The organism is Vibrio tasmaniensis (assembly GCF_024347635.1).
In the GTDB taxonomy this organism is placed as follows: Bacteria; Pseudomonadota; Gammaproteobacteria; order Enterobacterales; family Vibrionaceae; genus Vibrio; species Vibrio tasmaniensis.
The window spans coordinates 518231-979603 of record NZ_AP025510.1 but is presented as its reverse complement, the minus strand read 5'-3'; the positions used below and the strand labels follow the sequence as shown (position 1 = coordinate 979603).

Here is a 461373-nt window from a genome sequence, read left to right as displayed (position 1 = left end):
AAATGGAAACTCACGAGTTACCAGAGAACCTACAACAAGCACTTGAGCAGGCCGAGAGTAATCTTAGTGCCGCACAAGCGAAAAAAATCGAGTTATCTGAGCAAGCTCAGAATGCTCGTATCATGTTCAACCAGGTGGTCGCAGACTTACCGCTTGCTTGACATTAGCCATGACACAGTCCATTGATTTGGACCCTCCTAAATACGACAAAGGCTCACAGAAATGTGAGCCTTTTTTTATGCTTTTCTAAAAACTTGAGTTATTGCTCAATTTCATATTGATGAAACAAATATGAAACGACTTTGACACAAATCGGTGTTCTAATCACCCTGCTTATATAAAAAGGGATAACTAATGAAGCACTTTATGAAACCAATTGTTACCGCGGTGGTAACCTCTACACTCTCATTCAACGTACTTTCAGCAGAAATCAAAAATGTCATTCTGATGATCGGCGACGGCATGGGACCTCAGCAAGTTGGCTTATTGGAAACCTACGCAAACCAAGCGCCAAATTCCATCTATAAAGGGAACAAAACGGCCATTTATCAACTTGCTCAAGAAGGGGTTATTGGTTCATCCCTGACTCACCCAGAAGATGCAATTGTAGTGGATTCTGCTTGTTCAGCCACCATGCTTGCAACGGGTATCTACAGTGGTTCAGAAGTGATTGGCATTGATTCCCAGGGCAATCATGTTGAGACGGTTCTAGAGAAAGCTAAAAAGGCAGGTAAAGCAACAGGACTCGTGTCCGATACGCGCTTAACTCACGCCACGCCTGCTGCATTTGCTGCGCACCAACCTCACCGTTCGCTAGAAAACCAAATTGCTAACGACATGCTAGAAACTGGTGTTGATGTAATGCTTTCGGGAGGGCTACGTCATTGGATCCCTAAATCGACCAACGACAAAGGTGAAACCTATAAGCAACTTGAAAAACTGACTCAAGGTGATGTTTACCTAAAATCAAAACGTAAAGACGACCGTAACCTGCTGACTGAAGCAGAGAAAGACGGCTACCAGCTGGCGTTTAATCGCAACATGCTAGACGATGCTAAGGGCGATAAACTACTTGGCCTATTCGCCTACTCAGGCATGGATGATGGTATCGCTTACAGCAATAAGAAAAAAAGTGGCGAACGAACTCAGCCAAGCCTGAAAGAGATGACACAAAAAGCGCTCAACATCCTATCCAAAGATGAAGACGGCTTTTTCCTAATGGTCGAGGGTGGCCAAATCGACTGGGCGGGACACAGTAACGATGCAGGCACGATGCTGCATGAACTGCTCAAGTTTGATGAAGCGATCCAAACGGTATATGAATGGGCAAAAGATCGTGAAGATACGATCGTAATTGTAACTGCAGACCACGAAACAGGATCTTTCGGTTTCAGCTACTCTTCTAACGACCTACCAAAACCACAGAAACGTTCTGGCGAAGCCTTCGCCGATCGCGAATATGCACCCAATTTTAACTTTGGCGCATTCGATATTCTTGATGGCCTATACAATCAGAAGCAAAGCTACTACGGCATGATCAGCGAATTTCAGAAGTTGGATAAGGCGCTGCAGACACCTGAAAAACTGGCTGAGATCGTCAACAAGAATAGTGAGTTCCCTATTACAGCTGAACAAGCGAAAAACGTATTAGCCAGTAAACCGAACCCATACCGATTGGCTCAACACAAATACTTGTCGGCAGAAGAAGTGCCTGCTATCAACGATTTCGATGCATTCTTCCCATATAACGACCGCGGTAATTTACTTGCCCGTGAACAAGCAACAAGTCAAAACATCGTTTGGGGTACAGGTACACATACTCACACACCAGTGAACGTGTTTGCTTGGGGCCCTGCTGAAAAGATATTGCCAGTTTCGAAAATCATGCACCACTCAGAACTGGGTGAGTACATTAAACAACAAGTAAACTAGCCTGAATCTTTTTTACTCGTTTGACTTAGCGCCCTACGGGGCGTTTTTTGTTTTAAGCCTTTAAGTTAAAGAATTAAGTAAGTTTTAAATTTAGGCGACGCCAAATAGCAAAACAGCCGCTCAAGAGCGACTGTTTTATAATACTTAGCGATTTGGATGGTTCAAGATGTGGTCTTCCCAATCGACAACATCGATTTCGTAGACCACTTTGTTACGAACGCTTTCACCAGCAGCGTGCATTTCTGATTTAGACCCTGTAATCAATGGGTGCCACTCAGGAATCTGCTTGGATTCTGATAACAGTCGGTAAGCACAAGTGTCTGGTAGCCAATGGAATTCATGAATCTTGTCACGAGTCAGCTTCAAACACTCTTCACCTGAAGTGAATCGGTTCGGGTAATCTTTACACGAACATGTTTTGTCGTTTAACCAGCTACACGCCACATTGGTGTAGTAAACTTCATCGCTATCTTCATCCATAAGTTTATGTAGGCAACACTTACCACAACCGTCACACAGTGATTCCCACTCGTTCTCGGTCATTTGCTCTAGTGTCTTTTCTTGCCAAAATGGAATCGTCATAGGATTACTTCTTACTCTTTTTACTGGGGTGCGTGTTATACCGCTAGCCGAATATAAGTTCAAGGATAAAATCAAGCTGACTCTCTTTCACTATGCGGTCGAACTTTCTAAGTCAGTGAGTATTTGAATTGCTTCACTTGTCGTCGTCCCACACACCCAGCTTTCTGCTTTAAAGTCGAAGCAGACCTGAGGCCTCTCTTTTTTACCAAATAATTTACATAAGTTATCAACCGTAAGCTGCTTGCAACGCTCACCAGACTTCTTTCCATGAGGATGAAGGGGGAATGAAGATGTAATACTAGGTGCGGTACAACAAGCACCACAATGAAGACGGCATTCCATAATTGGACCTTAAATAGAATCAAAGGGAAAGAAAAGGGAGCGATTCTATCCTAAAAATGAAATTTACCTAAGTGAAGTTATTTAATATGTACAAAAAAAGCACCTTATAAAAGGTGCTTCCAATTAATCAAAGGCAAATTCTACTTTAAAATATCATGCGGTTTTGAAGATGAAAATTGTGGTGTCATCTCCGCTAAGGCCGCTTTATAGCGAGTCGATGACAATAAATCTCTAGCATCTTTCACTGTGAATTTAGCCTTCTGTCCTTGATCAACAATAGGCCCAAGCGCCATAATATGTTGAGCGCTTGCTTTTAGCTTAGGAGAAGTAACAGAAACTGTTTTGTTATTCCCGTCTTTAAATGATGCAATCACTTTCTTTGTATGGCCAGGATCAACTTGGTCACAGTTTGTAATTGGTGGGTGCGTCATAACGCCTGTTGATGATAAAAGTTGAACTACTGGCTTACCTTCTGCTATCGCTTTGATTTGACAATAAGTTGGGCTTTCACCTATCAAATTGTTTGTATTGTTAAACATATACATAGTCCAGTCACCTGCACCACTACCTTGATCAGCTTTGTCGACATCAACGCGAGTCCAGCTATCTACCGCACCACTAAAGTCTTTTTTGACGACTAAATTTTGTGTGTCCGAAACGGCGTAAACTTTTTTACCTCCAATTTCGTATTGACCTACGTAATCTTGGTTAAACCAATTAAACCAACCTTTCGAATCAATATGCCTTCCACGGTAAGGGCCATCAAACTGGTGAAGACTTGAAAATTTAGTCTTCGTTATATGGACAGATTTACCGGTAGAGTCGAGATCTGTGACTTCATCTGTGATAAAAAACGGTTGTTCAGTAAAGCTAATTGATGTGTTCGGAGAAACACCTTTCGATGATGAGATATTGTAATCTCGGTAAGCGATGACATCGTAAGTGTCAACATCCGTACTATTGATTTGCGCCTTACCTTTTACTACCTTAACCGCTTCACCAATCCATTTTCCACCATGTTTATTAAAGTAGCCTAAACGAACTGTTTCATCACTAGAGGTTGCATCAACCTTATAGGTTAAGGTTTGGAAATAACCTTGACTGTATGAACGGAAGAATCGCAGTTCATCGCCTTTCTTCGCTAGTGCTAATGAAGCCTTTTCATACTTGTCCGCTGCACACTGTTCTCCGTTCTCCGCACTATATGCCAGAACAGTACCATTGCTATTGATGCGGCAAACATATTGACCAGATAAGGCTTTAGAGTTAACTCGGCTGAGCAAAGCAGTCGCGTCACTACTGCTTACGGAACTGTTTGTCGAGAATTCCCCCAATACAGTATTAAAAGGAACCAGTTGAGCTTGTGCAGCTGCAGGCAATTTAGCTACAGCATAGTCTAGAGCTATAAAGTCTACTTTTGCTTTTTGTAGACTTCCTGCCGCATAATTTACCAATTCACGAGCTTGAAAATAACCTTCTAGATTTGGCGACGCATAGACAGAAGTACCAAGAGTGGCAAGGATAATACCTATAGATAATTTCTTCAAAACTTGACTCCTACTACTTCGTTTTAAAATTGCTTGGAGACTCAAATCCTTTACCATCAACGGATAGGAATTTGTAGCCTTTCAATGTTTGAATATCGGCATCACTTACGCCTATGTCCGTATTCAGTTTCTGAGCGCTAGAACCACCGCTAGTGGCAGCGCTACCGCCACCGCCGTCACCACCTCCGCATGCAGTGAGTAATAATGTCGTTACTACTAAAATCGCTAACTTTTTCATGAATCGCAGGCTCCAATAAGAATTAATAATATCTTCAACCAGTTTTATTTATTGAACAACACAATAGATCGCACTTTAGTCAGTTTCTGGAGTTTGTCGTTAAACAGTTATGGCATTTCGTTTAAAAATCACAGCAATCTCCGTAGGGCGACTTGCTACACAAACACTCCCTTTCTTTTCCCCATATGCCTAATATTTCACAACTTTGATAAATCTAAACTATCTTATTGATACTGGTAAAGATTAATAAGGATCGTTATGAATAGGTATATTGCAGAAATGTTTGGTACGTTTTGGTTGGTGTTAGGTGGTTGTGGTAGTGCTGTCTTAGCCGCGGCTTTCCCTGATGTGGGAATTGGTCTACTCGGGGTTTCTCTCGCTTTCGGTTTAACCGTACTCACCATGGCTTTCGCTATTGGTCATATATCCGGTTGCCACCTTAATCCAGCGGTCACTATCGGACTTTGGAGCGGAGGCCGCTTTGATGCCAAAGATGTCGCACCTTATATTATTGCCCAAGTGATTGGCGGTATTATCGCAGGTGGCGTGTTATTTGTGATTGCTTCAGGCCAAGCTGGCTTTGACGCCGCGGCATCTGGCTTTGCTTCCAATGGTTACGGTGAACACTCGCCGGGCGGTTACTCGCTCACTGCGGCTCTGGTCTGTGAAGTGGTCATGACCATGGTGTTCCTGTTCGTGATCATGGGTGCGACTGATTCGAAAGCACCGGCTGGGTTTGCACCTATCGCAATTGGGCTTTGCTTGACCTTGATTCACCTTATCAGTATTCCGGTGACTAACACTTCTGTGAACCCGGCTCGAAGTACCGGTGTAGCTGTGTTTGTCGGTGATTGGGCTGTTTCGCAATTATGGCTGTTCTGGATTGCACCGATTATTGGTGCCGTGATTGGGGCTGCGATTTACAAAGCCGTGCGCGGCTCTGATTAATCGTTTGAAAGGTTTTAGAATAGACACGTTCAAGAACAAAGCTTTATCACAAAAGAAGAAAAAGCCGCTTGGTGATGGTTCACCAAGCGGCTTTTTTAGATCTTATGACGACCGAGTAACGAGTGCGAAAGCGTGGTGCCATCCACCAGCTCTAGCTCACCACCTACAGGAACACCATGGGCGATACGACTAGCGTTCACTTCATGGGCATTACATAGCTCAGCAATGTAATGTGCTGTCGCTTCCCCTTCTACTGTCGGGTTAGTCGCTAAAATAACTTCAGTGATATCACCACGACGTAAGCGGTAATCCAAGACATCAAGACCGATGTCACTTGGACCAATACCATCAAGTGGTGAAAGGTGGCCCATCAACACAAAGTAACGACCGGAATATTGACCCGTTGCTTCAATAGCTGCAATGTCGGCTGGGCTTTCTACTACACAAATTTGACCGTTATCCTGACGTTTAGGATTGGTACAAATGTGGCAGGTCTCTTCTTCAGTAAAAGTACGGCACTCATTACAATGACCAATTTCTGTCATTGCTTGGCTAAGAGCTTCAGCCAACTGCAGGCCGCCTTTTCTATCGCGCTGTAACAAATGAAAGGCCATACGCTGTGCCGACTTGGGGCCAACCCCAGGTAGACAACGTAAGGCCTCCATCAAATGCTCCAGCATATGACTGGTACGCATAGTTAACCGTTCTAATTTTCAAGCATTGGCCAGTTCAACACAAACCACTACTAGAATTAACCTTTAAGAATAAGTTACTTAGAAAGGCATCTTCATACCTGGTGGAAGTTGCATCCCACCAGTTACGCCAGCCATTTTCTCTTTTTGAGTTTCTTCAACACGACGAGCTGCATCGTTGAAAGCGGCTGCGATAAGATCTTCAAGCATCTCTTTATCGTCTTCCATTAGGCTTTCATCGATATCAACACGGCGAACGCTGTGGCTACCAGTGATCGTTACTTTTACAAGGCCAGCACCTGACTCACCTGTAACTTCCATATTAGCGATTTCTTCTTGAAGCTTTTGCATGCGTTCTTGCATTTGCTGGGCTTGCTTCATCATGTTGCCCATACCGCCTTTACCAAACATGTTATTACTCTCTGGTCTAATTGGTTTATTAAAATTAATTAAGCTATACGTGCTTAAATGGGGGCTAAAACAGTGTGATTCAACCCCTCGATGTTCAGTTCTCAGATTTGCTTATCTGGGATGATACGCAGGTCACTAAACGTGAAAAAGTTCTAGATAGGACGAACGCTGTCTCTGTCGAGTTCTGCAGCAAAACGTCTTTCAATAAACTGTACGTTGGCATCGTTTTCCAAAGCGGTAAACGCGTCTTTCAACTTACCTTGATACAATCTTTCTCGTAGTTCTAGTGGCGTTTCTCCACCATCGCCGATTTCAACACTCAAATAACACTCTTCTCCAAGCACAGTATTGAGAGACTGCAATAGCTCACTCTGCGCGCGATCCGTATTCAAGTGAGCTTGGCTCGCTCTTAACGTTAAAGTGATTGATGTGTCGTTTTTAGCAAACACTGAGTTCAATGCTAACTGTTCTACAAGCTTGGCTGTCTCTAGCTTTTGAATCGTGGCGGACCATTCATCTTGAGCAATCGACTCTTGAAGCAATTTATCGACCATTTCTGGTGTCTTAATATGCTCTAACGCACGCTTGATCTGAGTAGGTGTAAGCTCTTTGCTCACCTCTTTCACTACAGGTTTAGACGGTTTCCAGCGATAAGGTTCATTATCATTGGTTACCTTTTCTGCAGAAGAGGCGGATAAAGAAGCTGGCGACACCCGCTCAGAACCACCGTGTTGCTGAGCAACTCGATCAAGAACTGAAGTTTTAGCTGGTGTCGCTTTAGCCTTTTTTGGCGCCGAACCTTTGTTATCTGTTGCCGCCCCGCCCCTGCGTTGAGAACGCAATTGGTGGCGTAAACCACTCACTGGCGAAGTTGCGCGCGCTGGTTGCTCTTGCGAAACAGTAGGAGCAGAAGGTGCAGTACTTGGCTGTTGAACCGGACTCTGGCTCTGATAATTCGTTTGTTGCTGCTGAGGCTGCTCTGCACCGTAGCTTGGACGCTCATCATAAGCCGGTGGTGCATCATACTGGCTGTGCGGGTAATCCTGTTCTGGATAACCTTGGTTACCTGAGTGATCAGCGTAACCTTGCGAATCTGAATATTGGCTCTGATTCTGCGGCGGTTGCTGCTGTACCGGCTGTTGCGGTATAGCTTGCTGCTGAGGCGCCTGTTGTTGCATCGGAACGGGCTGTTGAACCTGTGCAGGCTGTCTCGGCTCTGGCGCAGGTTGATTCACAGGCTGAGCAACACTCTGAACCTGATTCTGATTCTGAGCAGAAGGAGCAAGAGCAGGTGCTGGGCTTGTCGACTGAGTCGAGATTACCGTAGCAACAGTTTGCTCAGCAGGTCTAAATGCCAGCATACGCAGAACCACCATCTCAATACCAACACGAGCGGTTGGCGATAATGGCAAGTCTTGACGACCTTTCAGCACTATCTGGTAGTAGAGCTGGATGTCTTGAGGGCTTAACGCTTTGCTCAGCAGTTCCAGCCTTTCAGCATCAGGCTGGGCCTTGTCTAAAGTAGACGGCAGAGCTTGATACATCGCCAAACGGTGTAATTGAGTCGCAAGTTGACTCAGCAATCCATCCCACTCAACACCATTTTCAGCAAGAGCTTGAATACAAGACATCGCTTGCTGAGGCTGTTTGCTGCTAATCGCTTCAAGTAGATGAATCGCTTGGTCTGTATCCAACGTTCCAAGCATATGAGCAACAGTGTCTGTCACTACATTGCCATTACCTAATGCGATAGCTTGGTCTGTTAGGCTCAGCGCGTCACGCATACTGCCATCAGCGGCATGAGCAATCATTCCAAGCGCACGAGATTCAGACGTCACATTTTCTTGTTCAAGAATATGATCGAGTTGCTCGTGGATATTATCAACGCTAATCGGCTTAAGATGGAATTGCAGACAACGCGACAATATAGTCACAGGAAGCTTTTGTGGATCCGTCGTTGCGAGCAAGAACTTCACATACTCAGGCGGCTCTTCTAAGGTCTTTAGAAGCGCGTTAAAGCTGTGCCTAGACAGCATGTGTACTTCATCGATTAGGTAAACCTTGAAGCGACCACGTGCAGGCTTGTACTGAACATTGTCCAGAAGCTCGCGGGTATCTTCTACCTTAGTACGTGAGGCAGCATCGATCTCGAGCAGGTCAACAAAACGACCTTCATCGATCTCTTTACAGGTTGCACACTCACCACAAGGGGTTGCAGTAATGCCTGTTTCACAGTTGAGTCCCTTAGCAAACAAACGGCCGATGGTCGTTTTACCGACACCTCTAGTACCGCTGAATAGGTAAGCGTGATGCAACCTATTTTGGCTAAGGGCATTCTCTAATGCTGTTAAAACATGGGCTTGACCAACCACTTCTTTAAATTTGGTTGGTCGCCATTTTCGCGCTAACGCAAGATAGCTCATGAATAATTCCGAAAAGGATTAGTGACCGTCGAATTCGCAGATGCTAAACACTTCTAGACCTAAGCCTTGTAAGCGCTTGTCACCACCGATTTCTGGAAGGTTAATAACAAATGCAGCGTGTTCTACCACACCACCAAGCTGACGAATCAGCTTTGTTGTCGCTTCAATCGTACCGCCTGTTGCTAGCAAATCATCAACCATCAGCACTTTATCGCCTTCAACGATAGCATCGGTATGGATTTCTAGCGTATCAGTGCCGTACTCAAGCTCATAAGATTGTGCCACAGTTTGACGAGGCAACTTGCCCGGTTTACGAACAGGGATGAAGCCGACACCTAGCTCAAGAGCAAGAGGTGCACCAAATAGGAAACCACGAGCTTCAGTACCAACGATCTTAGTAAAGCCCATGTCCTTATATGTGTCCACTAACAGGTCGATTGTCGCTTTGTAAGCGGCAGGATCTTCCATCAAGCTTGTTACGTCACGGAACAAAATACCCGCTTTAGGGTAATCAGGAATGCTTTTGATGCTTGCTTTGATCAGAGAGATTTTTTCTGTGTTCATAATCTTATGCACTTCATTAGGCCGCTTTCCAAACTCTCGTCAACGAATCAAACATCAACGCTCGGAATTAAGGAAAGGTACGATTGGTATTCATTGCAACGAGAGTCATAACTCTGATTGCTGAAATAATAAACGCCCGCTATACAAGCAGGCACACTGGCTTAATGGTAGTGATTTTCTTTGCTGTCAGCAACCAACTCATGGGTTGGAAGTCGCATAAACCATGTGAGAAGAATAACAAGTACACAAATTAGGAAAGCCTTGACCCAAATGATCGGGGCAATGTAGATCGATAACGCAAAACTTAACAAGATAAAAAACACGCCACGCGTTTTAACTTGTTTGGTGACAGCGCCGTGTTGATACCAATTGTTCAATAAGGGACCGAGCTTTTTATGCTCATGCATCCATTTATGTACCTTGGGGTTGCTTCGCATGAAACATGCACTGGCAAGAAGGAGAAAAGGCGTAGTTGGCAGTACGGGTAAAGCTATCCCTAAAACTGCAAGAAATATACAAAGGCCACCAGCAATATTGAGGCTTAAAACTCGAACGCTAATTGTGGCCTCCTTGAGTTAGCTATCACCAATCGGCGACGATAACTTAACTAGAATGTTGCGTAACCATTGAATACACGGATCAACGTAAGTGTTGCTGGTAATAATGGAATCGCTAAAAATGCGGCTAAAAATCCTAAAAAGTAGAATACATTAAACGGGTCTTGAAAGTCTTTGTTATCTGCCATGATTGCTTCTTGTTTTTGTTAGTAAAGGTAAGTATCTGGCGAACCAAACCCGCTTTGCTAAATCGACATTTAACAAAAAAGGCATAGCCACACCATTTGCGCAACTATACCTTAATCAATTATTCACAAAAACCGAGGAAATATAGGGTTAATCGGTGGACCCTTGGTGTATGTCTAAACTAAAACTGGCCGATCCAAGCAGGCTCAATGATAGCTGGCAGCCTTGTTCAATCGGAAGATCCCGTGTAATGAAGTTCTTCTTACAGTTCTCACCCAAGCGCTCGCCCGCCGCAATATGTTGATTCAATTCGCCATTCGACCATTGTCCATCTAAACCCGCAGGTAAAATAGAGATGGTTCCCACAGCAAGGTCAGCAACACCAAACAAAGCATTAACCGGGGTTGAACATTTAGAGCAACGAATCCCCTTCTCCAAAATCTCCGCGATATCTTTGAGATCAACGTTAAAATCTTTTCTATTTCTGATGTAATCGTGGAATAACGCTCTCACCAACAATGTGGCCGCTGAGCCGCCGTTATCAGAAGACGACGAGTCGACAAGGTAGAAAGCAAACTGCCCATTCATCATCCATGCATAGTCGAACACAAGTGGCATCATCTCTGTTGATTGTAGTAGGCGGTAACTGCAACGCCATGAGCCTTGTCGTGTGTCTTTGTCAGGAAGCAGCGCGTGCAATAAGTCTCTTGCCGCACTAGGGTTATCTTGCAAGTGATTTAGGTGCCAATGCAGCTCTTGGTCTTCAGGGATCTCTCCCCCGTCATCAACGCAAAACCATTGGCTCGAAAAATCTCGTAGGTCTGAGATGTTATCGAACGAATCGGTCAAAGTATTCGCAATCGCACTTCCTAAGTGACCATGGTCCTCCAGAGGTTTAACTAAAAAGTCTTTGATACCAAATCGCAATGCTTTCGCTACATCAGACATATCATCCGTGCCAGACACAACGATCATAGGCAGAGACGGATACTCTAAACTGAGCTCTTCTACAAGTTCTATGCCATCCAGAATAGGCATTGATAAGTCACACACAATTAAATCTGGCGCTGAATCTCTAAGCTTTTGCAGAGCGTCCAGTCCATTTTCAGCCTCAACCACTTTATAACCAATCTTGTCTAAATACGCGCTGGTTATCCGGCGAAAAATAGGATCATCATCAACCAACATAACGCACTTTTGATTGAGAACTTCCTGAGCCGAGGTCATAACTGGCTGACTGTGAGTTTTGTACATAATCTCTAACCTCACAAAACTAAGTCGAATTATTATTGTTATCTGTTCTAAGAACTAATATAAAACTTAGTAACAAATTGCTAAATACACAAATGCGCACTCTTTACTGGTAATTCGTGACAAGGGTTGGAATACTGGTAAATAGTGCAACGAGTTGACTTAACGCAAACATTGATCTCAGTATTACGTATAAATTAGCTGAGATTGTAAACAAATGTGTCTGGATTTATGAAATTAGATGATTTAAACCTCTTTCGACTCGTCGTTGAAAATGGGAGCTACACCGCAACATCGCGCAAGACAATGATTCCGGTTGCGACCATTACACGACGCATCCAAGCCTTAGAAGATTCACTAAACCTAAGGCTTCTCAATAGACACGCGCGTAAACTATCTTTAACAGAGGCAGGCGAACGTTTCTTCAACGAATGCTCTCCGTTACTGCAACGTCTCTCTTCAACTGCAGAAGAGCTGACTGACGAGTGCAAAGGGGCTTCAGGCAAGATTCGCATTACGGCACCTTCAAACCTGACCCAACGCATGATGATGCCGATGTTCAGCGACTTTATGACTCAATACCCAGATATCAATATTGAGTTGATGATGAACAACCAAACCGATCAGCTTGATCCGACCGAGTGGGACGTCATTTTCAGAGTTGGTCCTCAGCGTGATTCAAGCTTAATCGCAAGAAAGATCAGTGAAGTAAAAGATATTCTTATCGCAAGCCCTGACTACTTGGCGAAGCACCCTGCTCCAAGCCATGCTGAAGAGTTAGCAAACCACTCGCTACTCAAAGGCTACCCATTGATTAAGTGGCAGCTGAGTAATTCGAATGACGAGACGGTAGTAAATAGCGAACAGGGTCGATTCAACGCCAACGCACTCAATGTAGTAAAACAAGCCTGTGCTGAAGGCCTAGGTATTACTCTAATGCCTGACGTGATGATCCGTGAATACATAGAAGATGGCAGCTTTGTACAAGTCTTAGAAGATTGGAGCGCTAACCCTCGTGATATTTACATGCTTTATAATCACAAGGACCACCTGCCAGAGAAAGTTAGGCTGTTTATTGATTTTGTGATCGCGTATCACATTCATTAAGGTCAATCCTCTTCTCCGAAAACAAAAAAACCAGAGCCGATGCTCTGGTTTTTTATTACTTAGGTCTTTATTACTAACAAAACATGTATAACGAGTAAAAAGTTAAGCACCTTCGTTATGTAACTCTAAGTTAGCTAGGTCTTGTTGGATCTCGCGCTCAACTTTTGAATCGTCATTACGTAAAGAATCTAAGAAATCTAGGTACGCTTGGTCGATATCGCCCGTTACATACTCGCCGTTAAATACGGATGTATCAAAACGAGAGATGTCTTGGTTACCCATACCTACTGCAGAAATCAGGTCTGGTAACGTTTGGAAAATCAACGCGTCTGCACCAATCTGCTTACAAATCGTTTCGTTATCACGACCATGAGCAATAAGCTCAGTTGCGCTTGGCATATCGATGCCGTAAACGTTCGGGAAACGAACCTCAGGAGCAGCAGAAACCATGAAGACCTTGCTTGCGCCAGAATCACGAGCCATCTCAATGATCTGCTCTGATGTTGTGCCGCGAACGATAGAGTCATCAACCAATAGAACGTTCTTACCTTTAAACTCAGAACGGATTGCGTTGAGCTTACGGCGAACCGACTTCTTACGTTGTTGCTGACCAGGCATGATGAACGTGCGGCCAACATAACGGTTTTTCACAAAACCTTGACGATATGGTTTATCAATCGCTTGAGCTATTCGTAGCGCAATATCGTTCGACGTTTCAGGAATTGGAATAACCACGTCAATGTCTAAGTCTGCGTACTCTTCTTTAATACGCTTACCTAGCATCTCACCCATCTCAACGCGTGCGCTGTAAACCGAAATTTTATCGATGAATGAATCCGGGCGTGCAAAGTATACAAACTCAAAAATACATGGGTTTAATTGTGGGTTGTCTGCACATTGTTTAGTGAAAAGCTCACCTTCGAATGTTGCGTAGATAGCTTCACCCGGGGCAACATCGCGCATAAAATCAAAACCAACAGCGTCTAACGCTACTGACTCAGACGCAACCATGTACTCTGTTTTACCGTTAATTTCACGCTTACCAAGACACAATGGGCGAATACCATGTGGGTCACGGAATGCAATCATACCGTGGCCGATGATCATCGCTGTCACTGCGTAAGCACCACGAATAGTACGATGCACGTTTGCAACCGCGCGGAATACATCTTCTGAAGTCACATTGCCTTTAACAGTATCGATCTCATGAGCCAATACGTTCAGTAGAACTTCAGAATCAGAAGTTGTGTTGACATGACGACGGTCTTTTTCGAACAACTTCTCACGAACTTCACTCGCATTCGTTAGGTTACCGTTGTGCGCCAACGTGATGCCAAATGGAGAGTTTACGTAGAAAGGTTGAGCTTCAGAAGCACTCGAACTTCCCGCTGTCGGATAACGAACATGACCAATACCCACGTTACCTTGGAGGCGTTGCATGTGTTTTGCTTCAAAAACATCTTTAACTAAACCGTTCGCCTTACGCAGACGGAAACGATTGCTTTCTATGGTACAAATACCAGCGGCATCTTGGCCACGATGCTGCAATACCGTTAAAGCGTCATAAATAGACTGGTTTACAGGTGTTGAACCCACGATTCCAACAATACCACACATGTCCTAATCCTCGATTTTCGACATTAACTGGCGCTAAAGCGCGCCAGATAAGAAACTAGATGTTGCTTGTAAATGCTCGAAGAACGGCGCAATGATTCGACTAAATTCCGGAACCAATTGCGAATTCTTCCACCACTCAGAACTTGGGAATGCAGTAAACGCATCCATGAAAAACAACACTGCAGAAACAATCAAAACACCACGTAGACCGCCAAAGACGACACCGAGGATTCTGTCTGTACCCGACAGGCCTGTTTTCTGAACTAGCTGACCGATGACATAGTTAACTAAGGCACCAACAACTAACGTTGCAACAAACAATGCTGCTATCGCCGTTCCGTTTCGAAACATCTCATCTTCGATATTGGTGAAGTACATGGCTAATTTAGCGTAGTACTGGCTAGCAATAAAAAATGCTCCAAACCAAATAACAAGTGACAAGGCTTCTTTAGCGAAACCGCGAACTAAACTGATCACGGCAGAGAAGCCGATCACGCCTAAAATGACAAAATCTAACCAATTCATGAATTCTTCATCTTAAGTTGGCGCGCATTTTAACAGAAAAAATGCTGACGCAAACGTTTTCTTATGGATTTAACGGTTTAAATTTGAGCAATTGGCCTTTTGAACCCGTAATTTTTTCTAATTCCTTAATTTGTCGCTCAAGTTTGGATTTAGAAACATCCGGGCCAATAATTACTCGCGTAAACGTTTTTTCTTGCTTGGTATGAGCCTGATAACCACGCTTCTGTAAATCCTTAACAACGTTTTTTGCGTTGTCAGCATTCTTTAAAGCCATCAATTGAATAATCCAAGCACTGTCTTGGTATTCATTTTTTTCGGGTACCGGCTTAACCACCACTGCCACTTTATCCGCTTCTTTGTTACTGGAAGCCGACGCAGTTTGCGTGTTTGAATTATCAGTGCGACCACTTTCAACCACCTGCTCAACCGGAGAATCCGGCAACGCAATCTGATCTTCAACAGGGTCTAGTACTTCAAACACTTCAACATTACTATCAAGCTCAGGCTTAATCGGAATGCTTGCAAACTCTTCTTTATAGTGGAGCTTCTTACCATCCAGCACATCAGGCAATACAATCACGCCAATGGCCACTAAAATGATGGTGCCGACTAATCGGCTTTGGAATTTACTTGCCATTTAGTTTCCTTTTTTCTGCCAATGCTCCAACACTTCACCCACGGTATGGAAAGAACCGACAACCAACACAACATCGTCACCTTTAACAGAAGTTAAAGCCGCTTCAAACGCTATTACAGGGTTTGAATACTGCTCTACGCCTTGAGGTAAGCTTTGACACAATTCAGCGGCTGTTGCGGCTCGTGGGCCGTTCAGCGAAGCTGGGTACCAATGTGTTGTTATTGGTGCTAATACTTCCAATGTCGCGGGGATATCTTTGTCATGAAGCATGGCGACTACAACGTGTAAATTTTTGCCTGCATACTTCTTCGCGACTTGCTGCGCAAAGTACTCAGCAGAATGCGGGTTGTGTGCTACATCAAGCACAATCACCGGTTGTTCGCTAATTTGCTGCATACGCCCAGGAAGCTGCGCATTTTTCATCCCGTTAACAACGTTCACATCACTAATGCTTAGATCTGAAGTGCCTAATGCCATCAATGCAGTTGCTGCGTTCGGCAGTGGTAAGCTTGGAATAGGTAGCGATTCTAATTGGAATGCACCGCTGCGCCAGTTCCAAGTATCGCTGTCTACATCATAAGTGTATTGAATACCTACTTGATAGAACTCAGCCTTAATATCGTCAGCGTGTGCTGCAACTGTAGCCGGTGGTTTAGGTTGACCACAGATAGCCGGTTTACCGCTACGATAAATGCCCGCTTTTTCAAAACCGATCACATTAATGTCATCACCTAGCCAGTCAACATGGTCGACAGCCAAGCTAGTAATCACAGAAACGTCATGTTCAACGATATTGGTCGCGTCTAAACGTCCGCCTAGACCCACTTCTAACAGAACAACGTCTACCGCTTCAGTTTGAAACGCGCGTAACGCCGCTAAAGTGCCATATTCAAAAAAGCTAAGGCTGATTTCACCACGCTCTTTTTCAATGAAATCGAAAGACTGAACCATTTTTTCATCAGACAGATCTTTGCCATTGATACGAACACGTTCGTTATAGCGAATTAAGTGTGGGGAGCTGTAAACACCAACTGAGTAACCAGCGTCCAATAGAATGGCTTCCATGAGTGCACATGTTGAGCCCTTGCCGTTGGTTCCAGCAACAGTGATAACATGTTGAGCAGGTTTGGTGAGGTTTGCCTTAGAGGCGACGGCCTGAACTCGGTCTAATCCAAGATCAATAGCGCTTGTGTGGATGTTTGATAAATAATCAAGCCACATCTCCAAAGAGGATGTGGCTTGAGGAATAGGTTGTTGACTCATCTAACTCATAACCATAATTAAGTTGGTTTGTTAGAAGGTACTTTACCCTTTTTCTGGCGCTTCTGGTACTTCATAAGTAGCTTCATTCGGTGAATCGTTCACAGAAACTACTAATGGTGAAGGCTGATTGGTCATTTTAGCAACAAGGCTTGCAACGCGCTGACGCATCTCACGGCGGTCAACGATCATGTCGATAGCACCGTGGTCTAGTAGGAACTCACTGCGTTGGAAACCTTCAGGAAGGTCTTCACGTACCGTTTGTTCGATTACACGACGTCCAGCAAAACCGATAAGCGCTTTTGGTTCGCCGATGTTGATATCACCAAGCATTGCCAAACTTGCAGAAACACCACCCATTGTTGGGTCAGTCATTACTGAAACAAACGGTAGGCCTTTCGCAGATAAACGCTCTAGAGCAGCACTGGTTTTTGCCATTTGCATGAGAGACATCAATGCCTCTTGCATACGAGCACCACCACTTGCCGAGAAACAAACTAAACCGCAGTTGTTCTCAATAGCCGCATCTACCGCTTTCACAAAACGAGCACCTACAACAGAACCCATTGAGCCGCCCATGAATGAAAATTCAAACGCACACGCTACGATAGGTAAACCAAGCAGTTCACCTTTCATTGCAACTAATGCATCTGTTTCACCACTGTTCTTCTGAGCAGTAGAGATACGTTCTTTGTAACGCTTAGAATCTTTAAACTTCAGTTTGTCTTGTGGCTCAAGATCCGTACCTAGTTCAACACGCTCGCCTTTGTCTAGGAATGTATCCAGACGACGGCGTGCTTTCATACGCATGTGATGGTCACATTTCGGACACACTTCTAGGTTACGCTCTAGTTCAGCATGGTAAAGAACCTGCTCACAAGAAGTACACTTAGTCCAAACACCCTCAGGGATAGACGCTTTACGAGATGTTACGATGTTGCTTTTTTCTAAAATCTTTTCAAGCCAACTCATGGAAGACCTTTTTGTTTCGATTCCTCCGCTTGATTGCGAAAGAAATAAATTTGGGAATTATGCAGGGAATTAAACCACATAAAACAACGACTGTAGATAAAAAACTGGTTGTACCTATTTTCTGTGACTATTTTACGCACGAAACCGTAATAGTTTTTGAACCTAAGTCTCACATTTAGTTCAAATTATCGGGCAGAAATAGAGGACCAATAGGCTCTCTTGGTAATTCAAAATGTTCAGGATAATCAACATCCACCAGGTATAAGCCTTCCGCTTTCGCTGTCGCGCCGGCCACTTTTCGATCTTTAGCCTCTAAAAGCCACTGAATCCACTCTGGTTTTTGCTCACCTTTGCCTACCGCAATTAGGCTACCCGTAATATTCCTCACCATATGGTGAACAAACGCATTCGCTTTAATATCGATCACAATGTAGTGTCCATGACGAGTCACGTTTAAGTGAATCATATTTCTCCATGGGCTACGAGATTGACAATGTGTTGCCCTGAACGAAGTAAAGTCATTCTCACCAAGTAAGTACTGACCCGCCTCATGCATCTTCTTCTCATCAAGGTGACCATGGTAATGGCTCACACCCGAATTCAAGATGCCAGGACGTAGTGCATGGTTAAAGATAATGTAGCGATAACGGCGTGCTGTTGCAGAAAAGCGAGCATGGAAATCCTCATTCACTTCTGTTGCCCAACGAACGGCAATATCTTTTGGCATGTTGGCATTTGCGCCCATTGTCCATGCCACCATTTTACGATCAACATTAGTTTCAAAGTGAACGACTTGTCCCGTACCGTGAACACCGGCATCTGTACGACCAGCGCACATAACTTCTACAGGGTGATTCGCGACAACTGAAAGAGCCTTTTCCAATTCTTCTTGGACACTTTTCACGTCTCGTTGGCGCTGCCAACCAAAGTAGTGGGTACCGTTATATTCAATACCTAAAGCAATTTTCATGTTTTTGTTCTCTTTGAAAATGGGCGAGAAGTATATACGGAAATGAGTTTTAGCCCAAATAGGAAGGGGCTAAAACTGTAATAAACAATCACTACCACCCTAGACTATGATTTAAAAAACGAAATAAAACAGTGGCTCTTGGGTGCGCCCAAAAAATAAAGGGTAGCCAACGCTACCCTTTATGATTTTTTAAATTTATCGACCGTTTAACGTATCGATGAGGTTCTTAGCCTCTCGGCGAATATCATCGCTTCCGTCAACGATCGCCTCTTCTAGAAGCTTAATCGCACCTTGCGAGTCACTCATCTCAATGTATATTTTCGCCAAATCAAGCTTACCAGCGGCTTCTGCATTGCTGTCGACATCATAATTACCTATGTCACCAATAACATCAGGGAACTCGTTTAGGCCAACATCCAGCTTCAACTCTTCGTCATCTGGATTAATAGCGTCTTCACCTTCTTGCTCAACTTGAGCCATCAATTCATCAATCGTCATGTATTGCTTATCACGACCGTTGTCTGACTCGGTTAGATTCTCTTGTTGACCCCAATTCTCTTGTTTGATTTTCGGTTCGGCTTGCTGCTCTGCTGAAGCCCAAATCGCCTGTTGATCATCAGGCACATCATTATGCATGCTTGATTGCTGTTCGGGATCTAGGTTAAAGCCTTTCCAGTCTTCGCCACCCACTTCAAGCATGGCATCAATATCTAGCCCTGCACTATCAATTGATGTTGCATCCAGTGGCTTATCGAACATGTTGTCGACAGAGTCTTGAACATCTTCAGAAAGCAACTCAGCCAATGCTGTCTCATCAAAATCTTCAAAACCTTCTAATAGCTCGTCTTGAACCGCCATAGGCGTTGAGTTTGGCTCTGAAGCCGCGCTCAGTGATTCTTTTGACTGTGTAAAATCAGCCGGTTCAGCGTCTTCTGTATCCGAGAAATCGTCTGCGTGACTAAAGCTTTGCGGGTTTGAGAACAAATCATGCAGCGCATCTTGCTCTTCACCTTGTGGGCTGAAAGAAGTCAGTGGCGTTGGCTTCTCAGCAAACGCGTCAGAGATCGCTTCGTCTTCACCGTATTCTGGTAAATCAAACTCATCGAGCTCTACACCTTGCTCTTCCGCTACAGGCTCGGCACTGCTTTGTTCGATGTCATCTAAGACTGAATCCGCTTTTGCGCTCTCTTCATCGTATTCAGGTAGGTCAAGGTCATCAAACTCAAACTTTTCGGTCTCTGGTGCAAGATCTTGTTCTAACTGAGCTTCATCCGGTTCGCTAACCGCTTCCGCTAACGCATCTTCTTCATCAAACTCTGGAAGCTCTAAATCATCAAACGAGAACTCTTCTTCGCTGTCTCGCGTCGCAGCTTCAACTTGCGGTGCCGTTTCTGCTTGAGGTTCAGAATCTAACAGAGGTTCAACAACCGGTGCTACTGGCTCTGGGGCTACTCCTGCGTCGGCTTCTGCCAACGCATCTTCTTCGCCAAACTCTGGAAGCTCAAAATCATCAATCGAGAACTCGTCTTCGCCGTCTTGCGTCGTAGCTTCAACTTGTGGTGCCGTTTCTGCATGAGGCTCAGCGTCTAGTTGAGAACCAACAGCAGAAGCAACTGGTTCTGATATTCCTTCGACATCGGCTTCAGCATCCGCTTCCACTAACGCATCTTCTTCACCAAACTCTGGAAGTTCGAAGTCATCAAACGAGAACTCTTCTTCGCTATCTTGCTCTACCGCTTCAGCTTGTTCCGTTGCTTCTACTTGAGGTTCGGTTTCAACTTGTGGTGTAGCTTCAACTTGCGGTTCATTGTCTAACTGAGGTTCAGTATCTAACTGAGACTCAACAGCAGGAACCACAGGCTCTTCCGCTACTTCATCAACTTGTGCCAATGTTTCTTGTTGAGCAGTCTCGTCTTCAATCAGCCAATCATCGTCTTCTGGCACGCCAAATTCATTCGCAATGATCTCTGGCATATTTGCAGCACGAACTGGCTCTGGCTCTGGCTCTGGCTCTGGCTCTGGCTCTGGCTCTGGCTCTGGCTCTGGCTCTGGCAAGGATTCAACGACATCTTCAAACTGATCGCTACCTTGGATTTTCGGTTCAAAGTCAAAATCAGAGGCAACATTCGCAGGCGACTCTACATCATCGATAGCTTCGGCTAACCAGTCTTCAACCGTCTCTTCATCATCTTCAGAGATATCATTTAAAGGCGATGGCGATACTTGCTCTTCAGCTTCTTCTTGAACCTGCTCATCATAAGTTGGCGCTTCAAAGTCAGAGTTCTCAGAAAGCAATGAGTCGATATCCAGAGCATCATCTTCAACCGATGGTACTATTTCTTCCTCTGATACTAGTTCTTCCGCTGATACTTCGTTGCTGTCTGAAAGAGACGCTTGCTCTGGTTCAACCGTATTTTCAATTGATGGTTCAACAGGCTCTTCTGTCGTTGGCAACAAATCATTGCCATCAGACGTCATTAACTCATCAATCAACGCTTCGTCTGTTGTTTCTAACGAGTCATCAAGCAAAGCATCCGTTGCTGGTGCGACACCGAACAAATCATCGATAAAGTCATCACGATTAAAGGCTTCATCATTTTCTGGCTTAACGTCAGCATTGTCTTGAATCAGTTCCGAATCTAACGATTCATCAGTGACGACTTCTGGTTGTGGAGCTTCACTAATGTCCGACGCTTGCTCAGGCTCAACTTCAGGTGTTTCTGAGGTTAACGGAGTCAGCTCAACGTCTGAGTTCTTTTCAGGCTCATCGCTGGCGTTGTCAAAACCAAAGGCTTCGTCTAACTCTTTATCAAACGCCTTCTCTTCAGGTTCGAGCTCGTCTTCAATGCCACTTGTCAGTAGATCATCAAATGGGTCTAAAGATTCTGAATCTTGTTCATCGGTTTCATTTACTGATAGATCATTACCTAGCAGTTCATCTAACGTCTCATCACCTTCGACGGTAAGTTGAGCATCATTGGCGTCATCGTCTAGAAAATCATCTAGTAGATCTGTGCTCTCGGCATCGAGTTCAAAATCATCATCAGAATCATCAATCAACTCATCCAAGGTTTCAGTACTGTCTTCCGAAATATCTAGCTCATCATCGGTCGACAAACCTGAGAGTTCTTCGAGCTCAGATAATGAGTCAAAACCTAGAGGATCACTCTCAGAGTCATCATCCGATTCATCTTTCAACATATCGTCTAGAAGATCGGTTGAATTACTGAGATCAACATCATCCCCTGCCAATTGCTCATCGAGCAGATCGACACTGCCTTGAGTTTCGGCTGGCAGATCAAACTGGGAAAGGATGTTATCGATATCATCATCAGACGCCAAAGCGCTGTTTAGATTCTCAGCAACCTCATCATTATCGAGACTTAGAGGCTCGTTGACTTGATCGTTCTGAGCCGCAACCTGAGCAAAGATGTCATCAATATCATCTTCTACACTAGGAGCCGAAGGTTGTGACGTCTGCTGCTCTGAGATCAACGAATCGATATCAAACTCATCGTTGCTCACATCCGCAGGCGTAGTATCGCTCTGTTGCTCAGAGATAAGCGCATCAATGTCAAAATCATCGGTTGCTGATGTGTCGGTATTTGAAATCGAATCACTTTGCTCTTCTGAGATTAAAGCATCAATATCGAAGCTGTCATCATCTTCATCATCAAGCGCAAATAGATCGTCTAATAGAGATTGGTCTAGTTCGTTAGAGCCTAGATCTTCAGTCTCAGACTCCTGTGATAGTAGCGATTCAATATCTTCATTCGACATTGAGTTATCATCTGAAAGATCAAAGTCGGCCTCATCAGAATCGAGTTCGCTTCCTGATGTTTTATCAAGTGCGCGCTCCATCTCTTCAAGACCAAGCGCCTTATCATCGCCATTAACACTAATGCCGTTGCTGCTGTCTAACTCCAGATCATCGAAGTTAGTGTCTAAATCACCATTTTCGCCAATACTCGCAAATGGGTCATCATCGTCATCATCGAGATTAAAATCGAGATCAGAATCATCTAAACCTGCAAATACATCTTCTTCAGGCGATGCTTGGTCATCAAACAACTTGTCGGTATCATCTTCACTGCCAAATTGTTCATCGTCTAAAGACAACTCATTATCAAAGTCGTCCATCTCGTCGCCTAAAGCGATAGGCGCGACGCTACTTGCATCTGATTGAGTTGATTGGTCTTGTGTTTGCTGCTCATTATTTTTAGAGCGACGCCCCAACAAGATCACTATGATAAGGCCAAGTAGAAGACCAGGAATAACCGCCAGAGCAGTAACTAACCAACCATTTGATAACAATTGGTCCATGGCACTTGGGGCCATTTTTGCAATCTCGGCATTCTTTCTACGTTCTTCATCAAGCAGCTTTTCCACTTCGCTACGAATGCGATCTTCATCACTAAGCTCTGTTTTTAGCTCGTCCACTTCCAATTGAACATTCGACAGCATCAAACGAAGTTGATGGTTTTTCTCTTCAAGTGACAATAGCTCAGTTTCTGAAAGCTCAAGCTGTTTCTCTAACTTGTTCATCTCTTGAGTAGGAGCTGATTTAGCTAGAGAAGGCGACAATGACTTTTTAGCTGGAGTAACTTGCTTTGCAGGAGCAACATTGTTTGAGCTTGCGTCAGGACGGCTTGACGCTTGCGCTGTTTTTGGCTTTGACGCTGCAGGTTTAGTCACAGGAGCATCTAGCTTAGCAAGGTGCGCATTCATGATATTAACGGCTTGCTGCGTCGAGCTTGCTCGTGCTTGCTCTAAAGAAGGCACACGTAAATTACTGGCAGGCAGCAAGCTGTGGATATTCTGGTTTTCAAACGCTTGTGGATTTAGACGATAAATAGCCAACAAGGTTTGCTGAACTGAAACGGAATTATCAGGGCGTAACTTTGAGGCAATTGACCACAATGTTTCCGAGCCCAGAGTTGGGCCGTAAAAACGAGAGGGCCCAGCACGATTCAATTGCGCTCTTTGAAGAGGTTCGGAAAACGTAGGCGCTGATTGTATCTGGCCATTAGGCCCGACAACTCGAATGGAATCTGCACGAACAACGGAAATCTGAGTCGCAATGATAACGGCAAAAGGCATTAACCACGGCTTGAAAATTTGAAACATAAAAGGCTCAGCTAGGTGCTTAAATTCGAATAAATTGATGAACTGTTAAATATATCGGATAAACGACGTAAAGCTATAGAGATGAAAACAAAAAATGTGTTGCAGCGACAATATTCGCAGCAATTTCACACAATTTGACTAACAATATTTTCAATCGATTAAAAAAGCCCCACTAATAGAGTGAGGCTTGTTTATCAAAGCGGTGAAGCTTAGAAGTAATCGCGAATCAGAACTTCAGCAATTTGCACTGCGTTTGTCGCTGCGCCTTTACGAACGTTATCCGCAACCACCCACATATTCACACCGCTGTGATGGCTGATGTCGTTACGAATACGACCAACCATTACGTGGTCTTTACCACCCGCATCACGAACCTGAGTTGGGAAATCTAAAGCTTGGAATACTTCAACACCTTCCGTATTTTCTAGAAGCTGAACCACTTGATCTGCACCAATTGGCGCGCGAGTTTCAATGTGTAGAGACTCAGCGTGACCGTAGAATACTGGTACACGAACACAAGTTGGGTTCACAGTGATTGAAGAGTCTGCAAAGATTTTCTGAGTTTCCCAAACCATCTTCATTTCTTCACGAGTGTAACCGTTCTCTGTAAATTCATCGATTTGCGGAATACAGTTGAACGCGATCTGCTGTGAAAACGCTGACTTGTCTGCTGGCATGCCGTTAAGAAGCTTCGCCGTTTGACCTGCTAGCTCATCGATACCCGGCTTACCTGCACCAGATACAGATTGGTAAGTTGAAACGTTAATACGCTCTAGACCCACTTCATCGTGAATTGGTTTTAGCGCTACTACCATCTGAATAGTAGAACAGTTCGGATTCGAGATGATGTTACGGTTACGGAACTCAGCAATTGCTTCAGGGTTCACTTCAGGCACAACCAGAGGAACATCGTATTCGTAACGGAAGCGTGATGTGTTATCGATAACAACAACACCTTCGTCAGCCGCAATTGGAGCCCAACGCTCTGAAAGCTCGCTACCTGCAGAGAAAAACGCAATATGTACTTGAGACCAATCGAAGTCTTCTACGTTTTGTACTTGTATTGTTTTGCCGTTAAAACGGGAAGTTTTGCCTTCACTACGTTCACTTGCTAGTAAGTGCATTTCACCGACAGGGAATTTACGCTCTTTAAGTACTTCAAGAATGGTTTCACCAACCGCACCAGTCGCACCTAAAATAGCAATATTAAATTCTTGGCTCATTGTTTCTCTCTTTTATAAAGTTGGCTTTACCATAAAACCGAGTTTAGATAACGGCGTTAAATTGCAAGATTCGTCGCCCGTTAACTCGACTGCACTGTACTCTCTACGGTCCCAATATTCTTTACGCATCTTGTCAAAAGAACCCGGCGTAGCGATATTGCGACGGAATAAGGCGTCGTCTTTGCGCACATCATAGATCAACTGAGTCAAATTGTGCAGTGTTGCTTCATCCCAAGCTCTATCTAATTTCATTTGAGGCACAGGGGCTGTCGGCAATAAGTCGCTTGCATAAGCACGCTGTTCAGTACCTAAAAACTCACAATAACTGTTGAAGATCATCGTGGTACCACGTGCTTTACCTTCTAAACCGTAGCCCGCTACGTGAGGCGTTGCAAAAGCGAGCAGCGGAAGAAGTTCAAAGTCGACTTCAGGTTCAAACTCAAATACATCAAGAACAGCAGTAAAGCCGTCAGCTTTTTGTAAGCGAGCTTTTAGCGCTTGGTTATCAACCACAGGACCACGAGCCGCATTAATCAGAATGTGATCAGCACGTAAGTTGTTCAGCACTTGCTCATTGATCAAATGATGGGTTGGGAACTCACCTGTCTTAGTGATAGGTGTATGCAATGTAATAACGTCTGATTGCTCAAGCAGGGTCTCTAGCTCAGTAAATTCGCGAGTATCACCCTCTTGTTGTTTTAGAGGATCGTTCAGCAATACTTTAATACCAATACCTTCAAGGCATTCCGCTAAATAACTGCCTACTTGGCCACAGCCGATAATACCGACCGTTTTTTCGAATACAGAGAAACCTTGCTGCTGAGCCAGCACCATCATCGCGCTGAATGCATACTCAGCCACACCCACCTTGTTACAGCCCGGTGCAGCAGTGAAGAAAATGCCACGCTCTTTCATCAATTCTTGGTCGACATGATCCATACCTGCCGTCGCTGTGCCGACAAACTTCAGCTTGTTGGCTTTGCTGATCAATGACTCGTTCACCTTGGTGACAGAGCGAATCATCAAAGCGTCTACGTCAACTAGGTCGTCAGCAGTTAATGTGCGACCAGACTTCATTGTCACTTCCCCTAGCTGGCTAAAAAGCGCTTCAGCATAAGGCATATTTTCGTCGATTAAGATTTTCATTTGGCGAGTACTTTTGTTGGGGTCTATCGACCTAAATGTGAATTGAAATGATTGTGCAAAATTCCACACACGGTGTCGAGTAGCAAATGGAATACATTATAAATAAAGGGTTGAATCGCCTAGCCTGCACAAGTAAGAACAGCAATAAGAACGACTACCTGAAATTAAAAAACTAAAGTCAGAAGACTAAAACGAAAAATGCCCGATTGAATAAACAATCGGGCAAACATCCAGAACAAAAGGATCCTATCTCGCTCTCCAGGAGACAGAGTCTTGCGTCTGTTCAACCAGTGCTAACCAAAGCCAGTACTGATCAAGCTCTGGAAACCTTTCAATTTCTAAACTCAAATTTAAAAACTATTTTCTAAAGCGAAGCTTACAAAGCTAAGGTTTAAAAACACGTTTGAAAATCTATGTTTAAAAAGCTTTGTTCTGTTGGTCAAGATTAATGAGCGACCTGTGCGTGTTGAATCAGCACTCACATCACCCACTAACGATTAACCTTTTATTAATTTAACCTTAGCTTCAATTAGCCTTGGTATTTTTTGATTACTAGCGTTGCGTTCGTACCGCCGAAACCAAAGCTGTTAGACATAACCGTTGTTAGCTCTTGTTCACGAGCTTCAGTTACGATGTCTAAGCCTGCGCCCGCTTCGTCTAGGTTTGCAACGTTTATGCTTGGTGCGATGAAGCCGTTATCAAGCATTAGCGTTGAGTAAATTGCTTCGTGTACACCAGCTGCACCTAGAGCGTGACCTGTCATCGCTTTAGTTGCTGAGATTGCTGGGCTGTTGCCGCCAAAGACTTCTTGGATTGCACCAAGTTCTTTAACGTCACCAACAGGAGTTGAAGTACCGTGAGTGTTCACGTAGTCAACGCCATCAACGTTTTGCATTGCCATCTTCATACAACGAACCGCGCCTTCACCAGAAGGAGCAACCATGTCGTAGCCATCTGAAGTCGCGCCGTAACCTACAATCTCGCCGTAGATTTTTGCACCACGAGCAACAGCGTGCTCAAGCTCTTCGACAACTAGCATGCCGCCGCCACCAGAGATAACGAAACCGTCACGGTCTGCATCATAGGTACGAGATGCCAATTCAGGCGTATCGTTGTACTTAGTAGAAAGTGCGCCCATTGCGTCGAACATCATAGTCAGAGACCAATCCAGTTCTTCACCGCCACCAGCGAATACAACGTCTTGCTTACCCAGTTGGATAAGCTCCATTGCGTGACCAATACAGTGTGCAGATGTTGCACATGCAGAACTCATAGAGTAGTTGACACCACGGATTTTGAAAGGTGTTGCTAGACAAGCAGAAACCGTAGAAGCCATTGTACGTGGAACCATGTATGGACCAACGCGCTTCACGCCTTTTTCACGGATGATGTCTACTGCGTTTACTTGGTTTAGAGATGAAGCACCACCTGAACCCGCTACGATACCCGTGCGGTCATTAGATACTTGATCTTCAGTTAAACCAGAATCAGCAATTGCTTGCTCCATTGAAAGATAAGCGAATGCCGCTGCATCACCCATAAAGCGCATTTTTTTGCGATCGATATGGTCAGCAGGGTTCATTTTTAGGTTACCCCATACTTGAGAGCGCAAGCCATTTTCCTTGAACTGCTCTGAAGCGGTAATACCTGATTTACCCTCTTTCAGTGATGCTAAAACTTCTTCGACGTTGTTACCGATACTTGAAACAATACCCATACCGGTGATTACGACTCGTTTCATGTGACATTCCTATAATTCTAAATTCAGCTAGATGATAACTAAGAAGCCTAACAAAAGTGGTCAGCTTTCCTAGAAATTCGTACAATCCCTACCAACATATCGCTTCAAATCACAAAATGATAGATTTTATGACTTCAATTACTAATGCAGAACTGGAATGGAATGAGTCTGGCACGCCAGTTTCAGACCAATTTGACGACGTTTACTTCTCTAATGTTAACGGTTTAGAAGAAACTCGCTACGTCTTTTTAAAACAAAACCACCTTCCAGAGCGTTGGGTTGAACATCAACAACGCCGTTTTGTGATTGCTGAAACCGGTTTTGGTACAGGTTTAAACTTTCTCGCAGTCTGGCAATGGTTCGATGCTTTTCTTAAAGATAACCCACAAGCTATGACCAAAGAGTTACATTTCATCAGTTTTGAAAAATATCCTTTAAATAAAGATGATCTGATCAAAGCGCATCAGTCTTGGCCAGAATTAGCGGAGTATGCGACACAACTCCAAGAACACTACCCTATCGCCCTGCCTGAATGTCACCGTATTGTGTTGGGCGACGGCGCGATCACACTCGATTTATGGTTTGGTGATATCAAAGATTGTATGCCAAACGTGCCGACCTCGCAGGAAGGTTTGGTTGACGCTTGGTTCTTAGATGGCTTTGCGCCAAGCAAAAACCCAGAAATGTGGAATCAAAACCTATTCAACGGCATGGCCAAACTGGCAAAACAAGATTGCAGCTGTGCAACGTTTACCGCTGCCGGTTTTGTTCGCCGCGGTTTAATCGAAGCTGGCTTTGCGATGAAAAAAGTTAAAGGCTTTGGTACTAAGCGGGAAATGATTGCTGGCCACCTTGACGAGAAGCACGTTCATACCAACATCAAACCTTGGTATGGCCTTTCAGAGCACAGTGAATCACAAGACATTGCGATCATTGGTGGTGGTGTCGCCAGTGCTGCATTAGCCAAAACGTTAAGCCGCCGTGGTAAAAACATCACCCTTTACTGTGAACACCCACAAGCAGCGGGCAATGCCTCAGGTAACAACCAAGGTGCCATTTATCCGCTACTCAGCGAAGCGACATCTAATGTTTCAAGAATATTTGGTCCGGGCTTATTGTTTGCCCGCCAATTTATTAATCAAGCAGCACAATCAGTAAACTTCGATCACAATTGGTGTGGCGTGAACATTTTGATGTGGGATGAAGGCTCCACTAAAAAGCTTAATCGCATGTTAGAAGGCAATTTCCACACAGATCTGATTCAGCGTTTAATGCCAGAGCAAGCCAACGAAAAGATCGGCTTACCGGTCGATAAAGAGAGTGTCTACTTTCCACTGGGAGGTTGGCTAAGCCCTCTTCAGCTTACTCAAGGTTTGATTAGCAAGTTAGAAGAGACCAACCAAGTGAGCGCGCACTATCAACATCAAGTCACTCAACTTGAGTGGCTCGAAGCTGAACAACAATGGTTGCTGACACTCGAGACACCTCAAGGTGAGATTCAAACCAAGCACGACCAAGTAGTTGTCGCGAACGGACACAAGTTCACTCAGTTTGAACAAACTCGCCCCGTACCTCTGACGCCAGTTAAAGGCCAAGTAAGTCATATCCCGACTACAGAGAATCTCAGCCAGCTAAAAACCGTGTTGTGCTTTGATGGCTATCTTACGCCGCAGAATCCAAACAATGGTCATCACTGTATTGGTGCGAACTACGACAAAACCAATATCGACCAAGAATTTGATATTGAGGTTCAGCAGCACAATGGCGAGCGCCTGCATGGGTCGCTACCAGACCAAGCATGGACAAAAGATGTCGACACCAGTGACAACTTAGCGCGACAAGGTATCCGAAGTGTAAGCCGTGACCACCTTCCGTTTGTCGGAAACGTTGGCGATTTTGAATCAATCAAAGAACAGTACCAAGACCTGCACAACTTCAACCCACAACGTCACTCTGTTGATGATGTTCAAACAGTAGCAAGCTTCCCTAACCTCTATTGTTTTATCGGATTAGGCTCACGCGGCTTGAGCTCTGCACCTCTTTTAGCAGAAGTGTTAGCATCGCAAATTTGTGGCGACCCTCTTCCTCTTCCGGTTGATGTGCTCGAAGCCATTCACCCAAGCCGAATGTGGGTGCGCAGACTGCGTAAAGGCAAAGCGTTAACGGCGGGATGGGCTGCAGACAAGCACTCTAAATCAAAGCCGTAGTTTCTAGTTCAGCTATTCTGAATATCTGAAACTAAAGCTAAAAAGCCCGAGTGACATTTTATGTCTCTCGGGCTTTTTGTTGTTCTTGTTGATCTAAACTGATGTTCTAAACGGAGCAGTATTTACAGCTTAGCAACCGCGCCTTTAATCTGTTGGGCAATCTCTTCGTTGCTAATAGCACCCGACTCAAAATCAAAGTTATCGTAGAAGCTAGGCACTGAAAGCGATGCTTTAACGTTACCACCAAAGTACGGAGCCGAACCAGTTGCTGCGCCAAGTACTGTTTGTGCACCACCAGGGCCTGGTGATGTCGCTAAGTAAACCGCAGGTTTCTCGCCAAATACTGAACGCTCAATGCGTGTCGCCCAGTCAAATAGGTTTTTGTACGCCGCTGGGTAGTGGCCGTTGTGCTCAGCGAAAGAGATAACAAATGCGTCAGCTTCTGCTAGGTCACGTAAGAATGCTTGAGCACCTTCCGCTTGACCAATCTCTTTTTCAGTGTCTTCACTGAACATAGGAACGTTGTAATCGTTGATGTTTAGAACTTTGATTTCAGCACCTTCAATCAAGTTAGCTGCGTAAGTTGCTAGAGTTTTGTTGATAGAGGTAGAGCTGGTGCTTGCGCCGAATGCGATAACTTTCATGATGTGACCTTTTCTGTAATTCCGTTAAGTGGGATTAGAATAACGTAGTCAGAAAATGGAACCATCACAAGAAATGAACGGACTCATTCAAAAATTTCGAATGAGTCTCAAATAATACCAATTACAGTAAGTAAGTGTTCAAAGTAGCTCAGCAAAATGAAAAGGAAGGGACTGAGCGGCTAACGATAAATGACGAGCAGTTACGCTTGGTTTTGCAGTTCAACCCAAAGGTCATTAACGATAGTGCGGTCTGCTGGCGTTAGTTCAGAGCGAGCGTCATCTAAGCTCTTCTCAATACGTGCTTTTACTTCTACTACGTCTTCAATGCTGTCCTCTTCACATGAAGCCACTGAAAGAGAAATATGACCACGTAAGTAACCACCAGCAAACAGTTCATCGTCTGATGCGTTTTCAATGCGAGCATCAATTAATTCAAGTAGTTTTTCTTCAAATTCGATAATCATAATATTCTCTTATTTCACAATAAATTGGCTAGTACATAAAGGTTCAACGTCGTAGAAGCTACGTAATGCTTCAGAGAGCATTTTCACGCGAGGCGGAAGACCAGCTTCAAAGATACCCATGACTTCGCTGTGTACTTTAATCATAAAGGCCAAACGGTCTGGCTCAAAATCGCCGTGTAGATTGTCACAGCTGACATTAAAAGGAAAGCCTGCACTGGTCGCAATGATCCATTCATACGCTTGTGGGCGAATTTCCACTTTTTCAAACTCAGCTTGAACCGCCTCAGTTCGGCCATCAGGCTCATACCAGTAACCAAAATCTTCCAATAAACGACGCTCAGGGCCAGCCACAAACCAATGCGCTATCTCGTGAAGCGCTGAAGCATAAAAGCCACGTGCGAAAACAATTCTGTGATGTGGGGTGTCATCATCAGCTGGCAGGTAAATAGGCTCGTCCGCTCCCAGTTCTAGCTTAGTATTGAAGCTCTCGAAAAAGGTTTGATTGAAAATATTGATGATGTCTGGATATTGGTGAGTCATAAGATCAAATTTAAGTAAAAATAACTGGGGCATTTTGCGTTTTTTTAGGCGCTCGGTAAAGCCCTATCACTGGCAATGACATTAGGTTGATCATAATACTTTACGATGACAATCGATTGCTGCTTCCAGATTACACCATTTTGAGGTGAATGATTAGTTTAGCTAATCTGAAATGCCTATTCACGGTACAAATATTCATTCGTCAATCAGCGTTTTTACTACTACACTCGCGCTTCATTTTTATATCCCTATGGCCTATAAGACTCCAATTTATAGACCTAAATTATAGAGCTACAGCAATGCTACTAAGTGTTTTGTATATCATTGGCATCACGGCAGAAGCCATGACCGGCGCTCTCAGTGCTGGCAAACAAAAAATGGATTGGTTTGGTGTAATGCTGGTTGCAAGTGCAACGGCAATTGGCGGCGGTACAGTAAGAGACATTTTACTTGGCCATTACCCTTTAGGCTGGGTTGAAACCCCCCAGTATCTGGCGATCACTTGTATTGCTGGTGTTATCACAACGGGACTAGCCAAATGGGTAATCAAGCTAAAAGGCTTGTTCATTCGTTTGGATGCGTTAGGGCTTATCGTATTCAGTATCATTGGTACTAAAGTGGCGATGACCATGGGCTTGCACCCAATGATTTGCATGGTGTCTGCATTGGTGACTGGCGTGTTTGGTGGCCTGCTGCGAGACCTTATCTGCCGTCAAACACCATTAGTGCTGCATGAAGAGCTGTACGCGTCTGTTGCCCTTGTCGCTTCAGGGCTGTACTTAGGCTTACTTGAGTTTGGCATCAACGACGTAACCGCAACCACCGTTACGCTTGTGGTTGGTTACTTGCTACGTATGGCGGCTGTAAGATTCAAGTGGCGCTTACCGTCATTCCAGTTAGACCCTGAAAGCTCGGTTCACTAATTCCAGATTTGCGCTTCTAAAAAATTAGAAGCGCAAATTCATGAGAGAAGGTTATTCAAAACAGTCCACGTTAAAGTTCGCGATATACGTTTCTTCACGCAAATAATTAAGCGTTTCGACAAAAGAAATACTTGCGCGTTTACCAACACTAGAGTGAAGAGAATTAAATACGTTCGGTTGCGAACTAAATTCAGCTTTAAAATCATATTCTTGGCTCGAACTATTCGCACAAAACTCTAACTCATGCTTATCCGAACCACCTTCAATGATCGAAAGTTCACCAAAAAAACATTCACTTTCAGCCGTCGGTTTTAACCCTTTTATATTAAACTCTAGCGTTGCTGGTGTTTGGCACTGAAACTTTACTTCCTGCTCACTTTCTACTGTTGTGCATGCGGTAAGAAGTAGAATCATAAACACTGAAATTAATCGTTTCATTGTTTAATAACCCCATACTGAACAAGCTCTGCTCGGCTCATGTAGTGCATACCTTCGGGTTTCGCAGCTTCCAAAGTGTACCAATAGAAACTTGAATCGATATTTAACGTTTCGTAATAATCCAAGTAACGTTCATGTTCAAAATGATTTTTTGGCAACAAAGAGCCATTCAACCCATCATTTGAGCTCCATGAATGAACACCGATTTTCGCACCCGCTTCAACGGTTCTTTTTACACCAGCTAAAAACAGATCAGTACCGCCCGAAGCAATAAGTCCAGATGAGCCGATATGGCTATTCATACCAGCTTCTCGAACCATCAAACCCAGCTCCGTATTTGCTTCATCATCCGCAGAACCATTGATATTCTTAAACTCTAGCATGGTCACTTGCGGATTCTGATTTAACATATCTTCAAAAGCATCGGGAGATCCGCTACATACAACCCCAGAGAGAATGGCGGTATCACCCTTGACATAAAATGTGAGTGACCTTTCACCTTCTAATGATGCATCACACTTCGAATAGTAAACACTATCGTAATCAACAGAAGCGCAACCGTTAAGAAACAGCGTTGCTAAGAGAAGCTTTTTGAACATAAATAATTACTCCAACCAGTAAGGGGATTCAAAGTAGATTCTGTACCTTTAAAATCTACCATAAGAAAAGCAGCTCTTACGTAATTGATTGTAATTGATTGTCATTAACCGTTTAGATCTGTGGTGTTTCTGTTGTCACACCAAAGTTTTGACCACGGTGACGTAGCAAGTGATCAAGCAATACAATAGCTAACATCGCTTCTGCGATAGGCACAGCTCGGATACCAACACATGGATCGTGACGACCTTTAGTGATTAGCTGCGTTGCTTCACCGTCTTTGGTGATAGTGTCACCAGGAACGGTAATACTTGATGTTGGCTTAAGTGCAATACTTGCCACAATATCTTGGCCAGTAGAAATACCACCTAAGATACCGCCAGCATGGTTGCTGCTGAAGCCTTCTGGAGTTAATGGATCACGGTGTTCACTGCCGCGTTGATTAACCACATCGAAGCCATCACCAATCTCAACACCTTTCACCGCATTGATGCTCATTAGAGCGTGCGCGATGTCTGCATCTAGACGATCAAAGATTGGCTCACCAAGGCCTACAGGCACTTTAGTCGCAACTACTTGAATCTTCGCACCGATCGAGTTGCCTTCTTTTAGCAAGTCACGAATCAGTTGGTCAAATTCAGGTACTTTGTCGGCATCAGGACAGAAGAAAGCGTTGTTTTCGATCTCGTTCCAATCCACTTTATCAATTGAGATATCACCCATTTGAGAAAGATAAGCTTGGATTTCAACACCAAATTCTTGCTTAAGGTATTTCTTCGCAATCGCACCTGCCGCAACACGCATTGCAGTTTCACGAGCAGAAGAGCGACCGCCACCTCGATAATCACGCACACCGTACTTTTGATGGTAGGTATAATCAGCGTGGCCAGGGCGGAACTTGTCTTTAATTTCGGAATAGTCTTTAGAGCGTTGGTCTGTATTTTCAATCAATAGACCAATAGAAGTACCCGTAGTCTGGCCTTCAAATACACCGGATAAAATCTTTACTTCATCCGCTTCACGGCGAGCCGTTGTATAACGAGAAGTACCTGGGCGACGACGATCCAAATCTCTTTGAAGGTCTGCTTCGGTAATTTCTAATCCTGGTGGGCACCCATCTACGATACATCCTAGTGCGATACCGTGACTTTCTCCGAACGTAGTCACGCGGAAATGTTGTCCGATACTGTTTCCTGCCATTACTTCCTCTAAATCAGCCATTGAGCAGAAGGTTTGATTCCTAAACCTACGGGCTAACAGCTTTACTTGTCTATTCTTCGTGAATTCATATTGGCTTTATTACCAAATGATGTAAACCCCAAAAAACCAACAATTTTAACTTTCTATTACATGAGCCGAATGAAATGAATAACGAGGGGAAATGAGTGGTGCTTTAAAGTGGTGATTTTGAATAGTTTCATGGCCAGTTAACAAAGGTTAATGAACTCGGTTTGAATACTCTCTATGTTGTAGCCCAAAATAATAAGGAGAAAAGTGATGATCGAGTGGAGAGTTAAAAAATTTTCGGAGCTGTCTGTTCAAGAGCTCTATGATTTCTTACAGCAAAGAGTCGATATTTTTATCGTCGATATGAACACACCCTATAGTGATCTAGACGGCAAAGATAGCCATCCAGAAACCTATCACGTCATGGGTTATGAGAACGGGCAACTAGTAGCTTACAGTCGAATTATGGCTCAGAAGCTTGGATACCCCGTAGATGTTCTCCCTCTGATCGATTCTGATGCAGATGATGTTTGTATCGGGCGAGTGATCGTAGCAAAGGATTATCGAGGTAAACAGATTGGTAATCAGCTGATGCAAGTAAGCTTTGATGCAACCCGCGAGGCGTACCCTGACTGTTCAATTTTTATTTCGGCACAAGCACATCTCAAAGACTACTATGGTAAATTCGGATTCAACGTTGTCACCGACAGTTATTTGGAAGATGGGTGCAGTATGTTAGGTCTTAGATATACCCCACAGCTAGTGGCCGTTTAGCAAAAGACAAAAGACAGAGGCATCGAAATACAAAACATGGTTTTGATAGATTAAGTCGTTCTGAAATGCAAAAAACCCGACAACTCAGAGAGTTATCGGGTTTCTTTAAATAGTGGTACGCCCTGAAGGATTCGAACCTTCGACCACCTCCTTAGAAGGGAGGTGCTCTATCCAGCTGAGCTAAGGGCGCGCTACAGGGAAGGATTATACGAATTCGAATCAGTAAAGCAACGGCTTTATGTAACATTCTGATCCAAGTGAGTAAAAAAAGTGCAATAGGATTATAAGTGTTGGAAAATAGAACAAAGCAAACGTTTGCTTGATGGTAATCAAAAAGATTTTCTGGAATAATGCGCCAAAAACATCAGCCACTAACTTGAATATCAATACTAAGGAAATTCATGACTGCTCAAAATATTGATGGAAAGCTAATTTCTCAAACGGTTCGCTCTGAAGTTGCGGCTCGTGTAAAAGCTCGCACTCAAGCTGGATTACGCGCTCCGGGCCTAGCGGTTGTTTTAGTGGGTGAAGACCCTGCTTCTCAGGTTTACGTAGGAAGTAAACGTAAAGCATGTGAAGAAGTTGGCTTCGTATCTAAATCTTACGACTTGCCAGCCACTGCTACAGAAGACGAATTATTAACACTGGTAGACCAACTGAACGAAGACCCGGAGATTGACGGTATTCTTGTTCAACTTCCCCTACCAGCTGGTATTGATAGCACTCAAGTTCTTGAGCGCATCACGCCGGAAAAAGACGTTGATGGCTTCCACCCATACAACGTAGGTCGTTTGGCTCAGCGTATGCCTAAGCTTCGCTCTTGTACGCCTAAAGGCATCATTACGCTGCTTGACCGTTATAACATCGACTTACGTGGCAAACACGCGGTTGTGGTTGGCGCATCAAACATCGTAGGTCGCCCAATGACGTTAGAGCTTCTTCTAGCCGGTTGTACAACGACAACATGTCACCGCTTCACCAAAGACCTTGAGGGTCATGTACGTCAAGCAGATGTTGTTGTTGTAGCAGTTGGTAAGCCTAACTTCATTCCTGGTGCTTGGATTAAGAAAGGGGCTGTTGTGGTCGATGTAGGCATCAATCGTTTGGAATCTGGCAAACTCGTTGGCGACGTTGAATACGATGTCGCGAAAGAGAGCGCAAGCTTCATCACACCAGTTCCGGGTGGTGTTGGTCCAATGACTGTAGCAAGCCTAATTGAGAACACTATGATTGCTTGTGAGCAGTTTCACTCGAAATAATCCGCAGCGACAACCTCGGGGAATAATACCGTTGACACCAGTTGTCACGCCCTAAAATAAGAAAGCCGCAACGTGATGAACGTTGCGGCTTTTTTGGTGATTACCCATAACAAAACGAGAAGTATAAGTAATTTAAGATGTCGCTGTTAAAGTGAAAGTACCACGCCAGCAATCGCTGCGCTCATTAGGTTGGCAAGCACACCTGCACAAATCGCTTTAAAACCGTATTGTGAGATGAAAGAACGACGCTCTGGAACTAAGCTGCCCAAACCACCAATCAGGATTGCCATCGTAGAGATGTTGGCAAAACCACATAGCGCGAAAGTAACGATCGCTTTTGAGTGTTCACTCAGTGCGTCTTTCACGTCCATTAACTGGATGAAAGCCACAAACTCGTTCACAACGATCTTGTTACCGATCAGCGAGCCTGCAACCACAGCCTCAGACCACGGCACACCGATCAGCCATGCAACGGGCGCGAACACATAACCTAGGATAAGTTCGAAGCTTAGGTTTACGCCAAACCAACCACCAACAATACCTAATAAGCCATTCAGCATTGCAATCACACTGATAAAGGCCAGAAGTGTCGCACCCACTGCAACGGCAATACGAAGTCCAGACATAGCCCCATCTGCCATTGCCTCAACTACGTTTGTTGCTCGTGGAATTTCAACGTCAGACTCAATATTTTCTTGAGCCTCATCTGCGCTACCTGGTACCAAAATCTTGGCCATTAATAGACCAGCAGGAGCAGACATGAATGCCGCAGCGATCAGGTAGTTCAAATCAACACCAAGCGATGCATAACCGACTAGCGTGCCACCAGCTACAGAAGCCAAACCACACACCATGACGGCAAACAATTGTGAATCCGTCATGTGCTTCAAGTAAGGCTTAACTACCAATGGCGCTTCGATCATGCCAACAAAGATGTTCGCCGTTGCGGACAGTGATTCCGCACGACCTGTACCTAAGAACTTTTGCAAAGCACCGCCGATAAGGTTAATCACCTTCGGCATAAAGCCGATGTGGTACAAACCTGAAATCAATGCAGAGAAAAAGATAATGATGCCGAGAACGTTAATAGCGAAAACAAATCCGTTATTCGTTAGGCCACCAAACAGGAAGTTAATCCCCTCTTGACCGTAGTTGATCAAGCTAGACACCCCACCAGTAGCTGCATTCAATACTTCTTTACCCATTGGCACATAAAGAACCAATAGCGCGAATGAGATTTGCAGTAAGAAAGCCAAAGAGACGGTTCTTAGCGGAATATTTTTTCTGTCCGTAGATAGTAACCAAGCGGCTACTAAAATAGTGATAATTCCAAGTAGGGAAGCCATATGCGTCAACCTAAAAGTTGTAGGTAGGAAAGGCGACGCATTGTATAGAGGAAATCGTTTGCGGCAAGGTGCGGTTGTTAATGTGATGTTGGGATTATCACTGCCTCATCTATGATTATATTAAAGCATTGAATTTTAATGATTTAACTTGCTTAAAAAGCATACTTTTTCCATATGGAAATTATATTTATAGATTAGGAAACAGTTAACGGTGCAGCTCAACGCAGGTTTTGAGGTTTTCATCCCAATAAGTCGGCGATCCGATATGATCTTTAATGAACTCAATCACTGCAGAAAGCTTCTTCGGCATGTTCTTTCTACTCGGATATACAGCATAAAATGGCATCAACTGACTTGCTCGCCATTCTGGTAATACTTGGATGAGCTTGCCCGTTCTAAACTCTTCTTTGACTAAGTAAGTCGCCAGATAAGCAACACCCCAACCTGACACAGCGGCGTCTCGTACCGCTTCCGCTAAATCCACCGAGTAATCGCCCGCCACTTTAACACTGAGATTTTCTTGGCCATTATCAAATGCCCACGATGTATAGTCACGCTCACGGCTGCGATAAATTAGGCAATTATGCTCAATAAGATCGGAAGGCACGTGTGGAGTCCCTGCCTTAATCAGATAATCCGGTGATGCCGCCACCACAAACTGGCTATCCGCTAAGCGCTGCGCAATATAACCTTCAGGTAAATCTTCATTGTTGGTGATCCAGAGATCCAGTCGCTCTTCAATCATATCCACTTTGTAGTCGAACAAGTGAACCTCAATTCTCAGCTGAGGATAGAGCTGTCTGAGCTGATCAATTGCAGGAATGATATGCAGTGTGCCAAATGACTGTGACAAGCCCACTCGCAATATCCCAGAAATGTCATCACGCTGGCTGTCCATGTCCATTTGAGCCGCTTTTACGGTGTTAAACAGCAGCTCACAGTGCTGATAGAATACTTCTCCTGCCTCCGTTAACGTTAGGCTACGTGTGGTTCTTTGCACCAGCTTGATACCTATCGAATCCTCGAGCAAAGCAACTTGCTTACTAATATGAGACACCGAAACGTTCAAGCTTTTTGCAGCACTAGTAAAACCTTCATGCTTGATCAGCGCATGGAATATCACCATCTGTGCAGCTCTGTCTGTTAGCACAAGACCACCTTATTAAATCTCTAAAATATAAAATCAAAAAGGACTCCGAAGAGTCCTTTAGTTCGTTCTGCCTATGGTAGGCCAAATGCTATCAAAGCAAGCTAAATCTACTAATCAAACTTAATTCTATCGGCTAGGTGACTGACAGCCAAAGCAAAGTAGTAAGAACGATTCCACTTCATTAACACATTGTAGTTGTTGTAAATGAGGTACGAACGACCGGTTTCATCGTCTGGCATAATTAGCCAAGCTTTAATGTCTTCATCAAGCGTTGGCAATGGGCGATCGTCAAAGCGCTTAATACCGAGTTCAGACCACTCTTTTAGATATTTCGCTTTGTCCTTATCTCGGCCTTGCATCTCGATAGACACGGTTGCCGGAACGTGAACCTGACGGCCCCAAGTATATTTGTCATCCCAACCTGATTGGCTGAGATAATTAGCCGCCGAAGCAAAGACATCTTCTTCGGTACCCCAAATATCTTTCTTGCCATCGCCATTACCATCAGCAGCATAAGCTAAGAATGAGCTTGGCATAAACTGAGGTTGACCCATTGCGCCAGCCCAAGAGCCTTTCATCTCTTTGGGTGTAATGTGGCCTTGGTCAAGAATCGCCAGTGCCGCCATCGCTTCGCTACGGAAAAACGCTTCTCTGCGCCCTTCGTAGGCCATGGTCGTTAATGCATCGATAACACTGTAATTGCCCGTGAACTTACCAAAGTTACTCTCAACACCCCATAGCGCGACAATGAATCTTGGTTGAACACCATATTCATCACCAATGCGCTTCAACGCTGAATAATGCTTCTTATAGAGCGATCTCGCCTGCTTCACTTTCCAATCTGGAACCGCGCGTGGAATGTATTCATCCAGAGTCAGTTTTTTCTCAGGTTGGTTCTTATCGGCTTTCACCGCTCTTGGCTTAAACGTCACACCATCAAAGGCTTGATCAATGATCGTTTCAGAGATGCCTTCTGCACGGCCTTGTTGCTTTAGTTTCTCTACATATTGCTCAAAGCTCAGCTCTTCAGCCTGAACTGAACCAATCGTCAGGCTATTACCCAATAGTAATGCCGACACAGCCAATATGGTTTTCGAAAATTTACTCAACGATCACTCCTCCCTGAATTAAGGTAGCTATCACTCTTCGTCTTGAACGTTTTGCTGAGCTTTACGCTCTTTATGAAGTTCAAGTTCATTAACCGGTGGTGGCGGAACCTGCAGAAAGAAACCATCGGTGTTCAGTGATTCTCTCACTTTATCGATGTTCACTTGCGCCAGTTTACGTCCATCCATTTTAATTACCATTACAAAACTAGGTTTACCAAACATTTGCATCAATGCGTCAGGTACTTGTGAAAAATCGTCCTTCTTAGGGATATATAGGTATGTTCCTTCTTTCTTTGAACTTTTATATATAGAACACAGCATGACAAACCTTTTCTTGTTTATGACTACAAAATTCTCACTTACGAGATCAATAGTTTATGTTAAGGGAAATATTGGGAACAAAACGTTCATTTGACAACAAGATTACTTGCTGTGCTTGGTTTGGGAATATAACATGATAACCCTAGTTTCAGGCAACGCCCTTTATTTTATTGATAAAGAAATTGTACCAATCCGCTATTGAGGTCCTGTAGTTTTCGATGTCTAGTAATCCAGATCTAAAAGGTAGCAGTTTTACGCTATCTGTTTTGCACTTATCCGATGATCAAGTCGAAAATGCGGTGTCTTTTCTTCAAGAAAAAGTAAACCAAGCTCCCACTTTTTTCGCTGCTGCGCCTGTTGTTATCAATATTAGTAAAGTCGCGGGTGATATCGATTTTGTGCAACTGAAAGAGGGCATTTCTCAAGCGGGCATGATCCCTGTCGGTGTGGCTGGTTGTTCGGATAAACGTATGCAGAACCTAGCGAAAGAAGCCGGTTTTGCCGTGATGACAGCCAGTAAGTCTCCTTCTCAAGCTCCAGCGAAGATGGCTCCGATAAAAGTGGTGAGAACGCCGATTCGTTCTGGTCAGCAAGTGTATGCAAAAGATGGCGATCTATTGATCCTCAGCCATGTGAGTGCCGGTGCAGAAGTCATAGCCGATGGCAGCATCCATATCCATGGTACTTTACGCGGTCGTGCGATTGCAGGCGCGAGTGGTCAAACTGAAGCAAAAATAATTTGTAATGATTTACAAGCCGAGCTGGTTTCCATTGCTGGAAATTACTGGCTCAGCGATCAAATTGAAAGCGAGTACTGGCAGAAGAAAACCATGTTCAGTATGGCAAACGATGTATTAAACGTTGATGTCCTCGCAATATAAGAGAAATAAAAAGGAAAACAAAATGGCACGCATTATCGTTGTAACGTCAGGTAAAGGCGGGGTAGGCAAAACGACCTCCAGTGCAGCTATTGCCTCAGGCTTAGCTTTAAAAGGGAAGAAAACCGCAGTTATCGACTTTGATATCGGTCTGCGTAACCTAGATTTAATCATGGGTTGTGAGCGTCGTGTTGTGTACGACTTCGTTAACGTTATCAATGGCGAAGCGACACTTAACCAAGCGATGATCAAAGACAAGCGCACAGAGAATCTATTCATTCTTCCGGCTTCTCAAACTCGTGATAAAGATGCACTAACAAAAGACGGTGTTCGTCGTGTATTTGATGAACTGGATGAAATGGGCTTTGATTTCATCATCTGTGATTCTCCTGCGGGTATCGAGCAAGGCGCTTTGATGGCGTTGTATTTCGCTGATGAAGCGATTGTAACCACTAACCCTGAAGTTTCTTCTGTACGCGACTCAGACCGTATTCTTGGTATTCTTGATTCTAAGTCTCGTCGTTCAGAAGACGGCTTAGAACCAGTGAAGACACACCTTTTACTGACTCGCTACAACCCAGCACGTGTAACTCAAGGTGAGATGCTCAGTGTTGAGGACGTTGAAGAGATTCTTCACATCTCTCTACTGGGTGTGATTCCAGAGAGCCAAGCAGTACTGAACGCGTCGAACAAAGGTGTTCCAGTTATTTTTGACGAAGCAACCGATGCAGGTATGGCTTACAATGATACTGTAGAACGACTACTGGGTAACCCAGTGGACTTCCGTTTCTTAACGGAACAGAAGAAAGGCATCTTCAAAAGACTGTTCGGGGGCTAATACGCAATGTCATTACTAGAGTTTTTTAGACCACAAAAAAAGACAACCGCAAACCTAGCTAAAGAGCGTTTGCAGATCATTGTTGCCGAGCGACGCAGCCATGACGACCCAGCGCCGTCTTATCTGCCGCAACTAAAAGAAGACATCTTGAAGTGTATTGCGAAGTACGTTGACGTCGATCCATCAATGGTTGATCTGACTTTCGAACACAAAGATGACGACATCTCTGTATTAGAGCTGAACGTTAAGCTTCCAGAAGAAGACCGATAATCAGAGTTCGATCGGAGCTTATCAATATTCAATAAAAAAGAGAGCCTAGGCTCTCTTTTTTATCTTTTCAATTATGTCTAAACACGATAAAAGATTAAGAATTCTGCATACGCTTTTTCAAACGCGCCAAATCAATGGCGCTTGAACGAACCGTTAGCTTAATACATTCGTAATCGTACTCTTCTTTTACCACACTCATGTTTGAGCGAATCTCACCAATGATGCCTTGGCCAGAATAAGGAATCGTGATCTCTTCTTCGATCATGCCTTCTTCAGCAACACCAACGATGTATTTGTGCAGTTTAGTGATATCTAACGGATCACGAGTTGACGTTAGCATCGCATCTGGGAATTCTTCGATCAGCTCTAATTGCTGTTCTTCAGTCAATCTATCGCACTTATTCAGTACTAATAGCTTTTCACTGCCTTCAACGCCCACTTGTGCTAATACGTCGTGTACCACATCAAGTTGTGCGCGGAATGAAACGTCAGAAGCATCAACAACATAAAGTAGCAATGAAGCATCATGCGCTTCTGCTAGCGTTGAGTGGAACGAAGCAACCAGATCGTGTGGCAATTTCTTGATGAAACCAACCGTGTCTGAAACCAAGATACGCGGTTGAGTAATTGGTTGAAGTGCACGAACCGTCGTATCTAGCGTTGCGAACAGTTTATCTTCACCCACCACTTCGGTTGCGGTCATTGCACGCATCATCGAAGATTTACCGGCATTGGTGTAGCCAACTAACGCAACAGTGAAAAGCTCCGCGCGCCTTGTGCGTCGGGTCTTCATTTCATCTTGTACGCTTACTAGCTCGCGCTTAAGCGCAGCAATTTGGTCACGTACGTTACGACGGTCTAGCTCAAGTGAAGTTTCACCGGCGCCCTGACCCATTTGACGCTCTTTATCACCCTCAGCCGTTTCACGAAGTCGTGGCACTTGATAATTGAGACGAGCGATATCAACTTGCAGACGAGCAGTACGAGTACGAGCGTGACGGCTAAAGATTTCGATGATGATGCCAGTACGGTCAAATACTTCCACACCCAAACTCGCCTCAACAGTACGCATTTGAGATGGGCTTAAATCACAGTCAAATACCACAACATCAGCGGCACCGTATTGGAAGTTACCCGTAGGAAGATCATCAAAATCTAGCTCATCGATTTCAGCATTAAAATCAAACGACTCATCAATAAAGTCTTCATCTTCTGCTTCTTCAATAGAGCCTTGATAACCAGTTAGATGTGCAATTTCGGCAAGCTTACCTGCACCCAACACATTCTGTCTTTGAGATGAACTGTGGTGTTGCGATTGCGTACCGACGACTTTAAACCCTAGGGTTGTCACTAAGCGAGCAAGTTCGGCAAGAGACTCTTTTGCTTCGTCACCTTTAAAATCCGGTGTCGTAATAGAAATAAGTAAAGCGTTATTCGCCGCTGGTTTTGCTGTTAGTTTCATGTATTCTTCTGTTTATGCACCAAGGTGCAACCTAGTTTTTGGTCTAAAGTAGTGTGATCCTACGCGTTTCTACGTCAGCTTTATAGAGCTAAGGGATACTAAATCACGATATTATTGCAGTAGAAGCATATATATCGTTTATCCCCTGTTTTTATAAGGGATAGAAAGCAAGTATAGCCAACGAAAAAGGCAGCATCACCTTACTTATTACTCGTTGGTGATACTGCCTTTGATTTAGACATGAACTTTGATTGTTAAACTAACTCAGCAACTAGAAGTTGAAGTTAGAAGTCGATTCTCGCTTCGGTTTGAGCATCGAAGAATACCGCCTTTGATAAGTCAAAATGCAGTGGTGCCATTTGTCCAACGGACACTTCAAATTCTGGCGATAAACGACACGCGACTTCTTGATCGTTCACTTTAACCATTGCGATGGTATCTGGCCCTGTTGGCTCCAACACTTCCAATTGCAGATCTAGCTTTGTAGTTGCCGACACATCATCACCTTCTTGCTCAGTAATGTGCTCAGGACGAAGCCCTATCACCAACTCTTTGCCATCTTGGTCACGCATACTCTGTGGCAATCGAATGTGGTGTTCTTGCTCTGCCGTGCCAGTTACTTTGATGATCGGATTCTGTTCCTCATCCAAATCCACCATGGTCTTAATGAAGTTCATGGATGGTGACCCCATAAAGCCCGCCACGAACATATTGTTGGGTTTAGTGTAGATCTCTTGTGGTGTGCCAAGTTGCTGCAGTTCGCCGTCTTTCATTACTGCGATGCGATCCGCCAGAGTCATAGCTTCAATCTGATCATGGGTTACATAAACAATCGTGGTATTCAGCTTCTGGTGCAGACGTTTAATCTGATGGCGCATTTCAACACGCAGCTTGGCATCCAAGTTAGAAAGCGGCTCATCAAATAGATACAGCTTAGGACGACGAGCCAAAGCACGGCCCATCGCGACACGTTGACGCTGGCCACCAGAAAGTTGCGACGGTTTACGATCTAGCAATTGTTCAATTTGTAGCATTTCCGCCACTCGATTAACTTCAGCATCAATCTCTTGTTGCGGCATCTTACGAATCTTCAAACCGAAAGCGATATTGCCGCGTACCGTCATGTTTGGGTAAAGCGCGTACGACTGGAATACCATCGCAATGTCGCGATCTTTAGGTTCAACCTGCGCTACATCGACACCATCAATCACGATTTCACCCGAGCTAATATTTTCGAGCCCAGCGATGGTGTTCATTAGGGTGGATTTTCCACACCCCGAAGGGCCGACAAGTATCAAAAATTCCCCCGAATCGATACTAATGTCGATGCCCTTTAACGTTTCGTTGTCCGCGTTGCGATAGGTTTTACGGATCTGTTTTAAATCTAATGTTGCCATGGGTAATTATCCTTTTACTGATCCTGCCGTTAGGCCACGAACAAAATATTTTCCTGCGAAGACGTACACCAACAGCGTTGGCAGTGCGGCGATGATCGCGGCAGCCATATCGACGTTATATTCTTTAACGCCTGTGCTGGTGTTGACTAGGTTGTTTAATGCCACGGTGATCGGCTGAGTTTCTGAACCTGAGTACACCACCCCGAACAAGAAATCATTCCAGATTGCGGTGAACTGCCAGATCACAGTCACCATGATGATCGGTGTCGAGATCGGTAATAAGATCTTGAAGAAAATCGTAAAGAAGCCAGCACCGTCGAGCTTTGCCGCCTTGATCAATTCATCAGGAATCGAGATATAGAAGTTACGGAAAAACAGAGTGGTAAACGCCATGCCGTAGATAACGTGCACAATCACTAAGCCGATAGTTGTGTTCGCTAGCCCCATCTTGCCGAGCATGGTTGCCATTGGTAGTAGCACCACTTGGAATGGAATAAAGCAGCCAAATAACAACAAACTAAAGAACAGGTTTGAACCTCTGAATTGCCATTTCGTCACAACATAACCATTGAATGCACCGAGCAATGTTGAAATCGCGACCGCAGGAATCACCATTTGGAACGAGTTCCAGAAGTAGCCTTTGATGCCTTCACATTTCACGCCCGTACAGGCGGTATCCCACGCTTTATACCAAGCATCGAACACCCACTCTTTCGGCAAGCTCATTAAGTTACCCGCCTTGATGTCAGGCAGAGTTTTGAATGAAGTGAGCGCCATGACGAACAGTGGCATTAAATACACCAAGCAGAAGAAAAGCAGTGCTGAATAAATAAAGATTCGAGCAAAGTTGACGTTATTCATCATGACTTTTTCTCCCTAAGTTCAGAGTAAAGATAAGGCACGAGAATAGCTAAGATACCGGCAAGCATCATCATGGCACTGGCAGCACCAAGGCCGATTTGACCGCGAGTAAAGGAGTGTGCATACATAAATAGCGCTGGAAGATCCGATGAATAACCCGGACCACCCGCCGTCATTGCGGTCACAAGGTCGAAGCTCTTAATCGCAATGTGTGAGGTGATGATCACCGCACTGAAAACCACAGGACGCAAGCAAGGTAGAATGATTTTGAGATAGATAGTGGGTAAGCTTGCCCCGTCAATCTGAGCGGCTTTGATGATTGATGAATCAATACCGCGTAGCCCTGCTAAGAACATCGCCATTACGAATCCAGAAGACTGCCAAAGTGCCGCGATAACCAAGGTATAGACCGACATTTCAGAGTCGACTAACCAATCAAATTTGAAGTCAGTAAATCCCCAGTCTTGCATCAGTTTTTCAATGCCAAGACCCGGGTTAAGAATCCATTTCCACGCCGTACCTGTCACGATGAATGACAACGCCATTGGGTAGAGATAGATAGTACGAATCGCTCCTTCTTGGCGGATATTTTGGTCAAGCAATACCGCTAAACCAACACCAAGCAAGATGGCAATAGCCATAAATAGAAAACCAAACACACCGAGGTTGGTGATTGAAGTGATCCAGCGATCGTTGTCCATCAGCTTTTCATATTGGGTTAAACCAACGAAGTTAAAGCTCGGCAGAAATCGAGAGTTGGTGAACGACAATGCGGCCGTCCAAAATATATAACCGTAGATACACACCACGGTCACTAACGCAGTTGGCGCCAGTACAATTTTAGGTAACCAATGTTGCAACCTGTCAGCAAAACTCGGTTTCGGTGCAGGCTGGCTCCTTGTGGGTTTTGGAGTCGACTCAGTCAAAACATGCTCCATAACTTATCCTTGTTGCACAATCGAGCCAATGGCTTACCTTTCGGCACCACATCAGCATCACGCATATTAGAATTGGGAGTGAAGAGCAGATAGGCTCCCTACGAGCCTACCCACCCTGGGGGTTTGGTGTTAGACCAAGTTAGATTAGATAGCCGCTTTCACTGCTTTTGCTAACTTAGCTGCCGCTTGTTTCGGATCGGCATCTTTCTCGTTGAAGAAGTTGGTCACTACGTCATAGATAGCGCCTTGAGCGTAGCTTGTTGTCGCTAGGCCGTGAGCCATACTCGGAACAAGATCGCCCGATTCAGCACTCGCTTTGAAGGTTGCCATTGAATCCAACGCACATTGGTCAAACTTAGACATGTCCATATCTAGACGTACAGGGATAGAACCTTTGTTAAGGTTGAAGACTTCTTGGAAATCTTTAGTAAGAATGGTTTTAGCTAGATCTTGCTGCGCTTTTTGGTTCTCTTTGTCGCTTAACTCGAAGAACGCAAAGCTATCGATATTGAAGGTAAATTGGCCGTCAGTACCAGGAGCTGGTGCACAGATGTAGTCTTTACCCGGCACTTTACCTGCTGCAGTAAATTCACCTTTCGCCCAGTCACCCATGATTTGCATCGCGGCTTCGCCATTAATAACCATTGAGGTTGCGACGTTCCAATCACGACCTGGCGAGTTGCTGTCGATGTAATCACGCATCTTTTTGAACTTGGTGAATACTTCCACCATTTTGTCGCCAGATAACACGTCCATATCAAGCTCAACGAACGCTTTGTTGTAATCTTCACTGCCTAGTACGTCGAGAGCTACTGCTTCGAATACCGTCGCGTCTTGCCAAGGTTGACCACCATGAGCCAATGGAATGAAGCCAGCCGCTTTAATCTTGTCTGCAGCAACAAAGAACTCATCTAATGTCGTTGGAACCGTCACACCCGATTTTTCTAAAACAACAGGGTTTGCCCAAAGCCAGTTAACACGGTGAACGTTGACAGGAACTGCTACATATTCGCCATCCCACTTCATCACTTTAGTCACTACTTCTGGTAGTAGTTCATCCCATTGTTCTTGTTTTGCAGTCGCATCGAGAGACGTTAGAAAACCTAAACCACCCCACTCCTGAATATCATGACCTTTAATCTGCGCGGCAGATGGAGGGTTGCCCGATACTGCTCGCGTTTTCAAAACAGTCATCGCACTTTCACCGCCGCCACCAGCCACTGCAAAGTCTTTCCAAGTATGGCCTTGTTGTTCAATCATCTCTTTCAGTACCGCAGCGGATTTCGCTTCGCCACCGGCAGTCCACCAGTGAAGTACTTCCACTTCACCAGCGTGAGAAAATGTTGAGGCAGCAAGAAGAGATAGAGTAAGTAGGGTTTTATTGATTTTCATTATAATCTTCCATGTTTAGCGGACTCGACGTCCGGTTCAATAAAGAGTCTACTTATTCTGATTGATAAGATTGAAACAAAAGGTAACTCCAATGTAACGTGATTGTTACACTACACTTCTAGGCCTGTGGGGATATAGACTTTGACTTCCAAGCCACCTTGGGGGGAGTTGCGAATAATGAGATCTCCGCCATGTCCGTGCAGGATATTTCGGCAGATGCCGAGGCCTAAACCGTGTCCTTGGTCGTCGGTTGCTAACCTAAAGTAGGGTTCGAAAACCAACTCTAACTTGTCTTCTGGAATACCATTACCACGGTCTTGAATAGTCACGACAACCCAAAGCTCATCACCACTAACTTCCACGACAGCTGACGAACCATACTTAACCGCGTTGTCAATTAAGTTGGTCAGTACACGCTTAATCGCCAGTGGTTTCGCGACTAGTGGCTCAATGACGACAGGCTCGAACTCAACTTTTGTCTGATACTGGTTATGAGATTCAATCACAGAAAGTACCATTTCGTTGAGGTCAATAATGGCATTATTCTCGTGTAGATCGGTGTCTCTTACCGCTTGCAAAGCACCTTTAACCATCATCTCAAGTTCATCGAGATCTTTATTGAATTTGTCTTTCTTTACTTCACTCTCCAACAACTCTGCACGCAACCTAAGACGTGTTATTGGTGTCTTTAAGTCATGGGAGATAGCCGAGAACAAGTGCTCTCGGTCGGCAACATAGCGACGAATCCGTTGCTGCATGCGATTAAAGGCTCGAGTGGCAGTGACCAGTTCCGTTGCCCCTTCTTCATTAAGCGGAGGCTGCTGAATATCCATGCTCATCTCATTAGCCGCTCTTGCTAACTTTTTAAGAGGGCGAACCTGGCGACGAATCATAAAATAGGTAAGTACGAGCAGAATGAGTGTCGAGGAAACTAAGAAAATGACTTGCTCACGACCAAGAATCGTATCGTCGAGCTTTACGTATGGCGCAGGCAACAGTGCCGCAATATACACCCATTCATGACTGGTCAATTCTATCTGAACAACCAAAATAGGTGGATTAAGAGGCTCTAAGGTTAAAGTATGATGTGCCCACGATCGCGGGAGATCGCTTAAATAGATATCATTTTTGAGCAAACGAAGGTGCTCAGGACGAGAGAAATCAACCCGCACTGACGCCACTTTATTGAGTTTGCTACTCAAAACACTTTCTATGGCCTCAATTGAGGCAGTTTTTAAGCGGGTATCGGGAATCGGCTCGACAATCAAAGCCTCTTTATTGAAAGAAACGAAGAAACGCGTACCGCCCATATTCCGTATTTGATCCAACACGATATGACGATATTTAACGGGTAGAGATTGGAAAAAAGTCACCGTTGAAGCAAACATGTTCGCCATGCTCGACGAGGCAGAACGAATCCCTTCCAGCTCTTTGTGTTTTGATTCGCTATACCAGATAGACGTTGCGATGCCCTGAGCTATTACCACGGCTAACAGCGTCAACAATAAGGTTCTTGCGACTAACGAATTTGGTTTCAACCAACTCATCCAGTTCATACGAGATATTTCATCCGGAATACTTCATTGGAAATATTTTATTAGCGTTACTTAATTAACAGTAGGTCATGCTTAGTGTTCATACTGAACCGGCACAGCAAGAATGTAGCCGTTACCGCGCATGGTTTTGATGTAATGAGGGTATTTGCCACTGTCACCCAATCGACTTCTCAGGCGACTAAGCTGCACATCAATACCACGTTCAAACGGCAGCGCTTCACGGCCTCTGGTCGCAAAAGAGATAGTATCCCGGTCGAGAACTTCGTTAGGTCGAGTTAAGAACAACATCAACAAAGAAAAATCACTGCCCGACAAGTCCATCTCTTCTGAGCTTTCATTGTGGGAAATTCGATGTGCGAGCGTATCAAGCGTCCAATCACCAAAAATAATCTGCTTTGGCAGTGCATCATTGGGTTTGTCATCGACTACTTGAACACGGCGTAACAGCGCTTTGATTCGAGCCATTAACTGACGAGGGCTAAACGGCTTGGCAATATAGTCATCGGCACCAATTTCCAACCCGATAATCTGATCGGTTTCATCCGATACCGCAGTCAGCATTATGATAGGCACATTCGATTGCTTTCGTACTCGCTGACACAAGGTAAAACCGTCGTCACCGGGGAGCATCACATCAAGCAGAATCAGGTCTGGATAACCATTGCTTTGCAGATAAGTTTCGAGTTCAACACCATCTCCCACCGAAGAAACATCGAAGCCCGATTTTGTGAGGTACTCTTCCAGCAGCTCGCAGATTTCTTGATCATCATCCACCACGAGAATTCGAGTATTTGTTGGCATCGCCCAAACCTATTAAATTTACAACTTATTCACACAGTGTATAGGCTAGCCGAATGTTTGATTATTGACATGTTTGTAAAGTTAGAAGAACGAACAGATAAAGATCACAACTTAGTGACCTCTATCTGTACTTAGCGACTCAAAGAATCATTAAAGGCTAAGAAGAACAACTGATCTCCATGGCTTTGCCCCACTCAGGAGGCAGAGCTGCAAGGTGTTCATAGTCAGGATGTTCTGCATAAGGATCTGCAAGTACCACCATCAAAGCATCAATGTCGCTGCTATCACCGCGTTCCGCTTTGTCTATGGCGAGTTGGGCAAGGTAGTTTCTGAGGATGTATTTCGGGTTTACTTGTCGCATCTTTTCGCAGCGCTCTACCACTGAACTTTCTTCCAATTCGCAGCGTTGTAAATAGTTATCTACCCATAGCTTCGCCGCCTCGCGATCGATAACCAAATCAATCACGTCCTGTGGCGGCAAGGTATCCAAGTTCGACAACGTTCTAAAGAACCTTGGGTAATCGACTTTGTTTTGCGACATCAGCTCGAACAACGCTTCAAACAAGCGACTGTCACCTTCGTGTTTCGAAAGCAATCCCAACTTACGACGCATCAACTGGCTAAAATAACCATTCATTTGTGGTTCGTACTGCTCTAACGCGGCCTCTAAATCGGCCTTATCCACCAATGGAGAAAGTGAGTGCGCCAGTGCCGATAGGTTCCACAATCCAATTCGAGGTTGTTGGTTGAAAGCGTAACGACCTTGGTAATCCGAATGATTACAGATCAATCTTGGATCGTATTCGTCAAGGAATGCGAATGGGCCATAATCGAAGGTTTGCCCGATGATCGACATGTTATCCGTATTCATGACTCCGTGAGCAAAACCATTCGCTTGCCACAACGCGACCATTTCCGCAGTACGATCAACAATCTCATTAAACATAGCAGCGTAGGGTTTCTCAGCATCCAAACACTCAGGGAAGTGCCATTCAATCACTTTATCAGCCAGTAACTTATGCTCAGCTAATTGATTGGTATAAAACAAGTGCTCAAAGTGACCAAATCGAATGTGAGATTCTGCAGCACGTACCAGTAATGCACCCCACTCTTGCTTCTCACGATAAACAGGCGTGTCACTGGTCATCATTGCCAATGCGCGAGTGGTTGGGATATTGAGACCCGCCATTGCTTCACTACATAAATACTCACGCACCGTTGAGCGAATAACCGCACGGCCATCGCCCATGCGTGAATAGGGGGTTTTTCCTGCACCTTTCAGGTGTAAATCGAACGTTTCACCACTTTTAGCGACAACTTGTGCTAAAAGCAACCCTCTTCCATCACCTAAATCAGGGTTATAAGAGCCAAACTGATGGCCTGCGTATTTCATTGCTACCGGCGAGAATGGCTCAGGTTCAACATTGCCAGATAACGTCTCAAGCAACTCCTCGGAAGCCCCCTCAAATGACGGAAAGCCGAGTTCATTCGCAAGGTTATGGTTCCATGCGAGCCATTGGACATTGCTGAGCGGTGTAGGTTGAATTGGGGTATAGAACAGTCGAGGTAATGCAGTAAATCGATTGTTAAATGAAATAGAATCCCAGACAGACATGAGAGGCACACTGTAGATAAAAGATGATTTAAGATTATCACAGTTTGATAACAACTTCAGATGCGGTTACGCGATGAACTTATGAGAGAAGATGACTTAGCTGTTTTACGAAGAGGAAAAGTTAAGTGGCTAGCCTGATGAGAAAAGCCACATTTATAAGAAAAAGAGTTCTGACTTTGAAGACGTTTTGACAAGTGTGTTCATAATAAAAACTGAAAATATAGAGCCAAAAAATAGCTACATTAGAGCAAGAATACCCAGAAGAGAAAGGGTAGAGAAAATCCAAGTACGACTGATTACGCCAAAATTACTGTGTTGAATCATTTCTTGATGCTGCATATGTCTCTCCTGAGAACGTGATGATGTAACACCAATATATCGACTTTTCGCTAAAAGCAGCAAGCACATTAATATTAACCTTTTATGACAGCCTGAATAATTTTCCGTAACTATTCAGGCCTTTGATAAATTAAAAATTACGCTCTGCTTGTCGTAGAAAGTAGCGCCCCAGCACTGATAAAGACACCACCAGTCACACGATTAAAAACCTTAGCTCTACCTTTAGCAAACAACCAATTTGATGATTTAGCACCTAGGTAGGCGTAGAGCAATAACCAAGACAATTCCATCACAACGAAGGTTAAAGCGAACACCACAAATTGAGGAAATAGCGCTATCGATGGGTCAATAAACTGAGGAAAAAGTGCGGTAAAGAACAGGATAGCTTTTGGGTTACTCGCACCAACAATAAAGCCACTGACATAATGCTGTGCAGCGCTTTCTTTAACAGGTTGAGAGCCGGCTTGTTGATTCGATAACTTGTCGTAATCTTGCTGACTCGATCGTAACGACTTCCAACCGAGATAAATAAGGTAAGCAGCCCCCGTCCACTTAATGATATTAAACACCACTTCTGACGAAGCAATGATCACCCCTAAACCGGTAAAAGATAAGGTTAGGATTCCGGTAATGGCAGTCACGCTACCCAAGGCGGTAAATATCGATAACTTAAAGCCAGATTGCACACCCTTAGTCATGCACAACAAAGAGCTTGGCCCGGGCGAAGCTGTCAAAACCAGCACCGCTAATAAATAATAAATCCATGTATCAAAGGTCATCGCGAATTCTCCCTAATTCACTAAAGCGACTAAATGTTGAGCACCAATATGTGATAGTTATTCATATTAAGCAACTAAATACTGAGCCTAACATCTTCGATATCGGTGAAAATCCCCTTAATATCGGCAATAAAAAACGCCATGCATTGCTGCATGGCGTTTAAGTTCAAACGTTTCAAATAGAACGTCTTACAAAGTTCTAACCTTAAGTTTCCAGCTTAATCTCTTAGCTAAATCCTTAAGCTAACAACTAACAGTAACCTAGTCTTTATAGATAGAAAACTCATCAGCGCAAGCAACAAGCTGCTCACGAGTGATCATGAATACGCCATGACCACCGTTAGAGAATTCAATCCAAGTGAATGGAATCTCTGGGTACTGATCCATCATGTGAACCATTGAGTTGCCCACTTCACAGATAAGAATACCGTCGTCAGTTAGGTAATCAGGTGCGTTAGCTAAGATGCGACGAACCAATTTCAGACCATCAGTACCCGCTGCTAGGCCAAGTTCTGGCTCGTGAGTAAACTCATCTGGCAGGCTGTTCATATCTTCTTCGTCCACGTAAGGTGGGTTAGATACGATCAGGTTGTATTTCTCTTTTGGCAAATCACGGAAAAGATCTGAACGGATTGGGAACACTTGCTGCTCCATGCCGTGATCTTGAACGTTCTGCTCTGCAACTTGCAATGCGTCTGTAGAGATATCAATCGCATCTACTTCAGCGTCAGGGAATGCATGAGCACAAGCAATAGCAATACAACCACTACCCGTACACATATCCATGATGCGAGTTGGCTCTTCAATTAACCAAGGTTGGAATTGAGCTTCGATCAGCTCACCAATTGGAGAACGAGGCACAAGAACGCGCTCATCAACGAAGAACTCAAGGCCACAGAACCAAGCTTTATTGGTTAAGTAAGCCGTTGGTGTACGCTCATTGATACGCTTGATTACGCGCTCAACAATACGCAGACGTTCGCTGCTCGTTAGACGAGAGTTCATCACATGCGAAGGAACATCAATCGGCAGATAAAGAGTAGGTAAAATTAGTTGTACCGCCTCATCCCACGCGTTATCAGTGCCGTGACCATAAAATAGGCCCGCTGCGTTAAAGCGACTAACAGTCCAACGAATCACATCTTGAAGCGTGTGTAGTTCTGATACCGCTTCTTCTACAAAAATCTTATCCAAAATTGTCTCCGAAAAGCGCTACAATACTGCTAATTACGTTTCTAATTAGAATTCATAACCTGATGAGCAAAAAAGACACCGACTTCGATGACGATTTCGCCCTGTTCAACGATGCAGTAAAGGGCGTTAAAAAGTTGCAACAGGATACCATAGTCCAGCAGCCAAAAAGAAATGCCAAGCAAAAAGAAATTACTCGAACGGCAAGACAAGCCAGTGATAGCGAGTTTTATTTCTCGGATGAGTTCATTCCGCATCTTAGCGAAGATGGGCCGACACGTTATGCGCGCGATGATGTCTCTAAATATGAGGTGAAGCGCTTACGTCGTGGTGTCTACGTACCTGATGTGTATCTTGATATGCACGGTATGACGCAGCAGGAAGCCAAACGAGAACTTGGCGCGATGATTGCTCACTGTATTAAAGAAAGTGTGGCATGTGCCTGTGTACAGCACGGTATTGGTAAACACATCCTTAAACAGAAAGTGCCTTTATGGTTGGCGCAACACCCAGATGTGATGGCTTTTCACCAAGCACCTTTAGAGTTCGGCGGCCATGGGGCGCTACTGGTTTTACTTGCTATCCCAGATAAATAGCCATCGACTTGCTCTTTATTCTAAAAAGTACGTCCAGCACCTTGTCGCTTGGTGGGAATGGTCCGTTAGAAACAACAAAGGGCATCTCAATAATCATGAAGTGCCCTTTTATTTATCTTGAGAAAACGGTCTCAGCTATGGATTAATGTTCCAAAGCAACTCGCCTTTTTGTTTTTCAAGGTCGAATTCAATACACGCAAGCCCTGAGGTTGGGAACATAGGAGGCGCCATACCCGTCGCAAATTCAGCCGTTAAATAGCCCACTAGAGGTAAATGAGAAACAAATAAAATGGTCTCTAGCTTTTCTACTTCAGCCATTGCTATGGTCAAATCAAACACATCGTCAGACATACCATAAGGCGTAATATCATCACAGGTTTCTACTTTCTTTCCAGAAAATGCCTGAGAGATTTCTAACCACGTTTCTTGTGCCCTTAGATATGGGCTCACAAGCACTTTATCGAACTGGCTAAATCCTTGCTCATTTGCAGCTTGAGCTACCGCAAGAGACGCCATTTTACCGCGCTTCGTTAACGCTCGTTCTGCATCCGAGTTAGCAAAATGTTCTGCTTCACCGTGGCGCATTATGAATATTTTCATGTTCAGTCCTGTCTACGTAACATTTCGAAAGTCGATATATCCTATATATCAGCGATACGCTACTTAGCGTTTGGCTCTCAAACTAGAGAAAACGCAGTCTATATAAATAATTATATCAAGTCACTTGCTAAAGAGTTCGACTTTCTTAACAATCTTATTAAAAGAAAATAAATCACTGATAAAAATCGATAAAAGTGATTTAGAAGTCGCCAAAAAGCACTTCATATCCCAAAATATGATCGCGAGGTTTGCACCTTAAATCATCGCGTACATAATTTAAAAACCACCTTCTCTGGAGATGCATCTGTGCATTTAAGCCCTAATGATGAACATCAATACCGTTACGTAACATTGGATAACGGGTTGAGAGTACTGTTAGTTCACGATCAGAACGCTCAAAAAGCTGCAGCCGCACTCGCCGTTAATGTCGGGCATTTTGATGACCCTGCAGATCGAGAGGGATTAGCTCACTACTTAGAGCATATGCTATTTTTGGGAACTGAAAAGTATCCAAAGGTCGGAGAGTTCCAAAGTTTTATCAGCCAGCATGGCGGTAGCAACAACGCTTGGACAGGAACCGAACACACCTGCTTCTTTTTTGATGTTGAATTGAATGCCTTTGAAAATGCACTCGATCGCTTCAGCCAGTTTTTTACCGCCCCCCTGTTCAACGAAGAAGCATTAGACAAAGAACGCCAAGCCGTTGATTCTGAGTATAAAATGAAACTCAACGACGACTCGCGACGCTTATACCAAGTGACCAAAGAGTTGGTAAATCACAATCACCCATTCTCGAAATTTTCTGTCGGCAATATCGATACGTTGGGTGACCGAAACGGCGAGACGATTCGACAAGAGATTTTAGCTTTCCACCAGCAACAGTACTCAGCAGATTTAATGACACTGACATTGTCTGGCAACCAATCATTAGATGAGATGCAAAGTTGGGTGGAGAATCGTTTTAACTCAATCACCAATCACAACCTACAAGGTAAAAAGGTTGAAGTGCCTATTATTGGCGAGTTAAGCACGGGCGTTCAAGTTCGCGTTGAGCCGATAAAAGAAGTGCGCAAACTTATCTTAACCTTCCCGATGCCAAGCATGGACGAACACTATGGTATTAAGCCATTGTCATTCTTTGCACACCTTTTAGGTTATGAAGGGGAAGGTAGCTTGATGATGCAGTTAAAAGAGAAAGGTTGGATAACCTCACTCTCGGCTGGTGGCGGAGCAAGCGGCAGTAACTACCGTGATTTCACAGTCAGTTGCTCATTAACCATCGAAGGTTTAACCAAAACCGATAACATCATTCAAGCAGTGTTCCAGTACATTAAGTTGATTGAACAACAAGGTATTGAAGAGTGGCGTTACCTCGAAAAGCGAGCTGTTTTGGAATCAGCCTTCCGCTTTCAAGAGCCTTCAAGACCACTTGATGTCGTCAGCCATCTAGTGATCAACATGCAGCATTACCAAGAGCAAGATATGGTGTATGGCGATTACAAAATGTCGCATTTCGACGAAGAGTTACAACGCTCTTTGCTTCGCTACTTATCCGTCGACAACATGCGGAGCACCATCGTAGCTCAAGGCTTCGAGTATGACAGAGAAGCGAAGTGGTACTTTACACCCTACTCTGTTACGCCTTTTGGCGCTGAGCAAATTCAATGCTTTACGTGCATCAACCCCAGTTGGCAGTTCGAGCTTCCAAATAAAAACCCGTTTATTTGCTACGATTTAGACCCGGCTGAACTCGAAGGTGACGCTAAGTACCCGCAACTGTTAGAAGAGTTAGACGGTTTTAAACTGTGGCATCTACAAGATCATCAATTTCGAGTACCTAAAGGTGTGGTGTATATCGCTATAGATAGCCCACACTCAGTGGCCACCCCGAGAAACATCGTTAAAACACGCTTGTGTGTAGAGATGTTCTTAGACTCACTTGAAAAAGATACGTATCAAGCTGAGATAGCTGGTATGGGGTACAACATGTATACCCATCAAGGTGGTGTCACACTGACTCTTTCTGGGTTCAGTGAAAAGCAACCACAGTTGCTCAATATGATCCTTGAGCATTTTCAAGCTCGTAACTTTAGTCCAGCACGCTTCGAAACGATTAAGCATCAATTGCTCAGAAACTGGAATAACGCGTCGCAAGACCGTCCTATTTCTCAGTTGTTCAATGCGATGACGGGAATCTTACAGCCAAATAACCCACCCTATTCCGTTTTAATTGAAGCGCTGGAAACAATCGAAGTCGATGAGCTTTCTTGTTTTGTTCAAGCTATTTTGGCTGAACTGCATGTCGAAATGTTTGTGTATGGTGACTGGAAAAAAGCTGACGCGTATAAGATGGCTGAAACGCTAAAAGATGCATTGCGTGTTCAAGATCAAGCGTACGAAGAGTCACTGCGCCCTTTAATTATGTTGGGTGATAATGGTAGTTTCCAACGCGAAGTAGTGTGTAATCAAGATGATTCAGCCATTGTGGTTTACTACCAATGCTCAGATATATCACCTACAAATATTGCACTGTATTCATTGGCAAACCACTTGATGTCAGCCACTTTCTTCCATGAGATACGTACTAAACAGCAGCTAGGTTATATGGTCGGCACTGGTAATATGCCGTTGAACCGACACCCAGGAATTGTGTTGTATGTGCAATCGCCTAATGCTGCCCCGGCAGACTTGTTAGCCTCAATAGATGAGTTCCTCAATGCCTTTTACATGGTGCTGTTAGAGCTTAACGACTATCAATGGCACAGCAGTAAACGCGGCCTCTGGAATCAAATTTCAACGCCAGACACCACCTTGCGAGGACGTGCTCAACGCTTATGGGTTGCCATAGGCAATAAGGATTGGGAATTCAATCAGAGGGATCGCGTGTTAGAAGAGCTCAAAGGTCTGACTCGCTCTGATATGATGCGTTTTGTGGTTAGCCAACTTAAACCTCGTACAGCGAATCGTCTGATTATGCATGCGCACGGCAATGCTCATAATGAGGAAGATAAGTTGTCGGTAGGTGTTGAGATTGGCTCAATTGATGAGTTTCAGTTACGCCCGAAAGACTGTGAGCTTGGCTAGTCATTCCGGACGAAAAATCAGAAGGTTGATGTAAAAACATCAACCTTTTTTATTGGGTCAAGCACAAAAGCAGATCTCCTATTGCGCTCCTCCGTCGCTTTAGGAGATGACGGTAGTTTTGATTGCGATGTGTTTGACCACCTTTATTATCAACGCAATAACTTACTTTTTATCTCCCTCCATCATTCCCGAGAAGGAGCAACGACTTAATCTGGAATCTCCGCCACCAAGCCAATATTATCAGACAGAACACATCCCTCTCCTCGTCATTCCCGAGAGGGAGGAACGACTGAGTCGGGACTATCCCACACCAGGCTAACACTACCCGACAGAACACATCACTACCCCGTCATTCCCGAGAAGGAGGAACGACTGAGTCGGGAATCTCCTTCCTTTCGCATGTTCCCATAAAAATAAAGCCCGCATCAATTGCTTGATACGGGCTTGATAATTAATGTCCTAGAACGTTACCTGTAGAGAGAGTTACTTATAAAAAGACTCATCCAAGCCAGCTCGTGTCAGTAGGCCATCACATGGCGCGAAACGATCACCGTACTTCTTAGCGAAGTCGTTCATCATCTCTACCAGTGACTTAATACCGATTTGATCCATATAACGGAACGGACCACCTAGGAATGGAGGGAAACCGATACCGAAAATCGCACCAATATCGCCATCTCGTGGGCTACGGATAATACCGTCATCAAGACAACGAACGGCTTCGTTGAGCATAGGTAGCACACAGCGCATTGCGATGTCTTTATCACTCAACTTAGGGTCAGGTTGCAGTTTAAGCAGCTTGTAAACTGACTTATCGACTTCCTTTTTCTTCCCTTTGTAAGTGTAGAAACCTTTACCACTCTTACGACCTTTACGGTTGTCATTCAAAAGAATGTCGAATACATCAGGGCCTTGGAAACGTTCGCCTAATTCATTAACCAGGATCGGGATGATCTTCGCACCGATATCAACACCCACCTCGTCTAACAAAGTAATTGGGCCAACCGGGAAACCGAAATCCAACAATGTGCTGTCGAGCTTTTCAATCGGCTCATTTGCCAATAACAGATGCGCAGCTTCATTCATGTACGGAGCAAGGATACGATTCACGTAGAAACCTGCCGTGTCTTTAACAACAATCGGCGTTTTACCTTGCTTCTTCGCTAATGCAACCACCGTCGAAATCGTCTCTTCTGACGTTGTTTCATGAGGGATCACCTCAACTAACGGCATTTTTTCTGCAGGACTGAAGTAGTGAAGACCGACTACGTTTTCTGGACGCTGCGCCTTCTCTGCAATCTTATGGATCGGCAGTGAAGAAGTATTCGTCGCGAAGATAGTCTCTGGCTTAGCATTGGCTTCAATGTCTGCAACCATTGATTGCTTAAGGTCGAGATCTTCAAATACCGCTTCAATCACCACATCGGTGTGGTTAAAACTCGTAAAGTCGATACCACCAGACAGTTGTAACATCTTACTTTCAAGACCCGCTCGACTCAGAATACGACGTTTACGCTGCTTATCGAACAACTTGAAGTTGTAGTTAAGTGCGTTGAGCACACCTTCATTTGATACGTCTTTAATACGAACCGGTACTTTCGCTTTTGCAACGCTGACATGACTGATACCAGCGCCCATTAGACCGCCGCCTAGAACACCTACACGCTTAACCGCTTTTGGTTCCGCGTCTGCACCGTGCTCTTTTTTCATTTCAGTGGTGGCAAAGAAAATCGAACGAAGGGCTTTAGATTCTGCCGTCATTACCAGTTCAGAGAAACGCTTCGCTTCATACTGAAGGCCTTTATCAAAGCCGTTCTCAAGGCCATACCGGATCACATCAAGAATCGCATCAGCTGCAGGGTAATTACCGCGCGTTTTCTGATTCGTTTTCTTTGAAGCCTGTTCGAAAATCATTTTTCGACCAAGGTTATTTCGTGAGATTAGCTTTTCCTTAGTCGAAGCCTGAACTTTAGACGCAAGACGCTTACCTTTTTTACTGCCTGAGTTCTTTTCGACAAAGCTCTTAGCAACTTCAAGCAAGATAGTTTCTGGCACGCAAGCATCCACAACGCCGAGCGATTTCGCTTTTTTAGCGCGCAGTTGCTTGCCCGTAAGAATAAGGTCAAGAGAAGGCAGTAAACCGATAAGGCGAGGCAGGCGTTGTGTACCACCAGAGCCAGGTAATAAGCCTAACTGCACTTCTGGTAAGCCAAGACGGGTCTTGTCGGAATCAGTACATACACGATAATCACATGCAAGTGCGAGCTCTAAACCACCACCTAAACATGGACCATGTATCGCAGCAACCACTGGGTAAGGCAAATCAGATAATGTTTGGAACATCTCTTGCCCTTGGCGAGCGAGAGACTGTGCTTCATCAGCGGTTTTGCACGCATCAAGCATTCGAACATCAGCACCAGCGATAAAGTTATCTGGCTTCAATGAATGTACGATCAAGCCTTTAACTCGGCTTTGCTTTTCTTTTAGTTGCACGAAGATGGCTTTCATTTCTTCAGCAAACGCCGCTTGGAGCGTGTTCATTTTCTCGTTTGGCACATCGATCGCAAGCCATGCAATATCTTGCTCATCGATAGTTAAAGAAAACGCGGTCGCCGGTTTTACGGCTTCATCGTTTGAAACCGTCTTGTCACTTTTAGATACAGTCACTGGCTTTGAATCCGTTTTTTTGACTGCTTTCTTTTCTTTTTTCACATCAAGAGTCGTAGACATTATTCCACCTCCAAGATCATTGCTGCACCTAAGCCACCAGCCGCACAAGCCGTATTCAATGCTAGGCCACCACCACGACGTTTAAGTTCACGCAGTGTCTGAGTCATCATGCGCGCGCCAGTTGCTGCAAACGGGTGTCCGTAGGCAATTGAGCTACCCAGCACGTTAAACTTATCCATATCAATCTCACCGATCGCTTTGTCACGGCCAAGATTCTTCTGAGCAAACTCATCGCTTGCGAACATTTTGACGTTAGCTAGAACTTGAGCTGCAAACGCTTCGTGCATCTCAATCAATGTTAGGTCTGATAATTCTAGGCCTGTGTTCTTCAATACTTGAGAGGTCGCGTACGTCGGACCCATCAACATATCCGTTTCAACACCAATCGCTGAGAATGCGTAGCCACGGATATAACCAAGCACTTCTAAGCCTAGCTCTTTCGCTTTGCCTTCGCGCATCAACATCACTGCAGCACCACCATCGGTAAGAGGCGTGGCATTAGCTGCCGTTACACTGCCGTATTGTCTGTCGAATGCAGGGCGCAATTTAGCGTAACCTTCAACCGTCGAGTCGTGGCGAATGTTGTTGTCTTCTGCTAGGTACTTTTTATAAGGCGCGGGGAATGCCGTCATCACTTCGTCTTTAATCTTGCCTTCTTTCCATGCTTGAGAAGCCAAAGAGTGAGAACGGTGAGCAAGTGCATCTTGAGCTTCGCGAGTAATACCATGTGTCTTAGCCATCTGCTCAGCAGTTTGTCCCATAGACAAACCTGTCGAGTATTCTGCGACTGCGGGTGGTACTGGCATCAAATCTTTGACTGAAAATGTTTTAAGAATCTTCAGTTTTTGACCTATGGTTTTCGTTTTACTCAGTGCTAATAAGTTCGCCGCTAACTTTTTCGAAACACCGATTGGCAATACAGAAGAAGAGTCCGCACCGCCCGCAATTCCAACATCAATCGTGCCTGCCATAATGCTCTCGGTCACGTTAACTGCAGCTTGGAAGCTAGTCGCACATGCTCGCGTCACACTGTAGGCATCAGTATTAATGTCCATACCTGTACCCAATACGATTTCACGTGCAATGTTCGGTGCTTCTGGCATTTGCACTACTTGGCCGAACACCACTTGTTCGATAAGCGCAGGATCGACATCAGTTCTTGCAAGCATTTCGCTCACCACCATTTTGCCTAGGTCAACCGCAGGCACTTGGCTAAATTCTGTACTCTGACGAGCGAATGGGGTTCGTAGTCCAGCGACAACGGCAACACGTTCTCCAGAACGCGTTTTGACTTCCTGTTTGCCCATGGTTTCTCCTTAAGGTTAAGAGGTCTGACCTGAAGCATTGTAAACAAGTTGTTAATTAAATCAAACAGGCGTTTAAATAAACGTGATACGAGTATCCCACTGCTTGAAAATCTAACTGAACATTCAGGCGAACCTTTTTGAGGGAAAGGTTGTCGTAAGATACTAAACTATTGCAAGCAAAGCTGTTATCGCTATGTAAGGAATGGTTTTCTTGAGGCAAAAAAAAACCACACAAAACTGTGTGGTCGGAATGTATATAAAGCAATTAACTTAACGCCAATTGAAATAATCAGTTTCCTGATTAGGAGAAAGTAAAGTCAGCCTTCAAAAGGAAGTGTCGTCTTGCTCAACATGCTAGCCACGAATGACTAACTAGACGACAAGGTGTACTATAGCGTTTTCGAGGGCTTAAATTTTGAAGTAGATCAATTTTAATGTGATTTTACGACTTCCTGCCGACGTTAGCCCTAAAAACGAAACAGCATATATAACGAAGCACAACGTATAGAAGACAGCTATACGCAGAGCAATTATGGAGGCTCGTGTGTCAATAATAAAAATGTTTGGAAAGAAAACAGCCAAGCGTCCGGTCAACTCTGATATGGACAAACAAAGAAAATACGAAGCACTCGTGCGCGCCTATCATCGTGACCTCTTTCGCTATGCCTATTGGCTATGCAAAGACAAAAGCATTGCCGAAGATTTAGTTCAAGAAACTTGCCTTCGTGCATGGAAGTCACTCGATAGCCTACAAGATGAAAAAGCCGCAAAGTCATGGCTGATTACTATCTTGCGCCGCGAGAATGCTCGACGTTTTGAACGCAAACAATTTGATCTGGTTGATATCGACGATCATGGTAACGATGCTAGCATCAGTGATGACCCACATCATCAACACCAATGGTTGCAAGCGCAGATCATGAAACTTGAAATCGAATACCGTGACCCCCTCTTCTTACAAGTGATTGGTGGTTTTAGTGGTGATGAGATCGCCGATATTCTCGATCTTAACAAAAATACGGTGATGACACGTTTATTCAGAGCTCGAAATCAGTTGAAAGAGATGCTGGATACAGAAGAGGCAGAGAGGGGGCAACATAATGGATGATTTGGAATTTCGTCGTCGTGTATTGTCGGAACCTAAGCAACGTACACAAGACATTATTGATGCAGCAGCGAATAGTGAAGCCAATAGTAATTTCTTAGACGATGTACTATCGCTTGATAAACAGATCCATTCAGCATTGAATGTGGATGTGCCAGACGATCTGGCAGATCGTATCCTGTTCAATCAGACCTCAAGCGAAGAGAGCAAAGTAGTAAGGCCTACGTTTGCTCGACGAGCGATGGCAATGGCTGCTTCTGTGGCATTTGTTGCAGGTTTATTGGTTGGTCAAGTTAACTGGGGCAACGCGTTGGTATCTCCAGCTCAAGCAAGCTTGGCGGATACTGCAATGAAACATGTTGTTGATGAAAAGAGCTTCGTTAGTGCACTTGATGAAGATGTATCATCTCAACAAATCAACGCAAAAATGAACCCGTTTGCTTTTCAGTTTGATGAAGCCTTCCCGTACCATGTCTATTACTTGAACCATTGTGGCTTTGGCAAATCCAACGCAATGCACATGGTTTTCCAAGGTGAAAAAGGCAAAGTCACGCTGTTTCTAACTGGGATTCCAACAGACAAATCTATCGACTTTGACGAAAAAGGCATGTCTGGTTCGGTAACTCCGATTGATGACAGCAGTTTGATCCTCGTAGGGGAAGATGGCGAGGATGTCTCTAAAATCGCCGAAAAGCTAACAAAAATGATCAAACCAATGAGCTAATTCGCTCTCAAAAAAACCGTAACCAAAGGCCCAGCAAGTATATCGCTGATATTGCTGGGCTTTATTTATAGATAAACAGCGCAAACATTCACCAAAGCAATACATCTAGAGTTAAAACTCTAAAAAGCAGCATTTCTCTCCATTTTCGTGCCAGATAGGCGTCATTTCCATAATTTTCCACTCAAAATCCCCAATGGTCGGATTTGTATATCGTATACTTGCGAATAGGATCAGCCACCATTGAGCAATTGCTCAAATTAATCGCCCTGTAGAGGCGGATATATAAAGGAATAAATGAATGACTACCAACAACACGCGTCTGTTTAAAAAGTCTCTTTTAGCAGTAACAATTACACTGGCGTCTTCGCAAGCGATGGCAGCAGGTTTCCAACTTAACGCACAATCAGCAACCGGTATTGGCCGTGCTTTTGCTGGTGATGCTGTAATCGCAGATAACGCGTCAGTAATGGCACGTAACCCTGCAGCAATGGCACTATTTGATAAAACTGAGCTATCTCTTGGTTTTGAAAGTATTACTTCAATGATTGAAGTCAACGACGTTAACTACGTTGGTGGCAAGGTTCCGGTAAATAATACTGATGATGTAGGTGACACATCAATCGCGCCTAACATCCACTTAATCGTTCCGGTAAATGAAAAATTTGCTTGGGGTATCAATGCCTACTCAAACTTCGGTACTAAAACAGAGTTTGACGACAACTACCCGGCGGCTGAATACGGTGGCTTAACGGATGTTAAGAGCGTCAACTTTGGTCTTGCAGGTTCTTACCGACTAGACGACCAATGGAGCTTCGGTGCAGGTTTAGACCTTATTTATGGTCAAGGCACGATGAAACGTACCGCTGGTGCGGGTTTTGGCCCTGGAGATGCATCTAAGGGAATTCCACCGGCAGGCACTCCTTTATTAAACGTCGACAAAGCTGATGGTTGGGCTGTTGGCTTTAACGTTGGTACCGTTTATGAGTTAGATGAAAACAACCGTTTTGGTCTATCTTACCGTTACAGCCCTGAAATCACCGCTAAAGATGACAAGGGCCAAGAAATCACGCTACCACTACCAGACATCGCTGAATTCTCTGGTTTCCACAAAATTGAAGATACTAAGTTCGCAGTTCACTACTCTGTACAGTGGATCGGCTGGGGTGACTTCGACCAGATCGAATTCCAAAACCTATCTCAAGGTGCGATCAAAGGCGCTTACAATAAAGAATACAAATGGCAAGATGGCTGGCACTACGCAATTGGTGGTACATACTACCTAAACGATACGTGGACACTACGTACCGGTTACATGTATGACACCAGTGCACAAGACGAACTGACATCTATTTCTGTTCCAGATTCTGACCGTCAGTGGTTCTCTGCTGGTTTCACTTACCACATTGACACCGCTTCAAACGTAGACTTCGGCTTTACATACTTGTTAGGTGACGATGTGAAGGTTTCAGAAACCTCTTCAGGCACACCACTAACAGCGACGACACATGCTGATGCAATCCTATTAGGTCTTCAGTACAGCCGCAGCTTCTAATATAAAATTAGCTATAACCCCAAAGGGTCGCATTGTGCGACCCTTTTTGTTTTTCTAAACCACTGACCAACCTAAATTTAAGCTTACAACTGTAGCCTGCAGAGCAAATATACAGCTACAAGTGTACGCTCAAACTTCGCAACACAGCCGAAACATTTAGATGATTTCTCTAATAACTAAACACATTTACTCATTTAATCCCTAAAACACTGTTTTATTCGAATTTCATTTTTAAAGTAATAACTCTAAAAGTAGAATCACGCCACTAAATACTTATGATTCAGTGAACATAATAATGAAAATGAATAAAACTCTTCTATCTGCTGCAGTGGCAGTTGGATTACTTTCGACTTCTACCGTAACTAACGCGGCAGGTTTTCAACTAGCAGAATACTCAGCAACAGGCTTAGGCCGTGCTTACGCTGGTGAAGCAGCAATGGCCGACGGTGCAGACGCGCAATGGCGTAACCCTGCTATGCTGACTTACCTAGAAGGCACACAGGTTTCTGTGGGTGGAATCTACGTTGACCCAAATATTGATATTGAAGGGACTTCTACAACTCCTCGCGGAAAAACAACATCTAACTCTAGTGACTTCGCGCACAGTGCTTTTATTCCAAACTTTTATGTTTCTCATAAGTACAACGAAAAATTTGCGTTGGGCTTTGCTGCTGGTACTAACTACGGCATGGCTACGGACCTAGGTAAAGACTTCGGCGGTGCAAACCATGGTAACGAAGCAAGTGTGACGACTATGGAGCTGAACTTGAACGCTGCATATCAAGTGCTAGAGAGTGTTTCTATTGGTGGTGGCGTACGTTACATCATAGCTGAAGGTAGCTTTGGTGCAGTATCAACTAAAAACTCTCTTATTCCAGTGAAGTCTGGTACCTCTTTGAAATACATGGAAGGTGATGACACGGCATGGGGTTGGCAAGTTGGTACCGCTTGGGACATTAATGAAGACAACCGCCTTGGCTTTACCTACAAATCAGAAGTTGACCTGACTTTAGAAGGCTATGCAAAAGGCTTTGGTTTCAACCCAACAAAACCAGAAGCACACAAAAGTGGTTCAATGGACCTCGCTCTTCCGGCAACAGCTGAACTTGCTAGCTTCCACCAGCTGACAGACACTGTAGCGGTTCACGCAAGTATTAACTGGACGAACTGGAGCAGCTTTAAAGAACTTGTTGCTGATTTCCCTGGCGAGAAAAGCGTAGAGATCAAGCAAGAGAACTGGGAAGACAACTACCGTTTTGCAATCGGTACTACTTACCAAATGACCCCTAAACTAGCACTGCGTTCTGGTATTGCCTACGATACTTCAGCGGTAAGCGAAGAACACCGTACTGCGACGATCCCAGAAACAGACCGCACTTGGTTAAGTATTGGTGCGGGCTACCAATGGTCTGAGCAGCTAACTCTGGATGCTGGCTTCACTTACATTCTAGCGAAAGACGCGAAAATGCATGAAAAAGATCCAAAAGCAGATTACTTTGGTGGTAGCTTCGAAGGCGAAGTGACAGGCAGCATCTGGTTAGTCGGTATCCAAGCTAACTACCGCTTCTAGACTGGTTACCTAATTATCTACTTACCTTCTTACCGAAAGGTAGAAAAGTAGACAGCATTAAAAAGGCTCGATGTTGAATTAACATCGAGCCTTTCTCTTATCTGCTTATCTAAGCTTTGTATTTAGTAATCTTCGAGATACTCATCAATGAAATCTTCTTCCTCAAGATCAACCTCTTCTGGCTCGATCTCAGCTTTAAAATCTTGACGTTGGATGTAAATATCACGAGTCAAAGCATATGGGTCTGGAGAGTCATCTAATAAGGCTTCTTGCGAGGCCAACTGAGCACGTGTTTCCATACCTTCAAAGGCCCACTTCCCTAACTTTGCCCAGAAGGTAAACAGAGACAAAGGCACGTATAAGCTATCCACTTGCTCTGTTACTTGTCGAGTCGTCACAGGGCCATATCCCGGCAGCATAAAATACGGTCCATTCCCTACCCCATAATGACCAATCGCATCAGAAAACGACTTTTCGTCATATTTGGTGATCCCCGCTTCGCTAGCAATATCAATCAGACCAAGAAGACCAAAGGTAGAGTTAATCCAAAAACGATTGAAATGATCCAGCGCTTTCCCACCATTACCCATAATGAGATTGTTGAGCATACTTGATGGCTCATCTAAGTTGGCTAAAAAATTGGAAATACCAGAGCGAATTGGTACAGGGGTATAGTCAACATAGGCAAGAGAAACAGGTCGAACCAAATAAGGGTCGAGATACTCGTAGTTGATATCCCACATCGCTCGGTTGAAACCTTCAAAAGGGTCGTTCGGATGGGACTCTTCTACATATTCAGAGGTTTCGAGGTTATCACCGCCATTGCTGTCATCTGGTACGCTCGAACAACCTACCGTTAAGCTTGCGATGAAGAGTAAACTCGAAAGTCTTAAAACACTGATAGACATATCACCTTTTCCATAAGGAATAATAAAAAAGGCCAGCAATCGCTGGCCTCAATTGGTTGCGTAAGTCTATACCGTTTTTTAATAAATCGGAATAGCTAACACCTATGCAAAGTAATGATTAATATTGCTTATTGATATCAATGGTAACTGGGGCACCCAGTTCAACCACTTCACTTTCACCGTACCAATCACCGTCTCGAGTTGAAACGTTACCATCTGTATCAAGCCTAGCTCTAACCATTAGAGTTTCAAGGCTGGACAGTTTCTGTCCTTCCAACATGCTGTTGCCATCATCAAGAACGACAGTACGAGGGAAAGTTCCTAGCGGATAACGAGCCGCAGCAATCGGCATTGGTGAGCCGTCTGCTCTGTGCACTGATACAACTAACACTGAACTAGGGGCAGCATTCACATCACCAGATAACTCAAGCGTTACAGCAACAGTTTTACCTTGGTCAACGCCCATAGCATTACCCATTTTCTTCTGTGCACTTTCGATACTGCGCGACAACATTTCATAGCGACTGTCTTGTGGACCAATCATCTGTTGCATGATGGTCCAGTACTTAACAGCACCTGGGTAGTCTTGACGCTCAAACGCATCAAACGCTAGCAACGAGAACACACGAAGATCAACATAGTCGTTTTGAATCAAACGGCTCAAAATTAAACGTGCTTGGTTTTGATCCGCATCATCAGGTGAAAGCATCAATGCTTGTGCATAACCTAGCTGAACATCTTCATTTTTTGGCTCAAGCTTGTAAGCTCTTTGCATCGAATCTTTCGCAGTTTCAGCATCGCGGTTAGCCAATGCAATACGACCTAATAGTAACCAACCTGTCGAGTCTTTTGGTTGATAGTGCAGACGAGTACGAAGTGCCAGAGTCAAATCTTCTAGTTCATCATCCGTTAATGCACCACCTTCCGATGACATTAGCTTTTTAGACAACTCAGGAAGGTTTGAACTCACTTCTTGCCAGTGTTGGACTTTATCCAGAGCACCAAACTGAAAGTACATACCGTAAGTAACAACCACGACTAGGACAATAGATGGTACTACGACGCCCAATGTTGAGATTTGGGTCTTCTTCATCTCTTGCTGCGCAGGTACATCATCAAGTAGAGACTGTTTCAAATCAGCGATCAGTTCTTGTTGGTTATCAACAAGGCCTTCTTCTGCTTCCACTTCTAGCTCAATTAAACGATCTTTATAGAATGCTTTGTTCAACTCGTCACGAAGCATTTCATCATTGTTCGCCTTCTTATTAATGAAGGGAAGAACAATTAAGAAAATTGCTGCTAGCGAAAGGATAATGGTAGAAATCCAAAATAGAGTCATTACTTCTTATCTCCGTCGTTCTCTTCATCGAGTAACGCTTTTAAACGAGCTTCTTTGTCTGCATCCCAGTCTTTATCTGACTCTACTGCTTTCGACTTTGACTTTCGGCTTCGTAAAATGATCAAACCGAAACCAAACACGACTACTGCAAACGGACCAACCCAAAGGATTGATGTTGCTAATGTGAGTGGTGGGTTGTAAGTAACAAAGTTACCGTAGCGAGCAATCATGTAATCAATGATGTCTTGCTTCGACTTGCCATCTTTTGTCATTTCATACACTTTTTGGCGTAAATCAACCGCAAGCTCTGCGTTCGAATCACCAATGGTGTTGTTCTGACATTTAGGGCAACGCAGCGTGTTGCTTAGCTCTTTGAACTGCTGCTCTTGATCAACGGTATCAAATTCATGAAATTCGATAGGCGCAGCAGAAACAGTCGCCGAAATAGCAAATGTAGCGAATAGCGTAATCAGTGACTTCTTAATCATTTCGCTTCCTCCAACAGCTCTTGGTACATCGGCTCAAGCGTCGATGCCCAGTTAGTTGGGTTCACGTCACCAACATGGCGGTAACGAACTACGCCGTTAGCATCAATAAGGAAAGTCTCTGGAGCACCATACACACCAAGGTCAAGACCTAGCATACCGTTGCCGTCGAATAAACTGATCAGGTAAGGGTTACCCAGCTCATTTAACCAACCGACCGCTTTATTGCGATCATCTTTGTAGTTAAGACCTATAATCTTAACGCCTTGACCCGCTAACTTATTCAAGTAAGAGTGCTCTGCATAACAAGTAGGACACCAAGTCGCCCACACATTAAGAAGCAGTGGCTCACCTTTAAAGATGGCTTGGTCATGAAACTTACCCGGTTGCTCTAAGTCTTCTAGACCGAACTCAGGTACTGGCTTACCAATCAACACAGATTCAAGTTTAGTCGGGTCATCGCCCGACTGATTACGCATCAATTGAGTCGCAAAAATTCCAGCTAGAACCATGAACGCAATCAATGGAATGAATAATATCTTCTTGTCCATTAGAACTAAGCCTCCTGCTCTTTAGCCGACTTTTTCGTTGGCTTACGGAAACGGTAACGACGGTCACTGATAGCAATCACACCACCAATCGACATGATCAGAGAACCCGCCCAGATCCAACGTACAAATGGTTTGTAGTAGATACGTACAGCCCAAGATTTATTGTCGTCTAAACGTTCACCCATTGCGATGTAAAGGTCGCGCGTTACGCCACGATCAATCGCCGCTTCTGTCATCATCGACCTAGCTGTAGTGTAGAAACGTTTTTCTGCGTGAAGCGTGTTGATGTATTTGCCTTCTTTAGTAATTTCAAAGTCAGCAATGTAACCATCGTAGTTAGGACCATCTTTGTCACGAACCCCTGTAAACAGGAAGCTGTACTCTTCAAGTTGGTAGCTTTCACCTGGTGCTAAGCGTACATCACGCTCGATGCTGTAGTTTTGCACCATCGCAATACCAATCACTGTCACAGCCAAACCAATGTGACCACACATCATCGCCCAGTGGCTGCGAGGTAGTTTAGTCAGGCCTTTCAGGAATGTATGACGGTGTGTCGCGCGCTCATGAAGCTCAAAGCCATGCATGAAGATGATCCAAAATGCCATTACCCAACCAGCAAAAGCTGTGCCGCTGAAACGGTCAGCCAGCATCGTCACCATTAGCACACTTAAGCCCAATGAGAATGCACCCGAGATCAACATAGGTTTAACGAGCTTAGATAGGTTGTCACGTTTCCAACGGATCAGAGGACCGATACCAAGTAAGAACGAGAACGGGATCATTAACCAGAAGAACAACATGTCAAAGAATGGCGCACCGATAGATACTGAGCCCAAGCCTAACTGTTTATGAACTAATGGTAGCAAGGTACCGACTAACACAACCACAAGTGCAGCAATCAATAAGATGTTGTTGCCTAGCAGCGCGTTTTCACGAGAAACTAAATCGAAGTTACCACGAACACGAACCGATGCGCCTTTAACAGCGAACAACAGCAGTGAACCACCGATAACAAACACTAGGAAACCTAGAATAAACATACCACGAGCAGGATCCGACGCGAATGCGTGAACCGATACCAAGATGCCCGAACGAACTAAGAATGTACCTAGTAAGCTTAGTGAGAATGCAGAGATAGCCAGTAAAACTGTCCAAGCTTTAAACGTGCCACGCTTTTCTGTAACCGCTAGTGAATGCATCAGTGCAGTACCAGCTAACCAAGGCATGAATGAAGCGTTTTCTACTGGATCCCAGAACCACCAGCCACCCCAGCCAAGTTCGTAGTAAGCCCACCATGAACCTAGAGCGATACCTACTGTTAGGAATAACCAAGCAGCGATTGTCCAAGGACGAGACCAACGAGCCCATGCCGTATCTAAACGACCACTCATTAGGGAAGCGATTGCAAAAGAGAACGCTACCGAGAAACCTACATAACCCATGTAAAGCATTGGCGGGTGAATAATCAAACCCGGATCTTGCAGTAGTGGGTTCAAGTCACGGCCATCAACAGGGAAGAAAGGCAATGTACGTAGGAACGGGTTAGACGTTACGATAATGAACAGCAAGAACCCGACAGTAATCAAACCCATAATCGCCAGTACGCGAGCCACAGACTCTTGAGGCATACCACGACTAAACGTTGCAACTGCTACCGTCCAACCCGCTTGGATTAGAACCCAAAGCAGTAGTGAGCCTTCATGAGCCCCCCAAACCGCAGTGATTCGGTAGTACCAAGGCAGTTGGCTATTCGAGTTACTTGCTACGTATTGAATCGTAAAATCGTTAGTGTAGAACGCGTAACACAAGATAAAAAACGAAATCGCTAGGAATCCGAACATACCCCACGACAGCGGTCGTGCACTGTTCATCAATAATGTGTTATTTCGAGCGGCTCCATACAGTGGGAGCACGCTTAGCAGCAGTGCAAGTCCCAAAGACAGGATCATCGCAAAATGGCCGATCTCGGCTATCATTGAGCATTTCCTTCTTTTTGTTCAGTCGTGTATTGCAAAGGCTCATGAGTTTTCTTCATTGCTTCAGCAACTTCAGAAGGCATATATTCTTCATCGTGCTTTGCCAACACCTCAAACGCTTCAATTGTCGTTGCATCCTTAAGGACACCTTGAGCAACAATACCTTGGCCTTCACGGAAAAGATCAGGAAGGATGCCATCATATAGAATCGTCACTTTAGGACCTACATCAGCCAAATCGAAGCTTACACGCAATGATTCATTGTCACGGCTTACAGAGCCGACTACAACCATGCCACCAATACGTAAACGTTGGCCAACTTCAGGTTTTTTACCATCTTTGCCGTTGACGAGCTCGGTTGGTGTATAGAACAGATCCATGTTCTGGTTAAGTGCATAAACCATCAATCCAACAGTTGCACTGATACCAAAAAAGATCGCTAAGATAATGCCTAGCCTCTTTTTGCGTCTTGGGTTCATAGAGTGTTCTCCATATTTTTTGCTGCATCAATACGAGCTTGACGGTCAATCTTAGCTTGTACTTCATTTAATAATTGCTTACCACGACGAACACTTACGACCAGTAAAATGATCATCGCGAGGAATGTGATTCCAAATGCACTCCATACATATGAGGCGTAGCCACCCATGGCAAAGAAATCACTCAGAGATTCAAAATACATAATTACCTACCCTACTACGCTTTATTAGCCGCTAGCTTGCGAACCCATGGACGGTGACTCTCTTTACTGATGATTTCGTTTCTAAAACGCACCATAGTCACAGCACCAAAGAAAAAGGCAAAACCGAAGATGTTAAGAAGAAGCGGCCATAGCATGTCACTTGAAATAGAAGGCTTATCAAACTTAGTAATTGTTGCGCCTTGGTGGAGTGTGTTCCACCACTCTACTGAAAAGTGAATGATAGGTAGGTTGATGACACCAACGATCGCCAAAATACCCGCTGCTTTTGCTGCGGTTTTTTGATCGTCAAACGCGTGGTGAAGTGCAATCACACCCAAATATAAGAATAAAAGAATCAGCTCTGAAGTTAAACGTGCATCCCAAACCCACCAAGCACCCCACATTGGTTTACCCCAAACTGCGCCAGTTAATAACGCAATAAAGGTAAATACAGCACCAATAGGCGCCATAGCCAACGCAGCCATGTCTGATAACCTTACCTGCCATACCAAACCGATAAAGGCAGCAATTGCCATGGACATGTATACACCCATAGACCAGATTGCAGATGGAACATGGATATAGATAATTCGGAAGCTATCGCCTTGCTGGTAATCAGAAGGCGCAAATGCAAGCCCCCAGACAGTACCGGCGGATAGACATAATAGCGCTAGGATCGAAAACCATGGCAGAAGTTTACCAGCAAGCTGATAAGAGGTTTCTGCTTTGGCGTAGGGATGGAGCCATTTCCACATGTTGTAATCTCACTCTTACTTCATATTGCTTACAGCTATCACAGCTATAATTATTATAATTTATTTGGTTTACTTTGCCTTTCAGTGACTCTAGGCATTTGACAGCTTTAAATCGTTCACTTTAAACAAGCAAAGTGTTGGTGAGTGCTTAGTTACCTTAACCAAGTAATTAATTAGTTAACACTCACTCTCAGTGCTGCACTGATGGCAAATGGGGTGAGCGTCATCGCGCCCATTAGCATTGCCCCTAACACAGCTAATTGTCCGTTATACGCAACGCCTAGTGCTGCGGCATCAATCGCTGATGTAGCAAATATAAGAATTGGGATATACAACGGCAAAATAAGCAGACTTAACAGCACACCACCTTTTTGCAATCCAACCGTTAGAGCCACACCAATCGCACCAATAAAGCTTAATGCGGGCGTACCAACCGATAACGTTAAGACCACCGATAGCCAAGTATCGAAATCCAAAGACAGCAGTACCGCTAACAACGGACTGATCAGTATTAATGGTAACCCTGTCAATAACCAGTGTGCTATGACCTTGGACAAGACTACCAACTGCAACGGGATGGGCATCAACATCATCTGCTCAAGTGCGCCATCTTGAAAATCATCACGAAACAAACGCTCTAAAGAGAGCAATGCAGAAAGCAAAGCCGCTACCCAAACAATACCCGCAGCAATACGCGCAAGTAGGTTTGGCTCAGGGCCGATACTCAATGGGAAAAGGGTGATGACAATAATAAAAAACCACAGAGGGTTAAAGATATCGGCTTGGCGACGAAATGCGATCAATAGCTCACGTCGGATGATCGTTGTCATTGAAGAGATCATATTACTCACCCAACTTTATTTTTCTTAGTTTCGGGCTATCAGCAAACATATCCTGGTGTGTGGTTAATAACACAATGCCACCGTTATCTGCATGCTGAGAAAAAAGAGACTCCAGAACCTTAACACCCTGCTTATCTATTGCAGTCAGTGGTTCGTCTAAAATCCATAACATTTGCTTACTCAACCACAGGCGAGCCAACGCTACACGGCGCTGTTGCCCCGCTGAAAGTTGTCCTGCTGGGACGTCTTCTCTACCAGCAAGCCCTACTTGAGCCAATGCATTGTAAAGTTCTTCCTTACTCGTTCCACTACTGTGAATCGATTGATAGAAGCTCAGATTCTCATAGGCACTAAGCTCACGCTTCACGCCAGTTTGATGACCCAAGAAAAGCAAATTTTGGTGATACACATCTCGACTCGACTCAATAGATTCGCCATCCCAAGAGATAGTGCCGTCATCGCGATCGCCTAGCCCAGTGATAATCCTAAGGAGTGTCGTTTTCCCAGTACCGTTACGACCTTCAACTTGAACCAGTTCCCCGGGTTTCAATTGAAAAGACAGCGATTCAAACAGAACCCTGTCGTCACGAATAGCAGTTAAATTTGAGACTTCTAGCATAGGTAAATTTAGTCGAGTAATGAGAGGGCTATAGTAGCACACCAATAAGGTCACAAAACAGGACTAGGCCTTTTCGAAAGAACAAACTCCGTAAGAAACTGTTACCACCGCATCACAATTTACACATTTTCACCAACAAACAAGATATTGCATTAGATACAAATACTTATAAACATCGTTCTATATAGATATAACAGGCATAAAAAAAGAAGCCGAAGCTTCTTTTAAGAGAGTAGCGTGATAAACATCAATTGCTCATTACGCAGTAAGCGCTCAATTTAACGACGTCGAGTCGGGTCTCTGCGATCACGAGGGGGTGCAGGTTGTTCGTCATACGGTGAAGGGTTACTTCTTAACGAAGGAATTTTTTCTTTACCTGCGAGCTTATTCTGCAGAGACATCATCAGCTCAGCTTCCGCTTTAGGTAGTTCACACTCTTCGATCAGTTCGTTTATCCCAGCACCAAGCTGAACCATTTTTGTTGCACGCGTATACAGACGCCCGTCGGTGTCCGCATGTTCCAACTCAACAATACGTTCATTCAAATGCTTTATCAGATCTTGCTGTTCAGTCACTTTCTGGCCAAGACCAACCACAACAGAGCGAACCTCGAGTAATTGCTTACTCGACTTTTGAAGCTCTTTGTCTAAGTTACGAACTTGCAGGCGTGACTTATCGATCTGCTTTTGAATCGCACTTTTTACTTTGCTAATCAAAATCACAATGAATAACGTAAAAACCCCAACGCCAGATATCAGAGCGACAGGGCTTAAAGGAAGCGCTTCAAACATTACAGGTGAGCCATCTCATCCCACTCATCTTCGCTTAGTAGTTTGTTTAGATCTACTAAGATAAGCAGCTTACCATCACGGTTGCTAACACCTTGGATGAACTTAGCACTTTCATCAGTACCAACACTTGGTGTTGTGTCGATTTCAGAAGAACGCAGGTAAACCACTTCAGCAACGCTATCTACTAGGATGCCAATTACTTGGCGCTCAGATTCAATAACGATAATGCGAGTGTTATCGGTGATTTCACCTTGCATCAAACCAAAGCGAGAACGAGTGTCAATAACAGTAACAACGTTACCACGCAGGTTGATAATACCTAAAACGTAGTCTGGAGCGCCCGGTACTGGAGCAATCTCGCTATAACGCAATACTTCACGTACTTGCATTACATTGATGCCGTAAGTTTCTTCTTCTAGTTGAAATGTTACCCATTGAAGCACTTCATCATTAGTTTGATCTTTTCTTACTTCAACTTCACTCATATGAGACATAGATAATCCTCTTGCCGTCGTTGCCGACCACTATTATTAACTTGATGCTTATTGTTATATCAATCGTAGTAAATAACTGTTCATCCTAGCTTGTTAAAGTGCTCGATAACAGCGTTAGAATTTTTGATAGTAGAATAACTACTTATCAAAAATTTCCGCCTTATTCCCAAGCCTTTTTCCTACACTATTTTTGTGCACTTACTTACTGTGATTGGTATTAGCCCAATGATTTTACGTCTAGCCCTGCATTTAGCATGGCGGTTAATGCTTCAACATGGATCAAAGCACACATTTTTTCTTTTACCATACCAGCGAGCCATGGCCGTTTCCCTGCCGTTTCTCGCCAGCGTACTTTATCTGTATTAAGCAGTTCGGTACCTTTGAGCTCTGTGCTCGCAAGCCCCCACAAGCTTTCGCCAAGCATGACTATATATTGATAGTTATCTTTATAATCATCACATAATAGCTTTTCAGGCATTACCCATTTTGCGGTATCAACCACATCCAGCTTACTGTCACGATTAGTTTGCAACCCCAAATACCAAGCAGGTTTACCAATAATATGACTTACCTCTTCAAGGCGATGGATCCCCCCGAGTTCATCAAGTGGCACCGCAAACGTCACACCGTTCACATCAAAATACAGTACTTGAAAATCTTCAGTTCTAGCCGTCGTTTCCCAAGATGTAAACTGACCAGCTCCTCCGGCTTGGGTTTCAAGTTCGGTAACTGGATCGATTTGAGGAGATTCAAGATCGGATTCAGCCGCCTTAACTTCAAAATGTTCAGTTACGGGCACTTCAGTTTCAAGCGCTTCAGCTTCGACGACCCGTTCGCTTTCAACGGCTAATTCTGGTTCAGGAAGATCCCAATCTTGAATTTCAGGGTCTACAGACACTTGAACAGACTCAACTGCAGCATCAAACATTTGCATGTCTGCCTGCTGAGCAATTTGCTGCGTGTTCTGATCCATCAACTCATCTAGATTCAGCTCATCAACAACATTCGTTGCTTCTAACCGACTCAGAAGTTTCTGAACATCCTCAAGATTAGGCACTTCAAATTCTGCGGCGCGTATTTCAGCGTAGCTTGAATAATGACTTGTCGACAATTGTGGCTCTGGCTCTGGCTCTGGCTCTGGCTCTGGCTCTGGCTCTGGCTCTGGCTCTGGCTCTGGCTCTGGCTCTGGCTCTGGCTCTGGCTCTGGCTCTGGCTCTGGCTCTGGCTCTGGCTCTGGCTCTGGCTCTGGCTCTGGCTCTGGCTCTGGCTCTTTAGTTTGTGATTCGTCGCTAGACTCGTCAACAAAAAAAGCATCAGATTCAAAGTTTTCATCACCTAACAGCGCAGTGAAGTAATCATCGATTGCTTGTTCACTCGATAAACTTGGTTGCGTCATTGTCGATTCGTTATTCGCGCTCATTTATCGCTAACCTCTCGAGATAAATAAGCAGCTGTTTATAAGCAAACACACCACGGCTACCCGATGCAAAATGAGATGCAGGCAAACGCTTTAGACTGGCATCTCTAAACTTGGTATCAATCGGCACAGCAGATGTCCAAACTTGGTTTGGGTAGTCATCTTTAAGCTGAGTCAATGTTTGCAATGACGCTTTGGTTCGCTTGTCGTACATCGTCGGGACAATCGTCACCTTAAACGGTGTTTTGCGAGACTTCTGCATAATGGTTAGAGTGCGAATCATGCGCTCTAAGCCCTTCATTGCCAAAAATTCAGTCTGTACCGGAATCAAGATACGATCACTAGCAGCCAGCGCATTCACCATCATCACACCAAGAATAGGTGGGCAATCGATAAGCACGTAGTCATAGTCATTTTTCAAAACGGCCAAAGCTCGCTTTAGGATCAAACCCATACCACTTCGATTTCCCATTACACGGTCTAATGTCGCCAATGACATGTGTGCGGGAATAATATCGATACCTTCAATTTCAGTCTGTATTGTCAACTCTCTCACAGCTTGCGTAGAAAACTCACGCAGCTGGAACAGGTCAAACAGGCTCGATTCCACCGTATCTGAGTCGTAACCCAGATAGGTGGTTAGTGATGCATGAGGGTCAGTATCAACCAACAACACACGATGGCCCTTTAAGGCAAGTAAGCCAGCTAGGGTCACTGTCGTTGTCGTTTTCCCAACGCCACCTTTTTGGTTTGCAACACTCCAAACAATCATGTCGATTTACCTAAGCTAACCCAACTTCAACCAAAATCCGTTCCGCAACGCGGTCTAGAGGTAGGTCTTCCGTAGAAATGCCAGCTTTCGCTACAGCTTGAGGCATACCATATACAACACAGCTATCTTCGTCTTGCGCCCAAATGGTCGAACCCGCTGTTTTTAACATGCGAGAACCTTCTCGACCATCAGCACCCATACCGGTCAATATCATAGACAATACTTTATCGCCGTAGATCTTAGCTGCAGAACCAAAAGTAACATCCACACAAGGCTTGTAGTTCATTCGGTCACCACCATCGATAATCTTCAGACGCGCCGAACCCGGGCGACCATCAATCATCATTTGCTTTCCGCCTGGAGCAAGATAAGCCACCCCAGGTTTCAACAGGTCTCCGTCTTGAGCTTCACGAACTTCAATCTTACACAAGGTATTCAATCGGCTAGCAAACGCAGCGGTGAACGTTGCTGGCATATGCTGCACTAACACAATCGGATGTGGGTAGCTGGCAGGGATGCGTGTCAAAATTTTCTGTAGTGCAACTGGCCCACCAGTCGAAGTACCAATTGCAGTTAACTGATACTTTTTACCCGAAGCTCTGAATTTCGCGGTTGATGCAACCGCTGGTTTAGCAGCAGGGGTTGTTGCTGAAATAGGCTGGCGCAATGGCGCTGATGTTGAAGCTGTAGCTGTTGCCGTAGTTCTTGGCGCAACAGGTGCACGTCGCATAAACGCGCGCTTTGCAGCAATCTGAATCACGCGCTGTTGAAGCAATGCGACAGCATCGTCGCGGTTACGAGCGATGTCTTCAAACTTCTTAGGTAAGAAATCTAGAGCACCAGCATCTAAAGCATCTAACGTTGCTCTCGCACCATCATGCGTTAACGATGAAAACATCAAAATAGGCGTTGGAGACGCAGCCATAATTTCGCGAACAGCTGTGATACCGTCCATGACAGGCATTTCGATGTCCATGGTAATCACGTCAGGTCTTAGCTGTTTCGCTTTCTCAACCGCTTCTTTACCGTTTACTGCTACATCGATGACTTCTAGGCGAGCCTCCGAGTTGATGATCTCGCTTACTCTACGACGAAAGAAGCTCGAATCATCAACGACTAATACTTTAATCGCCATATTTATCCTTAAGTTAAATTCTTGATGCAGCTGCGTACTGCTTCAACAAGTCCGGCACATCTAAAATCAATGCTATGTGACCGTCACTTGTAATTGTCGCACCTGCCATTCCTGGCGTGCCTTGAAGAAGCTTATCAAGTGGCTTAATAACCACTTCTTCTTGGCCGATAAGCGCATCGACAACAAAACCAACACGTTGACTACCAAGTTGCACAATAACAACATGACCATGACCTTGACGTCCCTCAACAAGACCTTCTTTAGGTGTCAGCCAATTTTGTAGGTAGAACAGTGGAATAGATTTGTCGCGAACGATGATAGTCAGCTGACCATCAACCACGTTTGTGCGGCTTAAATCGAGGTGGAAGATCTCGTTAACCGATGCCAATGGTAATGCGAACGGGTGACCCGCAACACCGACCATTAAGGTTGGTAGAATCGCAAGTGTCAACGGAACCTTAATGGTAATCTTGGTGCCTTGGCCCATCTCTGAATCGATGTCAATTGAACCATTCAGTGTGTTGATCGCTGTTTTCACAACGTCCATACCTACACCACGGCCAGAGATATCTGAGATCTTTTCTTTACTTGAAAAGCCAGGAGCAAAGATTAGATTGAAACACTCTTTATTTGTGAGGCGAGACGCTGCATCGTCATCCATCAGACCACGCTTAACCGCGATAGCACGAAGCTTATCAGGGTCCATACCACCACCGTCATCAACGATAGCAAGCTCAATGTGGTCGCCCTCTTGAGAGGCAGACAGAATCACTTTACCGGTTTTAGATTTACCCGCAGCAACACGGTCGTCCGGCATTTCGATACCATGATCGACAGAGTTTCTCACCAAGTGAATCAGGGGATCAGCAAGTGCTTCTACTAAGTTTTTATCAAGATCCGTTTCTTCGCCACGCATTTCAAGAACGATGTCTTTCTGCAAGGTACGAGCAAGGTCACGGACAACGCGTGGGAAGCGACCAAATACTTTCTTGATCGGCTGCATACGCGTCTTCATTACTGCACCTTGTAGGTCAGCAGTAACAACGTCTAAGTTCGAGACAGCTTTCGACATTTCTTCGTCGTTGCTGTTTAAACCTAAGCTAACAAGGCGGTTACGAACCAATACTAGCTCACCCACCATGTTCATGATGGTATCCAGTGTTGATGTATCAACACGAACTGTGGCTTCAGCTTGCTGCTTCTTCGCAGGCGCTTTAACTTCAGCTTTTGCTGGTACGCTAGGCTTAGGCTCTGCTTTTACAGCAACAGGAGCAGGCTGTGGTTTAGGAGCAACTTTCGGCGCAACAGGCTCAGGCTTCGCTTGTACAGGCTTAGTCGCAGCATCCAACTCTTCAATTGAAGGGCCATTACCTGAACCGTGTAACTGATCAAGTAAACTCTCAAACTCAGCATCAGTCATTAGGTCATCGCCTTCAGACTTTACTGGTGCTTTGGCTACAGGAGCAACTGGCGGAGGAGGAGGTGGCGTTGAGCTTGCAGCTGTCGGGCTTTGACCTGCACCATGCAACTCATCTAACAACTTTTCAAATTCGTCGTCAGTAATGTCACCACTCGCAGCAACTGGCTGAGGTGCCGCAGGTGCTGGCGCTGGTATGTCGACAGATGATGTCGTTGGTGAACCACCCTTACCGTGAAGTTCATCCAGTAAACGCTCAAATTCATCTTCAGAAATATCATCCACGGAAGATGCACTGATGTTTGTACTTTCAGCAGTAGGTTCCGGAGCGATAACAGGTTCAGGAGCTGCAACGATAGGCTCAGGGATAACCGGTGCTGGTGCTTCTACTGGTGCCACTTCATCTTCAGACTCTGGCTTGCAGAGGCGATGAAGTTCATCCAGTAAAGATTGGTCTGCTGGTACTAAAGCTTCCTCATCTTGCACGGCTTTAAACTGTACATTGACGGTATCTAAAGCCTGTAGCATCGTATCCATCAGTCCTGATGTTACGCTGCGTTGGCCATTTCTTAGAATGTCGAACACATTCTCAGCACCATGACAAGTATCCACCAGCTCGGTCAATGCTAGGAAACCAGCACCACCTTTTACTGTATGGAAACCACGGAAAATAGCGTTTAGTAGTTCTTTGTCGTCAGGGTTATTCTCTAGCTCTACCAGTTGTTCTGATAGGAGTTCAAGGATCTCTCCTGCTTCGACTAAAAAGTCCTGAAGAATATCTTCGTCTAAATCGTAGCTCATACGTTACCTTTAAAATCCAAGACTGGATAACAAATCGTCGACTTCATCTTGAGATGCAACAGCATCTTCACGAGCTTCTGGGTTCATGATCGGACCCTCAGGAGCAATAGATGCTTTCTTCTCTGTCTCTGGTGTTGGTTCTATTTGATTCGCTCCGAATACGGTGAGAATCTCTACCAGACGTCCTTCAACCTCATTCACCAAGGTAATAACTTTGCTAATAATCTGCCCAGTTAAATCTTGGAAATCCTGAGCCATCAAGATTTCAGTCAGTTGTCCACGTAGTTCAGTACTATCGCCTTCTACTTGGACAAGTAATCCATCAATGCGGTGGCATAAAGCTTTAAATGTTACCAGCTCAATGCGGCCATGCATCAGTTCATTCCATTGAGGCCTTACTTGAAGTAAACACTCGTGTAAATTAGTTGCAATTGGCATACAACGATCGACAGCGTCCATCGTCTTGTTCGCCGCAACTTCCGTTTTATCAATGACATACTGAAGGCGATCCCTGGCATCAGGGATTTCATCATTTGCGATAACGTTAATACGCTCGTCAAAGTTGAATTGTGTCAAAGAATCATGGAGGTCACGAGTCAGACTGCCTATTTCTTGAAGCATTGGGTTATCTTGAAGATTAAAATTATCTTCATAAATGCTTCTAACAAGAGAATCAGCACCTTGCTGCTCATCGTTTTCAAGCAGTTCTACTAATTTTTTTGCTTGTTCTAATGAAATCATCCTGAGTCCGGCCTTACTCCGCATAGTTTGTGACGCTTCAGCCTTAGAGATAAACGGGAAACAAAAAAGTTAATGTCTCTCTATGAAGCGCCTAAAACAGGTTATTATGAGTGCTTATAAACGCTCAAAAATCTTGTCGAGTTTCTCTTTTAGAGTTGCGGCAGTGAACGGCTTCACAATGTAACCATTAACACCCGCTTGCGCTGCTTCAATGATCTGCTCACGCTTAGCTTCTGCTGTGATCATAAGCACTGGAAGGTGCTTAAGTTCAGCGTCTGCACGGACGTGTTTTAGAAGATCAATACCTTGCATACCCGGCATGTTCCAGTCAGTTACCACGAAATCAAATTCGCCTTTTTTCAGCATAGGTAACGCGGTCAAGCCATCGTCTGCTTCTTGAGTGTTGTTGAAACCTAAATCACGAAGTAGGTTTTTAACAATTCGGCGCATCGTTGAAAAGTCATCAACAATGAGAATTTTCATGTTTTTGTTCAAATTAGCCTCCACTGAATAAAATCAGTGTTGTTAGTCGTTCTGTGTCCAAGCACTTAATTTAGTGCGTAAACGCTGCATAGATTGGCTTAGTATTTGGCTGACACGAGATTCGCTGACACCTAATACTTCCCCAATCTCTTTTAAATTGAGTTCTTCGTCGTAATAAAGCGAAAGCACGAGGCCTTCCCTTTCCGGAAGCTGTTTTATCGAGTCGATCAAAGCTTGGCGGAATGATTCATCAGCAACCCCTTGAAAAGGCGTATTATCTTGAGAATCTTCATTCGGAGATATTACATCATCAGAGACACCTAAGTCTTCTATCCCAACCAATTTTGAGCAATTAATATCAGTTAACGCACTGTGATACTGGTCTAAACTCAGCCCCATGTGCTTTGCCACTTCAGCATCACTAGGATCGCGATTGAGAGTGCCCTCTAATTCTGCGATTGCACTACTGATTTCTCGATTATTTTTATGAACCGATCTCGGCACCCAATCCCCGCGGCGAATGTCATCCAACATTGCCCCACGAATTCGAATACCTGCGTACGTCTCAAAGCTTGCGCCTTTGGTACCATCATAGTTCTGTTGTGCTTCAATCAAGCCAATCATGCCGGCTTGAATCAAGTCATCAACTAATACATTAGGCGGTAATCGCCCCAACAAATGATGAGCGATACGCTTAACCAACACAGAGTACTTCTCAAAAAAAGCCTGTTGGCTATTGTGATTAGCATGTTGATCGTAAGTAAGCGCTTTATTCACCAAATGGTTCCTCTATAAATTCAGTACGGTTCACCAACCTTTCAACAAAAAACTCCAAGTGTCCGCTTGGTGTTTTTGGTATTGGCCAGGTCAATGCCTTATTAGCCAAAGAGCTGATTGCCAATGCAGCTGGAGAGCGAGGAAACGCATCTACTACGATTTTCTGTCTCTTAACTGATTGACGTACTTTATCATCTAAAGGAATACATGCTACGAGTTCGAGGCTCACATTCAAGAAGCGCTCTGTGACCAAAGTCAACTTTGCAAATAATTCTCGGCCTTCGCGGTAGCTTCTGACCATATTTGCAACGATTTTGAATCGCTGAACTTGGTGCTCTCGACTCAGCAGTTTAATCAATGCATATGCATCAGTAATCGACGTTGGTTCATCACAAACCACCACAACCACATCCTGCGCTGCTCTTGAGAAGCTGATGACCATATCGGATATGCCCGCAGCTGTATCAACCAACAAGATATCCATCTCGTCTTCAAGCGAACCAAAAGCACGAATCAACCCGGCGTGTTGAGCGTGTGAAAGTTCAGTCATGCTTTGTGTGCCCGATGTCGCTGGAATTATTCTAATTCCATGCGGTCCTTCGACAATCGCATCCTTAAGCTCACACTCGCCAGCCAACACATGCCCAAGATTTCGTTTAGAACGAATGCCGAGCATGATGTCTACGTTAGCTAATCCTAAGTCAGCATCCAGCACCATGACTTTCTTGCCTTGGCGAGCCATACAAATAGCCATACCTAACGTTACATTCGATTTACCGACGCCTCCCTTACCACCCGTTACAGCAATAACTTTCGTGAGTGAAGGCTGGGTTAAGCGACGGAGGCCGCTAGCTTGATCGTGTATCATATTCTCATTCATATTTATCCGCCGCCTAGAGCCCTTCAGAATCGCTATTCCAGTAATGAGGTTCATTCTCTGTAGATTTTTCTAATAACTCATTGGCCTTAGCAATCATGTACTTTGGCTGAGCGATAACGATATCTTCAGGAACTCGTTGACCATTTGCTATATAAGCAACTGGTAATGCATTTTGTATTACCACACTGATGAACTCACCCAAACTAAGCGATTCATCCAGCTTCGTCAGGATACATCCCGACAGCGGGATTCTTCTAAAGTGTTCAATGGTTTCTTGTAGTACTTTGCGTTGCGCGGTTGCGGGTAACACAAGGTAACTATTGATAACGGAACCACTCTCTTGCATCAATGTGTCTAACTGCTCAGATAGGCGAACATCTCGTTGTCCCATACCTGCAGTATCAACCAGAATCAGGCGACGATTACGTAACTGATATATTACATCGGCCAATTCACTAGAATCTTTAGCAACTCTTACAGGACAACCCATAATTCGACCATAAATCGATAACTGCTCATGTGCACCAATGCGATATGTGTCCGTAGTCACTAGCGCAACATTATCCGCACCATATTCCATGGCAGCACGTGCAGCTAGCTTAGCAACCGTCGTTGTTTTACCTACGCCAGTCGGGCCAAGTAAGGCCACAATACCGCCGCGTTTTAAAATATCTTTTTGTGTTACTGAGATTTGATCAGCGACCAGAGCAAGCAAGGCTTTCCATGCTCGTGCTGGTTTGGTGTCTTCAGGAATATAGCAAGCCATTTGATCGGCTAATTCTGCAGATACTCCCATACGCTCTAGGCGCTTGATAAGCATGGCTCTGAGCGGTTCACGACGCTCAACCTCTTGCCACATTAAACCTGATACTTGATGCTCTAACAGACGACGAATTGAAGTCATCTCGTCTCGCATCGTTTCCATTTCAGTATCTGAACCTTTGGACTGAGTATTCTCTCGACCACGATCATAACGGGTAGGATCTAAGCGAGGTGCTGGACGCTCTACTCTGCGATCTTCGGCAATCAATTTAGATAAACCCGTTTCACGAGCAAAAGCCGAGTCGAGACTGCCGCTAGAATGCTGGCTACTCTGAGGTTGATGGCCCTTACTTGACTGGCGATTGAGCAATGCTGATAGCGAGTCTTCGTTTTCAGCGCGATGTTGTTGCTCATCTTCTGCGCCATGACTGTATTGCTTTAGCATGTTCGCAAAGCGCTTGGTCATTGAGCGTCCGCCTTCAGCATTAGGTTGGATGCTAACCTTGTCATCATCTAATTGACGACGCCCAGCTGGTACTTTTGACTCAGTCATTTGGGTGTACTGGCTTTGCGTAGGCTGCTTGGGTTTATTGAGTCTAGGGCTCGCTGTCGATGGGCTGGATTCGCCATCAATAGCGGCCACAATTTCCACGCCACCTGCGACCTTTTTGTTAGACATGATCACCGCTTCTGAGCCAAGTTCTTCTTTAACTTGGAGCAGAGCTGTTCGCATATCTTTTGCAAAAAATCGTTTAATTTTCAATTCGATCGTCCGTTCTAATTAGGCGGCTTAATTACCAACAGCTTGTACTATGCGTATCTGCTTTTCGTCTGGTATCTCTTGGTAAGATAATACTCTCAAGCTTGGAATCGTGTTTTTCACGAACTTAGCCAAAGTCGAGCGTAAAACACCAGAGGTCAATAATACCGCTGGCTCACCTTTCAGTTCTTGCTCTTGTGTCGCGTTACTGAGTGAGGTCTGTAAACGTTCGGCTAAACCAGGTTCAATACCAGCAGATTCTCCGCCGGATGCCTGCATGGTTTGATGCAAGATTTGTTCCAACTCAGGAATCAAGGTTATAACTGGCAATTCCGGCTCTATACCATTGATTTCTTGAACAATTAGTCGTTTAAGTGAGATACGAACAGCTGCAGTTAATATGTCAGGTTCTTGACTCTTAGAAGAGTACTCCGACAAAGTTTGAACAATGGTTCGAATATCACGAATTGGAATTGCTTCATTTAGTAAGTTTTGCAGAACTTTTACAACCACACCAAGCTGTAATTGATCCGGTACAAAACCTTCCACCAACTTAGGTGTTGATCGGCTAAGCATCTCAAGTAAGTTTTGAACTTCTTCGTGGCCAATCAACTGTGAAGCGTTATTCGTTAACTGCTGGCTAAGGTGTGTGGCAAGTACGGTTGAAGAATCTACAACGGTATAACCTAAGGCTTGTGCGTGTTCACGCTGCTCTTCACGAATCCAGACAGCTTCAAGGCCAAAGGCAGGGTCAATCGTCGGCTCTCCATCTATCATCCCATAGACTTGACCAGGGTTAATCGCGAGCTCCATGTCCGGCTTGATTTCAGCCTCACCAACCGCTACCCCCATCAAGGTAATTCGATAGCTGTTTGGCGTCAGTTCTAAGTTATCGCGAATATGAACCGCTGGAATCAAGAAACCAAAATCTTGAGACAGTTTTTTCCGTACACCTTTAACGCGCTCAAGCAACTCACCACCTTGGTCTCTATCGACCAAAGGAATCAAGCGGTACCCCACTTCGAGACCAATAATATCTACCGGTTGAACATCATCCCAAGACAGTTCTTTTTGCGATGCAGGCTTATCACCATTGGCATTAGCGGTTGCAGGTAGATTTTTCTCTTCTACCTTTGCCTTGTTCTTTTTATCGATAAAGTAAGCACCGGCTCCCGCTACAGCAGCAAGGCTCAAAAATGAGAAATGTGGCATACCAGGAACAATACCCATAATGCCGAGGATAGCGGCAGTGATCATTAGGGCTTTGGGATTATCGAACATTTGGAAGACAAGTTGTTCGCCCATGTCTTCATCGGTATTTTGACGCGTCACCATCATCGCCGCAGCAATAGAAAGTAGCAGCGATGGAATTTGTGCAACCAGACCATCACCGATAGTAAGTAGCGTATAGATTTCAATGGCTTCACCAAAACCAAGGTCAAACTGAGCCATACCGATACTCAAGCCGCCAATGATGTTGATGAATAAGATCAAGATACCAGCGATAGCATCGCCTTTTACAAACTTAGATGCACCGTCCATCGAGCCGTAGAAGTCGGCCTCTTTGGTCACTTCAAAACGTCGTGTACGAGCTTGATCTTGGTCGATCAAACCCGCATTCAAATCGGCATCGATTGCCATCTGTTTACCCGGTAGGGCGTCTAGTGTGAAACGTGCACTTACTTCCGAGATACGACCCGCACCTTTGGTTACAACCATGAAGTTGATGATCATCAGAATCAAGAACACCACTAGACCTACGGCGTAGTTACCACCGATAACCACGTTACCGAAAGCTTCAATAACGTTACCGGCCGCGTCACCACCTTCGTGACCATGGAGTAATACCACACGTGTCGAAGCAACGTTCAAGGCTAATCGAAGTAGAGTTGCAATCAGAAGTACTGTTGGGAAGGCAGCAAAGTCCAAAGGCCTGCGGGTATAAACCGAAACCAGTAAAACAACCATAGACAGCGCAATGTTGAAAGTGAAGAACATATCCAACAAGAAGGCTGGTATTGGCAACACCACCATAGCGAGCGTCGCAAGTACCATAACGGGCGCGCCAATTGCAGGCATCGCACGATTAGGAATTTTAGGCAGCTTGTCCGCAAAAGGCAGGGAGAATTTCATAAGTCTAGACAGTTTCGCTATGTTGTAGCCATCTCACTAAGCTATTTGAGGCTCAGGTCTAAGCTATATGGCTATGGTTTAAAGTGCATAGGTTAAAAATGCACAGGCTTATAACACAAAGGTTTATACTGATCGGGTTTATAATGCTCAGATTTACAATGCTAAGTTTATTAATGACCGGCTTATATATAGTCGGGGTTGATATAGCAAACACTGTACCAACACTTTACGTCAAATTATTGCCATCACCTCTTTAAAAAGAGGATTAGCTAGCCCGCTATTATCAGGGTTCATCAAGCAGAGCTCAAGCAATTGATCTAATGTCGTAAATCAGGTGGGATCGGCATATTAGAATCTTGGAGTTTTGGCCTCTCTCCGCCTCGTTTTCGGTACTGTTTCAGTTGAAACACATATGCAAGCACTTGAGCAACTGCTGTAAACAGACCGTCAGGAATTTGTTGTTCTAGTTCGGTAGTGTGATAAAGCGCCCTAGCCAACGGCGGCGCTGGAATAATATAGATGTCATTTTCACGTGCAATTTCACGGATCTTCATTGCCATATGATCAACACCTTTAGCAACTACAACGGGGGCTTTGTCTTGATTCTGCTTATAGCGTAGAGCCACAGAGAAATGCTCCGGGTTGGTCACAATTACATCCGCTTGAGGTACGTCAGCCATCATACGGCGCTGGGCAGCTTCTCTTTGCAACATACGAATGCGCCCCTTAACTTCAGGTTTACCTTCCGTATCTTTGTGTTCGTCTTTAATTTCTTGTTTGGTCATCTTCAACTGATCGGCGTGCTGCCAGATCTGGAACGGGATATCAATCGCCACCACGATAAGCAAAGAGCAGCTGATCAGCAGAATAAAATTGAGCAAGATATCTAAAGCGTGGAAGATATTCTGTGGGTATACCTCCATGCTCAGTTGCATTAAATCGTGTTGAGAAGCTTGAATAAGATAGATGGCCATTCCCGAAACAAGTGCCACTTTCAAGATAGATTTCAACAGTTCAACCCAACTCTGCAGGCCAAACATACGCTTAATACCACTGAGTGGGTTTAGCTTAGACGCCTTAGGCATCGCCGCCTGCATAGAGAAATTAATTCCGCCGACACCCGCCGCACCAATGACGGCTGCAACAAATAAGGTTATCAGGATTAAGAACAACGGGAACAACAGGTTCACTAATGCGCCACCCGCAATTTCGAGGAGTTTTGTGGTATCAAAAACTTCTTCCCGACTCAGAGAAAACAGACGTTGCATTGTTTCGAACAAAGCTTTCGCCATCGATTCACCAAACCACATTAAAGCAATCGCACCAACAATAAGTACCGACGCCGACGCTAACTCTTTTGACCTTGCAACCTGCCCTTTCTCTTTGGCCTGTTGCAAGCGTTTGGGCGTGGCGTCTTCCGTGCGTTCTTGACCGTCTGACTCTGCCATTTTAGTCTCCTAGCACTCTAACCTGATTAGACGACATATCTGTTGTTCGGTTTGTATCCAGAATAACTCATAGTGACTAAACAAGCCGCCAAGGATATACCAACAAAGCAATAGGCCCACGAGTAGCGCAAATGAGAAACCCAAAGAAAAGATATTTAGTTGAGGCGCCGCACGCGTCATTACACCAAACGAAAGGTTAATCGTCAGCAGCGCAATAATACCAGACAATGACATTGCTAATGCTGTTTTGAACATGATACCCAACCACAGAGCAAGCTCTCTATAATCAACAGAGGTCAAACTTCCACTGCCAACGGGTAAAGTCTCAAAACTGAACACCACAAGCTGTAGCATTTTTAGATGACCGTCTGTCTCCAAAAAAAACATGGTCGCTAGCAACATAAACAATTGGCCCAGTACTGGCGTGTTTTGCCCGTTAGCCGGATCCACCATAGAGGCGAACCCCAAGCTTGATTGCATACCCAAGATCTGGCCGAGCATTACGAAAGTTTGAATCATGAATTGGGTGACAAACCCCATGGCAACGCCAATCACGATTTGTTCAAATACAGTCAAGAAACCTTGGAAAGAGAGCAGTTCAATATCTTTAGGAACAGCGGGGATCGCAGGCATCACCGCGAAGGTGATCGCTAAACCTAAATACAGACGAATACGCGGCGACACAAAGCGCGCACCGGTTACTGTCATCACCATCAGCATGGCTGAGATGCGAGTGTAGGGCCAAAAATAATTGGCTAACCACTCTAGTACAAGGCTCGTTGGGTATTCCATATCGGTTTAGTAAAGAACTTGTGGCAAGCGTTCGATGAGTTCGAAAAAGAACTCCATCATCATTTGGGTCATCCAATGTGCAAACATCATCAACGCTAATAACGTCACGATCAAACGTGGTAGGAAACTTAAAGTTTGTTCATTGATCGAAGTAGCCGCTTGGAAAACAGCCACAACCAAACCAATCAGCAGGCTAGGAATAATTATGGCGCAAACCATAATTAGTACCATCCAAAGGGCATCTTGGAACAAATCTACGAATATTTCAGGATTCATGCTTCCCCCAGCTACAAGGCAAAACTGCCGGCGAGTGTGGAGAGTATCAAATTCCAACCATCAACAAGAACGAACAACATCAACTTAAACGGCAACGATACAATCATTGGTGACAACATCATCATACCCATGGCCATCAAAACTGATGCCACCACTAAGTCGATAATTAGGAACGGCAAGAACAACATAAAGCCTATCTGGAAAGCTGTTTTCAATTCAGACGTGATAAACGCAGGAATCAGAACCGCCATTGAAACATCTTCTGGGTTGGTTACTTGCGCACCGGATATCTCAACGAAAGTTTCAAGATCTTTGATTCGAGTCTGTTTAAGCATAAAAGACTTAATCGGCCCTTGGGCAACATCAAACGCCTGTCGCGCTGATATCTGTTCATTCAAATAAGGCTGAACTGCTTGTTCATTTACCTGACTGATTACTGGCGACATGATGAAGAAGGTCAGAAATATCGCAATGCCAATAATCACTTGGTTTGAAGGTGTTTGTTGAAGACCCATTGCCTGACGCAAAATAGACATCACAACCACAATACGAGTGAACGATGTCATCAAAATAACCATCGCCGGCAAGAAGCCAAGCATGGTCATCAACGCAAGAATTTGCAGGTTAATCGAGTAGTCTTCACCCCCATTGGCATTGGTGGTCATGGTAAAGGCAGGGATACCGCCACCATTACCGGTTAAGCTACCAGTGGTCATAGTCTTCGATTGGGCTTGATCTTGCTGCATCGTACTGATGGTGACCGACTCAGATCCAGCGGTATTCGCAGGAATGACAGTCCCATCTTCAACCTGTGCAAATACTGACACGCTAAATACGAGAGAGCAGAATATAATGAGCTGAACCAACCACACTTTCACCGTACGGAAAAATCCGGCATGGCAAAAGTAAAATGGATTCAAAAATCCGTTACTTGTTTGCATCTTTTTTTATTAGCTGGGAAAGCTGACTTGAAAATGTACTTTTTTCCAGCATCTCCTGAGTAAGAGGTTTATCGAGCTTAGAGATCAGCTGAATCGATTGTGTAGTAATGCCAACCAAGAACTGTTCATCACCCGCTTGTACAATGGCAATACGTTCTTTTGTGCCTACCGGAATTTGCCTAACAATAGCCAAACCTTGTTGATTCGACATCGCAGGCACTTGCATTCGCTTCAGTAGCCAAGCAATAAATAAAATGAAGGCTATAACGAAAATTAGCGACCCAAAGGTGGTCGCTAAATCGAGAGAAGGGGGCGCTGCCGCAAAGGCAATAGAAGGAGTAGCTAGTAGCCCTACTCCCAAGACTCTGCGAGACAAACCTGTCATTCCGAGAGAAGAGCCCGCCAGTCTTTGAGACAAGAAGCCCATTAACGCAACTTCTTAATTCGTTCTGTTTGACTAATAACGTCTGTCAAACGAATACCAAATTTGTCATTCACCACAACCACTTCTCCATGAGCAATCAGAGTGCCGTTAACCATCACGTCAAGTGACTCACCAGCAATTCTATCTAGCTCAACAACCGAACCTTGGTTCAATTGAAGTAAGTTACGGATACTAATTTGAGAGCGGCCGACTTCCATTGAGATAGTCACTGGGATATCCATAATGGTATCCAGCTTACGACGCTCATCTTCTGAAATTGGAGACGATGAGTCGGTTAACTCATCAAGTGGTGCCGCGAGAACATCATCAACATCAATTGACGGCGCTGAAGGGTCTTCACCAAGTGCTGCAGCCCATTCGTCTGCTAGCTTTTGATCTTCACTAGGTTCCATTACCAATTCCTATACTTTTATCTACTTTGCTATTCTTCATCTTCACTATTTTCCAGCTCAGACATTAAGTCTTTGCCAAGAAAGGCGAGATCGGTTTTGACCACATGAGGTCTTTCAATTTTTTCAGAAATCTGTACCGCGAGCTTCTCACCAGAACGGCCCATTTTCACACGATAGGTCGGCAGCTCTTCAACAAACATGGTTGCATGCTCAGGCATATTCATCGGGATAACATCCCCAGGACGAAGTTCCATCAAATCACGCAAAGAGATATCTTGCTCGAGCAAATTGACACGGAAGTTAACTGGCACATCCATGATTTCATCACGCAATGCTGAACTCCAGCGAACGTCGGTTTCCATTTTATCTGATTGGACACCAGCATCCAGCAGTTCACGAATCGGCTCAACCATTGAGTAAGGCATAACCACATGGAAATCACCGCCGCCGCCATCGACTTCAATGTGAAATGAACTCACAACAATCACTTCGGTAGGGCTCACAATGTTAGCCATACTTGGGTTTACTTCAGAGTCCAAGTATTCAAACTCAACGCCCATCACGGGAGACCAAGCTTCTTTGTAATCTTCAAAAACAATTTTCAGTAGTAACTGAATAATTCGTCTTTCTGTTGGTGTAAATTCGCGACCTTCAATCTTGGCGTGAAAACGACCATCACCACCAAAAAAGTTCTCTACGAGAATGAAAACAAGCCGAGCTTCCATCGTGATTAGCGCAGTACCTTTTAACGGGCGGAAGCGAACCATGTTTAAACTTGTGGGTACATAGAGTGTGTTCTGGTACTCACCAAATTTCATCATCTGTACGCCGTTGATCGACACTTCAGCCGTCTTACGCAACATATTAAACAAGCTAATACGCATATGACGTGCGAAACGCTCGTTAATAAGTTCAAGGGTCGGCATTCGACCACGAACGATTCGATCTTGTGATGAGAAATCAAAATTGACCGTATTGTCACTTTCGGTTTCTAAGACATCTTCAACGTCTTCAACATCATCAACGCCATGTAATAGCGCATCAATTTCGTCTTGGCTTAATAAATCGGTCACATATTACCTATTGAATTACAAAGTCAGTGAATAACACTTTTTCAATGACCGGCTGGCCAACAGCTTGAGTTAAGCTTGCTTTAATATCTTCAGTCGCCTTGTTCCGCAGTTCAACTCTGCCGGCAGGAGATCGTAATTGATCGACCGTCGCCGAAGCGAATGTAGCAAGTAGTGCGCTTTCAACAAGTGGAGAGTGGTATCGAGCGAGAACTTCATTCTTCATACCACGTACCATCAGCTGTACTTTTATCTGAACTAAGCGATCTTTCTTATCGCCCGTAACGTTAAATAAGAAAGCTTGAGGCACATTAACATAGACCACTGGATCAGCGTCCATGAATTGAACCTCAGCTGACGATCCAGCACTCTCAGCTTTATCATCGGAACCCATTAAGAAAAATGCGGCACCACCACCTCCAAGTAACAGCACAACAACCGCGATAACGATAATAAGAAGCTTACTCTTTCCTTTCGGTGTTTCTTGTTCTTCTGCCATATTCAGCTCTAACTTCCTGTTCTTTCTATTAACTAACGGTTTTGTCTATTAACTAACGGTTTTTTCTATTAACTAAGCGTTCTTTCTATTAGCTAAGTGTTTTAGCCTGATACTAGGCATAATAACTAATTCCATCACGCTTTGACGTGACATTCAATTCAAGATTGCTGTTGCTATCAAGGTTTTCATCACCTTGACCATCATTTATACGGTTAGAGCCTGATTGTTGCTCACCATTGTTGTACCTGTCTTGCCCCTGACCAGAATTCTGCTGCTGAACTGAAGACTCAGCAAGCTGCATCCCTTGCTGAGCAAGCATCTCCCTCAAACGAGGTAAGGTTTGTTCAATAACCTCTCTCGCTTGTTGGCTACCGACAGTAAAGTGCACGTTCGCCACGTCATTATTCATGGTCATGCGAATTTTCATCTGCCCCAACTCTGGTGGGTCAAGACGGATATCCAAGTTCTTAAGGTTCTTAGACATCATCATTTGTACTTTTTCTGCCACCTGCTCGTTGGCTAGCTCTTTAGTGAGCTGCAAAGGAGCCTGTTGAGCCGCTTGAATTTCTGCTCGTGTCGGAGCTGAACCTACTGTGGCTGTACCTTGTGCACCCGCCGCAGAAGCGATCTGCTGAGCAAAGGTCGAGTCTTTAGAATCGTCTTTCGCGCCAGCTTTACCCAAGCCTGACAATGCAGCGGCACCTGCGCCCGCTTTAAGAAGCGCATCAGTAGAGCCTGCTTTTGTAGTGACTGGTGCTGCATTCATCGCGATCCCTTGCGCGGTTAAAGCTGGATCCAACGTTGCTTGCTGCTGAGGTGAAGCAACATTAGCTTGTTGAGCGGCTACATGTGCATTGTTGGCGTGCAGCATTGCTGCCTTATCCGTAAGAGCATTGTTTGTTGATTGAGAAGCGGCCTGCGCTGACACTTGTTGTGCAGCCATCGCTACAGCTGCTGTTGATGCTGCCGCAGCTAAAGCTTTAGTTTCGCTTGAATCCGTATTATCCCAATCAATAGCAGCAGGTTCGCCGGATGCGCTGTTCATATTCGGCTCTTGGCTTAGTAACGCCGTAGCTTGCTGTTGAACATTGGTTAGCTGTTGATTCAATGTCTGTAATTTCAATGTCGCTTGAGTCAGAGCGGCTTGTTCGTCGGCCGTCAATTTAGCGCCGCCCTGTTGCTTCTGAAGCAAGCTATCGACAACAGACTGTTCTGATTCGATTTGTCCATTCAATTGTTTTAGTGCTTTGGTATGGGCGTCAACCTGCTTAGCAAGCTCAATATCCGCAGCTGAGAGCGCTTGGCTCTGTTCGGCCGCTGTAGCGCTAGCCGCATTCATTTGACTCAGCTCTCGGTTCATACTGGCTTCAATTTGCTCGGGAGTGACGCCTTTATCCATCAACTGTCGGATTTCATCATCGGTCAGTTGGGAAACACCCTTTCCACCAGTAAGCACAGCAATTTCAGAATCAACTTCTAGTGTACCATCTTGATTCGTTGCATCGGTTTGGTTTATCTGTTTACTCACTTCGCCCGCAGGTGTAAGACCTGCAACAGTAGCTCCCGGGATATTACCTTGAGCTTGGTCTACCTGAGCCTGTTGTGGCAAAGCTTTGCCGTTAGGTGTCTGATTTAGCGTTTTGTTTGCCTCATCCAACTGGCCTAATAACTTGTTCCCTTCATTCATCGCTGCCGTCGCTTGCGATGCCTGGGTCGATTCATTTGCCGTAGATGAAGCCTGAACTTTGGGTTGATCAGTCTGTTCTTTAGAATCGTTGGTCGTAGACTGCTCTTGTTTACCATCCACCTTGTTAGGCATAGTACTATTATCTGCTGAATTGGCTTTCAGTTGTGACTCAGTACCAGACTCTGCCTCTGAAGAGGTTTTATCCGTGGTGTTCTCACCCTCGACTTCTGAAGCCATTTGCTCGCTTTTCGCTTCGCTTACTTCGCCAGTCGCATCAGATTCAACTGAATCACCTTTCTTAACTTCAGCTGACGCTTCATCTTCGGTAGAATCCTGCTTAGCATCAGATTTCTCAGTGTTTTCTGCATCTTTCACTGTTGTTTTGCTGTCACTCTCTTCAAAGCCTAGCGCTTCTTTAAAAGACTCAAAGAAACCTTTAGAGTCTCCAGTTTCCTCTACCTTTGAAGAGGCAGTACCGGAGTCCAACAACGATGACGTTTTGTTGGCCGCTGAATTTGAGGAAAGACTAACATTCATATATACAAGCTCTATCTACTAGCTTTGCCGCCATTCATCAGGCAACAAAAAGAAAGTCGGATACGATTTATGCCTTAGCTAGACACAACGCGCAATTTTATATAAGACAGAGCAAGAAACATGCCTATAAATTTTAATTAGGTCGTCTGGATAACAGCACCCGCGTCATTCGAGGTTTAAGGTCACATTTTCTTTCGGCTATATAACAGAGTCGAGAACTCATCCATTTGCTTTTGCTCTCTTTGGTCTTGCAGCTTTGCTTTCTCTTTCTGCTTTTTCTCCATCAACCACTCGTAGGATTTACGCTTTTTTCGTAACTCCATCCAATAGTTTTGGCAGTTATCGACCTGATTCTTAAAGTGGTGTTCCGCTTCTCTCTGCTTAGAGAGCGTTTCATCTAATTGAGTTAAGAAACGGTTTAAGTGACCATATTGGCTAGCGGTTAATCCGGCCTTACCTCGGTCAACAAGTTGCTGACAGTAATCAAGTCGATATTTTTCGATCTGTTCAACCTGTTCGTAGTAACCCTGAAGCTCGACATTCGCTTGATTCAGCGCCAATACGGCTTGGTTCTCTTGGTCTTTCGCTTGATCGAGAAGAAATTCTAACGCGTTATCCATGATTGACCTTATTCAACACGGCCTAACCGCCTAATACATGCTTTAACATGTTAACGCACATGTCATAGGGAACCGTTTCTTTCATTTTCTGTTGTAAGTACTCGTCCAATCTTGGTTTCAAAGTGAAGGCACTATCAATAGCTGGGTCTGTCCCCGGTTTATAGGCGCCAATAGATACCAAATCTTGGTTCTTACGACAAATAGACAACACTTGGCGAACCGCTTTCGACATCAAGACATGTTCTTCAGTGGTGATTTGAGGCATAACACGACTGACTGATTTCTCAACATCAATCGCAGGATAATGCCCAGCATCCGCCATCTCACGAGATAAAACAATGTGACCATCTAGAATCGCTCGCGATGCATCGGCAATAGGGTCTTGTAAGTCATCACCTTCGGTTAACACGGTAAAGAAAGCGGTGATAGAACCTTGTTCGTCGCTGCCGTTACCCGCTCGTTCCACCAGCGCAGGAAGCTTGGCGAATACTGATGGCGGATAACCTTTAGTCGCTGGCGGTTCACCGACAGACAGAGCAATTTCACGCTGCGCCTGAGCGAAACGGGTCAATGAGTCCATCAGTAGTAGTACATCTAAACCTTGGTCGCGGAAGTACTCGGCTACAGCCAGTGCGGTCTGACAGCCTTTCAATCGCATTAATGGCGATGAATCCGCAGGAGCAGCGACCACAACGGATCGCTTACGACCATCTTCGCCAAGGATCTCTTCAATAAATTCTTTCACTTCGCGTCCACGCTCACCAATCAACCCCACCACAACCACTTGCGCGGTTGTACCACGAGTCATCATCCCAAGCGTAACCGACTTACCCACACCGGAACCCGCAAACAAGCCGATACGCTGCCCTTTGCCCACCGTTAACAAGCCATTAATCGCTTTCAAGCCAACGTCAAGTGGCTCTGAGATAGGTTTACGAGCTAAAGGGTTGATTGGCTCGGCGTTAAATGAAGCGCGTTGCTCGGTATAGATTGGACCTAGCCCATCAAGTGGATTACCGACACCGTCGATAACACGACCAAGTAACTCCATTCCAACAGGGATACCGCTTTCTGATGTCATCGGTGTCACGCGAGCACCTGGTAAGATCCCAGTAATTTGTTCACTCGGCATCAAAAACAGGTTATCGCCAGAGAAGCCAACAACTTCGGCCTCCATCTGACCAGACATAGTTTCGACCAAGCATAAGCTGCCGATAGGTGCTTTACAGCCGGTCGCCTCAAGCGTTAGACCAACAACACGAACGAGTTTGCCCGATGCAATTGGTCGCGACTTTAGCCCTTCGACTTTGTATTGACTGAGACGGTTCGCTAACTCAAGCATTACTCATGACCTTGATGACGGTTTACACCACAGAAGCTTTGAATAACGTTCTTCACGCGCTCTTCCATGCGGTAGTTAACACTCGACTCACCCGCTTCAATTTGGACATCACCACGGTTAAGCGCAGGCTCTGATACCAACGTCCAATTACGACAGTCCAATTCCGTTTCACCATACGCTGAGCGTATTATTGCAACGTCTTCAGGGTTTAGCTTCAATGTGATCGCGTGACCAGAGATTGGCAGTGACTCTACCGATTCTTTCACGGTATCTAATATAATTTGTGGGTTGGTTTGTACTTCAACATGAACCACTTCTTTAACCATGGTCAGTACCATGTCGACCAATTGCTTCTCAACCTGAGCATTCATCAACTCTAATGGTTGAGCGAATTGGTTGGCGAGTCCCATAAAGATGGCAACTTGCTGTTGAATGTACTCTTGACCCGCAGTCACACCTTCAAGTTTTCCGGCTTGGTTGCCTTCTTCGTGGCCTGCAGCAAACCCTTCTTCTTTGCCTTTGTCGTACCCTTGTTTAAAACCAGCTTCTTGCCCTTGATGAAGCCCTTCTTGATAAGCCCCTTGCTTGATCAGTTCGATTTGGTCTTCAGTTAGAACCAGTTCTTCATCTTCGATGGCTTCTTCAACCGTCGGCATCCAACCAGGATCGTAGTTAAAAGCCGTTTCTTTGGCTTGCTTATTCACATCAGAGGTATAGTCAGGCAGCCCCCATTTCTGAGGCTGGGCAACCGTATTATCTTCTTCAGGGCGAAGGAAGCCGCGTTTTCTATCACCTGACATATCAGTACCTATCTATGAGTGCGTCCAACTGCGTTGTAGATTCAAGCAATTACACGGTAGTTAATCTGTAGTTTGAGGTTGGATAAAGAAAAGCCCCAACAATGTGGGGCTCTTGAGGTTTCTGTATTAAAGGAACTCGTCGGCGCCACCAGACAGCATAATCTCGCCACTGTCTGCCATCTTCCTCGCAATACCCAAGATCTCTTTCTGAGCCGCTTCTACATCAGAGACTTTAACTGGCGGCATCGCCTCTATATCATCTCTCATCATATCAGCTGCACGCGTAGACATGTTCTTGAAGATCTTCTCACGTAGGCCTTCATCTGCACCTTTAAGTGCTTTCTGTAGAACGTCTTGTGGAACATCACGCAGCAGTCGTTGAACACCTTGGTCATCAACTTCGATAAGGTTTTCAAAGACAAACATAAGATCCTGGATCTGGGTTGCCATGTCTTCGTCTTGATCTCGAATTTGCCCCATCAAGATGCCTTCTACATTATTGTCCATGTAGTTCATGATCTCAGCAGCGGCTTTCAGGCCACCAATTTTGGCAGCTTGAGCTCCCGCTTGACCCGCAAACTGTTTCTCCATGATTTCATTCAATTCAGCGAGAGCTGAAGGTTGAACTTCTTCAAGGTTAGCAATACGCATCATCAAATCAAGACGAACACGCTCAGGGAATTGAGATAAGATCTCTGCAGACTGATCCGATTCCAAGTAAGACAATACGATCGTTTGAATCTGTGGGTGCTCGTTGATAATGATGCTTGCCACCTGACGAGGATCCATCCACTTAAGCGAATCCAAACCTTTAGAGCCTGTACCCAGAAGGATTTGATCAACAAGGTTATTCGCCTTATCTTCGCCCAGCGCAGCTACCAACGCATTACGCATAAAGTCTTCGCTGCCCATGCCGATGTTGGTGTACTTCTGAATATCATCTAGGAAAGCACGGTGCACAGCACCTACTTTTTCTTGAGACCAATCCGTTGAACGTGCCATTGCACTACCAACACGTTGAACCTGTTTAGGTTCTAGGTGGCGAATGATACCCGCAGCATCTTCTTCACTTAAACTTAGCAACAAGATCGCAGCGCGCTCTTCGCCTGAGATAGACTCGATATCAACACTTGCGACATCAAGCCCTTCACCACCTTCTGCTTGTTGTGGAACAATTTCGTTAGCCATCTGCCACCCAATTCTTAACTACTTGAGCTGCTAGCTCTGGTTCATTCGCTACAAGTGCACGTACTGCTTTCAGTACGTCCTCATCTTTATGAAGGTTTGGTAGATCGATGCTTGAACCAAATTCAAACAACTCACCACCTTCAATATCACCACCAATTAAGCTGGTTTCGCCATCGGCACCAATTGGCATACCATCAGGGCCGTACATTTGATCATCATCGTCAGCTGCTGGGTTAAGCAATTTCTTCATTGCAGGGCGAACAAGTACCACTACCACCACAATGATGACCAAAGCACTTGCAAACCAACGCACCCAATCATTAAAGTGTTGGTGCTCCCAAATTGGTACGTCAGCAACAATATCCGTTACTTGAGGTGCAAATTGCATACTTAAAACATTGAGTAAATCACCGCGGTTTTCATCAAAACCCACAGTTCCAATCAATACCTGACGTATCGCGTTAATTTCGCTTGCTGGAATTGGGGTGTGAACCACTTCTCCCGTATCAGGGTTCAATGATTGACGATCTTTGATTGCAACAGATACGGTCTGACGATTAACCGTGCCGCTCTGTTTTCGCTCATGACTAATGGTCGTGTCCAGCTCAAAGTTGCGGGTCGCTTCTTTGTGAACCGAACCTTGCCCCATCATCGTACCATCTTTCATCTGAGCCACATCCTGAGGAATCGAAGCATCAGCAGGAGGCTGGTTACTCAAAGCCCCTGGAATACCAGCCACAACGTTGCCGTTATTATAATCTTCTAATGTGTATTCACTTCGGGTTGCTGGAGTATTCGGATCAAAACGCTTTCTTGTTTGTTCCACAGCACTAAAGTCGAGTTGAATATCAACCTGAGCCGTGTAGTTACCAAACCCAAGAATCGGAATCAAAATAGAGTCAATTTTTTCACGTAGCGCTTGTTCTTGATTACGCTCTAACTCGTGCTCTTTACGGCGTGCCGCTGACATCGGGTCTTGAGAGCCAGAGCTCAAAAGTCGGCCATGCTGATCGGTCACTGTAATTCGTGAAGTTTTCATCCCCGGGACGGCACTGGCCACCATGTCCACAACAGAATCAACTTCTTGCTGCTTGAGGTTCGTCCCCGTTTTAAGTGTCAGGAATACTGAGGCAGAGGCTTCTTGATTGTGACGAACAAAGACACTTTGCTTAGGTAAGGCAAGTAAAACTTGAGCTTTACGTACCTGCTTCATCTGTTCAATAGCTTTAGCAAGCTGTCTTTCACGGCTTAGTTTAAGACGCTCTTTCTCTAAACGTTGTGATACTCCGAAACCCATGTCTTGCATGAGAATATCATCACCGGTGTTTCGCTCTTGGTTCAAACCCGCTCGAACCATATTTAGCTTTAATGAGTTATATTCACTCGCTGGTACCGAGATAGTATTCCCTTCAAGAGAGTACTCAATTTTCTGCGTATCCAAGTAATCAAGAACTGGGATCAACTCTTCTGTTTCGTAAGCGCCTAATGGACGCATTTCTGGCTCTTTCACCCAGAAAAATAGCATTACAATAAGCGCTACACAGATCGAGATAGAAAGAACTAAGACGACTTGACGAAGCAAATCGAGATCACCGACGGCCATATCGAACTTAGATGAACTGCGCTCACCTAAATCGGTATTTTGCCCTTCTCCGTCTAGCTCAGAACCTGCAAGAAGTGCGTGGTCATTGCTATCGCTTACGGTTAAATCTGTTGTTTGACTGTTATCTGCCACTATTTACTACCCAACTTATACCGGCATATTCATCAGCTCTTTGTACGATTCGACCAATTTATTTCTAATTTGGATCGTCGCTTCAAAAGCTACGCTAGATTTATTACGAGCAATCATCACGTCAGATAAAGACACGCTTTGATCGCCACTGTCAAAACGAGTTTGAAGATTACCAGAGGTCTTTTGTAATGAGTTCACATTATTGATGGCATTAGTCAGCATGTTGCCAAAATCTGCACCAACCGCTTGCCCTGTTGCGGCAGGACGCGTGCTGGCAGCTTCAACCATCATTGCCTGCATTTCGCCTTGTAAACCATCTATTCTCATTTACTACCTCAGGAGTCAAAATTATGACTATCTATTTAGCTTTATTATTGACAGAGCAATTAGCGTGCCATGGATCAATTTGACTAGCTATCGTAATACACCAGTCAGAAAGCTGACACTACTAATTTATGTTCAATTTGGAATGTCTATTCCAGCATCACGCATTTTCGCCAATTTATAGCGCAATGTACGAGGGCTAATACCTAGCTTTTCAGCCATATCTTTACGTCGGCCATGACAAGCAATCAATGTTTCAAGAATAATTGCATACTCTTGATCTCGAAGCTCATTTCCAAGCCCTTCACTGCTTGCTGCAACTTTACCGATAGGATTCGCTTCAGCAATCGGCTTAATTTCTGGGGCTGCAACACTGCTGCCTTCAACAATTTGCTGCAAGCCAGTTGCGTCTTGCCAATCAACACCTTCAAGTAAAATATGTTCGCCTGAAATATTTTCTTGCTCACTCAAAATTAGAGCGCGCTGCACGACATTATCCAATTCACGTACATTTCCCGGCCACGGATAATTGACGAGTTTACTAATGGCTTGCTCAGACAGAACAGGAACTGGCATTCCTAGCTTGGTGCAATGACGTTCCACCAAATGTTTCGCAAGCGGCTCAATATCGCCTTTACGTTCACACAGCGCTGGCCAAGTAATTGGAAATACATTCAGTCGGTAGTATAAATCTTCACGGAAATTCCCTTCAGAAACATACTGTTTTAGGTCGCGGTTACTGGTTGCTAGAACACGGACATCCAGTTTGATGCTCTTACGACTGCCAAGACGTTCAACTTCGCGCTCTTGCAACACACGCAGTAGTTTCGCTTGTAGGCTAAGATCCATTTCACTGATCTCATCCAACAAAATAGTACCGCCTTGAGCTTGCTCAAATTTGCCAGGGCAAGCTTGAATCGCACCGGTGAACGCACCTTTATCGTAGCCAAACAGTGTCGCTTCCAACATATTGTCTGGAATCGCGGCACAGTTAATCGCAACAAACGGACCGTCTTTACGGCTCGAAGCGTTATGAATATAGCGAGACATGACTTCTTTACCAGAACCACTTGGCCCTAGCACCATCACGTTGGCATCGGTTTTAGCCACTTTGTCAGCCAGCATCATTAGTTTGATACTTTTCTCATCGGCAACGATAGCATCGCCATTGTCATCCGACTTTACGGGAGCGTAACGGCTTACCATGTTTAACAGCACTTCTGGCGCAAATGGCTTTGCCATGTAATCGATAGCGCCTTCTTTCATTGCCGCGACCGCATCTTCAATGTTGGCATAGGCCGTCATCAATAGCACCGGAAGATTTGGCCAATGCTGCTTGATGTTTCTTAGCAATGCTAAACCGCCCATACCTGCCATCTGTACATCAGAGACAACGATATCTACGGAGTTTGATTTCAATTTTACCAGAGCATCTTCCGCACAATCCGCTTCCAGCCATTCATACCCGGCAAGCGCGAGTGTATCGACAAGGGCTTCACGTAGACCTTCATCATCTTCGACGATTAACACTTTGCTTTGAGCCATAGGATTCTCCAGTGTAAATTCAGTTAAAACTTATTAGTCTTCAGAAGAAGCACTTCTTTCCAACGGTAGACACATGGTAAAGCATGCACCATCGCCTTCTTCTGATATCAATTCCAGCCGACCGTCATGTGCTCGACATACCATTTGTACAACAGCTAAACCTAGACCTGTACCTTGAGAACGAGTGGTAAAGAAAGGTTCCATAATTTTACCTTGAAGTTCTTTGGGTACACCGGGGCCACTGTCTTGTACTGATATCTTAAGTTCACCGTTTACCGGTCTAAAAAACACATCTATCTGCGATTTCTTACCCGCAATTTGAACCGCGTTCAAAACCAGATTACTTAAAGCAGAAGCGATAGCATTGGCATTGCCAAACATTTGAGTCTCTTCATCTTCAACTTCCTGACAATAATCAATCTGGTTGCTTTTTAACGCTGCCTCAACCATAGGATGAAACTCGATGATTAATTCCGCGATGGTAAATGGCTTAACCACCTTATTGTCACCACCTTTGGCAAACAACAACATGTCATTCACCTGTTTCTCTAAATCATGCAGTCTATCCATCAGCTTAGATTGGAAACGCGTTTTTGTTGCCGGCGGCAAGTTTGGCGCGGCAAGGTTTGATGCATACAGCATCGCACTAGAAAGCGGCGTACGAACCTGATGAGCAAGCGAAGCGACCATTCTTCCGAGTGAAGATAAACGCTGAAGATCGCTCACTCGAGACTGTAATAAACGAGTTTCCGTTAGGTCGGTAATTAAAATAAGCTGCCCGGTAGTCGAGGCTGAAATGGCCAAACGTACTTTTCGCCCATTTTTCAATGAGATCTCGTGACCATCATCGTCTCTTGGTTCAAAGGCATTTTGTATTACCGAAAACCACTTCTCACCAACCAATTCTACTCCGAGAATACGATGCGCTTCAGGATTGGCCTCTCTCACCTCACCATCTGTATCTAACAAGATGACCCCTGCTGGCATCACATCAAGCACTTGCTTATAGCGCTCAACCTGTTGCTCAACAGAATCTAAATGTGATTGATTTTCTGGTTCGTTAGATAGGTGCATGTCAAAAATTTGCCTCAAATACTAAAACAGCCTGACATGTACAACACAAGTCAGGCTATTTGCTATATTTATCACATAGTTAAGCAAGCAACAACTCGACTATGGTTTATCTGTTCGTTTAGCTAAAGTTGCCAAAAAGCTAAAATGCTAAAATGCTAAAATGCTAAAATGTGTGCTAGTTTTTGTTTTCGTCAAAAATAGCCACTAACGCTGCAAGTTATATTTACGCATTTTTTCAACCAGAGTGGTTCTGCGCATTCCAAGCATGTCAGCAGCGCGAGCAACAATACCACCCTGAGCCTCCAACGCTTGATTGATCATATTCACTTCCATATCAGCGAGCAGCTCTTTCAAATTAACCCCTTCAGCGGGTAAATCTTGAGGTGCGTTCGCATTGTCAGCAAGCTCATCGTGCTGCTCAAAACTGAAGTCTTCCGAGAACAAGTCAGAGAGAGCATCTCGCTCTTGCTCTTCCTCGGATGAAAAATTATTAAACTCAGGTTGGAACTCAGGGATGTCACTGTATCTATATTTAGTTGGCAGATGATTCACATCAACCAAGCTATTTGGATACAGAATAACCATTCGCTCAACCAAATTAGCTAATTCGCGAACGTTGCCCGGCCAGCAATGCTCCATTAAAGAATTGATTGCACGAGGAGTAAAACAGATTGGCATGCCACCTTCAGCTTCCATTCTGGTCATCAGCTCCTGCAGCAATAGAGGAACATCTTCTTTTCTGTCTTGAAGCGATGGCATTTCAATTGGGAAGACATTCAAGCGGTAGTAAAGATCTTCGCGGAATAAATCGTCTTCAATCATGCTTTCAAGATTGCGGTGTGTTGCAGCAATCACTCGAACATCAGCTTGAATAGTGCTATTGCCACCTACACGCTCAAAACAGCGCTCTTGTAAAACACGGAGCAATTTAACTTGCATCGCCATTGGCATATCACCAATTTCATCAAGAAACAGTGTGCCACCTTCAGCTAATTCAAAACGGCCCTTACGTGCGGTAATTGCACCAGTAAACGCGCCCTTCTCATGACCAAACAATTCACTTTCGAGCAAGTCTGGTGGGATCGCGCCACAATTTACGGGTACGAAAGGCCCAGAACGACGTTTAGAATGATAGTGAACATTGCGTGCTACAACTTCTTTGCCCGTTCCTGACTCGCCAAGAATCAGTACGTTAGCTTCAGTAGACGAGACCTGTTCAATCAAGTGACGCACTTCTTGGATGCTAACACTTTGCCCAACGAGGCTACGAAACAATGTGTTCTTGCGTGCCGAAGGTAGAATTTGAACCCCTTTGCGGCCCAAGAATTCTTTACAGTGCCTTAATGCATCACTTAATTGCGGGTAGTTAAGAGGAAGTTCAAGTTCACCAACAAAGTTAGTGAGCTCCTCTACCGGGTAATCGTTTTTGCCAATCACCAGTAACGGGATGTGATTAACGTGAACAAGCTTTTCATTCAGTAATGCGAAGCCTTTGGCTTTAATTGAACCAATGATGCAACCAGCCCACTGTAGAGACCAGTCGACTGTGTGTGCTTGTTCAGAGCTGATTACTTCGCAGCTCTCTCCTACAAACTCTAATATTGTGCTTAAATTGTGACGATTTTGAGCGTTATCATCGACGACAAGCAGTTTTGCCAAACCTTGCATAAGTAGGAATTATTGCCTTTATTTTGGTGCGATGCGGAAAATGGTAAGCGACGTAAGAGATAAAACAGAGAAAGTATCAATGATTATGGTCTACGTGGACAAACTTAGGAAACCAGCAACGAAAAAAGCCATTAGGCTATCTAATGGCTTCTATTTTATTTGATTATAAAAATAAGGCAACCAAGCAATTCAGAGATATGCGATTGGTTTAAACTGGGATGTTTCTTTAAATACCTACATCCGCAGACGTTAAATTGTGATATTCATTCGGAATTTGGTCCCAAGCGCTCTTAATTTCGCGGATAATATCGATAACATCATCAATTGGCTGCGGATCATTTTTGTGATTTGCAGCAGAAATTTGCGTGATCATAAACTCATAAAGTTGATCTAGATTTTTCGCAATGTCGCCACCATCGGCCATTGATAGGCAACTACGCAGGCTAATAATGATATCTAGAGCTTTACTCAGTCGCTCACCTTTCACCGGGATGTTGCCCGCTTGCATTGCCGCTTTACCTTGAATCAAGCGCTCGATAGCACCAGCCATTAGCATCTGAACAATTTTATGCGGTGAGGCAGCTGTTAGCTGGCTATCCACTGATACCTTTTTATATGCCTGTAAAGAACCGCGCATAGTAAACCTCTTCTATAAAAACTTTTTGTATTGTTGAACTGATTTGGCGCCATGTCGGTATTTATGTAAGTTTTCACCTACTAGACCAGTCTCAGACTGCATCAGTTCGACCAATTGTCTTGTTCTCGAAATGGCTTCAAACCACTCGGAGCTTTGCTTAACGTCGGGACATGAATCGATTAATTGAAGCACGTTTTGCAATAACTGTTCTCTGTTATCGACAAGATGCGCTATTTCTTCAGCATTAATTTCACTAAATTCGAGCTTAGACATAATTAGTTGATCGAGCTCACAAAGCTCTTGAAGCAGTTTGCTCATCTATTAGCCCATTGCACTCATCATGCTGCCCAATTGAGATTGCATCTTGCTGGTCGCATCTTGCATAGCAGTGAACTTAGAGTGCGTACGATTCTGTAGGCTATCCATACGGCGATCGAGTGCGACTTGGTCATCAACCAATCGATAGTTTTGTTCAACTAGGCTCTTTTCTCTGGTACGGATAGAGCCAGTAACACCTGTGATCCCTTGAATCGCATCTTCGACTTTTTTAGCAAAGCCATTGTTACCACCAAAGAACTCACCCAACTTATCAAAGTGATTGTTGAGTTGACGGTCAAGCATATCGTAGTTAATTTCTAGCGAGCCTTGTCTTGTTGTGGTGATGCCAAACTCAGTCAAAGACTTAATATCGTCAGGCGCGTCTTCAATACTTGATGAGAACACACCTTTCAATCGAGAATCTGCACTGCGTACCGTACTGTCACCAGAAAGAGGGCCTTTTTGACCAGTCAGTGGATCGACACCCGCTAAGTCTTTAGATACTTGGTAAAACTGATTATAAGAGTTAACAAACGCTTCAATATCTTCACGAACACGATTGCGGTCGTACTCAACACCAATCTCTGCTGGCGGCTTATCTTTAGGGGTTTTGCCTTTAACCGTAATATCAATACCTTCAACGGCATCTTCAATCACATTATTATTGCTAGAGAGCTGAGCAATGCCATCCAGAACAACCATAGAATTTTGTCCGGCTTGTACTTCCGTCATGCCGCTGTATTGGTCAAAAGACTGTTGAGCTAGCGCAAGGTCAGCTTGAGCTTTATCAACCTTGTCTAAATGTGTTCGCTCTCCCGGAGATAGCCTCGCTCTCTCTAATTGCTTAGCTTGCTCGGGGGTTAGTTCACCTTTTTCAACTCTCTTCGCTAACTCAGAACGTTCATCAACCAATTTACTTTCTATTCTGGCTTTCTCGGCATCGAGTTTCTGCTGCGCTTCTTTGGGAGTCACATAAGAATCCGTCAGCGTACCAGCGGCAGTATTTGACCACCCTGGAATATCAGCTGCTTTCTCTATGGCTTTTTCGTCAAGCTCAAGTTCAGGCCTAAAAAAAGAATCGAGCAATGTGCCTGAAGCGGTATTGTTCCACCCAGGGATTGTATCTTCTGGCATCCCTGAAGCTGCTAAAGCGGAAGCATCTAGCGCCTTCTGACCAGCTATTGCAGCTGCTTGGCCATAAGTTAAATTGTCACGATCAAATTCAGCGAAAGGATCTTCGGGTTCAACTACCGATTCCGCTTTTCTTTCATAAATAGGATTACCGTTTACATCAAATACAGTATTCCCGTTAACGTCTCGCAACGGAACAGCGAAACCGTCAGGAATAGGGTTACCGTCGGCATCCAATTTGGGAGGGGCATCAGCTAAGACGCCTTGCGCTACTGAGCGAGCCTCTTCTAAGGCTTTCAGCCTTTCTGATAGGGTTTTATATTCTAATTTTTTTAGAGGGTTGTTATCTTCAGAGTCAACGTGGAGTTTTATTTGATTGTCTTCACCAGACATATTTGAAGCGAGGACTAATCGAGGTCCTTCTTTATCATTAATGATAGAAGCTCGGACACCCGGATTATCTCCGGCACTGTTAATACTTCTAACAACATCACGCAGTTTTGAGTTAGCACTAACTTGTGTCTCGAAGCTCTCTTTACCAAGCGAAACCTGCAGCTTACCAGGGCCAAATCTCATGTCCTCTGATAGTACATCAGAAGCCACTTTATGGCTCTGGGCAAGCTGCAACACATCGATGGCATATTTGCCAGCGATAGCTTCGGTAGTCGCGGTTGCAGAAACAAGCCCCTCATCAGAGCTTTCTACTGTTCGCACAGCAAAAGCTTTGTCCTGGCGAAAGCTTGTCATCAGGTTCTTCATCGAATCAAGGGACTCTCTGAGTCTTCCATAGGCACTAATGCTGGTATCGATTCGCGTTCGTTCATTGTTGATTTGTTGCTGTTTAGGCACACGCTCCGAATCAACAATTTTGCTGACCATGGAATTGATATCCATGCCAGACGAAATCCCCATTGGGCCAAAACTCATTAAACCACCTCAATAATACGACTTAAACCTTAGCCTCCAATATTCCACTATTCGAGGTTTGGGCTGCTAGGCGCCTTAGAATTTCGAGCATTTCTTCATCGGGAATTTGGCGAATAATATCGCCCGTTGTGGTCTCATAAATGGTAACCACATCTCTCCCAGTCTCTTCATCAACTTTAAAAGCAACACCTTTGTTGAGAGAAGATATAAATTCATTGACCTTCTCCACCATTTTGACTCGCTCCGCATCATTCAGCTCTTGTCTATGTTGAGCTAATTGAATCGCCGCTTCAGTAGCCATCTCTTTCGATTTTTCTACCTTGTCATAAGATGTTGCTTCTTTCAGTTGTAAAGTGCTCGACGCACTACTACCTTTATCGCTTGCAAATTTAATGCCATTAGGTGAGCCATAAGGCTGGATGTTCGATGCGTTAGATAATATTTCCATAACACTCTCCCTCCCACCTTTATGAGCCTAACAGTAAAACCCTACTCAAAGTAGAGTTTACCGTTACTTACTGAAGTAAGTTTAGCCCAATAAGCTTAGAGCTGCTGATGGTGATTGTTTTGCTTGAGCTAAAATAGAAGTACTCGCTTGTTGTAAGATTTGAGACTTCGTCATTGCCGTTGTTTCTTTTGCGTAATCAGTATCTTTGATTCGGCTCTTAGACGCATTAACATTTTCGTTAATATTTTCTAAGTTGCTGATTGCGTGGTCAAAACGGTTTTGGAATGCACCAAGAGAAGCACGATTACTGTCGACTGACTTTAAGGCCCCGTCAATAATAGAGACAGCATTGTTTGAACCTGCAACAGAAGTTACATCAATATCGTTAACAGTAACATCCGTTACGATAGCCTTGCTGCTGCCAGGAACCTCTTTACCTTCTGCATCTTTACCAGAGCCAAGACCTAACTCTTCAGCAAGAGAACCACCAAACTCTACATTGCCATCAACTTTTTGGCTTGAAGCGAACAGTTGTAATTTACCGCCTTCACCTACTGATGCTTGTATGTCTGGGCTTTGACCGTTTAGGTAAGTGGCAAGTTCTTCCATGTCATTACCTTGTTTCGCAGTAATCGACAGATCTTGAACGTCACCAAACTGATCTTGGTATTTCATCGTTAGAACAGAATCTTCACCTACGCGCCAAGACGTATCTTTACCCTCTGCAACGCTGTAGCTTTTACCGCCCATCGCTTCAGTATCAGTACGCATATTATTCATCGTCAGCATTACTGCTTCACCAGAATCTGCACCAATTTGGAAAGATTGACTACCGAAAGTTCCGTTCAAAAGCTTGTTACCACCAAAAGAGGTCGTTTCAGCAATACGGTTAAGTTCTTTGTTTAGAGCAGAGACTTCTTCTTGGATTGCAACACGTTCAGATTTCGTGTTTGAGCCATTTGAAGATTGAAGGGAAAGGTCACGCATTCGTTGCAGGATATTGGTTGACTCATTCATTGCGCCTTCAGCTGTCTGGGCAATAGAGATACCATCATTCGCATTTTTTACAGCCATATCTAGGCCACGGCTTTGCGACGTTAAGCGGTTAGAGATTTGTAGGCCTGCAGCATCATCTTTTGCGCTATTAATTTTATAGCCAGAAGACAAACGCTCCATTGATTTTTGAGTACCTTCAGCCGCGCTATTTAGGTAGCGCTGAGCCGTCATTGCAGACACATTTGTGCTTACATTAATCGCCATAATTGATCTCCTTTAGGCATTTTTTTCATGTACTTATGTGACTCTCACCTCACAAAAACACATGTAATTTTGTTTTATATACCAGTGTCTCTCTCACCTTACATTGGTACATATCATTTCTCTCAATCCCTTTAACGGCCCCTTAACTAGAAGCTTTAATAAAAAATGCATTTTTTTTCGTTTTATTTTCAATATTAAAAAAAACGTGAAGTAGCTCGATTAATCTCACGGCATCTTTTAAAGCCGGATTTAGCACAATGCGTATCAATACCTATCAGATAATTGACATAAAAAAGTCCCTGCTCTCTCTTTTACTCCTTTTCGCCGACACGCTACTTCACTCCAATGTACCTTTACCAAATAACAGGCAATAAAAAACCCAGCCGAAGCTGGGTTTATTTAGCGCTCATCTCTCACCACGAGCTAATTTGTGGAAGCCAAACGTTAACATCTTTCATTAACGTGGCCTTTCAACCGATTAACCTAGTAGGCTAAGTGCCGAGTTCGGAGCTTGCTTCGCTTGAGCAAGAATCGAGCTTGAAGCTTGAGAAAGGATCTGAGATTTAGTCATCTGAGTCGTCTCTTTAGCGAAATCGGTATCTTTGATACGGCTCTTAGATGCATTAACGTTTTCGTTGATGTTGTCTAAGTTGTTAATTGCGTGGTCGAAACGGTTTTGGAAAGCACCAAGCTCAGAACGGTGGCTATCTACATATTTAAGTGCCGCATCGATAACAGCTACAGATTCTTGTGCACCACCAACAGACGTTACGTCGATACTATCAACCGTAACTTGCTTAGCCTCTAGCGTTTTTGGGTCCTCAGGCTTCGCACCTGCTGTCATGCCTAGTTCATCTGATAAAGCACCAGAAAATGCAATTTCCCCATCAACTTTGTTGTTACCAGCGAAGATTTGCAGTTTACCTTCTTCATCAATTGACGCTTTTACTAGGTCTTGTTGACCGTTAATGTAAGTCGCTAGCTCTTCAATATCATCGCCTGCTTTAGCAGAGATGTTGATTTCTCGTTGGTCACCGAAGCTATCTTTTAATGACATGGTTAAGTCATTCGCACCAGCTGCTACACCCCAATCTTTACCTTTAGCTTCTGTAAATTGGTAGCTGTTGCCGCCCATTTGGTCGTTATCAGAACGCATGTCTTTCAGTTGAAGCATTACTGCCTCACCATTATCCGCACCAATTTGGAATGATTTAGTACCGTGAGTACCGTTAAGCAGCTTGTTACCACCAAAAGATGTCGTTTCAGCGATACGATTTAGTTCATCGTTAAGCGCCGTTACTTCTTCTTGGATTGCAACACGGTCAGCTTTTGTATTTGAACCGTTTGTTGATTGTAGAGACAAGTCACGCATACGTTGCAGAATGTTCGATGTTTCATTCATCGCACCTTCTGCCGTTTGAGCGATAGAGATACCATCGTTAGCATTACGTACAGCAACATCAAGACCGCGACTCTGAACATTCAAACGGTTCGAGATTTGTAGGCCAGCAGCGTCATCTTTTGCGCTGTTGATTTTAGAGCCTGAAGATAGGCGCTCCATTGATGTTTGTTGAGAGCTATTTGCACTGTTTAGGTAACGTTGTGCTGTCATTGCTGAAACGTTGGTATTTACATTCACTGCCATGGTGATTTCTCCAATTGATTTTCCGGTATAGCGGTTTCCGACGTCTCGGAAAACCAAGTAGTTATCTCTAAGTTACTTTTAATAACGGCTCGAAATTCAGAAGCTTTAGAAAAACTTTCAAAAAACCACAAATTAAATATTAAAATCAATTTTATCAGATACTTAAAATCTTACATTTTCTATAACTGTGGCAGTCTTCAATTGAGAATGCATTTAAATGTGTTCAAAAAACACACTAAGCATGATTATCGTGACCCAAGGTCGAGAAAAGAACAGTCACCAAAGAGCGCAGATTGGTATGCTTCTTATACAAAGAGTGATGTTATTTATCGTGAAACAGATGAGTAAATTCGAGGTTTTGAGGATTCAAAAGATAGAAGATAGAAGATTAGCAAGAAAACAAAAATGTAGAAGTAGAAAGGAAAAAGCCCCTTTTCCTGTGAAGGAACCGGGGCTAGTTGGCGTGTCAGAGCCTGTGCGGAGATCATCGAGAAATGAACACATTTCCGACGCGCCGTTGCATTCTTACCGTAAAAATGGATAGCAGGTGAGAGATGAGAGAGCTAAACACCCAATAGTAAGTATGCTTGCCAGTTTCCCTCGCCAAGCGGTTCACGTCTGAACACGAATAGCGAGTTCCACCAATAACTATTGCAATAGTGATATTGCAGAGTTAGGCAACTGTTTTGCTTGAGCAAGTATTGATGTACCTGCCTGTTGCAGAATTTGAGCTTTGGTCATTTGCGTTGTCTCTTTCGCAAAGTCCGTATCTTTTATTCGGCTGTTTGAAGCGTCTACGTTCTCTTGAACGTTTGCCAAGTTATTAATACTGTGGCTTAGACGGTTTTGCTTCGCACCCAAATCAGCACGCTGTGAATCAACGTACTGCATTGCAGAGTCGATGACACTGATTGCGTTTTGTGAACCCGCTACAGTATTCAAATCGACATCTTGAACTAATGTCGTTCGACCTACAGCAGGTGCAGGTACAACTTTGCCATCCGCCGTAGTTGTGGTTTCCTGGCCTTCAGGAGCATCATTTTTGAAGCCTAGTTCAGAGGCTAAACCACCCGAGATTCTCATCTCACCATCTAAATCTGGCTCGGCAACAAATACCTGTATGCGACCTTCATCAGTAACCGATGCGTTAATTAAATCAGATTGACCATTAATGTAAGTGGCTAGTTCTTCGATATCGTCGCCGGCTTTGGCGCTTATATCGAGAGTAATCTCTTCACCCGCTTTAGTTTTGAATTCAAACTTAAGATCTTTTGCTGCTACTGGTACTTCCCAGCTTTTATCTTTAGCGTTTTCAGTGTCGAATGTTGTTCCACCCATACGGAAATCATCCGCACGAATACTCGTTAGCGCCATGATCATCGCTTCACCAGAATTTGAACCAATCTGGAATGAAGCTTCACCAAATGAGCCGTTCAATAAGCGACGGCCACCGAAAGCCGTGGTCTCAGCGATACGGTTAAGCTCATCTTGAAGAGCCATAGTCTCTTCGTTTAATGCTTGACGCTCTGCCGGAGAGTTGGTGCCGTTTGATGACTGAATCGCTAGATCACGCATACGTTGTAGTATGTTCGTTGATTCGTTCATCGCGCCTTCTGCAGTTTGAGCAATCGAAATACCATCATTTGCATTACGCATCGCTACATCAAGACCACGAGACTGGGCTGTTAAACGGTTTGATATTTGTAGACCAGCTGCATCATCTTTTGCACTGTTGATCTTGTGGCCTGATGACAAACGCTCCATAGAGGTCGCTAGTTCATTAGACGATTTATTCAAGTATCGTTGTGCTGTCATAGCAGATACGTTAGTGCTTACATTAATAGCCATATTGCTCTCCTTATGAGTTCGCAAAATTTCTGCGAAGCGGCCAGCTTTACTCTCATATGGATAAGCACTGACCGTGTATTACGCGATAAACCCTAGATAAGGTTTAAGATCTGTATTAATCATTTATGACAAATACAAAAGCATGTTATGTGCCAACTTTTTAAATTAATTGCAATAATTTAAAAATCACAATAAAAACAGATGTTTAATTAAAGATAATCATCTATGCCAATTGTATGAAGTCGAGAATATAAGAGATTCACATCTCTCGTTGCCGTTTTTTGCCGCTATTTTTTAAACATGCCACTTTGAATAAAAAAGCGGCAATCGATAGAATCATTCGCACGTATGGCATAGCACATACGGCAGAGAACTAACCCCAGATTAACGACTGTTCACAGCTAAATATAATTAAACAAGGTCAGGTCTTTGGTCTTGCCAAACGCTTGTTGTGAAGCTTGTAACGCTCGAGAGTTTTCATTGAATTCAATGATGGCTTTCGAATAATCCAAGTCTTCAAAGTTGCTTTTGGCTTTCGCTAAAGACAACTTAAAATCTTCATGTTGCTGCTCTTGAATATCCAACGTACTCAAACGTGCACCAACATCCGTTCTTGCCTTAGTCAAATGAATAAACGCGGCATGAAATTCTTCTGTCATTTGGTGCAGCTTTGCCGTTGCCGATGCATCCGATACTGGATTCTCAGCCTGTTCGGCGGTCTCTTTGAATGTATCAAAAATGGAGAATGTCTTTCTCGGCTCTAAAGTGATCGAGTCACCCTTAGTGATCTGCCCCTTGAATTGGATATTCAGACCTTCATAGACAACACCTTTCGAAGGATCAAAATCTTCCGAAGCAACCACTTTGCCATCTTTTTCAAGCTGGTAAGCGAACTTGCCTGTTTGCATATCAACAAAGGTCACTTTATAAGTTGCACTATCGTCAGCTTTATTGGTTGCGCGCCCTAGTAATAACTCAGAGGCTGGTTCAAGATCATACTGAGGCTCGTAATCACCAAACGGGTTATCTATTTCCATAAACAACTTACTGCCCGGATCGTTCATTGCCATTTCAAAGCTAGTTGCTACTCGCATCTTTCTTTGATAGTCATCACCTTGATAAGAGACATTCCCTTCGTTATCTTGAAAAAACGGTTGGCTCTTGGGCTTGGTGCCTGAAAATGTGTAGTTACCCGACTCATCTTGAGTATTAGCTAAGTGCAGAAGATTATTCGATAACTCTTGAATTTCACGTTTCTTCGCTAAACGGTCTTCCGGAGAAAGTGCACCGTTAATCATTTCCATCACGGTTCGTTTTGCTTCATCCGCGAACCCTTCCGAGTTGGCGACCATGACTTCATGATGTTCAAGGCGGTTTCTAATTAGAGTGATCGCATCGACATACTGTTTAAGTTGCTCAGATTGCTGGCCGATGTTTTGTAAATAATGCGTCGCCAAAGGATCATCACTCGCCGACTGTAGTTTCTTACCAGAAGCCAGTTGAGCTTGATTATGATGCACCTTATTTTCTTGGCGGCGAAAGTCATTTTGTACTGACTGATAATTATGAAAGCTAGAAATACGAGTCAACATTTATACTTCCTATCTCAAAGCCAAAATAGTATTAAACGTATCATTGGCGGCTTGCATGATGCGTGACGAAGCCATGTACGCTTGCTGAAATTTCATCATATTTGCCGCTTCTTCATCTAGGTTCACCCCAGAGACTGAAGCAATACGTTCTTGAGCTGACTCTTTTTCTAATCTAGCAATATCACTCAAGCGATTTGCCGTTGAAGATTTCAAGCCCGTATTAGTATTCAAGTTGTGGTAAAGATCTAGAATCGTAGACTCACCATCATCCAAGACTTTGCCTGTTTGGAGATTTTGCAATTTACGCAAGTTGCCATTGTCACCTTCTGATGGGACAAGGTTTGCCGTAAATTTATCGTTTGCCACCGCACCCGGTGTAAGTTCAAACGTTGTGCCATTAATAGTCACAGGGCCTTGTGGTGGATACGGTTGAGGCTGCATAAGTATGTTGCCTTTAGGATCAGTAACCGCAAACTGTTCGCCCTTTGGTGACACAATCACTTCAAACTCTCGCAGTTGACCTGCCGCCAATATTTTGAACTCCGCAGTGCCTTTAGCAAAGGTAGTTGATGCCTCATAGCTTTGTGCCGCAATATCTTTAGGGTCTTTGGTTTCCATCTGAATCTGAGCGGCAAAGTTGCGGGTTGGGCGTAGCAAAAGCTTCTCACCCAGTTCAGGCGGGTTTCGAACTTCCACTCGCATGCCATCTAAATAAAAAGCATTGCCGGTTGAATTAGTGCTAACTTTTACCGTTTCACCATCTGGCTTAATCACCATATAATCGCTGCCATCGTATTTCAGGCCATACTCGCCGCCTTTTAGAGCAGAAGTATCATCAATATAAACCGCGACATCTGCTTTTGACTGTCCGTGAGCAGTAACACGAGACTTAGCCACTAACTCAGAGTTCACATCGGTAAACAGGTTTTTACCTACATTGCCATTGAGATCCAAACCTTGCGATTGCAATGCATTGACCTCGTATGAAAACGCGGTCGCCAAACGACCAAGCTCATCCATAACTGCAGGAATATGTTCATCACGCATGTCTAACATCGCGCCGATTTGTCCATCAATATCGCGGTTAGTAATCGCCTTTAATGACTTTCCTTCTACGATAGCAAGACGACGCTGATGTGCATCTGGTACGCCATCGATCATTTTCAGCTGGCTCGCTTCTGTCCCAGAAACTAAGGTATGACCATTACCGATATGGACATTAAAGCCTTCATTATTAGCGCGTGGTGTCACCGTCACTTTAGTGTAACCAGAAAGCTCATTAACTAGCTGTTCGTGCTGATCTTGTAGATCATTATGAGGTCCGGGAGTTCGTACCATTAGTCGCTGAAGATCACGGATCTCGTATGCAATTTGGTTAACTCGCTCGATACCCATGTCTAATTTTTTATTCGCAGAATCAGACTGTTGACGAACGGTTTCATGAAATTCATTTAGCGTTTTACTTAATAACCCGGCTTTTTCTATGACGACTTTTCGTGTACCAACATCATTAGGAGTGTCAGCAAGCGTCTTAACCGAATCAAACCATTCATTGAGGTTCTCTGGGATCTTCTTCGAAACAACCGATGACAACATGCTTGACAGCATATCCAGGTTAGCTTCTGTATCCGCTTTGTTAGCGGCATTGGTTGTTGATAAGTTAAGTTCTTTGACGGCAAACTGATCCCAAGAGCGGCGAACATTTTCCACATGCACACCCATACCGTAGGTTTGACCACCGTACTGGCGCGGGTCATTCACACCTTGAACCACAGACTGACGGCTATAGCCCTCTGTGTTGGCGTTAGAAATGTTATGACCTGTGGTGTTTAACTGTCTCTGAGCAGTAAGAACACTTTGTGCTCCTACATTCAGAAGATCCGACGCCATAATGCCCCCAAAAAACTTAACAAAATCAGCATGAACTGATTAACTACTACAACTTGTTATTAAGATATTTAGCAATATATGTGCCAATAGAAATAGCGGAGAGTTAAAAGACAGTAATTTATTGAAGTGTAAGGAGAAAACTATGGATGATGCGTAAGAACTGAAGGGGCGGATAAGAAAAGAGCCTGCCGGTGGCAAGCTCTCGAGTGCATTCAATAACGCTATTTCATCTCATCAATCTTAGCTTTAACTCGTAAAACTTTATCGGCATAGTTAGGGTCGGTTGCGTAACCCGCCTGGTGAATGCCTTTGATGAAATTCTCAGAGTTACCTTGATGCTGCAATGCCGTTTCGTATCTTGGGTTTTCGTTCAAGAACTTCACGTAATCATTAAAGCTATCTTCGAAATTAGAGTAAGAACGGAAAGAAGCCGACTCTTTAACGGCTGTTTTACCATGGAACTCTAGAGTTTGAGTAGCAACCTTATCGCCCTTCCAACTTCTATCAGCTTTGATGTTGAATAGGTTATTGCTGTTGCCCAAAGAGTTCTTAATCATCTTAGAACCCCAACCTGTTTCAAGTGCCGCTTGTGCCAATAGCAGTGATGAATCGACACCGAGCGCGCTCGCCGCTTTTTCAGCGTAAGGCTTCATTGAGGCAACAAACGATTCTGGAGAGTCAAATGAAGCGGATTGTTTTGCTGCTGACACATCTGTTGCTGACATAGCTTGCGAAGATTGAACATCCGATACTCTACCTTCTGCACGGCCTGAATATCGAGGCCTTTGCAATGAAGTATCAAAGCCTTCACTACGAACCTTATCTTCTGTTGCGTCGCTTGCTTGACCAGCACTTAACTGAGCCACGATCATGTCCGCAAGACCTAACGAACCTGAAGCACTCAACTCACTTGCCATTTGATCATCTTGCATCTGACGATAAAATTGCTCGTTCTGGCTGTTTAACATATCTGACTTAAAGCTCGAGTTCGCATCACGCATCGACTTAAACAGCATCGAAGTAAAAATAGATTCAAACTGTTTCGCCGCAGCGGTTAGCGCTTCTTTTTCACTGCCTTCTTCACCGCTTACCGCTTGTTGACGAAGGCGGTCTAGGCTACCGATATCATGAATAAAGCCGATGTCATTGTTATTTTTAATCATGCTTGATTCCTTAAATAATGATCAACTGACCTTCAATTGCACCCGCTTGTTTCAGTGCTTGAAGGATTGCCATTAAATCAGAAGGTGCGGCGCCAACTTCGTTGACAGCTCGTACCAAATCGTCGAGCGTTAAGCCGGGTTCGAACTTGAACATCTTGCCATCGGCTTCGGTTACTTCGATATCTGAATCGGGAACCACGACCGTTTGACCACCAGCGAATGCATTAGGCTGGCTTACATTTAGGTTTTCTTTGATCGCAACGGTCATGCCACCGTGTGTTACCGCCGCTGCTTTTAAACGCACGTGCTTACCAACAACAATAGTACCGGTACGAGAGTTAACAATGATTTTTGCAGAGCCCTCGGCTGGGTCAAATTCGATGTTTTCAATGGCTGACAAGAAAGCTACGCGTTGACTGATTTCACGTGGCGCACGAACTTTTACAGAAGTCGCATCTACCGCAGACGCCATTTGAGGGCCGAGGAAATTATTCACCGCATCAGCTAGGCGCTGAGCTGTTGTGAAATCAGATTGGATTAGGTTGAAAGTGATGTAGTCACCACGGCCAAATGGGGTTGGAATTTCTTGCTCTACCGTCGCACCGCTAGAGATGATACCAACGTTTGGGTTGTTACCAACGAGCTTAGAGCCGTCGTTGCCTTGAGCACTAAAACCACTCACCACCAAATTACCTTGTGCCACAGCGTACACTTGGCCGTCTAGACCTTTAAGGAAAGTCTGCAGCAAAGTACCACCACGAAGGCTTTTTGCAGAACCAATAGACGATACCGTTACGTCAACTTCCTGACCTTGCTTAGAGAAAGCCGGCAATTCAGCGGTAACAATAACAGCCGCTACGTTTTTGGTTTTTGGCTTAGTACCAGGCGGCAATTGAATGCCAAAATTTTGCAGCATTGCGTTAAACGTTTGATCGGTAAAGGGAGTTGTCTCACCGGTGCCCGGCAAACCTGTGACCAAACCGTAGCCGACAAGTTGGTTACTACGAACACCCGCCACTTTTGCCACGTCTTTAATACGCGCAGCATGAGCACTGGTGGCAAGAAATAGCATGCCGAAGAGTACGAGTGTTAGTTTTTTCATTGAGCAACCTGTCTGTATTACTTTAATTTATAATGAGTTAGCTTGAAGTTAGACAATCCTGAGAGTGTCAACATGCGGACAAGGCCTCAAGCTCTACAGTGATACATTAAAGAATCGTGCCAAGAATCCAGGTTCTTGCATATCTTTCTGCACACCCGTACCCGAGTACTGAATTCGGGCGTTCGAAACACGGTTCGAAGCAATGGTATTCTCAAAGTCGATATCATCAGGGCGGATGGTGCCACTTAGGCGAATATACTCATCACCCGTATTCAAGGTCATCCACTTTTCACCACGAACCACTAGGTTGCCATTGGCTAATACTTCGATAACTTCAACAGTAATGTAGCCGCTGATGCTGTTACTTTGGTTAGCTGAGGCATCACCTGCAAAGGTGTTGGTATTGCTCAAATCATAAGAGAAATTGTATTTACCGAGTTCTAGATTTTCACCGCCTACAGCTAACGGTTCCATCGATGCGTCGTTCGATTTAGACATATCTGCGTTGGCTTTTTTGGTCGCTCGCGTATTCTCATCTAACGCGACTGTAATAATGTCACCAATACCGCGAGGTTTTGAATCGTCATACATGCTGCCAATGTGGTTAGCGTTAAACAGTGAACCGGTTGCTGCGGCATAATGCTCTTGTTTTTTCTTCGGGTTAATTGGCGCCCATGCAGGATCACCAGCAATAGGGTCCGTTCTATCTCGAAGTGTGTCGATAATACCAGAGCTTTCCTGGGCAGCCTTGTCGCCTTCTACAGCATCAACCACAGTGGTTGCGTTTTCTTGCGCCGGAGTTTCAATTGGCTCCAGTGTGGTACAGCCCGTCATAGTTAAAAACAGAGCTAAACAAACAATACGTTTCATGGCGATGCACTCTCAGCAAACAATGGAAAACAGAACGATTAAATAGAAATAAGTAAACAGCGAATCAACCAGCTATAGCTGTTGGTTAACGAAGCTCATCATCTTATCGACCGCCGAGATAACTTTTGAGTTCATTTCGTATACACGTTGAGCTTCAATCATATTAACCAACTCTTCAGTTACGTTTACATTGGATGCTTCAAGCATAGACTGACGAACATTACCTAAGCCGTTCAACCCCGGAACCCCCTCTTGCGGGTCACCACTTGCGCCTGTAGGCAAGTAAAGGTTTTGGCCAATGGGCTCTAAACCACCTGGGTTTACGAAGTCAGTAATGGTAATTTGGCCAACCACGACGTTGTTTTGCTGACCACGCAGACGAACCGACACTTCACCATCGTTACCAACCGTTACCGAAATCGAGTCTTCAGGAATAACGATTTCGGGTTGTAGGGCATAACCTTGGCCCGATGTTACGATCGCACCGTCACCGTTCAGTGTGAACTGACCGTTACGGCTATAACCTGTTTCACCATCTGGCATTTGAACTTGGAAGAAACCATCACCCTCGATCATCATATCTAGGCTGTTAGACGTCGTTTGTGCATTACCGTGAGTGTGCACCTTTTGAGTTGCAACGACTTTTGAGCCGGCACCCAACATCAAGCCACTCGGTAGCTCAGTATTCTGAGACGATTGACCGCCTGGTTGGTTAATATTCTGATAGAACAGATCTTCAAACACCGCACGGCTCTTTTTAAAACCAATGGTTGATGCGTTGGCAAGGTTGTTTGAAATTGTTGAAATATTGGTTTGTTGGGCGTCTAAACCGGTTTTACTTACCCATAATGCTGGATGCATAGCAATTTCCTTAAAATTCTATTAGCTCATACGAAGCAGTGAATCAGACGACTTGTCCATTTCCTCTGCGGTGCTCATCATCTTGACCTGCATTTCAAATTGACGTTGTAAGTCAATTAAGCTGGTCATTTCGCCTACGGCATTTACGTTACTGCCTTCGATAGCACCTTTCAGCAACGTTACCGCTGCATCCGCTTCGTATGCCTGATCTGGGTTTTTAGAACGGAATAGACCATTCGTATCTTTAAACAAACTTTGGTTGTCTGGACGTACAAGTTTAATACGGTCAACCACCGCCAATTCTTCAGCAGGAGCGCCTTGAGGAATAACGGAGATCGTACCATCGGTACCAATTTCTACTTTACTGATTGGGATTGGGAGCGTGATTGGTGCGTCGTTTTCACCGAGCACTAAATGGCCACTTGCGTTGGTAAGTAAACCGTTTTGGTCAACCCTTAGGTTACCGTTACGGGTTAAACCTTCACGACCCGTGTTGTCCATAACTGAAATCCAGCCATCACCTTGAATCGTAACGTCGAGATCTCGGCCAGTGGTTACCACGCTACCTTGTGCGAAATTATGGCCTGGGCGCTCTGTCATACTGAAGACACGAGTAGGCATGCCTTCACCATACGCTTGCATTGAACGTGCTTGTGCTAAATCAGCACGGAAACCCGTAGTACTTACGTTGGCAAGGTTGTTTGAACGTAGCTGCAACGCCTGCATGTTTTGTTTAGCGCCACTCATGGCAAGAAACAGTGCGCGATCCATAATTTTGCTCCAAAAATCATCTTCTGGGGCTAATTAAGCAAGCATTATGCCAATATTTTTAAGTGTTATTTATCAACAATTTAAATGTAAAACAAACAAGAAGGGTGATCATCAAAGGATCATTCTGGAAGAATTATTGCCTGTGGCATTACCGTGCGGCAATAGAGGCGGCAAATAGAAAAGCAAATAGCCATACGTCATTCATCAACAATACCCAACTCAATAACATTGAATTGAGTATTCGCAGATGATTCAGACGCTCGAAACGATTAACGAATCTGAAGAATATTCTGTTGCAGTTGGTTGTGTACTTCTAGAGAACGAGAGTTCGCTTGGAAGTTACGTTGAGCAGAAATCAAATCAACCAATTCTTGAGTCATATCGATATTCGACTGCTCTAGTGAGCCATTGTTAATACTACCAAATGAACCTTTATTGGATTCACCCCAGATTTTATCACCTGAAGCGTTAGTAGAATCCCATTGAGTGCCGCCTTTCTTATCTAGACCATGCTCATTCGGTACACGAACTAAACCTACGCGGCCTAGTATCACATTTTCACCGTTTGAGTAACTGCCTAGAACACTGCCGTACTCATCGAAATCGATTTTCGTTAAGAAACCAGTTGTCGCGCCATCTTCATCAAACCTAGACAGTTCGAACGGAGCGGCAAACTGAGTTGAAGAATCCAGACCAAAGTTAAGTACCTGTGTTGGATCAGCACCGTTCAAATCAATTGCGTTCTCACCAGCGCCGATAGGATCAGACAAAATTGGCTGACCGCTGTTAAGGCTTGCTAAGGTACCGTCATTGTTGAATTTCATGGTGTGACCAACATGACCAGCTGAATTCGTCGCGTCGCCACCAGTAATGTTTACCGGCTTTTCACCCGTTTCATCTGACATGGTGTAGTACGTTTGCCAAGTATTCGGTTGAGTCTGATCTTTTAGGTAGTAAGTCGTTAACTTGTAAGACTGTCCCATAGAATCGTAGACCGTCGAAGACGTTGCACGGTTATAGGTATCTGGGTCTTTGAAATCAAATGTAGCCGGATCTTTAAGATCACCGTTCGCAGGAAGGTTAACCCCTACTTCAATGTTTTCTGTCTGTTTAGGCTTACCAAACTCAGCAGGAATGTCGAGAGGTTTTGGTGCGTAAGAAAGAACTTCACCCGAGTTTGGATCGACATCATAGCCTAAAAGAAACTCATCATTAGCCGTGACCATGTAGTTGTCTTTGTTTAGGTGAAATGCACCATTACGTGTTAGTTCATTGATCTCTGGCACCATACGGTCTTTCGATACTGCAAAGAAACCTGTACCACTTACACGCAAGTCCATTGGGTTATTCGTATAGATACTTGAACCTTCGTGGAACTGTTGCGCCACTTGGCTAGCTTGCGCACCGCCTCCTGGCGTTGTTTTTGCGTTAGTGAACAACGAGCTTGAGTAAACATCCCCGAACTCGGCACGAGACTCTTTAAAGCCAAATGTGTTTGCGTTCGCAATGTTGTTACTGGTTGTATTCAGGTCTAACTGTGCAGCGGATAGGCCGCTTAAAGATACATATGACATTCCAATATTCTCCTAATCTAGCTAGCATAATCACTCTAAAAAGAGCTACGCTTTACCAACTTCTAGTACTTCAGCAAGTCGTACTGGCGATGTAAAACCAGCCAGATTGAGTAGTACGTTGCCATCGCCTTTACCAAGAAGCACACTGTTCACGTTCGCATAACTCGACACTTGGAACTCTGTGTTCTCACCTTCCAATAAACCCGACGCTTTCACGTTGTATTTACCGGCCGGCAATGGATTACCGTCTTCGTCTTTTCCGTCCCACTCAACACGTGTGTCACCAGATGGTTTTGAGCCGATATCAAAAGTGCGAACCAATTGACCAACTTCGTTCTCAACACGGACCATTACATTGTCCATTGCCTGAGGAAGCTTAACCATTGACGCCATACCGCCATCACCCTGTTTCACACCTGCCGCACCAGGAACCAATACATCACGGCCAACCAAAGAAGAGGCCTGCAGTGCTTGGTTAGAAGTCATTGATGAATTCAAGCTTTCAAACTGTGTATTCATTTTTCCAATGCCATCTACGGTCGCAAATGAAGCCATTTGCGCAATCATCTGGTCATTGCTAACCGGCTTAAAAGGGTCTTGTTGTGCAAGTTGCTTAGTCAACAAAGATAAGAAGTCATCTTGTTTAAGATCTTGCTTACCTGTTGTTTCATCGGGCTTCTTAGCACCATCTTGAAGACTCTTCAGCTGGTCAACATAGGACAAGCCGCTTTGACCAACATTGTTGATTCCAGCCATTTGTTACCTCCTTATCCTTATTGACCCATCTGCAGCGTACGCAGCAGCATTTGTTTACTCGAGTCAGCAACCTGCACGTTTGTTTGATACGCACGTGATGCTGAAATCATGTTTGCCATTTCTTCCATAACGTTCACGTTAGGCTTATAGATATAGCCTTCGTTGTTCGCTAACGGGTGATCGGGGTTGTACTCCGCATTCAACGGCTTATCGCTTTCTACGATACCTAATACTTTTACTGGCACAGTGTGACCACTATTACGTGCCTGATTTAACTCAGCGCCAAACACTGCGTGACGAGCCTTGTAAGTGTCTTTAGCAGAGCTACTTACACTGTCTGCGTTAGCAAGGTTACTTGAGGTAGTATTTAGACGAACAGATTCAGCACTCATCGCAGAACCAGTCACATTGAATACATTAAATAAGCTCATCTAGTTATTCCCCTTTTATCGCTTTAGTTAAATTCTTGAATTTACTTCCTAAGAAGTCGAGAGAGGCTTGATGCCTAATTTGGTTTTGCATGAAAAGGTTTCTTTCCAAATCCAAATCAACCGTATTGCCATCTCCGGTATCGGGTTGCGTAGGAATTCGATACTTCGTTTCCCCGTTCAACGTTGTTGAGGCAGAAATATGCCGACCGTCTGTTCGGCTAAGACCAATGCTTGCCCCAGAACTTGCCGCTTGCAGTGATTTATTGAAGTCTAATCCCTTTGCTTTATACCCAGGCGTGTTAGCTTGCGCGATATTGGTGGAAAGCACCTCAGCGTTACGCTCACGTACACCAACTGTGTGCTGGTGAATGCCTAAAGCATTATCAAAAGAAATAGCCATGTAAACCTCAACTCAAGAACTGACTGTTATGAGATAACCTAAGCAATATATATACCAACTTTAAAAACAAAGTGGCCGACCATTACTTTTACAGGTCACTCGTGGGTAAACTTGCAATATACAAGCCAACAAATAGAGTAAATTGGAATGTCACTCTGACATAAAGATATCGTTTAAACAGGAAAAAGAAAACCCAGCACTTGGCTGGGTTTTGAATAAAGACAGTAATGTTACATCTTAAAGTAGCGGCACTAATTACTTTAATTTGTAGATGATACCTGGATTACAGCGAACCATTTCAAAACGATCCGTTAAGCCGGTTAACGATTCAGACGCACCCAACAATAGGTAACCACCAGGATTCAGGCTATTTGCCATCTGGTTAAGTACTTTTGACTTCATATCCGGTGAGAAATAGATCAACACGTTACGGCAAAAGATAATGTCGAATTTGCCTAACAGTGCATAGCTCTCCATCAAGTTCTGAGGACGGAAGTTTACCATTCGCTTAACGTTGTCTTTCACTTTCATACGACCATCGCCAGCATCTTCAAAGAAAGTGCGACGGCGCTCAGGAGAAAGTCCTCGTCCCAAAGCAAGGTTGTCATAAGCGCCGGTGCGGCACATATCCAACATACTTGCTGAAATGTCAGTAGCGGTAATCGATACATTTGGCAACATACCCGGCTTACGTGCTTGGGTCTCAAGTATCGTCATAGCCATTGAGTATGGTTCTTGGCCTGAAGAACTTGCCGCAGACCAAATCTTGATAGGACGTTTATTTGCCGCTATTTCCGGTAGAAGTTTATCCGCTAGTACAGCAAACGGATAAGTGTCTCGGAACCAAAGTGTCTCGTTAGTCGTCATAGCATCCACTGCCGCCACTCTCAACTCACGGTTTCGACCTGTCACTACATCTCTTAGCAAATCAGATAATGAAGCTACATTAAACTTCGTTACTAATGGGCTTAAACGACTGCGCACTAAATACTGCTTGCTGTCACCTAATACAATGCCACATTGAGATTCTAAGAAACGGCTGAAATCGCGATACTCTTGATCACTTATTGTTATAGCAGTCATTAATGTCTCTTTTAGTTAGTTAACGCAGCTTTAACCGCGCCACCAAGCTCGTCAGGATTGAATTTCGCGATGAAGGAGTTAGCTCCTACACGTTCAACCATGGCTTGGTTAAATACACCACTCAATGATGAGTGCAAAATTACATATAAATCTTTTAGTTCTGCGTGACGACGAATCTCAGCAGTCAGCGTGTATCCATCCATTTCTGGCATTTCGATATCTGAAATCACCAATGAAATTTGATCGTAAATACTGCCTTCCGATGCCATTTTCATTAGAGTTTCATAGGCTTCTTTACCATCTTTAACAGCAATGACCTCAAAACCAATTGATTCGATAGCACGTTGAACCTGCTTACGAGCAACAGTGGAGTCATCAGCAATCAAGATTCGGCGAACCAATTCTTTCTCTTGTTCAACTTCTGCAATTTCTTCTGCGATTCTGCTATCCATTGTTTCATCAACTGGAGAAATCTCAGCCAAGATTTTTTCAACGTCTAATATTTCCACAAGCTCATTGTCAATATTAGTAACCGCTGTTAGGTAGTTATCTTTACCTGAACCATCTGGTGGTGGAAGAATAGCTTCCCAGTGCATATTAACAATTCTATCTACAGAGCTTACAAGGAATGCTTGGATAGTACGGTTAAATTCAGCAATCACGACAAAGCACTTATCGATATCTGATGTTGGACGCCCGCCTACCGCTAAGCTCAAATCAATGACAGAAACTGTCTGACCACGAATATGAGCCACACCTTTTACGAGATGATGTAAATTTGGCATTAAAGTCAGACGAGGGCATTGTAAAACCTCTTTCACTTTAAATACATTAATACCGTAACGCTGACGCCCCATTAGGCGAAAGGTTAGTAATTCTAATCGGTTTTGACCGACGAGTTGCGTACGCTGATTCACTGAATCAAGAATACCCGTCATGAGCTCATCTCCATATCAAACTTTTTGGATAGAAAGTGTTAGTCTACTGCAGGCTACGAACCACTAGAGAAATAAAATGACATATCATAAAGCAAACATATATCTTTTTTCCATAGCTATGTGTAGAACTATTTTTAAAACTGTCGCTAAGTTTATCGGCATTCTAACAATATTGTTTAGTTTTTTTATACACGCGGCAACACCGGAACAAATTGACATGATCCAATCAGCCGCTGAGCAACACATTCTTGATTCGGTCGAGCAACCGCGAGGCGGTGAACTTTTTGTTAATTCAGCTAATATTGACTCTAGAATCAAAGCCACAAATTGCCCTATCCCCCTCGAGACAAGCGCCTCAACAACAACCAACACCCGTAGCAGCATTACCGTTTTGGTTCGTTGTGTGCCTGATGAATGGCGTGTGTACGTGCCAGTGCGCCTTTCAATGTCAGTACCACTTGTCACAACGACTCGTTCACTGGCAAGAGGCGAAATCATCGGTCAATACGATGTCACGACCGCGATGATTTCTCTCAACAAATTTCGTCGCCAAGGTTTTACCGCTCCACAACAAGTCGTCGGTGCTAAGGTAAAAAAGAACCTGAGGCCAGGTGATGTTGTCGAAAGAGGCGATATTTGTGTCGTATGCCGAAATGAGAAGGTTATCATACAAGCAGTAAAAGGTGGCATGACCATTACCACCAAAGGTACTGCACTTACCGATGGCTCAATGGGTGATCAAGTTAGGGTGAAAAATGATAAATCACAGCGTATAATCGAAGGAATTGTTACCAGCATGTCTGAAGTCACGGTTTACTTTTAACACTTCACTTCTAAAGTGTCGGTATCGTTAGCGCTTTTATTCTCAACTCTAACACCGAATATAACGGTCGAGGCGTTTGCTTCCTTTTCGACTAATGAGCTAAAAATTGCTAAAGTATTCGAACCCATGGTCGATATTGACTGTACAGGTTCCCATTTTGAAGAAAAAGGCTTAACTATGGCAGGTATTGATAATATTCGTTCAGGGCAAACCCTAGCGAGCACTAACCGATCAGCAGTGCGCTCTGATTCTAGGTCTGATACATCAAGTTCGGATGTATCATCTAAATCACCAGCAAGCAAAGATGCGGTTTCACTAAGCCAACAAGGCAAGGCGATTGGTCAACTCCATCAAGAGATGGCAGCGCAACCAAGTTTCGATTCCGTGAAAGTCGCAGCAATAAAAGAAGCGATCGCAAATGGTTCATACACTGTTGACCCAGAAAAGTTGGCCGACAACATGATGAAATTTGAAAACGAATTAAAAGGTCTTTAAGCAAACATTAACTTTTAAATAAAGTTATTGTCTTAAAGTACACGAGGTTATTAGTAGGTTTACATTATGGCGGCACTAGCAGATTTAGTTCATTTCCAACTTCAAAATGCCAAAGCCTTATCTGAATTATTAAGTTCAGAGAAAATCGCTATTACAAGCCGACAATCAAGCGATATTGAGCGAATTGCCAAAGAGAAAGTGGTTCTTGTTGAACAACTAAGATCAACCGATCAACGAATCGCTGCCCATACTAATATATCTGAACTGACCGAGAATCCTGAACTTGCTCAGTTAGTCACAACCATCAAGTCCATAGTGCACGATTGCCATCAAGCGAACCTGGTAAATGGCGAAGCCTTGAATCGAGCACATCTTAGCTTCAAAAAACTCAGCAATATGATGCAGCAAAGCCACGGAAAAATTGGCATGACCTACAATGCCGGTGGTCAAACGCATACCATTTCGACGCTAGGAACCAACGTTAAAGCCTAGCTAGGCAAACCTTACCCCTCCATATCTGTATCTGTATCTGTATCTGTATCTGTATCTGTATCTGTATCTGTATCTGTATCTGTATCTCAGCCTACCCTTCTCGTAACACCAGTCAAAGCTCCCACTAAACCTGTGAATGCACTCCCAAAGCCGATAAACAAAAAGCGGCAAATATTTTCATACTTGCCGCTTTCTTATTCATAGCTGTTATTGATTGCCGATACACCATCTGGAAAGCGATTGGCTGCCAATTTAACTGAATAAGCCTATAACTAGATAAGATTTAAATTAGAACAACGTTTGCTGTCTCTTCTCAGGAACAGGCTGAACTTCGCCATAATTACGCAGTTGTTCCATTTTTCGGATATCTAACCGCAGTTCAGTCACATAGCTATCGCCAACAGGATAACTGCGCACCACTTCTGCACCACGGATAACACCATCAACCGCGCCTGAAGTTCTCTCAGTACCAAGACGCTGATCTTCAAGCTCAGCTCGACCACTCACGCGCATACCATATACTTGTTCGGCAAGTTCACGATACGCATCAATTTTAGAGGCTCTCATTGCTCGAATACGTTTCTCTTCGTCATTACGACCTTTCTGCTCGCTGACACTCGCGTAGCCAACCGCAACCAAAAAGTCATTAGGTCTCATGCTTTGTAATGGTTGACAGCCGACAAGCAATAAAGCGGCAACAACAAATATTAACTTCTTCATCACGAACTCCTAAGGGCGAAGAATAACAGTATGAGGCTGACTGATCGTTGGATCAGAACGAATAATAACCCCATCTTGAGTTCGAATACTGTTCAGAGTATCTAAGTCACGACCAATACGGTCTGCAGGTAAAAAGCCTTGTGCGGAAGCAACAACGATGCGAGTTTGCATTCCGACCACACGAGCATTTACTAGAACACCGCCTTCTTGACGAAGCATAGTTCCAGTCAAAACATACTGGACGTCTTGCTCTTGGGCTAAGTCTTTCCAATCGCGGCTAATAGCAAAATCCCCCTGGTGGGTCACTTGGATAGAGCCTGTGGTTTTAAAATCAACCACTTTAAAACCTCGACGCTGAAACTGATGAATGAAACCTTCTGATACCGAGTTTCCTAACCAACTGGTTGTGTCCATGTGTTGCAGATCGACAAACGAGGTAATGGCAATGGGTGTTCTGGCTGAAATACTCGTATTCGACAAGATCAAATCTTCGGTCATGCTTTCCACGAAAAAATCCATGGTATGACGCGGGCTGTCCATCAACATAAACGGACTGCCTGAATACTCAGATTTACCGTTATAGATTGGCGAATAAGCGCATGATGTCATTAACATGACACTCATTACTACGAGCCATTTTTTCATTCTCTTATCTCCAGATAGTTTTAGTGCTTGCTGTTCCAATATGTTCTCGCCATTAATCTTTTCAATGGATTACAATGTTGGAACAATCTTTGCTATTCATTAATGGTTCAGATTATGAAAAACGCACTTGAGTCAGCTTTAAGCTTATAGATATTTGTTAAGCAATATTTATACCCAACTGGTAACGAATAGATGAAAAAAATAATTTATTACTTATTTTCAATAAGTTTACTGACAACCATCAGCTTCAGTACTCATGCCTCTTGGTATGAAGTTACCGGTACTGCAACCATCGTATCGTCAGAGGATGCGGCAAGGGTTCATGCCCTAGAAGATGCAGTCTACAAAGCTATACAGTTCTCTGGCGCTGACATCGGCAGCATTGCAAACCTCACCCCTTACCTAGATGCAAAAAAGAAAGAATTTCAATTTACCAATCATGAAGTGCGCTACATCCTGGTAGAAAATGAGAAGAAACGCAGTGGCAATATAATGGTCACTGCAAGGATAGACATCTACCCTTCGGCAAGTGCTTGCCATGAGAGCCAATATAAAAAGACGTTTTTGGTCGGTAATATTGATGTGAGCTCTCCACAACAAGCTGTGATGGGCCGAATCTATAACATTGGTGATGATTTTGGCCATGTCGTTAACCGACAACTGGCGCAAGAATCTCGCAGTTTTGTCTCTGTTGGTACAACAAATTACGACATCGACAAGCGCCGACCTGAAGTGATCAAGATGATCGCGCAAGATACGGGCGCACAATACATCATCGGCGGTGATATCACCGACTTAACCGCGACCATCGAATCTAAGCTTTTGAAAGATGATATTATAAACCGCCAATTTGCGTTAGAAATGCAAGTCTTCGATGGTAAAACAGGACATCAGGTCTACAACCGTAGCTATCGTGAAGTGGCAAAATGGCCATTTGCCAAGACCAGTGAAATCGATACCCGCAGTGCTCGTTTCTGGGCATCAACCTATGGCAGTATGATGCTTCGCGTCAGCCGCAATATTATGTTGGATTTAGAATCGGAAGTATCTTGTAAAATCACCCTTCCAGAGGTCGCCGCGGTGTTTGGCAATACAGTTACCATTGATTTAGGCCGAATACACGGCGTTCAGCAAGGTGACAAACTTCAACTCTGGCACACGGGTTCATTTATCGACCAAAGAGGCTTACCACGCAATAAGGTCTCTCAAAGCGATATCACACTGACCGTTTCTCGCGTTTATGAAAACGAAGCAGAACTTACGATCGATCAGCCAAGTCTGGCTGGAAGTATTCAAATTGGTGATGTGATGCAGAAAATCATGTAGTTAGCAGCGCTATCAGATCATATTTTCTAATAAAGCCTTAGCAAAAATGCTAAGGCTTTATTTTTTTCACGAGGATTAGTTTCGGTTTCGCGGTATTTGTCGTAACCTTATTAATAACATAATCATCATTTAGCAAACTATGAGCCAGAATAATCTAATTGGTGCTACCGGTTACCGCTTTATCTCGAAAGGTAAGACCGCTTTTAAGATCCACATTCATACTCCTGACGATACGGTACTGCATCGTTCAGTCGGTTTCGTTCGTATGGGGGAAGAGAAAGCACTCAAGAAAACCATCAAATTAAGAGATGAGCTGGGTAGGCAGCTTTGGGGCAAGTTTTGGCCAAAGGTCCTCAAAGAGCCCTATCTCATGACACGTCTGCCTCATAGTTTAGAGCCTAAAATTGTATTTAAGCCTAATCCAACGCAGAGTGACCCTGAACATCGCGACGAGTGCTACATAGCGAAATGGCGTGTTTTCTCTGAAAATGGTGATTACAAATACAGAACAAAAGTATGTTCTATACGGAAACACGGTCGACTCTCGGCCTACAGCCAAACCAAACGAGCACTCCTTGAAGCCCACAAAGATGTCATTGAGCTGCTTATCTTTATGGGACGATTGAACAGCATCGACCTGAAGTAGTATCAACCTCGATAACTTCGTTAGAATTTTTGCTCTCTTACTTACCGGAGTTGGTATTCGCTCTGAAAATCAGCTTCTCAGATTTATCTGATACAAAAACAGCCGCGCATTGCGGCTGTTTTTATTTATGGCTAACTATAGTGACCATTTAGCATGCTACTACATACTAAATAGACCACCTAGCTTCGGCATATCTCTGCCAGCGTCTTCAATCGACGTTTTGACTCGTTTACATAGGGGTTGCTTTGATCCCATGCGTAGCCCGCCAAAATCGAACACACCATTTGCTTTATCTTCGGGTTTGGCTCTTGATAGAAAATCACATCCTGAAGAGCCCCCGAGTACCACCCTTCAACATACGTTCTAAAGGTATTTACCCCAATCATCAATGGTTCCGCGTATTCACGATCCCAGTCGACTTTCTCGCCATTGAGCTGCTTTTCCACACACTCAACCACAAACTGAGCCGACTTCATCGCAATAGTCACTCCCGATGAGAATACAGGATCAAGAAATTCCCCCGCATTACCCAGTAATGCATACTTATCGGTTGCAAGGTGTTTAACGTTGACAGAATAGCCGCCAATTTCGCCTGCAGGATTTGGATACTCCGCATTTGCCAATATTTCAGCTAAACCCGACTCTTCTGTTGCCAGCTGCTTAATCGCCGCAATCTTGTCTTCTGGGTATGATTCAAAGAATTTAGGCTCCCCTACCACACCAAATGAAGAGACTCCGTTACTGAAGGGAATCAACCAATACCATACATCAGGGTTGGTTGGATGCACCGAGACCAAAATTTTACTGCGATCGTATTCAAGGTCAGTATCCGTTACTGATATATGATCGTTAATATGCGTAAAAATGGCTTTGCGCGGAGGAAGTTGTGATGGTTCTTCTAAATCGAGCATCTTTGGTAACACTCGACCAAAACCACTACCATCCAGGACGTACTGAGCCTCTAACTGATAACGCTCTCCACCCTGCACTTGAACATCTAATATCGTACGGTCTTCAGCGAAGTTAATACCTACCAGTTCATGTTGGTAATCAATGGTAACACCCTGCGCTTCAGCACAGTCTGCCATCACCTTATCGAAAGTACCTCGTTGAACCTGAAACGTCGTTCCCGGCCCAGAAGAGAACTTATCTTCAAAATTAAACGCCGTATAAACACCATTTTTACGAAAAGCCGCGCCATCTTTAAATTGGAAGTTAGCATGAGCCACAGCTTCGCTCATGCCCGCTTGTTCGATCACTTCCATGCACGCTGGTAACAGGCTTTCACCAATAGAAAAACGGGGGAAAAGGCTTTTTTCAATCACTCGAACATCGATGCCTTTTTTATGAAGCAAAGACGCAGCAATAGACCCTGATGGGCCAGCTCCGATGATCACTACTTGAGTTGACAGTTTTTTCATTAATTTAAGCCATGTTTACCATGATTATTTCGCGCTAGCTTTAAGCTCCAGAAGCGTATGCCCAAGACCGATATCGTCGGTACGAGTCACCACATCAAAGCCAGCCTCTTCCACTATCTCTAGGAAATCTTCACTGCGGTAAAAGCGGCTGTTGCCGTTGGCCAAGCAAGTAAAGTAGAGAGACGTCGCATTTAAGCTATAAGAAGCCGCATCGTATTTCTGTGCATCCCAAAACAGTTCAAGGATATAAACAGTCGCGTCTTCTGACATATGAGAGCGAACACGCTTTAATATGCTAAGAATTTCCATTGGCGAGAAACAATCAAGGAACTGACTCATCCACCACACGTCTGTACCTGTCGGCAGTGCTTGTTGTTTATCAAGCATGTTAGCGGGGAATGGCGTCACTCGGTCTTGATGACCGTGCTGTGTTGCGTTTGCCATTGCCATTTCTAATTGCTGCGGCAAATCGACAATCGTCACCTCGACATCAGAGTCGTAGTTACAACATTGCATTGCCCACTTCCCCGTGTTACCGCCAATATCCACCAGCGATTTAGGCTTCTTACTGAAAACTTTCTCAAGCAAAACAGGGAACGAACGATCGGAATAGAAATGATCAAACTTAAACCAGCTCTCTTTTGCTTTTTCTGGTAATTGAGACAAACCTTGGTAAATCGTTTCCCAATCACCCAGCTCTTTCAGGCCGGCAGGTGTGCCTTCTTCTATTGCTTCGGTTAAATGCATCATCGCTGCGTAACAGACATCAGCAGTGAAATCCATATTTGCGTTGGTCATGCCATCGTGCAATAGATAGAAGCCTAGGTTAGCCATTTTATAATGGGGCTTATCCCAAGTAACGATATGAGCACTCAACGCCATATCAAGCAGAACTTTTACACCGTATTCGGATACGCCCGTTGCTTGAGAAATAGTTTCAGCGGGTAAACCATCATTGCCCGCGTCATCTAACGCTTTCAATATACCTAAATCACGAAGAGTACGAGCTGTATGAAAAACAATAGGAGCGAAAGACAACTTTTGCGCTTCTGTTTTTGCTTCTAATGCGTTAAATGGATCTAATTTATATTCCGACACGAAAAACCTAACTTTAAAATAATAGAGAGCTACTCAGCAGCCATTTGTGCAAGCTTGCGTTTAATATCAACGTTCAAGTTATTAACCCAACGGTTGTAATTACGGTGTATTTCACCATCGTCGTACTTCAAATTCTCTGATTCGACGTAAAGAATAGAGTAAAACTTATCATTATATGGAATATCAACCACAGCATGATGTGAACGGACATACAGTTCAGCACGGATTAGGCCTGGCTTAATTTCTGAAACCAACCAACCTCGGTTCTCAGCAGACTCATAAATCGCTGATTTCACCTGTTTACTTTGAAGATTCAAAGCAACTGGAGTATCCTCAACATTCATTACAGGTTGGACACGTCCACAGCCTGCAAGAACGAGTATAAATAACATTGAAACGGCTATTTTTAGTAATTTCATTTAAACTCCTTACCCGTGTTTATTTATAAACATGCATAGTATTAGTTAGACCCAAAGTAAATCAATACTCTATGTCAAATCAATCCCAATTAATGTCGTTTAATATTGAAAAATGGTCAGCAAATTCGCCAGGCCTCTATTCCGTTGCCGAATGGCAAACGTGGAGCACTCATTTAGATTGGCCACAAAATGGCTCAACCGAATTTAAAGCCATCCCTCCTATGATGCGCCGCCGAATGAGCCTGCAAAGCAAACTGGCCGTCCAAACCGCATTAACCCTATTAAAAGATACCTCGATTGATTATCTGGTTTTTGCCAGTCGACATGGTGAGCTCCACCGAACAGCCACTTTAATTCAATCAATATTAGAAGGTGACGACGCCTCTCCAATGGCGTTTTCCCAATCAGTACACAACACCGCTGCTGGTCTAACAACGATTGCTGCAAAAGCACCGATTCCACTGACCTCTATCGCTGCTGGGAAAGATACCTTTCACAACGCCCTGATTGAAGCTTATCTTTACCTACATCAGTATCCGTCACATCGTGTACTCGTCATTGACTTCGACCAACCTTTGCCTGATGTATATCGAGAATACGAAAATCAGCACTATGCTGACTACGCTCTAGGTTTAGTACTCACAGCAGGCAGTGACTACTCGGTTTCGAGAGCAGTAACTAACAGGCCGACAGTTAGCAGATCGATAATTAGTAGGCCAATAACTTGCAGCCCCGTAGCTAGCGACAGTCCAACAACTGATTTACCACAAGGCCTACAAACGCTACGACATATCCTATTGAGAACACAGCATTGGACTATTGCTGGTAAACACCAAAACTGGTCCTGGGTCAATAACGCCCTAGCAGGTGCACAGAAATGAGCAAAGTAGGCCAATGTTGGCGAGTATTCGCGACGGGGCTCTGCTTTACCATCTTTGGTTTGGGAGGCTTAGTCTTAAGCTTCTTAATCTTACCTTCGATCGCACTAACGACTCGCAACATCATAGAAAGAGAGCTCAAAGCACAACGATTAATCCGTTTCTCATTCAATGCATTCTGTCAAATAATGAAGTTCACAGGCGCGATTGATTACCGAATTGATGGCGCCGAACTGCTCCGCGAAGATCGCAACTGCATCATCGTTGCTAATCACCCTAGCTTGATTGACTATGTACTGATCGCCTCTCAACTTCCTCAATGTGATTGTCTTGTTAAAGCGGCAATATGGGAAAACCCGTTTATGAAGAGGATTGTCAAAGCAGCGGGATACATCCCCAACCAAACCCCTGACGATCTTTTAGAACGCTGCGAAGAACGCTTTTCGCGTGGCAATGTATTGTTAGTTTTCCCTGAAGGAACTCGCACAACGCCAGGAATTGAACCATCCTTACAACGTGGTGCGGCACAAATTGCCACACGAACACAAACCGACTTACGCGTGATTCATATTACAGTTTCTCCGACATTCTTAACAAAAGAGAAAAAATGGTATCAAGTTCCTGCCACTAAACCCTTTTTTCATATCGCAGTGAAAGGTAAAATAGACGTCGCACCATTTATTGAGAATTCGAACAACTTAACTTCGGCAGCAAGACGCCTCAATCAACACCTTGCACAGACTATTTTTCCTTCCGAAGAAAATATTTAGCTCATCAATAAAACAACTGGTGATATCAGCGTTTCGAAAATACATCACATAATGTAGAATCGCCCCCCTTGAAGTAGCATTTAGATAAAGTACTAAGTAGGCCTAAGTGGAAACATTACACAACGAACTAAAACAACTGATCATCGACGCACTGAACCTTGAAGACATGAGCATTGATGAAATTGAAACGGAAGCACCACTTTTTGGTGATGGACTTGGGTTAGATTCTATTGATGCCCTTGAGCTTGGCCTTGCTATCAAGAAAAAGTACAACATTGTTATCGATGCCGACGATTCAAACACTCGCCAGCATTTTGCATCGGTTGAAAACCTAGCTAACTACATCTCATCTAAAACGAACAACTAGACAGATCTTTATGACACAAGCGAACCAACAAGAAGTATTCAACCAGGTTAAAGATGCGCTTATCGAGCTGTTTGAGCTTGATGCTGAAGATATCACTCCAGAAGCACACCTTTATCTCGATCTCGACCTAGACAGCATTGATGCCGTTGATTTGGTCGTTCACTTACAGAACGTAACGGGTAAGAAGATCAAACCTGAAGAGTTCAAAGCAGTACGCACCGTTAATGACGTTGTGGAGTCTGTGGTTGAACTATTGAAGGACGCATAATGCGTCCTCTGCTGACTTTATTGTCGGCAATCATACTCTTCACTTATCCAATAGCGGTTTACTTTGGACTCAACAAGTTTGGCCTACAAACCGTTGGTATCGTCTTAGCCGCTATTTTTGCTGTCCGCATTTTCACCGGTGGTCAGGCTAAAATCAAAGAGCTAAAACACCTAGCTTGGATCAGCGGAAGTGCCGGGATTGTTCTGTTGGCATTAGGGTTAACCTTCAAACAGCACGGCTGGCTAACTTATTATCCCGTCATCGTTAACGTTTGTATGCTGGTTGTGTTCGCTTCAAGCCTATGGCAACCGCAAACGATTATCGAGCGGCTTGCTCGACTCCAAGAGCCAGAACTTCCGCAAAGTGGCGTTGATTACACACGAAAAGTCACCAAGGTTTGGTGTTTTTTCTTTGTTATCAATGGCTCTATCGCACTTTATACCTGCTTCCAACCTCTTGAAATATGGACCCTATACAATGGCTTACTCAGCTACTTGTTTGCAGGGTTACTTTTTGCAGGAGAGTGGGTAGTAAGACAGCGCATTCGTCAGAGTTAAATTGTTATGACCCAAACCGTATCTTATATCTCGTTGTCTGAACTCCTCAGTCAAAACCGAGCTCCTGAATCTATTGTCTGCTTCGGCGACAATAGCGAGATGACATGGCAAACATTCAACCTCAATTTATCTAAACTCGTACATCTTTTATCTTCATCCCCTTTTCAACGAGTTGCGATTTGCACCCAAGACAGCTACCTATTTTCGGTGGCCTTTTTAGCGTGCGCAGTCAGCAACAAGCACATCATTTTACCGGGCAACTATCAACCGTGTGCGCTTGCCGAGCTGAGTGAGCATTTTGATTGCCTGTTAGTCGATGATGCGATTGGCAAAGTAGAAGTAAACGAGGTTTGCAACGTCCAGGCATTGTTGGACTCAAACATAGAAGCATCTACTCTTCTAGCAAACGACCAAACGACCATTGATTTAGCCGCTACCCCATTGACCTTGTTTACTTCAGGCTCAAGCGGTACACCCAAAGCAATCCATAAGACCTTAGAACATCTAGATATTGAAATCGCTCAGCTAGATAAAAACTGGGGTACCTTGCTTAAGGGCAACCAAGTCCACAGCACGGTCTCACACCAACATATCTATGGTCTGTTGTTTCGAATCTTATGGCCGCTTTGTTCTGGCGTTCCATTTTCTCGACACAATCTCGAATACCCGGAACAGATCCTGTCTCACGCTAACAAACAGAGCGTGCTGATCAGCAGCCCTGCGCTACTCAAACGATTAAAACACGAGACAAAGTCTACGCATCTAGCGGGAGTGTTCTCTTCTGGTGGCCCTTTACCAACAGAATCTGCTCACCAAGCCCTCAACTTGTTAGGGCATTTGCCAATCGAGGTTTTTGGTAGTACTGAAACCGGCGGTATCGCATTTCGTCAGCAAGAAAGCGTTCAAACGCCTTGGCAGCTTTTCGACTGTATTGAGGCTAGTCTCAATAGTGAGAATTGCATTAAGTTATTGTCGCCGTACATCGACAGAAACAACTGGTATCAAACCGCCGATGAGTGCGAAATGGTCTCGGGTAGTCAATTCATATTAAAAGGCCGAACCGACCGAGTGATCAAGATTGAAGAAAAACGAGTATCACTGGTTGAAGTTGAAAAGCGACTGGAGCAACTGCCTTGGATAAGCGAGTGTGTAGTCATTCCCTTTGAAGAACCTGAGCGCTTAATTTTAGCGTCGGTTTTGGTATTATCTGATGACGGCCAAGCTAGCCTCGCCACCATGAGTAAAGGCAAATTCTGGTTGATGCTACGTTCAGAGTTGAGAAAGTGGTTAGAGCCAATCGCTATCCCAAGAAAGTATCGAGTTGTTGATGAGATTCCTCTCAACAGCCAAGGTAAGAGGTTAACCTCTCACATAGAGCAGCTCGTAAAATCATAAAAATCACTGGTCGCGTTTTATACTGAGATTATCTTTTATATTTTTGTCAGAACACCCATTTCAGCCCAAGGATTCTAAGCACACGCTATGGATAAGAGAAAACCAAACGTCATTGCTGTTAACACGGTAGAGAAAGAATCGACTTTGACACTCCATGTTACTGGCGATATCATCGACTTTCAGGGGCACTTCAAGAGCTTCCCTATTCTTCCGGGCGTGACACAAATTGATTGGGCACTTCACTATGCTGTCGAAGAGCTGAACGTTCCTGGTTACTTTAAAGGCATGGAGGTCATCAAATTCCAAGAGCCTATCCTGCCAGGTTCTACCATTCAGTTATCACTTAAGTGGGAAGCCGACAAAGATAAATTGAGCTTCAGTTACACCTCGAATAACGGTGAGCAGACCCACTCTTCAGGAAAAATGAAGCTGGGAGAGAAAAGTGAATAGCGCTCCGAACGAGGCTGCTTCTCAACACGTAACAAAAGAAAGCGACTACAAAGCTTGCTTCCTGATTCCGTGCTTTAACCACGGCGCAACCATGCCCGAGGTCGTCTCATCACTCCTCAAATTCGAACTACCGATTATTATCGTTGACGATGGCAGTGAACTCACCACGAAACAGTTTCTGGCTCCCTTAGTAGAGAATTCAAACGTAACCTTGGTGACGCTTGAGCAGAACCAAGGCAAAGGCGGTGCCGTAAAGGCTGGCATCAAGCGAGCGCAAGAGCTCGGCTTTAGTCATGCCATTCAGATTGATGCTGATGGTCAACATGACCTAGACGCCCTACCCGCATTAATCCAAGCGTCACAAACTAAGCCCCAGCGCCTGATCTCAGGTCAGCCGGTCTATGACGACAGCGTGCCTAAGGCAAGGCTCTACGGGCGCTACGCGACACATATCTGGGTATGGATAGAAACCCTGTCTCTATCGATTAAAGACAGTATGTGTGGCTTTAGAGCGTATCCGATCGATAAGACACAAACAGTACTGAATAAATACGATGTCGGTTCACGAATGGACTTCGATATCGAGATTCTGGTTCGTCTGTATTGGGAAGGATGCGACATTGACTTCATTGAAACGCGAGTCATCTACCCTGAAAATGGTGTCTCTCATTTCGATGCGCTATGGGATAACGTAAAAATCAGTTGGATGCATACCCGACTGTTTTTCGGCATGCTGCCAAGAGCCCCAAAGCTGATTGCCCGTCACTTCAAAACAGATCCTGACGATCACCTAGTGGGTTCGACACCGTTTTCAGAAAGCAAACAGACACAACAAGCATCAACTAAAACTGAACAGAAGCACTGGTCACGCACTCCAGAACGCGGCACAGTACTTGGCATAAAACTGTTGTTAGCGGTGTACTCACTATTAGGCCGAGGTGTATTCAACCTCATTTTGCGTGGAGTGATGCGTTACTACCATTTGACAGGCAAGCGCGCGCGAAACGCCTCTGAACAATACCTATTCCAGCTTAAGGCTTACGCAGAGCAACAGGATATTGAGCTACCGACTGAACTCACCAGTTACAATCACCTGCTTTCGTTTGGTCACACCATGCTAGACAAATTAGCCGCATGGAAAGGTGATTTTTCAGTCGATAATCTGACCGTTCATGGTCAAGAGCAATTTGAAAGCATGGTGGAAAACCAGCAAGGCGTGCTAATCCTAGGTTCTCACCTTGGTAATATCGAGTTATGCCGAGCTTTAGGGCGTCGACACTCGCACATCAAAATCAATGCTCTGGTCTTCACGGAACACGCCGAACGCTTTAATTCGGTAATGAAAGCGGTAAACCCACAGTCTGATTTAAACCTGATTCAGGTGACATCAATGGGGCCTGATACCGCCATCTTGTTGCAACAGAAACTTGAACAGGGTGAATGGATTGTGATCGTTGGCGATAGAACCTCCACCAGCAAAGAGAGTCGCTCAGTATGGGCAGAGTTCTTAGGTAAAAAAGCCCCCTTCCCTCAAGGGCCATTTATGTTAGCCTCTGTTCTCAAAGCGCCAGTATTCTTACTGTTTGGCCTACGAGATGACTCACAAACTAAGCCGCATTTTAATGTCTATTTTGAGCATTTTAGCGACAAAATAGAGCTACCAAGAAAAACTCGCGAACAATCATTACAGCAAGTCGTGCAGAAATACGCAGACCGACTTCAGCACTACACACTGAAAGTACCGCTTCAGTGGTACAACTTTTTTAACTTTTGGACATTGAGCAACCAGCACCATGACGAAAAAGAATCCAAATAGCATCACTTTTGGTGCCGAACGCCTCACGATTGAGGATGTAGTCGCTATTTCACAAGGCGCAAAAGCCTCGATGAATTCAAGTAATGAGTTCACATCTAAGATCGACCGCGGTGTCGCTTTTTTAGAACGTCTATTAAAAGAAGAAGGCGTGATCTATGGCGTAACCACTGGCTACGGTGATTCATGTACCGTTGCAATTCCGCCGAACCTAGTTGACGAACTCCCTCTGCATCTAACGCGCTTTCACGGCTGTGGTTTAGGTGAAATCCTATCTCATGAGCAAGCTCGTGCTGTATTAGCGACGCGTCTTTGTTCATTGTCACAAGGTGTGTCTGGTGTGACTCACGATCTTCTCAATCAGATCGTCACTCTCATCAACCAAGATATCTCACCGCGTATTCCTCAAGAGGGCTCTGTCGGTGCTAGTGGCGATCTAACGCCTCTCTCTTACTTGGCTGCAGCACTGATCGGTGAGCGTGATGTTATCTACAAAGGTGAAGTTCGCCCAACCAGTGATGTTTATAAAGAACTAGGCATTAACCCTATCAAGCTTAAACCAAAAGAAGGCTTGGCCTTGATGAATGGCACTTCGGTAATGACAGCATTAGCTTGTATCGCCTACAAACGTGCGGAATACCTAGCTCAGCTATCAACAAAAATTACAGCAATGGTGTCTGTAGGGATGCAGGGCAACGACTTCCACTTCGACGAAGCACTGTTCGCAGTGAAGCCTCACCCAGGCCAACAACAAATTGCAGCATGGTTACGTGATGACTTACAAGCGGATCGTCCACCTCGCAACAGTGACCGTCTGCAAGATCGTTACTCATTGCGTTGTGCTCCGCACGTTATCGGTGTGGTTCAAGACTCTCTACCTTGGCTACGCCAAATGATCGAAAACGAGCTCAACAGCGCTAACGACAACCCAATTATCGATGGCGACAATGAGCGCGTACTGCACGGTGGACACTTTTACGGTGGCCATATTGCAATGGCGATGGATACGCTAAAAACAGCGGTAGCTAACCTTGCGGATCTGCTTGATCGTCAAATGGCGCAGCTGATGGATTACAAATTCAATAACGGCTTGCCATTTAACCTAACCGGTGCAGAAGGCGAACGTAAACCGATTAACCACGGCTTCAAAGCGGTACAGATCGGCGTTTCAGCATGGACAGCAGAAGCATTGAAACACACCATGCCAGCAAGCGTGTTCTCTCGTTCAACCGAGTGTCACAACCAAGATAAAGTCAGCATGGGAACCATTGCGGCTCGTGACTGCTTACGTGTGCTTGAACTGACTGAACAAGTCGCGGCTGCATCACTTCTGGCGGGCACACAAGCGCTTGAGCTTCGTAAACGCCACAATGAGCTTGATGAGCACCACATGAGTGAAAACCTAAAGCATATTCGAGACGAAGTACTCAAAGAGTTTGAATTTATCGTAGAAGATCGACCACTTGAAGGCGATCTACGCCACTTCATTGATCGTATTCAAAGTCAGCACTGGTCACTTTACTCATAGAGTAGCTAACCTCATAGAGTAGCCAACGTCATAAAGTTGGCTAACCCTTAACGCAATATTGTTGGGAGCGATTTATGTCTGAAATCCTTCATCCATTACAATCTGAGGTGACACTTATCACCTCATTCCAAGATGCCGATCCGATGGGCGTGATCTATCACGGTAATTACTTCCGATTTTTTGAAGAAGTAAGGCGCATCATGATGGATAAGATTGAGTACAACTATCATGAGATGAAGGATTCAGGCTACATGTGGCCAATCATAGACACACGTGTAAAGTACATCAAAGCAATACCGTTTAATCATCAGATCAAAGTATCGGCTAAGTTAACCGAGTGGGAAAATCGCCTGCGTGTTGACTACGAAATTCACGATGCCAACACAGGCGCTCGCATGACACGCGCTCACACCATGCAGGTTGCGGTGACCATTGAAGAACAAGAGATGTGCTTCGCTTCGCCAAAAGTGTTTACCGATAAAGTCGAGCTCTGGCACCAATTTGGCTGCTTACCTCGATCAACTGAGCAACAATCAACTGAGCAGCAATCAAGCGACCAACAATCCGAACAATCTCAAGTGTCTAACACACAGCAGCAGGTGAAACATGAGTCTGTTTAAGCACGGACGTAAGCAAATCAGCATCGCACTACTAGGGCTTGCCTCTGTGATGGCGAGTGGCTTTGTTATTGCTAATGAAAGTACAGCTAGGATTGGCTCTATTTCAGAACTGCAAACAGTATTAAGTGCAAACAACATAGTGCGTGGGGAGTTTACTCAAACACGTAACATGGAAATGTTCGCCCAACCTCTAACATCACAAGGTACTTTCCTGTTAGACAAGTCGAATGGTTTGCTTTGGACACAAGCGACCCCCTTTCCTGTGAGCTTGGTGCTCACGGATAACAAACTGAGCCAAAGGTTTGCCGATCAACCCGCTAAGATCATCACCGACAAAGAAAACCCGATGGCGTTTTATTTCAGCCATATCTTCTTGTCAGTGTTTCACGGCGACACGCAAAAACTTCAAGAGCAATTCTCACTGTCATTTGAACCAGCGACTGCGAAAAATTCTGATGAAAGTGCAAACTCAAGTTCACAAGACACACGATGGACACTAATCCTAAAGCCCAAAAGTGCACCGATGAACGCGGTGTTTGAAGCCATCACGCTTCAAGGACAAGGTGACATTGAACGTATCGAACTTAGAGAAGTTCGTGGGGACAGCACAGTGATCGAATTTAGCCAATTAAGCCACCAATCAGAAGTTTTATCAGATGCCGAAGCACAACAATTTCAACTCTAAGCTTGCCCTTGTCTGGCTAGTTGTCGTAGTGTTATTTAGCGGATTGTTAATCAAACAATTCGCTTTTTCTTCATCAGTACCTATTGAAAGCAACATCATGAAATTGCTGCCTGAAAACCAGCAAGACCCAATGGTAGAGCAAGCCTTTCAGCAGATATCTAGCTCGATGAGCGAGCAAGTGGTGTTTATCATAAGCGCTACCGACATTGAACAAGCCGTTGCCGCGACTGACTCTTTTGAAAAAAAACTCAACCAAAGAGCTTTCTCAAGTCAAGCCCCTCTTTTTAAGCAAGTGCAAGGCAAAATCAACGCCAGCACGCAAAGCCAGTGGAGCGATTTCTATTTTCGTCACCGAGCTCAACTGCTGACCCAACAGCAAAAAGAGACGCTGACTCACTCGCCAGATTCGCGAGCTCAATATGTCATCCAGTCTCTGTACAATCCTTTCTCAGGCGTGACTGCAGCAGAGCTATCTCTCGACCCATTCCTACTGTTTCGCGACTACATCAGTGCTGTTGGCGTTCAATCAAGTAACTTTGTTCTGAAAGAGGGCTACCTCACCGCTCAATCGAATGACCAAACTCATGTTTTGGTGACGGCGACTCTGGCGGGTTCGCCTTATAGTTTAGCGATTCAAGAGCAACTTCCCGCTCTTGATTCAATTGAGCGCGAGATCGAAAAGCAGTTTGGTGTCAAAGTGCAGCATACCGGTGTGGTGTTCTACGCCAATTACGGTACCGAAAGCGCGAAATCAGAAATCAGTACCATTGGTTTGGGCTCATTAGCCGGTGTGATTTTATTGGTGTGGCTGACGTTTCGTAGTGCCCTACCACTTGCCTTATCCTTGCTTTCAATCACTACAGGATTATTGGTTGCACTGGCAAGCACCGTCGCTATCTTCGGCAAGGTTCATCTGTTTAGTTTAGTGTTCGGTGCCAGCTTGATTGGCGTATCTATCGACTACTCTTTCCATTACCTGACCGATCGTTTGGCTGCTGGTAATCAATGGCAAAGCGACAAAGGGTTAAAACATATTCTCGTTGCGATCACCTTAGGTCTTATCACCAGCTTGATTGGCTACCTAGGTCTGTTAGTGGCACCTTTCCCCGGTTTACAGCAACTTGCTTTGTTTTCGTCGATTGGGCTTATTGCGGCTTACGCCAGCGTGGTGTGTTGGTATCCCGTTCTCGCGGCGAAACCAAGCCAAGAACGCCCGCTTCCTTTGTCGAAGCTTTGGCATACTTGGTTAAGTCTCTGGAGCAACCAAAAATTTAGAATTGGCTTACCATTAATAGTGACTGTGGTTAGTTTGATGTCACTCAGTCAAATTCGCTACGATGACGATATTCGCCAACTTCAAGCGATGCCAGAGCAACTCAAACAGCAAGAGCAAGCCATTACTGAGATATCTGGGTTAGGCAGTGGTCAAAACATGCTACTAGTCACGGCTCAGAACGACCAAAAGTTACTAAAAAAGCTAACAGCAATCACCACAAGCTTAGATTCTTTAATCGGCAGCCAAGGTATCTCCGGATATCGCAGCATTAATCAGCACTTATTAAGTAAACAAGACCAACATGATAACTATCAATTGGTTGAACAGCTCTATAGCCAACAAAGCCATATCTTACAGAGCACGCTTGGTTGGCCTAGCTTTCCTGAGTTACCTAAGTTCGAGGCCATCACTGTATCTGGTTTTTTGGAATCACCAGTGTCAGAACCAGTTCGACCACTTTGGTTGAAGCCGATCGATGGGCAAGCAGCGTCGGTCATTTTGATCAAAGACGTCACAAACTCAGCGCTGTTCTCTCAATGGCTCGATTCAAGCTTTGCTCAGCAACAAGGTGTTAAATACCTCAACAAAGCCGATGAAATTTCCGCTCTATTTGCGGAGTACAGAGTCAAGATCACCGAGCTATTGTTGATAGCATTGGCCGCTATCGGGATGGTTTTAGGTTGGCGCTATGGCGTTAAACAAAGCCTGTTAATGCTACTACCATCATTGATCGCAGGAGTCGCAGGTTTAGCGGTCACCGGCGTTTTAGGCTCGACACTGAATCTATTTAACCTGCTTGGACTGATTCTAATTTTAGGGATTGGTATCGACTATACCCTGTTCTTTGCTGAACAGAAAAAATCACTAAGCACCTTGTTAGCCATTACCCTATCAGGCCTCACAACGCTGCTTTCATTTGGCTTATTGTCACTGAGTCAGACTCATGCCATTCATAGCTTCGGTGTTACCGTCCTAACTGGTATTTTCGTCGCGTGGTTGCTTTCGCCACTTGCAATCAACCACCAACAAGCAGCGGAAAAATCAAACTCTCGAGAGGCTTTTAGATGAACAAAACAATCAAGATAGCGCTCGCCGTTGGATTGGGCTTACTACTCAGCGCTTGTTCGATGGTGCCTCAACAGCCTACAGGCGCAAGTGTCGCAATCGATAAAGACACCGAGCTAGCCTTGCCGCTGCCTGCTGAACTGGGATACTCATTTACGGCGAGCCAGCTGATCAGCGCAACATGGCAAGATGATACGCAGCAACTTCCGGTTCAAGTCGAAGTGACAGCGGATAAAGTGGCTTTAGCTGGCTTTTCTTCTTGGGGTACTCGAATCCTATCGCTTCAGTACCAAAACCAAGTGATTGATACTCAAGTTCTATCTGGTCTTGGCGCTACCCTGCCGCTACCCGAGCAAGTACTATTTAATTTGATGCTGACTCTATGGCCAGTTGAAGCATGGGCTCAACCTTTACAAGACATCGGTTGGTATTTGGTCGATACCGAAAACAGCCGCACCGTATTTGATGAAAACCAACAGCCAATCATTAAAATTGATTACCAAGCAGAGCCCGGAACACACAAAACCGCAGGCAACATTGTTTTCAAGCATTTGATTCAAGGCTACACCATCAGTATACAAACGTTGAACTCAACGATTGTCGATAACCCAAGTAAGAGCTAAACATCATGCCTATTTATATCCAAGACTGTGGTTTTCACTCCGCATTAGGCTCAAGCATTGCTGACATTCATGGCTGCCTCAGCAATCAATGCGACTCCAATATGATTGAAGTGAGCGACATGCTAAACGACGGTAAGCCGACGGTCGTTGGTAAGGTCGCAGGCGATTTACCAGAAATTTCATCAGTTCAAGCGGAATACGCCACTCGCAATAATCAACTGGCGTTATCGGCTGTTAATCAAATAAAAGATTCTATTGAACAAGCAAAATCACAATATGGCGCAGATAGGATTGCTGTAGTCATCGGCACAAGCACTTCTGGTATTTCTGATGGCGAAACGGCGTTTAAACACAAACTCGACCATGGCTCTTTCCCCGAAGGTTTCCACTATTCAAAACAAGAGCTTGGTAATGTATCGGAGTTCATCAGCCAACACTGCTCTTTAACAGGGCCAAGCTACGCGATCTCGACCGCTTGCTCATCAAGTGGCCGTGTATTTATTACTGCCCAACGTTTGTTAGATTCTGGAATGGCGGATGCTGTATTGGTTGGCGGTGTCGATACACTGTGTAAACTGACGCTCAATGGCTTTCATGGTCTTGAAGCACTATCAACGACACATTGTAAGCCCTTTAGCGCCGAGCGTGATGGCATCAACATCGGAGAAGCTGCGGCATTCATGTTGCTTAGCAAGACAAAACCAACCGCTACTGATGCAACTCAAAGTACTTCGAACATCGCCCTACTGGGTTGCGGTGATAGCTCCGACGCACACCATATTTCTGCACCCCATCCAGAAGGTAACGGCGCAGAACAAGCAATGAGAAAGGCGTTAGATTCTGCACAGTTACAAGCAGAAGACATCGGTTATATTAATGCCCATGGCACCGCAACCCCACTCAATGACTCAATGGAAAGCAAAGCAATCCATCGTATTTTCTCAAACAAGGTTCCCGTCAGTTCAACCAAGCCTCTAACAGGACATACTCTTGGAGCGGCAAGTGCGATAGAGGCTGCAATTGCGTGGCATATTCTAAAATATGACTTACCACTCCCCTTACAAAAATGTCAGTATAAAGCTGAAGATATTGAGATTGATTTGGTAAACTGTGCCCAGAAACTTAAAGTAAAGAACATCTTAAGCAACTCGTTCGCTTTTGGTGGCAACAACATTAGCCTGATTTTTGGTGTAATAAATGACTGATATCCCTTCTGTAGACCAACTTCTCCCACACGATGATCCGATGATATTAATCGATCGAGCTATCAACGTTGAGGCATTATCGATTCACTGCCAGGTCGACATTGGCGCGCACAACCTGTTCTTTAACACCGAATCTCAAACCGTACCTGCTTATGTGGGTATCGAGTTTATGGCGCAATCTGTTGCTGCATGGTCTGGGTATCATGCGCTGAAAAATGGCACCATTCCCCCAATCGGTTTTTTATTAGGTTCTCGTCGCTATAAGTCACTTTGTGATGAGTTTACTCAAGGTCAAACCCTTGATATCTATGCTGAACAACTCATGGAAGACAGTGGTATGGCTGTATTTACCGCCAGAGTCGAAGACCAAGGCGAGCTAGTGGCTCAATGCCAGCTCAATGTCTATGTACCAACCGAACAAAAATTACAAGAAATGAAAACTAGGAGCCCATCATGACCCGTCAGGTTTTAGTTACAGGTGCCAGCAAAGGCATTGGTAAAGCGATCGCTATTCAACTCGCGAAAGACGGATTTGAAATCGCCGTTCACTACATGGGTGACAAGCAAGGTGCAGAAAATACTTTGAAGTCGATTACTGAGCTGGGTGGCGCTGGGCGTCTTATCCAGTTTGACATCAGCAACCGCAGCGAGTGTCGCGAAATACTTGAGGCTGATATTGCTGAGTATGGCGCTTACTATGGCGTGGTGAACAATGCGGGGATTACTCGCGATACGGCCTTCCCAGCCATGACTGAAGAAGAGTGGGATGGCGTTATCCACACCAACCTCGACAGTTTCTACAATGTACTGCACCCGTGCGTAATGCCAATGGTTCAAAAGCGCAAAGGCGGTCGAATCGTTACTCTGGCTTCTGTGTCTGGCATCATGGGCAACCGTGGCCAAACTAACTATGCCGCAGCAAAAGCAGGTGTGATTGGCGCAACTAAGTCTCTGGCTCTAGAGCTCGCAAAACGCAAGATAACGGTAAACTGTGTCGCTCCTGGTTTAATCGATACCGGGATGGTTGACGAGCATGTAAAAGAGCATGCTCTGCCTCAAGTTCCATTACGCCGCATGGGTGAACCTGAAGAAGTAGCAGGCTTAGTCAGCTACCTAATGTCGGATATTGCCGGCTACCTCACTCGTCAAGTGATTTCAGTTAATGGAGGCTTAGTATGACCCGCCGCGTTGTTGTAACTGGTATGTCAGGCGTTACCGCTTTTGGCAACGATTGGCAGCACATCGAGCCAAAACTGAAAGCTTGTAAAAATGCGACCCAGTACATGCCAAGCTTTGAGCAATATGATGGCCTCAACACCAAGCTTGCTGCACCTATTGACGACTTTCAACTGCCTAAACACTATAAGCGCAAGCAAGTGCGTGGTATGGGCCGTGTCTCTCGCCTAGCAACCGTTGCCACCGAAAATGCGTTAGAACAATCAGGCTTGATTGGCCACGACGTTTTGACTAATGGCGAAACAGGTATTGCCTACGGTTCTTCAACCGGCAGCACTGACGCTGTTGGTGCATTTGGCGTGATGCTTAACGAGAAATCGACGCGAGCGATCACAGCAACCACTTACGTGCAAATGATGCCACACACCGCAGCGGTAAACGTCGGGCTATTCTTTGGTCTGCGCGGCCGCGTGATTCCCACCAGCAGTGCCTGTACGTCAGGAAGCCAAGCGATTGGCTACGCCTATGAAGCAATCAAACACGGCTACCAAACCGTGATGGTTGCCGGTGGTGGTGAAGAGCTATGCCCAACCGAGTCTGCCGTTTTCGATACCCTTTTTGCGACCAGTTTAAAAAACGACACGCCAGAAAAATCCCCTAGCCCTTACGACAGTGAGCGCGATGGCCTGGTTATCGGTGAAGGCGCTGGCACGCTTGTTCTTGAGGAGTATGAACATGCGGTTGCTCGCGGTGCAAAGATCTACGCGGAAATCATCGGTTTTGCCAGCAACTGCGATGCAGCCCATGTGACCCAACCTCAGATGGAAACCATGCAAATTTGTATGGAGAAAGCGCTGAAAGATGCACAACTCCCTGCGGAAAAAATTGGTTATGTTTCGGCGCACGGAACGGCAACAGATAAAGGTGATATTGCTGAAAGTAATGCGACAGCAAACATTTTCGGAGAAGTGCCAATCAGCTCATTGAAAAGCTACTTTGGTCATACGCTTGGAGCGTGTGGTGCCATTGAGGCTTGGTTGAGCCTAGAAATGATGCATTCAGGTTGGTTCAGCCCAACATTGAACCTTGAAAACATCGACGAACGCTGCGGCAAACTCGATTACATTACAGGTTCTGGTCGCGAATTGAATGTTGAGTATGTAATGAGTAATAACTTTGCCTTTGGCGGAATCAACACCTCCATCATATTCAAAAAAATCTGAGCTTAGCTAGATAAAACTCAAGACAAATAAAAAGGGTCAGTAACCAAGTTACTGACCCTTTTTTGAATCTAGCAATCGCTCAATTAAGCGTTAGCTTCACGCTCAGCGATGAACTCAAGAGCCATCTTGATACGAGCGATTACGCGCTCTTTACCAACAAGCTCCATCACTGCATCAACAGAAGGAGACTGACCGCCACCTGTTACTGCTACGCGAAGTGGCATACCGATTTTCCCCATGCCGATCTCTAGCTCTTCACATACTGCTGCAATCACACCATCTTTGATGTTTGCAGTAGTGAAATCTTCAAGTGCTTCAGCCTTAGCAAGAGCAAGCTCGAGTGGACCTTTAGCAACACCACGTAGGTGCTTCTTAGCCGCGCCAGCTTCAAACTCAGAGAAATCTTCGTAGAAGTAACGAGATTGCTCAGCAAGTTCGATAAGCGTGTTACAACGCTCGCCAACTAGCGTGATCACTTCAGTGATCGCTGGGCCATTTGTTGTATCGATCTTCTGTGCATCTAAGTGCCATTGCAGGTATTTTGCAACGTACTCAGGCTCAGAAGTCTTGATGTAGTGGTTGTTCAACCAAAGTAGCTTTTCAGTGTTGAATGCAGATGCAGACTTGCTGATTGCGTTCAGGCTGAAGAATTCAATCATCTCTTCTTGAGAGAAGATCTCTTGGTCACCGTGAGACCAACCTAAACGCACTAGGTAGTTGTTTAGTGCATTTGGTAGGTAACCTTCGTCGCGGTATTGCATTACAGAAACAGCACCGTGGCGCTTAGAAAGTTTCGCACCGTCATCACCAAGAATCATTGCACAGTGAGCGAAAGTTGGAACTGGCGCGCCTAGTGCTTCATAGATGTTGATTTGACGAGGTGTGTTGTTGATGTGGTCTTCACCACGAACAACGTGTGTAATACCCATGTCCCAGTCATCCACTACAACAACGAAGTTGTAAGTTGGAGCACCGTCTGTACGACGAATGATTAGGTCATCAAGTTGGCTGTTAGAGATTTCAATGCGACCACGGATTTGGTCATCAAATACTACACTGCCTTCTTTAGGGTTACGGAAACGGATAACGCACGCATCACCTTCATTTGCTGCTTCGTTTGCTGCAACAATTTTAGGGTGGTTCGCATCGTAACGAGCCATTTCTTTGTTTTCTTCTTGCTCTGCACGAATCTCATCAAGCAGTTCTTTAGACGCGTAGCATTTGAATGCTTTGTCTTCAGCAAGTAGCTTATCAACCATTTCGTTGTAACGGTCAAAACGCTTAGATTGGTAGTAAGGACCTTCATCCCATTCCATACCCATCCATTGCATGCCTTCTAGAATTGCATCAACCGCTTCTTGAGAGTTACGCTCAAGGTCTGTGTCTTCGATACGTAGAACGAATTCACCACCTTGGTTCTTAGCGAATAGCCAAGAGTAAAGTGCAGTACGTGCACCACCAACGTGAAGATAGCCAGTTGGGCTAGGAGCAAAACGAGTTTTAACCGTCATTTAAATACCTTGATTATGTAGGTGATTCTTTTAGTGATTGCTATTACAAAGCCTGCAACAGGAAAATATCACTAAATTTTGGGCGCTATTTTATCACCACCGCTTAAATCTACAATCAGTAGTGAATGATAAATGCGCTGTTCTTTTACGAAAGCTATCGAAGAAGGGGAAAACCAATAGCTTAAGCACATACCAAACACTGTAAAAAGGCAAATTATCGCCACGCGCACGATAAACCTCATCCATTCCACCACTCAATATTCCAACAAATATCAAATTCTTGAATTTATGTTTGACCTTACCCTTACGGGAAGGTTTATGTTAGGCGTAGATGATAATTGGAGTCTCGATATGAACCATTACACAACTGCGCTCAACGGCTTAAATTGCATGGGTTGTGCAAAGAAAGCCCGCACATTGTTTGACGATCTCGATAATACGACGATCAACAACATATCGCCGACGTACATCGACATTTCGACTCCATTTAGTTACGTTCAACTCAGTGAACAGTTAATGACCCTTGGTTATTCCATGGGTAATAAGCTGCACCTTTCGCTATCCGGCCTTAGCTGCGGTAAGTGCGTGAACAAACTGACCCAAGCACTTGAACACACCGAGCAAATCTCAAACCTAGAAGTCAGTAAACATGAATTGTCGGTGGTGACTCTGCTTTCAGAACCCAAGCTTATTGAGTTAATCGAAAGTGTGGGTTATCTCGCGACTCCTTACTCTGAAATTAATGAGCCTTTATCTAATAAAGAATCAGAAGACGATAAAAAAACAGCGCCAGTGGAACCGACACAAGCTAAACCTGCTGCTAGCCAATATACCTATCACCTTGTTCTTGGGGGAATGACGTGTGCGAGTTGTGTTTCTTCGGTAGAGAAAGCGCTGAAAAAGAATGAGTTCGTCGACCAAGCTCAGATCAACCTCGCAGAACAGACAGCCTTGGTTTTCACCTCTCAAACCAGAGACATCATTGAAAACGCTCTAATAGAATCCGTGAAAGCTGCAGGATATGGCGCCGAGTTTGTCGACGATGCGGCGACTCAACAGCAAAAACAACAAGAACAGCAACTTCGTACTCAACAAGCCTTTCTTAGAAACTCAGTAAGTGCGCTGCTTATCGGCGCTCCGCTGATGGCGTGGGGGCTGTTTGGTGGCAGCATGACCATTGCTACATTTAACGACCAAGTGGCCTGGGGATTGATCGGAGTCGTCTGTCTGATACTGCTTGCGACCTCTGGACGCAGCTTCTTTACTAACGCTTGGCAATCACTGATGCACAAACGTGCGACCATGGATACGTTAGTTGCTTTAGGCACTGGCGCAGCATGGTTCTACTCAATGTTGGTAGTACTTATTCCATCATGGTTCCCTGAACCATCGCGTCATGTCTATTTTGAGGCAAGTGCGATGATCATCGGCCTTATTTCTTTGGGTCACTACATTGAAGCCAAAGCCAAAGCACGCACCACTAAGTCTTTGCAGGCGCTAATTAATTTACAGCCTCAAAAAGCCACGGTTATCGTCGATGGTAAAGAGAAAACCATCGCTGTAGAAGCAATTCAAGTCGGCATGCAAGTTCGAGTGAAGCCGGGAGAAAAAGTCCCTGTCGATGGTGTTGTGGTATCGGGTGAGTCTTATATCGATGAATCAATGCTGACTGGCGAACCGCTCCCCAACGTTAAATCGATTAATGATGGTGTTTCAGCAGGTACCATTAATGGTGATGGCAGCTTAATCATTGAAGCTACGGGGATTGGCTCAAGCACCATGTTGGCTCGAATCATTCAGATGGTTCGCCAAGCACAAAGCAGCAAGCCTGAGATTGCGAAGCTTGCCGACTCTATCTCTGCCGTTTTCGTACCAGTTGTGGTCGCGATCGCAGCCATTGCCGCCCTAGTTTGGTTTTTTGTTGGACCACAACCGAGTGCAAGTTACATGCTAGTGGTATCAACAACAGTGCTAATCATCGCCTGCCCATGCGCATTGGGCTTAGCGACACCGCTCTCTATTACTGTTGGCGTTGGCAAAGCCGCTGAGTTTGGTGTTCTGATCAAGGATGCAGATGTGTTGCAATCTGCAAGCAAAATTGATGCTGTCGTATTTGATAAAACAGGCACCCTAACCCAAGGTAAACCAACCGTTCAGCAGGCCTTTTATGGCGACTTATCAGAACAAGAACTGCTGGCTTACGCCTATTCGGTAGAGGTAGGGTCAGAACACCCATTAGCGAAAGCCGTTTGCCAATATGCTGAGAGCTTACAAGTTTCAGCACTACCCCACAGCGAATTTGAAAACCAACGAGGGCTTGGCATACAAGCAATAATTAACGGCAAAAACGTTCAAGTCGGCTCACTTAAATATCTCACTCAACTCGGTATTGAAACTGAAATTGGCGCAGACTTTATCGAGCTTTGCCGCTCACAAGCTTGGACGCCAATTTTCGTCGCGATTGATCAAAAACTGGAAGGCATACTTGGCGTTTCAGACGCGTTAAAAATAGATAGCAAACAAGCGATAGCTCAACTAAAATCCGCGGGAATTCACACCGTACTATTAACAGGCGACAACGATTCTGTTGCTCAAGCGATTGGCAAAACCGTCGATATCAACGAAGTGATCTCAGAAGTGCTTCCTGAGCAGAAAGCGCAACATATTGTTCAGCTACAACAACAATATAAAAGTGTCGCTATGGTTGGAGACGGTATTAATGATGCACCCGCTCTTGCGCAAGCAGATATAGGAATCGCGATGGGCAGCGGCAGTGATGTGGCAATCGAGAGTGCGCAAATGACGCTACTCAATTCATCGCCATTATCGGTTAGCAATGCGATCGAGCTGTCCCAAGCGACCGTGAGAAACATGAAACAAAACTTATTTGGCGCCTTCGTCTATAACTCGCTTGGCATTCCGATTGCAGCTGGTGTGCTCTACCCATTTTTCGGATTTTTGCTAAGCCCTGTCGTTGCTGGCGCAGCAATGGCGATGTCGTCAATTACGGTTGTAAGCAATGCCAACAGGCTAAGACTGTTCAAACCCACTCATTCTAATATCAACAAAAACCATATTCATGAGGTTCACCATGATTCGTAAAGTTATGACTCTTACTGCACTCGCTGCAATTTCAGGACAAGCTCTCGCTACTGATGTTCTAAATCATAAATCCCCATACTGCGGCTGCTGCACAGAATGGACGAAGCATATGCAAGACGCTGGGTTCGATGTGACAGAGAAACTCCATGATGACATGAATCCAATCAAGCAGAAGTTAGGGGTAACGCAGAAGCTGGCCTCTTGCCATACGGCAGAAATCGACGGTTACGTATTTGAAGGACACATTCCAGCTGAGGATGTGAAAGCCTTTCTAGCAAATCCACCACGCAATGCGATTGGCTTAGCGGCTCCAGGCATGCCAATGGGCTCACCGGGCATGGAGCATGGCGATAAGAAAGACGAGTATTCTGTGTATGCGTTTAATAACAAAGGTCAGGTGTTTGAATACCGTCATTACAACGGAAAATAGAACGTAAAAAGACTGATTTGAAGAAACAAAAATCGATCATAAAAATAGAGCCTAGCATTAAGCAAACCCAAGACTGTGGTTTACTTACTAGGCTCTTTGCTTTTGGACAGTAAAGCAAATCTTGTCGCGGCACCAACCGGGCTGTTAGTACCGCTATGTTCCCCTCGCTAATTAGCTAAGAAGTTTTTTAACGAAAAAGCTATTTAACAAAGAAGCTCACTCGGCTAACTAAACAGCCAAGTGAATCAGCTTAGAAGCCGTAAGAAGCACCGAATACGAATGCATGGTTGTCAATGTTTGAACCAGTTGAATCTTTTACGCCGTTTGCTTGGCTACGGTACTCAAAGTAAGGTTGAACTCCGTTGCGAGTCCACGTAGCACGAAGCTCGTGATCCATAGAATCTTGCTTCTTCATTACGCCGTTGCCTTTATCTGACTCGTTGCCAGCAAAAACATACACGTTGTTGTAGCTTAGTGTTAGCTCGTTATTTACGGAGTAAGCGATACGGTTGTCCATGCGAACATCTGTGCTGCGGTTGCTATCTTCGCTGATGTGAGCACGTGTACGGTTACTGATTGCGATTCCGTTGTCAAAATTGTAGCCAACTTTAATCAGTGGTCGGTACTGAACAGTATCACCTTCAACAACTAAGTGTTGGTAACCCGCTGCAACCCAAAGGTTGTCATTGATGTTGAACGCTTGCTCACCACCAATAGTCCAACCCGGATTTGCCGAAGAACCCGCAGGATTCGCAGTGGTACGTTCAGTAGTTAACTCACCTAACTGGATGCCATCAATCTCGGTATAAACCGTAAAACCACCAAAATCGAAATCAAATGTATGGCCGGCCTCTAAAGTAGACGTCATTTTCGAACCGTGAAGATCGTCAGTATGCGCTTGAAGATTACCTGTAACGTAAGAAGAGTCCGCTAGAACGTTTGAAGAAAATGCTACTGCTAGAGCGCTTAATGCAAATACTTTTTTCATAATTAACTGCCTTAGTTTGAATTTTTCAGCGACATATCTTCGGTATATCATTCACCTTCGCCGCTTGAGTAATTGGTAGCCTCCCTGGCATGAAATCTATATTGCTCGAATTAATTTACGTTTAAAAATAAAAGAACAAACAGAGTGATCTCTCTCACCATCAAAAAAGTTGAAGTTATTTAAACCATTAAAATCAACAACTTAAAAACATAAAAATAGATAAAAAAAGAAAGGCAATAGACAGAACGGATCAAGATCACGTTATTTCACGACGTAAAATTAGATTCAGTTAATTCAATCACACCTGATTTATAGTTTTTGATGGCTAACTTATTTTTTGAAGAGAAGAATGAGAAGTGCGTCACTTTTGCGATGAAACTCATCTTATGTGCATTGTTGACGTTATAAATAAAGGCTATTTCTATATGTTTCAGTTTAAGAAAAGGGCCGAACTTAGTTTGGACGAAAAAAAAGCTCCCGCTTTTATCTGAGTAAGATAATAGCTAGGGAGCTCTTCTATTAATGTTGTTTATCGATTATTTTACCGAAGTCACTCGACTGACTTTCTCACCACTTTCAGAGATAGAACGGATGTACGTTTCACCAGAAACTGATGGACGTTGTTGCTCATCGTACGTTAACCAGTTTTCGCCATCAGCAGAGTATTGCAACTCTACGCCAGGAAACTGAACGTTCATCGCTAGCTTACCATCAACAACCTGAGCGCCCGGTACTGGCAGTCGGTAATCAATTCCCGCTTTCTCAAGCTTAGCCAGCTCACGTTGACCAAGGATATTCGCGAAGCGATTGAAGTCGCTGTGTAGAGCCTGCTTATTCACTAGGTTAGTTTCTTGAGAGTATTCAACACCCACTTTGTAGTCGTTTTCCCAATCCGCTCTGTGCCATGCACGTTCTGCTGCTGCAAGAACTCGTGGGAATACCATGTATTCATACTGCTCGTCGGTACGTACCGTTTCAGACCAAAGTTGCGCCGACAAACCGTAGAAAGGTTTTGCTTCAATCTCACCTTTACCAGAGAAGCCGTTACCATCACGGTCTAACGATGTTTCTGCATTTTGTGGCATGTTTTCTGGTGCGAAACCAAACATCTTACGAGTATCCGTTGCACGCGTTGCCCAGTAGTAACCACGCTCTGCTGCATCTACTTCGTATGGCATATCCATGTATACGTAATCTGGGTTAGAGACAATCACGTCATAACCTTTCGCTGACCAGTCGTATACTGATGACGTGCCGCCCCAGTAAAGAACATCCCAGAAGTTAACGCGAGTTGTCTCTGTTGCAAATCCAGCTTCGCCCTCTTCAACATACTTCAAGCCATCTTGCCAAGCTTGGAAGTGAGGAATGCCTTTTTCTGCAACAATCTTCGATACTTCTTTTGCAAAGTAACCTGGAAGGTGACCAAAATCGCTTACTGAACCATCAGCAATCAAAGACTGACATTGTGGAGACTGTTGGAATGGTTTGTCTTGCTTGTCTAGCTCAATGTTACCTTTCCATGCCACTTTGTCTTGAGCATCAACATCTTGGAAGCCTGCGCCTAACTTAATGTTTTTCGCTTCATCGCCACCAAAGTGCCAAGTCGTTAGCGGCATGCCCGCTTCATTGTGCATTGCCGCTATTTCTGTGATCACTTTATCAACAAAGCGAGTCGATGATTCCATACATGGGTTGATGAAGCTGTGCTTATCGTAGAACTGAATCGTCGTCACGTTTGAAGTATCTTGTGGATCCATCAAGCGATATTCACTTGCTTCAGCTTCTTTGCCTTCCGCCATTAGGCGAGTGTAACGCGCTTCCATTGATACCACAGCAGAACGAGCGTGTGCTGGCATATCAATTTCTGGAATGACTTCGATGCTGCGCGCTTTTGCGTAGCTTAAGATCTCGACGTAATCCGCTTTACTAAAGAAACCAGAGCCAAAGTTGTCTGTCGTTGGACCTGAACCTAGCTGAGGCAGTAAACAGCTTTGTTCTTCCAAATCAAAACAACGATTAGCCCCTACATCCGTTAGCTCTGGTAAACCTGGGATTTCTAAACGCCAACCTTCATCATCTGTTAAGTGAAGGTGAAGTTTATTCATCTTGTAGGCTGCCATTTGGTCTAGCGTTGCTAGGATGGCATCTTTTGAGTGGAAGTTTCGAGCAACATCCACCATCACACCACGGTAATCAAAGCGTGGTGCATCTTTGATCGACAGTTGTGGTAGTGATTCAGCGTTCTGACTGTCTATTAGGCCAAAAATAGACTGAACTGCGTAGAAAGCACCTGTTTTATCAAACGCTTTAATCGCAATCCCCTCTTCCGAGATGCTTAGTTCATAAGCGCCAGATTTCGCTAAATCACCCGTAAACTGAGTAGGAACAACAGCGACACTAACAGGTAGGTCGCCACTCACATCTACGTTTACCACATCTGCACGTTCTTCAATGGCAGCGAATTGCTCAGCATCAAATGCGTCTTTAGGTAGGGCAATACCACCAGCAATGCTCACTGAACCTTCGCCCGCTTCTACCGACATTGGCGTTGGTAGTAAAGTGGTTGATACATCTTGCGTTGCTAGATCCGCATTCTTTTCGAAGCGTGTAACAGCCGTTGCCATAACGTTGTTGTCGTCAGGTGTACGCTTTAGGTTGTTTCCTTCCAAACCGGTTACGAACGACGCGACATCTTCAGTATTCAATGAAGCAATCATCTTAGGTTCGGCGTTTGGTGCCGTTACGAATGCACCTGGCATAAAGTCAGTTTCAAACAGTTGCCAGTATTCACTAGTTAATGGAAGAGTCACTTCTTCACCCGCGGCAAAGCCATCGAACTTTTCTGTTGGTTCTAGCTTGTGTAAGTCGCCAGTTACGCGAGTGATTTTAAACTGCTCATTATCAACATCTAAGATAAGGCGGATACTGTGGAAGTAGATGGTCCAATCTTTTGAATCAATCGCTTCACCATCGTTAGTTAGCGTCATATTTACTTTATTACATGATGCCCACTCCGCGCCTAAGTCCTGACAAGCCATACCTTCATTCGCACCATGATTCGTCAAAATTTCATATTGCACATCGAGGTTATCAGCCAGTGCATTAACCACCTTTTGTTCTGGTGCTTGTGTTACCGCACAACCCGTCAAGCCAGCCAGTACCGCTACAGATAGTAAGTTTCTCTTCAACATCGTATTCACCCATAAATTTAAAAATTGAGTCAGAAGCAAAGTGGAGCGCTTCGAAAGTTAGATAAACTATATGGGCTTATTTTTTACCGTGAATTAAATCAAGCTAATAAAGTGATCAGCTTCAAATCTAAAAAATCCTGATGAAATTAAAGTCAATAAAATCATCAAGTTAAAACTAACGACACTTCCGTCACTTTTGTTTTGACGTAAAATTTGAGAAACGAATCACAATCTTTTTAATGAATTTCATAAAATCATGTCGCTGATAGAGATAAAGGTTTGAGAGTTTGTTGGTGTTGTTATACTTTTCGTACAAACAACGTGACATCGTTCTCAAAAAAAACCGTTAAAAAACACCGTCAAAATCGATTTTAACGAGTTTAAGACTTCCTAAAGGAGCTCCCTTTGCGCCCATTCTTCTACATGACTTTATTCGTTCTCGCATTTTCAGCCAAACAAGCTGCGGCCGAACCTCTTTATTGGAAAGTCAAAAAGGATGATCTGACCCTCACCATCTTAGGTTCTGTACACGTTGGAGACGAGAGCATGTACCCGCTTCCGTCGGCAATCATCGACACGCTAAAAAACGGTGACGGATTAGTTATTGAGACGGATATAAGGAAGACAGAGGGTATTGTTTATCCTGCTAGCAAAGTGACTACAGCTGATGTATTAAACGAAGAACAAAAACAATTATTAAGTAGCATCTCAAAATCATTGGATATGCCTACTCAGCAGCTACTTAGCTCACCGCCTTGGGCGACTTCTCTCGCTATACAGATGCAGCAGCTAAAAAACCTTGGTTATGGCTCCGCCGGCGGCGTTGATGCGACGCTAGCTTACAAAGCGACTATCCAAGATGTTCCGGTTATCAGTTTAGAACCACTACAATTCCAAATAGACCTGATGACCAAACAAAAGGACGACGGTAAGGAGTGGTTAATCAGTAGCCTTGAGGAATTTGACCAAACTGATCGTGTGGTTCATTGCTTAATCGAAAGCTGGAAAGCGGGTGATTTAGCGAAACTGGAAGACTTCGCAGAGCTGTCTGAGATGTCGCCTGAACTAGAGAAAGCATTTTTAACAGATCGCAATATCGACTGGGCAAACAAGCTATCTGCCAATGATTGGAAACTTGACTCGAAAGGGAGCTACTTGATTGTAGTTGGCGCCTTGCACCTAATTGGAGAAGGTAACCTTTTGCAGTTGTTAAAAGAGAAAGGTTTCAATGTCACTCAACAATCACAAAGCCAACAGGCTCAGTGTCAATTTGAGGTTAATGCGAAAAGCTAGCCAGGTTCAGCGTCGTTGTCTTCTCGCTATGAGGATGGTACTGGCGTCCCCTCATGGCCTAAACCATATAAACGCTTTAATTATTCCAAAATACAAAAAAGCCGTAGCATCTCTGCTACGGCTTTCTAAATGTGGTCGGTGAAGAGGGATTCGAACCCCCGACCCTCTGGTCCCAAACCAGATGCGCTACCAAGCTGCGCTATTCACCGAGATATCTAACTGGCTGATTGCCTGTCGATGAAGCGTATAATACGGATTCTGAGTTTATCCGCAAGGGCTTTTTTCACTCTTTTTTACAATATCGAATCGTTCGAACAAAAGACGTACAAGTGAAATGCCAATGTGACGAAAAACACACAGTTACCAACAAGTATTTAACTTATGAAACAGGATTGATCCAGATCAGTGAATTGATAACACTAGTTAATACACTAACTCGTGTCATATAACTTTGAGGTATACACATGGACTTTTGGCTAGAACTCCTATTTGGTAATGCGGTGGGACTATCTTCAATGATAGTAATATTCGGGGCTCTGGGTCTCATGATGTTCTATGGAGGCTTCTTCATCTACAAAGTTATGACTGAAAAATCTCCTCACTAGAATCGCTCAGCCTAAATCATCTACTTTTAAGTATCATTTTCTTTAGGTCGATGTAAAAACGCTTTGCACCGGAGCCGACTTATTGTCTTCTCCGGTTTTTTCATTTTTAAACCCGGCCTCAACTTAGGTATACTTACCCTTTCCTTATCCAACTTGAGATACACACTATGTCTCATGATGACGACTTAGATCTATTCCAAGAAATGATGGGCGATGTTAAACGTATCGACCATGACACCGCCGAACACCAGAAAGTACACCGAGTCACAGAATCTCACCTTGCTAAGCGTGAAGCCGCTATGTGGCTGTCTGACGACGAGAAAGACTACTTATCATTAGACTACTCTCCAATGATCAAACCTGACGATGTCATTGCTTATAAGAAAGATGGTGTACAAGAAGGCGTATACAAAAAGCTGCGCTTGGGCAAGTATCCAATTCAAGCCAAACTCGACCTTCACAGGAAAACATTGAAAGACGCTCGTAACGAAGTACTCTCATTTTTGCGTCAGTGTTTAAGAATGGATGTTCGTACCGTTATCATTGTCCACGGTAAAGGTGAGCGTTCGAATCCACCAGCAATGATGAAAAGCTACGTGGCAAATTGGCTAACACAAATTAACGATGTTCAACGTGTTCATTCAGCTCAGCAATTTCACGGTGGTACAGGCGCGGTCTATGTCATGCTCAGAAAGAGTAATGACAAAAAGCTAGAGAACAGAGAGCGCCATCAAAAGCGCAGCAGTTGATAAGTTGAGATAGATAATTAAGCTAATAGCGGTCTTGCATCAAGAGCGATATTTCGTGCCTAGACTCACACCAAGTGCTAAAATTGTTCTCAGTTAACGAATCCCAACTCAAAGCAACTATTCAGAGGTTGCTTTTTGTTTATCTATATTTCCGTTGTGAAACGCTAAGAGAATATCATGTCACAAGAATCCCAAGCTAAACGCCTTAATAAATACATCAGTGAAACTGGTTTTTGCTCACGCCGCGAAGCCGATAAACTCATTGATGCTGGCCGAGTTACTATTAACGGTAAGATCCCTGAAATGGGCACTAAAGTCTTGCCTGGTGATGATGTTGAGATCGACAATAAACCTGTTCGTTCAAGAGAAAAACCGATCTACATTGCTCTTAATAAACCAACAGGTATCACCTGTACTACTGAGCGTGATATTCCAGGCAACATCGTCGACTTTATCGGCCACCACAAACGTATTTTCCCTATTGGTCGTCTAGATAAACCTTCTGATGGTCTTATCTTCTTGACTAACGACGGCGATATCGTAAACAAAATCCTACGTGCAGGTAACAACCACGAAAAAGAATACGTGGTTCGTGTAGATAAACCTATTACGACTGAGTTCTTGAAGCAAATGGGCGCTGGCGTTCATATTCTCGATACTGTTACCTTGCCATGTAAGGTAGAGAAAGAGACCAAGTTCTCGTTTCGCATCACATTAACGCAAGGCCTTAACCGCCAAATTCGCCGTATGTGTGAAGCATTGGGTTACGAAGTATTTAAACTGCGCCGCGTTCGTATTATGAACATCTCACTAGACGGTATTCCTAACGGAAAATGGCGCTACCTGAGCGACGAAGAGATCACTGAAATTTTAGCGATGTGTGAAGGCTCTGTAAGTACTGAAGATGCGTCAAAAATGAACGCGAAAGGCCAGCGTATTCGTAAAGCGACAGACGCAAAACTTTTCGATAGCCGTGAAGAAAACCAAACTTCCACAGCGCGCCGCAATCAAAACGAAAATCGTACTCGCACTTACCGCGGTAACAATGCGGACGAATTCCGTCATGCACCTAACTCGAAACGAGGCCGTAATTCATCAAATGGTGAAAGCAGTGGCGGTGGCAATACCGAGAACTGGAAATCAAACTCTCGTTCAGAGCGTTCTAATTCAGATAAAAGCCGTTCGGATCGCAATCGCACAGATCGCGACAATAACGAACGTAGAAGCGGTAAGCCGACAAACCGCAGTCAAGATTCAAACAGACCGAACAAACCAGCAGCGAAACGTGTTGGTGGTACTTTAGGTTTGAAAAAGTAGTCATAATTCGCCCTCAATGTGTAAACACATTTCAGGACGGGACAGTCGATAAAGAAACGCCCGCTAGATTAATCTAGCGGGCGTTTTTATTTGTGATCATGTACATTTATCGTTATGGAAAGCACAAGCTACAGGCATAGTTCAGCAAACTGGCCACGCGTAAGTAGTACTAAGTCTTTCGGATCTAGCTCTATTTCTAATCCTCTCTTCCCTGCACTCACACATATCGTTTCAAAATCGGTAGCGCTGGAATGAACAAAGGTAGGCAATGCTTTTTTCTGACCAAGAGGACTGATTCCTCCCACCACATAACCCGTGGTTTTCTGAGCAATATCAGGGTCAGCCATCTCTGCTTTCTTACCTTTCGCCGCTTTTGCTGCAAACTTTAGATTTAGCTTCTGGTCGACGGGAATAACGGCAACCGCCAAATCTTTCGCCACACCATTCAAGCAGAACAAAAGCGTTTTGAATACACGTTTGGGATCTTGACCAAGCGCTTCAACGGCTTCTAATCCATAGTTAGTGTTATTCGCATCATGATGATACTGATGCACGGTATGAACAATTTTCTTTTTCTTGGCCAGGTTAATTGCAGGGGTCATGACAAAATCCAAACGATAGATAAACAAAAAGCGACGCCGAAGCGTCGCTTTAGTTAAATTTATCATGGTACTAGAGTCAATCTAATTTAGCACCTAGTGATTCAATTAACTGGGTTCAATTACTTATAAACCATTTGACCAGAAGGTGCGTACTTGTTCACATCAACAGGGCTGTTTGCTTCTAGGTACTCTTTTAGTACTTCAGCGTCAACAAAACCTGTGTTCACAAAGCCAGGGTGATCAGACAGTTTAGGGTAACCGTCACCGCCAGCAGCGTTAAAGCTTGGTACCGTGAAGCGGTAAGTTTCGTCTAAACGAAGCTGCTTACCACCGATGAAGACATTCGATACTTCACCGTCAGCAACCGTCATAGAAATACCTGCAAACTGTGCATAAGCACCTGAATCAACAGGTTTAGTCGCCACTACGTTTAGGTAATCTAGAACTTCTTTACCCGTCATATCAGTGTAAGTCAGGATGTTTGCAAAAGGCTGTACTGTTAGTACATCTTTGTACGTCACATCGCCTGCTTCAATTGAGTCACGAACGCCACCAGAGTTCATCACAGCGAAGTCTGCTTTTGCACGCTCCATGTGAGAAGTTGCAATCAAACGACCCAGGTTAGTTTGTTGGAAGCGAACGACGTTACGGTCACCTTCAAGCTTGCCATTTGTCTCAGCGATTTGAACTTCTAACTGAGCTTGGCCCTGTTCTTGGAAAGGACGTAAGAATTCAAGTAGCTCTGGATCTTGTGCGATTTCATCTTGAATCAGAACACGTTGCTTCTTGCCGTCAATCTTAACTTTCTTCTTAAGGTTAACGGGAACCAAGTCGTAGCTCACCATCTCTAGTTCGCCGTTACGGAATTCGTAATCAGCACGGCCTACGTACTTGCCCCACTCGTGAGCTTGAACGATGTAAGTACCGTTTTGAACGTCTGGTTTACATTCATCACCCGGCTTGAAGTTTTGCTTCGCAACGTTAGGGCCTTCCATACATACAGGCTCTTGAGAGTGACCACCAACGATCATGTCTAGATCGCCTTCATTTAGGTAACGCGCTAGTGCTACATCACCCGGAGCGTTAACACCACGCTGACCATTTTCGTAGTGACCCATGTGAGTCACAGCAAAGATTAGGTCTGGTTTTTCTGTTTCTTTAAGTTCAGCGATCAGTTTCTTCGCTTCTTCTTTAGGGTCACGGAAATCGATGCCAGCAATAAATTCTGGGTTACCAATTTTCGCTGTATCTTCAGTCGTTAGACCGATAACAGCAATCTTGATACCTTGCTTTTCAAACATCTCGTAAGCTTGGAATTTACGTTCGCCTGTCGCTTTGTCGTAGATGTTTGCAGACAGCATTGGGAAGTTAGCCCAGTCGATCTGTTTTTGCAGTACGTCTAGTGAGTTATCGAACTCGTGGTTACCCAATGCCATTGCATCGTAACCAATTTTATTCATACCTTTAAAATCAGGTTCTGCGTCCTGAAGGTCTGACTCTGGTACACCTGTGTTGATGTCACCGCCAGATAGAAGCAACACGCTACCGCCTTCTGCTTCAACTTCTGCACGAAGTTGGTCAACAAGCGTTTTACGCGCAGACATGCCGTATTCGCCGTATTTGTTCTGCCAAAAACGACCATGGTTGTCGTTCGTATGCAGGATAGTTAGCTTATAAGTTTCGTCTTGGTTCCAATCATGAGCTGATTGAGAGGCACATCCAGCTAAAGTAGCTAGGATTGCAGCACTTAGTGCTGTCTTTAGAATAAGGCGTTGCTTCATTGTCATACCTTTGAACTTTTTAGGGGAATCCACTGCTTTCTATAATCCATTGCGACTCCTTGTGGAGTTCGAACAATAAGACTTCAACATGACTAATCTTAAATTAACATTCTAGATGTAACACGATGATTTCATATTTATGTCGAATAGGTCACGCATAGATCAACAGTTAAGTGTAACAAAATTATGAGATTACACTCAAACTTCCCCTGCATCACAAGCAATCGTTTACTTATAAAGTGTGATGAAAGTCGGTAATTTACTGCAAACAGGACAGACCTCACACTCATATACGAGTTTCTTAGGTAACAACCCGCCTCGTTAACAACTCTTTTAATGAGCGATTTATACCAATCACAGTAAGTAAGTGATCAAAGCTAGGGTGACCAGTTATTTACTCCGATTGGTATTATGTTCAGCTGCTTTTACGAGATAAAAAAAAGCCCAATTCAAAGATGAACTGACCCCCAATAGTTGGACTCCAATTATTGGGGGTCTTTTTATGTCCAAATATAGCCGAGAGCTAAAATGTATCATTGCTAAACAATGTTTAGGTGGCGCGTCATCTCGCGATTTAGCAAAACAATATTCAATTTCTTCGAGACAGATACGGTATTGGGCTCAAGTCTTTGCCATCCATGGTACTGATTCATTTTTACCCACTAAGCATGCTGCTACTGCTCAGACAAAACGAAAAGCATTGAATTTAATGTGGACGAATGAATGGTCTCTCACGCACACTAGCGCAGTATTAAATCTCTCATCCCCTGGAATACTCTCTGTCTGGCTCAAACGATTTAATGAGCTCGGTATCAAGGGGCTCAAAATACGCCATAAAGGAAGCCCCTCAATGAAACAGCAACCTCAACGTACCACTAAGCCTGATAATGAAATGACACTTGAGGAGCTAAGAGAGGAGTTGGTCTACTTACGAACTGAGAATGCCGTTCTAAAAAAGTTGGAAGAGTTGGAGCAGGAAAAAAACCGTCGAACAAAGAAAAAGCGGTCATAGCTCTAACTCTTAAAGGCAAGTATCCATTGAAGCACTTACTGCAGACTCTACAGCTGGCAAAAAGTGTCTTTTATTATCAGGCTCAAACGAGCAAGCGCCCAAATAACTACGAACGTGAGCTGCGGTTGATAAAGTCAATTTATCATGAGCATAAGGGTCGATACGGCTACCGCCGTATTCACTTGGAACTAAAAAATCAGGGGTTCGCACTTAACCACAAAACGGTTCAAAGGCTTATGGCTCAGCTCAATCTTAAATCGACGGTCAGGATTAAAAAGTATCGTTCATACCGAGGAGAATCTGGAACAGCTGCTCCTAACGTGCTTGAAAGAGATTTTAGTGCGACTCAACCCGATGAAAAGTGGGTAACGGATGTCACGGAGTTCAAAGTCAAAGAGCAGAAAGTATACTTGTCTCCCGTGGTCGACTTGTTTACTCAGGAAGTGGTTGCTTATAGAGTGGCCAAAAATGCCTGCTTGCCGCTTGTCACGGATATGCTGACGGAAGCCATATCAACGCTTAAACCCAACTCAAAGCCAATTATACATAGCGATCAAGGTTGGCAATATCGCCATCGACAGTATCAGGAAAAGGTAGCGGAGAGTGGGTTAACGCAAAGTATGTCTAGAAAAGGTAACTGCTTGGATAATGCCGTTGCTGAAAACTTTTTTGCTTTACTCAAAACAGAGATGTATCACAATCAAAGCTTTGAAGATGCAGATGCTCTGATAGAGCAAATTAAAGAATACATCGAGTACTACAATACGAAACGTATAAAAGTGAAACTAAAAGGCCTGACTCCGATAGAATATCGAGCTCAGGCCTTGAAAGCCGCTTAACAGAAATGTCCAACTTTATGGGGTCACTTCAACGACTGGGCTTTTTTAGCTCAACTTTTGTGAAATAACGTTTCCGTTACTTCACATCCATCTCAATTATTTAATATCAATATGCTCAAAGCCTTTGATAAGGTCATCAAGTGCTTTCATCTGCTTCAAGAACGGTTCTAGTTTATCTAGAGGTAGCGCCGATGGGCCATCACAGCGTGCTTGATCCGGGTTAGGGTGAGCCTCAAGAAACAGACCAGCAATACCCGTCGCAATGCCCGCTTTAGCTAGTTCAACCGTTTGCTCACGACGACCGCCAGATGCAGCACCTGATGGATCACGCATTTGAAGCGCGTGAGTCACGTCAAAGATAATTGGGCTGCCGTTTGATGATTTTTTCATTACACCGAAACCAAGCATATCAACAACTAAGTTGTCGTAACCCATGCAAGAACCACGTTCACAAAGAATGATATTGTCGTTGCCGCACTCAGCAAACTTATCAACGATGTTACCCACTTGATCTGGGCTCATGAACTGAGGCTTCTTCACGTTGATTACCGCGCCAGTCTTAGCCATCGCTTCAACAAGGTCAGTTTGACGAGCTAGGAACGCTGGAAGTTGGATTACATCAACCACATCAGCAACAGGCTGAGCTTGTGCTTCTGTGTGGATATCAGTAATGATCTTCACGCCAAAAGTATCTTTCAGCTCTTGGAAAATTTTAAGACCTTCTTCCATGCCAGGACCACGGTATGAGTGAACTGAGCTGCGGTTTGCTTTATCGAAAGACGCCTTAAATACATAAGGGATACCTAGCTTCTCTGTTACTTTCACGTAGTGCTCACAGATCTGCATTGCTAGATCGCGAGATTCAAGAACGTTCATGCCTGCAAATAGCGTAAATGGCTTGTCATTAGCAATTGGCATATCGCCAATGTGAACTGTTTTCTGTTCCATCATATTCTCTCTAAATAATTATTAATTAGTGAACAACCACTGTCTTTTCATTCATGACGTTCACTTGAGATTTAAGTAACTCAGACGCAGGGTCATCTGGGCATTGGTCGATAAAATATTGATAATCCGTTGCTGCCACTTGATGACAGTCTAGCTGCTGATAAATAAAGCCACGGTCGCGGATTTCATATGGATCATCCGGCACAAACGTTAAGGCAAGATCAGTACACTTCAATGCAAGCGTATAACGCTCTTCTCGCAGCAATGCACTCTTAAGTAACGCTAGCCACTTACCAATAATCGTTGGATGATCGGCAGCTTCTAAGTGTTCAGCTTTCACCTTAGCTAATGGGCCATCATGCCCAATGAGCCATGCTCGTAAAGTTTGAACGCCAACGTACTCGCCGTTGTACGGGTTAACGTACACAGCAGCTTGCCCGAACCAACTTACTTTAAGTAAGAATTGAGTTGGGAAAGATACGCCTTCAACAGGGAAGCCTAGCTTACGACCTAGATAAAGAAAGATCGCACCAAGACTCACTGGAATGCCTTTTTTTCTCTCAAGCACTTTATCGATAAATGCGTTTTCCGAAGAAAAATACGCCTCTTTATCGCCGGCAAAGCCCCACTCATAAAAGAATAGTCTAATAAAGGATTCAAACTTCTGCTGTTCATCCGTTTCGTTAACCAAAGCAAACTCGGCGTCTTTTAACAATCTGGCCAGTTCTTGCTCAGCCCAGCTGTCTTGAGTTTCTGGGTTAATCGCTTTATTTAAGATCAATGCACCTTCAGCTAGCTCTAGCTGGTCAAAGTCTTCATCAAAAAATTCGTACATAGGTTGTTAACCGAAATAAGGAGATAATTAACCGAAAAATGTGGGTGTTTTCGTCATTGCAATTTTACCAGCCATTGCTAACCAGCCAAGCGCACCAAAGAAAGAGAACACTCTCAGTAGCTTATTTTTACCCAGTTTAAGCGCAAAGAAGCCCAATGCGATGTAAGCCATAACACAAGTTAATTTTTCGGTTAACCATGGTGCTGCAGGTGTAAATGGAATAAAGCCAGTGATAAAAATCAAACCAATACCCGAAAGCAACAGCAATGAGTCATTGATATGAGGGAAACGCTGTAAGAAAGGATGCTTAAGCTTCGGTGAGTTAGCCATCATAAGAGCGAAACGAATCGAAAGAAGCAGTGCGCTTATAGCAATCGTTAATAGGTGAAAATGTTTTAAACCTTCGTACATGGTATTCCTTTATATTTTTATATGTCTTTCGTTAACACGAGCCACACAATACCCGTTAATGCTCGGTATTTCTGCGTTAAATGCATTATCGAGTGAAATGTCTTTTCGAGTTAAAGGTATCAATTTAGCAAGTTCATCATCTATTGCTCACAAGATGATTAACCGCAGCTAATGAACAATCACTAGCTATGAACAGTAACGACCTAGTGTCACTCGGTCATTACCACCGTAATCTTTTTCTGTAACGACGTCTAAATAACCCAGTTGTTGCATTATCTCACGTACCGCCAAGCCTTGGTCATAGCCGTGTTCAAATGCCAACCAGCCTTCGTTTTCTAAAAAGTGTCGTGCATTTTCAGAAATGTATCGAATATCCGCGAGCCCTTTCTCTTCAGCAACGAGCGCTGTGATCGGTTCAAAACGTACATCACCTTGAGACAAGTGAGGATCATTCTTCTCGATATATGGCGGGTTAGAGACAATCAACGAGAACTTTACCGCTTCTTCTTCAGAGTTAGCTAGGTTCAAAGGCTCAAACCAACTGCCGTGTAAAAAGGTGGCGTTGGTGATATTCAATCGCTGAGCGTTTTCTGTCGCAAGTTGTTGCGCTTCCGGACGAAGATCAATACCCGTCACTTGTCGATTCGGCATTTCAGACGCCAATGCTAATGCAATAGCCCCTGTGCCCGTGCCTAAATCGAGAATCGCACCTTGCTTGCCATACGTTTTATCTAACGCCACTTCAACCAAACGTTCCGTATCCGGACGCGGGATTAATGTAGAAGGAGAGACTTTTAACGGCAGTGACCAAAACTCACGTTCACCAACAATGTAAGCCACAGGCTCACCGGTTAAGCGACGTTTTAGAAGAGCATTGAATTCGGACTCTTGCTCTGAAGTGAGATGCTTCTCTGGCCAAGTCAGTAGGTAAGATCTAGGTTTGTCTAAGGCATGACAAAGCAGTACCGCAGCATCAATCGAGGGTGACGTATTATCACCCTCTTGAAGCTGTACGATTGCTGCTTTTAAAGCACTTTCAACCGTATATTCTGACGGCATACGGGTTAGTTATGCTCTGCAAGTGCAGCAAGCTGATCGGCTTGGTGCTCTTGAAGTACAGGATCAAGCAAGCTTTGCATGTCACCTTCAAGCACTTCGTTAAGACGGTAGATCGTCAGGTTGATGCGGTGATCCGAAACACGACCTTGTGGGTAGTTATAAGTACGAATACGGTCACTACGGTCACCAGAACCTAGTAGGTTACGACGTGTGTCAGAAACAGCTGCCGCGCGGCGCTCTTCTTCTGCTTGAACAATACGAGCAGCAAGAACAGCCATAGCTTTCGCTTTGTTTTTATGCTGAGAACGCTCGTCTTGACACTCTACTACTGTACCCGTTGGTAAGTGAGTAATACGGATTGCAGAATCCGTAGTGTTAACGTGCTGACCACCCGCGCCTGATGCACGGAAAGTATCGATCTTAAGATCGCCAGCTTTGATCTCTGGCAGATCCGCTTCTGGAATCTCAGGCATAACCGCAACAGTACATGCTGATGTATGAACACGGCCTTGAGATTCAGTTTCAGGTACACGTTGTACACGGTGACCGCCAGACTCAAACTTCATTGTGCCGTAAACAGCGTCGCCACTAACTTTAGCGATCATCTCTTTGTAGCCACCTTGTTCAGAAGCATTACTGCTCATGATTTCAACGCGCCAGCCTTTCTTCTCTGCAAACTTAGAGTACATACGGAATAAGTTGCCTGCGAAGATACCCGCTTCATCACCACCCGCGCCTGCACGGATTTCAAGGAAACAGTTACGCTCATCGTTTGGATCTTTTGGAATCAGAAGAATCTGTAGCTCATCAGTCAGACGTTCAATGTTCGCTTTCGCATCTTTGATTTCTTCTTGAGCCATTTCACGCATTTCTGCGTCGTCTTCATTTGCCATCTCTTCAGCAGCTTCTAAATCTTCTTGAGCTTGCTGGTATGATTTAAAGCACCCCGTCACCTCTTCTAATTGAGAATACTCTTTTGACAAGGCACGGAATTTGTCTTGATTCCCAAGTACATCGGGATCACCAAGTAGATGTTGAACTTCTTCATAGCGTTCAACAAGTGTTTCAAGCTTTATTAGAATCGAGGCTTTCATAATGTCTTATCTTAATAGGGGTCGAATATTATTGAGGGTTTTCTAAGCCCAAACTCTGTCTAATGACCGTTAATTTTGCAGGTTCTCCTTGCTCTGCTGCACTTTGGAGTGCACGCGTTGGAGCATGGATCAATTTGTTTGTGAGCTTGTTACTTAGCTCAAGTAAAACTTTTTCAGGGTCACCGCCAGCGGCCAGTGATTGCAAACTCTTACTTAATAATTCTTCTCGGATTTCATTGGCCGATTTGCGATAGTCACGAATACTGTCTACCGCTTGCAGTGAACGCATCCAACTCATGAACGCGGCACTTTCTTCACTAACGATGGCTTCCGCTTGGATCGCTTCCACTTTACGCTGTTCAATGTTGCCATCAACTATCGACTGCAGATCATCAACGGAATATAGGTAAGCATCATTCAGATCGCCGACCTGAGATTCCACATCACGAGGAACCGCAATATCAACCAGCAGCATAGGTTGATGTTTTCTTGTCTTAAGTGCGGTTTCGACCATGCCCTTACCAATAATAGGCAGCGGGCTTGCGGTTGAGCTGATCACGATATCCGCTCTGTGCAAGTGGTCAGGGATTTCATTGAGGCTGATCACTTCAGCACCAAACTCTTCAGCTAGCCCTAAAGCACGCTCACGAGTTCGGTTGGCCACTATCATCTTGGTGCAACCATTCGCTGAAAGGTGTTTTGCCACCAATTCAATCGTTTCACCCGCACCAACCAATAACACCGTTGAATCGGCAATCGACTCAAAAATGTGTTTGGCTAACGTACAAGCTGCGTAAGCAACTGAAACCGCACTGCCACCAATTTCAGTTTCAGTTCGAACACGCTTAGCGACAGAAAATGATTTCTGGAACAGTTTTTCCATTGAAGCATCAACAGATTTGTTCTCTCGCGAATCGGTGTAAGCTTGTTTTACCTGACCAAGAATTTGCGGTTCGCCCAAAACCAAAGAGTCCAAACCACAAGCTACACGCATTAAATGTTTAATCGCGGCCTGCTCTTCATGGATATAGATACTCGGTTTTAATTCTTCAGGGCTAACTTGATGAAATACAGACAGCCAATCGATCAACTTGTTTTTTGCCACGCCTTTGACGTCACAATACACTTCAGTTCGATTACAGGTAGAAAGTATGACACTTCCATTTACGTGTGCATTTGCGTTAAGTTGCTTAAGTGCCTCAGATAATTTATCTGGACCAAAAGCGACTTTTTCTCGCAATTCAACCGACGCTGTATTGTGATTGATACCTACGGCAAGCAAAGACATGTATCAGAAGTTCTCGATCAGGGAATGGAAACAAGGGGCGAATTTTACTTGATGCATGGCTCTATTTAAAGAGCAAGCGGGATTTGTTTTCCTGAGTTCGTGAATTCAATGCTATAGTTGAAGCGTTTTTTAGATAAATTTGAACAAGTTGTGAGCAAATATGAGCAAGCTTCGTAAAATCACGTCTCTTATTTTTTTGACCATAATTATGGTGGGTTGCTCGTCTATCCCAGAACAACCGACCAGCGTTGAGTGGCAAAGTCACCAAAACCGGCTTTTACAGATAGAAAACTATCAAGCCTCAGGCAAGCTCGCTTATATTTCTCCAGAGCAACGCCAAAGCCTAAACTTCATTTGGAAGCACTCCCTAAATCAGAGTCAACTAAGGCTTACGACTTTTCTCGGTCAAACCGCACTGAACCTAACCATCGAACCATCGGGTGCAAAAGTCGTGACCTATGATGACCAAGTATTTACTCATGCGAGTGCTTCAGTCTTGGTAGAACAACTTACTGGATTGCAGATCCCCATCGATCACTTACCACAATGGTTCCTTGGCATTCCTGACCAAGCAGACAGCTACCAATTGAACACCACCAACACGCTTGAATCTCTGTCCAAACAAGTCAGCGGTCAATTATGGACACTCAATTTTGATAATTACCGAAATGTAGAGATGCCAAGTACACTATTATCTGGTGAAGACAACAAGAACTCTGGTGAAGACAGCACGAACGTAGAGACAATTCCCCTCCCTACCCGATTGTCATTCAAGCAAGACGAGAACAAAATCAACATTGTAGTTTCGAAGTGGACACTGAAAAAATGATAACAACGCCAACGCACTGGCCTTCGCCAGCTAAGCTGAATTTATTTCTCTATATCACTGGCCGACGCGACAATGGCTATCACGAACTTCAGACCCTATTTCAGTTTGTCGACTTTGGTGATGAACTTACGGTTACCGCAAACCGAAAAACAAGCTCGATAACAATCACACCTGAGATTCCAGGCGTTGCGACAGAAGATAACTTGATCTGGAAAGCTGCAACTGCCCTTCAACAATATACATCGACGACTTTCGGTGCGGATATTGAGTTAAAGAAAGTGCTTCCAATGGGAGGCGGTATTGGTGGAGGCTCTTCAAATGCCGCAACCGTGTTAGTCGCTCTCAACCATTTATGGCAACTCAACCTGTCAGATGATCAACTCGCCGAGATCGGTTTGAAGCTTGGCGCTGACGTTCCTGTCTTCGTTCGAGGGTACGCCGCCTTTGCTGAAGGGATTGGAGAAAAGCTACAGCCAGCTAATCCGGATGAAAAATGGTATCTCGTTGTTAAACCTCAAGTGAGCATAGCAACTGTAGACATATTCACGCATTCAGAATTAACTCGAAATACGCCAAAGCGAGCGCTAGCAACGCTTCTAGAGCAAGAATACGTAAACGATTGCGAAAAAATTGTGCGAATGCTGTACCCAGAGGTTGATAAGCAACTTTCATGGCTGCTACAATACGCGCCGTCGAGATTGACTGGCACAGGTTCGTGCGTTTTTGCTGAATTTAGCAGCAAAAAAGAAGCCGAATTGGTGCTAGAGCAACTGCCTGACACAGTTTCCGCGTTTGTCGCGAAAGGACGAAACATTTCTCCTTTGAAAGAAACTTTGGCTGAATACCAATCAGCCCACCCACAATCTATTTAAAACTGGACGCAACCCGAGGTTTCCACCGTGCCTGATATGAAGCTATTTGCTGGTAACGCAACACCTGAACTAGCCCAACGTATTGCTGATCGTCTATATATCTCTCTTGGCGATGCTACTGTAGACCGTTTTTCTGATGGCGAAGTCGCTGTTCAAATCAATGAAAACGTTCGTGGTAGCGATGTATTCCTGATTCAATCAACTTGTGCACCAACCAATGACAACCTTATGGAATTGGTGGTAATGATTGACGCAATGCGCCGTGCTTCTGCTGGCCGTATTACTGCTGTAATCCCTTACTTCGGTTATGCCCGTCAAGATCGTCGTGTACGTTCTGCTCGTGTGCCTATTACTGCAAAAGTTGTTGCAGATTTCCTTTCTAACGTTGGCGTTGACCGCGTTCTTACTATCGACCTACACGCAGAGCAAATCCAAGGCTTCTTCGATGTACCTGTTGATAACATCTTCGGCACTCCAGTTCTTCTAGAAGACATGGCTAACCGTGGTCTAGAAAACCCAGTAGTGGTTTCTCCAGACCTTGGTGGTGTTGTACGTGCTCGTGCTACAGCTAAAGCGCTAGGTGATGTTGACATCGCTATCGTTGATAAGCGTCGTCCACGTGCTAACGTTTCTGAAGTAATGAACCTAATCGGTGATGTTGAAGGTCGTGACTGTGTTATCGTTGATGACATGATCGACACTGGTGGCACACTGTGTAAAGCAGCTGAAGCGCTTAAAGAGCGCGGTGCTAAGCGTGTATTCGCTTACGCAACTCACGCTGTATTCTCTGGTACTGCTGCAGAAAACATCCGCAATTCAGTTCTAGACCAAGTTATTGTTACTGATTCAATCAAGCTTTCTCCAGAGATGGCTGCGACAGGTAAAGTAACTGAACTAAGCCTTTCTCGCATGCTTGCTGAAGCGATTCGTCGTATCAGCAACGAAGAGTCTATCTCTGCGATGTTCAACTAATCAAAGCTCTATAGCTTTGCTTTAGCAGAACAATCTGAAAAAGATATTAAGCACTTCATTCGATGAAGTGCTTTTTTTATATCTAATACCAATCACAGTAAGTAAGTGTTCAGAAATAGCGCAGGAAAAAAGCTTGAGAACAAGGCGTGATTTTTTGATAAGTAGTTATTCTACAACCAAAAATTATAACGCAGTTATCGAGCATTTTAACCAGCTAGGGTGACCAGTTATTTACTACGATTGGTATAACGACCACAAAGTGAATTTGAGCACAGTTCGAATCATTGAGTTGCTATCAGCTAGCTCGCACCTTTTTCATAAACTGTGATATCATACGGCGCTTTTTGAAATCCCAAGAGAGATCCATACCTTGAGCCAACAAATAAAACTTCTCGTTGGACTGGCTAATCCAGGTCCAGAATACGCCAAAACTCGCCACAATGCGGGTGCTTGGGTAGTTGAAGAATTAGCACGTGTACATAACGTGACACTGAAGAACGAACCAAAGTTCTTTGGCCTAACGGGTCGTATCATGGTTCATGGTGAAGATCTTCGTTTGCTGATCCCAACGACTTTTATGAACTTGTCAGGCAAAGCAGTTGCTGCCTTAGCAAAGTTCTACCAAATTAAACCAGAAGAGATCATGGTCGCTCACGATGAGTTAGATCTTCCACCTGGTATTGGAAAGTTTAAAAAAGGTGGTGGTCATGGAGGACATAATGGTCTGAAAGACATCATCAGCAAACAGGGTAACAATAAAGAATTCTATCGTCTTAGATTAGGCATTGGCCATCCAGGACACAAAGATAAAGTTGCAGGTTATGTATTAGGCAAAGCTCCTGCGAAAGAGCAAGAGTGTATCGAGGCTGTCGTTGACGAATCGGTTCGTAGCCTAGACATCTTATTGAAAGATGGCCTACCAAAAGCACAAAATCGCTTACATACGTTCAAAGCAGAATAAGGTTTATATCATGGGTTTTAAATGTGGCATCGTTGGTCTACCAAACGTTGGTAAGTCAACTCTGTTTAACGCACTGACTAAAGCAGGCATCGAAGCAGCAAACTTTCCATTTTGTACGATCGAACCAAACACAGGTATCGTTCCGGTTCCAGATCTACGCTTAGATGCATTAGCAAAAATTGTTAATCCACAGAAGATCCTTCCGACGACAATGGAATTCGTAGATATCGCAGGCCTAGTTGCTGGCGCATCTAAAGGTGAAGGTCTAGGTAACAAATTCCTAGCTAACATCCGCGAAACTGATGCTATCGGTCACGTTGTACGCTGCTTTGAAAACGAAAACATCGTTCACGTTTCAGGCAAAGTATCACCTATCGAAGATATTGAAGTGATCAACCTTGAGCTTGCTCTTGCTGATCTAGATAGCTGTGAACGTGCAATCTTCCGCAATGCTAAAAAAGCAAAAGGCGGAGATAAAGACGCTAAATTCGAAACTACGGTTCTTGAAAAGCTACTACCAATCCTAACTGAAGGTGGTATGGCTCGTACTGTTGAACTTGCTAAAGAAGAAGTAGCGGCGATCGACTACCTTAACTTCCTAACGCTTAAGCCAACAATGTACATCGCAAACGTTGCTGAAGATGGTTTTGAAAACAACCCTTACCTAGACGCAGTTCGTGAGTACGCAGAAAAAGAGAACAACGTTGTTGTTGCTGTTTGTGCTGCAATCGAATCTGAGCTTTCTGAACTTGACGATGAAGATCGTGAAGAGTTCCTTGCAGACATGGGTATCGAAGAACCAGGCCTTAACCGAGTGATCCGCTCTGGTTACGAACTACTGACTCTTCAGACTTACTTCACTGCTGGTGTTAAAGAAGTTCGCGCTTGGACGATCCCTGTAGGTGCGACTGCGCCACAAGCTGCAGGCAAGATCCACACCGACTTCGAAAAAGGATTCATCCGTGCAGAAGTGGTTGGTTACGAACATTTCATCGAATTTGGCGGTGAAAGCGGAGCAAAAGATGCAGGTAAATGGCGTCTTGAAGGCAAAGAATACATCGTTAAAGACGGTGATGTAGTTCACTTCCGTTTCAACGTTTAATTACCGATAAACATCTAATAAAAGGCCAGTGAATTCACTGGCCTTTTTGTTTTCTCGATTCAAAAACAGCCCCGCATCCGAAACTTAACTTCCTATATATATCGCCTTTTAGCGCTATTTTTTGTCGACAAATACACCTCTTTGCCTAAAAAGAAACCGAACAGATGTTTATTCGTGATTTATTCAAAAAAAAAGTTGACGGGTTTCGCTCAACTCCGCATAATGCGCCCCGTTCACGACGAAGCAGCAACGTTTCGAAATGAGCAACAATTTGGAAATGGCTACTTAGCTCAGTTGGTTAGAGCACATCACTCATAATGATGGGGTCGCAGGTTCGAATCCCGCAGTAGCCACCATTTCCTAAGCACTCTGTTTGTTGTTAAACATATGTTTCTTTACAGCAAAGAGTTTTTAGGAAAGTAAAGCGGTCGTGGCGGAATTGGTAGACGCACCAGATTTAGGTTCTGGCGCCGAGAGGTGTGAGAGTTCAAGTCTCTCCGACCGCACCATATTGAGATATCTTAATTGATATCATTGTTGGGCTATCGCCAAGCGGTAAGGCACTGGCTTTTGATGCCAGCATTCCCTGGTTCGAATCCAGGTAGCCCAGCCACAATTTAAAGTGTAATTATCTTTAAAAAGATAATGGCATTGAAAGCGAGATTATATTATATTACTCCGCTCTCAGATGGCTACTTAGCTCAGTTGGTTAGAGCACATCACTCATAATGATGGGGTCGCAGGTTCGAATCCCGCAGTAGCCACCATTCTTTCTTTACGAAAGAAAAAGTACAAACAACGTTATATTGAATCACCAATGTCGATATAACTATACTCTTCGCTAGGCTCTTTACTTAGTTGAGAGGAAAGCTTTGCTGCGGTCGTGGCGGAATTGGTAGACGCACCAGATTTAGGTTCTGGCGCCGAGAGGTGTGAGAGTTCAAGTCTCTCCGACCGCACCATTATTTAGATGTCTTAATTGATATCCTGTTGGGCTATCGCCAAGCGGTAAGGCACTGGCTTTTGATGCCAGCATTCCCTGGTTCGAATCCAGGTAGCCCAGCCACTATTAAAACTCTTTGTTTTTAGTTGGCTTGTTTTTAAGCTAAATAGCAAACGAAGTGCACAACGTTATATTGAATCACCAATGTCGATATAACTATAAAGATTTGCTGCGGTCGTGGCGGAATTGGTAGACGCACCAGATTTAGGTTCTGGCGCCGAGAGGTGTGAGAGTTCAAGTCTCTCCGACCGCACCATTATTTAGATGTCTTAATTGATATCCTGTTGGGCTATCGCCAAGCGGTAAGGCACTGGCTTTTGATGCCAGCATTCCCTGGTTCGAATCCAGGTAGCCCAGCCATTACAACGTTACTTAGACAAACCATAAGTCTTCTTAACTATATACTCTTCGCTAGGCTCTTTGCTTAGTTGAGAGGAAAGCTTTGCTGCGGTCGTGGCGGAATTGGTAGACGCACCAGATTTAGGTTCTGGCGCCGAGAGGTGTGAGAGTTCAAGTCTCTCCGACCGCACCATTATTTAGATATCTTAATTGATATCCTGTTGGGCTATCGCCAAGCGGTAAGGCACTGGCTTTTGATGCCAGCATTCCCTGGTTCGAATCCAGGTAGCCCAGCCACTATTAAAACTCTTTGTTTTTAGTTGGCTTGTTTTTAAGCTAAATAGCAAACCAAGAGCACAACGTTATATTGAATCACCAATGTCGATATAACTATAAAGATTTGCTGCGGTCGTGGCGGAATTGGTAGACGCACCAGATTTAGGTTCTGGCGCCGAGAGGTGTGAGAGTTCAAGTCTCTCCGACCGCACCATTATTTCTCTTTAATTAGAGATAAAATAGTGAATACATAAAATTCATTATTGGCTACTTAGCTCAGTTGGTTAGAGCACATCACTCATAATGATGGGGTCGCAGGTTCGAATCCCGCAGTAGCCACCATTCTTTCTTTATGAAAGAAGAACAAACAACGTTACTTAGACAAACCATAAGTCTTCTTAACTATACTCTTCGCTAGAGTAAAAGCTTTGCTGCGGTCGTGGCGGAATTGGTAGACGCACCAGATTTAGGTTCTGGCGCCGAGAGGTGTGAGAGTTCAAGTCTCTCCGACCGCACCATTATTTAGATATCTTAATTGATATCCTGTTGGGCTATCGCCAAGCGGTAAGGCACTGGCTTTTGATGCCAGCATTCCCTGGTTCGAATCCAGGTAGCCCAGCCACTATTAAAACTCTTTGTTTTTAGTTGGCTTGTTTTTAAGCTAAATAGCAAACCAAGAGCACAACGTTATATTGAATCACCAATGTCGATATAACTATAAAGATTTGCTGCGGTCGTGGCGGAATTGGTAGACGCACCAGATTTAGGTTCTGGCGCCGAGAGGTGTGAGAGTTCAAGTCTCTCCGACCGCACCATTATTTCTCTTTAATTAGAGATAAAATAGTGAATACATAAAATTCATTATTGGCTACTTAGCTCAGTTGGTTAGAGCACATCACTCATAATGATGGGGTCGCAGGTTCGAATCCCGCAGTAGCCACCATTCTTTCTTTATGAAAGAAGAACAAACAACGTTACTTAGACAAACCATAAGTCTTCTTAACTATACTCTTCGCTAGAGTAAAAGCTTTGCTGCGGTCGTGGCGGAATTGGTAGACGCACCAGATTTAGGTTCTGGCGCCGAGAGGTGTGAGAGTTCAAGTCTCTCCGACCGCACCATTATTTAGATATCTTAATTGATATCCTGTTGGGCTATCGCCAAGCGGTAAGGCACTGGCTTTTGATGCCAGCATTCCCTGGTTCGAATCCAGGTAGCCCAGCCACTATTAAAACTCTTTGTTTTTAGTTGGCTTGTTTTTAAGCTAAATAGCAAACCAAGAGCACAACGTTATATTGAATCACCAATGTCGATATAACTATAAAGATTTGCTGCGGTCGTGGCGGAATTGGTAGACGCACCAGATTTAGGTTCTGGCGCCGAGAGGTGTGAGAGTTCAAGTCTCTCCGACCGCACCATCATTGAATAGAACCCAGCTTTTTAGCTGGGTTTTGTTTTATCTGGAATATGTAAATCTGCAAGCCAAGTCACCAAGAATTCTCTTCTATAGCCTCGCTTTTAATACGATTTATAAGACAATGTCAGCTCCATTTTCTGATTGAGTATGACTAGCCTATGAAAACCCTCCCCTTAACGATCGGTTGCTACACGGATACGTCAAGTAAAAACCAAGGTGTTTATCAAACTCAGTTAGACCTAGAAACTGGAAAACTATTATCTCTAGAGCTGATTGCAAAATGTACTAATCCCTCTTTTGTCACTGTGACAAAAACTGGGATCTATACTGCATCTGAAGTTGACCAGAAAAAACAACCCCGGCTTACTCATATACCCAATGTTGATTCACAGCTAGCATCTAATGCAAGCCTCGTCTCGGGAGATCACCCCTGTCACGTCGCGATAGATCCCAACAATAAATTTGCTATCACATCGCAATACTCATCAGGCACATTCGATATATTTAGTTTAAATATCAATGGCACCATCGATAAACGACTCAAAACAATCAAGATGGTTGGCTCAGGGCCAAACAAAGAGAGACAAACTAGCCCACACGCTCATCAAAGCCTGTTCTTACAACACGCGCCACAATTTGTAACCGTAGATCTTGGAGCCGATCGCATCAACTTCTATTGCTTTGACGAAGAGCAAGAAGAGTTCCTTGATGAACCAATGCAGTCTATTAAAGTGCCAGCCGGCAATGGACCTCGCCATTTAATCTTTAACGAAATTGAAGACAGAGCCTATGTAGTCTGTGAGCTCTCTGAAACAATATTGATTTTGAAAAAGTCTTTAGGTATTTGGAATATAGTGGGTGAGGTTGATGCCTTACCTAATATGGAGAAGGGAGAAGCCGCCGCTGCAATTAAGCTATCGCCTGATGAGCAATTCCTTTATGTGTCTTGCCGACATCAATCAAGAATCAGTTGTTTTCGAATCGATTCAGTCACTCAAAAGCTCATTTTTATGGATAGTTACGATGTTGAAGGTAAGTTCCCTCGCGACTTTCATATCACTAATGACGGCCAATGGCTTATCGCCGCCAACCAGCACTCCAACAACCTCGTGTCATTCAAACGCAGTATTGAGGATGGCTCCCTCACCTATACGGGATACTCTTTAGCCATTGATGCGCCTGTTTGTGTCACTCAGCAACAATAAGCATTACAACAAAAACAAAAAGCAAAAAAGGAGAGCACCTGCTCTCCTTCTCTATATAAATAACCTGATCTAGCCGTTTTAAAGGCCCAAGGCGTATTTCAATACTTGAGCTTTAATCGGCCCTGAGTTTTCTGCTAACTTTAGTGCAGCATTGCGGACAAACTTTAACGGGCCAATGTCATTACTGAAGGTTTTATAGAAGAAGTCCATGCCACTCTGCATCATTAAGTTGTCGCCTCTTCTCATCACTTCATAGCGTCTTGCTACAGCTTGATTCAATTCGCCTTTTTCTTTGGTGACATCCAATAGTACTGAAACATCTTTAAAGCCCAAGTTAACGCCTTGCCCTGCTAAAGGATTGATCGTGTGCGCTGAATCCCCGACTAAGATGCAATTATTCTTTGAGTATGATTGAGCATGACGTCGAGTCAAAGGGAATGAGCCTGAGTTCAAGACTTTGATATCACCTAGCTCTTTAGGAAAGTTTGCGAGTACTTCATTACGCAGCTTTTCAGAGCTCATCGCAGAAAGTTGCTTTATACGTGATGGTGAGTCATACCAAACCAACGATCCCTGCCCGACTTCTTGACCGTCGGAGGGTAGAGAACACAATGGCAAAAATGAACGAGGACCACTTGGTAGGAATTGCTGCCAAGTAATATCTTGTTGAGGCTGTTCTGTTTCTACGTTGATAAGCATACAGTGCTGTCGATAATCCCAAGCTGTAATGCCAATTCCAGCTTGCTGACGAACGGCTGAGTTCGCGCCATCAGCACCAATCACCCACTTCGCTGATAACTCAGCTCCTGATTGAAGCTTAACGATATTAGTTTCACCAAACTCAATCTCATCCAGCTTTTCTGGACATAACAAGTCGAGATTGTCGTAGGCATCAAATTGAGACCATAAACCTAACTGGATCAGTCTGTTCTCGACAATATAACCTAAACGAGGTAAATCAAGAGAAGCTGCATCAAACCGAGTACGACACTCAGGGTGCTCCCAAGTTTCCAAACGCTTGTATGAACAGACGCGCATTGCAGCGATGCAGTGCCATGCACCCAGCTCTTCAAGCAAATCAACTGAAGCCTGAGAAATTGCAGATACACGGATATCCATCGCTTGTGCGTCATCGTAAGCTATTGGTGCAAAGCCTTCGATCACCGCAACACTCAGACCTTGCTTTGCAAAGCCGATTGCTGTCGCAGCACCAACCATGCCACCACCCACTACTACAATGTCGTAACTGTTCATATTTTGTACTTATCATTTTGATTCTTTGACTGTTTTTGATTGTACGTTTTCACAACTAACTTGTAACCAAAAACCTTATTCGAAAAAAGGGTTACCCCTTGCTGTGCCTAGTGTTAACGATAATTAAAGCCACCACCGAAGAGATTTTATCAGACTACTAGTCAGTCGGTTTTGAAACCAGTACAATACGCCGCTTGCCGCCAGAGCCAGTCATAAAATTGAATACCTAATTATGACAAACAATACTGGCGGATGAATAATGGGCGATTTGCTCCCTTAAATTAAACTAACGATCGAGCGAACATATAATGAGTAAGAAACTGCTAATTAAAACTTGGGGCTGTCAGATGAATGAATACGATTCATCAAAAATGGCCGACCTGCTTAACGCTGCAAATGGCTATGAGCTAACTGAAGTACCTGAGGAAGCAGACGTACTACTATTGAATACTTGTTCTATCCGCGAAAAAGCGCAAGAAAAAGTATTCCACCAGCTTGGTCGTTGGAAAACGCTTAAAGATAAAAAAGAAGGTGTGGTGATCGGTGTGGGTGGCTGTGTAGCAACTCAAGAAGGTGATCACATTCGTCAACGTGCACCGTACGTAGACGTTATCTTTGGCCCACAAACATTACACCGTCTGCCTGAGATGATTAAGTCATCACTGTCTAACGAAAAGCCTGTAATGGATATCTCATTCCCTGAGATCGAAAAGTTCGATAACCTGCCTGAGCCAAAAGCAGACGGCGCAACAGCCTACGTTTCTATCATGGAAGGTTGTTCTAAGTACTGTACTTACTGTGTTGTGCCATATACTCGTGGTGAAGAAGTTAGCCGTCCAATGGATGATGTACTCTACGAAGTTGCACAACTAGCAGAACAAGGTGTACGTGAAGTAAACCTACTTGGCCAAAACGTAAACGCATTCCGTGGTCCAACTCACGAAGGTGACATCTGCACATTTGCAGAACTACTTCGCCTAGTTGCGTCTATTGATGGTATCGACCGTATTCGTTTCACAACAAGCCACCCGCTTGAGTTCGGCGACGACATTATTGAAGTTTACAAAGACACACCTGAACTAGTGAGCTTCCTTCACTTACCAGTACAAAGTGGTAGTGACCGCATTCTAACAATGATGAAGCGTCCACATACGGCAATTGAATACAAATCTATCATTCGTAAACTGCGTAAAGCTCGTCCTGATATTCAAATCAGCTCTGACTTTATTGTTGGTTTCCCTGGTGAGTCTAAGCAAGACTTCCAAGATACGATGAAGCTGATCAAAGAAGTTGATTTCGATATGAGCTTCAGCTTTGTTTTCTCTCCACGTCCAGGTACGCCAGCGGCAGATTACCCATGTGATGTACCAGCACAAGAGAAAAAAGATCGTCTGTACGAACTGCAACAAACAGTAAACACACAAGCTATGCGTTTCTCTCGTCTAATGCTAGGCACAGAGCAGCGTATTCTTGTTGAAGGTCCATCAAGAAAGAATCTCATGGAACTGCGTGGCCGTACTGAAAACAGCCGTGTTGTGAACTTCGAAGGTTCTGCAGACCTAATCGGTCAGTTTGTAGATGTGAAGATCACTGAGGTTTACACTAACTCACTACGTGGTGAACTGGTTCGTACAGAAAAAGACATGGGTCTACGCGTTGTAATGACTCCAGCAGAAATGATGGAAAAAACAAAACGTGAAGACGAGCTAGGTGTAGCGACATTTACGCCATAGGCAATACAACTGTTTGAGCACAAAGCGCAAACACAAAGCTTGAAATTACCTAACTAAGTGACCATCTTAGAAATAGGGATATCACCATCAAAAGCCCGGTCTAAATCGGGCTTTTTGCTCTTTTTTATATTTAAGAGTGAGTGGCACAAAATGAGAGGCTAATTTGAGCAATAAAATTGTTACCTTAGAGATAAATCTAGAGCCAGCAGACAACAAGCGCTTGGCAAGTTTATGCGGACCATTTGACGACAACATTAAGCATCTTGAGCGTCGTCTGGGCGTTGAGATTAATTACCGTAGCAACTTTTTTACGATTGTCGGTAAGCCTCATACTACAGCCGCCGCTTTAGGCATCATCAAACACCTCTATGTTGATACGGCTCCAGTTAAAGACAACATAATCGATATCGAACCAGAGCAAGTGCATCTGGCGATCACTGAGTCTGGTATTTTGGAGCAACACGTCGAGGCTGAAATCGACTACGGCAAAGAAGTGACCATTAAGACTAAAAAAGGCGTTATCAAACCTCGCACGCCAAACCAAGCACAATATCTAATGAACATGGTCACTCATGACATCACTTTTGGTATTGGACCTGCTGGTACTGGTAAAACGTACTTAGCTGTTGCGGCTGCGGTTGACGCACTTGAACGTCAAGAAGTTCGTCGAATCCTACTGACTCGTCCTGCTGTTGAAGCTGGTGAGAAGCTTGGTTTCCTACCGGGTGATTTAAGCCAAAAAGTAGACCCATATTTGCGTCCGCTTTACGATGCACTGTTTGAAATGCTTGGCTTTGAGCGAGTTGAGAAGCTGATTGAACGTAACGTGATTGAAGTTGCACCTCTGGCTTACATGCGTGGTCGTACACTGAATGATGCGTTTATCATTCTTGATGAGAGCCAAAACACCACGGTAGAACAGATGAAGATGTTCTTAACCCGTATCGGCTTTAACTCACGCGCTGTGATCACAGGTGATATTACGCAAATCGATTTACCTCGTGGAGCTAAGTCAGGTCTACGTCATGCAACTGAAGTACTCAGTGACGTTGATGACATTAGCTTTAACTTCTTCATGTCTGAAGACGTCGTTCGTCACCCTGTGGTTGCCCGTATCGTCAATGCATACGAGAAGTGGGAAGCGAAAGACCAGAAAGAACGCAAAGAGTTTGAAAAGCGCAAACGAGAAGAAAGAGAAGCCAAGCTTCTTGAGGCTCAGCAAGCTGTTACGACACAATTAGCAACACAAGATAGTTCTGTCATTGCAGATCAAGGTGATAAATAGATGTCTATTGAACTAGACCTGCAATTAGCAGTCGAAAGTGAGCAAGGTCTTCCAACTGAGCAAGATATTCAGCTTTGGTTGGATAAGACAATTCCTCAGTTTCAAGAGAATGCCGAGCTCACCGTTCGTATTGTTGATACAGAAGAGAGCCACCAGCTCAATCATGACTATCGTGGAAAAGATAAGCCAACTAACGTGCTGTCTTTTCCATTTGAAGCGCCACCAGGAATGGAATTAGATCTACTGGGTGACCTTATTATCTGCCGCCAAGTTGTCGAAAAAGAAGCAGAAGAGCAAAGTAAGCCTCTGCTAGCACACTGGGCTCATATGGTTGTACATGGCAGTCTGCATCTGCTAGGTTATGATCATATCGAAGATGATGAAGCTGAAGAGATGGAGTCACTCGAAACAGAAATCATGCAAACTATGGGGTTTGAAGACCCGTATATTCTAGAAAAGTAAATCGATTCTAGTAAAGTAGGTTGCAGAGAAACAATGACTCATCGAACCTGTAATTTTCGCAGGAATCTGAGTTGTAACGTGTGCTATCACACTTCTGATAGCGTTATTTTTTGAGAAATCATGAACGAAGGTAACCCCCCCACTTCTGAGGGAAGTAAAAAATCTGAAGGTCCGAGTAGAAAGTCCTTCTTTGAACGCCTAGGCCAACTATTTCAAGGTGAAGTAAAAGATCGCCAAGAGCTCGTAGATGTAATCCGCGACTCAGAAATTAATGACCTAATTGACCACGACACGCGCGACATGCTCGAGGGTGTTATGGAAATTTCAGAGATGCGAGTACGCGATATCATGCTGCCTCGCTCTCAAATGGTTACAGTTGAACGCACCGATGATTTAGATACATTGATTGCGCTTATTACTGATGCTCAACACTCTCGCTACCCAGTGATCAGTGAAGATAAAGACCATGTTGAAGGCATTCTATTAGCGAAGGACCTACTTAAGTATTTGGGTTCAGAAAGTGCCCCATTTGATATCGAACAAGTGATTCGCCCTGTCGTGGTTGTTCCTGAAAGTAAGCGAGTTGATCGCCTGCTTAAGGAGTTCCAAGAAGAGCGTTACCACATGTCTATCGTTGTCGATGAGTTTGGCGGAGTTTCTGGCCTGGTAACCATTGAAGATATCCTCGAAGAAATCGTTGGTGAAATTGAAGACGAGTTCGACGATGAAGAAGAGCTAGATATTCGTAAGCTGAGTAAGCATACCTTCTCTGTAAAAGCTTTAACCACTATTGAAGAGTTCAACGATACGTTTAACACTGCCTTTAGTGACGATGAAGTGGATACGGTAGGCGGCATGGTTATGACAGCGCTCGGTCACCTGCCAGTTCGTGGCGAAATTGTAGAGATTGAAAACTACCATTTCAAAATAACATCCGCAGATAACCGCCGAGTGATTCAGCTACAGGTAACCATTCCTGACGAACAGCCTCTTCCGACTATCGAAGAATAACAACTTCTCTCTAAAGAGATGACAGAAATTAGATGACTAAGACCTTTATTCATCGCCTATTACGGCCGCTTGCGGCCGTTTTTGTTGGCGCTATAACCACCCTTTCATTCGCTCCATACTCTATATGGCCTCTTGCTATTCTCAGCCCAGCGTTGTTGCTGTTACTGATCCACAACCGCCCTCCTAAAAGTGCGCTTTGGATTGGCTACGCATGGGGTTTAGGTCAATTCACGACAGGTATCAGCTGGGTATACGTCAGCATTGATGGTTTTGGCGGTATGCCACTGGCAGCCAACCTATTTTTGATGGCATTGCTCGTTGGCTACCTAGCGGTTTATTCAGGCCTATTTACCTGGAGTTTGAACAAGTTCTTCCCTGCCAATAACCTAAGCCGATTTTTCCTCGCAGCTCCTGCATTATGGTTAATCAGTGATTGGCTACGTGGCTGGGTAATGACGGGCTTCCCGTGGCTTTGGTTAGGCTATAGCCAAATCGATTCGCCATTAGGTTCATTCGCACCGATTGGCGGCGTGGAGCTAGTAACTTTAGCGATCATTGTTTCAGCCTCTGCATTCGCTTACGCGATTGTTAACAGGGCATGGAGTGTCGCTATTATTCCTGCTGTCGTATTTTGCGCTGGCTTTGGTATTCGCAACATCGATTGGGTCACGCCGAACCCTGAAAAAACTACGTCAGTCGTCTTAATACAAGGCAACGTCGATCAAGACAGCAAATGGCTGCCGAGTCATCGCTGGCCAACCATGATGAAGTACACCGACCTAAGCAGAGAAAACTGGGACGCCGATATCATCATCTGGCCTGAAGCGGCTATTCCAGCATTCGAAGTTGAGATTCCATCTTTCCTACGCAACATAGATAGCGCAGCGAAGATGAACAACAGCTCGATCATTACAGGTGTGCTGAATCAGTCTGAAGATAAGAAATACTACAACAGTGTTCTTTCTCTCGGTGTTAATCCATATGGTGAGTACAGCTACGATCCAGACGAACGCTACCATAAACACCACCTGTTACCGTTTGGTGAGTTTGTTCCGTTTGAAGATATCTTGCGCCCATTAGCACCTTTCTTTAACTTGCCAATGTCATCATTTAGCCGTGGCGACTTTGTTCAACCAAACATCGTGGCAAATGGTCGCCATCTAGCGCCTGCGTTGTGTTACGAGATCATCTTTAATGATCAAGTTAGGCAGAACGTAACAGATGAAACTGACTTTATCCTCACGCTCTCTAACGATGCGTGGTTTGGTCGTTCTATTGGCCCGTTGCAACACATGGAAATCGCACAGATGCGTGCTCTGGAGCTTGGTAAGCCAGTTATTCGCTCTACCAACAATGGTGTGACTGCAGTTACCGATTACAAAGGCAACATCATCAAACAAGTGCCTCAGTTTGAAACAGCAGTATTAAAAGCTGAACTCATTTCAACGGATGGTCAAACGCCTTATCACACAGTAGGTACTTGGCCACTGTATATTTGGGCGATGCTCAGCTTAGTGATGGGTTGGGTAATAAGAAAGCCCAAAAGCTAGATTCGAAATTCGAAATTCGAAGAAAAGTGATTAGAGGGTTGACTGATTGGGTCAACCCTTTTTTATTGCTGTGGTTTACGTTGACAGCGCTATGGTTACGGCTTAAGGGCTTTTCGGCTAAACCCTGTAGAGCCACATTTAATGCATGGAATGATATTGGTTGGGTGATTATATTCGGTTTGATGACCACACTCGTCACATACCAAGGTGCCTAAACCAATGACTTCACCCACTTGATACAAGCCTTGGTGTTCTAGATCTTGGAACAGTTCAACCCACTCCACCTTAGTACGATCAGTGATGTCCAAGAGTCCTTGCCAAATAGAGTCTGTAATCATCAAATAAAATGGACCACCTTTACTCTCTTCATAGCTTTCGGAGAACTCTTTTAAGTCCGACTTCACGTAGGCCGAAATCAATGACAATTCGTCTTTGGTCATATCATTGGCTGCTTTCGCATACTTACCTGACGTTTCGATTTTGTTGTTGAGCTCTTCAGGACTATGCTTCAGCGTTTCAATCACCTCTTCGACGACTTCTTCATAGAGCGCTTTTTTCTTCGGCATAACAACCTCCTTAAGATAACCACCTTTTAGTAAGCAAACGGATGCGCTGCAATGCACTCCGGCTTACAAACAAATGTAATTCATACTCTTAAATATAGTTGCCCTACGAAATTCAGTGGAAATTAAGCTATCTACTAGGCTGCAACTGCAAGTATGAAGGGTATAACTATTGTTGTACTCAGCTCCTTTAGGTATTCTATGACGATCTGTAAGATTCTGTTCTAACCGAACTCACAAATTCCAAGATAACCGGATACCATCGATGCAAGAACAATATAACCCGCAAGAGATTGAACAAAAGGTTCAACAACACTGGGATGACAGCGAGACTTTCGTTGTAAGTGAAGACCCAAATAAAGAAAAATTCTACTGTCTTTCTATGTTCCCTTACCCAAGTGGCCGACTGCACATGGGTCACGTGCGTAACTACACCATCGGTGATGTGGTATCTCGTTTCCAACGTCTACAAGGCAAAAACGTAATGCAGCCCATTGGTTGGGATGCATTCGGCCTACCTGCAGAAAACGCAGCTGTTAAAAACAACACAGCGCCTGCTCCGTGGACTTACGAAAACATCGAATACATGAAAAACCAGCTTAAACTTTTAGGCTTTGGTTACGACTGGAAACGTGAATTCGCAACGTGTACACCTGAGTACTACCGTTGGGAACAAGAGTTCTTCACTAAGCTTTACGAACAAGGCCTAGTTTACAAGAAGACTTCTTCTGTTAACTGGTGTCCAAACGACCAAACGGTTCTTGCTAACGAGCAAGTAGAAGACGGTTGCTGCTGGCGTTGTGATACTCCAGTAGAACAAAAGAAAATTCCACAGTGGTTCATAAAAATCACTGAGTACGCTCAAGAGCTACTAGACGATCTAGACAACCTTGAAGGTTGGCCTGAAATGGTTAAGACCATGCAGCGCAACTGGATCGGCCGCTCTGAAGGTGTTGAGCTATCTTTCGCTGTTAACGGTGAAGAAGCACCGCTAGAAGTGTACACAACACGTCCAGACACACTAATGGGTGTTTCTTACGTTGGTATCGCTGCAGGTCACCCTCTTGCAGAGAAAGCATCACAGAACAACCCTGAGCTTGCTGCATTCGTTGAAGAGTGTCGTAACACTAAAGTTGCTGAAGCTGAACTTGCAACGATGGAAAAGAAAGGTATGGATACAGGCCTAACGGCTATCCACCCTCTTAACGGTCGTGTTGTTCCTGTATACGTAGCAAACTTCGTACTTATGGATTACGGCACAGGTGCGGTAATGGCGGTTCCTGCTCACGACCAACGTGACTACGAATTCGCAACTAAGTACGGAATCGATATCATCCCAGTGATCAAGCCAGAAGATGGTTCTGAGCTAGACGTGTCTGAAGCGGCTTACACAGAGAAAGGTGTACTGTTCGATTCTGGTGAATTCGATGGTCTTGCATTCCAAGAAGCATTCGATGCAATCGCTGCGAAGCTTGAAGCTGAAGGCAAAGGTAAGAAAACAGTAAACTTCCGTCTACGTGACTGGGGTGTTTCTCGTCAGCGTTACTGGGGTGCTCCAATCCCAATGGTAACGACAGAAGACGGTGAAGTTCATCCAGTACCAGCAGACCAACTGCCCGTTATTCTTCCTGAAGATGTAGTAATGGATGGCGTAACTAGCCCAATCAAGGCGGATAAGTCTTGGGCTGAAACCACATTCAATGGCGAACCAGCGCTACGTGAAACTGATACGTTCGATACGTTCATGGAATCTTCATGGTACTACGCACGTTACTGTTCACCACAAGCTGACGACATTCTAGATCCAGAGAAAGCAAACTACTGGTTGCCAGTTGACCAATACGTTGGTGGTATCGAGCACGCATGTATGCACCTGCTTTACTCTCGCTTCTTCCACAAGCTTCTTCGTGATGCGGGTTACGTGACATCTGATGAACCGTTCAAGCAACTTCTATGTCAAGGCATGGTTCTAGCTGACGCGTTCTACCACACGAACGAGAAAGGCACGAAAGAATGGATTGCTCCAACTGACGTGACTATCGACCGTGACGCGAAAGGTCGCATTGAAAAAGCAATCGACAACCAAGGCCGCGACGTTGAGCACTCAGGCATGATCAAAATGTCTAAGTCTAAGAACAACGGTATCGACCCACAAGAGATGGTAGACAAGTACGGTGCTGATACAGTACGTCTATTCATGATGTTTGCATCACCTGCAGACATGACGCTTGAGTGGCAAGAGTCTGGTGTTGAAGGTGCAAACCGTTTCCTTAAGCGTGTTTGGAAACTGGTTCATGCTCACTCTGCTAAAGGTGCTGCTGAATCTGTTGACGCTTCTGCGCTATCTGGCGACCAAAAAGCACTTCGTCGTGATATCCACAAGACTATCGCGAAAGTAACGGACGATATCGGCCGTCGCCAAACATTCAACACTGCCATCGCTGCAATCATGGAACTGATGAACAAGCTAGCTAAAGCACCTCAAGAATCGGTACAAGATCGTGCAATTCTTGATGAAGCGCTAAAAGCGGTTGTTCGCATGCTTTACCCAATGACGCCACACATCTCTTACGAAATGTGGATTGCACTTGGTGAATCAAACGTAGACTCAGCAACATGGCCAACGTTTGACGAGAAAGCGCTAGTTGAAGACGAGAAGACTATCGTTGTCATGATCAACGGTAAGCTACGAGCAAAACTAACGGTTGCTGCTGACGCGACAGAAGAGCAAGTTCGTGAACTTGGTCTAAACGATGAGAACGCTAAGAAGTTCCTAGATGGCTTAACTATCCGTAAAGTTATCTTCGTACCAGGCAAGCTTCTGAACATCGTAGCTAACTAATATTTGCTAGCTAACATTGGCAAACTAACAGTTGCAGACTAAAAAGAGCTAATTCATTTTAGTCTGCACATATTACTGCTGAAGCGAACTTATTTCGTTTTCAGCAGTCTTTAGACCTAGTGAAACATCGCCCTGTCTACTTATTTAAAGGCTTTAGATTCTTAGCTCAACAATGCGAACGAACTAAAGCCTTTAAATAAGTATTCTACCTTCATGAGAGCCATAAAATAATGCGCCTGACACTATCTTCATTGAAAGTTACTATTGTTGTTCTAACCGTTAGCCTATTAAGTGCCTGTGGTTTCCACCTACGTGGTGATTACTCCATTCCCGAAGAGCTCAACAAGATCTCAGTAACCAGTTACGACCAATACAGTACGTTTACACGTATGATGAAAAGCCAGCTGCGTATGATTGATGTCGAAATTGTACCGCCCGCAGAAAATACGCCTAACCTGCACATCATTAGTGAAGGCGTCGGTGAGCGAACCTTGTCTCTTTATCAAGGCTCACAAACAACAGGTCTTCGCGCCGCTGAAAAAGAGCTAACTTTCAATGCATCATATCGTGTGACGATACCAGAGCTAGGCGACAAAACCTTCTCAACCAGCGTAACCCGAAGCTATTTAGACAACCCACTAACAGCGCTCGCGAAATCGGTTGAACGTGACATGATTGAAGATGAGATGCGCAAGTTGGCAACAAGCCAAATCCTTCGCCAGATGGCCCGTCTGAAAGCGACTATTGCCGCGGATAACATGGCTCTAGAAGAACTTGAACAAGTTCAAGTGAAAGAGCTTGAGAAACAATACAACATCAAGAACATCGAAATTGACGACGTTGAGATCGACGCAAGTGCAGCACCTGATGCTGAGCCTGCCGTAACTGTCGAGCAATAGGTTTATTTAATGCGTATTTTTGCTGATCGTTTATCTGAGCAACTTGCTAAGCAGTTAAGTAACGTTTACCTAATTTTTGGTAACGAACCTTTACTGCTGCAGGAAAGCCGAGAAGCGATTCAAAAGACAGCCAAAGAGCAAGGCTTCGAAGAACGCCACCGCTTTGCTATTGATAGCAGTTTGGACTGGAATCAAGTCTACGACTGCACTCAAGCATTGAGCCTATTCTCTAGTCGTCAGGTCATCGAACTTGAATTACCAGAGTCCGGGGTCAATGCGGCGATTGCAAAAGAGCTACTCGCAATCTCTGAGCATATACACAACGATATTCTATTGATCTTAATTGGCACTAAGCTCACTAAGGCTCAAGAAAGTGCGAAGTGGTTTAAAGCGCTGTCTAATCAGGGTCACTGGATCAGCTGCCTAACCCCAGACGTTAGCCGATTGCCTCAATTTGTCCAAACGCGCTGTCGTCAAATCGGCTTGTCACCGGATCCTGAAGCGATACAAATGCTGGCACAATGGCATGAGGGTAATCTATTTGCACTCACCCAAAGCCTAGAAAAACTGGCTCTCCAATACCCAGATGGAAAGCTCACATTAGTACGCTTAGAAGAATCGCTGAGTCGGCACAACCATTTTACTCCCTTCCATTGGAGTGATGCGTTATTAGCAGGCAAAGGCAACCGCGCACAACGAATCCTGCGTCAGTTAGAAGCAGAAGGTATCGAACCCGTTATCTTATTGCGCAGCATACAACGTGAGCTTGCTCTGCTATTACAAATGCAGCAACAAATGAAACAGATGCCAATCACGCAGGTATTTGAAAAGCACCGTATCTGGCAATCTAAAAAACCTCTTTATAACGCCGCGCTAACAAGAGTTTCGATATCTCAATTACACTCCCTGTTTGCGCTGCTCACTCAAGCAGAATTGATGACAAAAACGCAATATGAACAGTCGCCTTGGCCACTAATTCATCAGTTAAGCGTAGAGTTTTGTATCCCGTCAGCTTCAATCCCATTTCACGCATAAAAGCGTGGTATATTCTAGGGTCACAGACCCTAAAAAGCTAAACTCAGATTAAAGGAACACCCCGTGTTACGTGAAGAACTAAAAGATTTTCTTGCAGACAAAGCCGACGACATGAAAGCAGAATCGATTGTGACTATCGATGTAGAAGGCAAATCAAGTGTTACTGACTACATGATTGTTTGTACTGGTACATCGAAGCGCCATGTTGCCTCTATTGCACAGCATGTTGCTGATGAAGTGCGTAAGGCAGGCATGAATCCCCTTGGCATGGACGGCCAACAAGAAGGTGAATGGGTTGTTCTAGATATGGGCACGAGCATGCTTCACGTTATGCAAGAAGAGCATCGTGAACTGTACCAACTAGAAAAACTTTGGGGCTAAGCTTTGAAGATCCAGTTAATCGCAGTTGGTACAAAAATGCCAAAGTGGGTTGAAGAAGGGTTTAAAGAATATAAACGCCGCTTCCCTCATGATATGCCATTGGAACTCATTGAAATCACTGCTGGAAAACGTGGTAAAAATGCCGATATTGCACGTATTCTCCAAAAAGAAGGCGAAGCAATGTTAGCTGCAGTTCCAAAAGGTAATCGCATTGTTACGCTCGATATCCCAGGGAAAAAATGGGATACGCCCCAACTCGCAGAGCAATTGGAAAGTTGGAAGCTGGATGGGCGTGACGTTTCTATCCTTATTGGCGGGCCTGAAGGATTAGCACCAGCATGTAAAGCGGCAGCAGACCAAAGTTGGTCTCTGTCAGCACTTACTCTCCCTCACCCACTAGTACGCGTTATCATGGCTGAAAGCTTGTATCGAGCTTGGAGCGTCACTGCTAACCACCCTTATCATCGAGAATAAGCGTTAATGTTACGTAAACGTAGCCAAATTCGTGATTACAAAGCAGAAGCACGACTATTTACTAGTCGTGCTTTTGTTGCGTTTGCAGGGATTATAGTGATGATGGGCTTACTGGTTGTAAACCTTTACAACATTCAGGTAAATCAATATCAGGACTATAAAACCCGCTCCAACGACAACCGTATAAAGGTCGTTCCAATCGCACCGAACCGTGGTTTGATTTATGACCGCAACGGAGTACTTCTTGCTGAAAACCGCCCCGTTTTCAACCTAGAGATCATCCCAGAAAAAGTCAACGATATGGAAGATACGCTTGTTCGTTTACAAGCGTTAATTGAAATACCACCGGAACGTATAGAACGTTTTAATCATGATCGCCGGAATTCACGTCGCTTCAAATCAGTGCCGATTCTGAATCAGCTCACCGAAGAACAAGTTGCGGTTTTTTCTGTTAATCAGCACAAATTTCCGGGTGTTGAAGTGACAGGGACGCTAAAGCGATTTTACCCTTATGGTGATGTGCTGACTCACGTTATTGGCTACGTATCTCGTATCAACGACCGTGATATGCAGCGCTTGGTACGCGAAGAGAAAGACGCCAATTACCAAGCCACCCGCGATATAGGAAAACTCGGTATTGAGCGCTATTACGAAGACATGTTACACGGCACCGCTGGTTATCAAGAAGTCGAAGTTAACAGCCGTGGACGAGTGATCCGCACTCTTAAATTTGTGCCTTCGGCTCCAGGCAAAGATATCGTGCTTAATCTAGATATCAAACTTCAGCTATACGTTCACAAACTGCTTGATGGACGTCGAGGCTCAGCCGTAGTTCTGGATCCGAAAGACAATGGCGTGTTAGCCATGGTATCGAGCCCAAGTTACGACCCAAATGCATTCGTACATGGTATTTCCTCGAAAGGTTATAATGCCCTGCTACAAGACAAAGACCGACCTTTGGTTAACCGTGCAACGCTTGGGATTTATCCACCAGCTTCTACGATCAAACCGTTTATTGCCGTTGCAGCGCTGCAAGAAGGCGTGATTACACCGAACACCACGCGTAACGACCCAGGTTATTGGAAGATACCCAACTCGAAAACAAAACCGTTTCGTGACTGGTTACGCTGGGGACACGGCGTCGTTGACATAGAGAAAGCCATTGAAGAATCGGTTGATACCTTCTTCTACCAAATTTCATTTGATTTAGGCATCGACCGCTTATCTCAATGGATGATGCTATTCGGTTTCGGTGATTACACTGGTATCGATATTTACGAAGAAAGCAAAGCAAATATGCCCACGCGTGAATGGAAAATGGCAAGGCACCGTGTACCTTGGTATCAAGGTGACACCATTCCTGTCGGCATTGGCCAAGGCTACTGGACAGCAACACCAATGCAGATTGCAAAAGCGACCTCTGTATTGGTCAATGAAGGGGAAGTAACAGCCCCCCATTTACTTCGAGCTACAATTGAGAATAGCCAACCGTTCGACGCACAAACGCTCTCTGAAATCGAAACGTATCCTCCGGTTACTGGCGTTAAGCAGAAATACTGGGATATCGCACAAGAAGGTATGAGACGGGTCAACCACGGAAAGAAAGGCACAGCAAGACGCTCATTCCAAAAAATGTCTTATCAAACGGCTGGCAAATCAGGTACTGCACAAGTATTCGGTCTAAAAGAAGATGAAGAGTACAACGCAGATGAGATCGCAGAGCATTTACGCGATCACGCCCTCTTTACGGGTTATGCGCCTTTTGAAGATCCTGAAGCGGTCGTAACTATCGTTTTGGAGAATGCCGGCGGTGGTTCATCAAATGGTGGCCCAGTTGTAAGAAGAATTTTAGACCATATTATTCTTGCAGAAGATTATGAAAGTGAGCCAATAAAATAATGAAACTTGATCCTTCAACTGGACGAAATAGAGCCCTATTTGAGCGACTGCATATCGACTTGCCGCTATTGCTTGGCATTCTGGTTTTGATGGGCTTTGCCCTATTGATCATGTACAGCGCCAGCGGACAAAGTCTTGCGATGATGGATCGCCAAGCAATGCGTATGGTGTTGTCTTTAGGTGTGATGATCTTCTTAGCGCAAATCTCACCCCGAACTTACGAGACATTAGCCCCGCTACTGTTTGCGGGCGGTGTTATCTTACTGTTAGGCGTATTGTTCTTTGGTGAAGCATCTAAAGGTGCACAGCGTTGGCTCAACTTCGGATTTATTCGATTTCAACCCTCTGAACTATTGAAGCTTGCAGTTCCTTTGATGTTAGCAAGGTTTATTGGTAAACGCTCACTACCACCGACGTTCCAAACCTTGGCTATTTCATTAGTGATGGTGTTTGTACCTACAATCCTTATCGCTAAACAGCCAGATTTAGGAACATCTATTCTGATTGCAGCCTCTGGTATCTTCGTGATATTTCTGGCAGGTATAAGTTGGAAGATCATTGCCAGTGCCGTGATTGCACTCGGTGGGTTTATTCCAATCTTATGGTTCTTCTTGATGCGTGAATATCAAAAAGTACGAGTAAGAACCCTTTTTGATCCTGAGTCAGATCCATTAGGTGCAGGCTATCACATCATCCAAAGTAAGATTGCAATCGGCTCTGGTGGTATATCAGGAAAAGGTTGGCTGCAAGGTACCCAATCTCAACTAGAGTTCATTCCAGAGCGCCATACTGACTTTATTTTTGCGGTCATCGCCGAAGAGTGGGGCATGATTGGGATTTTGTTTTTGCTTGCTATCTACCTGTTCATTATTGGCCGTGGCTTAGTGCTTGCAAGCCAAGCTCAAACAGCATTTGGTCGAATGATGGGCGGCAGTATTGTACTGAGTTTCTTCGTCTATATTTTCGTAAACATAGGTATGGTTAGCGGCATTCTACCTGTGGTTGGTGTCCCTCTACCTCTAGTCAGTTATGGCGGTACCTCTATGGTTACCCTTATGGCCGGTTTCGGTATTTTAATGTCAATCCATACACACAGAAAAGCATTCTCAAAGGCGACCTAATTGATGTCTGTTAACGTAATTCCTATAAAAACATCTTTGGTTAATGAGCTGCCAATAAAAAAACTATTGTCTATAGTGAGCCTAGCCGTAGTTATTAACGGTTGTTCTTCGACGGAACCAACAGGCCGCTACGATATAGATTCAGATATTGCGCCAGACACGCCGATCTCAGTGGAACATTTAGAGGATGCCCATCCTCAGTATGAACCTTATAGTTTAGGTGGTAACACGGATTACACTTTGCGTGGCGAAGACTACAAGATCGTAAAGAAGACAGAAGGGTTTACTGAGAAAGGCAAAGCCTCTTGGTACGGGAAAAAATTTCATGGTCATTTAACGTCGAATGGCGAGATCTACGACATGTATTCGATGTCTGCGGCACACAAAACATTGCCGATTCCGAGCTATGTAAAAGTGACGAATACCGATAATGACAAAACGACGATTGTGCGCATCAATGATCGAGGTCCATTTCATGAAGGGCGAATCATTGACCTTAGTTATGCGGCGGCTTACAAACTCGATGTATTGAGAACAGGTACAGCAAATGTTGAGATAGAAGTCATCACTGTGGCTATGCCAACCGACGCGAATAAAAAGGCGGCTTTACCTCAATTTATTATTCAAGTAGCCACTTCTCCACATGAAGATAGAACCGAGAAGTTAGCCAAAGATCTAGGCGAAAAGTTAGCTGTAGCAACGTTCTTGCAGCCAAATGATGAGAACTACCGCCTGATGCTTGGGCCATTTCATGACTATGCTCTGACTCAAGAAAAATTAGAACAAGTTAAGCTAATGGGCTACCCGTCAGCTTATATAAAAAAACACACGCTAACTCGCTAATTTATCTAACAGTTACTTCTGGTAATCAGCGCTCTGGTGTGACAGAGTGATTCTGTTAATATATGAATAGTTCACCTAATAATTGCATTCAAAATGATTAAATCTAATAAACTTGTTAAATCGATTTTTGCTACTTCAGTTGCACTTTCTGCAACGATAGCCACATCGTCATTCGCCGCTCCTATTATTGTTCCTGATGCTCCTCAAATCGCCGCTAAGGGTTTTGTTCTGATGGATTACCATTCAGGCAAAGTACTCGCAGAGAAAGAGATGAACACTCAACTTTCTCCAGCAAGTTTAACTAAGATGATGACAAGCTACGTGATCGGCCAAGAGCTAGATCGTGGCAACATCAACCTAAACGACGATGTTGTTATCAGTGAAAATGCTTGGGCTAAAAACTTCCCTGATTCATCAAAGATGTTCATTGAAGTTGGCACAACCGTAAAGGTTGAAGAGCTGAACCGCGGTATCATTATTCAATCAGGTAACGATGCTTGTGTTGCTATGGCAGAACATATTGCCGGGTCTGAAGATGCATTCGTTGACCTAATGAACGCATGGGCAAGCTCTATCGGAATGAAAGACACGCACTTTGCTAACGTGCACGGTCTAGACAATCCTAACCTGTACTCAACGCCTTACGATATGGCGCTACTAGGTCAGGCGCTGATTCGCGACGTTCCTGATGAGTACCGTATCTACTCCCAAAAGAAATTCACTTACAACGGCATCACCCAGTACAACCGCAACGGTCTGTTATGGGATAAGAGCATGAACGTTGATGGCATTAAAACGGGCCACACAAGCAATGCAGGTTACAGCCTAGTAAGCTCAGCAACCGAAGGTAAAATGCGCCTAGTTGCGGTTGTTATGGGCACCAAGAATGCGAACGCTCGTAAAACAGAAAGCAAAAAACTGCTTAGCTACGGTTTCCGCTTCTTCGAAACAGTGGCACCACACACCGCTGGTGAAACCTTTGTAGAAGAGAAGATCTGGATGGGTAGCAAGGACACGGTTGCACTAGGTGTCGACGAAGATACGTTCGTTACTCTGCCTCGTGGCCAAGCTAAGAACCTGAAGGCAAGCTTCGTTCTTGAGAAAGAGCTAGAAGCACCAATCAGCAAAGGCGACGTTGTGGGTAAACTATTCTACCAAGTTGATGGTGAAGACGTTGCTGAATACCCACTACTTGCACTTGAAGATGTAGACCAAGGCAGCCTATTTAGCCGCCTGTGGGACTACCTAGTACTGCTGTTCAAAGGTTTGTTCTAAACCAGTCAACAGTTTGTTCTACGCAAAATCTAAGCTTGCTGTATAGCTAACCTAATGAGTAGGTTCATGATTTGCTCATTAGCGAAACAAAAGCCGCCATGTGCGGCTTTTGTTGATCTTGAGTTCGGTGATATTTACACGTAATATTCCGCCTTATTACTCGTGTCTGTTGACCGAACACGCTTTTTATCGACATTTCGCCAATTTGCGAGAGTCTAGCCTTTTGGAGCTAATCATGAACATCAATTCTGATGCAAAACTAAAAGACCTCTTAGAGTTCCCTTGTTCATTCACTTACAAAGTTATGGGCTACGCTAAGCCAGAACTTACTGAACTAGTGCTAGAAGTGATCCAGCGTCATGCTCCTGGTGACTACAGCCCAACTCTAAAACCGAGTGCGAAAGGTAACTACCACTCTGTTTCTATCAATATTACTGCGACTTCAATTGAGCAAGTAGAAACGCTATATAAAGAGCTGGGCGAAATCGAAATCGTTCGTATGGTTCTGTAACTTTCGATTACGCATGAAAAACAGCGGCTTATTGCCGCTGTTTTTGTTTGAAACCCTCGCTCCCCTTCCAAAGCATTCAACTTAATTTTCAATAAATACAAAGAAAGTTGAAAAACCTTGCTGTCCGTCTGTAGTTAGAAACCTGTTTCGCGTTTATAATGCGTTCACTTTATTAATCCTTGAGGGAGTGCCGCTTTGCAAAATAAGCTAATCGTAAAAAAATTAGGCCGTCAGGATTACGAACCTGTATGGAAAGCCATGCATAAGTTCACAGACGAACGCACAGAAGAAGACATAGACCAAGTTTGGTTGGTTGAACACAACCCTGTCTTCACTCAAGGACAAGCAGGTAAAGCTGAGCATGTATTAAATGCTGGTGATATCCCTGTGATACAAAGCGATCGCGGTGGCCAAGTGACGTACCACGGGCCAGGTCAGTTAGTCGCTTACTTCCTGATTAACATCCGCCGCAAGAAATTCGGAGTGCGTGATTTAGTTACTCATATTGAGAACCTCGTAATCAATACTCTGAAAGCTTACAATATAGATTCAACTGCCCGACCTGACGCTCCTGGTGTTTATGTCGATGGCAAGAAAATCTGTTCACTCGGATTACGAATTCGACGCGGCTGCTCGTTCCACGGGCTAGCACTCAACGTCGATATGGACTTGTCTCCATTCCAACGTATTAACCCATGTGGTTACCAAGGGATGGAAATGGCGCAAGTAAGCCAACTCGGCGGTCCAAGTGAACTAGAAAACGTTGAGCAACAGTTAATACAAGAGCTCGTAGAACTACTCGGCTATGACCAAGTAGACATTCAAGCCACCAGTAACATTACAGCAGAAGCATAAAATCATGAGCAAACCAATCCAAATGGAAAAAGGCGTTAAATATCGTGACGCTGACAAAATGGCATTAATTCCCGTAAAGAATATGCCTGCTGAACAGAAAGAAGTTTTACGTAAGCCTGCATGGATGAAGATTAAACTTCCTTCAGACAGCCATCGTATTCAAGAAATCAAATCTGCAATGCGCAAAAACAACCTGCACTCAGTTTGTGAAGAAGCGTCTTGCCCTAACCTAGCTGAGTGTTTTAACCACGGCACGGCAACGTTTATGATTCTTGGCGCTATCTGTACTCGTCGCTGCCCGTTCTGTGATGTTGCCCATGGTAGACCGAATGCTCCAGAAGCCGAAGAGCCGAAGAAACTGGCTAAGACGATTAAAGACATGAAACTGAAGTACGTTGTAATCACTTCAGTAGACCGTGATGACTTACGTGATGGCGGTGCTCAACACTTTGCTGATTGTAACCGTGAAATTCGCGAGCAAAACCCAAACATTCGTATCGAAACACTGGTTCCGGACTTCCGTGGTCGTATGGACGTTGCGCTTGAACTAATGAAAGACAACCCGCCAGATGTTTTCAACCACAACCTAGAGACAGCTCCGCGTCTATACCGTAAAGCGCGTCCAGGTGCGAACTACAAGTGGTCTCTTGATCTGTTAAGAAAATTCAAAGAGCAGCACCCAAGCATCCCAACCAAATCCGGTGTGATGATGGGCCTTGGTGAAACAAAAGAAGAGATCGTTCAAGTATTGAAAGATCTGCGTGAACATGGTGTAACGATGCTGACACTAGGCCAATACCTAGCACCAAGCCGTCACCACTTGCCAGTTGAACGTTACGTGCCACCTTCTGAGTTTGATGAGCTGAAAGAGATTGCTCTAGAGCTAGGCTTCACTCACGCAGCTTGTGGTCCATTTGTACGTTCTTCTTACCATGCAGACCTACAAGCTCAAGGTATGGAAATTAAGTAATCACGTTGCTTATCAAAATTAAAAAGGCGCTGAACTGTATGTTCAGCGCCTTTTTTCTAACTCAAGACTAATAAGTCTCTATTTCTAGAGTAACTTTCAGCTAAGAGAAGATTAGAAGCTATAAGCGATAGAAGCTTTAAAGTTACGACCCGCTTCATAGCTGGTGTACTTTTCTGAACCCCAAGAGATACCAAAACCAGTATGCTCTGCGTACTTCTTATCAAGCAGGTTATCGATACCCAGGTTCATCTCTAGGTCTTTAGCAAAAGTAGGAGTGTAAGCCGCCCAAATGTTGTGCGTTGCGAAACCAGAGCGTTTGATCTCTTTGCCTTTTTCGTTCTCGTAATCGTTCCCCGGAACAAAGCGTGAATCCCAACCAAACACAAACTCGCTGTTTAGGCTGTAGTTAAAACCGGCCTTAAAGTTATGAATACCGGTTTTATTCATGTGGCTTGTCTTGCCGTTTTTCAGGCTCTTTCGCTCGCCATCTGAGTAAGAGTGGTTAGCGTAAACACTTAACGCGTCTAACTGATAGCTCAATACAGTCTCTACACCCCAAACTTCAACATCATACTTATTAGATAATGTTGTATTGTTCTTAGTTGGGTGCATTTGGTTATCAAGATCATAGGTGTAAGCCGTGAAACCTAGGATAGCGTAATCCGCTGCAAGTAAACGTGTTAGCTCGTAATCAAAGCCCGCTTCGTAGTTGTTACCCGTCATCGCCTTAGTATCAGACTGCTTAACTTTACTTGGTGCCTTCATCGTTAGCGTTTCTGGCAATGACGCGCCTTTAAATAGACGACCGTAACCCACACGAAGTTTTAGGTTTTCCGTTGTTTGGTATTCACCTTTGAACTTTGGAGATAGTTGATCAAATTTACCTTTGTACACACCACCCAGTTTGTGAACGTCGTAACGCAGACCCGTGGTTAAACGGAAGTCGCTGAACTCGTACATATCTTGCAGATACAGACCATAAGCCGTCACCGTACCACCATCCATGCTGTAGTTCTCGGTTTGACCTTTCTTAGTACCGCTTAGATATACACCTTGACCAGCATCAATCCATTGCTTTGCCTTGTAGCCCTCAAGACCATAAGTAAGCTCATGCTCACCAACCCAAGAAACGTTACGAATGTCGCCACCAATGGTGGTTACATTGTATTCACGCTTAGGGTAAGACATTTTTCCATCTTTGAACCAATCACCTGCCAGTGTTTTGCCCCAAGCGGTACCTTCAAGAGCATCACGATCCATGTATTGACGGTTGTAGTAAACATTACTTTTCAGATGAACCAGATCACTACCCGTATCGTATTCGTGCTGTAGCGTCACTGTATCGCGATTAAGCGAATGATAGTCGTGTTTATCGTCAGCATACAGAGCACCCGCCTTTTCACCAGAAAGCTGACGCGTACCACCATCACTGTATCGGTTGAAAGTCAGTTTAAATTCATTGGCATCATTAGGAATGAAAACAACTTTAGCCAAACCCGACTTAAGCTCACCCTGCTTAGAGGTTACCGCTTCTTGATCAGGAATGTGCAGATCGCCATCTTCTGAATAGTTCGCAATACCCATGAACTGTAGCTTGTCGTTCACTTTTGCATACACAGCAACGTTGGTTGCAAAACGCTCATAAGCTGTTTGATAGCTTGTTTTTACTCGAGCACCAACGCTTTCACCCGGCTTAAGAAGATCGCTTGGGTCTTTCGTTTCGTAGCTAAATGAACCATTGATAGCACCAGAACCTGACAGTGCAGAGTTACCACCTAATTCAATTTCAGCTCTTTTTAGCATTGCAGGATCAATCGCTTGGTCACCAGAGTGGTGGAAAAGCTGACCTTCTTGTCGCGCACCATCAATAGTCACTACGGCAAATTTGTCTTCCATACCACGTACAAATACTTTGCGAGAGTAACGTGCGTTCCCGTCAACCGTAACGCTAGGCATAGTATTCAAAACATCTTTGATGTCTGATGCTTGCTTCTTTTCCAGTGTGTCAGAGTTGATTTCAGTCTGAATCAATTGGTCAAGCGCAGAACCGATAACGACTACGGTTTCTGGTTCGTCGGCAGCAAATGCTGTAAATGAGGTTAAGGCAACCGTAACGGCTACTGATAATGCTTTAAGTTTCATAATGCGACTTATATTTTATAGATTTAAGTAAAAGTGCACGAATGGTACACGACACTAATAACTATGTTAATAGTAATAATTATCATTTACATTCTTTACTTACATTTACTTACTTATAATAAAATACAATTTGATTAGGATGTTCTTGCTGTAATTTACTGCTGAATTTTAAATAAACCCTTCTTCGTGTCACTGCGGAACTAGGTAGCCGTAAGTATCATTCGCTTACGGCTTTTTTATCTAGAATCAGTACTAATGAGCGCCTATTACATGATTTTAAACTAAGTTACATTGACAATAATCACACCTAAATGTGACTAAAAAGCATAAATAGACCACCCTAAATAAACTATCCTCACACTGTGAAAATTAAGCTAATAACAAACTTCAGATACAAAAAATGCCCCTTAAAGGAGCATTTTCTTTATCACTGACATACTAATGAAAATATTAGTACGGTGAGATATTCGAAAGCGACTGAATATGAACCGTGATCTCTTCGCGATCGTGGTAAAGGTGCTTCGCCTGCATCTTGAATTTAACTTTGTTATCAATCAGGAACTGTTTCAGGTTCTCGATATCCTGCAGTACTTCATCGTAACGGCCTTTCATTGGCAATTTAAGGTTGAACAGTGCTTCTTTCGCCCAGCCTTTGATGATCCACTCACCCATTAAATGAGCAACACGAGCCGGTTTTTCAACCATGTCACAAATAATCCAAGTCACGTTCTTACGGTCAGGTTCGAATTTAAAGCCATCTACCATGTGATGCTTAATTTGCCCCGTTTCCATTAGGCTATCTGCCATCATGCCGTTATCGACACAGTGAACAAACATAGAACGCTTAACCAATTGGTAAGTCCAACCACCTGGACACGCACCTAAATCTACGCCCCACATCCCCGGAGCCAGACGCTCGTCCCACTCATCACGAGGGATGAATACGTGAAATGCTTCTTCTAGCTTCAATGTAGAACGGCTTGGCGCATCTGATGGGAACTTCAAACGAGGGATGCCCATGAAGAACTGTGAGTTGTTGGTTGGGTAAGAGTAACCAACAAAACAGTGACCCGGAGCGATAAAACATAAGTGAAGCACAGGCTTCTTAACATTGTCTTTCGCTGTCATCAGGCCTTTACCACGCATAGCTTGACGCATTGGCACAGTAAACTTACGACAGAATTTCAAAAGCTCTTTCGCTTCATTGGTGTCTGGCGTTTCAATTCGGATATCGCCACAACGTGGGAAACCTTCTTTCTCAGAAAGCGCCTCAAGAATTGGAGAGATACGGTCATCGGTTGGCAGGTCTTTGATTTCGACCGCTACCGCGATCATTTGACGAGCAAAGATCAGCGATTGGAAGTCGATCTCTTTAACCAGTTTATCGGCTTCGCCTGCTTGATAACATTCAAACAATACAAAGCCTGTATTGTTCTTTAAGCGAGGAAAACCAAACACTTCCAGTTGTGTTGCCTTGTCTTGAATTTCGCCAGCACATTCTTTTTCAAAACCAGAGCGACAATAAAGTAGTACGTGTTTCACTGAGTTACCTCTTTTATATTCAAAGCAGCGAAGGAGAAGACTCCCCAACCAATGATAAATAGTAGACCACCAAACGGAGTGATAGGGCCAAACCATTTTATTCCTGTCAGTGCTAAGCCATAAAGGCTGCCACTAAAACAAAGGATGCCGATGATAAAGCAAATTGCCGCAATGAAAAAATATTTTTGTGATTTAGCACCAAGTTTCATCTGTAGCAGAGCACCACACGCCAATATTGCTAGTGTATGGATAAACTGGTACTGAACACCTGTCTCAAACACGCCTAGCAGATACTCTGGTAAGAAAGCTTTTAACCCGTGAGCAGCGAAGGCACCTAGCATTACGGCTATTGCGCCAGAGATACCTGCAAAGGTGAGTAAATACTTACTTCTCATTAAGCACCTCTTTGATAAACGCTGATAGCTTCTCAACGGTTAAAGCTATGTTCTGCTGTTCGGTGTAACCAGAGCTCTTACGAGGCTTAAAGCTGTGGTCGCCATCGGGAATAAATTCAACACGAATAGAACCAGACAGATCAAAATCAGCAAACTCTTCACGCTTACCAAAGGTGTCACGTTCACCTTGTAAAATTAAACAAGGTTTCTCTAATTCAGCAAGATGCTCACCTTTATACTTCTCAGGCTTACCTGGAGGGTGGAAAGGAAAACCCAAACACGCCATAGCTGCCACCTTATCGACTTCAGACAAATGGCTCGCCATGCGTCCTCCCATCGATTTACCGCCAATCACAAGCTTATCAGCATCAACCTGCTCAATAATCTCTTGGTAGGCTTCAAGCAGCTTAGGGGCTCGGTCAGGTGGACGACGCTTGCCATCTTCAGCACGTTTAATCATGTAAGGGAAATTAAAACGGATCACGCGTATCCCTTTAAAGGCCAACCCTTTTGCCACCGACTGCATGAATTCATGATCCATACCTGCACCAGCACCATGTGCAAAGATAAAGGTGATTGGATTGTCTTCACCATCAATGATGACGTTATTCATCGAGTAAATCCTCTTGTTCACTTTGCGCTTTCGCCAGCATCCAGTCGCGGAAGGTAGCGATACGGCCCATGTCAGCTTGTTTCTCATGACAAACCACATAGAAGGCGTTCTTACTTACCAACACTTCATCAAAAGGTGCAATCAAACGACCCGCTTCGATTTCAGGTTGCGCCAACACATTATTACCCAAAGCAATACCTTGCCCGTGAGCGGCCGCCTGCAACACCATGGTTGAGTGACTGAAGATAGGACCATGGTTAACGTTTACCCCATCGATACCATTTTGCTTAGCAAACTGTTTCCAATCCTTTCGAGAAGTATCATGCAGTAGCGTATGACATGCCAAATCACTGAGCGTTTCTAACGGCTTGATTCCAAGCAATACCGAAGGTGAGCATAAAGGAATTAAATATTCTTGATAAAGCTTATCGGCTCTTAAACCAGACCAATTGCCTCTCCCATAATAGATAGCAACGTCTACGTCATCGGTCAGCGAGCCTTCATCCATATCAACGGCTTTGATTCGCACATCAATATCAGGCTCTTGTTGATTAAAGTCAGCGAGTCTTGGCACTAACCATTGAATCGCAAAGCTTGGAGGTAAGCTGATGGTCAATGCACCCTTCTCACTTCGCTCAAGCACTTTATCCGTCGCTTCAGCAAGTGATGTGAAAATATCTTTGATATCCAAGAAGTAGCTTTGTCCCTCTTCAGTCAGCAACAAAGAACGATTCCTTCGACGAAAAAGCTTCAGAGACAAAAATTCTTCCAGCGCTTTAATCTGATGACTGACTGCAGCTTGAGTAACAAACAGCTCTTCTGCAGCACGCGTAAAACTCAAGTGTCGAGCTGCGGCTTCAAACACTCTTAGCGAGTTTAATGGGGGTAATCGACGAGACATAGTTACTCTCTAAATAAGCATTAGTTTTTTTTATCTGAAACATTATAATTTGTCCATTGCCTAGCGGCCAGAGAAATTCTATATTTCATCCCGCAGTAGCTAGCCTGAACGGCTTGATTCTCTCTAGAATCAATTGGTTTAGCTCCTGCGATGTTGTGTTTGCAAACTCGTTCTTTTCGAGTTGGGTAGAGTTCTACCGAATGTTTTGTTGCAGTTCTATACTGAAACGAGACATATACTTCCTGTATTTATTTTGACCTGTCTGTCAAATTTGTTTACACCGCCTTATGGGCGGTGTTTTTTTATGTGCAAAGAAAAGTAACAATAAGTTTATCAATAGCTGTGCTAATTAATCTTTATTATTTTTCATCGTTAATCACAGAATTAGACACCCACTCAAATAATCAACTGAACACATACAAATAGAACCATTGAGTAGCACTAAAAAATAACAGATTCCTCAAGATGCTCACACTTCTTCAGTCACATATAAGCCCGTTTATCACTTACGATTTCTATCAATCAAAAATTTTAAAGCTGGGCATGACGATAGCACGCCCAAACTCACGCATCTGTCTGACCACTGTGAATCATTCACAATCGAAAATAAAAAAGCCGCTTACTTTTCAGTAAACGGCTTTGCAAAATTATTAACGGTTGCTCAGCACACCACTATGGGCGGTAAACCTTAACGTTATGGAAGCCTTGCTCTTGCAAGTAAAGCGCTTGCAGACGGCTCATGACACCACGGTCACAGTACAACAAGTACTCTTTCGTTTGATCTAGGTCGCCAAACTTAGTTGAAAGCTTGAAGAACGGGATGTGTTTGATTTCAACACCATCGATCTCTAGCGGGCTTTCGTCTTCTTCGTCTGGGCTACGGATATCTAGAACGACAGCGTGCTCAGCAACGGCTTGAACTTGCTCCACTTCTGGTGCCTGTTCTTGGCTCTCTTTCTCGATATCACGGATATCCATAATACGAGCGTTCTCGATCACTTGCTCTAGCACTTCGAAGTTAAACTTAGCTTCTTCCGCTTCTAGTTTGCCTTTCTTCGCTTTCACGGTTGGCTTCTTAGAGATAACACCACAATACTCAGGCATTACTTTAGCGAAGTCTTCAGTACCAATCTTACGAGACAGGTCGATGATGTCTTCTTTGTCCCAGTTGATAAGAGGACGAAGGATCAAAGTATCGGTCACGTTATCGATATGACGCAAGTTAGTTAGTGTTTGGCTAGAAACCTGACCAAGAGCTTCACCCGTTACTAACGCTTCAATGCCGAAACGCTCTGCAACCATGCCACCAGCACGCATGAACATACGCTTAAGAACAACGCCCATTTGGCCGTCTTCAACGTTCTCCAGGATCTCTGCAACTACAGGTTCAAAATCGATAGAGATAAACTTCACCTTTGCAGATGAACCATATTTATCCCATAGATAGTGAGAAACTTGCTTAACACCAATCTCGTGAGCAGGGCCACCAAGATTGAAGAAGCAGTAATGCACTTTAGAACCACGTTTGATGTGTAAGTAGCTTGAAACACCAGAATCAAAGCCACCAGAGATCAAGCTAAGCAGATCTTCTTGAGTACCAAGAGGGAAACCACCTAGGCCTTTATGACGTTCAATAACTTGGTTTAGCTTCTCGTTCTCGACTTCAACTTTAACGGTAACATCTGGATTTTTCAGTTTTACTTTTGCTGATTCAACCGCTTGGTTTAAACCACCACCTACGTAGCGTTCTAGCTCGATAGAGGTAAAGTCATGTTTACCACGACGCTTAGCACGCACAGAGAAAGTCTTACCTTCAATAAGAGCACCGCTTCGCTCAAGAACTTGCTCGTAAATGTGGTGCAGGTCTTTAAACTCTGATTGCTGAACTTCAAGGGAGTGATGAATACCTGGAGTTTGCGTCAATACTTCGAGTGTTTCTTTAAAGTATTTGTCGCTCTCAGACGTCACTTCGATGTAGTCACGACGGTTGAAGACAGCCACAGACTCAGTACGACGCTGAAGAATAGTACGAATATTACGTTCTAGAATCTTTGTGAAGCGCTTACGCACCGATTCACTTTTAATAAAAATTTCCGGATGAGGCTTAACAATAAATTTCATAGTACTTTCACGCCAATAAGGTTCACAAATTTTAGTAGGTTCATCACCACGTAAAAGGTCATTTCACATAGTTATTGAAGCAATAATAGATCAATATTAAATCTAAGGGCGCGAATTATACATGAGAAAATCAAACAAGGAAAAGAGTGCGTGCTTCAACCTCATCATTAAACTGCATGTTATTAAAAGTAGCAGATTTCGAAGCGACACAAGTGCAGCTTCAAGAAGCCGTACAAACAAGCAAAGAAAAAGCCCAACCTTTAGCACTCTTTCTAATTAAAAGTGTATAAAGTTGAGCTTTGGTTGTCATTCACATATTAACAGACGCAAATCGACATGCTACTGACCAATAACTGGGACTTCTTCACTGTAAAGCGGTTCGCCCTGCATAATGCTGATTTCAACACGTCGGTTTAAGCTACGTTGCCATTCAGTATCGTTAGGCTCTACTGGCTCAGTGTCTGCCATACCACGGACTCTTAAGCGTTGATGAGAGAAGCCACGTACCTTTTCCATCTCTTGAGCCACAGACACCGCACGCTGCGATGACAAATCCCAATTAGAACGATAAAGCTCTGAGTCAAGACGTTGATTATCAGTATGTCCAGAGATTCGGACAATACCCGGAACATCTTTCACTAACTCGGCAACCTGTCTAACCAAAGGTCGGAACTTAGGCTGAAGGAAAGCAGAACCCGATGGGAATGCACCCTTCTCGCGAATTCGAATCACAATCTGTTGACCAAGGTTTTCCACCTCAATCGCGCCTTGGTCGATCTCTCGCTCCAACGCCTTCTTGATGCTTTCCATCAAGGTTTCCATCTCTTGAGACTGTTCTTGAGCTTGCTGTTGCTGCTGATCTGATTCTGAGTTTTGGTTGTTGTGCGCAGAAACCTCTGCTGATTTACCACCCGTCATCTTGCCCTGATCACGCATCGTACCACCAGCACGCTCAGACTCTCCTTCATGAAACTCAAGCGTTTGCTGCGTAATATCAATGGTCTGTTGCATGATCACATCGATCGGAGTTGGCTCTGGGCGACCAGGACGAAACTCCTGCGCAATAATGCTGGTACCTTTAGGAATGTCTTTCACTTCCAAGCGGTTTTGTACACCAAACGCGAATTTCATTGAGCCTGCGATTTGTTTAAATTTCAGTACGTCCATCTCAGAGAATGAAAGGAGCAGTACAAAGAAACACATCAACAATGACATCAAGTCAGCAAATGTTCCCATCCATTGTGGCAAACCCGGAGGGGGACATTTACATGGATTTTCTTCATCCATTTTTATTCCCCTTAAGCCATTTCACCATCAATCGTACGTTTACCTTCGTTAAGGTAACTCTTCAGGTAACCGTCAATAACTCGTGGGTTTTGACCATCTTGAATCGCGAGTACGCCATCCATCACCAAACGACGATTCAGTGTCTCTTGATCACGACGTAGAGCAAGTTTGTCCGCGATAGGGAAGAACACCATGTTCGAAAGAATTGCACCATATAGAGTGGTTAAAAGTGCAACCGCCATCGCCGGCCCGATCGCTTTTGGATCATCCATGTTCGAAAGCATGGCAACCAAACCAACCAAGGTACCAATCATACCCATTGCGGGTGCAACATCACCAAAAGCTGTAAATACTTTAGCGCCCTGTTCGTGACGCTCTGTGGTTAACGCGATATCTTTTTGCAGTGCTGCACGCACCACATCGCCATCATGGCCATCTACCAATAGGTCAATGCCCTTTTGCATGAAACTGTTGCTGATTTCCATCTCTTCAAGTGCTAAGAAACCGCCTTTACGCGCGGCATCCGCCATCTCTACGACTTTAGCAATAAGATCTTCTGGCTCATCGGCTTTAAACATAAATGCTTTACCGGCAATTTTTGCCGCACCAAAGAACTGTCCCATGGTGAATTTCATTAGAACAACAAACGTTGAACCACCAATCACGATCAAAACGGATGTCGTGTCATAGAACATCCCGAGGCTTCCACCTAGGATCATTGCCATAATTACGAAGGCAAATCCACCAATCAAACCTATTAGGGTTGCTAAATCCACTGAGCACTCCTCATGCTTTTTTACAGTTCTACGTCGACGATAATATTCTTATCGGCAAGACTATAAGATCTTTTAGTTAATTCTTCGTCTAAGTATCACACTTTTCGTTTTTGAATCACAACTATTGCCTTACTTTGGCCTTATCCAAAGCGTATAAACTCGATAAAGCCACGGTTATTCAATCAAAGTAAATTCAAGCGCCTTAAAAACGAACTTTCTAGCAAAAATTCTTGGTTACATTTGACCATCTCAGCGGCCTAGGGTAACGTTCGTTCATCTTTCCAAACGCAGATTTATTATGGCTACTAAGAAACCTGAAAATATGAGCTTTGAAGCAGCAATCGAAGAGCTTGATGGCTTGGTTGATCAACTAGAAAATGGTGATCTAGCTTTAGATGATGCGCTGAAAAAGTTCGAACGAGGCATCTCCCTCGCTCGTGCTGGTCAAAGTAAACTAAACGATGCTGAACAACGCGTGAGCATCCTACTGCACAACGATGAAAATGCAGAGCTTAGTGACTTTAACCCACAACCAGAATAACGAATTGTATGAGATCCCCTATGATCGAGACGTTATTGTCTTATCAAGCACGTAATAACGAGCAACTTAACCTTTGGCTTGATCGCCTGCCACACCAAAATCAGAATCTCATTAACGCGATGCGTTATGGGTTACTTTTAGGCGGCAAACGCGCACGTCCGTTTCTTGTCTACATTACAGGGGAAATGCTCGGTTGCACCGCGGAAGAACTCGACACTCCAGCTTCAGCAATCGAATGTATTCATGCCTATTCTCTGATTCACGACGACCTTCCAGCAATGGACGACGACGAATTGCGTCGTGGCCATCAGACTTGTCATATCAAATACGATGAAGCAACGGCAATTTTAACTGGCGATGCACTACAAACTCTCGCGTTTACTATACTTGCGGAAGGCACATTAAGTGCTGACGGGGAAAGCAATCGCGTTCGAATGATTCAACGCCTAGCAGAAGCGTCTGGTGCACAAGGTATGTGTATTGGACAAGCTCTTGATATTGAAGCTGAAAACCGCTCTGTCACGCTAGAAGAGTTAGAAGAAGTTCACCGAAATAAAACGGGCGCGTTAATGAAATGTGCGATTCGTTTAGGTGCACTTGCTGCTGGCGAAAAAGCGCTTGAAGTGATGCCTCAATTAGACAAGTACGCCGATGCCATTGGATTAGCATTCCAGGTTCAAGATGATATTTTAGATATCACCAGCGATACTGAAACTTTGGGTAAGCCACAGGGTTCTGACCAAGAATTGAACAAAAGCACCTACCCTTCTTTGTTAGGTTTAGAGGGCGCTCAAGAAAAAGCGCAAACTCTGCTACAGGAAGCGCTTCAAGCTTTGGCTGCAATCCCATACAATACCCAGTTACTCGAAGAGTTCGCCCGATACGTCATCGAGCGCAAGAACTAAGACAATAAGCGCGCATTACCTATGACTCTTGATATATCAAAGTACCCAACTCTTGCTTTGGCTGATAAGCCAGAGGATTTGCGTCTACTTCCAAAAGAGACGCTTACACAGCTTTGTGATGAATTACGTACCTATCTTCTTAACTCAGTGAGCCAGTCAAGTGGTCACTTAGCATCAGGCTTAGGTACAGTAGAGCTAACCGTGGCTCTGCACTATGTGTACAACACGCCTTTTGACCAATTGGTTTGGGATGTTGGCCACCAAGCCTACCCGCACAAAATTCTAACGGGTCGCCGTGATCGCTTGTCGACTATCCGTCAAAAAGATGGACTGCATCCATTCCCATGGCGTCAAGAGAGCGAATACGACACGCTTTCTGTTGGTCACTCTTCAACATCGATCAGTGCCGGACTTGGTATGGCGATCAGTGCGAAGAAAGAAGGCAAGAACCGTAAAGTCGTCAGTGTGATTGGTGATGGCGCGATTACCGCAGGTATGGCCTTCGAAGCGATGAACCACGCGGGCGATATTCATAATGACATGCTGGTTATCTTGAACGATAACGAGATGTCGATCTCTGAAAACGTCGGTGCTCTAAACAATCACCTAGCTCAAGTTCTTTCTGGCAGTCTTTACACGTCTATTCGTGAGGGCGGCAAGAAAGTGCTATCGGGCGTTCCGCCGATTAAAGAGTTAGTTCGTCGTACAGAAGAACATCTAAAAGGCATGGTTGTCCCTGGCACCATGTTTGAAGAGTTAGGCTTTAACTACATTGGTCCGGTTGACGGTCACGATGTGAATGAGCTGATTAAAACACTGAAGAACATGAGAGACCTAAAAGGCCCTCAGTTCCTGCATATCATGACCAAGAAAGGCAAAGGCTACGAGCCCGCTGAGAAAGATCCAATTGGTTATCACGGCGTACCTAAATTCGATCCTGCACACTCAAGCCTGCCTAAGAGCACCAGCTCTAAACCAACTTTCTCTAAGATTTTTGGCGACTTCCTGTGTGATATGGCTGCGCAAGATCCTAAGCTGATGGCAATTACGCCAGCAATGCGTGAAGGTTCTGGCATGGTGCGTTTCTCGAAAGAATACCCAGAACAGTACTTCGATGTAGCGATTGCTGAGCAGCACGCAGTGACACTAGCAACTGGTATGGCGATTGCGGGTGATAAGCCGATTGTGGCTATCTACTCGACCTTCCTACAACGTGGCTACGATCAACTGATCCACGATGTTGCTATCATGGATCTACCGGTTATGTTCGCTATTGACCGTGCGGGTCTTGTCGGCGCTGATGGTCAAACACACCAAGGTGCGTTCGACTTAAGCTTTATGCGCTGCATTCCAAACATGGTGATCATGGCGCCAAGCGACGAAAACGAATGTCGCCAAATGCTATACACTGGCCACCAGCACACAGGTCCAAGTGCCGTTCGTTACCCTCGTGGTAATGGCATGGGTACTGAGATTCAAAGTGAATTTACTGCGCTAGAAATTGGTAAAGGTCGTATCGTTCGTGAAAGCGAAAAAGCAAAAGATGGCTCGAAAGTCGCTATCCTAAGCTTCGGTACTTTCCTTGAGAGTGCACTTCAAACGGCTGACGCTATCGATGCAACAGTGGCTGATATGCGCTTTGTGAAGCCACTCGATGAATCTCTGATCAAACAACTTGCTGCTGACCACGATGTACTTGTAACAATCGAAGAGAACGCGATTGCAGGTGGTGCCGGCGCGGGTGTGATTGAATTCTTGATGCAAGAAAAGCTACTGATGCCAGTATTGAACCTTGGTCTACCAGACAAGTTTATTGCTCAAGGCACTCAAGGCGAACTGCATGAAGAGCTTGGCTTAGATGCTAAAGGCATAGAGAAGTCGATCTCTGATTATCTTGCTAAATAGCCTTAACACGTAAGCTCGTAAGCTCGTAAGCTCGTAAGCTCGTAAGCAATAAAAGCAAAAAAGGTTGGCCCTAGGGTCAACCTTTTTAGTATCCGAGACTTAGCTTAATGTGCTTGCAACTAAGTATTAATCCTTCAGCTAACTTAAACTAACCAGCCCGCGAAATGTGCCACTGCGTACAAGGCAACAGCCGCCATAATGCCCGCAACAATATCATCAATCATGATACCTAATCCGCCGTGTACTCGTTTGTCTAACCAACCAATTGGCCAAGGCTTCACCATATCGAAAAAGCGAAATAAGACAAAACCAGTGAACAGCCATTTCCAGTCGTCCGTAGGGATATTCAATAAAGGCACTAGGCCCATGGTGATCCAAAAGCCCGCAAACTCATCCCATACGATAGAGCCATGGTCGTGTACGCCCATATCATCAGAGGTCACCTGGCAGATCTTGATACCAATAATACAACTAACAACCACCACTGCGACATAAGCAGGAAACGGTAACTGAACCAACAATAGGTACAACGGAATCGACGCTAGCGTGCCCATGGTGCCTGGAATAATAGGCGATAAGCCACTACCAAAACCCGTTGCTAGTAAGTGCCAAGGGTTTTTAAGAGAAATAAGAGAAAGTGGGTTTGTCATCAATTAACCTTAAAGTGATCGTAACCAGTTAAGTTCCAACTCAGTGGTTCACCATTATTGTGTAATTCAAAATATTCTACAGGTCTTATCTGGCCAATGCAGGTGACTTTTGTGCCTGTGTGCGACAAAGCACTTTCCAATGAACCTTTATTCTCTTCAGGCACAGTAAAGCAGAGTTCGTACTCTTCACCGCTGGTCAGCGCATACTGTTGAGCCGAAGCAATATCAGAGGCGAACTGGCGTAGTTCTGGAGAAATTGGCAACGTACTCACATCAATACTCGCCCCAACCTGAGAACGCTTAAGGATATGTTTTAAATCAGCAATAACACCGTCAGAGATATCAATCGCCGATGAAGCAAGGTTCACCAACGCTTGACCTGCTAACACTCGTGGAGCGCTCACATAATGTCTCTCTTCAAGCTCAGCAGCATAGGGCTTTGCTCTGTTCTGTTCTGGTTCCAGTAACACTTCTAGGCCCGCTTTGCTGTCACCTAAGTTACCCGTTACGTAAATCCAGTCTCCCACTTTGGCGCCATCTCTACGCAGTGCTCGCCCTTCGGGTACAAACCCTTGCACAGTCAATGTAAGGCTTAGTGGCCCTTTGGTTGTGTCACCACCAATTAACTGAATACCAAAGTAGTCAGCGAGCTTGAAGAAGGAATCACAGAAGGGAGCAAGCCATTCTTCATTGACTTCTGGCATAGTTAACGCAAATGAAACCCAAGCAGGCGTCGCGCCCATAGCGGCAAGGTCGCTAATGTTCGAAGCTAACGCTTTATGCGCCACCCATGCAGGATTCGCCTCTGCTAAGAAATGTGTGCCTGCAACTAAAGTATCTGTGCTGATCGCTATCTCAACATTACTTGGCGCTTTGACCAAAGCACAGTCATCGCCCGCAGCCAGATGTACGTCTTTCCGTTGTGGTTGTCGATTTACAAAATATTTTTCAATCAGGTTAAATTCGCCAGACATCACATGCCCTATCTTTGGTCTTCATACAAATCACCGTAATTATTGGTATTACAGAAATTTAGTTACAAAAAAGGCCAGCATGAGAGCTGACCTTTATATTCAATATACGAACGTCTTATTTCTTACGAACGTGCGGTGCAGCTTTATCAAGCACACCGTTAACAAACTTATGGCTGTCTTCTGCTGCGAATACTTTCGCAAGCTCGATAGCTTCGTTGATAACCACTTTGTATGGTACATCTTCGCGACGAGTCATCTCGTACATAGCTAAACGTAGAAGCGCTAGTTCCATCAAATCCAGATCTTGCATAGGGCGAGATACGAATGGACGAAGCTTGCTATCAAGTTCCATGTGGCTAAGAGCAACACCAGTTAGTAGGTCGCGGAAGTATGCAACGTCTGTTTCTGGCATAGCTAGTGCAGGTTCTGCGGCATGATGCTCTTCTTCATCATACTTACCACCAGATAAGAACTGTTCTTCAACGGTAGCAATATTTTCTTTAGTAATTTGCCAAGAATAAATTGCTTGTAGAGCAAATTGACGTGCGTTACGACGTGCGGCTGGTTTCACACTGGCCCCCATTAGGAATCGATTTCAGAAAGAACGTTGATCATCTCAAGTGCGCTAAGTGCGGCTTCTGCACCTTTATTACCAGCCTTGGTTCCTGCGCGTTCAATAGCTTGATCGATCGTATCAACAGTAAGGACACCAAACGCTACTGGAAGAGAAAATTCCAGAGACACTTGAGCCAAACCTTTATTACATTCACTACAAACATAGTCAAAGTGAGGTGTACCGCCACGGATTACTGTACCAAGAGATACAATCGCATCGAACTTACCTGTTTTTGCAACGCGTTGCGCTACAAGTGGAAGTTCTACTGCACCAGGGCAACGAACAACAGTGATGTTGTCTTCGCTTACTTGTCCATGACGCTTTAAAGTATCGATTGCACCAGAAAGTAAACTTTCGTTAATAAAACTGTTGAAACGAGCAATAACGATAGCAATTTTTGCATTTGGCGCTGGGAAGCCACCCTCGATCACTTTCATAAGCCTTCCTTTAACTATTTTCATCAAGTGAGAATCGCCGGATTCTAGCACAAAACTGTGAGCAATATCTAATGCTAATTTAGAAGAACAGACACCGACGATGTAAAGATGATAATGCAGCGCTGCTCTCAACCATATCGGAACAACAAGTAGCCAAGCTCGTGTATTTAACACGTTTTGAATCGGGCTTAGCTACTTGGCTCTTTTGGCAAAACTAATTACCAAAAGAGCCACTGGAATCATCGGTAAATTATGTTGCTATAAACAGAGATATATCGACTTACTCGCAAACATACTCAACAACGTTAAGACCAAAACCACCCAATGCGTGGTAACGCTTAGTGCTTGAAGAAAGCAAACGCATATCGTGAACACCTAGGTCTTGAAGAATCTGCGAACCCACACCAACGCGACGAGAGGTACCTTGCTTCTTCGCCATGGTTGGCTGCTCGTTCTTATCTTGCGCTTCGAATGTCTTCACTTTGTGAATCAAAGAATCAGACGACTCTTCGTTGCCAAGAATAACCAACACACCGCCTTCATCGCCAATGCGCTTCATTGCTTTATCTAACGACCAGCTACGCTCTGTACCACGATCTGAGTGAAGTAGGTCGGTGAACGTGTCATGCAGGTGAACACGTACTAGAGGAGCGCCCACAGACAGGTCACCTTTTTGCATCGCGTAGTGGATCTGGTTATCAATCGTGTCACGGTAAGTCACAAGCTCAAAGTCACCAAACTCTGTTGGTAAATGACATTGTGCAACGCGCTCAATTGTCGTTTCTGTGTTGTTACGGTATTCGATCAAGTCAGCAATCGTACCCAGCTTGATATCATGCTTTTCTGCAAACACTTCGAGATCAGGACGACGAGCCATGGTGCCATCGTCGTTTAATATCTCAACGATAACTGAAGCTGGTTCACAACCCGCTAAACGTGCTAAATCACAGCCCGCTTCAGTGTGACCCGCGCGTGTTAGAACGCCGCCTTCTTGAGCTGTCAGTGGGAAGATATGACCCGGTTGAACTAAATCAGCCGCTTTCGCATCTTTTGCCACTGCTGCTTGAACCGTCACAGCGCGGTCTGATGCAGAAATACCGGTTGTTACGCCCTCAGCCGCTTCAATTGAAACCGTAAAGTTCGTCGTGTATTGAGCGTTATTGTCTTGAACCATAGGCGCTAGACCCATGCGGTTTGAACGCTCTTTGGTCAGCGTTAGACAGATTAAGCCACGGCCATACATCGCCATGAAGTTAATCGCTTCTGGCGTAACATGCTCTGCTGCCATGATCAGATCGCCTTCATTTTCACGATCTTCATCATCCATCAGGATAACCATTTTCCCTAGGCGAATGTCTTCAATAATTTCTTGAGGAGTACTAATTGGCATTGTTCTATATCCTTTGAAATGGTTCTGCTTCCTAGAACCGACACTATTTAAACCTGATGATATTGCTCGCTTTCACAAAGTGATGTTTAGTGCACTTTGTACCAACGGTTAGGCAAAACCATTCTGCTGTAAGAATTCCATCGTCAGTCGAGATTCAGGCTCAGACTCTAGCTGCTGGCCTTGCAGTAAACGCTCCATGTAACGCGCTAATACATCAACTTCTAGATTCACTTTGCGACCAACATTGAATTGATCAATGGTCGTTTCTGAAGAGGTATGAGGAACGATCGTCAGCTTAAAAGCATTCTTGCGTAAATCATTCACAGTCAGGCTAATACCATCTACAGTGACTGAACCTTTTTGAGCCACGTACTTTGAGATCTCTGCTGGCATTTCTACCCAAAACTCAATCGCACGACCAACTTGGTTACGCTCAACAATCTCACCCACGCCATCAACGTGACCCGATACGATATGACCACCGAAACGCGTGGTTGGTAGCATTGCTTTCTCAAGATTAACTTTGTCGCCCGCTTGGTAATCGACAAAACCCGTTTTTTTCAGGGTCTCAAGCGACAAGTCTGCACTGTAGCTGTGGTCGTTATACTCAACAACCGTCAAACACACACCATTGGTCGCGATACTGTCGCCTAACTTAACGTCAGCCATATCAAGCTTGCCCACGTTAACCGTTACGGTGATGTCTTCTCCGCGGGGAGTGATTGCACTCAATGTACCTACGGCTTCTACAATTCCTGTAAACATTTTAAAACTCTTTTTGTTGTCAACGACATGTATTTGGTTAGTAGAACTATTCCCACTATGGTTTCGTTACTATCGATTTCGAAATACGGGTTTCGCTACGATGCGAATATCCACACCAACCTGTCGAACATCTTTAATTTCTAGGTCAATCACATCAGACATTGAAGTGAGCCCTAATGCGCCCATCAAACCTCGTCCGTCACTGCCCATAAGTTTAGGTGCTAAATAGAGGATTAGCTCATCCACTAGCTGCGCTTCAATCAAGCTTTTTGCCAATGTCGCACCCGCTTCGACCCAAACATGATCAATATGGTTCGCAGGTAATTGACGCATCAGATCGTGTAAATCAAGCTGTTCAGCACCTGTGGTTCCGACTTCAATATCAGCAGATGCTTCGGCTACTCTCAACACTGATGTTGGAGTCTGGAATAACTTGAGTTCAGGACGCAGTTGGTTTTGACGATCAAGAATCACACGAACTGGCTGACGCAGTTCGTCTTCAGCGTAATGATCTTTGATACTACTTGGTAACTCAGTCCAGCGAACATTCAACGAAGCGTTGTCTTCAATTACCGTCTGGCTAGTGGACAACACAGCGCCTGATTTTGCTCGGTAGTTCTGAACATCACGACGCGCTTCTGGCGACGTGATCCACTGGCTTTGACCATTTTCCAATGCCGTTTGGCCATCAAGGCTAGCGGCCATTTTTAACTGAACAAATGGCATGCCCGTTTGCATACGCTTGATAAATGCAGGGTTCAAGTCGAGAGCGTCTTGCTCTAATAAACCGATTTCAACCTCAATACCCGCGTCGCGTAGCATCTTGATCCCACGGCCTGCAACTTTAGGGTTTGGGTCCTGCATGGCACAAATCACTTTTGAAACTTGAGCCTTAATCAAACCTTCCGCACAAGGCGGCGTTCGACCGTAATGAGAACAAGGTTCAAGTGTGACATAAGCGATCGCACCTTTTGCCTTATCACCCGCCATTCTCATCGCGTGTACTTCAGCATGAGGCTCACCGGCTTTGGCATGGAAACCTTCGCCAACGATCTGACCGTCGGTTTGTACAATGACACAGCCCACATTCGGGTTTGGCGCAGTGGTGTAAATGCCGCGTTTCGCTAATTGAATAGCACGCGACATCATTTTAAAATCTAGGGGAGTAAAATTAGACATGATTGAGGGGTTAGTCCTCTAACTTAGCGATTTCTTCGCCAAACTCTCGGATGTCTTCAAAGCTGCGATAAACAGAGGCAAAACGGATGTACGCCACTTTATCCAATTCTTTCAATTGGCCCATCACAAGGTTACCAATCATCTCGCTTGGTACTTCACGCTCACCAGTTGCACGGAGTTGTGACTTAATCGTACTGATCGCAAGTTCAATTGCATCAGCACTCACTGGGCGTTTTTCTAGGGCGCGCTGTACACCACCTACCATTTTATCTTCATTAAATGGTTCGCGGTTTCCATTCGACTTTATGACTTTAGGCATCACAAGTTCTGCCGATTCGAACGTCGTAAAACGTTCACTACATGCAAGGCATTGACGGCGACGACGAACCTGATGGCCATCGGCTACCAGTCTTGAATCGATTACTTTAGTGTCGTTCTCTGAACAAAAAGGACAATGCATATCACCTCCAAATAATTGAATATCAGTGTAACGGAATTGCCAAACGTTAGGAAAGAAAAAGGGCCAATTAAGGCCCTTTTGTGTGGTAATTCATTGATTATTGCTACTCGATCGCCATTTCAAAAATGAGCTGAGGAGTAAAATTAACGACCAGCGTTAACCGCGAACTAAATAGTTCGCTTTACCTACCCACTTGTAGCTTGTCAGCTCTTCTAAGCCCATTGGGCCGCGAGCATGCAGCTTTTGAGTAGACACAGCAACTTCAGCGCCTAAACCAAACTGTGCGCCATCTGTAAAACGTGTTGATGCATTCACATAGACTGCAGCTGAACCGACTGAATTAATAAAGCGCTCAGAGCTTTCTAGGCTATTAGTCATAATCGCATCTGAGTGACTCGCGTTGTGTACGCGCATGTGGTCAATCGCTTCTGCCACATCCGCAACTACTTTTACGCCTAGCGTGTAGCTTAGCCATTCAGTGTCAAAGTCGCCTTCAACCGCATCACGTTGATCTTCAAAACCAACCAGCAACGATTTTGCACTAGCGTCAGCAACCAAGGTAACCTTGCCCGCTAAACGCTGTTTCAGTTTAGCTAGGAAAGCTTCAGCGACTACTTCATGCACCAACAAGGTATCCAATGAGTTACATGCAGATGGGCGTTGAACTTTAGAGTTTTCAACCACATCAACAGACTTCTCAAGGTCCGCACTTTCATCAACAAAGATGTGACTGATACCGAAACCACCGATGATAACTGGGATGGTGCTGTTCTCTTTACACATCTTGTGCAAGCTAGCGCCACCACGCGGAATGATCATATCCACGTAGTCATCCAACTTAAGCAGTTGAGAAACAAGTTCACGGTCCGGTTTCTCAATATACTGAACGGAAGCAGCAGGAAGTTCCGCTTTCTCTGATGCAGACTGGATGACTTTAACCAGCTCCATGTTTGAGAAGAATGTCTCTTTGCCGCCACGTAGGATGCTTGCGTTACCAGTTTTCAGACACAGTGCCGCAATATCAATAGTTACGTTCGGACGCGCTTCGTAAATAACACCAACCACGCCAAGTGGCACACGACGACGAGACAGTGACATACCGTTTTCCAGTACCTTGCTGTCAATCTCGCTGCCAACTGGGTCATTCAGGCTAATCACGTTACGTACATCGTTAGCGATACCCGTTAGACGCTCTTCGTTCAGCAATAGACGATCAAGCAGTGCGTCAGTTAAACCCGCTTCACGGCCAAGTTCGATGTCTTTTGCGTTCGCTTCTAAAATCGTTGCTGCGTTTGCTTCTAGCTCATCAGCGATGATCGCCAATGCCTTGTTCTTTTGCGCCGTTGATGCGGTCGCTAGGTGGAACGCAGCGTCTTTTGCTGCGATACCCATGTTAGTTAAATCCACGTTTAACTCTCCCTAAGTTCTGTCTGTCTTTGGATGTAAAAAGGCGATTTAAGATTATGTATATTCGTAGTGCATCGCCTTACCATCACGAACTACTCTTGAATCACAACTAGGTCGTCACGATGAATGACTTCTGACCCATAATCGTATCCAAGAATGTCGCCAATATCTTTACTGTGCTTGCCTGCAATTTTTGCTAGGTCTTGGCTTGAGTAACTGGCGATACCACGCGCAATCACTTTGCCTTTGCTGTCTGTGACTTGGGTGACTTCACCACGAGAGAATTCGCCTTTCACTCGAACAACCCCTTTCGCCAACAAGCTGCTGCCTTTGGTGTTAACGGCATTGACTGCGCCATCATCGACCACGATGTCACCAGCTGAAGCTGGGCCCGCTAAAATCCAGCGTTTACGGTTTTCAAGCGCTTCCGCTAAAGGCAAGAAACGCGTGCCTTGTGGGTTATCACTCAATGAGTCAAACACCACATTTTCAGCACTGCCCGCAGCAATGATCACTTCAATACCCGCACGACGAGCAATATCAGCTGCCTGCAGTTTTGTCGCCATGCCGCCGGTACCTAACGTAGTACCACTTCCGCCTGCGATCTTACGCAGTGTGTCATCAATGGTTTTCACTTCTTTGATGAGTTCAGCGTTTGGATCTTTGCGAGGGTCAGCGGTAAACAGGCCTTTTTGGTCGGTTAATAACAAAAGCTTATCAGCACCGCACAAAATACCTACCAAAGCCGACAAGTTATCGTTGTCGCCCACTTTAATTTCGTTGGTGGCTACTGCGTCGTTTTCGTTTACTACCGGAATAATATCGTGTTCAACGAGTGCGTTGATCGTGTCACGTGCATTAAGAAAACGCTCGCGATCATCGAGATCAGCACGAGTCAGTAGCATCTGGCCAATCTTAAGGCCGTAGATAGCAAACAAAGACTCCCAAACTTGAATCAACTGACTTTGCCCAACTGCCGCAAGCAACTGTTTGCTTGCCATCGAGTTGGGAAGTGCGGGGTAACCAAGGTGCTCACGTCCGGCTGCAATTGCACCAGACGAGACCATAACCACAGAGTGGCCTTGTTTTTTTAATTCAGCACATTGACGAACCAGCTCAACCATATGAGCGCGGTCTAATGCCAATGTTCCACCAGTTAAGACACTGGTACCCAGTTTAACAACGACAGTTTTACGCTGTGTTGTTGTCCCGCTTTGATGATTTGTTGTCATGAAGTCTTTTATGGATAAAACAAATAAGAGGTGATGTTTTAGCAATCAAAAGGGGAATTCACAAGTAGAAAAGGTGCGAAATCGCACCTTTTTTCTTTATATAGAAGAGTAACCTTTAAAATCAGACGAATTCGACAGACTCTTCGTCTAACTGAACGCCGATTTCAAATTTCTTTTGAAGTTCATCAACCAGCTTTTGGTGAAAGGCTTCTTGAGTTCGAGAGACCTCAGCGACCGCCTTCTTAGGTAATGGCAAAGGGTCCCAGTTACCATCGATGTTGTATTTACCCGTGTTGTACTTCGCCGAAAATCCTTCTTCCGACTTATCCAACGCCAACCACCAGCCCCAAAACTCACGTTCTTCTGGTGATTTTTTATCGTTCACACACACAGACAAGCAATCAAAAATATAGTGGCCTTCTTCTGATTGCGGCTCTCTTAAGTAAGGGCCAATAGCTTTTAAAACATTTAACAAGCGATAATGCGTAGGTTGTTGTGTCACTTCTGACATATTGAATCTCCATTTCAATGTTAAGAATGACGTTACTCAGACTGTTATACGTAGAAACTACGCAATTGGATTTTATAAATTATCTCTGAGTATCAGGTACTTACTTTGTACACTTTTCATGCTTAACTAATTTAGGAGAAATGTCATCTAAATAATTCATCCTCAAGCCACTTTATCGCCAATTCGAGGGATTGCTCATAACCTTGTGTAATTGACTTAGCTTTGATTTTCTTCGCTTTACCGTAATCACTGTAAATAGCAACCAGTTGATTATCCATTGGAGGTGATACAGGGTCGCCCTCTAAGGCCAATGCCAAGATCGGAACACTGGTTTTACTGTTTGACAGCAAACCTTGTACCTTGAGTGACCACGCCATCAATTGCCCAGAAAGGCTATTGATATCGACCGCTCCCTTACCAAGACGCGAGGCCAACACATCTAAATGCATTTTCGGCATCTGTTTCAGTTTGTCGGCATGAACAAAGATATCGTGAATAGGCGCGCCTAAAGAGATACACGCTTTAAGCTTATGTTGCTCTAGGAAAGATAATCTCACCATCGCATTGCCACCAAAGCGGAAGCCAAACAAGCCAACCTTGTGGTGATCGACCCACGGGATGTTAGGCAGCTCATTCAAAACAGCTTGGTGAAGACAAGATGAGTCTTCTGTTAACGGCCAATGTGCACTGTGCCCTATTGATGGCATGTCTACCGTTAGCATGGCAATGTTCTTCGGTGCTAAGTAATCCCTAAACAAACGCCACATATCCGTTTGCAAACTATCTAGACCCGCACTGACAATCACAACCGGTTGTGGTTTGTCTGTTTTGGTTAGATGCAAGTTCGCTTTGATCTTCTTGTTTTGGTATGGAATATCAATCTGTTTGACGATCAACTTAGTATGCTTAATCGCTTCAGAGTATGCCGCGTTCGCCAATACTTGAGCCTGAGCCGCCAAATTGTCGTTCTTGAGGTGTGGGTAGCCCGCAATGCTAAAGCACAAAGACGCAGAAAACAGTTCTTCCGCCACCTCTTCGCCACTCTTGTCGTTCGAGCGATTTTGATGCTGCATACCCAGCTTGGTCCACTCGTATGCCCAGTTACCGCTGCGGTAGCCCATGACCGTATCAAGCCACTCATCGGTTGTACGAGAGTTATCTGATGACGCGATGCGGGCCAATACCGCTTCTTGCTCTATTGGATTAACGCCTTGCCATACCCACTGAAGACGTCTTAAGTTTCGGTACCATGATGAGTTTTGCTGTTCACGCTTCTCATCCAATAACTCTTCTGAGCTTGGCATGTAGCGCGTCAGCATTGAGGTTTCTTTAGCCTGCTTATGCTTTACAAACAAGGTTTCCGAAAGGTTCGAGCTCGTTTCTTCTGATTCAGACATTGGGACACTTAATAAGAAATGGTTGTCACTAATAATATAAAAAAAAATGACCCTATAAAGGGTCATTTCTCAAAAAACTAAGTTTACGCTTATTTTGACTTGCGATTTACTGGCTCAACGAAGCTTAAGCTAGTATCCCAAGGCTGCTCAATCCAAGTGTCTTGAGCGATATCAACGATGTACTCATCTAGTAAATGTGCGCCAGATGGTTTTGCACAAACTGCGATTAGTTTCGCTTTAGGATACATTTCACGAAGTTTACGTGCAGTGTCACCACTATCAACAAGGTCTTCAACGATAAGGAAGCCTTCGCCGTCACCCTCAGGTGCTTTAACGACTGTCATATCACGTTGGTGATCGTGGTCGTAGCTAGAAATACAAATCGTATCTACGTGACGAATACCTAGCTCACGAGCCAAGATTGCACCAGGAACCAAACCACCACGGCTTACCGCCCAGATGCCTTTCCACTGCTCTGCTGGCATTTGCTTTTCTGCTAGTTGACGGCAGTAAGTCTGCATATTGTCCCAAGTGATAACGAATTTGTTGCTCATAGTATAAAACCTAATAATTTTGTCATGTTATTAGAGGCTACTTCAAACATAGCCTCTTCAGCGATTAAGCAGAAATCTAGACGATTAAGCGAAAGTATATTTAAGAATAAAGATAGCCGACATTACCCATACAGCAGGTGAAACGTCGCGACCTTTACCACTTAGCAGCTTAATTGCAGCGTAAGCGATGAAGCCTAGTGAGATACCCTCAGCGATAGAGTACGTCAGCGGCATAAGCAGGCATGTTACCACGACTGGTGCAGCTTCCGTAAGATCACGCCAATCAATACCAACTAGGCCAGACATCATCAAAATTGCTACATAGAAAAGTGCACCTGATGTTGCGTAGGCTGGAATCATACCTGCAAGCGGTGAGAAGAAAAGAGCCAGTAGGAACAAGATACCAACAACAACCGCTGTTAGACCAGTACGACCACCCTCAGCGACACCCGCAACACTTTCAACGTAAGAGGTTGTATTTGATGTACCTAGCAATGCACCGATAGACGTTGCTGTAGAGTCAGCAAGTAGTGCTTTGTTCAAGCGCGGTAGTTTGCCGTCTTCTTTTATTAGGTTTGCTTTCGTTGCAACACCAACTAGCGTACCCGCTGTATCGAATAAATCGACGAACAAGAATGCGAATACGACTGAAATCATACCAATTTCAAATACAGCAGAGAAATCAAGCTGCATGAACGTTGGCGCTAGGCTTGGTGGAGTAGACATGATGCCGCCGTATTGAACGTCACCAATTGCAATGCCGATAGCCGTGATTGCTAGAATCGCAATCATTACCGCACCTTTCACACCACGGTGAACAAGAGCAATAGTAAGGAAGAAACCAAGCGCACCTAAGATAGGAGCAATCGCGGTAATGTCGCCCAGTGAAACTTTAGTTGCTGGGTTAGAAACAACGATGCCTGCATTACTAAGCGCGATAAACGCGAGGAAAAGGCCGATACCCGCAGATATACCAACACGCAGAGACATAGGGATCGAGTTGATAATCCATTCACGAATCTTAAAGATACTTAAGAAGATGAAGATCACGCCTGATACGAAAACCGCTGCCAGAGCAACTTGCCACGTATAACCCATCCCCATAACCACTGCGTAGGTAAAGAATGCATTCAAACCCATACCTGGTGCTTGAGCGATTGGGTAGTTAGCAACAAAGCCCATGATGAAACAGCCAATAGCAGCCGCTAAACAGGTTGCTACAAATACAGCGCCATGGTCCATACCAGCATCAGCTAGAATCATTGGGTTTACAAAAATGATGTAAGCCATTGTTAGGAAGGTTGTTAGACCTGCGATGATTTCAGTGCGCACATTGGTGCCATTTTCACTGAGTTTGAATAGCTTTTCGAACATTATCGAATCCTATAAGGGTAAAGAGTAAACGGTTGCGTAATCGATTGGCTGTGGATTATAAAGTTATCAAATAACAAATTCCAGATAGAATTAAGGCTCTAATCGATATTTATCAGAATGCCGTATTAAACGAAGCAATTAAAAATCAAAGAATTAGTGTAAAATAGCGTTTAAAAACAAATAATTAAAAACAAAACATCCAATATAATTAGTTGGTTGTTTTTTCTACCCTTGGCTATTTTCATTGAGAATCTAGCTTATAAATTCTGAATTCAAACTCACAATAGTTACGTATTTTTCAACAGAATCAGTAATAAGGCGCAAATTGATATTTCGGCGTTTAAAAAACAACCATGCAGAACAGCAGGAAAATGATGAGTGATAAGTGATAAGTAATAAGCGGTTTAGAAAAGTAGCAGGCAAAAAAAACGCCACTCAAAACTGAGTGGCGGTAGAATCTGTCAACCAAAAGGGCTGTAAAAGAATTCCAATATATAGGGGTGAACAAAACTGTTCGAGTTACATGCTTACGGTATTAGTAACCAAAGCTAGTAGGGTATGCAAAGTTGCTAGTGTAAACAGAGCTGTTAAGCCAGAACATTGCAGATGGTAAACCTTTCATAACTATCACCTTAATAAATCAATAAAAAACGAATTTGATTTCTCGGTTCCTTGGAGGCGATAAAACGGACTCATCCTTTGAGCATTTACTCTTCACCTTAGAAGTTGGTTATTAATATACCCGAAAGAAAAAAGATTACAAGCATTATTTGCTACACGTCACACTTTTGGCCATTTATGGTTATTTTGCAAACTCATTTTTGTAATTTAATTACAAAACAGAATTAAACAAACGTTTGCTTACACCTTTTATAAGCGTCGATATGCTTAATTATGATCAGATGGACAAGATCGCTTTCAAAATTTGAGGTATTTGAAGTTTAGAACCGCTACTCGTCAAAACGCGCAAGTGGTATGCTGTTGCCATCAAAACAGACCCATATTTTAGATTTTTGTTCTAGGTTTTTACCCATACAAAACCTAAATATATGGTTATCAAATAAAAAAGGAGTCATCCGTGTCTGAATTCCATTCTGAGATCAGTAAATTGTCCCCTGCCCCTATTTGGCAGTTTTTCGATAAAATTTGTTCAATCCCACACCCTTCGAAACATGAAGAAGAGCTTGCTCAATACATTATTGCTTGGGCAACAGAGCAAGGCCTAGATGTACGTCGCGACCCAACGGGTAACGTATTCATCAAAAAGCCTGCAACGGCGGGTATGGAAAACAAAAAAGGTGTCGTGCTACAAGCTCACATCGATATGGTTCCACAAAAGAACGAAGACACAGTTCATGACTTCGCTAAAGATCCAATCCAACCATACATTGATGGTGAGTGGGTTACAGCGAAAGGCACAACGCTTGGCGCTGATAACGGCATGGGCATGGCTTCTTGCCTAGCGGTTCTTGCTTCAAACGAAATCCAACACGGCCCTATCGAAGTTCTACTAACAGTAGATGAAGAAGCAGGCATGACTGGTGCCTTCGGTCTTGAAGCTGGTTGGTTAGAAGGTGATATCCTTCTTAACACCGATTCAGAGCAAGAAGGCGAAGTGTACATGGGTTGTGCTGGCGGTATTGACGGCGCAATGACATTTGAAATTGCACGTAACGCGATTCCAGCTGACTTCGTAACACGCAAGCTAACGCTAAAAGGCCTAAAAGGCGGTCACTCTGGTTGTGACATCCACACAGGTCGTGCAAACGCAAACAAACTGCTTGCTCGCTTCCTAGCGGGTCACGCAAAAGAGCTAGACCTTCGCATCGTCGAATTCAAAGGTGGTAGCCTTCGTAACGCGATCCCTCGTGAAGGTTTCGTAACGGTTGCGGTTCCAGCAGCAAACCAAGAGAAACTGGCTTCGCTATACAACTACTACACTGAGCTACTTTCAACAGAGCTAGGCAAAGTAGAAGACAGCATCGTGACTTTCAATGAAGAAGCTTCTGTAGAAATGGGCGCACTAGCGTCAGCAGACCAAGCTCGCTTTATCGCGGCACTTAACGCATGTCCAAACGGCGTGATTCGTATGAGTGACGAGATTGAAGGTGTTGTTGAAACGTCTCTAAACGTAGGTGTTATCACAACAGAAGAGAACTCAATCACAGTGCTTTGCCTGATCCGTTCTTTGATCGATTCAGGTCGTAGCCAAGTAGAAAGCATGCTGCACTCTGTTGCTGAACTAGCAGGCGCTAACATCGCGTTCTCTGGTGCTTACCCAGGTTGGAAACCAGACGCAGATTCAGAAATCATGCACATCTTCCGCGACATGTACGAAGGTATCTACGGTCACAAACCAAACATCATGGTTATCCACGCTGGTCTTGAGTGTGGTCTATTCAAAGAACCTTACCCGAACATGGATATGGTTTCTTTCGGCCCAACCATCAAGTTCCCTCACTCTCCTGATGAGAAAGTGAAGATCGATACGGTTGAGCTATTCTGGAATCAAATGGTTGCACTGCTTGCAGCTATCCCAGAAAAAGCATAATTCGGTAAGCTATGTATGTTCAATAAATGGTGTTTCCAATAAATAGGGCTCTTCACTAAATAGCACTTTTCAGTAAACACCGTTTATAGACACAAAATAAAACAGGTACTCAATGAGTACCTGTTTTTGTATCCAACCTTTGTAGCTATGTACTTGTGACTAAATAAACAATTAAGCGCGTGAAGCCGCGTAGCTTTCTAACTCATCAATTGAAGTTTGTGCCACGACTTCGCCGTCGATGAAGTATGTCACCATCTCACCATCACGAACTCCGATCAATGTCGCACGCTCACCAGACTGGTAAGTGATGTCCATTTGGATCGTGTTTTCGTCGATCTGCTGCATTTGACCTTTCTCAATCATATCAGCACTCGTAATAGGACCCACTGGCGCTTCAGTAAGTGACTTATCAAGCTGATGGTTGATATCAAGGTAAGTATCAATCTTAGTATCAAATATATGCGGTGCACCTGTTAGTGGGTTGCTGCCCGTCCAGAACTCTAGTGAGTTGAATACCAAGTAATCAGCTGCAACTGTTAGACCGTAAGCCGGTGCAAGCAATATGTTCAAACCACCACGAGCGTAACGGTTATCAACGGCTTTAAGGTTGAACTTCATTAGGTAACCCGTTACTGCGTTGCTACCAACACAGCCAGATAAAGCAACAGATACCACAGCTAGTGCTACAACTTTTGAAATTGTTTTTTTCATTTTCATCTCGATATTTGAATTTGGCCGCCAAAAAATGGCGATGGATAATAGCAACCAACCAAATGACAAATATCAGTGTACTGTCAGAAAAACCACAATTTGAAACACCCTATAATGAGTCAAATTAAAACTGGAAACTTGTTTATAGACAACTCCATAGAAAACTTTTGTCGTCACCGTAAACCGATTGATTCGTACTAAAAATCAACGATTGGTACATTCCGTGTTAACGAATTATCACCATGTTGAGAACAACCTAAATGGCAAGACTAAAACCTAATCAACCATTCGAATTACTTGGTTATACTGTTCAGCCAGGACAGCGAATGGAGATTGAACTGCAAGCGGCTCAGCTTTACACGCACTCTCCACTTTCGATCCCGATTGAAATTATTCACGGTCGCCAAGCAGGCCCAACACTGATGGTAAATGCGGCTATCCACGGCGATGAGCTAAACGGTGTTGAGATTGCACGACAACTGACCAATGCGATTGATCCAAAGAAACTGAAAGGTACCTTGATTGTTGTGCCAATCGTCAACGTGTTTGGTTTTATCCATAAATCTCGTTACCTACCAGACCGTCGTGACCTAAACCGTTGCTTCCCTGGCAGTGAGAAAGGATCGCTAACATCACGCATCGCTTACACCTTTTTTGAGAATGTGGCGAAGCACTGTGATTTTATTTTAGATCTACACACAGGTGCGATTCACCGTACTAACTTGCCACAGATCCGTGCAAACCTGTCGAACCCAGAAACATTGCGCATCGCAAAAGCGTTCGCAACACCAGTGATCATTGATTCTCCACTGCGTGACGGGTCACTTCGTAGCGAAGCGGAAAAATTGGGTATCCCTGTATTAACTTACGAAGGTGGTGAAGCGCTGCGTTTTGATCACCTAGCGATTCGCGCGGGTTACCTTGGCGTGCATCAAGTGATGAAAGAAATCGGCATGCTACGCCCTAACCGCAAGAAGTTACCAGAGCCAGTATTGAGTAAATCCACCAGCTGGATCCGCGCTGAATCAGACGGTATTTTGCGTAACATGGTAAGACTTGGCGAACAAGTTGAAGCAGGGCAAACCCTGGCTTACATCAGCTCTCCGTTGGGTCACCAAGAAGGCCAAGTGATCACAACCAAAGGAGGTATCGTGATTGGCCAACAAACTCTACCGTTGGTAAACGAAGGTGACGCAGTATTCCACATTGCTTACTTCAAACAAGATGACGATGAAGTGGGACAATCAGTTGAGAGCTATATTGAAGAAGTAGCGGAAGATGATTGGCTAACGGCGCTTAACAACTAATCAATGAATGACATGTAGTCACTAGCAAGAAGTGGCTACATTTTCGAAAATAAACGCCACAAACTAAAAAGCCCCAATATACTTTTGACTAGAAAGAAAAAAGTTATATTGGGGCTTTTTTTACTTGTCCCTTATCTTAAAATTAAGGAACCTGTAAATTAATTAAGCGCTGGATTACTCAGCGTCTTCTTGCTCTTCTTCACGAGCTTTTGCGCGTGCTTCACGTGCTTGCTCAGCTTTAAGCTCTTTAGTATGACGTAGTTCGTCACGCTCTTTACGCTGCTCTGATTTACGCTCGTTACGTTCAGCTTGGTTTGCGATGAAAGATGCTAGCTCTTTCTCTGCCCACTCTTGTGCTAGAGCTTCAGTTTCGAAACCAGACTCACGCTTAGATACTGTTGTGCTGCGAGACGTAACTTGACGAGTAATTTCTGCACACCAGCCGTTGCGTTTTTCTGTAAGGCGAATATCAAATTTTTTGTTCTTAGACATGTTCTATTTTTTCCTAAGGGAGATCATTAAGGGATCGGTCAACTTTGATAACTCCATCTAAGTGAGCATCTTTTAACACCATCCCTTGGTAAGCGCGGTATTAGAGCACAAATCAATGAATATTGCTGCAAATATTTGCAGCGGATCACACTCCAATGCTGCAAATCGTTTGTACCTGATTTCAATTGGTTCGTAACTCTCCGATTCACCATCAAATTCTTTGTTATTTTATCGACAACAATGAAATGGACTGTGCTCAAACAGAGATAAATTAAAGCAATAACTTGCTGCGATAAAAAAAGGGAAGCTCAGTGCTTCCCTTTCAAAATGGATTCGAAAATCAATACGCTTAGCCTGGGTGGCCATCCACTCTTGGCGTTAAAAGCATCATGCCGAACTTCCAGATAAACAACCCGAATGCTAACGTCCATAAACCCGCACTGATGTTGACCATCTCAAATAAATACGCTGGGAAGAATGTCACACCTACACTGCGAACCAAAGCCGCAATAAAAATAGCCGAGAACGCTAAAGCCATACTTGGCCCTTTATAGATAGCACGACCTGTGTGTCCCATGGTCACACGTGTGATCATCGCAAGAATCAGTCCACTCAAACCGCCAATCGCAAACAGGTGCAGCATGTTATGGCTCGCGAACGGGTTGTCTAACAAGCCTCTCAGCAACAAACTCAAGGGAATACACAAATAAGCCGCATGCAGTGACCACACCAAAGGCTCAGACAACGTTGTCCAAGGCTTCCAGCGAATAAAGCGCACCAACTGAGTCACACCTGTAAACACCATCAACTCGTTGCCAACTTGAGCAAAGGTCAACGGGAAGAAGCTCAAGACAAACAATCCAACCAAAGGCAGGTTCGCTAGCCATTCCAACCAAACCAGTGGTTGTGCTTTTTCAAAGTCAAAACGACGGGCCGTGAAGAACGGGATAACTCGCCCACCCATTACAGATAGAAGCAAGGTAAACCACCATAACATTGCGTGCCATACTGCAGACGATGGGAATGGAGGCATGCCTTTAATAGTCGCATAACTAGCAAAGTTGGCGACGATAGCCAATATAAATAGCGGTACGAAGAACAGGTTCTTCCAACCTTTCGACTTCACGACACGGAAACCAATCTCGTAAGCCGCGAAGATTAAGAACAGCGCTTCAATCGAAGAGATCAGCCACAACGGAGCCGGTGTCCAAAATAGAATACGAGGCGCTAGCCACAAACCAACGAGCGCAGCTAATTGATAATGTTTGGTTCCGTTGACTCCCGTCCACGTTTGCACGGCGGTTAAAACAAAACCAACCACAATCGCCATAGAAAAACCAAACAGCATTTCATGTACGTGCCACCAAAGCGCGGGCACTTTTAACACTTCAGGCTGACCATTTTGGAACATGACAACCCAAGCGACGATAGCAATCACGGCATAGAGGCTGCCTAGAAAGAAGAAAGGTCGAAAACCTAAACGAAGATAAGCTGGAATCGCATCTTCTACGCTTTTATCTGTGATATTTAACAAACTCATTCCTCATTTCAGATAACAAGCCAAGTGTGGCTTATATTGAATTGCTACCAATAGCCAAATTCAAGGTGCAGTAATCATCACCGCAATATTGCCTAACACAATGCATGAAACACGCCAAAGATATAAAACCAATAAAAACAAGCAACAAGGTGTATTTAGACATCAAAAAAGTGTCAATTAAACACATTACAGAAAGTCATTTAGACTCGAAGGTGTGTAAAATAAAAAACTACTGACATTTGATGAAGCCAAACATATAGTAAGACTAGTCTCAAATACAAAAGAACAGACAGGGAACGCGATGTATATTTTTGGTTATGGTAGCTTGATCAACTCCTCTTCTCGTCAACTCACAGGTCAAACAGGACAAGCGATTCCTGCGATAGTGCACGGCCTAGTTCGTCACTGGAGTAAGATCGATGACAGCTATGTTTTGTCACCCTTGATCGTCAATCTTGGTGACGGACAAGTGAATGGTGTCTTGCTTGAAGTCGATGATGTTGCGTTGGCTGAATTCGATCGTCGTGAGCGTGGTTATCACCGAATTGAGTTAAGAAACGATCAGATAGAGAGCCAAACCGAGTTTAAAGCGGATCAATCGATCTGGGTATACATCAAAGACGAAATCGAAGCGCCTTGTGAAAACAGCCCTATCGTTCAAACCTATGTTGATACTGTCATGGCAGGATGCTTAGAGGTGTCTGAAAGCTTTGCAGCGCACTTTGTGGAACATACACAAGGTTGGCACCATCCATTAGAAAATGATCGCCACCAGCCGAAATACGGCAACCTTGCTGGGGTTTCTGAGCACCACCACAGTGTAATTGATGGCTTGATACTGACCGTTCGTAGCTAGTTGATACTCATAATTTGTCGGTCTACATGGCTTGTTGCACTTAGTCAGTGAGCTCGACCGTTAACTGTTCTAAATCGAGATTAAACAACTCAAACCTGTAAACACCTAAGAGATTAGAGCTAACTTAGAACAAAAGAAAAAGCGCTAGGGGGAGCTAGCGCTTTAAGACCAACTAAGTCCGTTTAGCCTGGTAGTTTTTTCAGCTATATCATTAGGATATAATCAATTTTTTTACTTAGGTAAATCAAAAAGCCTATTCTTTACGACTGCTTTTAGTCGTAAATTAAGTATAGTCGGGTTGTGAAAAATGGAAGGATTTATTTCGTTTATTTTTACCCCGGACACAAGGTCGAAAAGTAGAAAAACAACTCAAATGAACTAACCTTTAATCATGATAGGAAATCTTGATGAAGGGCTATATGGATTCAGAGACGACCACCGCCAAACCCGCTCCTCAAAAAGAACAATCAAACTTGTTATCGTCTTTACTTCATGAATTCAGAAGAAACAAACTGATTTTGTATTATGTTGCATTCATTGCCCCGTTTACCTTAATCATCAACATATTTGTTCCCGAGAATATGAAATATGATATCTATAGCTATATCGATGTTTTGATTACTATTTGCTATGTCACTTTTACTGTTTGGGCTACGTATTACTATTGCTATTTATTGTTTAAACGAGAAAAAAAACCAACGATACGGTTAATAAAAAAAGTGACATCGCTGCTATTTCCTATATCCAAGCCTATTTATTTTGTTTTGTTAATGTTCGTTTTAAACATCTCATTCTCAAGCTATACGTTTATAAAATCACTGATACCTCACTTCAATCCATACTATCTGGATCTTACCTTTTATCACTTAGATAAGTGGCTGCACTTCGGTGTATCCCCATGGGAAATAACACATTTCTTCCTGCCTAATGCGGCTTCAACTCTAGTGATTAATTTTCTGTACAATTTGTGGTTTTTTCTTATGTGGGGGATGTTACTTTTTTTCATTGTCTATCGGAAAAATGACCAACTTCGTAACCAATTTATCCTCACCTTTTTAGTCTCGTGGTTCCTTCTGGGAAACGTCATGGCAACATTATTATCATCTGCTGGCCCCGTGTTCTTTCATCATTTCCATCATCAAGACCTCTACCTCGAATTAATGCAACGTCTGGATATGCAGAACCATAAAATAACTGAGCTAAGTGTATTTTCTTTATGGACATTATCAGCACAGGATATGCTTTGGGATAGCTATGTGACCGGAATAAGAGGCAGAGGAACGGGCATAACCGCCATGCCAAGTTTACATGTAACAATCGCAGTGTTAATGGCTATGACCACATTCCGGTTAAACAAAAACTGGGGATATATTGCGTGGGTTTACGCTTTCTTTGTCCAAGTTGGGTCCGTTCACTTAGCGTGGCACTACGCAATAGATGGGTATATAGGCGCTCTAATGGTAGTTGCTCTTTGGCACTTAATTGGTTATTTGCTAAGAAGAAACTCGTCATCAATCACTCAACAGCAATGACAATCTCAACCGCTTGAGATATCACTGTCCTCAAGTGAGTGTTTTTGTCGTCTAATTGTTTTCCCTTACGATAAACAAGCTGTATATCAAAATCGGGGACGTCTATCGGCGGAGTGACGGCTATCAGTGAACTGTCGACATTAGGGGCATTTCTAGCGACTAACTTAGGCACAATGCACAATAGCTTTCTGCCACTGATCAATCGTTTTACCGTTAAGAAGTTGCTTGATGCAATTGCCACTTTTCTAGTGTAGCCCAACTCAGACAATTTAGTATCAACTGCCGTTTTTAAGGCACCACTAGGAGACACTAAGGCGTGCTCCACAGAGACAAATGATTGCAGTGACATAGGCAACTCAACATCCAACACTGATTCATCTAGCAAGCAAACATGTTGCTCGGTGTAGAGAAGTTCTGTGCCATACAATTTAGGCACTTCACCAAAACTGCCGATCGCAATATCTAGCTTAGCCTCTTCAAATACCTGCTGGTAATTGGTTCGATTAACGTTAAGAAATGCGACTTGAGAGTTTGGCGAAGCTTGTTTAATAAAATCAAAGATCATTGGGCCAAACATCCGTTCTGCGTAATCGGTAAGTCCGATCTTCCAACTTCCTTTATAACTATCAACTTCAAACCTTTTGGACAACAGAACTTCGGATTGAATAGTATTAAGCAACGCATCAACGGTGCTTGATAATTCAATGGCTCGATCGGTCGCTTCCATCTTGCTACCAACTCGTTCAAATAAAGGATCATCAAACAGCTTTCGCAATCTTTGTAAGCTATGACTCATCGCTGATTGGCTGACATAACAACGTTCTGCCGCCTTACTAACACTGTTTGTTTTATATAGAGCTTGCAGTGCAATCAATAAGTTAAGGTCAATTCCTTTCCAGTTAAAATCAGCCACAAACCAATCCCATATTATTCATAGTTATAATTAAAATAATTAATTTGAATCATAGTCCAACTCCACCTAAATTACGCTAAACATTTATCTGGAATCGATCATGCTTTCAATTTTTAAAACCTTTTTCTGGCTTGGCTGGATTAGCTTTGGTGGACCAGCGGCACATATTGGCTACTTCCGTAAAACCTTTGTTGAGAAACTGAATTGGTTATCCGACGAAGAGTACGGGCAAATTGTCGCCCTCAGTCAATTTTTACCGGGTCCAGGCTCAAGCCAAGTTGGCTTCGCAGTTGGCTATAAAAAAGGTGGCTTAACCGGTGCGATTGCCGCATTTGTTGGCTTCACCTCCCCTTCTGTCATCCTAATGTTGATATTGGCCTTAGTGAGCAACCAGTTGTTGGAAGCGCCGCTTTTCATTTCAATCATCCACGGACTTAAGCTGCTCGCGGTCGTGGTTGTAGCTGACGCCACTTTCGGCATGTACAAAAACTTTTGCCAATCAAAGGTAGCAACAGCACTGTGTGTGATCACCGCTATTGTTCTACTTTTGATTCCTGGGATCTGGCCTCAAGTCTTAGTGCTCCTATTTGCAGCAATCATTGGCAGCAAATTTTTAACCTCACAAGACTTAAAAACAACGCCTTCGACACATAAGATATCCATAACGCCGCTTGTTATTTTTGTAGCACTATTAGTTGGTTTACCTCTGTTCAGTGCATATTCTCAAGGCATCGAAGTGTTTGGGTTATTTTACCAAGCAGGCAGTTTGGTATTCGGTGGCGGTCACGTGGTTCTTCCGCTGCTACAGAATGGTATTGGCGACCAACTGTCTCAAGATACCTTCCTAACAGGCTATGCTGCTGCGCAAGCGGTTCCTGGCCCGATGTTTACATTAGCGACTTACCTCGGTTATGTCTTAATGCCATCGGCACCAATTACAGGCGCACTGCTCGCAACAATTGCCGTGTTCTTACCGGGTTTCTTATTGCTACTGGCTGTACTGAAGAATTGGCAGGCGATTGCAAGCAAGCCTTTGGTGGCAGGTGCTCTTACCGGTGTGAATGCAGCAGTTGTTGGTCTATTGCTTGCGGCCCTGTATCAACCCATCTTCACAAGCGCAGTGAGCAGCGGCATAGACTTCGCTCTGATCATTGTTGGTGTGTGGTTATTAAAAACCGTAAAGGTCCCGATTGTAGGGTTAGTGGGTGTGTTTATGTTGTTTGGCGCAATTACAGGTTTGGCGATCTAAGCTATCAATTAATAGACAGACAAATAAGAAGTGAGAGGTTTGATCGCTTACTTCTTGTTTTCCCGCTCTTCTTTCAAAAACTAAAAGCATCTTTTACTTCCTATAGTGGTTTAACCCCGTGGAAGTTAAAGAACAAATTGCAATCAATAAGCGGTACAAAGCTCAGCGGCCAAAATGATTTTTGGTGTTCAGGAAGGTAATACCTTAAGAAAGCGATTAAGTTATTACATGGATTGACATGCTCTCTCGCCATAATGTAATCGTAATGCCACCCCTTCTGTAAGGCGTGTTTTCTTGTCGTCATATAACGGCCGATTTTCCAAGCGATCCCAGGATCGGTAGGAATCAAAATAGACAGAGTGCCTCCAGGTTTTAACACTCGCAACCACTCTTTGATCACCAAGTGAGGCTGGTATAAGTGCTCCAATATATGAGTTGCGATCACGCGATCAAAACTATTGCTTTCAAAATCTAACTCACAAGCATTAGTTACGTTAAAAGTGAGTTTGTCATAAGAATTGATACGACTGAGTTGCTCTTTTGCCACCTCAAGCGCCGCAGCATCACCATCACTCACGATATACTCGTCAAAGGTGTGTTTGACGTGCAGTAAGTGTTCACCCGTTCCGGAACCCACTTCTAGCACTCTCGAAAAATGATCACTTTCACGAAATGGCTTTTCGCACGCTACATGACCAGCTCTCATCACATAACCCGTTGTATTGCTGTTATAAACACGCTCATCATATTCATCACTGAAACGAGATAAATAGTCGATCCACTCTTTGTCTTCATCCTTGCTTGTTCTCATGCTTGATTCCTATTCAGGTAGTGTTTTATCACTCGTTCTTAATATAGAAAGGATCCTCATCTCTCGCCTACCTCGTGATACGTTATCGAGTATCAACCCACAGAAAAAAGACATCACCGCTATCAACGCAATTGAACTAGACAAAATCGCAGTGGGTACCCTTTCGACGAGCCCAGTATCGATGAAGTCGATGATAACGGGGATTCCTAAAACCAATGAAATGAAGCCAAGCAACATAGACAATACGCCAAAGAAGAACATTGGCTTTACATCTCTCAATAAGAACAAAATGAAATTGAGGATCTTGATCCCATCACTAAAGGTATTCAATTTGCTGGCTGTGCCTTCAGGCCTTGATTGATATTGCGTCGAAACTTCTTTGATTGGCATATTGTGATGCAGAGCATGAACAGTAAGCTCTGTTTCTATTTGGAAGCCATCACTGAAAATGGGTACGGTTTTGACAAATCGATGGCTCATAATTCGATAACCAGAAAACACATCACTCAATTGAGCCTTGAATGCTAAATTAATCAGCGACGAAAACAGCTTATTTCCTAGGATATGCCCTTTGGGATAAGCCATTAAAACTCGCTCTCGACTTCCAATAATCATATCGAGTTTTTCGTTATTCAATTGTTCGATCAGCGCTGGACATACTGAAGCATCATAAGTGTCATCACCATCAGCCATCACATAGATATCAGCATCGATATCAGAGAACATCCGCCTAACAACCTCCCCTTTACCTTGCCGAGGCTCATGTCGCACAATAGCCCCAGCTTGCAAGGCCTCGTTTACCGTATTGTCGGTTGAGTTGTTGTCATACACATAAACAGATGCATCAGGTAAAGCCTGCTGAAAAGACATAACTGTCTTTCCGATAGCACCCGCCTCATTAAAACATGGGAGTAACACTGCAATTTTTATACTATTCATAAACTCTCCCTGACCCTAAAAATTCGGTAGCCATCAGGAACATCGTCATATATGGTCTCCAACCAGCTGGGAACATTTGAGCTGTATAATTTTTTTATAAGAGCCTCTTCACTTGCTGATTTTTTCAAAACCATTAAGTGGGAGTCATTTCCTATAACAATATAATCAACGTTCTTAGCTTGGACTTTGTCCTTGGCTAAACTCATATCCTCCTCCAACATAACATCGATAAGAAATTGATTACCAACGATATTCCTATGATAAGGGGCTGCAATTATACTGTTGTGGGTGTTGGCCAACACAGGAGATCCCGTCTCAATCCCAGTAAGAATAACCTTTGATTCGATGCCCTTTTCTTCCAATACTCTAAATAGAGTTTTCGTGTCATTTTCAACGGTATTTCGTTCAAAATCATCATTGCCAATAGCTATTACTAGTAATGCCATCACTAATGGAGCGCCTAGTAATATAATCAAAACTTTAAATATTGAATATTTTACATATTCAGACAATCTTATAACTACGTAAGCCTGAAAAGGGCTTGATAAAATAAAACATAACCTTATCACCCTAACCTGCCAGAATATGGCAAGAGCTAAATTCAACAAGAAAAAAATATACAGTATTGTACAGTGATGATTATTAACTCTAAATAGAGGGTAAACTAAAGCGGGAATAACCAGTAACACATAATTATCAATGGATAGGAAACCATTCTCACTTATATACTGGATAATTGATTTAGCCTCAGAAACATGGTCAAGCCAATAAATCTGAAGTATAGGAGGGTAGTCGACAAATAATGCACTGGTAATATTTGGATAAAACAAAATCACTGGAGTCACATATCCAACTCCCAACATAATAAACACAAACAAACGTAAACCAAAAGGCCAACCATCAAATTTAAACCAATGGTAATTATTAACAAAAGCCCACCCGACAAAAAACAATACCACAATAACAAATGACACTTCATCGTACTTAAAATCAAAGAACTCATTATAAGGTCTGTTTAATAAAACGGAGATAACAACTGAAACACAGCAGAAGAGATATAATCTTGATATATAAGAAAACCAACTATCACTAATAAAGAAACAATACACAGTGTAAACGATAAAAAAACTCGCAAACAAAAGTATATTGTCCAGCCCTGTCCATAACGACAATGCTAGGAGAATAGATTGAGCATACACTCGCCATGATTGATTAATTTGACTTACAGTTATAGGGGTTAGAGACAGGAAAAAAATAGCAAAAATAAGCTGAACATTATGGTGATCTATGGAGCCCGGAATAAAATGCATAACCGATGGAGAGAACAGGGAGAACATCATGCTCAAAAACCGATAGCGTTCTCCAAAGTAATGGTTACATAGATAGAAACATGACAATGAGTAGAAGAGTAGATAAAGCAAAGGTACGATAGAAATAGACAGTGAATAAGCGGTACTTTCATCCACAACAAACAATAAAGGATACGCAATAGCAGAAAGTATCAGGTCGGGAAATCGAGACCAATGAATAACAATACCATCAGAGGCATTGAAATTATCCATTGGTTCCAGATACCAGCGTCCATTACTCATCCATTCTTGGAATTGAACAAAGCGCATGTAATCATCATTATCATTTAAAGTCAGTGTTGAGATACTCTCCCACTTATAGAAAAATATCGCAGTTGCACACAGCAACCAAATGACAGAAATAATAATGATATCTTTGTTAAAGCTTTCACTCTTAGGCAAGATGAATATCCTTTTCATTAACCCAAAGATCACAATCTAAGTTGTTACTGCTCCATCTCTCTTACCTCAGACAACGCTCTATTTAAGTTATCATTTGCCACTTTATAATAAGATGCCTTTTTATCGATAGCTTGTTGTAGATAGGGAATGGCTTCGTCAGGCTTGCCCTGCAAAATTAAAAAATAACCGACATTATTCAAAGCTTCAGGAGCTTCCATGTGTCTCATAAAAACGTTGGTTGCCTTTTTGATATCCCCGGCAGCCAAATAAATAAGCGCAAGGTTGTTTTGAGCCTTTTCATTGTTCGGTTCTATCTCTAAAGCCGAACGAGTGTATTGATACGCTTCCTTGTAATTACCATACATGTAATGGGAGTAGCCCATATTCAACAAAGCTTTAACTGAACTCTTGTCTATTGTCAGTGATTTTTTAAAGTACTCTTGCGCGATCTGGTGTTTTCCATCGACATCTTCCAGCACACCTATCCCCATAAAAGCTAATGCGGGAGACATGCTATCAACCTTCAAACCAGCCACTTCACTTTGACTTAACGCTTGGTAATTTTTAATCGTGCCACTACTTTTTAAGCGAACTTGATCTGCATTGATCGCTTTAAAGAAATAACTCCGCCCTTCCTCTTTGCGACGCTGCTTTGTATACAAAACACCTAATTGCTCCAGGACTTCAGTATGTGCAGGGTTAAAATCTAGCGCTGCTAAATAAGCTTTCTCGGATAGTACATAGTTACCACGAGATGAATGAATTTGGCCTATCGTAAACAACGTTTTATCGTGAAACTCTTTCTCAGGAAAGGATAGAGAGCGAATATATTCATAAAGGGCCAAATCGATATTGTTATCCCTCAATGCCACATCACCACGCATAATGGCTTCTTTCTCACTCAGTGGAGGGTCATCACTGCTTAAGGTATCGATTGGTTTACCGGAATACAACTCTGCATCAAATTGGTTTGTCGGCTCATCTGGGGATGCACAACCAAGAATAACAAACACTAATAAAGCTAGAAAATATCTACTCACTCGCATCATAAACTTACTCCTGGTGCACCTAGTGCATCAATAACAATAATGATCCCAGGCCCTAACGCGACAATAAAAAAGCAAGGCCAAATAAACAACAGCATAGGGAACAACATTTTAGTCGGTATCTTGGCCGCGATCTCTTCCGCAGCTTGCTGACGCTTATCTCGAAAATCTACCGTATAATCACGAAGAGTCTGCGCTAAGCTTCCCCCCATTCTAGACGCATGAGAAAGCAAAGAAACCAACCCCTCTAATTCGACTAGCCCCGTCCGGTCAATGAACTGCCTCAGCGCATCTGGCATGGTGACACCTGCTTGTATCTTGGCAAAAACAGTCTCCAATTCATCGGCTAACTCTGGCTGAGAAACATAAAGCTCAGAAGCAACTCGTCCAAGTGCTGCATTAAAGCCTAGACCAGATTCCGTACAAACTACAAGAAGATCAAGAGCATCTGGTACACCATTTCTAATTTTCTTCTGACGCTCTTTTTGCAACTTGCTCAAGATAATATTGGGAGTGAAAGTCCCAAGAAAGACGCAGGTCATGATCAACAAGTTATTGTAGCTACCACCGAATGAGATGTAATAAACCATGAAAGCAGCGATGATACCGACCAAACTCGATAACACTTTCAATGCATAAAAAACCGATAACGCATTTTTTTCATGAAAGCCTGCATGCATCAACTTTTGTGAGTAGGTTTCATTATCCTTTTTATTACCTTTACTAATAAAAGGACTTAGTGACTCCAACGTATTAGAGAAGTCATAAGGCTTTCTATTATTGGGTGAACCCGTTTCTGATATCTGTTTGAGCTTTTTATCTAAAGGGGAGCGAGCACCTAAAATAAGAAACCCTAGGGTCAATGTTAACAAGATGGTGGTAAGCAAAATCATTGCATAGATAACCATCTGAGAGCTGACTCCAAAGTCCGCTAACATTTGCTTCCAAACTTCAATGTTTAATAATTCCATAGGTTAAATCTCTATGCTGATGATTCGCTTAATCCATAGGGCTCCGATCGCTAAAAGTACAATACCAACACTGACCATTGAAACGCCGCGAGGGTCATTATAAAGCGGCTCAATATAATCTGGATTCGCCACTTTTAAAGCAAAAAACAAACCAAATGGGGATAAGGTTAATATCCATGCTGATAGCCGACTTTCAGCAGAAAGCGTTTTTATTTTCCTTTCTAGCTTAAAGCGAGATCTGAGAACTTCGGATACTTTTTGAAGATTTTCGGAGAGGTTACCCCCCGTTTCTTTCTGCAACATTACCGCACTAGAAAAAGCTAACATTGATACGGTGGGGACACGCTCTGCCATTTGTAAGATAGCTAAACGTAAATCGTAACCATAGTTAAGTAGGTTATAGGTATTTTTAAACTCGGCACCGATAGGATCTGGGAGTTCTTCACCAACCTCATTGAATGATTGAATTAGCGGCTGCCCAGCTTGTAATGCTCGTCGAATAATATCCAACGCTTCAGGGAGCTGCTCTTCAAATCGAGCCATTCGATAACTCACTCGATTTTGCACATACAGGTAAGCAACAACCCAGACAGCAATGAATGCCGTTAGACTAATGAACCACTCTTGTTGAGTCATTATTGATATCAATGTGAGCGACACACCGCATAGAGCAACAATGAGTAAAAAGCGACTTAGCGAAACTCTAATACCGGCTAGCTCCAACATCCGTTTTAAGCCAGCAAAATAAGGGATAACGGTGAGCTTGCGATCGAATGGGGATAAGTCTTTATTATAATGCTCTTTGAGTAGCGATAAGCTCTCTTCATCGATATTACGTTGGGTCTCTTTCAAACGTCGAGAAAGCTCTTTATGCTTGGCCTTTTTCCCCGCAGCAGGCAATAACAAAGCTTGGGAGATAAAAAGCACCGCGATGAATAATAGGCCGAGTGAAACACTTACATTATCCATAATCTCTCCTTAACCATGAGTCTCAGTGAAGAGCTCGAAAGGCAGATCGAGTCCACGTTTAACTAACTGGTCATGATATTGAGGTACGACCCCTGTCGCAGTGAAATAGCCGATAATATTGCCATCTTCATCAATACCTTTACGTTGAAAACGGAAAATTTCCGACATAGTAATCACCTCCCCCTCCATGCCGTTGATCTCTTGAATGCTCACCATGCGGCGCTTACCATCTTCTTGTCGTTCCATTTGGACAACAAGGTGGATAGCCGAAGCAATTTGAGCTCTTAAGTTTTTAGTTGAAATGTTCCAACCAGCCATAGAGAACATGTTTTCAACACGGCTTAAGGCATCTCGGGGGGTATTGGCGTGAATAGTCGCAAGAGACCCATCGTGACCAGTATTCATTGCCGCCAACATATCAACGGCTTCGCTACCACGCACCTCACCAACCACAATTCGGTCTGGGCGCATACGTAAGGTGTTTTTTACCAACTCCCTCTGACTGATCTCCCCTTTCCCTTCTAAGTTAGCAGGGCGGGTTTCTAGGCGAATAACATGGGGTTGTTGAAGTTGTAACTCTGCCGAGTCTTCTATAGTAATGATTCGTTGGTCTCGAGGGATGAAACCAGAAAAGATATTCAGTGTGGTTGTTTTCCCTGACCCCGTCCCTCCTGAAATCAAGATATTAAGTTCACCTTTCACGGCTGCCTCTACAAACTTAGCCATTTGAGGTGAGACTGAGTCGTAGCCAATCAGATTATCCATCGTCAAACGATCAACGGCAAAACGACGGATCGAAACGGACGGGCCATCAAGAGCCAAAGGAGGGATAATGGCGTTAACACGCGAGCCATCAACTAAGCGCGCATCTACCATAGGTGATGCTTCATCTATTCGACGCCCTACCTGACTAACAATGCGATCAATAATGTTTCTCAGGTGACGGTCATCAAGAAAAGTGTATGGCGTTTTTTCGAGTTTACCTCTTCGCTCTACATAAACACTTTTAGGGCCGTTGACTAATATATCGGAGACCGTTTGATCGGCTAATAGAGGCTCAAGCGGTCCAAGGCCAAAAACCTCGTCTTCTATCTGCTTGATGACCCGTTTACGCCCTTCGGCACTGAGTGCATGGCTCCCATCTTCAGCCATTAATTGTACGATGGCTTCATGTAGATCTAGCTTAGCTCGCTCTTTTTCCAAGCTTGAAAGCAACCCTAAGTCTAGTGTTTCAAGCAGCTGCTTATGGAAAAAGTGTTTTATTGATAGCTCTTGTTCGAGAACTTTTCGGGCCTCATCAATCGCCTTTTCCTTCTCTACATTAGCTTCTGCACTTCGAGTGTGACTAGACATCTCAACGCTTGATAAACGTTCAACAGGATTGGCATCTTCTGAATCATGCGAAATCTGTTCTACTCTTTTTTCAAACTCTGGATTTACATTTTTTCGTTTAAAGAACATCACAATCCCTCGCGTTTACTTTTTATCAACCCATTATGAAAACAGCTTTTTCAGCCACCCTTTCTCTTCCTGCTCTGGTGGTGAAAGAATGTGTGACAAATCGATAATAGAGCGAGTAATAGAACTTTTCTTTCTCGACTGAACTAGCGGTTGCCCCAAGTTGGCACTCTCTAATGCAACTTTGAAATCATTAGGCATAAGGTGTATGTCATGCTTACCTACCGCCTGTTCAATATCTTTTAACTTAATTGAGTGTCGCTTTTCATAACGGTTCAGAATGACCTCAATAGAATCACTTTGTAAGCCGTACTCAAATTTCAGAGACTTAATGAGTCGACTTGTGTTTTTGACTGACACTAGGCTCTGTTGCAAAACAAGAAGCACCTTTGTTGCTGGTGATATTGCGGATGCAAACACATGGTCTAATCCTCTTGAGAGGTCAATGATCACATATGGGTAAAAACGGCGTAATATAGGAAGCAATCGGCCTATTTTCTGTGCCTGTTCAAAGTCATCAGCATTGTTCTCATGCTTAAAGCTTAGAACATGTAAGCCAGATTCGTGCTTATTTACCAAAGTTCCTAACGATATTTCATCAAGGTCATTCGAACTGTTGATAGCATCCGAAACACTATAGGTAGGAACAATATTTAAATAATCAGGAATCACACCAAATTGAAGGTCGATATCAAGTAACAAAACCTCACCGGGATGCTGACTGGCCATCTCAATAGCGGTATTCAACGCCAAGGTGGTCGCCCCCATCCCCCCCTTGGTGTTTAGAAACAGAATAAACTCACCATAGCTTGAGTTCTCAAGCTTTTCGGCCGCCGTTTTCTTGAGCAGTGGGAGCAAATCAGAAAGCGTCACGTTGTGAGATAAGAAATCAGAAGCCCCTAGACGCAGCGCTATTTTTAATGAGCCATTGTCACTTTCATCACCGAGTACAACTAAAGATAAATCTTGTTCTTCTAGCGATAGATCATACCCTTGTAGCTCAACCATTTTCTGAGCCCAGTTGCCATGAGCTTCAACAAAAATAAGTTCTGGTACATCGGCACTTTTTAAGTACTCCTCACTCATTGCTCCGAGAGAAAATGATGTCACATGCACATTTCGACATTTCTTCAGCTCTTGGCTCATATGTGAGAGAAAACCCTCAGTACTGTAGATCAACCAGACTTTTAGGTTTGTTCTCAAACGCGTAATATCGTTCTCATTAGGCGTGATTTTGATCGCTTCCCCCATACCGCTACTCCTGTATAAAATAACTTATGGACACCGATTCCGAGTTTCGGAGTCCGCCCTTACCACACCTAAACTTTCTGCAGGTAAGATGGTTTCAAATGAGGGAGCAGCCAAGTAACCACTCGTACCTAAAAAACTCAAATTATCAATTAATTGAATTCCGTACCCTGTCGCTCGTGCCCTTACAAATTTAATGCTACTAAAGACAGGATCCGTATCATAACCAGATGTAATTTCATTCCCACTCACATCTAAATATGCAACTTCCAAATTCGCCGCGGTAAAACCAACAAGAGGGAGATCAGCAACAACCATTCCCGCGATATTGTCCCTATCAGCAACGTAGCAAACCGTGGCTAACCTTGCTGCCTTTCTGGTCGCTTCACTCACCATTTGAAGCGAAAATATGTAAGCACCCAGCGCTAAAATAAGGAAAACCAAGAGAAAGACTAGCCAAGACACTATGGTAAATTCGATAATAGCGATGCCTTTAATACGCCCTTTGTATCGTTTCATCACAGCACCCTCATTATCGAAGAGACACTAATCGGAATAGAAAAGCTCGCCGAAGAAAACGGGATCGACACAAAATGAGGAATATAATTGTAGGTCACACTCACACGTACATAGCTATCTGTATTCGGTGGGCTAATTGTCACGTCAGAAACAACTAAATTCGACAATATCGCCGTTCCAGCTGTGTTTTGACCATAAACCACCACATTCTGTATTTCTGACGACGGAGCCAGCGTTCCACCTTGGGTTCCATAGACTTCACTTACCGCATAGCGGGCGCCATTTTGAACGGATTTAGATATCACATTGTAGTGAATCATCATATTGCCCAGTTCAAGCACTAATATAAGGAAAAACAGCAATACAGGAGTCGCGATTACCATCTCGATAGCAGCAAAGCCACGATTAGATTTAATTAAAGGCTTCATAATCAAGACTCCCCACTATCAGGATCCTTATACAAAACAATCTTATAAGTTCCTTCCGTTGTTGATTCTGTACTGCCTGAACCACCAACAACACTACAGGAGTGAATGAACTCACCAAAGACGGCAGGCGTACCTGAGTTATTAGTTGGTGCTTTTTGCAACAAGAAAAAACAACCAATTTTATTCACAGTAAAGTCAGTGGCACCGCCACTTTTACCTGAGCAATCCACCATAGGTATCGGTAAAATACGACGCCAAGCAACACCATTAGCGGCACACCCTGAACCGTTATCTGCTATACATGCGTTGGTATCAGCTTCATATTGCGCATAGGTATAAGTGCCATCAAAATCGATATCCCCTGTACTTGCATCAATCGTAATCTCATCGCTAGGCTCTGTAGTTACGTAGTCAGAAGGGTAATCTGATGCCGTTAAGCCACCACCATAATCGCCAAAACGAGTATTCAAGCCATCGCCTGTTGGGCCAACCGTGCCGCCAGGTTTGGTCGTGATATCTTCACCTATTTTAACGGGTTGGTCATAACTACCACCTAACCCCTCTTTTATAGCCTTACCACCAGACCCAAAGTCTAATAAATGATAATTACCGTTACCCATTTCAGATAAGCTACTGTCACCCACCTTCAATGCATGGACAGTCCCCACTTCATAACCAAACACGCTCGTTATTGCATCGCCAGTAACGTCATGATATCCATCTTCAGGATCAACGTCGTTGTCCGAAGTTCCGTCACCAATGCAAACCCCAATAGGCACAACGTTATTGACAACCTCTTGCCCGGAGCTTGGCCCAGCGACTGCACTTGCTGAAACCTCTTTTACTAGTCCAAACATTTGAATAAAGAACTCATCCATATCCAACGAATCTACTCGAACGCGTACATATACATCATCGTCATCACCGAAGGTGGCTGTTCCAGTAAAATCCTGAGGATCGTTAGAGTAATCAATGTTTATGGAAGCGGTGGTAAAATCAATCTCATGATTCCCTGTTGACGCTGCCATTGCATTTAACGCAGTGCCTATCTCAGCATCCACCGCATCTTTGTCTTTACTATTGTCCAGTATGGTTGCCGCAGCTAACGCCGCTGAATCTACAGCATTTTGTAAGCGTGTTTTATTAACCAGCATATGGTTAACATCTACAGCCAACGCTGACACAGCTAAGAAAACAAGCAAAGCAGCGGTAACTAATACGACAACTAAGCCTTGCTGTTTTCTGGGACTTTTTGATACTCGATACAACATATGAGTACCTCCAGATTTAGTTAAATTCTTCTAAGATCTGGCTACTACTTCCAGACAGTTCGTTTTCACCTCTGCCTACATATCTATCGTAACCAGTCTGCATCCGCTCCCCTGTACCATCCGGTACCACGAGTAAATTCTCTTGGGTCGCATTAGGGTTATACGTTTGTTCTGTTTTTACGAGTGCTACCGAATGCCCTAAACGAGCATCATTAGCACAGCCAACTAACACCATTACGAGAAAGACCATCATTATTCTAATCATATCTATCTCCTTATAAATCATGTCCAAATGAGCCTTCGCTACCACCATCTGTTGGTGATATTCCCTGTGAAGCTTGAGATTGCTCTGAATCCGATTCAGACGGTTCAGCGATATAAGCGCTTCGACCTAATAAGTAATACTCCAAATCATTCGGGTCAACAAAAGCATCTGTTGGTAACGTTACTTTATTTCGGTCAATAGGTTTCGCGAGTCGAGGGGTAACAAGAATGACAAGTTCTGTTTCACCAGATACATACTCTTGGCTATTAAAGAGTTGCCCTAAGATGGGGACATCACCAATACCCGGCATTTTGTTACTCACATCCCTAACATTCTCGCTGAGCAACCCAGCAATACCAATAGTTTGTCCGTCGGCTAACTCAAGTGTCGATGACGCGCTTCGACGAGTGATTGGAGGGATAAAGTAGGTCGCATTGGTTGTTCCTGGGTCAATCGTTAACGAGCTACTATTGGCAATTTCACTCACATCAACAGCCAAGTTTAGGTTGATCTTTTTATCACTCAGAACTGTGGGAATGAACTTTAACCCAACCCCATATTCTTTATATTCAATCGTAATACCGTCTTCATCTGGCACAGGGATAGGGAATTCACCACCCGCTAAAAATTCAGCCTTAGAGCCACTTAATGCCGTTAAGTTAGGTTCTGCTAAAACTTTCGCCACACCATTCTGTTTTGCGACATCTAGGGCGAATGTAAACAGGGTATTACTATCAATAAACGAGCCTAAAATGCCGTAATCAGTAGAGGTTGGAATATCAAAGATTGGCGTAGCCCCTAGAACACCAGCAGGAACTGACGACGCCCCCCAAGAAATATTCGATCCGCTCGTTTGGAAGAAATGAAAGTTTGCATCAAATTTTCTCACCAAGCTTCTTTGAACCTCGGCGACCGTCACTTCTAACATGACTTGTTGAGCGCCACCAATAGACATCAAGTTGATAACACCTGTCGCTGCAGCTTGCTCGCTACCACTCTCCTTCGATTCATCAGCCGTTTCACCCGAAGAGTAGGTTTCTGCTATTCGCATCGCTACATTCATTTGTTGCTGATTACTCACCTGTCCACTCAGCAGCAAGCGATTTTGAGCACTGTGCACCTCAATCGTTTCATCAGGAAGAAACTCATATAACTTCGCTTTTAAGCTATTAAGATCATGAGTGACTTCGATATTGATCGATTCAATCAACTGGCCACGGGCATCCCACGCCATTAGGTTAGTTGCACCTAATTTTTTTCCGATTAAAAACAGCTCGCTCGATTTCAACATCACAATATCAAGTACATCAGGATCACCAAGCGACACTTTGCTCGCTTTCCCTGACAACACCACATGTGTTGATTTGTGATGAGGAACCGTTACCGTTTTACCCGTTTGTAGAGCAGCAAAGCTCAGTGTAGAGAAACAAACGAAGCTCAAAATACACGTTATTATTATTTTCATAACTCACCTCAATCCTTGACGCGAACACTAGATGCTTGAGTACCTTTAATGATCGTCACACTCGGCTTAGGTACGTATCGACGAACAACCTTTTTCTCAACTTCATGAGGGTTTCTCAGTGTCAGTTGAATACTGCCTTTACTCTTCGCTGTTAAAAGTTTTTCAGCATCTTTAGGTGAAACCTCTAATGTCACAGCTCGTACGATAATAGGACTGTTTTCATTCGTTTTTGCTGTTTGGTCTACTGCCAGTACCTTGATATCTTTCAACACGGTACGAGTTGCTGCTGAGTTTTTGCTGTAAGAAACAGTGCTAAGTATGTCAACTTTATTACCTGGTAATAGAAAGCCAGCCACACCAATAACGTCATCCACTCGTATTGTTACCGCACGTTTATTCTCAGGTATTAACGCAGCAAGCGTTGAGCCTTCTCCTGGAATAGTAAAACGCATTTTATGAAGCACTTCACCAGCATAAATAGTATTGGCTACCACTTTGCCAACCAATTCAGAAGCATCGGAAAAATTATTTTCATTAATCCAATCAACTTCCATCAACTTTGTCGCTAAGAACTGCTCCTCAATAATGGTTCCAGCTTCAATTTCTTGTGATGCCACCACGACTGGATGACGCTCCACAGTTTCAACCTCAACGGTTGGTTGAACTTGATCTTCCATCCACTGCTTAGCAAAAAATACAGCCGCTAAGCCAAATACTACGGACAGTAAAAACAGTAGGAAAACTTGACTCTTATTCATTATTTTCTTCCTCGTGTCCATCAGAGGTAAAATAGACTTCCCATGCCATGGAAAGAATATCGAAGGTAATAACAGGCGGGAGTTGTTCAAACGAAAGAATATCTTTGCTTATACCAACGAGATCTTTCGGTAAACATGGGAAAAGTGGCACCTTAAGAAGCGTGTGCATTTGAGATAAACGCTCAAAGAACCCATCTTGAAGCTCGACTTCTTTATCAGCAACGACGCTCATCCATAGAGCTTCATAGTCTCGTTGGTTAAGTGGCTTGAATTCAATCTTGTAACCTAAACGACGCAAAAAGGCAGGATCGCTTATTTTCTTGGGATTTAAATTGGTAGAGAAGGCAAGAGTTAATACAAATGGCATCGTTATCTGCTGACCATTAGGCAGCGACAAGTAATCGAATGAGTACTCCATCGGTACTATCCAACGGTTAAGAAGCGCATCCACAGGCATAGGCTGACGACCAAGATCATCAATGATAAAAATCCCATTGTTTGCCATCATTTGAACTGGTGCTAACCAGACTCGACTATTTTCTGAGTGATTGACTTCAAGCATATCCATAGTCAGTTCTCCCCCAACCTGGATATTGGGTCTTTCACAATTAAGCCAACGCTTGTCGTACTGATCTTTGAGGGAAATACTTTGATCGCTGCCGTTACTATCCAACGGTTTATGATGTTGCGCCGAGAACACCTTGATAATGTTACCCAGAGCATAGACGGCATAAGGAATAAATACAGAGGTGTGCAAAGCGTTCACAATACGGCTCGCGACAAATGTTTTACCCGTTCCTGCATGGCCATAAAGTAACAAAGCACGCCCCGAATTGATTGCAGGCCCAAGTACTGAAATCATTTTTTCGACACCATATACATCACTCAGTGCCGTTTCGACATGTGGCCGAGTCACTAACTCAGCTCTCAAGTCTTGTTGTTTTACCACCTCACTATATTGGGTAAGCGAAACCGGTGCGGGGCCTAAATAAGCATCACGCTTGAAAGCAAGATCCGCTTCTTCAAGCCCTTTTTCTGATAGTGAATAACGAACATGACTATGTGACACAGATGAGAGGGAAATATCAGAAGTAGGCTGAAATACCTCGATTAATGACTTCTTTCTTAAAACGGCCAAAGCGCTTTCTACGATATGAGTCACAACACATAAATAATTAGAAAGCTCTAAAACATCCGATTTTGGGTAAGCCGACAAATGCTTAAGTACGAGGTTTTCAATAACGACTTCAGGAACACCCAACATATCAAGAGATGTAGGGACGATTGGGGCTGAAATTTGTGGCTTCAAGGTTGTTGGAGCAGTACGCCCTATAATATCCATATATTATGTCTCCCCACAAAGCTAACCAACAACAGATTTAAGTAAAGTAGCTATACATCGCTAACCCTATAACAACAGAAGGAGCAAAAGGCATCGTTACTTTATTTGAATACCGAGTATGTAAATTAGCTGTTTTATCAATGACTGGTGCAGCTCCACCAAGCACAATTATCTTATTTTCAAAATAGCTTTTAATACTAAAACAGCTCGAGTTGGAGAGGTTGTATAGCAGGTAGAAAACCCCAACAACTCCAGAAGAAACCAAGATAAAGTACGATGCATCGAGTAATTGCCCCCACCCCAAATACATTCCTACAACACCTAATAACTTCACATCCCCTGCAGACATTGCTCTTAAAAAATAGAATAGCAATCCAAAACAAAAGAATACGACCGACCCAAATAAAGACATTAAGAAACTATCAAAGGTGTAATTGCTGTTGAACATTGATAAAAAATAAAAAAATAAAAAAAGAATCAATATTTTGTTTGGTATACGATGTTTCTCAACATCGTATACCGATACAGCAATTAGCAATGCCCAAAAAACAGAAGGCTCATTAATCATAATTTCAATTCATACGCTCGATATAATACTTTGAAATTTACTCACTAATGTCGTAGCCATTCCAGAGAAAATTAGCCCGACAAAAATTATGAGCGAGGCAGCACCAATGACATACTCAATAGTCGTTAACCCCTTTTGCTGTCTCACTCTCCGAGCAACCATGGCAGTAATCATTAAATACTGTTAATGATGTTATTAAGCTTAGCGGATAGGGCGGCCCCAAAACCAGTAAATATAGTGGTCAAGCCTAATACCAGTAACGCTGCACCAATTACATACTCGATAACAGTCAACCCTTCTTCATCTTTCATGAATTCTTTACAATTATTCAAAAACTTATCCATGAGAACTTCTCCTTGATTTACGTATCAGGCTTTGTTTGCCTGTAAAGTAAATCTAGAGGTGAGAGATATATTTGGTTAGGATTTTTTTGCCATTTACTTGCACTTTTTTGTGGTACTTCTAATCTAAATATAAAGCTTCATTAATTAGCCACTTTTAGACTAAAAGAGAATATGAAATGCATTGGGTATCTGTATGAAAATAGTAACCCCGTTGTTATCGGATAAAGAGAGTGATTTCAACTCCGTTATTATCAATAAAATAGGCAACTATTTTTCTATTGAAAACTTTAAACAAGACATATCTATAATCAGTAACTTAGATGTCAGATTGGTATTTTTCATATTGAATAGTGCAGATAAAACTCAACTGCTTACTATGGCTTTATCTATTTGCGAAAACTTGAACAAAAGAATTGTCATTATTTGTTCCGACCCGTTACCTAATATCGTTCTAAATCATAAGAATATATTTTTCATTATAGAAACAAACAGTAATCATCTGACCAGTCAGTTCGAAGAACTTAAGGCCAAGACACAACATATGTTCGAGCCTCATTTCGATATCGACAGAGACACAAACAGCAACAATCAGCTGCCAGTCAAGGTCTTCACATCAGAAGTCGTTAACTTTGTAATGGACAACATCAACAAAGAAATCAGAGAAACAGAAATCGCCGAGAAATGTCACTGTTCAACCACCTATTTTTCTAAGAAGTTTCATCTACACTTTGGAGTAAGCTTTAGAGACTTCGTGTGCGATAAACGCATTCTACTTGCCAAAAAGTTAATCGAAGCAGATACCGAATCAAAAATTGCTGTCATTGCCTATCAATGTGGATACAAGGATGTGTCATATTTCTCGAGAATTTTTAAGAAACGGACTGGAGTAACGCCTGCAAGTTACAGGCGAGCCTGCACAGATAACGGAAAACAAAGAACATAAACGCTAATTTTACTCCCTAAAAGAAAAAATCATGGTACATTTAACATGATTTTAACAAAAATAACTTAGCGAAAAACATGGAGTTAGACAATGATTCAGCCTAACGAGTTTAGCCAAGAACAAGCAACAGCTCTCCCTACACCCAATGACATGATTTTAAAATGGGCAGAAGAACGCCCAGATGAAGTCTATTTAAAGCAAATTATTAACCGCCAATTTGTTGAGTTTACTTATAAAGAAGTGGCCGACAAAGCACTGAAACTGGCGTCAGCATTAGAAGGACTCGGAGCCCAGCCCGGTGATCGAGTCGCTCTTATATCGAAAAACTGTGCAGAATGGTTTATCTGCGATCTTGCCATGATGTTAGGAGATTTTGTCAGCGTCCCAATCTTTCCTACCGCGGGTGCAGATACCATTCAGTACTGTATCGAACACAGTGAAAGTAAAATTGTGATAGCGGGTAAGCTTGACGATCCTAAGGCCACTCAAAAAGTACTGGATGAAAACCCAAACTTGGTGAGTATCTCACTGCCCTACGATAGCGCAGCAAAGTGCCAACATACTTTCGAACAACTCATTGATACCCATGAACCATCAACTAAACGACCTCAGCATCACGATGATAAAGTAATGTCACTTGTTTATACTTCGGGTACATCAGGGCTACCAAAAGGCGCAATGCTCACATACGGTGCCTTTACGTGGTCAGTTCAACGTTTGATCGATCATATTGGTATCCAACCCGGCGATCGCCTGTTCTCTTATCTACCGCTTGCCCATATTACAGAACGAGTGTACATCTTTGGCTCATCGGTAATGGGCGGTATAGTCACGGCATTCCCTGAGTCTTTAGATACCTTTATTGATGATGTAAAAATGCATCGCCCTACTCTATTTATTTCAGTTCCTCGTTTATGGACTCTCTTCCAGCAACGAATCCAAGATAAGCTGCCGCAGAAGAAACTTAACTTCTTACTTAAGATTCCGTTTATCAACAACATCATTAAGAAGAAACTGGCTGATGGCCTAGGGTTAGATCAAGCCCGCGTTTTAGGGTGTGGTTCGGCTCCGGTATCACCGGCTCTACTTGCATGGTATGAGAGTGTTGGCCTACACATTACCGAGGCTTGGGGAATGACGGAGTCTTTCGCCTACAGCACGATTAACCACCCGTTTAGAGCCGACAAAATTGGTACTGTGGGTAATGCTGGCCCAGGCATCGAACTCAAAATTGCAGAAGATGAAGAAATTTTGGTTCGAAGCAAAGGTATGTTCTCTGGTTATTACAAAAATGACATAGCAACCCAAGAGTCTTTTAACTCTGAGGGATGGCTTCATACTGGCGATATCGGTGATATCGACAGCGAGGGCTACCTAACGATTCGCGGACGTAAGAAAGACACCTTTAAAACTGCGAAAGGTAAGTTTGTGGCTCCCGTGCCAATCGAAAACAAACTCTTTGAGTACAGTCGTGTAGAGATGATGTGTTTGATCGGCTTAGGCTTACCGGGCCCGATCCTACTCGTAGTACCGCATGACTTCCCTAATTTTGATCGTGCTCGTTATGAAAGAACAAGTAAACGTGTCATTGAAAAAATGAACGAACAGTTAGCCTCGCATGAGAAGATCAAAGGCGTACTGATGATTAAGGAACCATGGAGCATCGACAACGGTGTGCTCACCCCAACCCTCAAGATCAAGCGACATATTCTTGAGCAGAAATACCATGAAGTCGGTCATAACTGGCCGAAAGATAAATTAGTGGTTTGGGAAGAGTAATCAAAATCGAGAGGGAGCCATTACGGCTCCTTTTTTAGCACCAAAGCGCTCAACCTTAGGTCAGTTACTGCCTCACCTAACACACTCCACTCACTCCCAAAACGATTTCTTCAGTTCCTTATTAACTTGTTCCTGTGTAATCCCGACATCTCTCAACAAATATTCTGGTAACTCAGACAGCTGCTTTCTGGTTCTACGATTCTGAAGATAGCGCTCAAAGTTAGAATAGAATTTCTTAATTGATAACGATGATAAGAATGATTGGTTAGCCCTTGATGTCGCTGTTATCGTGTTCATAGCCTATCTCCTGTTGATTTTTCGCTTTATCATGGTCAATAATCAACCAACAGATAAATATCGACAAACGATAGATACTGACATTCGGTTAAGGAAAACTAATGTGAGAGAACGAACCCCACCTTTCCAAGGGATCTACTATTTTTATACTGCGGCTGAAACAGGCAGTTTTAAACTCGCGGCTGAAAAGCTGTTCGTCACGGCAGCTGCCGTCAGCCAACAAATTCGTCAACTTGAAGAGTGGCTAGGTGCAGACTTGTTTATTCGTCAGCACCGAAAAATAGTACTCACTCACGAAGGTGATGTGCTTTACCTGCAAGCTAAGAAAGGCTTTGCTCATATTCAAGATGGGGTAAGACGAATAAACCAAGACCCCAATCCTACTCAACTGTCTATTTCAACCGTACCATCATTTGCTCAACACTGGTTGGTGCCTAGAATTGGAGACTTTCGCGATCGTCACCCTGATCTATCCATGTTGATTGAACCGACCAACAAGCTGGTGACGTTTGAAGATTCTAATGTCGATGTCTGCGTTCGATATGGTCATGGTAATTATCCAAACATTGAATCACGTTGGTTAATGGACGAAGTGGTTTACCCTGTCTGCCACCCTATCTACCAAGAGAAGCATGGTATTTATGACATCGACGATCTACACAAAGCAGAGCTAATTGAAGACCGATGGCCAGATATGGATTGGAATCTATGGCTAGACATTGTAGGAGCGAAGGCAGGACGCTCATCACTGCAATTTGATGGCTCGCATTTTGTTTTAGAAGGTGCATTATCCGTACAAGGCGTTGCTCTTGTGAAGCACAGTTTGGTCTATCGGTATTTGCAGGAAAAGAAACTCGTTCGAATCGGTAACTTAGCACTCAAGCCTAAATACAATTACTTCTTATGTGCCCCTGCTGGCTACTTTCATCGAGAAAAGATAAAGCGTTTTGAGGCTTGGATGCAAAATCAGGTTCGGTTGTTTGGGAATAGAGGTCGAGAAGAACTAACTATTATCGAGACAGATTACCAGCTTAAATGGTCTGATAATTCATAAAGCGAAACTGGTATACTTAGCTCAAATAAATGGCGAGAACATCTCATGACACAAGACAATAATCCACTTCACGGTATCACTCTACAGAAGCTACTGACTGAACTGGTTGAACATTACGGTTGGGAAGAGTTGAGTTACATGGTGAACATCAACTGCTTTAAAAAAGACCCGAGCATTAAATCGAGCTTAAAATTTTTGCGTAAAACAGATTGGGCACGCACCAAGGTAGAGCAGATTTACATCGACTTAAAACGTTAGTCTCTCCCTGCTTTATCAGTCCCGTGTTGATTAAATACGGGACAACCCCTGAGTCTACTTTTTAGGGGCTACATCAGCACCTCGCACCTCGCACCTCGCACCTCGCACCTCGCACCTCGCACCTCGCAGTATATTACAAACAATAAAAAGCCCCGCAAGCTTTCACTTGCGGGGCTTTTTTAGCTAATTTAGAAAAGGGCTAATTACTTACCAGCTTCTTTTTCTGCTTTAACTTTTGCAATCACTTCGTCAGCAACGTTAGTTGGACATGGTGAGTATTGTGCGAATTCCATAGAGAATTGGCCACGACCAGAAGTGATAGTACGTAGGTGACCGATGTAGCCGAACATCTCAGAAAGAGGTACGTCAGCTTTAATACGAACACCAGTAACACCAGCTTGTTGATCTTTGATCATGCCACGACGACGGTTAAGGTCACCGATAACATCACCAACGTGATCTTCTGGAGTGAACACGTCAACGTTCATGATAGGCTCAAGAAGTTGCGCGCCAGCTTTAGGCATTGATTGACGGAATGCACCTTTCGCTGCGATTTCAAATGCGATTGCAGATGAATCGACTGCGTGGAAACCACCATCGTAAAGTTCAACTTCAACGTCTAGCGTAGGGAAGCCAGCTAGTACGCCGTTTTCCATCATGCCAGCAAAGCCTTTCTCAACAGCAGGCCAGAATTCTTTAGGTACGTTACCGCCAACAACTTTTGAAGAGAACGTAAAGCCAGAACCAGGTTCGCCAGGCTTGATACGGTAATCGATCTTACCGAATTGACCAGAACCACCAGACTGTTTCTTATGCGTGTAGCTATCTTCAATTGCTTGAGTAATAGTTTCACGGTAAGCAACTTGAGGAGCACCAACAGTAAGGTCAACGCCGTAAGTACGCTTAAGGATATCTACCTTGATGTCTAGGTGAAGCTCACCCATACCTTTCAGGATAGTTTCGCCAGTTTCTTCATCAGTCTCAACTTGGAAAGATGGATCTTCTGCAACCATTTTACCGATCGCGATACCCATTTTCTCAGAACCGCCTTTATCTTTTGGAGATACAGCGATAGAGATTACTGGAGTTGGGAAAACCATTGGCTCAAGCGTTACTTGATCTTTAGGATCACATAGAGTGTGACCAGTTTGCACGTTCTTCATACCAACGATCGCAATGATGTCACCAGCTTGTGCGCTAGTTAGTTCGTTACGGTCATCAGCTTGCATCTCAACCATACGGCCAACACGCTCAGTTTTACCTGTGAATGAGTTAAGAATCGTGTCACCTTTGTTCAATTTACCAGAGTAAATACGAACGAAAGTTAGAGCACCGAAACGGTCATCCATGATTTTGAATGCAAGCGCTTTGAAAGATTCTTCAGTAGAAACGATAGCGTGGTTGCCTGTTTCTTCGCCGTTCTCATCCATTAGAGGTTGAGGATCAACTTCAGTTGGAGAAGGTAGGTAATCTACTACAGCATCAAGGATAACTTGCATGCCTTTGTTCTTGAACGCAGAACCACAGAACGTAGGGAAGAATGCGATATCACGAGTACCTTTACGGATACAACGTTTGATGTCTTCGATAGAAGGCTCTTCACCTTCCATGTAAGCTTCCATTAGGTCATCGTCTTGCTCTACAGCAGTTTCGATTAGCTCTTCACGGTATTGCTCAACGTCATCAACCATGTCCGCAGGAACATCAGTGATTTCGTAGTTTTCAGGAAGACCAGTGTCATCCCAAACGTATGCTTTACGGCTTAGTAGGTCTACAACACCCACGAATTCATCTTCGCGGCCGATTGGTAGAACCATAACTAGAGGAGTTGCACCTAGAACGTTTTTAACTTGGTCAACAACGTTGTAGAAATCTGCACCCATACGGTCTAGTTTGTTAACGAAGATCAGACGAGATACTTCTGATTCGTTAGCGTAGCGCCAGTTAGTTTCTGATTGTGGTTCAACACCACCAGAACCACAGAATACACCGATACCGCCATCAAGTACTTTAAGAGAACGGTATACTTCAACTGTGAAGTCAACGTGTCCAGGAGTATCGATAACGTTTAGACGGTGACCGTTCCAGAAACAGCTTACAGCTGCTGATTGGATAGTAATTCCGCGCTCAGCTTCCTGTTCCATGAAGTCAGTAGTTGATTCGCCATCATGTACTTCACCAGTCTTGTGGATTTGACCAGTTAGCTTAAGGATACGCTCAGTGGTAGTTGTTTTACCCGCATCAACGTGCGCGAAAATACCAATGTTTCTGTATTTCGATAAATCTGCCATTGTCTTACTCTGTTAATAGGATATAAAATGCGCGCAGAGTATATCACAATCTGTGAGGACTGATAGCTTTGCATGCATTTGGGACTAAAAAACTTTGCCTTTTTCTAACATATAGAAAAAGGCAATCTGAAGAAACAATCTAAATGATTGTTAAGTTTAGTGCTAACTTAAAGCGAAAATAGCGTTTAAGTTAGACTGAATTTCTGCTGTATAGAGTAGCTGAAGTGAGCTCAATTACAACTCATCAAAAGCATTAATTGCTTCCGATAATTTTTTCACACCGTGGATCTGCATTCCTGGAATGCCACCTTTAGGCATGTTAGCCGCTGGTACAATGGCTCTCTTGAAGCCGTGTTTAAACGCCTCATTTAAGCGCTCTTGACCGCTCGGTACAGGTCGAATCTCACCAGCAAGGCCTACTTCGCCAAAAACCACCACATCTTTTGGCAATGCGCGGTCTCTGAAACTCGAAAGTAATGCCATTACCAATGCAAGATCAGCACTGGTTTCGGTTACTTTAACACCACCAACGACATTCACAAACACATCTTGGTCAGCCATTTGTAAGCCGCCGTGTTTATGCAGCACGGCTAATAACAATGACAGTCGATTTTGCTCGAGACCAACAGCGACACGACGCGGGTTAGCCAGCTGCGAATAATCCACCAGCGCTTGGATTTCAACAAGAAGTGGACGCGTTCCTTCCCAAACTACCATCACTGAACTGCCTGAGGTTTCTTCTTCACCACGAGACAGAAAAATAGCCGATGGATTGCTCACTTCTTTTAGCCCTTGCCCTGTCATGGCAAACACACCTAGCTCATTCACTGCACCAAAACGGTTCTTGTGGCTGCGCAAGGTTCTAAAACGACTGTCCGTTCCGCCATCTAACAGTACCGAGCAGTCAATAATGTGTTCAAGTACTTTGGGGCCCGCTAAGGTACCGTCTTTAGTTACGTGCCCTACAAGGAAAACGGCAACGTTGTTCTGTTTCGCATAGCGCGTTAATGCGGTTGCCGATTCGCGCACCTGAGCAACGCTGCCTGGAGACGATTGAACATCAGCGACATGCATAACTTGGATTGAATCGATAACCATGATCTTAGGCTGTTCTTTCTCCGCAACTTGACAGATTTTATCAACGTTGGTTTCAGAGAGCATTTTGAGATGCTCTTTTGGTAGCCCTAATCGAGATGCTCGCATCGCAACTTGTTGAAGAGATTCTTCGCCAGTGACATAAAGTGTCGGTAACTGGGAAGAAAGCTGACACATAGTCTGCAATAACAGCGTTGATTTACCGGCACCAGGGTTACCACCAATCAAGATCGCAGCGCCAGGAACAACACCGCCACCGAGCACACGATCAAGCTCTTTGAAGCCGCTGCTAAAGCGCGGGACTTCTTGCAAATCGATTTCCGATAGCGTTTGAACGGAAGATTCAGTTGCACCACCGGCATAACCACCACTGAGTCGTTCGTTACGCGCAACCTGAGGTGAAGCGGCTAACCTAACTTCTGTAATCGTGTTCCAAGCACCACATGCATTGCACTGCCCTTGCCAACGTGGAAAGTCAGCACCACAGTCATTACACACATAAGCTCGCTTTGCCTTAGCCATAAAACCTCAATAATTTGCTTGGTCACGGGTAAATGTTGCTATTTTGTGACCCCGTTGACCGTACAGGTGAAAATAAAAGTTGCAGTAGGGGCATGAATACCTAAAGATCAAATGCAACTCGTCGATAACAATAACGCACCATCCATTCTAACAAGAAAAGTATGCAGCAATCTGAAATTCTATCTGTAGCAGAACGACTTATTCCGGCCTACCATGCCGAAGATTTCGAATTCCTTCTTTCTCAAATGACAGAAGGCGAATCGCCGTCTCTAAAACTGCTCGTTAAAATGGAACTGAATCGTATCATGGCTCCGTGCACAAAGAGCATTGATTTGCGCGGACGTATTGATAATGAATGTCATCAATTCACGCTAGACGAGCGTAAACATTGGCTTGATGACATCGCTTTGAACGCGTATCAGCGTGGTACTAAAAAGTTTAAAGGTTATACCGAGGGCGTGTGGGAGTTAGTGATGACACCTCGCATTCAACCTCTTCGGAATATTGTTAAAACATCCTCTCAAGATGATCAAGATATCACTAACGCTGATAGTCCCTATGAAGCAGAAGCTATTAACCTCGGTTACGATTTAAAACGCAAAGAAAACAGGCTCAAGATCAGCTCACAGGTTGAAATCACCACACCGAAAGGACAAAACCTACATGGTGTGACGGTTGATATCTCTCCGTCAGGTGCAAAGTTCAAAGTTCCAAGAGCGTTTAAATATAACCTAGGGGAAATCATCAGTGTTAAATTCACAGAGCTTGTTGAAAAGTCGCTAGAGACCGATGTTAATGAGGTGGTTGAGTTTCGTATTCTGGGTATTGATGAATCCTACGAAAACAACGCCGTCAAATTTTTAAGATGCATCAGAATCAGCGATACAACGAGTGTGGCTCGTTTACTCGATGAATCTTTAAATAGTGTCAGTAAGAAAACCAGCCATGAGAATCAAGATAGGCTCATTCGAACGCGAACTCGCGGTATTGAACACACCTACCTAAAGTATACCTGTAACCTCCCTCTATTCTTCAGTGGTAGTGAGCTGAAGCTCGCCCTACTCACGGATAATAATCATCCCCAATGGCAATACTGGCATGATGAGCGTAACCAACAGGCTCTGGGCACTTTGTTCAACGAACAACGTATGAATTTACTCGCTAAGCCTGGCGTGAAGGGAACCAGTAATGTTATCTACTCTTTTACCCATGAACATAAAAATAAAACCTTGTTCTACTCGATGATGCTGCCTGAAGCTTCGCGTGAAGAGAGGCAACTGTTCTGGCACATTGGCGGTAAACGTAAAAGTTGGAAGGCGTTCAAATTCTCGGTTTTCGAATTATCCGACTCAGAACGACAAACCTTAGCTGAGCATTCAGATACGCTTGCTCAAAGCTCAGCGCAACTGACTCATTGCGGTATCTTGCAAGAGATCGGTGATCACGAAAGTGCTGCCGATTATCTATTAAGTGAAAAACCACGCATTCCAAGCAGTGACCTTAATCGATTTCGTCATCCACGAACGGTAGTGGGGAATATTCAAAGTATCTACTTTGATTCACAGAGTCGTCGTAAAGAGCCTAGATATAGCTTTAAATCGCCAATTCAACTCACATCACAAGATAGCCCAACAATAAATGGACACACTGTAGACATATCAAAACGTGGCCTAAGCATTACCCTTGAACACCCAATGGTACTCAAGATTGACGATCCGGTTGTGGTGAATTTCAATGAACTGCAACTCTATGATAAAAACTTGCCATTAAGCACAGTGCCTTACCATGTAATTCGTGTAAGCCCGAACGGTTGCAACGTTCAATTGGTTATCACCGAGAATGCAAAAACAATGCGTACCATCGCCTTCCTCAATGGGCTTATCGATCAGAACCAAAGTAAGCTAAATAAGAAGCAAGAAATACTGCCTACCGATTCACTGCTCAAATCACTGCACAGTGTTTTACTTAACAAAATGGTCAGTAATCCAATCTTCATTGATAAGCCGGGCTCAACGTTGCGTTGTAAGCTCATTGGTGTGAACTTCCCACTGAATAAGCATCTAGCCTTACTGGCTAAACTTGGGCACAACCAAAAGTTTTCACTCGAACCTATTTTTAAAGGTCACTCTAATTCGCTATTGGCTGAACCACTTAAAAGAATAGAGGGTGCAGAGCCCAAACATCATGATGTCTATATTGCTGCGGTAAAGTTTGGTAACAAAATTCAATCTGTACATACGAAGTTGGTTAAAGACTTTGCATCTACGAAAGAACGTATCTCGTTCATTAAGAATGCACAAGATCTGGGTGATGTGTATGTACTGCGAGTCACTACCGCACCGATCTTTAATCCATTAACCAGTTTATTCCAATCAGACTTAGCCGAGCTTTCGCGCATCAGTATGCACCAAGCGAAGAAGTTAGAGAGTGAGGTCACCGCTTTTATTGGTTATGGTGAGATAGAAGACATTACCGATGAAGTATTGATTCGATTGGAACTCTCGCATTAAATAGCTGTATCAATTTACCGACTTATCGGATTTGAAAATAGAAAAAGCAGGCTCATCGCCTGCTTTTTTGTATCCGTTATACCGCCCTAAATATGACTAAGGCTTCGCTTGCCAGCTGATCTTTTGCTGCTTAGCTAATACGCCTGACAAGATACAAAGCACCCCACCTAAGCCAGCATAACGCACAGCAGTTTGAGCTTGTTGTTCAACTTTCGGTTTTGCATGGTAAGCAATCCCTAAACCGGCAGAACCCATCATAACCAAGTCATTGGCACCATCACCCACGGCAACGGTGTTATGCAGTTCCAGTTCATACTCTTCAGCAAGCTCTACCAAGATATCCGCTTTGGTCTGCGCGGAAACAACATCGCCTAAAACTTCACCCGTCAATTTACCATTGACGATCTCTAGGGTGTTTGACTGAGCGTGGTCAAGATCAAGAGTATCTTTCAGGTAGTCTGAGAAATAAGTAAAACCACCCGATGCGATCGCCGTCTTCCAGCCAAGTTTATTCAGAGTATTCACCAGCTCAACTAAGTCTGGCATGAATGGCAATGATTGACGCACTTGCTCCAGTATCGACTCATCCGCACCTTTCAGAGCACCCACTCGTTGGCGTAGGCTCTGTTCAAAGTCGAGCTCGCCTTGCATCGCACGCTCTGTGATTTCAGAAACTAACTCTCCTACTCCTGCGAGCTTTGCTATCTCATCGATGCATTCGATTTGAATTGCTGTGGAGTCCATATCCATCACGATCAAACCTGGCTTAGATAAGTCTGGGACCTCGCTAAGGCAAGCATAATCAAGCTTCAATGCTTGTAAAATTTCTTCGTGTGCAGGGGTTAGGTTTCCTGACATCAGTGCCACTTCATAATGTCCCACCTTCCACGTATCGAGGATGGTGTTGTAGGTACCTGTGAAAAAGTCGATGTCATCGAATGATTGTGGAGATAGGTACTCACCGAACACAATCCAATTGGCTTTGGATTTAGCGAGTTGAGAAGCGAAACGAGTCTCGGGGAGTCGGGTTAATAATGTCGTATGCCTTTTAATCGGCAGATATTTCTGAGCGTCCATGTGTATGATTCCTAATTAACTATGCTAAACGTTAACCTATTGCAATTTGAAAACGCAAGTCTCAATATGTCTTAATCATAACATTTGTTTATTTCAGGCTTCGTGAAACATGAATGAATCATTGTTCTCCATACGTAACGCTTTACGAGTACTAGCCCTAATTCTGTTGGCTGCTATGTTCGTGGTAACTATTAAAAACACAGTAGTGATCAGTAAAGGCAATGAGAAAATCCAAGCAAAACAGTTGGAAACGCTGACCAAACTACTGATCTCACAGGCATCACTTTCAGCCAGTAAGATGATCACTCAGCAAGATCAAGAGCGCCTGCTAGAGCTCACTAACCAACTGTCTCAGGATCGATTGGTATTTGATACCACCATCTACGATGCAGAAGGGATCCGACTGGCCTCGAGTGAAAAAGCGCTCTCGGTACGCGAGGTTCTTGGCTTAGACACACCTCTTTCAACGGCAAGTATTGGCAGGCAGCAACTCGTTGAACCTATTTACTCTCCAGAGAGTACGATCATTGGCTTTATCCGCGTGACTTTTGAGACGGGAAAAATGACCGCTATTTCTGATCATCACTACCGTAAGAGCGATCGCTACATGATCGGTATGGTCTTGATGGGTTTTGTCAGTGGCGTGTTGTTCATCATGCTTATTCGTAAAAGAAAGGCTAAGTCTGGGGAGAACTGGCTGCTTAAAAATGTCAGCTCTTAACGGCTTAGTTTAAGACATCCAAGAAAAAGCCCCGAAGCTCAGGCAGCAACGGGGCTTTTTGTTATCTGTTAGCTTATCAAGCTATAGAAAAATGATTACTCTTGGTCACCAAGAAGCACAGAATCGAGTGCAATCACCATCATGTCGTTGAAGGTCGTTTGACGTTCATCTGATGTGGTTTGCTCACCGGTTTTGATGTGATCCGAAACAGTACAAATCGTCAGAGCTTTTGCGCCGTATTCAGCACAAACGCCGTAGATACCGGCCGCTTCCATCTCAACGCCGACGATGCCGTATTTGTCCATCACTTCGAACATGTCAGGATCTGGCGTGTAAAACAGTTCAGCAGAGAAAAGGTTGCCGACTTTGACATCCACACCGCGAGCTTTAGCTGCATCTTCTGCCGCGCGCACCATTTTGTAATCTGCGATAGCCGCGAAGTCATGACCTTTAAAGCGAATGCGGTTCACTTTTGAGTCGGTACACGCCCCCATGCCGATAACCACATCACGCACTTTAATATCTTCGCTCACTGCACCACAACTACCGACACGAATGATCTTTTTCACACCAAAGTCTTTGATCAATTCAGTTGCGTAAATAGAACAAGATGGGATGCCCATACCGTGCCCCATTACTGACACCTTACGACCTTTGTAAGTACCCGTGTAACCAAACATATTACGAACATCACACACCTGAACCACTTCTTCTAAGAAGGTTTCAGCAATGTATTTAGCACGTAGCGGATCGCCTGGCATTAGAACTACGTCAGCGAAATCACCTATTTCAGCGTTAATATGTGGAGTAGCCATTGAAAATATCCTTAGTCTCAAAACAAAAGAAAAGAGAGAGGTTTCCCTCTCTCTTAGTTAACTATTATAAAAAGCTTGTACCGTATCCCATTGGCGATGTGCCGAAGTATGACGCTAAGCTTTGACCGATATCAGCGAAGGTATCACGACGGCCTAGAGAGCCTGCTGGAACCTTGTTACCGTAAACAATCACAGGGATATGTTCACGAGTATGGTCTGAACCCGGCCATGTTGGGTCACAACCGTGGTCTGCTGTCAGGATAAGCACGTCATCTTCTTTCATCATATCGATGATTTCATTGATGCGACCATCGAAGTACTCAAGTGCCGCTGCGTAACCTGCAACATCACGGCGGTGGCCGTAAGCTGAGTCGAAATCAACGAAGTTAGTGAACACGATGGTGTTGTCGCCCGCTTCATTGATCGCTTCTTTGGTTGCTTCAAATAGTGCAGGGATACCTGTTGCTTTGGTTTTCTGAGTGATGCCACAACCTGCGTAGATATCAGAGATCTTACCGATCGAGTGAACGTTGCCGCCCTTCTCATCAACCAGCTTCTGAAGAACAGTCGCCGCTGGCGGTTCAACAGAAAGATCGCGACGGTTACCAGTACGTTCGAATTGACCTTTACCAGCACCAATAAACGGACGAGCGATAACACGACCAATGTTGTAATCAGCTAGCTCTTCACGAGCAATCTGACAAAGGTCTAATAGGTTTTGTAAGCCGAATGTCTCTTCATGACATGCGATCTGGAAAACAGAGTCTGCAGAAGTGTAGAAGATTGGCAGGCCAGTCTTCATATGTTCTTCACCTAGGTTATCTAGGATTTCTGTACCCGATGAGTGGCAGTTACCTAAGAAATCAGATAGACCAGCACGCTCAAGGATGCGGTCAGTCAGCTCTTTTGGAAAGCTGTTCTCTTTGTCGGTGAAGTAGCCCCAGTCAAACAATACCGGTACACCTGCGATTTCCCAGTGACCTGATGGCGTGTCTTTACCAGAAGACAGCTCAGCAGCGTGACCGTAAGCGCCAATGATCTCAGCGTCTGCATCCATACCAGGAGCAAAGCGACCTGTAGACTCTTTGTGAGCCATAGCTAAACCTAGCTTAGACAGGTTTGGCAGCGTTAGTGGACCTTTACGATCCGCATTGTCTGCAAGGCCTTGATCACAATGGTCAGCAATGTGACCCATTGTATCCGAACCTACATCACCGAATGTGTCCGCATCTGCTGTTTCGCCGATACCGAATGAATCTAAAACTAAAATAAATGCTCTTTTCATTTTCTTCACCAACTTATTGCTCTTTGCACCAGAACTCGGTTTATCGGTATACACACGTATACCGATACCTGTTATTTACACGTCTTCAGAACGAATCTGACGGTAAACGTCTGGCGTTGCTGTGTATTCTCCACCGACAATGATTGCATTTTGTAATGCCATCGCAGCTTCTTGCCACTGTTGTTCATTGCGAGCATGAATCATTGCTAATGGTTTATCGTCACTTGCTACTTCGCCAAGGCGAATGAAGCTATCAAAACCGACTGCGTAATCAATGCTGTCTGTTGCTACACGGCGACCACCGCCCATACCAACTACAGCCATACCAATGGCACGCGTATCCATCGCTGATACAACTCCGCTTTGTAACGCGTACACTGGTTTAACAATTTCTGCTTTTTCTAGGTAGTTATCGTAGTTCGTTACGAAATCTGCTGGACCACCAAGGCCCGCTACCATCTTACCGAAGCACTCTGCTGCTTTACCGTTATCCAGTACTGCCATCAGTTTTTCACGCGCTTCGTCTGAATCTTTTGCAAGGTTACCCAGAACCAGCATTTCAGCACACGATGCCATCGTAATTTCTAGCAAACGTGGGTTACGATATTCGCCGGTTAGAAATTGAACCGCTTCACGCACTTCTACTGCGTTACCCGCTGAAGAAGCCAGAACTTGGTTCATGTCCGTTAGGATTGCCGTTGTTTTAGTACCCGCGCCGTTTGCTACTGCAACGATAGATTTCGCTAGTTCTTCAGAGGCTTCATACGTTGGCATGAATGCGCCTGAACCTACTTTTACGTCCATCACTAGAGAATCAAGACCAGCAGCCAATTTCTTAGACAGAATTGAAGCTGTGATCAACGAGATGTTGTCGACTGTTGCCGTGATATCTCGAGTCGCGTAAACGCGCTTATCAGCCGGTGCTAAATCGCCAGTTTGGCCGATGATCGCTACGCCAGCTTCTTTGGTTACAGCACCAAACACATCGTTGGTTGGTGTAATATTGTAACCAGGGATAGATTCAAGTTTGTCTAGCGTACCGCCAGTGTGGCCTAAACCACGACCAGAGATCATTGGAACGAAACCACCACATGCTGCCACCATAGGGCCAAGCATCAGAGAAGTTACGTCACCAACACCACCAGTAGAGTGCTTATCAACGATTGGGCCATCAAAGTTCATGTGGCTCCAGTCGATCACCATGCCCGAATCACGCATTGCACACGTCAGTGCGATACGTTCTGGCATCGTCATTTCATTAAAAAAGATAGCCATTGCGAATGCAGCAATTTGGCCTTCAGAAACCGTGTTTTTAGCGACACCTTGGATGAAGAAGTTAATTTCTTCTGTGGTCAGTACTTCGTTATCACGTTTTCTGCGAATAATTTCTTGAGGTAGATACATTAGTGCCTCCCAAACTCTAGTGAGTATGGTTTGTAGGGAAAGAGGTAATATGGAGTGACTTAACGCCACTCCATCAAACAGACTTAATTGTTATCAATACTCTAAATATTTGGCGTTGCAGTTAGGCGACTATTCTCTTGAAAGAAAATCGAAGTTCATTCCTATGAGCATAGAAGCTCTATGTGATTAGGACGGCCGGCGAACCGGTGAACTTACGCAGTCAACAACGCTGCGGCGTCAAATATGACGAGTAAATTAGTATGCTGCTGGATCAGCAGTCTGGTCTGTCACTTCTAATGTATTAAGAAGGTTAGTTAGTAGGCTTGAAGCACCAAAACGGTAGTGCATGTTGTCTGCCCACTCAGCGCCTAGTAGCTCATCAGCCATTGCTAGGTATAGTGCTGCATCTTCAGCAGTACGTACGCCACCAGCAGGTTTGAAACCAACTGTTTTAGCTACGCCCATGTCACGAATCACTTCAAGCATCATGCGCGCGAACTCTGGAGTCGCGTTTACTGGCACTTTGCCTGTTGAAGTTTTGATGAAGTCGGCACCGGCTTCGATACAGATTTGAGAAGCTTTCTTGATCAGCGCTTCTTCTTTAAGCTCACCTGTTTCGATGATCACTTTAAGCGTGATGTCACCACAAGCGGCTTTACACTGTTTAACTAGCTCAAAACCCACTTCTTCGTTGCCAGCAATAAGAGCACGGTATGGGAATACTACGTCAACTTCGTCTGCGCCGTACGCTACCGCTGCTTTTGTTTCAGCAACAGCAATTTCGATGTCGTCATTACCATGAGGGAAGTTAGTTACAGTCGCGATGCGTACTTCTGGAGTACCTTGCTCACGCAACGCCTTTTTAGCTGCTGGGATGAAGCGAGGGTAAATACAGATTGCAGCGGTGTTGCCAACTGCAGTCTTCGCGTCATGACAAAGTGCCACTACTTTTTCAGTAGTATCGTCGTCATTTAGCGTCGTTAGGTCCATAAGTTTAAGTGCACGTAGAGCTGCTGCTTTTAAATCGCTCATTTCTATCTCCGATCAATATATTCAAATAGTTAACTACTTCACCATCCATCCAGTATAGATGGATATTTTAGTAATGCTCAGTAGTCACAAATGAACGGACTTGGTTCCCTGAAGACTTGATAACTTTCGCTATCAATTGCAATCCTTGTCACCGCACAGTACCAGTTTGGTCTATGGCACAACAAATCAGTCATGTTGTGTCTAACATCTATAGTGTATTGCTAATCTAGCGTATTGCTAAGTTTGGCTTAATCCCAGAAGAATAACGTTTGAGTAAATTTCAATGTTACTTTCTTGCCAACAGAGACATCCTATCCCTTTAGCTTATACATTATAGGTATCCATCAATAAATTGTAGTGCTCCTTAGAACGCAAACGGTTTGTATCTCAAAAAAACATTCTAGACCCAATATCGAATTCAAACACATGCTCATCTTCATGCTGAAAAACGCGGGGTCTAAAAACAAAAAAGCCCCGCAGCAATTTCTTGCTACGGGGCGATATTATTATGGCGTCTATATATCGATTTCTAACTGATTAGAAAGATAGGAAGAAGCCAGCAATTGTTGCTGCCATCAGGTTAGATAGAGTACCAGCAATAACCGCTTTAACACCCATACGAGCGATGTCGTGGCGACGGCTTGGTGCAATACCACCTAGACCACCTAGAAGAATCGCAATTGAAGAAAGGTTTGCGAAACCACATAGAGCGAATGAGATAATTGCTTGAGTCTTAACAGACATCACTTGACCAGTCGCTTCAACGATTTGAGCGTTGTCACCGATGTATGGTACGAAGTTTAGGTATGCAACGAATTCGTTAACAACTGTCTTCTGACCAATGAAAGAACCAGCAATAGTTGCTTCTTCCCATGGCACACCAATGATGAATGCTAGCGGTGCGAAGATCCAACCTAGAAGAAGTTCTAGAGTTAGGTTTTCCATACCGAACCAACCACCGATGCCACCTAGGATACCGTTGATTAGAGCAATTAGACCGATGAATGCAAGTAGCATTGCACCAACGTTAAGAGCTAGTTGTAGACCAACTGATGCGCCACCTGCTGCTGCGTCGATAACGTTAGCTGGTTTGTCATCGCCACCGTCCATTTCGTCAGCGATGTTATCGTCTGGCGTATCTGTTTCAGGCTTGATGATTTTAGCGAATAGTAGACCACCAGGTGCTGCCATGAATGACGCTGCAACTAGGTACTCTAGAGGTACACCCATAGATGCGTAACCTGCTAGTACACCACCAGCTACAGAAGCTAAACCACCACACATTACTGCGAATAGTTCAGAGTTAGTCATTTTAGGAACAAATGGACGAACAACTAGAGGTGCTTCTGTTTGACCAACGAAGATGTTTGCTGCTGCAGACATTGACTCAGCGCGAGAAGTTCCTAGAGCTTTCTGAAGACCACCACCTAGAACTTTGATTACAATTTGCATTACACCAATGTAGTAAAGTACAGAGATAAGTGCAGAGAAGAAAATCAGAGTTGGTAGTACTTGGAAAGCAAAGATGAAACCGATACCGTCAACTGAAAAGTTAACTAGGCTGCCGAATAGGAAACCAGTACCGTCTTTACCGTAGTCGATCACGTTTGCTACACCAGCAGAAAAACCTGCAAGTAGATCACGACCCCAAGGGATGTAAAGTACGAATGCACCAAGTGCGAATTGGATAGCGAAAGCGCCACCCACTGTTCTTACGTTAATAGCTTTGCGGTTATCAGATAGTAGTACTGCGATTGCAATCAGTACGACCATACCGACTAGGCTCATAAACAGGCTCATAGTTTATGACTTCCTTATTAGTTATTTATTGGCGTGTGACAAAATGGGGCTATAAAGCGGAGGCAATTATACTCATGCGACCACTAATAAAGTAATGCCGTCCTCACACTTTCGTAGAAGATTCATGTACCATTCACACACAAATGTGAGCCAAATCACAAGCCATGTGCAATTTACGCAAACGATAAACAAAAACCTTCGATTTTATTCACATATACGGAATACATGATGGCTATTTTGCCAAACTTGCATTGCAACCGATTGCTTTGACTCTTTTCTAAGCAAAAACAGTTCATTTAAGATCGTAACTAAATACTTGGAATGGTTAACATTTCCTTGCTTTTCATGCATGGGCATGTCCGGTGCATCCGTTTCTAATACCAGACATTCAAGAGGCAGTTTCGAGATAGTGGCGCGTGTTTTTTGTGCTCTTGGGTAAGTAATCGTTCCACCAACGCCAATATAGAAACCAAGCCGGATCCACGCTAAAGCTTGCTGTTCACTCCCTGAAAAACCGTGAATCACACCACCTAAAGTGAACTTGTGCTGCTTTAATAGTTCAATGAGTCGGTTATAAGACTTCCTTTCATGGATGATTAAAGGCAGCTTAAACGCCTTAGCTAGCTCTATTTGTTGGATGAAAAAACGCTCTTGTTTCTCCCGCTCAACATCGACAAAAAAATCGAGACCACACTCTCCTATCGCAACGCATTGGCTGTTTTTTGATGAGAGTAATTGGTGAAGCTCTGAGAATTGCTCGTCATTAGCTTGCTCTAGAAAGTAAGGATGGAAACCTAACGCGTAGTAAACATTAGGGTGGGATTGCGCAATTTTCTCGAGCTTATGCCAGTTACTTTGGCCAATAGAAGGAATAAGAATCTTCTCAACTTGTGCCTGTTTTGCTTCTTTAAGGTAGCCATCAATGCCTTGATCAAGTGCAGATCCCTGATCAATTACACTATTTTGGCAAAAGACGTCAAAATCCGCATGGCAATGAGTATCAAACAGCGGGCATTCACTTAATGGCGGAGTCATCTTCTCTACTCTCTGTTATGTGTTCTTGAGGATCACGACGATAAGCGACACAGCTGCGCTTATTCTCAGGCGTTAATCCCAGATCTTCGCACCACTTATCATATCTTTTAATCCAAGCTTTTATCCAACTGAACATACTTCCCTCTGACCTCAAATGAAACGCATAAAAAAACGTCTATTGCAGAACAATAGACGTTTTTATTTAACTCGAATAGAGCGCAGAGTGATTAGTGCTCGCGCGTCGCTCGGAACTGAACTTCAGGGAAACGTTCAGAAGCTAGGTTCAAGTTCACCATAGTCGGTGCAATGTAAGACAGGTTATCACCACCATCTAACGCGAGGTTAGCTTGGCTCTTACGTTTGAATTCTTCTAGTTTCTTAGCGTCATCACATTCAACCCAACGAGCTGTAGCAACGTTTACACCTTCGTAAATCGCTTCAACGTTGTATTCCGCTTTCAAGCGCGCTACAACCACATCAAACTGAAGTACACCAACTGCACCAACGATCAGATCGTTATTTTGCAAAGGACGGAATACTTGAACCGCACCCTCTTCAGAAAGCTGAACCAAGCCCTTTAGAAGTTGCTTTTGCTTCAGTGGATCGCGCAAACGAATACGACGGAATAGCTCAGGCGCAAAGTTAGGAATACCAGCAAACTTCAAGCTTTCGCCTTGAGTAAAGGTATCACCAATCTGGATTGTGCCGTGGTTATGCAGACCGATGATGTCACCCGCGTATGCTTTTTCAGCACGCGCACGGTCACCCGCCATGAAGGTTACCGCATCTGAGATACTCACGTTCTTACCAGTACGAACATGGTTCATCTTCATACCTTGGTCATAAGTACCCGATACGATACGCATGAATGCGATACGGTCACGGTGTTTTGGATCCATGTTTGCTTGGATCTTAAAGACGAAACCAGAGAACTTCTCTTCAGTCGCTTCAACATCACGCTCATTCGCTTGGCGCGTTTGAGGAGCTGGAGCCCATCGAGTTAGGCCGTCAAGCATGTGGTCAACACCGAAGTTACCCAATGCAGTACCGAAGTAAACCGGAGTCAACTCACCAGCAAGGAACAGTTCGTGATCAAACTCAGGACACGCGCCAATAACCAATTCAAGTTCTTCACGAACACTGCTCGCCAGATCTTCGCCAACAGCTTCGTCGAGTTCAGGGTTATCTAAACCTTTGATGATACGAACTTCTTGGATCTCATGGCCGTGACCAGATTCGTACAAGATCGTTTCATCACGGTGAATGTGATAAACACCTTTAAACTCTTTACCACAACCGATTGGCCATGAGATTGGAGCACAAGCCATACCTAGCTCGCTTTCCACTTCATCAAGCACTTCCATTGGATCACGAACGTCACGGTCAAGTTTGTTCATAAACGTTACGATTGGTGTATCACGTAGACGCGTTACTTCCATTAGTTTACGAGTACGATCCTCGACACCTTTCGCAGCATCGATAACCATCAAACAAGAGTCAACCGCAGTTAGTGTACGGTACGTGTCTTCCGAAAAATCTTCGTGTCCTGGAGTATCGAGTAGGTTTACTAGGCAATCATTGTATGGGAATTGCATTACCGACGTAGTTACCGAGATACCACGTTCTTTTTCCATCTCCATCCAGTCAGATTTAGCGTGCTGGTTAGAGCCACGGCCTTTTACGGTACCCGCTTTTTGAATCGCGTTTCCGAATAAAAGAACTTTTTCAGTAATCGTGGTTTTACCCGCATCCGGGTGAGAGATAATTGCAAACGTTCTACGTTTACTCACTTCTTGTTGGAAAGACATAGTCGCCCTTTGCTGATCTAAAGCGTAAAAAGGGCAAGTAGATAATACTTGCCCTTGAATTCTGTGTGCGGATTATACAGAAAGCGAGTCACTTTCTAAAGGGTCAGTTTGCACCCTATTTTGAGGCTCATTCTGTGGTTAGTTATTTAGCCTGCTAAAAAACGTAACATGATTAGCTAAACGACATAAAAAGATAGCTCATAATGATGGCATCTTCATTGCCTTGCTTGGTTGGGTAATAGTTACGACGGCGATCAACTTCATTAAAGCCGGCCTTTTCGTAAAGATTAAACGCATTCACATTACTTTCGCGAACTTCTAGCCAAGCACTTTCAGCGTCAGCCTGTTCACACATATCGAGAAAGTGCTCAACCAAAGCTTTGCCGTAGCCTTTACCTTGCTGCTTGGGGTCAACCGCTATCGTCAGCAAAGTCACTTCACCGACAATGTTCTGAGCATAGAAATAGCCAACAACCTCTCCGTCCACCTCTAAAACACGGTGGCTGCCTCCACGGCTATTAAGATCACGGATCATGTTTTCAGACCAAGGATGAGAATGCGCGGTCTGTTCAATTTGCCAAATAGCGTCGAGGTGTTGTTCTGAAGTGGGTAATAATTGATTAGTCATAAGCACAAATTTGTTGCCATAAGTCGCGGCGATGTTGGTTATTACCGTTAATGTCAGACAGTAATGGAGATTGAAGTGTTTTGGCCTTCAGTTCATGAGCAGATTCGCAACCAGCAAACCATATCCACTCAACCACTCCTAAATCCACAGAAGATAGATGCTGAGGTTGAATATGTAACGACTGAGATAAGTCGAGCTTGATACTTTTAAGTACTCGCTCAAACATCACGGCGAGATCTTCCTGAGGCTTTTCTGGTGAAACCAACAGTAACTTGCAATCATTCGATAACAGGGTCAATTCAGATTCGTAACCAGCCAAACGCTCTGGGTGACTTAACTCCCACTGGCTAATGCCCATCTCTTGTAGATATTGCGCGTGTGTTTGTGACATATCTAGCGGTCGTAACCTTTGGTTTGTTGGTATTAATATTCTTCAAGCGAACTTAAAGGTGCTCATTGGGGCTGATACTAACAAAAAATAAAGGAGCATCAAGCTCCTTTATTTAGACTAAATCAGTTTGTATCTTATTGAGTGATAAATCAGCTTATAAGTCGTTGAACTCAGGGCTGTAAGCAATCTCACCAGAGTGCCCAGCAAACGCCCCTTCTACCAACTCAATCGCTTGGAAAGCACCTTCAGGCACATCCCAAACACAACTCAGGCCAAATTCGCTCGCCGCCTTGAAACCAAAACGACCGTAGTAAGCAGGATCACCGAGCACAACACAAGCTGGGTAACCAAAATCTACCAAAGTAGAAAATGCGTCTTCAACCAGTGATTTGGCAATGCCTTGATTACGGAACTCTTCTTTCACAGCGAGAGGTGCAAGCCCCTGCCAATTGTGATCGTCACCATCAAGAGTCAGAGGGCTAAACATCAGGTGACCAACCACCTCGCCTTCATCAGAACAAGCCACCAGCGATAGCGTTAAATGGCTATTCTCACGCAAGCTCATAACCAAGTTAGCTTCTGCATCCGTTTCAAAAACAGATTTTAATAAACGATCAATGACAAGTATATCTGCCGGTGCTTCAGTTCGAATAAGCATTCATTACCTCACTTTGTGTATCTGGGGATTGTACTCCCTTCTGCACAAAATCAGCTAATTGATTTAACAAAGTTTTCATAGGAGTCGGCAATAAGTCTAAATCGACGCTATCCATCAAATTTTTAACTTCCAAGCCTAGCTCGGTATCGCCCTCGATAGACAGTCGACGCTGGAAGAAAAGCGTATCTGGGTCTTCTTTGCGCCCCGCAATCAACACGAGATCATTAAGATTGCCACTAAAACTCACATCTTCATTGACTTCTTTATCAGCGACAACTAGTTGCTCATTTTTGTAGCTAATACACCAACTTAACCCCATATCTTTTATTGAAACTTTAAGCCACTTGTCTTCTAGGAACTCAAAATCACCATCCTCTAAAGCCTCCTTGAATACATTTTTCAATGCTTCTAATAAGGCTTTTTTTTGTACTGATTTTGGTAATAACTGGACTGGAGATCGCAAAATTGATGCGGCATTTTGAACTAGTTGAGTGCGTATCTTGTTTATCACGTGACTTATCCGTAACTTTGTCAATAATATAGAAAGCATCATAGATGATGTTGAGATCTCAGTTACTGTTATGTATCAAATTAATTCAGTTTGATACTCGACCTTTAATATATTGATGATCGCAGTTATAGTAACTTGGTCGTGAAAATTACAGCGAATAGCTGCGCCCACAAGTAAATATCGATAGCTGAACAAAAAGCAATCAACATTTAACGGTAGTGAATATTTAAGCTCTTGGAGAATTGGTAGTACTTTGATGCCTCCCCAGCAACTACAACATTGGTTTACACAGCTAACTGCAAACAGTCCGTTCTTTTTTGCGGTACTTGATGCTCAACATAATTATTTTATGGTGAATGAGCGTTACTGTGATATTGCTGGTTTAAGTAAAACAGAGCTTGTAGGCATGAATGACCGCCAAACCTTAGGCGAGCAATTCTACCAACACCTTAAGCCTTACTATGAGCGTGCATTCAATGGCGAAACGATTGAGGCGGAAATTACCCTAAACGAAACTGCTTTAGACACTAGCCTTCATTTCAGCTTATCTCCGCTTACCAATGGTAAAAAGACTGAATACATCATCTTTCACGCCTTCGATACATCTGAAAACCAAGTACTTGTCCGTTCTTTAGAAGAGTCCGAAGCGAAATTCCACAAGCTATCTCACCTGCTCCCAGACGGATTACTGTTAGTTGAAAACGACTACATCCTGTCTTCGAACCCTGCGGCTGCGCGCTTGCTTGGTTTCAACTCAACGACAGAGTTGATTGGCGAAGAGTTAGGTCGATTATTTATCGATGAACAAACCAAAACAGTCTTTAATAATGATCTCAGTTCCATTATTTCTGAGTCTGGTTTGGTTTGTTTAACGGGTGCTCGATGTGGCTTTGAACGTAAGGTTCAGCTAAATATCGACTCGACGGTCATTCTTGGGAGTAGTACCCAACTCGTACTGATTCAAGACGCCCAAGAAACAACAAAACAATACACACCCGCTAACAGTGAAGATGCCTACATTGACACACTGACGAAGCTCTACAACCGACTTGGGTTTACCAAGAGCCTTGAGCAGTTCATTCACAACAATACTCCTGTTGTGATGCTCTATTTAGACATCGATAACTTCAAAAATATCAATGACTCACTTGGCCACCACATCGGTGATAAAGTGATTAAAGAGGTCGCATCTCGCTTAAAACGACAACTGCCTCGTCAAGCTGTTATTGGTCATTTAGGCGGTGATGAATTCGGTATTATTCTACCTGAGCCGGAACACCCACGAACGCCTGAAATACTCTCTGAGAAGATCATATCTCTGATCAATCAACCCTTCGATCTCCACCATTTTAGCAAGCGCTTAGCCTGCTCGATTGGTAGTGTCAGTTTTCCTCACGATGGCAGCGACGCGCGTATCTTGCTGCAAAATGCTGACACCGCAATGTATGAAGCTAAGGATCGTGGACGCAACCGCCTGATTAAGTTCAACGAACAGATGAACAAAGAAGCGCGAATGCGACTGTGGCTTGAGATAGAACTGCAAAAAGCACTGCAACAGAACGGGCTTGAGGTTTGGTACCAACCAAAAGTAAATGCACGTGACTTCACCATTAACGGAGCAGAAGCTCTGGTACGTTGGAAGCACCCTGTAGAAGGTTATATTAGCCCTGCCGCATTTATTCCAGTAGCGGAACGAGCAGGCCTTATTGAACAACTTGGTCGTGTGGTAATGCGCGAAGTATTTGCCACGGTGAAACGGTGGAAGATGCAAGGTATTTTACCGGGTCGCGTCGCGATCAACCTTTCACCAGAACAGTTTGGTAATCCAAAATTGATTGATTTCATGGAGAAGTTGCTGCGTTCGACTGAGCTGGATCCAAGTGCGATTACCTTTGAGCTTACAGAAAGTGCCGTAATGAGTGATAGTGAGCACACGCTGCAAATGCTGAACGCAATTAAAAGACTTGGCTTTGCGTTATCCATTGATGATTTTGGTACCGGTTATTCTTCTCTATCTTACCTTGCTCGCTTTCCAATTGATGAGCTTAAAATTGACCGGGCCTTTATCTCAGATATCGATACCTTACCAAAGCAAATTACCGTGATTGAAAACATCATCAACCTTGGGAAATCTCTCGATTTAACCGTGGTAGCAGAGGGTGTCGAAACCAGTGAGCAAGCAACCCTACTGTCTAATCTCAACTGCAGTTCAATTCAAGGTTTCCACTTCTATCGCCCTCAACCGAAACAAGAGGTTGAAGAATTATTCGCCCAAAACCGTCGCCACAAGAATTAGTAAAACACGCCTTCCAATACCACGCTAAAACAAAAACTCGCCATTCGCCAGTACCTCAAATGGGGTAAAAACAGATTTATCCATCTAAACCTGCCTTACATCAATTCTGTCATTCATAATTCTTCATAAAATACTCGCTTCAATTTTATTCTATTGGTAGTGAGCAAATGGAACTCTTATGCCCAGCGGGTAACTTACCTGCTTTGAAAACCGCTATTGATTGCGGTGCGGATGCTGTCTACATCGGATTCAAAGACGATACGAATGCCCGACACTTCGCAGGCCTTAACTTTGCGGGTAAAAAGCTCGATCGTGCTGTGCAGTATGTACATGACCGCAACAAGAAAATTCACGTTGCCTTAAATACTTTTGCTCACCCAAACGGATTCGAACGTTGGACAAACGCTGTAGACAACGCTGCTGCGCTAGGCGTTGATGCGCTGATCATCGCTGACATCGCGGTGCTCGAGTACGCAGCAAATAAGTATCCAGATCTAGAACTGCACCTATCAGTGCAAGCATCTGCGACCAATGCAGCCGCTATCGACTTCTACCATAAAAACTTCAACGTAAAGCGTGTCGTACTGCCGCGTGTGTTGTCGATTCACCAGGTCAAACAGCTTTCTCGTAATATCACTTCTGACGTTGACCTTGAAGTATTCGCTTTTGGTAGCTTATGTATCATGGCAGAAGGCCGTTGCTACCTCTCTTCATACATGACAGGTGAATCACCAAATACCGTTGGTGCTTGCTCTCCAGCTAAATACGTTCGCTGGCAAGAAACAGAAACCGGCTTAGAGTCTCGCTTGAATGAAATACTTATCGACAAGTATGAAGCAGGTGAGAACGCAGGTTACCCAACGCTGTGTAAAGGTCGTTTCGAAGCGGATATCGATGGTGAACGTAAGCGCTATCATGCACTTGAAGAGCCAACGAGCCTAAACACGCTGTCCATGTTGCCTGAGCTTTTCGCCGCGAATGTTGCCTCTGTGAAAATTGAAGGCCGCCAACGTAGCCCAGCTTATGTCGAGCAAGTCACTCGCACTTGGCGCGCAGCCATCGACCGCTACTTAGCGAACCCTGAACAATACCAAGTGGAACAAGCTTGGAACGCGACACTGGCAAATGTATCTGAAGGTACACAAACCACGCTTGGCGCTTATCACCGTAAATGGCAATAGATCCAAATGGAGAACTCAATGAAATACGCATTAGGCCCTCTACTTTATTTTTGGCCAAAACAAGATGTTGAAAGCTTCTATGAGCAAGCTAAATCAAGCTCTGCCGACATCATCTACCTAGGTGAGGCGGTGTGCTCAAAGCGCCGCGAGATGAAAGCAAAACACTGGATGGACATAGCAAAAGAGCTGTCTGATTCCGGTAAGCAAGTAGTGCTTTCAACCATGGCATTGTTAGAAGCGCCAAGCGAAGTCAACATCATGAAGAAGTACATTGATAACGGTGACTTTGCGATTGAAGCTAATGATGTATCTGCAATTCAACTGGCAAATGAAAGTAAGGTGCCTTTTGTTGTTGGCCCAGCAGTGAACACCTACAACGCACGCACGCTAAACCTATTCCTTAAGCAAGGTATGACGCGTTGGTGTATGCCTGTAGAGCTTTCTCGAGAATGGTTGAGCAACGTCATGACACAGTGCGAAGAGCTCAATATTCGTAATAAGTTCGAAGTAGAAGTGTTTAGTCACGGCTATCTACCGCTTGCTTACTCGGCGCGCTGCTTTACCGCTCGTGCGGAAAACAAAGCTAAAGACGATTGCGAAACCTGCTGTATCAAGTACCCAACAGGGCTACAAGTAGAAAGCCAAGAAGGCCAATCAGTATTTAACCTTAATGGTATCCAGACGCAATCAGGTTACTGCTACAACCTAGTCAATGATTTACCGAACATGCATGACTTGGTCGACGTGGTTCGTTTGAGCCCGTTAGGTCTCGATACCTTCTCGGAAATTAATAATTTCCGAGCGAACGAGCAAGGTCAAAACCCGATGAAGATTGAAAGCCGTCAGTGCAATGGCTACTGGCATCAGCTTGCAGGTTTAGAGGTTAAGAACATCTAGTTCCTCGAATTGGGTTAACTAACAACAGATACAAAAAAGGTCTCGCATTCGCTAGACCTTTTTAATTCGACTTAAGAAAAACGACCTATATCGTCGCGGTTTCCATCGGTGCAGCATCGAGCTTCTTTAGGTCTTTGTAGAGCATTACCATCACCACCACACTTAGCGCGATGTTAGACAGTGGGTACGCAATCCAGATCCCCGGCACACCATACAACTTAGGCATAATGTACAAGAAAGGTAGTTGGATAAGCATATTACCTATCGTTACAAACATCGCCTTGCTGCCTTTATTCACCGCCTGATAGTAAGCACCCGCTACCACCAAGAAGCCATCCAGCGCCAGTGCAAACATGTGAAGTCGGATACCCAACACAGTGTACTCAACTAGCTGGGGTTCATCTGAGTTAAACACTGACACAAACTCACGTGGGAACGCGTTCAGCAACAACACAAACGCCACACCAATCAATACTGAACTCATCATCGCAATCTTGAGTAACTTACGGATGTTCGCTTGATTACGCGCACCATGATTGTAGCTCACCAATGGTTGCATGCCGTTGGCGATACCTTCAGCCGTGAGATAATAGACCGTCACTATATAGCCCAAAATCGCGTAAGCACCGATCATCAACTGATCGCCATATTGAGAGAACAACGCATTGTGCAGCGCCACCATCATCGAACCGTAAGCGTACATAAAGAAACTTGATGTACCAATCGCGAAAATCTGTGGAATCACATCCAGCTTCAGTCTCAATTCATTCCAACGCAAGCGTAAGTTCGCTCGACATGAGAAGAAGTAAGCCAAGCCGAGAGCCGTTACCACAAACTGAGCAATCGCGGTTGCCAATGCTGCGCCCATCAACTCCCACCCATACAGAGCGATAAACATGTAATCGAGTACGATGTTAATCACTGCACCGACAATCATCAGTATGGTGGCTAAGTTCGGGCTGTCATCGTTACGCAGCAAAAACGGCATTGCGATCGAACCTAGCGTGAAGACACTGGCACCAATCAGAATATGTAAGTACTGCAGGCCAAGTTCATATACTCGCCCTTCCGCGCCCTGCCAAAGCAAGAAGTTATCAGCAAACAAAAACAGCAATGCAGAGACAATAGGCGTTATCGCTAGCAACAAGGTTAAGCCCGTTGCTAAGATCTGTTTAGCGCCTTGAGTATCTTTTTCACCTTGACGAATAGAGACAAGCGCACCTGTACCCACGCCCACCAACATACCAATACCGAGAATCGAACCAATCACAGGCCACGCAACATTGATGCCTGCAAGTCCATCAGCCCCAACATAGCGGCCAATGAAGATGCCATCCACCACTTGGTACAGGCCATTAACCAACATAGCCGCTACGGTAGGAATTGTGTATCGCCAAAACTGACGACTAATTGAGTTACTCATTTCTTACTCTACTTTCATCTGTGAGTCGCATATCAACAAGATATGACTCGAAAAATTAGTTAACAAGGCTAACTAAATATCTAAATTATTTACTTCAAAGCTTTATTTAATAACAGGTTTAGCTGCTGAGACTCTTGCTCAGACAAACGACTTTCCAATATCTGTGCCATGACCTGATAGATCTTACTTTCTTCTTCTAAGCCGACTTCAGCTTTGCTGGTCAATACGACCAACTTAGACCTCGCATCTTCGAGCGAAACTTTACGCTCAACAAGCCCCTTTCTCTCTAGTCTCTGAACCATAGTGGTTGCTGAAGGCTTTGTCACCTGCATCTCAATCGCAAGATCAGTCAATCGGATCGGTTCAGGAGAAGATTGAATGACCTTCAAATAGTCATACTCATTGAAGCTCAATTGGCAAATAGGGTCTTCATTTACCTGAGTTCGCCATATCTTAGAGGCGAAGCGCTCAATCTTTTCTAAATTCTGGTTCAGCATACTCACCTTATCAAGAATTGCATTTAGTTAGCAAGGCTAACTATTTTAGTGTTGTTTAAATAAAAAGCAATCAAAAACGAGCCCCCCCCCCCCACCACCTGTTTATAAAAAAGAAGCATAAAAAAACCGCTGACAGGCAGCGGTTCTTCGGAATCAAAATATATCGTTTACTTTGTGTTGGCTTTTTGTTCGGCCTCAGCCAACTTAACTTTTGCTAAGTGCTCGGCTTTAAGAGTAGTAAATATACGGCTTAGCTCTAAGAAAGAGTAACGATGCTCTACATATTCATACACATTGAAAGACACTGACAACTTGTACAGAGAGATCGCATTCGCGTAGTCCCCATTCATGTGGTAACGCTTAGCAAGGTAGAAATATGTCTCAGTTAGACGCTGCGCAAGTAACGTGTTGTCACGAGTACCGGTCAAGATCGCCTTAAAAGCCTGCTCTTCAGTAATGTCATCAAGCATAATCGCGACTAATACCCAACCCCACTGCTCATCACGGCTCTCGTAACGTTTTTGCAAATCAAGCTTGGCTTGCTCTGGCGTGAGTTCGTGCTGAATGATATACAACCAAAGCGCACGGAATGGATCACTTGGATCATCGGTATAATGCTTCATCATCTCTTCATTGGCTAAGTCGTAACGCTCGCCGTAGTAGAGAGCTATAGAGCGATTTCTTTCTGCGTAAGTGTTTGCAGGATCAAGCTCTAACGTAGAATCAAAAGATTCATAAGCGGCATCAAACTCCCCTACCTGCGTAAAGTAAACCCCCAAAAGATTGAAGATATCAGGTTGAGCAGGGTTCAATGAAAGAGATTGGTTGAAGTCGAGACGCGCGAGATCACGTAGGCCAACACTGTCGTAGTAGTTACCACGCTCAAACAGCATTTTAGCTCGAACTTCATCATTCAAATCTGGGCGCTGTAATAATTGACTAAGACGTGCAATTTGTACTTCTTGCTGAACGCTTGGTTGCAGTGGTACTGCCATTGGGGGATAAACCCAACGGGAGGTGTTATCTGATGTTGTCGCACAACCTGTTAGTACAAGCAGCAAACACATACTCGCGGTTTGAAACCATTTCACAAATAATTACTCCTGTTATGACCGCAATAAAAAAGGGGAGCGATATGCTCCCCTTTATAACATGCTTTTTTACCAATGGGTTAGAAATCACTAAAAAGCGATAGTCCCATTAATAGGCTAAGAATTACTCAGCCGCAGGTGCTTCGCCTTCAACTGGCGTTTCAACTGCTTCTTTCATGCTTAGACGTACACGGCCTTGACGGTCAATTTCAAGAACCTTAACTGGTACTTCTTGACCTTCAGTTAGGTAGTCAGACACTTTCTCAACACGCTTGTCAGCGATTTGAGAGATGTGTACTAGACCATCTTTACCTGGAAGGATAGTAACGAATGCACCGAAGTCAGCTAGACGAGCAACTTTACCTTGGTAAATGCGGCCAACTTCAACTTCAGCAGTGATCTCTTCGATACGACGGATAGCTTCTTGAGCAGCTGCGCCTTCAGTAGCAGCAATCTTGATTGTGCCATCGTCTTCGATTTCGATTGTAGTTCCTGTTTCTTCACAAAGAGCACGGATAACTGCGCCGCCTTTACCGATAACATCTTTGATCTTATCAGAGCTGATTTTCATTGTGTGGATACGTGGAGCGAATTCAGAGATATCTTCACGAGCACCAGAGATAGCTTCATCCATTACAGAAAGGATGTGCTTACGTGCACCTTGCGCTTGGTTAAGAGCAATTTGCATGATCTCTTTAGTGATACCTTCGATCTTGATGTCCATTTGAAGTGCAGTGATACCAGCGTTAGTACCTGCTACTTTAAAGTCCATATCACCTAGGTGATCTTCGTCGCCAAGGATGTCAGAAAGAACAACGAAATCGTCGCCTTCTTTAACAAGACCCATTGCGATACCCGCAACAGAAGCTTTGATTGGAACACCAGCATCCATAAGTGCTAGAGATGTACCACATACAGAAGCCATTGAAGAAGAACCGTTAGATTCTGTGATTTCCGATACAACACGAACTGTGTATGGGAATTCGTCAACAGAAGGCATTACTGCTTGGATACCACGTTTAGCAAGCTTACCGTGACCAATTTCACGACGCTTAGGAGAACCAACGAAACCAGTCTCACCTACACAGTATGGAGGGAAGTTGTAGTGTAGAAGGAAGTTGTCTTTCTTCTCACCCATTAGGCTATCGATGATTTGTGCATCACGTTGTGTACCAAGCGTTGCAGTAACAAGTGCTTGAGTTTCACCACGAGTGAATAGAGAAGAACCGTGTGTACGTGGAAGAACACCAGTACGTACGTCTAACGCACGAACCATGTCTTTTTCACGGCCATCAATACGTGGGTTGCCAGCAATGATGCGGCTACGTACTACGTTTTTCTCTAGAGAACCAAGCATGCCGCGGATTTCGCGCTCATCTAGGTTTTCGTCTTGTGCAATTAGAGCTTCAACAGTGTCGTTCTTGATTGCGCCAACTTGCTCGTAACGAGCCATTTTCTCAGTGATCTGGTACGCGTCAGATAGACGTGTTTCAGCTTGCTCAGCAACTTTAGCTTTAAGCTCAGTGTTAACTGCTGGCGCTTCCCAGTTCCAAGATGGAGTTGCAACTTCAGCAGCAAACTCGTTGATTGCTTTGATTACAACTTGTTGTTGGTCGTGACCGTAAACAACAGCTGAAAGCATTTCTTCTTCAGATAGGTTATCTGCTTCAGATTCAACCATAAGTACTGCGCCTTCTGTACCAGACACAACTAGGTCTAGTTTAGAGTTTTCAAGCTCAGTATTTGATGGGTTAAGAACAAGTTCGCCGTCGATGTGACCAACACGTGCAGCACCGATAGGACCATTGAATGGAGCACCAGAGATAGCAAGTGCAGCAGACGTTGCGATCATAGTGATCATGTCTGGGTTTACGTCAGGGTTGATAGAAACAACCGTAGCGATAACTTGAACTTCGTTTTTAAACGCACTTGGGAAAAGTGGACGAATTGGACGGTCAATCAGACGAGCTGTTAGTGTTTCGCCTTCAGATGGACGACCTTCACGCTTGAAGAAACCACCAGGGATTTTACCCGCAGCGTATGTACGCTCTTGGTAGTTAACTGTTAGAGGGAAGAAATCTTGACCCGCAACAGCTTCTTTTTTAGCAACAACAGAAACGAATACTGATGTATCGTCCATAGTCGCCATTACAGCAGCAGTAGCTTGACGTGCCATTACGCCCGTTTCTAGAGTAACGGTGTGGTTACCGTACTGGAATGACTTTACAACTGGTTTTTCAAACATTGTATATCCTTCATCTGAAAATCTCTTTTCAGAATAAGTGAATGAATGCTCAGCAATAACTAATCGCGACTAGTAAAAAAAGACGAGAAGTTCAATCAGACTAAACATCTGCTTTTAATAGTCGCGACCTATTGGCCGACATCTGTGACTGTTATTGTTGAGCTAATTAGGGTGCGAAATAATCAAACAATTATTCGCGTGCGAGAGTATAAACTATTTTTTTGGCAAGAGACATTTTCACGATTAAAAATCAGGTTAACCGCACAGAGAACCTACATTTTTGACATTAAAAATATAACAGGCACAAAAAAAGGAGCATAAATGCTCCTTTTCTTCAAACTGTCTTTGCAGACATCGCTATTAGCGACGTAGGCCTAGACGCTTGATTAGGTCTTGGTAACGAGTAAGGTTTTTGCCTTTCAAGTAATCAAGAAGCTTACGACGGCTAGAAACCATACGTAATAGACCACGACGGCTGTGGTGATCGTGTTTGTGCGCTTTGAAGTGACCTTGTAGGTGGTTGATAGAAGCAGTAAGTAGTGCTACTTGTACTTCTGGTGAACCTGTGTCGCCTTCAGATTGTGCGTATTCTGCAACGATTGCTGCTTTAGTTTCTGCATTCAGAGACATAAATCTCTCCTGATAAGAGTAAGTTTATATTTGTAGCAGCCAATCTCTGATTCAGCCGCTACGCGAGCTGGGGATTATAGGGAAGTTTGTCAGCTGGTGCAATAACAATCGAACCAATGAAAAACGAAAAAAGCGAACCATTAAAATTAAGGGCTCGCTTTCTATATTATTGATTCGCTTTTCCAGGCTAAGCGCTAATACCTAACTAGGTTTCAGCGCTACGCTTGAGGCTCTTCATCTCTGAAAACAACCAAACGCTTCGGTGCAACTCGGCCATCTTCAGCAATCTGAGCAACACCAACAAACAGCTTCTCTTCACCACTTGTCATGCGAACCGTGCCTTCAGTTGGCGCACCAGCAACCTGAACGGGCATACCGTGCTGAACTAGGTCAGTCAGTTCCGCGTTCAAGTTAACTTCTGGTAAGTCTTCAACGGCTGTGTCCATTGGCATCAACAGTGGGTCAAGCAGCTCTTTGGGTGCAATTTCTTGCGCCTGTGCTTGCTCTAGGATCTCGTTCAACTGCTCCAAAGTCACCATACGCTCGTACGGATACTTTGCTACACCTGTACGACGAAGCATGGTCACGTGAGCACCACAACCTAGCATTTCACCAAGATCGTCAGTAATTGTGCGGATGTAAGTACCTTTAGAACAGTGCACTTCCATCTCAACTTCATCACCTTCAAAGCGAAGCAGTTCAATAGAGTAAACAGTGATCTTACGAGATTCACGAGGCACCTCGATACCTGCACGTGCGTATTCATACAAAGGCTTACCTTGATACTTCAATGCTGAAAACATTGATGGAATCTGGTCGGTTTCACCTTTGAAGCTTGCAATGCAGCGTTCAAGTTGCTCTTGAGTCACGTTAACATCACGTGTCTCTACCACTTCGCCATCAGAGTCAGAGGTATTGGTACGCTCACCAAGCTTAGCAATTACTACGTAGCGCTTATCAGAATCTAGAAGAAACTGAGAGAACTTCGTTGCTTCACCAAGACAAATTGGCAGCATGCCAGTCGCAAGAGGATCCAGAGCACCGGTGTGCCCTGCCTTCTCTGCAAAGTAAATACGTTTTACTTTTTGCAGTGCATCATTAGACGAAATGCCCGTTGGCTTATCTAACAGAATTACCCCGTTGATAGGGCGACCTTTACGACGGCGAGCCATTACTCTTCGTCCTTAGACTGAGTTTCGTCAGTACGGCCAGACTCTTCTTGCTTGCGCTTATCGTCGTTTAAAACTTCACTTACTAGGTTAGACATACGCATGCCTTCTACTAGTGTGTTGTCGTAAGTAAAACGTACTTCAGGCGTTAGGCGGTGACGAATACGCTTACCAAGAGCCATACGAACTGGCACTTCATGCTCTTTAAGAGCAGCAAGACATGATTCAGGTGTTTGCTCACCGATACATAGGAAAGTAACGAACACTTTTGCGTAAGCAAGGTCACGAGACACTTCTACGTCTGAGATCGTTACCATACCGATACGTGAGTCACGAACTTCACGTTGTAAGATAAGCGCAAGCTCCTTTTGAAGCTGCTGAGACACACGTTGTGTGCGGCTAAATTCTTTTGACATTTTCTTTTCTCACTTAGAAAGATGGGGGGCTTGGTAATTACCAGCCCCCCATGGTGTATTCAACAACCGATTACCTTATTACCTTTATTAGTAATGTTAGTAACCTTAGTCAATATGTCGAGTCGTACAGACTGATTAGTCTAGAGTACGTTTAACCTCAACGATTTCGAATACTTCGATCTGGTCACCAACGCGAACGTCGTTGTAGTTCTTAACGCCAACACCACACTCGTAACCATTCTTAACTTCTTGAACGTCATCTTTAAAGCGACGAAGTGACTCTAGTTCACCTTCGTAGATAACAACGTTTTCACGAAGTACACGGATTGGGTTGCTACGCTTAATCGTACCTTCAGTAACAATACAACCAGCGATTGCACCAAGTTTAGGCGACTTAAATACGTCACGAACTTGTGCAAGACCAATGATTTCTTGACGGAATTCAGGAGCAAGCATACCGCCCATTGCCTGTTTAACTTCGTCAATCAGTTGGTAGATGATTGAGTAGTAACGTAGATCTAGGTTTTCGTTCTGAACTGTATTACGCGCAGTTGCGTCAGCACGAACGTTGAAACCAAGAATGATAGCGTTAGAAGCTGCAGCAAGCGTTGCGTCAGTTTCAGTAATACCACCAACACCAGAACCTACGATGTTCACTTTAACTTCGTCAGTTGACAGTTTCAGTAGAGAGTCAGCAATCGCTTCTACAGAACCTTGAACGTCAGCTTTAAGTACAACGTTAAGTTCAGCAACTTCGCCTGCCGTCATGTTCGCGAACATGTTTTCTAGTTTCGCTTTTTGTTGGCGAGCTAGTTTAACATCACGGAATTTACCTTGACGGTAGTTTGCAACTTCACGCGCTTTACGCTCATCACGTACAACAGTCGCTTCATCACCTGAAGCAGGAACGCCAGAAAGACCTAGAATTTCTACAGGGATAGATGGACCTGCAGTTTCGATGTCTTTACCGTTTTCATCGCGCATTGCACGAACACGGCCGTACTCTTGACCACAAAGAACGATATCGCCTTTGTTTAGAGTACCAGACTGTACTAGTACTGTTGCAACTGGACCGCGACCTTTATCAAGACGAGATTCAACAACAACACCAGATGCCATGCCTTCTTTAACCGCTGTAAGCTCAAGAACTTCAGACTGAAGAAGGATAGACTCTAGAAGACCATCGATGTTTGTACCCTGTTTTGCAGAGATGTGAACGAAGATGTTCTCACCGCCCCATTCTTCAGGGATAACGTCGTATTGAGCTAGCTCATTCTTAACGTTGTCTGGGTTTGCACCCTCTTTATCGATCTTGTTCACAGCAACAATCAGAGGAACGCCTGCCGCTTTCGCGTGCTGGATTGCTTCGATTGTTTGTGGCATTACGCCATCATCTGCTGCAACTACTAGTACAACGATATCTGTCGCTTGAGCACCACGAGCACGCATAGCAGTAAAGGCCGCGTGTCCAGGAGTATCAAGGAAAGTGATCATGCCGTTGTCAGTATCTACGTGGTAAGCACCAATGTGCTGCGTGATACCGCCAGCTTCGCCAGAAGCAACGTGTGCTTTACGAATGTAGTCAAGTGTTGAAGTTTTACCGTGGTCAACGTGACCCATGATAGTAACAACAGGAGCACGACCTTCAGCGATAGCATCGCTATCACGGTCAGCTAGTACTGCTTCTTCAAGTTCGTTTTCTTTACGTAGGATTACCTTGTGACCCATTTCTTCAGCAACAAGTTGTGCTGTTTCTTGGTCGATCACTTGGTTGATAGTCGCCATAGCGCCCATCTTCATCATTACTTTGATAACTTCAGTTGCTTTAACTGACATTTTGCTAGCCAGTTCAGAAACAACGATCGTTTCGCCGATAGCAACGTCAGATTTTGCAACAGTCGCTGACTTATCGAAGCCTTGCTGCATTGAAGTTGGTTTAGCAAGCTTACCTTTACCGCCACGACCACGTTGGTTACGACCACCACGGTTATTGCCAGGTTGAGCAGCTGGAGCTGGTTTCTTCTTGCGACGACGAGGTGCTTTCTCGTCTTTTTTGTCTGCCGCATCTTCAGCTTCACGAGCGTAAGTAGAAGTAGTCACATGGTAATCCGCAGATTTCTCTTGCTCTTTCTTCTTCTTCTCTTCTTCAGACCAACGTTCTTGGTTCTCTTCTGCTAACTTACGAGCTTCTTCAACAAGCTTAGCTGCTTCAGCTTCGGCTTTACGAGTTGCTTCTTGCTCTTGACGAGCTTTAAGTTCATCCGCTTCTTTTTTCGCTTGTGCGTTAGCGTCTGCATTTTTTGAATTCATGTCTTTTTTAGCCTTTTCAGCTTGTGCGCGTTGAGCCTTCTCTTCAGCATCACGTTTTGCATCCGCTTCACGTGTTACTTTTGCTTCGGCTTCGCGCTGTGCTTTCTCTGCAGCATCACGTTTCGCTTGCTCTTCAGCATCGCGTTGTGCTTTCTCTTCCGCTTCACGATTAGCTACTTCCTCAGCTTCACGTTTCGCTTCATCTTCAATAGTGCTGCGCTTCACGTAAGTACGCTTTTTACGTACCTCAACTTGAACATCCTTACTCTTACCGCCTCCAGCGGCAACACTTAGCGTGCTGCGGGTCTTGCGTTGAAGAGTTAAACGAGTCGGTTCTGTTTCACCAGAAGTATCGCCGTGCTCCTTTTTAAGGTGCGTTAGCAATGTTTGCTTCTCTGAATCAGTCACTTGGTCCGACCCTGCTTTCTTCATGCCTGCATCAGCAAGTTGTTCAATTAAGCGGTCAACTGGCGTACCAATCTCTTCACTCAGTGCTTTAACTGTTAATTGTGTCATACCGCTCTCTCTCCTTGCTGAATTATTCTTCGTCGCCGAACCAACAGATGTTACGCGCAGCCATAATTAGCTCGCCTGCACGCTCTGCAGTTAGGTCTTCGATGCCTTCTAGTTCATCAACGCCTTGGTCAGCTAGGTCTTCCAATGTCGCAACGCCTTTTGCTGCTAGCTTGTAAGCCATTTCACGCTCAAGACCTTCAAGTGCAAGTAGGTCTTCAGCTGGCTCAACACCATCGAAAGTTTCTTCTTTCGCTAGCGCTAGAGTTGTCAGTGCGTCTTTCGCGCGGTTACGCAATTCTTCAACGATACCTTCATCTAGACCATCGACTTCAAGAAGCTCGTTCACAGGAACGTAGGCTACTTCTTCAAGCGTAGAGAAGCCTTCTTCAACAAGCATTTGAGCAAAGTCTTCTTCGATATCTAGGTGCTTCATGAAGTTTTCAATAGAAGCAACAGCTTCTTCTTGGTGCTTCTTCTCTAGATCAGCAACAGTCATTACGTTCAGTTCCCAACCAGTAAGTTGAGACGCTAGACGTACGTTTTGACCGCTACGACCGATAGCTTGCGCTAGGTTGTCAGCTTCAACCGCGATGTCCATTGAGTGCGTATCTTCATCAACGATGATAGAAGCAACATCAGCAGGAGCCATTGCATTGATAACGAATTGCGCCGGGTTATCATCCCAAAGCACGATATCGATACGCTCACCGCCAAGGTCGTTAGATACAGCTTGTACACGTGCGCCACGCATACCAACACACGCACCAACAGGGTCAATACGTTTGTCGTTTGTTTTAACGGCGATTTTAGCACGAGAACCAGCGTCACGTGCAGCACCTTTAAGTTCAATTAGCTCTTCACCAATCTCAGGCACTTCAACACGGAATAGTTCAGCTAGCATTTCTGGCTTAGAACGAGTAACAAACAGCTGGAAGCCGCGAGCTTCTGGCTTAACTGCGTATAGAAGACCACGAACACGGTCACCTGGACGGAAGTTTTCACGAGGAAGTTGGTCATCACGAAGGATTACCGCTTCAGCGTTGTTACCTAGATCTAGAATCACTGTGTCACGGTTAACTTTCTTAACTGCGCCAGTAACTAGCTCGCCTTCGTTATCAATAAACTGTTCAACGATTTGAGCGCGTTCAGCTTCACGTACTTTCTGTACGATAACTTGCTTAGCTGTTTGAGTCGTAATACGGTCAAACGTTACTGATTCGATATCATCTTCGATGAAACCGCCAAGTTCGATCTCTGGATCATCGTACTTTGCAGCTTCAATAGAGATTTCTTTTGTTGGGAATTCAACTTCCTCAACAGCTTCCCAACGGCGGAAAGTTTCGAAATTACCCGTTTTACGGTCAATCTCAACACGAACTTCGATTTCTAGTTCGCTTTTCTTTTTTGTTGCCGTTGCAAGCGCGATTTCAAGCGCTTCAAAAATACGCTCACGAGGAACTGCTTTCTCATTAGAAACAGCTTCTACTACCGCCAAAATTTCTTTGTTCATTAATCTAGCCTCTTAAGCTCTTCTCTCTAGGAGAACTAAAATTTAGGGATCAGGTTAGCTTTCGCAATATTGCTCAGGACGAATTCTTCTTCTTGTCCTTCAACCAATACTTTCACTGTCTCGCCTTCGATAGATTGGATATCACCTTTCCATTTACGACGGTTGCCAACAGCCATTTTCAAAACGATGCTTACCTCGTGACCAATAAATTGTTGGTAATGCTCAGCTTTGAACAGTGGTCTCTCTAAACCTGGTGAAGACACTTCAAGGTTATAAGCCACTGAAATTGGATCTTCAACGTCCATTACGGCACTTACTTGGTGGCTAACTTCAGAGCAATCATCTACATTGATACCATTTGGTGAATCGATGTAAATGCGTAGCGTTGAGTGCTCACCAGCACGAATAAATTCTAATCCAACTAACTCATAACCTGATGCTGCTACTGGAGCGTCAAGCATTTCAGTAAGTTGTCTTTCTAAACCAGTCATTTAACCACTCCAGAAACAAAAAAAGGGCTCAAAGCCCAATTTAAATTCCAAGCAAACATTATCATCTAAATGCATTTATAAATGCTTAGATAACAAAAAACCCCGTATAAGCCGGGGTTTTTGTTGCTGGACCCTTATATGTTAAGTGTCATCATATTTGATATCACACTTAACTCACAGTGAGGTTCACACTGTGCAAACTTGCTACCAATACAAGCTATATAATAGCATTGAAATTGGTTGCGGGAGCCGGATTTGAACCGACGACCTTCGGGTTATGAGCCCGACGAGCTACCAAACTGCTCCATCCCGCGTCCGACTTGTGAGCATTATACGCCCAACAAGATGTTTTACAAGTTTGTAAACATGGTGCCGAGAGAGGGACTCGAACCCTCACACCCTAAGGCACTAGCACCTCATGCTAGCGTGTCTACCAATTTCACCATCTCGGCATCAAATCTTTACAGATTATTGTGGAATTTCGTCGCCTTGCGCCGGAACTTCACTCACTGCATCTTCAGCTTGTTGAATCACCTGACCTTGGGTCGGGTCAATCCACTGTGACTCAGTTTTATGTGTAGACATATTACCAAGCACTAAGCTAAGGATAAAAAATGTAGTTGCAAAAATTGCAGTCATTCGGGTAAGGAAATTTCCTGAGCCACCAGCACCAAACACAGTGTTTGAAGCGCCAGCACCGAAAGAGGCTCCCATATCTGCGCCTTTACCTTGTTGAATCAACACTAGGCCAATTACACCAAGCGCTGCCAACAGGTAAATCACAAGTAGAACTGTAAACATTTTTCCACCTATGTTCCTAATTGTTGAGCCAGCGCCGTTCAAAAAACTATTTTTAAGAACAAGGCTAGCGACCTCCTAACTGAAGGCCGAGCAATACTAGCGAATGCGACGATGACTGACAAGAGGAATTTACTAAAAAATAAGCCTTTACCAAGCAAGTGGTCAAAAAAAGGGCAAAAGGGACGCAAAACTCATTTGCGTCCCTTTTTAATCATCACATAACTAAAACCCGGCCCCCACAAGTGAGACCGACTTTGCCTGTTACGACAAATGTTTTATTAGCAATTCGCTTTTACTGCATCAGCAATTTTCAGTGCAGAACTCTGAACAAGTTCAGCATCTTCACCTTCGACCATTACGCGCAGTAGTGGCTCAGTACCCGATTTGCGTAATAGCACACGACCTTTCTCACCGAGTTCCGTCTCGACTTCAATAACAGCCGCTTTCACGGCCTCTGCTTCTAGTGGGTTTGAATCACCACTGAAACGAACATTTTCTAGAACTTGAGGGTATAACGTCATACCTTGAGAAAGCTCATTCAGTGTCATTTCACTATCGACAACTGAGGCCAATACTTGCAGAGCAGCAACGATAGCATCACCGGTCGTCACTTTATCTAATAGGATAACGTGACCCGAGTTCTCAGCACCGATCTTCCAACCTTTAGCCAGAAGCTGTTCCATAACGTAACGGTCGCCGACAGCAGCACGTACAAACGGAATACCTAACTGCTTAAGGCCGTTTTCCATCCCAAGGTTAGTCATTAGTGTACCAACAACGCCACCTTTCAACTCACCACGACGCAGTGCATCGCGCGCAATAATGTAAGCAATTTGGTCACCATCAACTTTGTTGCCTAGCTCGTCAACCATGATAATACGATCACCATCACCATCAAAGCCAAGGCCCAACGCCGCTTTTTCTTCAAGCACTTTAGCTTGCAGAGCGCGTACATCAGTCGCACCGACTTCGTGGTTGATGTTAGTGCCATTTGGCTCCACACCAATCGCAATAACCTCAGCACCCAGCTCTTTAAATACAGCCGGCGCAATGTGGTAAGTCGCACCATGTGCGCAATCAACCACAATTTTCATACCAGCTAGCGTCATTTTGTGTGGGAATGTACTTTTACAAAATTCAATATAACGGCCTGCAGCATCATTTAGGCGTACCGCTTTACCTAATTCGGAAGATTCCACGCACTCGATATCTTTGTCTAGCTCAGCTTCGATGGCGAGTTCAATGTCATCCGACAACTTCGTACCTTCAGAAGAGAAGAACTTGATGCCGTTGTCATAGAAGGGATTGTGCGATGCAGATATAACAATTCCCGCTTCAGCACGGAAAGTTTGTGTTAAGTAAGCAACGGCAGGTGTTGGCATTGGGCCAGTAAACGTAGCCTGAAGACCAGCAGCAGCAAGTCCCGCTTCTAGTGCAGACTCAAGCATGTAGCCAGAGATACGAGTATCTTTACCAATGATCACTTTCTTTGTGCCCTGCTTTGCAAGAACACGACCGGCAGCCCAGCCAAGCTTCAAAACAAAATCAGGTGTGATTGGGTACTGGCCAACTTTGCCACGTACACCATCGGTGCCGAAGTAACGTCTTTTATCAGACATATTGATTTTCCTTAATTATGATTAGTGATTGTTATTCATCACTTCGATTATCTTCATCGCTTCCAATGTATCTTCAACATCGTGAACGCGAATAATTTGTGCGCCTTTAATTGCTGCGATAGTTGCGCAAGTAACGCTAGCGACCATGCAGTCAGCTGGGGCTTTGTCTAGTAGCTTAAAGATCATCGACTTTCTCGACATCCCCGCTAAGACAGGCAAACCAAGCGTATGAAACTTTTCAAGGTGCGCTAATAAATGGTAATTGTGTTCGATGGTTTTACCAAAACCAAAACCAGGATCAAGTATCAGCTGCTCTTTTGAGATACCGACAGTCTCACAAGCTTCGACCCTTTCTTGTAAAAAGGCTTCAACATCCGTTAGAACATCATCGTAACTTGGATTGGCTTGCATGGTTCTTGGCTGACCTTTCATGTGCATCAAGCAAATAGGTACATTAGCCTCTGCGGCCACTTCTAGAGCCCCGGGCTCTTGCAGTGCGCGGACATCATTGATCAAATCAGCTCCTGCTTCAACAGCTTGGCGCATCACTTCTGCTTTGCTGGTATCGATAGAGATCCAAACATCAAACTTGGTGCGAATTGCTTTAATAGCAGGGATAACTCGAGCCAATTCTTCCTCTAAGGAAACGTCTGGAGCTCCCGGACGAGTCGATTCACCACCAATATCAATGATGCTAACGCCAGCCTGAATCATTCTTTCAGCTTGCAACAACGCATTATCTAGAGAGTTGAATTTCCCGCCATCAGAGAAAGAGTCAGGCGTAACATTGAGGATACCCATCACATGAGGGCGGTCTAAAACGAGCGTTTTATTGTGTGCTTTTAATATCATGAAAGGCAGGTCTTAAAGGTAAAAACATCTTGGGCTATAAACAGAAAAACCCTGAGCGTACTCAGGGTTTTAATTTAAAGCTTAGTGATTAAGAATCTTTGTTTTGAGCATCATCTGATTCAGACTTAACGTCTTCAACTTGTGACTCTTCAGCTTTTGGCTCGGCTTCGGCTTGCTCTTCTGATTTAGCTTCAGGCTTAGCTTCTTCCTTTGCAGGTTCTGCTTTCGCCTGGTCACCCCAACCAGCAGGCTCACGAATGTCAGTCTTACGTTCCATGAGGTCATCAATTTGACCCGCATCGATCGTTTCGTACTTCATAAGCGCATCTTTCATCGAGTGCATCAAATCCATATTGTCTTCTAGGATTTGCTTAGCTCGAGCATAGTTACGGTCGATAAGGATACGAATTTCTTCATCGATAAGTCGAGTTGTATCGTCAGAAACATGTTTCGCTTGGCTCATGCCGCGACCTAGGAAAACTTCGCCTTCTTCTTCAGCATAAAGAAGAGGACCCAGTTTCTCAGAGAAGCCCCACTGCGTTACCATCTTACGAGCAATATCAGTTGCACGCTCGATATCGTTTGACGCACCAGTCGAAACCTTATCTTTACCGTAGATAAGTTCTTCAGCAAGACGACCACCGTACAAGCTAGAGATCATTGATTCTAGATGTTGGCGAGACATGCTTACGCGATCTTGCTCAGGTAAGTACATAGTTACACCAAGCGCACGACCACGTGGGATGATTGATACTTTGTACACTGGATCGTGTTCAGGTACCAAACGACCAACAATTGCGTGACCTGCTTCGTGGTAAGCCGTTGACTCTTTCACTTCCTCAGACATCACCATTGAACGGCGCTCTGCACCCATCATGATTTTATCTTTCGCAAGTTCAAACTCAACCATAGATACATTGCGCTTGTTACCACGAGCTGCAAATAGCGCCGCCTCGTTCACAAGGTTCGCAAGATCTGCACCAGAGAAACCTGGAGTACCACGAGCAATCAGAGATGGTTCAACATCACCTGATAGTGGCACTTTACGCATGTGTACTTTAAGAATCTGTTCACGACCACGTACATCAGGTAGACCAACCACAACTTGACGGTCAAAACGACCAGGACGAAGTAATGCAGGGTCTAGTACATCTGGACGGTTAGTCGCAGCGATAACAATAATACCTTCGTTGCCTTCAAAACCATCCATCTCAACCAGCATTTGGTTAAGTGTTTGCTCACGTTCATCGTGACCACCACCAACACCAGCGCCACGTTGACGACCTACAGCATCGATTTCATCGATAAAGATGATACAAGGTGCTGCTTTCTTCGCTTGTTCGAACATGTCACGCACACGAGATGCACCAACACCAACAAACATTTCAACGAAGTCAGAACCAGAGATAGTAAAGAACGGTACTTTCGCTTCACCGGCAATCGCTTTTGCAAGCAACGTCTTACCAGTACCAGGAGGACCGACCAACAGGATACCCGTCGGGATTTTACCACCTAGCTTTTGGAAGCGGCTTGGGTCACGAAGGTAATCCACAAGCTCTTTCACGTCTTCTTTTGCTTCGTCACAACCAGCAACATCAGCAAACATCGTTTTGATTTGTTCTTCGCTCATCATTCGAGCTTTGCTCTTACCAAAAGACATCGCGCCTTTACCGCCGCCGCCGCCTTGCATTTGACGCATGAAGAAAATCCATACACCAATCAGTAAGATCATTGGGAACCATGAGATGAAGATAGTGCCAAGCAGGCTCTGCTCTTCAGGTGGTGTACCCTGAACTTTTACGTTTTGATTAATTAAGTCATCAAGTAGCTTTTGATCATAAACAGGCATGTAAGTTACATACTTAGAGCCACCACCACGACGTGTGAAAGTGATTTCGCTGTTATTGAACTGTGCGTCTTGAATCTGGCCTTGGCCAACTTCCTGTACAAACGTGGTGTAATCTACTGCTCTGCCGTTACTTTCCCCAGGGCCGAAGCTCTGGAATACCGACATCAACACTACCGCGATAACAAGCCACAGAATTAAATTTTTTGCCATGTCACTCAAGGTGTAAGCCTCTCGATAACTAATTGTAATTAAAGGTAGGGTACTACAGTTTGTAACCTGTAGCCATGTTGTTAACTCTCACTCTTGGAAGAGAATCGTTAACCTTTGTAACCAGTTGCTACGATAAACACTTCACGAGAGCGAGCTCGAGAAGAGTCGGGTTTTCTAACTTTGACTGTTTTAAACATCTCACGGACGTCCTTAACATATTGGTCAAACCCTTCGCCTTGGAATACTTTTACAACAAAACTACCATTGGTAGCTAGAACTTGTCGACACATATCCAAAGCTAATTCAACTAAATACATAGCTCTTGGCTGATCCACAGAATTGTTGCCTGCTATATTAGGTGCCATATCAGACATCACGACATCAACCATATTTGGTTGTATACGTTCCAACAAGGCATCTAGCACAGCTTCTTCTCGAAAATCGCCTTGTAAAAAACTCACTCCGGCAATCGGATCCATTGGTAATAAGTCACACGCAATGATTTGACCGTTGTCTCCGATAATCTTAGCAGCATATTGAGACCAACCGCCAGGCGCTGCACCCAAATCCACAATGGTCATCCCTGGAGTCAGCAATTTATCTTTCGTTTGAATCTCTTCCATTTTGAAATAAGCACGCGAACGATAGCCTTTTTTTCTGGCTTCATTTGCGTACTTGTCGTCGAAGTGTTCCTTCAACCAACGGCCCGAACTGGCCGAGTGTTTCTGTTTGCTCATTGGATACCTAAATTGGAGGAAAGTACTAATTGCTGAATAAATTATAGTCTTCAGCTTTAGATGGCGTTAAAATAGGTTTTTTCAACCCTAATACTAAATAAAATTGGCCGCGTAATGAACCTAAGTACCAAACAAAAGCAGCATCTAAAGGGCCTAGCTCACAGTTTAAAACCTGTTGTGCTAATGGGCGCAAATGGACTTACTGAAGCTGTTCTAGCGGAAATCGAATTAGCTCTAGACCACCACGAACTGATCAAGATTAAAGTTGCATCAGAAGACCGTGAGACTAAGCAACTGATTATCGATGCAATTGTACGTGAATCTAAAGCTGAGAAAGTACAGACTATCGGTAAAGTTCTAGTACTGTTCCGTCAGTCAGAAGCACGTAAAATCGAGATTCCACGCAAGTAAGCGAGCTTAATATAAGCTAACTTCATTAAAAGAAAGCCACTGCGCTTAACTTTTAGTGTAGCGTGAGAAACGAAAAAGGTCGCATTAGCGACCTTTTTACTTATCAAAAACAAAGAAAATTCAATTAGATGTATTCTACTTTGTCGATTTCGAAGTCTTTATCACCACCAGGGGTAGAGATCAGTACTTCATCGCCTTCCATCTTACCGATAAGACCACGTGCAATTGGGGATTTCACAGAAATGCGACCCGTTTTGATATCGGCTTCATCTTCAGAAACGATTTGGTAGCGGAATTCTTCATCCGTATCTACGTCAATCAAAGTCACTGTCGTGCCAAAGATAATCTTGCCTGTGTTATCCATCTGCGTTACATCGATGATCTGAGCCAGTGATAGCTTGTATTCGATATCTCGAATTTGAGCTTCACAGATACCCTGCTCTTCACGAGCAGCGTGGTATTCAGCATTCTCTTTCAAGTCACCGAGTTCACGAGCTTCACCAATAGCTGCTGAAATAATAGGACGTAGCTTAAGTAGGCGATCTAATTCGTCACGTAGCTGCTGAGCGCCACGTACTGTCATTGGAACCTTTTCCATTTTTTACCTCTATGCCAAAGCTTTCTTTGGCCAACATAAATCCACCCAACATACTTATTGGGTGATAGAAACAAAACGATTTGGCTTAGTGTAAACAAACTTTATGGCTAAATCACCTTTATTCCACTTTGCGTTATAAAAGCTTTATCTAGGTCTAAATTACAGACATCACAAAAATGAATAATAACCTCACCATCAATAAGTTAGTGATAAAATATCTAAAAAAAACAAAAATAAACCAAATAAACACAGATCACACTTTTATAAAAATCACATAAAATCAATAATTTAAATATGGTTAAACTCAATAAAACAGTGTGCATAATTTTTATTGATATCATTTTACTACCTGATGGTGGAACTTTAGGGTTAAAAAGTACCCCACGGATTGTTCTGGCAAGTTTCACGCTTTTGTTCTAAGCATGATTATGAAGCTTGATTAATACGAGCAATACACAAAAAGGATTCAAATCCTTGATAAATACCTTTATGGACAGTAATTAGGAATTAATAACATGAACAAGACTATGATCGCGCTTGCTGTATCTGCTGCAGCTCTTGCTACTGGTGCTAACGCTTCAGAACTATACAACCAAGACGGTACTTCTCTAGAAATGGGTGGCCGTGCGGAAGCTCGTCTTTCTATGAAAGATGGTAACGCTCAAGACAATTCTCGAATCCGTCTTAACTTTCTAGGTCAAGTTGAAATCCAAGACGGCCTATACGGCGTTGGTTTCTACGAAGGCGAATTCACAACTGCAGAAAATGGCGCAGGTACTGACAAAAACAGCGACAGCCTAACTAACCGTTACGCTTACGCTGGACTTGGCGGTACATTCGGTGAAGTAACTTACGGTAAAAACGACGGCGCTCTAGGCGTAATCACTGACTTTACCGATATCATGGCTTACCACGGTAACTCTGCAGCAATGAAAATCAATGCTGCTGACCGTGCTGACAACATGCTTTCTTACAAAGGTCAATTCCAAGACCTAAGCGTTAAAGCAAGCTACCGTTTTGCTGACCGTACAGAACTAAAAGCTGACGGTACTCCAGCAGGCGAAGGCGATGCTGTTGCTTCTTACAGCGACAACAGCGCTGATGGTTACTCTCTATCTGGTATCTACGCAATCGGTGAAACTGGCGTTAAACTAGGTGCTGGTTACGCAAGCCAATACTCTGGTAATGCTGCTCAAGACGAGTACATGCTTTCTGGTTCTTACACTATGGGCGACCTATACTTCGCTGGTGTATTTACAGATGGTCAAGTTGCTAAGAACGACGGTGATTACACTGGTTACGAAGTAGCAGCGGCTTACACTCTAGGTCAAACAGTATTCTCATCTACATACAACAACGCTGAAACTAACGGTGAAACGTCTGCTGACAATATCGCTGTTGATGCAACGTACTACTTCAAGCCTAACTTCCGTGGCTACGTATCGTACAACTTCAACCTAATCTCAGCGGGTGACCAGTTCGGTACTGCTGGCGGCAACCTTGCTGCAACTTCAGCACAAGCTGAAGACGAGCTAGCTCTAGGTCTACGTTACGACTTCTAATTCTGATTATCTAATTGATTAATTAGTTAATTGAGAATCAAAACGCCCGCTCTATAGCGGGCGTTTTTTATATCTGTATACTGAAAGCATCAGCCATCCAAGAAAACCTTCTATGCGCCTTCTATCCAGCTTACTCCTATGTGGTTTGTCACTGTATAGCTATTCAATTAGTGCTTTCGAATACCTCCCTCTAGACAAACTGCCCGATGGCAGTAGCACAAGCTTGATACTGAAGTCATTGAGTGATGATTCGAGTGAGTTGAATTCCAATAGCGATGGTTTTTACCCTCCCGCCAGTACACTAAAGCTAGTCACCGCTTTGGCTGCCAAATTGGAGTTAGGAGATAATTTTAACTACACGACCAGCATTGCGCGTTCTAATAAAGATGTCGTGATCTCATTCAGTGGTGACCCTACACTACAAAGAGATCATCTAAAAAACCTTTTAGATCAATATGCTAAGTCGCAATCTAAAACTATCAAAGGCAACTTATACCTCGATAACTCAGCTTTTACTGGCTATCAACGAGCGGTTGGTTGGCCTTGGGACATTTTAGGCGTTTGTTACAGCGCTCCCTCTAGTGCAATGACCTTAGACAGTAACTGCGCACAAGCCTCTATTTATACAAAAGATAACGGTACAACACGCGTATATATCCCAGCTCATTACCCAATAGACGTGACAACCTCAGCAGCCACGGTAACTCGCTCAGGCCAAAAGGCAACGCAATGCGACCTAGAGCTTATTACTACCCCAGATAACACTTACAAGCTCTCTGGTTGCTTGATTGAACGTAAAAAACCGTTACCACTCAAGTTCGCGATTCAAAGTCCAGAACTTTACACTTATCAAGTCGTTAGTGAGATTCTTAAAGAACTGAGAATCGAAGTAAAAGGCAATGTGATCCTTGGTAAAAAAGATAAATCAGGCAAGAGCACGTTAGTCGCTAGTCACAACTCAAAGAAACTTCCCGAACTGCTCGATATCATGCTCAAAAAATCCGATAACCTGATCGCTGACAATCTAACTAAAACGCTGGGTGCGACATTTTATGTTCAACCGGGCACCTTCAATAACGGCACTGAAGCGATAAAGCAGATACTGCTGACCAAAGCCGACATTGACCTAAGCAAAGCACAGTTGGTCGATGGCTCAGGGCTATCCAGAAATAACCGCATGACCTCGCAAACCATGGCTCAGGTTCTGCGTTACATCTGGGATAATGACCAACAGCTCAACCTGATTGAGGCAATGCCAACATCAGGCACTGATGGCACGCTCAAATATCGTCAAAGCATGCGAAAGGCACCAATCCAAGGCAACATTATTGCCAAAAGTGGTTCTTTGTATGGGAGCTACAACATGGCAGGTTTTGGTTTAGATAAAGCGGGAGAACCAACCTCTATTTTCGTTCAGTTTGTCCGTGATTACTTTCCTGAAAAGCCAGATCCAGAAAAACCAGTGGAAGCACCAATCACCCAATTTGAACGCGCTTTCTACACAGATGTGGTCGAGTTCAGTCAAACACAGAGCAAACCTAAGTGATGTCTACTCTGTTTAAGCTTCTACTTAAGCAATAAAAATGGCGCTGAAGATCTTGAATCTTCAGCGCCATTTTTGTATCAAAGATACCTTTTAGCTGTTTTTATAAGCTTTTAAGCGATTCCTAGGAATGAATTAACCACAGTGAAGTAGATCCACATTCCAGAGATATCCACTATCGAAGCCAGTACAGGGCTCACTAACACAGCAGGATCAAGTTTGAAGAATCGAGCGACTATCGGTAACCCGCCGCCGAGTACAGTTGATATGGTCACTTGAATAAACAGAGCAACAGCAATCGCGTAAGCAATCATATTAATGTCGTAACCACCCGTTGACTGGTTGTCACTGAATAATAAGATTCGGCCAATCATCACTAAGGCGATCGCAAGAGCTAAACAGATAGCAACTCTAAGCTCTTTCCATAGAACGTTGGCCCACTGGCGTTTCTTCAATTCCCCTGTGGCTAAGGCCCTAATGACCAAAGTCGCAGCTTGTGTGCCTGTGTTGCCACCCGCAGCAGCGATTACCGGCATATAGATCGCCAGAAGTACTAGCTGGCTAAGAATGTCTTCATACTGAGCAATGATAAGCCCAGAGACAATGCCCAGCAGCGCTAAGGCTATAATCCAACCGATACGCTGCCTAACATGGCTAAGCACTCCAGTTGAAAGGTAACCCTGTTGAGGTTCAACTTCTGAGTAGATCAGCCCTAGTTGGTGAGCTAGATGTCGAGAGCGCTTCTCAAAGCCCTGCTCTTCTAGCTCACTAAGTAAAGTCTGAATCGTACTAAGAGAGCATTGCCCAAGCACTAACACAGCATCTTCAAGTGGCATACGGTTCAAAAGGTTAATTTGTTGCTCACGTCCGTACTGTTGAAAGGCATTCGATACAGCTTGGATGTCTTGCTCTGTGTACAGAGCTTCAATAGATAAAAAAGTGTTGTTCATTACCGTCATGGCGAATCTCCCGATTGGCAAAGGTAACGACCATCAAAACAAGTAGCCAATCGAGAGTACCCCGAGAGTATAAAGCGGTGTACACCAAGAGCGTATAGCTATATACATCAAGAATATACAACTAAGCGCATCAAGAGCTTAAAGCACTGATGTGTCTACTTGTTAGAATCTAGAGTGTGGAAAAGAATGAGGGGGAAAACAAAGATACCCTACCCGAACGGCAGGACAATAGATCAATACCGAGACGAGTTATTCTTCTCCATTCAAACTAGGAGGATGGTCGGTATTGTTCATAAAAATCTCCAAAATTACTGTCAGCTCGACAGCGCGCATAGTGTAGCAATCCTGTAAAAAATTCTTCGTCAACTTTCTGTCAATAAATAAGGGTCAATAAAAAAGGCATCCGTGGATGCCTTTGGTTCAATTATTGATGTGCATTATTACTTAATAGTAATACGAGCAAACTTACGCTTACCAACTTGGTAAACTGCAGTACCTGCTTCAGGTACGAATTTGCTGTCTTCAATCTTCTCGCCTTCAAGCTTAGCCGCGCCTTGCTTGATCATACGCATCGCATCAGAAGTCGAGTTTACAAGACCCGCTTCCTTTAGAACGTTCGCAATTGGTAGGCCAGCTTCGAATTCAAATTCAGGCATTTCATCAGGAACTTGGTTCTTTGCAAAACGGTTAACGAACTCTTGCTCAGCCGCTTCAGCATCTGCTTCACTGTGGAAACGAGCAATGATCTCTTTCGCTAGTAGTACTTTCACGTCACGTGGGTTCTTACCTGCTTCAACGCCAGCTTTCAGTTCCGCTACTTCTTCAAGTGGGCGGAAAGACAGTAGCTCGTAGTAGCTCCACATAAGATCGTCAGAGATAGACATGATTTTACCAAACATCTCGCTTGGTGCTTCGCTGATACCGATGTAGTTATGCGCAGACTTAGACATCTTCTTAACGCCGTCTAAACCAACAAGTAGTGGCATCATTAATACCGCTTGTGGTTTTTGACCTGCAGCTTTTTGCAGTTCACGACCCATTAGAAGGTTAAACTTCTGGTCAGTACCGCCAAGCTCAACATCACTTTCTAATGCAACAGAGTCGTGACCTTGAAGAAGTGGATACATAAATTCGTGGATTGCGATCGGTTGACCACCAGCGTAACGCTTTTTAAAGTCATCACGCTCAAGCATGCGAGCAACAGTTTGGTTAGAAGCAAGACGAATCATGCCTTCTGCACCAAGCTCAGATAACCACTCAGAGTTGAAACGAATTTGCGTTTTCGCAGGATCTAGAATCTTGAATACTTGCTCTTTGTAAGTTTCAGCATTCTTCAATACATCTTCACGGCTTAGCGGTGGACGCGTTGAGTTCTTACCTGATGGGTCACCAACCATTGCTGTGAAATCACCGATAAGGAACGTCACTTCATGACCAAGCTCTTGGAAAGCACGAAGCTTGTTAAAGATAACCGTATGGCCTAGGTGGATATCTGGAGCGGTTGGATCGGCACCCAGTTTAATGCGTAAAGGACGACCTTCTTTTAGTTTCGCAATCAGTTCGTCTTCTGGAATCAGTTCTTCTACGCCACGTTTGATCTCGGCTAGTGCAGCTTCAATACTCGCCATTCTTGTTCACTCCCACAGATTTGGCAAAAATACATTAATTAGACATCTTACTTGAATAGCGATGTATTTTGAAACCAGTTACACTATTCCGTCGTCTATTTTCATAATATTTACAGAACGAACCGGAACATGTTGTCTATTTTTGCACGCCTTCCCATTTTGCACCGGGCATTTATCGCATTTTTTAGTGCCGTAATTTTTATCGCTATTTTCTTACTCCCCGACGTCAACAGTTTACGTGACGATACGGGAGCTTTAGTCGTAGGAAAACACTACCCACTGACTATCAATGCATCAGCACTTGTTAGCTCAAGTGACGCACCACCTACGGCAGTACTCAAATGGGAGAAATACACTGTTCGTTCTGGCGAAAGCACCTCTGTTTTATTTGAACGTATTGGCCTTTCATACCGTTTGCTGATCACTCTATTAAATACCAACAACGATATTAAAAAGCAGCTATCCAACCTAAGACCTGGCGACGTATTGCAATTTGGCTTTGATGAAAACAACGACCTTATTCAATTAAAGCGACAACTTAGTGCGTTTGAAAGCTTTAAGATCACTAAGTCTGGCGATTCATTCTCCTCTAGCGTCGACAAAAAGGAAGTGGCCTATCAATACAACTATGCCGAAGCCAACATCACATCTAACTTCTGGAACGCCGGCGTCAATGCAGGCCTAACCGCAAACCAAATTATGGAACTGGCCGGAATCTTTGGCTGGGATATCGACTTTGCGTTGGATATTCGCAACAACGACAGCTTTAAGATTTTGTACCAAGAGAAAGTCGTTGAAGGCGAAGTGATTGGTCGCGGTAAGATCATGGCGGCAGTATTCAAAAACCAAGGTGATTCATTTACCGCGGTATTAGATGATAGAAGCGGCAACTACTTCGATGAAAATGGTCGTGCCATGAAGAAAGCGTTCTTGCGCTCACCGATTGATTTTCGCCGTGTAACATCGAACTTTAACCCTCGTAGAAAACACCCAGTAACCGGTAAGGTTCGAGCTCACCGAGGCACCGACTACGCAGCCCCTGTTGGCACACCTATCTGGGCAGCCGGTGACGGTATTGTTCAGAAATCGGGTTACAACCAATTCAATGGTAACTACGTGTTCATTCGCCACAGCAACACCTATATCACTAAATACCTGCATATGAAGCGACGTATGGTGAAAACAGGTCAGCGCGTAAAACAAGGCCAAACCATTGGTACTTTGGGCGGTACAGGCCGAGTGACTGGCCCGCACTTACACTATGAATTCTTGGTTAATGGCGTACATAAGAATGCGCGTACCGTGAAATTGCCTCAATCTAAGTCGTTAACCGGTAAAGCAAAAGCAACATTTATTGCGAACTCAGAGATTCGACTGAATAACCTTGAGCGATACGGCCAGTTACTAGCGACTAATTAGGTTACTAGCGACCAGTTAGGTTAAGAAACATATAAATCAACGAAAAGAGCGCCTATTGAAGGCGCTTTTTTTATTTCCGTCCAACTAGTACTTATCCTTCACCGTCGTTGTCTTGGAGCACATCAGGCTTCTTGTCTCGGCCTAGCATTAACAGACAAGGAGTCAGTACCAAGGTCAATACTGTCGCGAATGCTAAACCTCCCGCAATTGCCGTAGCAAGTTGCGACCACCATTGCGTGCTCGGCGCACCAAATTCTATTTTTTGGTTAATCAGATCAATGTTCATCTCTAATACCATCGGCATCAAGCCTAAGATCGTAGTCACTGTAGTCAGCATTACTGGCCTTAAACGCTGAACACCGGTTCTCAGAATTGCATCGCGCTTATCTAAACCTCTTTTGATTAGCTGATTATAGGTATCGATCAACACGATATTGTTATTCACTACGATACCTGCCAGCGCAATCACTCCAATACCAGACATCACGATGCCAAACGGACGCTGGAAAATTAGCAAACCAACAAACACACCAACCGTTGAGAACAGCACCGCACTCAGAATCAAAAATGCCTGGTAGAAGCTATTGAACTGAGTAATCAAAATCAACGCCATTACCGCCAGTGCAACCATGAATGCACTTTGTAAGAAGGCTGACGAGTTTTCTTGTTCTTCATTCTGACCACGGATACGAAACTCGACACTACTCGGTAGCCCCAATTCACTTAACGCTTGCTCAATCTTTGGCAGTTCGAGGGCAAGGTTATAGCCCTCTTCCATATCCGCCATGATGTTCACTACGCGCTTACCATCGAGGCGTTTAATCGTATCTTGCTTATGATCAGGGACTATCTGAGCAAAGTTGGTGATCGGCACCAAGCCAGCAGGTGTTTTGACTCTCAACTGGTCAAAGCGTCCGATATCTCTTTTATCATTCGGGTAACGCACCAAGATATCGACCTCTTCTGAAGAATCATCTGGCAGGTAGTCACCAATCTTTAATCCGTTAGTGACGAATTGAACAGTATTGCCGACCAAGGTCGCATCAGCCGAAAAACGCGCAGCATCATCTCTGCGAATATCCACTTTCCAATCAATGCCATCTTTGCTTGCTGTATCACTGATGTTAGTCAGAGCTTGATTACCATCCGCCCAGTTTCTTACAATTTTTGCAGCCTGATTCAGCTGTTCTGGTGTTGTTGCTGACAGCTCAATCACTAAATCATTTTCAACCGGAGGCCCTGCATCTGGAAACTTATATTCAATCTCAACACCAGCGTATTGATCGGTTTGCACCTTTAATTCATCAATAATCGCTTTAACACTACGACGATATTGCCAATCAACAGGAGTAATCGAGATCAAGCCAATCTGGTCGTCCCCACCCGTGCGTGTGTAAACAGTATCGAACTCATCATGATTAAGCATCATTTGCTCAATATCGCGCATGATGTCATCTTTTTCTTGAATAGAAAGATCACCATGTGAGCGAACTTTGACATTAAAGAATGGTGGATCAACCTCAGGGAAGAACTCTGCACCTAGGCCCGCTTTGGAGTAAGTAAAACCAACTGCAACCGCGAGCAATATCGCACTGAACAGAATCTTAAAGGGGTGCTTAATCGCAATCGAAAGTGTGTGGTAATACGCTTTGGTTAAGCCCGTTGCTTGTGAAAAATCACCATTATGCAGTGCCACCATTCGAGCTTGGCTCTTGGGCGATACATATTGAGGTTTGCCAATCAAGCCACCTAATACCGGTACAAACAACAACGCCATAATCAATGAAGCAGTTAAAGTAGCGATGAGGGTTAAGGGCAAGAACTTCATGAATTCGCCTGTCACATCAGGCCAAAACAGTAACGGAGCAAATGCAGCTAAGGTTGTCGCTGTCGATGCGGTTATCGGCCACGCCATCCGTTTCGCTGCGTCTCGGTAAGCTTCTTTTCTACCTTCACCTTCTTGCATTCGCCTATCGGCAAACTCGGTAACAACAATCGCGCCGTCGACCAACATACCAACCGCCATGATCAACGAGAACAGCACCACAATGTTGACGGTTAGACCAAACACAGACAACACCAACAATCCCGTGAGGAATGATCCAGGTATTGAAATTCCTACCAATAACGCGGTTCGAACACCAAGAATGGCTATGATAACGATCACCACTAAAATGATGGCGGATAAGATATTGTTTTGAAGATCGTTGAGCATGATCTTCACATCTTTAGATTCATCCCAAGTGTATTTGACCAATAGATTATTTGGCCATTCCGCTTGCTGCTGAGCCCCAGCCATTACCGCTTTGACTAGCTCAACGGTTTCAATGATGTTTTCACCCGCGCGCTTCTTGATATCCAAGACAACCGCGGATTTACCATCTAAGCGAGCAAAGCTCTCTGGATCTCGAAATGCTCGACGAACCGTGGCGACATCGCCAAAGGTTACGACCTGTTTACCATCCACTTTGATTGGCAACTCAAGTACGTCTTTTAAGGAGTTAAACACCGAAGGGACTTTGACAGAAAAACGCCCGTAGCCTGTATCAACAAAGCCTGCGGCCACCACTCGGTTATTCAAGGCGATCAAGTTATAGATGTCCGCTTGATCTAAGCTGTAGCTCTCCATCAGTAATGGATCAACGATGATTTCTACTATGTCATCGCGATCGCCTGCAATGTCGACTTCAAGGATCTGACGATAGCTTTCGAGCTTATCTCCGAGATCTCGAGCGATTTGTACTATGGTGCGCTCAGGTACGGTACCAAACAGAACTACTGACAACACAGGCTGCTCAGAAGCAAGCGTCACCTCATTTACAGTCGGCTCATCGCTGTCTTCTGGCAATTTGGGCTTAGCCAGATCAACGGCATCGCGAACATCGGCCATTGCTTTGGTGAGGTCGACACCAACATTAAACTCCAACACAACAGAGGCGTGGCCTTCTGCTGCGGTTGCGGTCATCTCTTTGACGCCTTCGATTGACCTAAGCTCTTGTTCTATCGGTCTAACCAATAAGCGTTCTGCATCGGTTGGCGAAATACCTTGGTGCCCAACAGAAACGTAGATAATTGGGATGGTGATGTCTGGGCTCGATTCTTTAGGGATCGTGATATAGGTGACGACACCTGCGACCAATATGAGAGCTAAAAGGGAAAGCATTGTTCGAGCACGAGACAAGGCTGCATCAATAATTGAATACATCGGTTATCTCCTACTCTGCTGTTACTTTAGAAAGTTCAGCGCCTTGCTCAACAGCAATCACAGAATCACGATCACGCACAAAGCCTTGCCCAACAGTAATAATATCAACACGCTGACCTAACCCTGTGAGCCAAACTCCATCTTGTTCTGCCTTTACTAGCTGAATACCGACAAATTTTACGGTTGGTGAGTCATCGACTGAAACCAAAGTTTTGACTCCAAGATTACCCGCCTCATCCAGTGCCAGCATCGCAGGTGTTATCTTGATAGCATCGCTTGTTTCTAGGTTGAGTGTTACTTCAGCACTGACACCTGCTGGTAATAAACCTTTGGAGTTTTCGATTTCAATCTCTATTGGGAAGGTATTAGTAGAAGCAGAAGAGATTCGAGAAACATAGCGTAGACGGCCTTCCGCTTCTTCTCGCCCTAACAGACGAACCAAGGCAGATTGATTGACTAACAGATGTTGGATATGACGCTCACTAACATCGGCTTCAATGACCAAAGGATCGAGATCAATCACGCCTGCAACCGGGTCGCCAACCCCAACGAAGTCACCCAACTCCACCATCAAGTCTTGAACCACACCAGAGAAAGGCGAAGTAATCACAGTATTCTTTAAAGCCAACTCCGCATTGCGCATCATGGCTTTCGCTTCAGTTAACGAAGCCTCTGCTGTGGTGTAGGCGATTTCGCCTTGCAGCCCTCTTTTTTTCAACGACTGCGCTGCTTTGAATTCTTTCTGCTTCAATCGATATAAAGCCGAAGCTCGCTCTAGCTGAATCTCTAGGTCACCTTTATCTATCTGGGCAATGGCTTGTCCCGCTTTAACCGCATCGCCCTTCACAACGTTCAATCTAACAACCTTACCCGCGACTTCCGCTCCCAATCGAGCATGCCTATCGGGTGCTGTGCGACCATAAAGATCTATGGTTTTAAAGGTGGGGGATGAAGTGAATGTTTGAAAGGAAACCTTAGCCAACGGAATTTCTGTCGCTTTTTTTTCTGGCGACTCTTCCGCTTGCCCCACTCCTAAACCAAGCCAAATCGACAACAGTACAACTAGAACCAGAGAAACCAACCACGGCTGCTTCAGTTTCTGAAAAAATGGAGAGTTAGAAAATAGAGTGGGCATAGCAAATCCTTTTGTCCGATGTGATTAAGGCGCGCTAATTAGCTTAACACCATCATATGCAACATCCTGATGCACAGAGGTAACCTTAACAGACCCACACCCAACGAAGTTGGACGCTATCGACAGTTTAAAAAATATGGCGTTTACTATAGCGCAGGTAAATGAAATAAAGATTACATATCTCCATTTCAAATAACTCTGATGTGTATAGTTAGAATAGATCGAATTACTGTCTGTTTTATATAGTGTATTTTTTACAAACAAAAACACCGAGCATTGGCTCGGCGTTTAAAATATTTCTAATGTAGCTTTCCGTTCAAGCTACCTTTCAGTGCACGCTAAACGCTAAATGATGCGCCACAACCACATGTTGTTGTCGCGTTCGGGTTGTTCACAAAGAAACGTGCGCCTTCTAGGCCTTCAGTGTAATCAACCATGCCGCCCATTAAGTACTGTAGGCTCATTGGGTCAACAACCAGCGTCACACCGCTGTTTACAATGGTAGTGTCGCCATCATTTACTTTTTCATCAAATGTGAAGCCGTATTGGAAACCACTACAACCGCCGCCTGTAATGTATACACGTAGTTTTAGCTCTGGGTTTTCTTCTTCAGCAATTAGCGTTTGTACGCGGGTAGCTGCTGCATCAGAAAAAGATAATGGGATATTTACTTCGCTCACGACAACCTCTCTTACCTGTGTCAAAAACAACATGATACAAATCTAATTCGAGACCATAGTTGTTGAGTATTTTCTTATATTCTGGTGATTATCTAATACCTGACTGAAACGTTCAAGTATTCACCACAGGATCGTTCCTTTTAGTGTTGTAAACTCGCCAATATCTAACAATTAAAACGTGTAACCACACAAAACAACCAGATTCGGGTGATTATCTGGGCGAAAGCATTCCTACTTGGATTGTGGATAGGTACAATGCGTGCCAATTGGTCCGACAGTCAAAAGAGGATATATCAATGACCAAATCAGCAGAGCTATACGAAAAAGCACAGCAAACTATTCCTGGTGGCGTAAACTCTCCAGTTCGTGCATTCAATGGCGTAGGTGGTTCTCCTATCTTCGTTGAACGCGCTGATGGCCCACTTATTTTTGATGCTGATGGTAAAGCGTATATCGATTACGTTGGCTCTTGGGGTCCAATGATCCTTGGTCACAACCACGTTGTTATTCGTGATGCTGTTATTGCAGCAGCTCAACGCGGCCTTAGCTTCGGTGCTCCAACCGAAACTGAAATCAAAATGGCTGAACTAGTCTCTGAGATGGTTCCATCAATGGAACAGCTACGCATGGTGAGCTCAGGTACAGAAGCAACAATGAGTGCGATTCGTCTTGCTCGTGGCTTCACTGGTCGTGACAAAATTCTTAAGTTTGAAGGCTGCTACCACGGCCACGCAGACAGCCTACTGGTAAAAGCAGGTTCTGGCGCACTGACTTTAGGTCAACCAAGCTCACCTGGCGTACCGGCTGATTTTGCGAAACTAACGCTAACAGCAACCTTCAACAATCTAGATTCAGTACGTGAAATCTTCGCAGCAAACAAAGGCGAGATTGCTTGTATCATCGTTGAGCCTGTAGCGGGCAACATGAACTGTATCCCACCAGTAGAAGGCTTCCACGAAGGTCTACGTGAAATCTGTGACCAAGAAGGTGCGTTGCTAATCTTTGATGAAGTAATGACAGGTTTCCGCGTTGCTGAAGGTTGTGCTCAGGCTTACTACAACATCAAGCCAGACTTAACGTGTCTTGGTAAAGTGATCGGCGGCGGCATGCCTGTGGGTGCTTTTGGTGGTCGTAAAGACGTGATGCAATACATCGCACCAACAGGTCCTGTTTACCAAGCAGGTACGCTTTCAGGCAACCCTGTTGCAATGGCTGCTGGCTACGCATGTTTGAACCTTCTAAGAGAAGAAGGCAACGAAAAGCGTCTAGCGTCAAAAACTAAGCAGTTGGCAAATGGCTTCAAGCAGCTTGCTGACAAGCACGGCATCCCTATGCTAGTTCACCAAGTTGGCGGTATGTTTGGTTTCTTCTTCACAGACCAAGAAACTGTAACGTGCTACGAAGATGTAACTAAGTGTGATGTAGAACGCTTCAAGCGCTTCTTCCACCTAATGCTAGATCACGGTGTTTACCTTGCACCTTCAGCATTCGAAGCAAGCTTTACTTCTCTTGCTCATGGTTCAAAAGAACTGGATGCAACACTAGAAGCGGCTGACCGCTCTCTTGCGATCATTGCTGCTGAAAGCAAATAATCGAAAGCACTTTATAAGTCGCTAACCGATTGAATTTAGGGCTGCATTAGATGTAGCCCTTTTTTATACATCGCGTTCATTAGCCACAAATATGACAGCTTTTTAGCCGTCGATTAAGGCTAAAGCTGAACCAAAAGCGATTAACGTTCCCAGAAAAGAAAAACCAGCAACATCAGCGTACCTAGGAACATTCTGAACCAAGGGATCTCTTTTTTTATTTGCTGTTCTTCATCTTGGCATTTCTTATCTTTATTACAGCATCCCATTATCAAAACTCCTCATTGCTAACTCTCTGTTTTGCAGCCATTATAAACTCAGAACGTAAATATAGAGACCATTAACGTGTCAGAAAAACTCAAAATCAATACCAGCCACTGGGTGATCATCATTGCCCTACTTGCGGCGGCTTATGCTTGCTACTTGCTTATCGAGCCTTACGTCAACTCAATCGTAATGGCCTTTATCATTTCACTCTTGATGTTCCCGATCCATGAGTGGCTTGAAAAAAAGCTCCCGAATAAAGAAAACATAGTCTCTCTGCTGTCTTGTGTGATCCTGACTTTCATTATTGTTATCCCTTTATTGGCAGTATTTGCAGCCATTGTTCAGCAAGGTTCTCTGTTCTCTCAGAACACCTATCAATGGGTAACACACGGCGGTATTCAAACCTTGTTTGAACACCCTTTAGTAGTGAAAGCTTTATCGTTCGCGAATAACTATCTGCCTTTCGACAACATTGAGCCCCAAGCCATCGCACAGAAAGTCGGAGAATTCGCGACAAGCTTTGGTTCTAAGTTGGTTGGTATTAGTGCGAAAATCCTTGGTGATGCGACCAACTTCTTAATGGATTTCTTCTTGATGCTGTTTGTTCTGTTCTTCTTATTAAGAGATCACGACAAAATCATTAGTGTGGTTCGTCATATTCTTCCGTTATCTCGTAGCCAAGAAGACAAGCTCCTCACTGAGATTGAGCAAGTTTCTAAGTCTGCAGTGATGGGCTCATTCTTAACGGCGATTGCACAAGGTATTGCAGGCGGTTTAGGTATGTGGATTGCAGGTTTCCCTGGATTGTTCTGGGGCACCATGATGGGCTTTGCCTCTTTCATTCCAGTGGTCGGTACGGCACTAATCTGGATCCCAGCGGCAACTTACTTGTTCCTAACCGGTGACACCACATGGGCAATTTTCCTAACGGTTTACTGCGTAGCGATTGTTGGCTCAATTGACAACCTACTGCGTCCGCTACTGATGCAAGGCAGTGCAGGTATGAACACCCTGATGATCTTCTTCTCATTACTGGGTGGTATTCAACTATTTGGCCTCATTGGTCTTATCTACGGCCCACTGATCTTTGCTATTACTATCGTTCTTTTCAATATTTACGATGAAGAGTTTAAGGACTTTTTGAACCAGCAAGACAAGAGTTAACAGACGCGACGTCAACTTGATTGGCTAACCCGTATTAAACACTTCAAGCTTTGGGCGGATTATGCGAAAATCCGCCCTCATTTTTTGCTAACGATTCAATAGAGTGTCCTATGTCAGCTTATATTGCCCCAAGCCAAATTGCTCAACGCCAACTCGCCTACTTTGAAGGCAAACATGTTTTAGTTGCAGGTGAGGCAGAAGACTTATTCCCTGTTGAATTAGCGAAACATTGTGAATCAGTCACCGTATTTACCTCTAATTACAGCTACTACCGTCAATTAGAAGGCTGCAACACCATCCAGCGTTTTTATGGTGCAGAGTTTACCGAAGAAACCAAAGCTGACTTAGTGATGCTGTACTGGCCAAAGGCCAAAGCGGAAGCGGAATTTCTGTTGGCGATGTTATTTGCCAAGCTAGGTAAAGATACCGAGATTTTCGTAGTTGGCGAAAATCGTTCTGGTGTTAAAAGTATCGAGAAGATGTTCGCTCCTTACGGCAAAGTCGTGAAATACGATTCAGCGCGTCGTTGTTCTTTCTACTGGGGTCAATGCTTCGAGCAACCACCAGCCTTCAATCTGCAAGAGTGGTTTAAAACCTACACGGTTAACATTGGTGAGCAATCACTTACCGTGAAAAGCCTTCCAGGCGTGTTTAGCCACGGTCAATTCGATGTTGGTAGCCAACTTCTGTTGGATACCCTGCCAAAACTAAAAGGCAAAGTACTCGACTTTGGCTGTGGTGCAGGCGTATTGGGCGCGGTAATGGCATCTCGTCACCCGGATATCGAGCTAGAAATGTGCGACATCAGTGCATTTGCCGTAGCATCAAGCCAAGCTACGTTAGAAGCGAACGGTTTAACGGGGAATGTCTTCGCCTCAGATGTCTACTCTGATACATCAAAAGATTACCAATTCATCATCAGCAACCCACCATTCCATTCTGGTTTGGATACAAGCTACAGCGCGACTGAGACCTTACTTGCAGAGGCTCCTAACCACTTGAAGCGTTCTGGTGAGATGATTATTGTGGCGAACAGTTTTTTAAAATACATTCCAATTATCGAGCAAGCTTTTGGAAAATGCGCGACTCTAAATAAGACCACCAAATTCGCGGTCTATCACGCAAACAAATAGCTCCTTTTACACAGCGCAGGGTCACTATCTGCGCTGTCTGTTCATATTTCTATCAAAAGCCCATAAAAATGAGCTTTTGCACACGCTTTAAATACCACTTACTTGTCAAAGTAAAAAAACTCGTTAATTTCGTTAAATTGGAACCCGTTAATTCTATTCTCTGTACCTGTTTTCATCCCTTTCAAGCAGTACATCAAAGGAAAGTAGTACCCAATTTATGTTTAGATTCTATCGTAAGCAGAAGTTTAAGCGCCTTCAAAATACTCTAATGCTGGCATTTCTTGTCCTTAGTATTACCCCGGTGACACTTATCGCGATATTTTTCCTCCAATCGCACAGTCAGGATCTTCAGGAACAAAGTACTTCACACCTTGTTTCCGTCCGAGATACTAAACAGCAGCAAATTGTCGATTACCTACAAGCTCAAGAATCTCAAGTGATGGGCTTTGTTCGCTCAGAGCTTGCCAATGCCAGTGGCGGACGATTCTATGGTTTGATCAATGCATTTCAACGCCTAGGATTAGATATTGACGAAGCACGCGCTAATGCGCAGCAGCGTTATATAAAAGGATCTGGCGATCAAATCAAAACATCGATTCTCCCTGAATCCAGCAGCTTTATTGGCAGCGAGCGCTATCGTCTACTTCACAAGCGCTACCACAACTCTTATTTAGAGCTGCTTAAGCGTTCTGATTTTGACGACATTTTATTGGTCGACATTAACGGTAACATCGCTTATTCAGTTTTTAAGCGCGATGACTACGGCACCAACTTACTGACAGGTAAGTACAAAGATGCAAACCTTGGCAAAACCTTTCAACGCCTAGAAAAGGACGTAAAAGACAAACGTAAATCCAACGAAGACTACACGCCAGTTATCGTTTCTGACTTTAAAGACGAAAATGGTAAACAGACCGCATGGTTAGGCGCACCTATCGTTCAACAGGGCTACCTACACAGTTACGCCATGTTTAGACTACCGATTAACGGTATTACGAAGCTGATCGCCGATCTCAACAAGAGCTCGAATATTCAGACCTTGCTTGTCGGCGATGATCATCTGCCGCGTAGCCTTGCCCATTCGCAAGAGTCGATTAATTTGAGTTTAGATGTTGTTGATAAAGCCCTTGCGGGAGAAACGGCCGTAGGCACCTTCGACAACGCTCAAGATCAAGCGATCATCGCTGCATATACTCCAATTGAACTCAAATATGCGACTTGGGCACTGGTCGTCGAGCTTCCAGAGAAAGAAGCGTTTGCCCGTATCCATCAGTTAGAAAAGATCTTTGTGATCGTAATGCTGACGGCGATTATTCTTGTATTTGTCGCATCCCATTATCTGTCTAACTTCATTACATCACCGTTACTCAAGCTCACATGGGCAGCAGAGAAAGTCTCTGCTGGTGACCTTGATGAAACCATGATCAATACCGAACGAAAAGATGAGATAGGCCGCCTCGCAGTAAGCTTCGAAAGAATGCAGCGTTCGATTCGTGAAAAGATGCTGCTCATTAAGAGCCAAAATGATGAGCTTGAGGACAATCTTAAGACCATTCAAAAACAAAATGAAGAGTTGCAGCTTGCCAATAAACTGAAAGATGAATTCTTAGCAACAACATCACACGAATTGAGAACGCCATTACATGGCATGGTAGGTATTGCAGAAGCGCTAATATCTGGCGCAAACGGCCCTATCCCTGCCAACCAGAAGTACCAGTTGGATATCATCATCAATAGTGGCCAGAGATTGGCAACACTGGTCGATGACCTACTTGATTACCACAAAATGCGCTACGGCAGCTTAGACATTAATAAATCGGCTGTTGATTTATCTGCTGCTACCAGCTTGGTACTCGAGTTGTCTCATCATCTGTTGGGCAATAAGCCAATCCGAATTATTAACCAAGTACCCAGTGATTTAGGGCTGGTTTCGTCCGATCCTCAACGACTGGAACAAGTGATGTATAACTTGGTCGGCAATGCCATCAAGTACACATCAGAAGGTAAAATTGTTATCTCAGCAAGCGTTATCGACGACAACATTCGTGTACAAGTTGTTGATACAGGCCAAGGCATACCTGCTGAATACCTAGAACACATCTTTGAACCCCTGATTCAAGCCGGGCAAGACTCTAGTAACTATCGCCAAGGTGCAGGCCTTGGGTTGTCCATAAGTCGTCAGCTGATTGAACTGATGGGCGGTTCACTGTATGTAAGTAGCCAGCCAATGCTTGGCACGACGTTCAGCTTTACCTTGCCTTTAGCCACCCAAGAAGAGTTGGATAACTACAGTGATTCAGGAAGCTATTCTCACTTCCAAGCGCCAGATTTAATTGATAACAACCAACAAGAAAATAGTGTTATCAGTGAAGACCCAGACGGTCCGTTACTGGTCATCGCCGATGATGAGCCTGTAAACTTACGCGTGCTAGACAGCTTCTTGAAATTGGAAGGTTATCGAGTACGCACCGCATGTGACGGCCCAGAAACCATTGAACTGATTGAGAAAGAGAAGCCAGAATTACTTCTTCTCGACATTATGATGCCGGGCATGAGTGGCTATCAGGTGTGTGAGGCGCTGCGTAAACAGTATGACCATGCACAATTGCCAATCATTATGCTCACTGCACTAAACCAAGCAGAAGATCGGGTTCGTGGCTTTGAAGCAGGTGCCAATGATTACTTGTCTAAGCCGTTCAACAAACAAGAACTGGCGGCGCGAATTACGGCTCACTTATCAGCAAGTAAAGCTGAGCAAAGGCGTCTTGAGAATGACCAATTGCAACTAGAGCTTAAACACAGAGCCATGGTTGAAGCTAACCTGCTAGAAACTCAAGGCCGCTTGCTAGAGCAGCTAGAATCAGCCCCAGAGGCCATCATCTGTATTCGTGATGATCAACGTATTCGATTTGCCAATGAAGCAGCAGCAAAACTATTTAGGCGTGGCCAAGAACAGCTTAAACGCTCGATGGCCGATGAGATCATTGCACCTAAATATCTTAAGGTGGAACAAGCTCACTATTGTGGTGATATTGACATCTATATAGACGACACACGTCAGCGCATACCAAGTGACATTCTCAAGCTACCTGAAGGCTCAGGGCTCGACACCATGTATATCTTTAATGTCGGCGGTGGGGTTAATTCAAACCGAGTCAATAACCTTGAAACGGCAGTTGAGGCACTTTCAAGCTACGCCTTTGAGGGTGACAAAGATAAACTTCAACAACTGAAGGAGCTTGGCGGTGAATTTACTCGCCTTGCAGATAAAGCAACCGGTGAAGGTAAAAACAAACAAGAGCTGATGCGTGAAGTGCTGGTCGATGTCATGACTAATGCCATCATCTACTGGGAGTCTGTTACTGGGGAAACCAAGTTTGCCTTCGCAGAGAAGAGTGGCTTGTGGCGCGTCTACCTAGACCGCAGTACCCTACAAACTCGAACGCTAGACAAATACCTACGCGTAGAAACGCTACCGAAAACACCTCGCTGGCGAACGGTACTGAGCTCTATCGAGTTTATACTTGAGCACTGTAAAGAACAGACTCCTGAAAGAACTCATATTGAGACACTAAGGGATAAGCTACAAAAACTACTGACCAGTTAGCCCTGAAGTAAGCTCAAGCTACTGTAAATAATGAAGCTCACCTAGCGTGGGCTTTTTTGTGAGAATTGTACGCGATCAAAGGACAATGACGTCGATTCAAACACACTTCTTTTACGGCATTAAACAAGCAAAATGACACGTTACTCAATCTTAAACAATCACCAATTCAGTTACTATTTTGAGCCTTATTCTTGGCTGAATTTCACATTCCTCCGGCTCTTTGTTGCAGTTTGAGAAGCGAGTCACAACAGAACGGCAGATTTAATTTTCTAGAAAAATTTAACGTAAAATTGGTAAGTGACCGAGATCTACAATTACACCACGACAAAATAAACCCATGCAATTAAAAGCTCAAATAGTTAGTGACCACTTACAAAAAGCCACCACCACAAAATCAAATGCGAGTCACATCACCTTAACAATTGCGCACAAAAAACCACCAAAGCAAGCTATTTTGACGTTAATGACGTGGGGTTGTGTATTTTTAACGTTTTTGACGGGAAACGAGTTTGATTAATTCATCGATAAGGTGTTTTCTTACTCCTGCCAAAGGCCTACAGGCCACTCTTACCACTTCTCAGAATCAAAGATGAATCTGGAGCAACGAAGAAGAGGTAGGCCTTTAACTAGAGTGTGTATCTACTAACTAATTAGCGACAGATAACATTCAATCCATTAGTGAAATGAAAGCAAATAGTAAGGAACAGCTATGCTTGCCAATATAAAAAAAACAGCAATAGCAACAGCAATTATTGCAACTGCTACAACAGGTTTTGCATCAGTAGCAACAGCTGCAGAGCGCAGCGAACTGACCGTTCACCCGAAAGAGTACACTACATTCGTACGTAACTTTAACCCGTACCTTGGTGCTACTAACCTACATACTACCACTGACTTCATGTACGAGCCTTTAGTAGTATTTAACGAAATGCACGGTAACACTCCGGTGTTCCGTCTAGCTGAAAACTTCAAAATGTCAGATGATCTGATGAGCGTTGTTTTCGACATTCGTAAGGGTGTTAAATGGTCTGATGGAGAAACTTTCTCTGCTGATGATGTTGTTTTTTCTTTCAACCTTGTAAAAGAGAAGCCAGAGCTTGACCAATCTGGTATCAACTCTTGGGTAACTTCTGTAGAAAAACTGAACGACAACCAAGTCAAGTTCACACTAACAGAAGCAAACTCAAACGTACCTTACGAGATTGCTAAAGTACCTGTAGTACCTAAGCACATCTGGAAAGACGTTAAAGATCCATCAACGTTTACCAATGAGAACCCGGTAGGTTCTGGTCCATTTACAGAAATCGATACGTTTACAGCGCAACTATACATCCAGTGTGCAAACCCGAACTACTGGGATGCAGACAACCTAGATGTTGACTGTCTACGTGTTCCACAAATTGCGAACAACGACCAGTTCCTAGGTAAAGTTGTAAACAGTGAGATGGACTGGACGTCTTCTTTCGTTCCAGATATCGATCGTACATACGCTGCAGCAAGCCCTAAACACCACTACTGGTACCCGCCAGCAGGTACACAAGCATTCATCGTTAACTTCAAGCACCCTGATGCTGCGAAGCATGAAGCATTGAGCAACGTTGAATTCCGTCGTGCTTTCTCTATGGCTCTTGACCGCCAAACTATCATCGACATCGCATTCTACGGTGGCGGTACTGTGAACGATTTCGCATCGGGTCTTGGCTACGCGTTTGAAGCTTGGTCTGATGAAAAAACTCACGACAAGTACAAAGGCTTCAACACTTACAACGCTGAAGGCGCGAAGAAGCTTCTTGCTGACGCTGGCTTCAAAGATGTAAACAAAGATGGTTTTGTTGACACTCCATCTGGCAAGTCTTTCGAACTAATGATTCAATCGCCAAACGGCTGGACTGACTTCAACAACACAGTTCAACTTGCGGTAGAGCAACTAAACGAAATCGGTATTAAGGCGAAAGCTCGTACACCTGACTTCTCTGTTTACAACCAAGCAATGCTTGAAGGTACATACGACGTAGCATACACAAACTACTTCCACGGTGCGGATCCATACACGTACTGGAACAGTGCTTACAACTCATCACTACAATCTGGTGATGGTATGCCTCGTTTCGCTATGCACTTCTACAAAAATGACAAACTAGATGGTCTTCTAAACAGCTTCTACAAAACAGCTGACAAGAACGAACAGCTAGATATTGCACACGGTATCCAGCAAATTATCGCTGCAGACCAAGTGACAATCCCTGTGATGTCTGGTGCTTACATGTACCAATACAACACAACTCGATTCACTGGTTGGTGGAACGAAGAAAATCCAAAAGGCCGTCCAAACATTTGGGCTGGTATTCCAGAGCGTCTACTTCATGTACTGGACCTAAAACCAGTTAAATAAGTAATCGTTCAATCTTTGCGGCGTAACTTCTTACGCCGCTTATAAAAATCCCCACACTATCAATTGAAAGTATGGCGCTAGTCGTCAGGGGATTTTTCGTTCCAAATTTCGCTAGGAGCGACCTGAATCCAGAAACAGGGAAACAATCTGGGTGAGTAAGGTGTGAGTTATGGGTTATTTTTTAAGACGTTTGTCATTTTATTTTGTCGCGCTATTAGTTGCAGCGACGTTAAACTTTATTATTCCAAGAGCAATGCCTGGTGACCCAGTTACCATGATGTTTGCGAACGCTTCTGTACAAGTTACTCCTGAGCGTATTGCTGCAATGAAAGAACTATTAGGCTTCGTTGATGGCGGCTTACTGGTTCAATACGGCGCATACATGAAGAACATTCTAAGCTGGGAGCTTGGTACATCAATTCAATTCTACCCACTTTCAGTAAATACACTGTTAGGTGGCGCATTCGGTTGGTCGCTATTCTTAGCTGGCACCGCCGTTATTCTTTCTTTCTCTATTGGTTCAATCCTAGGTATTTTTGCAGCGTGGAAACGTGGCAGCAAATACGATGCATTTGTGACTCCAGGGATGCTGATTTTACAAGCCGTTCCTCAGGTTGTTATTGCCATGCTTGCGCTATTTACCTTCGCAATTGGTTTGAAGTGGTTCCCAACTGGCTACGCCTATACCGCAGGTACAATACCTGACTGGACAAGTTGGGCATTCATCAAAGACGTTGCTTATCACGCTTTCTTGCCTCTGGTGTGTGCTTCGGTTGTTCAAATTGGTGGCTTCCTAGTAAACATGCGTAACAACATGATTAACCTACTAGCAGAAGACTACATCACCATGGCGAAAGGCAAAGGCCTTAGCGAAAACCGAGTGGTATTCAACTACGCAGCTCGTAACGCGATGCTACCAAGTGTGACTGCACTTTCTATGTCGTTAGGTATGGCAATCGGTGGTCAGTTAATTATCGAAATCATCTTTAACTACCCAGGTCTTGGCAGCGTACTTTTCAACGCAATTAACGCTCGTGATTACCAAGTACTGCAAGGTCAACTGCTTATCATGACGCTATTCATGCTGTTCTTTAACCTAGTTGCAGACATGCTTTACGTTGTTCTTGACCCTCGTCTTCGTAAGGGTGGTAAATAATCATGAAAGATATTCTAAAACTCATTTGGCGTAACCCGATGGCCTTAACCGGCGTCATCATCCTAAGTATTTTTATTCTTGGTGCTATTGCGGCTCCATTGATCACAAAACATGTGCCAGACAAGCGTACAGGTAACCCACACGAATACCCTGGCTTCGTAGTTAAGTCTGCACAAACTAACCCTGATGGCTGGGTTGCTCAAAACCTAGCAGACGACCGTCGTACGTTAATTATGTCTAAGAAGGCAGACCACGTACTGGGGACAACTCGTATGGGTCGTGACGTTTGGTCACAAGTGGTATACGGCGCACGTGTATCTCTTGCTGTAGGTTTTGGTGCGGGCCTTACCGTATGTTTACTCGCGACAGTGATCGGTGTTTCGGCAGGCTACTTTGGTGGACGTGTCGATGACATTCTGACAGCCGCAATGAACATCATGCTGGTTATTCCTCAATACCCATTACTGTTCGTAGTTGCAGCCTTTATCGGTGAGGCAGGGCCACTCACCATAACCCTGGTTATCGGCTTTATGTCCTGGGCTTGGGGCGCGCGTGTTGTTCGTTCCCAGACCTTAGCACTGCGTGAAAAAGAGTTTGTAAAAGCCGCTGAAGTTCTGGGTGAATCTTCATTCCGTATAATCTTCGTAGAGATTCTTCCAAACCTTATCTCTATCGTTGGCGCGAGCTTCATCGGTTCGGTGATGTACGCAATCATGATGGAAGCAACGATTTCGTTCCTAGGTCTTGGTGACCCGAACACAATCAGCTGGGGCATCATGCTTTACAACGTTCAAACCTCTTCATCAATGCTGATTGGCGCTTGGTGGGAACTATTGGCTCCTTGTATCGCATTGACACTACTTGTAACTGGTCTTGCTCTACTTAACTTCGCTGTCGATGAAATTGCCAACCCGCAACTGCGTTCTCACAAAGGCATGAAGCGTTGGAAGAAATTAGCAGCACAAGACAAAGAAGAACGTGAACCTGAACTACCACCACAAAATGCACTTTGGAGCGGAGATAAATAATCATGTCTGAACCACTAATTTCTATCCGCAATTTATGCGTGGATTACATCACAGAGTCTGGCGATGTACGTGCGTGTAACAACGTAAGCTTCGATATTGCGCCAGGTGAAGTATTCGGCCTAGCTGGTGAGTCTGGCTGTGGTAAATCAACCGTTGCTTTCTCGCTAATGCGTCTACATAAGCCGCCCGCTTACATCAGTGGTGGTGAGGTTATCTTCAATGGCGAGAACATCCTTGAATACAGCGATGACCGTATGCAAGCGTTCCGTTGGAGCGAGATGTCGATGGTATTCCAGAGTGCGATGAACGCACTCAACCCTGTATTACCAATGGAAGAGCAGTTCTGTGACGTAATTATGCGTCACACCAACATGACTCGTGAGCAAGCTAAGCAACGCGCTGAAGGTCTACTTGAAATCGTCGATATTCACCCGAGCCGATTGAGTGACTACCCTCACCAATTCTCTGGCGGCATGCGTCAACGCTTGGTTATTGCTATCGCGTTAGCATTGAATCCAAAGCTGATCATTATGGATGAGCCAACGACCGCGCTTGATGTGGTTGTTCAGCGCGAGATCCTACAAAAGATCTATGCACTGAAAGAAGAGTTTGGCTTCTCGATTCTGTTCATCACCCATGATTTGTCATTGATGGTCGAGTTCTCTGACCGCATCGGCATCATGTACTCAGGTGAGCTTATCGAGGTTGCTAATGCTCAAGATATTCTAGAAAACCCTTACCACCCTTATACCAAAGGGCTGGGAAGTTCTTTCCCTCCACTAACAGGGCCAAAGACAAAACTAGCGGGTATTCCGGGCAACCCTCTGAACTTGTTAGAGATTCCTGAAGGGTGTCGTTTCCAAGCTCGTTGTGACCGTGTACATGAAACGTGTACTAAGGTACCAACCAAGCTGCGTTCTATCGACCCGGGGCATTTGTCTAACTGCCACCTGTACGGTGACCCAATAGTACAAAGGAAGCTATAGCTTGCACGCTGATTCAGCGTGAATAACGAATAAGGCGGCTCGACCGCCGAAATGCAAGCAAAGCGAATAAGGATTCTGGAGACAATTATGAGCAAAGATTTCGGTCAATTATTGGTAGAAGGCAAGAATGTCGTAAAAGACTTCCCAATAAGCAGTACCACCATTCAAACCCCAATGATGCGTGCGATTAACGACGTATCATTCAAGATGTACAAAAGCCGCGGTCTAGCTGTGGTTGGTGAGTCTGGTTCAGGCAAATCAACTACAGCAAAAATGATCGCAAAAATGTACGCGCCTTCGGGCGGTACGATCGAATACAAAGGTCGTGATATCCAAGAGATCTCAAGCAGAAAAGATCTTATGCATTACCGTGAAGGCGTGCAGATGGTATGGCAAGACCCGTTTGGTTCCCTGAACCCAACACATAACATCTTCCACCACATAGCTCGACCATTGTTGATCCACAAAAAAGTATCTCCGGGTAACAAGAAAGAGTTACAGGAGCGTGTATACGATCTTCTAGAGCAAGTGGGCTTAGTACCGCCACAAGCAACGGCAGAGAAATACCCTCACCAACTCTCTGGTGGTCAACGTCAACGCGTCAACCTAGCCCGTAATATCGCGGTAGGCGCAGAAGTTGTATTAGCCGATGAACCTACATCGATGCTTGATGTATCGATTCGTGCTGGTGTTTTAAACCTGATGGAAGAGATGAAGTTTGAGAAGCAAATGTCTCTACTCTACATCACTCACGATATCGCAACCGCTCGTTACATTGCTGAAGATCTTTCGGTGATGTACGTGGGGCACATGGTGGAATGGGGCGATACCGATGACGTGATTGCCAACCCTCAGCACCCTTACACCCAACTGCTTGTTTCTGCGGTTCCAGATCCTAAAAAATCGATCCACGAACAACTTGCTGGTAACAAAGGGGAGATTCCTCTGTGGACACCAGTATCAGCAGGCTGCCCATTTGCAGGCCGTTGCACTCACGCAATGGACAAGTGTAAAGAGCAATTACCGGGTGTCACTCAACTCGCAGAGAACCATTTTGTACGTTGTTACCTACACGAAAGCTAAGCAATAAATGCCCGTTAGGGTCTGCGGACCCTAACTATTTGTATCCAAAACATTTTATATCCAAAACATTCAAGTACCTAGCCAATAGAAACTAGGACTGTCGGAGAATATTGATGCTGTTATTGACCAACCATATTGGCTACGAATCCACGGCTCCAAAGCAGGCTATTCTGCAAACGAAGAAAGCTCGCTTATCAAGTACGACTGCACTTTTGGTGTGTGCCGACAACCATATTGGCTACGAATCCACGGCTCCAAAGCAGGCTATTCTGCAAACGAAGAAAGCTCGCTTATCAAGTACGACTGCACTTTTGGTGTGTGCCGACAACCATATCACTGTCGGAAGTTTTGATGTGGTTAAACAAGGCCGCGTAGCAAATTGGCATCAAGGGCAATTCTTCACTATCGATTTCAGTTCATTCACTGAATCAGGTCGCTACTACCTACGTTTTGACAACCTACGCTCTGAAGTATTTGAGATTGGTAGCAACCTATTAATGAACCACACGTTTTCTGATGTGCTTCATTACTTTAAGTCACAACGCTGTGGCGGTAGTTTCGACAAAAAAGATCGACAAGCACAAATTATGGGCACTGACAGATACGTCGATGTCCATGGCGGTTGGCACGACGCATCTGGTGACGTAAGCAAGTACTTTAGCCACCTGTCTTATGGCAACTACCTAAATCCTCAACAGATCCCTATGGTTGTTTGGAACATGCTTAAAAGCGTGCGCTTAACCAGCAATAATCCAGACTTCCCGAAATTCTCCATGACTCGCCTGACTGAAGAAGCCCTATTCGGTGCAGATTTCTTAGTGCGCATGCAAGACGCGGCTGGATACTTCTATATGACAGTATTCGACAAGTGGAGCAAAGACATCAATCAACGCGACATCTGCGCTTATGCTACTCAAGAAGGCCATAAATCAACCGACTTGCAAGCGGGCTATCGACAAGGTGCAGGCGTTGCTATTGCAGCATTAGCCGCAGCTTCTGAACTTGAAACCTCTGGCAGTTACTCTAGCCAAACCTATCTTGATACAGCTGCAAAAGGTTACTGGCATCTAAAAGAGTACAACCTCCAATACCTAAATGACGGTGAAGAGAACATTATCGATGAGTATTGTGCCCTACTCGCTGCCAACGAGTTGTACCGAGTTACACAAGATTCTCAATACTTAACAGAAGCAAGAACTTGGGCGAGTCGCTTGATCGCTCGTCAGCAATCCGATGACTCATTTGCCCACTTCTGGTCGGCAAACTCTGATGGCTCTCGCCCTTATTTCCATGCAGCTGAAGCAGGCCTTCCAGTGATTGCTCTTTGCGAGTACATCGACAATGAAACCAGTGCAGAACTGAAAGAACAAGCGCGCACGGTTGTTGAAAAAGCATGTCAGTTCGAAATCAATATTACCGACAAAGTCATCAACCCGTTTGGCTACCCAAGACAGTACGTTAAGTCTGTCGATGGTGATAAGCGCGATGCCTTCTTTGTCGCTCAACAGAACGAAACAGGCTATTGGTGGCAAGGTGAAAATGCTCGCCTTGGTTCACTCGCCACCATGGCGTACTTAGTTCAACCACACATTGAAAATGCGGATCTTCAAAAGCGCCTAATTCAGCTTTCACAAAACAGCCTTGATTGGATCTTAGGTCTCAACCCATATCACATGTGTATGCTCGATGGTCACGGCTATAACAACCCAGATTATCTACCACAGCTTGGCTTCTTCAATGCAAAAGGTGGTGTCTGCAACGGCATCACGGCTGGGTTCGAAGATGAACAAGACATCGCATTCAACCCACCAGCACAGAAAGACGACATGCTTCAAAACTGGCGCTGGGGTGAACAATGGATCCCTCATGGGGCGTGGTATTTGCTAGCAACGGCTGCGCAGTTCAACTTCCTAGCACAAAGTAAGGAGCAATAATCATGACGCTTTACTACGTAGGTATTGATGGTGGCGGTACATCTTGCCGTGCTCGCATTCGTGATGACCAAGGCAAACTCATTGGTGAAGCGAAAAGTGGCAGTGCCAACATCCTTTTGGGTGTCGATGTTGCAATGAGTTCAATTGTTGATGCGATTACTAAAGCCGCACAACAAGGGCAACTCAACTCTAACGATTTTTCTAATATGCATGTTGGTTTGGCGCTAGCTGGTGCTGAACAGAAGTCAGCATGGCTCGACTTCATGGCACAAGCACACCCTTTCGCAAGTATGACACTCAATACAGACGCCTATGGTGCATGTATTGGTGCACATAATGGCCAAGACGGCGCGATCATGATTGGTGGTACAGGTTCATGTGGTATCTACCTAAACAACGGCGAACAACACGTGGTTGGCGGTCGTGAATTTCCAATTTCTGACCAAGGCGGCGGCGCAGTGATGGGCCTTCGTTTAATTCAGCAAGTTCTACTCGCTGAAGATGGTATTAGTAACAAAACCCCACTGACTCAACATGTTATGAATCATTTCAATAATGATGTTGATGCGATCGTGGCATGGTCAAAAGGCGCGATTCCAAAGGATTACGGTCAATTCTCACCCGTCATTTTTCAACTGGCAAATGAAGGCGATGAACTGGCTACAGAGATGCTTAAGCAGACTGCAGCCGATATCGAAATGTTTGTATTAGCGCTGCATCGAAAAGGCGCTGACAAGGTGTGCTTAATGGGAAGTATCGCTGAGCGTATTCTCAACTGGCTATCACCACCAGTACAACAATGGATCGTTAAACCTCAATTTGACGCTATCGAAGGCGCATTGATGTTTGCCGGGAAACCACTACACAACTTGTATCAACAGGCTTAGCAGGGAAGTTATATGAATTATCGCATCGACTTAGCTGTTCTTTCTGAACAAAAAAATAACTGCCGATTTGGCCTTACGGTACATAACTTAAGTGACCTCGACGTAAAAGATTGGTCTCTGCATTTTGCCTTTGACCGATTCATCCTTCCTGAAAGTCTATCGCAAGGTGAACTGACTCAAGTTGGAAGCTATTGCTCGTTCAAACCAAGTTCACCAGTGTTAAAGGCCAACAACCATTACTACCTTGAATTCAGTATTCAAAGTGCACCATTCCGCTTCTATTCTGATGGCCTTAATGATGCCTTTATCCAATCACATCATGATGGAGAAACATCGGTACTGCCTGTCGCGATATCACCGATTGTTTTGGCTTCACCATATCGTGAACGCAATCAAATACCTGAAGTTAACGCTGCTGAAATTGCATTGATTCCTCAGCCAAATCAGCTCGAACTTCAGCTAGGTAGCTTCGCACTAAGCTGCGAATGCGAAATTGAGGTTCAATCTCACCTTGCTGATAAGGCGGTATCTTGGCTGCAACAAGAATTACTTTCTACTTTTGAGCTATCTCTTTCAAACGCGCTTCCAACAGAAGAAGGCGATGACATTCTATTTCGCAGCAATCCAACATTAGACGAAGCCGAATACAAACTCACCGTCACAGCACAACAGATAATGGTTGAATCAGGTAGCCAGTCTGGGTTTACACACGCCGTGGCAAGTCTGATTCAATTGGTTCAACAACTGGATGCCGAAACTTTTTCTATTCCATGCTGCAAAATCGCCGATCACCCCCGCTTTAAGTATCGCGGCATGATGTTGGATTGCGCGCGTCACTTCCATTCAGTAGAGCAAGTGAAGCGCTTAATCAATCAACTGGCGTACTACAAATTCAACGTTTTTCATTGGCACCTAACCGATGATGAAGGTTGGAGAATTGAGATCAAGAGCCTGCCTCAACTGACTGAAATCGGTGCGTGGCGTGGTCCTGAACATGCATTAGAGCCGCAATACACACACCTTGCTGAAAACTATGGTGGCTTCTACACGCAACAACAGATTCGCGAAGTCATTGAATACGCAGAGCAGCGTAGCATCACGGTTATTCCTGAGATTGACATCCCAGGACATTGCCGCGCTGCAATAAAGTCACTGCCTGACATGCTAGTTGAGCAAGCCGACACGACTCAATACAAGAGTATTCAGCACTACAATGACAACGTACTAAACCCAGGTTTACCGGGTACTTACCAATTTCTAGATGCCGTCATTGAAGAAGTGGCAGAACTCTTCCCTAGCGAATTAATTCACATGGGCGCAGACGAAGTACCACCCGGAGTGTGGAGCAACAGCCCTGCAGCTCAAGCACTAATGAAAGAGCACCAGTACCAAGACAGTAAAGACTTGCAAGGTCACCTATTCCGCTACGCCGAAAACAAACTCAAGCAACTCAGCAAGCGCATGGTGGGTTGGGAAGAAGCACAACACGGCGACAAGGTCAGTAAAGAGACCATCATCTACTCATGGCTCAGCGAAGAAGCGGCTGTGAACTGTGCGCGCCAAGGCTTTGATGTGGTTCTGCAACCTGCACAATTTACCTACCTCGACATGACCCAAGATTATGCACCGGAAGAACCGGGCGTCGATTGGGCTGCCGTTATCCCATTAGAACAAGCTTATACCTACGAAGCACTTGCTGAGATATCCGACACCGACCCAATTCGTAAACGGATTCGCGGAATTCAGTGTGCTCTATGGTGTGAGATCGTCACCAACCAAAAGCGTATGGATTACATGGTATTCCCAAGAATTAGCGCTTTAGCTGAAGGATGTTGGACACATAAAAACAACCGAAACTGGCTAGATTACCTATCTCGCCTAAAAGGGCATCTGCCATTACTCGACAGACTCAATGTTGATTATCGCAACCCTTGGAAAGCTGAATAAAACAAAACCAAAGCGACACTCACATCGAGCGGTTGCTGACTCAAATTAAGGTGCTCAGTCAGGTACGACTTAGCATCATTATTTAAAAATTAGCTGCATAGATGCAGTTTGTTAAAAAGGAAATGACAATGAAATACGGCTATTTCGATAACGACAACCGCGAATACGTCATCACTCGCCCTGATGTACCAGCACCTTGGACAAACTACCTAGGTACTGAAAAGTTTTGTACCGTGATTTCGCACAATGCAGGCGGCTACTCGTTCTACAATTCTCCGGAATACAACCGTGTTACTAAATTCCGTCCAAACGGCACCTTCGACCGTCCTGGACACTATGTTTACCTGCGTGATGATGAGACGGGTGATTACTGGTCTATCTCTTGGCAGCCAGTGGCAAAAAGCCTAGATGAAGCGAACTACGAAGTTCGTCACGGCCTGTCATACTCAAAGTTCAAATGTGAATACAGCGGTATTACCGCAACTAAAACGCTATTCGTTCCTAAGGGTGAAGATGCAGAAGTTTGGGACGTTGTACTAAAGAACAACACTGACAAGCCACGTACTATCAGTACTTTCTCGTTTGTTGAGTTCTCTTTCAGCCACATCCAATCAGATAACCAGAACCATCAGATGTCTTTGTACTCTGCGGGCACGTCTTACCAAGAAGGTGTTCTGGAATACGACCTGTACTACAACACTAACGACTTTGAAGGCTTCTACTACCTAGCTTCAACTTTCTCACCAGACAGCTACGATGGACAACGTGACAACTTCCTTGGCATGTACCGTGATGAAGCGAACCCAATTGCGGTTGAGAACGGTAAATGTTCTAACAGCGCTCAAACCTGTTACAACCACTGTGGCTCTCTGCACAAGCAATTTACGATTCAGCCGGGTGAAGAAGTTCGCTTTGCTTACGTGCTAGGTATCGGTAAAGGCAACGGTGAGCGCCTACGTGAGAAGTACCAAAACACAGCCAACGTAGATGCCGCTTTCCAAGGCATCAAAGATCACTGGGACGAGCGTTGCAACAAATTCCAAGTTAAGTCTCCAAACGAAGGCTTAGACACCATGATCAACACATGGACGCTATACCAAGCGGAAACCTGTGTTGTGTGGTCGCGCTTTGCATCCTTCATTGAAGTGGGTGGTCGTACAGGTCTTGGTTACCGTGATACTGCGCAAGATGCGATCTCAGTGCCTCATGCCAACCCACAAATGACCAAGAAACGTATTATCGATCTGCTTCGCGGCCAAGTGAAAGCCGGCTACGGTCTACACTTATTCGATCCAGACTGGTTTGATCCAGAGAAAGCAGACGTTGAGCCTTCAAAATCGCCAACGGTTGTTCCAACGCCGTCTGATGACGACAAGATCCACGGCATTGAAGATACCTGTTCTGATGATCACCTATGGATCGTTCCGACCATTATCAAATACGTAATGGAAACCGGTGAGCACGACTTCTTTGACGAAGTGATCCCATACGCAGACGGTGGCGAAGCGACAGTTTACGAACACATGAAAGCGGCACTGAACTTTTCTGCAGAATACGTGGGGCAAACAGGTATCTGTAAGGGCCTTCGTGCAGACTGGAATGACTGTTTGAACCTTGGTGGCGGTGAATCTTCAATGGTTTCATTCCTGCACTTCTGGGCTCTACAAGAATTCCTAGACCTAGCTAAGTTCCGCAATAACGATGCTGACGTTGCTAAATACACAGAAATGGCCGCGAACGTACGTGAAGCCTGTGAAACACACCTATGGGATGACGAAGGTGGCTGGTACATCCGTGGTCTAACAAAAAATGGCGACAAGATCGGTACCGCTCAACAAGCTGAAGGTCGTGTACACCTTGAGTCAAACACGCTAGCGGTTCTATCTGGCGCGGTTTCTCAAGAGCGTGGCGAGAAAGCGATGGACGCTGTTGATGAGAACCTATTCTCTGAATACGGCTTGCACCTAAATTCTCCTTCATTCGCAACACCAAACGATGATATCGGCTTTGTGACTCGCGTTTATCAAGGCGTAAAAGAGAATGGCGCAATCTTCTCTCACCCGAACCCATGGGCTTGGGTAGCAGAAGCGAAGCTAGGTCGTGGTGATCGTGCTATGAAGTTCTACGATGCACTCAACCCGTACAACCAAAACGACATGATTGAAACACGCTACGCAGAACCATACTCGTACGTGCAGTTCATCATGGGTAAAGATCACCAAGACCACGGCCGTGCAAACCACCCTTGGTTAACAGGTACCTCTGGTTGGGCTTACTTTGCGGTAACCAACTTCATTCTTGGTGTTCGCACAGGCTTTGAAGGCTTAACGGTTGATCCTTGTATCCCGACTGATTGGCCGGAATTTGAGGTTACTCGTCAATGGCGCGGCGCGACTTACAACATCACGGTGCAAAACCCAAATGCAGTCAGCAAAGGCGTTGCCTCTATCACTATCAATGGTGAGTCAGTTGAAGGCGCTATCCCAGTCCAAGCAGAAGGCAGCGTGAACGATGTTGTCGTTGTTCTAGGCTAGTCACGCAATTTAACGAACAGCTCTGGTCTCAAGTCTTTACAGGCTTGAGACCATGAGACTAAAAGGATTTTCTAATGATTAAATTTGGTACAGGTGGCTGGCGCGCTTTCATTGGTGAAGAGTTCACCAGAGACAATGTTCGCTTGGTGGCACAAGCACTCGCTAACATCATCAATAATGAAAATGCAGCCAAGAATGGATTCGTTATTGGGTACGACAGACGTTTCCTTTCAGATAAAGCGGCATGCTGGTTTGCAGAAGTACTTGCAGCGAACAACATCAAAGTAAGCTTCATTGATAAGTTCGTTCCAACACCTATCGTGATGTTCCAAGCAAAAGAGATGGGATGCACCTACTCGGCGTGTATTACCGCTTCTCACAACCCTGCGGACTATAACGGCATCAAGGTGTTCATTGAAGGTGGACGCGATGCTGACGAGATCATCACAGAGAAGATCGAACAGCAAATCGCAACACTGACCAACGAAGATGTTATACGAGTCGATTTCGAACAAGCGTTAAACGACAAAGAAATCGAGATCATCAACCCGATGAACGACTTTGTTGATTCGATCATTAACTTCATCGATATCGAGTCGATCAAAAAAGCCAATCTACGCGTGCTGATTGACCCAATGTTTGGCGTAGCGAAAAATGCTCTACAGACAGTGCTGATCAACGGTCGTTGTGATGTCGACGTCATCAACGATGGCAAAAACCCAGATTTTGGTGGCTTGATGCCATCACCAAATGCCGCAACGCTCTATCGCTTGAAGCACTTAGTTGCAGCAGAAGGCTATGACATTGGTATTGGTACTGATGGCGATGCCGATCGTCTGGGCATTATTGATGAGAAAGGTCACTTCATTCACCCTAACGAAGTGCTACTCCTACTTTACTACTACTTACTGGAATACAAAGGCTGGAAGGGCTCAGTCGTTCGTAACATCGCCACCACGCATCTACTCGACAAAGTAGCGGCGGATCATGGCGAGAAGAGCTTTGAGGTTCCTGTAGGCTTTAAGCATATCAGTTCTCAAATGGAAGCAGATGACTCACTGATTGGTGGTGAAAGTTCGGGTGGTTTAACCATACGTGGCCACATCAAAGGTAAAGATGGCGTATTTGCTTCAAGCTTACTGGTTGAGATGATCAGCGTGACAGGTAAAAAACTGTCTGAACTGCTTGATGAAATCTACTCGAAGTATGGCTATGCCTATACGGCAGAAGGCGATTGCAAGTTTAAACCTTCAGAGAAGGAAGCGCTCTACACCAAGATTTACGTAGAGAAACAACTGCCTGAATTTGAATACGAAATTGAAAAAGTTAGCTATGAAGATGGTGCCAAAGTGTACTTCAAGAATGGCGGCTGGGTGATCGCTCGCTTCTCAGGAACAGAGCCATTACTGCGAATCTTCGCAGAAATGGAAGATAAAGACACTGCAGAACGTGTTCTTCAAAAAGTGAAAGACTTCCTCTCTCTATAGACTTATAGAGTGCAGCAGTTTTGAATGGGACTTAACAAACCACTGCCTTGTTAAAGCCTATAGGTGAAGAACTCTTGCCCAGTACTCTGTATCAAAGTACTGGGCTTTTTTACGAATGCATTTTACTTTTCGGCAAAACGATACTTACTGCGTATCATTAAAACGCCAATACACCTTTGGTATCTACTTTGACGGTGACTGGCATACCAACACCTAGAGCCTCAGAAGACGTTGCTAACAGTTTCTGACCGTTAGCTTCAATCACATAACGACAGTGGTCGCCCATAAATTGTTGTTCCAACACTGACAGGTTACTGTCGACATCATGACTCGCCACTATATGCTGTGGTCTTAGTAACAACGCACATTCCGCTCCCACTTCGATTTGAGTTTGTGCTTTCGCCTCTATCAGACCCAAGCTCGTTTCAAATTCATTATCTGAAATACGCTGTGCATTCAAGTAGCTACCACCACCTAAGAAATCAGCAACAAACTTACTCGATGGGTGGAAGTACAACTCAGATGCTGAACCATATTGCTCAATCACACCATGGTTCATTACCGCCATTTTATCTGAAAAAGCGAATGCTTCTTCACGGCTGTGCGTTACAAAAATAGCAGTAACACCCTGCTTTTTAAATATTTTACGAATCTGAGAGATCAACTCATGGCGAACTTGAGTATCAATATTTGAGAAGGGTTCATCCAATAATAATAAGTCTGGCTTGTACGCTAAAGAACGAGCAATCGCTACGCGCTGCTGTTGACCACCAGAAAGTTGATGTGGGTATCGGTCACCGAACTCATCTAAGTGAACCAGCTCCAACATCTCTTGAACTTTCTCTTTCTTTTGCTGCTCAGAGAGCCCTTTGAGGCCAAAGCAGATATTCTGATTTACCGTCAAGTGCGGAAACAGAGCGTAATCTTGAAAGATCATTCCGATGTTTCGCTGTTCAGGTGGTAGCCAATTGTCTCCATCGTCGATGGTTTGACAGTTCAAGCTCATGACACCACTACTCAATGGAAGTAGGCCGGCAATCGCTTTAAGCAGCGTAGTCTTACCGCAACCACTAGCACCAAGCAGACAAACAATTTCACCATGCTCAACTTCTAAAGAAAGCGCTTCCAAAATGGTTTGCGACTCATACTTACAAGTCAGATCTTTAATTGATAATGCACAACTCATTAGTGTTTCTGCTCCAAGGAACGGTTTACGATAATCAGAGGAATTAAACCTACCAACACCAATAATACAGCAGGCATTGCCGCCAACTCTAGGTGCTCATCTGAGGCATAGTTATAAACATAAGTCGCCAATGTTTCGAAATTGAAAGGGCGTAGCAGTAATGCCGCATTTAACTCTTTCATTGATTCGATAAACACCAATAATCCGGCGATCAATGCGCCTCGCTTAATCAAAGGCAAATGAACTCGACGTAACATCTGATTGGTATTGCAGCCCATTGTTTTAGAAGCCATATCTAATGAAGGAGATACTTTACTCAAGCTACTTTCAATGCTGCCAATTGCAACCGCTGAAAAACGCACGACCATGGCAAAGATAAGTGCAAACATAGAACCAGAGAAGATCAAACCTGGCCCTGTCCATTCCATCACTTTTGCAATGTCATTGACCAAGTGATCCATAAACAACACGGGAACCATTACACCAATAGCTAACACGGTGCCTGGAACGGCATAGCCCATTGAAGCGATACGCATATAAGCCTGATTTTTCTTACTTGGGCTAACACGTTGATTGAAGTTCACAATCAAAGCAATAACGACACTAATAATTGCAGCAACTACCGAAACATAAAGGCTGTTAACGGCATATTCTCTGAATTCAGGGGTCCAACTTTGAGCAAAATATTTGTAGGCATAAATCATTAACTGGGCAAGAGGGAACAAGAATGCGACACACACTAACCCCCAGCACCAAAACAATGCTAACCACTTCTTCCAACCAGAAAGGTCGTAACGAAAATCTTCACGGCTACTGAATTGATTCTGGAATAATTTCTGTTTGCGACGACTGTATCGCTCTGAACTCAGCAGTAGGATCACGATAACCAGCATAATCGCCGATATTTTCGCAGCAGCCGTTAAGCTTGAGTAACCTAACCAAGTGTCGTAAACCGCAGTCGTTAAGGTATTGACTGCAAAGTAACTCACGGTACCAAAGTCGCCAATGGTTTCCATTGCAACCAGCGATAGACCGACCGCCATTGATGGGCGAACAAGCGGTAATGAAATACGACGAAAGCTTTCCCAAGGTGAACACTTAAGCAACCGTGCGGATTGCAATAAGGAGACGTTTTGCTCCATAAACGCTGCGCGGCATAGCAGATAAACATAGGGGTAGAGAACAAGTGACAGGACAATAATAGCACCGGACAAGGTTCTAATGTCTGGGAACCAGTACTCTCCGGGCCCCCACCCTGTTAACTCTCGTAACAGGATTTGAACCGGACCAGCAAAATCAAACCAATCGGTAAAGATATACCCGACAATATAACCTGGCATTGCTAATGGCAGTACTAGCGCCCACTGCAAAACCCGCTCTCCTGGAACACGGCACATTGCCATAATCCAAGCCGACGGAATACCAAAAGCCAAAGACAGGAATAAGGTTCCTATGACTAAAACCACCGTATTATAAGTATAGGTGGGCATTACTGTGGACATAAGATGAGAAAATAGCTCATCTGTTTCTCCAACAGCAGTCGTAAAGATCGCTAAAATCGGTAAAACCAGCAATACAGCAATGATGCAGCTACTGGTGTTCCATAAATAATTCTTTTCTTTCATCGCCTAACTACAACGAGGCTTAATGAAACACAAATGCATTTGCAAATACATCTCATATCCTTTTAATGGGGGGTTATTTATACCCATATACTGTAATGACTTCAAGGTGAGATGCTCATAACTCTGGGGATTAACGGGGAGCTTTGTATCAAAAAGTGATTTTCCAAAACAAAACAGCCCCAAGTTACCGAAATGGCGACTTGAGGCTGTCATTTTACTTGGGCCGAAGCCTACAGTAAAAAATTATAGATCGAACTTAACTTCGTCTAGTAACTTGATTGCAGCTGCGTGGTGGTCAGCAATCTGGTCTAGAGAAATTGTATCAGCTTTGAATTCACCCCAAGAAGCAACAAGCTCTGAAGGTTTAACATCAGCTTTAACTGGGTATTCGTAGTTCACTTCTGCGTACATGCCTTGCGCCACGTCACCAGATAGGAATTCCATTAGCTTAACCGCGTTCTCTTTATTTGGAGAGAATTTAGCCATTGCCATACCAGAGATATTTACGTGAGTACCTGTTGTCTCTTGGTTAGGGAAGTTAAGGTAAACAGCGTCAGCCCAAGCTTTTTGCTCTTTATCGTTAACCATCTTACCTAGGTAGTAGCTGTTACCAAGAGAAACGTCACATAGACCTTCTTTGATCGCTTTAACTTGTGCACGGTCATTACCTTGAGGCTTACGTGCTAGGTTTGCTTTTACGCCTTCTAGCCATTCTTTCGTTTCAGCTTCACCTTTGTGAGCAATCATCGAAGATACTAGAGAAACGTTGTATGGGTGCTTACCGCTACGTGTACAGATTTTACCTTTGAATTCTGGCTTAGCTAGATCAGCGTAAGTGAAATCTTCACCTAGACGACCAACACGGTCACGAGAAGAGTAAACGCTACGTGTACGAGTTGTTAGAGCGAACCACTCGTTAGCTGTGTCTTGGTACTGAGCTGGAATATTCTTTTCTAGAACATCACTTTCTACAGCTTGAACTAAACCTTTTTCAGTTAGCTCAGATAGACGGCTGATATCAACAGTTAATACCACATCTGCTGGGCTGTATTCGCCCTCTTGAGCTAGCTTCTCTGCTAAACCTTTCTTAGCAAACTTAACATTCACCTCGATGCCTGTCTCTTTTGTGAACTCATCAAACATAGGTTCAACAAGGAAAGGTTGACGGTAAGAGTATACGTTTACTTCTTCAGCAGCGATTGCAGCCGTTGGTGCGATTGCGCTACATGCTAGAGCTGAAAGAGTTAGCAATTTTTTCATTGGTAAAGTCCTTTATATCGAAATGATAATCTATATCAGTTGCGTTATTATATTTATTAAAATATTAATTTCAATGATAGAGCACAAAAAAACCTGCTCATGAGAGCAGGTTTCAAGTGGGTAATGTGTAAATATTTGTAAATTATGGATTAATACATAATGTTCTATTTTACAGACACAAACTCTGGATAAGCGCCAACACCACAATCGTGCATGTCCATACCTTCAAGTTCTTCGTCTTCAGTTACTCGGATACCGATTGTTGCTTTAAGCACTGCCCATACAGCTAGACTAGCACCGAATACCCATGCAAAGATTACTGCTGCACCCAGTAATTGAGCACCAAACGTTGCATCAGCATTGCTTAGTGGCACAGCCATTAGACCGAAGAAACCACACACACCGTGTACCGAGATAGCACCTACTGGATCATCAATCTTAACTTTGTCTAAAGCAATGATACTGAATACAACCAAGGCACCAGATACCGAACCAATCGCTACAGCAAATAGAGGTGATGGTGATAGAGGGTCTGCAGTGATTGCTACTAGGCCAGCTAACGCGCCGTTAAGAATCATTGTTAGGTCTGCTTTACCCCAAGTTGTTTTGCATACTAGTAGTGCTGCAATCGCACCTGCTGCTGCTGCTGCGTTGGTGTTAAGGAAGATTTGACCTACTGCTGTTGCGTTCTCAAAATCCGAAACCATTAGTTGAGAACCGCCGTTGAAACCGAACCAACCAAACCAAAGGATAAATGTACCTAGCGTTGCCAGTGGCATATTTGAACCTGGAATCGGGTAGATTTCACCGTTCTTACCATATTTACCTTTACGAGCACCCAGTAGAAGCACACCCGCTAAGGCTGCTGAAGCACCAGCCATATGTACGATACCTGAACCAGCAAAGTCACTGAAGCCGGCTTCTGATAGGAAACCACCGCCCCAAGTCCAGTAACCTTCCATTGGGTAAATAAATGCAGTTAGAACCACAGAGAAAATCAGGAATGACCAAAGTTTCATTCGCTCAGCAACCGCGCCAGATACCACAGACATTGCTGTTGCAACGAAAACTACTTGGAAGAAGAAGTCTGATTCTAATGAGTGGTCTGCACCTTCACCTTGAGTACCAATCAGAGTACCAAATGACGGTAACCAGCCACCTTCGCCGTTATCGACATACATAATGTTGTAACCAACGACTAAGAAAGTCGTACAAGCAATCGCGTACAAACAAATGTTCTTAGTTAAAATTTCTGTGGTGTTCTTCGAACGAACAAGGCCAGCTTCTAACATCGCGAAGCCTGCAGCCATCCACATTACCAACGCACCTGAAATGAGGAAGAAAAAAGTGTCTAGTGCGTAACGTAGTTCCGTTACTGTTGTTGTAAGTTCCATATTAAAGTCTCCAGTCCTTGTAATTCTTTAAAGTGCTTCAGCATCCATTTCACCGGTACGAATTCGTACGGCTTGGCTTAGGTCATACACAAAAATTTTGCCATCGCCGATTTTTCCGGTGTGTGCCGCTTGGCTAATCGCTTCAACAACTCGGTCAACATTTTCAGCTTGGGTTGCAATCTCTAGCTTTACCTTTGGTAGGAAGTCCACCTGGTACTCTGCACCACGATACAATTCAGTGTGCCCCTTCTGACGACCAAAGCCTTTCACTTCAGAAACCGTCATACCTTCAATACCCACATCAGAGAGCGCTTCGCGTACATCGTCTAATTTGAATGGCTTAACAATGGCATTTATTAATTTCATATTCTTTCCTTAAATTCTTCACTTAATCCGTTAATACTCTTATTACAATCCAAGTAGCGTGCCAAAAACCTAAGTGCTTGATTTTAAATAAAATAGAAATTATACTGTTTTAGAAACGAAAAAGGCCGCACCAATATGGTGCGGCCTTTTCACTATCTTAATGCGTTGCACTGTCGTTGCTCTAGTTTTGGGCAACGAAACTTTCACGATGGAAAATCATTAGCAACTAGTAACCTAAAAAATCAATCCAACGTTCGATGAGCAACTCGAAATCGTCAATTCCGCAGCTTGCTTCGCTTTCACAATTATAGAAGTCGAACTCACTGCCCTCTTCCATCTCTTGTTCGTGCCCTAGCACATTTTCTTGAATCGTTACGTCGTCTTCATTGATCGCTAGGCTGATCTCTTTGCCTAGTAGCGTCACTTCATTACTCAGATCTTGTCGAGATTGCTCAATCAACGCCATCACATGATCCAGTTTCTGCTTATCTTTCCCGATCTCTTCTTGAAGCCAGCGGCCAACAATTTCATGACCCATGCTGCACTTTACATAGTACTCGCCCATTAAAGTGTTTCGTGTAAATTCAAATTCCATAGAGGCTCCGCGCACTAATGACAGATAGGGTAAAAAATGAGGCGAGAGTATATAGCGAAGTCATCAAGAGATCGAGTCGCTCGTAAACTAACATTCAGACATAAAAAAACGCCTACCGAAGTAGACGCTCTATCATTTGGGTTCCTCTAAATAGTTGGAGTTGCAGCTAGGCGACAAGTACGTTCATCCCTATGAGCATAGAAGCTCTATGTGACTAGGGCGGCCGGCGCTCCGGTGGACTTACGCAGTCAACAACGCTGCAGCTACAAATATAACGAGGAACTAAGCTGGTTCTTGGAAGATAACTGTGTCTGCTTTTTCCGTGTACTGACCCATTTTATGGAAGTTCAGGTAACGGTATGTATCAGCAGCCGTTGCATTAATCTTCTCAGCGTACTCTAAGTACTCTTCTTTCGTTGGGATACGACCTAGAATCGCACCAACAGCAGAAAGTTCAGCAGAAGCTAGATAAACGTTCGCTCCATTACCTAAACGGTTCGGGAAGTTACGAGTAGACGTAGACATAACCGTCGAAGCATCAGCAACACGAGCTTGGTTACCCATACATAATGAACAACCCGGAGTTTCAATACGAACCCCAGCACGACCGAAGATGCCGTAGTAGCCTTCTTCTGTCAGTTGGTCTTTATCCATCTTAGTTGGCGGAGCAACCCATAGGCGAGTATTTAAAGAGCCATTAAACTCTTCTAGCATCTTACCTGCAGCTCGGAAGTGACCGATGTTGGTCATACAAGAGCCGATGAACACTTCTTGAATCTCAGTGCCTTGAACATCAGAAAGAAGACGAGCATCATCTGGATCGTTTGGTGCACATAGGATTGGCTGATCGATGTCAGCAAGGTCGATCTCGATAACGTGCGCGTATTCCGCATCTGAATCAGCAGACAGCAACTCAGGGTTCGCTACCCACTCTTCCATTGCCGTAATACGACGCTCAATCGTACGAACATCACCGTAACCTTCAGCAATCATCCACTTAAGCATAACGATATTCGAGTTCAGGTACTCATCAATAGACTCTTGAGAGAGCTTAACAGTACAACCTGCAGCCGAACGTTCAGCTGATGCATCAGAAAGCTCAAATGCTTGCTCAACAGATAGGTGTTCAACACCTTCAATTTCTAGTACACGACCAGAGAACTCATTGATCTTTCCTGCTTTCTCTACCGTTAGTAGACCTTGCTTGATGCCGTAAAGCGGAATGGCATGTACTAGGTCACGTAGTGTGATACCCGGTTGCATTTCGCCTTTAAAGCGAACCAAGATAGATTCAGGCATATCAAGAGGCATAACGCCTGTTGCCGCCGCAAATGCGACTAAGCCAGAACCCGCAGGGAATGAAATACCTAGAGGGAAACGAGTATGTGAGTCACCGCCTGTACCTACGGTATCAGGAAGAAGCATACGGTTTAACCAAGAGTGAATAACACCATCACCCGGGCGAAGTGAAACACCTGCACGGTTCATGATGAAATCAGGCAGTGTATGGTGAGTGTTTACATCAACTGGTTTCGGGTATGCCGATGTGTGACAGAAAGACTGCATTACAAGGTCTGCTGAGAAACCAAGACACGCCAGATCTTTAAGTTCATCACGCGTCATAGGACCCGTAGTATCTTGAGATCCTACCGTTGTCATTTTAGGTTCGCAGTACTGACCAGCACGTACACCTTCAACGCCACACGCTTTACCTACCATCTTCTGAGCTAACGTGTAGCCTTTATCAGAAGCAGAAGGATCGATTGGTTTAGCAAACAGATCGGTTTCAGCTAGGCCTAGGGCATCACGAGCACGACCAGTTAGGCCACGACCAATGATCAGTGGAATACGGCCACCAGCACGCACTTCATCAAGAAGTACTTTGCTTAGCTCAAAGTTTGAAATCACAGAACCGTTCTTGTGAACAACACCTTCGTACGGGTAGATATCAATGACATCGCCCATGTTCATGTCTTGTACGTTCAGTTCAATGGGTAGTGCGCCTGAATCTTCCATTGTGTTGTAGAAGATCGGTGCAATTTTACCACCAAGACAAACACCGCCAGTACGCTTGTTTGGTACGAATGGGATATCTTCACCCATGAACCAAAGTACTGAGTTTGTTGCCGATTTACGTGAAGAACCTGTACCAACAACATCACCAACGTAAGCCAGTGGAATGCCGTCTTTTTGCATTTCTTCAATTTGATTGATTGGACCAACGCTACCCTGTTCATCAGGAGTAATGCCATCACGTTCCATCTTCAGCATCGCTTTCGCGTGCACTGGGATATCAGGACGTGACCAAGCATCAGGTGCTGGTGATAAGTCATCAGTGTTAGTTTCACCGGTAACTTTAAATACTTTAACGGTGATCTTTTCCGCTACTTTGTTTTTCGCTGTAAACCATTCAGCATCAGCCCAAGATTGAAGTACTTGTTGTGCTGAAGCATTACCTGCTTTCGCTTTATCTTCTACATCGTAAAACGCATCGAACATCAGTAGAGTATGAGACAGGGCTTTAACTGCAATTGGAGCAAGCTCAGCATCGTCTAGCAGAGACACTAGAGACTCGATGTTGTAACCACCTTGCATAGTACCAAGCAGTTGTGCAGCTTTTGCTTTGCTTACTAGTGGAGAAGTCACTTCACCTTTAGTGATAGCCGTAAGAAAGCCCGCTTTTACGTAAGCAGCTTCATCGACACCCGGTGGAATGCGGTTTTCTAGTAGGTCAAGAATGATTTCTTCTTCACCTTGAGGTGGATTCTTCAGAAGTTCAACTAGGCCAGCGACTTGCTCAGCATCTAGTGGTCTTGGGACAACTCCCTCGGCAGCACGTTCTTCGACGTGTTTACGGTAGGCTTCAAGCACGACTTTTTTCCTCTCATTGCGGTTCACTTCTTACCTTCATAATTGTTAGTAAAATAAAGAAGTGAACATCCTTGGAAACTTGGCTCTCCATTGCCATTTTTGTCATTCAATTTGTATTGATGAGCGGCGTCTTAGAGGCCAAACTGTGGGCGGTAGAATAGCAAATTTAACGTTAAATTAAAATCTTATCATTTTGACCAACATAGCAAGTTAAGACGAAAGTCCCACTATTTTTGCCTATTTACGCAGTTAAACGGTGACTCTACGCATGATTATTTGTAGGAAGTACCGACAATCAGATACACCGAATCAAAATTATCTTCGGTTCGGCCATAAGCTAATATGATCGGCCCGATGGGTGAGTCGACACCCGCAAAAACAGAACCTGCAGTATACATTGGTGCTTCATCCAGTTTTAAGTCATTGTTCGACCAAACACCACCATGTTCAATAGAGGCGCCCACGTAGAACGGTGATTCAAAGAGGCCGAAGTCATTTTCAAACCACTTATAACGGTAGATCAAACTGGTGTAAGCTAAGTTCTGACCGATCAAACTATTTCTTGGAATACCGGATAGATTAAGGAACCCTCCGAGCTCTTTCGGATCAATCGGAAAGACTGAGTTTTTACTTTCTACAATGCCATAATCAACCTTTGCGACTAAAGTATGCTTCTCAATACTTTGTGCAGCCATGAAATTAGCCGAAAGTTCAAAGACTGTATCACTCTCAGAAGAAAAATCTGAACCACCACTAGAGCTATCATTATCGAAATCATCATGAGAGATAAGATACTCTAAATCGACAAAATACCCTTCCGTTGGCAAGCTAAAATTATCTAGTGTATCCAATCGATAACTGGCAAAGGCACCAATGCGTTTATAGCCAGCGCTCCCTAGTGAAGGTAACGATGCCACCTCAATATCCCCATCGGTATAACGCGCACCAAATTTCAACTCTTGCCACAATGTAGGTTGGTAGCCCAATGCAAATTCACTCTGGTATTCTTGGTAAGACATCGGCAAAAAGTCTTTGGTTACATCCAGTGTTGGCTCTCCAATCTCTCCGATTCCGGCGGGCAAATTTCTATTCTGGTTGCTGTAAACAATGGAGGCAGAGGTGAACAACTTTTGACTAGAAAAGAATGGCGAGAAGAGTTCCGCCTCAATTCGTTTGTCCGTTCCCATCTCGAGATTAGTTCTTAGCTCTGCACCATGTTTATTAATATCGGTAAAATTGGCAGAGACACCAAGTGAATACTGGCTGGTAGTCGAGAAGTCATCTTCAAGAAAGAATCGAAAATTGAGATAATTGGGACCCCAAGATTTTTCGTTCACATCGACCAGTAGTTGATCCTCGCCATCAACATTTTCAAATTCATAAGTCACCAACTCAAACCGATCTAAAGCATAGAGATCTTTCACTTTAGATTCGATTTCACTGGTTTTAATAACCTGGCCTGCATCGAGGTTTAAGCGATTTTCGATCAACTTATCTGAGTAATGGGTATTGTTATTGATAACAACTCTATCAACGATAGTCTTATCACCGTGTATCAGTTGTTTTCTAGCTTGCTGTTTATGATCAATATACTTTTGGTAGTCTGCGTTAGACAGCGCCAACTTGGAAAGCTGATCTGTATGCTGCCTTGTTGCTTCGTATCCAGCGTGGTAAGCCGTCGGCATTTTGTCGAACTCTGTGGTCTCCATTAGCCCAACATCAGGGCGTAGGAAAAAATCATCGTCTGTTAACGTCGCGGCTTGCTCTTGAGTACTACGTTGAACAAGGTAATTAGAGAGTTGGTCTGCTGCGGCTAAAAAGTTTGTGAAGTCTTCTTTGCTTTTGTAGTTAGTGCTGATATCAATCGCAATAACTATGTCAGCCCCCATTGCTCGAGCAACATCAACCGGCATGTTATTGGTGACACCACCATCGACCAACATTCGCCCATCAACTTCATAAGGAGGAAGTGCTCCAGGTACTGACATACTCGCCATCATCGCATCAACAAGGTGACCATGATCGATCACGACTTCTTCAAGATCGATAATGTCAGTTGCTACTGAACGGTAGGGAATAGCAAGGTGGTCAAAAGAGTCGAGTGGAGAGAGGTTACCTGTGGTCTCGCGCAGAATACGCAGCATATTCTGGCCTTGAACCACACCTTTTCTAGCTTTGATTTCACCCCAACCTAAACCGAGATCGGTATTCAGTTGATAACGGTCTTCATATTCTTTGTCTCGCACACGTCGATCACTACGGTTAACACGATCACGATAGCCGCGATTCCAATCAACCGTATAAATAAAGCTCTCGATCTCATCAGCGCTCATCCCTGTCGCATAAAGACCACCAACGTATGCACCCATGCTGGTACCGGTAATGTAATCAACCGGAATTTGCATCTCTTCCAAGGCTTTTAGTACACCGATGTGGGCAGCACCTTTAGCGCCACCACCAGCGAGAACGACAGCAACGGTTGGCCTTTTATGAGCTTCTTTAAGTTCAACATGTTCTGATGAATCAACCTGTGCAGCAGTAGCGGCAAACAGTTGAAAACTGATCACAGTACCGACAATACCCAAGCTACTCACTAACCAACGAGAAATCATTATCTAAACTATCCTTGTCATTCTTTTCTGTTATGACTTTACCACTGAAAAAGCTTCTTTAGCCACTGTTTTGGTTGACTTTCACAGCCATTTTTAATGCTGCCACTTTCATCCCAGACCGGCAATTTTACAGTACCATCACAGTCAAACTCTAACGCCCCTTCAGAAGTTCGAGTAAAGCTAGCGGTCGCAATTCCTGTTGGCCAAGGCAGTAATAGCTGTTCAGGGGTTCTTTGTTTCAGGTAATCGGCATAAACACGCAACGCACCACTAGAACCGGTTAGTTTAGTCGGTTTATTGTCATCTCGGCCTAACCAAATCGTCGTAACTTCACGACCATCAACACCCACAAACCAACTGTCACGGCTGTCATTACTGGTACCCGTTTTACCGGCTAATCCCGCCCATGCAAACTGACCTTGTAAGAAACGACCTGTACCTTCTGATACACCACGCTTCATGGCATACGTTGTTAACCAAGCAGCTTGCTGGTCAACGCTTTGTGATACACGAGGGATAGACTGATACAGAACCTCACCATCATTATCAACAACCGAACGAAGCGCAGACAAAGGTGCGATGCGGCCAGAGTTGGTAATGGTTTGGTACATCTGAGCAACTTGGAATGGGGTCAGTGAAAATGAACCCAAAAACATCGATGGCACTGGGCGAATTTCGTTTTTATCGACACCCAGTTTTCCAATGGTATTTGAAACGCTATCAATGCCTAACTGCATCCCCAAACGAACCGTTGGTACGTTGTAAGACTTAGAAAGCGCAACATACAAGGGTACATCGCCACGGAACTTACGGTCGAAGTTTCTTGGGCTCCATACGCTGCCCTTACTGCCTTTCAAGCTCAGTGGCGTGTCCTTCAATGTTGTCGCCAACGTGTACTTCTGGGGTTGCTCTAATGCGGTCAAGTAGATTGCTGGCTTAACCAAAGAACCAATAGGGCGACTCGCGTTCAAAGCACGGTTAAAGCCATCGTAACCGGTGCGTTTACCGCCGACCATTGCTCGGATTTCTCCGGTATTTCTATCGACAGCAATCGCCGCGGCTTCCAACTTGTTACCTGCCGTTTTTGACAGTTCAGGCACCTTACGAGCAATCGACTTCTCTAGCTTATCTTGAGAAACTGGATCCAGAGAGGTAAAGACTCGAATCCCTTTTTTCGCTTCAAATCGATCGCCGACATACTTCTTAAGCTCAATGTTTACTTGCTGGAAGTAAGCTGGCTGACGGCTAGCAATACGTGGGTTGTCTTGAATATCCAAATCACGACTCGCCGCTTCTTCGTATTGTCGCGGAGTCAAGATATCTTGTTGCATCAATAAGCGAAGAACCAAATCGCGTCGAGTCTTAGCACGCTCAGGATAACGAACCGGATTGTAATACGAAGGCCCTTTCACCATACCCACCAGCAGTGCTAGCTGATCGATACGGAGCTCTTGAATTGGTTGACCGAAATACAAACGAGACGCTAAACCGAAGCCATGAATCGCTTGCCCACCATTTTGTCCAAGGTAAACCTCGTTTAAGTAAGCCTCTAGAATACGGTCTTTGCTGTAACGATGGTCCAAGATAAGCGCAATGTAGGCTTCACGAACCTTACGCCACAATGTACGCTCACTGGACAGGAATAGGTTTTTTGCCAACTGTTGTGTCAGCGTGCTACCGCCCTGTACCGTTCGCCCAGCTTTGACGTTAACGACCATTGCACGAGCGATTGCTAATGGCGATACCCCATCGTGTTGATAGAAGCTTCGGTCTTCAGTTGCTAATAAAGCATCAACCATCACTTCTGGGAACTGATTACGTTTTAAGAACAATCGTTGCTCATCGTTACTTTTTTCAAGCATACCCAGCATTTTCGGTTCAACACGTAGATAGCCCATGTCGCCTTTCTTCTCTAGCGACTGTATACGAGTTAACTCGTTACCGTTGAAATGCAGCATCACATGACGATCCGCTTCCGGCCCGTCGACAAACTCGAACGGACGACGAATCATTTCAATCTTGGTTGAAGAAGAAGAGTACTCACCTGGGTGACGAGGAGAATTCACCTTGCGGTAATTCAGCACATCCAATTCATTTTTGACTTGCACCAAACTAACAGCAGTACCCGGAGACAGATCCAACACACGAGCATAAACAACGGTTGGCAGATCAAAAAGCTGACCTTCAAAACGCTGCTTAACCACTGAATCCAGATAAATACCGACGAACAACAGCAATGCGGCAAGTGCTAAGCCAGCTTTCCAAGAAATGCCCCACAGAATCTTCAACCAACCTCTCTTGCCAGACGGTTTAGCCTTAGGTTTAGTCTTTTTCGCTGCTGCTCTTGGCTTTCTAGGCTTGCCTTTGGTCGCTGGTGACTTCTTTGCTGGCGCTTTTTTAGGTGGTGCCTTTTTTGGCGTTAACATTTTGGTCATCATCGGTTCAACTGTCGTTTAGTTTTAGTGGTTGCTACATGATTAGCAGGGTCATCCGGCCAAGGATGTTTTGGGTAACGGCCTTTCATCTCTTTTTGTACTTCTTTGTACGCGCCAGCCCAAAAGCCGGCTAAATCCTGAGTAATTTGCAGTGGTCGTTGCGCAGGAGAAAGCAACTCAAGCACCACCTTTTTACGCCCTTGGGCAATCAAGGGTGAATCTTGCTCACCAAAGACTTCCTGCATTCGAACAGAGATCATTGGCTCAGATTGATATTGGTATCGAATCGACTTCTTACTGCCCGTTGGCATCAGGTAATTAGTCGGTAGCCATTGATCTATTTCTTGATTCAGAGGCCAGCCAAGATAAGCCGACAATGCTTGTTCAATCGATACATTCGACAGCCCTTTGGCTGACTTAATGCCATTCAGATAGGGTGATAGCCACTCATCAAGATGTTCAATCAAACTCGCATCATCCATCGCTGGCCAATCATGCTCTGGCATCCAAAGCTGTGCGCAGCGTACACGCTCAACGAGCTGTTTAGCTGAAGACGTCCAATGTAAGCGCTCCAGTCCGCAGCGAGCGATATAATTGAGTAGCGCTTGGCTCGCCTGATTCGCATCGGGTTCTGGTAAAGCTTTGGTGCTGATAATCAACTTCCCCAAAGACACTCGCTGCTCTGCCACTAAGCGACCACGTTTCTCATCCCAATCGGCGTAATCGGAACACGCAAACAGTTTTGGAAATTCAACCTCTAGCTGCGCAATATCAACCGCAGTAGCTAAGAAAACTTGACTGGCTCGCCCTGTGCTGCGCATCAAATCAATCACGACGATATAGTCATTATTCGCCAATGGATCATCATCACGAACTTCAGCACCGTGACCATTCGCCAGAAGAAAAGCACTGCTGCTCGCACTTCTCGCTTGTGCAATTCGGTCTGGGAATGCAAAACAAAGCACTAATGGTAGCAATGATTCGTCAACTTGTGACAAATCTAAGTGATGTTTGAGTTTGCTGGCGAGACTCTTCGCTCGCTGCATCACCACGCTATTTTTCGAATGTTTTCTTTGCTTAAGTCGATGCAAAGAGTGCTGAATATCCGTCACATTGCGTTCCGGCTCTTCGAGTAAAGCGGCAGCGACAATCGCGACATTCAACAAGGCTGGACTGTTTTGCTGAGCTTTGATCAGCATACTAGCGATACGCGGCTCAATGCCTAGGTGCTGGGCTTGCTTACCGAGCGAAGTGAACTGCCCATTAGCGTCTAACAGTTCCAGGTTTTGTAAGAGTTGCTTAGCTTGTTCTGTTGAAGCTTTCGGTGGAATGTCTAACCACTGCAATTCATCAGCACTTGCGGCTCCCCATTGTGTCAATTCAGACACCAACGAAGACAAATCAGAATGAAGAATCTCAGGTTCTGGCACAGCAGGTTGCTGTATCAACTGTGTTTCGCTGTACAAACGAACACACAAGCCCTCTTCGATTCGCCCTGCACGACCCGATCTTTGCTCAGCGGAAGACTGCGAAATTTTTACTTGTTCAAGCTTGGTAATGCCCGTTTTCAAATCAAACTTTGCAACTCGTTCTAACCCTGAATCTACAACCAAGCGAATGCCTTCAATCGTCAAAGAGGTTTCGGCAATGTTAGTGGCCAATACCACTTTTCGACGCCCTTTCACCGATGGCGCGATCGCTCTCTGCTGCTGTTCAAAGCTCAATTGGCCATACAACGGACACACGTCAATATCACTGACAAGTTGCCCAAGTTGTGATTCCACTTGTTTTATCGCCGAAACACCCGGTAAGAAAGCCAAAAGTGAACCCGATTCTTTCTCCATCAGAGAACGAATCACGTTGGCCATCTTAGGTGCTAAATATTCATTCGAGCCTAATGGCTGATAGCGGAAGTCGACAGGGAAAGTTCGCCCTTGCGATTCAACATACTTGGCATCAGGTAACAAAGATTGCAGAGCGTGTTGATCTAAGGTTGCCGACATCACCACCACTTTTAGATCGTCACGCAGCGCATCTTGGATCTCCAAGCTAAACGCCAATGCAGTATCTGCGTGAATGCTGCGTTCATGAAATTCATCAAAGATCACCATATCAACCCCTGTCAATTCAGGGTCGGTTTGGATCATTCTCGTCATGATCCCTTCAGTCACGATTTCCAAGCGAGTCGCACTACTGGTTTTAGATTCACCACGAACCCTAAAACCTATGCTCTCTCCCACTTTCTCTCCTAACTGGCTCGCTAAGTAAGCAGCAATATTCCTTGTAGCCAAACGCCTTGGTTCAAGCATAATGATTTTGCCTTGAACTGCATTAGTCTTAACCAACTGTAAAGGGAAGAATGTTGACTTACCGGCACCGGGAGCGGCCTTTAGAATAAGTTGAGTGTGTGTTTGTACGCCAGCGAGCAGATCTGGCATCACAGCTTCTATGGGCAGTTGTGGCAATGGGTGAACCTTGTGGTGTAATGTTGGCAACATTGTACATAAAAACCTACCTCTCTAAATAAGTAATATGCACTTCAATCCTCCATTAGAGCCAGCGACTCTTATTAAACGCTATAAACGCTTTCTCACTGACATTCAACTTCCAGACGGCAGCGAGCGTACTATCCACTGCGCTAACACTGGAGCGATGACAGGATGTGCGACTCCTGGCAATACGGTGTGGTACTCAACCTCAGACAATGCAAAAAGAAAGTACCCAAACAGCTGGGAGATCTCAGAAACAGACAAAGGTCACCGTATTTGTGTAAATACTGCGCGGGCAAACCAGCTAGCGGTGGAAGCAATTGAAAATGGGACTATAGTTGAACTCTTAGGTTATAACGCGTTACGAACCGAAGTGAAATATGGCAGTGAGAATAGTCGCATTGATATTCTGCTTGAAGATAACGAAAAGCCGCCTTGCTATATCGAAGTAAAAAGCGTCACTTTGCTCGACGATCAACAAATGTCGACTAAGCAGCAACTATCAACTAAACAACAAGCGTCAATCGAAGGGCAAGGTTTTTTCCCTGATGCAGTGACAACCAGAGGCCAAAAACATCTGCGAGAACTCACAGAAATGGTCGAATCTGGAAGTAGAGCCGTACTTTTATTCACTGTTTTACATTCAGGCATTGAAAAAGTGTCCGCGGCACACCATATAGACGCCAAATATTCGTTATTACTAAAACAAGCACAAGACGCTGGAGTTGAAGTGCTTTGCTATAAAGCAGAGCTCAGCAGTACTCAAATACAACTAAAACAAGCCGTTGAATTTATCAATAGCTAAGCAAAAATGCTGAACTATTCACATTGATTGCAAGTTTTAACAAGAGTATTTGCCACCATTCGTTCTTTCTGCTATAGATACCCGCCTTAAAATTAGCTGCTTTGCAGTTGACTAGGTGTAAATAGGAGATGCTGTATGCCAGAATCTAAGAAAAAAGCGCTAGGCATCCTAGCCATCGCAGGTGTTGAACCGTACCAAGCAAAGACAGGTGAAGAGTACATGTCACCTGAGCAAACGGAACATTTTACAAAAATTTTAGCAGCTTGGCGCAACCAGCTCAGGGAAGAAGTTGATCGTACTGTGCACCACATGCAGGACGAAGCAGCGAATTTCCCAGATCCTGTTGACCGAGCTTCTCAAGAAGAAGAATTCAGCCTAGAGTTACGTAACCGTGACCGTGAGCGCCGTCTTATCAAGAAAATTGAGAAGACACTAGATAAGATCGAAGAAGACGATTTCGGCTTCTGTGACTCTTGCGGTGTCGAGATTGGTATTCGTCGCCTTGAAGCTCGTCCAACTGCTGACCTTTGTATTGACTGTAAAACACTTGCAGAGATCAAAGAGAAACAGATGCAAGGTTAATTCTTGCGGATGTAAAGAAAGGGAGCTTTGGCTCCCTTTTTTGTTTGTTCTAAAAAGCGGTTTATATCGTTGTGATAGCGATAAGCTAATCGCCAAACGTCTTAAGAATCGGCTACTGCGGTACCATCAAGATTAGGTTTTCACTTATGAATTATATCGGACGCTTTGCACCATCACCGTCAGGTCCTCTTCATTTTGGCTCACTGGTTGCTGCTCTTGGTAGCTACTTTCAAGCGAAGTCTAACCAAGGACAATGGTTAGTTCGTATGGAAGACCTCGATCCACCAAGAGAAATGGCCGGCGCTGCAGACCTCATTCTTAAGACGCTTGAGGCTTACCACCTGTATTGGGACGGTGAAGTCGTTTATCAAAGCCAGCGTCATGACCTATATCAAGCTCAAATTAATCAATGGGTCACTGACAATCAGGCCTACTACTGTCAATGTACCCGTAAACAGATAAAGTCCTTGGGTGGGTTTTATAGTGGCCACTGCCGCGACAAAGGTTTGGTTGATTCAGGCGAACAGGCGGTGCGCTTGTGTATGGACTTTCCCATCGAGTCCTTTGACGATATTCGTCACGGCACGATTCAAATTCCCAAAGTATTGGCTGAAGAAGATTTTATTATCAAACGCAGAGATGGGTTGTTTGCCTATAACTTGGCAGTTGTCCTTGATGACATCGAACAAGGGGTAACAGAAGTCGTTAGAGGTGCAGATCTGATAGAACCAACAGGTCGACAAATCAGTTTGTATAAGACGCTCAAGCAAAAAAACGTGAGCTACTTGCACTTACCATTGGCAACCGATGGCTTGGGGAATAAACTGTCAAAACAAAATCATGCCACCGCGATAGATCTCGACAACCCAAAACCGACGTTGATCAACGCGATGCGATTCTTAGGTTTTAATATCCCGAATGCTCTTTGCGAGGCGTCAATGGATGAAGTTTTATTGTGGGGCTGCCAGCAATGGAACGTCAATCAGTTACCTGATAGTTTACAAAAAGAGCACAGCAATGAGTTCGAAACTAACGGCAAATCGCAATAACGATACATAAAAATACCGTAACAAATACCTGTGACTAAGCAGACGATGTTCTCAAATGGCTCGCGCTAAGCTATTATTAGCCGCAATTAAACTCTGCACTACCACTTTGGACTAAGAGAAAAACAAAGCTGGCGATACCTACTTTGTTATAAACTAATGAATACAAACGACAATACCCCAAGCGAACAACGCGGATTCCACGAATTAGCTCTGAATATTTATACTCGTCAAGAGCACAATATTTCACGCAAGCAGATCAGCGACAATGCACTTAAAGTGTTATATCGCCTGAATGGTGCGGGTTTTGACGCATTTCTAGTCGGTGGTGGTGTACGCGACATCTTATTAGGCTCTCAGCCAAAAGATTTTGATATCGCGACCAACGCAACGCCAGAGCAAATCAAGCACCTATTCAGAAACTGTCGCCTTATCGGTCGACGTTTTCGCTTGGCACATATCATGTTTGGTCGTGACATCATTGAAGTAGCAACTTTCCGTGGTCACCACCAAGAGCCATCGAAAAACGTTTCTGCGCAATCTGACGAAGGTATGTTGCTACGCGATAACGTGTACGGCAATGTTGATGAAGATGCAGAACGTCGTGACTTCACAATCAATGCGATGTACTACAACATTGCAGACTATAGCATCCACGATTACGCGGGTGGTGTAGAAGATTTAGAAGATAAGCTCATCCGCCTGATTGGCGACCCAGAAACGCGTTACCGCGAAGACCCAGTACGCATGCTACGCGCAATGCGCTTCGCCGCTAAACTGGATTTTGATATTGAGGAAGATACAGCCGACCCAATTGAAGAGTTAGCACACCTTCTAAAAGATATTCCAGCAGCGCGTCTTTACGAAGAGTCTCTAAAATTACTGCAATCAGGTCACGGTCTAGAAACCTACCACTTGATGCGTGAGTACAACCTGTTCCAGCAGATGTTCCCTTCCGTAGCGGAACACTTCACAGAAGGCTACGACTCACATACCGAGCAGATGCTTGATCTGGTACTCGACTCAACTGACCTTCGCATCGAAGATGGCAAGCGAGTAAACCCCGCGTTTATGTTTGCTGCAATGCTTTGGTACCCAATGAACAAGTTGGCAGACAAGCTTGTCGCTGAACAGGGTATGGCGCACTACGATGCGATCATGGAAGCAAGTAACATCATTCTTGATCGACAAGTAAAATCAATTGCGATTCCTCGTCGCCATACCGCAACCATTCGCGAAGTTTGGCAACTGCAACTGCGACTGCCTCGCCGCAATGGTAAACGTGCCGTTCGTCTGATGGAGCTAAACAAGTTCCGTGCAGGCTACGATTTCCTAGAAATGCGTGGCGAGATTGAAGGTGGCGAAACCAAAGAACTAGCAAAATGGTGGGAGCGTTATCAGACAGCAGGACGCAATATGCGTCAAGCGATGGCTAATGACGTAGCAGCACCATCAAAGTCAGGCCATAGACGCCGTAAGACTTACAGAAACAAAAAGAGTAAGCAATCAGAATGATAACGGCTTACATTGCGGTCGGCAGTAATCTTGCCGACCCCGTTAGCCAAGCAAATTTGGCTATCGAAACGCTAAAAAACCTACCGCGTTCAACGTTTGTTGCGACCTCACAGCTATATAGTAGCACTCCAATGGGGCCGCAAAACCAACCCGACTACATCAACGCGGTAGTAGCAATTAAAACAGAATTAACGCCAATTGAACTGCTTGATTGCACTCAAAAGATCGAGCAAGAGCAAGGGCGCGTCCGTAAAGACGAGCGTTGGGGCCCAAGAACCTTGGATCTCGATATCGTGTTATACGGCAATGAGGTGATCGATTCAGAGCGCTTAACCGTTCCTCATTACGGAATGAAAGAAAGAGAGTTTGTGCTCTACCCGCTTGCTGAAATCGCACCAAGTTTACAACTCCCTGATGGGACTGAGCTGACAGAGCTACTAAAAATAGTAGATAAGAACGGGCTCAATGTTTGGCAGCAATAGCCAAGCGCATTAAGGAAAACCAATGAAAAAAGTAACCATTAACGACCTAATCAAGTGCAAACAAGAAGGCCGTAAATTCGCGACGTCGACAGCTTATGATGCGAGCTTTGCTCAATTATTCGAAAGCCAAGAAATGCCAGTTCTGCTTGTCGGTGACTCACTGGGTATGGTTCTACAAGGCCGTAACGACACATTACCAGTAACCGTTGAAGATATTGCTTACCATACTCGCTCAGTGCGTGCTGGTAGCCCAAACTGTCTTCTTATGGCTGACATGCCATTCATGAGTTACGCCACACCAGAGCAAGCCTGTGAGAACGCAGCAACCTTAATGCGTGCTGGTGCGAATATGGTGAAAATCGAAGGCGGAAGCTGGTTGATTGAAACTGTGAAAATGCTAACAGAACGTGCTGTTCCAGTATGTGCGCACTTAGGCTTAACACCTCAATCGGTGAACATTTTTGGTGGTTACAAAGTTCAAGGTCGTGACAACGAGCAAGCCGATAAAATGGTTGCTGATGCACTAGCACTGCAAGATGCAGGTGCTCAAATCGTTCTTCTTGAATGTGTACCAGCTTCATTAGCAAAAAGAATTACAGAAGCTTGTGACGTACCGGTTATCGGCATCGGCGCAGGTAATGTTACCGATGGTCAGATCTTGGTTATGCATGACATGTTCGGTATTTCTGCGAACTACATGCCGAAATTCTCTAAGAATTTCCTAGCTGAAACAGGTGATATGCGTAAAGCCGTCGCTCTATACAAAGAAGAAGTAGAGAGCGCACGTTTCCCTGATGATGCTCATACAATCGCTTAGGAGTAACAATGCAAACTTTTGCTGAAATAGCGGCTCTTCGTGAGCAGATTAAACAGTTTAAGCGTGATGGACGTACGGTTGCTTTTGTCCCGACAATGGGAAACCTGCATGAAGGCCACTTAACTCTGGTCAAGAAAGCTCGCGAGTTGGCTGACATTGTTGTGGTAAGCATCTTTGTGAACCCAATGCAGTTTGACCGTGCTGATGACCTAAACAACTACCCTCGTACGTTAGAAGCCGATTTAAACAAACTAACAGGCGAAGGTGTTGAGTTAGTCTTTACGCCAACACCAGAGGTGATGTACCCAGATGGATTAGACAAACAGACGTTTGTTGAAGTCCCTGGTATATCTCATATGCTTGAAGGTGCCTCTCGCCCAGGTCACTTCCGCGGTGTATCAACAATTGTCACGAAACTGTTTAATATCGTTCAGCCAGACTTTGCATGCTTCGGTGAGAAAGATTTCCAGCAACTTGCTGTGATTCGCCAGATGACAACTGACTTAGCGCTAGACATTGAGATTGTGGGTGTCGCGACTGTTCGTGAAATGGATGGTTTAGCAATGAGCTCTCGCAATAGCAACCTAACGATTGACGAACGTCAGCGAGCTCCAGTTCTAGCGCGCACTATGCGTTGGATCAGCAGTGCTATTCGTGGTGGTCGTGATGATTACGCGTCTGTCATTGAAGATGCAACAGACCAACTGCGCGCAGCAGACCTGCAACCGGATGAAATATTCATTTGTGATGTAAAAACGTTACAAGCAATCACTTCAGAATCGACTCAAGCCGTGATTCTAATGTCGGCTTTCCTAGGTAAGACTCGTCTTATCGACAACCAAGTTTTAGATTTGGTCTCGGAAACGAAAGAAGAAGTGAAAGAAGAAACTGCTGAGTAATCGCTTTCTTCTCTTTACGTAAACCAGGTTCTACCGCAAAGCACAAATGAAAAACATAAAAAAGGTCGATGTAATATCGACCTTTTTCTTTGCCTGCGATTCAGGATAATTAATAGCTCCTAGATAACTAATAGATCCTGGATAACTAATAGCTCTTGGATAACCAAAAGTTAACTACGTAAGCCGATCCCCTTTGTAACTAAGTAATGTGCAATGCCATACAGCACGACAATAAACACACCTAGTACGCCAAACGACGTCACAATACCAACATCAGACACTCCCAAAAAGCCATATCTGAACGCGTTTACCATATACACGATAGGGTTCAACTTCGATACACCTTGCCAGAATTCAGGCAATAGACTGATCGAGTAGAACACACCACCCAGATACGTCAGCGGAGTTAAAATGAAGGTTGGGATAATAGAAATATCATCAAACGTGCGTGCGAATACCGCGTTGATCAAACCACCCAGAGCAAACACAACCGACGTGAGAAATACCGTCGCAATGATCACGCCCCAGTGGTCGACTTGAAGGTCAACAAAGAATAGCGATACAAAGGTGACGATAGTACCCACTAACAAGCCACGCACCACGCCGCCCATTACGAAGCCGGCGATAATCACGTAGTTAGGAACAGGTGCTACAAGCAGCTCTTCAATGTTCTTCTGGAATTTGGCACTAAAGAACGATGAAGCAACGTTGGAATATGAGTTGGTGATCACCGACATCATGATCAGACCGGGCACAATGTATTCCATGTAGCTAAAGCCGTTCATTTCACCAATACGCGCACCAATCAGGTTACCGAAGATGATGAAGTAAAGCGTCATGGTGATCGCTGGCGGCACTAGAGTTTGCACCCAGATACGCGTGAAGCGATTGATCTCTTTGGTCAACAAGCTGCAGAAAGCGGTCCAATATAGGCTGTACATATTATTTATTCCCCTCACGGACGATACTCACAAATAGCTCTTCTAGGCGGTTTGCTTTGTTACGCATAGAGAGGACTTTTACCTGCTGCTCACTCAATTGATCAAAGATGGTATTCAAACCTAGATTCTTGTCGATTTCGATTTCTAGCGAGCCATTAACCATCACTTGGCTATTCACACCTTCAAGTTTAGGTTCAGTCGCTCCGTCTTCAAGATCAAGAATAAAGGTCTCGGCACTCAACTTACCCAACAGCGACTTCATTGTGGTGTTTTCAATCAACTCACCACGATTGATGATACCAATGTTACGACACAGCATTTCCGCTTCTTCTAGATAGTGCGTAGTCAAAATAATGGTGATGCCCTGCTTCTCGTTGATCTCTTTAAGGAATTCCCACATTGAACGACGCAATTCAATATCAACACCCGCCGTTGGTTCATCAAGAATCAACAAATGAGGCTCATGCATCAGTGCACGCGCGATCATCAAACGACGCTTCATACCACCAGATAAGTTACGCGCACGTTCGCCACGCTTTTCCCACAAATCGAGTTGAGATAAGTACTTTTTAGCGCGTTCTTTAGCAAGAGTTTTAGTCACGCCGTAATAACCCGCTTGTTGTAGCACGATCTGCTCAACCGTTTCGAACGGGTTAAAGTTAAACTCTTGCGGGACTAAACCTAAGTTCAACTTCGCTAGCTCCAAATCGGTATCAATGTCGTAGCCAAACACTTTCACCTTGCCTGACGTTTTATTAACCAGTGAAGAGATAACACCAATGGTGGTGGATTTACCCGCACCATTTGGGCCAAGTAGTGCGTAAAAGTCGCCTTTTTCTACTTGTAAACTCACGCCCTTAAGAGCCTCAAAGCCCCCTGCATAAGTTTTTCTTAGTTGCTCAATTTCTAATGCATACATAGAGATAGACTGCCATTTGCTATAGATAAGATGTTGATGGCCGAATTTGAGGAAGAGAGTAATGCTTAATACGAGCTAGCAGAAAACTAACTCAAACTTGTTTACTCGGCCATTTTGCAAACAAGTTTATCGTTGATTAACGATTAATACAAATACCGAGTGAGGCTTTCTTTCGAAAGCGAACAAGAATATTAGGTACGTAAAGAGCAATTCAGTGTTCAGTAAACATAAAAATGCCGTTAAGTTATTAACTTAACGGCATTAATCACCAATACTATATTTGGCGTCTATAACTGATTCATGTGAAATTATTGCTGAAGATTAAACCGAGTCAAATTGATGTTCATCTCTATCAACATAGCTTGTTGCAGCTGTCAGGGCTTCATATCTGAATCGATAAGTATTGGATTCAGGCACAAGGTCAATCACATGGAATTTTTCTAATTGCTGACGAGTATTCTCATTAGGACACAATAAGTACACTTCACACTGCGCATCTAGGGCATCTTTAATCGCATTTTCTAGCGCTAAGCCAACGGTAACATCAATCATAGGCACATCAGTTAGGTCTAAGATCATCGCTTCATAATCAGAAATGCTCGAGTGTTGACGTGAAATCGCTTTTGAAACACTGAATATCATCGGCCCAGAAAGGTAGAAGAACAGCACTTTACCATTGGCACTATCCAGTAACTGACGTTCACTGTCAGTCAATGGGATATCGTCTTCATCATCGCCATCACTGATCGCCTTAACTTGTCTAGCTTGCTCTCGACTCAGCCTTTCAATGATCAGAATGTTTGAGATAAAAACGCCCAGCCCGACCGCAATAATTAGATCAACGAATACGGTTAATAACATCACACCGTACATGACACCCATGCCGGCATAACTCACCTTGTGTGCGCGCTGAATAAAACTCCAATCAAGGATGTTGAAACCGACATACATCGCGATACCAGCCAACACCGCCATAGGGATCGGCTCTGTTAAGCCTCCCGCAACCAATACCACTAGCGCAAGCACCAAAGCACGAATAACACCAGAAAGCGGAGAACGAGCCCCTACCTGAATGTTGGTCACGGTGCCCATGGTTGCGCCCGCACCGGGTAGCGCACCAAACAGACCAGAAATCATATTCGCAATGCCTTGGCCACGAAGTTCTTTGTCTGAATCATGCTCTTTACGAGTCAATGAATCTCCGATAACCGCAGTCAAAAGCGTATCGATACAACCCAGAGTACCTAGCACCAAAGCATCGATAACCATTGTAGTGAATTGCTCAGAGCTGATAGTCGGAATAACAAGAGAAGGTAAGCCAGCGGGAATTTCACCAATACGGCGAATAGAGTCGGTATCAAAGATAATAACGGATAAGAGCGTTACAGCCACTAAAGCGACCAATTGAGCGGGCACATACTTACGATATTTAGCTGGAAAACCGAAAAGAATACCAAGCGTTAATACCCCTAAAAACAGCTCGCTGACTTTCAGATTAGCTAGCGTATCAGGAAGTGCCGAAAGTGTGCCCATCACTCCGCCAGAAGGGGCTGCGTGCCCTAGCAAAGGAGAAAGTTGCAGAATGACAAGAATCACTCCGATACCGGACATAAAGCCAGATATCACGCTATATGGCATCAAAGTGACGTACTTTCCTAGCTTTAATGTACCGAGTAATATCTGAAAAGCACCTGCCATCATTACCACGGTAAAGGTCATTGCCATCCCGGTTTCAGGGTACTTGGCCACCATGCTGGTCATTACTGCCGTCATGATCACTGTCATTGGCCCAGTAGGCTCTGATATCAAGCTGCTTGAGCCACCAAACAATGCTGCAAATAGGCCCACCATGATGGCACCCCAAAGGCCAGCTTCCGCGCCCGCACCAGAAGCGACACCAAATGCCAACGCTAAAGGCAATGAGATGATGGCTGTAGTGACACCGCCAAACATATCTCCTTTGAGATTGATATCCGTAAAACGACTTCCAAACAAAACACACCTTCCTGATGATGAAATGACAAACCTTATCACTTTAACAAATGTATCAACGGTTCAGAAAGTGTTAATTTAATCACACTATTCGTCTATTATATTCGGATTATGCCTTTTACGCTAAGTTAATGATTTTAACGACTAGTACACGTCAGATGAGTACTATTTGACACAGTTTTTACAAGATTGAATTTGTAACATTGTGTATAGTTAGAGTTCTTAATTAAGGGATGTAAGACGCAAAATGCCAGAGATTAAACAGCTTTTTGAAAACAACTCTAAATGGTCAGAAGAAATTCGCTCTCAACGACCAGAGTATTTTACAACGCTTGAAGAGGGTCAAAGCCCTGGTTTTCTATGGATAGGCTGCTCAGATAGCCGCGTTCCGGCCGAGCGTCTCACTGGTTTGTATTCTGGCGAACTGTTTGTTCACCGAAATGTCGCTAATCAAGTAGTTCATACCGACCTAAACTGCTTATCAGTAGTGCAATACGCTGTAGATGTACTCAAAGTGAAGCACGTTATTGTTTGTGGTCACTACGGCTGTGGCGGTGTTAACGCAGCGATTGATAACCCTAAACTGGGTCTTATCAACAACTGGCTACTGCACATTCGCGATAACTATCTTAAGTACCGAAAGCAAATTGAATCTCTACCTCGTGAACAATGGGGTGACAAGTTGTGCGAAATTAACGTTGCAGAACAGGTCTACAACCTTGGTAACTCAACCATCATGCAAAGCGCATGGGAGCGTGGACAAGATATTGAAATCCACGGTGTGGTTTATGGTATTGGTAATGGCAAGCTGCAAGATCTTGGTGTTCGTTGTTCAAGCAATAACACATTAGAGAACAGCCATTTAGCGGCGCTTGAAAAAATTCTATCGTCTCCAATCCTAGGTTAACTCTTAGCGCCTAACCCGTTGATATAGGCAAGAATAGATATAAGAAAGGCTCGCATTGTGCGAGCCTTTTTTGTTTTTTCAAAGAGTCATAATTACTCTTGAGGTACCACTTTACCGATGTACGGTAGGTGACGATATTTTTGAGCGTAGTCGATACCCACACCAACAACAAATTCGTCTGGGATTTCAAAACCAATCCACTTTGTATCTACAATGACTTCACGACGAGACGGCTTGTCTAATAGCGTACAAATTTCGATAGACTTAGGACCACGTAGGCTCAGGATCTCTTTTACTTTAGTCAGTGTGTTACCAGTATCGATAATGTCTTCTACAAGTAGAACATCTTTACCTTGGATATCATCATCAAGGTCTTTCAAAATACGAACATCACGTGAGCTTTCCATGCCATTACCGTAGCTAGACGCGGTCATGAAATCCACTTGGTGAGTTAAATCGATAGCACGAGCAAGATCCGCCATAAAGACAAAAGATCCGCGCAATAAGCCAACTAAAACTAGATCTTCGCTACCTTGGTAGTGCTCCGTGATCTGCTTGCCTAGTTCGTTCACTCGATCCTGAACTTCTTGCTCAGAGATCATGACTTCAACTGTATGCTTCATACTGCTCTCATTTTATTTGGTGATTGCGACGAATGTTGACACTTTCGTCAGTTGTGTCGCTCAATTTTGTGCGTAAGTCTAGCACTGCTCAAATACCCACACCACCTTATGGTTCGAATTTACTGTTAGATTATCAATGAAATGTGCATTGGTGCGTTATCCAATACTCGCATCCTTTCACATCAACACTGATCACGCTTTATGTATCAAGTTTGATGTAACTGTCTATAAAACAAGCACAAGGGATTGACCATTCACATATGCACCATTACACTCATCTTGGCTTAAATAATAATAAAATCATTAATATAAAAATTCGTTGGCAAGGAAAAACAAAATGGACTCAATAACGAAGAGACCTAGAACTAGGCTTTCACCCTTAAAAAGAAAACTTCAATTGATGGAAATCGCACTTGAAGTATTCTCTCGCCGTGGCATTGGCCGCGGTGGACACGCTGATATTGCCGACATCGCTCAGGTGTCAGTAGCAACAGTATTTAACTACTTCCCTACCCGTGAAGATCTGGTTGATGAAGTACTTAACCACGTTGTTCGTCAATTCTCGAACTTCCTTTCAGACAACATTGACCTAGATATTCACGCAAAAGAAAATCTACATAATATTGCGACTGAAATGGTGACCTTAGTGGCTCATGATAGCAATTGGTTAAACGTATGGTTCGAATGGAGTGCATCAACTCGCGATGAAGTATGGCCGCTATTCGTAACCACTAACCGCACCAACCAAATGTTAGTGCAAAACATGTTTAGCAAGGCGATTGAACGCGGCGAAGTCTGTGACGATCACGCTCCTAAACATCTAGCGAACCTGTTCCACGGCATTTGTTACTCGCTATTCATCCAAGCGAAACGTATAGATACGCAAGAAGAACTTTCGACCTTGACGGATAGCTACCTAAATATGCTGTGTATTTATAAGTAGCTTCGATCTTCGAACAAAACTAAAGGGTTGGCTTTTACGCTAGCCCTTTTTTATTTCCTCTCACCTAATCAGATTCCCTATTCCTTCCTTCGTCATCCTAGAAAATGACGGATATAAAGAACCACTACGCTTAACTTCATCGTCACCGTAAACGACAGACAAAAAAATTAATCAGACACTAAAGCCTGAGCTTCCCTATTCCTTCCTTCGTCACTCTAGAGAATGACGGATATAAAGAACCAGTACGCTTCACTTCGTCATCCTCAAGAGCGAGGGACGAGCGAGTTGGGGATCTCTTACAAGCATGAAGACCATCTTTTCTTCAGACATAAAAAAGCCGCTGACGAATCAGCGGCTTTTAAAAACATTAGCGAGTGGCTAAAGAGAATTACTTCTTCTTTTTCACTGCTTTCTTATTTGGAAGGTCAGTGATTGAACCTTCGAATACTTCCGCAGCTAGACCAACAGACTCGTGTAGAGTTGGGTGAGCGTGGATAGTCAGTGCGATATCTTCTGCATCGCAACCCATTTCGATTGCTAGGCCGATTTCGCCAAGAAGTTCACCACCGTTAGTACCAACAACAGCACCACCGATTACACGATGAGTCTCTTTATCGAAGATCATCTTAGTCATACCGTCAGCACAGTCAGAAGCGATTGCACGACCAGAAGCAGCCCAAGGGAAAGTAGCAACTTCGTAGTTCAGGCCTTCCGCTTTCGCTTCTTTCTCAGTCTTACCTACCCAAGCAACTTCTGGCTCAGTGTACGCAATTGATGGGATTACTTTAGGATCGAAGTAGTGCTTCTTACCAGAGATAACTTCAGCAGCTACGTGACCTTCATGCACACCTTTGTGAGCAAGCATTGGTTGACCAACAACGTCACCGATCGCGTGGATGTGAGGAACGTTAGTACGCATTTGCTTATCAACGTTAATGAAACCACGCTCATCAACTTCGATACCTGCTTTTTCAGCGTCGATAAGTGCACCGTTTGGAACACGACCGATAGCAACAAGAACAGCATCGTAGCGCTCAGCTTCTGCTGGTGCTTTCTTGCCTTCCATTGAAACGTAGATACCGTCTTCTTTCGCTTCAACAGCTGTCACTTTAGTTTCAAGCATTAGCTTGAACTTATCTTTAATGCGCTTAGTGAAGACTTTAACGATGTCTTTATCCGCAGCAGGGATAACTTGATCGAACATCTCAACAACTTCAACTTTAGAACCTAGAGAGTGGTAAACCGTACCCATCTCTAGACCGATGATACCACCGCCCATGATAAGCAGTTTTTCTGGTACTTCGTTTAGTTCTAGTGCATCCGTAGAATCCCAAATACGTGGGTCTTCATGTGGGATGAACGGAAGTTTGATTGGGCGAGAACCCGCAGCAATGATTGCGTTATCAAAGTTAATTGTTGTCGTTTCTTCGCCAACAACTTCGATGCTGTTAGGGCCAGTAAACTTACCGAAACCGTTAACAACAGTAACATTACGCATCTTAGCCATACCGCCAAGACCGCCAGTTAGTTGATCAACTACTTTGTCTTTCCAGATGCGAACTTTGTTGATGTCCGTCTGTGGCTCGCCGAATACTACGCCGTGCTCTGCCATCGCTTTAGCTTCTTCAATTACTTTAGAAACGTGAAGAAGTGCTTTTGATGGAATACAACCAACGTTTAGACATACACCACCAAGAGTGCTGTAACGTTCAACTAGTACTGTTTCTAGACCTAAATCTGCACAACGGAATGCCGCTGAGTAACCAGCAGGACCTGAACCAAGTACAACAACTTGGGCTTTAATTTCTTTGCTCATTGTGACCTCTTGTAGTCATTATCCCTAACAGGCTGAGTAGATGTTCTTAAAATTATTGGGCTTTCAAACAGGAAACATTTTACAGAGATGTTAACAGCTTGAAAGTAGCTTTAAGTTAGCCTGTGAGCTAGACAACAATTCCCCATCAGATTATGAGAAATGCAGGAAACTGTTCTCTAAAAATAGTCTTTATATAAAGAATTAAGGTGACCCGAAAGTCACCTTAATAATTACTTTCTCAATTACAGTACTAGACGACGAATGTCAGATAGTGCGCTGTTTAGGAAAGTAATGAAGCGTGCACCTTCAGCACCATCGATCACACGGTGGTCGTATGATAGAGACAGTGGAAGCTGTAGACGTGGTTGGAACTCTTTACCATTCCAAACTGGCTTAATTTCAGACTTAGATACACCTAGGATACCTACTTCTGGAGCATTTACGATTGGAGTAAATGCAGTACCGCCAATACCACCAAGGCTAGAGATTGTGAAACAACCGCCTTGCATGTCTGCCGCTGTTAGCTTACCAGAACGTGCTTTCTTAGAAACAGCCATTAGCTCTTCAGATAGCTCGTAAATGCCTTTCTTGTTCACGTCTTTGAAGACAGGAACAACTAGGCCGTTTGGTGTATCAACAGCGATACCCACGTTTACGTACTTCTTAAGAATGATGCTTTCGCCATCATCAGAAAGAGACGAGTTGAATGCTGGGAATGCTTCTAGCGCTTTAGCAACAGCTTTCATGATGAACACAAGTGGAGTGATCTTCATGCCAGTGTCTTTCTTCGCTTCGATTGCGTTCTGTTCTTTACGGAATGCTTCTAGCTCAGTGATGTCTGCGTTGTCCCACTGTGTAACGTGAGGGATCATTACCCAGTTACGGTGCAGGTTAGCGCCAGAGATCTTCTTAATCTTAGAAAGCTTCTGAACTTCAGTTTCGCCGAACTTGCTGAAGTCAACTTTTGGCCAAGGTAGTAGACCAAGAGCAGAACCATCGCCGCCTTTGCCAGATGCTGCAGCACCAGACTCTAGACGCTTAAGTGCATCTTTAACGTAAGACTGAACGTCTTCTTTAAGTACGCGACTCTTACGACCAGTACCTTTAACTTTCGCTAGGTTTACACCGAATTCACGAGCTAGACGACGAACAACTGGAGATGCGTGAGCGTACTCGCCGTTCTCTTGGAAGTCGCCAGCTACTGGAGCTACTGCTTCTGCTTTAGGTGCAGGTGCTGCTGCCGGAGCTGCTGCTTGTGCTGGAGCTGAAGCCGCTACTGCTACTGGAGTTGCGCCTTCAACAACGAAAGTCATAATTGAAGAGCCTGTTGACACTTTGTCGCCAGCTGCAATCTTGATTTCTTTTACTGTACCAGCGAATGGTGCAGGCACTTCCATTGAAGCTTTGTCGCCTTCAACAGTAATTAGAGATTGCTCTTCTTCTACTGTATCGCCAACCGCTACCATGACCTCAGTAACTTCTACTTCGTCGCCACCGATATCAGGAACGTTCACTTCTTTCTCAGCTGATGCTGCTGGAGCCGCTGCAACTGGTGCCGCCGCTGGAGCAGGAGCTGCTGCAACTGGAGCACCAGAACCCGCTACTTCAAATACCATAACTAGAGAACCAGTAGATACTGAATCACCAGAAGCGATCTTGATTTCTTTAACGATACCAGCGAATGGTGCAGGTACTTCCATTGAAGCCTTATCACCTTCAACAGTAAGAAGAGATTGCTCTTCTTCTACTGCGTCGCCGATAGCTACCATGATTTCAGTTACTTCAACTTCATCACCGCCGATATCAGGAACGTGAACTTCTTTAAGCTCAGCGGCCGCTGCAGGAGCAGCTGCAACAGGTGCCGCCGCTTCAACTGCTGGCGCAGCCGGTGCTGCTGCACCTTCCGCTTCGAAGATCATGATAAGAGAACCAGTAGAAACAGAATCGCCTTCTGCTATTTTGATTTCTTTAACGATACCCGCTTGAGACGCAGGAACTTCCATTGAAGCTTTGTCGCCTTCAACAGTGATCAGTGACTGCTCTTCTTCAACCTTGTCGCCAACGTTTACAAGAATCTCAGTTACTTCAACCTCGTCAGCACCGATGTCTGGTACATTAATTTCGATTGTCATTGTATTTACCTACCTTAATGCCAGTCTTATGCGTATTGCGGGTTAATTTTGTCTGCGTCGATGCCGAATTTAGCAATTGCTTCAGCAACTACTGATTTCTCAACATCACCACGTTTAGCCAGTTCAGTAAGTGCTGCAACAACAACGTAGCCTGCATTTACTTCGAAGTGACGACGTAGGTTTTCACGGCTGTCTGAGCGACCGAAACCGTCAGTACCAAGTACTTTGTAAGACTCAGAAGGCATGAATGCACGTACTTGCTCAGCGTAGTTCTTCATGTAATCCGTAACTGCGATTGCAGGTTCGTTACCAAGAACAGTTGTGATGTACGGTACTTTCTCTTCAGCTTCTGGGTGAAGCATGTTGTCACGCTCTACCGCTTGACCGTCACGAGTCAGTTCGTTGAACGACGTTACAGAGAATACGTCAGATGCTACGCCGTACTCTTCGCTTAGGATTTGAGCGGCTTTACGCGCTTCGTTCATGATAGTACCAGAGCTCATTAGCTGAACTTTAGACTTAGTACCTGCGTAAGACTCAAGCTTGTAGATACCCTTACGGATGCCTTCTTCAGCGCCTTCTGGCATTGCTGGCATTGCGTAGTTTTCGTTCATTACTGTTAGGTAGTAGTAAACGTTCTCTTGGTTCTCACCGTACATGCGACGGATACCGTCTTGCATGATGACCGCTAGCTCGTAAGCAAACGTTGGGTCGTAAGAGATACAGTTAGGTACTGTGTTCGCCATGATGTGCGAGTGGCCATCTTCGTGCTGTAGACCTTCGCCGTTTAGCGTTGTACGGCCTGCCGTTGCACCAAGTAGGAAACCACGAGCTTGTTGGTCACCTGCTAACCAAGCCATGTCACCAATACGTTGGAAACCGAACATTGAGTAGTAGATGTAGAACGGGATCATCGGTAGATCGTTTGTGCTGTATGAAGTTGCAGCTGCAACCCATGAAGCCATAGAACCTAGTTCGTTGATACCTTCTTGAAGAACTTGACCAGAAGTCGCTTCTTTGTAGTAAGAAACGATGCCTTTATCTTCAGGCGTGTAGTCTTGACCGTGCGGGTTGTAGATACCAATCTGACGGAATAGACCTTCCATACCGAATGTACGAGCTTCATCACAGATGATAGGAACGATGTTCTTACCAATGTTCTTATCTTTAAGAAGAATGTTTAGCGTACGTACATAAGCCATAGTTGTAGAGATATCACGCTTCTGTTCACCTAGTAAAGGTGCGAACGCGTCTAGCTCAGGAACTTTGAATTCTTGAGTGAATTTTGGCAGACGCTTAGGTGTGTAACCGTGTAGAGCGTTACGACGCGCGTGCATGTATTCGTACTCAGCAGAACCTTCTTCCAGTTTTAAGTATGGAAGTTCAGCGATTTTCTCGTCTGAAAGGATGTCTTCTAGACCTAGACGATCACGTAGGTGTTGAACATGAGTCATGTCCATTTTCTTAACACCGTGTGCAATGTTCTTACCTTCAGCCGCATCACCCATGCCGTAACCTTTTACAGTTTTAGCTAGGATTACAGTTGGCTTACCGTTTGTCTCTTTTGCATTGTTGAATGCAGCAAACAGTTTAGAAGAATCGTGACCACCACGCTTAAGTGCGAAGATTTCGTCGTCAGTCATGTCTGCAACTAGTGCAGCTGTTTCTGGGTACTTACCAAAGAAGTGCTCACGTACGTATGCGCCATCTTTAGATTTGAATGTCTGGTAGTCACCGTCGATAGTTTCATTCATTAGTTGAAGAAGCTTACCAGTCGTGTCTTTAGCTAGTAGAGAATCCCAGTTGCTACCCCAGATAACTTTAACAACGTTCCAACCTGCACCTTTAAATAGGCCTTCAAGTTCTTGGATGATGCTACCGTTACCCATTACAGGGCCATCTAGACGCTGTAGGTTACAGTTGATTAGGAAACATAGGTTGTCTAGCTTCTCACGCGCAGCGAAAGAGATAGCACCACGTGATTCTGGCTCATCCATCTCACCGTCACCTAGGAACGCGTATACGCGTTGCGCTGAAGTTTCTTTCAGGCCACGGCCGTCAAGGTACTTAAGGAAGCGCGCTTGGTAGATAGCAGAGATCGGACCAAGACCCATAGATACTGTTGGGAACTGCCAGAACTCAGGCATCAGTTTAGGGTGCGGGTAAGAAGGGATACCTTTACCATCAACTTCTTGACGGAAGTTATCTAGCTGTTCTTCAGTTAGACGACCTTCAACGAATGCACGAGAGTAGATACCTGGAGAGATGTGACCTTGGTAGTAAACTAAATCGCCACCGTCTGTCTCGTTTGGAGCACGGAAGAAGTGGTTAAAACATACTTCGTAGAACGCAGCAGCTGACTGGTAAGAAGCCATGTGACCACCAAGGTCTAGGTCTTTCTTAGAAGCACGCAATACAATCATGATTGCGTTCCAGCGAATAATCGAACGAATACGACGCTCAAGAGTTACGTCACCAGGGTAAGCTGGCTCTTGTGCTGCTGGAATTGTGTTGATGTAGTTCGTGTTGATGCCTGTAGCCATATCAACACCATCTAAACGCGCTTTATCTAGAACTTGTTCTAGTAAAAACTGTGCACGTTCTACACCTTCTTCACGTACTACTGACTCAAGAGCTTCTAACCAATCTTGAGTTTCCAGAGCATCAACGTCATGCTTCATGTCAGACATGGCGATCTATCCTTTTTGTTAGTTGGATTCTACTAAACACGTAAAAAGCCGAAGTATTACGGCTATTTACCCTGTTGGATTCGACGTAAAGAACGTTCGCGGCGCGATTCTTCTTTGGTCAAATCCATCAATGTTTCTTCGATGTAAGCTAAATGAGAGTGTGACATTTCACGCGCCTGTTCTGGCTGTCCTGAAACGATCGCATCTACAATATTAGCTCGATGTATACTCACTTTCTCCACAACGTCTTTACGACGATGCAACAGTTTTAAATTTTCTAAGACGTTTTGCTCGAGTAACGGAGCCAAGCTACGGACAATGTGCAATAACACCACATTGTGCGCTGCCTCTGTTAAAGCAATAAGAAAAGCCATCACAGCTGCAGATTCGGCTTCAATATCACCCTTATCTTGCGCACCACGAATTTTTTCTTGGCATGCTTGAATTCGAGCAAAGTCTTCATCAGTGCCACGCAATGCCGCGAAGTAAGCCGAAATCCCTTCCATCGCATGACGCGATTCCAACAAGTCTAGTTGGGTTTCAGAATGGGACGACAACAAATTAAGCAAAGGATCTGAAAAGCTCTTCCAGATATTTTCGCTAACAAACGTACCTCCACCTTGACGGCGAGTAAGCAAGCGTTTTGCTTCCAAACGTTGTATCGCTTCTCGGATTGAAGGACGAGACACATCGAACTGTTTCGCCAGTTCGCGCTCAGGCGGCAGCTGCTGCCCTGGAGCCAGTGTTCCTTCCACTATCAACCTTTCTAACTCTTGTTCGATAACGTCCGAGAGTTTTGGCTGACGAATCCTTTGATAAGCCATAGTTTGTTGTTCTTCTTTTTCTTCGCTGACAATTGGTAATACCAATTTTAATTTGGGCAGAAATTAACATAATTAAAACGCCACTGTCCAGAGTAAAATTGACCTGAATCATAGAACACAGCACGAATTAACCATGATTTAACAAATGAAATTTAAAACAGCAACCAATTTGGTCTTACCATTTACAGGGGTAATACTTTTGGGGAGTATCCGTGCTAGAAAGTTTCAGGATAAAAATGGAATGTTTCAGAAAGATGAGTGCCACTTGATTAAAAATCGAACCAAGCGCACATTAGAGACAGAAATTCTGTTCATAAATTTTAATATTAGATCGTTTGATAAGCTCGTCACACTCTCGATTTATTAACGCCCTCCCCCTAACCACTTTATTTACATCGCAACAACAAAAATTTACAAGCCATTATGCCAAGCATTGACTATTCAACACCTAGCATCCTTACAGACATCCTCAAAAATGAAGCTTAAACCTTGAGCTTGCCTTTAAACTTCTGCCAGTCGAAAACCAAGCCAGGGTCAGTTTTGCGTAGCGGGGCTATATATTGATGACCAGTGATACGTTCGGTGGTTATTTGAGGGAAAGTCAATGCGATCGTTTCTGTTAATCGAATAAGCGCTTGGTACTGCGGCTCGGTATAAGCCACAAAATCACTTCCTTCCAGTTCAATACCAATCGAGTAATCATTACACCGTTCACGCCCTGCGAAGCTCGACTGACCTGCGTGCCAAGCACGATCAAGAAACGATACAAACTGCACCACCTCACCATCACGGCGAATCAAGCAATGAGCCGAAACGCCCATTTTATGAATCACCTTAAAGAACGGATGCTCTACCGGATCAAGTTTGCCAGTAAAAAACTGTTCAATGTAAGGGCCACCAAATTGGCCCGGAGGTAAACTAATGTTATGGACCACCAGCAGAGAGATATCGTCGACGCTGGGTCTAGCATCAAAATACGGAGAAGGAACATGTCGAGCGGTGTCGTACCATCCGTTGGAGCTCATCGTCATCTTGGTCTCACTTTCTTTTCTACTAGCGCAATAAGATTGTGACTTTGCCCATAGAGCAGTCGCGCTAGCCTCTTTAATTTGAAGTTAAGCAAGAGTATCATTCCATTCCCACTCCCTTTCAAGATTAGATTTGCGATGAAAAACACACATAACAGCCACCAACGCCTTGATTACTTAAAAGAGCAGCTGCCGCTAGAGATCACTCGCGCAGTCGCTGAGACCATCAAAGAAGATCTAGGTGGAACGTTAGATCCAGCGGCTGATATTACAGCAAGTCTAATCCCTGTAGACGCAATCAACAGCGCAACCATCATTACCCGTGAACATGGCGTATTCTGTGGTAAAGCTTGGGCCGATGAAGTGTTTAAGCAACTGGGCGGTGAAGTCACTATTGAGTGGAACGTAGAAGACGGTGACAAGGTTGAACCAAATCAAACGCTTTGTAGCCTAACAGGCCCTGCACGCGCACTATTAACGGGTGAGCGTAATGCAATGAACTTCATTCAAACACTATCTGGTTGTGCAACGGCGACAGCAATCTACGCTGACAAAATCAAACACACAGAATGCCGCCTGTTAGACACTCGCAAAACGATTCCAGGCCTACGTAGCGCACTAAAATATGCTGTGGCTTGTGGTGGTGGCTTCAACCACCGTATTGGCGTTTTCGATGCGTACCTAATCAAAGAAAACCACATCATCGCTTGTGGTGGCATTGAGAAAGCGATCTCGACAGCAAAAGAACTTAACCCGGGCAAGCCTGTAGAAGTTGAAACAGAAAGCCTAGAGGAACTAGAGCAAGCTATCAGTGCTGGCGCAGACATCATCATGCTAGATAACTTCACCACAGACATGATGCGTGAAGCCGTTAAAATCAACGCAGGTCGTGCTGCACTAGAAAACTCAGGTAACGTAACTTTAGATACGATTGCAGAATTTGCTGAAACGGGTGTCGATTACATCTCGGTCGGAGCACTGACTAAGCATCTAAAAGCAATGGACCTTTCAATGCGATTCAAAGCTTAATCTCATAGTTCTATCAATTACTTAACTTCTAGGCATGGCAATCAGCCATGCCTTTTTATTGCTTTTATTATCAGTATATCTACCAGTTAACTAAGCTGATCGCATAATCTTGCACCTTATATGAAACGACACACTAATAAGTTCAAAATCACTCGCGCCCGCACCTGAACACCATTCCACTTCTCGATCTCAACTTCTATTCTCTCCATCAACCGGTGCTTGCACTGAAACAAACTAACTAACTAATGGAATAGAACTATGAAAAACAAAAGAAAAAACCAGAAAGGCTTCACGCTGATTGAATTGATGATAGTGGTGGCTGTAATTGGGGTATTAGCTGCTATTGCGATACCACAATATCAGACCTACGTAAAAAAAGGAGCAGCAGGCGCTGCATATGCCACAGCCACAGCACTTAAAACAAATATTGAAGATTATATTGCTGTCAATGGTACTTACCCGGGAACTTCAGCAGCAGTTAATGCAACTCCATTCTCTCTTGGAACTGTTGCCGTAGCATCTAATAACGTTACAGTTGAAGTAACATCAGGTGGTGGTCGTGGCTCTAAAGTCATCCTATCAAGAGATACTACAAATGGTTCGTGGACTTGCGCTTTAACCGTATCGGCTGGTGTTAGTATAAACGGTTGCTCATAGGTGCTAACCAACCTCCCAACCATTCTCCGTCAGGCTAGTTTACTTAGCCTGACTCAAGAACAGGCCGTTGCGGAACATGTACAAGCTTCAGGTATTACTACACCTGAAGCTTTGCTTGTTCTAGACATCTTCTCTGACGAGAGCCTCGCTAATAACATCAAAACCATTTTCGGTTTGCCGTTAGTGCAACTGGCCAATACTGACTATGAAATCTTGTGTGACCAATTGGGACTTCGTGAATTGATCACTAAGTATCGTGCTATCCCAGTTGCCCTCTCTAACTCTACTCTCACGCTCGCCTCTGCCGATCCAACCGACTTGCAAGCTGAAGACGATTTTAGATTCGCGACTGGATTGCAGATAGAACTCGTTGTCGCTAACTATTCAGAATTAGAAGGCGTTATACGAAAGCTATATGGCCGATCTATTTCCGGACAAGACTCCAAGCGCAAAGAGATCACCCAAGATGAGCTCGCCAATCTTGTTGAAGTCTCTGACGATGAAATGACTTCAATTGAAGACCTCAGCCAAGACGACTCCCCTGTTAGCCGTTTTATCAACCAAATATTAGTGGATGCGGTACGCAAAGGCGCATCAGACATCCACTTCGAACCTTATGAAGAAAACTACCGAGTACGTCTGCGTTGCGACGGGATCCTTGTTGAGGTCCAACAGCCCGCGTCTCATTTAAGCCGTCGATTATCCGCTCGTTTAAAGATCCTTGCAAAGCTTGATATCGCCGAACGTCGCTTACCTCAAGATGGTCGTATTAAGCTGCGTTTAAATGACGAACTCGCGATCGATATGCGTGTATCGACTCTACCGACATTATGGGGAGAAAAGATCGTACTGCGTCTTCTAGACAGCAGCGCAGCCAATTTAGATATCGATAAATTAGGTTACAGCGAGGATCAAAAAGCGCTCTATCTCAATGCCCTAAAACGCCCCCAAGGGATGATCTTAATGACTGGGCCCACAGGCAGTGGCAAAACAGTATCTCTTTACACTGGACTTCGCATACTTAACACCTCTGAGCGTAATATCTCAACGGCTGAAGATCCGGTAGAGATCAACCTGTGTGGTATTAATCAGGTACAGGTAACGCCAAAGATCGGTTTTGGGTTTGCCGAAGCACTACGATCCTTCTTGCGACAAGATCCTGATGTGGTGATGGTCGGTGAGATCCGCGATTTGGAAACCGCAGAGATCGCGATCAAAGCGTCGCAAACGGGTCACTTAGTCCTTTCGACACTCCATACTAACTCAGCTTCGGAAACCGTGACTCGACTCGCCCATATGGGGATAGAACCATTTAACCTCGCTTCATCATTAAGCTTGATTATCGCGCAGCGACTGGCAAGGCGACTGTGCAACCACTGTAAAGCAGCTGACAACTCGCCGGACATATTTCTACGTCACTCTATTCCTAACAACCAAAACATCTACCAAGCCAACCCTCAAGGTTGCAACGAGTGTAATCAGGGTTACTCAGGTCGAGTGGGTATCTACGAAGTGATGCCGTTCACTGACAAACTAAAAAATAGTCTGATCAATAAACCCAACGCGTCAGAGATTGAAGATCTCGCTCGCAGAGAAGGAATGAGAACACTGCAAGAATCGGGTATCGATAAGTTGCTTGAAGGCACGACCAGCTATCAAGAACTGCAACGTGTTCTGTATCTATAATCCATCGGAGCACTCATGAGCACTAAACTGCAGTCACAATTAAAAAACTACCACTGGAAAGGCATAAATAGCTCAGGCAAAAAGGTGTCAGGACAAACCTTGGCACTCACCGAATTAGAAGTACGAGAAAAGCTCAAAGAGCAGCATATTCAGATTAAGAAAATCAAAAAGAAAAGTATCTCAGCTGTCACTCGTTTAACACATCGAGTCAAAGCCAAAGACATCACTATTTTGACTCGACAACTTGCGACCATGCTTACAACTGGCGTACCTATCGTACAAGCCATTAAGCTAGTATCAGACAATCACCGCAAAGCTGAAATGAAATCAATTCTATTGCACATCTGTCGAGGTGTCGAAGCGGGAACTCCTATCTCAAAAGCGATGCGGACGGCAAGCACTCACTTTGATGACCTGTATACCGATTTGGTCGCTACCGGCGAGCTTTCCGGTAACCTAGCGCAAGTATTTGAACGCTTGGCAACCTATAGAGAAAAGAGTGAGCAGCTAAAGTCTAAGGTCATAAAAGCACTGATTTACCCCACAATGGTGGTCGCTGTCGCGCTGACTGTCTCCTATTTAATGCTCACCATGGTCATTCCTGAATTTGAATCGATGTTCTCAAGCTTCGGAGCAGACCTCCCTTGGTTTACTCAACAAGTACTCTCCCTTTCGCATTGGGTGCAGGCTTACAGTCTTTATGCTGCCGTTGGCATCGGGCTAGTCATATTATTTACCTACCAACTGCGTCAGCGGTCTTATTCCATTCGTTTATCATTCAGTCGTCTAGGTTTGCGATTCCCTATTCTTGGTGGAGTATTAGCCAAAGCCTCTATCGCCAAATTCAGCCGAACCTTATCAACCAGTTTTAGTTCAGGGATTCCTATTTTAACCAGCCTGAAGACCACAGCCAAAACAGCAGGTAACTTGCATTATGAATCGGCCATCATCGAGGTTCACCGTGAAACTGCCGCTGGCATGCCGATGTATATCGCGATGCGTAATACCGATGCCTTTCCTGAGATGGTTTTACAGATGGTCATGATAGGAGAAGAGTCCGGTAACCTTGATGACATGCTCAATAAAATCGCTTCAATTTATGAATTTGAAGTCGACAACACCGTCGACAATTTAGGCAAGATTTTAGAACCTTTGATCATCGTATTTTTAGGCACCGCTATTGGTGGACTGGTTGTCGCGATGTACTTACCGATCTTTAATCTTATGAGTGTGTTAGGATAGCTAAAAGCAACCAAACACCCCTCAAGCAGAGAACCACTGCTTGTATTGATTAAGTGGTAAAGGACACTATGGAAGTATTTCACTACTATCCTTGGCTATTCCCCGTATTAGCTTTCATTTTTAGCCTTCTTATTGGCAGCTTCCTCAACGTAGTCATACACCGTTTACCGATTATGATGGAACGAGAGTGGCGACAAGAGTGCTCGGAGTATTTCTCTCAATATAAAATTCCAGCGCCAGAAGGGAAGTTCAATCTCAGTATCCCTCGTTCGGCTTGCCCGAAATGTAAAACCCAATTAAGAATCGTCGACAATATTCCAGTATTAAGCTGGTTGTTCTTGAAAGGTAAATGTCATAGCTGTGCTAACCCAATCAGTGCTCGCTATCCATTAGTCGAACTGCTGACTGCAATACTATGCACCGTCGTGGCTAGCCACTTTGGTTTCAGTTACTACGCCATTGCTTTGATCTTTTTCACCTTTGCATTGATTGCCGCAACCTTTATCGACCTCGATACCATGCTATTGCCTGATCAAATCACCTTACCTTTGGTTTGGTCTGGTATCGCTTTAGCACTGTTTAATATCAGCCCTGTATCGCTTCAAGATTCCGTGGTTGGCGCAATGGCAGGCTACCTAGCTCTTTGGTCAGTTTACTGGCTGTTTAAGCTAGTGACTGGTAAAGAAGGCATGGGGTATGGAGACTTCAAACTCCTAGCGGCACTAGGTGCATGGTTGGGTTGGCAACATCTGCCGATGATCATCCTTTTGTCTTCGCTTGTCGGCCTTATATTTGGTTTGATTCAACTTCGATTGAAACAGCAAGGCATAGATAAAGCCTTCCCATTCGGACCTTACCTGGCGATTGCGGGTTGGGTAAGTTTGATGTGGGGTAACGACATCATGGGTTGGTATTTAACTTCTGTACTAGGTATTTAACCATGGCAATCATTATCGGATTAAGCGGTGGGATCGCCAGTGGTAAAACCACAGTAGCTAACCTATTCAATGAACATTTTAATATTGATATTGTTGATGCTGATATCGTGGCACGTAAAGTCGTTGCGCTGGGCAGTGACGGCTTAAAACAGATTACAGAACACTTTGGTGAATCTATCTTGCTTGAAGATGGAACACTTAACCGAAGTAGACTGCGTGAGCTGATTTTCTCAGATCCTAAAGAGAAGCAGTGGCTCAATGATCTTCTTCACCCAATGATTCGCGACAAAATTGACAGTGACCTGTCTAAAATCACATCTCCGTATGGTTTATTAGTTGCACCGCTATTGGTTGAAAACCAAATGCAAGGCATGGCCGATCGCGTATTAATCGTTGATGTGCCGGTAGAAGTGCAAATAGAACGTACGATGAGTCGCGATAATGTTTCTAGGGAACAAGTTGAATCAATTTTAAAATCACAGGCATCAAGAGAACAGCGCTTAGCAGTTGCAGATGACGTGATTAAAAACCATACTAAAAACCAAGAACTTTTGCCTCAAATCACAGATTTACATCAAAAGTATCTGGCAATCAGTGCAGTAGATGGGTCAGAATAGAACAATGTTGAATGAAGGTTTGCTCGATGATCACCCACAAATTTGAACATCCTCTAAATGAGAAAACACGCATCTACTTAAGAGTTGAATCACTCTTGAGGCAGTTACACTTGTCTTCTGCATTTTCCGATGCTCAACAGTATCAACTCTTTTTCCGCTCCATCTTTGATCTGATTGAAATATTCGAACAGATCCAACTCAAGAGCGAACTGGCAAAAGATATTGAGAAACAGCGTGTAACCTATAAAAGTTGGTTAGATGTTGAAGGTGTCGATCAAGAGATGCTGACATCATTGCTCAATGACATCGGTAACATCTATCGAGAACTGATGCAGGCAGAGCGTTTTGGCCAATCACTAAAGGAAGATCGCTTCCTAAGTGCCATTCGTCAACGCTTTAACTTACCAGGTGGCTCATGTTGCTTTGATTTACCGGCTCTGCATTATTGGTTACATCTTCCTCTGGATAAGAGAATAAGAGATGCTAAGACATGGATGGATAGCCTACAGCCTCTGTATGAAGCGCTAACACTATGGTTGAAGCTCACCAGAGAGACAGGCCACTTTAAGGATCAGATCGCTCGTACTGGTTTCTTCCAGAGCGATGCTGATGAAGCGAATATCCTTCGCCTTTCAATCCCAATGCAATACGGGGCCTATCCGATGATCTCAGGTCATAAAAACCGTTTCGCTATTAAATTTATGAGCTTTGAAACTGGGCAAGCTTGTACTCAAGATATCGAATTTGAGTTGGCTATCTGCAGCTAATTCATTCCCTTTATTGTTTGGCTTGGGTTCTTATCCGAGCCTAAACTATTTCTTACAACCCCCTCTAATTAAGAATCACTATGTCGAAGAAAATCACCATCGTTAAATGCCCTCAATGTAATACCGACGTTGAATGGGGTGAACAAAGCCCACATCGCCCGTTTTGCAGCAAGCAATGTCAGATGATTGATTTCGGTGAATGGGCTGACGAAGAGAACAGTATCGCTGGCGCACCAGACATGTCGGATAGCGATGGTTGGTCGGAAGACCCATATTAGGCGAATAGCGAATAGCGAATAGCGAATAGCGAATAGCGAATAGAATTTGAAGGATTGGCGTTTAACGTCAATCCTTTTTTATTGCCTATAACACGGCGCTAATAGAGATTCCCTACTCTTTCCCTCGTCAATCTAGGAAATGACGATTTAATTGGGTTTTCGGTTTATACCAATTAAAGTAAAAATATGATCTAATTAAGGCCGTCGAACTCTTACAGAAAATCGCCATGGATAGCCTTAATAATACTGATTTTAAAAAGCTAGCAAGCCAACAAAAAACCATTCAAATGAAGGTTCGCTTGCTAGCACTTGCCCACTTCAAAGAAGGTCACTCGCGCACTCAAATTGCCAAATACCTTAAAGTCAGTCGAACTAGTGTAAACAAATGGGTTCAAGTATTTCTTGAAGAAGGATTGGAAGGGCTTCAAGAAAAACCTCGCACAGGCAGACCTGCATACCTCAATGCAGAACAACGAAAACAACTCAGTGCATTCATTAAGAAAGAAGCAGAGTCCCCTTCAGGCGGGCGCCTTGTCGGGAGCGATATACATGACTACATCGTGAAAAACTTTGATAAATACTACCACCCTAATTCTATCTATTATCTCCTCGACCACATGGGCTTCTCTTGGATAACTTCTCGCTCCAAACACCCTAAACAATCACAGCAAATCCAAGACGATTTTAAAAAAATTCAAAATAGAAACGATCCTTAAGATCCCCGGCCATATTGGGCTAGAGAGTGTTGATGTCTGGTTTCAAGACGAAGCTAGGTTTGGCCAACAGAACACAACGACACGTCTTTGGGCGACTCGTGGAACGAGGCCTCGCGTGGTAAAACAACAGCAATTTGAATACGCTTATTTGTTTGGTTCGGTATGCCCTGAAAGAGGAATTGGCGAAGCCATAGTGGTTCCTTGGGTTAACAAGGACATAATGACAAATCACTTAGAGCAGATATCTAAAGCTACTGAAAAAGGACGTCATGCTGTCGTTATAATGGATGGTGCAGGCTGGCATACCGATGATATTGCGAGAGAGTTTAATAACGTCAGTACTATTAAGCTTCCTCCCTACTCGCCAGAGCTTAACCCTATAGAGCAAGTTTGGAGTTGGTTGCGACAACATTATCTAGCGAATCAAAGTTTCACTGATTATAACGACATTGTTTCCAAGGTTTGTCGCGCTTGGAATGAATTTCTTGAGTGCAAAGATCGTGTCACAAAAATGAGCAGAAGGGATTGGATAAACCTGATCAGTTAATTTTCCGGATTGGTATTAGTTCGTCATCCTCAAGAGTGAGGGACAAGCGAGTTGGGGATCTCTTACCTGTGAAACTCTAAATGGCAGACACAAAAAAGCGGAGCCAAATGGCTCCGCTTTTATCGATAGAATGCAAAAAGAATTACTTCTTAGTAAGCTTCTCTTTAATACGAGCTGACTTACCAGAACGCTCACGTAGGTAGTACAACTTGGCACGACGTACTGCACCACGGCGTTTAACTTCGATGCTATCAACCATTGGAGAGTGAGTTTGGAACGCACGCTCTACGCCTTCACCGTTCGAGATCTTACGAACTGTGAATGCAGAGTGTAGACCACGGTTACGAATAGCGATTACAACGCCTTCGAAAGCCTGTAGACGCTCACGGTCACCTTCTTTTACCTTAACCTTAACTACAACAGTGTCACCTGGTGCGAATTTAGGAAGGTCTGATTTTAGTTGCTCTTCTTCAAGAGCCTTGATGATGTTGCTCATTTGTATAAATTCCTAGAATAAACTGATACTAAATTTAATAGGTTACTGCTTGCTTTTCGTTAAGAGCGTTGCTCTTTAATGAATTCAGCCAGTAATTGTTCCTGTTCGTCAGTCAGAGCTAGGTTTTCCAGGAGTTCTGGTCTTCTTAGCCAAGTTCGGCCCAACGATTGTTTTAATCGCCAGCGACGAATGTCCTTATGGTTTCCAGACTTGAGTACCGATGGCACATCTTTGTCGTCTAGTACCTCAGGGCGCGTATAATGGGGACAATCTAGCAAGCCATTTGCAAAAGAATCTTCTTCTGCTGATGCGAAATCTCCAAGTACGCCCGGAACAAACCGAGATACTGAATCAATCAGCGTCATGGCTGGCAACTCGCCACCCGTCATCACAAAATCTCCAATCGACCATTCTTCGTCGACTTCAGATTGAATGATGCGCTCATCTACCCCTTCATAGCGACCACAAATAAGAAGCAAGTTCTCGTTTGTTGCCAGCTCTTCTACACCTTTCTGGTCGAGTTTACGACCTTGAGGTGAAAGGTAGATAACTTTCGCCTTTCCCGGTGCTGCCTGTTTGGCTGTTTGGATAGCGTCGCGCAAAGGCTGAACCATCATTAACATGCCAGGACCACCACCGTAAGGTCTATCATCAACAGTGCGATGTTTATCATGAGTGAAATCACGAGGATTCCATGTCTCAATAGATAAAAGACCTTTTTTAACCGCTTGACCTGTTACTCCAAAATCAGTAACAGAACGGAACATTTCAGGAAAAAGGCTAATAATGCCAACCCACATGTGTTCTCTCGCTCTGTAATTTGGAGTTAGAATCCAGGATCCCAGTCAACTTCGATCCGGCGAGCTTCGCGATCAACTTTCTTGATCACTTGCTCTTCAAGGTACGGGATTAACCGTTCCTTTTGGCCAAAAGCATCTTTAAGATTTGCTTTGATTACTAGAACATCATTCGAGCCAGTTTCTAATAGGTCAGTGACCTCACCAAGGTTGTAACCTTTAGTGGTAAAAACTTGCATACCGAACAATTCGCGCCAGTAGAATTCATCTTCTGACAATTCAGGTAGTGAAGCAGGGTCAATAGCAATTTCAAAGTTGGTCATCAGTTGCGCGTCTTCACGTACATCTAATCCCGCTAGCTTACATACATAGCCTTGGCCATGACGTTTCCAGCTTTCAACTTTATACTCAACCCACTCGCCCTTTAGCTTTAAATACCAAGGACTGTAATCAAATATGCTTTCAGCATTGTCTGTGTAGGAGAACACTTTAAGCCAGCCACGAATACCATAGGTAGACCCAAGTTTACCCATAACAATTCTTTCGTTTTGCTCGCTCATCGTTTCTTTACCCTTCATCGACATAAGCTATTTCTCTTTTTAAAAAAGAATTAAGCCGCTTTTTGAGCGTCTTTAACTAGCTTAGCTACGCGGTCAGATAGAGATGCGCCTTGACCAACCCAGTGGTTAACACGATCTAGGTCTAGACGTAGACCTTCTTCTTGACCTTGAGCAGTAGGGTTAAAGAAACCTACTTTCTCGATGAAACGGCCAGTTACAGAGTTACGGCTATCCGCAACTACGATTTGATAAAATGGGCGCTTCTTTGCACCGTGACGTGCCAAACGAATGGTTACCATGTCGTCCTCTTTGCTTTCTTAATAAAATAATTAACCCCAAGTATAAGTAAATAGCTTGGGGTCTCGTGCCAAATTAAAGCCCCGGAATTTTACTCTTATTCCGGTGCAATGCAAGGGCTTTAGCTATTTTTTCACCAACATAGCCACCGGACACTTTCTGTGACACGGATAACACTATGAAAAGTAACGTAGCTAAAGCTTACATTTGTAGATTATCGACCAAACGGGTTAAAACCACCACCCATTCCGCCCATACCTCCACCGCCGCCCATCATGCCTTGCATGTTGCGCATCATGCCTTTCATTCCACCTTTCTGCATTTTCTTCATCATCTTCTGCATTTGAGTGAACTGTTTAAGCATACGGTTTACATCTTGTACCTGCGTACCAGAACCTGCAGCAATACGCTTTTTGCGTGAGCCTTTGATTAGGTCTGGACGCTGACGTTCTTTCATTGTCATAGAGTTGATGATCGCTTCCATTTGCTTGAACATCTTGTCATCAACTTTATCTTTAACGTTGTCTGGTAGCTGAGACATGCCTGGAAGCTTATCCATCATGCCCATCATGCCGCCCATGTTTTTCATCTGACCAAGCTGCTCACGGAAGTCTTCAAGGTCAAAGCCTTTCTTCTCTTTGAACTTCTTAGCCAGCTTCTCTGCTTTCTCGGTATCAACGTTTTTCTGTAGGTCTTCAATAAGCGACAGTACATCGCCCATACCTAGGATACGAGAAGCAACACGATCTGGATGGAATGGTTCTAGTGCGTCAGTCTTTTCACCAACACCTAAGAATTTAATCGGCTTGCCAGTGATATGACGAACAGACAGTGCAGCACCACCACGCGCATCACCATCCACTTTCGTCAAGATAACACCGGTTAGTGGTAGCGTATCACCAAAGGCTTTTGCAGTATTAGCAGCATCTTGACCTGTCATTGCATCAACAACGAACAGTGTCTCTACTGGTTTAATGGCAGTATGAAGCTCTTTGATCTCGCCCATCATCTCTTCATCGATAGCCAAACGACCGGCAGTATCGACAATTAGCACGTCGTAGAATTTCTTCTTCGCGTGGTCGATTGCAGCGTTTGCAATATCAAGAGGCTTTTGGTCAGCTGAAGATGGGAAGAAGTCGACGCCAACATCGCTTGCTAAGGTTTCAAGCTGTTTGATCGCTGCAGGACGGTAAACGTCGGCAGACACAACCAAAACTTTCTTCTTATCACGCTCAGTCAGGAGCTTAGATAGCTTACCTACCGATGTGGTTTTACCCGCACCTTGTAGACCCGCCATTAAGATAACAGCTGGCGGTTGTGCTGCTAGGTCAAGAGCCTCGTTAGACTCTCCCATCACAGCTTCAAGTTCAGCTTGAACGATCTTAATGAATTCTTGACCCGGTGTTAGAGATTTAGAAACCTCAACACCGACAGCGCCTTCTTTTACGCGCTTAACAAAATCGCGGACAACGGGCAATGCAACGTCGGCTTCAAGTAGCGCCATACGCACTTCACGCAGCGTCTCTTTAATATTGTCTTCGGTCAGACGACCTTTACCGCTGATGTTCTTCAGCGTTTTGGATAGACGATCCGTTAAATTATCAAACATAGTTTTCTCTTCGCTCAAAACTGCGACTATTACTGTGAGTATACATTAGCGTGGATTAGAGTCATACCCGTTGTAGAGCGTTAATCATCCACGCATGTGATGTGAGACATTATTCACTTGGAATTGAGTGAGGTTCACCGTAGCCCCAAAGAGCGATGCGAGGTATAATTCGTCAATTAGTAATCATTTAAATGGACACCATGGACAGTCTTATTGCGATCGCAGCAGCCTTTCTTTATACAATGGCGATTTCCACGATCATTCCAGGTCTCGTGCACCAAACAGGAATCCGTGTCAAAACGGTGTTTATCAGCGCATTACTTGCTTTAGTTTTCCATGCTTGGTTGCTGGGCGATTTAATATTTAATGCCAGTGGTCAAAACCTCAGTATCTTAAACGTTGCTTCATTAATCAGTTTAATCATATCTGTGGTCATGAGCGGTGCTATGCTCAAAACCCGTTTGTGGTTCATTTTGCCTGTTGTCTATAGCTTCGCGGCACTAAATCTAATGGCTGCTACTTTTCTTCCTAGCACCTTCATCAAACATTTAGAGAATGACCCAAAGCTACTACTGCACATCTCTTTGGCTTTGTTCTCATACGCGACGCTAACCATCGGTGCGCTATACGCTCTGCAACTCGCGTGGCTCGATCACAAACTTAAAAAGAAAAAAGCGTTAGTGATAAACCCTAACCTACCTCCTTTAATGATGGTGGAAAGACAGCTTTTCAAGATCATTTTAATCGGTAATGGTTTGTTAACCGGTACTTTATTAACTGGACTTATCTTCGTACAAGATATGTTTGCTCAAGGTAAAGCACATAAAGCGGTATTGTCTTTTATAGCTTGGGTTATCTATTCCATCCTTCTTTGGGGTCACTATCAGAAAGGCTGGCGTGGGCAAAAAGTCACATGGTTTGCCCTTGCGGGTGCCACCATGCTCACATTAGCTTACTTCGGTAGCCGCTTCGTTCAGGAAATAATCCTGAATTAGTCTGTATGATGAAGGCAAGGTCTCACACACCTTGCCTTTAAAATATTGAGTACGATACATTCAATTGACATATCGGCCATGTTCGGTCATAAATCAATCAAGATACACAAAAAGGAAAAGAATAGTTTTGGACGACATATCAACGGGTATCTTATTTGCGCTACTCGCGTGTCTCATTGTAATTTCTGGTTATTTCTCTGGTTCCGAAACGGGCATGATGTCCTTGAACCGCTACCGTTTAAAGCACTTGGCCAATACGGGTCATAAAGGTGCCAAACGCGTAGAAAAACTTCTAAGTCGCCCTGACAGATTGATTGGCCTTATTCTCATCGGCAACAATCTCGTCAATATTCTTGCATCCGCGATCGCGACTATTCTTGGTATGCGCATCTACGGGGATATCGGTGTGGCTATCGCAACCGGAGCCTTGACCCTAGTGATCCTCGTGTTTGCTGAGGTTACACCAAAAACCATCGCGTCTCTGTTTCCGGAACGAGTTTCTTACGCCAGCAGTATTCTATTGATAATACTGATGAAGGTGCTATCTCCTTTGGTTATCTTGGTCAACTTTATTACCAACGGCTTCATTCGTATCTTAGGTGTTAAAGCCAACCATGATGCAACCGATCATCTCAGTTCAGAAGAACTCAGAACGGTAGTAAATGAAGCGGGTAGCCTGATACCACAGCGTCACCAAGATATGTTGGTGTCTATTCTCGATTTAGAACACGTCACCGTGAATGACATAATGGTGCCTAGGAATGAAATCACTGGCATCGACATCAATGATGATTGGAAATCGATCGTTCGTCAGCTCACTCACTCACCTCATGGTCGTATCGTGCTGTACCGTGATCAGATAGATGAGGTGGTAGGTATGCTGAGGCTACGTGAGGCTTACCGCTTGATGCTCGAAAAGAATGAATTCAATAAAGAGACATTGCTGCGTGCAGCGGATGAGATCTACTTTATTCCGGAAGCGACACCGCTTAACACCCAACTGCTTAAATTCCAACGCAACAAACAGCGTATCGGTTTGATTGTTGATGAGTATGGCGATATTAACGGTTTGGTTACGCTCGAAGATATTCTTGAAGAGATCGTGGGCGAATTTACGACTTCAATCACACCAAGTTTATCTGAAGAGATCACACCGCAAAGCGATGGCAGCTTCTTGATTGAAGGCAGCGCTAACATCCGAGACATTAATAAAGGCTTGCAATGGGCACTACCTACCGATGGACCAAGAACACTTAATGGTTTGATACTGGAACATCTTGAAGATATTCCAGAGAGTCACCTGAGTGTTCAGGTTGCGAGCCATCCAATGGAAATTGTTGAACTCGAAGAGAACCGTATCAAGCTTGTGCGTGTATTCCCGCAGATCGTAAACGGATAAAGTGGCTTGTTGGAATAGCTAAGCAAGTAATCGCAAGCTCACATGCGACAATTGCCTAGCCCTAACGTTGACGAAAAAGGCCCGGTTCATTGAACCGGGCCTTTTAGTATCTAACTTGCTCTGTCTCTGGATTGAAATGTATCTAGAGTGCAGCGCATTTAAAGTGAAGAAAAGTGATTAGTCGATTTTAAGCTCTTGAAGCATCGACTCTGGCAATGCCAGTTCATCATTTTTGTTTACTGAAACACCGGCAGCGATGATTGCATTCGCAATCTCTTTCGCTTCATCCAAAGAGTGCATTGCTGCGGTACCACATTGATATTCGTTCAACTCAGGGATCTTATTCTGGTTCTCAACTTTCAGTACGTCTTGCATAGCCGCTAACCAAGCTTCAGCCACTTGCTGCTCTGAAGGCGTACCAATCAAGCTCATATAGAAACCAGTACGACAACCCATAGGCGAAATATCAATGATCTCAACCGCAGAGCCATTGAGGTGAGCACGCATGAACCCAGCGTATAGGTGCTCGAGAGTATGAATACCTCTCTCAGATAGGATATCTTTGTTTGGCGCAGTAAAACGCAGGTCAAATACCGTAATGGTATCCCCTTTTGGGGTTTGCATTGTTTTAGCAACACGAACTGCAGGTGCGTTCATGCGCGTGTGATCAACAGTAAAACTATCTAATAAAGGCATTGCTATTCTCCATGACGATTGGCTTTAAAAAAACCAACTTCGATTGTCTTCTAGTTCTTTTCGGCACTGTTTAAGTTGCCATCCATAATCTTTTGCTTGCTGTTCGACTCTGCGAGCCACCTTAATCAACGATGGTTTGCTGTTGTATGATTTGCGCTTATAGCCACCACGACCTTCATGATAAGCCAGGTATTGGTTATACGGGTCCCATAATGAGATCCCTAACTGACGGCGCGTCTCGCTGGTGTACCAACCAATGAACATCAATGCATCATCAAAGTTGGTTCTCGAACCACCATTATTGGTCGCTTTTTGGAAGTCTTCCCAAGCAGGGTCTTGAGCTTGTGCATAACCATAAGCACTACTGACTCTTCCCCACGGGATAAAGCCAAGAATGTAATCTTTGGGTGGACGCGCATCATGACGAAAGCTACTCTCTTGTTTAACAAAAGCCATCGCGACGTTAATCGGTGTGCCCCACTCATCTTGCATATCGAGCGCATCTTCATACCAAGAAGGGTGCTCTCTGAAGATGCTGCATATATTATTTTGCTGCTTAGGTGGAGGCGTCGCACATCCAACCAATAGGCTAGAGACAATACCAACAGTCACGACAGGTAACCATTTCCCACTCACATGAGTAGACTGACCTAATAAGGCTTGCTTCCTTTCCACCAAAGTCTCGCTATGCTTTTAAATATGAAAAATAGTCCGTTAAGAAGCTATCAAAATCTTGAGTGCTCGCTTCTTCACTTTGCTGTTGAGCAATGACAGAGCGTTGAACTTCCGCTTCCATTAACTCAGCAGAATACACTTTATATTGGTGTGCCTTGTGTTGCTGAGCGTACGTTTTTCCTAACGCACAACCCACTTTACCCAAACCACCCAATTTCTTGGTCTCTTCTAATAACTGGCCAGAAATGGTCAACTCTGGGTTATCAATCCAGGCTTCAAGCGTATCGCACGTTTCTTGGTATGCACGACCACCTTGCTCAGCATCCATCAACTCAGCGATAACTCGAAGATCTTTGAATACATTTTTCGCCCAGTCTTGCAGGGACAGTCTTTCGCCATCACAACCAATCTTGAGCTCTAAACCAACCTGACGACCTTCTAAGATCACCTTATTCCAGTTATCGCGCCAGCATTCAAGCTCGCAGTTATCCATCTCAGCAGAATCTGATAGCACGCTCCACGTTAGGAATAAATCTAAGAAGCGAACTTGCTGCTCATTGATACCAATTGAACTGAATGGATTTACGTCTAAAGAGCGAACCTCGATGTACTCAACACCAGCACGAGCCAGTGCTTCAGATGGTTTCTCGCCACTTTTCGCCACTCGCTTAGGACGGATCGGAGCATAAAGCTCGTTCTCAATTTGAAGAACGTTACTATTCAATTGACGGTATTCACCATCAACCTTAGTGCCAATCTCAGCGAATTCTTCTGATGGTGTGCGAATCGCTTGATTCAAACCTTCAAGGTACTGGTCTAGGCTGTTGAAGCCAATCTTTAATACACTTTGCGCACTGTTGGTGTAGCCAAGATCACTCAGGCGAAGTGCCGTTGCTTTTGGCAGATACAACGTCTCGCCAATCTTTTCAAAAGGCAGACTTGTCTCTCTTCCTTTGATGAAAGAGGAACATAGCGCAGGTGAAGCACCGAAGAAGTATGGGATTAACCAACCAAAGCGGTAGTAGTTGCGAATCAAACCAAAGTAAGCATCAGACTTAGCTTCACAACGCGCTTCTTCTGTTTGCTCTCCAAACAGACTGTCCCAAAAGCTTTCTGGGAAAGAGAAATTGAAGTGAACACCCGAAATAATCTGCATCAGACTGCCGTAGCGACGCTTTAGGCCTTCGCGATATAGCGTCTTCATTTTACCGTTGTTAGAAGTACCGTATTGCGCTAACTGAATGTAATCTTCACTCCCCACATAACAAGGCATAGAGAGTGGCCACAGCTTTTCTCCGTCTAACTTGGTTTGCGTGAAGTGATGAATATCAGACAACTGATTCAAAAGCGTCGGAACGTCGTTAGAAACAGGCGTGATAAACTCCAGTAGCGACTCAGAGAAATCGGTCGTTACCCATTCGTTCATCAACGCAGATCCTAAAGCCTTAGGGTGCGGCCCAGTAGCAAGATGCCCATCTTCCGTGTAGCGCAATGTTTCCCTTTCAACACCACGACCAAATTGAGAGAAGGTCTTAGGGTTGGTTGCAACTTGCTTTAGTCGCGCAGCAAAATCAGTCAAAATTCTGTTCACTTATCTTATATTGTTCTTATTAGAACTATCATAAATTAGGTTGGAGGAGAAAAGTAGAATCTCTTCCCTCCCCTTTTAATGTGTACTCTAACGAATGATTTCAAGCTCTTCTATTGGAATATCTAACTTTTCTAATTGAGGACGCAACGAAGTCGCGTCACCAACAACAATTATTTGATAATCATTCGGGTTAAACCATTTCTTCGATAGCTCATTTAAAGTTTCTTTTGAAACCGTTTCTACTATCTGGTTGCGCTGCTGTAGGTAGTCTTCATCAAGGCTCAATGCAACAATATTACTCAACAAACCGGCCTTTTGACTGGGTGTTTCGTATTTAAGCGCATCTTGTTGACCGACCGCAAGGCGCATAAATTTCATCTCTTCGTCAGTTAATCCACTCTGACTAAATTCGTTTAGCTCAGCGATAAACTCTTGAATCGATGGAACCGTCGCATTGGCTCTAACTTGAGCACTAAACACTACCGCACCAGTTTCACGCGTACTCGCAAAGTAACCGCTTGCACCGTAAGTGTAGGCTTTGTCTTCACGCAGGTTCTGGTTGATACGGCTATTGAAGTTACCAGCTAAATTAAAGTTAGCTAGCTGGCTTAAATACAACTCACCGGTCGCATCAAACGGCAGGCCTTTACGAACTAGGCGTACAATACTTTGCGGTGCTCCCGGCTTATCCACTAAGTACAAGTTCTGGCCCGAAAGCTCCTTGATGATCTGTGGACGAGTGAGTGGTGCAGCGTCACCTTGCCATTTTTCAAAGAACTTAAGCTGCTTTCCAACCCCCTCCTTCGAGATATCCCCTACAATAACAATATTAGCTCCCTCAGGAGTATAGTGCTGACTGTAAAACAGTTTTACATCGTCTAGAGTTAACGACTCTAGAGAGTCCTTGGTGCCATCACTCGCTCGACCAAAAACAGTGCTACCGAACAACACTTCTCGGGTTGCTTGAGAAGCCATCCAGCTTGGCTGTTGGTGTTGATACACTACGCCTTCTAACATCTGACTCTTAACGCGTTCGAAATCTTGAACATCAAACTTAGGCTCGAATAGAACTTCTTGCACGATCGCTAAGGTTTGAGGCAGATTTTTCTCTAACGTCGAGACTGAAATATCTGTGGTATAGCTGCCGGCACTAATGCTTACGCTACTGCCAAGCTTATCTAAGGTCGCCTGTAACTCTTCCACCGTTCGTTTAGTCGAACCTTCTTCCATCATCGATGCAGTTAGATTCGCCAAACCCTCTTGACCTTTACCAACATAGCGCTCACCCGCAGGGAGTTGAATTTGTAGCTGCACTGTCGGCGTTTCGCTGGTCACAGTACCAATCAAGTCAGTACCATTTGCAAAATGCATGCGATACAGCTCAGGCATAGTCGCTTCAACACCAAAGTCCACTTCAGGCATCACACTGCGATCAAAAGTGTTCGGTGCTTTTCTGATATCAAGCTGGTCTTCCGTTACCTTGCTGTATTTAGGCAGAGTACGTGACGGCGTGGTAAAGGTCGCCTCACGAACCGCTAAATCGAGTTTTTTCTTAGGAACCACACTCAAGGTCACCTTGTGCTCACCTTCGATAAAATCTTGGTACGCCTTGCTTACGCTTTCAGGGGTAACCGCTCGGATTTGATCGAGTTGTGATTCAATGCGATCAGGCTGACCATAAAAAGTTTGGTTAGACGCAAGTTGTGAAACCTTACCTTTAACACTTTGCAGAGCAAAAACCGCGTTCGCTTCAGCCATGCCGGTAATCTGGTCTAAACGTTCTTGTTCAACGCCCTCTTTCGAGAATTGTTCTAAGGTATCCATCAGTTCTTTATTAAGAACCGTCAAATCGCCTTTTTCACCGGAGTCACCCATAGCATAGACATACATAGTACAAGCGAGTTCAGCACAATCGTGGAAAGAGCCAGCACTCACCGCTTTTTGCGTTTTTACGAGGTTTTGGTACAGATAACTGTTGGTCCCTGAACCTAACACGTTAGACAGCGCATTCAGTGAAGCTTGCGTATCTTCACCGCGGTAGGTTGTTGGCCAACCAACAAGCACCATCGGCTGACGAACGTTGTCTTCTAACGTGATGTACTTATCTTCTGTTAGAACAGCTGGTTGCTTCTCAGCAGCCTTAACTTCCGGACCTTGAGGGATTGGGCCAAAGTACTGATTAACCCACTCTAGCGTGTCATCAACGTCGATATCACCACCGATAGTCAGTACCGCATTATTTGGGCCGTACCAACGTAGGAAGAACGCCTTAAGGTCATTCACATCAACACGGTCTAGATCTTCCACATAACCGATTGGTTGCCATGAGTAAGGGTGACCTTCAGGGTAAAGCGCTTCACCCATGCGTTCCCACATCAAGCCATAAGGACGGTTTTCATAACTTTGAGCACGTTCGTTTTTAACCGTGCCTCTTTGAACTTCGAATTTCTTCTGAGAAACCGCATCCAATAAAAAACCCATTCGGTCTGATTCTAACCACAACATTTTCTCAAGTTGGTTAGATGGAACGGTTTCAAAGTAGTTAGTACGATCACGGTTAGTCGTGCCGTTTAACGAGCCACCCGCCTCGGTAATGATCTTAAAGTGCTGCTGGTCACCGACGTTCTCAGAGCCTTGGAACATCATGTGTTCGAAGAAATGAGCAAAGCCCGATTTGCCTATCTCTTCACGAGCTGAGCCGACATGATAGGTAACATCCACATGTACAAGAGGATCAGAATCATCAGGGGAAAGAATAACTGTCAGGCCGTTTTCAAGCTGATATTTGGTGTAAGGGATCACCACTTTATCTTTAGAAGGCTTAACCTCTTCTAACAGAGTGACACCTTCAGGTAACGAGGAAAAGAAGGGTGTAGAGCTAGGTACATTGTAAGAACAGCCTGCAATGGCGATAAGAGAAAATGTACCAAGTAAAACCTTTTTCATAGGTTCTCCTTAGAAAAAACCGAAGTAGATAGCAGCAAGTAAGCTGTAGCGAGCGGCTTTGCCAATCGCTATCAAAATAACGCTAGGAATAAATTTCATTCTTAACCAACCCGCGGCTAAGCACAAAGGGTCACCAATGATCGGCAACCAACTGAATAGCAGTGTCCAATAGCCATAGCGGCTCAGCCAAGCCATAGCCTTATGACCATGCTTTTCAGATTGAGTTCGATTAGGCAGCCACAAACCAATCCAATAGTTGGTCAGCCCGCCTAAAGTATTACCGAGTGTCGCCAGAAGAATGATTGATGATGTTGAGAACTGTTCTAAGCTCAATGCTGCCACAAGGCTTGCTTCTGAGCCCCCTGGTAACAATGTGGCACTCAAGAAGCCACTAATGAAGAGCACCCACAGCGCCGAGTCAGAAAACCACAACGCTATGTTTTCAAAAAGAGAATTAAAGAACTCTAGCACTGCATATTAACCTTCTTGCATTTTAAGTAATACCTTGCCTCTGGTGTGTCCGGTTTCTACTTGTAGATGCGCCAACTGAGCTTCATCTAACGGGTAGATAGTTTGAATTTCTGTTTTGAGCAATCCTACGCTAACCATGTAAAGCATAGTGTCCATTTGCTCTGGATTTGGCTCAACGAGCATACCTGAAGCGGTGAAACCCAATAATGTCGCTTTCTCGCAAATTAATTCAGCAGACAGCGTAGGTACGGTTACCACTCTCGCACTATCTTTCAAACACTTCAATGCATCAAGAGCGGTGTCACCACCGACCAAATCAATCAGCACATCAACATCAGAGACTCTTTCCGATGCTGGCGCAAATTTATAGTTGATGGCATGAGCACCTAACGTCGCAAGGTAATCAAGGTTGGCTTCGCTGCAGGTCGTGTAAACCTCAGCTTTTGCAGCCACTGCGATTTGAACCGCAAGATGACCAACGCCGCCGGCGCCCGCTAAGATGAGTACGCGATCGCCCTCTTTCACTTCCGCTTTGTTAAGCGCTTGTGCTGCGGTTTGGCTAGCGAGTGGTAAAGCTGCAGCCGCTGCTAACGCAACCGAGTCTGGGACCATACTTAATGCGACTTCTGGAACACACACATACTGGCTATAACCGCCACCTTGCAGTGGAAAACCAATAAAGCCAGCCACATTGTCGCCAACGATAAAGCGCTCTGCCTGTTCGCCTAGCGTGACAATTTGCCCTGAAATATCGTAACCAGGAACCCAAGGAAGGTTGTCTTTGTTTTGTGCTGCCGCCCAACCAAGGCCAGCACGGGTTTTCACATCAATAGGATTAATGCCTGAAAAGGAAACTTTAACCACCACTTCTCCGGCCTTAGGCTCAGGAATAGCACTGGTTTGAATACTGAGGTTTTCGACGCCGCCGAATTGAGTAATCGCAATCTGTTTATTTTCCATTTCCACATTTCCTTGATTGATAGAAGCCCTGATGAGTAAGCACCCTAATTAATAAAAAGTAAGGGATGCGAAAGCATCCCTTTGACTATAAACCATTTAATAAGGCGAAGTTAACCGCTCATGCGTAAATTGACGACCAATTAACGTAACGAGCAGCATAGCCAAGTAACTCATTAACCTACGAGAGCTAATAGGATACCCGCAGCAACGGCACTACCAAGTACACCCGCTACGTTCGGACCCATCGCATGCATCAACAGGAAATTCTGAGGGTTTGCCTCAAGTCCAACCTTATTCACAACACGAGCCGCCATCGGAACCGCTGATACACCAGCGGCGCCAATCAGTGGGTTAATGTCTTCTTTCGAGAAGCGGTTCAGCAGCTTCGCCATCAATACACCACCAGCCGTACCAATACTAAACGCCACCGCACCTAAACCTAAAATACCTAGCGTCTCTAAATTCAAGAAAGTATCTGCTTGAAGCTTAGAGCCAACACCTAGACCAAGGAAAATAGTCACAACGTTAATCAGTTCGTTTTGGGCTGTTTTTGATAGACGATCAACCACACCCGCTTCACGCATTAAGTTACCCAAACAGAACATACCTACTAGAGGGGTTGCTGAAGGTAGGAACAAAATCGTCATCAGCAGTACAGCTAGCGGGAAAAGGATCTTCTCAGCTTTGCTTACATGACGAAGTTGAGCCATCTTAATTTGGCGCTCTTCAGGAGACGTTAACGCTTTCATGATTGGTGGCTGAATAATAGGAACTAAAGCCATGTAGCTATACGCCGCTACCGCAATCGCACCTAATAAGTCAGGAGATAACTTACTCGCCAAGAAGATCGCGGTTGGGCCATCAGCACCACCAATGATCGCAATTGACGAAGCATCTGCCATTGAGAACTCCATTCCTGGTACATAGTTCAGCAAGATCGCACCAAATAGCGTTGCGAAAATACCAAACTGAGCCGCAGCCCCCAGCCACAAAGTTTTAGGGTTCGCAATCAACGCACCAAAGTCCGTCATCGCACCAACACCCATAAAGATCAGCAGTGGGAAAATACCTGTTTCAATACCAATGTAGTAAACGTAGTAAAGCAAACCACCGGGATCAGTGAACCCAGCATTGGGAATATTGGCTAATACAGCACCAAAACCAATAGGTAACAGCAGTAAAGGTTCAAACCCTTTGCGAATTGCCAAAAACAACAGCGAGCAACCAACCAGCATCATACAGATCTGGCCGAACTCAAAGTTAGCAATCCCTGTTTCAGACCATAAGGTCATCAATCCTTCCATGGTACTCCCTTACGCTAAGCTTAGTAGTGGAGCGCCTACAGTAACTGCATCGCCTTCTTTAACATTCAATTCTTGAACGATACCACTGCGAGCAGCTCGTACTTCCGTTTCCATTTTCATCGCTTCTAGGATCAGCAGAACATCACCTTCGGCAACTTCAGCACCCGCCTGAACGATGACTTTAAAGATGTTGCCGGCTAATGGAGCAGGAACTGCTTCTGCATCAGAAGCCGCAGCAGGTGCTGCTTGAGCCGCTTGTGCTGGTTTCGCTGATGGAGATACCGATGTCAGTTCACCTTGTGGGCCAACTTCAACATCATAAACTTGACCATCAACCTTCACGCTGTAGCTCTCAATGCCGCCAGCAGCAGGTTGTGGTGCAGCCGTAACAGGAGTTGCAGCTTCAGCCGTTGGTACAGGTTCAAACGCTTCAGGGTTGTGACGGTTTTTAAGGAACTTAAGACCCACTTGTGGGAATAGTGCGTACGTCAGTACATCATCAACGGTATCTTCAGCGAGTGAAATACCATCTGATTTCGCTTTTTCTAAAAGGTCAGTCGTTAACGTATCCATTTCAGACTTAAGTAAATCAGCAGGACGACACGTGATTGGCTCAGCACCATCTAACACTTTCGCTTGCAGTTCAGCATCAACCTCAGCAGGAGCTTGACCGTATTCGCCTTTCAGTAGACCCGCAGTCTCTTTAGTGATGCTCTTGTAGCGCTCACCCGTTAGAACATTGATAACCGCTTGAGTACCGACAATCTGAGAAGTAGGTGTTACCAAAGGAATGTAACCCAACTCTTTACGTACGCGTGGGATCTCTTCTAGAACTTCATCCATGCGATCGGCAGCGCCTTGCTCTTTAAGCTGGCCTTCCATGTTGGTTAACATGCCGCCAGGAACTTGAGCGATCAAGATTCGAGAATCGACACCTTTTAGCTGGCCTTCCCATTTCGCATACTTTTTACGTACATCACGGAAGTAAGCCGCGATTGGTTCGATTTGGTCTAGTTTGAGATTCGTGTCGCGCTCTGTGCCTTCTAGCATAGCAACAACCGTTTCGGTTGGTGTATGGCCGTAAGTACAGCTCATAGAAGAGATTGCGGTGTCTAGAATATCAATACCCGCTTCAACAGCTTTAACGGCTGTAGCGGTTGATAGACCCGTTGTCGCGTGGCTATGCAGCGCTAGAGGCACATCACAAGACGCTTTGATGCGAGTGATTAGCTCTTCCGCTTCATAAGGCTTTAATAAACCTGACATATCTTTGATGCATAGTGAATGACAACCTAGATCCTCTAGGCGCTTAGCCAAATCAACCCACGTATCTGAGTTGTGAACCGGACTGGTTGTGTAAGACAACGTACCTTGAGCGTGGCCGCCAACATCAATCGTTGCTTTCACTGCGGTTTCAAAGTTACGTACGTCATTCATTGCATCAAAAATACGGAATACGTCCATGCCGTTACTATGGGCACGTTCAACAAACTTTTCAACTACATCATCCGCGTAGTGACGGTAACCTAATAAATTTTGACCACGCAGTAGCATCTGCATTGGTGTGTTGGGCATCGCTTTTTTCAGCTCTCGTAAACGTTCCCACGGATCTTCTCCAAGAAAACGGATACACGAATCAAACGTTGCGCCGCCCCAAGTCTCAAGTGACCAGTAACCGACTTTATCCAGTTCTGCCGCAATTGGCAGCATATCTTCGATACGCATACGAGTAGCAAATAGTGACTGGTGCGCGTCACGAAGTACCACATCTGTGATAGCTAGTGGTTTAGACATGCTCATAAACTCCTTTTTAATCCTTTAAATGCTACTTAGCAGTAGACGCACGGTATTGATGAACCGCGGCCGAAATTGCTGCCACTACCTGTGGACTAACAGCTGAAGGGTTTGATTGTGATTTTTGAATTTTTTTAGGTGCTGCGATCGGCTCCGGTACTTCTTCTGGTACCAGTTTTGACATCAACCGAACGAGGTAAACTAGAATAGTTAAGAAAATAAAGACAACGGACATCCCCGTTATCATTAGAGTCGCCGCATCTCCTAGCAGGCTTCCAATATTAGTCATGTTGCTTCCTTTCTTCGTCATCCTGACATACGTACAGGATTTCAGCGAATAGTGATCCCGACCCATGGATTATCTCGATTGGTAAAAGTTTGTCAATTTTGTTTAAGGTTCTGTTACGGATAACGCACACATAAGGTTAATTATTCGCCTATCAGATCACATAAATCTGTCAAATGAGTCATTTTTAGATATTTAAACTGTGACTTAAACGGGGCTTTTCTGAGAATTGATATGAGAAAGGTGGAATAACAAAGAAGCAATCAAGAATTACTTTAAATACAACAAGTTAAAAACATCACAAATTTAACATTGTCGCAACAAATTTATAGCGGACATAAAAAAAACCTCGTAAAAACGAGGCTTTCTCTAATAATGTGGTGCGCCCTGGAGGATTCGAACCTCCGACCGCCTGGTTCGTAGCCAGGTACTCTATCCAGCTGAGCTAAGGGCGCAACGGTTTTAATATTGAGCATAAAGTTAAAACTAAACATTCAACATCAGGATTAATGAAAACCCTAAATAGTGGTGCGCCCTGGAGGATTCGAACCTCCGACCGCCTGGTTCGTAGCCAGGTACTCTATCCAGCTGAGCTAAGGGCGCAACGGTTTTAATATTGAGCATAAAGTTAAAACTAAACATTCAACATCAGGATTAATGAAAACCCTAAATAGTGGTGCGCCCTGGAGGATTCGAACCTCCGACCGCCTGGTTCGTAGCCAGGTACTCTATCCAGCTGAGCTAAGGGCGCAACGGTTTCGATATTGAGCTGTTAGTTAAGGCAATAAAGCAGTTAAAACTAAACATTCAACATCAGGATTAATGAAAACCCTAAATAGTGGTGCGCCCTGGAGGATTCGAACCTCCGACCGCCTGGTTCGTAGCCAGGTACTCTATCCAGCTGAGCTAAGGGCGCAACGGTTTCGATATTGAGCTGTTAGTTAAGGCAATAAAGCAGTTAAAACTAAACATTCAATATCAGGATTAATGAAAACCCTAAATAGTGGTGCGCCCTGGAGGATTCGAACCTCCGACCGCCTGGTTCGTAGCCAGGTACTCTATCCAGCTGAGCTAAGGGCGCAACGGTTTTGATATTGAGCATAAAGTTAAAACTAAACGTTCAACATCAGGATTAATGAAAACCCTAAATAGTGGTGCGCCCTGGAGGATTCGAACCTCCGACCGCCTGGTTCGTAGCCAGGTACTCTATCCAGCTGAGCTAAGGGCGCAACGGTTTTGATATTGAGCATAAAGTTAAAACTAAACGTTCAACATCAGGATTAATGAAAACCCTAAATAGTGGTGCGCCCTGGAGGATTCGAACCTCCGACCGCCTGGTTCGTAGCCAGGTACTCTATCCAGCTGAGCTAAGGGCGCACGGTATCTTCAAGAGAAGAAGTTGTGAAATATATCACATTCTGTTTCTACGAAACAAAAAAAAGGCCATAGGCCTGTAATGAATGGCGGTGAGGGAGGGATTCGAACCCTCGATGCGGCTACAAACCACATACTCCCTTAGCAGGGGAGCGCCTTCGGCCACTCGGCCACCTCACCTTATTCATTATTCTCGAAACACTTACAAGTAAGAGTAAAGAGAATGGTGCGCCCTGGAGGATTCGAACCTCCGACCGCCTGGTTCGTAGCCAGGTACTCTATCCAGCTGAGCTAAGGGCGCACATTGTTACTTCTGTGTTTGCTTGCAAATTCAAACGTGCAAGAAATGGCGGTGAGGGAGGGATTCGAACCCTCGATGCGGCTACAAACCACATACTCCCTTAGCAGGGGAGCGCCTTCGGCCTCTCGGCCACCTCACCGTCTTGCGGAGGCACATATTACGTTTTACCGAAAATATGTCAAACACTTTATTGAAAAAAATTGGACAAAAACACTCAACCGTTTGCTATTTAATCAAAGCGCTTGCAAATTGAACTTATAAGCTTCAAATCGCGCTTTTTCCCTTAAAAATTAAGGTGAAAGATTGGCAATAATAAACAGCAGAAAACAATTATCTAATTTATCCAGCAGCAAGTGCTACCACTGTTTTCACCATACTACGGGATGCGTATTTGCGCCATAGGGGAAGCTAACAAATCTTGAATTTGCGCAGACAAAATACCGTGTAATAGCGATGATCGATCCTATTTGTATTTCATAACGTCATAAAGCTCTCACTTCACCGTGTTAAGACTAACCCGTTACCACCCCATCGATGTTCAAATGCGTATTTCCATTCCCCCAAGATCAAAAAAGGCTAGCAACAATGCTAGCCTCTTCTCTACGCAAAAGTATTAGTAGTTGCCAGGTGCAACGTTACCATTACCTTTTTCAGCTTGAATGCGCATGTAGATCTCTTCACGGTGAACAGATACTTCTTTAGGTGCGTTAACACCAATACGTACTTGGTTACCTTTAACGCCTAGTACAGTAACTGTTACTTCGTCACCAATCATCAGTGTTTCGCCAACGCGGCGAGTCAAAATTAGCATTCTTTGCTCCTTGAGTAATCTCTAAATTTATCTAGCTACGCGAGCATTATCCAACAAAAGTTATATTTTCGTAAACTATCGATTGAGTTTATTTAACCAAAATGCACTTCTTTTTTAGGATAACCCTGTGTTTCACGCGCTATGATGTATGCATTGTGTAATATGTTAGCAGCCATATCGACTTGCGTTGGTGATATCACCAAAGTTAAAGACTGCTGTTGCAATAAGTGATGCTGTACATCAATTTCGCCTTCAGACAACAATCCATGTGAACTGACCACAATTTCTTGTGTTCGGCTTCCTACCACAGTTAACAAACTAACCTGTTCACTATTACGGATTTTCTCGTCAAAAACTAGTTTTAATTTAGCACTTATGTCCGGTTTGATAATGAGTGCTGCCCGTTCTGCTTCCTCGATCACACTACAGACTTCAATCCCTAATAAATGGCAATGCGACATGAGAGACGGTAAATCTTGATTCAAACACTCGACGCGAACCATATCTCTTTGAATGGCTATCCCAGCAATATCATTCAAACAATCATTACCCGCGATAAGAGTTCCCTCGCCTTCTTCAAAGCTCGAAAGCACTCTCAATGGTACATTGTGTCGCCACGCATGTTGAACACATGGAAGGTGTAAAACCTTAGCGCCTCTGCGAGCCATTTCTTCCATAGAGGGAAAGTCTAAGGTATCTAATTTTTTAGATTGCTTAACCACTCTAGGGTCGCAGGAATATACGCCATCAACATCGGTATATATCTGACACTCTTTCGCTTGAAGGGCGCCCGCCAACGCAACGGCCGTGGTGTCTGAACCACCTCGCCCTAAGGTTGTGATATCACCTTTCGCATTAACGCCTTGAAAACCTGCAACAATAACAATCTGGTCATCATCTAACAGCGCTTTAATAGGAGCGGTATCAATACGCTCAATCGTCGCATTATTATGATTAGAATCGGTGTGTATTTTGGCTTGATAGCCAGTCATCGATGTCGCTTCATAACCCAACTTGTGCAACGTCATCGCCAACAAAGCCATGGAAACTTGTTCTCCGGCCGTTAACAGCACATCCAACTCTCTAGCGTTTGGTACGCTATCAACTTGTGAAGCTAAGTTAACTAACCGATTTGTTTCACCTGACATAGCAGAAACGACAACCAGGATCTGGTTCCCTTCATTTTTCGCTTCAATGATTTTTTCTGCTACATGATGGATTCGTTCAATTGAACCCACCGACGTTCCACCAAATTTCTGCACGATAAGAGGCATTTTCACCCTTCCTCACCTTCCCAAGACCAATGTCTATATATGACAAAAAAACACATACTCCGCGTCATGGCGAAGCAATAAAAAATTAACCAAGGAGTCTAACGTTACCATTAGCCTTCTTGGTTAATCTCAATCAAACCTTTTTCAGAGGTTCTTCCAATGGGCAAAATAAAAGATGCCCAATCAGTTGATTGGGCATCTTTGTATCAATTACTTAAGCTTAAAGACGCTCTTCAAGCCAAATACGTACTGATTTAAGCGCTTCAGGTAGTGCTTCAACGTCAGTACCACCCGCTTGAGCCATATCTGGACGACCGCCGCCTTTACCACCAACTTGCTCAGCAACCATCTTAACGAGGTCACCCGCTTTTACTTTGCCGATAAGGTCTTTGGTTACGCCAGCAATCAGGCCAACTTTACCGTCTGCTACGTTCGCGATCAGGATGATGCCGCTACCCACTTGGTTTTTAGCGTTATCAACCATAGTACGTAGGTTCTTGTTGTCTGCGCCTTCAATGGCAGCAACCAGTACCTTAGTACCAGAGATCTCTTCTACTTTACCCATGATGTTTGCACCTTCAGCTGCAGCCATCTTTTCTTTAAGTAGTTGGATTTCTTTCTCTAGCGATTTCGCTTTCTTAGCTGATTCAGCCAATTTCTCTTCGTAAGCGTTAGCCTGAGCTTCTACTGCATCTAGAGCAGCTTCACCCGTTACCGCTTCAATACGACGAATACCCGCAGCGATACCGCCTTCTGAAATGATCTTGAATAGACCGATATCACCCGTATTGCTTGCGTGGATACCACCACAAAGCTCAGTAGAGAAATCGCCCATCGACAGAACGCGAACTTCATCATCGTACTTCTCGCCAAACAGTGCCATCGCACCTTTTTCTTTCGCTGACTCGATGTCCATGATGTTAGTTTCAATCACATGGTTCTTACGAACTTGTGCGTTAACTAGACGCTCTACTTCTTTAATCTGTGCTGGTGTTACCGCTTCAAGGTTAGAGAAGTCAAAACGTAGGTTGTCTGGCTTAACTAAAGAACCTTTCTGAGCAACGTGCTCACCTAGCACTTCGCGCAATGCTGAGTGAAGTAAGTGAGTTGCAGAGTGGTTTAGTGAGATAGCAGCACGACGCTCAGCATCAACGCGCGCTTCTACTTTATCGCCTTGAGCAAATACGCCTTCAACTAGCTCGCCGTGGTGTGCAAATGCATTACCTAGCTTCTGAGTGTCTTGTACTTTGAACAGACCCGACGCTGTGCTTAGCGTACCCGCGTCACCACATTGACCGCCTGACTCAGCGTAGAATGGTGTCTCTTCAAGGATGATGATTGCTTTGTCGCCTGCCGATAGTGAAGATACTTCTTCGCCGTCAACGAATAACGCAGAAATCTCACCTGCACCTTCAGTACCTGTGTAACCACAGAACTCAGTGTTCGTGTCTACTTTGATCGTTGCGTTGTAATCAGTACCGAACTGACCCGCTTCACGTGCACGCTTACGCTGTGCTTCCATCGCCTTCTCAAAGCCTTCTTCATCGATAGTAAAGTCGCGTTCACGAGCTACATCGTTAGTAAGGTCAGCCGGGAAGCCGTATGTGTCGTAAAGTTTGAAGACTGTTTCACCGTCAAGCTCTTTGCCTTCAAGTGCGTCTAATGCGTCGTTTAGGATAACCATGCCGCGCTCTAGCGTACGACCAAAGTTCTCTTCTTCGATGCGAAGTACTTTTTCAACAAGCTCTTGCTGTTTCTTAAGCTCTTCAGCTGCAGAACCCATCACTTCAGCCAGTACACCCACAAGTTTGTGGAAGAACACGCCTTGTGCACCAATCTTGTTACCGTGACGCACTGCACGACGAATAATACGACGTAGAACGTAGCCACGACCTTCGTTTGAAGGCATTACGCCATCAGCGATTAGGAATGAACAAGAACGGATGTGGTCAGCGATAACGCGCAGCGATTGGTTAGATAGGTCGTCGTGACCTACTACTTCTGCTGTCGCCTTGATTAGCTTTTGGAATACATCAATTTCGTAGTTAGAGTGAACGCCCTGCATGATTGCAGAGATACGCTCAATACCCATACCAGTATCTACAGCTGGCTTAGGTAGCGGTTCCATAGTGCCGTCAGCATGACGGTTGAACTGCATGAATACGTTGTTCCAAATCTCGATGAAACGGTCACCATCTTCTTCAGGTGTACCAGGACGACCGCCCCAGATGTGCTCACCGTGATCGTAGAAGATTTCAGTACATGGACCACAAGGACCTGTGTCACCCATTGTCCAGAAGTTATCAGATTCAAACTTCTTGCCACCTTCTTTGTCGCCGATGCGAACAATCTTGTCAGCTGGGATGCCCACTTTCTTGTTCCAGATTTCGAATGCTTCGTCATCTGTCTCGTAAACCGTTACTAACAGGCGATCTTTTGGCAGACCTAGTGTTTCAGTCAGGAATTCCCAAGCAAAGCCAATCGCTTCTTCTTTGAAGTAATCACCAAAGCTGAAGTTACCTAGCATTTCGAAGAATGTATGGTGACGAGCCGTGAAACCTACGTTTTCAAGGTCATTGTGTTTACCACCCGCACGTACACAACGCTGAGCCGTAGTTGCTCGAGTGTAGGCACGTTTTTCGGCGCCTAAGAAGCAATCTTTGAATTGGTTCATACCTGCATTAGTAAATAGCAGGGTTGGATCGTTATGTGGAACTAACGATGAACTGTCTACGATTTGGTGTTCTTTGCTCTCAAAGAACTTAAGGAACGCGTTGCGAACCTCATCAGTGCTCATGTACATGCAGCTCTTCCTGAAAATAGTCGAGTTAGAATTTTGCCGTATTGTAGATCATGGTTAAGGCTTCGACTAGTTTTCTTGTAGAAAAGACACCCTTGGGCAGGATTTTAGTGGGAATTCGATAAAATGAAGCATATTCCACTCACTAAGAAAGAGAATAAATAAAATCATCTAAGTCAATGTCATATTGGGGAGAAAACAGGATGTTTATACCTAAAGCTTACCTAATCCATAATGACGATGGTAGGAATGCCATGAATCCCATCCTCCAATTTCAATCTGAAGATTTCCCATTAGGAGAAAGATCTAATTATAGTACCAACCTTTAGTTACCTTTCGATGCTCACTCGCAAAGGGAATCGGCCCATAGATTCCTGACTGAGTTTATTAAATTCACTCAAAATCACCATTAACACCACAAAAAAACGCAATTGATAATGATTATCATAACCATTCAACTATGTTAGCATAAAGTTTGTTTTTCGTACTTTATGGATAAATTATGCCCAGAAAACACAAGGCAAAATATGCATCACTGCTTATTTTAGCCGTGCAAGCTCCACTTACCCTCGCTGCACAAACTTCAGAAATAGAGACAATGGTGATCGAATCAAGCCGTATCGATATCAGTAAAAAAGATTCTCCGCAATCTGTCACTATCATTACCAGAGAGCAGATTGAACAACAATTATCAATATCAACCGACAGTTCACAAGTACTATCAAACTTGTTGCCTGGGTACGCTCTGAATACACAAAAACTAAACAATAGCAGTCAAACCTTTAGAGGTAGAGATGTGCTTTATATGGTAGATGGTGTTCCACAATCAAACTCTTTACGTAAAGGCAGCCGCGCAGCTCATACAATTGATCTTTCTATGGTTGAACGTATCGAGGTTATCAAAGGTGCTAGTGCGATCCATGGCCTAGGGGCAACAGGCGGTATAATTAACTTTATAACTAAAACCAACCGTTCCGATGAAGTTAATCACCATTTCAATATTCAAATGACCTCTCCTACGACCAATGTGAGTTCAGATACTCAATCTTACAAAGCAAACTATCAAATAGAGGGAGCAACTGATAATTTCGATTATTTGGTAGGTTTAACAGGCGAAGTTCAAGGTGTTTACCTTGACGCTAACGGAGACTATGTTGGTGCCGCGACTGTTCGAGGTGACATAATGGACTCTCGAAGCTATGATTTCATGACCAAAATTGGTTACTGGATAGACGATGAACAAGATATAGAGTTCTTATATAATCGCTATCAGCTTGAAGGCCAAATGAATTACACTTCAGTAAAGGGTGACCGAGATAAAGGAGTGGCCACATCTTCGGTAAAAGGGACCCCTAAAGGGTCAGCACCTTCGAACATAGTGCAGACCTTTAGCATGACATATACCAATAATGACTTCATGGGTATGAAGCTAAGCTCTCAAGGATTCTTTCAAGATTTTTCAGGACGATACGGAGCTTCCACTTCACGTAGTTTCCAAGATCCAAGCACAGCAGAAACTATTTATGATCAGAGTCAAAATGAATCACAAAAAATTGGTGCCAAGTTCAACCTTTCAAAAAATAATCTTTTTGACGGAAAATTGAACGCGACTGCTGGCCTCGATTTACTCAAAGATACGACTAGCCAAAAACTCATTTTAACGGGTCGAACTTACGTCCCAGAAACAACTTATGTTAATTACGCACCATTTATTCAACTAACATACAACCCAGTTGAAATATTGACGATTCAAGCCGGTGCTCGTTATGAAAATGCAGAATTAGATATCGATACTTATCAAACTGTCGCAGCAAGAAACGGGGTAACAGTTCAAGGCGGAAAGCCATCATTTAGCGATACTGTCTATAATGCAGGCGCGGTCCTTGAAGTATTTCCAAGCGTTCGACTATTTGCTAACTACTCTCAAGGGTTTGGTATGCCTGATGTAGGGCGAGTACTAAGAGGCGTTAAAAAACCAGGGCAGAAGGTTGATGACCTTATCGACTTATCTCCGATCGTAACAGACAATTATGAAGGTGGATTACGCTTTAACAATGACAGTATTGATTTTGAAATCAGTTACTATATATCGAATTCTGAGCTTGGCAGCCGAATTGTTGAAAATAACGGACTTTACACCGTAAAACGAGAGAAAAAAGAGATTAAAGGGTTTGAAACCTCGCTTGGTTATAGCCTTAGTGACTCTCATAATCTAGATGCTGGCTACTCTTTCATTAAAGGTTCTTCTGACACAAATGGTGATGGAACCGTTGACAAAAAGTTAACAGGGGCTGATATCCCAGCAAACAAACTTAGACTGGCGTGGACGGCACAATGGAGCAATGACTTAACATCAATGATTCAAGCAAACCATGCCTTTGACAGAACATTTGATGATAAAGAACTAGAGTTTAAAGGTTATACTTTAGTTGATGCGACTTTAGCTCATAAACTACCTATCGGAAGCCTGAGTGTTGCGGTTGCTAACTTATTCAATGAAGACTACTTCACTTATTACTCTCAAAGTGCTTACAAAAATGACAACTTCTACTTTAAAGGAAGAGGCCGAACGCTAACATTGGCATATAAGGTAGATTTTTAAGAGACTACTCTCTGAAGAAACACAGCGTTAGCTGTGTTTTTTCTTTAGAAGCAATGGACAGTTCGAGCAGTAAACCTCCGGTGAAGTTGCTTTATAATAATAACAACAAGTCCTTCGCATTCTGACTGGAGCTGCGGACTCAGCCAATTGCTTTCTTTTTCCATAAAAACGAGTTACCGGATTTTCTTCAACAGAAAAAATAGTGTGCGTCTGCGCATTGACGATAAACCGCAAGTCATCCTCTACCACCGCTTTAAGCTCACTCGCAACGTTAGGTAATATTCGCCGTTCATAGACACTAAAAATACGAACCGCTACATTTTCCCAAAGTACTCTTTTTGATACCCCAGTCACTTCGTTAAACACATTGACTAGTGGCGTTAAATGTTCAGAAAAAGCCTGACGCAGCACCTCTTCTCGCCACGGATCACGCTCATCTAGTGCTAGGCTCACTTGGGTATCAAATATGGGCATGCCATTTTTCCACATTCGTTCATTCAACGGGTATTCAAACACGCTATTATCAATGGTCAGGTTCAGTCCTTTATTGTAAACCGACATCGCATAAAGTGTTGGAGCAAGGATCAGAAAGGCCATCCGCTTAACAACAAGTGAGGCCGTCACTTTAAGATCGGGTGCTCCAAGTTCTGGCATAATGGTATTGAGAATGAATAAGCACTCTTTCTTATCCAACAGAAGCCGTGATGATATGTGAAGAGGGTGAACGGATTTTGACCGATATTTTTTCAATCCTAATTGAGTAAGCATCTCCCACTCTATTTCGGATAGCGTTCCACTATTTGAGAGACTGCTCATGGGATCACGATACCTTTCTACCTTTGCCTTTTGGAACACACATTGGCGTACCAAAAATAGGATCACGAGCAAGATAGCACTCCATACCAAAAACCGCTTCTATCATCTCAACATCCATGATGTCTTCTGGAGCGCCTTGCTTAAAAATTTCTCCCTCTTTTAGGGCGATCATTTGATGAGCGTAACGGCAAGCAAGGTTAAGGTCATGCAATACCATAAGAATGGTCGTTTTATTGTTCAGGTTTAACTCAAAGAGTAGATCCAAAATTTCAATTTGATGCGTTAAATCTAGATACGTAGTGGGTTCATCAAGTAGAAGAATATCGGTATCTTGTGCCAATGCCATGGCAATCCAAGCTCGCTGCCTTTGACCTCCAGATAAGGTTTCAACTGAACGTTGAGCCAACTCTGACATGTTCGTAGAAGAGAGAGCTCGACCTACCAACTCTTCATCTTTCTCAGTCCAATTCTGCAACCAATGTTGATGTGGATAACGTCCCTGCCTGACTAACTGTTCAACCGTTAAACCCTCTGGTGCTTTGGGCCCTTGGGGCAAGATAGCCAAGCGACGAGCGACATATTTACCCGAAAGTCGATTTATGTCCTTACCGTGCAAAGTGACGTCGCCAGTCTTTGGTTTTAATAGTCTGGCCAAGGATTTAAGTAACGTGGATTTACCACATCCATTCCCCCCAACTAAAACCGTAATTTGATGCGGTTTAATGTTTAGATTAAGTGATTTAATAATAATATCACTGTGGTAACCAAGGACTAAATTCTGTGTTGCCAAAGGGCTAAGCATTGCATGTTTTTCCATATTTATAATCGCTGACGAAATAACAAATAGACAAAGAAAGGCGCACCGATAGCGGAAACAAACACACCAGCTGGGACATCCAACGGCTGAAACAACATGCGTCCACAAAGATCGGCTAGCACAACCAAGCAAGACCCAACAAATGCACTGACCGGCATTAACAATACAAAGCTTCTAACTACCAAACGTCTTGCTATATGAGGAGCAATCAGTCCAACGAATCCGATTGTACCTACGTATGCAATAGCGGGTGCTGCAAGGGTGACACTAAGTAGAATGAGCACTAAACGAGTTTTTTGGACAGAGACACCGAGCCCAGTCGCCAAATTATCCCCAAGCTCTAACGCGTTAACGTGGCGAACAAAAAAAAGGGCAACGACTAAACTCACACTCAACCAAGGTAAGAGTGATTTCACATCACTCCAACTTGCTCCATAGACACTGCCTGTTAACCAGATGTAGGCTGAGATGCTCGTGGCTGTAGGGCTGATGGCAATAATAAACGTAGACACGGCTCCCATGACGGCCGAAATAGCGATACCGACGAGTATCATTCTCATCGGGCTAACGCCGTTTCGCCAGGCGAGTAAATAAACAAGACCCGTCGCTAAAAGCGCCCCTGCAATAGCAAAGACAGGTAGCCAATCAATGCTGTAATAAGGATGAAAAAAAGCCAAAAATGCAATAGCAAATGCCGACGCTCCGCTTGTCATCCCTACAACATCTGGCGATGCTAATGGATTGCGAATAACCGATTGAAGAATCAGTCCGGACGTTCCGAGTGCAGCCCCGACGATCACTGCCATCAAGGTGCGCGGTAATCGAAAGGTATCTAGAATAATGTGATGGTCTAAATGGGCATTTAAGAATAATTCAGATATAACACTCGAAGGACTTAGCCATTGAGAGCCTAATGAAAGTGATGCAAGTATCATTACGCAAGTAATCGCTAGGATGACCAGAACAGCGAAGATGGACTTAGGCAGAACCGAAAAAGACAACCATGACGTCCGGATGACGATATGCTTATTCACTCTTTCCCCCTTGCCGAGCCAAGTAAACAAAAAAAGGCGCGCCTAACAAAGCCGTCATCACGCCGATAGGCACTTCCTCTGGAGCCAGCAAAGAACGCCCTATCACATCAGAAAAAAGCAGAAGAATACCGCCCCATAGAGCGCTGATCGATATCAACCACTTATGATCATTTCCAACGAATGATCGAACCATATGTGGGACAACTAAGCCAATAAACCCAATATTGCCAGCCATAGCGACAGACGTACCCGCCAAACCAATGATCAAAACACTCATCGCAATTTTTAGAAGAGCGGTATTTTGTCCTAGCCCTGTCGCAACATCATCGCCAGATAAAAGAATATTGATGTGTGGCGCGAGTATGAGTGCACAGATAAACCCACCCACTAAATAGGGCAATACCGGAACTACCACATCTAGCTCACGGCCCGACACTGACCCAGCTATCCAAAACAGAATGCTATCAATGCCCTCCTGTCCTACCACCAAAATACCTTGAGTAAAGGAAATGAATAGCGCTGATATCGCCGCCCCCGCTAACACAATCCTTACCGGTGACGCCCCATCTCGGCCCATCATTCCTAAACCATAAACCAGTGATCCCGCCACTCCCGCGCCAACCATCGCGCCCCAAAATAAGACATTGGTGGAATCTAAAGTAAACACTTGAGAAAGTAATACGATGAAAAATATGGCTCCAGCATTCACCCCGAATATCGCAGGTGAAGCCAGAGGGTTACGAGTAAGTGATTGCATTAACGTGCCCGCCACAGCTAAAGCACCGCCCACAGAAAGCGCGACAAGGCTTCTAGACAGCCGAGTCGTTGTAATAATTACATACTCAATCGAGGTAGGTTCAGGCTGAAAAACTGCAGAAATAACCTGCACGAATGAAATAGGGTATTGGCCAAATGTCATACTGGAAACGAAAGCCAACACGAGAACGAAAATGGAGAATACCACCATTCCCCAACGTGCTAGGTTATTCCCCTTAGCAAGTAACATCCGTTACTCTTGTTCGCGTTCTGGTATTTGATAAATATCGATAAGCTGGTCAAGGATTTGGTTGGCACCTAGAATCCCACCAGATAAAATCCACGTCATTTTATCGACAGTATGAACTTGCTTATTCTTTGGAGCCGTTAACATATTCCACAGTGGGTGAGATACCCAAGACTGATAGTTTTGTTCAACCAAAGGCTGATCAGAATGAAGAAAAACAAAAAAGACGTCCGCATTCACGCTAGGTAATGCTTCTTTTGTTTTGATCTTCATCCCCCATCCAAAACGACGATTATCTTCAATAGGAAATTGGAAACCTATCTCATTCAACACCGCACCTGGGAAACTTTTGTGTAGATATAGACGTAAGTGATCGGCCCGAACATTCAAAATGGATGCGGTAAGAGGCCATTTAGGGAGAGTTTGGCTAAGATACTTCTGTACATATCTAATTCGTTGTTGCCAGTGTTCCCAGATATCATCGGCTTGTTGTTGTCTGCCAGTGGCTTCTGCCGTTAATTCAAGAGAGTACTTAAAGTCGTAAACATTAGTTGCTAGAACCGTTGGCGCAATCTTTTGTAATTGCTCAAATATTTTTTCGTGTCGGGCTTTCGTCCCGATGATGACATCCGGCTTCAGCGCAGCAATTTCTTCTAAATTAGGCTGAGTCTCTAACCCCACATACGTTACCTCCCCAAGAGCCTCTCTTAAGTACGTATACATCGGTTTTTCTGCCCAAGACTCAACTACCCCGACGGGTTTTACACCTAGGGCGACAGCACTGTCTGTTGCTCCTTGAAACAAGGTGACGACCCTTTTAGCTTTCAATGGAACAGCCGATTTTCCCATAGAGTGATCGATTAAACGAGTGTGCTCAGAGGACGCATTTGATGTGGTGCTTACTAGCCAAGATAAACAAACTAGCAGACAGAAAATAGCTTTTTTAGAAAGTAACAAAGCAGCCCCCAAAAACAAAGTTAATGCAAATGATACCTATTATCACGGCTATAACAAGAGTTTTGTATACTTAAACTTCTCATTCGCTCTCTAAATTCGTAATAAAGATTTGCAACGAAGAAAAATTTACAATACGAATTCCTCCTTGCTTCCCAGCTCCCACACCAATTCTCACTGTCCATTAAGAGCATTATCCATGCTGATTTCCTGCACAAGAAATACGCACAATAATTTTATATTGAAATGAACTTGATCAATGAGTAGCATAATAAATCGATATTGATAATCATTCTCATTATCGTTAAAAGTGTAACTAACCACATCAAGGATGGATCTATGACTCTGACTACTCAAGAAATATTGGGCCAGAAAATACCCGAGAAGAATCAGTATTTTCTCAATCGGCAATCACAATTTGAATCAAACGTTCGAAGCTATCCTCGCCGAATACCATTGGCCATAGCGCACGCCAAAGGCGCTTGGGTAACGGACGTCGAAGGCAAAACCTACATAGATTGTTTAGCTGGTGCAGGCACGCTCGCTCTTGGGCATAATCACGACAATATCCTTGCGGCAATTCGGTCTTTTCTCGAGTCTGGACTGCCAATGCACTTACTCGATTTAACCTCACCGGTTAAAGACGCTTTTAGTGAATCTCTTTTATCCCTCTTGCCTCACTCTGGACGCGACTACTGTTTGCAGTTCTGTAGCCCATCAGGTGCCGACGCCATTGAAGCCGCATTAAAACTTGCTAAACGCTACACAGGTCGTCGCCATATTCTAAGTTTTTCAGGTGGGTACCATGGCATGACTCACGGTGCACTTGCCGTCACAAGTAATCGCTCGCCAAAAGAAAACATTCAGGGACTGATGCCGAATGTTCAGTTTTTACCCTATCCAAATTTATACCGCAGTACTGCCAAGCAAATAGGTAAAAAAAGCATAAATTCGATAATAGACGACATCCAACAATCCTTCGAAGAACTTGAACAAAGCTCCTCCTTACCAGCAGCCGTTGTTCTAGAAGTGATTCAAGGAGAAGGGGGCGTCAACCCGGCGCCATTGCAATGGTTACAAAAAATCAGAGTACTCACACAAAAGTACGGCATTGTAATGATCGTTGATGAGGTGCAAACGGGATTTGCCCGTACAGGTTCAATGTTCGCCTTCGAGGAATCAGGGATTGAACCCGATATTATCGTGATGTCTAAAGCGGTTGGTGGAGGACTCCCTCTCGCATTACTCGCCATAAAAAAACAATTCGATGTTTGGAAACCAGGTGATCACACAGGAACGTTCCGTGGTAACCAGCTAGCGATGGCAGCCGGCCTTGAAACCATCCAAATGTTAAAATCACCCGAGATCACTCAAAATATTGCCGCTCGATCCGAGCAACTTATTGAGGCTTTCACTCAACTAAGCACACAATTTCCAGCCATTGCGCAAGTCCGAGGAAAAGGCTTAATGCTAGGCCTAGAAATTGTAGATGAACAAGCAAAACCAGACATGTCAGGTGCCTACCCAGAAGATTCAACCTTAGCTGAGTCGATACAAACGCACTGCATCAATCAGGGGTTGATTGTTGAACGAGGAGGCAAAAACGGTAACGTCATTCGATTCTTACCGCCGTTAACGATTAATGAACATGAATGCTGTGAAGTCGTCTCCAGATTTACAAAATCACTCTCCTTAGCCATAAAACAGATACGAAGCACCCCTCTTCGTGAAGAGGTCAAATAATGAAAAGCGCCATCAATATACTCCCCAAAATCGTCAGTGACCTTGCGATGACACACGCACTCTTAAACTGCCTAATAAAAGAATATGCATTGCCTAATCAAGACATACACTATCAATGGCCTGAAAAAAAAGACGAACTTTATACAGACAGTCACTTGTCTGAATTAAGCAGAAAAGCAACCCCGATGCTAATCACTCTGCCGAAAAATACACAAATCTTTGTACTGGTTGATAGAAAAAACTCAATAGGAAGCCAACGTTACCTATCCAATGTCTATTTAAAAAATGAACCGAAAGGCTGGACACATTACCCATTTAAAGAATTAGCTAATATTATTCTTGAAGCATATTCATCTCACGGTACGGCGAATAATCAAGAACTCCATGAACAAATCAATTCAAGCCGAAACCTAGTTGAAACAATTCTCACGTTTCATGGTAAAAATCCACCGCCCCATCCTTTTTCATCCTACATTGCGAGTGAACAAAGCCTATGGTTTGGGCACCCGTCACACCCAGCACCTAAAGCTAGAGTATGGCCAGATAGTATTCCCCAAGAAGAAGTTACACCGGAGTTTCAGGCAAGCACTCCTCTTTATCAATTTGAAGTGCCCGAAAACGGTCTTTGCATACAAACAAATGGTCTATCCAACGTGGACGCGATCAATGCGCTCGCTTCACAGGTTTCTGCCACAGAAAGATATGCAATTATTGCAATGCACCCCGTGCAAGCCGAGCAAATAAAAAAAGATACGAGAATGCAACGCTTGCTCCACAGCGGCGAGGTTCGCGATTTGGGTTTATCTGGGTATTCAGCCGCACCAACTGCGTCAATTCGCACTTGGTACCTTGAAGATATGCCTTATTTCATTAAAGGTTCTTTGAATATTCGGGTCACCAACTGTGTGAGAAAAAATTCGTGGTATGAATTGGAAAGCACTCTACTTATAGACAAATTGTTTAGTCACATAATGAAACAAAACCCTTCTGCATTTCGAGGCGCAATGATTGCCGCAGAGCCTGCCGTGTTAAGTTGGATGCCGGAAAATGCAAGCGAAGAAGATAAGGTCTGGTTCAAAGAACAAACGAGCGTCATTCTTCGTGAGAATTTCTGCTCTACAAATCCTGAGACTCAATTTGCAATCGCGGCAACTGCATTTGCACGCGATCACCAGTTAAAACCGATGATCGAGGCGTTAATTGGTCAAGATGCGACAAAAAAAGAACGTTTAGATTGGTTCAAAAAATATCAACAACTCCTCATACAGCCAGTACTCAGCCTATTTTTCGACTATGGTATCGTCACTGAACCACATTTACAGAATACAGTTTTTGCTCATAATGATGGCACGCCGACCTCTCTATTATTAAGAGATTTCGAAGGCGTAAAACTTACCGATGATTTAGGGATTCATCACGTTAACACACCATTAAATCCGAAGGTTAAAGACGCCCTCATTTACTCAAGGCATAAAGGATGGCAAAGAATTTCCTACTGCCTTTTCATCAATAACATCAGTGAAGCGATTCTATCCCTAACTTGGGATGCACCGGAACTTGAAAGAATCATGTGGGACATGGTGAAAAGCGAACTCATCAATCTCAAGTCAAGTTTGTCTAGGCCAGCTCCAGAGATCGATGAACTGATAACGACAGGGGAAGTCGCTTGTAAATGCAATTTTAAAGTAAGACTCGCAGCCCAAGCCGACAAGCAAGTTCAATATGCCCCCCTTACCGCACCTTGGTCTAAGGAAGTGGTCTATGCCTAACTTACCTCAGAAAATCAAGCATGCCATTTTGGATATAAAAGAAACAAGCTCAGACCCAATCGCATTATTTATTTATGATTTAGCCGATTTGCAAGCACACATACGCCAATTAATGAACCACTTACCGAATAACGTCGAGCTTTACTATGCCATCAAAGCCAACAGTGACAAACAAATCCTAGATACTCTCGCACCATGGGTAAATGGCTTTGAAATATCGTCGGGAGGAGAGATCCATCAAATATCCCAATGTAACCAGACTATACCCTTCGTATTTTCAGGGCCTGGGAAATTAGATTCTGAGCTTGAAGATGCCATTACAAATAACGTTCAAGCTATACATATTGAAAGCTTTAATGAAATAGAGCGATTACAAACGATCTGCGCTCGTCTAAATAAAACACAGGAAGTGTTTATAAGAATCAATCCAACTCTTCCTGATGCTTTAGAAAGCAAACTCACCATGGCAGGAAAAGCGACACCTTTTGGTATCGATGAAGTAGATCTAAAAAGGTCAATTGACGCGGTTGACGCTTCAAAACACCTCTCACTGAAAGGCTTCCACATTCATGCTATGTCTCATCAACAATCGCTGGATAAACACAAAGCACTGATCGACTTTTATCTCTGCCGCTGGACAAATTGGAAGGCGATGTCTAACCAACCAGAAAATATCACATACCTCAATGTTGGCGGAGGGATTGGTGTTAACTATTTAAGTGAAGACCAGTTTAATTGGTTCGATTTCTGCCAATATTTAGACAACGCGTTAGCAAGCATGACAGATATTCCCGTATTGCGTTTTGAACCAGGGAGATTCATCACAGCGTTCTGCGGCTACTATGCAATAGAAGTACTGGATAAAAAATCCAGTCATGGGCAAGCATTTCTCGTTTGTCGAGGTGGAACTCATCAGTTTCGCTTACCCGCGGCACAAGGTCACGATCACCCAATCATACACATCGCATGTGAGCCCTCAGACGCCGATGATATGCTCCTCGCTCCCTCATGGACGGTTGTCGGGCAGTTATGCACTCCAAAAGACATTCTGAGCCGCAACGTCCAATTGAACGGGGTCAACATTGGTGATGTCTTGGTTTTACCACTCGCTGGCGCCTACGGGTATAACATTTCACATGTGAATTTTCTGTGTCACCCGCAACCTCAAATTCGCTATTTGCCGGTTGAACGTGGTCATAAGGAAACCGCATGAACAATCCCATCTGGGTTGTTATTTGTGTCATGTTGGGCACGACGACCGTCAGTCTAAATAACAGTATGGTTAACCCCGCCATCCCGATATTTATTGACCATTTTAATTTGAGCACTGTACTGGCGACATGGATCATCGTTATTTTCATGACTGCTATGGGAATGACCATGCCACTAACTAGCTATCTAGCGGCCAAATGGAATAGAAAGTGGATTTACATTATTGGGTGTTCGCTATTTCTCATCGGGTCAGTTATTGGTGCTTACGCTCAGTCCATTGAACAACTGCTTATCTCGCGAGGAGTGCAAGGTATTGCCAGTGGGCTGATGATTCCGCTTTCACTTGCCATTATCTACTCAGTGTACCCAAAAGAAAAAAGAGGCAGCATTACAGGGTTATGGGGGGCCGCTGTCATGCTAGCTCCCGCTTTTGGTCCGTTAGTCGGTAGCCTCATCCTGACGGTGTATGACTGGCATGGACTGTTTATTTTCAACCTTCCAATTTCACTCATCACGATCATGATGGCTTTGAAAATATTGCCGTCATCAGACAAGAAGCCGGTGCCGACCTTTGATGGTATTGGCTACCTTTTAATTGCTCTAGGACTCGGCGCTATTTTGGTAACAACAGGGCGAATCACAACGCTGAGTGCGCTTTCTGAACCTACCGTTGTGGCACCGTTTGCGCTCGGATTGATGTGCTTAGGGGGCTTTGTCTTCAAATCACTGAATACCGAAGACCCACTTTTAAACGTCAGGCTTTTCAAAACCAAGGGATACCGAAGCAGTGTTGTCGTCGCGACTACTCAGGCTATTGGGATGTTTGAAACTCTGTTTCTTCTTCCGTTACTAATACAAGTTGTTTTGGGTTATAGCCCAATATTCACTGGGGTTGTTCTACTGATCACTGCTCTCAGTGCAAGCACATTTGGTCAACTTGGTGGAAAGCGGTTAGATAAAAACGCCCCCAATAAACTGGTCTCAATTGGTTTACTTATGACAGGTTTGGGAACCATTGGCTTTGGCTTTGTCACCAAAGAAGTCCCATTTTGGATTTTCGGCATTCTCGCTTTCATCCGAGGCGCTGGCGTCGGTTTATCTTATATCCCTATCACCACAGCAGGCATCAACACGCTTTCTGAGGAGATGATCACTCAAGGTGCAGTCATGAATAACCTATCCCGACGGCTCTGCGCGTCCATTGCTTTGCTCGCTGGCGCACTATGGATAGAACTCGGAACAGAGCCTCACCATATACAAGAAGGCACGGGATACGCTTCGGCAATCAGCGAAGTATTTATCATCGTTGGTGTCTTATGTATTGCCGTAATTCCGCTTGCATGGCGCTTTCCTGCCAACACGATACAAAAACCAGATCACACTCACTTAAATACCCGTTCACCCGTCACGACGACGCGTAATCATAAATAGATAAGGATTTTTACTTATGCCTATTGAGCAAACAAATAATGGCCACCCAAAGACGTATTGTCTTTTTTCTGCACAAGAAAACACACAACACCTCACCGTTGAATATCGACTCTTAGGGCAATTATTACAAACGTTGTTGTATGAAGACGTGGTGAGCTATAACGCTTGCCATTTGGACTCTGGCACAATGTTTCAAGCCATGGGCGTAGATGATAACGGAGACACCGTCATCTATGAATGCTCTGGCTTGTTGAGCGATAGCTTTCAATTGATTCGTTTGTACCATACCACTTTGGTTCGCATATCCAGCTCAGGAGAAAAATCACCGGCTCATCTTCATCAAATGTTGGAAGAACTGTTGAGTGTAGAAAAGCAGAGCCCTAGATTTGCTAGTTTCATAGCAGAGTTAGAGCAAACTTTCATTAAAGATTTGCAATCACGGGTACAAGGATACAGCCCATCCGTCCCTGCCACTCAATTATCACCCGAAGAGTTAGAGCGTCATTTTATGGACGCCCATAGTTACCACCCGTGCTACAAGTCACGCATGGGATTTTCTGTCAGTGATAACCAATTATATGGTCCTGAATTTGGACACGCTTTCAACGTTGTTTGGCTAGCTATTAGTAAAACACGATCTGACTGTAAAGTATCCCATCACCTTAATGCAGACCACTTTTTCCTTGATTCAGTCGACCACTCAATAAAAGTATTGTTTGAAGAAAAGTTGAATGCACTTAACAAAACCACCACCGACTATCGATTGATACCCGTTCACCCTTGGCAATGGGAACATACGATCATGTCGAACTTTGCTCATGAACTGTCCAATGGTGAACTTATTTATCTCGGAGAATCAAACGAAAAATATCAAGCACAGCAGTCCATTCGAACACTCCAAAATAACCACGATCCAGCAAAAGAATACCTAAAGCTATCGATGAACCTCACCAATACATCGAGCACTCGAATACTTGCCAATCACACCGTATTAAACGGCCCAATCATCACTGATTGGCTGCAAAACCTCATTGAAAGCAATGATACCGCCAGAAATCTCAGATTCGTTATTTTGAAAGAAATTGCAGGGATCAGTTTCAATCAAGATAAAATCAATGACACTCGAAAACCCCAAACCTATGGTTCGCTTGGCGCGATCTGGCGAGAAAGCATTCACTCATATTTAGACGAGGGAGAGTCTGCGGTTCCATTCAATGGATTGAGTCATCTCGACAACCAATATAACGATTCCGATTCAGCGCCGTTTATTGCGCCTTGGATAGAAAAATACGGGCTCAATACCTGGGTTAGTCAACTGTTGAATGTCACCGTGCAACCTATCATACATATGTTGTACGCTGAAGGCATTGGCATGGAATCTCACGGTCAAAATATTGTTCTGATCATGCGCGATGGAATGCCAACACGAATCGCATTAAAAGATTTTCATGATGGCGTTCGCTACTCTACCGAGCACTTAACTCGCCCTGAACTTTCCCCAACACTTGTCGATATGCCTGAAAGCCACAAAAAACTAAACCGCAACTCGTTCATTATTACCGATGATGTAGACGCGGTTAGAGATTTTTCTTGTGACTGTTTCTTCTTTATTTGTCTTTCCGATCTTGCCATTTTCCTAAAACAACATTTTGAACTCTCAGAGTCGCTGTTCTGGGAGCAAGTCGCAGACACGATTTACACCTACCAACAAAATCACCCAGAGCTGGCTGAGCGCTTTGAGCTATTTGACCTCTTTGCGCCGACCTATGAAGTGGAAGAACTCACCAAGCGACGATTACTTGGTGATGGTGAGCGTCGTTTTAAGCAGGTTCCTAATCCACTACACAGATTTAGGAAGTCAAATGCTTAGACAAAATCAACTGAAGCAGAAGATAGGAAACAGTGAAACGGTGTACGGGATCATTTGTTCTATTCCGGCACCTGCGATGATTGAGCTGATTGCCGAAGCGGGCTATGACTTCGTCATCATCGACATGGAACACGTACTTATCAATCCAGAAACGATTGAAAATATGATCCGTACAGCCGAAAGCTATTCGATCACCCCTTTGGTACGAGTCGCCGATTTTAACGAGAAAACAATCCTTCGGCTCTTGGATGGCGGCGCACAAGGTATTGTCCTACCCAATGTGAAAAACGCGACCGAAGTACTCAATGCAATTCAAGCCTGCAAGTATCACCCCGTAGGACATCGAAGCTTAAATGCAGGGCGACCGGGATCCTTTGGCCATCAGTCTCTGAAGCAGTACATACAGAAAATGAATGATGAAATCATGCTTATCGCCATGATCGAAAGTGCTACGGGCGTATCCAACATCGAAGAAATCGTATCGACCGAAGGGTTAGATATGATTCTAGAAGGCGCAGCCGATCTTTCTCAATCTCTGGGAGTGCCTTGGGAAACCTCACACCCCAAAGTTATCGACGCACTTCAGCATTGTCGTGAGGCAGGAAAAAAGGGCGAGATTGGGTATGGCGTTATCCCTCGAACCTCTCAAGATCACAGCACATGGAAAGACGAAGGAATGAACGTATTCGTACTCGGTGATGAACGCGGTACGGCGTTTAGGGCATTACAAACAAAAATAGACATTCTAAAAAGGTAAAGGAGAAACGTATGTTTAATTACCATGCCATTGAGCAGGTGACACAGGATTTGGTCGATTGTCTATTGGCCGAAGAATTTTTTGGGGATTTGGCGATATTTACAGCGTCATCATTTACGTCTACTTATCATGATTTAGACCTACAATACCCATCAATTACAGAGTCTATTTGGAAATGGGACTTTGATCTAAAGGGAGCGCAATCCATCATAGTAGCTTTGCAACCGACCATTACTCAACGATGGAAACGCATTGCCGGAACCCCCGTCTACCTTTGCAGAGACAACAAAACGATTGAAGGAATTTCACCTCAAATGTTCTTAGAGCTTGCCCTTCAAGGAGTACAAAATAAATATCAGGACAACGCTAAAGGAATGAAGCTGTTTAAAGATGTGCTTGCTATCAGCCTTCGCCAAACTGCGCTTTCACAACAACATAATATTTCTAGCACTCATTTATTATCAAAAAAGAATGCCGACTTTTTTCTCGCTATGGAGCAATGGGCATCTCTGAGAGATCGTCCATACCACCCATTAGCTAAGGCTAAACAAGGTCTAAACGATACTGACTATTTGACTTACCAAGCTGAATTCGGGGAGTCCATTACTTTAAACTGGGTAGCCATTCGTAAAGATTGGCTTAGAAAAGGCACAGAGTTAAATGATGCCCAACCCTATTCACCAAAAGATTTTCTTTTACCACCAGCTCAGCAAGTCATACTGGATGCCGAACTGCACAAAAAGAAAATTAATGACAGCCACACTGCATTGCCTGTACACCCTTGGCAATACGAAAATGTATTAGAACAGCAATTAGGTGAACATTTTTCAAGCGATATCTGTATTCGATTGGATTATTCTTCCAGCAATTTCTTTGCGACGTCTTCATTACGTTCAATGACTCCTTGCTTCGACAGTTGTGACCACTTGAAACTCCCTATGGCGGTATATTCTCTCGGGGCATCTCGCTATTTACCAGCTGTCAAAATGATAAATGGTGAGCTCAGTGAATCCCTCCTAAAACAAGCCCAGAAGCGTGACCCCGTCTTAGCAAAAAAAATGCACCTATGTGAAGAAGGACGATGGTGGGCATTTATGCCGCCAAACGCCACCTTATTTGATGATGCGCCTCGACACCTATCAGCGATGGTTCGACGCTACCCACAACCACTTCTCAATGACACAGATACCAAGCTACTTCCCATGGCCGCTTTAGGTACGCCGCTTTTAGGCAGTAAAGAACACTTTTTCAATGAGTGGCTTGCCTATCGCCAATTAGAAGTAACTAAACACCATGTGTCCGTGTTGTTCAGTGAGCTGTGTCACTGCTTCTTTGAAGTCAACCTGAGAATGTTCAAGCTCGGTATGACCGCTGAAGTTCACGGACAAAACGCTGTGCTGGTCTGGAAGAAAGGCCAAGTCACAGGGTTATTACTGCGTGATCATGACTCACTTCGGATCTGTGTGCCTGAATTAGAAAATAATGGCTTGGAAGATCCTCAATATTGTATCAAGCCCGGCCATGCCAATACTCTTTATCATGATACACCAGAAGCGCTTCTGTTCTGGCTTCAAACTCTTGGTATTCAAGTCAACATGCGTTCAATCATTGAAACACTCTCACTGACTTACAATATTGAAGAGGCAAAGCTTTGGACACTGATGGAAGCCTGTATTCTTGAGCTGGTAAATTCCATTGGTTTCAGCGACATAACCAAAAATATCATTATTGCAACGCTGTTTGAAAAAGAGACTTGGCCGCAAAAATATCTCCTAAGCCCTATGATAGATCGCGCAGGAGGCCCCGGTAGTATGCCATTTGGAAAAGGTGACGTGGTCAACCCATTCAAACGCGCAAAGGCATTAAGTATAAAGCGAGAGTCTTCAAATGCCATACCCGCATAAACCTAGGGAAGATGAACTCGTTGAAGCCTTTAAAGCCGTATCGGCTTCAACTTTGGGGCATCTCACCAATGATGGTTACCTTTCAGGTGTTCGTCCAATTATAGAAAACGTTAAATTGGTTGGCCGTGTTCGCACAGCCAAAATACACCTACCTAACGCTAGCGTTCTAAGGGAGGCTCTCATCCAAGCAAAGGCAAAGGAGGTTTTGGTCATTGAGTGTACAGGAAATACTGACTACGCTTGCTGGGGAGAATTGCGAACCTTAGCCGCTCAGATTAAAGGACTCTCTGGGATCGTCATGTCTGGCAAAGTCACCGATTTGCATGCGCTTAAAGAGTTAAGGTTGCCAATATTTTCAGTTGGCGTGAGTGCTCTAACCACTCATGCCAATGCCAATGTGCCTGGTGGTACTCTCGATACGGCCATTGAAATAGCAGGCAATAAGATAAATCCAGGTGATATTGTATTAGGTGATAATGATGGCATTTTTATACTGTCTCCCAAACAAGCAGAAGCGCTACTTTCTTCTTGCATAGAGAAAGAATATCAAGATCAGAAACGGAAAAAGGAATTGATGGCGAAACTTTCAAATTGATAACAAACGAGGCTGTAGGGGGGATCTTTTAAAGCAATAGTCTGCATTCCGTTAGGTATGCTAGTCCTTTATCGGCTTCCTGAGCGAAATCCTCAAGTTCTTCTTTGTTCATATTGCCTACCCTAAAGTAGGCAATATGAACAAAGAATGTAGGGTAGCCTCGTAAACCATTGACTCACGTTATAGCGGGTTATCTTACATAAGTTAACCCGCTAAGCTTTAAGGCTTAGTGCGTAGTGCGTAAGATAACCACTTCATTTTGGTCTAGATTAAATGTACCGCTGCCATTAGAAACAACCACTTGGTCAGTTCCTAGTACACTGTCGTAAGTTCCGTTTGCCAATCCTAAATTCACCGCGTTAACCGATGTACTTTGACCGAGGTTCATTGCAACCACAACTACGTCATCGCCTGCGTTACGTTCATACACCAATACGTCATTGCTTATCCAACGCTCAATATAATCACCTTGCTGCACCGCATAGCTGTCTTTACGTAACTTACTCAACGTTTTAATCATCTTGTAAGCATTGGTCGTTTTATCAAAACTTGGCATCATTTCACGGTTGTATGGGTCGTTACCTTGCTGGCCAAAACCATTGGTAGTGAAGTTAGCCGCGTAGTGCTCTGTTCCGTAATAAATACAAGGAATACCACGAGAGGTCATGATAAGCGCTAAACCCAGCTCCACTCTGTCTTGTGCAAATGCAACACTTTGACGACCACCCCACTTGTCTTTACCTGCGCCAAAGTTCTTCGCATCGGAACGCAAAACGGTAGAGATACGTGACGCATCGTGGTTATCTAAGAACACCACTTGCCAATCACTACTTGTGAATTTTTGGTCTCTCAGCTTCATGTAGTTATTAATGGCATACATGCCCGTACCATTTTGGTTTAGCAAGGCATTCTCAATGGTGTTTCTCAAGCCAAAATCAAGCAGTGCAGAACCTGATGTATTGGCAAAATCGATAGAGGCAAAGTTTGATCCCGTTGCGTCAGCTCCTGAATCCATCCACTCACCAAAGAAATAGAAGTCTTTGCCTTGGCTTTTCTTCGCGTAGGCGTTTATTTGGCCGGTAAAATCTTGGATAAACTCTTTATCCATATGTTTCACCGCATCAATACGGATCGCATCCACCCCTAAATCAACCCAGAATTTCGCGCCATCAATCAAGTACTGACGTGCAGGGCCATCTTTACGTTGGTCAAAATCGGTTAAGTTGAATAAGGTTTTATTACGAACCGCCCATGCGTTGTCCCATTCCCAACCTTGGCCATTTTCAGCAATCGCACCGTTGTGGTGGTAATAACCTGTACTATCATTTTTGTAGTCTGTGATTCGGACACCCTTTTTATAAAGTGCACCGAACTCCCCTTCATCATCAGGGTTAGAGTGATTAGGCGCATAATCCAGCACGAGTTTCATGCCGTAGCTGTCCATTTTCTTCTTTAATGCTTTAAAGTCAGCAACGGTACCTAGATGCTCATCGACTTTAAAGAAGTCACGTCCCCAGTAGCCGTGGTAACCCGCTCCACCTCGGCTGTCAGGTACGTTAATGTTATCAGCTGGAGGGGTTATCCAAATGGCCGTGATACCCATGTCATGCAAGTAATCTAGCTTTGCAGTTAAACCTTTTAAATCACCACCAAAGTATTTTTTGAAATCCGATTTGTCTGCCGAATACATGTCGGCACCCGTCGATGTATTATTGGCTGAATCACCATCATAGAAACGGTCAAGAAACACGAAATACATGGTTTCATCACGCATATCAAAGGGAAGTTTTTCATGGACCACCACTTTATTCGTGTCGTCATAGAAATTAATTTCGTAGGTTTTATTAGGGTCAACAGAGACATTTGATAGAGGATAGTTTTCAGACCAATCACCAAAGCGATCTACCTTAAAACTAGGAGATTTCGTTCCATCACCGGTGTTAAATTTTTTCACTATTTGCCAGTGGTTTGCTTTCACTTTAACCATAGATTCAGCTTGCCAGTTATTGGCGGTACCACGGAAATAGGCCTGGTTCCAATCTGCCATAGCAGGTAGGGAAGCCAGTAATGCTGATAGCACAATAAGTTTATTCTTCATGTGTCGCCCTTTATTCACGTTATGGATTTCGTTTTATATTGTTTTTACTTTTTATTAATGCCGCGCTCTATAGCTGTTACGTTAAATCCCCATAATGAGGTCTATCAGCAACAGTAAATTTCAGGTACGACAAAGCCTTAAGAAATAATTCTCAGGATCATTTATATTTATTAGAATTCGGGTAATGCCCTGAACCTAGCAGGCAGGCTCAGGGTATGTTGTTAAGGTAAGTCTTGTAGAGTAATAGCTTTTACTGTTTTGATCTTATTGACACTTTTTGTTGTGAAGCATTTTCGTTATAAAAAATAAACTTACAACGTCAGGTTCTGTTCGGTTTCACCATCAAAAATATGGCAGAACGCAGAATCAAAGTTGAAGCGTACTTGGCTGCCAATATCTGATGTACTTATGCTTTGGTTATTCACTCGCGCAACAATTTCGTTATCACCCAATTTGAAATACAGGTATTTTTCATTCCCTAAGTTTTCAACCACGGTCAGCTCACCAGGGTGTACGTTCACCATCTCATCATCAGCGGCAATATTTATGTGTTCAGGTCGAATGCCTAGACACACGGGCTTATCAATATGGTTCACTAGCTTTTCTTGTAAACGTTTAGGGATAATAATTTGCGCGCCAGGGGCAAGTTCCACGTAAATGTCATCACCTAACTTACGCAGGGTCGTGTTCACTAGATTCATGGCTGGGGAGCCGATAAAACCCGCCACAAACTTGTTCTGTGGCGCGTTGTACAAGTTGGTCGGCGTGTCCACCTGCATAATATTACCTTGATTTAAGACACAAATTCGGTCGCCTAAAGTTAAAGCTTCCGTTTGATCGTGCGTGACATAAACCATGGTCGCAGGGTTACCTTCATCTTTAAGAGACTTATGCAATTGTGCGATTTTCACACGCATCGAAACACGAAGTTTGGCATCAAGGTTGGATAGAGGCTCATCAAATAAGAACACGTCTGGTTTACGAACAATGGCTCGTCCCACCGCGACACGCTGACGCTGACCACCCGACATTTCTTTAGGCTTACGATACAGGAGATCAGTAATTTCTAGTTTTTCAGCGGCATCTTCTACGCGTTGTTTGATCTCTTCTTTTGGTCGCTTTTGCATTTTCAAACCAAAGGCCATGTTATCGAAGACCGTTTTGTGTGGGTACAACGCATAGTTTTGGAATACCATGGCAATACCACGCTCTTTAGGCGCTAAATCATTCACCACTCTATCGCCAATACGCACTTCACCTGCTGAGATATCTTCTAAGCCAGCAATCATTCGCAATGTGGTAGATTTGGCGCAACCAGACGGCCCCACAAATACCATGAACTCACCTTCGTGAATATCTAAGTCAATTCCGTGTACGGCTTTAAAACCATTATCGTACTGTTTTTCTACTTTACGCAGGCTAACTGTTGCCATTTGAAACTCCGAATACGGGTTAAATCTTGATAGGTAAAAATCTTTTTAGCCAGTGACTGGAACTCTCAAGTTACTGGCTAAAAAGACGTAAACGTTAATCATTGAACATTTAAGGTTTATTTTTATGTTTAGTTTTAAAACATAGGCACTCTGATATTCAGAGCACCTTTCTTCTGTATCACTGCGTTCAACCACGAGTTTATAAACAGTGTTATAGCGTGGTTATAAATGGTGATATAGAGTGAGTTATGTCGGTTGGCTACATCGCTTATTTACACGCTTTAACCAATGCACGAACTGGCTTCTTATCTTCGCTAATTTCAACACTCCATAAATATTTGCCATCCTCTGGAATATTAACGGTGGTGTTTTTTGCAAAGCCACCACGTTTTAGCGTTTTCTCATAACCCGCCGTCATCGACATGCCAGCTGCGGTAAATTGTGGAGACCAGCCCATCGTTGCGAACTGCAAACTTACGTTGCCCGCTTTTTCTTCGCTTACCACTTGGTAAATACCTTTGCCTTTATGCGACATTTGACGGTTTTCCATGTGGATCCACTGGCCATCAGGGAAAGTGCCTATAACATAAAGTGAAGGACGAATTGGCCCGCGATCTTCCACCGTGGCGAGATTACAATCAGCGAAAGGACCTGTTGCTTTCATTTGTTCAGCTGCTGGCGTGTCGGCAGTGCTCGCACAACCCATTAACGCTGAAGATAAAAGTGCGGCTACAAGTAGAGTACGTTTCATTGTCATTTCCTTATTATTTTTTATATATGTAGGGTTCTATTCCGTTTTAGCCATCTCGAGTTAGGGCTTTAAATTTTAAAGATCTCGCTTAGGTAAGCTATAAACGAAATAGTCTCGCTATTAAGCTTTTTTTCGGAACCACCGCTCTTTTATCTGCATCAAGTTCTAACGATTTAGAGTTTGGACGGGGGTTACTGTTTTTTTGATGAGTTAATTTGTTCAATACGGCTAAGTTTTTATAATAAGAACGTGCATCTTTCGCCGGATAACCGAACAGATCACTATTGGCAGGGAAAGAGTGGCTCACACCTGATTTGGCTTTAATAACGGAGTTTTTCCCGATAGTAAGATGCCCTGCGGTACCGGCTTGACCATGTACAATGACATGATCTTCCAAAGTAGTGTGGCCCGCAAAACCAGCCTGAGATACCAGTAAACAATGCTGACCTATTTTGCAGTCATGCCCTATTTGCACTAGGTTATCTATTTTGGTTCCACGACCAATAACGGTGTCGCCTAAAGTGCCTCTGTCGATGGTGTTATTACAGCCAATTTCAACTTCATCACCAATGATCACTCGACCCACACTTTCCACGCGTTCATAACGGGTGTTGTGCCCGGTCATGTATTCGAAGCTGTAATTACCAATGGAGTTGTTAGAGTCAATGGTGACATTGTTACCAATCACAGTGCCTTCTTTGATGACTGTATTGGCATGAATTGCAACGTTATTGCCGATTGTTACACCGTTCATGATTTTAACACCGGGCATGAAATGGCAACCTTCACCTATTTGACAATGCTTTCCGATATAAACATCGGGAGTATCTGATGTATTCCCTTGATCAAATAATTGATATTTTTGAACTTTATAATGACGCATTAGTTGATTGAGCTTCTCAGCTTCGAGCTTCTCAATCACGATTTTTGTTTTTGCTTTAGTCTGTAAAATGGCTTCTGGCCCAACAATGACATCAGCCAAAGTTTCAGATAGCCCTTTTAAATCGGCTTTAGCAAAGACAATGGCTAAGCCGCCCTCTTCTACGCTGGAAACTGGGCGAATCTTCGATATTTCTACCGTGTTATCACCTTCAACTTTTCCACCAACGATTTGGGCGATATCTGAAACTTTGATCATAATATTACTCTGTCATTTGAGTTGTGATTAATACCACTTAGAAGCGGTAAAGCGCTTGTAGGTACATTGTTTCTTGTTCTACAGTTTTCTCTTCGCCTTTCAGCTTAGAGAAGGTCTCTGTGTCTTTAGCCCACTCAAGTTCGCCTTTTACCAACCAATCGTCGCCAATTGCTTGCTCATAGCCTAAAGTTGCCTTACGAATATCTTTGAAGAAAGTTTCGTTCTTTGCCCAACCGTCTGTATGTTTCGTTTCGTTTTCACCAATACGAGCGCGAACGTACATAGTGCCGGCTTCTTCAAAGCTGTACTGAACGATTGGTTCAATATACATCTCGGTGAAATCGCTGGCTTCATTGAGTGAACCGTTTCCGGTTTTCGCTTTATTTTCTTTAACTTGATAGTAGAGCTCAGCTGCAACTTCCCACTGACCAAAGCGCTTGTAAGGTTTAAATAAGAGGCTGTAACCTTCCTCTTCACGAGAACCCCAAGCACTCTTATCTGAATCGTTGTATAGGTACTCTAGGTTTGAATAGAAGCCCGCTGAATATTCATTATTCCAGTACGTAAGGTATGGACGAATACTGTGCTCAGCTTTCGTGGTTTTCAAGCCGTCTACTTTCGCAGAAGTAACAATATCACCCTTTGTATATTCCAACTCATAGATCAAGCCCGTTCCCCAACCATTTCCTAGCTGAAAACTTTTATTTAATGATAATAAGTGCTTATATCCATTTTCTGTTTCTGCGTATGCGCCTTTCTTTTTCTTACGATTTTCAAGTTTGAACGCGTAAAGTGCTGTCGCATTCCACGCAGCGTTGTTATAGAAGACGTTAAACACTTCATGAGTCGTTGTACGCTCTTTAGACTTGCCACCACCCCATGATGCAAAATCAGTGATGTTTTTCTCTTCGACTTCAATCGATGTTCCAACATGCCCACCAAATTTTAAAGCGTCATAAAAAAAGATATCACTTGGAGACATAGTTCGGTCATCAGCAGCCGAAGCGCCAGCACTAATAAGTAGAGTGTTGGTGATCACTACAGACAATAATGTTTTTTTCACGGTCATTCCTTATTGATTCTTCACTGAATCATTTGTTGTTATTTGTAGGGTTATTTTTGTTCACTGTTTCTCTTTATCTATCCACTGTGTCTCTTGATAGGCTTGCTGATTTCGCAACATTTAACCAGAAAAACATAGTCGTCCGTAATGAACGCCTATTTATTGTTCTAGAATTATAAATGTTTTGCTTCCTATTGAATTTAGAAATGAGAGATCAATCACCCTTGACTGCGGAGATTATTGATCATCATCACAAACGGTAGGCTTTTCATTAATCTAAGTATCAAAATAAACAAAGCACCGTTCAAACCCCCCAATAAACAAGACATAAAACCCTATAGCTACCAGATGTAAAAAGCACAAACAGAAAGTGATAACTGTCACAAATACGCTGATATTTTAACCAGGTAATGTTGACATATTGTCGGCGAGACATACCATAGTAGTACTTAACGAACGACTACTATGATTTTAAATAGCGCGGTGTCAGTATGAAAAATTCAGGAATGAAAAAGAATCTATTCGCGGCAGCCTTAATGGCGGCAACGTTAACGACCAGTACATTAACGGCTGCAGCAGATGCAAACGCAGACACAATTCAGCCAGAAAATGGGGCTGAGTTGTTAATCTGGACCGACAAAACAACACTCGACTACATGGAGTACGCCGCTCAGTCCTTTAATAAAGAGTTAGGATACGATATTGATTTTTCATTCCGTGGGTTAGCGCCGATCGATGCCGCTTCTCGTTTGATTCAGGATGGTGGCTCTGCTCGCGTGGCAGATGTGGTAGAGATTGAACATGACTTATTAGGGCGATTAGTCGTGGCAGGTGGGGCGATGGAGAATTTGGTGTCTGCCGAACGTATCTCGAATACTTTTATGCCAAATGCGATTAATGCGTCTCAAGCTGAAGGGGTGAGCTATGGCTTCCCAGTTAGCTTCGCCACTACCGCTCTGTTCTACAATAAAGATTTACTGACTAAAGCACCTGAGAATTTTGAAGAAATTATCGAATTTTCAAAAACCTTCAACAATAAGCAAGAACACAAATACGCGCTGCTTTGGGACATTCAGAACTATTACGAGTCTCGTATGTTTGTCACGCTTTACGGCGCATACGAATTTGGTAATAACGGTACCGATGCAAAAGACATCGGCATCAATTCTGAAAAAGCCCAACAAGGCTTAGAAGCAATGAAAACCCTACAAGTGGCCAACAATTCTAATCCGGTTGATATGCGCAACCCGCAAGTACGTCGTGGCTTATTTAATGAAGGAAAGGTCGCCGCTATTATCGACGGTCCTTGGGCAATTGAAGGGTATCAAGAATCAGGGATAAATCTCGGTGTTGTACCTATGCCTAAATTAGCAGGCCAACAACCACGCACTTTTGCAACTGTTCGTCTTGCGGTTGTCTCTTCTTACACTGAGTACCCGAAAGCCGCACAATTATTTGCTGACTACCTTACTTCCGACGCGATGCTGAAAAAACGCTATGAGATGTCAAGAGCACTCCCTCCGATCCAGTCGGTCATGGAAGAGATCATTGTTGATGCTGATGAAGCCACTTACGCCATTATTACGCAAGGTTTCTACTCAGACGCAATGCCATCGATTCCTGAAATGGGCTTCATTTGGTCACCAATGGCCAGCGCTATTACAGACTACTGGGTAAACGATAAACCCGCGAGTTCTGTTCTTGACCGTGCGCTTTCGATCATCGAAGAACAAATAGAATTACAAGAGTAACCTCTGAACTCCCGTCGCAACTCACGAGCTACTTAGCTCATGCGCTGTGTCATAAAGCCACAGCGCTAATTCAGAGCGTGACCCGAAAACGAATACATAACGACAACCTAAACAATAGAGATAAACAATGTTGTTAACAGAGAATCAGCCGGCATCACGAATGCCCGCATCACTCCTTATTATGGGGAGTACACAGATCGTAAAAGGTCATTGGGTAAAAGGCGGTGTATTTTTAGCCATGCAGCTAATCACACTGTTGATTCTCCCGGAGCTGTTGGCCTCACTAAAAAGCTTAGTCACTTTAGGAGATGTCGCTCAAGTTCGTGAAGGCTTTAAAATATTACAGGGCGATAACTCTGTCTTTATGTTGGTCGAAGGGGTCATAGCCCTACTCTACAGCTTCTTATTCATCTGTCTGTACATCGCTAATGTCCAAGATGCAAAAGTTAGCCTTAAGTCACGACTGAACCTTCGAGAGCAATTTAAAGACATTTACGACCAAAAGTTCGCGTTCATCATGCTATCGCCAGCTTTTATTGCCAGTATCGCATTCATTATTTTGCCAATCATTATTACGGTACTTGTCTCTTTCACTAACTATTCTGCGCCCCATCATATCCCACCAAGAAACCTCGTAGATTGGGTGGGGTTTAAAAATTTTATCGCGTTATTTGAACTAAAAATATGGTCGAGCACTTTCTTCGGTGTCGCTTCTTGGACGGTTCTGTGGGCATTTTTTGCCACCATATGTACTTGTGGGTTTGGTTTTTTACTGGCGCTTGCGCTACAAAATCGAAACATTAAAGCGAAAAAAGCATGGCGCTTTATCTTTATTCTCCCTTATGCCATTCCGGCTTTCGTAACCTTATTGATGTTCCGCTTGCTACTGAATGGTATTGGACCAGTCAACGCAACGTTAAACTCGTGGGGCTTTGATTCGATTGCCTTCTTATCAGACCCTTTCACCGCAAAAATTACCGTTATCGCGGTGAGTGTTTGGGTTGGCGCACCTTACTTTATGCTGCTTATTGCAGGGGCACTGACTAACATTTCAAGCGAACTTTATGAAGCCAGTGAAGTCGATGGTGCAAGCAAGTTCCAGCAATTTAAAGAAATCACCCTGCCTATGGTGTTGCACCAAGTGGCCCCATCGTTGGTCATGACCTTTGCCCATAACTTCAATAACTTTGGGGCGATTTACCTGTTAACCGAAGGGGGTCCTATCAACCCTGAATATCGATTTGCAGGACATACCGACATTCTGATCACTTGGATTTACAAGCTCACGCTCGACTTCCAGCAGTATCAAATCGCTTCGGTTATCTCAATCATTATCTTCCTGTTCTTGTCTGGTATTGCGATATGGCAATTCAGCCGCATGAAGTCATTCAAAGACGATGTAGGTATGTAACATGGCCAATTTAAATAGTTCGGATAAGTTAATTAACATGGACAAATACATTGGCAAAATAGGCACCCTAGTTGTGTACTTATTTCTCATTGCCAACGCATTATTAGTACTTGGCCCGGTAATTTGGACAGTGCTAGCTTCATTCAAAACGGGGAATAACTTATTCAGTTCTTCTTTCACAAGTATTGATTTTACGCTCGACCACTACCGCGCGTTATTCACGGACACACCCTATTTAGACTGGTATAAAAACACCTTTCTTCTCGCTACAGCGAATATGGTTATCTCACTGGTTGTCGTGACTATTTCAGCGTTTGTGTTCTCTCGCTACCGCTTCAATGGTAAGCGCAACATTATGATGAGCATTCTTGTATTGCAGATGTTCCCGGCCTTTCTTTCGATGACGGCTATCTACATCTTGCTATCAAAAATGGGATTGATTGATACCTATGCTGGCTTGTTATTTGTGTATGTAACGGGCTCATTACCATTCATGATTTGGTTGGTGAAAGGTTATTTCGATGCCATTCCCACTTCATTAGATGAAGCCGCAAAAATTGATGGTGCAGGCCACATGACGATTTTCCTCGAAATCATTCTCCCTCTCGCGAAACCTATCTTAGTGTTTGTTGGGTTAGTGTCTTTCACCGCACCTTGGATGGACTTCATTTTACCTACGCTTATCTTACGCAGCGAAGAAAAAATGACGCTAGCCATCGGTATTTTCAGTTGGATTTCATCTAACTCAGCGGAGAATTTCACGCTGTTTGCCGCGGGTTCATTATTGGTTGCAGTGCCCATCACTTTGCTATTTGTTGCGACTCAAAAACACATTACTACCGGCCTCGTCAGCGGCGCAGTTAAAGAATAATAATTAGGGATGATTTCCGCTATGGCTATTACAAATTCAGTTATCAACAAACCGATTACAAAAAGCTCGCTGACTCACTCAGCAAAAAGTGCAGACAGTTACGCTTACAACAATGAAACGCTTCACCTTCGCTTACGCTGTGCAAAAGGCGAACTAGACAAGGTTTCACTTTGGATAGGCGACCCGTACCACTGGGCAGAAGGTGGCCTCGATGGTGGCAATCTAGGTGGCAGTGATGCACACGGTTGGGTGGGTGGCAATGAAGTGACCATGATTCATGAAGGGGAAACCGAGTACCACGACCACTGGTTTGCAGAGTTTACTCCACCGAAACGTCGTAGCCGCTATGGCTTTATTTTGTACGGAAAAGGCGGCGAAAAGATTCTATTTGGAGAAAAACGCTGCGCCGACATTTCAACGACTGAAAACGCAGAAATCGAGCTGAGCAACTTAAGTAATTTCTTCTGTTTTCCTTACATAAACCCTCGTGACGTTTTAAAGACACCGACGTGGATAAAAGACACCATTTGGTACCAAATATTCCCAGAGCGCTTTGCTAATGGTCGCCCTGAAACATCACCTGCCAACGTGCAACCTTGGGGAACCAGACCTGTATCCGACAACTTTATGGGTGGCGATTTATGGGGCGTGATCGATAAGCTAGATTACCTGCAAGATCTTGGCGTGAATGGTTTGTATTTATGCCCTATTTTCACAGCCAACGCCAACCATAAATACGACACTGTCGACTACTACAATGTAGACCCGCACTTTGGCGGCAATGAAGCTTTTAAAGCACTCGTCGATGAAGCCCATAAACGCGGCATGAAAATTATGCTCGACGCGGTGTTCAACCACATTGGGTCTCAATCACCACTATGGCTAGACGTTGTGAATAACGGGGCAAAGTCCAAATACGCCGACTGGTTTTGGATCAATCAATTCCCTGTATACCCAGACACGCCAAAAGAAGAGTGGGATTTCTGGAACTTGAACTACGAAACCTTCGCGAATGTCGTCGAAATGCCCAAGCTGAATACTGAAAATGAAGAGTGTCGTGCATACTTATTAGACGTAGCACGCCACTGGGTAGAAGAGTTCAACATTGATGGTTGGCGTTTAGACGTAGCCAACGAAGTGGACCACGCGTTTTGGCGTGACTTCCGCAAAGTCGTAAAAGATGCCAACCCAGACTGCTACATTCTTGGGGAGATTTGGCACGAAGGTATGCCTTGGCTACGCGGCGACCAATACGATTCGCTGATGAATTACCCGCTGACACAAGCCATTACCGACTACTTTGGTCTTGGCGACCTTGATAAAGAGAGCTTTGTAAATGCAGTGAACGCGTCGTACATGGCATACCCACGCAACGTAAACGAAGCGATGTTTAACTTATTAGATAGCCACGACACCACTCGCATTATCTCTTTATGTCAGGGCGACAAGCGCAAAGCTAAATTAGCCTATCTATTTATGTTTACCCAAGTTGGCGCTCCATGTATTTACTACGGTGGAGAAATTGGTATGGATGGCGGCCGCGGCATGGGCAGCGAAGACAACCGAAAATGCATGATATGGGAAGAATCAGAGCAAGACTTAGAATTCAAAAATTTCATTCAAGAAATGATCGTTTTGCGTAAAGCTAATCCCGAGTTTAATCAGCCTAGCATTGACTGGTTAAACGTGAGGGATGAAAAAGGGACGACAGACAAAGAGTGCATCGCTTACCGCCGTGGCAATTTAACGTTTGTTTTAAACAACAGCGATAAAGATAAACAGATCATGATCGATGGAAAATCACTGACCCTTAGCGCTTATGGCTACGTGATTGAGCAAGCGAACTAAATCCAAGTGTGTCATTAATTAAATCATGCTCATTAAAGCAGAACCAAATATAGTGATGGGAATCGCGATTGATTCCCACTCTATTTACTCGGTCGCCAGCACTTCTAACGGACAAGAGGTGTATAGAATGGTGCAGCGCATTCCTGGCGACCTTGCCCACTTGACCCAACATTTGATAAGCAGAATATCAAGCGTCAGCTACCGCTATGGAAGTATCGCCGCGATAGGCATAAGCACATCCGAGTTTTTTTCATCTCATCGCCAGTCAGTAAATAATCTGACAAAGCAAAGTCAAACTCACTCGCCAGAACTCGCCCAATTAGCAATGAACCTGATTCAGCACTTCAAGGTCGATTGCTCGCTTGTGATGCATTCACACAGTGCGGCTATTGCGTGCGACGCGATTAGTAACGCAACGACGAACGCTGACTTAATTGAACAACCACTCTCGGCAGATTCAAGTCTAAATAAGAGGGCTATAGGTTTACAAAAAGAGGCTACTCTCAGCGTATTTTTGGGCGATGGTTGTGGTATGAGTTTTTACAAAAATAACGAGCAAGAACACCACCCGTTAAGCTCACATTGGGCACATTCAACGCTACCAAATTTTCAATGGCTCGTTGATGGTTTAACTCCTATATGTCGCTGTGGCAATGAGGCCTGCATTGAACAGTTTTTATCCGCACCAAGTATTGAGCGGCAATATCATCAAGTCGTGCTAAAAGACCAAACTTTAACGCAAATTTTTTCAGGCGTAGACCAAAGTGAACCGCATGCATCGCGCATCTATCGCACTTATATCGACCAATTGGCGCGCAGTTTAGTTAATCCCATTCAGCAATTACAGCCCACACGACTCGTATTATCAGGCGAAGCAACGACCTATCCTACATTAACGGCAGATTTAAAAGTCGCATTGTCTCGCTACATTCACGTTAATGAAATTCCAGTGATTATTCACCCAAAACAAGATGAATTCACCTTTGCTCGCGGAGCGTTTCTCATCGCTGAAAAAAATCACAACAATCATTTACGCTCGTCGTGACAAGAATGGTAACCTTAGAAGGAGAAGATATTGAATAGTTTCAGAGGACAACCCGTGTCAGAGCTAGTCACCAAATTAATGGATTTTGGGTTTACCAAAACCGATGCGCTTGTTTATATTAATTTACTCAAAAATGGCCAATCCAGCGGATATAAAATCGCGAAAGAGATCTCTATCTCCCGCTCTTCTGTTTACTCGTCTATCGATAACCTTTACGCCAATGGCTACATTTTCATGTCTGATGGCGACACTAAAGAGTACGAAGCTAAATCACCAGACTTGATTTTCAGCCAGATAGAAAAAAAGACCGTTACCAATATTAATTTCCTTAAATCAGAATTATCTAAGATGATGCTGAAAGAGGAAAAAGAGTTCGTTTACAACGTATCGGGGTTCGACAACTTACTTCAAAAGGCCAAGGAAATCATTAATCAGGCAAATCTAGAAATTTATCTGAATACCGATTTTAACCTTGAGTTGTTTGGCAAAGAATTATGCGACGCCGTGGAACGTGGCGTACGAGTGATTGGCTTTTCATTCAACAAAATGGCGAGCCCACATGAAAAGATAGAACTACATTCGCGTTCTGAAAATGAAGAAACCGAATACCCTTCACACCGCTTTATGTGCGTAGCCGATATGAAGCTCGCCCTCATGTTCTCACACCGTGAAGAAACCTTAGGTTTATATGCCAATAATCGCTTAATTGTAAAAATGATCGCAGAGCATATTCACAGCGATATTTACCTAACAGAATACGAACGCCTGGCTCCTAATCAGCACCAACACGTTAGGGTGAATACGATTCACGAACAGCATAATGCTATGGTACTCGACGAGCTTAAGAAGCACTAACTCAGCAGATCGAATTCAATAATCAGATACGAACAAAGGTCTAGTAATAGGCCTTTCGGGGAAAGAAATTTTGACGGGAATCTATTTACCCCAAAGAGTTTCTTTAGTTATTTGATAAAGAATAGACTTATGAGTGCATAACTATAAGTATCTAGAGCAGCCGCCTACGGTCACTTTTCTCTAAACAATCAAATACCTTAACTTTTTACGACTAAAACAATAAAGCCTCGAAAATTCGAGGCTTTAAAATCTTTCAATGTCATACATTCTTATGAAGATGACTTAACAAAACGTTAGCTTATAGCTCTTCGTTTTCTTCTTCCTTCTCTGCACCTTTCTCTTCAAGCACAGCAGGAGTTAGCAGTAACTCACGAAGTTTAGTATCAATTTCTAGAGCAACTTCTGGGTTTTCACGTAGGTATTTACCAGCGTTTGCTTTACCTTGGCCGATCTTGTCGCCTTTGTAGCTGTACCAAGCGCCTGCTTTTTCTACTAGCTTATTCTTAACACCTAAGTCGATAAGCTCACCTTCGCGGTTGAAGCCTTTGCCGTAAAGGATTTGAGTTTCAGCTTGTTTGAATGGTGCAGCAATCTTGTTCTTAACAACCTTGATGCGAGTTTCGTTACCAACAACTTCATCACCATCTTTAATCGCGCCAGTACGGCGAATATCAAGACGAACAGATGCGTAGAACTTAAGTGCGTTACCACCGGTTGTTGTTTCTGGGTTACCGAACATAACACCAATTTTCATACGAATTTGGTTAATGAAGATAGCCATACAGTTAGACTGCTTGAGGTTACCAGTCAGCTTACGCATCGCTTGAGAAAGCATACGAGCCTGAAGACCCATGTGGCTGTCGCCCATTTCGCCTTCGATTTCTGCTTTAGGTGTTAGTGCTGCTACTGAGTCAATAACAAGAACGTCGATAGCACCTGAACGAGCCAGTGCATCACAAATTTCTAGAGCTTGTTCGCCTGTATCTGGTTGAGACACAAGCAAAGCATCGATATCAACACCCAACTTTTGAGCGTAGATAGGGTCTAGTGCGTGCTCCGCATCAACGAATGCACACGTTTTGCCCACTCTCTGTGCTGCAGCAATAAGCTCAAGCGTTAGCGTTGTTTTACCTGATGATTCTGGACCGTAAACTTCTACGATACGTCCCATAGGTAGGCCACCAGCACCTAGTGCGATATCTAGAGATAGAGAACCTGTAGAAATAGTTTCTACGTCCATTGTGCGGTTATCACCAAGACGCATGATAGAACCTTTACCAAATTGCTTTTCAATCTGACCAAGGGCTGCGGCTAACGCTTTTTGTTTATTCTCGTCCATTACTATCTCCACATAATCGGTTGTCTTAACAAGCGATCTAGAATCTATTTCTAACCCACATAGGGGTGACTAATTGGCTTTCATTATACTGTTGATTCATACAGTGTCCATACCTGTATGAAAATAATTTGTACAAATGCTACTTACCTTCCATTGATAGGTAATCATAAATAACTTGCAGGGCATGGTGCGTGGCTTGTTGGCGTACTTGTGACCTGTCGCCTGTAAATAGATGCGTTTCTACTTTATCCCAGCCATTTAGTGCTTTCCAAGCGAAACATACTGTACCAACGGGTTTATCTTCGGTCGCGCCACCTGGGCCAGCAATGCCACTGATCGATACAGAGATAGTCCCATTTGAATGTTGCAATGCCCCGCTCGCCATTTCTATCACTACAGGCTCACTCACTGCACCAAACTCAACTAAGGTTTTAAGCTGTACACCAATCATCTCTTGCTTCGCTTCATTACTATAAGTAACAAAAGAGCGATCAAACCACCCAGAGCTCCCTGCGATATCCGTCACTGCGCTAGCAACACCACCGCCAGTGCAAGATTCAGCCGTCACTAAAACGTGTTTGTGTTTAGCGAGTAAGTGTCCAAGCTGTTCACTAAGATCTTGAGTCATCTGCATCATCAACTTCCCTTTATTTACTGTCATATCATTCGGATTCGCATCTTTTCGCATGTGTCGCTTTTCGCACGAAACGCTTTCACGTATCCTAAGCCGCAATAGAAATAAACGAAAGAAGTTAACTGTGAAAGCCGATCAAAAACATACTCCCATGATGCAGCAGTACCTAAAGCTAAAAGCAGAAAATCCAGAAATTCTGCTGTTCTACCGCATGGGCGATTTCTACGAGCTTTTCTACGATGATGCTAAAAAAGCCTCTCAACTCCTCGATATTTCACTGACCAAGCGTGGCTCTTCAAATGGTGAGCCGATTCCTATGGCGGGTGTTCCGTACCATGCCGTTGAAGGATACCTTGCGAAGTTAGTGCAACTTGGTGAATCCGTAGCTATTTGTGAACAGATTGGTAATCCAGCAACTTCAAAAGGCCCGGTTGAACGTGCTGTTGTACGCATCGTGACGCCTGGTACAGTAACGGATGAAGCATTGCTTTCTGAGCGTGTTGATAACCTGATTGCAGCCATTTACCATCACAACGGTAAGTTTGGTTACGCGACACTGGATATTACCTCCGGTCGATTCCAACTTTGCGAACCAGAAACCGAAGAAGCGATGGCGGCAGAGCTACAAAGAACGTCACCACGTGAACTGCTGTTCCCTGAAGATTTCGAACCCGTAAATTTGATGGCAAGTCGTAATGGCAACCGCCGTCGCCCTGTGTGGGAATTTGAATTAGATACCGCTAAGCAGCAATTGAATAAGCAGTTTGGTACTCGTGACCTAGTTGGCTTTGGCGTAGAAAGCGCGAAACTAGGCTTATGTGCGGCTGGTTGTTTGATCCAATACGTCAAAGACACCCAGCGAACTGCCCTTCCACATATCCGTTCACTGACGATGGATAAACAAGATCACTCAGTGATCCTCGATGCTGCGACTCGACGCAATCTAGAGATCACCCAAAATCTTAGTGGCGGCACAGACAACACCCTAGCAGAAGTACTTGATCACACTGCGACAGCAATGGGTAGCCGTATGCTTAAGCGTTGGTTACATCAACCAATGCGCAATATCTCTGCACTCGATCAGCGCCTAGATGCGATTGGCGAGATGAAAGATTTGGCTCTGTTTACAGAGTTACAACCAACGCTGAAACAGATCGGTGATATCGAACGTATCTTGGCGCGTTTAGCTCTTCGCTCTGCTCGTCCTCGCGATATGGCACGACTTCGCCAAGCTATGGAATATTTGCCTGAACTTGCCGAAACGCTGACGCAACTTAAGCACCCATACCTGACTCAGCTTGCTCAATATGCTTCTCCTGTGGATGAAGTATCTGAACTACTTGAGCGAGCGATCAAAGAGAACCCGCCCGTAGTGATTCGTGATGGTGGTGTGATAGCAGAAGGCTACAACGCAGAACTCGACGAATGGCGCGACCTTGCCGCTGGTGCAACCGAATTTCTTGATAAACTTGAGCAAGAAGAGCGCGAACGTCATGGTATCGATACACTTAAAGTGGGCTACAACAACGTACACGGTTTCTTCATTCAAGTAAGCCGCGGACAAAGCCATCTAGTACCTCCTCACTATGTTCGCCGTCAAACGCTGAAAAATGCAGAGCGTTACATCATTCCTGAGCTAAAAGAGCACGAAGACAAAGTGCTTAGCTCTAAATCGAAAGCCCTAGCTATCGAGAAGCAGCTTTGGGAAGAGTTGTTTGATTTGCTACTGCCGCACCTAGAGCGCCTACAAAACATCGCCTCTTCGGTATCTCAGCTTGATGTTCTACAAAACTTGGCTGAGCGTGCAGATACCCTTGATTACTGTCGTCCAACCATGACAGAGTCTGCTGGCGTACAAATTCAGGCAGGTCGTCACCCTGTGGTAGAACAAGTGATGGACGAACCCTTTATTGCTAACCCTATCGACCTTAATGATCAACGTAAGATGCTGATCATCACAGGTCCAAACATGGGTGGTAAATCAACCTACATGCGCCAAACTGCACTCATTGCATTGATGGCTCATATCGGTTGTTATGTTCCAGCAGAAAGCGCGACGATTGGTTCTATCGACCGTATCTTTACGCGTATTGGCGCATCCGATGATTTGGCTTCTGGTCGTTCAACCTTCATGGTTGAGATGACAGAAACCGCGAATATCCTGCACAATGCGACGCCAAACAGCCTTGTGCTAATGGACGAAATCGGCCGTGGTACCAGTACTTACGATGGTCTGTCACTGGCTTGGGCAAGTGCAGAATGGCTAGCCAATCAAATCAATGCGATGACACTGTTTGCGACGCACTATTTTGAGCTAACTGAGCTACCGAACCAACTACCAACTTTAGCAAACGTACACCTAGATGCCGTTGAGCATGGTGACAGCATTGCTTTCATGCACGCAGTTCAAGAAGGTGCAGCAAGTAAATCTTACGGTCTAGCGGTAGCTGGATTGGCTGGTGTACCGAAAGCGGTGATCAAGAATGCTCGCGCGAAGCTGACTCAACTAGAAGCGTTAAGTATGGAGTCGCCAACATCGAAGCCAAGCGGTGTCGATATAGCCAACCAACTGAGCCTGATACCTGAACCAAGTGAAGTAGAACAAGCGCTAGCGAATGTTGATCCTGATGATTTAACTCCTCGCCAAGCATTGGAAGAACTTTATCGCTTGAAAAAGCTGCTTTAGTCTCTTTCGAGTAGCCTCTCCCTGCCGTTTGGTAATGTCGTGTTGATTAGGCGGCATAAAATCCAAAAGCCACAAACAAAAAAACGCTGACTTAAAGTCAGCGTTTTTATTTGTCTTCAATTTATAGAAGCATCATCTGTTCATTTAGTCGTTTTCTACGTTGAACAGATTTTCCATATTCAAGCCTTGCTTGATAAGAATCTCACGTAGACGGCGAAGACCTTCAACTTGGATTTGACGAACACGTTCACGAGTCAGACTAATTTCACGGCCTACTTCTTCTAGTGTTGATGGTTCATAGCCAAGTAATCCAAAGCGACGCGCAAGCACCTCTTTCTGCTTAGGATTCAGCTCATCAAGCCAGAAAATCAACGAGTTCTTGATATCGCTATCTTGAGTTGAAACCTCAGGATCTGAATTGTTGATGTCTGGAATAATATCTAACAGTGCTTTCTCACCATCACCACCAATAGGCGTATCAACGGAGCTCACTCTTTCGTTTAGACGAAGCATCTTACTCACATCACCAACTGGTTTATCTAGCTTAGAAGCGATCTCTTCAGCCGTTGGTTCGTGGTCAAGTTTTTGAGATAGCTCTCGTGCCGTACGCAGGTAGATATTCAGCTCTTTCACAACATGAATTGGCAAACGGATAGTGCGAGTCTGATTCATTAGCGCACGTTCAATGGTTTGACGAATCCACCATGTCGCGTAAGTTGAGAAGCGGAAGCCACGCTCTGGATCAAACTTCTCTACGGCGCGGATCAAGCCTAGGTTGCCTTCTTCGATCAGATCGAGAAGTGCAAGACCACGGTTGCTATAACGACGAGAAATTTTTACCACCAAACGCAGGTTACTTTCGATCATGCGTTTGCGTGCTGCTTCATCACCGCGTAGAGCTCGACGTGCATAAAGCACTTCTTCTTCAGCGGTTAATAGTGGTGAGAAACCAATTTCGCCTAAGTAGAGTTGAGTCGCATCTAAGCTTTTAGACGTAACTTCAGTCTCTTCTTTCGCTTCGGTTTTCTTAGTGACTGTTCGTTTTGCTTTTCCAAGAGCTTCCGGTTCCGTGGTTGCTTGGTTAAGATCGAACTCTTCTTTGGTTACTGCATTGCTTATACTCATAACGCCTCCCCCTGGCGAAATTAGCATGACATTACAACTTCATATGTCGCTAAATGACTATGTCACTCCATACAATACGTGATTTTTGCATATTGTATTTAAGGTAAATACCGTTTTGGATTAACTGATTTACCTTGGTAACGAATCTCAAAGTGCAGCCTAACACTGCTGGCTCCAGAGCTTCCCATTGTTGCAATCTTCTGCCCTGGTTTCACACTTTGCCCTTCAGATACTAATAGTCGGTCGTTATGCGCGTATGCACTTAAGTAATTATCATTATGCTTCACAATCACTAGATTGCCGTAGCCTCGTAATGCATTACCCGAATAAACAACCGTTCCCCCTGCAGTAGATACTATTGGCTGACCTCGCTGTCCTGCTATGTCTATGCCTTTATTTCCTTGTTCTCCTACAGAGAAATTCTTAATTACTCTCCCTTTCGTTGGCCATAACCATTTGGATACTTTATTACTCGTTGGTTTTGTTGGCGGTGTAACATTCTGTTTACCTTTAGAACCAACATACTCCTTTGATTTGGATTGTACAACCTTCTTTTGTGGATCTTTTTTCGCCACTTTGGTGGTTGTTTGAGCTGGCGCAGGTTTAGAGTTTTTACTCTTTTGAGGTGTTGTTTTAGGTTTACTTGAGGCCAACAAAGTTGTGGATGCGGCAACTGGCGCAGCAACGGCTGCAACCGCTACCGTTGATTTACCATACGCTGGTGCGTTGTAGCTAGGACGCCATAACTTAAGGCTCTGCCCTGGATGGATGGTATAAGGTGCTGACAGATTGTTATAGCGAATCAGTTCTTTAACATCTTTATTTGTTACGTAAGCAATAAAATAAAGGGTATCGCCTTTTTTCACTTCATAGTAACTACCGCGATAACTACCACGATCAATCGACGAGTAATTCTTGTTTAAGCTTGAAACTGGCGCAGGCGAATTCGCAGCACACCCAACAAGTGCACAGCTAAGCAGTAGAGAACTTCCTTTAAAAACCTTCGAACGCATCGACTTTCTATCCACCTACACCATTAATATTTTTATTAAGCTAACTCACCAGGTACAAGAGGTACAAATCGCACCATCTCGATAACATTCGATAAGAACTCATCGCCGTGGCGAACAATCTTCAACAGTTGTTGTTCATCATCTCCGACCGGAATTAATAAGCGGCCTCCATCTTTCAACTGCTGCAAAAGTGCTTGAGGGATCGACTCTGCAGCAGCGGTGACAATAATCGCATCAAAAGGCGCCTTAGAAGACCAACCTTGCCAACCATCACCGTGCTTGGTTGAGATGTTGTAGAAATCGAGTTGCTTCAACCTACGCTTAGCATCCCATTGTAGCGACTTTATTCTTTCAACCGAATACACGTGATCAACCAACTGAGCCAAAACAGCCGTTTGATAACCAGAACCCGTTCCGATCTCCAAAACGCGGCTGTCTTGTTGTAACTCAAGCAGCTCAGTCATTTTAGCAACAATGTAAGGCTGAGAAATTGTCTGCCCCTGCCCGATAGGCAGCGCATTATTATCATAGGCCTGGTGATGCATAGCCTGTGATAAAAAGCTCTCTCTCGGTAGTAAGTAAATAGCATCAAGAACCTTTTGATCCTGAATACCATTTTCTATCAGAAAAGTAACTAAGCGCTCAGCTTGTGGATTACTCACTTATTTATCCCCTAACCATGTAGTCATCGCACCCAACGACTCATGTGCCGTCAGATCAACTTGTAGTGGTGTTACCGACACAAAACCATGTTCAATGGCATAAAAATCGGTACCCTCACCAGCATCTTGCTCCTTACCAGGAGGGCCAAGCCAATAGATATCATGACCACGTGGGTCTTTCTGCTTGATCATATCTTCAGCATGGTGACGAGCACCTAGACGTGTCACCTGAGTACCCGATAGTTGCTCTAATGCTAAGTCAGGGACGTTCACGTTTAACAGGCGATTGGTCGGGATTGGGTTTGCTAAATGTTGTTCGACAATACGGCGAGCAACCGCTGCTGCTGTCTTAAAATGTTGTTTTCCAACCAGAGAAAATGCCACCGATTGAACACCTAGAAAGTGGCCTTCCATTGCTGCTGCGACTGTACCTGAATAAAGCACGTCATCACCAAGGTTAGCTCCGTGATTAATACCCGTTAAAACCAGATCAGGCATGTCACTCTTTAGGAGTTCGTTCAATGCGAAATGTACACAGTCGGTCGGTGTTCCTTGAACCGAATAGGTATTTCTAGCAATCTCTTGAACACGTAAAGGCTGTTCCAAAGTTAATGAATTTGAAGCACCAGAGCGATTACGGTCAGGTGCCACAATGATAACTTCAGCAAGATCACGTAATTCATTGGCCAGCTCATGAATACCTTGAGCGTGCACACCATCATCGTTGCTGAGTAAAATCTTCATCTTGTATCCTTTCTTTTGTTCCAATGCCAAGTCACTTAGATACCGATATAAAGTCACTTAAACACCGATATAAAGTCACTTAAATATCAATATAAAGTGACTTAGACCCCAGCAAAATCATTATTGCTCGTAGGTTCTTTCTACGTGTACTTCTTCAACTAGCTCACGAACGATAGCGGTTGCGAAACAGCCTGCATCCAGAGAGAATTTAAGAGTGACATTGTCTTCGTTTACTTCCCACGCTAAGCCCATCGGCTTCAGCGACGCTTCACGGCGATCATGGCGCATACGGTTACCACAAATAAGCGCCATTAGATCCGGTTCAGCATCAAGGTGTTTCTGCTCTAGAGCTTGAGACGCATCAGTCGTCGGTAACGCATTATCTCCAGCTAAAGCAACGGTAATAAACGCAGAACCGTTCGCGATGTCTTGATTTACGGTTTCGATATTGTCTGCCGTCACCGCTAATTGCGCGCCGTCTTTAACGACGATATCGCCAACCAATGCCGACGCAAACGCATCTTGCTCAATACGGTCAGAAAGGATTAAGTTGTAGATCCAAGAGCGAGCCGCAGAAAGATATAAGCTGCGCTTATTCTGATTACGCGTACGAACGTTTTCACGACCCCAACGACGAGCTTCAGATAAGTTGTTACCTTCATTACCAAAGCGCTGAGCACCGAAGTAATTTGGCACGCCTACTTGAGCGACTTTTTCCAAACGCTTTACCACATCCTCACAGTCCGTTACTTCAGACAAAGTTAGCTCGAATTGGTTGCCAACTAAATCGCCTGGACGTAACTTTTTATTGTGGCGTGCTGTCGCCAAAATCTCAATGCTTGGGTATTGTGCAAGAAAAGCAGAAAAATCAGGTTCACCTTTTGGTAGATGCACGCTCAACCACTGTTCTGTCACAGCATGACGGTCTTTCAAGCCAGCCCAGCTCACGTCTTTCGACTTAACACCACACGCTTTAGCCAGCTCGTTTGCTACAAAGCTCGTGTTCTCACCCGTTTTGCGAATACGCACCATAAGGTGTTCGCCTTCACCAGTGAACTCAAAACCTAGGTCTTCATTAACGACAAAGTGTTCGGCTTTTGCTTTTAGTTTTGCTTTCGCAGTTGGTTTACCGTTTAGATAAGCCAATGAAGATAAAATATCTGACATGCTGTTCTTTTCGTGTTGGTGCTTACGCACTTTTAGTAATTAGGACCACCGCTTCACATGCGATGCCCTCTTTGCGACCTGTAAAACCTAAACGCTCAGTTGTCGTCGCTTTTACATTCACATTGCTAATGCTGGTTTCTAAATCTTGTGCGATAGCGTGGCACATAGAGTCTATATGAGGCGCCATCTTTGGAGCTTGCGCCATGATAGTAATATCCGCATTACCAATCACGTAGCCTTGTTCTTTTACTCGACGATAAACATCTTTTAGCAGTTCACGGCTATCCGCGCCTTTCCACTCATCATCGGTATCGGGGAAATGACGACCAATATCACCGGCAGCAATCGCACCTAATAAAGCGTCACACAACGCATGAAGGGCAACATCACCATCTGAGTGTGCGATAAGACCCTGCTCATAAGGGACTCTAACGCCACCTATAATTACCGGACCTTCACCACCAAACTTATGTACATCAAAGCCATGGCCAATACGAATCATCATTATTCCTTATTCTGACTTAAATAGAACTCAGCAAGTGCTAAATCTTCAGGCTGAGTAATCTTAAAATTATCTGAACGCCCTGCCACTAAAGCGGGCGATAAACCTTTCCATTCAAAGGCTGAGGCTTCATCGGTAATCGAAACGCCTTGTTGCAACGCCTCGCTTAATGCATTCCACAGAGGCTTTGCTCTGAACATTTGCGGCGTAAGTGCATGCCATAGATCGGCTCGCTCAACGGTATGTTCGATCTGCCCTTGCGCACCTCGCTTCATAGTGTCACGAACTGGCGCCGCTAAAATAGCCCCTACATCATGGCTCATCGCGCCGGAAATTAGCTTGTCGATATCACTGAGTTGAACACAAGGCCTTGCCGCATCGTGAACCATTACCCAATCGCTAAGCTGCTGCTCAGCGATACAGTTTAGCGCAGAGAGTACCGAGTCCGCTCGTTCGCTTCCGCCAGACACTCTGACCACTTTTGGATTCTGGTTGAGTGCTAACTCCGGGTAATAGGGGTCATCATCGCTGATCGCAACGACAATTTTAGAGACTTGTGGATGAGACAGTAATTTCTCAATGGTGTGCTCTAAAATCGTTTTGCCGTTAATCTTAAGATATTGCTTAGGGCGGTCTGCTTTCATTCGGCTACCGACGCCCGCTGCAGGTACAACGGCAATCACACTTTGAAGTTGAGTCGACATTAATGGGATTCCTCACCAATGATGCGGAAAAACGTTTCGCCTTCTTTTACCATTCCAAGCTCATGACGTGCGCGCTCTTCTATCGCGTCTAAGCCTTGGCGTAGATCATCGATTTCCGCAAACATCTCTGCGTTACGAAGATGGAGCTTTTCGTTTACTTGCTGTTGAACTTGGATTTCGTTGTTCACACCGTAGTAATCAGAAAGACCATTTTTACCGAGCCACAGTGTGTGTTGTAGCCAGCCAAACACTATGAGCAGTACTAAAGCAAAAATTCGCATAACACCTTTCGCCGGTTGAAAAAGAAGGAACTAGAATAAGGCACATATATACCATAATGAGCTTATTGGTGCGAGATATGTGGTGTTAGGGAATCAATAAGTCGGAGAATTATTGTCGGGATAGATATGGTAACAATGAGATTCCCTACTCCTTCCTTCGTCAGTCTAGGGAATGACGAACTTTAGATGTAACGAGGAGGAGCTTTAGAACCTAGAGCTTCTTCCCGTCATTTTCTACAGACAAAAAAATGCCCCGCATAAGCGAGGCATTTAAAAAGCTTAGATTAATAATTCGCTAGGAATTATTGACCTTTAACTTCTTTAAGACCGTTGTAAGGAGCTTTAGAACCTAGAGCTTCTTCGATACGGATAAGTTGGTTGTACTTAGCAACACGGTCAGAACGGCTCATAGAACCAGTTTTGATTTGACCTGCAGCTGTACCTACCGCTAGATCAGCGATAGTTGCATCTTCAGTTTCGCCAGAACGGTGAGAGATTACTGCAGTGTAGCCAGCGTCTTTAGCCATCTTGATAGCAGCTAGAGTCTCTGTTAGAGAACCGATTTGGTTGAACTTGATAAGGATAGAGTTAGCTACGCCTTTCTCGATACCTTCAGCAAGAATCTTAGTGTTTGTAACGAACAGATCGTCACCAACGATTTGAAGCTTGTCGCCTAGAAGTTCAGTTTGGTGCTTGAAGCCATCCCAATCAGACTCGTCAAGACCATCTTCGATAGAAACGATTGGGAAGTTGTTCGCTAGCTCAGCTAGGTAGTGGTTGAACTCTACAGAAGTGAAAGTTTTACCTTCGCCCTTCATGTTGTAGATACCAGCTTCTTTGTCGAAGAACTCAGATGCTGCACAGTCCATAGCAAGAGTAACGTCTTTACCTAGTTCGTAACCAGCAGCTGCAACAGCTTCTGCGATAACTTCTAGAGCTTCAGCGTTAGACTTAAGGTTAGGAGCGAAACCACCTTCATCACCAACTGCAGTGCTGTAGCCTTTAGACTTAAGAACTTTAGCTAGGTTGTGGAATACTTCAGCACCTACACGTAGAGCTTCTTTAAGAGTTTTAGCGCCAACTGGTTGGATCATGAACTCTTGGATGTCAACGTTGTTATCTGCGTGCTCACCACCGTTGATGATGTTCATCATTGGTAGAGGCATTGAGAACTGACCAGCAGTACCGTTTAGCTCAGCAATGTGCTCGTATAGAGGCATGCCTTTCGCAGCAGCAGCAGCTTTTGCGTTCGCTAGAGATACAGCTAGGATAGCGTTCGCGCCAAACTTAGACTTGTTATCAGTACCGTCTAGGTCAAGCATGATTTGGTCAACGTCAGCTTGTGCTTTAGCGTCAGAACCTACTAGAGCTTCAGCGATTGGGCCGTTTACAGCTTCAATAGCTTTAAGAACACCTTTACCTAGGAAACGTGATTTGTCGCCGTCACGTAGCTCAAGAGCTTCGCGTGAACCAGTAGATGCGCCAGATGGAGCAGCAGCCATACCTACGAAACCGCCTTCTAGGTGTACTTCAGCTTCTACAGTTGGGTTACCACGTGAATCGATGATTTCACGACCTAGAACTTTAACGATCTTAGACATTGAATGTTTCCTTCTCGTTGAATATATAAATGTCAAATTTAAAGGTAGCAGCACAACTTACGCAGCTACCTGTATTCCTTTTTACTTCTCTAATTCGCCGCGCTGGAACTCGCCAGCTGCTTTAACGAAACCTGCAAACAATGGGTGACCATCGCGAGGTGTTGAAGTGAACTCTGGGTGGAATTGAGCAGCAACAAACCATGGGTGGTTCGGGTTCTCAATAACTTCAACCAGTTTCTTGTCCGCAGATAGACCCGATACTTTTAGGCCCGCTTTTTCAATTTGTGGACGAAGATTGTTGTTCACTTCGTAACGGTGACGGTGACGTTCATGGATCGTCGCGCTACCGTATAATTCGTAAGCTTTTGTCCCTTTAGCTAGGTGACAAAGCTGTGAACCAAGACGCATTGTGCCGCCAAGGTCAGATGTTTCTGTACGCTCTTCAACTTTACCTTCGCCATCAGTCCACTCAGTGATAAGACCAACAACTGGGTACTTAGTTTCAGTACAGAATTCAGAAGAGTGTGCCCCTTCCATTTTCGCAACGTTACGAGCGTACTCGATAAGTGCTACTTGCATACCTAGACAGATACCTAAGTACGGTACTTTGTTTTCACGAGCGTATTGAGCAGCAAGAATCTTACCTTCAACACCACGATCACCAAAGCCACCAGGAACTAGGATTGCATCTAGGCCTTCTAAAACTTCTACGCCACGAGACTCAACATCTTGTGAATCTACGTATTTAATATTAACGCTTAGGCGATTTTTCAAGCCCGCGTGTTTTAGCGCTTCATTTACTGATTTGTATGCGTCTGGTAGTTCAATGTACTTACCAACCATACCAATCGTCACTTCACCCGTTGGGTTAGCTTCTTCGTAAATTACTTGTTCCCATTCAGACAGGTCTGCTTCTGGAGCTGTGATGCCGAAACGCTTACATACAAGTTCATCAGTGCCTTGAGCTTTAATAAGCTGAGGGATCTTGTAGATAGAGTCAACATCGCGCATAGAAATAACTGCATTTTCTTGCACATTACAGAACAGAGCAATTTTCTTACGCTCGTTCGAAGGAATGTTGCGGTCTGAACGACAAACTAGGATGTCTGGCTGAATACCAATAGACAGCAGCTCTTTTACAGAGTGTTGCGTTGGCTTAGTTTTCACTTCGCCCGCAGCTGCTAGGTATGGCACTAGAGTAAGGTGCATGAACATTGCGCGTTCACGGCCTAGCTCTACTGCTAGCTGACGAATCGCTTCCATGAATGGTAGAGATTCGATATCACCAACCGTACCACCAACTTCAACAAGCGCGATATCGTGGCCAGCTGCGCCAGAAATTACACGCTCTTTGATAGAGTTAGTGATGTGCGGGATAACCTGAATAGTTGCACCTAGGTAATCACCGCGACGCTCTTTAGCGAGTACGTCTGAGTAAACACGACCTGCAGTGAAGTTGTTACGCTTAGTCATCTTGGTGCGAATGAATCGCTCGTAGTGACCAAGGTCAAGGTCAGTTTCAGCGCCATCTTCCGTAACGAACACTTCACCGTGTTGAGTCGGGCTCATTGTGCCTGGATCAACGTTGATGTAAGGGTCAAGCTTCATCATAGTCACTTTAAGACCACGAGCTTCTAAAATAGCCGCAAGAGATGCTGCTGCAATACCTTTACCTAGAGAGGATACAACCCCGCCAGTAACAAAAATGTAATTTGTCGTCATGTTTAACCTGAAATTGGTTGAATGAGGGAAATGGATTACTTCTGGACGGGATGAAAATATACCAGAAGCCCCTTATCGCCACAACGTGAAATCTATCACACTGCTATTTTTTATTTTTTGCTTCAAATCAATTCATGATAAAAGCTTTGATGATCTTTTCTCCGCCACTTTGACTTCATCCCATATGGAATCAAGCTGTTGTAGAGAAAAGTCGGTCAAAATTTTATCTTGCTGACGAACTTTTTGTTCCACACCTTTAAAGCGGCGTGAAAATTTCAGATTGGCTTTATTGAGAGCCGTTTCTGGATTTTTACCCAAATGTCGCACTAAATTGACGGTAGCAAACAACAAATCACCCAGTTCTTCTTCAACTAAATCTTCGTTTGGCGTTACTTGAAGCGCTTCTTCTAGCACCTCATCAACTTCCTCTAAAACCTTATCGGCGACTGGGCCAATAGAGTCCCAATCAAAGCCAAATTTCGCGACTTGCTTTTGAATTTTTGTAGCACGCGAAAGTGCAGGTAGAGAGTTTGGTATTGAGTCTAGAATACTTTCTTGAGTTTTGCCTGCCTGTGCTTTCTCTTTGGCTTTTTCAGCTTCCCAGTTGGCATTAATTTCGTCATCACTGGCAAACTCGGTATCAGAAAACACATGAGGATGACGGCGCGTCAACTTCTCATTAATACCGTCGACCACATCAAAGAACTCAAACAAGCCCTGCTCTTTCGCCAATTGGCTATAGAAGATCACTTGAAACAACAGGTCACCCAACTCTTCTTGCAGGTTTGGCCAATCTTTGTTGTGAATCGCGTCCACCACCTCGTAGGTCTCTTCGATCGTATGCGGCACAATGGTTTCAAAATTTTGTTTCAAATCCCAAGGACAGCCACCTTCAGGATCGCGCAGCTTAGTCATGATCTGTTCAAGTTGTTCAATCGGGTGATTCATCGTTTTATTCCTATTCACTGTCTTTGATTTTTAAATTTATAACGTCTTCTAAAACTAAAAAAGGTGAGTAGCCAAAACCACTCACCTTTGTTGATACTGTCTAATTCTCTAAATTACGCATCTTTCACTAAGCAGTTGTTACTTTAACAAGGCAACAAGCTTTCGCGATTCCATCACATAGCTCGCCTATGTGATGGAACAAGAAAGCGCAGTTAACGCAGTAAAAGTGACTAATGCAACGTGAAAGTTAGCCTAGGCGTTTAACCGACATGACATCTTTGATCTGTTCTACTCG

Annotated in this window: 403 protein-coding genes, 33 tRNA genes and 3 pseudogenes (2 of these 439 only partly in view); 162 read left to right on the top strand and 277 right to left on the bottom strand. The window is 44.2% G+C overall.

Features of this window, described 5'->3' with window-relative positions; all coding sequences use genetic code 11:
- Window positions 1–161: the end of a BCCT family transporter gene (locus OCV44_RS04705; protein ID WP_139685390.1), read on the top strand. The gene continues 1726 nt to the left of window position 1, outside the view; the window shows 161 of its 1887 coding nt (coding positions 1727–1887); its start codon lies off the left edge, out of view; its stop codon occupies window positions 159–161.
- Window positions 162–354: 193 nt separating this feature from the next.
- Window positions 355–1932 carry an alkaline phosphatase gene (locus OCV44_RS04700; protein WP_139685391.1) on the top strand — a complete coding sequence of 526 codons (1578 nt, stop codon included), beginning with the start codon at window positions 355–357 and terminating at the stop codon, window positions 1930–1932.
- Between the two features lie 144 nt (window positions 1933–2076).
- Here the strand turns inward: OCV44_RS04700 and OCV44_RS04695 are convergent, their stop codons facing one another.
- From OCV44_RS04695 to OCV44_RS04680, 4 genes are all read right to left on the bottom strand, one after another.
- A complete protein-coding gene (locus OCV44_RS04695) occupies window positions 2077–2514 on the bottom strand; it encodes a YcgN family cysteine cluster protein (protein ID WP_139685392.1) in 438 nt (145 codons plus the stop codon).
- 90 nt (window positions 2515–2604) lie between these two features.
- Window positions 2605–2856: a YkgJ family cysteine cluster protein gene (locus OCV44_RS04690; RefSeq protein WP_139685393.1), complete on the bottom strand. Its 252-nt coding sequence runs from the start codon at window positions 2854–2856 to the stop codon at window positions 2605–2607.
- A gap of 140 nt (window positions 2857–2996) precedes the next feature.
- Window positions 2997–4403: a porin gene (locus OCV44_RS04685; protein WP_139685394.1), complete on the bottom strand. Its 1407-nt coding sequence runs from the start codon at window positions 4401–4403 to the stop codon at window positions 2997–2999.
- Between the two features lie 13 nt (window positions 4404–4416).
- Complete coding sequence (locus OCV44_RS04680) at window positions 4417–4641, bottom strand: hypothetical protein (protein WP_139685395.1); 225 nt, start codon at window positions 4639–4641, stop codon at window positions 4417–4419.
- Window positions 4642–4899: 258 nt separating this feature from the next.
- Here OCV44_RS04680 and aqpZ point away from each other — a divergent pair, with 258 nt between their 5' ends.
- On the top strand, window positions 4900–5589 hold the full coding sequence (gene aqpZ / locus OCV44_RS04675) for an aquaporin Z (RefSeq protein WP_086049016.1): 690 nt from the start codon (window positions 4900–4902) through the stop codon (window positions 5587–5589).
- 95 nt (window positions 5590–5684) lie between these two features.
- Here the strand turns inward: aqpZ and recR are convergent, their stop codons facing one another.
- The 7 genes from recR to OCV44_RS04640 all read right to left on the bottom strand — a co-directional run bounded on the left by recR (window position 5685) and on the right by OCV44_RS04640 (window position 11676).
- Window positions 5685–6284 (bottom strand): recombination mediator RecR, encoded by a 600-nt coding sequence (gene recR / locus OCV44_RS04670; RefSeq protein WP_004734155.1) that lies wholly within the window; start codon window positions 6282–6284, stop codon window positions 5685–5687.
- A 78-nt stretch (window positions 6285–6362) separates the two neighbouring features.
- Complete coding sequence (locus tag OCV44_RS04665) at window positions 6363–6692, bottom strand: YbaB/EbfC family nucleoid-associated protein (RefSeq protein ID WP_009848672.1); 330 nt, start codon at window positions 6690–6692, stop codon at window positions 6363–6365.
- Between the two features lie 152 nt (window positions 6693–6844).
- The gene (gene dnaX, locus OCV44_RS04660; RefSeq protein ID WP_139685396.1) at window positions 6845–9115 is read right to left on the bottom strand and encodes a DNA polymerase III subunit gamma/tau; all 2271 of its coding nucleotides are present in this window, start codon (window positions 9113–9115) and stop codon (window positions 6845–6847) included.
- A gap of 18 nt (window positions 9116–9133) precedes the next feature.
- The gene (apt, locus tag OCV44_RS04655; protein WP_139685397.1) at window positions 9134–9679 is read right to left on the bottom strand and encodes an adenine phosphoribosyltransferase; all 546 of its coding nucleotides are present in this window, start codon (window positions 9677–9679) and stop codon (window positions 9134–9136) included.
- Window positions 9680–9840: 161 nt separating this feature from the next.
- On the bottom strand, window positions 9841–10212 hold the full coding sequence (locus OCV44_RS04650; RefSeq protein WP_139685403.1) for a YbaN family protein: 372 nt from the start codon (window positions 10210–10212) through the stop codon (window positions 9841–9843).
- 74 nt (window positions 10213–10286) lie between these two features.
- Window positions 10287–10424, bottom strand: a complete 138-nt coding sequence (locus OCV44_RS04645) for a hypothetical protein (protein WP_004734169.1) — start codon at window positions 10422–10424, stop codon at window positions 10287–10289.
- Window positions 10425–10572: 148 nt separating this feature from the next.
- Window positions 10573–11676 carry a response regulator gene (locus OCV44_RS04640; protein ID WP_139685398.1) on the bottom strand — a complete coding sequence of 368 codons (1104 nt, stop codon included), beginning with the start codon at window positions 11674–11676 and terminating at the stop codon, window positions 10573–10575.
- 228 nt (window positions 11677–11904) lie between these two features.
- Here OCV44_RS04640 and OCV44_RS04635 point away from each other — a divergent pair, with 228 nt between their 5' ends.
- Window positions 11905–12780 carry a LysR family transcriptional regulator gene (locus OCV44_RS04635; RefSeq protein ID WP_086049011.1) on the top strand — a complete coding sequence of 292 codons (876 nt, stop codon included), beginning with the start codon at window positions 11905–11907 and terminating at the stop codon, window positions 12778–12780.
- A 102-nt stretch (window positions 12781–12882) separates the two neighbouring features.
- Here the strand turns inward: OCV44_RS04635 and purF are convergent, their stop codons facing one another.
- The 10 genes from purF to fabB all read right to left on the bottom strand — a co-directional run bounded on the left by purF (window position 12883) and on the right by fabB (window position 27998).
- Window positions 12883–14397, bottom strand: coding sequence for an amidophosphoribosyltransferase (gene purF, locus OCV44_RS04630; protein ID WP_086049010.1), 1515 nt, complete (start codon window positions 14395–14397; stop codon window positions 12883–12885).
- 33 nt (window positions 14398–14430) lie between these two features.
- Entirely contained in the window at window positions 14431–14922 is a 492-nt protein-coding gene (locus tag OCV44_RS04625; protein WP_009848678.1) for a CvpA family protein, read from the bottom strand.
- Between the two features lie 61 nt (window positions 14923–14983).
- Window positions 14984–15559 (bottom strand): SPOR domain-containing protein, encoded by a 576-nt coding sequence (locus OCV44_RS04620; RefSeq protein ID WP_012603487.1) that lies wholly within the window; start codon window positions 15557–15559, stop codon window positions 14984–14986.
- Window positions 15560–16822, bottom strand: a complete 1263-nt coding sequence (folC, locus tag OCV44_RS04615) for a bifunctional tetrahydrofolate synthase/dihydrofolate synthase (RefSeq protein ID WP_139685399.1) — start codon at window positions 16820–16822, stop codon at window positions 15560–15562.
- A gap of 42 nt (window positions 16823–16864) precedes the next feature.
- Window positions 16865–17791 (bottom strand): acetyl-CoA carboxylase, carboxyltransferase subunit beta, encoded by a 927-nt coding sequence (gene accD / locus OCV44_RS04610; RefSeq protein WP_139685400.1) that lies wholly within the window; start codon window positions 17789–17791, stop codon window positions 16865–16867.
- 175 nt (window positions 17792–17966) lie between these two features.
- Window positions 17967–18761, bottom strand: a complete 795-nt coding sequence (gene truA / locus OCV44_RS04605; RefSeq protein WP_004734161.1) for a tRNA pseudouridine(38-40) synthase TruA — start codon at window positions 18759–18761, stop codon at window positions 17967–17969.
- Between the two features lie 195 nt (window positions 18762–18956).
- Window positions 18957–23888, bottom strand: a complete 4932-nt coding sequence (locus tag OCV44_RS04600) for a FimV/HubP family polar landmark protein (protein WP_261900929.1) — start codon at window positions 23886–23888, stop codon at window positions 18957–18959.
- Window positions 23889–24097: 209 nt separating this feature from the next.
- Window positions 24098–25111, bottom strand: coding sequence for an aspartate-semialdehyde dehydrogenase (locus tag OCV44_RS04595; protein WP_139685569.1), 1014 nt, complete (start codon window positions 25109–25111; stop codon window positions 24098–24100).
- Window positions 25112–25123: 12 nt separating this feature from the next.
- Window positions 25124–26257, bottom strand: a complete 1134-nt coding sequence (locus OCV44_RS04590) for a 4-phosphoerythronate dehydrogenase (RefSeq protein ID WP_139685570.1) — start codon at window positions 26255–26257, stop codon at window positions 25124–25126.
- Between the two features lie 529 nt (window positions 26258–26786).
- Window positions 26787–27998, bottom strand: coding sequence for a beta-ketoacyl-ACP synthase I (gene fabB / locus OCV44_RS04585; RefSeq protein ID WP_086049000.1), 1212 nt, complete (start codon window positions 27996–27998; stop codon window positions 26787–26789).
- Window positions 27999–28126: 128 nt separating this feature from the next.
- Here fabB and mnmC point away from each other — a divergent pair, with 128 nt between their 5' ends.
- Complete coding sequence (gene mnmC / locus OCV44_RS04580) at window positions 28127–30205, top strand: bifunctional tRNA (5-methylaminomethyl-2-thiouridine)(34)-methyltransferase MnmD/FAD-dependent 5-carboxymethylaminomethyl-2-thiouridine(34) oxidoreductase MnmC (protein ID WP_211349768.1); 2079 nt, start codon at window positions 28127–28129, stop codon at window positions 30203–30205.
- A 122-nt stretch (window positions 30206–30327) separates the two neighbouring features.
- Here the strand turns inward: mnmC and OCV44_RS04575 are convergent, their stop codons facing one another.
- The 3 genes from OCV44_RS04575 to OCV44_RS04565 all read right to left on the bottom strand — a co-directional run bounded on the left by OCV44_RS04575 (window position 30328) and on the right by OCV44_RS04565 (window position 31853).
- Window positions 30328–30849 (bottom strand): NADPH-dependent FMN reductase, encoded by a 522-nt coding sequence (locus tag OCV44_RS04575; protein ID WP_139685572.1) that lies wholly within the window; start codon window positions 30847–30849, stop codon window positions 30328–30330.
- 200 nt (window positions 30850–31049) lie between these two features.
- Window positions 31050–31313, bottom strand: a complete 264-nt coding sequence (locus OCV44_RS04570; RefSeq protein ID WP_139685573.1) for a YfcL family protein — start codon at window positions 31311–31313, stop codon at window positions 31050–31052.
- 9 nt (window positions 31314–31322) lie between these two features.
- A complete protein-coding gene (locus OCV44_RS04565) occupies window positions 31323–31853 on the bottom strand; it encodes an elongation factor P hydroxylase (protein WP_139685601.1) in 531 nt (176 codons plus the stop codon).
- Between the two features lie 299 nt (window positions 31854–32152).
- Between OCV44_RS04565 and OCV44_RS04560 the strand changes: the two genes are divergently transcribed.
- Window positions 32153–32776, top strand: a complete 624-nt coding sequence (locus OCV44_RS04560) for a trimeric intracellular cation channel family protein (protein ID WP_139685574.1) — start codon at window positions 32153–32155, stop codon at window positions 32774–32776.
- 51 nt (window positions 32777–32827) lie between these two features.
- On the opposite strand, the gene OCV44_RS04555 is transcribed toward OCV44_RS04560, so the two are convergent.
- The 3 genes from OCV44_RS04555 to aroC form a co-directional block, all read right to left on the bottom strand.
- Entirely contained in the window at window positions 32828–33214 is a 387-nt protein-coding gene (locus tag OCV44_RS04555) for a hypothetical protein (RefSeq protein WP_139685575.1), read from the bottom strand.
- On the bottom strand, window positions 33211–33813 hold the full coding sequence (locus tag OCV44_RS04550; RefSeq protein WP_139685576.1) for a COG3904 family protein: 603 nt from the start codon (window positions 33811–33813) through the stop codon (window positions 33211–33213). The genes OCV44_RS04555 and OCV44_RS04550 overlap by 4 nt, the downstream gene beginning before the upstream one ends.
- A gap of 112 nt (window positions 33814–33925) precedes the next feature.
- Window positions 33926–35011: a chorismate synthase gene (gene aroC, locus OCV44_RS04545; RefSeq protein WP_017062360.1), complete on the bottom strand. Its 1086-nt coding sequence runs from the start codon at window positions 35009–35011 to the stop codon at window positions 33926–33928.
- Window positions 35012–35308: 297 nt separating this feature from the next.
- On the opposite strand from aroC, the gene OCV44_RS04540 reads away from it, so the two are divergent.
- Complete coding sequence (locus OCV44_RS04540; RefSeq protein ID WP_139685577.1) at window positions 35309–35812, top strand: GNAT family N-acetyltransferase; 504 nt, start codon at window positions 35309–35311, stop codon at window positions 35810–35812.
- A gap of 113 nt (window positions 35813–35925) precedes the next feature.
- Here OCV44_RS04540 and OCV44_RS04535 read toward each other — a convergent pair.
- Window positions 35926–36002: transfer RNA gene (locus OCV44_RS04535), tRNA-Arg, on the bottom strand.
- Window positions 36003–36213: 211 nt separating this feature from the next.
- On the opposite strand from OCV44_RS04535, the gene folD reads away from it, so the two are divergent.
- Window positions 36214–37071, top strand: coding sequence for a bifunctional methylenetetrahydrofolate dehydrogenase/methenyltetrahydrofolate cyclohydrolase FolD (gene folD / locus OCV44_RS04530; protein ID WP_012603477.1), 858 nt, complete (start codon window positions 36214–36216; stop codon window positions 37069–37071).
- A gap of 146 nt (window positions 37072–37217) precedes the next feature.
- Here the strand turns inward: folD and OCV44_RS04525 are convergent, their stop codons facing one another.
- From OCV44_RS04525 to OCV44_RS04510, 4 genes are all read right to left on the bottom strand, one after another.
- Window positions 37218–38417, bottom strand: coding sequence for a NupC/NupG family nucleoside CNT transporter (locus OCV44_RS04525; RefSeq protein ID WP_139685578.1), 1200 nt, complete (start codon window positions 38415–38417; stop codon window positions 37218–37220).
- 205 nt (window positions 38418–38622) lie between these two features.
- The gene (locus tag OCV44_RS04520) at window positions 38623–39543 is read right to left on the bottom strand and encodes a LysR family transcriptional regulator (RefSeq protein ID WP_139685602.1); all 921 of its coding nucleotides are present in this window, start codon (window positions 39541–39543) and stop codon (window positions 38623–38625) included.
- Between the two features lie 134 nt (window positions 39544–39677).
- Window positions 39678–40676 (bottom strand): lytic murein transglycosylase, encoded by a 999-nt coding sequence (locus OCV44_RS04515; protein WP_139685579.1) that lies wholly within the window; start codon window positions 40674–40676, stop codon window positions 39678–39680.
- A gap of 30 nt (window positions 40677–40706) precedes the next feature.
- Entirely contained in the window at window positions 40707–40997 is a 291-nt protein-coding gene (locus OCV44_RS04510; protein ID WP_009848496.1) for a YcgL domain-containing protein, read from the bottom strand.
- A gap of 218 nt (window positions 40998–41215) precedes the next feature.
- Between OCV44_RS04510 and minC the strand changes: the two genes are divergently transcribed.
- Genes minC through minE form a run of 3 tightly spaced genes read left to right on the top strand, consistent with a single transcriptional unit; the run spans window position 41216 to window position 42983 of the window.
- Window positions 41216–41878: a septum site-determining protein MinC gene (gene minC / locus OCV44_RS04505; RefSeq protein ID WP_139685580.1), complete on the top strand. Its 663-nt coding sequence runs from the start codon at window positions 41216–41218 to the stop codon at window positions 41876–41878.
- A 22-nt stretch (window positions 41879–41900) separates the two neighbouring features.
- Entirely contained in the window at window positions 41901–42713 is an 813-nt protein-coding gene (gene minD, locus OCV44_RS04500; RefSeq protein WP_139685581.1) for a septum site-determining protein MinD, read from the top strand.
- Between the two features lie 6 nt (window positions 42714–42719).
- Entirely contained in the window at window positions 42720–42983 is a 264-nt protein-coding gene (minE, locus tag OCV44_RS04495; protein WP_009848499.1) for a cell division topological specificity factor MinE, read from the top strand.
- A gap of 94 nt (window positions 42984–43077) precedes the next feature.
- Here the strand turns inward: minE and hflX are convergent, their stop codons facing one another.
- From hflX to prmB, 10 genes are all read right to left on the bottom strand, one after another.
- Window positions 43078–44445: a GTPase HflX gene (gene hflX, locus OCV44_RS04490; RefSeq protein WP_139685582.1), complete on the bottom strand. Its 1368-nt coding sequence runs from the start codon at window positions 44443–44445 to the stop codon at window positions 43078–43080.
- A gap of 284 nt (window positions 44446–44729) precedes the next feature.
- Window positions 44730–45842, bottom strand: coding sequence for an ABC transporter ATP-binding protein (locus OCV44_RS04485; RefSeq protein ID WP_065113367.1), 1113 nt, complete (start codon window positions 45840–45842; stop codon window positions 44730–44732).
- 6 nt (window positions 45843–45848) lie between these two features.
- Window positions 45849–46706, bottom strand: coding sequence for a carbohydrate ABC transporter permease (locus tag OCV44_RS04480; RefSeq protein ID WP_050052727.1), 858 nt, complete (start codon window positions 46704–46706; stop codon window positions 45849–45851).
- Window positions 46703–47641, bottom strand: a complete 939-nt coding sequence (locus tag OCV44_RS04475) for a carbohydrate ABC transporter permease (protein ID WP_009848503.1) — start codon at window positions 47639–47641, stop codon at window positions 46703–46705. Before OCV44_RS04475 ends, OCV44_RS04480 begins: the two co-directional genes overlap by 4 nt.
- 144 nt (window positions 47642–47785) lie before the next feature.
- Window positions 47786–49033 carry an ABC transporter substrate-binding protein gene (locus OCV44_RS04470; RefSeq protein ID WP_139685583.1) on the bottom strand — a complete coding sequence of 416 codons (1248 nt, stop codon included), beginning with the start codon at window positions 49031–49033 and terminating at the stop codon, window positions 47786–47788.
- A 110-nt stretch (window positions 49034–49143) separates the two neighbouring features.
- Window positions 49144–50589 carry an ATP-binding protein gene (locus OCV44_RS04465; protein ID WP_139685584.1) on the bottom strand — a complete coding sequence of 482 codons (1446 nt, stop codon included), beginning with the start codon at window positions 50587–50589 and terminating at the stop codon, window positions 49144–49146.
- A gap of 72 nt (window positions 50590–50661) precedes the next feature.
- Window positions 50662–51390, bottom strand: coding sequence for a response regulator (locus OCV44_RS04460; protein WP_139685585.1), 729 nt, complete (start codon window positions 51388–51390; stop codon window positions 50662–50664).
- Between the two features lie 157 nt (window positions 51391–51547).
- A complete protein-coding gene (locus OCV44_RS04455) occupies window positions 51548–53005 on the bottom strand; it encodes a protein adenylyltransferase SelO (protein WP_139685586.1) in 1458 nt (485 codons plus the stop codon).
- 476 nt (window positions 53006–53481) lie between these two features.
- Entirely contained in the window at window positions 53482–54123 is a 642-nt protein-coding gene (locus OCV44_RS04450) for a LysE family translocator (protein ID WP_139685587.1), read from the bottom strand.
- Window positions 54124–54384: 261 nt separating this feature from the next.
- A complete protein-coding gene (prmB, locus tag OCV44_RS04445) occupies window positions 54385–55317 on the bottom strand; it encodes a 50S ribosomal protein L3 N(5)-glutamine methyltransferase (RefSeq protein WP_009848509.1) in 933 nt (310 codons plus the stop codon).
- A 62-nt stretch (window positions 55318–55379) separates the two neighbouring features.
- Between prmB and smrB the strand changes: the two genes are divergently transcribed.
- Window positions 55380–55910 carry an endonuclease SmrB gene (smrB, locus tag OCV44_RS04440; protein WP_139685588.1) on the top strand — a complete coding sequence of 177 codons (531 nt, stop codon included), beginning with the start codon at window positions 55380–55382 and terminating at the stop codon, window positions 55908–55910.
- Between the two features lie 135 nt (window positions 55911–56045).
- On the opposite strand, the gene sixA is transcribed toward smrB, so the two are convergent.
- Window positions 56046–56510: a phosphohistidine phosphatase SixA gene (sixA, locus tag OCV44_RS04435; protein ID WP_012603460.1), complete on the bottom strand. Its 465-nt coding sequence runs from the start codon at window positions 56508–56510 to the stop codon at window positions 56046–56048.
- Window positions 56511–56816: 306 nt separating this feature from the next.
- Here sixA and OCV44_RS04430 point away from each other — a divergent pair, with 306 nt between their 5' ends.
- The gene (locus OCV44_RS04430; protein WP_139685589.1) at window positions 56817–59594 is read left to right on the top strand and encodes an insulinase family protein; all 2778 of its coding nucleotides are present in this window, start codon (window positions 56817–56819) and stop codon (window positions 59592–59594) included.
- A gap of 483 nt (window positions 59595–60077) precedes the next feature.
- Here OCV44_RS04430 and fadJ read toward each other — a convergent pair whose 3' ends face one another.
- A complete protein-coding gene (gene fadJ, locus OCV44_RS04425; protein ID WP_170213743.1) occupies window positions 60078–62324 on the bottom strand; it encodes a fatty acid oxidation complex subunit alpha FadJ in 2247 nt (748 codons plus the stop codon).
- Window positions 62324–63631 carry an acetyl-CoA C-acyltransferase FadI gene (gene fadI, locus OCV44_RS04420; RefSeq protein WP_139685590.1) on the bottom strand — a complete coding sequence of 436 codons (1308 nt, stop codon included), beginning with the start codon at window positions 63629–63631 and terminating at the stop codon, window positions 62324–62326. Before fadI ends, fadJ begins: the two co-directional genes overlap by 1 nt.
- 559 nt (window positions 63632–64190) lie before the next feature.
- Here fadI and OCV44_RS04415 point away from each other — a divergent pair.
- The 4 genes from OCV44_RS04415 to OCV44_RS04400 all read left to right on the top strand — a co-directional run bounded on the left by OCV44_RS04415 (window position 64191) and on the right by OCV44_RS04400 (window position 68582).
- A complete protein-coding gene (locus OCV44_RS04415; protein ID WP_211349769.1) occupies window positions 64191–64739 on the top strand; it encodes a sigma-70 family RNA polymerase sigma factor in 549 nt (182 codons plus the stop codon).
- On the top strand, window positions 64732–65460 hold the full coding sequence (locus tag OCV44_RS04410; protein ID WP_139685592.1) for a DUF3379 domain-containing protein: 729 nt from the start codon (window positions 64732–64734) through the stop codon (window positions 65458–65460). The genes OCV44_RS04415 and OCV44_RS04410 overlap by 8 nt, the downstream gene beginning before the upstream one ends.
- 298 nt (window positions 65461–65758) lie before the next feature.
- Complete coding sequence (locus OCV44_RS04405) at window positions 65759–67012, top strand: outer membrane protein transport protein (RefSeq protein ID WP_139685593.1); 1254 nt, start codon at window positions 65759–65761, stop codon at window positions 67010–67012.
- Window positions 67013–67307: 295 nt separating this feature from the next.
- Window positions 67308–68582 (top strand): outer membrane protein transport protein, encoded by a 1275-nt coding sequence (locus tag OCV44_RS04400; RefSeq protein WP_139685594.1) that lies wholly within the window; start codon window positions 67308–67310, stop codon window positions 68580–68582.
- A gap of 122 nt (window positions 68583–68704) precedes the next feature.
- Here OCV44_RS04400 and OCV44_RS04395 read toward each other — a convergent pair whose 3' ends face one another.
- From OCV44_RS04395 to OCV44_RS04100, 60 genes are all read right to left on the bottom strand, one after another.
- Window positions 68705–69490, bottom strand: a complete 786-nt coding sequence (locus OCV44_RS04395; RefSeq protein ID WP_139685595.1) for an MlaA family lipoprotein — start codon at window positions 69488–69490, stop codon at window positions 68705–68707.
- Window positions 69491–69608: 118 nt separating this feature from the next.
- Window positions 69609–70829, bottom strand: coding sequence for a c-type cytochrome biogenesis protein CcmI (gene ccmI / locus OCV44_RS04390; protein ID WP_139685596.1), 1221 nt, complete (start codon window positions 70827–70829; stop codon window positions 69609–69611).
- Window positions 70829–71317, bottom strand: coding sequence for a cytochrome c-type biogenesis protein (locus tag OCV44_RS04385; protein ID WP_139685597.1), 489 nt, complete (start codon window positions 71315–71317; stop codon window positions 70829–70831). Before OCV44_RS04385 ends, ccmI begins: the two co-directional genes overlap by 1 nt.
- On the bottom strand, window positions 71314–71865 hold the full coding sequence (locus tag OCV44_RS04380) for a DsbE family thiol:disulfide interchange protein (RefSeq protein WP_139685598.1): 552 nt from the start codon (window positions 71863–71865) through the stop codon (window positions 71314–71316). The genes OCV44_RS04385 and OCV44_RS04380 overlap by 4 nt, the downstream gene beginning before the upstream one ends.
- A 5-nt stretch (window positions 71866–71870) precedes the next feature.
- The gene (locus OCV44_RS04375; protein WP_139685599.1) at window positions 71871–73841 is read right to left on the bottom strand and encodes a heme lyase CcmF/NrfE family subunit; all 1971 of its coding nucleotides are present in this window, start codon (window positions 73839–73841) and stop codon (window positions 71871–71873) included.
- Window positions 73838–74320, bottom strand: coding sequence for a cytochrome c maturation protein CcmE (ccmE, locus tag OCV44_RS04370; RefSeq protein ID WP_009848524.1), 483 nt, complete (start codon window positions 74318–74320; stop codon window positions 73838–73840). The genes OCV44_RS04375 and ccmE overlap by 4 nt, the downstream gene beginning before the upstream one ends.
- Entirely contained in the window at window positions 74317–74523 is a 207-nt protein-coding gene (gene ccmD / locus OCV44_RS04365) for a heme exporter protein CcmD (RefSeq protein WP_009848525.1), read from the bottom strand. Before ccmD ends, ccmE begins: the two co-directional genes overlap by 4 nt.
- Before the next feature lie 14 nt (window positions 74524–74537).
- A complete protein-coding gene (locus tag OCV44_RS04360) occupies window positions 74538–75278 on the bottom strand; it encodes a heme ABC transporter permease (protein ID WP_009848526.1) in 741 nt (246 codons plus the stop codon).
- Between the two features lie 173 nt (window positions 75279–75451).
- Complete coding sequence (ccmB, locus tag OCV44_RS04355) at window positions 75452–76120, bottom strand: heme exporter protein CcmB (RefSeq protein ID WP_009848527.1); 669 nt, start codon at window positions 76118–76120, stop codon at window positions 75452–75454.
- Window position 76121: 1 nt separating this feature from the next.
- Entirely contained in the window at window positions 76122–76739 is a 618-nt protein-coding gene (gene ccmA / locus OCV44_RS04350) for a cytochrome c biogenesis heme-transporting ATPase CcmA (RefSeq protein WP_086050382.1), read from the bottom strand.
- Window positions 76740–77017: 278 nt separating this feature from the next.
- Window positions 77018–77530, bottom strand: coding sequence for a DUF2802 domain-containing protein (locus OCV44_RS04345; RefSeq protein WP_086048970.1), 513 nt, complete (start codon window positions 77528–77530; stop codon window positions 77018–77020).
- Window positions 77530–78024, bottom strand: a complete 495-nt coding sequence (locus OCV44_RS04340) for a chemotaxis protein CheW (protein ID WP_009848530.1) — start codon at window positions 78022–78024, stop codon at window positions 77530–77532. The genes OCV44_RS04345 and OCV44_RS04340 overlap by 1 nt, the downstream gene beginning before the upstream one ends.
- A gap of 217 nt (window positions 78025–78241) precedes the next feature.
- Window positions 78242–79444 carry a chemotaxis protein CheW gene (locus OCV44_RS04335; RefSeq protein ID WP_261900928.1) on the bottom strand — a complete coding sequence of 401 codons (1203 nt, stop codon included), beginning with the start codon at window positions 79442–79444 and terminating at the stop codon, window positions 78242–78244.
- Window positions 79431–80213, bottom strand: a complete 783-nt coding sequence (locus OCV44_RS04330; RefSeq protein ID WP_139685242.1) for a ParA family protein — start codon at window positions 80211–80213, stop codon at window positions 79431–79433. The genes OCV44_RS04335 and OCV44_RS04330 overlap by 14 nt, the downstream gene beginning before the upstream one ends.
- A 10-nt stretch (window positions 80214–80223) precedes the next feature.
- Entirely contained in the window at window positions 80224–81348 is a 1125-nt protein-coding gene (locus OCV44_RS04325; RefSeq protein ID WP_086048967.1) for a protein-glutamate methylesterase/protein-glutamine glutaminase, read from the bottom strand.
- Window positions 81349–81361: 13 nt separating this feature from the next.
- Window positions 81362–83566 carry a chemotaxis protein CheA gene (locus OCV44_RS04320; RefSeq protein WP_139685243.1) on the bottom strand — a complete coding sequence of 735 codons (2205 nt, stop codon included), beginning with the start codon at window positions 83564–83566 and terminating at the stop codon, window positions 81362–81364.
- 9 nt (window positions 83567–83575) lie between these two features.
- Window positions 83576–84307: a protein phosphatase CheZ gene (locus OCV44_RS04315; protein WP_086048965.1), complete on the bottom strand. Its 732-nt coding sequence runs from the start codon at window positions 84305–84307 to the stop codon at window positions 83576–83578.
- Between the two features lie 114 nt (window positions 84308–84421).
- On the bottom strand, window positions 84422–84790 hold the full coding sequence (cheY, locus tag OCV44_RS04310) for a chemotaxis response regulator CheY (RefSeq protein ID WP_012603445.1): 369 nt from the start codon (window positions 84788–84790) through the stop codon (window positions 84422–84424).
- 42 nt (window positions 84791–84832) lie between these two features.
- Window positions 84833–85567 (bottom strand): RNA polymerase sigma factor FliA, encoded by a 735-nt coding sequence (locus OCV44_RS04305; RefSeq protein ID WP_009848537.1) that lies wholly within the window; start codon window positions 85565–85567, stop codon window positions 84833–84835.
- Window positions 85560–86447 carry a MinD/ParA family protein gene (locus tag OCV44_RS04300; RefSeq protein ID WP_139685244.1) on the bottom strand — a complete coding sequence of 296 codons (888 nt, stop codon included), beginning with the start codon at window positions 86445–86447 and terminating at the stop codon, window positions 85560–85562. The genes OCV44_RS04305 and OCV44_RS04300 overlap by 8 nt, the downstream gene beginning before the upstream one ends.
- Before the next feature lie 13 nt (window positions 86448–86460).
- Window positions 86461–87972: a flagellar biosynthesis protein FlhF gene (gene flhF, locus OCV44_RS04295; protein ID WP_139685245.1), complete on the bottom strand. Its 1512-nt coding sequence runs from the start codon at window positions 87970–87972 to the stop codon at window positions 86461–86463.
- A 27-nt stretch (window positions 87973–87999) separates the two neighbouring features.
- Window positions 88000–90102: a flagellar biosynthesis protein FlhA gene (flhA, locus tag OCV44_RS04290; RefSeq protein WP_086048962.1), complete on the bottom strand. Its 2103-nt coding sequence runs from the start codon at window positions 90100–90102 to the stop codon at window positions 88000–88002.
- 317 nt (window positions 90103–90419) lie between these two features.
- Window positions 90420–91550 carry a flagellar biosynthesis protein FlhB gene (gene flhB / locus OCV44_RS04285; protein WP_139685246.1) on the bottom strand — a complete coding sequence of 377 codons (1131 nt, stop codon included), beginning with the start codon at window positions 91548–91550 and terminating at the stop codon, window positions 90420–90422.
- Window positions 91551–91559: 9 nt separating this feature from the next.
- A complete protein-coding gene (gene fliR / locus OCV44_RS04280) occupies window positions 91560–92342 on the bottom strand; it encodes a flagellar biosynthetic protein FliR (protein ID WP_139685247.1) in 783 nt (260 codons plus the stop codon).
- 6 nt (window positions 92343–92348) lie between these two features.
- Window positions 92349–92618, bottom strand: a complete 270-nt coding sequence (gene fliQ, locus OCV44_RS04275; RefSeq protein WP_009848543.1) for a flagellar biosynthesis protein FliQ — start codon at window positions 92616–92618, stop codon at window positions 92349–92351.
- Between the two features lie 11 nt (window positions 92619–92629).
- Window positions 92630–93559, bottom strand: coding sequence for a flagellar type III secretion system pore protein FliP (gene fliP, locus OCV44_RS04270; protein ID WP_211349765.1), 930 nt, complete (start codon window positions 93557–93559; stop codon window positions 92630–92632).
- Entirely contained in the window at window positions 93546–93986 is a 441-nt protein-coding gene (gene fliO, locus OCV44_RS04265) for a flagellar biosynthetic protein FliO (RefSeq protein WP_139685248.1), read from the bottom strand. The genes fliP and fliO overlap by 14 nt, the downstream gene beginning before the upstream one ends.
- Entirely contained in the window at window positions 93986–94396 is a 411-nt protein-coding gene (fliN, locus tag OCV44_RS04260) for a flagellar motor switch protein FliN (RefSeq protein ID WP_004739851.1), read from the bottom strand. Before fliN ends, fliO begins: the two co-directional genes overlap by 1 nt.
- 29 nt (window positions 94397–94425) lie before the next feature.
- Window positions 94426–95469 (bottom strand): flagellar motor switch protein FliM, encoded by a 1044-nt coding sequence (gene fliM, locus OCV44_RS04255; RefSeq protein ID WP_009848546.1) that lies wholly within the window; start codon window positions 95467–95469, stop codon window positions 94426–94428.
- Between the two features lie 7 nt (window positions 95470–95476).
- Entirely contained in the window at window positions 95477–95965 is a 489-nt protein-coding gene (fliL, locus tag OCV44_RS04250; RefSeq protein ID WP_139685249.1) for a flagellar basal body-associated protein FliL, read from the bottom strand.
- Between the two features lie 112 nt (window positions 95966–96077).
- Window positions 96078–98189, bottom strand: coding sequence for a flagellar hook-length control protein FliK (locus OCV44_RS04245; protein ID WP_139685250.1), 2112 nt, complete (start codon window positions 98187–98189; stop codon window positions 96078–96080).
- Window positions 98190–98371: 182 nt separating this feature from the next.
- Window positions 98372–98809, bottom strand: coding sequence for a flagellar export protein FliJ (fliJ, locus tag OCV44_RS04240; RefSeq protein ID WP_139685251.1), 438 nt, complete (start codon window positions 98807–98809; stop codon window positions 98372–98374).
- A gap of 22 nt (window positions 98810–98831) precedes the next feature.
- On the bottom strand, window positions 98832–100151 hold the full coding sequence (fliI, locus tag OCV44_RS04235) for a flagellar protein export ATPase FliI (RefSeq protein WP_139685252.1): 1320 nt from the start codon (window positions 100149–100151) through the stop codon (window positions 98832–98834).
- Window positions 100151–100951, bottom strand: coding sequence for a flagellar assembly protein FliH (gene fliH, locus OCV44_RS04230; RefSeq protein WP_086048956.1), 801 nt, complete (start codon window positions 100949–100951; stop codon window positions 100151–100153). The genes fliI and fliH overlap by 1 nt, the downstream gene beginning before the upstream one ends.
- A 126-nt stretch (window positions 100952–101077) precedes the next feature.
- Window positions 101078–102139, bottom strand: a complete 1062-nt coding sequence (gene fliG, locus OCV44_RS04225) for a flagellar motor switch protein FliG (RefSeq protein WP_139685253.1) — start codon at window positions 102137–102139, stop codon at window positions 101078–101080.
- Window positions 102132–103874, bottom strand: coding sequence for a flagellar basal-body MS-ring/collar protein FliF (gene fliF, locus OCV44_RS04220; RefSeq protein WP_139685254.1), 1743 nt, complete (start codon window positions 103872–103874; stop codon window positions 102132–102134). The genes fliG and fliF overlap by 8 nt, the downstream gene beginning before the upstream one ends.
- 15 nt (window positions 103875–103889) lie before the next feature.
- A complete protein-coding gene (gene fliE, locus OCV44_RS04215; protein ID WP_009848554.1) occupies window positions 103890–104201 on the bottom strand; it encodes a flagellar hook-basal body complex protein FliE in 312 nt (103 codons plus the stop codon).
- Window positions 104202–104333: 132 nt separating this feature from the next.
- On the bottom strand, window positions 104334–105743 hold the full coding sequence (locus OCV44_RS04210) for a sigma-54-dependent transcriptional regulator (RefSeq protein WP_086048954.1): 1410 nt from the start codon (window positions 105741–105743) through the stop codon (window positions 104334–104336).
- 33 nt (window positions 105744–105776) lie between these two features.
- Window positions 105777–106817 (bottom strand): sensor histidine kinase, encoded by a 1041-nt coding sequence (locus OCV44_RS04205; protein WP_139685255.1) that lies wholly within the window; start codon window positions 106815–106817, stop codon window positions 105777–105779.
- A 204-nt stretch (window positions 106818–107021) separates the two neighbouring features.
- Complete coding sequence (locus OCV44_RS04200; RefSeq protein WP_139685256.1) at window positions 107022–108485, bottom strand: sigma-54 dependent transcriptional regulator; 1464 nt, start codon at window positions 108483–108485, stop codon at window positions 107022–107024.
- Between the two features lie 226 nt (window positions 108486–108711).
- Window positions 108712–109122: a flagellar export chaperone FliS gene (gene fliS, locus OCV44_RS04195; protein ID WP_086048951.1), complete on the bottom strand. Its 411-nt coding sequence runs from the start codon at window positions 109120–109122 to the stop codon at window positions 108712–108714.
- 12 nt (window positions 109123–109134) lie between these two features.
- Window positions 109135–109440 (bottom strand): flagellar protein FliT, encoded by a 306-nt coding sequence (locus OCV44_RS04190; protein ID WP_139685257.1) that lies wholly within the window; start codon window positions 109438–109440, stop codon window positions 109135–109137.
- Between the two features lie 3 nt (window positions 109441–109443).
- A complete protein-coding gene (fliD, locus tag OCV44_RS04185) occupies window positions 109444–111450 on the bottom strand; it encodes a flagellar filament capping protein FliD (protein WP_390903457.1) in 2007 nt (668 codons plus the stop codon).
- 70 nt (window positions 111451–111520) lie between these two features.
- Complete coding sequence (gene flaG, locus OCV44_RS04180) at window positions 111521–111946, bottom strand: flagellar protein FlaG (RefSeq protein WP_139685259.1); 426 nt, start codon at window positions 111944–111946, stop codon at window positions 111521–111523.
- Window positions 111947–112027: 81 nt separating this feature from the next.
- Window positions 112028–113206 (bottom strand): flagellin, encoded by a 1179-nt coding sequence (locus tag OCV44_RS04175; protein WP_139685260.1) that lies wholly within the window; start codon window positions 113204–113206, stop codon window positions 112028–112030.
- 478 nt (window positions 113207–113684) lie between these two features.
- Window positions 113685–114851 carry a flagellin gene (locus OCV44_RS04170; protein ID WP_139685261.1) on the bottom strand — a complete coding sequence of 389 codons (1167 nt, stop codon included), beginning with the start codon at window positions 114849–114851 and terminating at the stop codon, window positions 113685–113687.
- Between the two features lie 648 nt (window positions 114852–115499).
- A complete protein-coding gene (locus OCV44_RS04165) occupies window positions 115500–116699 on the bottom strand; it encodes a flagellin (protein ID WP_009848564.1) in 1200 nt (399 codons plus the stop codon).
- 401 nt (window positions 116700–117100) lie between these two features.
- Window positions 117101–118291: a flagellar hook-associated protein FlgL gene (flgL, locus tag OCV44_RS04160; RefSeq protein WP_139685262.1), complete on the bottom strand. Its 1191-nt coding sequence runs from the start codon at window positions 118289–118291 to the stop codon at window positions 117101–117103.
- Between the two features lie 9 nt (window positions 118292–118300).
- Entirely contained in the window at window positions 118301–120181 is a 1881-nt protein-coding gene (gene flgK / locus OCV44_RS04155) for a flagellar hook-associated protein FlgK (RefSeq protein WP_139685263.1), read from the bottom strand.
- A gap of 221 nt (window positions 120182–120402) precedes the next feature.
- Window positions 120403–121344, bottom strand: coding sequence for a flagellar assembly peptidoglycan hydrolase FlgJ (gene flgJ / locus OCV44_RS04150; RefSeq protein ID WP_139685264.1), 942 nt, complete (start codon window positions 121342–121344; stop codon window positions 120403–120405).
- A 10-nt stretch (window positions 121345–121354) separates the two neighbouring features.
- A complete protein-coding gene (locus tag OCV44_RS04145) occupies window positions 121355–122446 on the bottom strand; it encodes a flagellar basal body P-ring protein FlgI (protein WP_086048940.1) in 1092 nt (363 codons plus the stop codon).
- Window positions 122447–122539: 93 nt separating this feature from the next.
- Window positions 122540–123316, bottom strand: coding sequence for a flagellar basal body L-ring protein FlgH (gene flgH, locus OCV44_RS04140; protein WP_139685265.1), 777 nt, complete (start codon window positions 123314–123316; stop codon window positions 122540–122542).
- Window positions 123317–123388: 72 nt separating this feature from the next.
- Window positions 123389–124177, bottom strand: a complete 789-nt coding sequence (flgG, locus tag OCV44_RS04135; protein ID WP_139685266.1) for a flagellar basal-body rod protein FlgG — start codon at window positions 124175–124177, stop codon at window positions 123389–123391.
- Window positions 124178–124198: 21 nt separating this feature from the next.
- The gene (gene flgF / locus OCV44_RS04130) at window positions 124199–124948 is read right to left on the bottom strand and encodes a flagellar basal-body rod protein FlgF (RefSeq protein ID WP_009848571.1); all 750 of its coding nucleotides are present in this window, start codon (window positions 124946–124948) and stop codon (window positions 124199–124201) included.
- Between the two features lie 269 nt (window positions 124949–125217).
- Window positions 125218–126522 (bottom strand): flagellar hook protein FlgE, encoded by a 1305-nt coding sequence (gene flgE, locus OCV44_RS04125; RefSeq protein ID WP_009848572.1) that lies wholly within the window; start codon window positions 126520–126522, stop codon window positions 125218–125220.
- 45 nt (window positions 126523–126567) lie between these two features.
- Complete coding sequence (gene flgD / locus OCV44_RS04120; RefSeq protein WP_009848573.1) at window positions 126568–127278, bottom strand: flagellar hook assembly protein FlgD; 711 nt, start codon at window positions 127276–127278, stop codon at window positions 126568–126570.
- A gap of 17 nt (window positions 127279–127295) precedes the next feature.
- Window positions 127296–127709, bottom strand: a complete 414-nt coding sequence (gene flgC / locus OCV44_RS04115; protein WP_009848574.1) for a flagellar basal body rod protein FlgC — start codon at window positions 127707–127709, stop codon at window positions 127296–127298.
- Window positions 127710–127713: 4 nt separating this feature from the next.
- A complete protein-coding gene (gene flgB, locus OCV44_RS04110; RefSeq protein ID WP_139685267.1) occupies window positions 127714–128109 on the bottom strand; it encodes a flagellar basal body rod protein FlgB in 396 nt (131 codons plus the stop codon).
- Window positions 128110–128364: 255 nt separating this feature from the next.
- Window positions 128365–129192 (bottom strand): protein-glutamate O-methyltransferase, encoded by an 828-nt coding sequence (locus OCV44_RS04105; protein ID WP_009848576.1) that lies wholly within the window; start codon window positions 129190–129192, stop codon window positions 128365–128367.
- A gap of 11 nt (window positions 129193–129203) precedes the next feature.
- Window positions 129204–130130 carry a chemotaxis protein CheV gene (locus OCV44_RS04100; protein ID WP_009848577.1) on the bottom strand — a complete coding sequence of 309 codons (927 nt, stop codon included), beginning with the start codon at window positions 130128–130130 and terminating at the stop codon, window positions 129204–129206.
- Window positions 130131–130206: 76 nt separating this feature from the next.
- Here OCV44_RS04100 and flgA point away from each other — a divergent pair, with 76 nt between their 5' ends.
- The 3 genes from flgA (at window position 130207) to OCV44_RS04085 (ending at window position 131940) form a co-directional block, all read left to right on the top strand.
- A complete protein-coding gene (flgA, locus tag OCV44_RS04095) occupies window positions 130207–130953 on the top strand; it encodes a flagellar basal body P-ring formation chaperone FlgA (protein ID WP_139685268.1) in 747 nt (248 codons plus the stop codon).
- Between the two features lie 177 nt (window positions 130954–131130).
- Window positions 131131–131448 carry a flagellar biosynthesis anti-sigma factor FlgM gene (gene flgM, locus OCV44_RS04090; RefSeq protein WP_139685295.1) on the top strand — a complete coding sequence of 106 codons (318 nt, stop codon included), beginning with the start codon at window positions 131131–131133 and terminating at the stop codon, window positions 131446–131448.
- A 66-nt stretch (window positions 131449–131514) separates the two neighbouring features.
- Complete coding sequence (locus tag OCV44_RS04085) at window positions 131515–131940, top strand: flagella synthesis protein FlgN (RefSeq protein ID WP_139685269.1); 426 nt, start codon at window positions 131515–131517, stop codon at window positions 131938–131940.
- 288 nt (window positions 131941–132228) lie between these two features.
- On the opposite strand, the gene flgP is transcribed toward OCV44_RS04085, so the two are convergent.
- Both flgP and OCV44_RS04075 read right to left on the bottom strand, forming a co-directional pair.
- Complete coding sequence (gene flgP / locus OCV44_RS04080; RefSeq protein WP_017099642.1) at window positions 132229–132660, bottom strand: flagellar assembly lipoprotein FlgP; 432 nt, start codon at window positions 132658–132660, stop codon at window positions 132229–132231.
- A gap of 9 nt (window positions 132661–132669) precedes the next feature.
- Window positions 132670–133305 carry a FlgO family outer membrane protein gene (locus OCV44_RS04075; RefSeq protein WP_012603422.1) on the bottom strand — a complete coding sequence of 212 codons (636 nt, stop codon included), beginning with the start codon at window positions 133303–133305 and terminating at the stop codon, window positions 132670–132672.
- A gap of 192 nt (window positions 133306–133497) precedes the next feature.
- Between OCV44_RS04075 and OCV44_RS04070 the strand changes: the two genes are divergently transcribed.
- Together OCV44_RS04070 and OCV44_RS04065 are read left to right on the top strand one after the other, a co-directional pair.
- Complete coding sequence (locus OCV44_RS04070; protein ID WP_139685270.1) at window positions 133498–134631, top strand: flagellar assembly protein FlgT; 1134 nt, start codon at window positions 133498–133500, stop codon at window positions 134629–134631.
- A gap of 139 nt (window positions 134632–134770) precedes the next feature.
- A complete protein-coding gene (locus OCV44_RS04065) occupies window positions 134771–135277 on the top strand; it encodes a Fe3+-citrate ABC transporter substrate-binding protein (protein WP_139685271.1) in 507 nt (168 codons plus the stop codon).
- 179 nt (window positions 135278–135456) lie between these two features.
- Here OCV44_RS04065 and OCV44_RS04060 read toward each other — a convergent pair whose 3' ends face one another.
- The 3 genes from OCV44_RS04060 to OCV44_RS04050 are packed head-to-tail and all read right to left on the bottom strand — an operon-like array spanning window position 135457 to window position 138215.
- Window positions 135457–136698, bottom strand: coding sequence for an NAD(P)/FAD-dependent oxidoreductase (locus tag OCV44_RS04060; RefSeq protein ID WP_139685272.1), 1242 nt, complete (start codon window positions 136696–136698; stop codon window positions 135457–135459).
- Window positions 136699–136722: 24 nt separating this feature from the next.
- Complete coding sequence (locus tag OCV44_RS04055) at window positions 136723–137796, bottom strand: methyltransferase (protein WP_009848586.1); 1074 nt, start codon at window positions 137794–137796, stop codon at window positions 136723–136725.
- 29 nt (window positions 137797–137825) lie between these two features.
- Complete coding sequence (locus OCV44_RS04050; RefSeq protein WP_086048926.1) at window positions 137826–138215, bottom strand: hypothetical protein; 390 nt, start codon at window positions 138213–138215, stop codon at window positions 137826–137828.
- A gap of 71 nt (window positions 138216–138286) precedes the next feature.
- Between OCV44_RS04050 and OCV44_RS04045 the strand changes: the two genes are divergently transcribed.
- The 18 genes and pseudogenes from OCV44_RS04045 (at window position 138287) to OCV44_RS03965 (ending at window position 154114) form a co-directional block, all read left to right on the top strand.
- On the top strand, window positions 138287–139096 hold the full coding sequence (locus OCV44_RS04045; protein WP_139685273.1) for a beta-ketoacyl synthase chain length factor: 810 nt from the start codon (window positions 138287–138289) through the stop codon (window positions 139094–139096).
- Window positions 139093–139863 carry a lysophospholipid acyltransferase family protein gene (locus OCV44_RS04040; protein ID WP_139685274.1) on the top strand — a complete coding sequence of 257 codons (771 nt, stop codon included), beginning with the start codon at window positions 139093–139095 and terminating at the stop codon, window positions 139861–139863. Before OCV44_RS04045 ends, OCV44_RS04040 begins: the two co-directional genes overlap by 4 nt.
- A 106-nt stretch (window positions 139864–139969) precedes the next feature.
- Entirely contained in the window at window positions 139970–140230 is a 261-nt protein-coding gene (locus tag OCV44_RS04035) for a phosphopantetheine-binding protein (RefSeq protein ID WP_009848590.1), read from the top strand.
- 10 nt (window positions 140231–140240) lie between these two features.
- On the top strand, window positions 140241–140498 hold the full coding sequence (locus tag OCV44_RS04030; RefSeq protein ID WP_009848591.1) for an acyl carrier protein: 258 nt from the start codon (window positions 140241–140243) through the stop codon (window positions 140496–140498).
- Window positions 140498–141055 (top strand): COG4648 family protein, encoded by a 558-nt coding sequence (locus tag OCV44_RS04025; RefSeq protein WP_086048923.1) that lies wholly within the window; start codon window positions 140498–140500, stop codon window positions 141053–141055. The genes OCV44_RS04030 and OCV44_RS04025 overlap by 1 nt, the downstream gene beginning before the upstream one ends.
- Window positions 141056–141061: 6 nt before the next feature.
- Window positions 141062–142450, top strand: coding sequence for an AMP-binding protein (locus tag OCV44_RS04020; protein ID WP_139685275.1), 1389 nt, complete (start codon window positions 141062–141064; stop codon window positions 142448–142450).
- 87 nt (window positions 142451–142537) lie between these two features.
- On the top strand, window positions 142538–142900 hold the full coding sequence (locus OCV44_RS04015; RefSeq protein WP_139685276.1) for an ApeI family dehydratase: 363 nt from the start codon (window positions 142538–142540) through the stop codon (window positions 142898–142900).
- Window positions 142893–143679 (top strand): annotated as a pseudogene (locus OCV44_RS22270) (glycosyltransferase family 2 protein); the annotation flags it as partial. The gene OCV44_RS04015 and the pseudogene OCV44_RS22270, both read left to right, overlap by 8 nt.
- Before the next feature lie 71 nt (window positions 143680–143750).
- Window positions 143751–144716, top strand: a pseudogene (locus tag OCV44_RS22265) (LpxL/LpxP family acyltransferase); the annotation flags it as partial.
- A complete protein-coding gene (locus tag OCV44_RS04005; protein WP_139685278.1) occupies window positions 144694–146241 on the top strand; it encodes an HAL/PAL/TAL family ammonia-lyase in 1548 nt (515 codons plus the stop codon). The pseudogene OCV44_RS22265 and the gene OCV44_RS04005, both read left to right, overlap by 23 nt.
- A 74-nt stretch (window positions 146242–146315) precedes the next feature.
- Complete coding sequence (locus OCV44_RS04000; RefSeq protein ID WP_139685279.1) at window positions 146316–146861, top strand: acyl-CoA thioesterase; 546 nt, start codon at window positions 146316–146318, stop codon at window positions 146859–146861.
- A complete protein-coding gene (locus tag OCV44_RS03995; RefSeq protein ID WP_139685280.1) occupies window positions 146848–147546 on the top strand; it encodes a LolA family protein in 699 nt (232 codons plus the stop codon). The genes OCV44_RS04000 and OCV44_RS03995 overlap by 14 nt, the downstream gene beginning before the upstream one ends.
- The gene (locus OCV44_RS03990; protein ID WP_139685281.1) at window positions 147518–149890 is read left to right on the top strand and encodes an MMPL family transporter; all 2373 of its coding nucleotides are present in this window, start codon (window positions 147518–147520) and stop codon (window positions 149888–149890) included. Before OCV44_RS03995 ends, OCV44_RS03990 begins: the two co-directional genes overlap by 29 nt.
- Window positions 149887–150510, top strand: coding sequence for a DUF3261 domain-containing protein (locus OCV44_RS03985; RefSeq protein ID WP_139685282.1), 624 nt, complete (start codon window positions 149887–149889; stop codon window positions 150508–150510). Before OCV44_RS03990 ends, OCV44_RS03985 begins: the two co-directional genes overlap by 4 nt.
- 5 nt (window positions 150511–150515) lie before the next feature.
- Window positions 150516–151715, top strand: a complete 1200-nt coding sequence (locus tag OCV44_RS03980) for a beta-ketoacyl-[acyl-carrier-protein] synthase family protein (RefSeq protein ID WP_139685283.1) — start codon at window positions 150516–150518, stop codon at window positions 151713–151715.
- Entirely contained in the window at window positions 151708–152172 is a 465-nt protein-coding gene (locus OCV44_RS03975) for a hotdog family protein (RefSeq protein ID WP_086048913.1), read from the top strand. Before OCV44_RS03980 ends, OCV44_RS03975 begins: the two co-directional genes overlap by 8 nt.
- On the top strand, window positions 152169–152894 hold the full coding sequence (locus tag OCV44_RS03970; RefSeq protein ID WP_139685284.1) for a 3-ketoacyl-ACP reductase FabG2: 726 nt from the start codon (window positions 152169–152171) through the stop codon (window positions 152892–152894). The genes OCV44_RS03975 and OCV44_RS03970 overlap by 4 nt, the downstream gene beginning before the upstream one ends.
- Complete coding sequence (locus OCV44_RS03965) at window positions 152891–154114, top strand: beta-ketoacyl-ACP synthase (RefSeq protein WP_086048911.1); 1224 nt, start codon at window positions 152891–152893, stop codon at window positions 154112–154114. The genes OCV44_RS03970 and OCV44_RS03965 overlap by 4 nt, the downstream gene beginning before the upstream one ends.
- 83 nt (window positions 154115–154197) lie before the next feature.
- Here OCV44_RS03965 and gltX read toward each other — a convergent pair whose 3' ends face one another.
- Window positions 154198–155625, bottom strand: a complete 1428-nt coding sequence (gene gltX / locus OCV44_RS03960) for a glutamate--tRNA ligase (protein ID WP_139685285.1) — start codon at window positions 155623–155625, stop codon at window positions 154198–154200.
- Window positions 155626–155943: 318 nt separating this feature from the next.
- Between gltX and OCV44_RS03955 the strand changes: the two genes are divergently transcribed.
- On the top strand, window positions 155944–158727 hold the full coding sequence (locus tag OCV44_RS03955) for a heavy metal translocating P-type ATPase (RefSeq protein ID WP_139685287.1): 2784 nt from the start codon (window positions 155944–155946) through the stop codon (window positions 158725–158727).
- Window positions 158717–159157, top strand: a complete 441-nt coding sequence (locus OCV44_RS03950; RefSeq protein WP_139685288.1) for a DUF411 domain-containing protein — start codon at window positions 158717–158719, stop codon at window positions 159155–159157. Before OCV44_RS03955 ends, OCV44_RS03950 begins: the two co-directional genes overlap by 11 nt.
- A gap of 250 nt (window positions 159158–159407) precedes the next feature.
- On the opposite strand, the gene OCV44_RS03945 is transcribed toward OCV44_RS03950, so the two are convergent.
- Both OCV44_RS03945 and OCV44_RS03940 read right to left on the bottom strand, forming a co-directional pair.
- The gene (locus OCV44_RS03945) at window positions 159408–160145 is read right to left on the bottom strand and encodes an oligogalacturonate-specific porin KdgM family protein (RefSeq protein ID WP_139685289.1); all 738 of its coding nucleotides are present in this window, start codon (window positions 160143–160145) and stop codon (window positions 159408–159410) included.
- Between the two features lie 536 nt (window positions 160146–160681).
- Window positions 160682–163336: a beta-N-acetylhexosaminidase gene (locus OCV44_RS03940; protein WP_139685290.1), complete on the bottom strand. Its 2655-nt coding sequence runs from the start codon at window positions 163334–163336 to the stop codon at window positions 160682–160684.
- Window positions 163337–163741: 405 nt separating this feature from the next.
- On the opposite strand from OCV44_RS03940, the gene OCV44_RS03935 reads away from it, so the two are divergent.
- Window positions 163742–164629 (top strand): TraB/GumN family protein, encoded by an 888-nt coding sequence (locus tag OCV44_RS03935; protein ID WP_139685291.1) that lies wholly within the window; start codon window positions 163742–163744, stop codon window positions 164627–164629.
- 132 nt (window positions 164630–164761) lie between these two features.
- On the opposite strand, the gene OCV44_RS03930 is transcribed toward OCV44_RS03935, so the two are convergent.
- Window positions 164762–164838 (bottom strand) — tRNA-Pro (locus OCV44_RS03930).
- Between the two features lie 255 nt (window positions 164839–165093).
- On the opposite strand from OCV44_RS03930, the gene OCV44_RS03925 reads away from it, so the two are divergent.
- From OCV44_RS03925 to rluF, 3 genes are all read left to right on the top strand, one after another.
- A complete protein-coding gene (locus OCV44_RS03925; protein WP_004736246.1) occupies window positions 165094–165234 on the top strand; it encodes a DUF3149 domain-containing protein in 141 nt (46 codons plus the stop codon).
- 167 nt (window positions 165235–165401) lie between these two features.
- A complete protein-coding gene (gene smrA, locus OCV44_RS03920; protein WP_139685292.1) occupies window positions 165402–165983 on the top strand; it encodes a DNA endonuclease SmrA in 582 nt (193 codons plus the stop codon).
- A gap of 177 nt (window positions 165984–166160) precedes the next feature.
- Window positions 166161–167300: a 23S rRNA pseudouridine(2604) synthase RluF gene (rluF, locus tag OCV44_RS03915; RefSeq protein ID WP_086048906.1), complete on the top strand. Its 1140-nt coding sequence runs from the start codon at window positions 166161–166163 to the stop codon at window positions 167298–167300.
- 128 nt (window positions 167301–167428) lie between these two features.
- Here the strand turns inward: rluF and ybaK are convergent, their stop codons facing one another.
- Together ybaK and ushA are read right to left on the bottom strand one after the other, a co-directional pair.
- Window positions 167429–167902, bottom strand: coding sequence for a Cys-tRNA(Pro) deacylase (ybaK, locus tag OCV44_RS03910; protein ID WP_139685293.1), 474 nt, complete (start codon window positions 167900–167902; stop codon window positions 167429–167431).
- 119 nt (window positions 167903–168021) lie between these two features.
- Window positions 168022–169683, bottom strand: a complete 1662-nt coding sequence (ushA, locus tag OCV44_RS03905; RefSeq protein WP_029223112.1) for a bifunctional UDP-sugar hydrolase/5'-nucleotidase UshA — start codon at window positions 169681–169683, stop codon at window positions 168022–168024.
- A gap of 502 nt (window positions 169684–170185) precedes the next feature.
- On the opposite strand from ushA, the gene OCV44_RS03900 reads away from it, so the two are divergent.
- Window positions 170186–170695: a helix-turn-helix domain-containing protein gene (locus tag OCV44_RS03900; RefSeq protein ID WP_139686330.1), complete on the top strand. Its 510-nt coding sequence runs from the start codon at window positions 170186–170188 to the stop codon at window positions 170693–170695.
- A complete protein-coding gene (locus tag OCV44_RS03895; protein WP_139686331.1) occupies window positions 170692–171534 on the top strand; it encodes an IS3 family transposase in 843 nt (280 codons plus the stop codon). Before OCV44_RS03900 ends, OCV44_RS03895 begins: the two co-directional genes overlap by 4 nt.
- Window positions 171535–171630: 96 nt before the next feature.
- On the opposite strand, the gene kdsA is transcribed toward OCV44_RS03895, so the two are convergent.
- The 6 genes from kdsA to hemA form a co-directional block, all read right to left on the bottom strand.
- Window positions 171631–172485, bottom strand: a complete 855-nt coding sequence (gene kdsA, locus OCV44_RS03890; RefSeq protein WP_211349759.1) for a 3-deoxy-8-phosphooctulonate synthase — start codon at window positions 172483–172485, stop codon at window positions 171631–171633.
- 22 nt (window positions 172486–172507) lie between these two features.
- Window positions 172508–173317 carry a SirB1 family protein gene (locus OCV44_RS03885; RefSeq protein ID WP_139684630.1) on the bottom strand — a complete coding sequence of 270 codons (810 nt, stop codon included), beginning with the start codon at window positions 173315–173317 and terminating at the stop codon, window positions 172508–172510.
- Between the two features lie 27 nt (window positions 173318–173344).
- Window positions 173345–173728: a SirB2 family protein gene (locus tag OCV44_RS03880; protein ID WP_009848726.1), complete on the bottom strand. Its 384-nt coding sequence runs from the start codon at window positions 173726–173728 to the stop codon at window positions 173345–173347.
- A gap of 186 nt (window positions 173729–173914) precedes the next feature.
- Window positions 173915–174787, bottom strand: a complete 873-nt coding sequence (gene prmC / locus OCV44_RS03875) for a peptide chain release factor N(5)-glutamine methyltransferase (protein ID WP_139684629.1) — start codon at window positions 174785–174787, stop codon at window positions 173915–173917.
- 5 nt (window positions 174788–174792) lie between these two features.
- On the bottom strand, window positions 174793–175881 hold the full coding sequence (prfA, locus tag OCV44_RS03870; protein WP_086048900.1) for a peptide chain release factor 1: 1089 nt from the start codon (window positions 175879–175881) through the stop codon (window positions 174793–174795).
- 28 nt (window positions 175882–175909) lie between these two features.
- Window positions 175910–177169: a glutamyl-tRNA reductase gene (gene hemA, locus OCV44_RS03865; RefSeq protein ID WP_139684628.1), complete on the bottom strand. Its 1260-nt coding sequence runs from the start codon at window positions 177167–177169 to the stop codon at window positions 175910–175912.
- Between the two features lie 160 nt (window positions 177170–177329).
- On the opposite strand from hemA, the gene lolB reads away from it, so the two are divergent.
- The 25 genes from lolB to OCV44_RS03740 all read left to right on the top strand — a co-directional run bounded on the left by lolB (window position 177330) and on the right by OCV44_RS03740 (window position 186143).
- A complete protein-coding gene (lolB, locus tag OCV44_RS03860; RefSeq protein ID WP_139684627.1) occupies window positions 177330–177998 on the top strand; it encodes a lipoprotein insertase outer membrane protein LolB in 669 nt (222 codons plus the stop codon).
- Complete coding sequence (gene ispE / locus OCV44_RS03855) at window positions 177995–178870, top strand: 4-(cytidine 5'-diphospho)-2-C-methyl-D-erythritol kinase (RefSeq protein WP_170213715.1); 876 nt, start codon at window positions 177995–177997, stop codon at window positions 178868–178870. The genes lolB and ispE overlap by 4 nt, the downstream gene beginning before the upstream one ends.
- 27 nt (window positions 178871–178897) lie before the next feature.
- Complete coding sequence (locus OCV44_RS03850; RefSeq protein WP_012603389.1) at window positions 178898–179842, top strand: ribose-phosphate pyrophosphokinase; 945 nt, start codon at window positions 178898–178900, stop codon at window positions 179840–179842.
- Window positions 179843–180212: 370 nt separating this feature from the next.
- On the top strand, window positions 180213–180803 hold the full coding sequence (gene pth / locus OCV44_RS03845; RefSeq protein ID WP_010439162.1) for an aminoacyl-tRNA hydrolase: 591 nt from the start codon (window positions 180213–180215) through the stop codon (window positions 180801–180803).
- A 10-nt stretch (window positions 180804–180813) separates the two neighbouring features.
- A complete protein-coding gene (gene ychF, locus OCV44_RS03840; RefSeq protein WP_029223110.1) occupies window positions 180814–181905 on the top strand; it encodes a redox-regulated ATPase YchF in 1092 nt (363 codons plus the stop codon).
- A 279-nt stretch (window positions 181906–182184) separates the two neighbouring features.
- Window positions 182185–182261 (top strand) — tRNA-Met (locus OCV44_RS03835).
- Between the two features lie 68 nt (window positions 182262–182329).
- Window positions 182330–182414: transfer RNA gene (locus tag OCV44_RS03830), tRNA-Leu, on the top strand.
- 29 nt (window positions 182415–182443) lie between these two features.
- Window positions 182444–182518: transfer RNA gene (locus OCV44_RS03825), tRNA-Gln, on the top strand.
- 77 nt (window positions 182519–182595) lie between these two features.
- Window positions 182596–182672, top strand: a tRNA-Met gene (locus OCV44_RS03820).
- A 110-nt stretch (window positions 182673–182782) separates the two neighbouring features.
- Window positions 182783–182867: transfer RNA gene (locus OCV44_RS03815), tRNA-Leu, on the top strand.
- 29 nt (window positions 182868–182896) lie between these two features.
- Window positions 182897–182971 (top strand) — tRNA-Gln (locus OCV44_RS03810).
- Between the two features lie 108 nt (window positions 182972–183079).
- Window positions 183080–183164: transfer RNA gene (locus tag OCV44_RS03805), tRNA-Leu, on the top strand.
- Between the two features lie 29 nt (window positions 183165–183193).
- Window positions 183194–183268, top strand: a tRNA-Gln gene (locus OCV44_RS03800).
- An 87-nt stretch (window positions 183269–183355) separates the two neighbouring features.
- Window positions 183356–183440 (top strand) — tRNA-Leu (locus OCV44_RS03795).
- Window positions 183441–183469: 29 nt separating this feature from the next.
- Window positions 183470–183544, top strand: a tRNA-Gln gene (locus OCV44_RS03790).
- Between the two features lie 108 nt (window positions 183545–183652).
- Window positions 183653–183737, top strand: a tRNA-Leu gene (locus OCV44_RS03785).
- Between the two features lie 51 nt (window positions 183738–183788).
- A tRNA-Met gene (locus OCV44_RS03780) sits at window positions 183789–183865 on the top strand.
- 91 nt (window positions 183866–183956) lie between these two features.
- Window positions 183957–184041 (top strand) — tRNA-Leu (locus tag OCV44_RS03775).
- Between the two features lie 29 nt (window positions 184042–184070).
- Window positions 184071–184145 (top strand) — tRNA-Gln (locus OCV44_RS03770).
- 108 nt (window positions 184146–184253) lie between these two features.
- Window positions 184254–184338: transfer RNA gene (locus OCV44_RS03765), tRNA-Leu, on the top strand.
- A gap of 51 nt (window positions 184339–184389) precedes the next feature.
- Window positions 184390–184466 (top strand) — tRNA-Met (locus OCV44_RS03760).
- Window positions 184467–184557: 91 nt separating this feature from the next.
- Window positions 184558–184642 (top strand) — tRNA-Leu (locus OCV44_RS03755).
- Window positions 184643–184671: 29 nt separating this feature from the next.
- Window positions 184672–184746 (top strand) — tRNA-Gln (locus OCV44_RS03750).
- A gap of 108 nt (window positions 184747–184854) precedes the next feature.
- Window positions 184855–184939 (top strand) — tRNA-Leu (locus tag OCV44_RS03745).
- A gap of 157 nt (window positions 184940–185096) precedes the next feature.
- Entirely contained in the window at window positions 185097–186143 is a 1047-nt protein-coding gene (locus tag OCV44_RS03740) for a lactonase family protein (RefSeq protein ID WP_139684625.1), read from the top strand.
- Window positions 186144–186221: 78 nt separating this feature from the next.
- On the opposite strand, the gene OCV44_RS03735 is transcribed toward OCV44_RS03740, so the two are convergent.
- Window positions 186222–187397: a 2-octaprenyl-3-methyl-6-methoxy-1,4-benzoquinol hydroxylase gene (locus tag OCV44_RS03735; protein ID WP_139684624.1), complete on the bottom strand. Its 1176-nt coding sequence runs from the start codon at window positions 187395–187397 to the stop codon at window positions 186222–186224.
- Between the two features lie 308 nt (window positions 187398–187705).
- Here OCV44_RS03735 and miaB point away from each other — a divergent pair, with 308 nt between their 5' ends.
- The 5 genes from miaB to lnt all read left to right on the top strand — a co-directional run bounded on the left by miaB (window position 187706) and on the right by lnt (window position 193438).
- On the top strand, window positions 187706–189130 hold the full coding sequence (gene miaB / locus OCV44_RS03730) for a tRNA (N6-isopentenyl adenosine(37)-C2)-methylthiotransferase MiaB (protein ID WP_139684623.1): 1425 nt from the start codon (window positions 187706–187708) through the stop codon (window positions 189128–189130).
- A 163-nt stretch (window positions 189131–189293) separates the two neighbouring features.
- Window positions 189294–190415: a PhoH family protein gene (locus tag OCV44_RS03725; protein ID WP_139684622.1), complete on the top strand. Its 1122-nt coding sequence runs from the start codon at window positions 189294–189296 to the stop codon at window positions 190413–190415.
- The gene (gene ybeY / locus OCV44_RS03720; protein WP_139684621.1) at window positions 190416–190877 is read left to right on the top strand and encodes an rRNA maturation RNase YbeY; all 462 of its coding nucleotides are present in this window, start codon (window positions 190416–190418) and stop codon (window positions 190875–190877) included.
- Window positions 190878–190997: 120 nt separating this feature from the next.
- The gene (corC, locus tag OCV44_RS03715) at window positions 190998–191888 is read left to right on the top strand and encodes a CNNM family magnesium/cobalt transport protein CorC (protein ID WP_012603382.1); all 891 of its coding nucleotides are present in this window, start codon (window positions 190998–191000) and stop codon (window positions 191886–191888) included.
- 32 nt (window positions 191889–191920) lie between these two features.
- The gene (lnt, locus tag OCV44_RS03710) at window positions 191921–193438 is read left to right on the top strand and encodes an apolipoprotein N-acyltransferase (protein ID WP_139684620.1); all 1518 of its coding nucleotides are present in this window, start codon (window positions 191921–191923) and stop codon (window positions 193436–193438) included.
- A gap of 95 nt (window positions 193439–193533) precedes the next feature.
- Here lnt and OCV44_RS03705 read toward each other — a convergent pair whose 3' ends face one another.
- The gene (locus OCV44_RS03705) at window positions 193534–194004 is read right to left on the bottom strand and encodes a zinc ribbon-containing protein (protein WP_139684619.1); all 471 of its coding nucleotides are present in this window, start codon (window positions 194002–194004) and stop codon (window positions 193534–193536) included.
- A gap of 262 nt (window positions 194005–194266) precedes the next feature.
- Here OCV44_RS03705 and leuS point away from each other — a divergent pair, with 262 nt between their 5' ends.
- The 12 genes from leuS to lipA all read left to right on the top strand — a co-directional run bounded on the left by leuS (window position 194267) and on the right by lipA (window position 207106).
- Window positions 194267–196843 carry a leucine--tRNA ligase gene (gene leuS, locus OCV44_RS03700; protein ID WP_139684618.1) on the top strand — a complete coding sequence of 859 codons (2577 nt, stop codon included), beginning with the start codon at window positions 194267–194269 and terminating at the stop codon, window positions 196841–196843.
- Window positions 196844–197073: 230 nt separating this feature from the next.
- A complete protein-coding gene (locus OCV44_RS03695; protein WP_139684617.1) occupies window positions 197074–197742 on the top strand; it encodes an LPS-assembly lipoprotein LptE in 669 nt (222 codons plus the stop codon).
- A gap of 9 nt (window positions 197743–197751) precedes the next feature.
- Window positions 197752–198777 (top strand): DNA polymerase III subunit delta, encoded by a 1026-nt coding sequence (holA, locus tag OCV44_RS03690; RefSeq protein ID WP_139684616.1) that lies wholly within the window; start codon window positions 197752–197754, stop codon window positions 198775–198777.
- 63 nt (window positions 198778–198840) lie between these two features.
- Window positions 198841–199158 carry a ribosome silencing factor gene (gene rsfS / locus OCV44_RS03685; protein ID WP_086048887.1) on the top strand — a complete coding sequence of 106 codons (318 nt, stop codon included), beginning with the start codon at window positions 198841–198843 and terminating at the stop codon, window positions 199156–199158.
- Between the two features lie 3 nt (window positions 199159–199161).
- Window positions 199162–199632, top strand: a complete 471-nt coding sequence (gene rlmH / locus OCV44_RS03680) for a 23S rRNA (pseudouridine(1915)-N(3))-methyltransferase RlmH (RefSeq protein WP_009848474.1) — start codon at window positions 199162–199164, stop codon at window positions 199630–199632.
- Between the two features lie 6 nt (window positions 199633–199638).
- A complete protein-coding gene (gene mrdA / locus OCV44_RS03675; protein ID WP_086048886.1) occupies window positions 199639–201531 on the top strand; it encodes a penicillin-binding protein 2 in 1893 nt (630 codons plus the stop codon).
- The gene (gene rodA / locus OCV44_RS03670; RefSeq protein WP_086048885.1) at window positions 201531–202652 is read left to right on the top strand and encodes a rod shape-determining protein RodA; all 1122 of its coding nucleotides are present in this window, start codon (window positions 201531–201533) and stop codon (window positions 202650–202652) included. The genes mrdA and rodA overlap by 1 nt, the downstream gene beginning before the upstream one ends.
- 3 nt (window positions 202653–202655) lie before the next feature.
- On the top strand, window positions 202656–203495 hold the full coding sequence (locus OCV44_RS03665) for a septal ring lytic transglycosylase RlpA family protein (protein WP_139684615.1): 840 nt from the start codon (window positions 202656–202658) through the stop codon (window positions 203493–203495).
- A gap of 93 nt (window positions 203496–203588) precedes the next feature.
- Window positions 203589–204770, top strand: a complete 1182-nt coding sequence (locus OCV44_RS03660; protein WP_211349758.1) for a serine hydrolase — start codon at window positions 203589–203591, stop codon at window positions 204768–204770.
- Window positions 204771–205002: 232 nt separating this feature from the next.
- Window positions 205003–205281: a DUF493 family protein YbeD gene (gene ybeD, locus OCV44_RS03655; protein WP_029223108.1), complete on the top strand. Its 279-nt coding sequence runs from the start codon at window positions 205003–205005 to the stop codon at window positions 205279–205281.
- 195 nt (window positions 205282–205476) lie between these two features.
- Window positions 205477–206136, top strand: a complete 660-nt coding sequence (lipB, locus tag OCV44_RS03650; protein ID WP_139684614.1) for a lipoyl(octanoyl) transferase LipB — start codon at window positions 205477–205479, stop codon at window positions 206134–206136.
- 4 nt (window positions 206137–206140) lie between these two features.
- Window positions 206141–207106, top strand: coding sequence for a lipoyl synthase (gene lipA / locus OCV44_RS03645; protein ID WP_017096213.1), 966 nt, complete (start codon window positions 206141–206143; stop codon window positions 207104–207106).
- A gap of 111 nt (window positions 207107–207217) precedes the next feature.
- Here the strand turns inward: lipA and OCV44_RS03640 are convergent, their stop codons facing one another.
- The 6 genes from OCV44_RS03640 to thiI form a co-directional block, all read right to left on the bottom strand.
- Window positions 207218–209248: a TonB-dependent receptor gene (locus tag OCV44_RS03640; RefSeq protein WP_139684613.1), complete on the bottom strand. Its 2031-nt coding sequence runs from the start codon at window positions 209246–209248 to the stop codon at window positions 207218–207220.
- 450 nt (window positions 209249–209698) lie between these two features.
- A complete protein-coding gene (rlmM, locus tag OCV44_RS03635) occupies window positions 209699–210790 on the bottom strand; it encodes a 23S rRNA (cytidine(2498)-2'-O)-methyltransferase RlmM (protein WP_029223102.1) in 1092 nt (363 codons plus the stop codon).
- Window positions 210787–211185, bottom strand: a complete 399-nt coding sequence (locus OCV44_RS03630; protein WP_139684612.1) for a DUF423 domain-containing protein — start codon at window positions 211183–211185, stop codon at window positions 210787–210789. Before OCV44_RS03630 ends, rlmM begins: the two co-directional genes overlap by 4 nt.
- The gene (locus tag OCV44_RS03625) at window positions 211175–211798 is read right to left on the bottom strand and encodes an alpha/beta fold hydrolase (protein ID WP_086048880.1); all 624 of its coding nucleotides are present in this window, start codon (window positions 211796–211798) and stop codon (window positions 211175–211177) included. Before OCV44_RS03625 ends, OCV44_RS03630 begins: the two co-directional genes overlap by 11 nt.
- Window positions 211791–212699, bottom strand: a complete 909-nt coding sequence (locus OCV44_RS03620; RefSeq protein WP_139684611.1) for a transcriptional regulator GcvA — start codon at window positions 212697–212699, stop codon at window positions 211791–211793. Before OCV44_RS03620 ends, OCV44_RS03625 begins: the two co-directional genes overlap by 8 nt.
- Window positions 212700–213371: 672 nt before the next feature.
- The gene (gene thiI, locus OCV44_RS03615; protein WP_139684610.1) at window positions 213372–214820 is read right to left on the bottom strand and encodes a tRNA uracil 4-sulfurtransferase ThiI; all 1449 of its coding nucleotides are present in this window, start codon (window positions 214818–214820) and stop codon (window positions 213372–213374) included.
- Window positions 214821–214966: 146 nt separating this feature from the next.
- Between thiI and OCV44_RS03610 the strand changes: the two genes are divergently transcribed.
- Window positions 214967–215110 (top strand): hypothetical protein, encoded by a 144-nt coding sequence (locus OCV44_RS03610; RefSeq protein ID WP_170213714.1) that lies wholly within the window; start codon window positions 214967–214969, stop codon window positions 215108–215110.
- Window positions 215111–215159: 49 nt separating this feature from the next.
- Here the strand turns inward: OCV44_RS03610 and OCV44_RS03605 are convergent, their stop codons facing one another.
- Together OCV44_RS03605 and pomA are read right to left on the bottom strand one after the other, a co-directional pair.
- Window positions 215160–216107, bottom strand: a complete 948-nt coding sequence (locus OCV44_RS03605; protein ID WP_139684609.1) for a flagellar motor protein MotB — start codon at window positions 216105–216107, stop codon at window positions 215160–215162.
- 11 nt (window positions 216108–216118) lie between these two features.
- Window positions 216119–216883, bottom strand: coding sequence for a flagellar motor protein PomA (gene pomA, locus OCV44_RS03600; RefSeq protein WP_009847464.1), 765 nt, complete (start codon window positions 216881–216883; stop codon window positions 216119–216121).
- Between the two features lie 298 nt (window positions 216884–217181).
- Between pomA and xseB the strand changes: the two genes are divergently transcribed.
- Genes xseB through dxs form a run of 3 tightly spaced genes read left to right on the top strand, consistent with a single transcriptional unit; the run spans window position 217182 to window position 220234 of the window.
- The gene (gene xseB / locus OCV44_RS03595) at window positions 217182–217424 is read left to right on the top strand and encodes an exodeoxyribonuclease VII small subunit (protein ID WP_086048875.1); all 243 of its coding nucleotides are present in this window, start codon (window positions 217182–217184) and stop codon (window positions 217422–217424) included.
- 20 nt (window positions 217425–217444) lie between these two features.
- On the top strand, window positions 217445–218329 hold the full coding sequence (ispA, locus tag OCV44_RS03590) for a (2E,6E)-farnesyl diphosphate synthase (RefSeq protein ID WP_139684608.1): 885 nt from the start codon (window positions 217445–217447) through the stop codon (window positions 218327–218329).
- A 21-nt stretch (window positions 218330–218350) separates the two neighbouring features.
- Entirely contained in the window at window positions 218351–220234 is a 1884-nt protein-coding gene (gene dxs / locus OCV44_RS03585; RefSeq protein WP_139684607.1) for a 1-deoxy-D-xylulose-5-phosphate synthase, read from the top strand.
- 143 nt (window positions 220235–220377) lie between these two features.
- On the opposite strand, the gene pgpA is transcribed toward dxs, so the two are convergent.
- From pgpA to OCV44_RS03515, 14 genes are all read right to left on the bottom strand, one after another.
- Complete coding sequence (pgpA, locus tag OCV44_RS03580; RefSeq protein ID WP_076675645.1) at window positions 220378–220884, bottom strand: phosphatidylglycerophosphatase A; 507 nt, start codon at window positions 220882–220884, stop codon at window positions 220378–220380.
- Window positions 220884–221858 carry a thiamine-phosphate kinase gene (thiL, locus tag OCV44_RS03575; RefSeq protein WP_139684606.1) on the bottom strand — a complete coding sequence of 325 codons (975 nt, stop codon included), beginning with the start codon at window positions 221856–221858 and terminating at the stop codon, window positions 220884–220886. Before thiL ends, pgpA begins: the two co-directional genes overlap by 1 nt.
- Before the next feature lie 115 nt (window positions 221859–221973).
- Window positions 221974–222441 carry a transcription antitermination factor NusB gene (gene nusB / locus OCV44_RS03570; RefSeq protein WP_004734399.1) on the bottom strand — a complete coding sequence of 156 codons (468 nt, stop codon included), beginning with the start codon at window positions 222439–222441 and terminating at the stop codon, window positions 221974–221976.
- Window positions 222441–222911 (bottom strand): 6,7-dimethyl-8-ribityllumazine synthase, encoded by a 471-nt coding sequence (gene ribH, locus OCV44_RS03565; protein ID WP_004734398.1) that lies wholly within the window; start codon window positions 222909–222911, stop codon window positions 222441–222443. The genes nusB and ribH overlap by 1 nt, the downstream gene beginning before the upstream one ends.
- Before the next feature lie 280 nt (window positions 222912–223191).
- Window positions 223192–224301: a bifunctional 3,4-dihydroxy-2-butanone-4-phosphate synthase/GTP cyclohydrolase II gene (gene ribBA, locus OCV44_RS03560; RefSeq protein ID WP_004734397.1), complete on the bottom strand. Its 1110-nt coding sequence runs from the start codon at window positions 224299–224301 to the stop codon at window positions 223192–223194.
- 108 nt (window positions 224302–224409) lie between these two features.
- On the bottom strand, window positions 224410–225066 hold the full coding sequence (locus OCV44_RS03555; RefSeq protein ID WP_139684605.1) for a riboflavin synthase: 657 nt from the start codon (window positions 225064–225066) through the stop codon (window positions 224410–224412).
- Window positions 225067–225135: 69 nt separating this feature from the next.
- Window positions 225136–226215 (bottom strand): bifunctional diaminohydroxyphosphoribosylaminopyrimidine deaminase/5-amino-6-(5-phosphoribosylamino)uracil reductase RibD, encoded by a 1080-nt coding sequence (gene ribD / locus OCV44_RS03550; protein WP_139684604.1) that lies wholly within the window; start codon window positions 226213–226215, stop codon window positions 225136–225138.
- Window positions 226216–226255: 40 nt separating this feature from the next.
- The gene (gene nrdR / locus OCV44_RS03545) at window positions 226256–226705 is read right to left on the bottom strand and encodes a transcriptional regulator NrdR (RefSeq protein ID WP_004734394.1); all 450 of its coding nucleotides are present in this window, start codon (window positions 226703–226705) and stop codon (window positions 226256–226258) included.
- A 156-nt stretch (window positions 226706–226861) separates the two neighbouring features.
- Window positions 226862–228112 (bottom strand): glutamate-5-semialdehyde dehydrogenase, encoded by a 1251-nt coding sequence (locus tag OCV44_RS03540; RefSeq protein WP_139684603.1) that lies wholly within the window; start codon window positions 228110–228112, stop codon window positions 226862–226864.
- Window positions 228113–228204: 92 nt separating this feature from the next.
- Window positions 228205–229389 (bottom strand): glutamate 5-kinase, encoded by a 1185-nt coding sequence (gene proB / locus OCV44_RS03535; RefSeq protein ID WP_012604650.1) that lies wholly within the window; start codon window positions 229387–229389, stop codon window positions 228205–228207.
- A 76-nt stretch (window positions 229390–229465) separates the two neighbouring features.
- A complete protein-coding gene (crl, locus tag OCV44_RS03530) occupies window positions 229466–229855 on the bottom strand; it encodes a sigma factor-binding protein Crl (RefSeq protein WP_139684602.1) in 390 nt (129 codons plus the stop codon).
- 143 nt (window positions 229856–229998) lie between these two features.
- The gene (gene frsA / locus OCV44_RS03525) at window positions 229999–231252 is read right to left on the bottom strand and encodes an esterase FrsA (protein WP_139684601.1); all 1254 of its coding nucleotides are present in this window, start codon (window positions 231250–231252) and stop codon (window positions 229999–230001) included.
- An 89-nt stretch (window positions 231253–231341) separates the two neighbouring features.
- Window positions 231342–231806, bottom strand: coding sequence for a xanthine phosphoribosyltransferase (locus OCV44_RS03520; RefSeq protein ID WP_010436346.1), 465 nt, complete (start codon window positions 231804–231806; stop codon window positions 231342–231344).
- An 84-nt stretch (window positions 231807–231890) separates the two neighbouring features.
- Window positions 231891–233180 (bottom strand): NCS2 family permease, encoded by a 1290-nt coding sequence (locus OCV44_RS03515; RefSeq protein WP_139684600.1) that lies wholly within the window; start codon window positions 233178–233180, stop codon window positions 231891–231893.
- 1078 nt (window positions 233181–234258) lie between these two features.
- Here OCV44_RS03515 and OCV44_RS03510 point away from each other — a divergent pair.
- Window positions 234259–235731 carry an aminoacyl-histidine dipeptidase gene (locus OCV44_RS03510; protein WP_017063331.1) on the top strand — a complete coding sequence of 491 codons (1473 nt, stop codon included), beginning with the start codon at window positions 234259–234261 and terminating at the stop codon, window positions 235729–235731.
- Between the two features lie 171 nt (window positions 235732–235902).
- Here OCV44_RS03510 and OCV44_RS03505 read toward each other — a convergent pair whose 3' ends face one another.
- On the bottom strand, window positions 235903–236442 hold the full coding sequence (locus OCV44_RS03505; RefSeq protein WP_041472888.1) for a DUF3332 domain-containing protein: 540 nt from the start codon (window positions 236440–236442) through the stop codon (window positions 235903–235905).
- Between the two features lie 260 nt (window positions 236443–236702).
- On the opposite strand from OCV44_RS03505, the gene OCV44_RS03500 reads away from it, so the two are divergent.
- Complete coding sequence (locus OCV44_RS03500) at window positions 236703–237749, top strand: succinylglutamate desuccinylase/aspartoacylase family protein (protein WP_012604657.1); 1047 nt, start codon at window positions 236703–236705, stop codon at window positions 237747–237749.
- 174 nt (window positions 237750–237923) lie between these two features.
- Here the strand turns inward: OCV44_RS03500 and OCV44_RS03495 are convergent, their stop codons facing one another.
- Window positions 237924–238241: a DUF3622 domain-containing protein gene (locus tag OCV44_RS03495; RefSeq protein WP_009847480.1), complete on the bottom strand. Its 318-nt coding sequence runs from the start codon at window positions 238239–238241 to the stop codon at window positions 237924–237926.
- A 349-nt stretch (window positions 238242–238590) separates the two neighbouring features.
- Window positions 238591–239775 carry an NnrS family protein gene (locus tag OCV44_RS03490; RefSeq protein ID WP_139684599.1) on the bottom strand — a complete coding sequence of 395 codons (1185 nt, stop codon included), beginning with the start codon at window positions 239773–239775 and terminating at the stop codon, window positions 238591–238593.
- A 307-nt stretch (window positions 239776–240082) separates the two neighbouring features.
- On the opposite strand from OCV44_RS03490, the gene OCV44_RS03485 reads away from it, so the two are divergent.
- Both OCV44_RS03485 and OCV44_RS03480 read left to right on the top strand, forming a co-directional pair.
- Window positions 240083–240637, top strand: coding sequence for a gamma-glutamylcyclotransferase family protein (locus OCV44_RS03485; RefSeq protein ID WP_139684598.1), 555 nt, complete (start codon window positions 240083–240085; stop codon window positions 240635–240637).
- 407 nt (window positions 240638–241044) lie between these two features.
- The gene (locus OCV44_RS03480) at window positions 241045–242169 is read left to right on the top strand and encodes a phosphatase PAP2 family protein (RefSeq protein WP_139684597.1); all 1125 of its coding nucleotides are present in this window, start codon (window positions 241045–241047) and stop codon (window positions 242167–242169) included.
- On the opposite strand, the gene OCV44_RS03475 is transcribed toward OCV44_RS03480, so the two are convergent.
- Entirely contained in the window at window positions 242153–243082 is a 930-nt protein-coding gene (locus OCV44_RS03475) for a LysR family transcriptional regulator (protein WP_139684596.1), read from the bottom strand. The two genes, OCV44_RS03480 and OCV44_RS03475, sit on opposite strands and share 17 nt — an antisense overlap.
- A 100-nt stretch (window positions 243083–243182) precedes the next feature.
- Here OCV44_RS03475 and chrA point away from each other — a divergent pair, with 100 nt between their 5' ends.
- Entirely contained in the window at window positions 243183–244331 is a 1149-nt protein-coding gene (chrA, locus tag OCV44_RS03470; RefSeq protein WP_139684595.1) for a chromate efflux transporter, read from the top strand.
- 100 nt (window positions 244332–244431) lie between these two features.
- Here chrA and OCV44_RS03465 read toward each other — a convergent pair whose 3' ends face one another.
- The 17 genes from OCV44_RS03465 to OCV44_RS03385 all read right to left on the bottom strand — a co-directional run bounded on the left by OCV44_RS03465 (window position 244432) and on the right by OCV44_RS03385 (window position 260484).
- Window positions 244432–245142 (bottom strand): class I SAM-dependent methyltransferase, encoded by a 711-nt coding sequence (locus tag OCV44_RS03465; protein ID WP_139684594.1) that lies wholly within the window; start codon window positions 245140–245142, stop codon window positions 244432–244434.
- A 9-nt stretch (window positions 245143–245151) separates the two neighbouring features.
- Window positions 245152–246081, bottom strand: a complete 930-nt coding sequence (locus tag OCV44_RS03460) for a glycosyltransferase family 2 protein (protein ID WP_139684593.1) — start codon at window positions 246079–246081, stop codon at window positions 245152–245154.
- Entirely contained in the window at window positions 246078–247850 is a 1773-nt protein-coding gene (locus OCV44_RS03455; protein WP_139684592.1) for a hypothetical protein, read from the bottom strand. The genes OCV44_RS03460 and OCV44_RS03455 overlap by 4 nt, the downstream gene beginning before the upstream one ends.
- A 26-nt stretch (window positions 247851–247876) precedes the next feature.
- Entirely contained in the window at window positions 247877–248881 is a 1005-nt protein-coding gene (locus OCV44_RS03450) for a tetratricopeptide repeat protein (RefSeq protein ID WP_139684591.1), read from the bottom strand.
- Window positions 248878–249849, bottom strand: coding sequence for a type II secretion system F family protein (locus OCV44_RS03445; RefSeq protein WP_139684590.1), 972 nt, complete (start codon window positions 249847–249849; stop codon window positions 248878–248880). The genes OCV44_RS03450 and OCV44_RS03445 overlap by 4 nt, the downstream gene beginning before the upstream one ends.
- Before the next feature lie 3 nt (window positions 249850–249852).
- A complete protein-coding gene (locus tag OCV44_RS03440; protein WP_139684589.1) occupies window positions 249853–250818 on the bottom strand; it encodes a type II secretion system F family protein in 966 nt (321 codons plus the stop codon).
- 9 nt (window positions 250819–250827) lie between these two features.
- A complete protein-coding gene (locus tag OCV44_RS03435) occupies window positions 250828–252279 on the bottom strand; it encodes a CpaF family protein (protein WP_139684588.1) in 1452 nt (483 codons plus the stop codon).
- A gap of 33 nt (window positions 252280–252312) precedes the next feature.
- Complete coding sequence (locus OCV44_RS03430) at window positions 252313–253527, bottom strand: AAA family ATPase (protein WP_012604669.1); 1215 nt, start codon at window positions 253525–253527, stop codon at window positions 252313–252315.
- A gap of 24 nt (window positions 253528–253551) precedes the next feature.
- Window positions 253552–254043 carry a TadE/TadG family type IV pilus assembly protein gene (locus OCV44_RS03425; RefSeq protein WP_029223094.1) on the bottom strand — a complete coding sequence of 164 codons (492 nt, stop codon included), beginning with the start codon at window positions 254041–254043 and terminating at the stop codon, window positions 253552–253554.
- A complete protein-coding gene (locus tag OCV44_RS03420; protein WP_102249118.1) occupies window positions 254043–254471 on the bottom strand; it encodes a TadE/TadG family type IV pilus assembly protein in 429 nt (142 codons plus the stop codon). The genes OCV44_RS03425 and OCV44_RS03420 overlap by 1 nt, the downstream gene beginning before the upstream one ends.
- A 2-nt stretch (window positions 254472–254473) precedes the next feature.
- Window positions 254474–255742 (bottom strand): TadE/TadG family type IV pilus assembly protein, encoded by a 1269-nt coding sequence (locus OCV44_RS03415; RefSeq protein WP_139684587.1) that lies wholly within the window; start codon window positions 255740–255742, stop codon window positions 254474–254476.
- A 16-nt stretch (window positions 255743–255758) separates the two neighbouring features.
- Window positions 255759–256028 carry a hypothetical protein gene (locus OCV44_RS03410; RefSeq protein WP_029223092.1) on the bottom strand — a complete coding sequence of 90 codons (270 nt, stop codon included), beginning with the start codon at window positions 256026–256028 and terminating at the stop codon, window positions 255759–255761.
- Complete coding sequence (locus OCV44_RS03405) at window positions 256018–257472, bottom strand: type II and III secretion system protein family protein (protein ID WP_139684586.1); 1455 nt, start codon at window positions 257470–257472, stop codon at window positions 256018–256020. The genes OCV44_RS03410 and OCV44_RS03405 overlap by 11 nt, the downstream gene beginning before the upstream one ends.
- 8 nt (window positions 257473–257480) lie before the next feature.
- Complete coding sequence (gene cpaB / locus OCV44_RS03400; protein ID WP_017099533.1) at window positions 257481–258230, bottom strand: Flp pilus assembly protein CpaB; 750 nt, start codon at window positions 258228–258230, stop codon at window positions 257481–257483.
- Window positions 258223–259572 carry a P-loop NTPase family protein gene (locus tag OCV44_RS03395; RefSeq protein WP_139684585.1) on the bottom strand — a complete coding sequence of 450 codons (1350 nt, stop codon included), beginning with the start codon at window positions 259570–259572 and terminating at the stop codon, window positions 258223–258225. The genes cpaB and OCV44_RS03395 overlap by 8 nt, the downstream gene beginning before the upstream one ends.
- A gap of 37 nt (window positions 259573–259609) precedes the next feature.
- Window positions 259610–260140, bottom strand: a complete 531-nt coding sequence (locus tag OCV44_RS03390) for an A24 family peptidase (RefSeq protein WP_017096676.1) — start codon at window positions 260138–260140, stop codon at window positions 259610–259612.
- Between the two features lie 173 nt (window positions 260141–260313).
- Complete coding sequence (locus OCV44_RS03385; RefSeq protein ID WP_012604678.1) at window positions 260314–260484, bottom strand: Flp family type IVb pilin; 171 nt, start codon at window positions 260482–260484, stop codon at window positions 260314–260316.
- 193 nt (window positions 260485–260677) lie between these two features.
- Here OCV44_RS03385 and OCV44_RS03380 point away from each other — a divergent pair, with 193 nt between their 5' ends.
- Together OCV44_RS03380 and OCV44_RS03375 are read left to right on the top strand one after the other, a co-directional pair.
- Window positions 260678–261427, top strand: a complete 750-nt coding sequence (locus OCV44_RS03380) for a helix-turn-helix domain-containing protein (RefSeq protein WP_139684584.1) — start codon at window positions 260678–260680, stop codon at window positions 261425–261427.
- A 90-nt stretch (window positions 261428–261517) separates the two neighbouring features.
- A complete protein-coding gene (locus OCV44_RS03375) occupies window positions 261518–263206 on the top strand; it encodes an AMP-binding protein (protein WP_139684583.1) in 1689 nt (562 codons plus the stop codon).
- A gap of 90 nt (window positions 263207–263296) precedes the next feature.
- Here the strand turns inward: OCV44_RS03375 and OCV44_RS03370 are convergent, their stop codons facing one another.
- Window positions 263297–263503, bottom strand: a complete 207-nt coding sequence (locus OCV44_RS03370) for a DUF1127 domain-containing protein (RefSeq protein ID WP_139684582.1) — start codon at window positions 263501–263503, stop codon at window positions 263297–263299.
- A 103-nt stretch (window positions 263504–263606) separates the two neighbouring features.
- Between OCV44_RS03370 and OCV44_RS03365 the strand changes: the two genes are divergently transcribed.
- Together OCV44_RS03365 and OCV44_RS03360 are read left to right on the top strand one after the other, a co-directional pair.
- Window positions 263607–264557: a LysR substrate-binding domain-containing protein gene (locus OCV44_RS03365; RefSeq protein WP_012604683.1), complete on the top strand. Its 951-nt coding sequence runs from the start codon at window positions 263607–263609 to the stop codon at window positions 264555–264557.
- Window positions 264558–264602: 45 nt separating this feature from the next.
- Window positions 264603–264815 (top strand): VF530 family protein, encoded by a 213-nt coding sequence (locus OCV44_RS03360; protein WP_012604684.1) that lies wholly within the window; start codon window positions 264603–264605, stop codon window positions 264813–264815.
- 203 nt (window positions 264816–265018) lie between these two features.
- Here the strand turns inward: OCV44_RS03360 and fusA are convergent, their stop codons facing one another.
- Both fusA and radA read right to left on the bottom strand, forming a co-directional pair.
- The gene (gene fusA / locus OCV44_RS03355) at window positions 265019–267106 is read right to left on the bottom strand and encodes an elongation factor G (RefSeq protein WP_139684581.1); all 2088 of its coding nucleotides are present in this window, start codon (window positions 267104–267106) and stop codon (window positions 265019–265021) included.
- Between the two features lie 234 nt (window positions 267107–267340).
- Window positions 267341–268723: a DNA repair protein RadA gene (gene radA / locus OCV44_RS03350; RefSeq protein WP_102437794.1), complete on the bottom strand. Its 1383-nt coding sequence runs from the start codon at window positions 268721–268723 to the stop codon at window positions 267341–267343.
- 161 nt (window positions 268724–268884) lie between these two features.
- Between radA and OCV44_RS03345 the strand changes: the two genes are divergently transcribed.
- A complete protein-coding gene (locus OCV44_RS03345) occupies window positions 268885–271233 on the top strand; it encodes a PilZ domain-containing protein (RefSeq protein WP_139684580.1) in 2349 nt (782 codons plus the stop codon).
- Between the two features lie 96 nt (window positions 271234–271329).
- Here the strand turns inward: OCV44_RS03345 and serB are convergent, their stop codons facing one another.
- On the bottom strand, window positions 271330–272310 hold the full coding sequence (gene serB / locus OCV44_RS03340; protein ID WP_017103874.1) for a phosphoserine phosphatase: 981 nt from the start codon (window positions 272308–272310) through the stop codon (window positions 271330–271332).
- A gap of 109 nt (window positions 272311–272419) precedes the next feature.
- On the opposite strand from serB, the gene OCV44_RS03335 reads away from it, so the two are divergent.
- Window positions 272420–273031 (top strand): YtjB family periplasmic protein, encoded by a 612-nt coding sequence (locus tag OCV44_RS03335; protein ID WP_009847518.1) that lies wholly within the window; start codon window positions 272420–272422, stop codon window positions 273029–273031.
- 95 nt (window positions 273032–273126) lie between these two features.
- Here OCV44_RS03335 and deoD read toward each other — a convergent pair whose 3' ends face one another.
- From deoD to ubiT, 12 genes are all read right to left on the bottom strand, one after another.
- A complete protein-coding gene (deoD, locus tag OCV44_RS03330; RefSeq protein ID WP_139684579.1) occupies window positions 273127–273846 on the bottom strand; it encodes a purine-nucleoside phosphorylase in 720 nt (239 codons plus the stop codon).
- Window positions 273847–273910: 64 nt separating this feature from the next.
- Window positions 273911–275131: a phosphopentomutase gene (locus tag OCV44_RS03325; protein ID WP_139684578.1), complete on the bottom strand. Its 1221-nt coding sequence runs from the start codon at window positions 275129–275131 to the stop codon at window positions 273911–273913.
- A 75-nt stretch (window positions 275132–275206) separates the two neighbouring features.
- Window positions 275207–276535 (bottom strand): thymidine phosphorylase, encoded by a 1329-nt coding sequence (deoA, locus tag OCV44_RS03320; RefSeq protein WP_139684577.1) that lies wholly within the window; start codon window positions 276533–276535, stop codon window positions 275207–275209.
- A gap of 255 nt (window positions 276536–276790) precedes the next feature.
- Window positions 276791–277567 carry a deoxyribose-phosphate aldolase gene (gene deoC, locus OCV44_RS03315; RefSeq protein ID WP_048605645.1) on the bottom strand — a complete coding sequence of 259 codons (777 nt, stop codon included), beginning with the start codon at window positions 277565–277567 and terminating at the stop codon, window positions 276791–276793.
- A 537-nt stretch (window positions 277568–278104) separates the two neighbouring features.
- Complete coding sequence (locus OCV44_RS03310; RefSeq protein WP_086048827.1) at window positions 278105–279367, bottom strand: NupC/NupG family nucleoside CNT transporter; 1263 nt, start codon at window positions 279365–279367, stop codon at window positions 278105–278107.
- 204 nt (window positions 279368–279571) lie between these two features.
- Window positions 279572–280402 (bottom strand): TatD family hydrolase, encoded by an 831-nt coding sequence (locus OCV44_RS03305; protein WP_139684576.1) that lies wholly within the window; start codon window positions 280400–280402, stop codon window positions 279572–279574.
- Window positions 280383–280538 (bottom strand): DUF5363 domain-containing protein, encoded by a 156-nt coding sequence (locus OCV44_RS03300; RefSeq protein WP_246091719.1) that lies wholly within the window; start codon window positions 280536–280538, stop codon window positions 280383–280385. Before OCV44_RS03300 ends, OCV44_RS03305 begins: the two co-directional genes overlap by 20 nt.
- 91 nt (window positions 280539–280629) lie before the next feature.
- Window positions 280630–282210 carry a peptide chain release factor 3 gene (gene prfC / locus OCV44_RS03295; RefSeq protein ID WP_012604694.1) on the bottom strand — a complete coding sequence of 527 codons (1581 nt, stop codon included), beginning with the start codon at window positions 282208–282210 and terminating at the stop codon, window positions 280630–280632.
- A gap of 172 nt (window positions 282211–282382) precedes the next feature.
- Complete coding sequence (gene rimI / locus OCV44_RS03290; protein ID WP_029222296.1) at window positions 282383–282838, bottom strand: ribosomal protein S18-alanine N-acetyltransferase; 456 nt, start codon at window positions 282836–282838, stop codon at window positions 282383–282385.
- The gene (locus OCV44_RS03285) at window positions 282831–283229 is read right to left on the bottom strand and encodes a DNA polymerase III subunit psi (RefSeq protein WP_139684575.1); all 399 of its coding nucleotides are present in this window, start codon (window positions 283227–283229) and stop codon (window positions 282831–282833) included. Before OCV44_RS03285 ends, rimI begins: the two co-directional genes overlap by 8 nt.
- A gap of 154 nt (window positions 283230–283383) precedes the next feature.
- A complete protein-coding gene (locus OCV44_RS03280) occupies window positions 283384–283887 on the bottom strand; it encodes a GNAT family N-acetyltransferase (RefSeq protein WP_009847530.1) in 504 nt (167 codons plus the stop codon).
- A complete protein-coding gene (gene ubiT, locus OCV44_RS03275) occupies window positions 283871–284398 on the bottom strand; it encodes a ubiquinone anaerobic biosynthesis accessory factor UbiT (protein ID WP_009847531.1) in 528 nt (175 codons plus the stop codon). The genes OCV44_RS03280 and ubiT overlap by 17 nt, the downstream gene beginning before the upstream one ends.
- Before the next feature lie 256 nt (window positions 284399–284654).
- Here ubiT and OCV44_RS03270 point away from each other — a divergent pair, with 256 nt between their 5' ends.
- From OCV44_RS03270 to OCV44_RS03260, 3 genes are all read left to right on the top strand, one after another.
- Window positions 284655–286694 (top strand): sensor domain-containing protein, encoded by a 2040-nt coding sequence (locus OCV44_RS03270; protein WP_139684574.1) that lies wholly within the window; start codon window positions 284655–284657, stop codon window positions 286692–286694.
- 167 nt (window positions 286695–286861) lie between these two features.
- Window positions 286862–287875, top strand: coding sequence for a ubiquinone anaerobic biosynthesis protein UbiU (ubiU, locus tag OCV44_RS03265; RefSeq protein ID WP_016767827.1), 1014 nt, complete (start codon window positions 286862–286864; stop codon window positions 287873–287875).
- Window positions 287876–287893: 18 nt separating this feature from the next.
- A complete protein-coding gene (locus OCV44_RS03260) occupies window positions 287894–288772 on the top strand; it encodes a U32 family peptidase (RefSeq protein WP_170213713.1) in 879 nt (292 codons plus the stop codon).
- Between the two features lie 85 nt (window positions 288773–288857).
- Here the strand turns inward: OCV44_RS03260 and OCV44_RS03255 are convergent, their stop codons facing one another.
- The 17 genes from OCV44_RS03255 to rlmE all read right to left on the bottom strand — a co-directional run bounded on the left by OCV44_RS03255 (window position 288858) and on the right by rlmE (window position 307138).
- On the bottom strand, window positions 288858–290195 hold the full coding sequence (locus tag OCV44_RS03255; RefSeq protein WP_139684572.1) for an MATE family efflux transporter: 1338 nt from the start codon (window positions 290193–290195) through the stop codon (window positions 288858–288860).
- A gap of 89 nt (window positions 290196–290284) precedes the next feature.
- Complete coding sequence (locus OCV44_RS03250; protein ID WP_041472897.1) at window positions 290285–290692, bottom strand: MarR family winged helix-turn-helix transcriptional regulator; 408 nt, start codon at window positions 290690–290692, stop codon at window positions 290285–290287.
- A gap of 167 nt (window positions 290693–290859) precedes the next feature.
- Window positions 290860–291783 carry a lipoprotein NlpI gene (nlpI, locus tag OCV44_RS03245; protein WP_139684571.1) on the bottom strand — a complete coding sequence of 308 codons (924 nt, stop codon included), beginning with the start codon at window positions 291781–291783 and terminating at the stop codon, window positions 290860–290862.
- A 124-nt stretch (window positions 291784–291907) separates the two neighbouring features.
- Window positions 291908–294028, bottom strand: coding sequence for a polyribonucleotide nucleotidyltransferase (pnp, locus tag OCV44_RS03240; protein ID WP_139684570.1), 2121 nt, complete (start codon window positions 294026–294028; stop codon window positions 291908–291910).
- Between the two features lie 360 nt (window positions 294029–294388).
- Entirely contained in the window at window positions 294389–294658 is a 270-nt protein-coding gene (gene rpsO / locus OCV44_RS03235; RefSeq protein ID WP_004734493.1) for a 30S ribosomal protein S15, read from the bottom strand.
- 218 nt (window positions 294659–294876) lie between these two features.
- The gene (gene truB, locus OCV44_RS03230; protein WP_017059233.1) at window positions 294877–295830 is read right to left on the bottom strand and encodes a tRNA pseudouridine(55) synthase TruB; all 954 of its coding nucleotides are present in this window, start codon (window positions 295828–295830) and stop codon (window positions 294877–294879) included.
- Window positions 295830–296243: a 30S ribosome-binding factor RbfA gene (rbfA, locus tag OCV44_RS03225; protein WP_004734495.1), complete on the bottom strand. Its 414-nt coding sequence runs from the start codon at window positions 296241–296243 to the stop codon at window positions 295830–295832. The genes truB and rbfA overlap by 1 nt, the downstream gene beginning before the upstream one ends.
- A gap of 135 nt (window positions 296244–296378) precedes the next feature.
- Window positions 296379–299069, bottom strand: a complete 2691-nt coding sequence (gene infB, locus OCV44_RS03220) for a translation initiation factor IF-2 (protein ID WP_139684569.1) — start codon at window positions 299067–299069, stop codon at window positions 296379–296381.
- Window positions 299070–299091: 22 nt separating this feature from the next.
- Window positions 299092–300579, bottom strand: a complete 1488-nt coding sequence (nusA, locus tag OCV44_RS03215; protein WP_009847542.1) for a transcription termination factor NusA — start codon at window positions 300577–300579, stop codon at window positions 299092–299094.
- Between the two features lie 35 nt (window positions 300580–300614).
- Window positions 300615–301070 carry a ribosome maturation factor RimP gene (gene rimP, locus OCV44_RS03210; RefSeq protein WP_004734501.1) on the bottom strand — a complete coding sequence of 152 codons (456 nt, stop codon included), beginning with the start codon at window positions 301068–301070 and terminating at the stop codon, window positions 300615–300617.
- Window positions 301071–301307: 237 nt separating this feature from the next.
- Window positions 301308–301384, bottom strand: a tRNA-Met gene (locus OCV44_RS03205).
- Window positions 301385–301437: 53 nt separating this feature from the next.
- Window positions 301438–301522, bottom strand: a tRNA-Leu gene (locus OCV44_RS03200).
- 16 nt (window positions 301523–301538) lie between these two features.
- Window positions 301539–301871, bottom strand: coding sequence for a preprotein translocase subunit SecG (gene secG / locus OCV44_RS03195; protein ID WP_009847546.1), 333 nt, complete (start codon window positions 301869–301871; stop codon window positions 301539–301541).
- A gap of 278 nt (window positions 301872–302149) precedes the next feature.
- Window positions 302150–303490 (bottom strand): phosphoglucosamine mutase, encoded by a 1341-nt coding sequence (glmM, locus tag OCV44_RS03190; RefSeq protein WP_139684568.1) that lies wholly within the window; start codon window positions 303488–303490, stop codon window positions 302150–302152.
- A 21-nt stretch (window positions 303491–303511) separates the two neighbouring features.
- Complete coding sequence (gene folP, locus OCV44_RS03185) at window positions 303512–304342, bottom strand: dihydropteroate synthase (protein ID WP_139684567.1); 831 nt, start codon at window positions 304340–304342, stop codon at window positions 303512–303514.
- 88 nt (window positions 304343–304430) lie between these two features.
- A complete protein-coding gene (ftsH, locus tag OCV44_RS03180) occupies window positions 304431–306401 on the bottom strand; it encodes an ATP-dependent zinc metalloprotease FtsH (RefSeq protein ID WP_139684566.1) in 1971 nt (656 codons plus the stop codon).
- Between the two features lie 107 nt (window positions 306402–306508).
- Window positions 306509–307138: a 23S rRNA (uridine(2552)-2'-O)-methyltransferase RlmE gene (gene rlmE, locus OCV44_RS03175; protein ID WP_009847548.1), complete on the bottom strand. Its 630-nt coding sequence runs from the start codon at window positions 307136–307138 to the stop codon at window positions 306509–306511.
- Between the two features lie 114 nt (window positions 307139–307252).
- Here rlmE and yhbY point away from each other — a divergent pair, with 114 nt between their 5' ends.
- Window positions 307253–307549, top strand: a complete 297-nt coding sequence (gene yhbY / locus OCV44_RS03170; RefSeq protein ID WP_004734509.1) for a ribosome assembly RNA-binding protein YhbY — start codon at window positions 307253–307255, stop codon at window positions 307547–307549.
- 124 nt (window positions 307550–307673) lie between these two features.
- Here yhbY and greA read toward each other — a convergent pair whose 3' ends face one another.
- Entirely contained in the window at window positions 307674–308147 is a 474-nt protein-coding gene (greA, locus tag OCV44_RS03165; RefSeq protein WP_009847549.1) for a transcription elongation factor GreA, read from the bottom strand.
- A 515-nt stretch (window positions 308148–308662) separates the two neighbouring features.
- Between greA and OCV44_RS03160 the strand changes: the two genes are divergently transcribed.
- Window positions 308663–309709 (top strand): porin, encoded by a 1047-nt coding sequence (locus OCV44_RS03160; protein WP_139684565.1) that lies wholly within the window; start codon window positions 308663–308665, stop codon window positions 309707–309709.
- 112 nt (window positions 309710–309821) lie between these two features.
- Window positions 309822–311255, top strand: coding sequence for a serine-type D-Ala-D-Ala carboxypeptidase (gene dacB, locus OCV44_RS03155; protein ID WP_139684564.1), 1434 nt, complete (start codon window positions 309822–309824; stop codon window positions 311253–311255).
- A 110-nt stretch (window positions 311256–311365) separates the two neighbouring features.
- On the opposite strand, the gene OCV44_RS03150 is transcribed toward dacB, so the two are convergent.
- Window positions 311366–312211: a magnesium transporter gene (locus tag OCV44_RS03150; protein ID WP_139684563.1), complete on the bottom strand. Its 846-nt coding sequence runs from the start codon at window positions 312209–312211 to the stop codon at window positions 311366–311368.
- 440 nt (window positions 312212–312651) lie between these two features.
- Window positions 312652–313839: a tyrosine--tRNA ligase gene (tyrS, locus tag OCV44_RS03145; RefSeq protein WP_004734518.1), complete on the bottom strand. Its 1188-nt coding sequence runs from the start codon at window positions 313837–313839 to the stop codon at window positions 312652–312654.
- Between the two features lie 129 nt (window positions 313840–313968).
- On the opposite strand from tyrS, the gene OCV44_RS03140 reads away from it, so the two are divergent.
- Entirely contained in the window at window positions 313969–315258 is a 1290-nt protein-coding gene (locus OCV44_RS03140) for a peptidoglycan DD-metalloendopeptidase family protein (protein WP_139684562.1), read from the top strand.
- 91 nt (window positions 315259–315349) lie between these two features.
- Here the strand turns inward: OCV44_RS03140 and OCV44_RS03135 are convergent, their stop codons facing one another.
- The 3 genes from OCV44_RS03135 to erpA form a co-directional block, all read right to left on the bottom strand.
- Window positions 315350–318463 carry an efflux RND transporter permease subunit gene (locus OCV44_RS03135; protein ID WP_139684561.1) on the bottom strand — a complete coding sequence of 1038 codons (3114 nt, stop codon included), beginning with the start codon at window positions 318461–318463 and terminating at the stop codon, window positions 315350–315352.
- A 10-nt stretch (window positions 318464–318473) separates the two neighbouring features.
- The gene (locus tag OCV44_RS03130) at window positions 318474–319598 is read right to left on the bottom strand and encodes an efflux RND transporter periplasmic adaptor subunit (protein WP_139684560.1); all 1125 of its coding nucleotides are present in this window, start codon (window positions 319596–319598) and stop codon (window positions 318474–318476) included.
- A 338-nt stretch (window positions 319599–319936) separates the two neighbouring features.
- A complete protein-coding gene (erpA, locus tag OCV44_RS03125) occupies window positions 319937–320278 on the bottom strand; it encodes an iron-sulfur cluster insertion protein ErpA (protein WP_004734539.1) in 342 nt (113 codons plus the stop codon).
- A 296-nt stretch (window positions 320279–320574) separates the two neighbouring features.
- Between erpA and hemL the strand changes: the two genes are divergently transcribed.
- The gene (gene hemL, locus OCV44_RS03120) at window positions 320575–321870 is read left to right on the top strand and encodes a glutamate-1-semialdehyde 2,1-aminomutase (protein WP_012604713.1); all 1296 of its coding nucleotides are present in this window, start codon (window positions 320575–320577) and stop codon (window positions 321868–321870) included.
- Window positions 321871–322010: 140 nt separating this feature from the next.
- Here the strand turns inward: hemL and OCV44_RS03115 are convergent, their stop codons facing one another.
- Window positions 322011–322136: a hypothetical protein gene (locus OCV44_RS03115; protein ID WP_009847557.1), complete on the bottom strand. Its 126-nt coding sequence runs from the start codon at window positions 322134–322136 to the stop codon at window positions 322011–322013.
- A 76-nt stretch (window positions 322137–322212) separates the two neighbouring features.
- On the opposite strand from OCV44_RS03115, the gene OCV44_RS03110 reads away from it, so the two are divergent.
- From OCV44_RS03110 to OCV44_RS03050, 13 genes are all read left to right on the top strand, one after another.
- Window positions 322213–323298: an AI-2E family transporter gene (locus OCV44_RS03110; protein ID WP_139684559.1), complete on the top strand. Its 1086-nt coding sequence runs from the start codon at window positions 322213–322215 to the stop codon at window positions 323296–323298.
- A gap of 110 nt (window positions 323299–323408) precedes the next feature.
- Complete coding sequence (gene rsmC, locus OCV44_RS03105) at window positions 323409–324431, top strand: 16S rRNA (guanine(1207)-N(2))-methyltransferase RsmC (protein ID WP_139684558.1); 1023 nt, start codon at window positions 323409–323411, stop codon at window positions 324429–324431.
- 217 nt (window positions 324432–324648) lie between these two features.
- Window positions 324649–328038 (top strand): response regulator, encoded by a 3390-nt coding sequence (locus OCV44_RS03100; protein WP_139684557.1) that lies wholly within the window; start codon window positions 324649–324651, stop codon window positions 328036–328038.
- Window positions 328039–328747: 709 nt separating this feature from the next.
- Window positions 328748–330430, top strand: coding sequence for an ABC transporter substrate-binding protein (locus tag OCV44_RS03095; protein WP_009847561.1), 1683 nt, complete (start codon window positions 328748–328750; stop codon window positions 330428–330430).
- 169 nt (window positions 330431–330599) lie between these two features.
- The gene (locus OCV44_RS03090; RefSeq protein ID WP_004734532.1) at window positions 330600–331586 is read left to right on the top strand and encodes an ABC transporter permease; all 987 of its coding nucleotides are present in this window, start codon (window positions 330600–330602) and stop codon (window positions 331584–331586) included.
- Between the two features lie 2 nt (window positions 331587–331588).
- Window positions 331589–332614 (top strand): ABC transporter permease, encoded by a 1026-nt coding sequence (locus tag OCV44_RS03085; RefSeq protein WP_004734531.1) that lies wholly within the window; start codon window positions 331589–331591, stop codon window positions 332612–332614.
- 2 nt (window positions 332615–332616) lie between these two features.
- Window positions 332617–333600: an ABC transporter ATP-binding protein gene (locus OCV44_RS03080; RefSeq protein ID WP_009847564.1), complete on the top strand. Its 984-nt coding sequence runs from the start codon at window positions 332617–332619 to the stop codon at window positions 333598–333600.
- Window positions 333601–333687: 87 nt separating this feature from the next.
- Window positions 333688–334683, top strand: coding sequence for an ABC transporter ATP-binding protein (locus OCV44_RS03075; RefSeq protein WP_139684556.1), 996 nt, complete (start codon window positions 333688–333690; stop codon window positions 334681–334683).
- A gap of 212 nt (window positions 334684–334895) precedes the next feature.
- Window positions 334896–336617, top strand: a complete 1722-nt coding sequence (locus OCV44_RS03070) for a glycoside hydrolase family 9 protein (RefSeq protein ID WP_261900934.1) — start codon at window positions 334896–334898, stop codon at window positions 336615–336617.
- A 2-nt stretch (window positions 336618–336619) separates the two neighbouring features.
- Window positions 336620–337504, top strand: a complete 885-nt coding sequence (locus tag OCV44_RS03065; protein WP_139685605.1) for an N-acetylglucosamine kinase — start codon at window positions 336620–336622, stop codon at window positions 337502–337504.
- 12 nt (window positions 337505–337516) lie between these two features.
- A complete protein-coding gene (locus OCV44_RS03060; RefSeq protein WP_139685606.1) occupies window positions 337517–339451 on the top strand; it encodes a beta-N-acetylhexosaminidase in 1935 nt (644 codons plus the stop codon).
- A 128-nt stretch (window positions 339452–339579) separates the two neighbouring features.
- A complete protein-coding gene (locus OCV44_RS03055; protein WP_123322592.1) occupies window positions 339580–341985 on the top strand; it encodes a GH36-type glycosyl hydrolase domain-containing protein in 2406 nt (801 codons plus the stop codon).
- A gap of 74 nt (window positions 341986–342059) precedes the next feature.
- On the top strand, window positions 342060–343472 hold the full coding sequence (locus tag OCV44_RS03050; protein ID WP_139685607.1) for a phosphoglucomutase/phosphomannomutase family protein: 1413 nt from the start codon (window positions 342060–342062) through the stop codon (window positions 343470–343472).
- Window positions 343473–343629: 157 nt separating this feature from the next.
- On the opposite strand, the gene OCV44_RS03045 is transcribed toward OCV44_RS03050, so the two are convergent.
- From OCV44_RS03045 to hrpB, 10 genes are all read right to left on the bottom strand, one after another.
- On the bottom strand, window positions 343630–344658 hold the full coding sequence (locus OCV44_RS03045; protein ID WP_139685608.1) for an ABC transporter ATP-binding protein: 1029 nt from the start codon (window positions 344656–344658) through the stop codon (window positions 343630–343632).
- Entirely contained in the window at window positions 344658–346283 is a 1626-nt protein-coding gene (locus OCV44_RS03040; RefSeq protein ID WP_139685609.1) for an ABC transporter permease, read from the bottom strand. Before OCV44_RS03040 ends, OCV44_RS03045 begins: the two co-directional genes overlap by 1 nt.
- Window positions 346284–346526: 243 nt before the next feature.
- The gene (locus OCV44_RS03035; protein WP_012604721.1) at window positions 346527–347543 is read right to left on the bottom strand and encodes a Fe(3+) ABC transporter substrate-binding protein; all 1017 of its coding nucleotides are present in this window, start codon (window positions 347541–347543) and stop codon (window positions 346527–346529) included.
- 164 nt (window positions 347544–347707) lie between these two features.
- Window positions 347708–348937, bottom strand: coding sequence for an ammonium transporter (locus tag OCV44_RS03030; protein ID WP_139685610.1), 1230 nt, complete (start codon window positions 348935–348937; stop codon window positions 347708–347710).
- Window positions 348938–348964: 27 nt separating this feature from the next.
- Window positions 348965–349303: a P-II family nitrogen regulator gene (gene glnK, locus OCV44_RS03025; protein ID WP_004738200.1), complete on the bottom strand. Its 339-nt coding sequence runs from the start codon at window positions 349301–349303 to the stop codon at window positions 348965–348967.
- 226 nt (window positions 349304–349529) lie between these two features.
- Window positions 349530–349898 carry a YacL family protein gene (locus tag OCV44_RS03020; RefSeq protein ID WP_029223087.1) on the bottom strand — a complete coding sequence of 123 codons (369 nt, stop codon included), beginning with the start codon at window positions 349896–349898 and terminating at the stop codon, window positions 349530–349532.
- A gap of 282 nt (window positions 349899–350180) precedes the next feature.
- On the bottom strand, window positions 350181–352769 hold the full coding sequence (gene acnB / locus OCV44_RS03015) for a bifunctional aconitate hydratase 2/2-methylisocitrate dehydratase (protein ID WP_139685611.1): 2589 nt from the start codon (window positions 352767–352769) through the stop codon (window positions 350181–350183).
- 272 nt (window positions 352770–353041) lie between these two features.
- Window positions 353042–355381, bottom strand: a complete 2340-nt coding sequence (locus tag OCV44_RS03010) for a patatin-like phospholipase family protein (protein ID WP_139685612.1) — start codon at window positions 355379–355381, stop codon at window positions 353042–353044.
- Window positions 355382–355419: 38 nt separating this feature from the next.
- Complete coding sequence (mrcB, locus tag OCV44_RS03005) at window positions 355420–357819, bottom strand: penicillin-binding protein 1B (RefSeq protein WP_139685613.1); 2400 nt, start codon at window positions 357817–357819, stop codon at window positions 355420–355422.
- Window positions 357816–360254 (bottom strand): ATP-dependent helicase HrpB, encoded by a 2439-nt coding sequence (gene hrpB / locus OCV44_RS03000; RefSeq protein ID WP_246091798.1) that lies wholly within the window; start codon window positions 360252–360254, stop codon window positions 357816–357818. Before hrpB ends, mrcB begins: the two co-directional genes overlap by 4 nt.
- Window positions 360255–360348: 94 nt before the next feature.
- On the opposite strand from hrpB, the gene sfsA reads away from it, so the two are divergent.
- From sfsA to panC, 7 genes are all read left to right on the top strand, one after another.
- Window positions 360349–361110 (top strand): DNA/RNA nuclease SfsA, encoded by a 762-nt coding sequence (gene sfsA, locus OCV44_RS02995; protein ID WP_139685615.1) that lies wholly within the window; start codon window positions 360349–360351, stop codon window positions 361108–361110.
- A gap of 135 nt (window positions 361111–361245) precedes the next feature.
- On the top strand, window positions 361246–361692 hold the full coding sequence (dksA, locus tag OCV44_RS02990; RefSeq protein ID WP_139685616.1) for an RNA polymerase-binding protein DksA: 447 nt from the start codon (window positions 361246–361248) through the stop codon (window positions 361690–361692).
- Window positions 361693–361838: 146 nt separating this feature from the next.
- Entirely contained in the window at window positions 361839–362741 is a 903-nt protein-coding gene (gluQRS, locus tag OCV44_RS02985; RefSeq protein WP_139685617.1) for a tRNA glutamyl-Q(34) synthetase GluQRS, read from the top strand.
- 156 nt (window positions 362742–362897) lie between these two features.
- Complete coding sequence (gene pcnB, locus OCV44_RS02980) at window positions 362898–364253, top strand: polynucleotide adenylyltransferase PcnB (protein ID WP_041472901.1); 1356 nt, start codon at window positions 362898–362900, stop codon at window positions 364251–364253.
- Window positions 364250–364735 carry a 2-amino-4-hydroxy-6-hydroxymethyldihydropteridine diphosphokinase gene (folK, locus tag OCV44_RS02975; RefSeq protein ID WP_086048788.1) on the top strand — a complete coding sequence of 162 codons (486 nt, stop codon included), beginning with the start codon at window positions 364250–364252 and terminating at the stop codon, window positions 364733–364735. The genes pcnB and folK overlap by 4 nt, the downstream gene beginning before the upstream one ends.
- Before the next feature lie 22 nt (window positions 364736–364757).
- Window positions 364758–365552, top strand: coding sequence for a 3-methyl-2-oxobutanoate hydroxymethyltransferase (gene panB, locus OCV44_RS02970; protein WP_139685618.1), 795 nt, complete (start codon window positions 364758–364760; stop codon window positions 365550–365552).
- A gap of 8 nt (window positions 365553–365560) precedes the next feature.
- On the top strand, window positions 365561–366451 hold the full coding sequence (gene panC / locus OCV44_RS02965; RefSeq protein ID WP_122045977.1) for a pantoate--beta-alanine ligase: 891 nt from the start codon (window positions 365561–365563) through the stop codon (window positions 366449–366451).
- Between the two features lie 170 nt (window positions 366452–366621).
- On the opposite strand, the gene OCV44_RS02960 is transcribed toward panC, so the two are convergent.
- The 3 genes from OCV44_RS02960 to OCV44_RS02950 all read right to left on the bottom strand — a co-directional run bounded on the left by OCV44_RS02960 (window position 366622) and on the right by OCV44_RS02950 (window position 370264).
- Window positions 366622–367392: an ABC transporter permease gene (locus OCV44_RS02960; RefSeq protein WP_009847587.1), complete on the bottom strand. Its 771-nt coding sequence runs from the start codon at window positions 367390–367392 to the stop codon at window positions 366622–366624.
- Between the two features lies 1 nt (window position 367393).
- On the bottom strand, window positions 367394–368311 hold the full coding sequence (locus tag OCV44_RS02955; protein ID WP_139685619.1) for an ABC transporter ATP-binding protein: 918 nt from the start codon (window positions 368309–368311) through the stop codon (window positions 367394–367396).
- Between the two features lie 321 nt (window positions 368312–368632).
- Window positions 368633–370264 (bottom strand): SulP family inorganic anion transporter, encoded by a 1632-nt coding sequence (locus OCV44_RS02950; RefSeq protein WP_029223085.1) that lies wholly within the window; start codon window positions 370262–370264, stop codon window positions 368633–368635.
- 286 nt (window positions 370265–370550) lie between these two features.
- On the opposite strand from OCV44_RS02950, the gene can reads away from it, so the two are divergent.
- Complete coding sequence (gene can / locus OCV44_RS02945) at window positions 370551–371210, top strand: carbonate dehydratase (protein ID WP_139685620.1); 660 nt, start codon at window positions 370551–370553, stop codon at window positions 371208–371210.
- Window positions 371211–371302: 92 nt separating this feature from the next.
- On the opposite strand, the gene hpt is transcribed toward can, so the two are convergent.
- The gene (gene hpt / locus OCV44_RS02940; RefSeq protein ID WP_009847591.1) at window positions 371303–371833 is read right to left on the bottom strand and encodes a hypoxanthine phosphoribosyltransferase; all 531 of its coding nucleotides are present in this window, start codon (window positions 371831–371833) and stop codon (window positions 371303–371305) included.
- A 337-nt stretch (window positions 371834–372170) separates the two neighbouring features.
- Here hpt and OCV44_RS02935 point away from each other — a divergent pair, with 337 nt between their 5' ends.
- Window positions 372171–372776, top strand: coding sequence for a LuxR/HapR/OpaR family quorum-sensing transcriptional regulator (locus OCV44_RS02935; RefSeq protein ID WP_139685621.1), 606 nt, complete (start codon window positions 372171–372173; stop codon window positions 372774–372776).
- A gap of 388 nt (window positions 372777–373164) precedes the next feature.
- Here OCV44_RS02935 and lpdA read toward each other — a convergent pair whose 3' ends face one another.
- The 5 genes and pseudogenes from lpdA to ampD all read right to left on the bottom strand — a co-directional run bounded on the left by lpdA (window position 373165) and on the right by ampD (window position 381321).
- A complete protein-coding gene (gene lpdA, locus OCV44_RS02930; RefSeq protein WP_086048782.1) occupies window positions 373165–374592 on the bottom strand; it encodes a dihydrolipoyl dehydrogenase in 1428 nt (475 codons plus the stop codon).
- Window positions 374593–374834: 242 nt separating this feature from the next.
- Window positions 374835–376724 carry a pyruvate dehydrogenase complex dihydrolipoyllysine-residue acetyltransferase gene (gene aceF, locus OCV44_RS02925; RefSeq protein WP_139685622.1) on the bottom strand — a complete coding sequence of 630 codons (1890 nt, stop codon included), beginning with the start codon at window positions 376722–376724 and terminating at the stop codon, window positions 374835–374837.
- A gap of 26 nt (window positions 376725–376750) precedes the next feature.
- Window positions 376751–379414 (bottom strand): pyruvate dehydrogenase (acetyl-transferring), homodimeric type, encoded by a 2664-nt coding sequence (gene aceE, locus OCV44_RS02920; protein ID WP_139685623.1) that lies wholly within the window; start codon window positions 379412–379414, stop codon window positions 376751–376753.
- 62 nt (window positions 379415–379476) lie between these two features.
- Window positions 379477–380238 (bottom strand): pyruvate dehydrogenase complex transcriptional repressor PdhR, encoded by a 762-nt coding sequence (pdhR, locus tag OCV44_RS02915; protein WP_009847596.1) that lies wholly within the window; start codon window positions 380236–380238, stop codon window positions 379477–379479.
- Between the two features lie 482 nt (window positions 380239–380720).
- Window positions 380721–381321, bottom strand: a pseudogene (gene ampD / locus OCV44_RS02910) (1,6-anhydro-N-acetylmuramyl-L-alanine amidase AmpD).
- An 83-nt stretch (window positions 381322–381404) separates the two neighbouring features.
- Between ampD and nadC the strand changes: the two are divergent.
- From nadC to OCV44_RS02865, 9 genes are all read left to right on the top strand, one after another.
- Window positions 381405–382295, top strand: a complete 891-nt coding sequence (gene nadC, locus OCV44_RS02905; RefSeq protein ID WP_139685627.1) for a carboxylating nicotinate-nucleotide diphosphorylase — start codon at window positions 381405–381407, stop codon at window positions 382293–382295.
- Between the two features lie 258 nt (window positions 382296–382553).
- Complete coding sequence (locus OCV44_RS02900; RefSeq protein ID WP_065678066.1) at window positions 382554–382952, top strand: pilin; 399 nt, start codon at window positions 382554–382556, stop codon at window positions 382950–382952.
- Window positions 382953–384638 (top strand): type IV-A pilus assembly ATPase PilB, encoded by a 1686-nt coding sequence (pilB, locus tag OCV44_RS02895; RefSeq protein ID WP_139685628.1) that lies wholly within the window; start codon window positions 382953–382955, stop codon window positions 384636–384638. It abuts the gene before it with no gap.
- A 15-nt stretch (window positions 384639–384653) separates the two neighbouring features.
- The gene (locus tag OCV44_RS02890; RefSeq protein ID WP_139685629.1) at window positions 384654–385880 is read left to right on the top strand and encodes a type II secretion system F family protein; all 1227 of its coding nucleotides are present in this window, start codon (window positions 384654–384656) and stop codon (window positions 385878–385880) included.
- A gap of 68 nt (window positions 385881–385948) precedes the next feature.
- Entirely contained in the window at window positions 385949–386818 is an 870-nt protein-coding gene (locus tag OCV44_RS02885) for a prepilin peptidase (protein WP_139685630.1), read from the top strand.
- Between the two features lie 2 nt (window positions 386819–386820).
- Entirely contained in the window at window positions 386821–387435 is a 615-nt protein-coding gene (coaE, locus tag OCV44_RS02880; RefSeq protein ID WP_139685631.1) for a dephospho-CoA kinase, read from the top strand.
- A 26-nt stretch (window positions 387436–387461) separates the two neighbouring features.
- Window positions 387462–388202, top strand: a complete 741-nt coding sequence (zapD, locus tag OCV44_RS02875; protein ID WP_086048772.1) for a cell division protein ZapD — start codon at window positions 387462–387464, stop codon at window positions 388200–388202.
- An 80-nt stretch (window positions 388203–388282) separates the two neighbouring features.
- Window positions 388283–388480 carry a DNA gyrase inhibitor YacG gene (gene yacG, locus OCV44_RS02870; protein WP_017106879.1) on the top strand — a complete coding sequence of 66 codons (198 nt, stop codon included), beginning with the start codon at window positions 388283–388285 and terminating at the stop codon, window positions 388478–388480.
- 227 nt (window positions 388481–388707) lie between these two features.
- Window positions 388708–389743 (top strand): IS630 family transposase gene (locus OCV44_RS02865; RefSeq protein WP_157665725.1). Its coding sequence is split into 2 segments (ribosomal slippage): window positions 388708–389166 and window positions 389168–389743, totalling 1035 coding nucleotides; the frame shifts between segments, so codons are not numbered across the junction.
- Window positions 389744–389885: 142 nt separating this feature from the next.
- Here the strand turns inward: OCV44_RS02865 and rplS are convergent.
- The 5 genes from rplS to ffh form a co-directional block, all read right to left on the bottom strand.
- Window positions 389886–390239 (bottom strand): 50S ribosomal protein L19, encoded by a 354-nt coding sequence (rplS, locus tag OCV44_RS02860; RefSeq protein ID WP_009847607.1) that lies wholly within the window; start codon window positions 390237–390239, stop codon window positions 389886–389888.
- A gap of 59 nt (window positions 390240–390298) precedes the next feature.
- A complete protein-coding gene (gene trmD, locus OCV44_RS02855) occupies window positions 390299–391039 on the bottom strand; it encodes a tRNA (guanosine(37)-N1)-methyltransferase TrmD (RefSeq protein WP_086048771.1) in 741 nt (246 codons plus the stop codon).
- 26 nt (window positions 391040–391065) lie between these two features.
- Window positions 391066–391620, bottom strand: coding sequence for a ribosome maturation factor RimM (gene rimM / locus OCV44_RS02850; protein ID WP_009847609.1), 555 nt, complete (start codon window positions 391618–391620; stop codon window positions 391066–391068).
- A gap of 26 nt (window positions 391621–391646) precedes the next feature.
- Window positions 391647–391895, bottom strand: coding sequence for a 30S ribosomal protein S16 (gene rpsP / locus OCV44_RS02845; RefSeq protein ID WP_004735508.1), 249 nt, complete (start codon window positions 391893–391895; stop codon window positions 391647–391649).
- A gap of 212 nt (window positions 391896–392107) precedes the next feature.
- The gene (gene ffh / locus OCV44_RS02840) at window positions 392108–393502 is read right to left on the bottom strand and encodes a signal recognition particle protein (protein WP_004735506.1); all 1395 of its coding nucleotides are present in this window, start codon (window positions 393500–393502) and stop codon (window positions 392108–392110) included.
- A 200-nt stretch (window positions 393503–393702) separates the two neighbouring features.
- On the opposite strand from ffh, the gene OCV44_RS02835 reads away from it, so the two are divergent.
- On the top strand, window positions 393703–394497 hold the full coding sequence (locus OCV44_RS02835) for a cytochrome C assembly family protein (RefSeq protein WP_086048770.1): 795 nt from the start codon (window positions 393703–393705) through the stop codon (window positions 394495–394497).
- Window positions 394498–394624: 127 nt separating this feature from the next.
- Window positions 394625–395896, top strand: coding sequence for an HlyC/CorC family transporter (locus OCV44_RS02830; RefSeq protein WP_139686090.1), 1272 nt, complete (start codon window positions 394625–394627; stop codon window positions 395894–395896).
- Between the two features lie 177 nt (window positions 395897–396073).
- Here the strand turns inward: OCV44_RS02830 and luxS are convergent, their stop codons facing one another.
- The 22 genes from luxS to alaS form a co-directional block, all read right to left on the bottom strand.
- A complete protein-coding gene (gene luxS / locus OCV44_RS02825; protein WP_139686089.1) occupies window positions 396074–396592 on the bottom strand; it encodes an S-ribosylhomocysteine lyase in 519 nt (172 codons plus the stop codon).
- Between the two features lie 24 nt (window positions 396593–396616).
- Window positions 396617–397267, bottom strand: coding sequence for a transglycosylase SLT domain-containing protein (locus tag OCV44_RS02820; protein WP_139686088.1), 651 nt, complete (start codon window positions 397265–397267; stop codon window positions 396617–396619).
- 10 nt (window positions 397268–397277) lie between these two features.
- A complete protein-coding gene (gshA, locus tag OCV44_RS02815) occupies window positions 397278–398846 on the bottom strand; it encodes a glutamate--cysteine ligase (RefSeq protein ID WP_086050376.1) in 1569 nt (522 codons plus the stop codon).
- 99 nt (window positions 398847–398945) lie between these two features.
- On the bottom strand, window positions 398946–401804 hold the full coding sequence (locus OCV44_RS02810) for a M16 family metallopeptidase (RefSeq protein WP_139686087.1): 2859 nt from the start codon (window positions 401802–401804) through the stop codon (window positions 398946–398948).
- A gap of 9 nt (window positions 401805–401813) precedes the next feature.
- The gene (locus OCV44_RS02805) at window positions 401814–402275 is read right to left on the bottom strand and encodes a YqaA family protein (protein ID WP_017097357.1); all 462 of its coding nucleotides are present in this window, start codon (window positions 402273–402275) and stop codon (window positions 401814–401816) included.
- Window positions 402276–402281: 6 nt separating this feature from the next.
- The gene (locus tag OCV44_RS02800) at window positions 402282–403235 is read right to left on the bottom strand and encodes an NADP-dependent oxidoreductase (RefSeq protein ID WP_139686086.1); all 954 of its coding nucleotides are present in this window, start codon (window positions 403233–403235) and stop codon (window positions 402282–402284) included.
- Window positions 403236–403408: 173 nt separating this feature from the next.
- A complete protein-coding gene (locus tag OCV44_RS02795; protein WP_009847617.1) occupies window positions 403409–404539 on the bottom strand; it encodes a sodium ion-translocating decarboxylase subunit beta in 1131 nt (376 codons plus the stop codon).
- 9 nt (window positions 404540–404548) lie between these two features.
- Window positions 404549–406333, bottom strand: coding sequence for a sodium-extruding oxaloacetate decarboxylase subunit alpha (oadA, locus tag OCV44_RS02790; protein WP_009847618.1), 1785 nt, complete (start codon window positions 406331–406333; stop codon window positions 404549–404551).
- A 31-nt stretch (window positions 406334–406364) separates the two neighbouring features.
- Window positions 406365–406622: an oxaloacetate decarboxylase subunit gamma gene (locus tag OCV44_RS02785; RefSeq protein ID WP_004741884.1), complete on the bottom strand. Its 258-nt coding sequence runs from the start codon at window positions 406620–406622 to the stop codon at window positions 406365–406367.
- 375 nt (window positions 406623–406997) lie between these two features.
- Window positions 406998–407074, bottom strand: a tRNA-Arg gene (locus OCV44_RS02780).
- Window positions 407075–407145: 71 nt separating this feature from the next.
- A tRNA-Arg gene (locus OCV44_RS02775) sits at window positions 407146–407222 on the bottom strand.
- Window positions 407223–407293: 71 nt separating this feature from the next.
- Window positions 407294–407370, bottom strand: a tRNA-Arg gene (locus OCV44_RS02770).
- An 88-nt stretch (window positions 407371–407458) separates the two neighbouring features.
- Window positions 407459–407535: transfer RNA gene (locus OCV44_RS02765), tRNA-Arg, on the bottom strand.
- A gap of 88 nt (window positions 407536–407623) precedes the next feature.
- Window positions 407624–407700 (bottom strand) — tRNA-Arg (locus OCV44_RS02760).
- Window positions 407701–407771: 71 nt separating this feature from the next.
- Window positions 407772–407848 (bottom strand) — tRNA-Arg (locus OCV44_RS02755).
- 71 nt (window positions 407849–407919) lie between these two features.
- Window positions 407920–407996 (bottom strand) — tRNA-Arg (locus tag OCV44_RS02750).
- Between the two features lie 84 nt (window positions 407997–408080).
- Window positions 408081–408173: transfer RNA gene (locus tag OCV44_RS02745), tRNA-Ser, on the bottom strand.
- A gap of 44 nt (window positions 408174–408217) precedes the next feature.
- A tRNA-Arg gene (locus tag OCV44_RS02740) sits at window positions 408218–408294 on the bottom strand.
- Between the two features lie 46 nt (window positions 408295–408340).
- Window positions 408341–408433: transfer RNA gene (locus tag OCV44_RS02735), tRNA-Ser, on the bottom strand.
- Between the two features lie 474 nt (window positions 408434–408907).
- Entirely contained in the window at window positions 408908–409105 is a 198-nt protein-coding gene (gene csrA, locus OCV44_RS02730; protein WP_009847619.1) for a carbon storage regulator CsrA, read from the bottom strand.
- Window positions 409106–409197: 92 nt separating this feature from the next.
- Window positions 409198–410379, bottom strand: coding sequence for an aspartate kinase (locus OCV44_RS02725; RefSeq protein WP_139685065.1), 1182 nt, complete (start codon window positions 410377–410379; stop codon window positions 409198–409200).
- 220 nt (window positions 410380–410599) lie between these two features.
- Window positions 410600–413182: an alanine--tRNA ligase gene (alaS, locus tag OCV44_RS02720; RefSeq protein ID WP_065678053.1), complete on the bottom strand. Its 2583-nt coding sequence runs from the start codon at window positions 413180–413182 to the stop codon at window positions 410600–410602.
- Between the two features lie 499 nt (window positions 413183–413681).
- Between alaS and OCV44_RS02715 the strand changes: the two genes are divergently transcribed.
- Entirely contained in the window at window positions 413682–415781 is a 2100-nt protein-coding gene (locus OCV44_RS02715; RefSeq protein ID WP_139685017.1) for a TonB-dependent receptor, read from the top strand.
- 27 nt (window positions 415782–415808) lie between these two features.
- Here the strand turns inward: OCV44_RS02715 and OCV44_RS02710 are convergent, their stop codons facing one another.
- From OCV44_RS02710 to OCV44_RS02690, 5 genes are read right to left on the bottom strand one after another with little or no spacing between them, the layout of a single operon-like run.
- Window positions 415809–416549, bottom strand: a complete 741-nt coding sequence (locus OCV44_RS02710; RefSeq protein WP_211349760.1) for an IucA/IucC family C-terminal-domain containing protein — start codon at window positions 416547–416549, stop codon at window positions 415809–415811.
- Between the two features lie 52 nt (window positions 416550–416601).
- Window positions 416602–417414, bottom strand: coding sequence for an ABC transporter ATP-binding protein (locus OCV44_RS02705; protein WP_246091763.1), 813 nt, complete (start codon window positions 417412–417414; stop codon window positions 416602–416604).
- A 2-nt stretch (window positions 417415–417416) separates the two neighbouring features.
- Window positions 417417–418415 (bottom strand): FecCD family ABC transporter permease, encoded by a 999-nt coding sequence (locus OCV44_RS02700; protein ID WP_211349761.1) that lies wholly within the window; start codon window positions 418413–418415, stop codon window positions 417417–417419.
- Window positions 418416–418440: 25 nt separating this feature from the next.
- Complete coding sequence (locus OCV44_RS02695) at window positions 418441–419454, bottom strand: FecCD family ABC transporter permease (RefSeq protein WP_211349762.1); 1014 nt, start codon at window positions 419452–419454, stop codon at window positions 418441–418443.
- Window positions 419455–419457: 3 nt separating this feature from the next.
- Window positions 419458–420255, bottom strand: a complete 798-nt coding sequence (locus tag OCV44_RS02690; protein ID WP_261900927.1) for an ABC transporter substrate-binding protein — start codon at window positions 420253–420255, stop codon at window positions 419458–419460.
- Window positions 420256–420744: 489 nt separating this feature from the next.
- On the opposite strand from OCV44_RS02690, the gene OCV44_RS02685 reads away from it, so the two are divergent.
- Genes OCV44_RS02685 through OCV44_RS02650 form a run of 8 tightly spaced genes read left to right on the top strand, consistent with a single transcriptional unit; the run spans window position 420745 to window position 431686 of the window.
- A complete protein-coding gene (locus OCV44_RS02685) occupies window positions 420745–422148 on the top strand; it encodes a diaminobutyrate--2-oxoglutarate transaminase family protein (protein ID WP_139685020.1) in 1404 nt (467 codons plus the stop codon).
- Complete coding sequence (locus tag OCV44_RS02680) at window positions 422148–423917, top strand: IucA/IucC family protein (protein ID WP_139685021.1); 1770 nt, start codon at window positions 422148–422150, stop codon at window positions 423915–423917. Before OCV44_RS02685 ends, OCV44_RS02680 begins: the two co-directional genes overlap by 1 nt.
- Entirely contained in the window at window positions 423910–425130 is a 1221-nt protein-coding gene (locus tag OCV44_RS02675) for a type III PLP-dependent enzyme (RefSeq protein WP_139685022.1), read from the top strand. Before OCV44_RS02680 ends, OCV44_RS02675 begins: the two co-directional genes overlap by 8 nt.
- On the top strand, window positions 425127–426560 hold the full coding sequence (locus OCV44_RS02670; RefSeq protein ID WP_139685023.1) for a DHA2 family efflux MFS transporter permease subunit: 1434 nt from the start codon (window positions 425127–425129) through the stop codon (window positions 426558–426560). The genes OCV44_RS02675 and OCV44_RS02670 overlap by 4 nt, the downstream gene beginning before the upstream one ends.
- Before the next feature lie 16 nt (window positions 426561–426576).
- Window positions 426577–428430, top strand: a complete 1854-nt coding sequence (locus tag OCV44_RS02665; protein WP_139685024.1) for an IucA/IucC family protein — start codon at window positions 426577–426579, stop codon at window positions 428428–428430.
- A complete protein-coding gene (locus tag OCV44_RS02660; protein WP_139685025.1) occupies window positions 428423–429187 on the top strand; it encodes an HpcH/HpaI aldolase family protein in 765 nt (254 codons plus the stop codon). Before OCV44_RS02665 ends, OCV44_RS02660 begins: the two co-directional genes overlap by 8 nt.
- Before the next feature lie 11 nt (window positions 429188–429198).
- Window positions 429199–431091, top strand: a complete 1893-nt coding sequence (locus OCV44_RS02655) for an IucA/IucC family protein (RefSeq protein ID WP_139685026.1) — start codon at window positions 429199–429201, stop codon at window positions 431089–431091.
- Window positions 431075–431686 (top strand): RraA family protein, encoded by a 612-nt coding sequence (locus OCV44_RS02650; RefSeq protein ID WP_139685027.1) that lies wholly within the window; start codon window positions 431075–431077, stop codon window positions 431684–431686. Before OCV44_RS02655 ends, OCV44_RS02650 begins: the two co-directional genes overlap by 17 nt.
- A 226-nt stretch (window positions 431687–431912) precedes the next feature.
- Here OCV44_RS02650 and OCV44_RS02645 read toward each other — a convergent pair whose 3' ends face one another.
- The 5 genes from OCV44_RS02645 to OCV44_RS02625 form a co-directional block, all read right to left on the bottom strand.
- The gene (locus tag OCV44_RS02645) at window positions 431913–433784 is read right to left on the bottom strand and encodes an alpha-amylase family glycosyl hydrolase (protein WP_139685028.1); all 1872 of its coding nucleotides are present in this window, start codon (window positions 433782–433784) and stop codon (window positions 431913–431915) included.
- Window positions 433785–434095: 311 nt separating this feature from the next.
- Complete coding sequence (locus OCV44_RS02640; protein ID WP_139685029.1) at window positions 434096–435217, bottom strand: ABC transporter ATP-binding protein; 1122 nt, start codon at window positions 435215–435217, stop codon at window positions 434096–434098.
- 268 nt (window positions 435218–435485) lie between these two features.
- A complete protein-coding gene (locus OCV44_RS02635) occupies window positions 435486–435968 on the bottom strand; it encodes a glycosidase (RefSeq protein WP_139685030.1) in 483 nt (160 codons plus the stop codon).
- A 97-nt stretch (window positions 435969–436065) separates the two neighbouring features.
- Window positions 436066–437106, bottom strand: coding sequence for a UDP-3-O-(3-hydroxymyristoyl)glucosamine N-acyltransferase (lpxD, locus tag OCV44_RS02630; protein WP_139685031.1), 1041 nt, complete (start codon window positions 437104–437106; stop codon window positions 436066–436068).
- Between the two features lie 37 nt (window positions 437107–437143).
- Window positions 437144–438175: a hypothetical protein gene (locus OCV44_RS02625; RefSeq protein ID WP_009847626.1), complete on the bottom strand. Its 1032-nt coding sequence runs from the start codon at window positions 438173–438175 to the stop codon at window positions 437144–437146.
- Between the two features lie 500 nt (window positions 438176–438675).
- Between OCV44_RS02625 and OCV44_RS02620 the strand changes: the two genes are divergently transcribed.
- The 6 genes from OCV44_RS02620 (at window position 438676) to OCV44_RS02595 (ending at window position 445950) form a co-directional block, all read left to right on the top strand.
- Complete coding sequence (locus OCV44_RS02620; RefSeq protein ID WP_139685069.1) at window positions 438676–439920, top strand: sugar ABC transporter substrate-binding protein; 1245 nt, start codon at window positions 438676–438678, stop codon at window positions 439918–439920.
- 127 nt (window positions 439921–440047) lie between these two features.
- Window positions 440048–441331: a carbohydrate ABC transporter permease gene (locus tag OCV44_RS02615; RefSeq protein WP_139685032.1), complete on the top strand. Its 1284-nt coding sequence runs from the start codon at window positions 440048–440050 to the stop codon at window positions 441329–441331.
- A gap of 37 nt (window positions 441332–441368) precedes the next feature.
- Entirely contained in the window at window positions 441369–442202 is an 834-nt protein-coding gene (locus OCV44_RS02610) for a sugar ABC transporter permease (RefSeq protein ID WP_029223077.1), read from the top strand.
- A 9-nt stretch (window positions 442203–442211) separates the two neighbouring features.
- Complete coding sequence (locus OCV44_RS02605; protein WP_139685033.1) at window positions 442212–444050, top strand: glycoside hydrolase family 13 protein; 1839 nt, start codon at window positions 442212–442214, stop codon at window positions 444048–444050.
- A gap of 25 nt (window positions 444051–444075) precedes the next feature.
- Window positions 444076–445095 (top strand): ROK family protein, encoded by a 1020-nt coding sequence (locus tag OCV44_RS02600; protein WP_246091765.1) that lies wholly within the window; start codon window positions 444076–444078, stop codon window positions 445093–445095.
- 54 nt (window positions 445096–445149) lie between these two features.
- On the top strand, window positions 445150–445950 hold the full coding sequence (locus OCV44_RS02595) for a TrmB family transcriptional regulator (protein ID WP_009847632.1): 801 nt from the start codon (window positions 445150–445152) through the stop codon (window positions 445948–445950).
- A 298-nt stretch (window positions 445951–446248) separates the two neighbouring features.
- On the opposite strand, the gene recA is transcribed toward OCV44_RS02595, so the two are convergent.
- Both recA and pncC read right to left on the bottom strand, forming a co-directional pair.
- Window positions 446249–447289 carry a recombinase RecA gene (gene recA, locus OCV44_RS02590; RefSeq protein WP_086048754.1) on the bottom strand — a complete coding sequence of 347 codons (1041 nt, stop codon included), beginning with the start codon at window positions 447287–447289 and terminating at the stop codon, window positions 446249–446251.
- Between the two features lie 139 nt (window positions 447290–447428).
- Window positions 447429–447923 carry a nicotinamide-nucleotide amidase gene (gene pncC / locus OCV44_RS02585; RefSeq protein ID WP_086050375.1) on the bottom strand — a complete coding sequence of 165 codons (495 nt, stop codon included), beginning with the start codon at window positions 447921–447923 and terminating at the stop codon, window positions 447429–447431.
- 124 nt (window positions 447924–448047) lie between these two features.
- On the opposite strand from pncC, the gene mutS reads away from it, so the two are divergent.
- Entirely contained in the window at window positions 448048–450609 is a 2562-nt protein-coding gene (mutS, locus tag OCV44_RS02580; protein ID WP_086048753.1) for a DNA mismatch repair protein MutS, read from the top strand.
- Window positions 450610–450753: 144 nt separating this feature from the next.
- On the opposite strand, the gene rpoS is transcribed toward mutS, so the two are convergent.
- The 12 genes from rpoS to relA all read right to left on the bottom strand — a co-directional run.
- Window positions 450754–451734 carry an RNA polymerase sigma factor RpoS gene (gene rpoS, locus OCV44_RS02575; protein ID WP_086048752.1) on the bottom strand — a complete coding sequence of 327 codons (981 nt, stop codon included), beginning with the start codon at window positions 451732–451734 and terminating at the stop codon, window positions 450754–450756.
- 98 nt (window positions 451735–451832) lie between these two features.
- Window positions 451833–452747, bottom strand: coding sequence for a murein hydrolase activator NlpD (gene nlpD / locus OCV44_RS02570; protein WP_029225456.1), 915 nt, complete (start codon window positions 452745–452747; stop codon window positions 451833–451835).
- A gap of 35 nt (window positions 452748–452782) precedes the next feature.
- Entirely contained in the window at window positions 452783–453409 is a 627-nt protein-coding gene (locus tag OCV44_RS02565) for a protein-L-isoaspartate(D-aspartate) O-methyltransferase (RefSeq protein WP_139685034.1), read from the bottom strand.
- On the bottom strand, window positions 453410–454153 hold the full coding sequence (gene surE / locus OCV44_RS02560; RefSeq protein ID WP_139685035.1) for a 5'/3'-nucleotidase SurE: 744 nt from the start codon (window positions 454151–454153) through the stop codon (window positions 453410–453412). It abuts the gene before it with no gap.
- 120 nt (window positions 454154–454273) lie between these two features.
- Window positions 454274–455320, bottom strand: a complete 1047-nt coding sequence (gene truD / locus OCV44_RS02555; protein WP_139685036.1) for a tRNA pseudouridine(13) synthase TruD — start codon at window positions 455318–455320, stop codon at window positions 454274–454276.
- A 22-nt stretch (window positions 455321–455342) separates the two neighbouring features.
- On the bottom strand, window positions 455343–455822 hold the full coding sequence (gene ispF, locus OCV44_RS02550) for a 2-C-methyl-D-erythritol 2,4-cyclodiphosphate synthase (protein WP_029223073.1): 480 nt from the start codon (window positions 455820–455822) through the stop codon (window positions 455343–455345).
- 2 nt (window positions 455823–455824) lie between these two features.
- Window positions 455825–456526 carry a 2-C-methyl-D-erythritol 4-phosphate cytidylyltransferase gene (gene ispD, locus OCV44_RS02545; RefSeq protein WP_139685037.1) on the bottom strand — a complete coding sequence of 234 codons (702 nt, stop codon included), beginning with the start codon at window positions 456524–456526 and terminating at the stop codon, window positions 455825–455827.
- Window positions 456526–456807 carry a cell division protein FtsB gene (gene ftsB, locus OCV44_RS02540; RefSeq protein ID WP_139685038.1) on the bottom strand — a complete coding sequence of 94 codons (282 nt, stop codon included), beginning with the start codon at window positions 456805–456807 and terminating at the stop codon, window positions 456526–456528. The genes ispD and ftsB overlap by 1 nt, the downstream gene beginning before the upstream one ends.
- A 302-nt stretch (window positions 456808–457109) precedes the next feature.
- Window positions 457110–458408: a phosphopyruvate hydratase gene (eno, locus tag OCV44_RS02535; RefSeq protein WP_139685039.1), complete on the bottom strand. Its 1299-nt coding sequence runs from the start codon at window positions 458406–458408 to the stop codon at window positions 457110–457112.
- A gap of 81 nt (window positions 458409–458489) precedes the next feature.
- Window positions 458490–460130 (bottom strand): CTP synthase, encoded by a 1641-nt coding sequence (locus OCV44_RS02530; protein ID WP_012604779.1) that lies wholly within the window; start codon window positions 460128–460130, stop codon window positions 458490–458492.
- A gap of 132 nt (window positions 460131–460262) precedes the next feature.
- Window positions 460263–461078: a nucleoside triphosphate pyrophosphohydrolase gene (gene mazG, locus OCV44_RS02525; protein ID WP_139685040.1), complete on the bottom strand. Its 816-nt coding sequence runs from the start codon at window positions 461076–461078 to the stop codon at window positions 460263–460265.
- Window positions 461079–461325: 247 nt separating this feature from the next.
- Window positions 461326–461373, bottom strand: the 3' portion of a protein-coding gene (relA, locus tag OCV44_RS02520) for a GTP diphosphokinase (RefSeq protein WP_139685041.1). Its footprint extends 2178 nt past the window's final position; 48 of the gene's 2226 nt are visible here — the last part of the coding sequence; its start codon lies beyond the right edge, outside the window — the gene reads right to left on this strand; it ends in the stop codon at window positions 461326–461328.

Bases quoted from the DNA above. Each gene is read 5' to 3' on its own strand.
- OCV44_RS03410 (WP_029223092.1), bottom strand. From the start codon at position 256,028: ATGATTTATAAGGAGATAGATATGATTAGAATAATGATGGTCTTTCTC.
- folD (WP_012603477.1), top strand. From the start codon at position 36,214: ATGACTGCTCAAAATATTGATGGAAAGCTAATTTCTCAAACGGTTCGC.
- OCV44_RS04145 (WP_086048940.1), bottom strand. From the start codon at position 122,446: ATGAAAAAACTAACACTCGTACTCTTCGGCATGCTATTTCTTGCCACC.
- OCV44_RS02935 (WP_139685621.1), top strand. From the start codon at position 372,171: ATGGACTCAATAACGAAGAGACCTAGAACTAGGCTTTCACCCTTAAAA.
- flgJ (WP_139685264.1), bottom strand. From the start codon at position 121,344: ATGATTAAAAATAACAATGACATCGGCTTTATTCATGATATCGGTAGC.
- OCV44_RS02900 (WP_065678066.1), top strand. From the start codon at position 382,554: ATGAAAAACAAAAGAAAAAACCAGAAAGGCTTCACGCTGATTGAATTG.
- mrdA (WP_086048886.1), top strand. From the start codon at position 199,639: ATGTTACGTAAACGTAGCCAAATTCGTGATTACAAAGCAGAAGCACGA.
- fliO (WP_139685248.1), bottom strand. From the start codon at position 93,986: ATGGGCTTCTTGTCTCAAAGACTGGCGGGCTCTTCTCTCGGAATGACA.
- OCV44_RS04540 (WP_139685577.1), top strand. From the start codon at position 35,309: ATGATCGAGTGGAGAGTTAAAAAATTTTCGGAGCTGTCTGTTCAAGAG.
- alaS (WP_065678053.1), bottom strand. From the start codon at position 413,182: ATGTACATGAGCACTGATGAGGTTCGCAACGCGTTCCTTAAGTTCTTT.
- ribH (WP_004734398.1), bottom strand. From the start codon at position 222,911: ATGAAAGTGATCGAGGGTGGCTTCCCAGCGCCAAATGCAAAAATTGCT.
- panC (WP_122045977.1), top strand. From the start codon at position 365,561: ATGCAAACTTTTGCTGAAATAGCGGCTCTTCGTGAGCAGATTAAACAG.
- fliJ (WP_139685251.1), bottom strand. From the start codon at position 98,809: ATGGATAACGCGTTAGAATTTCTTCTCGATCAAGCGAAAGACCAAGAG.
- lnt (WP_139684620.1), top strand. From the start codon at position 191,921: ATGACTAAGACCTTTATTCATCGCCTATTACGGCCGCTTGCGGCCGTT.
- OCV44_RS04345 (WP_086048970.1), bottom strand. From the start codon at position 77,530: ATGTTTGAAGCGCTTCCTTTAAGCCCTGTCGCTCTGATATCTGGCGTT.
- OCV44_RS03495 (WP_009847480.1), bottom strand. From the start codon at position 238,241: ATGTCTAAGAACAAAAAATTTGATATTCGCCTTACAGAAAAACGCAAC.
- OCV44_RS02615 (WP_139685032.1), top strand. From the start codon at position 440,048: ATGTTGTTAACAGAGAATCAGCCGGCATCACGAATGCCCGCATCACTC.
- OCV44_RS03925 (WP_004736246.1), top strand. From the start codon at position 165,094: ATGGACTTTTGGCTAGAACTCCTATTTGGTAATGCGGTGGGACTATCT.
- dnaX (WP_139685396.1), bottom strand. From the start codon at position 9,115: ATGAGCTATCTTGCGTTAGCGCGAAAATGGCGACCAACCAAATTTAAA.
- sfsA (WP_139685615.1), top strand. From the start codon at position 360,349: ATGCACTTCAATCCTCCATTAGAGCCAGCGACTCTTATTAAACGCTAT.
- ccmA (WP_086050382.1), bottom strand. From the start codon at position 76,739: ATGCTAGAAGTCTCAAATTTAACTGCTATTCGTGACGACAGGGTTCTG.
- ribBA (WP_004734397.1), bottom strand. From the start codon at position 224,301: ATGCCAATTAGTACTCCTCAAGAAATTATTGAAGACATTCGCCTAGGG.
- OCV44_RS04665 (WP_009848672.1), bottom strand. From the start codon at position 6,692: ATGTTTGGTAAAGGCGGTATGGGCAACATGATGAAGCAAGCCCAGCAA.
- ispA (WP_139684608.1), top strand. From the start codon at position 217,445: ATGATCGAGACGTTATTGTCTTATCAAGCACGTAATAACGAGCAACTT.
- fusA (WP_139684581.1), bottom strand. From the start codon at position 267,106: ATGGCAGATTTATCGAAATACAGAAACATTGGTATTTTCGCGCACGTT.
- OCV44_RS03020 (WP_029223087.1), bottom strand. From the start codon at position 349,898: ATGGAATTTGAATTTACACGAAACACTTTAATGGGCGAGTACTATGTA.
- OCV44_RS03735 (WP_139684624.1), bottom strand. From the start codon at position 187,397: ATGAACAGTTACGACATTGTAGTAGTGGGTGGTGGCATGGTTGGTGCT.
- OCV44_RS04455 (WP_139685586.1), bottom strand. From the start codon at position 53,005: ATGTCTGTCTGGGATTCTATTTCATTTAACAATCGATTTACTGCATTA.
- OCV44_RS04510 (WP_009848496.1), bottom strand. From the start codon at position 40,997: ATGCTGTGTTCTATATATAAAAGTTCAAAGAAAGAAGGAACATACCTA.
- OCV44_RS03505 (WP_041472888.1), bottom strand. From the start codon at position 236,442: ATGAAAAAAACAATTTCAAAAGTTGTAGCACTAGCTGTGGTATCTGTT.
- OCV44_RS03080 (WP_009847564.1), top strand. From the start codon at position 332,617: ATGTCTGAACCACTAATTTCTATCCGCAATTTATGCGTGGATTACATC.
- OCV44_RS04015 (WP_139685276.1), top strand. From the start codon at position 142,538: ATGGATAAGAGAAAACCAAACGTCATTGCTGTTAACACGGTAGAGAAA.
- OCV44_RS03425 (WP_029223094.1), bottom strand. From the start codon at position 254,043: ATGAAACGATACAAAGGGCGTATTAAAGGCATCGCTATTATCGAATTT.
- OCV44_RS03040 (WP_139685609.1), bottom strand. From the start codon at position 346,283: ATGAAAGAAAAGAATTATTTATGGAACACCAGTAGCTGCATCATTGCT.
- OCV44_RS02620 (WP_139685069.1), top strand. From the start codon at position 438,676: ATGAAAAAGAATCTATTCGCGGCAGCCTTAATGGCGGCAACGTTAACG.
- OCV44_RS02725 (WP_139685065.1), bottom strand. From the start codon at position 410,379: ATGCCTCTTATCGTGCAGAAATTTGGTGGAACGTCGGTGGGTTCAATT.
- truA (WP_004734161.1), bottom strand. From the start codon at position 18,761: ATGAAAATTGCTTTAGGTATTGAATATAACGGTACCCACTACTTTGGT.
- OCV44_RS03380 (WP_139684584.1), top strand. From the start codon at position 260,678: ATGAAAATAGTAACCCCGTTGTTATCGGATAAAGAGAGTGATTTCAAC.
- mazG (WP_139685040.1), bottom strand. From the start codon at position 461,078: ATGAATCACCCGATTGAACAACTTGAACAGATCATGACTAAGCTGCGC.
- trmD (WP_086048771.1), bottom strand. From the start codon at position 391,039: ATGTGGGTTGGCATTATTAGCCTTTTTCCTGAAATGTTCCGTTCTGTT.
- OCV44_RS03335 (WP_009847518.1), top strand. From the start codon at position 272,420: ATGAATGAATCATTGTTCTCCATACGTAACGCTTTACGAGTACTAGCC.
- miaB (WP_139684623.1), top strand. From the start codon at position 187,706: ATGAGTAAGAAACTGCTAATTAAAACTTGGGGCTGTCAGATGAATGAA.
- lolB (WP_139684627.1), top strand. From the start codon at position 177,330: ATGAGCAAGCTTCGTAAAATCACGTCTCTTATTTTTTTGACCATAATT.
- ccmB (WP_009848527.1), bottom strand. From the start codon at position 76,120: ATGATCTCTTCAATGACAACGATCATCCGACGTGAGCTATTGATCGCA.
- rimM (WP_009847609.1), bottom strand. From the start codon at position 391,620: ATGTCGATGAAGGGTAAAGAAACGATGAGCGAGCAAAACGAAAGAATT.
- OCV44_RS03115 (WP_009847557.1), bottom strand. From the start codon at position 322,136: ATGGGATGCTGTAATAAAGATAAGAAATGCCAAGATGAAGAACAGCAA.
- nadC (WP_139685627.1), top strand. From the start codon at position 381,405: ATGAAAAACACACATAACAGCCACCAACGCCTTGATTACTTAAAAGAG.
- OCV44_RS02605 (WP_139685033.1), top strand. From the start codon at position 442,212: ATGATTTCCGCTATGGCTATTACAAATTCAGTTATCAACAAACCGATT.
- csrA (WP_009847619.1), bottom strand. From the start codon at position 409,105: ATGCTAATTTTGACTCGCCGCGTTGGCGAAACACTGATGATTGGTGAC.
- OCV44_RS03950 (WP_139685288.1), top strand. From the start codon at position 158,717: ATGATTCGTAAAGTTATGACTCTTACTGCACTCGCTGCAATTTCAGGA.
- OCV44_RS03455 (WP_139684592.1), bottom strand. From the start codon at position 247,850: ATGAAAAGGATATTCATCTTGCCTAAGAGTGAAAGCTTTAACAAAGAT.
- accD (WP_139685400.1), bottom strand. From the start codon at position 17,791: ATGAGTTGGCTTGAAAAGATTTTAGAAAAAAGCAACATCGTAACATCT.
- ybeY (WP_139684621.1), top strand. From the start codon at position 190,416: ATGTCTATTGAACTAGACCTGCAATTAGCAGTCGAAAGTGAGCAAGGT.
- OCV44_RS04560 (WP_139685574.1), top strand. From the start codon at position 32,153: ATGCTACTAAGTGTTTTGTATATCATTGGCATCACGGCAGAAGCCATG.
- xseB (WP_086048875.1), top strand. From the start codon at position 217,182: ATGGCTACTAAGAAACCTGAAAATATGAGCTTTGAAGCAGCAATCGAA.
- OCV44_RS04165 (WP_009848564.1), bottom strand. From the start codon at position 116,699: ATGGCTATTAATGTAAGCACTAACGTATCTGCTATGACAGCACAACGA.
- hrpB (WP_246091798.1), bottom strand. From the start codon at position 360,254: ATGCCAGATCTGCTCGCTGGCGTACAAACACACACTCAACTTATTCTA.
- OCV44_RS02665 (WP_139685024.1), top strand. From the start codon at position 426,577: ATGCCTATTGAGCAAACAAATAATGGCCACCCAAAGACGTATTGTCTT.
- deoD (WP_139684579.1), bottom strand. From the start codon at position 273,846: ATGGCTACTCCACATATTAACGCTGAAATAGGTGATTTCGCTGACGTA.
- OCV44_RS04065 (WP_139685271.1), top strand. From the start codon at position 134,771: ATGAGCCAGAATAATCTAATTGGTGCTACCGGTTACCGCTTTATCTCG.
- OCV44_RS03980 (WP_139685283.1), top strand. From the start codon at position 150,516: ATGCCTATTTATATCCAAGACTGTGGTTTTCACTCCGCATTAGGCTCA.
- ushA (WP_029223112.1), bottom strand. From the start codon at position 169,683: ATGAAGCAACGCCTTATTCTAAAGACAGCACTAAGTGCTGCAATCCTA.
- OCV44_RS03435 (WP_139684588.1), bottom strand. From the start codon at position 252,279: ATGTTCTTTAAACGAAAAAATGTAAATCCAGAGTTTGAAAAAAGAGTA.
- prmC (WP_139684629.1), bottom strand. From the start codon at position 174,787: ATGCCGTCAGAATATACGGTTGAAAGTGCTTTAAAAGCAGCAATCGTA.
- lipA (WP_017096213.1), top strand. From the start codon at position 206,141: ATGAGCAAACCAATCCAAATGGAAAAAGGCGTTAAATATCGTGACGCT.
- minC (WP_139685580.1), top strand. From the start codon at position 41,216: ATGTCTAGTAATCCAGATCTAAAAGGTAGCAGTTTTACGCTATCTGTT.
- smrA (WP_139685292.1), top strand. From the start codon at position 165,402: ATGTCTCATGATGACGACTTAGATCTATTCCAAGAAATGATGGGCGAT.
- OCV44_RS03045 (WP_139685608.1), bottom strand. From the start codon at position 344,658: ATGAGTTGTGCATTATCAATTAAAGATCTGACTTGTAAGTATGAGTCG.
- serB (WP_017103874.1), bottom strand. From the start codon at position 272,310: ATGGACGCTCAGAAATATCTGCCGATTAAAAGGCATACGACATTATTA.
- OCV44_RS03090 (WP_004734532.1), top strand. From the start codon at position 330,600: ATGGGTTATTTTTTAAGACGTTTGTCATTTTATTTTGTCGCGCTATTA.
- corC (WP_012603382.1), top strand. From the start codon at position 190,998: ATGAACGAAGGTAACCCCCCCACTTCTGAGGGAAGTAAAAAATCTGAA.
- OCV44_RS03970 (WP_139685284.1), top strand. From the start codon at position 152,169: ATGACCCGTCAGGTTTTAGTTACAGGTGCCAGCAAAGGCATTGGTAAA.
- OCV44_RS04405 (WP_139685593.1), top strand. From the start codon at position 65,759: ATGACTACCAACAACACGCGTCTGTTTAAAAAGTCTCTTTTAGCAGTA.
- sixA (WP_012603460.1), bottom strand. From the start codon at position 56,510: ATGAAAATATTCATAATGCGCCACGGTGAAGCAGAACATTTTGCTAAC.
- OCV44_RS04330 (WP_139685242.1), bottom strand. From the start codon at position 80,213: ATGATTGTTTGGAGTGTTGCAAACCAAAAAGGTGGCGTTGGGAAAACG.
- OCV44_RS04300 (WP_139685244.1), bottom strand. From the start codon at position 86,447: ATGAATGAGAATATGATACACGATCAAGCTAGCGGCCTCCGTCGCTTA.
- OCV44_RS04470 (WP_139685583.1), bottom strand. From the start codon at position 49,033: ATGAAAATCAATAAAACCCTACTTACTCTATCTCTTCTTGCTGCCTCA.
- ychF (WP_029223110.1), top strand. From the start codon at position 180,814: ATGGGTTTTAAATGTGGCATCGTTGGTCTACCAAACGTTGGTAAGTCA.
- OCV44_RS04360 (WP_009848526.1), bottom strand. From the start codon at position 75,278: ATGTGGAAATGGCTCCATCCCTACGCCAAAGCAGAAACCTCTTATCAG.
- OCV44_RS04410 (WP_139685592.1), top strand. From the start codon at position 64,732: ATGGATGATTTGGAATTTCGTCGTCGTGTATTGTCGGAACCTAAGCAA.
- chrA (WP_139684595.1), top strand. From the start codon at position 243,183: ATGCTTTCAATTTTTAAAACCTTTTTCTGGCTTGGCTGGATTAGCTTT.
- flgK (WP_139685263.1), bottom strand. From the start codon at position 120,181: ATGGCGTCGGATCTTCTGAATGTAGGAGCACAAAGTGTTCTTACTGCT.
- OCV44_RS02835 (WP_086048770.1), top strand. From the start codon at position 393,703: ATGGACAGTCTTATTGCGATCGCAGCAGCCTTTCTTTATACAATGGCG.
- ribD (WP_139684604.1), bottom strand. From the start codon at position 226,215: ATGATGTCGCGTGCTATTCAATTAGCGAAACGCGGCATTTACACCACT.
- fliD (WP_390903457.1), bottom strand. From the start codon at position 111,450: ATGGTCAGCAAAATTGTTGATTCGGAGCGTGTGCCTAAACAGCAACAA.
- OCV44_RS02640 (WP_139685029.1), bottom strand. From the start codon at position 435,217: ATGGCAACAGTTAGCCTGCGTAAAGTAGAAAAACAGTACGATAATGGT.
- ispD (WP_139685037.1), bottom strand. From the start codon at position 456,526: ATGTCGACTCAACTTCAAAGTGTGATTGCCGTTGTACCTGCAGCGGGC.
- fliR (WP_139685247.1), bottom strand. From the start codon at position 92,342: ATGGAATACCCAACGAGCCTTGTACTAGAGTGGTTAGCCAATTATTTT.
- OCV44_RS04075 (WP_012603422.1), bottom strand. From the start codon at position 133,305: ATGAAAAAATGGCTCGTAGTAATGAGTGTCATGTTAATGACATCATGC.
- eno (WP_139685039.1), bottom strand. From the start codon at position 458,408: ATGTCTAAGATCGTTAAAGTTCTAGGTCGTGAAATCATCGATTCACGT.
- nusB (WP_004734399.1), bottom strand. From the start codon at position 222,441: ATGGGGGCCAGTGTGAAACCAGCCGCACGTCGTAACGCACGTCAATTT.
- flgL (WP_139685262.1), bottom strand. From the start codon at position 118,291: ATGTTGACTCGTATTTCTAGCTTTCATAATTATCAGTCAGTACAAAAT.
- hemL (WP_012604713.1), top strand. From the start codon at position 320,575: ATGACCAAATCAGCAGAGCTATACGAAAAAGCACAGCAAACTATTCCT.
- OCV44_RS03255 (WP_139684572.1), bottom strand. From the start codon at position 290,195: ATGAGTAACTCAATTAGTCGTCAGTTTTGGCGATACACAATTCCTACC.
- OCV44_RS04190 (WP_139685257.1), bottom strand. From the start codon at position 109,440: ATGAGCAAACTGCTTCAAGAGCTTTGTGAGCTCGATCAACTAATTATG.
- folK (WP_086048788.1), top strand. From the start codon at position 364,250: ATGATAACGGCTTACATTGCGGTCGGCAGTAATCTTGCCGACCCCGTT.
- OCV44_RS04315 (WP_086048965.1), bottom strand. From the start codon at position 84,307: ATGATTTCATTAGAACAAGCAAAAAAATTAGTAGAACTGCTTGAAAAC.
- OCV44_RS04105 (WP_009848576.1), bottom strand. From the start codon at position 129,192: ATGACTGCTATAACAATAAGTGATCAAGAGTATCGCGATTTCAGCCGT.
- ccmI (WP_139685596.1), bottom strand. From the start codon at position 70,829: ATGACTCTATTTTGGATTTCTACCATTATCCTTTCGCTAGCAGCAATT.
- flaG (WP_139685259.1), bottom strand. From the start codon at position 111,946: ATGGAAATATTATCTAACGCATCGAACATCCAGCCTTATGGCTCACCT.
- holA (WP_139684616.1), top strand. From the start codon at position 197,752: ATGCGTATTTTTGCTGATCGTTTATCTGAGCAACTTGCTAAGCAGTTA.
- OCV44_RS04375 (WP_139685599.1), bottom strand. From the start codon at position 73,841: ATGATAGCCGAGATCGGCCATTTTGCGATGATCCTGTCTTTGGGACTT.
- OCV44_RS04595 (WP_139685569.1), bottom strand. From the start codon at position 25,111: ATGAGCCAAGAATTTAATATTGCTATTTTAGGTGCGACTGGTGCGGTT.
- ubiU (WP_016767827.1), top strand. From the start codon at position 286,862: ATGGAACTCTTATGCCCAGCGGGTAACTTACCTGCTTTGAAAACCGCT.
- flgC (WP_009848574.1), bottom strand. From the start codon at position 127,709: ATGAGCTTATTTAATGTATTCAATGTGACTGGTTCTGCGATGAGTGCT.
- OCV44_RS03325 (WP_139684578.1), bottom strand. From the start codon at position 275,131: ATGAAAAGAGCATTTATTTTAGTTTTAGATTCATTCGGTATCGGCGAA.
- OCV44_RS03705 (WP_139684619.1), bottom strand. From the start codon at position 194,004: ATGCCGAAGAAAAAAGCGCTCTATGAAGAAGTCGTCGAAGAGGTGATT.
- ccmD (WP_009848525.1), bottom strand. From the start codon at position 74,523: ATGTATTTTGAATCTCTGAGTGATTTCTTTGCCATGGGTGGCTACGCC.
- OCV44_RS03480 (WP_139684597.1), top strand. From the start codon at position 241,045: ATGAAGGGCTATATGGATTCAGAGACGACCACCGCCAAACCCGCTCCT.
- tyrS (WP_004734518.1), bottom strand. From the start codon at position 313,839: ATGGCGAGTATTGAAGCTGCACTAGCCGAGATCAAACGTGGCGTAGAA.
- rpsP (WP_004735508.1), bottom strand. From the start codon at position 391,895: ATGGTAACCATTCGTTTGGCACGTCACGGTGCAAAGAAGCGCCCATTT.
- mnmC (WP_211349768.1), top strand. From the start codon at position 28,127: ATGACTTCAATTACTAATGCAGAACTGGAATGGAATGAGTCTGGCACG.
- OCV44_RS03995 (WP_139685280.1), top strand. From the start codon at position 146,848: ATGAGTCTGTTTAAGCACGGACGTAAGCAAATCAGCATCGCACTACTA.
- OCV44_RS03395 (WP_139684585.1), bottom strand. From the start codon at position 259,572: ATGGATATTATAGGGCGTACTGCTCCAACAACCTTGAAGCCACAAATT.
- flgG (WP_139685266.1), bottom strand. From the start codon at position 124,177: ATGCATCCAGCATTATGGGTAAGTAAAACCGGTTTAGACGCCCAACAA.
- OCV44_RS03390 (WP_017096676.1), bottom strand. From the start codon at position 260,140: ATGATTAATGAGCCTTCTGTTTTTTGGGCATTGCTAATTGCTGTATCG.
- radA (WP_102437794.1), bottom strand. From the start codon at position 268,723: ATGGCTAAGGCAAAGCGAGCTTATGTGTGTAATGACTGTGGTGCTGAC.
- fliP (WP_211349765.1), bottom strand. From the start codon at position 93,559: ATGCAAACAAGTAACGGATTTTTGAATCCATTTTACTTTTGCCATGCC.
- OCV44_RS02635 (WP_139685030.1), bottom strand. From the start codon at position 435,968: ATGAAACGTACTCTACTTGTAGCCGCACTTTTATCTTCAGCGTTAATG.
- OCV44_RS03415 (WP_139684587.1), bottom strand. From the start codon at position 255,742: ATGTTGTATCGAGTATCAAAAAGTCCCAGAAAACAGCAAGGCTTAGTT.
- OCV44_RS03035 (WP_012604721.1), bottom strand. From the start codon at position 347,543: ATGAAAAAATTGCTAACTCTTTCAGCTCTAGCATGTAGCGCAATCGCA.
- OCV44_RS04520 (WP_139685602.1), bottom strand. From the start codon at position 39,543: ATGGTGATATTCCATGCGCTGATCAAGCATGAAGGTTTTACTAGTGCT.
- OCV44_RS04645 (WP_004734169.1), bottom strand. From the start codon at position 10,424: ATGGCAGATAACAAAGACTTTCAAGACCCGTTTAATGTATTCTACTTT.
- flhA (WP_086048962.1), bottom strand. From the start codon at position 90,102: ATGAAATTCTCCCTGCCTTTTGCGGACAAGCTGCCTAAAATTCCTAAT.
- OCV44_RS04020 (WP_139685275.1), top strand. From the start codon at position 141,062: ATGACCCAAACCGTATCTTATATCTCGTTGTCTGAACTCCTCAGTCAA.
- pgpA (WP_076675645.1), bottom strand. From the start codon at position 220,884: ATGACAAACCCACTTTCTCTTATTTCTCTTAAAAACCCTTGGCACTTA.
- OCV44_RS02685 (WP_139685020.1), top strand. From the start codon at position 420,745: ATGACTCTGACTACTCAAGAAATATTGGGCCAGAAAATACCCGAGAAG.
- OCV44_RS04450 (WP_139685587.1), bottom strand. From the start codon at position 54,123: ATGACCTTTGATACATGGATTTATTATTTATTAGCGGTGCTGGTTTTG.
- leuS (WP_139684618.1), top strand. From the start codon at position 194,267: ATGCAAGAACAATATAACCCGCAAGAGATTGAACAAAAGGTTCAACAA.
- OCV44_RS03300 (WP_246091719.1), bottom strand. From the start codon at position 280,538: ATGTTCAGTTGGATAAAAGCTTGGATTAAAAGATATGATAAGTGGTGC.
- pdhR (WP_009847596.1), bottom strand. From the start codon at position 380,238: ATGGCTTATCAAAGGATTCGTCAGCCAAAACTCTCGGACGTTATCGAA.
- glnK (WP_004738200.1), bottom strand. From the start codon at position 349,303: ATGAAATTAATAAATGCCATTGTTAAGCCATTCAAATTAGACGATGTA.
- OCV44_RS04170 (WP_139685261.1), bottom strand. From the start codon at position 114,851: ATGGCAGTGAATGTAAATACCAACGTTTCAGCAATGACAGCACAACGT.
- OCV44_RS04335 (WP_261900928.1), bottom strand. From the start codon at position 79,444: ATGAGCGCGAATAACGAATCGACAATGACGCAACCAAGTTTATCGAGT.
- rimP (WP_004734501.1), bottom strand. From the start codon at position 301,070: ATGACTGGTTTAGAAAGACAACTTACTGAAATGCTTGACGCTCCAGTA.
- OCV44_RS03460 (WP_139684593.1), bottom strand. From the start codon at position 246,081: ATGAATAGTATAAAAATTGCAGTGTTACTCCCATGTTTTAATGAGGCG.
- rbfA (WP_004734495.1), bottom strand. From the start codon at position 296,243: ATGTCAAAAGAATTTAGCCGCACACAACGTGTGTCTCAGCAGCTTCAA.
- flgE (WP_009848572.1), bottom strand. From the start codon at position 126,522: ATGTCATATGTATCTTTAAGCGGCCTATCCGCTGCACAGTTAGACCTG.
- ispE (WP_170213715.1), top strand. From the start codon at position 177,995: ATGATAACAACGCCAACGCACTGGCCTTCGCCAGCTAAGCTGAATTTA.
- fliQ (WP_009848543.1), bottom strand. From the start codon at position 92,618: ATGAATCCTGAAATATTCGTAGATTTGTTCCAAGATGCCCTTTGGATG.
- OCV44_RS02660 (WP_139685025.1), top strand. From the start codon at position 428,423: ATGCTTAGACAAAATCAACTGAAGCAGAAGATAGGAAACAGTGAAACG.
- OCV44_RS04060 (WP_139685272.1), bottom strand. From the start codon at position 136,698: ATGAAAAAACTGTCAACTCAAGTAGTGATCATCGGAGCTGGCCCATCA.
- luxS (WP_139686089.1), bottom strand. From the start codon at position 396,592: ATGCCTTTATTAGATAGTTTTACTGTTGATCACACGCGCATGAACGCA.
- OCV44_RS02705 (WP_246091763.1), bottom strand. From the start codon at position 417,414: ATGGAAAAACATGCAATGCTTAGCCCTTTGGCAACACAGAATTTAGTC.
- OCV44_RS04480 (WP_050052727.1), bottom strand. From the start codon at position 46,706: ATGATGAATAACGTCAACTTTGCTCGAATCTTTATTTATTCAGCACTG.
- OCV44_RS02890 (WP_139685629.1), top strand. From the start codon at position 384,654: ATGAGCACTAAACTGCAGTCACAATTAAAAAACTACCACTGGAAAGGC.
- OCV44_RS02800 (WP_139686086.1), bottom strand. From the start codon at position 403,235: ATGGAAAATAAACAGATTGCGATTACTCAATTCGGCGGCGTCGAAAAC.
- OCV44_RS04465 (WP_139685584.1), bottom strand. From the start codon at position 50,589: ATGAACTGGATGAGTTGGTTGAAACCAAATTCGTTAGTCGCAAGAACC.
- rluF (WP_086048906.1), top strand. From the start codon at position 166,161: ATGTCACAAGAATCCCAAGCTAAACGCCTTAATAAATACATCAGTGAA.
- OCV44_RS04395 (WP_139685595.1), bottom strand. From the start codon at position 69,490: ATGTCTATCAGTGTTTTAAGACTTTCGAGTTTACTCTTCATCGCAAGC.
- dacB (WP_139684564.1), top strand. From the start codon at position 309,822: ATGCGCCTTCTATCCAGCTTACTCCTATGTGGTTTGTCACTGTATAGC.
- OCV44_RS04070 (WP_139685270.1), top strand. From the start codon at position 133,498: ATGAAAAAAATAATTTATTACTTATTTTCAATAAGTTTACTGACAACC.
- flgH (WP_139685265.1), bottom strand. From the start codon at position 123,316: ATGAAACGTATTGTTTGTTTAGCTCTGTTTTTAACTATGACGGGCTGT.
- OCV44_RS02655 (WP_139685026.1), top strand. From the start codon at position 429,199: ATGTTTAATTACCATGCCATTGAGCAGGTGACACAGGATTTGGTCGAT.
- OCV44_RS03440 (WP_139684589.1), bottom strand. From the start codon at position 250,818: ATGGATAATGTAAGTGTTTCACTCGGCCTATTATTCATCGCGGTGCTT.
- OCV44_RS03880 (WP_009848726.1), bottom strand. From the start codon at position 173,728: ATGTACGAAGGTTTAAAACATTTTCACCTATTAACGATTGCTATAAGC.
- ccmE (WP_009848524.1), bottom strand. From the start codon at position 74,320: ATGAACCCAAGACGCAAAAAGAGGCTAGGCATTATCTTAGCGATCTTT.
- truD (WP_139685036.1), bottom strand. From the start codon at position 455,320: ATGTCAGATATTTTATCTTCATTGGCTTATCTAAACGGTAAACCAACT.
- OCV44_RS04000 (WP_139685279.1), top strand. From the start codon at position 146,316: ATGTCTGAAATCCTTCATCCATTACAATCTGAGGTGACACTTATCACC.
- OCV44_RS03010 (WP_139685612.1), bottom strand. From the start codon at position 355,381: ATGATTTCTCGTTGGTTAGTGAGTAGCTTGGGTATTGTCGGTACTGTG.
- flhB (WP_139685246.1), bottom strand. From the start codon at position 91,550: ATGGCAGAGTCAGACGGTCAAGAACGCACGGAAGACGCCACGCCCAAA.
- thiL (WP_139684606.1), bottom strand. From the start codon at position 221,858: ATGTCTGGCGAATTTAACCTGATTGAAAAATATTTTGTAAATCGACAA.
- OCV44_RS04400 (WP_139685594.1), top strand. From the start codon at position 67,308: ATGAAAATGAATAAAACTCTTCTATCTGCTGCAGTGGCAGTTGGATTA.
- rodA (WP_086048885.1), top strand. From the start codon at position 201,531: ATGAAACTTGATCCTTCAACTGGACGAAATAGAGCCCTATTTGAGCGA.
- OCV44_RS04030 (WP_009848591.1), top strand. From the start codon at position 140,241: ATGACACAAGCGAACCAACAAGAAGTATTCAACCAGGTTAAAGATGCG.
- coaE (WP_139685631.1), top strand. From the start codon at position 386,821: ATGGCAATCATTATCGGATTAAGCGGTGGGATCGCCAGTGGTAAAACC.
- OCV44_RS03975 (WP_086048913.1), top strand. From the start codon at position 151,708: ATGACTGATATCCCTTCTGTAGACCAACTTCTCCCACACGATGATCCG.
- nrdR (WP_004734394.1), bottom strand. From the start codon at position 226,705: ATGCATTGTCCTTTTTGTTCAGAGAACGACACTAAAGTAATCGATTCA.
- OCV44_RS03450 (WP_139684591.1), bottom strand. From the start codon at position 248,881: ATGATGCGAGTGAGTAGATATTTTCTAGCTTTATTAGTGTTTGTTATT.
- OCV44_RS03485 (WP_139684598.1), top strand. From the start codon at position 240,083: ATGTATATTTTTGGTTATGGTAGCTTGATCAACTCCTCTTCTCGTCAA.
- OCV44_RS03965 (WP_086048911.1), top strand. From the start codon at position 152,891: ATGACCCGCCGCGTTGTTGTAACTGGTATGTCAGGCGTTACCGCTTTT.
- gltX (WP_139685285.1), bottom strand. From the start codon at position 155,625: ATGACGGTTAAAACTCGTTTTGCTCCTAGCCCAACTGGCTATCTTCAC.
- OCV44_RS04100 (WP_009848577.1), bottom strand. From the start codon at position 130,130: ATGACGGGTATTCTTGATTCAGTGAATCAGCGTACGCAACTCGTCGGT.
- OCV44_RS04200 (WP_139685256.1), bottom strand. From the start codon at position 108,485: ATGCAAGGTTTGGCAAAACTGCTTGTCGTCGATGATAACGCTCAAAAT.
- OCV44_RS03945 (WP_139685289.1), bottom strand. From the start codon at position 160,145: ATGAAAAAAGTATTTGCATTAAGCGCTCTAGCAGTAGCATTTTCTTCA.
- OCV44_RS02680 (WP_139685021.1), top strand. From the start codon at position 422,148: ATGAAAAGCGCCATCAATATACTCCCCAAAATCGTCAGTGACCTTGCG.
- OCV44_RS03985 (WP_139685282.1), top strand. From the start codon at position 149,887: ATGAACAAAACAATCAAGATAGCGCTCGCCGTTGGATTGGGCTTACTA.
- OCV44_RS04695 (WP_139685392.1), bottom strand. From the start codon at position 2,514: ATGACGATTCCATTTTGGCAAGAAAAGACACTAGAGCAAATGACCGAG.
- cpaB (WP_017099533.1), bottom strand. From the start codon at position 258,230: ATGAATAAGAGTCAAGTTTTCCTACTGTTTTTACTGTCCGTAGTATTT.
- OCV44_RS03345 (WP_139684580.1), top strand. From the start codon at position 268,885: ATGCAGCAATCTGAAATTCTATCTGTAGCAGAACGACTTATTCCGGCC.
- OCV44_RS03695 (WP_139684617.1), top strand. From the start codon at position 197,074: ATGCGCCTGACACTATCTTCATTGAAAGTTACTATTGTTGTTCTAACC.
- OCV44_RS04245 (WP_139685250.1), bottom strand. From the start codon at position 98,189: ATGAATGTTAGTCTTTCCTCAAATTCAGCGGCCAACAAAACGTCATCG.
- OCV44_RS02710 (WP_211349760.1), bottom strand. From the start codon at position 416,549: ATGCTTACTCAATTAGGATTGAAAAAATATCGGTCAAAATCCGTTCAC.
- dxs (WP_139684607.1), top strand. From the start codon at position 218,351: ATGACTCTTGATATATCAAAGTACCCAACTCTTGCTTTGGCTGATAAG.
- ftsH (WP_139684566.1), bottom strand. From the start codon at position 306,401: ATGGCAAAAAATTTAATTCTGTGGCTTGTTATCGCGGTAGTGTTGATG.
- OCV44_RS04635 (WP_086049011.1), top strand. From the start codon at position 11,905: ATGAAATTAGATGATTTAAACCTCTTTCGACTCGTCGTTGAAAATGGG.
- OCV44_RS02610 (WP_029223077.1), top strand. From the start codon at position 441,369: ATGGACAAATACATTGGCAAAATAGGCACCCTAGTTGTGTACTTATTT.
- folC (WP_139685399.1), bottom strand. From the start codon at position 16,822: ATGAGTCAACAACCTATTCCTCAAGCCACATCCTCTTTGGAGATGTGG.
- nusA (WP_009847542.1), bottom strand. From the start codon at position 300,579: ATGAACAAAGAAATTTTGGCGGTAGTAGAAGCTGTTTCTAATGAGAAA.
- OCV44_RS03555 (WP_139684605.1), bottom strand. From the start codon at position 225,066: ATGTTTACAGGAATTGTAGAAGCCGTAGGTACATTGAGTGCAATCACT.
- hemA (WP_139684628.1), bottom strand. From the start codon at position 177,169: ATGTCTTTGCTTGCCGTAGGTATCAATCACAATACAGCGTCGGTTGAA.
- OCV44_RS02950 (WP_029223085.1), bottom strand. From the start codon at position 370,264: ATGTTTGGCGGTGTCACTACAGCCATCATCTCATTGCCTTTAGCGTTG.
- OCV44_RS03630 (WP_139684612.1), bottom strand. From the start codon at position 211,185: ATGAGAAGTAAGTATTTACTCACCTTTGCAGGTATCTCTGGCGCAATA.
- OCV44_RS03640 (WP_139684613.1), bottom strand. From the start codon at position 209,248: ATGAAACTTAAAGCATTATCAGTAGCCGTTACGGTTGCCTTAACCTCA.
- aceE (WP_139685623.1), bottom strand. From the start codon at position 379,414: ATGTCTGACATGAAGCATGACGTTGATGCTCTGGAAACTCAAGATTGG.
- OCV44_RS03050 (WP_139685607.1), top strand. From the start codon at position 342,060: ATGATTAAATTTGGTACAGGTGGCTGGCGCGCTTTCATTGGTGAAGAG.
- smrB (WP_139685588.1), top strand. From the start codon at position 55,380: ATGAGCAAAAAAGACACCGACTTCGATGACGATTTCGCCCTGTTCAAC.
- fliS (WP_086048951.1), bottom strand. From the start codon at position 109,122: ATGCGCGGTTCTTTACAGGCATATAAAAAGGTATCAGTGGATAGCCAG.
- OCV44_RS04040 (WP_139685274.1), top strand. From the start codon at position 139,093: ATGAGCAAAGTAGGCCAATGTTGGCGAGTATTCGCGACGGGGCTCTGC.
- OCV44_RS04460 (WP_139685585.1), bottom strand. From the start codon at position 51,390: ATGCCAACAAATACTCGAATTCTCGTGGTGGATGATGATCAAGAAATC.
- OCV44_RS04485 (WP_065113367.1), bottom strand. From the start codon at position 45,842: ATGGCAACATTAGATTTAAAACAGATCCGTAAAACCTATCGCAACGCG.
- OCV44_RS04210 (WP_086048954.1), bottom strand. From the start codon at position 105,743: ATGGCTCAAAGCAAAGTGTTAATCGTCGAAGATGATGAAGGTCTACGT.
- prfA (WP_086048900.1), bottom strand. From the start codon at position 175,881: ATGAAAGCCTCGATTCTAATAAAGCTTGAAACACTTGTTGAACGCTAT.
- greA (WP_009847549.1), bottom strand. From the start codon at position 308,147: ATGGAAAAGGTTCCAATGACAGTACGTGGCGCTCAGCAGCTACGTGAC.
- oadA (WP_009847618.1), bottom strand. From the start codon at position 406,333: ATGTCTAAACCACTAGCTATCACAGATGTGGTACTTCGTGACGCGCAC.
- OCV44_RS03885 (WP_139684630.1), bottom strand. From the start codon at position 173,317: ATGTACGAATTTTTTGATGAAGACTTTGACCAGCTAGAGCTAGCTGAA.
- minE (WP_009848499.1), top strand. From the start codon at position 42,720: ATGTCATTACTAGAGTTTTTTAGACCACAAAAAAAGACAACCGCAAAC.
- OCV44_RS03990 (WP_139685281.1), top strand. From the start codon at position 147,518: ATGCCGAAGCACAACAATTTCAACTCTAAGCTTGCCCTTGTCTGGCTA.
- OCV44_RS04380 (WP_139685598.1), bottom strand. From the start codon at position 71,865: ATGGACAAGAAGATATTATTCATTCCATTGATTGCGTTCATGGTTCTA.
- OCV44_RS03900 (WP_139686330.1), top strand. From the start codon at position 170,186: ATGTCCAAATATAGCCGAGAGCTAAAATGTATCATTGCTAAACAATGT.
- OCV44_RS02625 (WP_009847626.1), bottom strand. From the start codon at position 438,175: ATGACCGTGAAAAAAACATTATTGTCTGTAGTGATCACCAACACTCTA.
- mrcB (WP_139685613.1), bottom strand. From the start codon at position 357,819: ATGATGACCAAAATGTTAACGCCAAAAAAGGCACCACCTAAAAAAGCG.
- OCV44_RS03605 (WP_139684609.1), bottom strand. From the start codon at position 216,107: ATGGATGAAGAAAATCCATGTAAATGTCCCCCTCCGGGTTTGCCACAA.
- fliG (WP_139685253.1), bottom strand. From the start codon at position 102,139: ATGGCTAACGAAATTGTTCCACAACAAGCAGAAGGTGGTGAAGGGCTT.
- OCV44_RS03465 (WP_139684594.1), bottom strand. From the start codon at position 245,142: ATGAGAACAAGCAAGGATGAAGACAAAGAGTGGATCGACTATTTATCT.
- OCV44_RS04640 (WP_139685398.1), bottom strand. From the start codon at position 11,676: ATGTACAAAACTCACAGTCAGCCAGTTATGACCTCGGCTCAGGAAGTT.
- pcnB (WP_041472901.1), top strand. From the start codon at position 362,898: ATGAATACAAACGACAATACCCCAAGCGAACAACGCGGATTCCACGAA.
- folP (WP_139684567.1), bottom strand. From the start codon at position 304,342: ATGATATTAAAAGCACACAATAAAACGCTCGTTTTAGACCGCCCTCAT.
- rimI (WP_029222296.1), bottom strand. From the start codon at position 282,838: ATGACTAATCAATTATTACCCACTTCAGAACAACACCTCGACGCTATT.
- rsmC (WP_139684558.1), top strand. From the start codon at position 323,409: ATGTCAGCTTATATTGCCCCAAGCCAAATTGCTCAACGCCAACTCGCC.
- OCV44_RS03065 (WP_139685605.1), top strand. From the start codon at position 336,620: ATGACGCTTTACTACGTAGGTATTGATGGTGGCGGTACATCTTGCCGT.
- OCV44_RS04575 (WP_139685572.1), bottom strand. From the start codon at position 30,849: ATGAAAGTTATCGCATTCGGCGCAAGCACCAGCTCTACCTCTATCAAC.
- OCV44_RS03130 (WP_139684560.1), bottom strand. From the start codon at position 319,598: ATGCCCACTCTATTTTCTAACTCTCCATTTTTTCAGAAACTGAAGCAG.
- ffh (WP_004735506.1), bottom strand. From the start codon at position 393,502: ATGTTTGATAATTTAACGGATCGTCTATCCAAAACGCTGAAGAACATC.
- OCV44_RS03420 (WP_102249118.1), bottom strand. From the start codon at position 254,471: ATGAAGCCTTTAATTAAATCTAATCGTGGCTTTGCTGCTATCGAGATG.
- frsA (WP_139684601.1), bottom strand. From the start codon at position 231,252: ATGTCTGAATCAGAAGAAACGAGCTCGAACCTTTCGGAAACCTTGTTT.
- OCV44_RS04690 (WP_139685393.1), bottom strand. From the start codon at position 2,856: ATGGAATGCCGTCTTCATTGTGGTGCTTGTTGTACCGCACCTAGTATT.
- OCV44_RS02960 (WP_009847587.1), bottom strand. From the start codon at position 367,392: ATGTACAGCCTATATTGGACCGCTTTCTGCAGCTTGTTGACCAAAGAG.
- OCV44_RS04565 (WP_139685601.1), bottom strand. From the start codon at position 31,853: ATGACTCACCAATATCCAGACATCATCAATATTTTCAATCAAACCTTT.
- OCV44_RS02670 (WP_139685023.1), top strand. From the start codon at position 425,127: ATGAACAATCCCATCTGGGTTGTTATTTGTGTCATGTTGGGCACGACG.
- apt (WP_139685397.1), bottom strand. From the start codon at position 9,679: ATGAACACAGAAAAAATCTCTCTGATCAAAGCAAGCATCAAAAGCATT.
- fliN (WP_004739851.1), bottom strand. From the start codon at position 94,396: ATGGAACCTAGTGAAGATCAAAAGCTAGCAGACGAATGGGCTGCAGCA.
- flgP (WP_017099642.1), bottom strand. From the start codon at position 132,660: ATGAAGAAGTTAATATTTGTTGTTGCCGCTTTATTGCTTGTCGGCTGT.
- OCV44_RS03620 (WP_139684611.1), bottom strand. From the start codon at position 212,699: ATGTCTCGTCGATTACCCCCATTAAACTCGCTAAGAGTGTTTGAAGCC.
- OCV44_RS03405 (WP_139684586.1), bottom strand. From the start codon at position 257,472: ATGAAAATAATAATAACGTGTATTTTGAGCTTCGTTTGTTTCTCTACA.
- OCV44_RS02810 (WP_139686087.1), bottom strand. From the start codon at position 401,804: ATGAAAAAGGTTTTACTTGGTACATTTTCTCTTATCGCCATTGCAGGC.
- ftsB (WP_139685038.1), bottom strand. From the start codon at position 456,807: ATGCGAATTTTTGCTTTAGTACTGCTCATAGTGTTTGGCTGGCTACAA.
- OCV44_RS03955 (WP_139685287.1), top strand. From the start codon at position 155,944: ATGTTAGGCGTAGATGATAATTGGAGTCTCGATATGAACCATTACACA.
- OCV44_RS04085 (WP_139685269.1), top strand. From the start codon at position 131,515: ATGGCGGCACTAGCAGATTTAGTTCATTTCCAACTTCAAAATGCCAAA.
- hpt (WP_009847591.1), bottom strand. From the start codon at position 371,833: ATGAAGCATACAGTTGAAGTCATGATCTCTGAGCAAGAAGTTCAGGAT.
- pnp (WP_139684570.1), bottom strand. From the start codon at position 294,028: ATGTTTGAAAAACCAGTTGTAAAGTCATTCCAGTACGGTAACCACACC.
- minD (WP_139685581.1), top strand. From the start codon at position 41,901: ATGGCACGCATTATCGTTGTAACGTCAGGTAAAGGCGGGGTAGGCAAA.
- truB (WP_017059233.1), bottom strand. From the start codon at position 295,830: ATGGCTCGCCGTCGTAAAGGTCGCCCTATCAACGGGGTAATTCTGTTA.
- OCV44_RS03445 (WP_139684590.1), bottom strand. From the start codon at position 249,849: ATGGAATTATTAAACATTGAAGTTTGGAAGCAAATGTTAGCGGACTTT.
- pncC (WP_086050375.1), bottom strand. From the start codon at position 447,923: ATGCAGATGACTCAAGATCTTAGTGAACAGCTTGGACACTTACTCGCT.
- lpxD (WP_139685031.1), bottom strand. From the start codon at position 437,106: ATGATCAAAGTTTCAGATATCGCCCAAATCGTTGGTGGAAAAGTTGAA.
- fabB (WP_086049000.1), bottom strand. From the start codon at position 27,998: ATGAAACGAGTCGTAATCACCGGTATGGGTATTGTTTCAAGTATCGGT.
- OCV44_RS03740 (WP_139684625.1), top strand. From the start codon at position 185,097: ATGAAAACCCTCCCCTTAACGATCGGTTGCTACACGGATACGTCAAGT.
- recA (WP_086048754.1), bottom strand. From the start codon at position 447,289: ATGGACGAGAATAAACAAAAAGCGTTAGCCGCAGCCCTTGGTCAGATT.
- purF (WP_086049010.1), bottom strand. From the start codon at position 14,397: ATGTGTGGTATTGTTGGAATCGTGGGTTCAACACCTGTAAACCAGTCT.
- OCV44_RS04555 (WP_139685575.1), bottom strand. From the start codon at position 33,214: ATGAAACGATTAATTTCAGTGTTTATGATTCTACTTCTTACCGCATGC.
- fliH (WP_086048956.1), bottom strand. From the start codon at position 100,951: ATGTCAGGTGATAGAAAACGCGGCTTCCTTCGCCCTGAAGAAGATAAT.
- fliE (WP_009848554.1), bottom strand. From the start codon at position 104,201: ATGAGAATAGATGGTTTACAAGGCGAAATGCAGGCAATGATGGTTGAA.
- flgM (WP_139685295.1), top strand. From the start codon at position 131,131: ATGGCAGGTATTGATAATATTCGTTCAGGGCAAACCCTAGCGAGCACT.
- OCV44_RS04525 (WP_139685578.1), bottom strand. From the start codon at position 38,417: ATGGCTTCCCTACTTGGAATTATCACTATTTTAGTAGCCGCTTGGTTA.
- OCV44_RS03360 (WP_012604684.1), top strand. From the start codon at position 264,603: ATGACACAAGACAATAATCCACTTCACGGTATCACTCTACAGAAGCTA.
- OCV44_RS03030 (WP_139685610.1), bottom strand. From the start codon at position 348,937: ATGGAACTTACAACAACAGTAACGGAACTACGTTACGCACTAGACACT.
- crl (WP_139684602.1), bottom strand. From the start codon at position 229,855: ATGTCAGAAGTGACACAACAACCTACGCATTATCGCTTGTTAAATGTT.
- OCV44_RS03055 (WP_123322592.1), top strand. From the start codon at position 339,580: ATGAAATACGGCTATTTCGATAACGACAACCGCGAATACGTCATCACT.
- OCV44_RS02695 (WP_211349762.1), bottom strand. From the start codon at position 419,454: ATGTTACTTGCTAAGGGGAATAACCTAGCACGTTGGGGAATGGTGGTA.
- yhbY (WP_004734509.1), top strand. From the start codon at position 307,253: ATGAACCTAAGTACCAAACAAAAGCAGCATCTAAAGGGCCTAGCTCAC.
- deoA (WP_139684577.1), bottom strand. From the start codon at position 276,535: ATGTATCTACCTCAAGAAATTATTCGCAGAAAACGTGATAACGAAGTA.
- lpdA (WP_086048782.1), bottom strand. From the start codon at position 374,592: ATGAGCAAAGAAATTAAAGCCCAAGTTGTTGTACTTGGTTCAGGTCCT.
- rpsO (WP_004734493.1), bottom strand. From the start codon at position 294,658: ATGTCTCTGAATGCAGAAACTAAAGCAGCAATCGTTGCAGAATACGCA.
- rpoS (WP_086048752.1), bottom strand. From the start codon at position 451,734: ATGAGTATAAGCAATGCAGTAACCAAAGAAGAGTTCGATCTTAACCAA.
- OCV44_RS03665 (WP_139684615.1), top strand. From the start codon at position 202,656: ATGTCTGTTAACGTAATTCCTATAAAAACATCTTTGGTTAATGAGCTG.
- thiI (WP_139684610.1), bottom strand. From the start codon at position 214,820: ATGAAATTTATTGTTAAGCCTCATCCGGAAATTTTTATTAAAAGTGAA.
- OCV44_RS04700 (WP_139685391.1), top strand. From the start codon at position 355: ATGAAGCACTTTATGAAACCAATTGTTACCGCGGTGGTAACCTCTACA.
- OCV44_RS03285 (WP_139684575.1), bottom strand. From the start codon at position 283,229: ATGTCACAAACACACGCGCAATATCTACAAGAGATGGGCATTAGCCAG.
- flgB (WP_139685267.1), bottom strand. From the start codon at position 128,109: ATGGCTATTTCTTTTGATAATGCTTTAGGCATTCACCAGCACACAGTT.
- OCV44_RS03375 (WP_139684583.1), top strand. From the start codon at position 261,518: ATGATTCAGCCTAACGAGTTTAGCCAAGAACAAGCAACAGCTCTCCCT.
- OCV44_RS03060 (WP_139685606.1), top strand. From the start codon at position 337,517: ATGAATTATCGCATCGACTTAGCTGTTCTTTCTGAACAAAAAAATAAC.
- flgA (WP_139685268.1), top strand. From the start codon at position 130,207: ATGACATATCATAAAGCAAACATATATCTTTTTTCCATAGCTATGTGT.
- rlmE (WP_009847548.1), bottom strand. From the start codon at position 307,138: ATGAGCAAACAGAAACACTCGGCCAGTTCGGGCCGTTGGTTGAAGGAA.
- zapD (WP_086048772.1), top strand. From the start codon at position 387,462: ATGATCACCCACAAATTTGAACATCCTCTAAATGAGAAAACACGCATC.
- OCV44_RS04550 (WP_139685576.1), bottom strand. From the start codon at position 33,813: ATGTTCAAAAAGCTTCTCTTAGCAACGCTGTTTCTTAACGGTTGCGCT.
- OCV44_RS04475 (WP_009848503.1), bottom strand. From the start codon at position 47,641: ATGGAGCATGTTTTGACTGAGTCGACTCCAAAACCCACAAGGAGCCAG.
- OCV44_RS04320 (WP_139685243.1), bottom strand. From the start codon at position 83,566: ATGAGCTACGATTTAGACGAAGATATTCTTCAGGACTTTTTAGTCGAA.
- OCV44_RS04385 (WP_139685597.1), bottom strand. From the start codon at position 71,317: ATGATTAAGAAGTCACTGATTACGCTATTCGCTACATTTGCTATTTCG.
- kdsA (WP_211349759.1), bottom strand. From the start codon at position 172,485: ATGATGGAACAGAAAACAGTTCACATTGGCGATATGCCAATTGCTAAT.
- OCV44_RS02645 (WP_139685028.1), bottom strand. From the start codon at position 433,784: ATGAAGAATAAACTTATTGTGCTATCAGCATTACTGGCTTCCCTACCT.
- OCV44_RS04175 (WP_139685260.1), bottom strand. From the start codon at position 113,206: ATGGCGATTAATGTAAGCACAAATGTGTCTGCAATGACGGCTCAGCGC.
- nlpD (WP_029225456.1), bottom strand. From the start codon at position 452,747: ATGCGTTCGAAGGTTTTTAAAGGAAGTTCTCTACTGCTTAGCTGTGCA.
- infB (WP_139684569.1), bottom strand. From the start codon at position 299,069: ATGACACAATTAACAGTTAAAGCACTGAGTGAAGAGATTGGTACGCCA.
- OCV44_RS02885 (WP_139685630.1), top strand. From the start codon at position 385,949: ATGGAAGTATTTCACTACTATCCTTGGCTATTCCCCGTATTAGCTTTC.
- hflX (WP_139685582.1), bottom strand. From the start codon at position 44,445: ATGAAACTAACAGCAAAACCAGCGGCGAATAACGCTTTACTTATTTCT.
- glmM (WP_139684568.1), bottom strand. From the start codon at position 303,490: ATGTCTGATAAAAGACGTTACTTCGGCACCGATGGTGTACGTGGCAAA.
- fliI (WP_139685252.1), bottom strand. From the start codon at position 100,151: ATGCTTGAGTTAGCGAACCGTCTCAGTCAATACAAAGTCGAAGGGCTA.
- flgD (WP_009848573.1), bottom strand. From the start codon at position 127,278: ATGGCTGGAATCAACAATGTTGGTCAAAGCGGCTTGTCCTATGTTGAC.
- aqpZ (WP_086049016.1), top strand. From the start codon at position 4,900: ATGAATAGGTATATTGCAGAAATGTTTGGTACGTTTTGGTTGGTGTTA.
- OCV44_RS03310 (WP_086048827.1), bottom strand. From the start codon at position 279,367: ATGAGCCTGTTTATGAGCCTAGTCGGTATGGTCGTACTGATTGCAATC.
- OCV44_RS03135 (WP_139684561.1), bottom strand. From the start codon at position 318,463: ATGTATTCAATTATTGATGCAGCCTTGTCTCGTGCTCGAACAATGCTT.
- OCV44_RS03515 (WP_139684600.1), bottom strand. From the start codon at position 233,180: ATGTTCGAAAAGCTATTCAAACTCAGTGAAAATGGCACCAATGTGCGC.
- OCV44_RS03150 (WP_139684563.1), bottom strand. From the start codon at position 312,211: ATGACGGTAATGAACAACACTTTTTTATCTATTGAAGCTCTGTACACA.
- OCV44_RS04050 (WP_086048926.1), bottom strand. From the start codon at position 138,215: ATGAAATTACTAAAAATAGCCGTTTCAATGTTATTTATACTCGTTCTT.
- OCV44_RS04325 (WP_086048967.1), bottom strand. From the start codon at position 81,348: ATGGCGATTAAAGTATTAGTCGTTGATGATTCGAGCTTCTTTCGTCGT.
- OCV44_RS04415 (WP_211349769.1), top strand. From the start codon at position 64,191: ATGTTTGGAAAGAAAACAGCCAAGCGTCCGGTCAACTCTGATATGGAC.
- recR (WP_004734155.1), bottom strand. From the start codon at position 6,284: ATGCGTACCAGTCATATGCTGGAGCATTTGATGGAGGCCTTACGTTGT.
- flgF (WP_009848571.1), bottom strand. From the start codon at position 124,948: ATGGATCGCGCACTGTTTCTTGCCATGAGTGGCGCTAAACAAAACATG.
- OCV44_RS03385 (WP_012604678.1), bottom strand. From the start codon at position 260,484: ATGGATAAGTTTTTGAATAATTGTAAAGAATTCATGAAAGATGAAGAA.
- can (WP_139685620.1), top strand. From the start codon at position 370,551: ATGCCAGAGATTAAACAGCTTTTTGAAAACAACTCTAAATGGTCAGAA.
- deoC (WP_048605645.1), bottom strand. From the start codon at position 277,567: ATGAGCGATTTAAAAGCAGCAGCTCTACGTGCACTTAAACTTATGGAC.
- OCV44_RS02530 (WP_012604779.1), bottom strand. From the start codon at position 460,130: ATGACGACAAATTACATTTTTGTTACTGGCGGGGTTGTATCCTCTCTA.
- OCV44_RS02715 (WP_139685017.1), top strand. From the start codon at position 413,682: ATGCCCAGAAAACACAAGGCAAAATATGCATCACTGCTTATTTTAGCC.
- OCV44_RS04620 (WP_012603487.1), bottom strand. From the start codon at position 15,559: ATGGCAAGTAAATTCCAAAGCCGATTAGTCGGCACCATCATTTTAGTG.
- OCV44_RS03140 (WP_139684562.1), top strand. From the start codon at position 313,969: ATGTTGTCTATTTTTGCACGCCTTCCCATTTTGCACCGGGCATTTATC.
- OCV44_RS03100 (WP_139684557.1), top strand. From the start codon at position 324,649: ATGTTTAGATTCTATCGTAAGCAGAAGTTTAAGCGCCTTCAAAATACT.
- fliL (WP_139685249.1), bottom strand. From the start codon at position 95,965: ATGGCAGAAGAACAAGAAACACCGAAAGGAAAGAGTAAGCTTCTTATT.
- OCV44_RS04590 (WP_139685570.1), bottom strand. From the start codon at position 26,257: ATGAAAATCTTAATCGACGAAAATATGCCTTATGCTGAAGCGCTTTTT.
- OCV44_RS02955 (WP_139685619.1), bottom strand. From the start codon at position 368,311: ATGTATGCATTAGAAATTGAGCAACTAAGAAAAACTTATGCAGGGGGC.
- OCV44_RS03270 (WP_139684574.1), top strand. From the start codon at position 284,655: ATGCCTCCCCAGCAACTACAACATTGGTTTACACAGCTAACTGCAAAC.
- yacG (WP_017106879.1), top strand. From the start codon at position 388,283: ATGTCGAAGAAAATCACCATCGTTAAATGCCCTCAATGTAATACCGAC.
- OCV44_RS02675 (WP_139685022.1), top strand. From the start codon at position 423,910: ATGCCTAACTTACCTCAGAAAATCAAGCATGCCATTTTGGATATAAAA.
- OCV44_RS03250 (WP_041472897.1), bottom strand. From the start codon at position 290,692: ATGCTGAACCAGAATTTAGAAAAGATTGAGCGCTTCGCCTCTAAGATA.
- OCV44_RS04680 (WP_139685395.1), bottom strand. From the start codon at position 4,641: ATGAAAAAGTTAGCGATTTTAGTAGTAACGACATTATTACTCACTGCA.
- dksA (WP_139685616.1), top strand. From the start codon at position 361,246: ATGCCAGAATCTAAGAAAAAAGCGCTAGGCATCCTAGCCATCGCAGGT.
- OCV44_RS03085 (WP_004734531.1), top strand. From the start codon at position 331,589: ATGAAAGATATTCTAAAACTCATTTGGCGTAACCCGATGGCCTTAACC.
- OCV44_RS03075 (WP_139684556.1), top strand. From the start codon at position 333,688: ATGAGCAAAGATTTCGGTCAATTATTGGTAGAAGGCAAGAATGTCGTA.
- OCV44_RS03625 (WP_086048880.1), bottom strand. From the start codon at position 211,798: ATGAATAACGTCATCATTGATGGTGAAGACAATCCAATCACCTTTATC.
- gluQRS (WP_139685617.1), top strand. From the start codon at position 361,839: ATGAATTATATCGGACGCTTTGCACCATCACCGTCAGGTCCTCTTCAT.
- OCV44_RS04340 (WP_009848530.1), bottom strand. From the start codon at position 78,024: ATGTCTCATATGAGTGAAGTTGAAGTAAGAAAAGATCAAACTAATGAT.
- cheY (WP_012603445.1), bottom strand. From the start codon at position 84,790: ATGAAAATTCTCATTGTTGATGACTTTTCAACGATGCGCCGAATTGTT.
- fadI (WP_139685590.1), bottom strand. From the start codon at position 63,631: ATGGGCAAACAGGAAGTCAAAACGCGTTCTGGAGAACGTGTTGCCGTT.
- OCV44_RS04045 (WP_139685273.1), top strand. From the start codon at position 138,287: ATGTCAAATCAATCCCAATTAATGTCGTTTAATATTGAAAAATGGTCA.
- OCV44_RS04205 (WP_139685255.1), bottom strand. From the start codon at position 106,817: ATGCACCTATCTAACGAACCAGAAAATCAATCACATTTAGATTCTGTT.
- OCV44_RS02650 (WP_139685027.1), top strand. From the start codon at position 431,075: ATGCCATACCCGCATAAACCTAGGGAAGATGAACTCGTTGAAGCCTTT.
- OCV44_RS04005 (WP_139685278.1), top strand. From the start codon at position 144,694: ATGACGAAAAAGAATCCAAATAGCATCACTTTTGGTGCCGAACGCCTC.
- OCV44_RS02785 (WP_004741884.1), bottom strand. From the start codon at position 406,622: ATGACTAATATTGGAAGCCTGCTAGGAGATGCGGCGACTCTAATGATA.
- OCV44_RS03160 (WP_139684565.1), top strand. From the start codon at position 308,663: ATGAACAAGACTATGATCGCGCTTGCTGTATCTGCTGCAGCTCTTGCT.
- secG (WP_009847546.1), bottom strand. From the start codon at position 301,871: ATGTTTACAGTTCTACTTGTGATTTACCTGTTGGCAGCGCTTGGTGTA.
- OCV44_RS03260 (WP_170213713.1), top strand. From the start codon at position 287,894: ATGAAATACGCATTAGGCCCTCTACTTTATTTTTGGCCAAAACAAGAT.
- OCV44_RS03660 (WP_211349758.1), top strand. From the start codon at position 203,589: ATGATTAAATCTAATAAACTTGTTAAATCGATTTTTGCTACTTCAGTT.
- ispF (WP_029223073.1), bottom strand. From the start codon at position 455,822: ATGATTCGTATTGGCCATGGCTTTGATGTACATAAGTTTGGTGGTGAA.
- surE (WP_139685035.1), bottom strand. From the start codon at position 454,153: ATGAAGATTTTACTCAGCAACGATGATGGTGTGCACGCTCAAGGTATT.
- OCV44_RS03095 (WP_009847561.1), top strand. From the start codon at position 328,748: ATGCTTGCCAATATAAAAAAAACAGCAATAGCAACAGCAATTATTGCA.
- OCV44_RS03280 (WP_009847530.1), bottom strand. From the start codon at position 283,887: ATGCTTATTCGAACTGAAGCACCGGCAGATATACTTGTCATTGATCGT.
- rplS (WP_009847607.1), bottom strand. From the start codon at position 390,239: ATGAGCAACATCATCAAGGCTCTTGAAGAAGAGCAACTAAAATCAGAC.
- OCV44_RS03305 (WP_139684576.1), bottom strand. From the start codon at position 280,402: ATGACTCCGCCATTAAGTGAATGCCCGCTGTTTGATACTCATTGCCAT.
- OCV44_RS03370 (WP_139684582.1), bottom strand. From the start codon at position 263,503: ATGAACACGATAACAGCGACATCAAGGGCTAACCAATCATTCTTATCA.
- OCV44_RS03940 (WP_139685290.1), bottom strand. From the start codon at position 163,336: ATGTTGAAGAGAAACTTACTATCTGTAGCGGTACTGGCTGGCTTGACG.
- OCV44_RS02795 (WP_009847617.1), bottom strand. From the start codon at position 404,539: ATGGAAGGATTGATGACCTTATGGTCTGAAACAGGGATTGCTAACTTT.
- fadJ (WP_170213743.1), bottom strand. From the start codon at position 62,324: ATGTCTACGACTCTTGATGTGAAAAAAGAAAAGAAAGCAGTCAAAAAA.
- ybaK (WP_139685293.1), bottom strand. From the start codon at position 167,902: ATGACCCCTGCAATTAACCTGGCCAAGAAAAAGAAAATTGTTCATACC.
- OCV44_RS03500 (WP_012604657.1), top strand. From the start codon at position 236,703: ATGGCAAGACTAAAACCTAATCAACCATTCGAATTACTTGGTTATACT.
- OCV44_RS03430 (WP_012604669.1), bottom strand. From the start codon at position 253,527: ATGGGGGAAGCGATCAAAATCACGCCTAATGAGAACGATATTACGCGT.
- OCV44_RS04025 (WP_086048923.1), top strand. From the start codon at position 140,498: ATGCGTCCTCTGCTGACTTTATTGTCGGCAATCATACTCTTCACTTAT.
- panB (WP_139685618.1), top strand. From the start codon at position 364,758: ATGAAAAAAGTAACCATTAACGACCTAATCAAGTGCAAACAAGAAGGC.
- OCV44_RS04570 (WP_139685573.1), bottom strand. From the start codon at position 31,313: ATGATTATCGAATTTGAAGAAAAACTACTTGAATTAATTGATGCTCGC.
- aceF (WP_139685622.1), bottom strand. From the start codon at position 376,724: ATGACAATCGAAATTAATGTACCAGACATCGGTGCTGACGAGGTTGAA.
- aroC (WP_017062360.1), bottom strand. From the start codon at position 35,011: ATGGCAGGAAACAGTATCGGACAACATTTCCGCGTGACTACGTTCGGA.
- OCV44_RS03520 (WP_010436346.1), bottom strand. From the start codon at position 231,806: ATGAGCAACAAATTCGTTATCACTTGGGACAATATGCAGACTTACTGC.
- prfC (WP_012604694.1), bottom strand. From the start codon at position 282,210: ATGTCTTTCCAACAAGAAGTGAGTAAACGTAGAACGTTTGCAATTATC.
- OCV44_RS04600 (WP_261900929.1), bottom strand. From the start codon at position 23,888: ATGTTTCAAATTTTCAAGCCGTGGTTAATGCCTTTTGCCGTTATCATT.
- OCV44_RS04625 (WP_009848678.1), bottom strand. From the start codon at position 14,922: ATGAATTGGTTAGATTTTGTCATTTTAGGCGTGATCGGCTTCTCTGCC.
- OCV44_RS02600 (WP_246091765.1), top strand. From the start codon at position 444,076: ATGCTCATTAAAGCAGAACCAAATATAGTGATGGGAATCGCGATTGAT.